Origin of the sequence: Bacillus sp. FDAARGOS_1420, assembly GCF_019344915.1 — a bacterium.
Classification (GTDB): domain Bacteria; phylum Bacillota; class Bacilli; order Bacillales; family Bacillaceae_G; genus Bacillus_A; species Bacillus_A mycoides.
This window is the reverse complement of the sequence record NZ_JAHWJB010000002.1, coordinates 2,996,513-3,457,885: the sequence shown is the minus strand read 5'-3', so window position 1 is coordinate 3,457,885 and position 461,373 is coordinate 2,996,513. Positions and strand designations below refer to the sequence as shown.

The following is a 461,373-nucleotide window of genomic DNA, read 5'->3' as shown; positions in this document are numbered from 1 at the left end:
GTTCACTGTACCAGGGCGAAAGCCTTTTTCATGAGAAGTTCCCGGAAATACTTGTTCCCAGCGAACTTGCGGATTTATATAGCAAGCTCCAACTCCTTTTGGTCCGTATATTTTATGGGCTGAAACAGAAAGACTATCAATCTCCATCGCTTTAACGTCTATTGGAAGTTTACCAAACGTTTGAACACAATCTGAATGAAATAAAACATTATATTTTTTTAAAAGTGCTCCGATCTCTGCAATGTTTTGAACGGTCCCGATTTCAGAGTTTCCGTGCTGTATACTTGCTAGAGCAGTATCTTCTGTAATAGCTGCTTCTAAATCTACTAAATGAATTATCCCACTTTTATCAACAGGAATCTCAGTAATAGTATAACCTTGCGATTGTAAGGATTGAAAATAACTTCGAATCGATGCGTGTTCCATAGGTGTCGTAATAATGTGTTTTCCATTTCTAGCATTTAGAAGGGATTGAATCGCAAGGTAGTTAGATTCTGAACCGCCGCTTGTAAAGAATACACCTTGTTCCTTACCCCCAATCATTTCTGCAAATGTTTCTCTACAAACTTGTAATAAAGATGATGCACTTCCGCCGATATCGTGTAAACTTTGTTCATTTCCGAAATATGTTTTTGCCGCTGCTATATATGTTTCTAAAGCTTCTTCGCTCATAGGTGTTGTCGCTGCATAATCTAGATATATCATCATGTAATTTCCTCTCTTCAGTAAGAGTGACATTTGTTTTCGTTTTTAGAATGGTAGTGAAAATAAGAAGTGTAAAAAAACTCTTGTCATTATTTTAAAACTATGTAAATATAGGTGTCAAGACAGTTGGAAAGTGTAAAGTGGGAGGCAACAATTATGCCAAGTGCAGATGTCTTGATTATTGGAAGCGGCGTTGCGGCGCTTCGTGTTGCGAAAGAGCTTTGTCACGAAAAGAATGTGATAATTATCACAAAAAAAACAGGACGTAATAACAATACACATTTAGCTCAAGGAGGAATTGCAGCAGCTGTTGCTACATATGACGATCCGAGTGGGCATTTTGAAGATACATTAGTGGCAGGTTGCCATTATAACAACGAAGAAGCAGTTCGTTATTTAGTTGAAGAGGGACCGAAAGAAATAAGTAAGCTTATTACGAATGGAATGAAATTTGATGGGGATGAAAAAGGGATCCACCTTGGTAAAGAAGGGGCGCATCGAAAACGGCGCATTTTACATGCCGGAGGAGATGCAACTGGTAAAAATCTATTAGAGCATTTAATACAAGAAGTAGTTCCGAACGTTACTGTCGTTGAGCATGAAATGGTACTCGATTTTATTATAGAAAATAATAAATGCATAGGAGCTTTAACGCGAAATAGTGAAGGGAAGCTGAAGCGTTACTATGCTGATAATACGGTGTTAGCATCAGGAGGAATAGGTGGTTTGTACGCCTTTACATCGAATGATGAGACAATTACAGGCGATGGACTTGCGATGATATATCGAGCTGGGGGAGAACTTGTTGATTTAGAATTTGTACAATTTCATCCGACGATGTTATACGTGGACGGGCGATGTTGTGGTCTCGTTTCTGAAGCAGTCCGTGGTGAAGGAGCTGTCCTTATAAATGGAAAAGGACAGCGTTTTATGATGGATATACATCCCGGGAAAGATCTCGCACCGCGTGATGTAGTGGCAAGGGCTATTCATGAACAACTTCTTGCAGGTGAAAAAGTGTACTTAAACATCGAAACCATTCAAAACTTTGAACAACGTTTTCCGACCGTCTCATCATTATGTAAAAAGAATGGTATTGATTTAAAAGAAAATTCTATTCCGGTCGTACCGGGCGCTCATTTTCATATGGGCGGCGTGAAGACGAATTGTGACGGAGAGACGTCCATTTCAAACTTATATGCGGTCGGTGAAGTGGCTTGTAATGGAGTTCATGGTGCGAATAGATTGGCGAGTAATTCATTATTAGAAGGTCTTGTGTTTGGAAGACGAATAGGAAAACACATTTTAGCTAAGCCAGCAGAGGAAAGAAAAAATGTGCCGGAAGAGAGAGGGAAAAGTTTTATAGCTCTTAATGATTTACCGTTGAAAGAAGAAATACAAGAATACATGATGAAGCATGTTGGGATTGTGCGAACTGAGAAAAATTTATCATATGCTCAGAGATGGTTTAGTAGGTACGGTGTGCGAAATATGATCTTACAATATGATGCACTTACAAATGAAGAGATAACGCTTATTAATATGTTAACAGTTTGTGAGCTTATAACAGTATCAGCTTTGCAAAGAGAAGACAGTGTTGGTGGTCATTATCGCATTGATTATCCAGAAAGAAATAGCGTGAAAAAAGAGATTATCCGAGTGAGAAGAAAACTACAACTTGTTTAATAAGGGGAAGAGGGATTTTATGAATACGTTAAAAGTTAAGGAAGCATTAAATCGATTTTTTCTAGAAGATATAGGAGAAAGAGATGTAACATCTCAGCTTATCTTTCCCGATAATGCACTTGCGAAAGGAACGTTTCTTGTAAAGGATACAGGGGTATTTGCAGGGTGCTTAGTAATTGAAGAAGGATTTAAATTAATTGATCAGAGAATTGAAGTTGAACTTCATAAAAAAGATGGGGATCTTGTAGAAAAAGGCGAAATAATTGCAACCGTGCAAGGCCCAATCGCATCATTATTAACGGCAGAGCGCGTTATATTAAACGTTATTCAGCGTATGAGCGGGATAGCGACGATGACACGTAAGGCGGTTTTTGCTTTAGATAGCAGTCATACACGCATTTGTGATACGAGAAAAACGATGCCAGGACTACGTATGTTTGATAAATATGCTGTAGTATGCGGGGGCGGATTTAACCACAGATTCGGTTTATATGATGGTGTCATGATTAAAGACAATCATATTGCTTTTGCTGGCTCGATTACAAAAGCTGTTACATCGGTGAAAGAAAGATTGGGACATATGGTGAAAGTAGAAGTCGAAACAGAGACAGAGGCGCAAGTAAGAGAAGCAGTAGAGGCCGGCGCAGATGTTATTATGTTCGATAATCGTACGCCAGAAGAGATTCGTGAGTTTTCAAAAATTGTACCAAGTGCCATCGTTACGGAGGCTTCAGGTGGTATTACAATTGAAGATTTATCAAAATACGGAAAAACAGGGGTAGATTATATTTCACTTGGAGCGTTAACACATTCAGTGAAAGCACTTGATATTAGTTTTAATATTGAGGCCTAATGAGAGTGGTTTAGAGGGGGAGAATCATAAATGGGTATTTTAGAGAAAGTTCAGCCAATCGAAGTAATGTTACCAGAGCGTTATCAAACGATGTCTACATTAGAGATGGAAGAGCGTGTCCGTGAAATTAAAGAAAAAATGGGGGCATTACTATTTATTCCAGGACATCATTATCAAAAAGATGAAGTTGTGCAATTTTCAGATGCAGCAGGGGACTCACTGCAACTCGCGCAAGTTGCAGCGAGTAATAAAGAGGCAAAATATATTGTGTTTTGTGGTGTGCACTTTATGGCAGAAACGGCAGATATGTTAACGACAAATGATCAAATTGTCATCTTACCAGATATGCGCGCCGGCTGTTCTATGGCAGATATGGCAGATATTGAACAAACAGAAAGAGCGTGGAAAGAGCTCACGAAATTATTTGGGGATACGATGATTCCATTAACGTATGTAAATTCAACAGCTGCGATCAAAGCGTTTTGTGGTCGTAATGGAGGGGCAACAGTAACCTCTTCTAATGCAAAACAAATGGTGTCTTGGGCGTTTACACAAAAAGAGCGTCTCGTCTTTTTACCAGACCAACATTTAGGAAGAAATACAGCGTATGATTTAGGTATTCCGTTAGAAAAAATGGCAGTGTGGAACCCGCATACAGATTCATTAGAGTACGATGGAGATATAGAAGAAATTCAAGTGATTTTATGGAAAGGCGATTGTTCTGTTCATCAAAACTTCACTGTGAAAAATATTGAAAATGTGCGAAAAAATCATCCGGATATGAATATTATTGTTCACCCTGAATGTTGTTATGAAGTAGTTGCTGCTTCTGATTATGCAGGATCAACGAAATATATTATTGATATGATTGAAGCAGCTCCGGCGGGAAGTAAGTGGGCGATTGGTACAGAGATGAATTTAGTGAACCGAATTATTCAGCAACATCCAGATAAAGAAATTATTTCGCTAAATCCGTTTATGTGTCCTTGCTTAACGATGAACCGAATTGACTTACCTCACCTGTTATGGGCACTTGAGAACATAGAAAGAGGAGAACAAATTAACGTTATTCGCGTAGAGAAACAAGTAACAGAAGAGGCAGTTCTTGCATTAAATCGTATGTTAGAGCGCGTTTAAAGCAGCGGGATTTCCGTTGCTTTTTTTCGTACATATAATCATAACAAGGATGAAATAGGCATACATTGTGTTGAGGAAATCATTGCGGTTTTTCTATGCTTATTCCACTTCGAATCATATTGAAAATAGAAGAAGTGATAAAAGTAAAAGAAGTTAATGTTGTTTAGAAAGTGTTACTTCAAAGTGTTTTTACTTATAGATAAGTTATACAGGAGGGGGAAAATTTGAAAATTCATATCGTGCAAAAAGGGGAGACCCTTTGGAAAATTGCAAAAAAGTACGGAGTGGATTTTGAAACGCTAAAAAAAACAAATACACAGCTTAGCAATCCAGACCTAATTATGCCAGGGATGAAAATTAAAGTGCCATCGCATAGCGTTCATGTGAAACAACAAACTGGATCGGGTTCAGCGCCCCCGAAACAATATGTAAAAGAGGTGCAGCAAAAAGAGTTTGCATCAATACCAACGCCACTTGGAATAGAAGATGAAGATGAGATCACGTATCAATCAACACCTATTACACAACAACCAGCTATGCAACAAACGCAAAAAGAAATGCAGATAAAACCGCAAAAGGAAATACAGGTGAAGCCGCAAAAGGAAGTGCAAGTGAAGCCGCAAAAAGAAGTGCAAGTGAAGCCACAAAAAGAAGTGCAAAAAGAAATTCCGATTCAAAAAGAGAAGCCAGTTGAAAAGCCGCCTGTCATTCAAAAACCACCTGTTGTAGAGAAAGTAGAAAAACTAAAACCTACTACGAAAGAAAACACTAAATTTTCTATCAATGTGTTACCACAGCCACCGCAACCACCAATTAAAGCGAAAAAAGAATATAAAATTTCAGATGTAATAAAAAAGGGAAGCGAGTTAATTGCTCCTCAAATTAATAAAATGAAACCTAACAATGTCATTTCTCCGCAAACGAAAAAAGACAATATAGGAAACATAGTGTCACCGCAAGTGAAGAAAGAGAATGTAGGGAATATAGTGTCGCCGCAAGTGAAGAAAGAGAATGTAGGGAATATAGTGTCGCCGCAAGTGAAAAAAGAAAATGTAGGGAATATAGTGTCGCCGCAAGTGAAGAAAGAGAATGTAGGGAATATAGTGTCGCCGCAAGTGAAGAAAGAAAATGTAGGGAATATAGTGTCGCCGCAAGTGAAAAAAGAAAATGTAGGGAATATAGTGTCGCCGCAAGTGAAAAAAGAAAATGTAGGGAATATAGTGTCGCCGCAAGTGAAGAAAGAGAATGTAGGAAGCATAGTCTCGCCACAAGTGAAGAAAGAAAATATAGGAAGCATAGTCTCACCAAACGTATCAAAAGAAAGTGTTATTATCCCGCAAGTAATACCGCCTAATATTCAAGTGCCGAATATAATGCCAATAATGGATAACAATCAAATGCCAAATATGATGCCGATAATGGATAACAACCAAATGCCAAATATGATGCCGATAATGGATAACAACCAAATGCCAAACATGATGCCGATAATGGATAACAATCAAATGCCAAACATGATGCCGATAATGGATAACAATCAAATGCCAAACATGATGCCGATAATGGATAACAATCAAATGCCAAACATGATGCCAGTAATGGATAACAATCAAATGCCGAACATGATGCCGATAATGGATAACAATCAAATGCCAAATATGATGCCGATAATGGATAACAACCAAATGCCAAATATGATGCCGATAATGGATAACAACCAAATGCCAAATATGATGCCGATAATGGATAACAACCAAATGCCGAACATGATGCCAATAATGGATAACAACCAAATGCCAAATATGATGCCGACAATGGATAACAACCAAATGCCAAACATGATGCCGATAATGGATAACAATCAAATGCCAAATATGATGCCGATAATGGATAACAACCAAATGCCAAATATGATGCCGATAATGGATAACAACCAAATGCCAAATATGATGCCGATAATGGATAACAACCAAATGCCGAACATGATGCCATATCAACAGCCAATGATGCCGCCATATCCGCAGTATCAGCAACAAAATCCATACAATCAAATGCCGTATCAACAAATGGCGCCGCAATATACTTCTATGCCAAATCCAAATATGATGCCAATGGATAATAATATGCCGCCACTCGTGCAAGGTGAAGAAGATTGTGGATGCGGAGGAGAAAGTAGGTTATATAGTCCACAACCGGGTGGACCACAATATGCTAATCCTTTATATTATCAACCAACTCAGCCAGCATATGCACCACAGCCAGGAACGATGTATTATCAGCCGGACCCACCAAACGTATTTGGAGAACCAGTTTCAGAAGAAGAGGACGAAGAGGAAGTTTAAAAAAAGGTGGGGTTATTCCCGCCTTTTTTGTATTCGTGATAGTCAGGAATATGATGAATTTACATTAAGTGTTAGAAAATTCCTAGTGAAATATTAACAGTGTAAAAACTCTCTCGGTTACTCATCATAAGGGGGAGCTTTTCGAAAGAGAAGTTCATTCTAACAGAGGGGGTTTTTGTATTGAATACGAAAGTAAAAGTTATTGCTGCTTCTTTGTTAGTTACCAGTGCATTAGCTGCATGTGGTACACCAAAAGATAATAATGCGATGGATGGACGTAACTATAATTACGAGCGTACATCTTATAATGATACACACCAGTATCGTGATAATGTAGCGCGTAACGATCGTTCTACAGATTATGTAACATATAGAAACGGTCGTAACGATACAGGATATAATAATTATTACCGTGATGTAAATTACAACGGGCAAATTGCTAATCCACACCCAACTCGTAATATTACAATGAATAATTCATATATTAACAATGATGGTAAAACTGCGGAGAAAATTACGAATCGTGTAAAACGTATGAATAACGTAGACCGAGTTTCTACAGTTGTATATGGAAACGATGTAGCGATTGCGGTAAAACCACGTAATACAGCGACGAATGAAACAGCGATGGCGAACGAAATTCGTCAAGCTGTTGTGAATGAAGTTGGAAATAGAAACGTATATGTTTCTGTAAGAAATGACATGTTTACTCGTGTCGATGCAATGAGTACGCGTTTACGTAACGGCACAGCTACAAACGATTTTAATCGTGACATAACAAATATGTTCCGAGACATTCGTTACGGTCTGACTGGTACTATGCGATAACAAATTAAAGAGGAAGGGCTAGCCCTTCCTCTTTATTCATCGTCGTCTTGTAAACGTCGTTTTTTTATAAAATAACTAATGGAGTAAGACGCTAAAAAGCATATGAAGAGAATACCACCTGTTAAAATAGCTTCAAATAGAGGTCTTTCTGGACTGAAAATGATATAAATAATAGCCATGATAATTCCTACAATAAGAGAGCGTAAAATAATTTTGTAATAAGGAGTTAACTTTATTTCCTTTTCGCTTTCTTCTACATCGATAGAAACGCTTAACTGTAAATAACTAAGTACAATACTTGTAAGAATAAATAATAACCACAATGGAGATTTCGTAATTTGATCCATTCCTTCTGTGAATCCGATATAGCCTAAAATTCCGATTATACCAATTGATTGAAAAAGAAAGGCAATACGTATGTTTTTTAACGTTTGAAGTATGAGGCGTTCATCTTTAATTTTTTTCAAGGCATTCATCCCCTGTTTATATTTATAGTATTAATTGTAACATATATATTACATTAATCAATTTATAGTTTACGTAAATTTCAATTGGTTGAAAGAGGAAGAAAAATATATTTAGAAATATATTGCGCTTCTACCTTGTTAATGTTATATTAGCAAAGCGATGAGCTAATTTACGTAAGTCGAGAGATATGCTTAAGTGCTAAACACGCGAATGTGGTCGCCTGGTCTTTCGCCGTAAACGCATCAGACGCCTGCTTTGCAGGCGTCTTTCATTTTATATAAAAGTAAATGATACATGCAGATGAGGATTAACCCTTATCTGCATTTTTTATTTTCCTTAGAAATTTAATGCTATTGTTTATATGGATAAAACCCCCATTTCCGGAAAAGCTACAAATGAAAGTATGATTTTGCCTAGAAGAGGTGAACGGAAATGAAATGGATGCTAATTGCAGTGCAAGCTTTCGTTGTGATGTTTTGCTTAGCTTATGGATCCGATGTGAGGGCAGAAATAACAGAAAAAGTACCTGAAGTTACAATTTTATTAGAGCGTATGTATGTTGATGGAGAAGTAAGCGAGGAAATACTGACAGAAAAAGTAGCGGATTTAGAAAAGTTTTTGCAGCAATATAAAGAATGGCAACTTGTTGATCGTGATGATGTGCAAATCGTATTACAAAGGAAAGTTGATGATATTTCTCCTTTACTGAAAACGAGCGGTTATTTTGGTGTTTCAGAGGAAGGGATATTGCAAATTTTTAAAGGGGTACCGAAAAGTGATAACGCGATCCATTCCTTCTTTCAAATTGATATGAAAAAGCTTGAAAGTTATGAGCGTGCGGAATTGAAACGTGGTATTCGCATAAAATCAAAAGAAGGTTTTGTAAAGACAATCGAAAAAATGAAGCAGTACGCAGTGCAAAATAAGAAAAAAAGCAGCTCAGGGTGAGCTGCTTTTTTTCTTATTTATTCTTAGCTAAAATCTCTTTTGCGATTTCATCAATTAGCATATCTTTTCCGATTGGATTGAATGCTTTCGTATTGAAGATTTCATTCGATACTTCATATACGTGATTGTTTTTTACTGCTTTATTATCTTTCCAAACCGCACTGTTTTTATAGTCTTCGTACACTTTATCAGCTTCTCCGCCGAAGTTTACAATAAACATTTGATCAGGCTGGAATGCAACAAGGCCTTCAAGTGATACTTGTGCCATCGTTTGTTTTAAATCTGTGCCTTTTGTTGCTGGAAGTTTTAAGTCGTTAAAGATGATGTCACCATATCCGAAGCTACCGTATACACGGAAGTTTTGTGGTGTTACTGCAACGAACATAAAGTTCTCATCTTTTGTTTTCTCTTTAATTTTTTTAGATAAAGAGTCTGCTTTTTTATCGTAATCTGCAATCCATTTGTCGGCTTTCTTTTCTTCGCCAAATAGTTTACCTACTTCTTTAAACTTACCGCGCCAGTCTTCTAGATTTGTTTCTAGAACAACTGTCGGTGCCACTTTTTCTAGTTGATCATAAATTTTCAATTGACGATTGTTTAAAATAATTAAGTCTGGTTTTAAAGCTGTAACAGCCTCTAGGTCAACTTTAGGTGCCCAGTACCAGCCGACTGCCTTTACCCCGTCTAGCTTGTCCGTTAAGTGATTTTGGATTTTATCTTTATATGTGTTTGCTGTGCCAACAGGTTTATGTCCAAGGATTAATAATTCCTCTGTTGATCCAGATAAATCAACAATTCTCTTTGGATTAGCTGGAATTGTTGATTCCCCTTTAGCATGTTTTACAACTTTTGTTTTCGGTTGTTCTTTTGCTTTTGCTTCTTCTTTTTGAGAAGAACAGCCAACGATAGAAAGAACAACTAGCATAATAGTAAATAAAATAAATAGCTTTTGTTTCATCCTGATGTAACCCCTTTAATTAATATTGATAATCATTATCGACTTCTGTATATTAATGTTCTTTTTGTATTTATGTCAATAGAAAAAAACGGAAATTGTAAACGGGGAACATTTGTTGGGGCAGTCTCGCTTTTCTATTGTTAAATATGTTAAAATGGAATACATGATTTGAGAGGGAGAGATCGTATTTTGTTTGAATATGTTACAGGTTACGTGGAGTATGTAGGACCGGAATATGTCGTAATTGACCATAATGGAATTGGTTATCAAATTTTCACACCAAATCCGTATGTATTTCAAAGAAGTAAGCAAGAAATCCGTGTCTATACATATCATTATGTGAGAGAAGATATTATGGCACTTTACGGGTTTAAAACACGTGAAGAGCGTTTATTATTTACAAAATTGTTAGGTGTATCGGGGATTGGACCAAAAGGTGCTCTTGCAATTTTAGCTTCTGGTCAAACCGGACAGGTCGTTCAAGCGATTGAACATGAAGATGAGAAGTTCTTAGTGAAGTTCCCAGGCGTCGGAAAGAAAACAGCGCGCCAAATGATTTTAGATTTAAAAGGAAAACTAGCAGATGTTGTACCAGATGCGTTTGTTGATTTGTTCTCAGATACTGAAAGTTTTGATACGAAGAAAGGTTCATCAGTTGAACTTGATGAAGCACTGGAAGCACTGCGTGCACTTGGCTATGCAGAACGAGAAGTCTCTCGCGTTGTACCAGAGTTATTAAAAGAATCACTAACGACGGATCAATATATTAAAAAGGCACTTAGTCTTTTACTAAATGGTAAGAGGTGAGTATAATGGACGAACGTCTCCTTTCAGGGGAATCTGGATACGAAGATGCGGATTTAGAGTATTCATTACGGCCACAGACGCTCCGTCAGTATATTGGCCAAGATAAAGCGAAACATAATTTAGAAGTGTTTATTGAAGCGGCGAAAATGCGTGAAGAAACGTTAGATCACGTACTTTTATATGGCCCACCTGGACTTGGTAAAACGACGCTTGCGAATATTATTGCCAATGAAATGGGTGTTAACATTCGAACGACGTCAGGTCCTGCAATTGAAAGACCAGGAGATTTAGCGGCTGTATTAACAGCACTTCAGCCTGGGGATGTATTATTTATTGATGAAATTCATCGTTTGCATAGATCTATTGAAGAAGTGTTATACCCAGCGATGGAAGACTTTTGCCTTGATATCGTTATTGGGAAAGGACCGTCAGCTCGCTCTGTACGTCTAGATTTACCTCCATTTACGCTAGTTGGGGCAACGACGCGTGCAGGTGCATTATCAGCACCACTTCGTGACCGTTTCGGTGTACTTTCACGATTAGAGTACTATACAGTAGATCAGCTTTCTGCGATTGTAGAACGTACAGCAGAAGTGTTTGAAGTTGAAATAGATTCGTTAGCAGCATTAGAAATTGCAAGACGTGCCCGTGGTACACCTCGTATTGCGAATCGTCTATTACGACGTGTACGTGACTTCGCACAAGTTCGCAGTGACGGAACGATTGCGATGGAAATTACACAAATGGCGTTAGAATTATTACAAGTAGATAAATTAGGACTTGATCATATCGACCATAAATTACTGCTTGGTATTATTGAAAAGTTCCGCGGTGGTCCAGTTGGATTAGAAACTGTTTCAGCAACGATTGGGGAAGAATCGCATACGATTGAAGATGTGTATGAACCGTATTTATTACAAATTGGCTTTTTACAAAGAACGCCAAGAGGCCGGATCGTAACACCGCTCGCATATGAGCATTTCGGAATGGAGATGCCAAAAGTATGACGGAGATGCCAAAGCTGCTTATTACAGCTGGTATTTTGCTCATTGTTGTTGGAGTAGCTTGGAAGTTCATAGGAAGGCTTCCAGGCGATATTTTTGTGAAAAAAGGTAACGTTACCTTTTATTTTCCTATCATTACATGTATTGTGTTAAGTATTGCATTATCTTTCATTATGTATATAATAAATCGATTCAAATAAGAAATAGGTGGATACAGTTATGGATATTAATCTGTTTGATTTTCATTTACCAGAAGAACTCATTGCACAAATTCCGCTTGAAGAGCGTGAAACATCAAGATTGATGGTGTTAGACCGTGAAACAGGAGATATTGAGCATAAACATTTTACGGACATTCTTTCTTACTTACAAGAGGGGGATTGCTTAGTTTTAAATGAAACGAAAGTGATGCCAGCTCGCTTGCACGGTGTGAAAGAAGATACAGGTGCACACATTGAAGTGCTTCTTTTGAAACAAGAGGAAGGCGATAAGTGGGAAACGCTTATAAAGCCAGCGAAGCGTGTAAAAGAAGGAACTGTCATCTCTTTTGGTGAAGGAAAGTTAAAAGCAACTTGCATTGGAACAGCAGATCAAGGTGGGCGTCAACTTGAGTTTTCATATGACGGCATCTTTTATGAAATTTTAGACGAGCTTGGAGAAATGCCACTTCCTCCATATATTAAAGAGACGCTAGAAGATCGCGATCGTTATCAAACGGTATATGCGAAGGAAATCGGTTCAGCAGCAGCACCGACGGCTGGCCTCCACTTTACAGAAGAGTTACTTGAGAAATTGAAGCAAAAAGGCGTCGAGTTAGCATTCATTACACTCCATGTAGGACTTGGAACATTTAGACCAGTTTCTGCAGATACTATTGAAGAGCATCATATGCACGCAGAGTATTACCATATGTCTGAAGAGACTGCGGCGTTATTAAACCGCGTGAAAGAGGATGGCGGCCGTATTATTACTGTAGGTACGACATCAACTCGTACGTTAGAAACGATTGCGACAGATCATAGTGGTAAGCTTTGCGCAGCTTCTGGCTGGACAGATATTTTTATGTACCCAGGATATGAATTTAAAGCAATTGATGGTTTAATTACAAACTTCCATTTGCCGAAATCAACATTAATTATGCTTGTAAGTGCATTTTCAAATAGAGATAATGTACTTCATGCTTATAATGAAGCAGTAAAAGAAAAATATCGTTTCTTTAGTTTCGGTGATGCGATGTTCGTTGCATCTCATGCTAAAATGAGAAACAAATAAAAGGAGTAAATTATGACAGCAATTCGTTATGAATTTATTAAAACTTGTAAACAAACGGGTGCGCGTTTAGGTCGAGTGCACACGCCACACGGCTCATTTGATACACCGACATTTATGCCAGTTGGTACACTTGCAACAGTTAAAACAATGTCACCAGAAGAATTAAAAGCAATGGATTCTGGCATTATTTTAAGCAATACGTATCATTTATGGCTACGTCCAGGCCACGAAATTATTCGTGAAGCAGGTGGCTTGCATAAGTTTATGAACTGGGATCGTGCAATCTTAACGGATTCAGGTGGATTCCAAGTATTTAGCTTAAGTGATTTCCGACGCATTGAAGAGGAAGGTGTTCATTTCCGCAATCACTTAAATGGCGATAAATTATTCTTATCTCCAGAAAAAGCGATGGAAATCCAAAATGCATTAGGTTCAGATATCATGATGGCATTTGATGAGTGTCCACCGTTCCCTGCTACTTTTGAATACATGAAAAAGTCTGTAGAGCGTACAAGCCGCTGGGCAGAGCGTTGCCTAAAGGCGCATGAACGTCCACAAGATCAAGGTTTATTCGGTATTGTACAGGGCGGGGAGTTTGAAGAGCTTCGTCGTCAAAGTGCGAAAGATCTTGTTTCAATGGACTTCCCTGGCTATGCTATAGGCGGTCTATCTGTTGGTGAACCGAAGGATATTATGAATCGTGTTCTTGAGTTTACAACACCACTTCTTCCTGATGATAAACCACGTTACTTAATGGGTGTAGGTTCTCCTGACTCGTTAATTGATGGTGCGATTCGCGGTGTTGATATGTTTGACTGTGTACTTCCAACTCGTATCGCTCGAAATGGTACATGTATGACAAGTGAAGGCCGCTTAGTTGTGAAGAATGCGAAATTCGCTAGAGACTTCGGGCCTCTTGATCCGAACTGTGATTGCTACACATGTAAAAACTATTCTCGTGCGTACATTCGTCACTTAATGAAATGTGATGAAACGTTCGGAATTCGTTTAACGTCTTATCACAACCTTCATTTTCTGTTAAACTTAATGGAGCAGGTGAGACAAGCTATTCGTGAAGACCGTCTTGGCGATTTCCGCGAAGAGTTCTTTGAACAGTATGGCTTTAATAAACCGAATGCTAAAAACTTCTAATACATAATTTAAAAGGAGGAACACAAGATGAATGCAGGTATGATGAATATCGTTATGATTGTTGCGATGTTTGCGATTTTCTATTTCTTATTAATTCGCCCGCAACAAAAGCGTCAAAAAGCAGTTGCACAAATGCAAAATGAAATCAAAAAAGGTGATGCTATCGTAACAATCGGTGGTTTACACGCTACAATCGAATCAGTGGATGAAACAAAAATTGTTGTTAAATCTGGTGGTGCACACTTAACTTTCGATCGCAATGCGATTCGTGAAGTTGTGAAAAACTAATGATGAAGGCCCTGCATGAAATGTGCAGGGCCTTTTTTTAACTATTTTGTTTTGACATATTTACACCGAAAATACCTCCGAGTGTACTCGCACCCATTAATGCTAATTGGTAGAGTAACTGTGAGTTCGATAAAGTTTGAGAGAAGCCTAAATAGTTAACGAGAAAGACGAGAATAGCGAATGTAAGGCCTGTTGTGAAACCTACTAGCCATCCTTTTCCTTGTGCCTTTTTACCAGCAATAAATCCAGACATAAGCATAGATAGAAGGGCTATTATAAAAATAATAATTACTAATGTCCCTTCATTAATATTCGTAAATTTTAATAAAAGAGCAATGACCATACTTGTAATAGATGCGAGGATTAATAGGGTAATAATACCGAAGCCGATTGCGCTCGATAATTTTTTCGTTCCATCCATTATGCATTCCCCCTTTTTAATACAAGCATATTTTCATTTTGTTTAAGTTAGACTAGTTTCTTTTTTGTAGGGGAGCCTATAAGTAAAAAAAAGGGATGTAGAAATGGAATGGGTATCAATAATCGGACGAACAATGCTTTTGTATATAATCATTTTAATTATTTTTCGTCTTATGGGTAAACGTGAAATTGGAGAATTAAGTGTATTAGATTTAGTTGTATTCATTATGCTCGGTGAAATGGCTGTAGTGGCAATTGAAAATACAGATAAATCACTTTGGCATCAATTAGTTCCAATGACTTTTCTTATGTGTATACAAATCATTTTGTCGGTCATTTCTTTAAAGTTTCAGCGTTTTCGGCATTTAATAGAAGGGGAGCCTGCGATTCTTGTGAATGCAGGTAAAATTGATGAAAAAAAGATGCGGAAGCAGCGATATAACATAGATGATTTATTGATGCAACTACGTGAGCAAGGAATCGGAGATGTGCGTGATGTAGAATACGCTATTTTAGAACCATCTGGAAAGTTATCTGTCTTTCAAAAACAAAAAAGTAAAAAGAGCAAAAATGATACACCAATTTTTACACTCCCACTAATTATTGATGGAGAAATTCAATACAATCATTTGCAAATGATTGAACATACAGATGGGTGGCTCGTTGAGAAACTGAATAACTTAGGTTATAAAGATGTGAAACAGATTTTATATTGTAGTTTTCAAAATGGACAGTTTTTCGTTGATTTGAAAGAAAATTAGAGGCTTACCATTTTGAATGGCAAGCCTGCTTACTTCAAAAATGAAAGTTTCCGAATGATAGGGAGACGACTTAATTCTTCTTTTCGAATGAGTTTGAAAACGAAGAGGAGAACGATATAAACGATTGTTGTTAAAGTGATTTCCCATAATGTTTGTATGCCAAGTGAATGAGAAAAAACGATATACTTATGAAGATAAAAACCGAAGGTACCAGCAATCCCGATAGCAATTCCGCCGAAAATATAGTCTTTTGCATAAATGGTAAATGCAATTTTCTTTAAAACAGTGGCGTAGTGAAGGAATGTTACGGTTACTATATTTGCTGCGATGGCGAGGGCAACCCCCATCATTTGGAACTCTGGGCGTGAAGCGAGTACAAAGATAACGATTAATTTTACGATAGCGCCAATGAATGTGTTCATCATAGCAGCGCGTGCTAAGTTTAAAGCTTGCAGCACAGATGTAAGGGGACTTTGAAAATAATGAAATAAAAAGCAAGGTGCAAGAAGCTGGATGAACGCGGCCGCGTTGTCTGATCCGTACATGAGAGTTAAAACTGGAGAAGCAAATACATATAATATAACGACCGACCATCCGCCGGTTATTAAGGAAATTCGAAGTGCTTGTTGTAATCGGTGTTCTACTAATTTGTGTTGTCTCTTTGCCATTGCCTCGCTAATTGATGGGACGAGTGCTGTAGAAAGAGCATATGTAATAAAGGCTGGCAGTGATAGAAGTGGGAACGCATATCCGTTTAATATACCGTATTGCTGAGTTGCGACAGAAGCAGCAACGCCGGCGATCGCTAAGCTTTGCATAACGACGATAGGTTCAAAGAAATAAGAAACGGAACCAATTAAACGGCTTCCTGTAGTTGGTAAAGCAATGTCCATAAGGGAATAAAATGTATTTTTACTCTCCTTTACAGTAGTGAAAAATCCAGAGCGTATAGATAAATGTTTTTCGCGTTGGAATAAAGTAAGTAAAAATAATAAAGATGCAACTTCACCTAGAACAGCTGATAGCATAGCACCGGCTGCAGCATATTCTACGCCGTAAGGTAAAAATAAACGAATGCATACAGCGATAATTGTAATGCGGACAACTTGTTCTATGACTTGAGCGTAAGCGCTCGGCTTCATGTTTTGTTTCCCTTGGAAATAACCACGTAAAACAGAAGAAACTGCAATAACGGGGACGACAGGTAAAATAGCCATTAATGGATAGTAAGTTCTTTCATCTGTTAATAATGTTTTTGCTAAAATAGGTGTGAGTAGCATAATCCCAATTGTTAAAATGATACTAATAACGGATGTAACGGCTAGCGAGACAGTTAATATTTTTTTTACTCTTTGCTTATCGTTCACTGCTTCCGCTTCTGCTACAAATTTTGCAATTGCAACAGGAAGGCCAATTTGTGTTAATGTAATTGCTAAAATGAAGGTGGGGACAGCCATCATATAAAGGCCAACGCCTTCTTCGCCTAAAATACGTGCCATTACAATGCGGTTAATAAATCCAAGGATTTTTGTAATAAAACCGGCTATCATTAAAATAAATGCACCTTTTAAAAAGCTTTGTCTCGTCATACGCTTCTCCTACCTTCTCAAAATCAATGGAATGATTTACAATAATTTATATGCACGTATGAGACAAGAATGACAAGCATTTAAGAGAGTGAAGTATGAATTGTACTCTTGAAAGAAGTTATTGCTGTCCATTAGAGCGGGATTAAAAGCGACTTTTCGTGCTGAAATAAGAAGGAGATGTTATATATGTTGGATAAAGAGGCTTTGGTAGAATCATACCGCGGACAGTTACAAGTCGTTTTAGAAAGTAAAGTAGAAGAGTTTCAGTTGTTCGGTTACGACCGAGTGACAGATAATGATATTTGGAAGTTTCTCAAGGCGAAAAAGTGGAAAAAGATAGACAGTGATGTTAGGTTATATGAATTAGTAAATGATGTATTAAGAGTAAGTACTAATGAATATATGAATTATTTAACTGTTGAAGCATATCAAGCGCCACTTTGGTCGTTTGATGAATATGAAAATAAATAACCGACTGTAATTGGTTTGTTCTTCCTTTTGCAGTATAATGATAGGTATTGATAAAGTGGAATTAATTATGTCTAAGATTATATATAAAGGAGGTAGTGAAGAGGAAAAATAAATAATGAATAGTGTAGGTATTGTGAAAAGCTTACCGACACAGCTAGTGATGAACTAGCGAAAATACATGTATTTTATAGAAAGTAAGTCTACTAACTAGGCGTATGCACACGTGCGAAAATGAATCGTAAGAGATTTATTGGAAGTGTTAGTAGCAGAAAGAGGGTACATATGGCAAAGCGTGGTACAAGAATTGCCGCCTTTTTCCTCATCGTTTTATTAATTGGTGGAGTAATTGGTGCGGCAGGAAAAGACATAGCAAAAGGAATTAGTCTAGGACTAGACCTTCGCGGTGGTTTTGAAATTCTGTATGAAGTAAAACCAGCCAAAAAAGGTGATAAAATCGATCGTGATGCACTTGTAAGTACAGTAGGTGCTCTTGAAAATCGTGTCAATGTTCTTGGTGTAAGTGAGCCGAACATTCAAATCGAAGGGGAAGATCGAATTCGTGTACAGCTTGCTGGTGTACAAGATCAGCAAAAAGCACGTGAAATGTTATCAACACAAGCGAAACTAACATTCCGTGATGTGGATGATAACCTTCTTATGGACGGGGCGGATTTAAAAGGCGGCGGAGCGAAGCAAACATTTGATGAGCAAGGCCGTGCGAGCGTAGGTCTTACACTAAAAAGCGCTGAAAAATTCCGTGAAGTAACTGAAAAGATTTCAAAAATGCCACCACCAACGAATTTAATGGTAATTTGGCTTGATTTTGAAGAAGGAAAAGATTCATACAAAGCAGAAGCTGCAAAACCGAATCCGAAGTTTTTATCAGCAGCAACAGTAAGCCAAGTATTTAACCAAGCTGAAGTATCTATCGTAGGTGGAAACTTTACAGTTGAAAGTGCGAAAGAACTTTCATCTTTATTAAATGCAGGTGCACTTCCTGTTGATTTAAAAGAAATGTATTCAACATCTGTTGGAGCGAAATTTGGTCAACAAGCATTAGAGCAAACGATTTTCGCTAGTGCGATTGGTATTGCTATTATCTTCTTATTCATGCTTGTATTCTACCGTTTACCAGGACTTGTAGCGGTTATTATGTTAGGTTTATACATTTTCGTTACATTACTTGTCTTTAACTGGATGCATGCAGTTCTTACATTACCAGGTATTGCGGCATTAGTGCTCGGGGTTGGTATCGCAGTTGATGCGAATATCATTACGTACGAGAGATTGAAGGAAGAGCTTAAAATTGGTAAGTCGATGATGTCAGCATTCCGTGCTGGTAACCATCGTTCATTATCGACAATTTTAGATGCGAACATTACAACAATTGCAGCAGCTGGTGTATTATTCGCTTACGGTAATAGCTCTGTAAAAGGATTCGCAACAAGTTTAATCGTAAGTATTTTAGTTGGTTTCATTACGAACGTATTCGGTACTCGTTTCTTACTAGGTTTACTTGTAAAGAGCCGTTACTTTGATAAGAAACTATCTTACTTTGGTGTTAAGCAAAAGGATATTATTCCAATAACAAAAGGTGCAGTACATCCACCGACGAGATTTGATCGTATTAATTTCGTAAATATCGGTCATAAATTTTTCTTATTCTCAATTGTAGTTGTAATTGCTGGGGCAATTATATTACCGATTTTCAAAATGAATCTTGGTATTGACTTTGCAAGTGGTACACGTATCGACTTGCAATCAAAACAAGCAACTACTGTTTCTAATGTTCATAAAGATTTGAAAGAATTGAACATCGATGTGAAGGAAGAAGATATTGTACCGACCGGAGATGACAATAAAGGTTTCGCTGTTCGTACGTTAGGCGTTTTATCGAAAGATGAAATTGCGAAAACAAAAACATTCTTTAACGATAAATACGGTACAGAGCCAAACGTAAGTACAGTTTCGCCGACAATCGGTAAAGAGATTGCACGAAATGCATTCATCGCGGTTCTGATAGCTTCATTGGTTATCATCTTATACGTAAGTATTCGTTTCCGCTTCACATATGCATTATCTGCGGTAATCGCATTGTTACATGATGCGTTCGTTATGATTGTTGTGTTTAGTATTTTCCAATTGGAAGTAGACTTAACGTTTATTGCGGCAGTATTAACAATCATTGGTTATTCCATCAATGATTCGATTGTTACATTCGATAGAAACCGTGAGTTATACAAACAGAAAAAACGAGTTCGCGACATAAAAGACCTAGAAGAAATCGTAAACTCAAGTATTCGTCAAACAATTGGTCGTTCAATTAATACAGTGTTAACAGTGTTATTCCCAGTAATCGCACTACTTATTTTTGGTAGTGAATCACTGCGTAACTTCTCACTTGCATTATTAATTGGATTAGTTGTAGGTACGTACTCTTCTATTTTCGTTGCTTCTCAAATTTGGTTAATGCTTGAAAACCGCCGTTTGAAAAAGGGCAAAAACAAGAAGAAGGTTGAGAAAGAAGAACCTGAACCGCAAGTATAAAAAAGATGATGTCTCATTATGAGGCATCTCTTTTTTCGTTTGTGGATACAATAAGATAGCAACTTTTGAAAGAATGAAATGGAATAAAGTGGTGATGTTATCGCTGATTTTGTTAAAATAAAGTGAAACTTTAATAAATGGGGGTTTTGTTCATCCCCACTTATTATTAGCCCTCACCAATCGGGCTTTTACGGGCAGTTGATCTCCCACCTAACTTTCTTGTATTTGCCGGATTTTGAGGTGGGGGCTTACTGCCCGCAAATAGCGGGATAAAAAGATAGGTTAAGAAAAGAAGGGATTTTAATTATGGAAAAAGATGAACGTTTTAAACAGGCCGAATTTGGTGCTATTGTCGGAATCGTTGGTAATATTATATTAGCGATTGTAAAAGCGGTAATTGGTTATATTGGAAACAGTAAGGCACTTTTAGCGGATGCAGTGCATTCTGGATCAGATGTAATTGGCTCGTTAGCTGTACTTTTTGGATTACGAGCAGCAAAGCAACCGCCTGATGAAGATCATCCGTATGGTCATGGTAAAGCGGAATCGATTTCAGCGATTATTGTTGCGGTATTATTATTTATTGTTGGAATAGAGATAGCGATTTCGTCTATAAAAGCTTTTTCACAAGATTTAGAACCACCAAAAGGAATTACGATTTTTGCAGTTATTCTTTCGATTGTAGTGAAAGAAGGGATGTTTCAGTATAAATATCGATTAGGGAAGAGGATAAATAGTGATGCAATTATTGCAAATGCATATGAGCACCGTTCGGATGTGTTTTCTTCAATTGCAGCTTTAATCGGCATTTGTGCAGCTATTATCGGTGGTAAGTTAGGTATAGATTGGCTTGTATATGCCGATCCAATTGCAGGATTATTTGTCTCAATTCTCGTTGCTAAGATGGCGTGGAGTATTGGAGCAGAAGCTATTCATGCAACGCTCGATCATGTTCTGCATGAAGAAGATGTTGTTCCGCTTAGGGAGGCAGTTTTTCAAGTGGAAGGTGTGAAGAAAATCGGCTCTTTATATGCAAGAGAACATGGCCACTATGTTATTGTTGATATTAAAGTATCTGTAGATCCATATATCACTGTAGAAGAAGGTCACCGCATCGGAAAACATGTAAAAGAAAAACTTATGAAACAAGATAACGTACAAAATGTTTTTGTACATATTAATCCGTATTCTCCAAATTAAACATAACGGATATTTAATTATATAGATATCGAATCGTAGTTTGCATTATATTGTCACCCCTTAATCTGTCTTGTATAATGGATAGGTTAAGGGGTGATTTCGTGTTACAACCGAAGACGCGTTGGAAAGAAAAAGAATATAATGAGGAACTAGTGAGTGAATTAGCAAATAAATTGCAACTATCACCTCTTGTGACTTCATTATTTCTTGGCAGAGGCTTAAATACAGAAGATAAGATTGTAGACTTTTTAAATACAGCAGATCAAGAATTTCATGATCCATTTTTACTTGAAGGAATGGATCGGACTGTAGAACGTGTGAAAAAAGCTATTGAAAATGGAGAACAAATATTAATATTTGGCGATTACGATGCGGACGGAGTAAGTAGTACGACTGTGTTATATCTTGCTCTCAAAGAATTAGGTGCAGAAGTAGAGTTTTATATTCCAAATCGTTTTACTGAAGGCTATGGGCCAAATGAAGAAGCGTTTCGTTGGGCACACAGTGCAGGGTTCTCACTAATTATTACTGTCGATACTGGTATCGCAGCGGTACATGAAGCGAAGGTAGCGAAGGAACTTGGAATAGATCTTATTATTACAGATCATCATGAGCCACCACCAGAATTACCAGAGGCACTTGCGATTATTCATCCGAAATTAGAAGGCGGTGTTTATCCGTTTCATTATTTAGCGGGTGTTGGTGTTGCATTTAAAGTTGCACATGCACTTTTGGGGCGTGTACCAGAGCATTTGTTGGAAATTGCAGTAATCGGTACGGTAGCCGATTTAGTATCGCTTCACGGTGAAAATAGATTATTAGTACAGCGTGGACTGAAGCATATGCGAATGACTCGAAATATCGGTTTAAAGGCGTTATTTAAAGTCGCTAACGTTTCGCAAAGCGAAATTACAGAAGAAAGCATCGGATTCTCACTCGCACCTCGTATTAATGCGGTTGGTCGTTTGGAAGATGCAACACCTGCTGTACACCTTTTATTATCAGAAGATCCAGAGGAAGCGAAAGAGCTAGCTGAAGAAATTGATGAGCTGAACAAACTTCGAAAAGATATTGTAAAGCAAATTACTGAAGAAGCTATCGCTGAAGTCGAAAATAATTTCCCGCCAGAAGAAAACAAAGTATTAGTCCTTGCAAAAGAAGGTTGGAATCCAGGGGTAATTGGAATTGTCGCTTCTAAGTTAGTTGAACGTTTTTATCGTCCGACGATTGTATTAAGCATTGATCCTCATAAAGAAACAGCAAAGGGATCGGCTCGTAGTATTGCAGGATTTGATTTGTTTGCAAACCTTTCAGATTGCCGTGAATTGTTACCGCATTTCGGAGGTCATCCGATGGCAGCGGGAATGACGCTTAATATGAATGATGTGGATGAATTAAGACGCAGGTTAAATGAGCAAGCAGATGTAATTTTAACAGCAGAAGATTTTATTCCGATTACAGCAGTGGATGCATTTTGTAAAGTAGAGGATGTAACGCTTGCCGCGATTGAGGATATGCAAAAGTTAGCGCCATTTGGCGTAGGAAATCCGAAACCGCGTATTGCGGTGAAAGATGCCGACTTAGAAAGTATCCGTGCAATTGGATCTGATGGTTCGCATTTAAAAATGGCTCTTCGTGATGGACAAGCAACACTGGACACGATTGGATTTGGATTTGGTACTTATGCGAAAGAAATCTCTCCAGTTGCGAAGGTTTCTGTAGTAGGAGAAGTGTCCATTAATGAATGGAATAACTTTAAAAAGCCGCAATTAATGGTGCAAGATATTGCTGTAGAGGCATGGCAATTATTTGACTGGCGTAGTATGCGTAATGTAGAAGCAAATTTAGCAGAACTTCCGAAAGAAAAAATAACAATGGTGTATTTTTCTGAAGAGGTATTGAATAAATTTTCTTTAGAAGGCTATAAAGAGCATATCGTGCATGCATCAGAGGTAGCTCATTTTGATGATCAATACATTGTGCTACTTGATTTGCCGAAAGGAACAGATGAATTAGGTGATGTATTTAAGGCTGGATTCCCAGCTCGAATTTACACGCTATTTTATCAAGAGAATAATCATTTATTTAGTACGGTCCCAACGAGGGAACATTTTAAATGGTACTATTCTTTCTTAAGCCAAAAAACACCATTTTCTTTAAGGCAATATGGGGAACAACTGTGTCGTCATAAAGGTTGGTCAAAAGATACAGTAAATTTCATGACACAGGTGTTTTTTGAGTTAGAATTTGTTACAATAAAAGACGGTGTCATTTTTATGGCAGACAAAAAACAAAAGCGTGATTTAATTGAATCGAACACATATCGTGAGAAAATGAACCACTTACAATTAGAGAAAGAATTGGTTTATAGCACATATCAGCAACTATATACATGGTTTGAAACGATTCGTGATCATAAATAAGTAGAACAGTTAGGGTAAAGGATTTGTATTTACAAACCTTTTATATCTGAGGAGGATTCAGAAATATGGATTTCAAGCAACATATCGCAATTGTACCAGATTATCCGAAAGAAGGTATTGTGTTTAAAGACATTACACCTTTAATGAACGACGGAAAAGCATATAAAGCAGCAACAGATGCAATCGTTGAGTATGCAAATAAAAGAGACATTGATGTTGTAGTAGGACCAGAAGCGCGTGGTTTTATTATTGGTTGCCCAGTTTCTTATGCGTTAGAAGTAGGTTTCGCACCAGTTCGTAAATTAGGAAAATTACCACGTGAAGTAATTACAGTTGACTACGGTAAAGAATATGGAACGGATGTTTTAACAATCCATAAAGATGCAATTAAGCCAGGCCAACGTGTATTAATTACAGATGACTTATTAGCTACAGGTGGAACAATCGAAGCGACAATTAAACTAGTTGAAGAACTTGGTGGAGTTGTAGCAGGAATTGCATTTTTAGTAGAGCTTACTTACTTAGATGGTCGTAAAATGTTAGATGGTTACGATGTATTAGTATTAGAAAAATACTAATCATTATATAGGTGAAACTACGGTGATAAAAAAGTACCCGTGAATCTCTTGGAGAGGAGCGGGTACTTTTGTATAATTGCACAAAAAAACATGGTGAAATGTCAGTAAAATCTTTTCCTTTTCACAATTCACAATCATTGGGTTATAATGATAGAATATAATTTATTCTATTCAATAAAGATAAAGTCAATTTTCAATAAAAGGTGATTCGATGGCAAATGAGCAAGTACTAACAGCTGAACAGGTACTCGAGAAAGCAAGTCAATATTTAGCGGATGGAGATATTGAGCTAGTGGCACGTGCCTATGAATATGCGCGTGATGCACATAGCGAACAATATAGAAAATCGGGTGAACCATATATTATTCACCCAATTCAAGTTGCAGGTATTTTAGTTGATTTACACATGGATCCGGCTACAGTATCGGCAGGTTTCTTACATGATGTAGTGGAAGATACAGAAATTACATTAGAAGACATTGAACGGGAATTTAATAAAGAAATCGCTATGCTTGTCGATGGTGTTACAAAGCTTGGAAAGATTAAATATAAATCCCATGAGCAGCAACAAGCAGAAAACCATCGCAAAATGTTTATTGCAATGGCTCAAGATATTCGAGTTATTTTAATTAAACTAGCTGATCGTCTTCATAACATGCGTACATTGAAACATTTGCCTCAAGAGAAGCAGCGTCGCATTGCGAATGAAACGTTAGAAATCTTTGCACCTTTAGCACATAGACTCGGAATTAGTACTATTAAATGGGAGTTAGAGGATACGTCACTTCGCTATTTAAACCCGCAGCAATATTATCGTATTGTGAATTTAATGAAGCGTAAACGTGCAGAGCGTGAAGAATATTTAGATGAAGTAATGACTGGCATTCGCGAGAAATTAAAAGAGGTTTCAATTCAACCTGAGATTTCTGGAAGACCAAAACATATTTACAGTATTTATCGTAAAATGGCATTGCAAAATAAACAATTCAATGAAATTTACGATTTACTAGCTGTACGTGTCGTTGTGAATAGTATTAAAGATTGCTATGCGGTGCTTGGAATTATTCATACGTGCTGGAAACCAATGCCAGGTCGTTTTAAAGATTATATTGCAATGCCGAAAGCAAATTTATATCAATCTCTTCATACGACTGTAATTGGACCAAAAGGTGATCCGCTAGAAGTGCAAATTCGTACGAAAGAAATGCATGAGATTGCAGAATTCGGAATCGCGGCACACTGGGCGTATAAAGAAGGAAAAACAGCAGAAACAACAGGTACATTAGAGAAGAAACTAACTTGGTTCCGTCAAATATTAGAATGGCAAAATGAAGCTTCTAATGCAGAAGAATTTATGGAGTCATTAAAAATTGATTTATTCTCTGACATGGTATTCGTCTTTACACCAAAAGGCGATGTAATGGAATTACCACTTGGCTCTGTTCCAATTGATTTTTCGTATCGTGTCCATTCGGAAATTGGAAACAAGACAATTGGTGCAAAAGTAAATGGGAAAATGGTGACGCTTGATTATAAGTTGAAAACTGGTGACATCATTGAAATTTTAACATCGAAACATTCGTATGGTCCAAGTCAAGATTGGGTAAAGCTTGCTCAAACATCTCATGCGAAAAATAAAATACGTCAATTCTTTAAGAAACAACGTAGAGATGAAAATATTGAAAAAGGCCGTGAACTTGTTGAAAAAGAAGTGCGTGGCTTAGAGTATGAGATGAAAGAAGTATTAGCGCTTGATAATTTAAAACGTGTCGCTGAGAAGTTTAACTTTGCAAATGAAGAAGATATGTTTGCAGCAGTTGGATATAACGGAATTACAGCAGCGCAAATTGTTACGCGACTAACGGACAAGTTCCGTAAACAACGTGAAGAAGAAGACATCGTTGAAGTTAAAGAAGTTCGTAAACCGATGAAAATTCGAAAATGGGATTCTGGTGTAAAGGTAAGTGGTGCAGATAATTTGTTAATTCGTTTATCAAAATGCTGTAACCCAGTTCCAGGTGATGATATCGTTGGGTATATTACGAAAGGTCGAGGCGTATCAATTCACCGTTGCGATTGCGTCAATGTGCATACAGAAGAAGCGGTGGAGCGTTTACTAGAAGTAGATTGGGAAGGTAGTCCTGAAAAAGAAATTGAGTACAATGTTGATATTGAAATTTCAGGCTATGATCGTCGTGGTTTATTGAATGAAGTATTACAAGCTGTTACAGAAACGAAGACGTATATCTCAGCTGTTTCTGGTAGAAGTGATCGTAATAAGATGGCAACGATTAACATGTCGATTTCTATTCGAAACTTACAACACTTGAAAAAAGTAGTAGAGCGCATTAAACGTGTTCCAGAAATTTATGCCGTACGACGCATGATGCATTAATAGGGAGTGTAGAAAAGATGAGAGTTGTTTTACAACGATCAAAGGAAGCGTCTGTCACAGTAGATGGCGAGATTGTAGGACAAATTCCATTCGGTTTGACATTACTAGTTGGCATTACGCATGAAGATACAGAAAAAGATGCAACTTATATCGCAGAAAAAATTGCAAACCTACGTATTTTTGAAGATGAGAGCGGAAAGATGAACCACTCTGTACTTGATATGAAGGGACAAGTTCTATCTATTTCGCAATTTACATTATACGGAGATTGCCGCAAGGGAAGACGTCCAAACTTTATGGATGCTGCGAAACCTGATTATGCAGAACATTTATATGATTTCTTTAATGAAGAAGTTCGTAAACAAGGACTGCATGTGGAGACAGGACAGTTCGGAGCAATGATGGACGTTTCTTTAATCAATGATGGTCCGGTGACCTTAATTGTGGATAGTAAATAGTGTTGCTTAAGAAGAGGGGATTATATAATCCTCTCTTTTTTATACATTGTTGTATGTTTTGTTTATTTATCCCGCTATTTGTGGGAGTAAGACTCTCATCTCAAAATTCGGCGACTGCGAGGGAGTTAGATTGGGAGTCGGACGAATAATCAGTGGAGATGGACAAAACCCACTGATTAAAGTTTCACTTTAATTGGAATCAATAGCTGTTTTCAGTTATGTATAACTCTTTCATCAATATGGAACAATAACAAGTAAAACATCCATATTGAATGTGAGGGATATACGTATGCGTATGAATGAAAAAGGGCATTCTGTTACAAATGGTGCAAATCAACTGTTTAACGTGAATTTTCATGATTTTATTTCAAAAGAGCAAAACAATACTTCAATGGAGCTTGCTTCAGAGTTCGGAATTTCACTGCAAGATGTAAAGCGCCTAAAGAAGCAAATTGAGCGCTCTTAGAGCACTTGACAATCCTACTCAACAAACGTATAGTAATTTTATATTTACATATGAATATAGCCGTTGATAGAGGAGAGTAAATGAGATACACATGGAAAGAGAAGAAATGTCCTAGGCTGAAAACATTTCTACATGATGACTGATTGAATGACACTCTGTAGGTTTCAACTTGAAAGGCTTATACGCTTAGTAGAGATGAACGCAAATTTAAGCGTTATTAAAAAAGTGGAAGCATACGTGCTTCAATTAGGGTGGCACCACGGGTATAATACTCTCGTCCCTACTGTTCAAACAGTAGAGGCGGGAGTTTTTTTATTTTTATTAAGATTAAAACAATTTGAGGAGGAACTGAATATGTCTATTCAAATCCCACGCGGAACGCAAGATATTCTTCCAGGTAGTGTTGAGTTATGGCAGTATATCGAAGGGCAAGCGCGCGACATTTGCCGTCGTTACAATTATAAAGAAATTCGTACACCAATTTTTGAGCACACAGAGCTATTTTTACGTGGTGTTGGTGATACGACAGATATCGTACAAAAAGAAATGTATTCATTCCAAGACCGTGGAGAGCGTAGTTTAACATTACGTCCAGAAGGTACTGCACCTGTTGTACGTTCTTACGTTGAGAACAAAATGTTCGGTGATGCAACACAACCAACAAAATTATACTATATCGGCCAAATGTTCCGTTATGAAAGACCACAAGCAGGTCGCTATCGTCAATTCGTACAATTCGGTATTGAAGCAATTGGTAGTAACGATCCAGCAATTGATGCAGAAGTAATTGCACTTGCCGTAGAGTTTTACCGTGGTATGGGCTTAAAAAATATTAAAGTTGTATTAAATAGCTTAGGTGATGCAGCGAGTCGTCAAGCACACCGTGATGCGTTAATTGCTCACTTTGAGCCGCGCATCGGAGAATTCTGTTCTGATTGCCAATCTCGCTTAGAAAAAAACCCTCTTCGTATTTTAGACTGTAAGAAGGACCGTAATCATGAATTAATGAGCACGGCACCATCTATTACAGAATACTTAAACGAAGATTCAGCAGTATACTACGACAAAGTACAAGAACTACTAACGATGATGGATGTTCCATTTGAGAAAGATCCGAATTTAGTACGTGGTTTAGACTACTACCAACACACTGTTTTTGAAATTATGAGTGAGGCAGAAGGTTTCGGTGCTATCACAACATTAAGTGGCGGTGGCCGTTATAACGGACTTGTACAAGAAATCGGTGGACCGGAAATGCCAGGTATCGGTTTTGCGATGAGTATTGAGCGTTTAATTATGGCGCTGAAGGCTGAAAATATTGAGTTACCAATTGAACATAGTATTGATTGTTACGTTGTAGCACTTGGTGAAAAAGCGAAAGACCGTGCTGCAAAAGTTGCGTTCGATCTTCGTAAAGCTGGATTATCAGTTGAAAAAGATTATTTAGATCGCAAAATGAAAGCACAATTTAAATCTGCAGATCGTTTAAATGCGAAATACGTAGCTGTATTAGGGGAAGATGAGCTAGATAAAGGCATCATTAACTTAAAAGATATGGCAACAGGCGGACAAGAAGAAGTAGCGTTAGATGTATTTGCTTCATATGTAGCAGAGAAATTAATATAGGGGGAACTTAAAGTGGCTGAAAGAACACATGCATGCGGGAAAGTAACAGTAGAAGCGGTTGGACAAACAGTTCAATTAAAAGGTTGGGTACAAAAACGCCGTGATTTAGGTGGATTAATCTTTATCGACTTACGTGACCGTACAGGTATCGTACAAGTTGTATTTAATCCAGAAACATCAAAAGAAGCGTTAGAAGTAGCAGAAACGATTCGTAGCGAATACGTATTACACGTAGAAGGTACAGTTGTTGAACGTGGTGAAGGCGCAATTAATGATAATATGGCAACTGGTCGTATTGAAGTACAAGCATCGAAAGTAAATGTATTAAACGCAGCGAAAACAACGCCAATCATTATTGCTGATGATACAGATGCATCAGAAGATGTGCGTTTAAAATATCGTTACTTAGACTTACGTCGTCCTGCAATGTTCAACACATTCAAAATGCGTCATGACGTAACGAAAACAATTCGTAACTTCTTAGATACAGAAGAGTTCTTAGAAGTCGAAACACCAATTTTAACGAAGAGCACGCCAGAAGGAGCTCGCGACTATTTAGTACCAAGCCGTGTGCATGATGGTGAATTTTATGCATTACCTCAATCTCCGCAGCTATTTAAACAGCTTCTTATGGTCGGTGGATTTGAACGTTACTATCAAGTAGCACGTTGTTTCCGTGACGAAGATTTACGTGCGGACCGTCAACCGGAATTCACGCAAATTGATATCGAGGCATCATTCTTAACACAAGATGAAATTTTAGAAATGATGGAGCGTATGATGACGAAAGTCATGAAGGATGCAAAAGGTGTAGAAGTTAGTGCACCATTCCCTCGTATGAAATATGCTGATGCAATGGCTCGCTTTGGTTCTGATAAGCCGGATACACGCTTTGAAATGGAACTAAAAGACCTATCTGAATTTGCAGTAGGTTGTGGATTTAAAGTATTTACAAGTGCTGTAGAAAACGGCGGACAAGTAAAAGCGATTAACGCAAAAGGTGCAGCGAGCAAATACTCTCGTAAAGACATCGATGCATTAACTGAATTCGCCAAAGTATACGGTGCAAAAGGTCTAGCTTGGCTTAAAGTTGAAGAAGACGGCTTAAAAGGACCGATTGCGAAATTCTTCGGTGAAGAAGATGCAAACGTGTTAATGAGTACATTAGAAGCGGATGCTGGTGACTTATTACTATTCGTAGCAGATAAGAAAAGCGTTGTTGCAGATAGTTTAGGTGCACTTCGTTTACGTTTAGGTAAAGAGCTTGAGTTAATTGACGAAAGTAAATTTAACTTCCTATGGGTAACTGATTGGCCACTTCTTGAGTACGATGAAGATGCAGATCGTTACTTCGCAGCTCACCACCCATTCACAATGCCATTCCGTGAAGACGTTGAGTTATTAGAAACAGCACCAGAAAAAGCACGTGCACAAGCATATGACCTTGTATTAAACGGTTATGAGCTTGGCGGTGGATCACTTCGTATTTACGAGCGTGACGTACAAGAAAAAATGTTCAAAGCACTTGGATTCTCACAAGAAGAAGCACAAGAACAATTCGGATTCTTATTAGAAGCATTCGAATACGGTACACCACCACACGGCGGAATCGCATTAGGTTTAGACCGTCTTGTTATGTTACTTGCAGGTCGTACGAACCTTCGTGATACAATTGCATTCCCGAAAACAGCAAGCGCAAGCTGCTTATTAACAGAAGCGCCAAGCCCAGTTGCAGAAGCTCAGCTTGAAGAGCTAAGCTTAAAATTGAGCTTGAAAGAAGAGAAGTAAGAATAGAGTCTAGATGGTTATACTATAGCCGTCTAGGCTTTTTTTGAGGGGAATTTTAAAAAGTCCGGTTCAGATAACTGTCGCATCTCATCGTTACGTATGCTAGTCCGGTGCTCGAGTAGTACTCCTACACTGCGCTCCTCCTAGCATACGTGCCTCAATCTGCTCGGTTCTCTGAATCCTCCTTTTTAAACGTATACGTAAGAAAAAAGTCCGGTTTAGATTATGTTTTCCTTGTTTGAATATGTATTTTTAGGAATTCTATAACTTTTTCTATACAAATAGTCGGAAAAACGCTAGAATACATGGTAGACCATTTTTGTAATAGGAGTGTAGAGCTGAATGTTACATCAATTTTCACGTAATGAATTAGCCTTTGGAAAAGAAGGCCTTGAAATATTAAAAAATAGTACAGTCGGTATTTTAGGTATTGGCGGCGTAGGATCATTTTCGGCAGAAGCGTTAGCACGTTCTGGCGTAGGACGTCTTGTATTAGTTGACAAAGATGTTGTAGATATTACAAACGTAAACCGTCAAATTCACGCGTTAGTATCTACTGTAGGACGTTCAAAAGTAGAATTAATGAAAGAGCGTATTGCAGATATTAATCCAGAGTGTGAAGTAATTGGACTAGAGATGTTTTATACAGATGAAACATATGAAGAGTTCTTTAAACACGGTTTAGATTTCGTAGTAGATGCATCTGATACGATTACGTTCAAAATTCATTTAATTAAACAATGTTTACGTCGTAAAATCAAAATTATCTCATGTATGGGTGCGGCAAATAAAATGGACCCAACTCGTTTCCGTATTGCGGACATTTCTAAAACACATACAGATCCAATTGCGAAAGTAATTCGTACGAAGCTTCGTAAAGATGGTATTAAAAAAGGTGTAAAAGTTGTCTTCTCTGACGAAAACCCAATCGTAATTCGTGAAGAAGTACGTAAAGAAATCGTACCAGACGAAAATGCAAAAATTCGTAAAGCAAAATTACCACCTTCTTCAAATGCGTTCGTACCATCTGTGGCTGGTTTAATTATGGCAAGTCACGTTGTACGTGAGCGTATTAAAAACGTAGAAGTGAAGCGTGTAGGGCAAGAATAAAAAGGAAGCATATATCGTTTAGGATATATGCTTTTTGTATGTTTTAAAGAAATATCGATGTCGAATCGTTAATATAATTACATTTACTGTGGGGCTTTTTCACTAAGGGAAAATAAACAGGGATGTCACTTAGTTGAAAAAGTGGCATCCCTGTTTTTAGTTTTCTGCAGAATATATAATATCTAAATTTCCATTTTGATCGGTTTTGAAAATCGGAGCAATTTGCTCTTCTTGTTCTTCGACCGAAACAAGTTTTCGAGCACGATCCATAATTCTAACAAGCATTGCATAATCTTCTTCGATTGCTTGTTGTTTTTTTGTGAGAACAGCTAATTTTGCTTCAAGTTCATTATTCGTTTTTTGCAGGGAAGTGAGCTGATCTTGTAATACGTCATTTTCAGTTTGTAACTTTGCGAGTGAAGGGTTATTGTGCTCCAAGTTTTGCAAAAATGAGATGACATTTTGCATTGTAAGACCTTGTTTATTTGGGACAATATCTTCTGAAAACTCGGCATCGATTACGAGCTGCCGAGTTTGTGTGAACTGCTCTTTTTCTATTTTAGCTTCCGAACGCTTTAATTCTTTACGTTGTTTTTTTGCGATTTGCACCGCATCTTCATAATATGGTCTTACTTCAGCATTCCATCTAAAGCCACAAGCTGCTGAAGTTCGGTTTAATGTATCACCAACTTCATCGAATGCTTTTATTTGTGTACTTCCGCTGCGAATATGTCGTAAAACAGTTTCTGCTAAAAGGAGATCGTCTTCTTTTGTCCATGCATCTTGACGTGTTTTCATAAGCGAACCCTCCGTAATGGTGACGTTTTCGCTTATATTACCCTTTATTCTTCGTTTTATGCGAACTTTGTAATCTTTCATAAACAGTAGAAAGTGCTTGTTCAAATTTTCCTGTCGTTTTCGGTTTATAATATTGCTTATTTTTAATTTTATCAGGTAAGTATTGTTGTTGTACCCAACCGTTTGGGTGATCGTGTGGATATAAATATCCGATGCCCCTTCCTAACGATTCGGCTCCTTTATAATGACTATCTTTTAAATGACTTGGAATATCGCCTGTTTGGCCATTACGTAAATCGTGTAGTGCGGCATCGAGTGCTTTATAGGCCGAGTTTGATTTCGGTGATAGACAAAGTTCAATAACAGCATTTGCAAGTGGTATGCGTGCCTCTGGGAAGCCGACCCGTTCAGCTGATTCAATCGCTGCAAGTGTACGTTGTCCAGCTTGTGGGCTAGCAAGTCCGATATCTTCATATGCCATAATAAGCAGACGTCTACCGATGCTTTGTAAGTCACCAGCTTCAATAAGACGTGCTAAATAATGAAGTGCGGCGTTCACATCACTTCCGCGTACTGATTTTTGAAAAGCAGATAAAACGTCATAGTGAGCATCGCCACCTTTGTCGTGAACAAAACTCTTTTTCTGTAAGCATTCTTCCGCGATTTCAAGTGTAATTTCCGCGGCTTTGTCGTCAGTTGTAAAGCTAGATAAAACAGCTAGTTCAAGTGCATTATAAGCTGAGCGCATATCTCCGCCTGACGCATTTGCAAAGTGATGTAATGCCTCATCCGTAACAGTTACATCATATTCCCCAAGCCCTTTTTCTTTATCTTCAAGCGCTCGTTTTAAGCCAATTAAAATATCATCTTCTGTTAATGCGTGTAATTCGAAGATTTGACAACGACTTCGAATAGCAGAATTAATAGCATGGAACGGATTGCTTGTCGTTGCACCAATTAAAGTAAGAAGTCCGCTTTCTAAATGGGGTAATAGAAAGTCTTGCTTCGCTTTATCTAGCCTATGAACTTCATCCAAAATTAAAACGAGGTGCCGATGCATCTTCGCTTCTTGTACGACAACTTCCATATCTTTTTTATTATGAGTAACAGCGTTTAAGAGGCGAAACAGGGTTCCAGTACTTCCTGCAATTGCGCTAGCAATTGATGTTTTTCCTGTGCCTGGAGGACCGTATAAAATCATTGATTGAAAATGATTTGCTTGGACCATTCGCCATAAAATCTTGCCTTCACCAACTAAATGCTGTTGTCCGATAATTTCTTGAATATTTGTAGGGCGCATTCGATGTGCGAGTGGTTGTTTCATTTGACCCTCTCCCTTAATGTATAATCTCATTCTATCGTATCATTTTTTTTGATGAAATTTGAAATAGGATGCTGTTTTGTGGGGAAAATGAATACGAATATTCCTATTTTTCTTTCAATTGTAATAATTTCCGAGTTTTTCAATGTGATTTTATGTTATCATTTTGATACACAAGTTGAAATTTCTTATAATACTATATTATGCTATAATTTCATAGGATTTTAAATTGTGTTCTTTTATAAAGTGAAACTTTAATTAGTGGGGGTTTTGTTCATCCCCCACCTAACTTCTTTGCTCCAGCCGAATTGTGAGGTGGGAGTTTTACTGCCCGCAAATGGCGGGATAAATAAGATATAACCAATAGAAGTGAAAATTTGAAAAGAGGTGCAAAATAGATGAAGATTTCAACGAAAGGCCGCTACGGCTTAACAATTATGATCGACCTTGCAAAAAAGTTTGGTGAAGGCCCAATTTCATTAAAATCAATTGCACAGGCACATGACCTATCTGAGCATTACTTAGAGCAATTAATTTCACCACTTCGTAACGCTCGTCTTGTAAAGAGTACGCGTGGTGCATATGGCGGATATGTATTATCTGATCAGCCAGTCAACATTACAGCTGGAGATGTAATCCGTGTACTAGAGGGTCCAATTAGTGTTGTAGAAATGATAGAAGAAGAAGAACCAGCACAACGCCAATTATGGATGCGTGTTCGTGATGCAGTGCAAGAAGTATTAGATAGTACAACTTTAGAAGATTTAGTACGTTATGAGGAAGAAAATCACGGGGGCTATATGTTTTACATTTAATTCCTTGTGAAACGATTTGGAAAGAAGGAGATTTAATGGAACGCATTTACTTAGATCATGCTGCGACATCTCCGACTCACCCAGAAGTGGTCGAAAAGATGATTCCATATATGACAGAAACATTTGGAAACCCGTCTAGTATTCACTTTTATGGGCGTCAAACGCGCCATGCGGTAGATGAGGCGAGACGTGTGTGTGCACGTAGCATTCACGCGAGTCCAAATGAAATTATATTCACGAGCGGTGGTACAGAAGCTGATAATTTAGCGCTTATAGGTGTAGCGCGTGCGAATCGTCATAAAGGTAACCACATTATTACAACGCAAATTGAACATCATGCGATTTTGCATACGTGTGAATTGTTAGAGCGTGAAGGATTTGAAGTGACGTATTTACCTGTTGATGAAACAGGGCGTGTTCAAGTTTCTGACATACAAAAGGCACTAACGGAAGAGACGATTCTTGTATCTATTATGTTCGGGAATAATGAAGTAGGGACAATACAACCAATTGTGGAAATAGGAAAGTTGTTAAAAGAGCATCAAGCTTATTTCCACACAGATGCTGTACAAGCTTACGGTTTAATAGAAATAGATGTGAAAGAGTTTGGTATTGATTTATTATCGATTTCCGCTCACAAAATTAACGGCCCAAAAGGTGTAGGGTTCCTATATGCTGGTGCAAATGTGAAATTTGAACCGTTATTAATAGGCGGAGAGCAAGAAAGAAAACGTCGTGCTGGTACTGAAAATGTACCTAGTATTGTTGGACTTCAACATGCAGTTTCGCTAGCTGAAAAAACTCGTGAGCAAAAAAATGCCCAATATGAAGAGTTTAAAGATATAATGGTATCTGTCTTCAAAAATGAGGACATTCATTTCGAGGTAAACGGAGACTTGGAATATCGCTTACCACATGTGTTTAATATAAGTTTTACAGGAATGAATATTGAACCGTTTCTTGTAAACCTAGACTTAGCTGGTATTGCAGTATCAAGTGGTTCTGCTTGTACAGCTGGTTCGATTGATCCATCACATGTATTAGTGGCGATGTTCGGAAAAGACTCCGATCAAATACGTTCATCCGTACGCTTTAGTTTCGGACTTGGAAATACGAAAGAGCAAATTGAAAAAGCGGCGTACGAAACAGTGAAAATCGTGAAGCGATTAACACAAAATTAGCATGGGAGGTGACATGATGAACAAACTACCTCAAGAAACACGCGTTGTCATCGGGATGTCCGGTGGCGTCGATTCATCTGTAGCAGCTCTTTTATTAAAAGAGCAAGGTTATGATGTAATCGGAATTTTTATGAAAAACTGGGATGATACAGATGCAAATGGTGTCTGCACAGCAACAGAAGATTACAATGATGTAATTGAAGTGTGTAACCAAATCGGCATTCCGTATTATGCAGTAAACTTTGAAAAACAATACTGGGATAAAGTATTTACGTACTTTTTAGATGAGTACCGAGCTGGTCGTACACCAAACCCAGATGTAATGTGTAACAAAGAAATTAAATTTAAAGCATTTTTAGAGCATGCAATTGCACTTGGTGCTGATTATGTAGCAACAGGTCATTATGCACGCGTTGCTTATATGGACGGCGAATATAAAATGCTTCGCGGCGTTGATGACAATAAAGATCAAACATATTTCTTAAATCAATTAAGCCAAGAGCAACTATCAAAAACAATGTTCCCATTAGGTGAATTAAAGAAACCACAAATTCGCGAAATGGCGACAGAAGCTGGTTTAGCGACAGCGGCGAAGAAAGATAGTACTGGTATTTGCTTCATCGGTGAGCGTAACTTTAAAGATTTCTTAAGTAACTATTTACCGGCGCAACCAGGTGTGATGCAAACATTATCTGGTGAAGTGAAAGGGAAACATGATGGTTTAATGTATTATACAATTGGACAACGTCATGGCCTTGGTATTGGTGGTAATGGTGATCCGTGGTTTGCTGTTGGGAAAAACTTGAAAGAAAACATTTTATATGTTGACCAAGGATTCCATAACGAACTTCTATATGGTGATGAAGTTATTGCTACGAATGTAGGCTGGGTAAGTAATAAAGCGAAGGAAAAAGAATTTACGTGTACAGCGAAATTCCGTTATCGTCAAGCAGACAATAAAGTAACGGTTCAAATCGTTGATGAAAATACAGTTCGTATTCTTTGTGATGAGCCAATTCGTGCGATTACGCCAGGCCAAGCAGTTGTTTTCTATGATGGAGATGAGTGCTTAGGCGGCGCTACAATTGATGAAGTATATCATAGTGGTAAGAAATTAGATTATTTAGGATAACACGAGAAGCCTCTGCCGATTAGCGGTTAGAGGTTTCTTTTACATAAAGCGAATTTTCGTTCGCTTGGAAAATACATTCTTTGTTATAATTTGTTGTAGAGGTGAAGGATATGTCAAACAAACTTGAAACAGGTATTAAATATATGCAAGAAGGAAACTGGGAAGAAGCAGCTAAAAATTTCACAGAAGTAATCGAAGAAAATCCGAAAGATGCGCTTGGATACATTAACTTTGCGAATTTATTAGATGTATTAGGTGATAGTGAGCGAGCAATTGTATTTTATAAACGTGCATTAGAATTAGATGGTAAATCTGCGGCTGCTTATTATGGCTTAGGAAATGTATATTACGGTCAAGAGCAATTTGCAGAGGCAAAGGCTGTATTTGAACAAGCGATGCAAGCGGGATTACAATCAGCTGATGTAACATTTATGTTAGGTATCACGCATGTGCAACTTGGCAATGACCGTCTTGCGCTGCCATTTTTACAAAGAGCAACTGAATTAGATGAAAATGATGTAGAAGCTGTTTTCCAATGCGGACTTTGCTTCGCGCGACTAGAACATATTCAAGAGGCGAAACCTTATTTTGAAAAGGTATTAGAAATGGATGAAGAGCATGCAGATGCGTATTATAATTTAGGTGTTGCGTACGTATTCGAAGAAAATAACGAGAAAGCTCTTACTTTATTTAAGAAAGCGACTGAAATTCAAGCAGACCACTTTTTAGCTGGTAATGGTATTCGTTTATTAGAGCAAGAAGCTGAATAAAGTGAAATTATAGTTTAATGCGCAGTTACCCCTCATCTAAAGACTGTGAAAGAGGTGGGGGATGTACTGCTCATTAAAGTGAAAAGAACTCGGAAAGGAGAGGAAATATGGGAAATCAACATGCAATGGATTTGTTTGAGGAAGAGAAAAAATTTATAAAAGCGCAAGTTCTTCATACCATTTTCCACAACGAAGAAAACCTCTATTCCGTTGTCAGTATGAAAGTCATTGAAACGAATGAAACATACGACGAAAAAAAAGTAATGATAAACGGTCATTTTCCCCGTATGCATGAAGATGAAGTGTTTACATTAACAGGTCATTTTAAAGACCACCCAAAGTATGGAAAACAATATTTAGTTGAAACGTTTAAAAAAGAACTGCCACAAACAAAAGCAGGTATGGTGCAATATTTAGCGAGCGATTTATTTAAAGGGATTGGAAAGCGTACAGCCGAAAAGATCGTGGACCATCTCGGTGAGCATGCGATTTCTAAAATTATGGATGATCCTGATGCGCTAAATGGTGTTGTAAACAAGCAAAAGGCGCAGGAAATATATGAGACGATTATTGAGCATCAAGGGCTCGAGAAAGTGATGAGTTTTTTAAATGGTTACGGTTTTGGAACAAAACTTTCTATTAAAATTTATCAGCAATATAAAGAGATGACATTAGAAGTGATTCGTAATAATCCGTATAAACTTATTGAAGAAGTGGACGGAATTGGATTTGGAAGAGCAGATGATATAGGACGTGCAATCGGAATAACGGGCAATCACGACGACCGTGTACGTGCAGGGTGTTTTTATACGTTAGAGAATATTTCATTACAACTCGGTCACGTGTATATGGAAAAAGGTCAGCTTGTAAGAGAAACGATGTCACTTTTAAATAATCAAGAAGGCAGAGTGACTGAGGAAGATATTGTAGGCTGTGTTGAAATGATGCAAAGCGAAGGGAAAGTCATTATAGAAGAAGAGCGAGTGTATTTAGCTTCTTTATTCTATTCTGAGAAAGGCGTTGTAAAGTCAATTCGTCGTCTTATGAATCAAGAAGAAACCCCTGCATTCCCTGAAGCAGAAGTGTTAAAAACATTAGGAGAAATTGAAGAACAGCTAAAGGTACAGTATGCGCCGCTTCAGCAAGAAGCAGTTCAAACTGCACTTCATAAGCCGATGATGTTATTAACAGGTGGACCAGGGACGGGGAAAACAACAGTTATTAAAGGAATTGTTGAAATGTATGCGTCACTTCACGGAGTATCATTAAATCCGAATGAATATAGTGATGATAATCCATTTCCAATATTATTAACGGCCCCAACTGGAAGAGCGGCGAAGCGCATGAGTGAATCGACAGGACTTCCAGCTTGCACAATTCATCGTCTGCTTGGATGGACGCCAGAAGGATCTTTTCAGCGCAATGAAACAGACCCTGTACAAGGGAAGCTCCTTATTATTGATGAGTTTTCGATGGTAGATATTTGGCTTGCAAATCAGCTATTCAAGTCACTTCCGACAAATATTCAAGTTATCGTTGTAGGTGATGAAGATCAGTTGCCATCTGTAGGACCTGGACAAGTGTTAAAAGATTTATTGAATGCAGGTGCGGTTCCAACGGTCAAGCTTACAGAAATTTATCGTCAAGCGGAAGGGTCATCTGTTATTCAACTTGCCCATGCGATAAAAGACGGAACACTTCCACCAGATTTAGCGCAAAATAAAAAAGATCGTTCATTTATCAGCTGTGCAGGTGCTCAAATTGTTGAAGTTGTAAAAAAAGTATGTGAAAACGCGAAGACGAAAGGGTTTAGCGCAAGAGATGTACAAGTGTTGGCACCTATGTACCGCGGACCGGCAGGTATTAATGTGTTAAATGAAGCTCTCCAAGAAGTGTTCAATCCGAAAAAAGAAAAAAGTAAAGAAATTGCCTACGGTGACGTTGTATACCGCAGAGGTGATAAAGTACTTCAATTAGTCAATCAGCCGGAAAGCCAAGTATTTAATGGTGATATCGGAGAAATCGTTTCGGTGTTTTATGCGAAAGAAAACGTTGAGCAACAAGATATGATTATCGTTTCATTTGATGGGATTGAAGTAACGTATACAAAGCCAGATTTAAATCAAATTACACATGCATATTGCTGCTCGATTCATAAATCACAAGGTAGTGAATTTCCGATTGTTATTATGCCGATTGTAAAAAGCTATAACCGTATGTTACGTCGTAATTTAATTTACACGGGTATTACAAGGAGTAAGAAATTCCTTATTATTTGCGGGGAGGAAGCAGCGTTTCAATCCGGTGTAAATCGCCTTGATGATGCAATGCGTCAAACGACTTTAGCTGGCCGATTGCAAGAATCACAAGGAGAAGTGCAGATGGTGACGGTTAATGGTGAAGAAATGGACGTGGAAAACATTTCACCGTATGATTTCATGTAACAAGGTGAAATTATATAGTGAACCTTTCAAACGTATAACGTTGAAAGGTTCTAGCAATGTATAAATGAATGCAGTTTGGACATAATGGCGAATAGAATCTGGGAGACTGTAAGGAGATGAAAGCCATATGTTCAGTTGTCCAAATTGCAAAGGGAAAGACATCGGAAAAATAGGTGTCAACCAATTTTATTGCTGGAATTGTTATATTGAATTATCGGTTTCAAAGGGGAAAATCCATACACATCAAGTAGAGGAAGATGGTTCATTAAGCTCTCTTGATGATTTATTTGATGATAATGAAAGAACGATCGGATAACGAAAAGGGGGATTTACTTTGAATCTACGCAATTCATTAATCGCATTAGGTGTTGGAGCTGCAGCATATCAATATGCTCGCAAACAAGATGTATTCTCAAAACGCAATGTGAAAAAAGCACGTAAGATGATTAAGTCTTATTTATAAGGCGTAAAAAACTCCCTTTATGATAAGGGAGTTTTTTTATGCGCTTGTATGCAAATATAAAAGTCCGATTTCAGAGAAGAGATAAGATAAACCGTAGCATCCAACGCCAAGCATTCCATAATGCCATAAGTGCTTCGCTCTTTCCTTTCGTGAGGAACGAATAAAGAAGCCTTTCCAAATACCAAACCCGATACAAATCCATTCAAGAAGCATAAAAAGTGCGGATAATGCAAGCATAAATAAGATCATTATGAGCCCTCCTGATTATATTTTGACATTCTGTATTTTCAGGGGTGGTTGTCCTTATTATGTTAAATATATGTACGTCTTTAAAAAACAGTATGGTCTGTATAAAAAGATTTTAAAACTTTTGCACATAACCTAACCTATTTATTTTCAAAATAAAGATGGAGGAGGTTTTTCGTGTGAAGAATCTTAAAATCATTTGGATATATCGTTTAGGATTATTGTTACTCGTTTTTCTTTGTTTGCTCGTCTTTTTAAAAATTAAGCCACTATGGGCACCGATTATTTTTGTATTTAAAGTGGCGATCACACCGTTCTTTATTGCTTGTTTTATTGCTTATTTATTACACCCTTTAATTGAAAAAATCCATAAGGAAGGAATGCCACGCACACTTGCTATTTTGCTCATTTATATTCTTTTCTTTGGTGGAATTGGCTATGGAATTTATAAAGGAACGCCAGTTGTTATTAAACAGTTACAAGAAATTAATGAACAATTTCCACAGTTTACAAAAATGTACGATTCTTGGATGGATGGAGTTACAGAACAAACAGCGAATTTCCCATCATTTATTCATGAAAAGGTGAAACAAATTTTTGGTGGTGTAGAAACGAAGATTCAAGCGCTTTTAAATAAAGTCATGAGCACAGCTCGTGGTGTACTGGATTCGTTACTCATTATTTTCTTAATTCCATTCATTGTATTTTACATATTAAAAGATTACGGTGAGTTTTATCATATATTTTGGAAATTAGTCCCGAGTAAGTGGCGTAGTACGGGTCAAATGCTTGCGAAAGAAATTGATAAGTCACTCGGAAGTTATATTCGAGGACAGTTATTTGTTTGCTTAGTATTAGGGGGAGTATCTGTTCTTTCTTTTTGGTTTATCGGTATGAAATATCCATTGCTGCTCGGCATTATTATTGGGGTAACGGATATAATCCCGTACTTTGGTCCTATTTTAGGGGCGATTCCCACGTTGATGATTGCGGCAACGGTATCAACGAGTTTACTCATTAAGGCGGGGATTACAATTGCTATTTTGCAATTTTTGGAAAGTAACATTTTATCGCCTTACATCGTTGGTAAGTCGCTTCGTATGCATCCCGTTATTATTATGCTCGCATTACTAGTTGGAGGAGAGATAGCCGGGATTGTAGGATTGCTAATATCGGTTCCAATTTTAGCTGTTATTCGTACAGTGATCGTTCATGTGAGGCCTCTTTGGAAAAGAGAAGATATTTAAAATGAAAAGTAGATGCTTATGTAGCTAACGAAAATGTGTGTAGTACAATATAATTATTATTATCTACATTGACAAACTTAAGAGAATTCTATTATATTTAGTCATATAATACATTAAATCAATGACGGAACAAGTATGTTACAGTCCATTTATAGAGAGAAGCTTCCAATGGCTGAAAGAAGCTTTAAATGAAGGGTAACAGAAAGCTAATCCTGAGAGCAGCTAATCACTGCCGTCTTGCCACGTTACGGCACCATGAGGTGATGAATTGATTGTTATAATAATCAATTCATAATTAGGGTGGTATCGCGAGTTAACTCTCGTCCCTTTTATTAGGGGCGGGAGTTTTTTATATTTAAGGAGGAAAATACAATGAAACAACTAACAGGCGCACAAATTCGTCAAATGTTTTTAGACTTTTTCCAAGAAAAAGGACATGCAGTAGAACCAAGTGCATCACTAGTTCCTCATGAGGATCCATCTCTTCTATGGATTAATAGTGGTGTAGCGACATTAAAGAAATATTTTGATGGTCGTGTAATCCCACAAAATCCACGTATTACAAATGCACAAAAATCAATTCGTACAAACGATATTGAAAACGTTGGGAAAACGGCTCGTCACCATACATTCTTTGAAATGTTAGGGAACTTCTCAATCGGTGATTACTTCAAAGAAGAAGCAATTACTTGGGCTTGGGAATTTCTAACGAGCGACAAATGGATCGGATTCGATAAAGAATTACTATCTGTTACAATTCATCCGGAAGATGAAGAAGCATTCACAATTTGGAATGAGAAAATGGGTGTTCCAAAAGAACGCATCATCCGTTTAGAAGAAAACTTCTGGGATATCGGTGAAGGACCAAGTGGACCGAATACAGAAATTTTCTATGACCGCGGTGAATCTTACGGTAATGACTTTAGTGACCCAGAATTATATCCGGGCGGAGAAAACGAGCGTTACTTAGAAGTATGGAACCTTGTATTCTCTCAATTTAACCATAATCCAGACGGTTCATATACGCCACTTCCTAAGAAAAACATCGATACAGGAATGGGTCTAGAGCGTATGACATCTATCGTTCAAGATGTACCTACGAACTTTGATACAGACCTATTCATGCCGATGATTGGTGCAACAGAATCAATTTCTGGTGAGAAATATCGCAATGGCGATTTAGAAAAAGATATGGCGTTTAAAGTAATTGCTGACCATATCCGTACAGTAACATTCGCTGTTGGTGACGGTGCTCTTCCATCTAACGAAGGCCGTGGTTATGTGTTACGTCGTTTATTACGCCGTGCTGTTCGTTATTCTAAGAAATTAAACATCAACCGTCCGTTCATGTTTGAATTAGTACCGGTTGTTGGAGAAGTAATGAAAGACTTCTATCCAGAAGTACTTGAAAAGAAAGATTTCATCGCAAAAGTTGTGAAAAATGAAGAAGAGCGTTTCCATGAAACACTTCATGATGGTGAATCAATTTTAGCTGAAGTAATTGCAAAAGCGAAAGAAGAAAAAACAACTGTTATTTCTGGCGTAGATGCGTTCCGCCTATACGACACGTACGGTTTCCCAATTGAATTAACAGAAGAATATGCAGAAGAAGCTGGTATGACAGTTGATCAAGCGGGCTTTGAAAATGAAATGGAGAAACAACGTGAGCGTGCACGTGCTGCTCGTCAAGACGTTGATTCTATGCAAGTTCAAGGCGGTGTACTTGGTGAAGTTAAAGTAGCGAGCGAATTCGTTGGTTACGGTACAGTTGCAACAGAAAGTAACGTTGTTGCACTTGTGAAAAATGGTGAGTATACAGATAGCTTACAAGCAGGTGAAGAAGGACAATTAATGCTTGATGTAACGCCATTCTACGCTGAGAGCGGTGGGCAAATTGCAGACCGTGGTTACCTTCTTGCTGACGGCGTGAAAGTTGTTGTAAAAGACGTACAAAAAGCACCAAATGGTCAAAATTTACACAAAGTTGTTGTTGAAGAGGGTACATTAACGAAAGAAGCGGCTGTAAAAGCTCTTATCGATACGAAAAACCGTAGTAGCGTTGTGAAAAACCATACAGCAACTCACTTACTGCACCAAGCATTAAAAGATATACTGGGAACGCATGTTAACCAAGCGGGTTCTCTTGTAACATCTGAACGTTTACGTTTTGACTTCTCTCACTTCGGTCAAGTACAAGCTGATGAATTAGAAAAAATTGAGCGTATCGTAAATGAAAAAATTTGGGAAAGTATTGATGTTGCGATTTCTCAAAAAGCAATCGAAGAAGCGAAAGAAATGGGCGCAATGGCATTATTCGGTGAAAAATACGGTGATGTTGTACGCGTTGTGCAAGTAGGCGATTACAGCTTAGAGCTTTGCGGTGGTTGTCACGTTGATAACACAGCTTCTATCGGTATTTTCAAAATCGTTGCTGAGTCTGGTATCGGTGCAGGAACTCGTCGTATTGAGGCGGTAACTGGTAAGTCTGCATACGAATTAATGAACGATCAAGTAGGTTTATTAAAAGAAGCAGCAGGAAAAATGAAAACAAATCCGAAAGATATTTTAACAAGAGTTGATGGTTTATTTACTGAAGTAAAACAACTTCAAAAAGAAAACGAATCTCTTGCTGCGAAATTAAGCAATATCGAAGCTGGAAACTTAACTGATTCAGTAATGACAGTTGATGGCGTGAACGTATTAGCGGCAAAAGTAAATGTTGCAGATATGAACAACTTACGTACAATGATGGATGACCTTAAAAATAAATTAGAGTCTGCAGTTGTTGTATTAGCGTCTGTAAATGACGATAAAGTAAATATTTTAGCTGGCGTAACGAAAGATTTAATTAGTCAAGGTTACCATGCGGGTAAACTTGTGAAAGAAGTAGCTTCTCGTTGTGGAGGCGGCGGTGGTGGCCGTCCTGATATGGCACAAGCAGGCGGTAAAAACCCAGCGCAAGTAGAGGAAGCTTTAGCGTTTGTACAAGAGTACGTTAAATCTGTTTCAAAATAAAGAGATAGTAGTGTACAATGGTAGGGAGAGGAGAAGTTCTTCTCCCTATACTTACTACTTACAAGTGAGGTGCTTGAAATGGACGGTTTTGATAAGACAATGAAGTTTAGCATTCAAGATGAAAAACAGAGTGTCCATGTAAATGATGTACTTTTAACTGTGTATGATGCACTTCAAGAAAAAGGTTATAATCCGATTAACCAAATCGTCGGTTATTTATTAAGTGGAGATCCAGCATACATACCTCGCCATAAAGATGCACGAAGCATCGTTCGCAAGCTTGAACGTGATGAGATAATTGAAGAACTTGTGAAGTCTTACTTGAAACATCATCGTGAGGAGTAGTTTATGCGGATATTAGGTTTAGATGTTGGTACTAAAACAGTCGGTGTTGCAATGAGCGATGAGATGGGCTGGACAGCACAAGGGCTGGAAACAATCAGGATTAACGAAGAACGAGGCCACTTTGGTTTTGACCGTATTTCTGAGCTGGTAAAACAGTACAATGTGGACAAAATAGTAGTAGGTTTACCTAAAAATATGAATGGTACAATCGGCCCTCGTGGTGAAGCGTGCCAGCAATTTGCAGAAAACCTGCGAAATCTGTTACAATTAGAAGTTGTAATGTGGGACGAGCGTTTGTCGACGATGGCAGCGGAACGTCTGCTCATTTCAGCTGATGTGAGCCGTAAGAAGCGAAAACAGGTAATCGATAAGATGGCTGCAGTCGTGATCTTACAAGGATTTTTAGATAGTAAATAAGAGGTGACCAAAATGGAAGAAAATCAAATTACAATTGTAGACGAAAAAGGAAACGAACATTTATGTGAAATTATTTTCACTTTTGATGCTGAAAAATTCGGCAAAAAATCTTACGTAGTCTTCTCTCCAATCGGTGAAGTAGACGAAGATGGAGACCAAATCTTCGATGCAATGGCATACGAGCAAAGCGAAGAAGAGGGCGGAACATTACTTTCAATTGAATCTGAAGAAGAGTGGGAAATGGTACAAGAAATGTTTAACACTCTTGCTGATGAGCAAGAAGAAGAATAGTAATGGATAAAAAGGCGAACTGTGTACACAGTTCGCCTTTTTTGTATTCATATGCAAAATGACAGATTTTTTGTCGAAACTACTTAATTGTTTATAGTATAATAAGACGGGTTGTATGAAAAAAGGCTTTAAATAAGTAGCTGTCACCGATTATTTAGAAATGATTGGTTTTGCTTTATGTTTGTAGGGCATTGTATAGAGGAAGTGTATACGGTCTACAATTGAATAAGGAGGAAGAATTTTGGTAGAGAATCAAGTGAAGAAGAAGCGTAGACGCATTTTTTTAATTTCGATTATCGCACTGCTTTTAGTTTGTGGATCAGTCTATGCGTATATTTCATCTGCATTAGGGCCAGTTGATAGTGGAAATAAAAAAGAGATTGAGGTAGAGATTCCAAAGGGGTCATCTACAAGTAAAATCGGTGAGATTTTAGAAGGAAAAGGTGCTGTGAAAAGCAGTACAGTTTTTAGTTTTTATACGAAATTTAAGTCGAAAAGCTTACAAGCAGGTACATATTTATTAAATCCTTCGATGAGTGCTAACGATGTCATTGAACAAATGTCATCTGGCAACGTACATCGTCCGGCTCTTTATAAAGTGACGATTAAAGAAGGGGCGCAAGTAACTGAAATTGCTGAAGTGATTGCGGCAGAATTAAAGTGGAATAAAGATGATGTTGTGCGTCAATTAAACGATAAAGCATTTATTCAAAAAATGCAGCAAAAGTATCCGAAGCTATTAACAGATAAAATTTTTGATAGCAACATTAAATATCCACTAGAAGGATACTTATATCCAGCAACGTATTCTTTCTATAAAAAGGATACGAAATTAGAAGAAATTGTAATCCCAATGCTTGAGAAAACAAATGCAATTATTGTTCAAAATGAGGCGAAAATGAAAGCGAAGAACTGGGATGTTCATCAACTTCTCACGTTGTCTTCACTTATTGAAGAAGAGGCTACTGGCTTTACTGATCGCCAAAAAATCTCTAGTGTTTTCTATAATCGTTTAGCGAAAGGCATGCCGCTTCAAACGGATCCGACGGTATTATACGCGCTTGGGAAGCATAAACAACGTGTATTATACGAAGACTTGAAAATAAACTCACCGTACAATACGTATGTTGTGAAAGGGTTGCCAGTTGGACCGATTGCAAACTCTGGTAAACATTCAGTGGAAGCAGCGTTAGATCCTGCGCAAACAGATTATTATTATTTCTTAGCTGCACCAAGTGGTGAAGTGTATTATGCGAAAACATTAGAAGAACATAATGCATTAAAGCAAAAATACATTACGAAAAAACAGTGAAATGGGGAGGGATAGCGAAAAGGGTCGCATATCCCTCTTTTTTGTGGTAAAATATATCGGGTTAAAAACTGGCAGAAGAATCGTTTTTAATATCAAAACGGGACGTACAAGCTAAGGGTGAAACTGGCTTGTATTTTTATTGCATTCTATGTGTGAAAAGACAAAGGTTGACGCGTCATAGAGGCACTTCTCCATGTAAATAAGGAGGACCAATTATGGAGGATGCAGTTAACGAGTACCTATTATCATTTATTGATCCAAAAGATAAATTAATTCTTGAAATGGAAGAGTATGCAACTGAAAACCATGTGCCGATTATGGATCGACTTGGAATGGAATTTATGCTGCAATTTTTACGTTTAGTTGGACCGGAAAGTATTTTAGAACTTGGAACAGCAATCGGTTATTCTAGTATTCGTATGATGCAAGCTATTCCGAACTCTCGCATTGTGACAGTAGAGCGCAATCGTGAACGATATGAAAAGGCACTTGAATATATAGAATGTTCCTCGGTAACAGACCGTATTTCTGTTATTTACGGTGATGCTTTAGAAACGGGCGAACAAGTGAAAGAACATGGAACATTTGATGTTATTTTTATTGATGCAGCGAAAGGGCAGTATCGTCGCTTTTTTGACTTATACGAACCGTTATTAAATCCTGGTGGTGTTATTATTTCAGATAACGTTATGTACCATGGTCTTGTGACGACAAAAGAGAAAATTGAAAATAGACGTACCCGTGGTTTGATTCGTCGTATTAAGACGTACAATGAATGGCTTATGAATCATGAAGGATATGATACAACGATTTTCCCAATTGGCGATGGAGTGGCTGTAAGTAAAAAGAGAGGGTGACAAAAGTATGAAGAAACCTGAATTGTTAGTAACGCCTAGAGCGGTGGCGGATATTGAACCTCTTGCGAAAGCAGGGGCAGATGCAGTAATGGTTGGTGAACAAAAGTTTGGTTTACGTTTGGCAGGAGAGTTTTCACGTGAAGATGTGAAACAAGCTGTAAACATTGCACATGAAAATGGTGTGAAAGTATACGTTGCAATGAATGCGATGTTCCACAATGATAAAATAGAAGAATTAACGGACTATGTTGCCTTTTTAAATGAGGTAAATGTAGATGCGATTGTTTTCGGAGATCCAGCGGTATTAATGGCTGTTCGTGAAGTTGCACCAAATATGCAACTTCACTGGAATACAGAAACGACAGCAACAAACTGGTTTACTTGTAACTATTGGGGGCAAAGAGGAGCGAAACGCGCTGTATTAGCTCGTGAGCTTAGCTTAGATGAAATTGCTGAATTAAAAGAAAATGCTGAAGTGGAACTTGAAGTGCAAATTCACGGTATGACTTGTATGTTCCAATCGAAGCGTTCACTAGTAGGAAACTATTTTGAGTATCAAGGGCGTAATCTCGACATTGAAAAGAAAAAGTATGAAGAGAATATGTTCTTATACGACCCAGAACGTAATAACAAATATCCAATTTATGAAGATGAAAATGGTACTCACATTATGAGTCCGAATGATATTTGTTTCATCGATGAGTTAGAGGAACTAATCGATGCTGAAGTCGATAGCTTAAAAATTGATGGTGTCCTAAAAAGTTCTGAGTACATTATTGAGGTGACGAAGAAATATCGTAAGGCGATTGATTTATGTGTAGAAGATCGTGATGCGTATTATGACGTGAAAGATGATTTATTTAAAGAGATAGAAGAAATACAACCGGTAAATCGTCCGTTAGATACAGGATTCTTCTTTAAAGAAACGGTTTACTAAACGAGGAGGGTGTAGGAAATGACTGTACAAGAAATTTCACGAGTGATCGATGGCAAACGCGTTATTGTGAAAAAACCTGAACTGTTAATCCCTGCGGGTAACTTAGAAAAATTAAAAGTAGCTATCCATTATGGGGCAGATGCTGTATATTTAGGTGGACAAGAATTTGGTCTTCGTTCTAATGCAGGTAACTTTACGCTGGAAGACATGGCAGAAGGCGTTGAATTTGCAAAGAAATATGGAGCAAAAATATACGTGACAACAAATATTTTTGCACATAATGAAAATATGGATGGGCTAGAGGAATATTTAAAAGGGATTGAAAAAGCTGGCGTAACGGGAATTATCGTTGCCGATCCGCTTATTATTGAGACATGTAAACGTGTAGCTCCTTCTGTTGAGGTGCATTTAAGTACACAACAATCACTATCCAACTGGAAAGCAGCACAGTATTGGAAAGAAGAAGGTTTACATCGTCTTGTATTAGCTCGTGAAGCAAGCTATGAAGAAATGAAAGAAATTAAAGAAAAAGTTGATGTTGAAATTGAAGCATTCGTCCATGGTGCAATGTGTATCGCGTATTCAGGGAGATGTACATTAAGTAACCATATGACAGCGCGTGACTCTAACCGTGGTGGTTGTTGTCAATCTTGCCGCTGGGATTATGATTTAGTTCAAACGGTATCACAACATAAAGATGCAAAAGAGCTTCCTCTATTCCAAGAAGAAGATGCTCACTTTGCGATGAGCCCAAAAGATTTAAATTTAATCTTATCAATTCCGAAAATGATTGAAATTGGAATTGATAGCTTAAAAGTTGAAGGACGTATGAAATCTATCCATTACGTAGCGACTGTAGCAACTGTATATCGTAAAGTAATTGATGCGTATTGTGCGGATCCGGATAACTTTGAGTTTAAACAAGAATGGTTAGATGAACTTGATAAATGTGCAAATCGTGATACAGCTCCTGCATTCTTTGAAGGGGTTCCAGGACATCAAGAGCAAATGTTTGGAAATCATAGTAAGAAAACAACGTATGATTTTGCTGGTTTAGTGTTAGATTATAATGAAGAAACGGGCATCGTAACGCTTGAGCAACGTAATCACTTCAAACCAGGACATGAAGTGGAGTTCTTTGGGCCAGAAATAGAAAACTTTACGCAGACGGTGGAGAAAATTTGGGATGAGGATGGAAACGAATTAGATGCAGCGAGACATCCGTTGCAAATCGTGAAATTCAAAGTGGATCAACCAGTGTATGTGAATAATATGATGCGCAAAAACATACTTCAATAAGAAAGAGTGGTAGTCGAATGGGGACGAATAAGCCTGTTGTAATTGGAATCGCTGGTGGTTCAGGATCAGGAAAAACAAGTGTAACGAAAGCGATTTTTGACCATTTTAAAGGTCATTCCATTTTAATCTTGGAGCAAGATTATTATTACAAAGATCAAAGCCATTTACCAATGGAAGAACGTTTAAAAACAAATTACGATCATCCGTTAGCGTTTGATAATGATTTGTTAATTGACCATTTGCAGCAGTTGCTTGCATATGAGCAAGTGGAAAAGCCTATATATGACTATACATTGCATACGCGTTCAGAAAAAATTATTCCAGTTGAGCCGAAAGATGTAATCATTTTAGAAGGAATTCTTATTTTAGAAGACCCACGTCTTTGTGAGTTAATGGATATTAAGGTGTTCGTTGATACAGATGCAGACCTTCGTATTTTACGCCGCATGCAGCGCGATATTGAAGAGCGCGGTCGTACAATGGATTCAGTTATCGACCAATACGTAAACGTTGTACGTCCAATGCATAATCAATTTATTGAGCCTTCTAAGAAATTCGCGGATATTATTATCCCTGAAGGTGGACAAAACCATGTTGCAATTGATATTATGGTTACAAAAATTGCAACAATTCTTGAACAAAAAGTAAATTTGTAATAGCATAGTAAAAGATATACGATAGGAAGGGATTTTTTCCCTTCTTATCGAATACAATGAAACATGAAACCTCACCTACCAATAGGTGAGGGCATATTTATATCAACTTTCCATACATACCTTCTTTATATAAGGAAGAATTGGAGAATAAGGGGTTGTATGTGACAACTCCACTAGTGCTACGTGTGCTAGAAACCTCCGCTATATAAGCGGAGGAGTTTTCATATGGAACTCCTCTTTTTTTCGGGGGATTGGTATATAAAAGGAGTGGAAAACATGGCAACAGAAAAAACATACCCTATGACGCAAGAGGGTAAGCAAAAACTAGAGAACGAAGTTGAACAATTAAAAACAGTAAGACGTAAAGAAGTTGTAGAACGTATTAAGATCGCACGTAGCTTCGGAGATCTTTCAGAGAACTCTGAGTATGATGCAGCGAAAGATGAGCAAGCATTCGTAGAAGGACGTATTACACAACTTGAAAACATGATTCGTAATGCGGTTATCATTGAAGACAATGGTGAAGAGTCTACAGTTGTAACATTAGGTAAAACAGTAATATTTAAAGAGTTACCAGGTGGAGACGAAGAAGCGTACATAATCGTAGGTAGCGCAGAAGCCGATCCATTTGAAGGAAGAATTTCTAACGATTCTCCAATCGCAAAAAGCTTATTAGGTAAGCAAATTGGTGAGAAGGTAGCAATCCAAACACCAGGTGGAGAAATGCAAGTAGAGATTATCTCTGTAAAATAACGTAAAAAATCACTCGTGTAAAAACGAGTGATTTTTTATTTGTATAAAAGGTGAAACACCTCGTCTAAACTACAATAGACGAGGTGTTTTTTATGAAAATGAAACGGAGAATTATAATTGTTTTAATTTGTTTTATGGGTGTGATTTTTTTATTACTTTGTCGTTTAATCCAAATACAGATTATAGATACGGAATCATTTACTGACCGAAATATCAATCTGATTGAAAAAAGTGTTACGCAACGAACACAGTCACTTACAGTAGATAATGGAAGAGGGCATTTTACAGATCGAAATGGTAAGGAAATTGGTGAAGAGGAATATCCAGTCTTAATTGTTTTTCCATTTTTACAAATAAAAAATGACATGTTAGAGAAAATTGCGCATATCATTGGTGTGTCGAGACAAGAGATAAGACTGCAAATGAAAAATAAGAATCAAGCATTTATATTACGAAAGGAGAATACCCCATTTCAATTAACGCTCGAGCAGATGAAGAAGGTAAATCAATTAGATATTTTAGGTATTGTAGCAGCAGAAGTTCGACTGAAGCAAATGGGGGAGGCAAATCATTTAATTGGTGATGTGGGAGAGAATGAACAGGAATTTCAAAAGCGTTATGGAGAAATGAAAAAAACTTCGAAACAAACGCCAATTGGTATTTCTGGATTGCAACAATCATTTGATGAATTTTTACTGACTGATGGAGAAGCGAAAGTACTATATCAAGTGGATCGACAAGGAGAACCGATTTTTGGGAAGCAGGCGAAATACACTTCACCAGGAAATCCATTTTATCCAGTTACTATTCAAACAACAATACATAAAACGTTGCAACGACGAGCAGAGAAGATTATAGATGAAAACGGGATAAAAAAAGGTGGGTTAGTATTACTAGACATAAAGAATAGTGAAGTTGTAGCAATGGTAAGTAGGCCTTCTTTACAGATGAATGATAGGAGGATATATAAATCTACACTTGAAAATCAAATGTTAACTCCTCATTTTCCGGGGTCTGTTTTTAAAACAGTAGTTGCAGCAGCAGTAATTGATGAGAATTTGGTGCGGTTTAATCGTACATTTAACTGTAATACGGATTTATACGGTGAAAATCTTCCACAAGTTATGATGGGGTCATTAAACTTTAAGGAAAGCTTTGCTAGAAGCTGTAATCGAACGTTTGCCGTATTAGGTGATGAACTAATGCAAAAGGATAGGGGAGTATTAGAAACGTATTTAGAGGCCTTAGGAGCAAGTGAGAAGGTAGGTTGGAAAGGTTCAGTATTTCATACACCAGAATTTGAGCAATTGCCAGAAGAAAAGAGTGCTATTATTTGGGAAAGCGAAGAAAATAAAGATAGTAGAAAAGCGATTGCTCAAACGATGGTCGGACAAAAAGATGTACGTGTGTCACCTCTAGCTATAGCGAATATGATGGCGACAATTGCTAGAGGTGGAGAGAAGATGGAAGTGAAAGCTGTGAAAAAAATAGTGTATAAAAATGGAACCGACTTTTTTACATTTGAAAATCATAAATTAAATGGGAAACAGCTTTCTTATGAAAAGATGAAAAAATTACAACAGTTGTTAAGAGCCGTTGTAACGATGGAGAAAGGAACGGGAACCGCATTCCGTTCGTTGCCACTAACTGTCGCTGGAAAATCTGGGACGGCACAAACAGGAAAGGGAGAGAGGGTGAATCGCTGGTTTGCAGGTTATTTTCCATATGAAAACCCAAGATATGCTTTAGTTGTAGTTGATATAGAAACAGATAGTAATGAAAATGTAGTCACACCAGTTTTTGCAGAAATGGTAGAGGCAATTCATCAATTAGAAATTGAAAAGTAATCTTGCAATTATTTATGAAATGTTTTCATTTCGTGAAAATATTATTGTAAATGTTCAACCTTTCTAGATTTAATGTTACAATAGCAAGTATGAAAAACTGCATGGAGGTTTGAAGAATGGCAGGAGGATCTAGATTCCAACAGAAACAACAAAAACGCCGTCAAAACGGTGTTTTAAATATTGCAATCGCTATTGTATTAGTAGCAGTAGCTATTGTAGCATATCAATTGTTTGTTCCTGACACAAAAGAGCAAGCGTCTTCTAATGATAAAAAGGTAGCTCAGCAAACAACAAAAGAAAATAAAGCTGAGAAAGCAAAAGGTAAAGAAGAGACGAAGAAGAACGAGCAAGAGAAAGAGAAAACAGAGGCTAAGAAGAAGGAAGAAGAAGAGAAGCTAAAGGCTGAAGAAGAAAAGAAAAAAGCTGAAGAAGAAGCGAAAGCTAATGAGAAAATACCAGCTGAAAAAACTGTATCAAAGGCAAAAGATGCTTATACAAAACCTTCTTGGAAGCCAGTTGGAACAGAACAAGGTACATCACCAGCGGGGACGTTTAACAAAGGATCAGCAAATTGGAATGAGATGATAAAAGCGATTTCTACTGCTGTCGAAGTTCCAGAAAACCAATTAGTGCTTCATTGGGTTGGTCGAGATAAGACTGGAAAGAGCCAAGCTTATGGAGATGTTCAGGATAAGCAAAGTGGAAAAAAATATTATGTGAATATTGATTGGGTAGACAATGAGGGCTGGAAACCAGTACTCGTTCAAACTCTAAACTAAAAAAAGAGAGGCTCTTAAGAGCCTCTCTTTTTTTAGTTAGCGTAATTTCTTTAATTTAAAATGAACAACCGCACTATAATAAGGTCTTTTGCTTTCAGGATCCATAATCATTTGGTGAGAAATATGATGAACCTCGAGCATAAGTGCTTTATTATTATCAATTTGTTCGTTAATTTTTTTTTCTAGAGAAACTAAGTTTGCAGCCTCGAAAAATTCTACTTTATCTTCTAACATTTCAAAGGTAAATGACACGAAGATGCCCCCTCTCCTATGATAATCACCTATAGTGTAACAAAGAAAAGAAGGAAATACTACGCACATTTCAATTGACATTTTTAGAAAGAGAGAATATCATACTGATAAAACCGATAAGAAAAAGGGGAATTTTTATGGGAACAGAATTTAATGGTTTATTTGATGAATGGGCTCATACGTACGACTCATTTGTACAAGGCGAAGATATACAATATAAAGAAGTTTTCGCCCGTTATGAGGACATTTTAGAGGATGTAGTTAACAAGTCATTTGGCAACGTATTAGAATTTGGTGTTGGTACTGGCAATTTAACAAATAAATTATTACTTGCTGGTCGCACAGTTTACGGTATAGAACCGTCACGCGAAATGCGTACTATTGCAAAAGAGAAATTACCAAAAGAATTTTCAATTACAGAGGGTGATTTTCTTTCATTTGAAGTCCCAAATTCAATCGATACTATTGTGAGCACTTACGCATTTCATCATTTAATAGATGAAGAAAAAGACGTAGCAATTGCGAAGTATAGTCAATTGCTAAACAAAGGTGGTAAAATAGTGTTTGCTGATACGATATTTGCAGATCAAGATGCATATGATAAAACTGTCGAAGTAGCAAAACAAAGAGGTTTTCATCAGTTAGCAAACGATTTGCAAACAGAATACTATACACGTATTCCGATCATGCAATCTATTTTTGAAAACAATGGCTTCCACGTAACGTTTACGAGATTAAATCATTTCGTTTGGGTAATGGAGGCAACTAAGCAATAGAAAGAGGGATTAGATTGAGAATTGCTGTAATTGGAGCAATGGAAGAAGAAGTACGTATTTTACGTGACAAACTAGAACAAGCAGAAACAGAAACTGTTGCAGGTTGTGAATTTACGAAAGGACTATTGGCAGGGCATGAAGTAATCTTGCTAAAGTCTGGTATTGGTAAAGTAAATGCAGCGATGTCAACGACAATTTTATTAGAAAAATATAAGCCTGAAAAAGTAATTAATACTGGCTCAGCTGGTGGATTCCATCATTCTTTAAATGTTGGAGATGTAGTTATTTCAACAGAAGTTCGTCACCATGACGTAGATGTAACAGCATTTAACTACGAATATGGTCAAGTGCCAGGAATGCCACCAGGATTTAAAGCTGATGAGGCATTAGTTGCATTAGCTGAGAAATGTATGCAGGCAGAAGAAAATATTCAAGTTGTAAAAGGTATGATTGCAACAGGTGATTCATTTATGAGTGATCCTAACCGCGTTGCAGCAATTCGTGATAAATTTGAAGACCTTTATGCAGTAGAAATGGAAGCAGCAGCTGTTGCGCAAGTATGCCACCAATATGAAGTTCCGTTTGTTATTATTCGCGCACTTTCTGATATTGCTGGTAAAGAATCAAATGTTTCATTTGATCAATTTTTAGATCAAGCAGCTCTTCATTCTACAAACTTTATCGTAAAAGTACTAGAAGAGTTAAAGTAATGTAACAAAAAGGCAACTGTCTCATATAAAGAAAATACATACAGTTGCCTTTTCTTTATTGGCAAATAAGGGGGAGAACACGATGAATGTATATCGTGGCGTTCATGAATTGATTGGTCATACACCAATTGTAGAAATTACGCGTTTTTCACTTCCAGAAGGAGTCCGTTTATTTGCAAAGCTTGAATTTTACAACCCAGGCGGAAGCGTTAAGGATCGTTTAGGAAGAGAATTAATTGAAGATGCACTAGAAAAAGGGCTTGTTACCCAGGGCGGAACAATTATTGAACCGACGGCTGGAAATACTGGCATTGGACTGGCACTTGCAGCGTTACAACATGATTTACGCGTCATCGTTTGTGTACCAGAGAAATTTAGTGTTGAAAAGCAAGAATTAATGAAGGCGCTAGGTGCAACGGTTGTGCATACACCGACTGAGCAAGGAATGACCGGCGCAATTGCAAAAGCGAAAGAGTTAGTAAATGAAATACCGAATTCATACTCTCCAAGTCAGTTTGCGAATGAAGCAAACCCTCGCGCTTATTTTAAAACGCTAGGACCTGAACTTTGGTCGGCACTGAATGGAGAGATTAACATATTTGTTGCAGGGGCAGGAACTGGCGGTACGTTTATGGGAACTGCATCTTATTTGAAAGAGAAAAATATTGATATTAAAACGGTTATTGTAGAACCAGAAGGCTCTATTTTAAATGGTGGTAAAGCTGGTTCACATGAAACAGAAGGTATTGGTCTTGAATTCATTCCACCATTTTTGAAAACATCTTATTTTGATGAAATTCATACGATTTCTGATCGAAATGCATTTTTACGAGTGAAAGAATTAGCGCAAAAAGAAGGACTTCTCGTTGGAAGCTCTTCAGGAGCAGCATTTCATGCGAGCTTACTTGAGGCAGAGAAAGCAACACCAGGTACAAATATTGTAACGATTTTTCCTGATAGTAGTGAGCGCTATTTAAGCAAAGACATATACAAAGGATGGGAATAAAAAATGAGAGCAAAGACAAAGTTAATTCATGGTATTCGCATAGGAGAACCTTCAACTGGATCTGTAAACGTACCGATCTATCAAACAAGTACGTACAAACAAGAAGCAGTTGGTAAGCATCAAGGATATGAATATTCACGTACAGGCAATCCAACACGTGCAGCTTTAGAAGAAATGATTGCTGTATTAGAAAACGGTCATGCTGGATTTGCATTTGGTTCAGGAATGGCTGCTATTACAGCAACAATTATGTTGTTCTCAAAAGGTGACCACGTCATTTTAACAGATGATGTTTATGGCGGGACGTACCGTGTTATTACGAAAGTATTAAACCGCTTCGGTATTGAGCATACATTTGTAGATACAACAAACCTAGAGGAAGTTGTAGAAGCGATTCGTCCAAATACGAAAGCGATTTATGTAGAAACACCAACGAACCCATTACTAAAAATTACTGATATTAAGAAAATATCTGCTCTTGCTAAAGAGAAAGATTTATTAACAATTATTGATAACACATTCATGACGCCATATTGGCAGTCGCCAATTTCTTTAGGAGCAGACATTGTGCTTCATAGTGCAACGAAATATTTAGGAGGACATAGTGACGTAGTTGCAGGCCTAGTAGTTGTAAATAGCCAGCAATTAGCAGAAGACCTTCACTTTGTACAAAACTCAACAGGAGGTATTCTTGGACCACAAGACAGCTTCTTACTACTTCGTGGTTTAAAAACATTAGGAATTCGTATGGAGGAGCATGAAATAAATTCACGCGCAATTGCTGAGTTTTTAAATAACCATCCGAAAGTAAATAAAGTATATTATCCAGGTCTTGAATCACATCAAAATCACGAATTAGCAAAAGAACAGGCGAACGGATTTGGTGCAATCATCTCATTCGATGTAGATAGTGAAGAAACATTAAATAGAGTACTTGAGAAGTTACAATACTTTACACTTGCTGAAAGCTTAGGAGCAGTAGAAAGTTTAATTTCTATCCCATCTCAAATGACACATGCATCAATCCCAGCAGATCGCCGTAAAGAATTAGGAATTACAGATACATTAATTCGAATCTCTGTTGGTATTGAAGATGGAGAAGATTTAATTGAAGATTTAGCACAAGCACTAGCATAGTAAAAATGCACTGCTAATATAGAGCAGTGCATTTTTACTATATTAATTTGTGAAACATTTCACAAATTAGACATACACAAATGAAATGATTTCATGTATATTGAATTCATGAAATGTTATTCACGAACAAACTTGTGAAATGTTTCACAAGTGATGGGATTCATGTAGGAAGGTAACTCTATTTTTTTACGCTAATCGGGACTTTTTATGACCTGTAGGGACTTATGAAGTCCAAGATAGCAGAATAGGAGGAAATTTACATGGTAGTCAAAGAGAAAGTTGTAAATGAAATGCAAGAGGTAAAAGAGATGATTGATACGTTAGTAGATAACGGTCAAAAAGCTTTACAAGCATTAGAAAGTTTTACACAAGAGCAAATTGACAACATTGTTCATGAAATGGCGCTTGCGGGTGTCGATCAACATATGCGGCTTGCGAAGTTGGCTGTTGAAGAAACGGGCCGTGGCGTATATGAAGATAAATGCATTAAAAATATTTTTGCCACTGAATATATTTGGCATAGTATAAAGAAAGATAAAACGGTAGGAATTATTCATGAAGATCCTCATGAAGAAATAATAGAAATCGCAGAGCCTGTCGGTGTAGTAGCTGGGGTAACGCCAGTAACGAACCCAACATCGACAACAATGTTTAAAGCATTAATCGCGATAAAAACGAGAAATCCAATTATTTTCGCATTTCATCCTTCTGCACAAAACTGTTCCGTTGCAGCGGCAAGAACAGTATATGATGCAGCAGTGAAAGCTGGCGCACCAAAGCATTGTATTCAATGGATTGAAAGACCTTCTGTGGAAGCAACGAAACAATTAATGAACCATGATGGTGTCGCACTCGTTCTAGCAACTGGAGGGGCTGGTATGGTGAAATCGGCTTATTCTACTGGTAAACCCGCGCTAGGTGTAGGGCCAGGTAATGTACCATGTTATATAGAGAAATCGGCACATGTAAAACGTGCTGTTAATGATTTGATTTTATCGAAAACATTTGATAACGGTATGATTTGTGCGTCAGAACAAGCCATCATTGTAGATAAGGAAATCTATAATGATGTTAAAGCAGAAATGATTGCAAATAATTGTTATTTTGTAACAGAGGAAGAGAGAAAGAAATTAGAAAAGCTTGTTATTAATGAAAATACATGTGCAGTAAATAGTGATATTGTCGGGAAATCAGCACAGTATATTGCTGAATTAGTAGGAATTACTGTACCTGAACATACAAAAATGCTTGTAGCTGAAATTAAAGGCATCGGAGCAGCGTATCCACTATCTCGTGAGAAACTGAGCCCAGTGTTAGCTTGTGTAAAAGCAAATTCATTAGAAGAAGGATTTACATATTGCGAAGAGATGTTAGAGCTTGGTGGCCTAGGGCATTCAGCGGTTATCCATTCTACAAATAAAGAAGTACAAAAACAATTTGGGTTACGTATGAAAGCCTGCCGTCTCATTGTAAATGCACCTTCATCACAAGGTGGAATTGGTGATATATATAATGGATTTATTCCATCACTTACGCTTGGTTGTGGCTCCTACGGGAAAAACTCAGTTTCCCAAAACGTAACGGCGACTCATTTATTAAATATAAAAAGGTTGGCAAATAGAAAAAAGAATATGCAGTGGTTCAAATTACCACCCAAAATTTATTTTGAAAAACATGCGACAGCATATTTAGCAAACATGCCTAACATTTCCCGCGCATTTATTGTAACGGATCCAGGGATGGTTGAGCACGGTTATGTAGATACAGTTACGCACTATTTACGTAAGCATGCAAATGATGTGAAAGTTGAAGTTTTCTTTGAAGTTGAGCCAGATCCATCAGATGAAACTGTATTTAAAGGTGCGAACATGATGAAAAGCTTTAAACCAGATGTAATTATCGCGCTTGGTGGCGGCTCAGCTATGGATGCAGCAAAAGGGATGTGGCTATTCTATGAGCACCCAGAAACGACATTCTATGGAATAAAACAGAAGTTTTTAGATATAAGAAAACGTACATGTAAGTATCCGAACTTGGGAAATAAAGCACAATTTGTTGCCATTCCAACAACATCAGGGACGGGATCAGAAGTGACGCCATTTGCGGTTATTACAGATAAGAAAAATAATATTAAATACCCGCTTGCGGATTATGAATTAACACCAGATGTAGCGATTGTTGATCCGCAATTTGTAATGACAGTACCACCTCATGTGACGGCAGATACTGGTATGGATGTATTAACACATGCAATTGAAGCGTATGTGTCTGTTCTGGCAAATGACTATACTGATGGTTTAGCATTAAAAGCAATTGATCTCGTATTTAAATATTTACCGAGAGCATATAAAGATGGAAATGATGAAGAAGCACGAGAAAAAATGCATAATGCTTCCGCAATCGCAGGGATGGCATTTGCAAATGCTTTCCTAGGTATTAATCATAGTTTAGCGCATAAAATTGGACCGGAATTCCATATTCCGCATGGACGTGCGAATGCAATTCTTATGCCGCACGTAGTTCGCTATAATGCTATTAAGCCAAGAAAACACGCATTGTTCCCAAAATATGAGCACTTTGTGGCTGATGAACGCTATGCACATATTGCGAGAATGCTCGGGCTTCCAGCAAGTTCGGCGGCAGAAGGTGTGGAATCACTCGTCCAAGCAATTATTGAGCTTGGAAAAAGCTTAAATATAAATATGAGTATTGCAGGACAAGGAGTTGCTAAAGACCAATTTGAAGGGGTTGTTGGATTATTAGCAGAAAGAGCTTTTGAAGATCAATGTACAACAGCTAATCCAAAATTACCGCTCATTTCAGAGCTGAAAGAAATCTATATGGAAGCATATAAAGGCGTATAATAGATAAAAAAGAGCCGCGAGTAAGCGGCTCTTTTTTACTTTGGAAAACATCTCCCAGATTGGTTCTATTTACTTGTCTTTAAGCTTGATAGAATGTGATAAAGTGAGGATGGGAGTGATAAGCAGATGAAAGAATTACAAGAAAAAATAGCAGATTATACCCGGTTTGCACAAGTACTTTTAGCTATAAGTACATTTTTAATGATCGGTTTATTAATTCCAAGTGGAATAAAAAGTATGGTACAGTCTTTTGTTATGATGGGGAGTATTATTGTATTTTTAGTTCTTGCTTTTTTCTTCTTTAAGCGTGTTAGAACGATGCGTGATCAATTAGAGGAGAGCGAATATGAAGAAAATTGTTAAATAGGGCGCTACGAAAAGAAGAAATCTTTTTGTAGCGTTTTTTCATTTTTGTAGAAAATGTATGCGTTTCATATTGACAATGATAATCCTTATCAATTAAAGTAGAATAGTAGTTAATGATTATTATTATCAATTAGAGGTGAAAGAATGAACAAATCTATTACGCTGTTCACAGCGATCTTATCTATTTTTTTCTTATTAATAGGCTGCAGTGCAAAAGAAAACGAAAAAGCATCCGCAACAAAAACAGACAAAGGAACAGACAAAATCGAAATTACCGATCTCTCAGACAGAAAGATAACATTCAATAAAGTTCCTGAAAGTTTTGCTACGTTGAGTATGGGAGACATGGATATTATTCATGCTTTAGGTGGAAAAATAGTAGGTCGTCCTGATACAAAATTAACTCTCCCAGAGGAATTAAAGAAAGCACAAGTAATCGGGAATGCACATCAACCGAATTTTGAGCAAATTGCTAGTTTAAAACCGGATGTACTTGTTGCTAACAATGGATTCCAAAAGAATATTCCAACGGTCGAAGGACAAGGAACAAAAGTAATCATTTCTTCAGCCAACTCTGTAAAAGATATTCAAAAGGGTATTGAAATGTATGGAACAGTAATGAAGAAAGAAGATAAAGCAAAAGAGCTTAACCAAAAAATTAATGATCAAATGAAGAAATATGAGAAAAAGAGTGACGTTAAAGCGTTGCTAGTTTATGGAGCACCAGGCACTTATTTAGCAGCATTACCAACATCTCTATCAGGGGATATTTTAGAAAAAACAGGCGGGAAAAATATCGCAGCTAGTTTTCCAGAAATGAAAGAGTATCCGCAATATGCACAGCTAAGTGTAGAACGTATTATCGAAGCAAATCCAGATGTGATTTATTTAATTACACATGGAGATCCCAATAGTGTGAAAAAAGCATTTGAAGGCGAAATGATGAAAAATGAAGCATGGAAAAATTTAGATGCAGTAAAACAAAATCGTGTAGTTATTTTACCACCAGATTTATTTGGATCAAATCCTGGGACAAAAGTTACAGAAGCGATGGACTTTATGTATAAAAGTATACAAGATGTAAGGAAATGATAAGTATGGAGAGTAGTGAAATAGTAAGAGAAAAGGAACATCCTTTTGCGAGAAAAAGGTGGATAATAACAGTTACTTTAGTCGTATTAACTGTTCTAGGTCTTTTTTATGGCCTTTTTGCAGGGAGCTTATCTTTTTCTTTACGAGACATTATAGAAGGTATACAAGATGAAGGTTCGACAGTTCATCGAATTGTATGGGATCTTCGTATACCGAGAGTGCTCGTTGGTTTTATAGTAGGAACGTGTTTAGCTGCATCAGGAGCATTATTGCAAGGGGTTATGAGAAATCCTCTTGCAGATCCTGGAATTATCGGAGTTTCATCAGGAGCAGGTCTTGTAGCAATTATAATCATGATTTTATTTCCTCAACATATGGCATTCTTACCACTAGGAGCGTTTTTAGGAGCTTTTATTACAGCAATGGTCATTTACGCACTATCATGGCAAAGGGGGGCGCCACCTTCACGAATTGTATTAGTAGGTGTTTCAATAAACGCCTTAATTGGTGCAGCGACTTCAGCGCTAATGTTATTACATAGCGACAAAGTACAATCAGTTTTACCGTGGTTAGCTGGTGGTATTGGTGGTGTTAGTTGGGCACATTTAAATATGATTATTTACTATGCGATATTCGCTATTATATTAGCTTTCTTCGGTATTAAACATATTCGAGTATTAATGCTTGGGGATGAAATGGCAAAACTATTAGGATATAACGTGGAAAGAAGTCGGTTTTATTTAATAGTAGTAAGTACAATGTTAGCTGGAATAGCAGTTAGTGTTTCTGGTCTTATTGGATTTGTCGGTCTTGTTGTACCGCATATGTTACGTTTATTAGTTGGAAATGACTATAAATATTTACTGCCATTATCATGCCTTGGCGGTGGGATATTACTTGTTTTTGCGGATGCGATAGCTCGAAGTTGGTTCGATCCAATCGAATTGCCTGTTGGTATTTTATTGTCCTTCTTAGGTGGTCCGTTCTTCTTATATTTAATCCATAGAGGAGGAAAACAACGTGATTTCCGTTAACAAAGTGTTTTACGCACATTCTGAAAGATTTCAAATGCAAAATATGAATGTACATATTAAAGCTGGGGAAATCGTTAGTTTAATCGGTCCGAATGGATCGGGGAAATCTACTTTGCTTCGTTTAATAGCACGGCTACTTAAGCAAAGCGAAGGAGACATCATTTTAGATGGGGAAAATATTCATATGATGAAGAGTGCAGATGTAGCGAAGCAATTAGCGATGTTACCACAAATGCACGATCATCAATTAGATTTAACAGTGAAAGAACTAATAGAGTTCGGAAGAGGTCCTCATAAATCATGGAGTAGTCGCTTAAATAAAGAAGATGAAGAAATTGTTGATTGGGCATTGTCTGTTACAAAGCTTGAAGGGTATGAATATCGTCTTTTACAATCCTTATCAGGAGGAGAAAGGCAACGTGCTTGGATTGCAATGACGCTTGCACAACGTACAAATGTCTTATTGCTAGATGAACCAACAACCTTTTTGGATATCGTTCACCAGTTAGAAGTAATGGAACTTGTGAAACGATTAAATGAAGAGTTTGGTATGACAATTATAATGGTTTTACATGACATTAACCAAGCAGCTCAATATAGCGATCGTTTACTCGTATTAAAACAAGGGAAGATTCAGTATGATGGTGTGCCAGAAGAAGTACTATGTCATCAAATGTTTCAGCGTGTATTTGGAATTGAAGTTGATATATTCCAAGGGAGTGACAAGCCATTTTTTACACCGAAACGAATTTGTGAAAAGGGAGAAGAGAGATGCAAACAGACGAGCGTATTACCACTGAGTTAGTAAGGGAATTTGTTATGGCAGCTCACGGAGATCTAGAAAGAGTACAGGAGCTTTTGGCCGAATCACCAAGCTTACTTCATGCTTCTTATAATTGGGGTGGCTCAGATTGGGAAAGTGCCTTAGGAGCAGCGGCCCATGTAGGCCGTAAAGATATTGCTCTTTACTTACTGGAAAAGGGAGCTCGGATGGATATTTTTGCAGCAGCTATGCTTGGTGAACTTGAAGTCGTACAAGCCATTTTAGTAGCACAACCAGAAGCATTACGTGCATCTGGCCCACATGGCATCACTCTTCTTCAACATGCACGAATGGGTGGAGAAAAAGCTCAGCGTGTATTTGAGTACTTAACAGTGCTTTCTTAATGACCGCAAAGTTCTTATGTGCGGTAAACTTTCCACTCAAAAGATTGGAAGGTTTACCGCCCGTTAGAACGGGATAAGTATCTAGTATATTTGAAAATCCTACACCCCCTCAATTGTAGTTTTCTTTATACTAGTTATGATATGGATGCAGTAGACACTCTTTTGTCTACTGCTTTTTTTTGATATAATACACTTTCATAAGATTGAATTTTCTTTCTTTTTGGTAACTTTCTTGATATGAATTATTCAACACTTACGTAGTTTGAAATATGTTGTTATGTAATGAGGTTCAAAATGATGGGAGTGAATAAAAGAGTGTTCCATACAGATCGCTTACAATTTCGCAAATATACAATGGATGATTTACCATTTTATGCTTCTTTATGGGGGGATGAGAAGGTAATGCGCTATATTGGAAATGGAACGTTAAAAACATTTATGCAATGTAAAAAAAGTTTGGAGGAGAGGGTACTTCCAAATTATAAAAATGGTCTCGGTTTATTTGTAATGATTGAAAAGGAAACAGGGATGAGAATTGGTCATGCAGGACTTGTCAAGCAGAAGGTAGATGGAAAGGAGGAAATTGAGATTGGCTATTGGCTACTTCCTAAGTATTGGGGGAAAGGGTATGCGAAAGAGGCTGCGGCGGCATTTCGAGACTATGGTTTTCAAGCATTACAAATGAATAAATTAATTTCACTTATTAATCCGAACCACCCAGCTTCAATATTTGTTGCTAGAAAAACAGGGCTTAGTTATGAGAAAACAACTTCATTTCATGAGATGGATGTTCTCGTTTATTCCATTAAGCGGGTTGGATGAAAAAAGGTGAATTGCATTTTTTGGAGAATGGTATATAAAAATAAAGGGAGGGATTACATGTATATTTATCATAATGGACTAATTATTCGTGAAGGAACGAATGGAGTGCCAGCATATGCGATTAAGACATTATTTGAAGATGCTGGCTGGAGTAATGATAATATCCCTTCTTGGCAAATTGAAAAGTTTACGATTGCATTTGAAAATTCAACATGGGCTTTCACAATTTGGGATGAAGAAGAAATGGTCGCGATGGTTAGAGTGATTTCTGATCAAATCATGGTTGCTAACATAGTAAATTTAGTTGTGAAGTGTGAGTATAGGGGGAAAGGGTTAGGTAAGAAACTTGTAGCTCTTTGTTTACAAAAGCTTCCGCATGGCGATTGGTTTGCGCATACGTCCGCTAACAATTTTGATTTTTATAGAAGTTGTGATTTTGAAGTAAGAGAGTTATCAAGAAATGGAACATGTGCGTACTATGGGTATCAAGTGGCAAAAAAGGAAGGGCATCGATAACTTATAAGGTAATAAAGAAAAAGGATTGCTATTTTAATAATATAAACTGAACTGAGACTCATTTTGTGATAAAATAAAAGAAAATTCAGTTTATTAACGGGGGATAAAAATGAATGTAAAAGTTGGAGATATATTTAAATACGAAAGAAGATTTACCGAGGAAGAAGTTTTTGAATTTGCAAATATTACAGGCGATAAAGGTAGACATCATATGGAATATGATGAGAATGGACGATTAATGGTCCATGGTTTATTGACTGCTAGCATTGGGACGAAAGTAGGCGAAGAGTTACATTACATAGCGAGGGAATTAGTAAGTGAGTTTATTAGACCAGTTTTTACAGGGGATACGATTACTTGTGAATTAACTTTAACAAATATTGAGCAAATGGAAGGATATAAAAAAGTTTCAATTGAGTCAGTTTATCGCAATCAACATGAAAAGACCGTACTAGTTGGGATGAGTTATGGAATTATAAGGGAATAAAAAAGAAGCCTGTTACGAAACAGGCTTCTTTTTTATCGTTTAGTAAACACGTTTTCGATTTTCCGCATGACTAGAGATAAGTAATAATGCAGATTCTTCACCTATATTGCGAACAATATGAGGAACGCATGCATTCCAAGAGAAAGAATCACCTTCTTCTACAATCGCAATATCTTCTCCATGTTGAACTTCTAGTTTTCCGCGTAATACAAGATGACACTCTTCACCTTCATGAGCATTTGGTGAGTTTTCTTTCGGGAATCCGGCAGAAATTTCTACTAGAGATAGGCGGAGACCACCTTGCTCCGCAACATGCTCAATTCTTTGTTCATCTTTTCCATACACACTGTATTTACGCTCTTCTTTTTTCACAATTTTCAAACGATCTTTTTGTTCTAACAATAAATATGGAAGGGGAACATTTAAAAAATTAGCGATCATTTCTAAAGTTGAGATAGATGGTGATGTTTTATTGTTTTCAACCTGACTCATAAAGCCTTTAGAAAGACCTGTTCCTTCACAAATTTGGGCAATCGTAATTCCTCTACGTTGACGAATTTCACGAATCGCAGAACCGATATTCATAAAATCATGCTCCTTTTTGTAAACAACTATTTGTATCATAGCAAAAAAAAAATATTTTTTCTCATGAAAAATGAATTGACGAATAAAAATAATTAGTGTATGTTTTGTAATGTAAATAAAAGTTTTGTATAACAAAACTATAAAGGAGAGAAAGAAATGAATCAACATATTGGTAACTTAATTATTCGTATCGTGTTAGGGGTAACGTTCTTTATGCACGGTTTAACAAAATTCCAATCAGGAATTGACAATATTGCAGGGTGGTTTACAAGCATTGGTTTACCAGGAGGACTTGCATACGGTGTAGCAACAGTTGAATTAGTTGGAGGTCTATTGTTAATTCTAGGTTTAGGCGTAAGGTATATTGGCTTATTATTTGCACTTGTTATGGTTGGAGCGATTGTGAAAGTAAAATGGTCAGCTGGTTTGTTAGGAGACGGGAAAAATCCTGGATTTGAGTTAGAACTTGCATTATTAGCGATGGGTGCTTACTTATTTGTTGCGAAAGCTAATGGTTTTGTAGATAATTTCTTAAAAGAGAAAATGTTAAAGAAGAATTAATTAAAATGGGGGTATAACAAAATGGGCTTTCCACTTCATCCCGAAACAACACTTGGGGTTGTTCATTTATATGTATCAAATTTAAAGAAATCGCTAGAGTTTTATACAGAAGTATTGCGTATGAAGGTACTGGAAGAAAAAAGTACAATCGTTACGTTTGGTAATGAGGACAATGAGCCACTTCTCATAATAGAAGAAAAGGAAGACGCTCTTCCGAAGCAAAGAGGTCGAACTGGTTTATATCACTATGCAATTTTATTACCAAACAGACAAGACTTAGCAAATATTCTTCGTCATTTTGTTGAGAGAGTACACCCATTACATGGTGGGGCTGACCATTACTTTAGTGAAGCTCTTTATTTAGCTGATCCAGATGGAAACGGGATTGAAATTTATCATGATCGCCAAAAAGAAGTTTGGCATGATGAAAATGGAGAGTTACCATTTGTTAGTAACCCGTTAGACGGCGAAGGATTATTACAGCAAGGAAGTACATGGAATGGGTTCCCGGCTGGTACTGTGATGGGACACATTCATTTACATGTAGCTGACTTAGAAGAAGCGAAACGTTTCTATGTTGATGGCCTTGGTTTTGATGTAACGATTCCAGCTCGTAATGGAGCGTTGTTCGTATCAGCAGGTGGTTATCATCACCATATCGGTTTAAATACATGGCAGGGTGAAGGTATACCACCACAAATGCCAAATTCCGTTGGTTTGAAATATTTCACAATTGTACTAGCAGATGAAAAACAAAAAGAGCAAGTGTGTGAAAGTTTAAAATATATTGGCGTAGTTGCTACGTATAAAGATGGAATATTACAGGCCAAGGATCCATTTGGACATTGTATACATTTTAAAGTGAAAGGAGAAGCCTAAAAAGGCTTCTCTTTTTTCACTTTCTTATAATAGCTTTTTCATTTTGTAAAAATAGTTCATCAAATTGCTTTGCAAGGTCAAAATCTAGTTTCGTTAAACCTTTTGCATTCCATGATGACAAAGTAATAATGACTGCTTTATACTGGATAAGGATAAATGGGTGGTGATTATGTTCTTCTGATAGTTTGGCGGCTTCAGAGACAAATTCGACTCCTTTTAAGTAGTCGGAAAACATATATTTTCTTTCAATCCATTTTTCATCTTTCACTGTCCATTTATCCAGCTTTGTTAATTCCTCTTGTACTTCTTCATTAGTTAATCGTAGCATCATTTTTCACATCCTTTACCTGCAGTAACGCAAGACCATTGTTAATAAGACGTGTTACAGATTCTTCAGTTGTGAAAGTAGAAAGTTGTTGTAATAATGCTGCTGATGCTTCGTGACCTTTGTTATGTTCTAAAAGCAATTCTAAAATTTCAAGACGAAGCAACCATTCTTTCGGATAAAATTTATTTAATACTTCTTGAATAGCTATTAATTGATCAGTATGAGTATCGTGTAAAATACTATCGTTACGTATATCTCGAACTGTTTGATACATACGTTCAAGCTTATTCAGTACAAGTGGATCAGGCGTTTCTTGTACTTCTTCATTCATCGGGAAAAATGCAACCGCATCTGCCGCTCCTGGGAATACAGAAGTGATTTGTGAGCCGACAGCCATATCAAATGCTCCCCATGAAGGATCAAATAATAAGCGATCTTTATGAGTAACTGCACAATTTATAAAGGAGATAAGAGCAATTTTTTTATCATTCTTTACAATGTCTGTTACTGTTCCTTTTACATGAATGCCACTTGCAAAAGTAAACTCTGCACTGCTTCCAATTGTAATGCCTAATGATTGTAATTGTTCTTCTGTACAATTTTCTAATGCAATATCTCCATCTAGTAATCCGATTGGTGTCCCGAATCCATCGCTGTGCACAGATGTAGAATGATTTGCTAGTTGTTTATTATGAATTGCTAATGCAGTTGGTGAGCTTGTTCGTGTGTAAATAACTTCACCAGTATCATTTTTAATTGCCTCTGTAAATGTACCCGTAATTTGTAATCCACTACTTAGCTCAGTTGTAGCATGATTTTCGGAGCGGATTGCTTTTTCTAATCCTTCTGTGCCACCTGTTTTAAATGCCATCGTTGTAGAGAACTGCTCAAGGGCCTCAGTCAATTCTTCAAATGATTCACAAACAAATAGCTGTGGTTGCATTTTTGTCACATCATAAGTTGTCCCGGTGCAAGCTTCAATTGAGAATGGGACTTTCTTTACAGCGTTTGTTAAGCAATGCTTACTTTCACCGACAGAGGAAAGGAGACCAGCACCGTAAATTTTCGGATCATTTATATTGCCGATTAAGCCGTATTCCACTGTCCACCAGAATAAACGTGAAATTTGTTCTGCTTCTGATAAACCAGAAACTAAGTTTTGTTTTTCGATTACAGCATTTTCAGCAACTGCAACTTCTTCAGGTGTAGAAGTAGGGCTTTCTTTTACGATCGTTAATGTACGAACGGCTTCAAAAGCATCATGTTCTTCTTTTGTGGAGAAAGCTTTCGCTCCAATTTGTCCAAAGCGTTTCACATATTTTGCATATGTAGAATCAAGCAAAATCGGTGCGTGGCCTGCAGCTTCATGAACGATATCAGGAGCGGGTGTATACTCGATATTTTCTACTTTACGAATATCTGTTGCGATTGGTAGTAATCCATGCCCCTGAAAATCGAAGAATGCGACGCCGGGAATAAGACCGTCAATCGTTACGGCACCCCAGCCGCTTGGTGCTAAACAGTCATTCATTTCTTCTACTTTTGGAATTGCATCTATATTAATACCAGATGATTGTAGTCCGTTAACATAGGATGGATGAGCAACATCTTTTAAGAAGCTATGGTTTTGTCTCATAATGTAACGCCAAACAGCGTGATTCACCGGTGTGTATTGATCATAATGCTGTGTGGATACGAATGGTTTTAAATGTGATGGAATTTCTGTTTTCTTTGTCATTTAGACGTCCTCCTTTTTCTCTATAAAAATGAATACCAGTTTTGTATAGCTTGTACCACCTCCTTTCAGAATTGTAAGCGCTTATAAAATTTTATCATAACATTCGAAATTCTTTAACAACTGTTTGCGTGAGAAATAGAAAAATCCCCTATCGGAAAATCCGATAGGGGCGAAAAAATCGCGGTACCACCCTATTTGTAAGTGAAAATATACTTACATCTCAACTAATGATAACGGAAAAATTCCGTCTTTTCCTTCATGCATAAAAGCACTACGAAAAAGAAGCTCCAGAATTGTAATTCGTACTTATATATGTGCTAATTCCCACCGACCATTAGCTCTCTGAAACAGGGATACAAGATACTACTGCGATTCTTTCAACGCGTATATATGAAGTTATTTAAAAGGGAAGGACGCAAAAAAGCCCCTATCGGAAAATCCGATAGGGACGATAAAAATCGCGGTACCACCCTATTTGTAAACAATTAATTGTTTACCACTTACTTTAAGATAACGGAAAGATCCGTCTTTCTCTTCATGCATAAAAAGCATTACGGGAAAGAAGCTCCAGAATTGTAATTCACGCTTGTATATGTACTGATTCGCACCAACCATCAGTTCTCTGAGACAGGGATATAAGTCGCTACTAGTATTCCTTCAAAGCCGATATATAATTCGTTCAACTAAACTATGTTTTGTATTATAAAACTATATTTAAAAGCTTGTCAACAATAATTTTATTATCTCACTTCTAAATCGACGTTTAAATTAGACTTATTTCCAGCCGCATCGGTTGCTACAATATGAATTGTATTCTTTCCTTGTTGTAATTGACTACGATCGAAATAAATTTCATAGTTTTTCTCCCAAGGATTTAGGTATGCACTTTCCCATGCTCCATTTCCGTTAATTTCATACTGTATCGTTACGGGATGTCCTGGAGCAACCCATCCGGATTCTGCCATCCAATCCAAAAGTATATCATCTACTTTACCTCTAATTACGAGGTTTTCTTGATCTACTTCAGACGATAATTTCGGTGCAGTACGATCGACAAACACAGCTCCTGTTTGCTTTGTTTCTCCACCAGAGTTAGAAGCAACAGCTTCGATTTGGTATAAGCCATCAGGTAGAGGAGATCCGTCAGTTTTCGTACCATTCCATTTGAAAGATTTATAACCAGGTGTTTCGTTTTTACCTTGATGTATCATGCCTTGATATGTTACACGGTCTTTCGTAATTAAATTAGCGTGAAATGTTACATCCTCCACTGGTGTAACTAAATAGTAATTGATCAGGTTGTCATCTAGTATTCCATCATTATTTGGACTAAAAGTAGAATTAACGATTTCAAGACCATCAATACGTTTGTATTCTTTCGGATCAATGCTAAACGTAAATGGAATACGCATTTCTTCAGTCTTCCCTTGCTCTTTCACATATAGATTTCCTGTATATACACCTTGTGGTAAGGAGCTATCTACAGTAATAGTAAAAGGCTTTTCAATGTTACTATTAGGTTTCACACTAATAGAAGAAGAGAAAGAAGTCTGGACTTTTGTTTTTGTATCTAGTAATTCAATGCGAGTTGAAAAGTTTTTCTTTTTGTTAGAAAGATTTTGTAACGTAATATTTTGTGTTAACTTCACTTTTCCGCTATTTGGTTTAATAAGACCGAAACTTACATTGTTAGGTTTCACTAATGCATCTGTTTGGGCTGCTTTTGGAATGTTAATTAAACCAGATCCTTGTGCCATGACAGGATATGTATTTTCATTGACATCCTTTAATGTTTTTGCAGTGTTGGCAAGAGCTGCTTTCAATTGTTCTGTCGTCCAATCAGGATGCATTTGACGCAGCAGGGCAACGGCTCCCGCTACTTGTGGCGCAGCCATACTTGTTCCGTCGTGAGATTCATAGCCACCTCTCGGCACTGTACTAGTAATTTTCACTCCAGGTGCAACTATATCAGGTTTTATAAGCCAACTACCTTGTGATGGTCCTCTTGAACTAAAGTTACCAATAAGTTCTGTTTGCTTTGGTTGTCCAATTTTTATATTTTTCTTTCGTTTTGTAATTAAAGTTTTTAACTCTTCGCCATTTGTATTTGATAGTTGCATAACTGGAAGAGCTACATCTTCACGTGCAAAATATTCGGGCATAATATTAATTTCTTTTTCGTTAGAAATTAGTAGCACGCCAAGAGCGCCAGCTTGTTTCGCTTGTTCTGCTTTTACTAATGTGCTCGAAGTTCCTTGTAAAACAAGGGCGAACTTACCTTTTACATCTTGTTTAGCGTAATCACTTGAATTACCGTAGCCAACATAGACAAGCTGAGCATCGTTTCCTACTTGGAAGTCTGCTTTTGATAACGGTAATCCTTGGTAAGATTTATTGGAACCAGCTACTTGGAATGTTGGAAATGGAATAGATACTGTAGATGCTCCAACAGAGATGACACTACTTGCGTTACCAGGAGCGTCAACAGACCAAGGTTTTGGTCCATCATTTCCATTTGAGACGACCGCAGTAACACCAAGTTTTGCTGCGCGTTCTAACGTCATTGTTACAGGTTGATCAGGTACATTCAAATCTTGACCAAGAGATAGATTTAAAACATCGGCACCATCTTGAATAGCGCGCTCAATACCTTGAATAATATCTTCGGTCGTACCAGTACCACCATCATTCATGACACGGTAAGCAAGTATAGAAGCATTCGGAGCAATCCCCTTTATTTTTCCGTTACCAGCAATAATTCCTGCAACATGGGTACCGTGAACGTTTCCATCCATCGGATCATTATCCTCATCGACTGTATCATAGCCACCGATATAATTTGCTTGTAAATCAGGATGGGTATAGTCGACACCTGAATCGATAATAGCGACTTTCATCCCTTTTCCATCAAGGGATTTGCCAGTCGGATCTTTTAAATTCCAAGCTTCAGGTGCACCAACTGTAGGGCCTCCAACGTTTGGTGTTTCTTGATCTGCTAGGCTTTTTGACGTTTCATGTAATTTATATGTTAAGTTCGGATAAATTGCTTTTACTTCAGGTAAAGAAGCTAGAGCGGCAATTTGATCCCCTGGGATAGAAATAGAAAATCCAGAAAATAACGTACTATACGTTTCTTTTATGGTTGCTTTCGGTGCTTTTTCTTTTATTTTCTTTGTTGTATCCTCTTGTGCTTTTTTTAGTTGTGCATGGTATGATTGCACATTGCTATTTCGTAGGTCCGGAGCATGTTGAATGTTACTTTGTGAAGCGAGTGGAGCATGTTGCAATTCTACAATAACTGAAATTTCTTTTGATGTTTTTGTTTCAACATTTTGCGCGATTTTGTTTTCTCCCCATTGTTCAATATTTGCTTTTAACTGTGGGCTAAATTGCTTCTCTTTTTGCAGTGATTCAGCATGGGCGCTTAATGCTCCAAAGCTCGAAAAGACGAGCGCCATACTTAATAGTGTTGATGTAGTTTTCTTCATTGAAACTCCCCCTAATAAAAAGTGCCAATTTTCCGAAAATAAATATTACATTTTTATCGTTAATTATAGGAACGGATGTTGGCTAAACTATACATTCGACATAATTCATACCAAACCTCTTTGAATTAAAAATTTCTTGGGAAATTTTTTGGAATTATGTCGAATGGATAATATTTGCATATAGTAAGCGGAATATGAGGAATGCTAAAGGGGGAAATGGGGGTGCTATATGAAAAGGTTTATAGTAAGTGGAATCGTGATTTTGTTCCTTTTTTTCTGTTCAAGTTCTATTACTAGCGCAGAAAACAATGGAGTAAAAGTTGCCTTTATTCGTAATCATAATCTATGGATTAAAGTCGGTGAAAAAGAAAAACAAATTACAAAAAGAGAGTACATAACAGGGCCGAAATGGTCACACAATGGAGAATGGCTTGCATATGCAAAAGGAAAGAAGCGAAATCACTTTGAACTGTATCGGCTGAAAGATGGAAAGAAAGTTACGCCATCTCAATCAGAAGCATCGAATTATCAATGGTCACCAACAGAGAATATAATTGCATTTGTATTTGCACGCACATTAAATACATTTGATGCTGAAAAAAAGAAAGCAGATTTTGAAAACGTAGCTAATGGTGTAGGTGACTATGCATGGTATCCTGATGGTAAGAAGTTTCTTGTATCATCAGAAGCGTACTTGCTTCCAACAGGATGGACAGGTGCTCAGTTATATGAAATACAAAAGGATGCAAATATGAATCCTCATAAGATGAAACATTTATATGCACTACCGAATGAGCATGATGACTTTTTAGCATTAGTTGGAAGTGGATTTAAGTGGTCGCCAGATCAAAAATGGATTTCGTTTTTGGCAGTACCAACAGCTTCTTTGTCAGCTGATGGTAATACCCTTTGCTTAATTCGAGCAGAGGGCAGTCGTTTTGAAACAGTAGATCAAATGTTATTAAACACACAATGGTTCAAATGGGCGCCATCAAAGAATATATTAGCCTATATTGAAGGAAGTGGGAGAGTGGCTTTAGAGAATAAGCATTTAAAAATAAAAGAATTGCCGGCTCTCCAGCAAAATACATTTACTCCAAAAGGCTATGTTGATTGGGATTTCACATGGAAGAACGATAATGTAATTATCGTTTCAAGGGCAAAGGAAGCAGAGCTATCGGTCCCTCTAGAAAAAAGACCACTACCATCTTTATATGAAATAAATAGTACAACAGATGAACAACATCAAATTACAAAGCCATCAAATAGCCAAGGCGATTATAACCCTATTTTTAGTAAGAAAAGCAACCAATTAATGTGGCTCCGTTCAAATCGTAAGAAAGCTGATGTATGGCTTGCTCATAGCGATGGAAAACATGAAAAGAAGTGGATTGAAAATATAGATGTGCCAGAGTGGTATTATGAGAAATGGAATTGGGAAGATGTCGTTTCGGTTAAAGACGAGTAAAAAAAAACTGCCTAAAATATAATTTTTAGGCAGGTTTTTCAATGTTATTTATGTGTTTTATTTGGCTTTTTTTTCGCAGGGTTTCCGTTCCCTTGGCGCTTTCTATTTTGTTCATCTTTTGCTTGTTTTTCATGTAATGTATCTAAAAAGTCATTTGAGTTACTCATTTTTATATCTCTCCTTTTTTCATTGCGTCCTAGTTACTATAACCATTTAGGAGGATAATCATGAGATAAAAGTTAAGCGCTTAGTTTTCTTCGGTAGTATACGTAAAATATGCCATATGTAATGAATAATATAAGTAAAACTTGTAACTCTACATTTTCTTTTAAAATAGTTGCGACAGAAGATGGTAAGTAAGGTGATGTATCGCTCGTTCCTAAACTTAACCATTTGTTTAAGAGGTTAATGATACAAAATATGAAAACACCAGACCAGCTTGCGATAATTGCTTTTTGTTTAATTTTTGTTTCACGCTCATCATCTGTAATCCAAGGATTAGCAGTTTTATCACTAGTAAAAAAGCCATTTATGTATCCCCATATGATCATTCCCATAAAGACGATAATCCATTTCATATTTGTAATCCTCCTCTTATTGTAAAAAGTATTTTACATATATAATTGTAATATTTTTCAAAAATTGGTGCCAAACACTTTTTACATTCTGCTTTTTAAAATAGCAGGAGTAAAGAAAAAAATAGGGAAGAAATATGTGAGACTATTTCCTAGTGAGAGGAAGAGGAGAATGAAACTTATTTTTGTTCGGCATGGTGAAGGTGAACATACGAAAGATTTACCATTAAGTTTACAAGCAGTGAATCCGCCATTGACGGGCGTGGGAAAGAAGCAGGCTAAATTGCTTCAGTGCGATGTACCATTACAAGAAAAGGATATATTAATCGCTAGTCCTACACTTCGAACTTTACAAACTGCGACAATATGGAGTGCGGAAGTTGCTTGTCAAAAAATTGTTCACCCATATATATCCCCGCGTATTTTTCCTTATCGGGAATCCGCCAAAACATTACCGTGCGATCAATTGTTAGATCGAAAGATAATACAAAATTTATTTCCACATTTTTCATTAGAAGAAAGTAGAAATGAATTGTTATGGAATGAGGGAGTCAATATCATCTCGGAGATGGAATTTCAGCAAATAGTAGATGAATTTCTGCACTGGTGCTATCGGTTAAAAGCAGAAAAAATTTGTATCGTTGCACACGATGGAACAATTACAGCGTATAGGCAATATTTACAGAAAGTCGCTTTAACTAGAGCTGATTTTTTGAAAGAAACGGGTATATATGAAATGGACTTATAGGAGAGAAAATTTGTAATGGAAGAGTTAGGAGAAGATGTGTACGACTTAAATGGGCCGGGAGTATACTTTAGCGTAGCAGAAATTAAGTAATATGCAAAATTGCATATTACACATATTGTAAATGGTTGGTATAAGTTTGGGGAGTTGAAACTAGTAGAATCCTTTTTACATAGTGGTGTAAAATCATATGTTGGATTGATAGATTATGTAGATGGAAATGTAGCACTTATGTTTACAATACGCCTATTTTACGGGTTTATTAACCATGACAAAACGTTAGAAGAAGTTGTTCGAGAAGCGAGATTAACCGATGAGGAGACATGTACATTTCGAGTATATAAACAATATGAAACGGATTTATTCTATATTCGAATGAATGCGTTTCACATTTAACTCACAGTTTTTTTACATTTTCTTCAATGAAAATGATTATCACCTGTGGTATGATATGTTCAAGTTTTTACAGGTAATAAAAGTTACTATATAAACGTTAGTATGTAATGTTTTTTATGTATGTCACAAATTATTCACGATTAACGTTTTAAAAGTAAGTAACTAATGTTATTATATTATCTGTAACTGATTTAATTACAACTTTAGGAGGAAGATATGATTATTCAATTTTTAAGAGAAAACAAAGCAGTTTCTTTTGTATTAGCGATAATTCGAGTGTATCTTGGTTACACATGGGTAATGGCTGGAATCGGTAAACTACAAGGAAAAGGCTTCGATGCAACTGGTTATTTACAAGGTGCAATTGAAAAATCTAAAGGAGCACAACCAGCTGTTCAATCTTGGTGGGCATCATTTTTACAAGATTTTGCAATTCCAAACGTTGATTTATTTAATACACTTGTGACGTGGGGAGAAATTTTAGTCGGAATTGGTTTAATTGTAGGCTGTTTAACAAAAACAGCGGTCTTTTTCGGTCTTGTAATGAACTTTTCCTATATGTTTAGTGGGTCAATTGGTGTAAACCCTGAAATGGTTATCTTATCCATGTTCGTTCTTGTTTCTGGTATGAATGCTGGAAAACTTGGAATTGATGGCTTAGTTATTCCAAAAGTACTAGGATCAAAAATTCAAAAACGCCAAAAGCAAGCTGCTTAATATATGAAAACGGGTATCTCAAAATGAGATACCCGTTTATTTTTCAGCACTTATAGGATTTTTCTCGAAGAAATCTTTTACATACCCTACAAATTCTTGTGGCTCTTGACGAAATGGAGCATGATAACCTTTTTCAATAATATGGAAAGTGCTGTTTTTTAAGAATTGATGATAAGTTTCTCCTTCTTTCCAAGAAACGCTACTATCATTTCTTCCCCATATAATTAAAGTTGGTTGCTTGATTTCAGTTGCATTGATTTGAAGACGCCTAGGCCATAATTTCATTTTATTATAATGCTCTTCATCATTACGCTTGAATTTAACTTTGCTCTCATCATAATCTGCAATAGAAGAAACGGCACTTAAATCAGTCGACAACTTTGGTTTTGGTGAACCTTGTTTATTAACGAACGTATGAGGGCCGCCTGTAGCATCAGTTAAAATAAGGTGGGTAACCGCTTCGGGGTATAAATATGTTAAATTAAGAGAAATTTCTCCGCCCATAGAATGTCCCAGTATTGCGAATGAGTCATACCCTAATTTTTTCATTAACTTATAATACAAATTTGCATGAGTTGGGAAAGAATAATAAAAATCCATCGGTTTAGAGGAACGTCCGAATCCTAAAGCATCAACAGAAATAATCGTATGATCTTTTGCTAAATCTGAGTAAACCTTTTGAAAACCATCGGATGATCCTCCAAATCCATGGATCATAAGTAAAGGTGGTTTTTCATCACCAATCTTTTTAAAGTAAATCGTTTGACCATCTATCTCTACCATTTTTTCCTCGGTAGCTAGTTTCGCTGTAATTGTATTTTTAACTTGTTTTACTTGTTCTACTGGCTTTTCTGCTGCACTACATCCTACTAATAGTGTAAGAGTAAGACAACCTACCATAAAATAGCTAAATCGCTTCAATTAGGTGTCCCCTTTCTAACATAACGCTGCATCTATCATAGCAAATAGTATATTACGATTTCCAGGAAGTTGATTACCGTTCTTTATCATAAGAGGTGAAAGGAGCGTTTCCTGGAAATTTTCTGTTTGAAGAAATTGATGGAAAATGAATTGTGAGTGCGGAACATCAATGCGTATCGTCCCATTCCACGAGTTGCAAATTATTTCTAATAACTGAATAGCGTCTTTTTCTTTTTTTGAAATAAGTGGAGTGATACATAGTACATCTCCTTTTTGTATGCATAAAGAAAAAGCATCTATTTGATTATCCCGCTCTATTTTAAAGGAGTAAGTTGCTCTCGATAGTAGTGATAAATAAAGCTTAGAACGATCTGCACCAGTCGCAGTTTGATCAAGAAAAATGAGAGATTGAAGATCGGCTTGCTGAATTTGTTTTATGGGAAAAGAATTTGTACTTATATGAGCCGCTTGTTTTTCGAAACGATGAATTGTTGTTATTGATTGAAATCCATAAGATTCATATAAGGATTCACCAGCTTTTGTTGCAATGAGCGTAATAGGGAGCGATGGATAAGTTACTTTTAAGCTATTGTTTAACAAAATACGGCCAATTCCTTTTCTTTGAAAATCAGGATGCACGATTAACATACCGATAGAAGAAAATCCAGGGGCAAACGAAAAGACCCCGCCCGCTGCAATAAGTTTATTCTCATGTACATAGCCAAAAATTGTGCCAATGGAAAGGTACATATGGAATTGCTCTTTCATAAAACTCTCATGCTGTAACCACCCAACTGATTCGCAAAGAGAGAGTAAATCTGGAATGGAAGATGCGTCTAGTTTTACTGTTTTCATAAAGTTCACCATATTTCTATTTAAATTAGAAAAAATAAGAATAATATTAAGAAATGTAAAATAATAGGTTCGTATTAAAAGAAATCCAACATGTTTATATTTATCTTTGTAAAGGGGAGTATGCTTGATATGAAAAGACAAACTTATACAAATTATAACTTAAATTTACATAAGTTAACAAAAAATTTGCATATAACTCATTTTCTCTTAACAGTCTTCTATTAAATTTGATAGTGGGAAATGAATAACCTAATTAGGGGGACAAGACAGTGAAAAAGTTTGTAAAAAAAGCATGGCCATTTGCAGTTGTGGCGTCGTTAGCAGTTACTTCGGTAGCAACATGGAATTTTACGCGTTCTAGTGAGGTTAATGCAGATGAGAACGGAAACAATGCAAAAATTAAAAATGTCATTGTATTAATTGGGGACGGTATGGGGCCTTCATATATGACAGCTCATCGTTATATGAAAGATAATCCAAAAACATTTGAGATGGAATCTACAGAATTTGATAAGCATCTTGTAGGAACACAAAAAACATATCCAGAAGATGAACATGAAAATATTACAGACTCTGCATCGGCAGCTACTGCGATGTCAGCAGGTATAAAAACATATAACGCAGCTATTGCAGTAGATAATGATAAAGCTGAAGTGAAAACAGTATTGGAGCAAGCGAAAGAAAAAGGGAAGTCAACGGGACTCGTTGCAACTTCTGAAATTACGCATGCAACACCAGCTGCATTCGGTGCACATGATATTAGTCGTAAAAATATGGACGCAATTGCAAATGATTACTTTGATGAGAAAATTAAAGGTAAGCATAAAATAGATGTTATGCTTGGCGGGGGCGTAAAGAACTTTGTTAGAAAAGACCGCAATCTTACAGAAGAATTTAAGAAGTCTGGTTATAGTTATGTAACAGATCGTAATCAATTATTAAATGATAAAAGCGATCAAGTTCTTGGCTTATTTGCACCAGGTGGTTTAGACAAAATGATTGACCGTACTGACAAAACACCTTCATTAGAAGAGATGACAAATGCAGCGATTGAGCGCTTGAACAAAAATAAAGACGGTTTCTTCTTAATGGTCGAAGGTAGTCAAATTGATTGGGCTGGACATGATAATGATATTGTCGGTGCAATGAGTGAAATGGAAGACTTCGAAAAAGCGTTTAAAGCAGCAATTGAGTTTGCGAAAAAAGATAAGAACACATTAGTTGTTGCAACTGCAGATCATTCTACTGGCGGATTATCTTTAGGTGCGAATGGTGAGTATAATTTTAAAGTAGATCCGATTAAAGCTGCGAAACGTACGCCAGACTTTATGGCAAGTGAGATTGTAAAAGGTGCAAATGTAGAAGAAACATTGAAAAAGTATATTGATCTACAATTAACACCAGAAGAAATTAAAGCTGTAAATGATATAGCTCCATCAAAAGATGTAACAAAGATTGATAATGCAATTGAAGATATCTTCAATAAGCGTTCGGTTACAGGTTGGACAACGGGTGGACATACAGGTGAAGATGTGAACGTATATGCATTCGGACCAGGTAAATACTTATTCTCTGGCGTTCAAGAGAATACAAATATAGCTAAACGTGTCTTTGACATCGTTGGCGGTGGCGATCCGAATAAAGGAAGACGCTAATTATAAATGAAAGTGAGGCGAAATGCCTCACTTTTCTTTTTAGGAGATGGAAAGATGAGATTTTTTTTAGGGAAATTAAGATTCCTTCTAGTATTCGTATTATTGCTAGTTGGATGTCAATCTCAAGAGAATAATATAGAACAAAAATCTGCTGGGAAAACTGAGGAAAAGGTACATATAACGAAAGAAGAAGAGAAAACCATTCAAGATGTTATTGAGGCATTTGTACGGACGACGAATGAAAAAAATCTTGCTGAGCATATGGAGTTATTTTCAAAGAAGATGCCTAGTGCTGAGGACTTAAAAACACAAAAGGAAGCGGCATTTCAAAAGGGAAATAAGAAAATAGAATTGGAACATATGAATATGAAAGCTCTTAAAGGTGGGCTTGTTATTGTTGAAACGGAGGAAAAAGAAGTAGATGGAGGGGTTACTTTCCAAAAGAAAATGCAGTATGCACTTGGAAAAGAAGACGAAGGGTGGAAGATTGAAGAGGTTCGTACGATAGAGAAGAAATAAAGTGAAACTTTAATCAGTGGGGGTTTTGTCCATCCCCCACTGATTATTAGTTGAACCAATCGGGCTTTTATGGGCAGTTGATCGCCCACCTAACTCCTTCGCATTCGCAGAATTTTGAGGTGGGAGTCTTACTGCCCGCAAATAGCGGGATAAAAAGGTTCTCATAGGAGAGAACCTTTTTATAGTGGTAATAAAATTTGATTTGAACATGCTTCAATGTCATCAATATCTTGACGGATTGTTGCCATCTTATTATCGAGGTCTTCAGCTTTCATAGCAGCGTCATGTAGTTCATCTTTCAAATAGTCAGGTATATTTCCTTCATATTTGTAGTAAAGTTTATGTTCTAAACTTGCCCAAAAGTCCATGGCAAGTGTACGTAATTGAATTTCTGCAAAGACATCTTTCGTACCAGAATTTAGTGACAATGGATATTTAATAATCATATGCAAACTTTTATAGCCATTTCCTTTTGGATTAGCAATATAATCTTTTACTTCTACAATTTCCATGTCTCCACGATTTTCAATAACTTCTTTTAAATGATAAATATCTTCTACAAAGCAACATGTAATACGGATGCCAATAATATCTTGTAATTGTGTTTGAGCATTTTCAACTGTTGGTGATAAGTTTTTACGCTCAAGCTTCCTAATGATACTTTCGGGTTGTTTAAGTCTTGTTTTTATATGTTCAAACGGGTTGTAGTCTTCTAAAAATTGAGCTTCCCGGTTCATAATTTCAAATTTAGTTTTTAACTCTTCTAAAGCAAATGTATAAGGTAATACAAAAGCTTTCCAGTAGTTAACGGTTGATTGGTTATATTCCATTTATATACACACCTTTTCTTATTTACAAGTGAAGTTGTTATTATACTAAACACCAAATCATGTAGGCGCAAGCAGCAAATGATGAGATCATAAAGCGATATTTAGTTTTCATCTTTTCAACCCCTTTCAAATGAAATTATATATGAATAAACGTCATTGTTAGTAATTTCACTATGTACAATTCTTATAGTAATAGATTCATGTGAAATTCGTATGAACTAATTGTTTCAGCTTTTTGTCTTTTTGCTAATGATTTTTGGTTTTGTTTGTTATAATTACCTTAAAATGTAATAAAGGAGAGGGTATGATGAATTCAAAAGATAAAGAAAGAACAGAGCAAGTGGCTCATATTATTGAAATTCCAGATGAATATAGGCTTGTTGTAGATGATCAAGAAGGTGTGGATGACCCATATCATCTATTATGGTGGGAACATAAAGCGGATGAGGAGAAAACGATACAAATTACGTTGAATAGACATACTGGTAATTTAATTGAATTTAGGATAGATGATGAAAATTCTTTCTCGATCGGTAAGGAAGCGATAGAGGAGAATAAAGCAAGAGAGATTGCAAATATATTCTTAAAAAAATATACAAAAGAAGGATATGAATTTTATACATATGTAACTGTTAAGGATGACTGGCGTGGTTGGAAAGAAATAAATTATATGCAGGAAGTGAATGGATATCCATTGCCGAATACAGGATGTGTTGTGCGAATTCATCCTTCAGGTAATGTTGTGCATTTTCATTACAATGGACAAAAAGCTATAGAGAAAAAACCGTTATGGCCAATTGAAATTGTTGAGGAGAACGTCGTTTTAGAAACTTTGAGAGCTAGACAAGATATGAGACTTGTATTTGTGGATTTAACACATTCTTCATGTAAATATGAAAATGGTGAGGAAGTAAAAGGCTATCATCTTGTATATGAACTAGAACCTAGTCATGCGTTTATTGATGCAAGTACAGGTAAAGATTTGTTTGACCCAGATCATTATAAATTACCTCCAACTGTAGCTGTTGAAAAACCGAAAAAAGGTAGTCAACAAGATGATATATTCGATTTATTTGACTGGGATAAAGAAAGTTTTACAAAAGTAGCTGAGACAGAAAATGAAGATGGAATAAGGATGAAATTTGTTTCGAGAGAGGAATTACAAAAACAGAAAGAAGAAAAGAATCCATATTTAATGAATGAATTCTTTAAAAAGCATTTACCGATGTTAAAATATAATAATTTAGTTGGCATTACGATTGATAAATCAACCAATGAGTTAATTGGTTTTATAAAACTGGCAGACGATAAAGAAGTAAAACAAATACTGTCTAGAGAGGAATGTTTACAAAAAGCACTTCAATTTTTAGAACGAGTTATTCCAGATATCACACAATATCTTCGTCTTTGGGAAGAACGTGAAGAAGCAGAAGATGGGATTGAAAGATTTACCTTTTCCGTATATGTGAATGGGATTCCAATAGACTATATGCAATTTATGATCAACATCAATACAGAAAATGGTGCTGTGATGCACTACTCAGGAAAATCTAGCAACTTTATAAAAGAATTACTTGCATATGAAACAGCACCAAAAGTAACAAAAGAAAAAGCGTTAGAAATATATAAAGAGGTCATTCGAGTAAAATTAGAATGGTGTATAGATCATGATGCAGAGGAAATGAAATATAAACTGCTGTATAAACAAACGAGGAATGAAAATCATAAAGAATCCGTCGATTGTAGTCGGAAAATTCGTTACATAGATGCGCATACTGGAGAGAAAATTTGGAGTGAATATTAGTAAAAGCCAATCGATACGTTTCGATTGGCTTTTACTATGTTTATAGAAAAAATTAATGATTAGCGTTGAGTGGTTTAAGAATGCCATTAAGTTAAGAGTTCCATATTTACATCGTACAGACACAAACAACCTCATGCCCACATACACATAGTAAAGACCACTATTTTGGCGGAGGTGAAAGGTTTGAGTCTATTCGCCGCAATTGGATATATGGTTCGAGAAGTGTTTGTATTTGTTTCTTATGTGAAGAACAATGCGTTCCCGCAGCCGTTATCATCAGATGATGAGAGAAAGTACTTAGAGTTAATGGAGCAAGGTGATGCTCAAGCGAGAAATCTTTTAATTGAACATAATTTACGGCTTGTAGCTCATATTGTTAAGAAATTCGAAAACACTGGTGAAGATGCAGAAGATTTAATTTCAATTGGTACCATTGGGCTTATTAAAGCGATTGAAAGCTATTCAGCAGGGAAAGGAACTAAGCTTGCAACATATGCAGCACGCTGTATCGAAAATGAAATTTTGATGCATTTACGCGTGTTGAAGAAAACGAAAAAAGACGTTTCACTTCATGATCCGATTGGGCAAGATAAAGAGGGTAATGAAATATCGCTTATTGATATATTAAAATCAGAATCTGAAGATGTAATTGATATGATTCAGCTTAGTATGGAGTTAGAAAAAATTAAAGAGTATATCGATATTTTGGACGAACGAGAGAAAGAAGTAATTGTGAAGCGTTTTGGACTTGGGCTTGATAAAGAGAAAACACAGAGGGAGATTGCGAAGGCACTCGGTATTTCAAGAAGCTACGTATCGCGAATTGAAAAGCGTGCTTTAATGAAAATGTTCCATGAATTTGTGCGGGCTGAGAAAGAGAAAAAAGCAAAAGAATAATGTGTATTGTAAGCAGCTACACTTTAAAAGTGGCTGCTTTTCTTTCGGGAAAACGGAAAGAAAACGAGCTGTTCTAAGAAGAAATACATGTTCACTGTTGAAAATGGCGGGTTCTATCTGTAATATTAGAAGGTGCTAAACAATTTAAGAATAAAAATTATACTTAGTTTTTCTTCGTGTATAACGAGACGGCTCCATTCTATATGTGGGAATAAGAACCAATTTTACATATGATATAGAGAGAAAAGAAGGGGAAACTAAAGTTATAGGCTGATTAGGAGGTTTCGTAATTTGCGACGGACATTATATCGACTTATGATCGAACTTACAAATGGTCGTTTTACTTCTTATATATTACGTAAATTTGCACAATCTCGTTTGAGCTCTATCATTATTCCATCGTATGTGAAAGTTTTTCAAATTAATCAAGATGAGATGGAAAAGGGTTTGAAGGAATATCGAACATTGCATGATTTATTTACACGTAGGCTAAAAGAAGGAAAGCGTAGTATTGATACTGATGCATCGAGTATCGTTAGTCCTGTTGATGGTGTTTTTGCTGATAAAGGTCCTATTGAGGATACAAAAACATTCGATATAAAAGGAAAGCGTTATTCAATTGTGGATATGCTAGGTAATGAAGAGCGTGCAAAGCGATATGCAGGCGGTACATATATGGTAATTTATTTGAGCCCAAGTCATTATCATCGTATTCATAGCCCGCTTTCTGGCTCTGTGACTGAAAGATTTGTACTCGGTAGAAAATCATATCCGGTAAATGCAGCGGGTATGGAGTATGGGAAAGAACCATTGTCAAAAAATTATCGCTCTGTTACAGAAGTAAATAGTGACGGCGAACATATGGCACTTGTAAAAGTAGGTGCTATGTTTGTTAATAGTATCGAGCTTCTTCATGAAAGAAGTACTGTTCAAAAAGGTGAAGAGATGGCATACTTTACATTTGGCTCAACAGTTGTTTTATTATTTGAAAAAGATATGATTGAAGCAGTGCAGGAATTGACAAGTGGGCAAGAGTTGCGTCTTGGTGAAAAAATTGCAACCCGAGTATCTCATAAGTAAAGAAAAGATTTTATAATATACTTATGAAGCTCTAATTAAGAAATGTGGACAAAGATGCTTAATGGAGAAATCCCCTAGATGGGAGTACTTGTTTATTCGAGAGCCATCGCAGGATGGCTCTTTTTACAGGTCAATCAGCAATCTATATGTACTCAAGAAGATTTGACGAGCTTGTCCTCTAACGAGCGTCTAATAATTTCTTGTTTTATAAGTAAAATGAAGTCGGGATTTAATTTTAGTTCTTTTGCTTTATAATAAGACTCAGTGAGTAAATCAGTAGATAACTGTTCCATATGTTTTGTTTTCAAGGTGAGTCACCTCCTAAATAATATAAGGATTGATTCGTTGTTGCATTTAATGTACCAAAAAAATATGACAGTCACAAACAAGAGGTTATCCACATAACTCAGTGGATAAAATGTGGATAGATTGTTAGTAAATTCCAAATTGACTGAAAAATTAATGTGGAAAGTGTGTACAAGTTTATCCACAGGTTATCTATCGAAAAATGTTGTCGAAAAATTTTATGAAAAATCCTCAAAGAGGTGAAAGAAATTGAAGTTATTTTTACCAAATGAATATGTGAAAAATATATATCATATTCAACCAGAAGATTTGAAAAAACGTGGAATTAAAGGAGTTATTACTGATTTAGATAACACTTTAATTGAATGGGATCGTCCAAACGCAACGCCACAGCTTGAAGAGTGGTTTTTGAAAATGAAAGAAAATGATATTCAAGTAACGGTCGTTTCAAATAACAACGAGCAACGCGTTAAAGACTTCGCTGATCCATTAGGTATTCCGTTTATTCATAGTGCGCGCAAACCGTTTGTTCGCGCATTTAAGCGTGCGATACACGAGATGCACCTGCAGCCAGATGAAGTTGTAGTAATTGGAGATCAGTTACTAACGGATGTGCTCGGCGGGAATCGTGTGGGACTTCATACAATTTTAGTTGTACCGGTAGCGCAAACGGACGGATTGGTGACACGATTTAATCGGAAAATTGAACGAAGAATTATGAGGAACATGAAGAAAAAAGGCTTAATTAACTGGGAGGAATAAAGTTTGACTGAAACAATTAAATGTATTGGTTGCGGTGTAGAAATTCAAACAGAAAATAAAAATGAAGTAGGATACGCTCCTGTATCATCTTTAGAAAAAGAACAAGTAATTTGCCAACGTTGTTTTCGTTTGAAACATTATAACGAAATTCAAGATGTATCTTTAACAGATGATGATTTCCTTCGTATTTTGAACGGAATTGGACAATCAGACGCACTGGTGGTTAAAATCGTAGATATTTTCGATTTTAATGGTAGCTGGTTACCGGGCTTACATCGTTTTGTAGGGAACAATAAAGTATTACTTGTAGGGAATAAGGCTGACTTAATTCCAAAGTCAGTTAAGCATGATAAAGTAAAACATTGGATGCGCTATAGTGCAAAGCAACTTGGTTTAAAACCAGAAGATGTCTTTTTAATTAGTGCAGCTAAAGGACAAGGAATCGCTGAACTTGCTGATGCAATTGAGCATTACCGCGAAGGTAAAGATGTTTATGTTGTTGGATGTACGAATGTTGGTAAATCAACATTTATTAATCGTATGATTAAAGAGTTTAGTGATGAGACTGAGAATGTAATTACAACATCACATTTCCCAGGAACAACGCTTGATTTAATTGATATCCCATTAGACGAAACGTCATCTTTATACGATACACCAGGTATTATTAATCATCATCAAATGGCGCATTATGTTGGGAAACAAAGCTTAAAGCTTATTACACCGACTACAGAAGTTAAGCCAATGGTATTCCAATTAAATGAAGAACAAACATTATTCTTTGGTGGATTAGCACGATTTGATTATGTAAGTGGGGGCCGTCGTGCATTCACTTGTCATTTCTCAAACCGTTTAACAATCCATCGTACAAAGCTTGAAAAGGCTGATGAATTGTACGAAAAACACGCTGGAGAATTATTGAATCCACCGACACCAGAAGAATTAGAAAATATGCCTAAGTTTGTGAAATATGAATTTAATATTCGTGAGCCGAAAACGGATGTTGTATTCTCTGGATTGGGCTGGGTTACTGTAAATGAATCAGGAGCGAAAATTGTTGCTCATGTACCAAAAGGAGTAAGTGTTTCATTACGTAAATCTTTAATTTAATATGGAGAGGGATTTATGAAACAATTATATGGTGTAATCGGAAATCCAATTGGACATTCATTATCACCCGTTATGCATAACGATGCATTTGAATACTTGAATATGGATGCCCATTACCATGCGTTTCTTGTAGATGAAGAAGCGCTAGGGGAAGCAGTAAAAGGTTTGAAAGCATTAGGTATTTCAGGATTTAATGTAACGACTCCGCACAAAGTTGCAATTATGGAGTACTTGGATGAGATTGCCCCGTTAGCAAGGCAAATCGGTGCGGTAAATACAGTAGTTCATCGAGATGGAAAATTGATTGGGTATAATACAGATGGAATTGGTTTTGTTCGTGCCCTGCAGTCAATTAGTGAAGATCCACTTCAAGAGAAACGTATTTTATTAATCGGTGCAGGTGGTGCTAGCCGAGCTATTTACTTCTCGCTTGCCGATGTAGGTGTGAAAGAAATTGATATTGCTAATCGTACGAGAGATAAGGCGAAAAACCTTATCTCTGGGTGCATGGCAAATGTTAATTCGCATGCTCTAACGTTAGAATGTGCAGCAGAAAATCAAGGGGAATATGATATTATCATCCAAACAACAACGATAGGTATGCATCCACATGTTGAGTATACGCCGCTGGAAATTCGTTCATTGAAACAAGGAACGATTGTTTCTGATATTATTTATAATCCATTTGAGACGAAAATTTTAGGCGATGCGAAAGAACAAGGTGCAATAATTCAAAATGGAATCGATATGTTCGTTTATCAAGGTGCACTTGCATTTGAAATGTGGACAGGGTGTGTGCCGAATATTGATAGAATGAAACAATTAGTAATGAGAGAGCTTGGAGGCTAATTATATGTTAACAGGAAAACAAAAAAGATTTTTACGTGCAAAGGCACATCATTTAACACCGATTTTTCAAGTTGGAAAAGGTGGCGTGAATGAAAATATGGTGAAACAAATTGGAGAAGCATTAGAAGTTCGTGAACTATTTAAAGTGAGCGTATTACAAAACTGTGAATTTGATCGTAGTGAAGTTGCAGAAGAGCTTGCACAAGGTGCACGAGCTGAAATCGTTCAAGTAATCGGAAGCACAATTGTTTTATACAAAGAATCAAGAGAAAATAAGCAGATTAAGCTTCCTCGATAAAAGATATACGTGAGTTACTTTGTAATGGACGCTTGATATGTAGAAAGCGAAACCAATTGAACTTTTATTAACAGTGGGCTCTCTTCGAATATGTATGGGGAGAGTTGCTGTATGTAAAAGGAAGGGGCGTTTCTTTTGAAAAAAATTGGCATTATTGGTGGCACGTTTGATCCACCTCATAATGGACATTTGTTAATTGCAAATGAAGTGTATCATGCTTTAGGGTTGGAAGAGGTATGGTTTTTGCCGAATCAAATTCCACCGCACAAGCAAGGACGTAACATTACGAGTGTGAAAAGTCGATTAAACATGCTGCAAATAGCGATTGAGGAAGAAGCATACTTTTCAATTTGTTTAGAAGAGCTAGACAGAGAAGGCCCATCTTATACGTACGATACTATGGTACAATTAACGGAGAAGTATCCGGATGTGCAGTTTCACTTTATTATTGGCGGAGACATGGTTGAGTATTTGCCGAAGTGGTATAACATTGAAAAGTTACTTAAGCTTGTGACTTTCGTTGGAGTTGCAAGACCAGGTTATACATTACATACGCCTTATGATATCGTAAAAGTGGAAATTCCGGAGTTTGCAGTTTCTTCTTCTCTGTTACGTGAGAGATATATGACGAAGAAAACGTGCAAATATTTACTCCCCGAAAAAGTACAGGTATATATCGAGAGGAATGGGTTGTATGAATCGTGAGGAAGCACTTAGTATTGTCAAACAACAAATGCATGAAAAACGTTATATACACACGGTTGGTGTAATGGAAACAGCGATTGAACTTGCTAGGTTATATGGTGTAGATGAGAAAAAGGCAGAGACGGCTGCTATATTTCACGATTATGCAAAATGTAGAGCGATTCCAGAAATGGAAGAGATTATTAAGAGAGAAGCTTTGCCAAAGGATCTACTGCACTATAACAAAGAGTTATGGCATGCACCTGTTGGGGCATACTTAGTAGAAAAAGAAGTAGGCATTACTGATCCTGAAATTCTACAAGCTATTACATATCATACAAGTGGTCATGAAAAAATGACAATGTTAGATAAAGTTATTTATGTAGCAGATTACATTGAACCAGGACGTAAGTTTCCTGGTGTGGAAGAAGCGAGGAAACTCGCATATAAAGATATAAATCAAGCTTTACTGTTTGCTTTAAAGCGAACAATTCAATTTTTAATGGAAAAAGATCAAACGATTTATCCATTAACATTCCAAACATACAATGAAGTTATCAAGGAGGAAATTAATAAATGAAAGATAAAGAGTTATTAGTATTAGCGGCAAAAGCAGCTGATGATAAGAGAGCAGAAGATATGGTTGTACTAAATATGCAAGGTATTTCACCGATTGCAGACTATTTTATTATTTGTCACGGAAATTCAGACAAGCAAGTACAAGCAATTGCACGTGAAATTAAAGCGAAGGCACATGAGTTCGAAATTAACGTACAACGTATGGAAGGCTTTGATGAAGCGCGTTGGGTTTTAGTAGACCTTGGTGATGTGGTTGCTCATGTATTCCATAAAGATGAGCGTAATCACTATAATTTAGAGCGTCTATGGGGCGATGTGCCGCGTGAAGATATTGCAGATGAGCTAGATCAATGAAATACGAACAATTTGCTTTGCTGTATGACGAACTGATGAATGATGTCCCTTATGATAAATGGGTGGAATTCACAGAGGAAAGTTTACAACAGGCATCTATGAAAGAGGCAAGAATCCTTGACGTAGCATGTGGAACTGGGAACGTAACACTTCCGCTTGTGCGAAAAGGTTATGATTTAATTGGTGTAGATCTTTCGGAAGAAATGTTAACTGTCGCGCAGCAAAAATTGGGGGGAGAAGGCTATTTTATTCCTTTTTACCAACAAGACATGAGAGAGCTCGATGTTCCTGGTGAATTTGATTGTGTGACAATCTTTTGTGACTCATTAAATTATGTATTGCAAGAAGATGGAGTGCAAGAAACATTTAGAAGAGTTTTCCACCATTTACGTCAGGATGGCTTGTTTTTATTCGATGTACACTCTTTATATAAAATACATCACGTATTTCAAAATGAAACATATACAGTGAACGGCGAAGAAATATCACTTATTTGGAACTGCTTCCCTGGAGAAGAATCAGATAGTGTGGAACATGATTTGACATTCTTTGTACAAGATTCAGAAGAAGATGTGTATCATCGTTTTGACGAATGTCACGTGCAGCGTGCGTATTCGGTTGAAGTGTTAACAAAATGGCTTGAAGAAGCTGGGTTTACAGTGCTTCGCGTCACAGGTGACTTTGAACGAATTGAAGTGACAGAACAAACAGAGCGCATCTTTTTTATGGCGAAGAAGAATGGATAAAAGAAAAGCAACCGATAAGGTTGCTTTTGTTTTATAGAAAAGATGTAGTTTTAGTTCTAGAAAAATAAAAAGATGATATGTGTAAAGTGTAAAAATGCTAGTTTTAGTGAAAATGTAGCATGAAAAAGATAAGTATTAATAAAAAGGGTTTGGGATTACGATGGCATATTTATTATGTGTGTTTATTGAATTGCTGCTCAACGCATTTTAAATCTTCATCAAATTTCTCATGTGTCCGTTCGATTAATTTATGAAACATATCCCCAACGTGCTCTTCTAAAATACGAATACCTTCTCCTGTAACACCGCCTTTAACGCATACCTTTTCTTGTAAAGTAGGTAATGTAAAAATTTCTTTTTCCAGTAATTTCCCCATTCCAATGACCATTTCACTTACTAAAGTAGTGGCTTCTTCATGTGTGATATTTGTTTTATCTACAGCAGCGTTAATGAAACATTGTAATAAATAACTAAAAAAAGCAGGGCCGCAGCTTGCTATATCAGATGAAACGCGCGTTATATCTTCTTCTATAACAAGGGGAGTAGAAATGTTTTTGAATAGACGAAGTAGTTTTTGTTGCCATTCTAGAGAGCAGTTATTTCCAAATGTAAATAGTGATGCGCCGGATAAGGCGCGGTTTGTGATGCTTGGAATGATACGAGCGACGTGGCAAGGTATAAGTGTTTCTAATTGTGATGGAGATATGGGGCTTGTGATAGAAACTAAGCAATCTTCGTCTGAAAAATGGTCAGCGTATTTTTGTAGAATAGGGTATATATCTATCGGTTTTACGCAAATGAAAATAAGCTGGGATTGTTCGATTACCTCTTGGATTGTTTTGGCTATATGAACAGAAGGGTATTTTTCTTTTATATGATATGCTTTGGCAGGCGTCCGATTAATAATAGTAAGGCACGAGGGTTTGACAGCACGGGTTTCTAAAAATGCATCGATTAGTATATTCCCCATGTTCCCTGTCCCTATAATTCCTATGTTCAATGTTTCATCCCTCCTTCGTAACAGCTTTCTCCTAAACAATATGAATGATGTTATAAATTTATGATTAGAGGTGTAAAATGATGTGGGATTTTCCGAAAAAATGGTTGGGATTAGTGATTATTATTGGCACTTTGATTTTTCTTTTTTTCTGGAAAACGAATCAGCAAACAGAGCGATCGCTCATTACAACGGAAGTTCAAGTGAAAGATGTGGAGAAAAAAAGTAAACCGAAAGTATTGGATACAAAGGAGCAGAAAAAAATAATTATAATTGATGTGAAAGGGGCGGTTTTTAAAGAGGGTGTGTATGAAATGAAGGAAGGGGACCGGGTGAAGGAGGCAGTTGAAAAAGCTGGTGGTTTGTTGCCAGATGCAGATGTGAAGAAAGTGAATTTGGCGCAAATGGTCCAAGACCAAATGCTTCTTTATGTTCCTAACAAGAATGAGCCAGTGCAAGAAGGGGCTACTTTTTCAAAAAGCGAGGGTAAAGTGCAAATAAATACAGCTTCTAAAGAGCAACTTGAAAAAATAACAGGCATTGGTTCTCGGAAAGCGGAAAGTATTTTGAAATACCGAGAAGAACATGGTCCGTTTCAGAAAATAGAAGATTTATTAGAAATTGATGGGATTGGTGCGAAGTCTTTAGAGAAAATAAAAGATCAAATTATTATTCCATAAAAGATTGACGAAGTTTTTCTTTTTTCGCTACACTACAAGTAGACAAAAAAGAAGGTGAAAAATATGGAACGAATTTCATGGGATCAATATTTTATGACGCAAAGCCATCTACTATCTTTACGTAGTACATGTACAAGGCTTGCGGTAGGAGCGACAATTGTTCGTGATAAACGAATTATTGCTGGTGGATATAACGGTTCAATTAAAGGTGGTGTGCATTGTATAGACGATGGTTGCTATGTCATTGATAATCATTGCGTTCGTACAATTCATGCTGAAATGAATGCTTTATTACAATGTGCGAAGTTTGGTGCAAAAACAGAGGAAGCGGAAATTTATGTCACACATTTTCCTTGTTTGCAGTGCTGTAAGGCGATTATTCAAAGTGGTGTTACAGCGGTTTATTATGCACAGGACTATAAAAATCATCCGTATGCCGTAGAGTTATTTGAACAAGCGAGTGTAACAGTAAAGCACGTTCCACTAGAATACGATATTACATCGCTAGAGGAACAAGAGCGTCATTTACAGCTAAAGGAATTATTCGCAGCTTTAGAAAAAGATAATTTATCAATGGAAGAATTACAGCGTGTATTCACTAAAGCGAAAATGATGCTATAAGGAGTGAGTATGAGTTGAATGGGCAATGGGGCTATGTTGCAATCTCGTTTATAATTGGGATTGCAATTACCTTTTCCGCATCGCATTTGTTGGCTGCTTGTTGTTTCGTTTGTTATGTTTTATTTTGTTTATATCGTACTTCGCGTAAAACCTTCATATTTTGTATAATAGCGTGTTTTAGTGGCGCTATGTACACCACGTATGTTCAGAGTCTAAATAAGCCGCTAGGGGAGTCCTATGAAGTTACACGAGGGGTCGTGCAAAATACACCTCTAATTAATGGGGATCGTCTCTCTTTTCAAATTGAAGATCAGAATAAAAACTTAGTGCAGTTAAATTATAAAATACAATCTGCTTCGGAAAAGAAGCAGTTGCAACAATTACATGCAGGTATATCGTGTACATTTAAAGGGGAGGTGAAAGAACCACAAACTGCCCGGAATTTTCATGTTTTTGATTATCGTAATTATTTATATCAGCAAAAAATACATTTTATATTTGATGTGACATACATTTCTGAATGTCAAAAAACATCGTTGTCACTCGTGCAATGGATTTTCCTTCTCAGGCAACAAACAATCTCGAAAGTTACAGAAATGTTCCCGGAACAATCAGGTGCATTTATGAACGCATTATTATTTGGAGATCGACAACAAATGACGTTTGAAGTAGAAGAGCAATATCAACAATTTGGTCTTATACATTTGTTAGCAATTTCAGGATCGCATATCGTATTATTAATGGTTATAATGTATTTTGTTTTGCTAAGAAGTGGTGTGACGAAAGAGACAGCAACAGTATGCCTTATAGTTTGCATTCCTCTGTATATGATCATAGCTGGGGCGTCGCCATCTGTTGTGAGGGCTTCTATAACAGGAGTTTTATTATTGGTAGCTTTCATGTGCTCTGTTCGCTTATCTAGTCTAGATGCCTTAAGTATAACAGCTATATGTATGCTTATATACGATCCGTATCTTATTTTCAACATTGGATTTCAATTCTCATTTGTAGGTAGTTTTTCTTTACTACTATCTGCGCCGATATTATTAGGGCGTAGTAATGGGATAGTTCGAAATTCTATTTACATTTCTATAATTTCACAGCTCGCTAGTACCCCCATCTTGTTATATCATTTTGGTTATTTTTCTCCTTATAGCATTTTCCTCAATCTTATATATGTTCCTTTTCTATCCATTATTGTATTGCCGTGTAGCATCATTATTCTTATATGTATGCCGGTTATTCCATTTTTCGCAAAAGGAATTGCATATGTACTTTCACTATGTTTAACCATTTCTAATGATTTTCTAAGTTACTGTGAAAGTTTCCCTTTCATCCGACTTACTTTTGGTCAAACTCCTTTATTTCTTGTGGCTATATATTGTTTTAGTATCGTTAGTATATTTGTGATTTGGGAAAGGCTAATAACGAAAAAAATTTTGTGCATAGTTGTGGGTGTGTTTCTTTTTATTAGTACTTGTCATTATGTATATCCATATTTTCGCGAAAGTGGGAGTGTTACATTTCTTGATGTTGGACAGGGAGATGCGATATTAATTCGTCTTCCGTACGATAAAGAGGTTTATCTTATTGATACAGGAGGAGCCCTTTCTGTCAAGAAGGAAGCGTGGCAACAGAAAAAGCATGAATTTTCTGTTGGGCATGATATTCTTGTTCCTTTTTTACAAAAAGAAGGTATAAAAACGATTGATAAATTAATTGTAACGCACGGAGATGCGGATCATATAGGTGCTGCGCTGGATTTGCTGTCATCTATTATTGTAAAAGAAGTTGTATTTGGGAGAAAGGAACAAGATGCTGTATTGGAAAAAGTGGTGAAGAAAAAGGCGTTAGAAAAGAGCATGAAGATAAGTGTAGTAGGAGAAGGGGAAGGTTGGAGGGTAAATGAAGCGGAATTTTTCGTATTAGCTCCAAAGGGGAAAGAAAAGGGAGAAAATGACTCTTCGATTGTACTATGGGCCAGACTAGGGGGACTAACATGGATATTTACGGGTGATCTAGAAGAAGAAGGAGAAAAGTTTATAGTATCAACATATCCTGATTTGCGAGCTAATATTTTAAAAGTTGCCCACCATGGGAGTAAAACATCGTCTACAGATCCATTTTTAAGCCTTGTACAGCCTGCTGTAGCGATTATTTCTGTGGGGGAGCGTATAGGTATGGGCACCCGCATAAGGAAGTTATAGAGCGCTTTAAGAAGATGGGTATTGATATATGGCGTACGGATAAGCAAGGTGCTATTTCCTATGTTTTTAATGGAGAAAAAGGAACCTTTCAAAGTAAAATCACATATGATGAAACACATAGAAGATGAAAAAAAGAAGACTGCCGTTAAGCAGCAGCCTTTAAGAACCGATGAATTTAATAACAGTTGCAATAATGAAAAGTGTTGCGAAAAAACCAAATGAGACGATAAATCCTACCCCTGAATCAATAGCGTCATTGCGTTTACTTTGAACGTTTTGTTCAAAATCATTCATTTAGAATCCCTCCCCAACATTCCATTTTAGTATAAAATATTGTCAGAAAAAAATCTACAATTTCCATATGAAGTGAAATAGAGTATTTGTATACTTTTTCTAGTTAGTTAAGTAGCGTGAATTTTTCATTTCCAATCATGTTAACAGTTGGCACTTATACTAAGATTATTATTGTAAATAATAAAGGGAAGGTGATTACCGCACACCAATAAGAAATCCGGGGCTTATTGTGTGGCGTTTTATATAAATAAAGGGGCGGGTTATAAAGACCGTCCCTTTGTACTTGTAAAACAAAAGCTAGGGCATTAGTATAAATATATATTGCCAAGTTAGGGAGTAGGAAAAAATATGAGTGATATACATAAGAAGATTAAAAAGAAACAGTTCGCTCCGTTGTATGTACTGTATGGAACGGAAGCCTATTTTATAAATGAAACGATAAAGCTTATTACAACGTACGCGCTTGAAGAGGAAGATCGAGAGTTTAATGTTGTGACATACGATTTGGAAGAAGCGTATTTAGAAGATGTAGTTGAGGATGCGCATACGCTTCCTTTTTTTGGCGAGCGTAAAGTTATATTAATAAAATCACCACTATTTTTAACGGCACAAAAAGAAAAATTAGAACAAAATATAAAAATTTTAGAAGAATATATTGGGGAGCCATCTCCTTTTTCTATTCTTGTTTTTGTTGCGCCTTATGAAAAATTAGACGAAAGAAAAAAAATTACAAAACTATTAAAGAAAACAGCGGATGTAATAGAAGCAAATGCGATGCAAGTGCAGGATGTTCAGAAGTGGATTGTTTCTCGTGCGGATGAGGTGCATGTGCATATTGATAATTCAGCTGTTAGTTTATTGTTAGAGCTTGTGGGAAGTAATGTAACAATGTTGGCGAAGGAAATGGACAAGTTAACGTTATACGTCGGTATGGGCGGAGAAATTACGCCAAAACTTGTCACGGAACTTGTGCCGAAATCTGTTGAGCAAAACGTGTTTGCTTTAACAGAAAAAGTGGTGAAAAAAGATATCGCTGGTGCTATGCAAATTTTAGACGGATTATTTACACAGCAGGAAGAACCGATTAAACTGCTCGCTTTATTAGTAAGTCAGTTCCGCTTGCTACATCAAGTGAAAGAGTTGCAACAGCGTGGTTACGGACAAAATCAAATCGCGTCCCATATTGGTGTACATCCGTACCGGGTAAAGTTGGCGATGAATCAAACGAAGTTTTTCTCTTTTGAAGAATTAAAAAAAGTTATTATAGAATTGGCGGAAGCTGATTATAGTATGAAGACTGGAAAGATGGATAAGAAACTTGTGCTTGAGTTTTTCTTAATGCGGTTAAATCATATGTAGTGACACAAAAAAGTTCACGTACTTAGTACGTGAACTTTTTTGTGTATATAAAAAACGATCCGAATGGATCGTTTTTTAAACGCCTTACGCGTTTACTTGTTTCGCTAAGCGAGATTTTTGACGAGATGCAGCGTTTTGGTGGATAAGACCTTTACGAGCTGCTTTGTCAAGTTTTTTAGAAGCAGTTTTGAAAGCTTCTTTAGCATTTTCAAGATCGTTATTAGTAACTAAAGTTTCTACAGTTTTAACAGCAGTACGCATGTCAGACTTGATAGAAGCGTTATGTGAACGACGCTCTTCGCTAAGTTTAGCGCGTTTGATAGCAGATTTGATGTTTGCCATACTTTTCACCTCCCTGGTGCAATCGAATGACTCGATTCTTACATAGAACAAGTGATATTCTATCAAACGGTGAAGAGAATTGCAATAGTATATCAATGAAATTTCACGTAAAGGAAAGAATGACCTAATATAACTTGGGGAAATCTAACGATATTTACTATGAATTACGGAGGAGATACGATGAAAGAACCATTAGATTTAAGTAAATATAGTGTTAGAACTGACCTTGCTGTAGAGGCGCACCAAATGCTACAAGAGCGCCAAGAAGAACAAAAAGGGATACAGGGAGTTATTGTAAAAGAGAGGGAAGAAGAGGGAGTTACAATTACAAAAGTAACTATTGATGAAATTGCATCTGAGTCGATGGGGAAAAAACCTGGAAGTTATTTAACTCTTGAGGTGCAAGGTATACGACAACAAGATACGGAACTTCAGCAAAAGGTAGAGCGTATTTTTGCAAAAGAATTTTCTTATTTCTTAGAAGAGGTTGGAGTTTCAAAAGAAGCGAGTTGTTTAATCGTAGGTCTTGGGAATTGGAATGTAACGCCGGATGCACTCGGACCGATAGTTGTAGAGAACGTACTGGTGACGAGACATTTGTTTAAATTGCAGCCTGAAAGTGTGGAAGAAGGATTTAGACCTGTTAGTGCCATTCGTCCAGGGGTAATGGGAATTACAGGGATTGAAACGAGCGATGTCATTTACGGAATTATTGAGAAGACAAAACCAGACTTTGTCATCGCAATTGATGCATTAGCTGCTCGTTCTATAGAACGAGTAAATAGTACGATACAAATTTCTGATACAGGAATTCATCCAGGATCTGGTGTTGGGAATAAGCGTAAGGAACTAAGTAAAGAAACATTAGGTATTCCTGTTATCGCAATTGGTGTGCCAACTGTGGTAGATGCTGTTTCGATTACGAGTGATACAATTGATTTTATTTTGAAACATTTTGGCCGGGAACTGAAAGAAGGAAACAAACCGTCACGCTCTTTATTGCCAGCAGGTTTTACATTTGGAGAAAAGAAAAAATTAACAGAAGAAGATATGCCAGATGAAAAGAGTCGAAATATGTTTTTAGGAGCTATTGGTACGTTAGAAGAAGAAGAAAAGAGAAAGTTAATTTATGAAGTGTTATCTCCTCTTGGTCATAATTTAATGGTAACTCCAAAAGAAGTAGATGCGTTTATTGAGGATATGGCAAATGTAATAGCCAGCGGTTTAAATGCAGCGCTGCATCATCAGATTGATCAGGATAATACAGGGGCATATACACATTGATGGAAAGAGGCAGAAATAGCTTGAGTCAATTTACGCTGTTATGTATATGCGGTACAGTCTTATGTTTGCTTATGATGATAGCTGGAGTGGGACTTGCTAATCATGGCCTAAAAAGTATGAAAGGATATCGTCAGCTGTCATATGAACAAATTGCTCATATGACAGGAACGGAAGGCGCTGGGGCTGAACCCGGAATTTCGGGAGAGACGTTTTCGGCTACTGAAAAACAAAAACAGTTAGAAAGTTTAAGAAGTTTTAATGTTGTAGAAGGTATCGGTATGGCGATAGCAAGTGTTGCTCGTGATATGACAAAGTTTGGAACGGATATAGTTGTTGGGGCAATAAAAGGAATTTTTAGTTAAGGGTAGCGGGAAGGATGGTTGTCTTATGTTTGTAAGAGAGCTGTCTTTTAATTTGAAAAAGGTTTGTCTCTTATGGTTTGTTCGCATAAGATATAGATAGAGTGATTTGTATTGTAAGCAGCACGAGTTTTCATTGAATCTTTGCTGCTCTATTGATATAATCAGTGCTAGTGTATATTGGCGAGACTATTAGGAGTTGAGAACATAGATGAATAAAGAAGAAAGAGCAAAAAGACAGTCCAAAATTCGTAACTTCTCCATCATTGCTCACATTGACCACGGGAAATCAACGTTGGCAGACCGTATTTTGGAGAAAACAAACGCGTTGGCACAGCGCGAAATGAAGGCGCAATTGCTTGACTCTATGGAGTTGGAGCGTGAGCGTGGTATTACAATTAAACTAAATGCAGTACAACTAACGTATAAAGCGAAAGACGGTGAAGAGTATATTCTTCACTTAATCGATACTCCAGGACACGTCGACTTTACGTACGAAGTATCTCGTAGTTTAGCGGCTTGTGAAGGTGCAATTCTTGTAGTGGATGCAGCGCAAGGAATTGAGGCGCAAACATTAGCGAACGTATATTTAGCGCTTGATAATAATTTAGAAATCTTACCAGTTATTAATAAAATCGACTTACCAAGTGCAGACCCAGAACGCGTACGTCAAGAGGTAGAAGATGTAATTGGTTTAGATGCATCGGAAGCTGTACTTGCTTCAGCGAAAGCTGGCATTGGTATTGAAGATATTTTAGAACAAATCGTTGAAAAGGTACCAGCTCCAACAGGTGATTCAGAAGAGCCGTTACAATGTATGATTTTCGATTCTTTATATGATCCGTACCGTGGTGTAATTGCATATATCCGTGTTGTAAATGGAACGGTAAAAGTTGGCGATAAAGTACGTATGATGGCAACTGGAAAAGAATTTGAAGTAACAGAAGTAGGTGTGTTTACACCGAAAACAACGCAACGTGACGAGTTAACAGTAGGTGATGTAGGTTTCTTGGCAGCATCTATTAAAAATGTAGGCGATACACGTGTTGGTGATACGATTACACATGCGAAACGTCCGGCTGCAGAGCCGTTAAAAGGGTATCGAAAATTAAACCCAATGGTATTCTGTGGTTTATATCCAATCGATTCTGCACGTTATAACGACTTGCGTGATGCGTTAGAAAAACTAGAATTGAATGATTCTGCTCTTGAATTTGAGCCTGAAACATCTCAAGCTTTAGGTTTTGGTTTCCGTTGTGGTTTCTTAGGGCTTCTTCACATGGAGATTATTCAAGAACGTATTGAACGTGAATTCAAGATTGACTTAATTACAACAGCGCCAAGCGTTATTTATAAAGTGTATTTAACGAACGGTGAAGATTTTATTGTTGATAATCCATCTAATATGCCAGATCCACAGACTATCGATCGTGTAGAAGAGCCGTTTGTGAAGGCTGCAATTATGGTTCCGAATGACTATGTTGGAGCTGTAATGGAAATTTGCCAAGGGAAACGTGGAACGTTTATTGATATGCAATATTTAGATGAAACACGTGTTACATTGACATATGAAATCCCGTTATCAGAAATCGTATATGATTTCTTCGATCAATTGAAATCAAATACGAAAGGATATGCATCATTTGACTACGAGTTAATTGGTTATAAACCATCTAAACTTGTGAAAATGGATATTCTTTTAAATAATGAACAAGTGGATGCTTTATCATTTATTGTACATCGTGATTCAGCGTATGACCGTGGTAAAGTAATTGTAGAGAAATTAAAGAAATTAATTCCAAGACAACAGTTTGAAGTGCCAATTCAGGCGACTATCGGAAATAAAGTTGTATCTCGTTCTACAATTAAGGCGATGCGTAAAAACGTACTTGCAAAATGTTACGGTGGTGACATTTCTCGTAAGCGTAAACTTCTTGATAAGCAAAAAGAAGGTAAAAAACGTATGAAGTCTGTTGGTTCTGTAGAAGTGCCGCAAGAAGCATTCATGGCTGTACTGAAAATGGATGATAACTAATGGAGTGAACTATAATTAGTGGAGATTTTTCTATTCTTCGCTAATTATTAGCCCGCACCAATCGTGATAAAAGTAGAAGCCGTTCGTTCGGCTTCTTTTTTATATGCTACTTTTTAGACATCTTAGCATCTCTCATTTACAATAGTGAGAGAGCTTTTTAGTGATTGATATAGAGTTAGGAGACTATTAATGTCCGAAAATATTCGAAAAGATATTCGAGAGAAAATACAAAAAGGTAATTTTAATTGCGAAAAGGAACTGACGCTTTCTATAATTAGTGGGAAGTGGAAAGTTGTGATATTGTGGCACTTAGGTGTGGAAGGTCCGCATCGTTTTAGTGAATTGCAACGTCTGTTCCCGAGCATTTCTCATAAAGTGTTGTCAAATCAATTGAAAGAGTTAATGGAGGACGGGATTGTTGATCGAACGGTATACCCGGAAATTCCTCCGCGTGTTGAGTACTATATGACGGAATTAGGTATGTCGCTTTTACCGATCGTTGAAATGATGTATGATTGGGGAAAAATGCGAATGGAACAAATCCGTAATACAGTAGAGAAGTAAAGAATCCTCCGGAGTGCGGAGGTTTTCTTTTTAGAAAGGTAGGAGTTATATTTGGTACAAGCTGCATATATTCATATTCCGTTTTGTCAGCATATTTGTCACTATTGTGATTTTAATAAAGTATTTATTGAACGCCAACCGGTTGATCGATACTTACAATATTTAGAGAAAGAAATAATAAATACGGTTCAAAAAGTACCGTTTGAAAGTATGAAAACGATTTTTGTTGGCGGAGGAACTCCGACGGCATTAAATATGGAACAGACAAAAAAACTACTCGACATCATTAACCGTCGTTTGCGTCCATTTGCGCCGAATTGTGAATTAACATTTGAAGCGAATCCAGGTGATTTACCGAAAGAGAAATTGAACGTATTGCTAGAAGGTGGAGTAAACCGAATTAGTTTTGGTGTGCAAACGTTTCGTGATGAGCTACTTGAGAAGATTGGACGCAGGCATACGAGAGAAGATGCATTCGTAGCAATTCGAGAAGCGCAGGAAGTCGGTTTTACAAATATTAATGTAGATTTAATTTATGCTCTGCCAGGACAGACGATAGAAGATGTAAAGGAAACATTAGACATTGCCTTTACGCTTGGTGTACAACATTTCTCGGCATATTCCTTAATTGTGGAACCGAAAACCGTATTTTATAACTTAATGAATAAAGGGAAATTAAGACTTCCAGGTGAAGACCATGAAGCGAAAATGTACGAAATGGTAATGGATGAAATGGAGAAACATGGTTATAACCAGTATGAGATTAGTAACTTCTCAAAAGGTAATAATGAAAGTAGACACAATCTCACATACTGGAATAATGAAGAGTATTATGGATTTGGAGCTGGAGCGCATAGCTATGTGAACGGGGAACGAATTCAAAATGTAGGCCCGCTCAAGCAATATTTCACTAAAATTGATGAGACAGGATTTCCGTATTTAGATGTTCACTCAGTGACAGAGAAAGAAAAAATGGAAGAAGAGTTGTTCTTAGGACTTCGAAAAACAAAAGGTGTTTCTAAGCTAGAATTCCAAAAGAAATTTAATGTGGAGATGGATCATGTTTTTGCAAAGCAGTTACAAAGTAATCAAGAACAAGGATTACTTGAAAACAGAGATGGACATGTTTGTTTAACGAGGAAAGGGAAACTATTAGGGAATGAAGTATTCCAGTCATTTTTGATTGATTAATTAAATGTGCCATAAGCGTGAAAAAGTTTCGTTATTTCGTGACGTTTCCGTTGACAATTGAATGTCAATTTTGGTAAGTTATTAATAGATTTAGCACTCGAAGACAAAGAGTGCTAACAGAGGTGATGATGAGATGCTTACGGAACGTCAGCTCTTAATTTTACAAACAATTGTTGATGACTTTATTGGATCAGCGCAACCAGTTGGTTCGAGGACGTTGGCTAAGAAAGATGAAATTACGTTTAGTTCAGCTACTATTCGAAATGAAATGGCTGATTTAGAAGAACTAGGATTTATTGAAAAAACGCATAGTTCTTCTGGGCGTGTTCCTTCTGAAAAAGGGTATCGTTTTTATGTAGACCATCTTTTAGCGCCGCAAAACTTACCGACCGATGAAATTGTACAAATTAAAGATTTATTTGCTGAAAGAATTTTTGAAGCAGAAAAAATTGCACAACAATCAGCTCAAATTTTATCAGAGCTTACGAATTATACGGCCATTGTTCTTGGTCCGAAATTGAGCACAAATAAACTTAAAAATGTACAAATTGTACCGCTTGATCGTCAAACAGCAGTCGCTATTATTGTAACAGATACAGGGCATGTGCAAAGTAAAACGATTACCGTTCCGGAATCTGTTGATTTATCAGATTTAGAAAAAATGGTTAATATTTTAAATGAAAAGCTATCTGGTATACCTATGGCAGAACTTCATAATAAAATCTTTAAAGAGATTGTTACAGTCTTGCGTGGGTATGTTCATAATTACGATAGCGCAATAAAAATGTTAGATGGTACATTTCAAGTTCCTTTATCGGAAAAGATATACTTTGGAGGGAAAGCAAATATGCTTTCGCAACCAGAGTTCCATGACATTCAAAAAGTAAGATCCTTGCTGACGATGATTGATAACGAAGCTGAGTTTTATGATATTTTGCGTCATAAACAAGTTGGTATTCAAGTGAAAATTGGTAGGGAAAATTCTTCAATAGCTATGGAAGATTGTAGTTTAATTTCTGCAACATATTCGATTGGAGAAGAGCAACTAGGAACAATTGCGATTTTAGGTCCGACGAGAATGCAATACTCTCGTGTAATTAGTTTGTTGCAGTTATTTACAAGACAATTTACAGACGGACTTAAAAAGTAAATGAGAGTAATACATTCGCTCAAGTGATGAGATTCTCATTGCTGTGTGTAATATATAATGCTTAGGTAATCGTGCTAAGCGTGATACCTAATACCTTTTAAGGAGGTGAAAATTGTGGAAGAGCGTAACGAACAAGTGGTAGAAGAAGTGAAAGAAGCGCAAGTTGAAGAAGCTGTCACGCCAGAAAACAGTGAAGAAGCTGTAGAAGAAAAAAGTGAGGCTGCTCTTTTACAAGAAAAAGTAGATGAGTTACAAGCGAAACTAACGGAAACGGAAGGTCGCACATTACGTCTACAAGCTGATTTTGAAAATCATAAGCGCCGTGTCCAAATGGATAAACAGGCTGCTGAAAAATATAGAGCACAAAGTTTAGTTTCAGATATTTTGCCAGCTCTTGATAATTTTGAAAGAGCGATGCAAGTGGAAACAACTGATGAGCAAACGAAATCCTTGTTACAAGGTATGGAAATGGTGCATCGTCAATTGCTAGAAGCGCTGACTAAAGAAGGTGTTGAAGCGATTGAATCTGTTGGTAAACAGTTTGATCCTAATGAGCACCAAGCTATTATGCAAGTCGAAGACAGTGAATTTGAATCAAACGCGGTTGTGGAGGAATTCCAAAAAGGTTATAAACTAAAAGACCGTGTGATTCGCCCATCAATGGTAAAAGTAAATCAATAATTTACATAAAAGTAGGAGGAATCGCCATGAGTAAAATTATCGGTATTGACTTAGGTACAACAAACTCTTGTGTAGCTGTTATGGAAGGTGGAGAACCAAAGGTTATCCCAAATCCAGAAGGAAACCGTACAACACCTTCTGTTGTAGCTTTCAAAAATGAAGAGCGTCAAGTTGGGGAAGTTGCGAAGCGTCAAGCAATTACAAACCCAAATACAATCATGTCTGTTAAACGTCATATGGGTACAGACTACAAAGTAGAAGTTGAAGGTAAAGATTTTACACCTCAAGAAATTTCTGCAATCATTTTACAAAACTTAAAAGCTTCTGCTGAAGCATACTTAGGTGAAACAGTAACGAAAGCTGTTATTACAGTACCTGCATACTTCAACGATGCAGAGCGTCAAGCAACGAAAGATGCTGGTCGTATCGCTGGTTTAGAAGTTGAGCGTATCATTAACGAACCAACAGCCGCAGCACTTGCTTACGGTTTAGAAAAACAAGATGAAGAGCAAAAAATCTTAGTATATGACTTAGGTGGCGGTACATTTGATGTATCTATCCTTGAGTTAGCAGATGGCACATTCGAAGTTATTTCAACTGCTGGTGACAACCGTCTTGGTGGAGATGACTTTGACCAAGTTATCATCGATCATTTAGTAGCTGAATTCAAAAAAGAAAATAGCATTGATTTAAGCCAAGATAAAATGGCACTTCAACGTCTGAAAGATGCAGCTGAAAAAGCGAAGAAAGATCTTTCTGGTGTAACACAAACACAAATTTCATTACCATTCATTAGTGCTGGAGCTGCTGGCCCATTACACTTAGAATTAACGTTAACAAGAGCTAAATTCGAAGAAATTTCAGCTGGTCTTGTTGAAAGAACATTAGAGCCAACTCGTCGTGCATTAAAAGACGCTGGTTTTGCTCCAAGCGAATTAGATAAAGTTATCCTTGTTGGTGGATCTACTCGTATCCCAGCTGTACAAGAAGCAATTAAACGTGAAACTGGTAAAGAGCCATACAAAGGTGTAAACCCAGATGAAGTTGTAGCATTAGGTGCTGCAGTTCAAGGTGGCGTACTTACTGGTGATGTAGAGGGCGTTCTATTATTAGACGTAACTCCACTTTCTTTAGGTATCGAAACTATGGGCGGTGTGTTCACGAAACTAATCGAGCGTAACACTACAATTCCGACAAGTAAGTCACAAGTATTCTCAACAGCTGCTGATAACCAACCAGCGGTAGACATTCACGTACTACAAGGTGAGCGTCCAATGTCAGCTGACAACAAAACGTTAGGTCGTTTCCAATTAACAGACCTTCCGCCAGCACCACGTGGAATTCCACAAATCGAAGTAACATTCGATATTGATGCGAACGGTATCGTTAACGTACGTGCAAAAGACTTAGGAACAAGCAAAGAGCAAACTATTACAATCCAATCTTCTTCAGGTCTTTCTGATGAAGAAGTAGATCGTATGGTACAAGAAGCTGAATCAAATGCTGATGCTGACCAAAAACGTAAGGAAGAAGTTGAACTTCGTAACGAAGCTGACCAACTTGTATTCCAAACAGACAAAGTTGTAAAAGATTTAGAAGGTAAAGTAGATGCAGCTGAAGTAGCGAAAGCAACGGAAGCGAAAGAAGCATTACAAGCGGCAATCGAGAAAAACGAACTTGAAGAAATCCGCGTGAAAAAAGATGCTCTTCAAGAAATCGTACAACAATTAACTGTTAAATTATACGAGCAAGCTCAAGCGGCTGCAGGGCAAGCGGAAGGTGCACAAGGAGCACAAGACGCTGGCGCAAAAAAAGACAATGTAGTAGACGCTGAGTTTGAAGAAGTAAAAGAAGACAAGTAATACAGTGAAATAAAATAAGTAAGATGACAAAAAGTCAAAGTCAAGCGTGCCTTGGCTTTGACTTTTTTCACGAATAAGAAGAAATGTGCGAGGATCTTAGTTTTTTTATTTTGCATACTGTAAGTGAGGAAACTTTGTTGCAAAGCACTTTCTTTCGGTGTTAAAATTACGTTTATGTGAAAGATTCGGGGGTTGCAAATTTATGAATAAACGAGACTATTATGAGGTCCTTGGACTTAGCCAGGGCGCTTCAAAAGATGAAATTAAAAAAGCGTATCGTCGTTTGGCTAAAAAGTACCATCCAGACGTAAGTAAAGAAGAAAATGCAATTGAAAAGTTTAAAGAAGTACAAGAAGCATACGAAGTATTGAGCGATGATCAAAAGCGTGCGCAGTATGATCAATTTGGTCACGCGGGTCCGAATCAAGGTTTCGGTGGCGGAGGAGACTTCGGCGGTGGCTTCGGTTTCGAAGATATCTTTAGTTCATTCTTTGGCGGTGGCGGCGGAAGACGTCGTGACCCGAATGCTCCACGTCAAGGTGCTGATTTACAATATCAAGTTACTTTAGAGTTTGAAGAAGCTATTTTTGGTAAAGAATTAAACGTTGAGATTCCAGTGGAGGATCCATGTGATACTTGTAAGGGTAGTGGAGCAAAACCAGGGACTTCAAAAGAAACATGTAAACATTGTTCAGGATCAGGGCAAGTAAGTGTAGAACAAAATACACCATTTGGGCGTATTGTAAACCGTCAAGCTTGTGGACATTGTTCAGGAACAGGTCAAATGATTAAAGAGAAATGTACGACATGCCATGGTTCTGGTAAAGTTCGTAAACGTAAAAAAATCAATGTTAAAATTCCAGCGGGTATCGATAATGGTCAACAAATTCGTGTATCTGGAAAAGGTGAAGCAGGCGTAAATGGCGGACCGGCAGGTGACTTATATGTTGTTGTTCATGTGAGAAATCATGAATTCTTTGAACGCGAAGGGGATCACATTATTTGCGAAATGCCAATAACATTTGCGCAAATGGCACTTGGTGCGGAAGTTGAAGTTCCTACCGTTCATGGCAAAGTGAAGCTGAAAATTCCAGCAGGAACACAAACAGGAACAGAATTCCGCTTAAAAGGAAAAGGTGCTCCGAACGTACGTGGATATGGTCAAGGAGATCAATATGTAGTCGTTCGTGTTGTTGTGCCGACGAAATTAACTTCACATCAAAAAGATTTATTGCGTGAATTTGCAGGGCAAGAAGAGCAGGATGATAGCTTATTCAGAAAGCTTAAACGTGCTTTCAAAGGGGAATAATGGAAATAAAAAATGGAGTTGGTAAATTGTGAAATGGTCAGAAATTAGTATTCATACAACAGAAGAAGCAGTAGAAGCTGTCTCTCATATTTTGCATGAAGCAGGCGCTAGCGGGGTTGCGATTGAGGACCCAGCGGAGTTGACGAAAGAGCGCAAGCAACAATACGGTGAGATTTATGCACTTAACCCAGATGAATATCCAAGTGAGGGTGTTTTGGTAAAAGCATATTTCCCACAAACGGATTCTTTACACGAAACAGTTGCAGGTGTAAAATCATCTATTGATGCACTACCATCTTTCGACATCGAAATTGGTAAAGGAACTATTACAATTAATGAAGTCGATGAGGAAGATTGGGCTACTGCTTGGAAGAAGTATTATCATCCAGTTCAAATTTCTGATACATTCACAATTGTGCCGACGTGGGAAGAGTATACACCGTCTTCTCCAAATGAAAAAATTATTGAATTAGATCCAGGTATGGCGTTTGGTACAGGGACACATCCCACAACGACGATGTGTATTCGTGCGTTAGAAAAAACGGTTCAGCCAGGTGATACTGTGATTGATGTGGGGACAGGTTCGGGGGTACTTAGTATTGCTGCGGCAAAATTAGGTGCGGCTTCTGTTCAAGCGTATGATTTAGACCCAGTTGCAGTTGAAAGTGCAGAAATGAATGTGCGCTTAAATAAAACAGATGACATTGTCAATGTTGGACAGAATAGTCTATTAGAAGGTATTGAAGGCCCAGTTGATTTAATCGTAGCAAATTTACTAGCGGAAATTATTCTTCTATTCCCTGAAGATGCAGCGAGAGTTGTGAAGCCAGGTGGATTATTTATTACATCTGGTATTATTGGAGCGAAAGAAAAAGTAATTTCTGAAGCGTTAGAAACAGCTGGATTTTCAATTGAAGAAGTACTTCGAATGGAAGATTGGGTAGCAATTATTGCACGAAATGCGTAATATAGATTTTAGTCTATAAAGAACAGGGGAGTCTCTCACTGTATAAGGTGAGGGACTTGCCGTTTGTTATATGAAAATGATAACGTTTCGTTCTTTTCGTAAGTATTGACTTACGAAAGGAACGAAACTCTACTAAGGTGATTATATGCAACGTTATTTTGTAGAAGAGAAATATGTAAATGAGACAAGTATTCGCATAATGGGTGATGATGTCCATCACATCGCAAGAGTGATGCGTATGTCAGCTGGTGACCACATTTATTGCTGTGTAAATGGTAAAACAGCAGAGTGTTCAATTGCTGAAATTACCAGTGAATTTGTGGATACCACTATTGTAGAATGGGTAGAGGCGTCAAGCGAACTTCCTGTGTTCGTGACGATTGCAAGTGGACTGCCGAAAGGAGACAAGCTAGAGTTAATTTTTCAAAAAGGAACTGAGCTTGGGGCAGCTGCATTTTTACCATTTCAAGCATCTCGATCTATTGTAAAGTGGGATGCGAAAAAAGCAGATAAAAAAGTTGAGCGTTTGAAAAAAATTGTAAAAGAAGCTGCGGAACAATCGCATAGAAGTGAAATTCCAGAAGTACACGTTCCCTCATCATTTAAACAACTGCTGTCGATGAGTAGCGAGTATGATGTTTGTCTTGTTGCGTATGAAGAAGAAGCGAAACAAGGTGAGAAATCTAATTTTGCGAAAGCTTTAGCGACGGTTAAACCAGGCCAAAAGCTGCTGATTGTATTTGGACCAGAAGGCGGCTTAGCGGAGGAAGAGATAACCGCACTTCGTGAACATAAATTTGTACCATGTAGTTTAGGACCAAGAATTTTAAGAACAGAAACGGCTCCGCTTTATGCGTTAAGTGCCGCTTCTTATCATTTTGAATTGATGGGGTGATAATCAATGGCAACTGTTGCGTTCCACACGTTAGGTTGTAAAGTAAACCACTATGAAACAGAAGCGATTTGGCAATTGTTTAAACAAGGTGGTTATGAAAGAACTGAATATGAAAAAAAATCTGATGTATACGTTATTAACACATGTACAGTAACGAATACTGGAGATAAAAAAAGCCGTCAAGTAATTAGACGTGCTGTACGTCAAAATCCAGATGCGGTAATTTGTGTAACTGGATGTTATGCACAAACATCTCCAGCGGAAATTATGGCGATTCCAGGTGTAGATATTGTTGTTGGTACGCAAGATCGTGAGAAGATGTTAGGATACATCGAAGAATTCCGTAAAGAGCGTCAACCAATTAATGCTGTCCGCAATATTATGAAAACACGTGTATATGAAGAGCTCGATGTACCATATTTCACGGACCGTACACGTGCATCTTTAAAAATACAAGAAGGTTGTAATAACTTCTGTACATTTTGCATCATTCCTTGGGCGCGTGGTTTAATGCGTTCTCGTGATGGAAAAGAAGTTATTAAACAAGCGCAGCAATTAGTAGATGCGGGCTATAAAGAAATCGTATTAACAGGTATTCATACAGGTGGGTACGGTGAAGATATAAAAGAGTATAACTTAGCTGGATTACTGCGCGATATGGAAGCGGAAGTAGGCGGATTGAAACGCCTTCGTATTTCTTCTATTGAGGCGAGTCAAATTTCTGATGAAGTAATTGAAGTGTTAGATAAATCAGAAGTAGTTGTACGTCACTTGCATATTCCATTACAGTCAGGATCTAATACTGTATTGAAACGTATGCGCCGTAAGTATACGATGGAATTCTTCCAAGAGCGTTTAGATCGTTTGAAAGAAGCGTTACCAGGTCTTGCGATTACATCAGACGTAATTGTTGGATTCCCAGGCGAAACAGAAGAGGAATTCATGGAAACGTACAATTTCATTAAAGAGAATCGTTTCTCTGAATTACACGTTTTCCCTTATTCGAAACGCACAGGTACTCCAGCAGCACGTATGGAAGATCAAGTTCCTGAAGACGTGAAGAACGATCGTGTTCACCGTCTAATTGAGCTATCAAATCAATTAGCGAAAGAGTATGCTTCTAGATTTGAAGGTGAAGTACTTGAAATCATTCCGGAAGAGACATTTAAAGATGGTGACCGTAAAGGTTTATATGTAGGTTATACAGATAACTACTTAAAAATTGTGTTTGAAGGATCTGAAGAGTTGATTGGTAAGCTAGTAAAAGTGAAAATTACAAAAGCTGGTTATCCATATAACGAAGCGCAGTTTGTTCGTGTTCTTGAAGATGATGTAAAAAAAGAATCAGCAAGCGCATAAAGTGAAACTTTAATCAGTGGGGTGGTTGTTCATCCCCGCTGATTATCAGCCTGACCCCCGCCTAAGTTCTTTGCTTTCGCTGAATTTTGAGGTGGGGGTCTTACTGTCCTGGCAAATAGCGGGATAAAAAAGCATGCAAACGAAAACGATTTGCATGCTTTCTTTTTTTTTGTGGAGAAGTTAAGTACTGAAAAGGCAGGTACGTTGAATGAGTAGTTATTTAATGCTTTCTTGTATTAAAAAAGGTGTAATGATAAAAAATATAGTTGTCTTCAGGGGAAAAGGATAATAGCTATCTACATAGCTTTTGAACAGGTAAGGGCATCTATTCTTCTTTTATTCTGCCAAATAGTTGACCTGAAGTGATAAAATGTATTATAATCGTAAAAGACATGCTGAAGAAGGGTTTCTTTTTGCATGCTGAAATTAGTATGTAAGTGTGATGTTTCGGAGGGAGGGAAAGAGAATGTCAAAAACAGTCGTTCGTAAAAACGAGTCTTTGGAGGATGCACTTCGCCGTTTTAAAAGATCGGTTTCTAAAACTGGTACACTTGCTGAAGCAAGAAAGCGCGAGTTTTATGAAAAGCCAAGTGTAAAACGTAAGAAGAAATCTGAAGCGGCAAGAAAGCGTAAGTTCTAAGAGAGGGTGTAAGTTATGAGTCTTCTCGGTCGTTTAAACGATGATATGAAACAAGCGATGAAGAATAAACAAAAAGAAAAATTAACCGTTATTCGTATGGTTAAGGCTGCTTTACAAAATGAAGGTATTAAACTGCAACATACTCTTACTGAAGAAGAGGAATTAACAGTTTTAGCTCGTGAAGTAAAACAGTATAAGGACTCCCTCCTTGAATTTAAAAAAGCTGGTCGTGAAGACCTTGTTGATAAACTGCAAAGTGAAATTCAGATTTTAAGCGCATATTTGCCGGAGCAATTAACAGAAGAAGAACTAGCGGATATAATTAAGCAAGTTATTTCTGAAGTTGGTGCTACATCTAAAGCAGATATGGGTAAAGTGATGACTGCTGTTATGCCGAAAGTAAAAGGTAAAACAGACGGATCACTTGTGAATAAGCTGGTTATCCAGCTATTAGCATAAAAAAGCGTCTCATTTCGTATGAGACGTTTTTTTATGCTTTTTTCAGTTTGGACGTGATATTACAAGCTCTTTTTTCATACATATGGGATGAGAGGGGGTCTTTTGAGATGAAAAAAATAGAACAAATGAAGAATTGGTTAACGAAGCAAATAGACCTGCCAGTGGATGTGTTAATGGATCTACCTCGGATCACGCTTGTTGGGCAAGTACATATCTATATAGAAAATCATCGAGGATTATTAGTGTTTTCAGATAAAGAGGTAAGATTGCTATTGAAACATGGTCAATTATTAATTAAAGGTCAATCCTTTGTTATTAAAACAATCCTTCCAGAAGAACTGTTGCTTGAAGGGATTATTGAACAAGTGACGTTTTTAGAAAATGAAAAGAAAGAGGAGTGAGGAGAAACTTCCGTTTGTGAAGTTTTTCTTCGTTACCTTGTATTAACAGGCGGTAACGTTCTGGACTCAATATTCGGTTCGTACAAAGAGGATAGGTGGGAATTGAGTTCCACGTAAAAAACTGGCTCGTGAAGGTTAATAATTAGTGAGGATCAAGGAATCTGCTAATTAAAATTTTAGTACGAGCTAGTTTGATAATCGAATTGAAAAGTAGTGTATCTACTTTTAGAAAGGTAGTGGAGATAGTCGATGAAAAATAAATGGTTTATAAAATGGCTTGGGTATGTAAAGGTGCGAATTGAAGGTAGAGGAGCGGAACGCTTTGTTAACGAGTGTGTGCGGAAGAAATTACTCGTTTGGGATGTAAAGAAGATAGCTGATGAAACGTTAGTTTTTTGTATGTTATTACGAGATGTGAAAAAGATAAAACCAATTTATAGAAAAAATGAATGTAAATTATATTTTATTGGACGTTACGGTTTTCCTTTTTGGAATAAGCGTGTAATTAAAAATAGTGGATTTTTAATTGGGTTTTTAATATTTTTTTTCGGAATGATCGCATTGTCAAATATGGTGTGGAAAATTGAAATTACAGGAGCAAAACCTGAAACAGAATATATATTGATGAAAGAATTGGACAAAATGGGTATAAAAAAAGGTAAATTACAATTCCAAATGCCGAGTGTAGAAGATGTTCAACGTCATTTGACAGACAATATTAATGCGATTACTTGGGCGGGATTAGAAATAAGAGGGACAACATATCATTTTAAGATTGTTGAAAAAAATGAGCCGAAAAAAGAAAGTGAACAACAGCCACAAAACTTAGTAGCAAAAAAAGAAGGGATTATTACAAAAACATTTGTGGAAGTTGGGAAGCCGGTTGTCATGAAAAATGACCATGTAGAAAAGGGGCAACTTCTCGTATCCGGGATGTATGGTAATGAGGAGAATCCGACAGTTGTTTCGGCTAAAGGGATTGTATATGGAGAAACGTGGTATAAATCTGAGGTGGATGTTCCGTTAAAGACACAATTTCAAGTGTATACTGGTAATTCATACAATGAATATTTCCTTAAATTTGGGAGTACTAAAATAAAAATATGGGGATTTCTACAGGATAAGTATAAGCGCTCTCGTACTGAAAGTGTAAAACATGATGTGAAATTATTTGGATTTACATTACCAATTGCATACGAGAAAGATATTGTACGAGAAGAGGAAGAAGCGAACCGAGAATATACCGAAAAACAAGCAATGAAAGTAGCGAAAGAGATGGCAGAAAAAGAACTGAAGAAAAAATTGGATGAACATGCTATGATTGTAAGTGATAACATTTTGAGTAAAGAGGTTGAGGCGGATCACCTAAAGGTCACATTACATTATACAGTGATTGAAAATATTGCAGAGCCACAACCAATATCTGAATCCGATATTCAAGGAGACTGAGTAATGGCAGAACAATTAGTAGAAATGAACCAACAATTGGAAAACCCCAACGAAGCAATCGCTCTTTTTGGGGTAAATGATGCTCATTTAAAAGTAATTGAACGAGAACTTAGTGTATCGATTGTGACTAGAGGAGAATCTGTTCGTGTATCTGGGGCAGATGAAACTGTGGTGCTCGTAGAAAAAATCTTACAACAGTTACTTGTTGTTATCCGTAAAGGTGTATCAATTTCGGAAAGAGATGTTGCGTATGCGATTCAGCTTGGGCAACAAGGGAAAATTGCTCAATTCGAAGAATTATATGAAGAGGAAATTTTTAAAACGGCAAAAGGTAAATCCATTCGTGTGAAAACGATGGGGCAAAGACGATATATTCATGCAATGAAAAAGAATGATATTGTATTTGGGATAGGACCTGCTGGGACAGGAAAAACATACTTAGCCGTAGTAATGGCTGTGAGAGCTTTAAAGCAAGGGTATGTAAAGAAAATTATTTTAACAAGACCTGCTGTAGAAGCTGGAGAGAGCTTAGGGTTTTTACCAGGTGATTTGAAAGAAAAAGTAGATCCGTATTTACGTCCACTATATGATGCGTTACATGATATTCTTGGACAAGAATATACACAACGTATGATGGAACGTGGTGTAATTGAAATTGCACCTCTTGCTTATATGAGAGGGCGTACTCTTGATGATTCATTTGTTATATTAGATGAGGCGCAAAATACAACTGGTGTTCAAATAAAAATGTTTTTAACACGATTAGGTTTTAGTTCTAAAATGGTTATTACGGGGGATCCCTCACAGGTAGACTTGCCAAAAGGGGTAAAGTCAGGTCTTTCTATTGCTGCTAATATTTTATCTGGTGTATCAGGTCTTTCGTTCATTACATTGGAACAAACGGACGTTGTGAGACACCCGTTAGTGCAACGTATTATTGAGGCATATGATAAAATGGAATGATCCTATTTGTCAGGATCATTTCTTTTTGTATGATAAGGTTGGCGAATGACATATTTTTTACTATCATTAAAGACGAGGGAAATAAACTATAGGTGAGAGTGGATAAAAATGTTGTCCGAAAAGTATCGTTACCTAGAAGAAATGAAAGCTATAAATAGTTTCACTTTATTTCTGGAGAGGAGAAGGTATTGAAATCATGTCAAGATCTCAAGAAATTTCTAAGTGGTTTCGTAATTTACAACATTCGAAAAAACTAAGTTGGATTTCTTACGTTTTATTAGGGGCAGTGCTGTTTTTTGCACTTATGAATAATGTAAAACCAGAGCAATTAGATGTTACAACATATTCTATTGCGAAAAAAACAATCCATTCTCCTATTAAAATTGAAGATAAAGTTACAACGGACAAAAAGAAAAAAGAAGCCGCTACAAAAGTTGAAGATCAATATACATATAAAAGTGAGTATAAACAAAATAAAGTGGATATTGTGAATGACGTCTTTGCTAAAGTAGATGAAGTGATACAAGAGATTAAAGCGGTTGGACCGGATGAGCAAAAAAAGATTACTGATGCTGAAAAAGTGGACAAGTTGAAAAAAAAATTGCCTACTGATTTAACGAAAGAATTATCTGATTCAAACTTACTAAACTTAATTAATGCGGATTCGAACCAATTAGTATTAGCGAAAGATGCAACAGTTACAGCTATTAATAGTATCATGACTGAGCATGTTAAAATGGATGAATTGAAGGATGCGAAGGAACGATATGTAAGTGAGATGAATAGTGTTAATGTTGATAATGGTTTAAAGGAATCTATTAAGGCGTTAGGGAAATATGCGATTTCTGCAAACTATTTTTATGATCCGACCTTAACAAAAGAGAAGAGAAAAGCGGAAGAAGATTTAGTTCCACCTGTTTATATTCTTCAAGGGCAAGTCCTTGTTAGAGAAGGTGAAACGATTTCAAGTGATATGTACAATCAGTTGAAATTAGTTGGCCTGTTAGAAAAAGGGAACAGTTTTCAACCCTATGTTGGGTTAGCGGTACTCATTGGTGTGCTATTGTACTTTATGCATAAGCAGTTTGAAGTGTTTTTACAGCGTAAAAGAGAAGATAGGCCGTATGTCTTAGCGTATATTACAATTTTGTCTATCACGATTGTTTTAATGAAAATCATTAGTTTGTTTCAAAAGCTTGAGTATGCAGGAATCGCGTATGTTGTTCCAGTTGCAATGGGAACAATACTTGTAAAATTAATGATTGGTGATCGATTTGTATTTTTAACGAGTATGATCTTTTCTGTATGCGGAAGTATTATGTTTAATGAAGGTGTAACGAGTACACTGAATTATAGTGTGGGGATTTATGTTTTATTAAGTTCATTATCAGTTAGTATTTTCTTGAGAGAAAAAAATCGTCGTACGATGATTTTACAAGCTGGTATACTCGTTTCTGTATTAAATGTAGTCGTATTAGCGGCTTTGCTATTATTACGTAACGGGAATTTTTCGCCTCTTGAAATTGGGGTGCAATTATTAATGGCTGCTGTTTCGGGTATTATCTCTTCTGTTCTAGCTATGGGGATTTTACCGTATTTAGAAAGTGGTCTTGGGATTGTATCGAGTATGAAATTGATGGAACTTTCAAGTCCGAATCACCCGCTTTTGCGTAAAATTTTATTAGAAGCACCAGGTACATATCACCATAGTGTAATGGTAGCTAATCTCTCAGAAGCTGCTTGTGAAGCAGTTGGAGCAAATGGAGTATTAGCGCGTGTAGGGGCGTATTATCATGATGTAGGGAAAACGGTACAACCACAGTTTTTTATTGAAAACCAGATGGGGATTGAAAACCCGCATGATAGATTAGACCCTGTAACGAGCAAAGATATTATAATTGCTCATGTAACCGATGGGGTGAGAATGTTAGAAGAACACCATATACCTCAAGAAATTATCGATATTGCTGGACAGCATCATGGTACAACGTTACTTAAATATTTTTATTATAATGCGATTAAAGAAGATAAAGAGAAATATACGGAGGAAATGTTCCGCTATCCAGGATCAAAAGCAACTTCTAAAGAATCGGCGATCGTTGGTATTGCTGATAGTGTGGAAGCGGCGGTACGTTCGATGAACCATCCAACACCAGATCAGATTAATAATTTAGTGCAAAGTATTATTAAAGATCGCCTGCAAGATGGTCAATTTAGTGAATGTGATTTGACATTTAAGGAACTACAAATCGTTGGAAAAACGTTATGTGAAACGTTAAATGGTATTTTCCATTCCCGTATTACATATCCGGAACCGCCGGAAGAAAAGGAGAAAGAATGAGTTTATTAATTGATTTTATTGATGAAACAGAAGAAGTGAAAGACGAATATATAAGTTTGATTCGAGGTTTAGTAGAGAAAGCAGCCCAAATGGAGAACATAGAAGAAGGTGCAGAATTATCGGTTACATTTGTAGATAATGAACGTATTCGTGAAATAAACCGTGATTACCGAGATAAGGATCAGCCTACGGACGTTATTTCTTTTGCTATGGAAGAAATGGGAGAAGGCGAAATGGAAATTGTCGGTGCAGAGATGCCGCGTATGTTAGGAGATCTTATTATTTCTATTCCGAGAGCAAAAGAACAAGCTGAAGAATATGGACATTCTTTTGATCGAGAACTTGGGTTTTTAGCACTACATGGCTTTTTGCATTTGCTTGGTTATGATCATATGACAGAAGAAGATGAGAAAGAAATGTTTGGAAGACAAAAAGAAATTTTAGAGGCCTTTGGATTAGGACGATGAAAACAGGAAAACTTTTAGATAGTTTTGGATATGCTATAGCTGGTATATACTTTTGTCTTCGTCATGAACGAAATATGAAAATTCATTATTTAGCCGCAGTCATCGTTATATGCTGCGGCTTTTATTTCCATATTACAACAATGGAATGGGTTGTCGTACTTATTGTGATAGGGATTGTAATGAGTTTAGAGATGGTGAATACGGCTATTGAAAAAACAGTAGACTTAGCAACCGTCGATATTCATCCGGTTGCAAAAATTGCAAAGGATGTTGCAGCAGGGGCAGTTTTATTATTTGCAATTATAGCTGCTGTAATTGGTGCTATTATCTTTTTACCGTATATGGTATAGTTGCATTCCGAAGCTTTTATTAAGCTTTGGGAGCGCCGTGAAGGCCTTTAATGAAAGAGTGTATCTATTCACATCTATGAACGGAAAGGATGCGGGAATATGAATAGCGAACAATTAATTCAAGAAGCAACCGAAGCGCGTAAACGAGCGTACGTACCATATTCTAAATTTCAAGTAGGTGCAGCTTTACTAACTCAGGATGGAAAAATATATCGTGGATGTAATGTTGAAAATGCATCATATGGTTTATGTAACTGTGCAGAAAGAACAGCGTTATTTAAGGCAATTTCTGAAGGGGATAACGAGTTTGTAGCTATTGCAGTCGTAGCGGATACAAAGCGTCCAGTACCTCCTTGTGGAGCATGTCGACAAGTTATGATAGAATTATGTAAACAGGATACGAAAGTATACCTATCAAACTTACATGGTGATGTTCAAGAGACAACAGTCGGAGAATTGTTACCAGGAGCATTTTTAGCGGAGGATTTACATGAATAGAAAAGGTTATAAATCAGGTTTTGTCTCTATTATTGGCAGACCGAATGTTGGGAAATCTACATTTTTAAATCGTATTATTGGCCAAAAAATTGCCATTATGAGCGATAAGCCACAAACAACTCGTAATAAAATTCAAGGTGTATATACAGAAAATGATTCACAAGTAGTTTTCATTGATACACCAGGAATACATAAACCTAAACATAAACTAGGCGATTTCATGGTGAAGATGGCTCAAACGACATTAAAAGAAGTTGATATTGTTTTGTTTATGGTCAATGCAACTGAAGGATATGGTCGTGGTGAGGAATTTATTATTGAGAAATTACAAGAAACGAAACAACCGGTATTTTTGGTAATTAATAAAATTGACCAACTTCATCCAGAGCAATTGCTGGAGTTGATTGATCAATATCGTAAATTATATGATTTCGCGGAGATTGTGCCAATTTCTGCATTGGACGGTAATAACGTTGAAGCGTTAATCGGAGCAATTAAAAAGTATTTACCAGAAGGACCGCAATATTACCCGGATAATCAAGTAACGGATCATCCAGAGCGATTTATTATTTCAGAGCTTATTCGTGAAAAAGTATTACATTTAACACGTGAAGAAGTACCGCATTCTGTAGCGGTTGTTATTGATGCAATTCAAAAGCGTGAGGGCGGAGCGGTTTATATAAACGCAACGATTGTTGTTGAACGTGCATCACAAAAAGGAATTATTATAGGTAAGCAAGGGAAGATGTTAAAAGAAGTCGGTAAGAGAGCTCGTTTTGACATTGAAGCACTTCTTGGTTCTAAAGTATTTTTAGAAGTATGGGTGAAAGTGCAAAAAGATTGGCGTAATAAGATGTCACAGCTTCGTGACCTTGGTTTCCGTGAAGACGAGTATTAATATGAAGTAAAGTTGTGATCAGTGGATGTTTTGTTCATCCGCTGATTATTGGTTTTTATGAACCTTGATAAATTAGGAAAAATTTTTCTCACATGAAAATGAACAAAATGGGTCAACTTAATAACAACAAAAGAAATTGGTTTATAGGCTACGCTTATTGAGAAAGGTGGATTCTTATGCTAGATTTTACCTGGAAGTTTTTCTCCAAAACAGGAAGCATTGAAACGTATTTGCTTTTGAAAGAAATGGAAAAAGACGTAAACGATGAGATGGATCAACATGAAGAGGAGTTAGCGCATCTAGACTCTCCAATTTCTTGACCCGTTTTGTTCAAACCTTGGATGGTGACGAACATGTTTCAAAAAGTTGAGGGCATTGTTATCCGTACGACTGATTACGGAGAAACAAATAAGATTGTTACAATATACTCACGGGAATTTGGTAAGGTAAGTGCAATGGCAAGAGGGGCGAAAAAGCCGAAGAGTCGGTTAGCAGCTATTTCGCAACTTATGACACATGGTCATTTTCTTATTCAAATGGGATCTGGACTTGGAACTTTGCAACAAGGCGAGATTATTTCATCTATGAAAGAAATTCGTGAGGATATATTTTTAACTGCTTATGCATCATTTATTATTGAATTAACCGATAAAGCAACAGAAGATAAGAAGCATAATCCGTATTTATTTGAAATGTTATATCAAACGTTGCATTATATGTGTGAGGGTGTTGATCCAGAAGTATTATCATTAATTTATCAAACGAAAATGCTTCCGGTATTAGGGATGCGCCCGTACTTTGATACATGTGCTATTTGTCATCAAGAAACAGATTTTGTCGCCTTCTCTGTCCGGGAAGGCGGTTTTCTGTGCTCGCGTCATGCGGAGCAAGATCCGTATCGTATTCCGGTGGGAGAGGCTGTTCATAAATTATTACGTCTCTTTTTTCACTTTGATTTACACCGGCTCGGTAATGTATCGGTGAAGGATAGTACAAAAAAACAAATGCGCACAGTATTGAATACATATTATGACGAATATTGTGGGATTTATTTGAAAACAAGGCGTTTCTTGGAACAACTTGATAAGTTTCAAATATAAAAAGGGCCGTATACGGTCCTTTTTACATACTTTCTTTTTCGAATAGCATATTTAGTATATAATATTTAAGAGATAGTATAACTTTTTTCGTTGTGCATTAAAGGTGGTGATTATCATAGAGCTGAATAAACGGCAAGAGCATATCATTCAGATTGTAAAAGATCACGGTCCTATTACAGGGGAGTCAATTGCTGGGCAATTGGGTTTAACACGTGCAACGCTAAGACCAGACTTAGCAATTTTAACGATGGCTGGTTATTTAGAAGCGCGTCCACGTGTAGGTTATTTTTATACGGGTAAAACCGGGGGACAGCTATTATCTGAAGCTGTTAAGAAAATTAAAGTGCAAGATTATCAATCTAGACCGGCTGTAATTGATAAAAATGTATCAGTATACGATGCAATCTGTACTATGTTTCTAGAGGACGTTGGTACATTATTTGTTGTAGATCAAGCTACTTTATTAGTTGGCGTTGTATCTCGTAAAGATTTATTACGAGCTAGCTTAGGAAAGCAGGATTTAACCTCTCTTCCGGTTAATATTATCATGACAAGGATGCCAAACATTGCGATGTGTCGCAGGGAGGATTCTTTATATGATATTGCGATGGAATTAATAGAAAGACAGATTGATGCGATGCCGGTTGTGAAGGATACGAAACAAGGTTTAGAAGTGATTGGGCGAATTACAAAAACAAATATTACACGTGCGTTTGTAAATTTAGTAAATAACGAATAAGTGTAATTTGTTTAAAGTGAGGTAATGTAATGGATAATAAAATCGTATATGTCGTATCTGACTCTGTAGGAGAAACGGCTGATTTGGTTGTTAGAGCGGCAATGGGACAGTTCCCATTCGCTCCTGATATTAGGCGTGTACCGTATGTAGAAGATACAGGGACATTAAAAGAAGTAATCTCGATTGCCAAGAGCAATCAAGCGCTTATTTGTTTTACGTTAGTAAAGCCTGATATGCGTCAATATTTATTGACAGAAGCGGCAAAAGAAGGAGTAGAGGCATACGATATTATCGGACCTCTTATCGATCAAATTGAAGAAATTACAGGGCAAGTACCAAGGTATGAGCCAGGTGTCGTTCGAAGATTAGATGAAGAGTACTTTAAAAAAATTGAAGCGATTGAATTTGCAGTTAAGTATGATGATGGTAGAGATGCACGTGGTATTTTAAAAGCTGATATCGTGTTGATTGGAATTTCACGTACATCAAAAACACCACTTTCACAATATTTAGCGCATAACAAACGTTTGAAAGTTGCTAATGTACCACTTGTACCGGAAGTGGATCCGCCTGAGGAATTATATCAAGTGGCAAAAGAGAAATGTTTCGGTTTGAAAATTATACCAGATAAGTTAAATCATATTCGAAAAGAACGATTGAAATCACTTGGATTAAGTGATGGAGCAACATATGCAAATATTAATCGTATTCAAGAAGAAATTGATCATTTTGAGGAAGTAATTAGTAAAATAAATTGTCAAGTGATTGATGTATCAAATAAGGCAATTGAAGAAACAGCAAATATTATTGTGAATGCAGTGCAAAACCAAAAAATGTTTTAGCACATTTACCAAAGGTGAATGTGCTTTTTTCGCTCGTGAGAAGGCGTTAGAGGAAGATGCGAAGTAGAGCATGAACTTTCGGCTTAGTAATAGAATATAGCGGAATGGTTATACTTATATTCTTCTGTTTTTTAATTATGCTAAAGGAACGATTTCGTTATCTTTAAGTGTAAGGTGAAAATTAAAGGGATATGTAGCGTAGTTGAAGAAAATATATTATAATAAAAAATTGTGATAAAAACCTATATTTTACGTTTAGACTTTAATTTTTCAGAATAAACTAGGGATAGGATTTTCGAAAAAGACATGTATTTACGTTAAATCGACAAAATCTAGACAAGAAAACGCACATTATGGAAGGATTCACAGAAGGGATGTAGAATACAGAAATATGCAAAACATCAGATAAGATATTATTTGATGCAGATGCGTATCCCGTGAAGAATGCAATTGTGCAAGTTGGAACAAAATTTTATGTCGAAATTTTGTTTGTCGTATCCTATGCTCATCGTTCAAGAAAACAGCAAGGTAATTGGGTCTATGTAGATTCTGAGCAAGATGAAGTTGACTGTTATATTTATTAACATGCAAAAGCTACAGATCTCATGATCATACAGGCTATAGTGCTTCTTGCTAGTCTTCTTGTGAAAAAGGAGTATATGTATTGTCTCCAGGAGATACATTTGTAACAGATGAGCAAATGTATACAATTTTATATAGTAGTATGTATCTGCGAATTTACGCAGACTGGGGACTTATACGAAAGGTCCAAAATCGTTTACACAATGTGATCGACAGTACTTTCTAACAAATTTAGAAAAATATTGTCGAATTATAAAGGAATCTTTTAATTTATATCGAATACAAAATACGACACGGAGATGGAGTTATGGGGAACAGAATTCCTGAAGAAGTTGTTGAACAGATTCGGACATCATCCGATATTGTAGAAGTGATTGGTGAGTATGTTCAACTTAGAAAGCAGGGGCGTAACTATTTCGGCCTTTGTCCATTTCATGGTGAGAATTCTCCTTCATTCTCTGTTTCATCTGATAAGCAAATTTTTCATTGTTTCGGATGTGGAGAAGGTGGAAATGTATTTTCTTTTCTTATGAAAATGGAAGGACTTGCTTTCACAGAGGCTGTTCAAAAGCTTGGCGAAAGAAATGGAATTGCAGTTGCAGAATATACATCAGGGCAAGGACAACAACAACAAGAAGACATATCTGATGACACTGTCATCATGCAACAGGCTCATGAACTTTTGAAAAAGTATTATCATCATTTATTAGTAAATACAGAAGAAGGAAATGAAGCACTTTCATATTTATTAAAACGTGGTATTACAAAAGAGATGATTGAGAAATTTGAAATTGGTTATGCATCACAAGCTTGGGATGCAGCAACGAAAATTTTACAAAAAAGAGGTTTGTCGCTATCTAGTATGGAACAGGCTGGCCTTCTTGTAAGAAGTGAGAAGGATGGCAGTCATTATGACCGCTTCCGCGGAAGAGTTATGTTTCCGATTTATACTTTACAAGGTAAGGTGATAGCGTTTAGTGGAAGGGCATTAGGAGATGACACTCCGAAATATTTGAATAGTCCTGAAACACCGATTTTTTACAAAAGTAAGCTGTTGTATAATTTCCACCAAGCAAGGCCGTTTATTAGAAAACGTGGGCAGGTTGTCCTTTTTGAAGGTTATGCCGATGTACTAGCCGCGGTGAAAAGTGGTGTGGAAGAAGCTGTTGCGACAATGGGAACAGCTTTAACTGAAGAACAAGCGAAACTTCTGCGACGTAACGTTGAAACTGTTGTTCTTTGCTATGATGGTGATAAAGCAGGGCGAGAAGCGACGATGAAAGCAGGGCAATTACTATTGCAAGTTGGTTGCCAAGTGAAAGTTACATCCTTGCCAGATAAGCTTGACCCTGATGAATATGTGCAACAATATGGGACAACCGCTTTTGAAAATCTTGTGAAATCAAGTATAAGTTTTGTTGGTTTCAAAATAAATTATTTGCGTTTAGGGAAAAATTTGCAAGATGAGTCTGGCAAAGAAGAATATGTAAAAAGTGTTTTAAAAGAGTTATCATTGCTACAGGATGCGATGCAGGCGGAATCATATTTAAAATCATTATCGCAAGAATTTTCGTATTCAATGGAAACACTTTTGAATCAATTGCACCAATATCGCAAAGAACAAAAGGTACAGCAAAAACAAATAAAGCAGGTTTCTAAGCCATCTCAAATTGTTCAAACGAAACCGAAATTAACAGGTTTTGAAAGGGCAGAAAGAGAAATTATTTACCATATGTTGCAAAGTGCAGAAGTGACAGTGCGTATGGAACCTCATATAGAAGATTTTTATACAGAAGAACATAAAGGGATTTTATATGAACTATACGCATATTATGAAAAGGGAAATGAACCTTCAGTCGGAACATTTTTAAGTTGGCTCTCTGATGAAAAGTTGAAAAATATTATTACTGATATTTCGACGGATGAATTTATTAATCCAGAGTACACAGAAGAAGCGTTACAAGGTCATTTGGAGGCGCTAAGACGCCATAAAGAAAAACTTGAAAAGATGGAAATTATCTTTAAAGTAAAACAAATGGAAAAAACAGATCCTGTAGAGGCTGCTAAATATTATGTGGCATATTTACAAAGTCAAAAAGCAAGAAAATAGCTTTTTCGATAAAGTTTTAGTATAATGAATGTTTGTATCTCGCGTAAGGAGGGGAACAGATGGCTGATAAACCAGCTCGTTCTAAACAAATTGAAACTGAAATGACCCTTGAGCAAGTGAAAGAACAACTCACTGAGCTCGGAAAAAAACGTGGCGTTCTTACATATGAAGAGATTGCAGAACGCATGAATGGATTTGAAATTGAATCCGATCAAATGGATGAATACTATGAATATTTAGGTGAACAAGGGATTGACTTAGTTGGTGACAATGACAACGACGAAGGTCCTAATAATCGTCAAATTACAAAAACGGAAGAAGAATTTGACCTTAATGATTTAAGTGTGCCGCCAGGTGTGAAAATCAATGACCCTGTTCGTATGTACTTAAAAGAAATTGGTCGTGTAGACTTACTATCTGCTGAAGAAGAAATTCGACTTGCGACACGTATTGAAGAAGGCGATGAAGAAGCAAAACGCCGTCTTGCGGAAGCAAACTTACGTCTTGTAGTAAGTATTGCAAAGCGCTACGTGGGCCGTGGTATGCTTTTCTTAGACTTAATCCAAGAAGGAAATATGGGTCTAATTAAGGCAGTTGAAAAGTTCGACTACCGTAAAGGTTTTAAATTTAGTACGTATGCAACTTGGTGGATTCGCCAAGCTATTACACGTGCGATTGCAGACCAAGCGCGAACAATTCGTATTCCAGTTCATATGGTTGAAACAATTAATAAGTTAATCCGTGTACAACGTCAATTATTACAAGATTTAGGACGCGAACCATCTCCTGAAGAGATTGGTGAAGAAATGGATCTTGCTCCAGAAAAAGTACGCGAAATCTTAAAGATTGCACAGGAGCCAGTTTCTCTTGAAACACCAATTGGTGAAGAAGACGACTCCCATTTAGGTGACTTTATCGAAGACCAAGAAGCAACATCGCCTGCGGACCATGCAGCGTATGAATTGCTAAAAGAACAATTAGAAGATGTGTTAGATACACTAACAGATCGTGAAGAAAATGTTCTGCGTCTTCGTTTTGGTTTAGATGATGGACGAACTCGTACGCTTGAAGAAGTTGGGAAAGTATTCGGCGTAACGAGAGAACGTATTCGTCAAATTGAAGCGAAAGCACTTCGCAAATTAAGACATCCAAGCCGTAGTAAGCGTCTTAAGGATTTCTTAGAATAGGCTACCTTTAAGTTTACTTCACTTTTGTGAAGTAAACTTTTTTGTTTTGTTAATTTTTGTTAAAATTTAGCTATCGGCAACGATTACAATTTCTTGTAATTTATTTTACAGAATTGTCTTTTGATTTGCAAATGCTCATTTTTCGATTTTTCGATTTATTTTGTTTATTATATACAAAATAATATGTAGAAAAGTAAAAAATATGATGAGAAACGTTAGTAATTATCGAAATAATATGCGATATAATAGTGAAAATCAATAAAATGAATTTACGGAATATTTCTAACAAATAGTAGTTTGCTCTTTTCTGATAGGGCGTTTTCAAGTACAATATAAATGACTGAATCATCTAACTATTTAGCGGTATAGAGGGGGGAGAAGAGATATGAAACGTAATCCGTTGATTCCGTTCGCTCTTATTGCAGCATTAGGTATTATCGTTATGTTTGTATTTTCATTTCAGGGGCTAAATAAATCTAAAGAGTTAGCTGATGCAAAAAATGGTGGGAAACCAGCACAAACAGCATCAAAGCCAGAGGATATTGTAAAGCAAAGCTGTACGAGCTGTCATGGTGATCAGTTACAAGGAGCGGTAGGCCCTAATTTACAAAAAATTGGTGGGAAACTTTCAAAAGATGAAATTAAAGAAGTTCTGTCAAAAGGAAAAGGAAATATGCCAGCTAATTTAATTCCAGCTGATCAAGCAACGAAAGTAGCTGATTGGTTATCGAAGAAAAAATAAAGTATAGAAAAACAAGCCTTTTGCTTTTTGCAAAAGGCTTGTTTTTCTATACTATCTAAAATACGATTAGTAATAGAGAATTGAAGTATTGTTATGGACTTGCAACAACTACTATAAATTCATTATCATGGAGACAGACTGAGAAGAGAAGGAGTAATGGAAATACATGAATGAAGTAAAGCTTTCGAAACGATTAGAAGAAGTTGTGAGGGAGATTCCGGTAGGCTCTACAGTAGCTGATATTGGATCGGATCATGCGTATTTACCGTGTTATACAATTATAAATAATATTGCTACAAAAGCAGTTGCAGGAGAGGTTGTAGATGGACCGTTTCGCTCTGCACAAGCAACTGTAGCTGAAAGTGGCTTACAAGATAAAGTAGACGTTCGTAAAGGGAATGGATTAGCTGTTATAGTGCCAGGAGAAGTAGATGTTATTACGATTGCTGGTATGGGTGGAGCGTTAATTCGTGACATTTTAGAAAGTGGTAAAGAAAAATTAGAAGGTGTAACACGTTTAATCTTACAGCCGAATATTGCAGCACACCATATCCGTGAATGGTTTATTGAAAATGGATGGGAGCTTATCCGTGAGAAAATTGTAATAGAAGACGGAAAGATTTACGAGATTTTAGTCGGAGAGCGAGGAGATACAGCAGTACCTTACTCTGAAAATAAACAAGCTGAATTGTTTATGGGTCCATTTTTAATAAAAGAAAAAAGTGAAGCTTTTATTGAAAAGTGGGAAGGGGAATTGAAAAACTTCCAAAATATTTTAAAACAGTTAGAACGTGCAGCAGAGTCTGAAGAGACAAAAGCGAAGCGTGCAGAAGTAGAAGCGAAAATGAAAATGATAGGAGCGGTTTTATCATGAGTAAAATTCCGAATGGTCATGAAATTATTTCTTTGTTTGAAGGTATGTATCCGAAGCATTTAGCGATGGAAGAGGATAAGATTGGCTTACAGATTGGAGCGCTTAATAAACCTGTCCAGCACGTATTAATCGCGTTAGATGTAACTGAGGAAGTTGTGGACGAGGCGATCCAATTAGGAGCGAATATCATTATAGCGCACCATCCTTTAATCTTTAATCCGTTAAAAGCGATTCATACAGATAAGGCGTACGGAAGAATTATTGAAATGTGTATTAAAAATGATATTGCGGTTTATGCCGCACATACAAATGTAGATATTGCTAAGGGCGGGGTAAATGATTTACTTGCTGATGCGTTAGGGTTACAAAATACAGAAGTATTAGCTCCTACATATGCAGAAGAAATGAAAAAAATTGTTGTATTTGTTCCAGTAACCCATGCAGAAGAAGTGCGCAAAGCTCTTGGAGATGCGGATGCAGGTCATATCGGTAATTATAGCCACTGTACGTTCGGTAGCGAAGGGGTAGGTACGTTTATCCCTCAAGAAGGTACAAATCCTTATATCGGAGAAACTGGGCAGTTAGAACGTGTGGAAGAGATACGTGTCGAAACGATTATTCCAGCTTCATTACAAAGAAAAGTTATTAAAGCGATGTTGGCAGCCCATCCATATGAAGAAGTGGCATATGATGTATATCCGCTTGATAATAAAGGTGAAACATTAGGTCTTGGTAAAATAGGGTATTTACAAGAAGAAATGACGCTTGAGCAGTTTGCTTTACATGTGAAACAATCATTACATGTAAAGGGTGCAAGAGTTGTTGGAAAGTTAGATGATAAGGTGCGTAAAGTAGCTGTACTTGGTGGTGACGGTAATAAATATATAAACCAAGCGAAATTTAAAGGAGCAGATGTATATGTAACAGGTGATATGTATTATCATGTTGCTCACGATGCGATGATGATTGGTTTAAATATAGTCGATCCAGGACATAATGTTGAAAAAGTAATGAAGCAAGGTGTACAAAAACAATTGCAAGAAAAAGTAGATGTGAAGAAATTCAATGTACACATTCACGCTTCGCAGTTACATACAGATCCATTCACATTTGTATAAGAAAAATAAAAACCGTTGCTCATGTAGGCAACGGTTTTTATTATTGTTCTTTTTTCACTTTTACACGAGGTAGTATCTTTTGAAGTGGTACTTTTCGAATTCTGTCCCATGTAGCTGGATTCATTGGGTCATATTGATCTAAGAAAGCAATAACTTCTTTTGTAATTGGCGTTGGAGTAGAAGCACCTGCTGTAACAGCTACGTTTTCTACACCTTGTAGCCATTCTAATTGGATTTCACTTACGTCTGCAACGCGGTATGCTGTCGTACCAGCGATTTCTTGTGATACTTGTGCTAAACGGTTTGAGTTGTTACTTTTCGGATCACCGACAACAATTGTTAAATCTGCAACATCAGCTTGTTTAGCGACAGCTTCTTGGCGAACTTGAGTTGCTAAACAAATTTCCTTGTGGAATTCTGCTGTTGGGAATTTTTTCTGAATGTCCTCCATTAAATGTTGAACATCCCATTGACTCATTGTTGTTTGATTCGTAACTAAAATTTTATCAGTTGGAATTTCTAGTGTTTTTAAATCATCAGCTTTTTCGATAAGATGAACGATATCAGGTGCGATACCAACTGCGCCTTCTGGTTCTGGATGATTTTTTTTGCCGATATAAATGACATGGTATCCTTCAGCTTTCTTTGCTTCGATAAGGTCATGTGTTTTTGTAACATCTGGACAAGTTGCATCAATTGTCGTTAAACCTTTTTCTTTTGCACGTTGTTTAACTTCTGGAGAAACACCGTGTGCAGTGAAAATAACAGTACCAGAATCGATTTTATCTAAAATTTCTAATCGACTTGGACCGTCTAATGTAATGATGCCATCCTCTTCGAAAGCATCTGTGACATGCTTATTGTGAACAATCATACCTAAAATATAAATGGGTCTCGGTAATGATTTATCTAATGCGGCGTTACGTGCAATAACCATTGCGTCAACAACACCATAGCAATAACCACGAGGGGAAATTTTAACAATCTTCATGTGAGTAATCCTCTCCTTCTAAACAAGGGATACTTTTGTGCATAGTCCATTACATTATAAAGGAGGAGTGGATAGAAAACAAAGGATTGTTACACATATAGTTTTGGTTTTGTTGCTGATTGTTGAACGGGTTCTTTCGGAACCTCTTTTTCTATTACCGGTTCAAGCACTATTTTTTTTCGTTTCCTTTTTGGAGGTGGAGGGGGTGGAGTTGCTACCTCAACCTGTTCTGTTGCATCTTCAGTTTGATTTTCTTCCGTACTTTTTCCAGAGGTGAGGATTTTAACAATGCTTGGTAGACTACGCATAATGGGACCGTACTGTTCGACAACAGGACCGACAGATTGCACGACTTGAGATACTTTTTCGATATTATTTATCATATTAGTTGGGTTCGAAATTAAATTTGAAAAAAAACTACCGATGCCGCTGCTAGATGCCGCTGCAGTTGTAGCTGACGCAGCACCACGTGTATCATTTGATTCATACATTTGAGGTGGTATCATCTGCTCTGGATATTGCTGCATGTATGGCTGATATTGTTGTGTATATTGTTGTTGGTATGGCTGTTGCTGTTGATATTGGGGCGGCGGTTGTTGGTGCATCATCGGTGGCCCTTCCATTTGTCGATAAGGAGGGACCATTTGCATGAAAGGTTCGGTTGGATCGTGTTTTTTAAAGAGTTTAGCAAGGAAACCTTTCTTTTTTTGAGCCATCGGTGGTAGTTGTGGAATCGGATATGGTGTGTAAGATTGTTGTCCTCGATTCGGATACATTTGTCTTATAGGGGATTTCGGAAACATGTGGGAAATCCTCCTTTCTTCAGTTAGGTATATACACATACAATATGCAATGGAAGGAAAGAAGGTTAGTTTTTGAGATAAAAACCTAAACTAAAGATGGATTTTACTTGTAGATTTCGATATAATGTAGACTTGACTGATTTGTGCGCAGTAGAAATTTTAGAAAGAAGGTGTAACTTATGACACTACAAACTTTTACACAGTATGATTTTAAACCATTTTTAATAGATGCAGTTCGTGAACTACGCTTTACAGAGCCAACAGGAATTCAAAAGAAAATTTTCCCGGTCGTGAAAAAAGGTGTGAGTATAATTGGACAATCCCAAACTGGTTCTGGGAAAACACATGCATACTTACTTCCTACATTAAACAGAATTGATGCAAGTCGTGAAGAGGTACAACTTGTTATTACAGCGCCTACTCGTGAGTTAGCACAACAAATTTACGAAGAAATTGTAAAACTAACAAAGTTCTGTGCAGAAGATCAAATGATTACAGCACGCTGTTTAATTGGTGGAACTGATAAACAACGATCAATTGAAAAGTTGAAAAAACAACCTCATATTGTAGTTGGAACGCCAGGACGTATTAAAGATTTAGTAGAAGAAAAGGCGCTATTTGTTTATAAAGCGGATACTATTATTGTCGATGAAGCGGACTTAATGCTTGATATGGGATTCATTCAAGATGTAGATAAAATTGCGGCACGTATGCCTAAAAATCTGCAAATGTTAGTTTTCTCTGCAACAATTCCTCAAAAATTAAAACCATTTTTGAAGAAATATATGGAGAATCCAGAACATATTCATATTAATCCGAAGCAAGTTGCAGCAGGAAATATTGATCATTACCTTGTGCCTTCAAGACACCGTAATAAAACTGAATTAGTGAAAAATATGCTACTTCAATTTAAACCATATTTAGCAATTGTCTTTACAAACACAAAGAAGAAGGCTGACGAAGTAGCCGATGGATTAGCAGAACGTGGATTAAAAGTAGGGCGTATACACGGTGATTTATCACCACGTGATCGTAGAAAAATGATGAAACAAGTTCGTGATTTAGAGTTCCAATACATTGTCGCAACAGATTTGGCGGCACGCGGTATTGATATTGAAGGAATTAGCCATGTTATTAACTATGAACTTCCACCAGATTTAGATTTCTTCGTTCACCGTGTTGGAAGAACTGCACGTGCGGGTCATTCAGGTATTGCAGTGACGATTTATGATCCAGCAAATGAAGAAGCGTTAGATAGTTTGGAAAAACAACGTCATATCGAGTTTAAGCATGTGGATTTACGCGGAGATGAATGGGCGGATTTAGGTGACCGTCGTCGTCGTAAGAGCCGTAAAAAACCAAGTGATGGACTAGATGTTATGGCAACAAAAGTTGTTAAAAAGCCGAAAAAAGTAAAACCAAACTATAAACGAAAACTTGCAACAGAACGTGACAAAGTGAAGAAAAAATATAGCAATAAAAAAAGATAAGGGATTTCCCTTATTTTTTTTTATCTCACTACTTGAGAGAAAGTCGAGTAATGCAGACTAATAATTAGTGAGGGGTAGAAAAAACGTTGACTAAAGTTTCGCTTTATTGGGTTAATTTAAGTATAGAGTGCAGAATGTTTGAATAGTCTGTTTAATTTATGTAGTGCCTTTTGTGTGAACAAACAATTCGCTACATATTTCTACAAATTATGCTATCATTATATCTATTGTATATTGAAGAGGTGATTGTATGTTAAAGATTGGATCTCATGTTTCTATGAGTGGTAAGAAAATGTTATTAGCAGCAAGTGAAGAGGCTGTTTCATACGGTGCAACGACGTTTATGATTTATACAGGTGCACCGCAAAATACACGAAGAAAACCAATTGAAGAATTGAACATAGAAGCAGGAAGAAAACATATGGAACTAAACGGTATTGAAGAAATTATCGTACATGCGCCATACATTATTAATCTTGGGAATACGACGAAGCCAGAAACATTCCAATTAGGTGTAGACTTCCTTCGCATGGAAATTGAAAGAACATCGGCATTAGGTGTAGCGAAACAAATCGTTCTTCACCCAGGTGCGCACGTTGGTGCAGGAGCGGATGCTGGTATTCAACAAATTATTAAAGGGCTTAATGAAGTATTAACGCCAGAGCAGACGGTTAACATTGCGTTAGAAACGATGGCAGGAAAGGGAACGGAATGCGGTCGTAGCTTTGAAGAAATTGCGAAAATTATTGATGGTGTGAAATATAATGAAAAACTATCTGTATGTTTTGATACGTGTCATACGCATGATGCAGGTTATGACCTTGTAAATGATTTTGACGGTGTGTTAAACGAATTTGATAAAATTGTTGGGATAAATCGTTTACAAGTACTTCATATTAACGATAGCAAAAATGTACGCGGAGCTGGAAAAGACCGTCATGAAAATATTGGTTTTGGTCATATTGGCTATAAGGCATTGCATCACATTGTGCATCACCCACAACTTACGCACGTACCAAAAATTCTTGAAACGCCGTATGTAGGTGAAGATAAAAAAGATAAGAAGCCACCATATAAATTAGAAATCGAAATGCTGAAAAATGGTACTTTTGATGAAGGAATTCTTGAAAAAATTAAAGCGCAATAAGGAGGGGATTTTCCCCTCCTTATTTTAATAGCTGCTGAAATAAAATATTTACTTGTTGGGCAGTGGCAGGAGTAGTTACTTTAGCGATTTGTTTTAACAAATCTAGTCGCTCGGTATTATCGTAAATGTTAATGTTTTTCCCTTTCATAAGTAAAACGATTTTATCAGCTTGTGCAGTTGTGATTGGAACTTCGTATTCTTTACTATATTTCAATAGTTCTTTTGTAGAAATATGATTTAATTTTTTGTTCACAATTTGTTTAATGAGGTTCATCGTGTTGTCCTCCTTCACACGTTCTTCTATCGAAATATATGTACGCATAGCTTGTACATATTCGTATCAAGGCGCATTTTTTCAATGGGGAAAAGAAGCTTATGTTATAATATAAGAACAAAACTATAGATAAAGAGTATAAGGAGGACTTATGGAAAAAAAGCAACATCGAAAAGAAAGTGTTATTCATCTTGTATATCGTTTAGTTATGATTGTCTTTGGGGCAGCGTGTGCGGCGGTAGCGATTGAACTGTTTTTAATGCCAAATAAAATTATTGATGGTGGAATTATTGGTATTTCTCTTATATTAGATTATCTTACTCCTAATATTTGGTGGTTAAGCTTTTCTACTTTAGTTGTTATCCTCAACATTCCTTTTATGTACTCCGGGTATAAGCAAATTGGAAAAACATTCATGTTATCTTCAGCATTTGGAATTGTAGCTTTAGCATTTATTGAATCAACGTTGCATGCTATCCCGCCATTTACAACAGAGCCGATTTTAGCAACAGTTTTCGGCGGTCTTATTTTAGGGATTGGTGTAGGACTTGTTATTCGTCATGGTGGATCGTTAGACGGGACCGAGATTATGGGAATTCTATTAACGAAGAAATTACCGTTTTCTGTTGGTGAATTCGTAATGTTTGTGAACTTATTCATTTTTGCATGGGCAGCATTTGTTTTTGGTGTTGAACAAGCGATGTATTCTGTTATGACGTACTATATCGCATTCAAAACAATTGATACGGTAATTCAAGGATTAGACGAAACGAAAGCAGTTTTAATAGTATCGGATCAATATGAGGAAGTATCAAATGCAATTTTACACCGCCTTGGTCGTGGAACAACAAAACTTGTTGCTAAAGGTGGCTATACAGATAAAGAAAAAGAAGTTATTTATGCAGTTGTAACACGTCTGGAAGTGACGAAGTTAAAATCAATTGTGCATGAAATTGATGAAAACGCATTTGTTACGATTATGAATACACAAGAGACAAATGGTGGTAAGTTTAAATCAGCAATTCACTAAAAAGTTAATTGTAATATCTTTTGAAAGCAGAGAATTCTTCTCTGCTTTTTGTTATAATAATAAGGTTTCTTGAAATAAAGAATATATTTTAGGCAGATTGGTTTACAACTATAATAAGCTGTACTATAATTCAAATAGAGATAAATCGGAATCATTCTGAATTAAAACAGGTGAGATGCTATGAATAATATATTGGAAATAGAAGGATTAACGTTTCGGTATGAAGATCGCAACGTGTTAGAAGATATTAATTTGCAAGTTCCGAAGGGAGCTTTTTTAGGTTTAGTTGGACCGAATGGTTCAGGGAAATCGACTTTACTTAAATGCTTATTGGGTGTTTTAAAACCAAAGCAAGGAAGTATTAGATTGTTTGGCATTGATAGTAAGAAATTTAAAGAGTGGAATAAAGTTGGTTATGTATCCCAAAAGGCAAGTAGCTTTAACTCAGGTTTCCCGGCAACTGTTTTCGAGGTTGTTTCAATGGGGCTCGTTTCGAAAAAAGGGCTTTTTCGCTTTTTTACGAAAGACGATAATGCGAAAGTAGAAAAAGCGATTGCTGATGTAGGTATGAGCGAGTTTCGAGGTCGCAACATTGGAGAACTTTCTGGCGGACAACAACAGCGTGTATTTATTGCTCGTGCACTTGTAAGTGATCCGGAATTGCTTATTTTGGACGAGCCTACTGTTGGGATTGATGTGAAGAATGTGGCAAGTTTTTATGAGATACTAGAGGATTTAAACAAAAGATTGGGAATTACGTTAATTCTTGTTACGCACGATATGGGTGCTGTAACAGAGAAGGTGACGCATGTTGCATGTTTGAATCAGCATTTACATTTCCATGGGAATGTAGAGAAATTCCGAGAGTTAGAAGATGCAGAAATGTCGATTTTATATGGACATCATGTTCATCGCTTAGAACATGAACATGGGCATCACGGGAGGATATAATGATACAGGATTTTTTACAATATGATTTTTTACGTAATTCCTTATACGCTGGTATTTTAATAGGGCTTGTCGCACCACTTATCGGCGTGTTCGTTGTAATTCGCCGCATGTCGCTTATTGCGGATGCATTAAGTCATGTGACGTTATCAGGAATTGCAGCAAGTTTATTACTTGAAAAGACAATCTTTACCGGTGGGTTTTTAAACCCTTTATATATGGGGATGTTTTTTTCAATCGGTGGAGCATTGCTAATTGAAAAATTACGTACTGTATATAAACATTATCAAGAGTTAGCAATCCCGATTATACTTTCAGCAGGGATGGGGATTGGAGTTATCTTCATCTCACTTGCTAATGGATTCAATACGGATTTATTTAGTTATTTATTTGGTAGTGTAAGTGCTGTAACAAGTGCGGATTTAATTATTATTGGTATAGTAGCAATTGTTGTTATTGCGACGATTGTTTTATTATACAAAGAGTTGTTTTTACTATCATTTGATGAGGAATACGCTGTATCAACCGGTTTAAGTGCAAAGTGGATTCACTTTATCTTCATTATATTAGTTGCTCTTGTAATTGCGGTATCAATGCGTGTTGTAGGTGTTCTTCTCGTATCATCTTTAATGACGTTACCAGTTGCAGCAAGTATTCGTATTGCAAAAGGATTTAAACAAACAATTTTCTTTTCCATTTTATTTGGTGAAATTGCAGTAATTGGTGGAATGTTTGCTTCGTATCAACTTGATTTAGCTCCAGGTGGTACAATTGTTATGATAGCGGTTCTTATTTTAATTGGTGCAATTTTATGGAAAAAGAAAAAAACTGCATAAAGTAGGGATAGGTATGAATCTAACAGAAGCTTTACGCCTAATGAAGGAAAAGGGATACAAACATACAGGGAAAAGGGAAGAAATGCTGAGGTTATTCGCAGCTCATAATCGTTATTTAACTGCGAAAGATGTTTTAGAGCATATGAAGGGTGATTATCCAGGACTTAGTTTTGATACGATTTATCGTAACTTAACGGTTTTTGCTGAAGTCGGTGTTTTAGAGCAAACGGAATTAAATGGTGAAAAGCATTTCCGTTTTACATGCTCCATTATGGAACATCATCATCATTTCATTTGTTTAGATTGTGGTGGTACAAAAGAGATTAATTCCTGCCCGATGGATTTTATGAATAAAGATTTTAAAGGTTATGAGGTAACGGGGCATAAGTTTGAAATATATGGTCGTTGCCCAAAATGTGCAAAATGAGAGGGCTCGTCAGTTATATAACTGACGAGTTTTTAATTTGAATGTAAAAAAAGGTTGCTCACAAAAATTGTGGCAACCTTTTTTTTATTGTTCTTGTTTTTCTTTTTCTTTTTCTCGTTCGGCAGCCATTTCAGCAGCGATTACATCAATTTCTTTTTTCAGTTCTTCTACCATTGTTTCTTCTGGTACTTTACGAACGACTTGCCCTTTACGGAATAATAAACCTTCTCCGCGTGCACCGGCAATACCGATGTCAGCTTCACGAGCTTCACCAGGACCGTTTACGGCACAGCCGAGTACTGCAACCTTAATTGGAACTTTAAGTGTGGAGATGTATTCTTCGACTTCATTAGCAATGCTAATTAGGTCGATTTCAATACGACCACAAGTTGGACAAGAAATAAGTGTTGCGGCATTAGATGCAAGACCGAATGATTTTAATAGTTCACGTGCAACTTTTACTTCTTCAACTGGATCAGCGCTTAAAGAGATACGAAGTGTATTTCCGATGCCTTTACTTAAAATTGCTCCAAGACCGGCGGCGCTTTTTACAGTCCCAGCAAACAATGTTCCTGATTCTGTAATACCTAAATGTAATGGATAATCAAAAGCGCGAGCAGCTTTTTCGTATGCTTCAATTGCTAAGTTAACATCAGAGGCTTTCATTGATACGATAATATCGTGGAAATCTAAGTCCTCTAAAATTTTAATATGGTGCAGTGCGCTCTCGACCATACCATCAGCAGTTGGATATCCATACTTTTCTAAAATATGACGTTCTAATGAGCCGGCATTTACACCGATACGGATTGGAATGCCACGCTCTTTCGCTGCATTTACAACAGCTTCTACTTTATGGCGACGTCCAATGTTACCTGGATTGATACGTACTTTATCAATGCCGCCTTCGATTGCTTTTAAAGCAAGGCGGTAATCAAAATGAATATCAGCAACAAGTGGAATGTTGATTTGTTTTTTAATATCAGCAATAGCATTTGCTGCGCGTTCGTCTGGAACAGCAACACGAACAACTTGACAGCCAGCTTCTTCTAAACGTTTAATTTCAGCAACTGTAGCCTCAACATCATGCGTTTTTGTTGTCGTCATACTTTGTATAATTAATTCATTGTTACCGCCAATTGTTAAATTACCGACTTTAACTGGACGTGTTTTTGTGCGTTGAGTTATTTCATTCACGAATTGATCGCTCTCCTTATAAAAGAAGTTTCTTATTTTAGTCCCTTACATCAATGATAGTATGTGTGAGAAAGGGCTATAGAAACCAAAGTACTCGGTTTCACTTTTACTATTGTATCAGCGCTTTTATGTAATTGACAAGGATTAAGTGATTGCTTATTGATATAAGGGGAATTTATAAGACTTTCCAACTTGGATTTTTGTAGCAGATGTATTTTTATTTAATTGCTTAAAATCATCAATTACTTTTTCAATAGAAGGAATTTTTTTCTTATTAATAGCTTCTGTAATAGAAAGAACTGTATCGCCAGTTTTTACTTCGATTGCTTTATAAGCTGTATCCGTTTCTGTTTCTTTTTCTGTTTCTTTCTCTTTATTTTGTTTTGTATCTGTATTTTCTTTTTTTATCGTTTGGGCAGCAGATGTTTTTTTGTATGAACTTAACATCGGTAAAGTACCGATTTTTATGTCGTAATAAAATATATAACCGAGGACAAGCACGAATAAGAGTACACCTAATCTCTTCATATCCTTCACTCCTTTGCTAGGAATATATGCTTGTCCAAAAAAAAAATGCCTATTTAGGCATTTTTTTTATAGTTCTTGTTTTTCTTTCGGCTTTGGAACTTCTTTAATTGTTAAGTATAGAACGATTAAAACAACTGCAATGTAAATGAATGTTGCGCCAGGTACGTTTATTTTGAATAAATCCATAATCATAAAGAAGATTGTTGGAATTGTGTAGCTGTAAGCAGTTAATGTCCAAACTTGTTTATAAGATAATTTGCGTTGACCGCTCATCGCAGAACCGATGAAGGCAAGCAATGTAACTCCTACAAAGGTAATAAATAATTGGAACAAGTACAGTAAGAACCCAATAACGAATAATAAGATTGGATAAATACTGTCAAATAACGAAATGAAATCTTGTAAATCTTTTTTCTCAAGAGATGCGCCTAATAAGTCATTATAGGAGTATGTTTGTGTTTGACCATTCCCCATGGAGACTACTTTATCTTTTAAAACAAATAAACCTGTTTTATTTTGATATTTTTCTAAGTCTGTTGAATTTGGATCAAATACGAAAAGGGCATTTCCATCTTCTTTTTCGATAGGTTGATCAATATCAGCTGTTAGCTCGCCATTTTCAATTTTAAAATCAGGTAAATCTTTTTCGATTACTTTATTTACCATGTTAACACCATCTTGAATAACGCTACCGTACAAGAAAGTTCTTGGAATAGTAGTGATTAGGCAAAGAAGCATAATATACAAAATGGTTTTACCGATTTTTTGAAAACGGAAAAGCGCCATATCTTTAGGCGAATATACGCTTTTTGCTAGCTGTGTAAAAATGGACATAGATTCACTTCCTTTATGTATGTATAAAATCATTGTAACGTACGAATCTAGAGAAGCTCAAGATATATTATATTTACATATAGTAGAGAAGACTAAATTCCTTCTTATTAATTTACTTCTTTTAGTAGAGAAAAATACAATTGACACTTTTCTTTCGTATATGGTAAATTTATCTTACATTTTTCAAACGATATATCCGATTGGAATTTAGTTGTTTTTAATGGTACATACATAATCGTGGACCCTTAGCTCAGTTGGTTAGAGCAGACGGCTCATAACCGTCCGGTCGTAGGTTCGAGTCCTACAGGGTCCATATCCATTTCATATGTTTATTATGTCAGCAGGAAGCTTCCTTGTAGAAGGAAGCTTTTTTTCGGAATATATGAGCATTTTAATTGAAAAGAAGTGGGAATTTTGCTACTTTAATGATAGCAAGACAAAGCGATTTATTTGTTTGCACCCTATGGCAATTAGGGTAGAATGAAGTTGTAGGTCACATATGTAGTGACAATACATAAACCGGGAGGAATATAACAATGGCAAAACACGAATTACCAAATTTACCTTATGCGTATGATGCTTTAGAACCTCACTTTGATAAAGAAACAATGAACATCCATCATACAAAACATCACAACACGTATATTACAAACTTAAACGCTGCTTTAGAAGGTCATGCAGAATTAGCTGACAAAAGCGTTGAAGAATTAGTTGCAAACTTAAACGAAGTACCTGAAGCAATCCGTACAGCAGTACGTAACAATGGTGGCGGACATGCTAACCATACATTCTTCTGGACAATCCTATCTCCAAACGGCGGGGGACAACCAGTAGGCGAACTTGCAACTGCGATTGAAGCGAAATTCGGTAGCTTCGATGCATTCAAAGCAGAATTCGCAAAAGCTGGCGCAACTCGCTTCGGTTCTGGTTGGGCTTGGTTAGTAGTAAACAATGGTGAGTTAGAAGTAACAAGCACTCCAAACCAAGATTCTCCTCTAACTGAAGGTAAAACTCCAGTTATCGGTTTAGATGTTTGGGAGCATGCTTACTACTTAAATTACCAAAACCGTCGTCCTGACTACATCGGTGCATTCTGGAACGTTGTAGATTGGAACGTTGCTGAAAAACTTTACCAAGAAGCAAAATAATTAAAGTTAATACAGCTAGAAAAAAGCTAGGGGGTTTTCTCCTAGCTTTTTTCTATGTTCTCCTTTTACATAATTGAGCTTGTCTTTGGAAGACTAGAACATGAAGTAAAGGAGAGTTGTGTATGAAGTGGAAACATGTAATCGGTGATGTTGAAGTGAATCGGGATTTAGTATTATTGCTCGTTATAGGAGGTTTATACACGCTCGCAATTTCTTTATCGAATACGTTTGTAAACATTTATTTATGGAAGCAAACACAAAATTATGTGAATCTGGGCTTGTATAATTTGGCCAGCGTTGTATTGCAGCCTCTAACATTTCTTGTGGGCGGGAAATTAGCGAAACGTATTGATCGCTCGATTTTATTGAGAATCGGTGTAGGCACGTTAGCTGTTTTTTTTATCGTCGTTTTAGTAGCGGGAAAAAGTGCATCTCACTATATTTTATTAATGGGAGCTCTTTTAGGAGTTGGTTATGGTTTTTATTGGCTTGCTTTTAACTTGTTAACATTTGAGATTACAGAACCAGAAACAAGAGATTTTTTTAACGGTTTTCTAGGACTTCTTACATCGTTCTCTGGAATGATTGGACCGATAGCAGCAGGATATACAATTTCACGTATGGAAAAATGGAGTGGTTATACTGTCATTTTCTTCCTCTCGTTAATGCTATTTGCGGTTGCAGTCGTTCTAAGCTTTTTTTTATCGAAGAGGGAATGTGAAGGACGCTATGAAATTGTGCAAGTATTGAAAGAGCGGCAAGTTGATGAAAACTGGGGAAGAATTACGCGCGCTCATTTCTTCCAAGGTTTGAGAGAGGGAACGTTTATTTTCGTTATTTCGGTATATGTCTATTTAGCATCTGGTAGCGAGTTAGCACTAGGGAAATATAGTTTAGTGAATTCTGCAGTATCATTTGTATGCTATTATTTAGTTGCTCGTATGTTAAAGAAAGAATGGCGAAAAAAAGCAATTTTACTTGGCGGTATTATTTTATACGCGGTTGTATTTTTAGTTATTTTTAATGTTACATATACGAAATTACTTATTTATGCAGCATGTATTGCGGTTGCATATCCGATTTTACTCGTTCCGTACGGCTCAATGACATACGATGTAATTGGTAGAGCAAAACAGGCGAGAGAATGGCGTGTAGAATATATAGTGGTCAGGGAATTATGGTTAAATGCCGGAAGAATTTGTTCCATTTTAAGTTTTTTATGTGCTGTCATATTTTTTCCGCCTGAAAAAAGTTTACCTTTCTTACTATGTATTTTAGGAGCTGGACATTTTCTTATTTATTTTGCAGTTAAAAATGTCAAATATGATGAGGGGAATGTGAACAAAACCAGTGTTGTAGCGCAAGGAAGCACGCAGAATCAAACTGAACCAGAAGGTTAACTTATCGCGTGTTTTATGCTAGAATAGAAAAAGATGTAAGACAGCAGTGAGGGCACCTGTATGAAGGTGTCCCTTTCACATTACATAGCTGTTGGTAGAGGGGGTTTGTATGAGCAAGAAGCAGAAACAACAAAAGAAAAAGACCCACGTTCCTTTTCGGTTAAACGTGTTGTTTTTTTGCGTGTTTTTAATGTTCTCCGCGGTTATTGTAAGGCTTGGATACGTACAAATTGTTCGTGGTGAGGAATATAAAAATGAAGTTGAGAAAAAAGAAAACTCAACGATAAGTAATCCTGTACCACGCGGGAAAATATTTGATCGTAATGGAGAAGCGGTCGTAGATAATGAGCCTATTCGTACAATTACATTTACAAAAATGAAGGGATCAACTGCAGCAGATCGCTTAGAGACGGCGAAAAAGTTAGCAGATTTAATTGAAGTCCCAACAGATAAGTTAACAGATCGCGATAAGAAAGATTATTGGCTTGCTTTACATAAAGAAGAAGCAGAAGCAAAAATCACAAAAAAAGATCGTGAAGAGTTTAAAGTGAATAAAATTGACGATAAAGAACTAGATGAACGTCAACGAAATCGTGTAACAGAAGAAGAGATTAATCAACTGTCAGCAAAAGATTTAGAAATATTGGCGATCAAAAGTAAGATGGAAAGCGGATATGCAATGACGCCGCAAATCGTTAAAAAAAATGCAACACCGGAAGAATACGCGATTATTAGTGAAAATTTAGCGAAATTACCAGGTGTAGATACAAATGTTGACTGGGAGCGAAAATATAAGTATGACGATATGTTCCGAAGTGTACTTGGTGGTGTAACTTCTTCTGATGAAGGGTTACCGAGAGAAAGATTAGATCACTATCTTGTTCGTGATTATAATCGTAACGATCGTGTAGGAAAAAGTTACCTTGAGCAACAGTACGAAGATAGTTTACACGGCACAAAAGCTGAAGTTAGAAATGTTACAGATAAAGACGGTAATATTTTAGAAACTATTAATGTGTCACAAGGACAACGAGGTAACGATCTGAATTTAACGATTGATATGAAATTACAAAAGCGCGTAGAAGAAATTCTTACAAAAAACTTAATGAGATTTAAAGGGAGCGAACCTCTTTTAGACCGTGCATTCGTTGTAATGATGAACCCGAAAAATGGTGAAGTTTTATCTATGGCGGGGAAACAATTAGTGAATAAAGACGGGGAAACGAAAGTAGATGATTTTGCATTAGGAACGATGACAAGTTCTTATCCGATGGGTTCAACTGTAAAAGGTGCGACAGTACTTACGGGGTATCAAACTGGTGCGATTCAACCTGGAGCTGTACAGTATGATGAACCGATTAAATTAAAAGGGACACCTACGAAGTCATCTTGGAAACAGATGGGGTATATTAATGACCTTACAGCGTTAAAACAGTCTTCAAACGTTTATATGTTTAAAACAGCGATGAATATCGCTGGGGTTCCATATGTACGAGGCGGTACGTTAGATATTCCGAAAAGTGCGTTCGATACTATGCGTTACTATTTTGGTCAGTTTGGACTTGGTGTGAAAACAGGAATTGATTTGCCAAATGAAACTGCTGGTCAAATAGGTAAAGGAAATCAACCAGGTTTCTTATTAGATTTATCAATCGGGCAGTATGATACGTATACACCGCTTCAATTAGCGCAATATATTTCGACGATTGCAAATGGTGGATATCGTATGCAACCCCAAGTTGTAAAGGAAATTCGTCAGCCATCGGCGAAGCCAGAGGAAGTTGGAAAAGTTGTTCAATCCATGGAACCGAAAGTATTAAATCGTGTTGATATGCCTGAATCACAAATTAAACGTGTTCAAGAAGGATTTAGACAAGTGTTTAACGATACAGGTGGTACAGCTACAAAATACTTTACTGGTGCAAAATATAAAGCTGCAGGGAAAACTGGTACAGCGCAAACCGTATATGGCGGAGATAAAGAGATTGGTAAAAAAGCAGATGGTCAGCGTGTGGAGACTTATAACTTAACATTAGTAGGTTATGCCCCGCTCGAAGATCCAGAAGTAGCATTCTCTGTTGTTGTTCCGTGGGTACATGATGATAAGACTGGTATTAATGGATATATTAGTCGTGAAATTATGGATGCTTACTTTGATTTGAAAAACCAAGCATTAACTGGTGAAGCTCCGCAAGATGAAAAAGCGCAAAAAAATAAAAATCAAGATGATGAATAAAAAAGTTGTAAAAAAAGCACACTATCTGAAAAGATAGTGTGCTTTTTTTTATGCCTTACGCATATGGTTTAGTAAATGTGGACAAGCATAAAATATTGAAAAAACATGTAGTTTCAAAAACGATGAACACAACAAGATTAGTGCATACGCTCTAAGTTTGTTGTGTGTGATAGGCGATAGCAGTTTTATCCCGCATTTGAGGGCGTTAAAACTCCCACCTCAAAATTCAGCTGGAGCAAAGAAGTTAGGTGGGAGCCCTGCTGCCCGTAAACGCCCGATTGGTGAGGGCTAATAATTAGTGGGGGGATGAACAAAACCCCCACTAATTAAAGTTTCGCCTTATGGATGATTAGAAAATTTCCTGCATCTAAAGTACAAAAGTGAAAATAAAGTTTGTGTATACAGTTGTTTTTGTGGGACTTTACAAAACTTTTACAAATAATTAAAACCGAATTAATAGTTTAGCAGTATTCTTATATCTGTAATCCTGTTATTTCCGGTTACTTCTAGGAGGAAGAACACGTGAAATGGATGAGCACATCGATTAAAGTTTTGACATTATCGACATGTTTCCTTTGTTTTAATATGTCTACTGCATTCGCTACAAATGAAATGGGAGAAGTGAGAGTTGATGGATCCTCAACGGTTTTCCCCATTATAGAGGCAGTAGCAGAGGAATATACAAAGGCCCATCCAAACGTGAAAATTTCTATTAGTATTTCTGGGACAGGGGGAGGATTTAATCGTTTCAGTAAAGGAGAAGTAGATATAAACAATGCTTCGAGATTGATGAAACCGGTAGAAGAAAATGCAATGCAGAAAAAATCCATTCAATTTACACCATTTGAGGTTGCTTATGACGGTCTAACGATTGTTGTGAATCGTCAAAATACGTGGGTAAACAATATGACGATAGACGAGTTACGTCTATTATGGAGTGAAAATGGAAGATTGAAACGATGGTCACAAATTCATTCATCATGGCCTCGTGAACAAGTTAAATTTTATGCGCCAGGCGTAGACTCTGGTACTTATGATTATTTCCAAAATGTTGTCTTACAAAATAATCGCCTTGTAAAAACGGTTTCTTTGTCTGAAGACGATCAAGTTATTATGCAAGGGGTAATGAATGATAAAAATGCCATTGCTTTTGTAGGATATGCTTATTATATGGCCAATCGAGATAAGGTAAAAGCAATACAGGTGGATGGTGTATTTCCAACGAAAGAGACCATTCAGTCGGGTACGTATAAGCCATTATCTAGGCCGCTATTTACGTATGTGAATCATGCATCTATCAGAAATAAAATTAATGTAGCAAATTATGTTGAGTTTATGATTAAGCATGTTGGAAGCCTTGCTGAAGAGGTCGGATATGTAAAATTACCAAAAGAAAAATATAATGAACAGCTGCGAATGTTAACAGAAATAAAAAGGTAATGTCAGGGTGGAAAGGGGTTTTCATCTTTGGCTCATAATGACAAAAGTCAAATTACATTTTCTGTACAACATTTGATTGAGAGAAATACAAATAGAAGAAAAAAAACGCAGCGAATCAATCGAATTGTTCCGTTAATACTAAAAGCCATTGCTAGCGTGTCCATTGTAACGACACTTGGAATTATTATTACGTTGGCAAATGAAACAATCATGTTTTTTCAAAAGATATCATTGTATTCTTTTTTGACAGAGAAGGAATGGTTACCTTTTTTTGAAGATCCCAAATTCGGTATATTACCACTTATATGTGGAACAATCCTTGTAACAGCAATTGCCATGTTCGTAGCAATTCCTATTGGTTTAGGGTGTGCCGTGTTTTTAAGCGAATACGCTTCGAATGGCGCTCGGAAAATATTAAAACCGTTGTTAGAGCTACTAGCAGGCATCCCGACAATTGTATATGGTTTTTTCGCGTTAACAGTTGTCACACCACTTTTACAACGGGTTATACCAGATTTGCAGTTTTTTAATGCTATTAGTCCAGGTATTGTTATAGGGTTTATGATGATACCGACGATTGCGTCTCTCTCTGAAGATGCGATGAGAGCTGTAGCGAAAGGAATTAAAGAAGCCTCATTAGCGCTAGGAGCAACTCGTTTTGAGATGGTAAAACAAGTGGTGTTTCCATCGGCTTTTACGGGCATAATGGCAGCGATTATATTAGCAGCTTCCAGGGCAATTGGTGAAACGATGATTGTTGTTATTGCAGCTGGATCAACACCTAATGTATCGATAGATCCGACTCATTCTATTCAAACATTAACAGCCTATATTGTACAAGTGAGTTTAGGTGATGCTCCGCATGGAACGATTACTTATTACAGCATGTATGCTGTAGGTGCAACGTTATTTATGTTTACTTTTATTATGAATATCATTTCGCAATATATTATGCGCCGTTTTAGGAGGTTGACATAATATGCGAATGTTAAACCATAAGAACATACAAGAAAATATGGCGTCGCGTTTTTTAAAGGATCGGATTTACAAGTGTTTGTTTTATATAGCAATTTTGTTTTCAGTAGTAATACTTTTTATATTGCTTTTTCAAATTTTTGAAAAAGGTATAAGTTATCTTTCAATAGATTTCTTTACAAACTTCGCCTCACGTAATCCGAGAGAAGCTGGGATTGTCGCTGCTTTGTCAGGAACAATACTATTTATGAGCATTGTTATACCAGTCTCTTTTATATTTGGAGTCGGAACAGCTCTTTATTTAGAGCATTATGCGAAGGAGTCCGTTTTTAAAAGGTTGATTGAATTAAATAATCAAACATTAGCAGGGGTACCTTCCGTTGTGTTTGGTTTACTAGGGTTAACTATTTTCGTATACGCTCTCCATTTGGGAGAGAGCATAATGGCAGCGGCACTGACGATGAGTTTACTCGTCTTACCAACTGTTGTTGTAGCTAGTCAAGAAGCGATTAGAACTGTGCCGAGCTCATTACTAGAGGCTTCTTACGGATTAGGTGCTACGAAATGGCAAACGATGTATCAAATTGTATTGCCAGTCGCTTTGCCAGGGATTGTAACGGGATGTACGTTAGCGGTATCGAGAGCAATTGGTGAGGCAGCACCATTATTAGTTATTGGGGCCCTTGCCTTTGCAAATTATGTTCCGTTCAGTATGTTTGATAGATTTACGGTTTTACCAATTCAAATTTTTAATTGGATGAGTAGACCACAAGAAGAATTTCAGTATGTAGCAGCAGCTGGGATGATTGTTTTGCTAGGATTGTTGCTCTTTATAAATATATTTGTCTTATGGTTACGAAATCGAAAATAAGTTGGAAGTGGATGAAAGGGGAATTCAAATGGTAGCAACAGTAGTAAATGTACAGGTGAAAAATGAAAAAAAGATTGAGACAGCACCAAAAAAAATAGTATTTGATACGAAAAATTTAAATTTATGGTACGGAGAAGACCATGCTTTAAAAGATATCAACTTAAGTATTCATGAGAATGAAGTAACAGCGATTATCGGTCCAAGTGGTTGTGGGAAATCAACATACTTAAAAACGCTAAATCGTATGGTAGAGTTAGTGCCTATCGTTCGAACTACGGGCGTTATCGAATATAGAGAACGAAACATATTTAATAAATCATATCCAGTTGAAGAATTACGTACGCATGTGGGTATGGTGTTCCAAAAGCCAAATCCATTCCCAAAATCTATTTATGAAAATGTAGCATATGGTCCGAAAATCCATGGTGTTCGTGACAAAAAAACACTTGATGAAATTGTTGAAAATAGCTTGCGCGGCGCAGCTATTTGGGATGAGTTAAAAGATCGTTTGCATGATAATGCATACGGTTTATCTGGTGGTCAGCAACAACGTCTATGCATTGCACGCTGCTTAGCGATTGAGCCAGACGTAATTTTAATGGATGAGCCAACATCGGCGCTAGATCCAATTTCAACATCAAAAGTAGAAGAATTAATTCAGGAGTTAAAGAAAGATTTTAGTATTGTTATCGTAACGCACAACATGCAACAAGCAGCACGAATTTCAGATAAAACTGCTTTCTTCTTAAGTGGAGAAGTTGTGGAATATACAGATACGAACAAATTATTTACAACACCTGCAGATAAGCGTACAGAAGACTACATTACAGGACGATTTGGTTGATATCGCTAGCAAGGCTAAGAGTAAATGCCCTCTTAACAGAGGGCATTTCTCATTTTTACCTCATTTTAAATAGGGGAGTAATATTTCTCTTTTCTCAAGGCTTAATAAACATACAAGAGGCTGGGTAGGGGATTTATATAAAATGGCACATAATATTGAGGGGGAAGAAATGATGGTAAGAGAACAGTTTCAATGTGATTTAAAAACGTTACAGCAAAAGGTGATCGAGCTTGGTGAGTTAGCAAGTGGAGCTTTATTGATTGCTATGGAAGGTCTTCACAACAGGGATGTAGAGAAAGCGTTAGAAGTCATTGATGGGGATTATCGCATGGATAATTTAGAAGAGGAAATAAATGACCTTGCGCTTATGCTTATTACAAAGCAGCAGCCTGTAGCAAGTGATTTAAGAAGAATTTTCATTTCAATTAAAACAGCGACAGATTTAGAACGTATTGCAGACCATGCTGTTAATATTGCGAAATCAACAATTCGTCTTGGTGAAAAAGAAGTGGTTGTTAGTTTACATAATCTTGAGGGAATGTTTGAGATTGCTCATAAGATGTTAAATTTAGCATTAGAAGCATATGAGCAAGAAAATTTAACTTTTGCTAAACAAATTGCTGAAATGGATGATTCAGTTGATGAAATTTATGGGAAGGCGATTCGTGAATTTATTTCATCTATCCCTGGACAACCAGAAGCGATTACACAAATTACACAACTATCCTTTGTTGCAAGATATATTGAGCGTGTAGCAGACCATGTTACAAATATTGCCGAGAATGTATTTTATGTAGTAAAAGGAAAGCATTATTTATTGAATGAGTAGGGGGAAAAGTAGGTGATGAGAAATCACCTGCTTTTTTTAGTCAAAACATGACAAAAAAAGCTCGTTGTTTCCTTTAGTCTATGATGATAAGATGTATCATAATTGATGGGAAAATAAGTACATATGTGTTAGTTACGTATTATTAATTATTTTACCAAGTTAATGGTAAGCGCTTTCTTTTGGGTGGGAGTTAAAAGGTATATTTATTTATAAAGTGAGGCTTTAATTAGTGGGGCTGTCTCTCGCTGATTGTTAGATCATACCAAACCGGACTTTTACTGCAGTTAATGTGGGGTAAATGATATACGGAGTTCTTGAACATTATATAAGTGGAGGCTGAAGTATATGAAGGGGGTTATTTTAGCTGGAGGAAAAGGGAGACGCCTTAGACCATTAACATGTAATACTCCAAAACCGATGTTACCATTGTTAGAAAAACCAGTTCTTGAATATAATATTGAATTATTACGTCAGCATGGTATTCGTGAAATTGCAATTACAGTTCAATATATGAGTACTGCCATTAAGCAATACTTTGGTGATGGTAGTAAGTGGGGAGTTAACTTGTATTATTTTGAAGATTCTCCTCCGCTTGGAACAGCAGGGAGTATTAAGCAAGCGGAAAGTTTTTTAGATGAAACATTTGTTGTTATTAGTGGGGATGCATTAACTGACTTTCAATTATCAGAAGGAATTGCATTTCATGAACAGAAGAAGAGAATGGTAACGATGTTTGTGAAAGAAGTAGAAAACCCACTCTCATTTGGCTTAGTTGTAATGAATAAAGAACAAGAAATTATACGATATATAGAAAAGCCGAGCTGGAATGAGGTAGTTTCTAATATTGTGAATACAGGTATTTATATAATGGAGCCAGAAATCTTTTCTTACATACCATCCATGGAATTTTCGGATTTCAGTCATGATGTGTTTCCTTTATTGGCAAATAAAAATGCTTTATTTGCATATTTATCAGAAGACTATTGGCTAGATATTGGTACATTTGATCAATATCGGCAAGCTCAATTCGATTTGTTGACGAAAAAATTGAAGGTGCCTATTCCATATACAGAAGTATTACCGATGGTGTGGATGGGAGAAGGTGTAACGATAGGAAAAGGGACGAAAATTCATGGCCCTTCTTTTATTGGAGAAGGAGCAATGATTGGTGCAGGGGCTGTAATTGAACCGTACTCTATTATCGGGAAAAATAGTATCGTTTCAAGTTATTCTCATCTTCAAAAAAGCATCATTTTTGCAAACGCTCATATAGGAAAAAATTGTGAGTTGTTAGAAACAACAATAGGAGATCATACAATGGTCGAAGATGATGTTACACTTTTTCAAAAAAGTATTGTAGCGGACCATTGTCATATAGGGAAAAGTACAGTAATTAAGCAAAAAGGAAAAATATGGCCATATAAGGAGATAGATAGTCATTCGATAGTAGGTTCTGCCGGTGTTAAAGAGAGTGAAAAGAGTGCAGGGTGGTTACAAAAAAGCCGGATTTTAGGAAGGGGTAATGTTGAAATTACTCCTCAATTTATTGTGAAAGTTGCAATGGCTTATGGATCTCTTTTTGCTAAAGGAGAGAGTATATTGATTGGAAGTCAGGAAAATATAGAAACAACTTCCTTTAAAAATTTATTCCTCCATGCCATTCATGGCAGCGGGATTCATACGATGGAATGTAAAGAAATGAATGAGTCGCTTTTTCAGTATGCCATTCATAATTTGCAATGTGCAGGTGGAGTTTTCGTTCAAGTGGAAAGCGAAAGAGGGATTGTTATACAATTGTATGGTAAGGAGGGCTCATTTTTAACGTATAAGCAGCAAAAAGCGATAGAACAAGTATATATGTCTGAGTCGTTTTATTACGCTTCTGAGAAAGAAATGGGACGAAATAAGCTAGTTCACGTTTCTGTAAATAATTATGTAGAAGCTGTGTTAGAGCATATTGATATTGAAACGATACAAAAACAGAAGTTTCATCTTCTTATTAATAAGAGAAATGATATGTTACAACATTTACTTATGATTTTTTTGCAAAGGCTCGGATGCACAGTTACATGGATTTATGCGGGCGAACAAAAGCATCATGTGAAAGCCTTGATGAAATCAAGTAAAGCAAATATGGCACTTATGTTTTCAGAGCAAGGAAATTATTTCGAGTTATATGATAATCATAGTAATATTTACCAGGGAACAGATTTTGAAGAGGTAGATATTCCAGATTTATTACTTGAATCGGCAGGAAATATTTACCCGATGTCTTTGAAATTAGGAGAATGTTACCTTCTATTTTATACGCAGGATGAAAAAAAGTCGTTTCAAGCGAGATGGAAGCGAGATATTTTATATCGAATTGGAAAATTATTCGAGCTAATAGCATTGCAGGGAAAAACATTTCTCAGCATAGTAGAGCAATCACCTCCGCTCTATCTACTTTGTGATGAAGTTGTATGTTCATGGAATGAAAAAGGGAAAGTAATGAGGAAATTATTGGCTGATATGGAAAGAAAGGAAGAAGGTATATTTGAAGGAGTACAGTTCAAATATACCGAAAAAGAGTGGTCTTATATCGTTTCTGACACAAAACAACCGAAATTTTTAGTGTATTCGCATGCTAGAAACCCAGTAATAGCAAGGGAAAACATGAAAAATCTTATAGAAAAAATTAGACAATATCAAAAGGTGTAGAATTTTTATTTTAAAAGTGGTATTATAGTATAGTCTGATTTAAGTTATTAGTACTGGAGGGAAATAAGAATGCGTGTGAATATTACTCTAGCATGTACAGAATGCGGAGATCGTAACTATATCTCAAAGAAAAACAAACGTAACAACGCTGAGCGTATCGAGCTTAAAAAGTATTGCAAGCGTGACAAGAAGTCTACGTTACACCGTGAAACAAAGTAAGCAGTAGGAATATTTTCCTACTGTTTCTTTTTTTATTCGGTTCCTCTGTTAAAAGTGATACACTATCATCGTAGAGCAAAGTGTCACTGTGAGGGGGAAAATGTGTGAGAGAAGAGAAACTACGTTTACGTAAACAAATAATAGAACACATGAATTCTTTATCAGAAGAACGGTATACAACTTTATCAGAGCAAATTGCAGCTTCGTTGTATGCGCAAAAAGAGTGGGTTGAAGCTAAAACAATTGGAATCACCCTCTCAATGGAAAATGAAGTGAATACATATCCTATTATCGAAAAAGCTTGGGAAGAAGGAAAGAAAGTTGTTGTTCCGAAGTGTAATAAAGGAACACGAACGATGTCTTTCCGGAAAATTAGTAATTTTGATCAATTAGAAACAGTGTATATGAATTTACGTGAACCAATTCCAGCGCTTACGGAAGAAGTGAATGCAGATGAAATTGATCTTCAAATCGTGCCAGGCGTAGCTTATACAGAGCGAGGAGAACGGATTGGATATGGCGGTGGCTATTATGATCGTTATCTCGTGCATTATAAAGGGAAAGCGTTATCATTAGCTTATAGTTTTCAAATGGTAGAACATATTCCAGTAGAGCCATTTGATAAAAATGTAGAAAAAATTATTACAGAAAAAGGAACAATGGTTAAAAATGGGCTTGTATAGACAAATAAAAATTGACGAGACTTTTTCTTCGTGATTATAATAAAATATGTGAACGTTTTCTTATTATAATTTTTTATAGTAAGTGAGCATAGAGGGTGATGAAATGGTATCTATTTATGATATTCAGCAATTGCTAAAGAAATTTGGTACGATTATTTATACGGGTGATCGAATTGCAGATTTACAATTAATGCAAGATGAATTGCGTGAATTAAATCAATCACAGCTAATCGATCCACAAGACTATCAAACAGCTTTATTTTTATTGAAGCAAGAAATTCAAAAAGAGCTAAATAAGAATTAGATAAAGGTAGGTAAGTAACATGGAAGAGAAATGGTTAGTTGGTGTTGACCTTGGTGGTACAACGATTAAATTAGCATTTATTAATGTGTACGGTGAAATTTTACATAAGTGGGAAATCCCTACGAATACAAATGAACAAGGAAAACATATTACACTTGATGTAGCGAAAGCTATTGATAAAAAGTTAGAAGAATTAGGTGAATTAAAAAGCAAGCTAATTGGTATTGGTATGGGAGCTCCTGGTCCTGTACATGTGGCATCTGGAATGATTTATGAAGCGGTTAATTTAGGATGGAAAAACTATCCGTTAAAAGACTTGCTAGAAGTAGAAACAGGATTACCTGTTGTTATTGATAATGATGCAAACTTAGCAGCGCTTGGTGAAATGTGGAAAGGTGCTGGTGAAGGAGCAAAAGATTTAATTTGTATGACACTTGGCACTGGTGTTGGTGGTGGTGTTATCGCCAATGGTGAGATTGTACATGGTATAAGCGGTGCTGCTGGTGAGATTGGACATATTACAGTTGTTACAGAGAACGCTTTTCCATGTAATTGCGGGAAGTCGGGTTGTTTAGAAACGGTAGCCTCTGCAACAGGTATTGTACGTGTTGCTATGCAACAAATACAAGAGACAGATAAAGAAAGTGTTTTACGTTCTATGTTAGCAGAAGAAGGGCTTATTACATCAAAAGATGTGTTTGAAGCGCTTGGACAAGGTGACGAACTAGCAGGTGAAGTAGTGGAAAAAGTAGCTTCTTATTTAGGATTAGCTGTAGCGAACCTTGCTAGTACGTTGAACCCAGAGAAAATCGTGATTGGTGGTGGCGTATCTAAAGCTGGAGACGCACTATTAGAACCAATTCAACGTTATTTCGAGCAATATGCTTTCTCTCGTGCTGTAAAGAGCACAAAGTTAGCAATTGCAATACTTGGTAATGATGCAGGTGTAATTGGAGGAGCGTGGCTTGTAAAAAAGAACAAATACGAGGCGAAGATGATATAAGTTGTGAATAATGAAAAGAGGAAGGGGCCCCCTTCCTCTTTTTATGCAAGATCTTGTTGGAGAATAAAAATGTAAATGGATTAAGCTGGTGGGTACCCATTATATAGAACAGTCATGATTGTAAACCATCCGAAAACAAGTACGGTTGCAATAGCGAAGCCGCCCGCGAATAAGTTTTTTTCGCGAAGTGTTCTAAGCGTAGCAAATACAGCTAACAGAGTGACTAGCGTAAAAATAATAACAAGGCCCATACAATATCCTCCTCTGTCTACTCATTCCTTAGAATGAGTTTTTAGAATATTTACTCTTTTATATTGTACATGTTTTAAAAATGATTGTCGAGATAACACGCCTTCTTTTCCTAAGAGAAAGAAATGTTGTATCATTAAAAGTAAATTAAATAACTGGAGGAGATTTTCATATGAAATGGATACAAATGCCTTTAGGCCCATTACAAACAAATGCTTATATTTTAACGAATGATCAAAATGAGTGTATTATTTTTGATCCTGGTCATGAAGGAGAGAAACTTGTTACATATTTACAGGAAGCGCAGTTAAAGCCACTTGCGGTTTTATTAACACATGCTCATTTCGATCATATTGGTGCTGTTGATGCCGTGAGAGACGCTTTTCATATTCCTGTATACGTACATAAAGAAGAAGCGGATTGGTTAGGAGATGCAACTGTGAATGGCTCGCAAATTTTTATGATGAACCGCAGTATTACAGCAAAACCAGCAGACCATATTATTGACGAAGAGGGTACATTAACGATCGGTTCTTTTAGTTTTGAAATTTTTGAGACACCAGGACATTCTCCAGGAAGTATTTCTTATTACAGTAAAGAAGCGAATGCTGTATTTTCTGGAGATGTATTGTTCCAAATGAGTATTGGAAGAACGGATTTACCTGGTGGAAGTTTTGCTGAATTAATTGGAAGTATTGAAGAGAAATTATTTGTATTACCAGATGAAACAGCGGTGCTATGTGGACACGGTCCAGAAACAAGCATTGGTTTTGAAAAAGAAAATAATCCATTTTTACAATAAGGAGTCATTATGGGGATGGAGCTCAATTTAAGAGAATGGATGGGAAAAGAAAAGGATCATTCGATTTCATATAGTACGTATATGAACCTCGTATTATATGCAGAGGAACATGGGTATTATATGAGAGAACGTGAAAAAATCGGAAGACAGGGAGATTTTTTTACGAGTAGTAATGTATCTTCTGTATTTGCGAAGACTTTTGCTAAGTTTTTTATTCGGCTTGTTGAAAAGGGAGAAGTTTCTCCAAATATTTGTGAGATTGGTGGGGGAACAGGAAAGTTTGCCTATGATGTTTTACAAGAATGGAAACAATTATCTCCGGAAACCTTTATCAATTTAAACTATTCAATTATTGAAGTGAGCCCTTTTCATAGAAGGCTACAACAGGAGAGGCTTTGCTTATTTGATAATGTGTCGTATTATACATCTTATATTGAAATGGGAGAGTCTTTCGAAGGAATTATTTTTTCGAATGAATTATTTGATGCGTTTCCTGTTGAGATAGTTGAGAAAAGAAATGGAATTTTGTATGAAGTACGTATCACGTATACAGATGAGGGAAACCTTACAGAAGTATTTAGACCGATAGAGAAAAGAGTCGGTCGTTACTTATTGAAATATAACATTCATATTGCTGAGGGACAGCGCTTTGAAGTGCCTATTGCAATGGAAGAGTATATAGAAGAAATTGCGAAATGGTTTCAGAAAGGTATATGTATTACAGTTGATTATGGATATACAAAAGAGGAATGGATGCATCCTGCACATCGTGAAGGAAGTTTAAGAGGATATTATAAGCACAAGCTAATTCGTAATCCTCTTGCATATCCAGGAGAAATGGACCTTACTACGCATGTTCATTGGGATGAGTTGAAGATGAATTTTGAGCTGCACGGAATTAATACGATATGGCATAGGAAGCAATCAGAGTTTTTGTTAGCGGCAGGAATATTAGATCAGCTTGCTAGCCATCAAGATACCAACCCTTTTTCTGAAACTCAAAAACTAAATAGAGCTATTCGCTCTATGATTTTGAACGGAGGATTAGGTAATGCTTTCGATGTTGTTATACACACAAAAGATATGAAGAATTTACTTTTGAATCAATATTTAACGATATGAAAAAAACAAGACACAGTATTTTCTGTGTCTTGTTTTTTAATACGACTTTTAATTATGTAGCATTATATATTTTCTCTCATGATATATATTTATATTAAAGATATGAGATGAAAAATATAGAATACACTCTTTTTCTCTGTCTATAGGTCCCTAACCTAATAATACACGAACGAGTTGAATAATTGTTTCGTTTTCTACTTTGTAGTAAATTTCCAATCCTTTTCTTTCACTAGAAACGATTTTAGCACTTTTTAACTTTGCTAAATGCTGTGAAATTGTAGATTGTGGCATGTTTAAGCCTGTGTACATTGTAGAAACGTTGCTTGGGCCACGTTCAATTAATCCCTTTACAATACATAAGCGAACAGGATGAGCAAGCACTTTCAATAATTCTGCATTGCTTTCATATAGTTCTATTTCTTTTTGAAAGGTTTCTAACATGTTCTTTTCCACCTCCGTGTGAGCTGTTATACCATACTATACATACCAAAAAATCAAAGAAAAGAAAACAGTTGTTGCAGAAAAAAAGTCCTAAAGTAAAGAAATTGTAAGAAAAGAGACCCTGATGTAAATAAAATAGATAAATTTGCACAGTTTTGTAAAATGACATTTTTGAGTGAAAATTTTGATGCGTTTCAAAAATTGAAAGATATAGATATATTCGTAACACAATTTTATCATGATTTTCTTATTCTTTCAAATGAATATACAAAATTTTTAAAATAATATGACAAAGGAATTATAATGTTATATATAGAATATATAACAGGTTAAAAGAAAAGAAGCTGATTATGATCAGCTTCTTTATAATGGTGATAATGAAATATTTGAATGTGGCTGATAAATCTTAGAATGATCAAGTTATTAGTCATTTATTCTAGAGTTCATCTTGTATCAATTTTAAAAATCTGTGATTCCATATATTTTCATAAAAATTAATTGTCTCTTTTGCGGACATAAATGGATTATTTAACGTAGAGGTTGTTTTCTGTATCATGAAGTTTTCGTATCCTAGTCCATGGGCAAATTTAATCGTAGCATCCATACAGTACTCTGTTTGGGCACCACAAAATTCAATATGATGTACAGATAATTGGTCTAAAATCTCTTTTAAGTTCGTTTTATAAAATGAATTTGCATGTGTTTTTCTTACAAAAAAATCTTGTTCTTGAACATCTAGATCGGTATGAATAGCCCAAAGTTCTTTTTCGGGTACTAAATCATCATCACAATGTTGAACAAAAATGATTGGTTTATTTGATTTTCTATAGGAAGAAATTCTTTTATTTACTTTTGTAAGCAAGTTTTGTAAATCAAATAAATGCTCTCCGCTATAACATACCCCATTTTGTAAATCGATAACGATTAAAACATCTGCACAAGTATCCATTATTTTTGCCCCTTTTTTACTTTTTAATATATCAATTAATTCATTATTTGGAAATAGATGGTGCTCTTTCGTTTTTTTATGAACTATACGAAAAGTAAAAAATATACTTAACGGCATAAAAAAGAAGATATGAAAACTTAATTTCATATCTTCTGTTCGTCCTATGCATTTACAGGCTCTTCTACATAAGAAAGGGCATTTTCAAAATCGGATATTAAATCGTCAACATTTTCAAGGCCAACGGATAACCGAAGTAATGAATTAGAAATACCTCTTTCATCACGAGCTTCTTGCGACAGTGCTGCATGTGACATTTTAGCTGGGTAGGAAAGAATCGATTCGACAGCTCCTAAACTAACTGCGAAGACAGGTAATTTTACTTTTGATAAAAATTGGCGGAGTGCGTCTTCTGATTGTAAAGTGAAAGATAGGACAGCTCCGGCTGATATAGCTTGAGATTGTTGAATGTCAAATCCAAGATGTGTTTGTAAGCCAGGATAATAGACATTTTGAACTTTAGTGTGCTCTTGTAAAAAATGTGCGATTTTGTTGGCACCTGCAGCTGAATGTTCGAGACGTACATGCAATGTTTTAATGCCGCGAAGCACGAGAGAACAATCTTGCGGTCCTAAAATAGCACCAAAAGCGTTTTGTAGAAAGCCGAGCTTTTGAGCGAGTTCTTCATCTTTTACGACAGCTAATCCGGCGGTGACATCGCTATGACCAGCAATAAACTTTGTAGCGCTATGAAGAACGACATCTGCGCCAAGATCAAGCGGTTTTTGAAATAGTGGTGTCAAAAATGTATTATCAACAAAAGTAAGAGCACCAATAGATTTTGCAAGATTAGAAACAGCACGAATATCTGTCACTTTTAAAAGTGGGTTAGAAGGTGTTTCTACATAAAAGAGCTTCGTATTTGGTTTAATGTTTTCTTTTACTTCTTCCACATTGGTCATATCAACAAATGTATGTGAAACACCATAACGGGAGAGAACTTCAGTAACAATTCGATAAGTACCTCCATATACATCTTCTGAAATAAGAACATGGTCACCTTGTGAAAGAAGGAGAAATGCAGTAGAAATGGCTGCAATGCCTGATGCAAAGGCAAATCCTTTTGTCCCACCTTCTAATAAAGCAATGATATCTTCAAGAGCTTCACGTGTTGGATTTCCAGATCTACTATAGTCATACTTTCCGAAAGCATCTACATCAAACTGATGGAATGTTGATGTGTTATAGATGGGAACGTTAACAGCTCCTGTGTGTGAGTCATGCTTGTATTGATTATGCAGTAAAAGCGTATCTATGGAATAACTCATATTCTTACACCTTCTTTTACAAGTTTAATTGCTTGCTTTAAGTCTCGAATTAAGTCGTTGCTATTTTCGATGCCGACTGAAAAACGGAGAAGACGATTACACACACCACGTGCTGTTCGAACATCTTCTGGAATATCGGCATGAGTTTGCGTTGCTGGATAAGTCATTAAACTTTCGACACCGCCAAGACTTTCAGCAAATGTAATTAAGGATAAAGATTGTAAGAAAGGATTAATCCAAGTTTCGTCTTGAAGGCGAAATGAAATCATACCACCTCTTCCTGGATAAAATACATCTGTCACACCATCTTCAGCATTTAAATAAGCAACAATTGCATGAGCGTTTTCTTCATGCTGTTTCATGCGAAGTGCTAAAGTCTTCATGCCTCGAATTAATAGCCATGAATCAAACGGGCTTAAGACAGCACCAGAGGCATTATGATAATGAGCAAGCTCCTCGCAAAGAGATTTCCCTTTCGCAACGACAAGTCCGCTTAGTACATCGTTATGACCGCCTAAATACTTAGTTGCGCTATGAAGGACGATGTTTGCACCTTCTGTTAATGGTTGCTGTATATAAGGTGTATAGAACGTGTTATCTACAATAAGAAGTAGTCCGTGCCTTTTCGCTACACTTGCTACACTTACGATATCAGTTACTTGCATTAATGGATTAGTCGGTGTTTCTATGAAAATAGCCTTCGTTTGAGATGTGATTGCTTGCTCAATTTGTTTAATAGATTGTGTATCTACGTATCTACATCGAATATTCCACTTGTCTTCATGTTCGGAAAATAGACGATATGTTCCCCCGTATAAGTCTTCAGATACGATAAGCTCATCTCCGGAACGGAATAGTGAAAGGACAAGGAGAACAGCCGCCATTCCTGAACTACAGGCATACCCTTGCTCACCACTTTCTAAGTCTGCGATTGCCTGTTCTAAAAGGCCGCGAGTCGGATTTCCAGTTCTTGAATAGTCAAATCCAGTAGATTTACCAATTCCTTCGTGACGATAAGCAGTTGAGAAATAAACAGGTGGATTAACCGTTCCTGTTGTAGCTTCGCTACGGTTCCCGATTTGTGCTAGTTTTGTTTCGATTGTTGACATGTGAAAATACCCCCTTTTTAAAGTGAACGACTAAGTGAAAATAAAAAAAGCCTTCTAAGAAGAAGGCTTTCGGATTGAATAGAGTCTTCTTCTCATCTGTCAAATCTTTCACAATTTGCTGGAATTAGCACCTTATTAACGAATGAATGTTAATGGTTGCTGAGGCGTCAAAGGGCCAGTCCCTCTACCTCTCTAGATAAGAATGTTCGTATGAAATTTTATTATGGTTTTAACTTTACAACAAAAGATAATTGAATTGCAACTTTATTTTAAATAATTTTTATTTTTCCACAAGTGTCATTGACTTTTATTTTAGTGCGTGCTAAATTTATAAAAAATTAACAAACATTGTTAAAAGGGGAACGTATTTCCTTTTAGCTACATAAATAAAATAATAAAGACAAACTCTTATTGAGAGCGGTGGAGGGAAAGGCCCTGTGAAACCCGGCAACCTTCAAACTAAATGTTTGAAACGGTGCTAAAACCTGCAAAACGTGTGTTTTGCATAATAAGAGGAGGAACAATTATGTCCCCCTCTTCAAAGTGAAGAGGGGGTTTTTATATTGATAGAAATGAGGGAGATTCGTGAAATTACTAGATTTATTATCAAAAGGAATTGTAATAGGTGATGGTGCGGTTGGAACGTTATTACATTCGCATGGTTTACAAAGTAGTTTTGAAGAATTGAATTTGTCTGATCCGGACTTAATTATATCGATCCATAAACAATATGTAGCTGCTGGAGCGGATGTTATTCAAACGAATACGTATGGTGCGAATGAAGCGAAACTCCGCATGTATGGTCTAGAAAATCAAGTTGTCCAAATTAATAAAGCGGCAGTGAATATTGCGAAAGCATCAGTAACAGATCGGAATGCAATTTTAGGGACAATTGGAGGTATGAAACATATTGGTGCTGTTACAACGACTGATATAGAGCGAGAATTTATGTTACTTGAGCAGGCAGGTGCTTTACTAGAAGAACAGGTTGATGGATTACTATTAGAAACTTTTTATGATGAATTTGAATTATTGCATGCCGTTAAAGTATTGCGTAAACAAACGAATATTCCGATTGTTGCTCAGTTAGCGTTACATGAGGCAGGTACGACTCAAAATGGGAATGATGTCAATGAAATATTAAAACAGCTTTTAGATTACGGTGCCAATGTTGTTGGATTGAACTGTCAACTAGGGCCACTTCATATGACGGAAGCTTTCAAAATGATATCGATTCCTCAAAATGGCTATTTATCAGCATATCCGAATGCAGGTCTCCCGAATTATGTGGAAGGGCGTTACGTATATGAGGGAAGTCCAGCGTATTTTGAAGAAATGACACCGAAATTTATTGAACAAGGTATTCGTTTATTAGGTGGTTGTTGTGGTACTACCCCGGAACATATTGAAGGAATGAAACGTGCTACTCTAAATGTTGCACCTGTAATAGCAAAGGAGACGATTCAAAGGCCTAAAGTGGTCCATACACATGAGAAGCGTTCGAGAGCTCATGTTACTCTAGCAGAAAAGGCAAAGAAACAAACGACAGTTGTAGTGGAATTAGATCCACCGAAAACGTTAGACACGCAGCGTTTTTTTGAAGGGGCAAGAGCACTGAAAAGGGCTGGAGCGGATGCTATTACTCTAGCAGATAATTCATTAGCATCTCCTCGTGTTTCGAATATGGCTATGGGTGCATTATTAACGAAGCATGATATTCCAGTATTGACGCATTTAACGTGTAGAGACCATAACGTCATTGGACTACAGTCTCACTTACTTGGATTATCAGCATTAGGTATGGAGGAAGTGCTAGCTTTAACTGGTGATCCAGCGCGTGTTGGTGATTTCCCAGGTGCAACTTCTGTATATGATTTGTCATCGATAGAGCTCATTAAAATGATTAAAGAGATGAACGACGGTCGCTCTATTTTAGGGAAATCAATTGGTCCGGCAACAAGATTTTCTGTTGGAGGTGCATTCAATCCTCATGTAAGGCATTTAAAAGCAGCGGTCAAGCGAATGGAACGAAAAATTGATGCTGGTGCTGAATATTTCTTAACGCAGCCGATATATGATGTTGCTTTAATAGAAGAAGTATATGAAGCGACAAAGCATTTGGAACAACCTATCTTTATTGGAATTATGCCGTTAGTAAGTAAGCGGAACGCAGATTTTCTTCATTTTGAAGTGCCGGGTATTACTCTCCCTGAAGAGATAAGACAAAGAATGGATGGACATGAAACGAAAGAGGCAGCTATAGAGGAAGGGATTCGTATTTCACAAGAGTTGATCGATGCGGCGATGAAATACTTTAACGGTATTTATCTTATTACACCGTTTTTAAAATATGAAATTACAGAACATCTCGTGAAATATGTGAGAGAAAAGCAAGAAGTGAAAGAAGGTATTAATTGATGAAACGAATAGAAGAGAGATTACAACATGAAATTTTAATATTAGATGGTGCAATGGGAACGATGATCCAGCAAGAAGACTTAACAGCGGAAGATTTTGGAGGAGAAGAATACGAAGGTTGTAATGAATATTTAGTAAAAACAAGACCGGATGTTATTTTAAATATTCATAAAGTCTACATTGAAGCTGGAGCAGATATTATTGAAACGAATACGTTTGGTGCAACAAATATTGTATTAAGTGATTATGCATTGTCTCATTTAGATGAAGAGTTAAACGAAAGGGCAGCGCTTTTGGCGAAGCAAGCGGTTAAAGAAAGTGGGAAAGAAGTGTATGTTGCGGGAGCGATGGGACCAACGACGAAAGCGATTAGTGTTACAGGTGGTGTGACTTTTGAAGAGTTAATTGAAGCCTATACAAGGCAAGCGAGAGGACTATTAAGAGGAGAAGTTGATGTATTACTCGTTGAAACGAGTCAAGATATGCGTAATGTGAAAGCTGCGTACATTGGAATTCAATCGGCGTTTGAAGAACTAAACAAAATAGTACCTATTATGATTTCTGGAACAATTGAACCGATGGGAACGACTTTAGCGGGTCAAACGATCGAAGCCTTTTATTTATCGGTAGAGCATATGAAGCCATTATCGGTTGGATTAAACTGTGCTACTGGTCCAGAATTTATGAGGGAACATATACGTTCCCTATCTGATTTATCGGAGTGTTATATTTCGTGTTATCCAAACGCTGGTCTTCCTGATGAAGATGGGCATTATCACGAATCTCCAGCGTCACTTGCTGAAAAAGTAAAACGTTTTGCTGAAGAAGGATGGATTAATATTATTGGTGGTTGTTGTGGCACAACACCAGAACATATACGTGTAATGAAATCGGCGCTTGCCTCGATTAATCCTCGTGAGCATCATGAAAGGGTTGGACATGGAATTAGTGGACTAGAAGCGTTGCAATATGATGATTCTATGAGGCCTTTATTTGTTGGAGAAAGGACGAATGTAATTGGATCGCGTAAGTTTAAAAGATTAGTAGCAGAAGGGAAATTTGAAGAGGCTGCTGAAGTGGCAAGAGCGCAAGTGAAGAAAAATGCTCATATTATTGATATTTGTATGGCAGACCCTGATCGTGATGAAATAGAAGATATGGAAAGATTCTTGGCAGAAGTTACGAAAGTGTTAAAAGTACCGATTATGATTGATTCAACAGATGAAAATGTTATGGCGAAAGCTCTTACTTATATTCAAGGAAAAGGTGTTATCAATTCTATTAATTTAGAGGATGGAGAAGAACGTTTTGAAAAAGTGACACCCCTTCTTCGGAAATACGGTGCTGCGATAGTTGTAGGGACAATTGATGAAGATGGTATGGCAGTTAGTGCAGAAAGAAAGATAGAGATTGCTAAAAGAAGCTATGAATTACTAACGAAAAAGTATGGTATACGCCCATCTGATATTATTTTTGATGCGCTTGTGTTTCCTGTAGGAACAGGTGATGAAGAATATATAGGTTCAGCGGCAGCGACTATAGAAGGAATTCGTCTTATTAAAGAAGCGTTACCAGAATGTTTAACGATTCTAGGTGTGAGTAATATATCTTTTGGTTTACCACCAGCTGGACGTGAAGTATTAAACTCTGTCTTTCTATATCATGCAACGAAAGCAGGATTAGATTATGCGATTGTTAATACGGAAAAATTAGAACGCTATGCGTTAATTCCAGAGGAAGAAAAACGTCTTGCGGATGCATTATTATTTGAAACGACGAAAGAGACGTTAGAAAAATTTACAAACTTTTACCGTGTTGCCAAAAAGAAAGAAGTCGCTACACAAGAAACGCTAACGCTTGATGAACGACTGGCAAATTATATTGTAGAAGGTACGAAGCAAGGACTACAAGAAGATCTAAGTCTCGCGCTTACAGAAGGACGAAAACCTCTGGATATTATTAACGGGCCGCTTATGACAGGAATGGATGAGGTGGGGCGATTATTTAATGGTAATGAGCTGATCGTTGCTGAAGTATTGCAAAGTGCTGAAAGTATGAAAGCTGCCGTAAGTTATTTAGAGCCACATATGGAATCTAGTGAGAGTGCAAAAAAAGGGAAAGTATTATTAGCGACTGTTAAAGGAGACGTACATGATATTGGGAAAAACCTTGTTGAAATTATTTTATCAAATAACGGATATGAAATTATTAATTTAGGAATTAATGTTCGTTCGGATCGAATTGTTCAAGAAGTACAAGAAAAGAAACCTGATATTATTGGCCTTTCTGGTTTGTTAGTAAAATCAGCGCAACAAATGGTAACGACTGCTGAAGATTTAAAAGCAGCGAATATTGATATTCCAATTGTTGTAGGTGGTGCAGCACTAACGAGGAAATTTACAGATAATCGTATTTCTCCATCTTATAAAGGGCTCGTATGTTATGCAAGTGATGCAATGACAGGTCTTGATATTATTAACAAATTACAAAAGGAAGAAGAACGTGAAAAGATGAAGCGAGATAAAAAGGAACGCCATCTTCACATTGTGAAAAAAGAGGAGAAAAAAATAGAAATTCCCGCAGTTATTGAGCCGTTGCCAAAAGCAACTGTTATAGTGCCAGATTCGACGAAACGAGTTGTATTACGGGATATTCCTGCCCTTCATCTTGCACCGTTTTTAAATAGACAAATGTTAATTGGACACCATCTTGGGTTAAAAGGAAACGTAAAAAAACTCCTGCAAGAAGGGGATAAAAGAGCACATGAGCTAAATGATTTAATTGATGAATTATTACAAGAAGGACAATCTTGGTTACGCCCAAAAGCGGTGTATCAATTTTTCCCGGCGCAAAGTGATGGACAAAATATAATTATATACGATCCGGAAGATCACACACGTATTATAGAGCGATTTGAATTTCCGAGACAAGGGAAAGCACCATACCGTACTTTAGGAGATTATATACGCCCGATTGGAGATGAGATGGATTATGTCGCTTTCTTATCTGTTACCGTTGGAGAAGGGGTTCGAGATATTGCAGAGGAATGGAAGGCGAAGGGAGATTATTTACGCAGTCATGCGATTCAGTCGTTAGCACTTGAATTAGCAGAAGGACTTGCTGAAAAAACACATATGCTCATTCGTGATCGTTGGGGAATTCCAGATTCACCTGAACTGACGATGGAAGAGAGATTCCGTACAAAATATAGAGGAATACGCGTATCATTTGGTTATCCAGCATGCCCAGAACTTGCTGATCAAGAAAAATTATTTCGCTTAATTCATCCAGAAGAAATAGGTATTTCATTAACAGAAGGATTTATGATGGAGCCAGAAGCGTCTGTAACGGCTATGGTATTTTCTCACCCTGAGGCAAGGTATTTTAGTGTACTATAGTGTAGAAGGGGGAGACGTATGAAAAAAATAGTCTTTACAGGTGGCGGTTCGGCCGGGCATGTAACACCTAATTTAGCAATTATTCCACATTTACAAAAGCAGAACTGGGATATCTCTTATATTGGTTCTCATCAAGGTATTGAGAAAACGATTATAGAAAAAGAAGGAATCCCATACCATAGTATTGCAAGCGGGAAGCTACGTCGTTATTTTGATTTGAAAAATATAAAAGATCCTTTTCTCGTGATGAAGGGTGTTATGGATGCGTACGTAACAATTCGTAAACTAAAACCGGATGTTATTTTTTCAAAAGGTGGTTTCGTATCCGTACCAGTCGTAATAGGAGGGTGGCTAAATAGGGTGCCAGTTTTATTACATGAATCTGATATGACACCTGGACTAGCAAATAAAATTGCGCTCCGTTTTGCCTCGAAAATATTTGTTACATTTGAAGAAGCAGCGAAACATTTACCGAAAGAAAAAGTAATATATACAGGATCGCCTGTACGTGAAGACGTACTAAGAGGAAATCTTGAAAAAGGTTTAAAGTTTCTAGGGTTTTCCCGGAAGAAATCAGTTATTACTGTTATGGGAGGAAGTTTAGGCGCAAAGAAAATTAATGAAACGGTTCGATCGGCACTTCCAGATCTTCTGAAAAATTATAAAATTGTGCATCTTTGCGGAAAAGGAAATCTTGATGAATCCTTACAAAATAAAGAAGGATATAGACAATTTGAATATGTACATGAAGAGTTGCCGGATATATTAGCAGCAACAGATTTTGTTATTTCACGTGCGGGATCCAACGCGATTTTTGAATTTTTAACAATGCAAAAGCCGATGGTGTTAATTCCGTTATCGAAATTTGCAAGCCGTGGAGATCAAATTTTAAATGCTGAATCCTTTAAAAGACAAGGGTATGCATCGGTATTATATGAAGAGGATGTAACGGTGAACTCACTTATAAAGCATATAGAAGAGCTATCTCATAATAATGAGACGTATAAAACAGCATTAAAAAAATATAATGGGAAAGAAGCGATTAAAACTATCATTCAACATATTTCAGAGGCATGATTAAACAATCATGTCTTTTTTAGTAGGATGAAAGATTCCAAGAATTGATATTTTTATGTTACAATAAAGTGAAACTTTGATCAGTGGGGGGTTCATCCCCACTGATTATTAGCCCTCACCAATCGGGCTTTTACGGGCAGTTAATCCCACACCTAACTTCTTTGTTTTCGCTGAATTTTGAGGTGGGGGTCTTACTGCCCGTTAATGCGGGGTAACAAATGGTTAATAGGGAAATTCCAATTGATTAAGCGTGAAAATACGAATGGATTAGGAGTGACTGTGTTGGAGCTAAGTCTCTATGAAAATACTGCACTTATTATATGCTTTGTGTTGTACGTTGGTAGTGTTATTGTTTATATTTCACGGAAATTTTCACAAGAACGAGAGCTTGAAAAATCAGAAATAACAGCTGAACTAGAAATGTTAGCTGATGAAAGTTATAAAAAACAAAAAATAAAAGAAGATCATGAGGCACCCCATCATTGAAACGCAAATAAGTTCTAAGGATGGGGATTTTTTTTGAAAAAATCCCATTAACGCTAAAAAAGGAGTTTCCCCATACATATTTAAGGAGTGAATATAAATGAAATTTTATATTGCTTCAGGATTTCAAAATAAACATCTTGTTCGTTTCGTATCAAGCCAGTTGAAAGAAGTGGGATGGCAGCATACATATGATTGGACGAAAAATGAAAGAGCAACCAATAGAGAACAATTGCAAAAGATTGGTGAAGAAGAACAAGAAGCGATACGAGAAGCTGATGTTTTCTTACTCATACTAGAGGGTGGGAATGGAAGTCATACAGAATTAGGGATGGCAATTGCTTTAGAAAAGAAAATTTATATATATATCACAAGGGCAATGAGTTGCAAACGACATTCTACCATTTACGAGAAGTTGATATTTTCGAAGGAGAAATTGAGGGGCTTGTCTCATATATATTGAATAAAGTGGAATGTTAGACGTGGGAATGCAGCGAGAAATATTTTTTGCAAAAAAAGAGTGAAGGTTACCATTAGGCTATTTTGGGCACAGTGATTATAAGTAAAGCATATAAAGGAGTTATACATATGAAATTAGAAAATGGATGGGAAACAAGTTTTTTAGAGGTTGTACAAAACAGTGAATTTAAGAAAGATGCAATTCTTAGTCAATTGCTTTTTGCGGATAGTGAAGAAGTAGAAGAGCTTGTTGATGATTACGGTTATGAAGAGATTATTGAACGCGAACATGATGATGAGTTAGCAGGAATTTTAGGAGAAGAACTTTTCAGTGAGCTGGAGCGAAACGTATTCTTATCTCCACAGCCAGAAGAAAAACTTATTTCATTCGTAAATGGATTAGGTTTTCATGTGTTAGATTGGATTGTGCTTCTTGAAACAGAATTTGGCATTGATAGCGCAAACTTCACATCGGATGCAGTGAAAATGTTAGAAAAGCGCTTTAGACAGTTTCCCTATATAGAAGAGAAGACAATTTTTGATATGACGTTTGAAGAAGCGATGGATGTATTAGAATCTGTTACAGGATTACAGCTGAAGGGGAAAATGAACGTATAATGAAAAAGAACGTGATAGCTTCACGTTCTTTTTTTTTACATAATAATAATTTTATCATCTAGCTTTGTTTGTCCAGTAAGAAGTGCATTTAAATACTCTACTTTTCGTATGCAAGCTTGTATATGTCTTTCAACCTCTTGTAACTCTGCTTGGTGATGCGTTTCAATTGGATGAATTTGTACGTTAAATTTTTCGAATTGACTACTATATGTTATTTCTGCATAGCCGCTCATAATATCGGTTTCGTTATGAAATAAAAATTGCTTCGTTTCTTCACAGAATGATACATCCTGAAAGCCATATACTTTTAATGCTTCAATTACTTTGTTAATCATGTTTGTATTCATTTTTTAACCCTCTTTACGAAGTTCTACTTTTATATTATAACATAAAAAATTACGTAGAAAGCGCTTCCAAGTGTATTTTATTATAAACTTTACGTTTCAATCATAAAAATGAAACAAAGAAAAAATAATTGTAAAGAAGGAAGGACTCTTTTATTGTTTCGTCATATATATAGAGAAATAGTGCAATGAAAGGAAATTTTCCGAGGTGGAGATTGTATTTCCAATTTGAGCGCAGTAAAAGAGGTGAGAATCTTGAACTTTGATATTGTAGGACAAAAAGCATATATAAAAGATGGGCCGCATCGGAACCGAATTGGAACTGTAAAGAAAAATGAAAAACAATTAGAATCCCATTTTGCTATTGTAATTGGGGAACAAAGTATTGCTGTAGAGCTAAAGGATATCGTGTTAGTAGGAGTAGATGTAGGACAATTTCATACATGGTGCGAGCAAAATGGTTATTTGTGAAAGGGACGGGCTGTGAGATAATGAAATATATTTGAGAAAAGAGAATATGTTATTGTATTCTCTTTTTCTATGTGTAAGGAGATAGAAATGAAGTATAAAGAACGAGATTTTACATTGGAGTTAAAAGAGAAAATTCAATGCATGGAGAAGGAAATAGAACGGATATCACTTGAACTTTATAAAGAGTATTCGCATTTATACATAGAAAAAAACATGGAACTATCTATGGGACTTGTTAAAGATAAAGAGCATCCTTTTGAGTTGGGGTATGGTTCATCAGTTGCTATAGCTATATTAGATGAAGAAAAAGAGATGATTGGATTTCACAATATACCAATTTGGAAATGCGAAAGAATCTTTTTAGGAATGCAAATTCAATTAAGTATTTGGGGAAGTAAGAAAGTAGGGGAACTTGTTGATGAATCTTGTTATGAGATTGAGGAGGAGTTAAAAGAGCAACTAGAAGAATACTTGGAGTGATAACTTTCAAGATAAGATGTATAGAGATGGAACATAATAAAAAAGACGCTAACAGTATAAATTGTTAGCGTCCTTTTTTATTATGAAGCAATCTCACCAGTTTTTACATCATCTTGATTGTACGTATCCTGATCTAATTCACCAAGCCATTTACTAGAAATAAGACCAGCTGTCATAGAACCACTTACGTTAAGAGCTGTACGACCCATATCGATTAATGGTTCAACTGAGATAACAAGAGCGACAATGCCGATTGGTAAGTTCATTGTAGATAGTACGATTAACGCTGCGAATGTTGCACCGCCACCAACGCCGGCAACACCGAATGAGCTAATAGCAACGACAGCGATTAAAGTTAAAATAAATTGTGGTTGTAATGGATCGATTCCTACGGTTGGAGCGACCATCATAGCAAGCATTGCTGGATAAATACCTGCGCAACCGTTTTGACCGATAGATACCCCAAAGGATGCAGCGAAGTTAGCGATTCCTTCAGAAATACCAAGCTTTTCTTTTTGAGCTTCAATATTTAATGGCATTGCACCAGCACTAGAGCGAGATGTGAATGCAAATGTTAATACAGGGAAAACTTTTTTCAAATATTGAATTGGATTTAAACCAGATAGTGCGATTAATAATAAGTGAATGATAAACATTACGATAAGAGCTACGTAAGATGCTAACACGAAGTTACCAAGTTTTAAAATAGCGTTAATATCGCTACCAGCAACTGTCTTTGCCATAAGAGCTAATACGCCGTATGGAGTAAGACGTAAAATTAATGTTACCATACGCATTACGATTGCATATACAGCATCAAGCATTTTCTTAAATAGCTCTGCTTGTTCTGGATATTTTCGTTTTACACCTATAAAAGCAATCCCGATAAAGGCTGCAAATATTACAACAGAAATTGTTGATGTTGGACGAGCACCTGTTAAATCAAGAAACGGATTAGTAGGCAACAATTCTAATAATTTATCTGGAATTGTTGTCTTTTCAATAGAAGTAAATCTTTCTTCTACTAATTTCAGACGAGCAGATTCTGCATCACCTTGTTGTAATCCTGTCGCTGATACATCAAATCCTGCGCTTGCTGCGATACCGACAGCTGCGGCAATTCCTGTAGTAAGAATTAAAATTCCGATAATAAGACCACTAATTTTACCAAGGTTTTTCGTTAATTGTAATTTTGTAAATGCTGAAATAATAGATACTAAAATAAGTGGCATAACGATCATTTGAAGCAACTTCACATAACCGTTACCAATTAAACCGAACCAGGTATTTGATTCGATAATTACTTTAGAAGTAGGCTCATAAATAAATTGTAATATAAGACCAAATATAATTCCGACTCCTAAAGCAGTAAATACACGTTTATTAAAAGATACATGCTTACGTTGCATATAATACAATACGCCAACTAAAATGAGCATGACTGTGATGTTAATTCCGACAAGCATTGTATTCATGTTAATTCCCCCTAATTCCAATGTGTTATATAGAATATAAGGTAATAAAACCTATAAGTCAACTAGGGAATTGCGGGATTAAAAAAAAGATGGCAATTTGCCATCTCTTAATGCCCAGCTCCAGGGACAAGTAAAAATGTTGTGTACCATGTAAATCCGATGAAGAAAACGGTTAAATATGCCCCGAATACGTATATATACATACGCTCTGTTAATTTTAAATAACTTAAAAGTACGAAGAATCCTGTTTGTCCTAAAAATAGTAGTGCGGTCGAATGCATATCCCCTACGTAAAACATAACCGAGAAAATTCCAGTCCAAAAGCCGAGAACGCGAAACATGCGCTCCATGCCATCTCCCTCCTTTTCTAAAAAAAGTAAAACCTCTTTTCATTATAGTTTATTTTTCTAACTATTGTAAATATTCATTCATATAAAAAAGAAGCCAATTATAATATTGACTTCTTCTTAGTTGAAAAACTAAATTTGAACTTTATAGTTACAAGATTTGCATCCATCTAGTAGACTATCGTTTCGTGTTAATTCCACGTTCGGGAATAGGATTTCAAAAATCCCCTTCATCATATCTTCGTGCATGTTACAAATTTCAGTTGGATGATGCGCAGCAACTTCTTTAAACGGACAATTGTGTACATCATAGAAAATTTTTGTGCCATCCGTACTTATTTCAAAAGCAGGAGATAAACCAGCTGTTGAGAATGCTTCTTTTGCGATTTGCATTTTTTGTTCTATCGTCAATGCTTCTGCACTTACATTTAAGCGATGCATATGCTGTTGCATTAATTCTTTGCCGAAGTGTTTTCCTGTTTCATATAGCGCTTTTTCACCGGCGCTACCTAAGCTTAGTAGTGAATTAAATGCTATCTGTGCTAATAATTGATAATCGCGAAATGGGAATTGTAACTGGATGACATCTTGAGACAAGACGTATAGTCTGCTTGGTCTGCCGCCTTTCCCAGTTTTTTTTGTTTCTGATTTGAGCATATTAACATCTTCTAATTTAGATAAATGTAAACGCGCTACGTTTGGATGAATGTTAAACTCATCTGCAATTTCTTGTACAGTTACGTAATTATGCTTTTGCGAAATATATTTATAAATGTAATAACGAGTAGGGTCAGATAACACACCTGTAATTTTTAAAGCTTGTTCCATGAGGATCTCCACCTTTATCACTTTATCCAAGATATTAACATTATAATACAGATAAACTTCTATATAGGTAATTTTAGACAATAGTTCAGAAATTGTTCATAATTTCACAAACATATTTTTCCTTTTTATCTTAGTGAAAATACAAAATCTCTAATTTTTCTTGAGCATTTTTTCATGATATATACATAGTGAGGAGGGAAACTTGATGAATAGTGTCGAGCTTTTTGCAAATATGATTATGAAAGAAGCTTGTGGGGTGCAAGTATCAGACTTACATATTGTGCCCAGGCAAAAGGATGTGGCGATTCAATTACGTATAGGGAAAGATTTAATTACGAAACGGTGTATTGGAAAGGAATTTGGAGAAAAGCTTGTTTCGCACTTTAAGTTTTTAGCATCAATGGATATAGGAGAGAGGAGAAAGCCTCAAAATGGTTCGTTGTACTTACAAATTGATGGACAAGAAGTGTATTTACGCCTTTCAACACTTCCAACAGTATATCAAGAAAGTCTCGTTATTCGCCTCCATTTACAAGCATCTGCTCAGCCGTTGTCTCACCTTTCGTTATTTCCAAGTTCAGCGGAAAAATTACTCTCTTTTTTAAAGCATTCGCATGGGTTACTCGTATTTACTGGGCCGACTGGTTCTGGAAAAACAACAACAATGTATGCGTTATTAGAAGTAGCTAGAAAATGGCAAACACGTCGCATCATTACACTGGAAGATCCAGTTGAGCAAAGAAAAGACGGTTTATTACAAATTCAAATAAATGAAAAAGCTGGTATCACATATAAAACGGGATTAAAGGCTATTTTGCGTCATGATCCAGATATTATTTTAGTTGGCGAAATTCGTGATGAAGAAACAGCAAAAGTAGCTGTAAGGGCCAGTTTGACGGGACATTTAGTAATGACAACCTTGCATACAAATGATGCGAAAGGAGCGATACTACGATTTCTGGATTATGGTATTACAAGGCAAGAAATTGAACAATCATTATTAGCAGTAGCTGCTCAGCGGCTCGTCGAATTAAAATGTCCATTTTGCAGAGGGAAGTGTGCAACTTTATGTAAATCAATGAGGAAAGTGAGACAGGCAAGCATTTATGAACTGTTATATGGATATGAATTAAAACAAGCGATTAAAGAAGCAAGTGGAGAACATGTTACGTATCACTATAAAACGTTGGAATCGTCGGTTCGAAAAGGGTATGCTTTAGGATTTTTAGAAGAAGATGTATATGTTTAAGAGAAAATGGAGTTTAAGTGATCAAGCATTATTATGTAAAAGATTAAGTGATTTATTAGAGAAAGGTTACTCACTTTTGCAGGCGTTAGAATTTTTGCAGTTGCAACTACCATTAGGGAAGAAATTACAGTTACAGCGTATGATCGAGGGATTGAAAAATGGACAAAGTTTGCACGCTTCTTTTCACCAATTAATGTTTCACTCTGAGGTGTTAAGTTATTTGTTTTATGCAGAGCGACATGGTGACATTTCTTTTGCTTTGCAACAAGGGAGCGTACTTCTTTACAAGAAAGATAAATATAGGAAAGATATGATGAAAGTAATGCGATATCCTATGTTTTTATCATTTTTTTTAATGATTATGCTTTCTGTTTTTAACCTCATTTTATTGCCTCAGTTTGAAATGATGTATAGTTCTTTACGTTCTACAGCACCACCACTTACGGAGCAAATTTTAGTTGCAATTAAATTATTGCCCTACTTCATTTATATGATTGTTCTTATCGTTATAACGGGATTTAGTTTATATATATTTTATTTCCGAAAACTTCCGCCTACTCAAAAGGTAAAGATTATGATCCGTATTCCCCTTATGAAAACATTTCTTATTTTAAATCATTCGCATTATTTTTCCACTCAATTAAGTGGTTTATTACACGGTGGATTGTCGGTACACGAAGCATTAACAATAATGATGAAGCAAAAGTATTATTTGTTCTTTCAGTATGAAGCAGCCCGAATCGAGCGGCAATTAATTGCAGGAGAACCGTTACAATCTATTATTGATAAAAGCGGTTATTACGAGAAAGAACTTTCTTATATCATTACGCATGGACAAGCAAACGGTAATTTAGCAAATGAGCTTGGTGATTACAGTGAGCTCATTATTGAAAAGGTAGAACAAAAAATTAAACGTATGTTATTTGTGATTCAACCCATTTTATTTACATGTCTTGGGGCTATAGTCATTTTGATGTACTTAGCGATGATTATGCCGATGTTTCAAATGATGAATTCTATATAGGGGGGCATTTACATGCAGAATGAGGAGGGTTTTACTCTTTTAGAAATGTTATTAGTTATGGTTGTCATAACTGTATTATTACTATTAATTATTCCAAATGTAGTTAAGCAGCGATCCTCGGTGCAGGAAAAAGGGTGTGAAGCCTACGTGAAATCTGTAGAAGCACAAATACAGGCATATCAACTCGAAAATAATAAAATACCTACAATCGAGGAATTAAAAACTAAAAAATATATTGCTGTTGATGAATGTCCGAAAGGTAAACCAATCCATATTTCCGATGATGGTACGGTATCAGCTGGGAAATCGTGAAGCAAAAAGGTTTTACTCTTTTAGAAATGCTACTTGTCTTATTTGCTATTTCTGTACTGAGTGTTGTTACGCATTTTAACGTTACTTCATTACATGAAAAACAAAAAGTTGAGCAGTTTTTGAAACAGTTTTCAAATGATATTTTGTATATGCAGCAGTTAGCGATTAAGCGTCAAAAACATTATACGCTACGCTGGTTTAAAGAGAAACATATGTATTATATTTCGGAATCGGAGACAGCCCTTTTAATTGCTAAGGGAGAATATGATAAAGATGTCCAAATTGATCTGCATACCTTTCCAAATCCAATGACATATAATCCGAGCGGGAATATTAATAGGGGTGGTACGATTTTACTTTCCTATCGAGGGTATAAATATGAGATTGTATTTCAGCTTGGAAGAGGGAGATTTACGTATCGTGAAGTGTCAAAAAGGATCAGTAATGGTTGAAATGGTTGTAGCGTTAAGTTTAATAATGATGGCGGTATCGTTATTGCTCCCGCAAACATTATTAATTATGCAAGAAAGAAAAAATATAAAAATGAGCTATAAAGCATTAATATTATTAAAAAAAGAAGCGGCCTTATTTAAGTATGAGAATGAGGAAAAGCGAGTAAAAGAGCAAGTCATAAAAGGAATTGTATATTACACATATTGGAGAGGAGATGAAGTTTGTACGATGTGGAAAGATATGAGAGGAAAAGCGATGGAGCAATGCCTTTATGCAAAGGGAAAATAAAAAAGAAGCGGGATTTATATTAATAGAAATGATTGCATGTTTGTTACTTTTATCAATGTTCTTTTTACTTTTACCGCGTCTTCATATTATGGGGATAGAAAATACACATTCAAAAGGATTAAATGACTGGGAGTGGGATGTGTTTTTAGGACAAATGCAATTAGAGTTTCGTGAAGTATTAAGTGGGAGGAAGATAGCACTAGAAAACGGTGGGAATATTTTACGCTTCCAACTTCGTAATGGTGATCAGGTGACGTATGAAAAGTTGAATAGTAATTTAATAAGAAAAGTAAATATGCGTGGAAGGGAATTTATATTACAAAGGATTGAAGCGATTTCGTATAAATTAACACCTCATTTGTTATATATATATGTGAAAGATATAAGTGGTGAAATATATGAAGGCGTGGCTGTGCGCTATAGTGAAATTGAGATAGAAACATGAGAAAACAAGATGGATTTGCAATGCCAGGAACAATTATTTTTCTTATTTTATTCATTTCTTTTTTGATGTACGAAACGAATATGTTACTTTCGGATAAAAAATTTTATTCTGAAATAGAACAAAGTTTTTTCATGGAGGAACTTGTTGATCGAGCTATTTCAGATATAAAAAGAGAGTTACAGCAAAAAGAAAAAGAGGATGTTTTTTTATTTCAGTATGAAAGAGGAGAAGTGAGTGGAAAGTACGTCTTTGAAAATGATGTTATTATCATTTCGTTGCAATGTGTTGCAAAACAGAGAGTTCTCTATACAGTGAGCTTTCACTATAGGAAAAAGGATAATAAAATATTTGATTGGGTAGAAGGATAGTGTGTAAAATACGTGGGAGAGAACCACTAATTCCTATTGTGGAGTGAGTTAATTTCTGTGAGGGAAGGGATAAAACGATGGTCAAAAGTTTAAATTTTCTCAAAAAAGAGAAAGGTAGAAAGAATATGATATATTCATGCTATCCAATCATTTTTTTCTAGGGAGATAAGGAAATGACAAACAACAATCAAATAGGTGAAAATAAGGAACAAACTATTTTTGATCATAAAGGAAATACGATTATGACAGAGGATAGGGAAATACAAATTATTTCAAAATTCGAAGAACCTCTTATTGTCGTATTAGCAAATGTATTAAGTGATGAAGAGTGCGACAAATTAATTGAATTGTCTAAAAGTAAGATGAAACGTTCTAAAGTTGGTTCATCACGTGATGTAAATGATATTCGAACGAGTAGCGGTGCATTTTTGGAAGAGAATGAACTAACTTCGAAGATTGAAAAACGAATTTCATCTATCACGAATGTTCCTGTAGCGCATGGAGAAGGATTGCACATTTTAAATTATGAAGTAGATCAAGAATATAAAGCGCACTATGATTATTTTGCGGAACATAGTAGATCAGCTGCTAATAATCGTATAAGTACTCTTGTGATGTACTTAAATGATGTAGAAGAAGGCGGAGAAACATTCTTTCCGAAATTAAATCTTTCTGTACACCCTAGAAAGGGAATGGCAGTATACTTTGAGTACTTTTATCAAGATCAATCACTAAATGAGCTTACGTTACATGGAGGAGCACCTGTAACGAAAGGTGAGAAATGGATTGCAACGCAGTGGGTGAGAAGAGGTACTTATAAGTAAAAGCGAGTATGTTACGTTTTGTTCTTCATTTTACAAGAAGAACAAAACGTTTTTTTTATTAAATAAAGTAACATCTTTCGTTATAATAACAAATAATAACGGATGATTGAGAGGAACGAAAATGAAATCTATATACATAACCGGCTATATGGGAGCTGGGAAAACAACAATTGGAAAAGCTTTAAGTAAAGAACTCCATATGGAAGTTGTAGATACAGATCAAAAAATCGAAGAGCAGAAAGAGAAAGCGATTCGGTATATTTTTGCAGAAGAAGGCGAAATGGCTTTTCGCGAATATGAAAGTGAAATGTTACGTTCACTACCGGTTCAGAATGTAATTATTACAACTGGTGGAGGGATTATTGAACGAGCGGAAAATCGAAAGTGGATGAAGGAAAATGGAACTGTCGTGTATTTATATTGTGATCCACATGTAATTGCAGAAAGGCTTCGTGAAGATACGACACGTCCACTATTTCAGAAGAAAGATATAGATGCATTTGTGATGAAATTTGAATCGCGCCGAGCTCATTATGAAGAGGCTCATATTCATATCGATACGACGAATAAATCGGTAAAACAAATTATGAATGAATTAAAGCAAAAGATTAATGAATAAAAAAGTGGACATACTAATCAAGTAGAGGTGATGATAATATGTCTACTAATGATTATGTACGCTTTGTGACACAGCAATTTGTGTCATATATGGATGCTCCAAAAGAGGATCGAAAACAACAGAAACAACAACGTCGTGCGGAGAAAGAGCCATTCTTAAATAAATGGTTTGGTGTTATGCCACTGAGCGCTGCTTTGTTTTATCGAAATGTAAAAAATAAAAGAAAAAAATCAAGCTAACTTTTTCGTAATATGTTTAGCAAAACAAAAATCCCCTAGTATAACAAGATGCTAGGGGATTTTTGTTTATTGCACAGACTCTTTTTCCTCAGTAACCGCATGTATTTTATTGTTTACCCATACAAATCCAATTCCGATACAAATAGAAATCCCCCAGCCAACAGCGGTCATAATAGCTCTCATTTCACCATATCCATCTACACCGAAAACAGAGATGAAATAGATTTTCAAGAAGCTTTTTAATATAAATTGAAGGCCGAAAAATAGTGTTAAATATTGCAGTGCTGGATATATACGACTATCATGATAAAGCTCACGGCTTTTATCACGATCATGACCTTGCAGTGCTGCGATATCAGCTGCGAAATATAACATGAGTGGTTTTTTTATAAAGATTGTACATATAACGATGCAGCCAAGTACGATATGATAATATGCATCATTCCATAGCATTCGTTCAGCCGACCCAGATATTAAGTCTACCGCTGTATTAGAAATAAGTGTAATTAAAATAAAGAACCCTGTAACGTTAAGCTGTTTTTCTTTTTTAAAGGTATACAGTGTATAAATAATCCCCGGAACAGAGGAAATTAACATTGCGTAATAAGGATCGATATAAGGTTTTGCAAATTTCCAAATGAGGAATGGGAATACGAGATAAAAGACAAGATCTAATATAGCTTTTTTATTTTGATTCATACATGGCCTCCTTAAGTCATACATATATTTTATAATATAATTTCTGAAAATTGTATAAGGTTAATAAAAAAAAGAAAAGTAGATGATTAGTAGATTAAAAAATTGCCCCTAGCGTAGTAAGTTTTTTTAGTATATAATAAAGGAAACGCTTTCATTTTTGGTTTGTTCACAAAATGGACGGAAAATCACATATTTACTATTGATATGTTGCTTTATAATGAAACCAATTAAATATACATGCATACAATATTGTGAAATAAATAACATAAATAATCTATATAAATGTAAACGTTATCAAAGAGAGAGGTGGAGACAATGAGTAAATTTTTCTTCAATCATAATCCAGCAACATTAGAGGATGGAAGACTTGTTAAGTATGCTGAAATTATTTATGGAGAAGGTGGCCGTTCTGTATTAGAAAATTTAATGGTGAAGGCATCTATCAGATTGCGTGATCGTTATCCGAATAAATCTGACGAACAGATCTCGAACCTCGTAAATCAAGGCATCCATGATATGTTTCAAAAATACGTGAATGAGTAAGAGCAGCTACTGGCTGCTCTTATTTTTTTGTATAAGGATTGTGCCTCTAGCTGAAAATAAAGATGCATTTTGAAACATGCAAAAAGGAGGCGAAAAAGATGAGTAATGGAATTGGTCGTTCAAAAGAGAATCTTCCAACTGATGCAAACCATGTAAGTGCAAAGGATCGTGCATATCAGAAACGTATGACAGAGAAAAAACAGCAAGAGCGCAATGAAGATAGAGAATAGGCTGGGAACATATTTTAAAAGAAGCTCCTTCAATCTGAAGGAGCTTTCTTTAAGATAGAAAATGATTTGCGGTAACATAAAAGAGACCACCGTTTATAATTTGTATTGTAATGCGTGGTTCGTATTGTTCTTGTAATGCTTGCTTTTCAATTTCATAGCTTTCTGGAAGTTCATCGCTATCTTCGTAAAATCGATTTAAAAGGTCTAAATCGTGATTCCAACGCACTCTCGCTTCTTTTGCCCACGTGTGGTCATCTTCAGCGATTATACTTTTTAAAGCATCCTCTATACGTTGTAAGCCACTTTGTGGCTTAATGATAGGTGAGAGGGTAAAACAAAAGTCAGGTATTTTCGGTGTGAGTTTGATCTCTGCTAAAGTGTCATGAAAGTTTGCAATCATTGTCCCGGAAATAAGATGAATACCGATGGAATGAAGTATGTCTTTTTTTCGGTCGCATTGATAAGATACTTTTATATTTACACCAAGCCAAGGATGAAGGGGGGTATGAGTTGCCCCGCTATGTTTCACTTCCTCATATAAACGTATGTATGAACCTAGTTCTTTTGTTGTTTCAAATATTTGATGCAAACGTGGTGAACCGTAATGAATAAGTTCACCGTCGTTTTCTTCGTTTTCCGGATTTGTAATAAGAGTAAGGCGCATCGGGTTCGGAACGCCTCCTGTTTTTTCAAGATAGTGCCAATAGAAAGGGCGGTTCATTAATAATTTATCCATTTCAATTGTTAACTGCACGTCTAATAGGTGAGGGGAACGTTCTAAAATTTCGCAGTTATTCGCCTCAAAAAAGTTATATAAGTAATTATGAATTTCATTTTGCTGCATAGTCTTGCACCTCTGCTTCATTGCGCTTCGCAAAATCGATAATAGATGTTAAATTTTCCATCTTGATTCGAATTTCACCTTCGCTTTTTGACTGCGCGAAAATTTCTTGAATATGCGCATCAATATTTTTCATGTTGATTCTCGTTAAAATTTCATCGAGTTCACCGATTACACGTTCAAATAAATTAATTTTTTCATATAGTAGTTTTAAAATGTGCTCTTCAACAGTGTGCTTTGTTGCTAAGTTATAAATGTGAACATCATTTTTTTGTCCAAGACGGTGAATACGTCCAATCCTTTGCTCGAGTCGCATTGGATTCCACGGTAAGTCGTAATTAATCATATGGCTACAAAATTGTAAGTTAATTCCTTCACCACCAGCTTCGGTCGCAATTAATACTTGGGCATGATTTTGGAAAAGCTCCTTCATCCAATCTTTCTTCCCGCGCTTAAATCCACCGCGAAATGGAACAGAGGAAATGCCATGTTGTTGTAAGAACCATTGTAAATACATTTGTGAAGCTCTATATTCAGTGAAGATAATGACTTTATCGTCAACTTCTTTTATAAGCTCTAGTGCTTTATTTGCTTTGGAGTTGAACGGAATATGATTAATTTTGTCCATCAGCACATCAATATGTGGGTCCTTTATGTAGTGCTCATTTTCTTTCTGTCTTTTTTCTACATGTTTTTTTAATGAATAGTAAACAGCTTCACGACTACTACATGCTTCCCGTTTTAAAGTTAAGGATGAGAAAGCAGATGTGACGGCATCTTGTCCACGCCAATTTTCAATTTCATTATACAAAGCTTGTTCTTCTTCATTGAATTCAACGAAGATTGTTCGTACATGCCTCTTCGGCCAATCAATGCCAGTGTTATTGCGTCTATTTCGAACCATTACTTTATTGATAAGAGCTTTTAAATCTTCATCGGATTCAGTGGAACGATTTTTAGAAGCGTAATATTCTTCAAAATTAGATTGATTGCCTAAATGACCTGGTTTTAATAAAGAAACGAGGTTGAAGATTTCATCGATTTTATTTTGAACAGGAGTTGCAGTTAGTAATAAACAAAACTTCTTTTTTAATCGCTGTGCAAATTCATAGTTTTTTGTTTTATTATTTTTTAGTTTATGTGCTTCATCGATAATAATAAGGTCATACTCCAGGTTTAAAACGATATCGCGATGCGGTGAACGTTTCGCAGTATCGATTGATGAAACGATGACATCAGCTTGTTCCCAAGAATAACTTTTCTTTTGAGCGACCGCAGGAATAAAAAATTTTGTGTTTAGTTCATACGCCCACTGAGATACGAGAGAAGCTGGAACGAGAATGAGTACCTTTTTTACAAGACCTCGAACCATATATTCTTTTAAAATAAGTCCAGCTTCAATCGTTTTTCCAAGTCCGACTTCGTCTGCTAGAATCGCTTTACCATTCATTTGTTCAATGACATTTTGAGCGACCTCTAATTGATGTGGAAGCGGCGTGAAATGTGATAAATGTTTCGGTGCTTGCAATCCATCAAAAGTAGGGACGAGTAACGATTTCTCTGTTTTATAAGCTAAATGATATAAATCCCAATTTGTCCAAGGGCCATCTTCATCAATTCTTTTTAAAAAATTATTTTGCCACGTTCGATCTACGGAAATATCGACATTCATTAAGACTCTCCCACCTTTTATAAACTAAAGTGATTATTAAAAAAATCTTTATTATAAGCCTTGTAATAAGGCGCTATCACAATTACTAAAAGTTAAAGAATAGACAACGATAAAGGTCTAAATCTTAAAAGTTGTATTTAATAGGATTAAGAATAAAAAATTCTAAATTATTTTTTATGCTAGAATATTGATGAAATATAGCGAATGATGTTAGGATAATGGTGTGAAATGTGTGGAATCTTTCGTATTTTATCCAAGAAAGCACTTTTTTATTTACGCTTTCATAAAAAAATATAGTGAGATTCCGTATATCCTATCTTTTCAGAATGAAAATGTTTAGATATGGGAAGCAACTTTTATTGATTTGTCAGAGCATAAGGGGGAAAGAGCATGATTACATTACAACGTACACCGTTATTTGATGTATACGCGAAGTATGGTGGGAAAACAGTCGACTTCGGTGGTTGGGAATTACCAGTTCAATTTTCAAGCATTAAAGAGGAACATGAAGCTGTACGTACAGGAGCAGGTTTGTTCGATGTATCTCATATGGGAGAAGTAGAGGTAAAAGGTGTAGATAGTTTAGCATTTTTACAACGTGTTGTTACAAATGACGTATCTACCTTAAAGGTAGGGGGCGCACAATATACAGCTATGTGCTATGAAAATGGTGGCACAGTAGATGATTTATTAATCTACAAACGTGGTGAAGAAGACTATTTATTAGTAATCAATGCGTCAAATATCGAGAAAGATTACGAATGGTTAGCTAGCCATGTAATTGGCGATGCGAAAGTAGTCAATGTTTCTAGTGAAGTTGCGCAGCTTGCAATTCAAGGACCAAAAGCAGAAGGCATTTTACAAAAAGTTGTGTCAGAAGATTTGAAAGAAATTAAGTTCTTTAAATTTAAAAATAATATTCTTGTAGATGGAATTCCTGCACTTGTATCTCGTACAGGTTACACAGGTGAAGATGGATTCGAAATTTACTGTAAGAGTGAAGATGCAGCAAAACTTTGGGAGAAACTTCTTGAAGTGGGAGCAGAAGAGGGCTTAAAACCATGTGGCTTAGGTGCTCGTGATACACTTCGCTTCGAAGCAACACTTCCGTTATACGGACAAGAGTTATCAAAAGATATTACACCGATTGAAGCGGGAATTGGCTTTGCGGTAAAACCAAATAAAGAAGCAGATTTCTTTGGAAAAGAAACGTTAAAAGAGCAAAAAGAAAACGGTGCATCTCGTAAATTAGTCGGCATCGAAGTAATCGAACGCGGTATTCCTCGTACGCATTACCCTGTATTTATAGGAGAAGAAAAAATCGGGGAAGTAACGAGTGGTACACAATCTCCAACGTTAAAGAAAAGCATTGGTTTAGCACTAATTGATGTAAAATACGCAGCAGTTGATACAGAAGTAGAAATTGAAATTCGTAATAAACGCGTCAAAGCAGTAGTTGTTCCAACACCATTTTATAAACGTTCAAAGTAACGGGGAGAGGGGTAGATTTCATGTTGCATCGTTATCTTCCAATGACAGAAGAAGACAAAAAAGAAATGTTACAAACGATCGGCGTTCAAACGATCGACGAATTATTCTCTGATATTCCAGAGAGTGTTCGTTTTAAAGGGGATTTAAAAATTAAAGAAGCAAAATCAGAGCCAGAGCTTTTAAAAGAGTTATCTCAAATGGCTAGTAAAAATGCTAATTTAAAAGAATATGCTTCTTTCTTAGGAGCAGGTGTATACGATCATTACGCTCCAGTAATTGTTGATCATGTTATTTCTCGTTCAGAGTTTTATACAGCTTACACACCATACCAACCAGAAATTTCACAAGGGGAATTACAAGCAATTTTTGAATTCCAAACAATGATTTGTGAATTGACAGGAATGGATGTAGCAAACTCTTCTATGTATGACGGAGGTACAGCTTTAGCTGAAGCGGCAATGCTAGCAGCTGGTCATACTCGCAAAAAGAAAATTCTTGTATCTAAGGCAGTTCATCCAGAATCAAGAGCGGTACTTGAAACATATGCAAAAGGTCAAAATCTTGAAGTTGTTGAAATTGATCATAAAAACGGTGTAACAGATTTAGAAGTATTACAAAGTGAAGTAGATGATACAGTTGCTTGTGTAATCGTTCAATATCCAAACTTCTTCGGACAAGTGGAAAAGTTAGCTGATATCGAAAAAATCGTTCATCAACAAAAATCATTATTTATCGTTTCTTCAAATCCATTATCATTAGGCGCATTAACACCGCCAGGAAAATTCGGTGCTGATGTTGTAATCGGTGATGCACAACCATTCGGTATCCCAACGCAGTTTGGTGGACCGCACTGTGGTTACTTTGCAACAACGAAAGCATTTATGCGTAAAATTCCAGGACGTCTTGTCGGACAAACTGTAGATTCAGATGGTAAACGTGGATTTGTATTAACGTTACAAGCACGTGAACAGCATATTCGCCGTGATAAAGCGACGTCTAACATTTGTTCAAACCAAGCGTTAAATGCATTAGCAGCTTCTGTTGCAATGACGGCACTTGGCAAACAAGGTGTAAAAGAAATGGCACGTCAAAACATTTCTAAAGCACAATATGCAAAACGTCAATTCGAAGCGAAAGGCTTCACTGTAACGTTCGCTGGACCATTCTTTAATGAATTTGTGGTAGATTGCAAACGTCCAGTTAAAGAAATAAATGATGTATTAATACAAAAGAATATTATCGGTGGTTACGACCTAGGCCGTGATTATAAAGAGCATGAAAATCATATGCTTGTAGCAGTAACAGAGCTTCGTACAAAAGAGGAAATTGACACACTTGTAAACGAAATGGGGGCTATCCAATGAAGAACCAAGACCAAGCACTTATTTTTGAAGTGACTAAAGAAGGACGCGTAGGATATAGCTTACCCAAATTAGATGTAGAAGAAGTAAAATTAGAAGATGTGTTTGAGAGTGATTATATTCGAGTAGAAGATGCAGAGCTTCCAGAAGTATCTGAACTTGATATTATGCGCCATTACACAGCGCTTTCAAACCGTAACCACGGTGTGGATTCAGGATTCTATCCACTTGGGTCTTGTACGATGAAGTATAATCCTAAAATTAATGAAAACGTAGCTCGTTTCGCAGGATTTGCAAATATTCATCCACTTCAAGATGAAAAGACAGTGCAAGGTGCAATGGAATTAATGTATGACTTACAAGAACATTTAATTGAAATTACAGGTATGGATACTGTTACGTTACAACCAGCAGCTGGTGCACACGGAGAATGGACAGGATTAATGTTGATTCGTGCATATCATGAAGCGAACGGTGACTTTAACCGTACGAAAGTAATTGTTCCTGACTCTGCTCACGGAACAAACCCGGCGTCTGCAACAGTAGCTGGTTTTGAAACAATTACGGTGAAATCAAATGAACATGGTCTTGTTGACTTAGATGATTTAAAACGTGTTGTAAACGAAGAAACAGCAGCACTTATGTTAACAAATCCAAATACATTAGGCCTATTCGAAGAAAATATTTTAGAAATGGCAGAAATCGTCCATAACGCAGGCGGTAAATTATACTATGATGGTGCAAACTTAAATGCGGTATTAAGCCAAGCGCGCCCAGGAGATATGGGATTTGACGTTGTTCATTTAAACCTTCATAAAACATTTACAGGTCCGCATGGCGGCGGTGGTCCAGGTTCTGGTCCAGTAGGTGTGAAAGCTGATTTAATTCCGTACTTACCAAAACCGATTTTGGAGAAAACAGAAAGTGGCTATCATTTCAACTATGATCGTCCAGAAGCAATTGGGCGTGTGAAACCATTCTATGGTAACTTCGGAATTAACGTTCGTGCATACACATATATTCGTTCTATGGGCCCAGATGGCTTGCGTGCAGTAACTGAGTATGCTGTATTAAATGCGAACTATATGATGAGAAGATTAGCACCATTCTATGATCTTCCGTTCGATAGACATTGCAAGCATGAATTTGTATTATCAGGTCGTCGTCAAAAGAAACTTGGTGTACGTACATTAGATATTGCAAAACGTCTGCTTGATTTCGGTTACCATCCACCAACAATTTACTTCCCATTAAATGTGGAAGAATGTATTATGATTGAGCCAACAGAAACAGAATCAAAAGAAACATTAGATGGTTTCATTGATAAGATGATTCAAATTGCTAAAGAGGTAGAAGAAAATCCAGAAGTTGTACAAGAAGCACCACATACAACAGTAATAAAACGTTTAGATGAAACATTGGCTGCTCGTAAACCAGTTTTACGTTATGAAAAGCTAGCACCTGTACAAGTGTGATTGGAAAAAAAGAACTCGCTATATGCGGGTTCTTTTTTTTGCAAAATTGGTGTGGCTAGAATGAAAAAATGTTGAAAATTTATATTTTTTGTTTCATATTGCTGTAAAGATGCGGTTTTATAGGTGATTTTGTTGAAAAAGTCGGTTTGATAAAAGTATTTATTTTTGTTAGAATTTTATTGAAATTAAGAAGATGTGATGAGGTAGAAATTACTCATTTTTATGTATATGTGAAAAAACGAGCAAGACGGGGGTGGAAGTGTGGGATATCGATGTTATAGAATGGTATACCATTTAGAAAATGGAGAAACAATTAAAGATGTAAAAGAATTTTGTTACCGAGACCAAGGGAAAGTGTTAGAAAGAGTAGCGCACCGTGTAATGGATAATAGAGAAGTGACAGCGATTGATAAACAAGGAACAATCATTTCAATAGCGTGTGAGGACATTGTAAAGGTAGAACTTGATTACATAACAGAAAGTTAACCTTGAGTCATATCGAATTATTCGATACAATATACTGTTGAATGGTGAAGAGAGAAGAGAGGAGTTTATCATGGGTAATACAAGACACTTTTATATGTTTATTTTAGCGTTTGTTCTTGTTGTGGCGTTAACGATTTATTTAATTGTTGATAGCAGCTGGTACAATACAGTTCATCCAGCATTCCTTCTTTTTATGTATGTAGGAATTGCGGTTGTTAGTTTCGGAATGAGAGACGAAATGTTAGATCGCTTTGAAAAGTGATACATATACGAAAGACCAACAGGAAAATGTTGGTCTTTTTTTCTTGCCAAAAATAGGATGTTGTGTATATACTGTGTATACAAGGTATATACAGTATATACACACACTGGAGGAAAACATGAATATTATTATTTCGAATTCTTCCCAAGACCCTATTTATGTGCAAATAAGAAAACAATTAAGCCAGCTTATTTTAAATGGTGGTTTAAAGGGTGGAGACCAATTACCGTCTATTCGTAGCTTAGCGAAGGAATTACAAATTAGTGTAATTACAACGAAGCGTGCATACGAGGAGCTTGAAAAAGAAGGATATATAGAAACTGTTGCTGGGAAGGGGACATATGTTTCACGTAAAAATAATGAACTATTAAAAGAACAGCGGCTACGTCTATTGGAAAGTAAAGTGGAAGAGATTGTGAATGAAAGTAAAGTGTTGCAGCTTTCACTGGAAGAGTTGCAACAGATGATTGCGTGTTTATACAAGGGGGAATAAGAGATGTTAGAGCTAAAAAACGTTTGTAAAACTTATCAAGATTTCTCAGTGAAAAATGTAAGTTTTACATTGCCACGTGGATATATTATGGGATTTATCGGACCGAATGGAGCTGGAAAAAGTACGACGATCAAAATGATTATGAATTTAATCAGAAAAGAGAGCGGTGATATAAAAATTTTTGGTAAGGACAATAAGAAAGCCGAAAAGGAAATAAAACAAAATATCGGTTTTGTATATGATGAAAATCATTATTACGAAGATTTAACGTGTGAGCAAATGAAACGGATTATTGCACCGTTATATAAAAAGTGGGACGAAAAGCAGTATCAATCGTATATGCAGAGATTACAAGTTCCAACGTATAAAAAGATTAAAGAGTTATCCAAAGGGATGAAAATGAAATTTGCGATTGCAATCGCACTTTCACACCATGCGGAATTCATTATTATGGATGAACCAACAGCAGGATTAGATCCAGTTGTCCGAAGTGAATTACTTGATATGCTGCAAGAGATTGTAATGGAAGATGAAGTATCTGTATTATTCTCAACGCACATTACAACAGATTTAGAGCGCATCGCGGATTATATTACGTTCATCAATGATGGAGAAATTATATTTGCTGGTGAGAAAGATGAATTAATGGAGAACTACGTAATCGTAAAGGGAAGTAATGATTTATTAGATCGAGAAGGAAAAGAACTATTTGTTGGATTACGAAAAAATAAATTTGGTTTTGAAGGTTTAGCAGAGGATAGACAAGCAATTATAGACTGGTTTGGGCAAGAAGTAATATTAGAAAAACCGACCTTGGATGATATCATCGTTTACACTGCGAAAGGGAGAGGTGCCTATGCTTCAGCTCATATATAAAGATTTATTCTTTTTTCGGGTAACTTGGTTAGTGAATCTGAGTATGCCTCTTTTATTCTTTATATTAGAGCCAGATGGTGAAATGTTATTTCCGATGAGCTGTCTATTTATAACTCTTTCCTCCGTTATGACGTTAATCTTTATGGATGAAAGGAATAAAAGTGACATTATTATAAATATTTTACCGTTAAGCAGAAAGGATATCATTATTGCTAGATATATTTCCTGTGCAATATTCATTGTAGGGGGCATGGTTTCCACTATGCTAGTTGTTTTTCTTATAAGAGGTATCGCTGTTATTGATGATATCGGTGCATATCATCCTAATTTGTATATTGAAATTCCGTGGTATGGAGTAGTAAATGGGGCTGTTTACGCTTTGGTTTTTGTTGCGGCATTTTTTCCTAGTTATTACGGAACGAAATCAAAGATAGCAAGGAGTATATTGTCAGGAGCATCGATGGCAGTAGGTGGAATTGCATGGATATTTATAGGGGATGGTCTGAACGAAACAGCACCATCATTCATTAATTGGATTATGAATCCATCACATCTTGGCGTATTTATAGCTGGAGGAATTATATTGGCTAGTGTATATATCGCTTCTATGTTTCTAACAATTAAAATTTATGGATCGCGTGATTTATAGAGAGGGGAATTTGCATGAAACAGTTGATTTTGAAGGAGTTTTTCTTACAAAGAAAAATGTTTCTCATCTATTTAATCTTGCCAATATACGGAGCATTCCAAAGCTCTATAGAACCATTTCAATTGGCGTATGTTTGTTTTGTTATATGTCTTTCAATGATTTCAATTTCTTTATCAGTTGAAGAAAAAAATAACACAGAAAAAATATTAGTGAGTTTACCTTTTACTAGAAGAGACATTGTTATTGCGAAATACATGACTACTGTATTTTTTATTGCATTTAGTCTAGTTGTTACATTTGTTTTCTTTGTACTACCTGTATTTGTATTAAGAGAAAATATAAATATTCCGTGGTATGCATTATTTATAGCTATTTTCTTTTCCGTTCTTTATGCTGTTATGATCCTCCCCATAAAATATAGTGGGGATAAGCGAACGGTTACTATCCTTGGAGTAGTTATATTTTTTCTTCTAATAGGCTTGTTAGGGTTTATGTGCAATATATTTGCTGATGAAAGGCTTCTGTTAATGTTTTTTCAATCGTCAGATGTGATGCTAGTTATAAGTATTTTAAGTATAGTGGCATGTTTAAGTTATTTCATCTCAATGCTTTTTTCAATTGCGATTTTTAAAGAGAAGGAGCTTTAATAATTGTATATTTGATTAATAAGAAAAAATGTTTAATGTTGCGAGATGCCACTAGGAGGTGTAACAAATGATCAAGCAACTAGTTTTAAAAGATATGATGTTGCAAAAAAAATTAAGCTTTGTGTATCTAATATGCTTGCTTTTCCTTCTCATTGTTGATTTTCGTAGTGATAGTTTTCTGATGACATTTAGCATGTTTATACCTGTTCTTGGAATGATGCTGTCAATGAGTTATGAGGATAAAAATAAAAGTGAAATGATAATAAATAGTTTACCGTTGCAGCGTGAAGAAATTGTCATAGCGAAATACATATTTGTAAGTATTTTAGTTGCTTTAGGTGGGATTTTCCCATTTGCTGTTAGTTTAATCCAGTTGCAAAACGAAAATACAACTGTATTTATTCTATGGGGAGCGATTCTCGGAGGAATAACAGGTGGTTTTGTTTATAGCATAATTGTGCTCCCGATTGAATTTGCAGTAGGGTACAACAGCGCAAAACAAATTGCTCCTTTTATCGGAATCGCATTTGGGTATTTAAGTGGACTGATTGTAAGTAAAGTATGGTTAAGTGTAGAAAATGCTTGGAACACTAGTATATTCATAAATATTTGTTTCATAGCAGGGCTGCTTCTTTTATATATCATGTCTATGTTATTCTCAATTAATTTGTATAGTGAGCGTGATTTGTAAGAGAGAGGAGAATAGTGTTGAAACAACTAATTTTAAAAGATTTCATCATTCAATGGAAATTTTTAATGTGGTACATACTGTATCCTGTTTTCTTTTATATGGCTTTAACAGATACGGAAAATCTGTTCATAATTATGTCAGTAATTATTACAATTGGGGCAACAGTAAAAACATTTGAAGCAGATAGTAAAGATGAGAGTGAAGTTATAGTAAATAGTTTGCCAATATTGAGAAAACGAATTGTGTATGCGAAATATATAGTAGCAATTATTATTCTTTTTATAAGCGTAACGGTCGGTTGTTTCACGATGGGAATGAAGAGTGGGGTTAACCTATTTGAATTTATCGAAACGACAATGGTTGCTAGTATTAGCTTTATTTTAGTGTATTTAAGCTTTGTTTTACCGATATCGTTTTGGCTAGGGTATAAAAAAACTATTTTTATTACGATAGTAATATTCATGGCGCCGATTGTTATTTTAGAAACTTTGTTTCAAATCAACCTGGAACAAATTCAACTATACAACAGCGTGTTATTCGTTAGTTCAATTTGCATGTTCATAGTATCTATCTTCGTTTCAGTGAAATTGTATGAGAAGAGAGAATTTTAAAAGGTGCCTCATAAAAGGCACCTTTTTCAATAACGGCAATACGAGAGCAAAAGTTTATAAACAGAAAGGCTATTAGGCACATCTTTCGGAGTATGTAATATAAAGCTGAAAACGATAACGAAAATGAGAAAGAGGAAAAATAAAAACAGGATTTGCTTATGTATAGAATTCTGCATACTATCCACTCCTTTTTTAGGTAGTATGTCCAAAGGAAAGAAGGGTATGAAAAATTTTAGGAGGGAGAATGATGAACAAAAGAAGATGGTTATATAGAATAGGGGTACTTTTATTTTCAAGTGGTCTCATATTAGCAAATTTTTACTCAGATATACCATCGCCATTTCCTAATTTGCATAAAGGGATTGGTATAAGTATTGTCATAGCTGGTCTGCTTTGTCTGATCGCATCAAACTTCTATAGAAAATCTGAATGAATATAAAGTGAAACTTTAATCAGTGGGGTTTTGTCCATCCCCACTGATTATTAGCCCACACCAATCGGGCGTTTACGGGCAGCCCGACTCCCACCTAACTCCCTCGCATTCGCCGAATTTTGAGGTGGGGGTCTTACTATAAAAAAAGGACAGTTACTTCTTTTCAGAAGAACTGTCCTTTTTAAATAACTTGTTCCATAGCTTGGCGATACTCCATATAATCACGATTGTAATGGAGGCAATAATTGACCAAGCGATAGATGCAATTTCAAGTGCCATGTTAGGAAGGAATGTAAGAATGAATAGTACTTTATGAAACAACCATTCTATTATATGAAAACTTATTTGTAATAGAATGACGATCCCGAGTGTAATCCATGCTAAGATTTGTTTTCCTTTTTCTTTCCACATGACATTCACCTCACGTTAGCCTAATAATTTTAAGCCAACAGCGCCGCATAGAATGCAGCTTAAGAAGGCAAGGCGACGCCAATCCGCTGACTCGCGGAAAATAAGAATACCGAGAAGTGCACTTCCGGCAGTTCCGATTCCAGTCCAAATTGCGTAAGCAGTTCCCATCGGTAATGTGTTCATTGCAAGAGATAAGAAGAAGAAGCTTACGCCAAAGTTAGCGATTAAAATAACTTTTGGTGCCCAGCCTTTCTTTTCAGTGGCTACTTTCATAAAGAGTACACCAACAATTTCACAAATACCAGCTAGAATTAAAAATACCCAAGCCATTTTATGCGGCCTCCTTCGCTTCTTTTTCTTCTGTTACTCGTTTTAAACCAATTACTCCGAAGAAGATTAAACCAATTAATAAAACTTTTACGATAGAGAAAGGTTCTCCGAAGATGAAAATCTCTGTAAGAACGATTCCACCAGCTCCAATTCCTGTAAAGACTGCGTATACAGTGCCGACAGGTAAATCTTTATATGCTCTAAATAATAAGACGAAACTAATTGTAATTAATAGAGCAACACCAGCCCACTCAAGTGGTGCCTCCGCTTTTTTAAGTCCAATAACCCAAAAAATTTCAATAATACCAGCTATGATTACATAAATCCATGCCATATGTCATTTCTCCTTCCTACCAGTCGTTAGGTAAAGGGCTTAAAAACGACGCATTGCAAAGGAGCAATCCGTCAGTTTGAAAGTCCGCGCCAAAATACTTTCCAAGAAGCTTCTAAACGTGTCTCAAAACGATTTAAACCTGCGTATAGTAGTTCAACCATAAGGCCGTCAAGTAAGCATAAAAAAGCCTCCAAAGCGTCTTTTACTTCAATGTTATGCAGTTCATCTTGTTCGCTTGCTCTTTTAAACACAGGGAATAAAAGTTTTCCGACATTTTCAATGTGTACATTCGCTTTATCAATAATTTGTTCGCGAAATGCATCCGGCGGAAAATAAGAAGTTCGTAACCAAAACATTGATTCTTCACTTTCACCAAATCGTTTTGCATAACCTTTTAACAGATTTACTAGCAATTCTTCAGTAGACGATTTTGAAAAATTTTCGATATCGTCAGTGAAGCTTTGTAAATCTTTTTGAAGAGCGGATTCTAAGCATGTAAAATATAGCTCTTCTTTTCCTTTAAAGTGTGCGTAAATCGATGGTTTTTTAATCCCAACTTCTTGAGCAATATTTGCTAATGAAGTTCCTTCGTAGCCGTAGCGCGCGAAATGAGAAAGTGCTACAGCTTTAATGCGGTTTGCTGTCATTTTCATCCCCTACCTACCGTTCGTTAGGTTCATTATATGAGATGGAAAATATAAAGTCAATAGGGGAAGAGCTGAAAAAGAGCGCAATAGGTAACGCTCTTTTTAGACAGTATCTCGCTCAATTAAATGGAATGAAAGCTCTTTTGCGTTCCCGACAATTTGCTCGTTCTGAATCTGTTTATGGAATAAAGAAAAAGCATGTGAGCCCATTGCGAGACCAGGATGCTCAATAGTTGAAATTTCTAACGCCTTTGAAATTTCATGATTATCAAATCCAAGGATAGCAAGGTCTTCAGGAACGCGAATGCCATGTTTTCGCGCCTCTGTTAATAAACCAGCAGCTACTTGATCGTTCGCTGTGAAAATAGCGGTTGGACAATTTTTCATGTTTAAAATACGATGAAGTATTTTTGCCCCGTCCTGCATCGTATAACATTGATGAAAAATCCAATCAGGGTGTACTGTTTTTCCTTCGTGACGAAGAGTATCGGCGAAAGCTTTTTCACGCTCGATTGAATTAACACTTGTTTTTCTTGCTAAACAAATGCCGATTTTTTCATGACCTTTACTGAGTAAATAGGAAGTACCAAGGCGGAATCCTTCGTAATGATCTACATAGACAGATGAAATGAGGGGATGGTTCATTTTTTCACATGAAATAATAGGAGCAAATTTTGCGAACGGTTCAATTTGTTCCCATGAACTCGTGCGAGAGCAAATAATCATCCCGTCAAATTGTTTCATTTTCATCATTTCAAGAACGCGAATTTCTTCAATACTATCGTAATTCGTTTGGCATAAATTAATATGATATCCAGCTGCTAACGCTTCGTTTCCGATTCCTTCAATGATCGTGCTAAAGTACGGAAGATTAATAAAAGGTAGCATAACCCCGATTGTATACGTTTTTCCCTTTATTAAATGGATAGCATTTATATTTTTTGCATAGTTCAATTCTTCAACTGCATCTAAAACACGCTTACGCTTTTCTTCTTTTACGTAAGGATGATTATTAAGAACACGAGAAACAGTTGATATAGATACACCAGCAGTTTTTGCAATTTGTTTTATATTGGCCATATGTATCACCTCTTTACTTAATTATAAGGGGAAAATAATAAGAATGAAAAAAATCTTGACCTGAAAAGCTTTTCACAATCTATGTTATAAGCATGACTTCTGTTATTCGCGTAACCTTTTTATTTGGGCGTAAGAATAGCGAGGTCTTTTTTGTATGTCTGCAAAGAATTTTTGTCAAAATGTGTGAGAATAACGTGGAAAGTTTTCGGAGGAGGCGTTTGATAACGAAGCGAATAGAAGAGAGTATAAACGCTTCGCTCGTTAAGAGAGCGGCATGAAAGGGCGGAAACAAATTGAAAAAAGGAATCATTTGTTTCGTGTTTTCTAGTGTAATACTTAGCTCATGTTCATTTCAGCAAACGATGCAAGAAGAAAAAACATTTGTAGGAACAACAGGAGGGGCTAAGGACCGTGTTACTGATCCGATTCCCCTAAAGGAACTTCCAAAATATTTTCCGGCAAAGTTTAAAGTTCCAACGTTTTTACCTTATGACATTACGAGTGATGTGAAGGGAGAGGTAAGAACGATGGGAAAGAAGAATGCTGTCTTAACGATTAAATATAAGCAACAAGAGAAAGGAAGGCACGATTATATAGAATTAACAGTGGCCAACTTTTCTTACAGTTTTCCATACCTCGTAGAAGAGAATCGATTTCAAGAACAAATGAAATTGAATAATGGAGCACCTGCTTATTTTAAAAATAAGGATGATTACGAGCGAGGGGACGAATTTGCTACGCTTATATGGAAAGAGAAGGGGATTGAATATCAGCTATTATATCGTAATGTAGATGAGAAAGCTGAAGATGTGATTAAACAAAATCTGCTGTACATTGCGAACAATATGGAATGAAAAAACTAGCTGTATCGTGCAGCTAGTTTTTTGTATATTATTTCTTTTTAATTTTTCCTGACCAAGATTTAAATCCACCTTTTAATTGGTAGAAATCTGTGTAGCCTTGTTTTTTTAAGTATTGAGCTGCACGACCTGTACGGAATCCGCTTTGGCAATATAAATAAACCGGTTGATCTTGGCGGAGTTCTTTGTGGCGAAGGCGAATTTGTGATAATGGAATGTTACGCGCACCTAAAATATGTCCCGCGTTAAATTCATCCGCTTCGCGAATATCGATAAGCTGTGCTTTACGGTAGCCAGCGCGAAATTCATCTTCTGAAAGTGTTTTAATTAATTTTTTCTGATAGAAATACATCCATACAGTGTAGCCGATGAATGCTGCAATTGCGGCTAGTATAATAATCAAGTTTGTTGACACGATTCTATCGCTCCCTTTTTTCTTATCCTACTTTCAATATTATAATGCCCATATGTATTTATGCAACAGATTCATTTGTATATAAGAAGAAATTTCGTATTCTTTCACAAATTTTGTCGAATTTGGTAGACTAGAGAATGTGAAAAATAATTGGTTATATGAGGTGCAGGATGGGAAAAGAAAAATGGTGTTATATTAACTCTGGTCAATGTTCACCAGCATTTAATATGGCGTTAGATGAATGTTTATTAAATTGGCAAAGTGCAAAGAAAATGTCACCAACAATTCGTTTTTATGAATGGGAAGTACCAACATTAACAGTCGGGTATTTCCAGCGTGTTGAAAAAGATATAAATATGGATGTAGTTAACGAAAAGAAATATGGATTCGTTCGTCGTCAAACAGGCGGCAGGGGTGTACTACATGACAAAGAATTAACGTACAGTGTTATTGTGTCTGAAGATCATCCGAATATGCCAAAAACAGTTACAGAAGCATACCGAATTATTTCGCAAGGCTTATTGGACGGTTTTAAGGCATTAGGATTAGAAGCGTATTATGCAGTTCCGAAAACAGAAGCGGATCGTGAGAATTTAAAAAATCCGCGTTCAGGAGTATGTTTTGATGCACCATCTTGGTATGAAATTGTAGTTGAGGGAAGAAAAATCGCGGGTAGTGCTCAAACACGTCAAAAAGGTGTTATATTACAACACGGTTCTATTCCGTTAGAAATAGATTTAGATGAGTTATACGACCTATTTTTATTCCCAAATGAGCGAGTAAAAGAGCGTATGAAAAACATGTTTTCTTCTAAAGCGGTAGCGATTAATGAATTAACAGACCGTACATTTACGATTGAACAGTTAATTAAAGCGTTTGAAACTGGATTTGAAAAAGGTTTAGATATAGAGCTTGTGCCGTATGAACTAACAGAAGAACAGCTTCATGAAGTTCAAACTTTAGCAAAAGAGAAGTATGAAAGTAATGAATGGAATTATAAAAAATAAGGAGATGGCGACCGCCATCTCCTTATTTTTATAGTAAATTAAGTACTTTTTCTACTTTGATTCCTTTATCTTGTAAAGAACGAAGGCGATTTACAACGTCCATAATTTCTTTGTCGAATGTAACGCTAATACCTTGGCTTTGTAGTTCTTTTTTTAATCCTTCAATAGAATCATCTATGTCGATGCCAAGCTCGTAATCTTGACAAACTTCAATTGTCTTTTTCACAAGTTTAACATAATTTTCTTGTAGTTTTGTATTTGTTTCAGTCAAAGCAGGTTGCTTCGGTTTTGTAGGAGTAACCGGTGCTGTCTCTTGCTTTGTAACTGGAGTAGGTACTGCTTTTTTCACAGGTGCTGGAGTAGATAGTTCTATAGCTGCTTCAACACTTACTGACTTCGGCGTTGGTACCGGAGTAGGTTTAGGTGCAGCAGGTGTTTCTACTCGCGTAATAGGCTTTGGAGCAGGTGTAACTGCTTTTGGAGCTTCTACAACTACTTCTTTTTTCGGAGTAGCTTCTACAACTGTTTCTTCTTGCTCAGCAGCTTCTTTATTTTCTTTGCTCCACATAACGCGTTCAACTTCTAGAGAAACATTATTTTTGTTCATCGCTGTTAATGTAACTTTACCAACCTCAGCGTTCCCAGTGAAATCAACAATTTTATAAATAACACTCTTGTTCCAATCCACGTTTCCGCTCAAAAATAATTCTTCGTTACATTTTGGCGTTAAGCCCTCGATTTTAATTTCTGCGTTTACACCGTTTTCACTATATACCATAATTAGCGAAGCATTTACATCTTCGTCTGCTAACATTAGTTCACGTACCATTTTGCCGGTGCGTACTTGCGTTTTCTTCTTAACTGACATCAAATTTCTCCTCTCAAAAATTCAATAATAATAAAAAAATCGTATAACGAAAAATAATTGCTCACGAAGATTTATGATACCGATAATAAAAGCATCACGTCAACAATTAACTTTAATTATTTTGCATTTTTCTTATTTTCTTTATGAAATTTTTCAATTTGTAAAATTAGACAGAAGAAAAACAGCCGTTTGAAAGGCTGTTAAAATTTAGATGTTTTATATAAAAATTTGTACAGAATATAAAAAGAAAGTGTAACAAGAGCACCTTGCCAAATAGACAAATTATAAAATAAGTATGGTTGTGTTTTAAAAAATACGTTTGAAAAAACTGATAAGATAAAAGGTATAAACGCTGATAATAAGAGGAGTGCTTTTTGTTTCCAGGAAACCAGTATTGTAAAAGAAAAACGTCTAAATAACGAAAAAGTTATGAAAGCACCGATTGTTAAAACGATAGCAGATAATATTGTTCCGGGAATACTAAATGGAATTCCTAAGTGATTTGTATCTGTAAATAGTTTTTGCATAAGAGTAGTAAATGTATCGTATCCAATTTGAATAGCTAACAATAAACTAACTGCAAACCCAATAACGGCGGCTTGTTGGAAAAGATTTTGATGTTCTGAAGAATTAATTAATTCATCACAGTAAGCTTTTAAATCTTCTCCGAAAATATCATGAGCATTTTTATCATCTTCTTGTGCTTCTAAAAGATGATCTAATATTTCTAATAGCAGTTCTTCCATTTGCTTTTGCGGAACGCTAGTAAAGCGTAAATAAATAAGCATATCACCATAAGCAGCTTCGTTTTCAGGTGTTAATAATTTTCTTTTATCATTGTTTAACTTAACCATTTCTTTTTCGGTCATAACCTCGTTACTCCTTTTTAAATTCTAAGTATTCTTTTTTGAAGAAAAGTTTATATAGTGCATAGCAAGAGATGGCAAGTAAAGCGCCAATCCAAGGTGAAATTTGCAAAGTAGTATAGGGCTTTTTTATAAATAAAAAGGAAATACCGATTAATAGTATCCATAGGCTATGGCGTATTAAAAAACTTCCTATATGCCTCCAAATAGTTGTTGTGTTTTTAAATAAATCAGTGTTAATAAAATCGAAAATAAAACGTATCATAAGATGTACCGACAAGATAAATGCGAGCAGATAAATGAAATCAATGTGTACAAATTTAAAACGTGCTTCATTTGAAAATAAGGGAAATACCAATGCAATTACGGAAGAAATAGCAAAGTATATTGCTAACAGGTAACTAGTTATAAATAAAGGAATCGATAATTGTTCCCATAAACTTTGCTTCGGTAGAGCAGCAATTAGCTCGTCACAGTACGCCTGTAAGTCGTCGCCAAAAATATCATAAGTACTTTTTTCTTCTTGCTGGGCTTCAATAAGGTGATCTAGAATTTCAATTAGCAGTTCTTCTGCTTGGTACTCTGGCACTTTAGCTAGGCGGATGTATATTAACATGTCACTATAGGTGGTTTCATTTTCTGCATTTAATAATTTACGCTTTTGATTATTTAATTCGATTAAATCTTTCGCCTTCATCCCTATCACTCCCCTTGTAATAAGTTGTTTACCGTCGTTGAAACCATTCCCCAACTTTTTTTAAATTCTTCAAGTTGTTCTAATCCCTTATCAGTTACGTGATAATATTTTCGCTTCGGTCCCAGAGAGGAAGCCTTTAATGTACCTTCAATAAGTTTCTCTTTTTGCATGCGTAACAATAAAGGATAGATGCTTCCTTCACTTACGAATGTAAAGCCGTGTTTATTTAATTTTGTACTTAGTTCATATCCGTACACTTCTTCTTGTGAAATGATATATAGAATGCAACCTTCTAGTACACCTTTTAACATTTGGCTGTGCATGATTTCACCACCTTTTATCCAGGTAACTTGCGTTGCAAGGTAGCTGTTATCCAAATTATAACATTCAGTAACTTGCAACGCAAGTTACTGAAGTGGAAAACTTTAATCTGTGTTAATTTTTTTGTGCTTCCCATACTAACGAGAGGAGGGAAGCACATGAAACCATTTATACCAAAACTCGTTTACTTTGAACCGAGGGCACTCGAATATCCGCTTGGAAAAGAGCTTTATGAGAAGTTTACGAAGATGGGATTAGAAACTCGTGAAACGACATCACACAATCAAATTAGAAATTTTCCAGGGGAAAATGAATTGCAAAAGTATCGTAATGCAAAAGCAACACTTGTCGTTGGGGTGAGGAAGACGTTAAAGTTCGATACATCAAAACCTTCAGCTGAATATGCAATTCCGCTTGCAACAGGGTGTATGGGACATTGTCATTATTGTTATTTGCAAACGACACTTGGGAGTAAACCTTACGTAAGGGTGTATGTGAATCTAGATGAAATCTTTGAGAAGGCAAAGCAATATATGGATGAAAGGGCCCCTGAAATAACAAGATTTGAAGCGGCGTGTACATCAGACATCGTTGGAATTGATCATTTGACACATGCATTAAAGCGGGCGATAGAGTTTATCGGAGAAAGTGAACATGGACGTTTACGTTTCGTTACGAAATATTCGCATGTTGATCATTTATTAGATGCAAAGCATAATGGGAAAACGCGTTTTCGATTTAGTATTAATTCACGTTATGTTATTAAAAACTTTGAACCAGGGACATCGCCATTTGAAGAGCGAATTGAGGCTGCTCGTAAAGTAGCGGGGGCTAATTATCCTCTTGGCTTTATTGTTGCGCCAATTTATATGCATGAAGGGTGGGAAGAAGGGTACCGTGAATTGTTTGAACGATTGTACAATGCGTTAAAAGACATGACGATACCAAATTTAACGTTCGAATTAATTCAACATCGTTTTACGAAACCAGCCAAAAAAGTCATTCAAGAACGTTATCCGAATACGAAACTTGAAATGGATGAAGAGAAGCGGAAATATAAATGGGGACGATACGGTATTGGGAAATATGTATATCAAAAGGATGATGTGGAAGTATTAGAAGAAACAATACGAGGTTATATATATGAGTATTTTCCAGATGCAGAAATTCAATATTTTACATAAGGGGAATCTAGATTCTTTTTTTGTTTTATATATTTAGGCTCGTTTCCACCTTGTCACGTTATTCTTTCTGGTGTATCATTTTATTGATTGCTTCGTACGGAATAAGCAAAATGAAATTGGATGGAGGAAACCGATGCCTACCCCTAGTATGGAAGATTATATTGAACAAATTTATTTGTTGATTGATGAAAAGGGTTATGCCCGTGTATCTGATATTGCTGAAGCGCTTAGTGTACATCCATCCTCTGTAACAAAAATGGTACAAAAATTAGACAAAGACGAATATCTAATTTATGAAAAATATAGAGGGCTTGTATTAACATCAAAAGGTAAAAAAATCGGTGAACGTCTCGTATATCGTCATGAATTGTTAGAACAGTTTATGCGCATTATCGGTGTGGATGAAAGCAAAATTTATAATGATGTAGAAGGAATTGAACATCATTTAAGTTGGGAATCAATTGACCGTATCGGTGATTTAGTACAATACTTTGAACAAGATGAAGTTCGAGTAAAAACACTTCGTGGTGTTCAAAAAGCAAATGAAGAGAAAAGTAATTAAGGGGAACGTGTGGCGTTTCCTTTTTTATTTCAATCGAAAAGGACGGGAGAATAATGAAAGCAATTATTTTTGATTTTGATGGATTAATTGTGGACACAGAAACAATATGGTTTCACTCTTTCAGAGATGCTGTTCGTGAATACGGCGGCGAGTTACCTTTAGAGGAATTTGCAAAATGTATTGGAACGACAGATGAAGTGCTTTATGCATATTTAAAAGAGCAATTAAAAGAAAAATTTAACGAGCATGCATTAAAGGGAAAAGTAACAACTTTACATAAAGAGAAAATGAAAATACCAAAAGCGCGTGGCGGGGTAAAAGAATATTTAGAAGAAGCGAAAGAACTTGGATTGAAAATCGCATTAGCCTCTAGTTCATCTAGGGAGTGGGTCGTTCGTTTTTTAGAAGAGCTACAAATTCGAGATTATTTTGAAGTGATTAAAACGCGAGAAGATGTAGAGAAGGTAAAACCAGATCCAGCTCTTTATAAAGTTACGATAGAAGAATTAGGAATTGAACCATCAGAAGCTGTTGTGTTTGAAGATTCATTAAATGGATTGAAAGCAGCGGTGGCAGCAGGATTAAAGTGTGTCGTCGTACCTAATGATGTGACAAGAAATTTGCAATTTGAAAACCATCACCTTCGTATCGAAAGTATGGAAGAGAAAAGTTTGAAAGAAGTGCTTCAACATATAAAGTGAAACTTTAATCAGTAGGGTTTTTCGCATCTTCCACTGATTATTAGCCCCGCACCAACCGGGATAAAAAAAGACCGTATTTCCTAAAAGGAAGCACGGTCTTTCTTTTTGTTTTTTTTACCTTCAATGACAGTTAAATGAGATTGTTTTCTTTTTCTTTTCAACGATGGAGAATTACCCTTTTTCCCCTTGTCATCAGAAGCATTTCGTTTCAAGAAAGAATTACTTAGGGGTGCTACATTTTGTTTCCCGTGTTTGCGGTTCGATTGTTTCGCTGCACGCTTATATGAGCTTTGCGAATTTGCAGAACCACTAGAGTTTGTAAACATTTTGTAGAGTAAGTAAAAGATACCGACGACAGCTAACATGATACCAATGTTTTTCAATACTTCCATTGGATTTGTAATAACAGATGAAACAAGGCCGAATATTGCCAATCCGATAATAAGCACAAATATAGCGAATGTAAACGAACGACCGTTCATAAGGGACACCTCCTAAAAACATATATTAAAATTAGTATATTAACGATGAGGAAAGGAGTTGAACACCATTTTTAAATAATTATTGTTTGTTTTCTAAACGTAATAATTCTTCAAACGATGCGATTGCAACTTCCGCTTGATCATCTGTTGGTTCTTTCGTTGTTAATAGTTGCAGCCATAATCCTGGATATCCAAGTACTCGTAAAACAGGGACATCTCGTAATCGATTGGTAAATTGTAATACTTCAAAAGAAATACCGAGAACAACTGGAATTAATAAAATTCGGTTTACTACCCTTGCCCAAAGCGGATCTGTAGGGACGAGGAAATAGACAAACATTCCAATAATGACTGTAAATATAATAAAGCTACTGCCACAGCGATAATGGAGGCGAGTTTGTTTTTGAACATTTTCTACAGTCAGTGGAAGATTATTCTCATAAGCATTGATTACTTTATGTTCCGCACCGTGGTACTGAAATACCCGCTTAATAAGTGGGGTTAAAGAAATGAAGTATATATAGCTCAATAATAGCATGAGCTTAATGACACTTTCGACAATGATTTGCCCTGTATGAGATGGGAAAATCGGTCTCGTTAATTCAGCTAAAAGTGCAGGAACTGCTGTGAAAATTACTTTACCGAATATGAACGATAAAACGCCAACTGCTGCAACTCCTAATACCATCGTTAATTTTGATTGTTCTTCTTTTTTATTTGCAAGTTGTTCATCTTCTTCTGGGTGGACATCAAATCGTTCTGAAGCAAAGTTTAAATGTTTCGCTCCATTCGCACTTGCATCCACAATAGCGGCAATACCTCGTAAAAATGGAATTTTCTTTAGTAGAGACAATGCTTTATTACGAACGCGTGGTAAACGATAAAATTCAATCGATTTATCTTTACGACGAACCGCTGTAACAGTATATTCTCTACCGCCAAACATAACTCCTTCTATGACTGCCTGCCCGCCATATATTTGTTTTGACTCTTCTGCCATGTTAACACCAACCTGTATTTGTTTCTCTCTTATGTAGAAAAAGAGGCAATTGTCATACTTGGTTTTGTCATCTTGAAATAAGACAATCACCGAGTTTCCTTTATTTTATCGACAAATACAGGCAGATGACAAGGGAAAATGTTACGAGAGTCGGACATTTCTTATTCTTTTTATAGACAAATTTTGCAGGATTTAAACATGCCTCAAAATAGTTTCGGGCATACTAGTGAGCGGAGGTGTCAATGTGAATCAAGAACAATCAACAATAAGAAACTTTGTACAAATTGGTTTATTTGGTGGCTTATTTTGGGGAGGTATATGGTATTTCCTTCATATATTCTCATTTACAGAAGCTGGACCTAACTATTTACTTTTACCGTTTGCATTTGGAGATTGGAAAGAAGGGGTTTGGGGAAATGTAGTAGGTATCGTTTGTATGGGACTTCTTTCAATTTTAGTGGCATTTCTCTATAAAGCCCTTTTTAAAAAGTTTGAAGGAGTATTCCCTGGCGTACTATACGGTTTGTTTTGGTGGGCATTATTATTTTTGGGGATGGGGCTAATGGCACCTGTTATTAAAAGTGCACTCCATTTACCGAAAGAAACAATTGTAACGACAGTATGTATCTTTATATTATATGGTGTTTTTATTTCGTATTCTGTAGCATTCGAATCGAATAATACAAATAGAGGAGAAGGGAGCGAGAAGACAAACTATTCAAATAAGTGATTCCTATGTTAAAATGTCGTATAGACATTCTTTAATATTAAGGAGTTTTAAGAAAATGAAAAAGTTACTCCTCGTAAACGGTCCGAACCTAAATCGCCTTGGCGTTAGGGAAGTAAATGTATACGGAAAAGGAACGTTAGCGACGCTTGAAACAGATATGAAACAAGAAGCAGAGAAAATGGGAGTGGAGTTAGAATGTTTCCAATCGAATCATGAAGGTGCTATTATCGATCGTCTTCATGAGGCTGAAGATATATATGAAGGGATCATTTTAAATCCTGGAGCATTTACGCATTATAGCTATGCGATTCGAGATGCAATTGCGAGCATTTCGATTCCTGTTATTGAAGTACATATTTCTAACATTCACCAGCGTGAATCGTTCCGTCACGAATCTGTGACGGCGGCTGTTTGTGCGGGACAAATTGTTGGATTTGGTTTTTATGGCTATAAGTTAGCGTTATTTGCATTAATGGAGAAATTGAGGGAGGCATAAAGTAATGGAAAAGATCGAGAGATTAAGAAGTGCGTTTGATGAGGCTGGTATTGACGGTATCGTATTAACGAATGAACATAGCCGTAGATATATGGCGAATTTCACGGGAACAGCTGGTGTTGTACTAATTTCAAAAGAGCGTGCTCTATTTATTACAGATTTCCGTTATGTAGAGCAAGCTAGTAAGCAAGCGGTTGGATACGAAATAGTGCAGCATCCAGGATTAATTCTTGATGAAGTTGCGAAACAAGTTAAAGAACTTGGAATTCAAAAGCTAGGCTTTGAGCAAGATACTCTTACATATAGCTCTTACGTAACGCATAATGAAGCGATCGAAGCTGAATTCATCCCAACTTCTGGGCTTGTAGAAAAGTTACGCTTGATAAAGACTGATTCAGAGATTAAGATATTAAAGGAAGCTGCACAGATTGCAGATGCTGCCTTTGAGCATATTCTATCATTCATTCGCCCGGGAGTATCTGAAATTGAAGTGTCAAATGAACTTGAATTTTTCATGAGAAAACAAGGAGCAACATCTTCTTCGTTTGATATTATCGTTGCTTCAGGTCTTCGTTCGGCATTACCGCACGGCGTGGCATCTGAAAAAGTGATAGAAAAAGGAGATTTCGTTACATTAGACTTCGGCGCTTATTACAAAGGATATTGCTCTGATATTACTCGTACGATTGCAGTCGGTGAACCATCTGATAAATTAAAAGAAATTTATAATATCGTTTTAGAAGCACAACTACGTGGTGTGAACGGTATTAAAGCTGGTTTAACGGGTCGTGAGGCTGATGCATTAACGCGTGATTACATAACGGAAAAAGGATATGGTGAATACTTCGGACACTCTACTGGTCATGGAATCGGTCTTGAAATCCATGAAGCACCAGGTTTAGCGTTCCGTTCTGATACAGTACTTGAACCAGGTATGGCTGTAACAGTAGAACCAGGTATTTATATTCCAGGTGTTGGCGGGGTACGTATTGAAGATGATATCATTGTAACAAGTGAAGGTAATGAAGTAATAACGAAATCACCAAAAGAACTTATTATTTTGTAATACACAGGAGGATTTTTTTACATGATTTCAGTAAACGATTTTCGTACAGGTTTAACAATTTCAGTGGACAATGCCCTTTGGCAAGTAATGGATTTCCAACACGTAAAGCCAGGTAAAGGTGCTGCATTCGTTCGCTCTAAACTACGTAACCTTCGCACAGGATCTGTTCAAGAGAAAACATTCCGTGCAGGTGAAAAAGTAGAAAAAGCACACATCGAAAACCGTCGTATGCAATACTTATACGCGAGCGGTGAGTCTCACGTATTTATGGATAACGAAACTTATGAGCAAATCGAACTTGGTGAAAACCAAATCGAGCGCGAATTGAAATTCTTAAAAGAAAACATGGGAGTATCTATTATGACATACCAAGATGAAGTACTTGGTGTTGAACTTCCGAACACAGTTGAATTAACAGTGTCAGAAACAGAGCCTGGTATTAAAGGTGACACAGCTTCTAACGTAACAAAACCAGCTAAATTAGAAACTGGTCTTGTTGTACAAGTACCAATCTTCATTAACGAAGGCGAAATGCTTATCATCAACACTGGTGAAGGTAAATACGTTTCTCGTGCATAGTAGAAAAGCACTCGTGATTATCACGAGTGCTTTTTTTATAGGAAGTAGGGAAGATAGTAAATTGCGGTTATAACAAAACTAACTGTGACGAGTGAAAGGGTACCCATAATATATGGAGTCAAAACAATTTGAAACGGGCGTATTTCACCAGTTTCAATACCGGTAAAAGTTTTATTCGTTGCATGATCCATATTGTTATTTCTAAAGGTACTCATAATAATTAACCAAGTAATTGCAAATATTGCTAGACTGCCAAGGAAAAAGCTCTCCAAAAATGACCAGCCGACCATTTTTGAAAAAAGATAAATAATAGCTAATTCTACTACAATTGTTAAACTAATTTTCAATCCCTTCATATTTTCCCCCCTCATTTCGTACTTCCAACCAATTTGAAAATTTTTCGCATGATACAACATGCAGTACGCAAGGTGATTTTACTTCTTTCTCCAAAGCAGCGTGTATGTCTGGAAATTGTTTTTCCACATGTAATGAAATGTAAGGTAGTTTCTCTTGTGCTTTTAAAGAGCGAATGTTATTCGTTTTAGCACCGGCAAATACGTATGTAAGTTGCAAGTCTAAAAAAGCGATTTTAAAGATCTCTTTTTTAGCAGATTCGTTATATCCTCTTCCCCAATATTGATAGCCGAGCCAACTTCCAATATGTGAGTGCTTTTGTTCGTAATTAATATGTTTAAGTGTCGTGAGGCCAATTATTTCATTTTCCTCACTTACAATCACTCTTGATAAGGAGTGCTTTTTTCGTTCCTCTTCAATTGCAAAAAGAATGAATGTTTTTGTATCTTCTACTGATTCTACTTTTAGCCCTAATGCATTTTTTACATGTGGATTGCTTGATAGCTCAAAAAGCACATTTACATATCGTAAATCGAGTGGTAATAAAGTAACTTGCTTCATCATCTATGCTCCTTTTCTATTAAATATATCATAAATTGATTAGAATATTCAGATTTTAATAAAGTCGATAGAGAAAAATTATGTTTTTACTTCTGAAATAGACAACCTCTGCATATGGTTGTACAAATATATTCTTTTTCAGAATAAGGAAGTAGTAACTGTTATGGGAGAAGGTGGGAGAATGAAACAGTGGCTAGCGGCAATGGAAACATCCGTGCTTGTTATGGGGTTACTTCGGTTGTTTTCAGGAAGCGCGGAAATATTCGCCGCTTTGCTTATGCTTTACATGAATGATGCGAAGAAAGCATTGTTTATAAATGGTATGTTGGCGTTTGTTGGACCGACCGTATTAATTTTAACAATGACAATTGGCATAGCGAGTGTAGCAAGTGAGATTTCTTTCTTGAAATTCTTTTTTCTAGCACTTGGAATTGGCTGCATTTTTATCGCGTTGTTGAAATAGTAAGTCGAGTATAGTGGGGAGAAGCTTATGAAAGAAGTATTAGAAGTTTTACCGAAAACGATGAGACAGTTAGTTGAAGGCTGTAAACAATACGATACTCTAGAGGAAATTCGTGTTCGAATTGGAAGGCCACTAGAGTGTATCGCACATGGAGAAGTGTTTTTCTATGACTATATCGCTACAGCGGAAGATGCAATCCATTTATTGAATAAATTAAGTCAATTCTCAATTTATACGATGGAAGAGGAATTGAAACGTGGATATGTGACACTACGAGGAGGACATAGAATTGGCCTAGCTGGAAAAGTCATTACAGAAAAAAGTGCAGTGAAAATGATTCGGGATGTCTCTTCTTTTAATATTCGTATTGCCCGTCAAAAAATAGGGATTGCTGAGCCGCTTCTGCCATATCTTTATGAATCACGATGGTTAAACACGATGGTAATAGGCCCACCGCAAACGGGGAAAACAACACTTTTAAGAGATGTAGCACGCTGTATGAGTCAGGGTGTAAGTGCTTCGAAAATTCCTTCATGTAAAGTGGGAATTGTTGATGAACGATCAGAAATTGCGGGCTGTGTGAAAGGAATCCCGCAATATGACTTTGGCGTGCGAGTAGATGTATTAGACGCTTGTCCAAAAGCTGAAGGAATGATGATGATGATTCGTTCTATGAGCCCAGACATATTAATCGTAGATGAAATTGGACGTAAAGAAGATAGTGAAGCGATTATGGAGGCGGTACATGCAGGTGTTCAGCTTTTTATAAGTGCACATGGATTTTCTTATGATGATGTTGTGAAACGTCCATCGTTACAGGCGGTGCTGGAACTTGGTGTATTTGATAGGTTTGTGGAATTATCAAAAGCGAGAGGGCCAGGAACGGTTATGCAAGTGAAAGATAAATATGGAAAATCAGTATTACCTCATAGAAAGGCTCAAGGCGTATGGTGAAAATATTTGGTGCGGTATTAATAGTTGCTGTTAGCACTTTTTTCGGATTTTCATACGCTAAAAGGTACAGTGAGAGACCGCGGCAACTTAGGTTATTGAAGGCAGCATTGCAATCATTAGAAGCTGAAATTATGTATGGACACACGCCGTTATCTGAGGCTGCAGAGCGTTTAGTCAAACAAATGCCGAAGCCGTTAAATTGGATATTTCAAAGCTTTTCGAAACGGCTAGAGGACGGGGAGCAAACAGTTAGAGAAGCTTGGATTGATAGTTTGAAGGAGAACTGGACGTTAACGGCGTTTAAACAAACCGAGTATGAAATCTTACAACAATTTGGTGAAACACTTGGACAACATGATCGTGAATCACAGCAAAAACATATTCGCTTATGTATTACACATTTGGAGAGAGAAGAAGGAGAAGCGAAAGCATTACAACTACAATATGAAAAAATGATAAAGAGTTTAGGGGTACTGGCAGGGCTACTTATCGTAATTTTACTGCTATAGGGGGGAGAAAGGCGATGTCCATTGATGTTGGATTAATATTTCAAATCGCCGGAATCGGCATTGTTTTAGCTTTCATTCATACTGTACTAAAAGAATTAAAGCGAGAGGATATTGCAAATTGGGTTATCCTTGTCGGTTTTGTCGTTATTTTGTTTCATGTTGCATTTTTAATTAATACTCTATTCGACAAGATTAAAAGTGTCTTTCTCTTCCAGTAAAGGAGGCGGTTCGAATCGAAATTATACAAATTGTCGGATTAGGCCTCGTTGCTACATTTTTAGCTGCTGTTTTAAATCAGCATAAGTCTAGTATTACATCGTTATTTATTGTGTTCATTGGTAGCATGATGTTTCTTCTCTTAATCGATCAAATTCATTCTATTTTACAAATGATTGAGAGAGTGGCGAGTGAAGCGAAGGTTAGCAACGTATATGTAGAAACGTTATTGAAAATTATAGGGATTGCTTATATCGCTGAGTTTGGTGCGCAAATTACAAAGGATGCTGGTCAAGGTGCAATCGCTTCGAAAATTGAATTAGCTGGGAAAATCTTAATTCTCGTCATGGCAATTCCTATTTTGACGGTTGTAATTGAAACAATTCTCGGTTTTTTACCTACGGGATAAGGGGGAGTGAATGTTGAGGAAGTTTGGAGCTAAGCTATTATTTGCTTGCTTCCTTTTCTTTTCTTTACCGATTGTTGTACAAGCTTCTCCTATAGAAACAAACGTCGTTGATCAACAATTGGATAAGCTCGGAATTGAAGATGTGAAGCAATTTTGGGACGGGCTTGTTACAAAGTATGGAGGCTATTTACCAGAGAGTCAAAAAGGAAGCTTTATGGAGTTTGTAAAGGGAGAAAAAGAGTTCTCCATAAAAGAGTGGATGATAGGTCTACTAAAATATCTATTTCATGAGCTTGTTGCAAATGGAAAGTTACTTGGAACGCTCATTATGCTCACGATTTTCAGTGCATTGTTGCAATCGTTACAATCTGCTTTTTCAAAGAGTAGCGTGAGTAAAATCGCTGATGCAGTCGTATACATGGTACTTATTATTTTCGCTTTAAATAGTTTTTATGTCGTCATGACATATGCAAGAGAGACGATACAAACAATGGTAGATTTCATACTAGCGTTATTACCAATTTTACTTGCACTCATAGCAACAGGCGGCGGTGTTGTTTCTGTATCATTTTTTCATCCAATCATCATTTTCTTAATGAATACGAGTGGGCTTCTTATGAACTATATCGTTCTACCACTTTTATTACTTGCAACTATATTAAGTATTGTAAGCACGATGAGTGATCAATATAAAGTTACGAAATTGTCCAAGCTTTTGCAAAACGTTAGTGTTGGGATTATTGGTATCTTTTTGACGGTTTTTTTAGGCGTATTATCTGTACAGGGAACAGCGTCAGCCGTTGCTGATGGTATAGCTGTGAAAACGGCTAAATTTGTAACAGGAAACTTCATTCCTGTAGTAGGAAGGATGTTTACTGAGGCTGCGGATACTGTTATTAGTGCATCTGGATTATTAAAAAACACAGTAGGAATTATCGGGCTCGTTATTTTATGCTTAATTGTCGCTTTCCCAGCGATTCAAATTTTTTGTATCGCGTTTATTTATAAATTCGCAGCAGCAGTATTGCAACCAGTAGGCGGAGGAGCAATTATTCAATGTTTAGATATCATTGGACGAAGTATCATTTACGTATTTGCTTGCTTAGCTATCGTATCATTTATGTTCTTTTTAAGTATCACAATTATTATTGCTGCCGGGAACATTACTCTCATGATGCGGTAGGAGGTGAAGAGTGTGCAATTTGTTACAGAGTGGATTAGAAATATTATCGTTTTTTTACTCTTAGCGACAATGCTTCATCTTATTCTTCCAAATTCAAATTTGCAAAAGTACGTTAAATTCGTTGTAAGTCTATTGTTAGTCGTATTAATTTTAACGCCTCTATTTAAGTTGTTACAAACAGATGTAAATGAAGTTATCGCAAATTTCAATGAAGAAAAGTACGTAGCAGATGGATCTGTAAAAAATTCGATAGATTCGAAGAAAAAAGAAATACAAGCTCTAACACGTGCATATAGTTTAGAAGAGATGGCTACCAAAATGAAAAAAGACGTAGGAAAAGAGTTTGAGAAAAAGTATGGTATGACAGTCTCTGGAATACAAATAGTCGCAGTGGAGCATGCAGGAGAAGTAAAGTCAGCGAAAGATATTCAATCTGTTGTTGTGACGTTGAAAGAAAAAGAACGTAGTAATAATGATGCAATCGAAACAGTAAAGCCAATTGAAATTAATATGAAAGAACCTCCAAAAAAAATAGAAGAAACGAATGTAGAAATGAAAGATTTCTTTTCAAGCAGGTGGCAACTAGAGGATAAACAAATCCAAGTTCAGATGGAAGGGAGGACAGGTAGCGTAAATGGACAATAAAGATAAAAATTCGAGGTTCTCATTTTTTCGAAACTTATTAAATGGGGATGGAAAAGAAAGTAATGAGAAGGGGAAAAAGGTAACACCTAAGTTTTTGCTTGTCCTACTCATACTTGGGATTGCGCTTATGTTTTCTAGTAATTTCTTAGCACCTAAAAAAGAAGAAGTGCCTGTGTTTAAAGAAAAGACAAGTCAAAGCCAAGATAAAGATGTACCAACTTTCGGTCAAAAAAACAATGATAATATGTCAAATGTAGAAAAATACGAAAAAGCGTATGAACAAGAATTGAAAGCTTCTTTAGAAGAGATAGCCGGAGTAAAAGATGTAACTATTAAAGTGAACTTAGATTCATCTGAAGAAAAAATACTCGAGAAAAATACAGTAAAACGTTCACAAACGACAGGTGAAACTGATAAAGCAGGCGGGAAAAGGGAAGTAGAAGACGAGTCTCTTGATGAAAAGACAGTCATTATACGTGAAGGTGATAAAGAAACTCCAATTGTTTTGCGAACAGAGAAACCGAAAGTACGAGGTGTTCTGGTTGTAGCAAAGGGAGTGGATAATATACAAATAAAAGCAATGGTAAAAGAAGCTGTGACGCGATTATTAGATGTACCAGCTCATCGCGTTTCAGTATCACCGAAAAATTGATAGGGAGGAAATAAAGTGTTAAAAAAACAAACGGTTTGGCTATTAACGATGTTAAGTTTAGTGGTTGTACTATCTGTTTATTACGTAACAACTCCTGATAAAATGAATACAGCAGCACCGGCAACGGGTGAAAAGATGGGACAAGAAAAGCAAGGTGTTGATAAAGCAGTTACAAAAGAAACAACGAAAGAAACTACAAATAAAGAGACAACAAAAGAAAATACAAGCAAGGAAACTACAAATAAAGAAACAGACAAAAAAGAGAATGACAAAAAAGAAACAAGTAAAAAAGAGGCTAGTGTAACAGTTCAATCAAGCGATGAGAATTTTACAGCGCTACGTATGCAAATGGAAGATCAGCGTAGTGTAGAGAAAGAAAAGTTACAAAATGTAATGAAGTCATCAAAATCTTCAGCAGAAGAAAAGAGTAAAGCGAAAGATAATCTTGATGCCATCACTACGATGGAAACGAAGCAACAATTACTTGAGACAGTGATTAAATCTCAAGGTGGATATAAAGATGCTCTTGTAAGAGCTGATGGAACGGACATTAAAGTAACAGTTAAATCGGCAAAGCATTCACAAAAAGAAGCGAATAAAATTATTCAGCTTGTAAGAAGTGAAGGTGGTCCAAAAGATGTAGGTGTGAAATTTGATCCATCAGTAAAATAAATTATAATAGGTGTTGCTGCTTCAAATTAGATAAAAGAATAATAGAAAAAAGCTATCGTTTTCGATAGCTTTTTTCTATTTCATCTTTGCAGTTGTATTTAGTATTTTCAATTGGAAACGGGGAAATACGCTGTGAGTAAAAGATTAATGGTTCGTGATGATGGTGATTAGTTTTTCCAGATTTGACGTGAATGAAGAGGACCAATGTCCAAATCACTACGGCAGGCAAGAACAGGATGAGCCATATCATATGTCCGCACCTCACTACAATAAATTTGCTACACTTTGAACATACTATTCTTTTATGAAGGAAGAATGAACGGCGCGTAAACAAAAAAATAATATTTGGTAAAAATATGTTTTTTTACCGTAGATAAAATGAAGAATTCTGAGGGAATTACGTTTTTACACTTTGCAGTTTTGAAAAAGTAAAGAATGTTTTTTAGGAAGTGGTCTTGCCAATTTTGTGTGAAACTTGGTATTATTACTAGGTAATAATTTTTTGGTGGAATAATATTTTTACAGGAGTTTCGATTTATAATAAAGAAATATAAATTGGAATGTTTAAAAAATTTAGCGTAAGATGGGAATAGTAAATATTTCTATTAGTAAATGTCATAGGAATAAATTTTCTAATAGAATACATCGTATTTTTACAGTAAATCAGTTTGATGCCAATCTGTAAAAACGGGACAAACAAGAGTATGGGAGTGGATTTTACATGTTTAAAATTCAAGAAGTTCGTGAATTAATTAAATTAATTGATAGCTCTAATATTGATGAATTTGAATACAAAAAAGACGGTACAGCAATCAAAATGAAAAAACGTGGTAATGAAGTTGTTGCTGTGCAAGCACCGGTAACGAAACAAGTAGTACAACCAGCAGCATCTGTTGAAGTAGAAACAACAGTAGCGGCAGCGCAAGTAGAAGTGCAAAAACAAGAAGAGAAGAAAGTTGTTCAAGATGAAAACCTACATAAAATCACATCACCGATGGTAGGGACATTTTATTCCTCTTCTTCGCCTGATACACCTCAATATGTAAGTGTTGGGGACAGAGTATCGAAAGATTCTATCGTATGTATTGTTGAAGCTATGAAATTATTTAACGAAATTGACGCAGATGTAGAGGGCGAAATTGTTGAAATTCTTGTTAATAACGGACAGCTTGTTGAGTATGGACAACCGCTATTTCTTGTAAAAGCGTAATAAGGGAGTCTTTGTGATGATAAAAAAAGTATTAATAGCCAATCGTGGGGAAATTGCTGTACGAATTATTCGTGCTTGTAAAGAAATGGATATTGAAACAGTTGCAATTTATTCAGAAGCAGACAAAGAGTCACTTCATGTGCAAATTGCAGATGAAGCGTATTGTGTTGGACCAACGATTTCAAAAGAAAGCTATTTAAATTTGACGAACATTATTAGTGTTGCGAAATTAACAGGTTGTGATGCAATTCATCCGGGATATGGATTTTTAGCAGAGAATGCAGATTTTGCAGAATTATGCCGTGAGTGTAACTTGATTTTTATCGGTCCAAGCCCAGAAGCCATTTCAAAGATGGGCACAAAAGACGTTGCACGTGATACAATGAAAGAAGCAGGGGTTCCAATTGTACCAGGTTCACAAGGGATTATTAAAAATACCGAAGAAGCGATCGAGCTTGCTAATCAACTTGGATATCCAGTTATCATTAAAGCGACTGCAGGTGGCGGCGGAAAAGGTATTCGTGTTGCGCGCCATGAAGAAGAGCTTGTAAAAGGAATTCAAATTACACAGCAAGAAGCCAGTACCGCTTTTGGGAACCCTGGTGTATACTTGGAGAAGTACGTTGAAGATTTCCGCCATGTTGAGATTCAAATAATGGCAGATACACATGGAAATGCCATTCATTTAGGAGAGCGTGATTGTACAATTCAGCGCCGTCTGCAAAAACTATTAGAAGAAAGTCCATCACCTGCACTTGATGAGAATATTCGCAAGCAAATGGGTGACGCAGCAGTTAAAGCGGCGGTAGCGGTTGATTATACAGGTGCTGGTACGGTTGAGTTTATTTATGAATATAAAACGAAAAGCTTTTATTTCATGGAGATGAATACGAGAATCCAAGTTGAACATCCAGTTACTGAAATGGTAACAGGGATGGATTTAATTAAAGAACAAATTCTTGTTGCTTCTGGAGAAAAGTTATCGTTACAGCAAGAAGAAGTACAATTTAATGGTTGGGCAATGGAATGTCGAATTAATGCGGAAAACCCTGCCAAAAAATTTATGCCATCTCCAGGTAAAGTAGAAATGTACTTACCACCAGGCGGATTTGGTATTCGCGTCGATTCAGCTGTATATCCGGGATATTCAATACCACCTTTCTATGATTCGATGGTTGCTAAATTAATTGTTCACGGAAAAACACGTGAAGAGGCAATTGCAAAAATGAAGCGAGCGCTCAGTGAGTTTGTCATTGAAGGCGTACATACAACAATCCCGTTCCATTTGCAATTGCTAGAGCATCCTGATTTTGTAAAAGGTGAGTTTAACACGAAATTTTTGGAAGAGCATGAACTTGTGACGCAGTGATACATTAAAGGAGGTTTTTTTCATGGCTGAACATATGTTAGATATGGGTCAAGATACAACTCTTGGAAAAGTAGAAATTGCACCAGAAGTAATCGAAGTAATTGCAGGTATTGCAGCTGCTGAAGTAGAAGGTGTAGCGGCAATGCGTGGTAATTTTGCTACAGATGTTGTTGAGAAGTTAGGTAAGAAAAATCATGGTAAAGGTGTAAAGGTTGAATTAGCAAACGAAGATATTATTGTTGACCTTTATGTTGTGATGTATTTTGGTGTAGCAATTCCGGTTGTTGCACAAAAAATTCAAGACAATATTCGCCAAGCACTCTTTACAATGACAGGACTTGAGCCAAAAGAAGTGAACGTTCACATCGTTGGCGTAACATTCGAAACACAAAAAACAGAAATCGAACCAGTGTAAGAGTGGAAAAAGGTGCCTAGTAAAATAGGCATCTTTTTTATCGTTTCATTTCTTCACAAATTAAAATCCTCTAATTATTATACTATTTCAAAAAAAAAGAAAAATAAAACGGTATGTTTCATTTTTCCAAAAAACGTACATTGTGATAAGATATGGAACTTGAAGTTAATCTTTTTATTATTTTTCAGCCTTGTACCCCGTGTGTGAAACGATAAATTGTGTTATTATCATTGTATTATAAGGTTGGAAAATCAATGAAAACTGCAAGAGTAAGTGAATTGACGGCTTATAAATTATAATAATATAACAAAACATAAGGAAAGACTTGAAGTATAAAGGAGAGTTACAATGAAACGTAGGACGGCTAGAGAAAGAGCAATGCAAGCATTATACCAAATGGATATTACAGGTGAATTAGAACCGAAAGTAGCGGTGGAAAATACGCTAGATGAAGGCGAAGAAACAAATGAGTTTCTAGAATCACTTGTTGTAGGATTTGTAGACAACAAAGAAGAGATTGACGCAGCAATTCGTCAAAATTTAAAAAAGTGGAAGCTTGAGCGTATTAGTATTGTTGATCGCAGTATTTTACGTGTAGCTGTGTGTGAGATGAGATACATGGAAGAAATTCCGCACAATGTAACAATTAACGAAGCAATTGAAATCGCAAAAACATTTGGGGATGAGGAATCTCGTCGTTTTATTAACGGCGTTTTATCTAATATAAAAGATACACTGTAATTTCTTTAAGGGGGAAACTTAAAATGGTAGCAGTAATCATCAAAGGAAATGAAGTTGCGGAGAAAAAACGAGCACAATTAAAAGAAAAAGTTGTGAAGTTAAAAGAGCAAGGGATTGTACCAGGATTAGCAGTTATTTTAGTTGGAGAAGATCCAGCATCGCGTTCTTATGTAAAAGGAAAAGAAAAAGGTTGTGAGCACGTAGGAATCTATTCAGAGCTAATTGAACTTCCTGAAACGATTACTGAGGAGCGTTTGCTTGCTGAAATCGATCGCTTAAATGGAGACGACCGCATTAATGGCATATTGGTACAATTACCTTTACCAAAACACATTGAAGAAAAAGCTATCATTGAAAGAATTTCACCGGAAAAGGATGTAGATGGATTTCACCCAATCAGCGTAGGACGTATGATGACGGGACAAGACACATTCCTTCCATGTACACCGCATGGCATTTTAGAATTAGTAAAAGAAACGAATCTTGATATTTCTGGAAAGCATGTTGTTGTAATTGGAAGAAGTAATATTGTTGGTAAACCAGTAGGGCAACTGTTTTTAAATGAAAATGCAACTGTCACATATTGTCATTCTAAGACGCAAAATATAAAAGAATTATCGAAGTTAGCTGATATTTTAATCGTAGCCGTTGGACGACCGAAAATGGTAACAGCTGACTATATTAAAGAGGGTGCGGTTGTAATTGATGTTGGTGTTAACCGTTTAGAAACAGGCAAACTTTGTGGTGATGTTGATTTTGACAATGTATTAGACGTTGCAGGTTACATTACGCCTGTGCCAAAAGGAGTCGGCCCAATGACTATTACAATGCTTCTTCACAACACTGTGGAGTCTGCAAAGCGTGCAGGTGTTGTTTGTCAATAATTTGAATCGGCTATGAGGAGAGAGAAATGGAGAAACAATATTTAACCGTTACAGCGTTAACACGCTATATTAAAACAAAAATAGAGTATGATCCGCATTTGCAGTCTGTTTGGTTAAAAGGAGAAATTTCCAACTTTAAATATCATAGTCGTGGTCATATGTATTTTACATTGAAAGATGAAAATGCAAGAATTGCAGCGGTTATGTTTGCGGGTCATAATCGTAACATTAAATTCAGACCGGAAAATGGAATGAAAGTACTTGTAAAAGGAAAGATTTCTGTTTATGAGGCGAGTGGTTCTTATCAAATTTATATTCAAGACATGCAGCCTGACGGAATTGGAAACTTGCATTTAGCTTATGAGCAATTAAAAGTTCGTTTAGAGGAAGAGGGCTTGTTTTCTCAAGTTTATAAAAAAATAATTCCTCCGTATGCTAAAACAATAGGTGTAATCACGTCGCCAACAGGAGCAGCAATTCGCGATATTATAACAACAATTAAACGTCGTTATCCGATTGGAAATGTTATTGTGTTTCCTGTACTTGTACAAGGGGAGTCAGCAGCTCCCTCGATTGTACAAGCAATTCGTACAGCGAATGAAATGGGAGATATTGATGTTTTAATTGTTGGACGTGGTGGAGGCTCTATTGAAGAATTATGGGCCTTTAATGAGGAAATAGTTGCAAGAGAAATTTTCACAAGTGAGATTCCGATTATTTCGGCTGTAGGCCATGAAACAGATTTTACAATCGCAGATTTTGTCGCGGATTTACGTGCACCAACACCGACTGCAGCAGCTGAGCTGGCGGTACCTAATACTATAGAGTTACAAGAAAAGGTATTACAAAGAACTCTGAGATTGCAAAGAGCAATGAGAGAAAGAGTACATAAAAAAGAAGAAAAGCTGCAAGTGTTACAAAAATCTTATGCGTTCCGTTATCCAAGGCAAGTGTACGAGCAAAAAGAAGAGCAGTTAGACAGGGCTCTTGAACAACTTGTTTTAGCGAAAGAGCGTTATATAGATAAAAAAGTAAATCAATTAAAGCAACTTTCATTTTATTTAGAAAAGCACCACCCATCTCAAAAAATTATACAAACGAAAACGGCAATTGAAACGTTGCAAAAGCAGTTGCAACGTGAAATGCAAACATTACTTCAAACGAAGGAGTTCGTATTTGTGAGAGCGGCTCAAAAGCTTGAGGTATTAAGCCCGCTTAAAGTAATGATGAGAGGGTATGGGCTTGTATACGATGAAGAGAAACAAGTATTAAAAAGCGTGAAAGATGTTAGCCTTGGAGATGCTGTTTCGGTTCAATTACAAGATGGAATACTAGATTGTAGCGTATCAAGCATAGAGGAGCGTGAATTGAATAATGGAAAATAAGTTAAGCTTTGAAGAAGCAATTTCGCAGCTTGAGCATCTCGTTTCTAAGCTTGAACAAGGTGATGTACCTTTAGAAGAAGCAATTTCTTATTTTAAGGAAGGCATGGAATTATCTAAGCTTTGTGATGAGAAATTGAAAGATGTACAAGAACAAATGGCAGTTATCCTTGGGGAAGATGGAGAGCTTAAACCGTTTACTGCTTTAGGAGATGAAGCATAGTGACACATATAGCTTTTGATGCTTTTTTGAAAGAGAGTAAAACTTTCGTAGAAGAAAAGCTTGTAAGCTATGCAAATGAATTACAATGTCCAAATGTGCTTCGTGAAGCGATGGCATATTCTTTGGAAGCGGGTGGGAAACGTCTCCGCCCGTTACTTTTATTTGCAACGTTACAAGCGTTTGGGAAAGAAAGAAATCTTGGAGTGGGTGCAGCTTGTGCCCTTGAAATGATTCATACATATTCGTTAATTCATGATGATTTACCTTGTATGGATGATGATGATCTAAGACGAGGAAAGCCTACAAATCATAAAGTATTTGGTGAAGCAATGGCAGTTTTAGCGGGAGATGGTTTGTTGACATATGCTTTTCAAGTTATTATGGCATATGAGCAAAAAGAAATCTCTGCTGAAAAAAAAGTAAGACTTGTACTTGAGCTTGCGAAAGCAGCAGGACCTGAAGGAATGGTTGCTGGACAAGTGGCAGATATGGAAGCTGAAGGAAAACGACTTACAATTAATGAATTAGAGTACATCCATAATCATAAGACAGGTAAACTGCTTGAGTTTGCTGTACTTGCAGGAGCGATACTTTCTGATGCTACAGAAGAGCAAGAAGAGAAGTTACTTGCATTTGCGAAATATATCGGTCTAGCTTTCCAAATTAGAGATGATATTTTGGATGTAGAAGGAACAGAAGAAGAGATTGGAAAACCGATTGGTAGTGATGCTTCCAACGAGAAGAGCACATATACGACGTTATTTACTGTAGATAGAGCAAAATCTATTTTAGAGGAGAAAATTGCAAAAGCAAAAGATTCTATTAGCTCCTTACAATTACAAGATGAATATTTACTATCTATTTGTGATTTAATCGCAAAACGTAATAACTAATATAACAGCGTTTCCATTTGTTGAGTCATTCATCATTTTATGATATAAATGTAGGAAAAGGTTTTTCTTTTCTTGTTATTGGCAAAAATATATGTAGATTACATTGCCGTTATCACTTCGTGTTAGCGGCTATTTTTTTCATCACGTAAAGAAATATGATGTATAATATGATAAGTGAAAAAATGGAAGTGTTTTCTGAAAGCAGGACAAGATAAAAAGAATAGAAAAGATAATTTCTTGTGTTGTGTAAATGTTTCTTATAATATTTGACATGTTGACAGATTATGAAATGAAAGTGAGTGATCCATGTGGATCTAACGCAAATTCAAAACCCTAGTTTTTTGAAAGATATGTCTATCAGTGAACTAGAGGGGTTGAGTGAGGATATTCGTAAGTTTTTAATTGAAGAGCTCTCTCAAACAGGTGGACATATTGCACCTAATTTAGGTGTAGTAGAACTCACAATTGCTCTGCATAAATTATTTGATAGTCCGAAAGATAAGTTTTTATGGGACGTAGGACATCAATCCTATGTACATAAAATTTTAACAGGGCGTGCGAAAGAATTCGGCACATTAAGGCAATACCAAGGCCTATGTGGTTTTCCAAAACGCTGTGAGAGTGAGCATGATGTTTGGGAAACTGGTCATAGTTCAACGTCGTTATCTGCTGCAATGGGAATGGCTCTAGCACGTGATTTAAAGAAAACGGAAGAATACGTTATACCAATCATTGGCGATGGTGCATTAACAGGCGGAATGGCTTTAGAGGCATTGAACCACATTGGGCATGAAAAAACGGACATGATTGTTATTTTGAATGACAATGAAATGTCAATTGCACCAAACGTCGGTGCACTTCATAATGTACTTGGTCGTTTACGTACCGCAGGGAAGTACCATTGGGTAAAAGATGAACTAGAGTATATATTGAAGAAAATCCCAGCAGTCGGCGGGAAAGTTGCTGCGACAGCAGAGAAAATAAAAGATAGTCTAAAATATTTACTAGTATCAGGCGTCTTTTTTGAAGAATTAGGCTTTACATATTTAGGTCCGGTCGATGGGCATGATTATGAAAAGTTATTCGAAACGTTGCAATATGCAAAGAAAACAAAAGGCCCAGTACTTGTTCATGTTATTACGAAAAAAGGAAAAGGTTATAAACCAGCTGAAAGTGACGTTATTGGAACTTGGCACGGAACAGGACCGTATAAAATTGAGTCAGGTGACTTCGTTAAACCGAAAGAAGTTGCACCAGCATGGAGTGCTGTTGTTAGTGAAACAGTGCTTAAGCTAGCGAGAACGGATGAACGTATCGTTGCAATTACGCCTGCAATGCCTGTTGGATCGAAACTTGAGAAATTCCAAAAAGAATTTCCGGATCGCATGATTGATGTAGGTATTGCAGAGCAGCATGCTACAACAATGGCAGCTGGTATGGCAACACAAGGGATGAAGCCGTTCTTAGCAATTTATTCAACATTTTTACAAAGAGCATATGACCAAGTTGTTCATGATATTTGTCGCCAAAATTTAAATGTTTTCATTGGAATAGATCGCTCTGGATTAGTAGGAGCAGACGGTGAAACGCATCAAGGTGTATTTGACATCGCGTTTTTACGTCACTTGCCGAATATGGTGCTTATGATGCCGAAAGATGAAAATGAAGGTCAACATTTAGTATATACAGCGATGCAATACGAAGATGGACCGATTGCTTTACGTTATGCACGCGGAAATGGACTTGGCGTTCAAATGGATGAAGAATTAAAGGCGATTCCAATCGGTACATGGGAAACGTTAAAAGAAGGCACACAAGCAGCAATTTTAACGTTTGGTACGACAATCCCGATGGCAATGGAAGCAGCTGAGCGTCTTGAACAAGCTGGAGTATCAGTGAAAGTAGTGAATGCTCGCTTTATTAAGCCGATGGACGAAGCATATTTACATGAGCTTTTAGGGAAAAATATACCGATTTTAACGATTGAAGAGGCTTGTTTAATCGGTGGCTTTGGAACGGGAGTAGTTGAATTTGCTTCTGAGAACGGATACCATAGTGCTTTAATTGAACGAATGGGTATTCCTGATCGCTTCATAGAGCATGGTAGTGTAACAAAACTGTTAGAAGAAATTGGTTTAACGACAGATGCTGTTGTAGACCGTATTCATACAATGATTCCATCAAAACAAAAAAGGGCGTAACAAATGAGCGTAAAAAAAGAAAGAGTAGATGTACTATTAGTAGAGCGAGGGCTTATAGAAACGCGTGAGAAGGCTAAACGTGCTGTTATGGCAGGTCTTGTATATGCGAATGAAATGAGACTCGATAAGCCAGGGGAGAAAATCTCGCAAGATACGGAGATTACGGTGAAAGGGCAAGTCATGCCGTATGTAAGCCGTGGTGGTTATAAGCTTGAAAAGGCATTAGAAACATTTCAACTTGATTTACAAGATAAGGTTATGATAGATATTGGTTCATCAACTGGTGGTTTTACAGACTGTGCGCTTCAAAATGGGGCGAAGTTATCCTACGCATTAGATGTAGGATATAATCAACTTGCGTGGAAATTGCGTCAAGATGAGCGTGTTGTTGTGATGGAACGAACGAACTTCCGTTACGTGACACCGGCAGATTTAGAGCGTGGTTTACCGCAGTTTGCAAGTATTGATGTTTCATTTATATCATTAAGGCTTATATTGCCGGTTTTAAAAACAATGCTTATGCCAAATGGTGATGTAGCTGCATTGATTAAACCTCAGTTTGAAGCTGGACGAGAACAAGTCGGGAAAAAAGGCATTGTTCGTGATAGAAAAGTACATGAAGCTGTCGTGGAAATGATTGTCGATTTTGCTCTTAAGGAAGGCTATAATATCGAAGGTTTAACATTCTCACCAATTACAGGCGGGGATGGAAATATTGAATTTTTAATTCATCTAAAGTGGCACGGTGAGCGTGAGAATGGCGAAAATCATTCTCCGGTTTCTATTGAGCAAGTTGTTACAGAAGCACATGATGTTCTAAAACAAAAAGGGAAAGGGGAATAACATATGTTGTTCCTCTTTTTGTTGTAATCGTATAATGATTGTAAAAACAATTGTGTACAAGTAATGGATTATACGGTAACATAAATAAATGAAGTATACCAATGTTTAAACTATGGTAAGAGATAGTGTGAGGTGCAAATGTATGAATAAAGGTCAGCGCCATATTAAAATCAGGGAAATTATTGCTAACAAAGAAATTGAAACACAAGATGAACTAGTTGATATTTTACGTAATGTGGGGTTTAATGTAACGCAAGCAACAGTATCGCGCGATATTAAAGAACTGCACTTAGTGAAGGTGCCATTACATGATGGCCGCTATAAATATAGCTTGCCAGCAGATCAACGATTTAATCCGTTGCAAAAATTAAAACGAAATCTAGTGGATTCATTTGTAAAATTAGACACGGCAGGACATATGCTTGTGCTAAAAACATTGCCTGGTAACGCTCATTCACTTGGGGCACTCATTGATCATTTAGAGTGGGATGAGATCGTCGGAACCATTTGTGGTGATGATACTTGCTTAATTATTTGCCGTACACCTGAAGATACAGGTGTTGTCTCTGATCGTTTCTTAAATATGCTTTAACAGAAAAATCTTGTTTACTTTCCTCTGTAAAGTGGAAAGTAAACAAGATATTTTTATTGGCGAAAAATACGGATTTTCAAATACAATACATTATTTTTTTTGAATGAAGTTAGAAAATAGGTGGATTGACCCGTAAAACGAATGTTTGGTACAATGGAGCGGGTTAGAAGAGTAATTTATACATACAAACATATAGTATAACTATTTGAATGAAGAATACTGAGAAAAGCCCTTAATAGGGGATTAGTTTATAACGAGGTGAATGGGGCATTGTTATCGGAATTATCGATCAGAAACTTTGCTATTATTGAGGCATTAAATATTTCTTTTCAAAAAGGTTTAACCGTTTTAAGTGGTGAAACAGGAGCTGGAAAATCCATTATTATTGATGCAATTAGTTTGCTTGTTGGTGGCCGTGGTTCAGCAGAATTTGTTCGATATGGAACAGAAAAGGCTGAGATAGAAGGCTTATTCTATGTAGAAGATGACAAACATCCATGTATCGCAAAGGCAGAAGAGTTAGATATAGAAATAGAAGATGGCATGATTATTTTGAAGCGTGACATCGCTGCGAACGGAAAAAGTGTCTGTCGTGTAAATGGGAAACTTGTTACACTCAGCATATTAAAAGAGATTGGAAAAACGCTAGTTGATATTCATGGACAGCATGAAACACAAGATTTAATGAATGAAGAGCGTCATATGTTTATGCTTGATCATTTTGATGGAAATCGCATTGTTAAACAATTGGGCATATATCAAAATGTATATACAGACTATGAGAAGTTAAAAAAACAGCTGAAATCTTTAAGTGAAAATGAACAACAAATGGCCCATCGTCTAGATTTAATTCAATTCCAACATGAAGAAATTCGTAAGGCGGATTTAAAAATGGATGAAGAATATGAATTGACTGAGGAACGATTAAAAATCTCCAATTTTGAAAAGATTTATAAAGCATTAGGAGATGCGTATCGTTCGTTAAGTGGAGACGGACAGGGATTGGATCACGTAAGAAATGCAATGGGACAAATGGAGAGTATTACGCACTTAGATGAAGCGTATCAAGAAAATCATGATTCTATTGCAAATAGTTATTACTTATTAGAAGAAGTTGCATACCAGCTTAGAGAAAAATTAGACATGATGGAATACGATCCGAAACGTCTAGATGAAATTGAAACACGTTTGAATGAAATCCGTATGTTAAAGAGAAAGTATGGAAATACTGTAGAAGAGATTTTAGCGTATGCTGATAAAATTGAACAAGAAATTTTTACGATTGAAAATAAAGACGTACATATTGAAACGACGAGAAAGCAGTTAACGAAATTAGAAGGTGTTATTGTAAAAGAAGCAACGTTGTTAAGTACTATGCGTCATGAGCTTGCAGATCATCTTACAAGCGCTATTCATCAAGAATTAAAAGAACTATATATGGAAAAAACGAAATTTGAAGTGAGAATTATGAAGAGGGTAGGAAATGTAGAAGAACCTCTCGTGGAAGGAACACCGGTAAAACTTACGGCTGATGGCTACGATCATGTGGAATTTTATATTTCAACGAATCCGGGTGAACCGTTAAAGCCACTTTCAAAGGTCGCTTCTGGCGGAGAGTTATCTCGTATTATTTTAGCTTTAAAAAGCATTTTTTCTAAGCATCAAGGTGTTGCATCTGTTATTTTTGATGAAGTGGATACGGGTGTGAGTGGTCGGGTTGCACAGGCTATTGCGGAAAAAATTTATCGTGTATCAGTAAACTCGCAAGTACTTTGTATTACGCACTTACCTCAAGTAGCTTCAATGGCGGACTCTCATTTATTTATTAGAAAACAAGTGGCGAATGATCGTACGATTACATCGGTTACTGTGTTAAGTACGGATGAAAAAGTAACAGAAATTGCTCGGATGATTTCTGGTGTTGAAATTACAGATTTAACGACAGAGCATGCGAAAGAGTTACTTACGCAAGCGCATCATTTCAAACAGACAGCAGAGGCTATCCAGTAATGGATAGCTTTTTTTTCTCAAATGACGATTTCTTAATTCTTCCGGTTATAAATAAAGCGCTGCAAGGAGAGATTAAAAAGTGAAGCCAAGAGGCTGAATGTGGGGTAGGAGCGAGGAGAGTGAACAAATTGAAATTAGAAAGATTTCGAAAAATAATAGGTCTTTGTCTCCTTGTTTCTCTAGTTTTTATTGGATGTTTTAAACCGCTTCGAACGTTTATTTCATCGCCGAAGCAACTTGTTGTTTTTGAAGGACAACAATCAGAAATAGCATCATTACCAGTTTTTAAGGCTGCATCTACAAATCGTAATGTGTTTACTGTAAGTTCAAATGAACAAGAACTTATGGTAAATTCTCACCAAAATGGTGAAGCTGATATGGTGTTTCAACTTGCTGGTTTTCCAGTGAAAAAAGTAAATGTGAAAGTATTAAAAGATTTTAAAGTTATTCCAGGTGGACAATCGATTGGTGTAAAATTGAACACAAAAGGTGTACTTGTTGTAGGCCATCATTTAATTCAAACTGAAAAGGGTAAAGTATCTCCTGGTGAAACAGCTGGTGTACAGATTGGAGATATGATTACTGAAATCAATGGTAAAACAATTGAAAGAATGAGTGATGTAGCACCATTTATTCATAATAGTGGAGAAACAGGTGAACCGCTTAATCTTGTTTTATTAAGAGATGGAAAATATATTCGTGCTAAGCTAACACCACAAAAAGACAATGGTGAATCCTCTTACCGAATTGGACTGTATATTCGTGATTCAGCAGCTGGTATCGGAACGATGACATTTGTACATCCAGATTCTATGAAATATGGAGCGCTTGGTCATGTAATTTCTGATAATGATACAAAAAAGCCAATTCAAGTAGAAGATGGACAAATTATGCGTTCGACAGTAACGTCTATTGAAAGAGGAAGTCACGGGAACCCGGGAGAAAAATTAGCAAGATTTTCACCGGATCGTGAAGTGATTGGTAATATTACAATAAATAGCCCGTATGGTATTTTTGGGAAATTAAACACAGATATGACAAACGGCATAATGGATAAAGCAATGCCTATCGCATTATCCCATCAAGTAAAAGAAGGGGCAGCGAAAATATTAACAGTTATTGATCAAGATAAGGTGGAAGCGTTTGATATTGAAGTTGTTAGTACGGTACCACAAAAGTTCCCAGCTACAAAAGGTATGGTTATAAAAGTGACAGATAAACGTTTACTAGCAAAAACAGGTGGTATTGTACAAGGAATGAGTGGAAGTCCGATTGTACAAAATGGGAAAGTAATTGGTGCGGTTACACATGTATTTGTAAATGATCCAACGTCAGGATACGGTGTTCATATTGAATGGATGTTACATGAGGCTGGAATTAATATTTATGATCAAGAGAAAAAAGCGAGCTAATACATATTAGCTCGCTTTTCTTTTGAAAAATTCGTTGAAATTTTGTAAAAGCTCCGCAAGAGCTGTTTTTTGTTGTAAGATATAAGCAAAGGGTTGAACGTTTCGCTGTAATTCTATGATGGAATGTGTTGCGAAAGTAAAAAAATGAACGATAAACATATTTTTTTGTGATTTTATCGGAAAGTAAGAAACTTTAAAGGGAATTTTCACACAATTGTCGAACAATTCATGTAGCCTAGAAGCTTACACATGTCGGAAGAATCGATTCGGTAAGGGAGGAAAAACTGTGGAGAAAATTAAAGTATGTCTTGTGGATGATAATAAAGAATTGGTATCGATGCTAGAGAGTTATGTTGCTGCCCAAGATGATATGGAAGTTATCGGAATTGCTTACAATGGTCAAGAATGTTTAAACTTATTGAAAGAAAAGCAGCCTGATATACTCGTTTTAGACATTATTATGCCACATTTAGATGGTCTAGCTGTGCTAGAGAAAATGCGACATATTGAAAGATTAAGACAACCTAGCGTTATTATGTTGACAGCATTCGGACAAGAAGATGTGACGAAAAAAGCGGTTGATTTAGGAGCATCATATTTCATATTAAAACCATTTGATATGGAGAATTTAACAAGTCATATTCGTCAAGTTAGTGGTAAGGAAAGTGCTACTATTAAACGTCCATTACCATCTTTCCGATCAGCAACAACGATCGATGGAAAACCGAAAAACTTAGATGCGAGTATTACAAGTATCATTCATGAAATTGGTGTACCCGCTCATATTAAAGGGTACATGTACTTACGAGAAGCAATCTCTATGGTGTACAATGATATCGAATTACTAGGATCTATTACGAAAGTATTATATCCAGATATTGCAAAGAAATATAATACAACAGCAAGCCGTGTTGAGCGCGCAATCCGTCACGCAATTGAAGTAGCTTGGAGCCGTGGGAATATTGATTCTATTTCGTCCTTATTTGGTTATACAGTATCCATGTCAAAAGCAAAACCTACGAATTCCGAGTTCATCGCAATGGTTGCGGATAAGCTAAGACTTGAACATAAGGCTAGTTGAGATTAGTATATTCAAAATAAATATTTTTATAAAAGATCAATGAGTTTAAAACACTCGTTGATCTTTTGTTTTGTTTCCCACATTCATAATTTTAGTGGGTAAGTTATCCGTGATATAATAGGTGATAATAAAAAGCCCTGCAAAACAGGACTATATTATTCTTCGTCTTTATTTTGTTTTTCTAATTCAACTAACTTTTGTATTAAAATATGCTGTGGCATATGCATAAGTTGTTCAAGTGGAACACCTAACGCTTTTGATAGGCGGACTGCAGTGTCTGGAGAAATTTGTAATGGTCTCATAGAAGTACCTCCTTTTTCGTATAGTATAGCATAAGATTGGGGGAGTGAGGATGACTCTTATATTTGCACATCGTGGTGCAGCGGGAACGTATCCGGAAAATACAATGATTTCATTTGAAGCGGCGGAGGCTTTCGGGGCAGATGGAATTGAACTCGATGTTCAATTCACGAAAGATGGAAAAGTTGTCGTTATTCATGATGAAACGGTGGATCGGACAACAAATGGAAAAGGTGCGGTTCGAAATTATTTATATGAGGATTTATGTAAGTTGGATGCGAGTTATAAATTCGGTGACAAAGTAGGTTTTTGCAAAATACCTCTTCTAGAAGAGGTGTTAGAATGGCTCGCAAAAACGAAATTGCTACTCAATATTGAACTGAAAAATAATAAAATTCCATACAGAGGTTTAGAAGAAGAGGTTATAACGCTTGTACGTAAGTTTAGTCTAGAGGATCGTGTTATATTTTCTTCGTTTAATCACTACAGTATGAAAAAATGTCATTTGATGGCTCCTGATATTCAAACAGCTATTTTGTATCGTGAAGGTTTGCATAGCCCATGGGCATATGCAAAAAAGATGGGTGCTACTGCAGTACATCCGAATTATCGTTATCTTCAAGATGCTATCGCTGAATTAACGATGGAAAGTGGTGTGGAGGTTCGTCCTTACACAATAAATGAAGAAACGCTTATGCGTAAATATTTTGATATGGATATATCAGCGATTATTACTGATCATCCTGAAACAGCAAGAACTTTATTACCGATAAAAAAATGAGACCTAATATAATGGTCTCATTTTTTTATCGGTATGTGAAAACTTTGTTCTATCTTCTGAAGCGAGCTTGCACTTTATTTCTCTTACGATCTCTGTGTAAGACGAAGCCGCCGAAAATATAAAACCCGAGTGCAAAGCAAAGAGCGCCGATTAAAAATTGTAACCATAATATAGGGATTGGGGAGAATAAAATCCCAAATACAGTATCTCTCATTAGTTTAATACCAAGCACGGCTAATGAAATTGGGATGAGTGCTAATGATAGAGCGAGGTAACGCTGCATACATAACGCTCCTTTTCAGATTATTTTGTGTATTTTAATGATGTTATATGGAATGGGGGTTTGTCAAGAGGTTGCTGAACGAGTAAGATAAGAATGTGAAAAATTTTGCAGAGATACTTCGAGAGGAAGTGTAATGTATGAAACAAAATGTGTTAATTGTTGGAGCAGGTGAAGGTGGGAGTACACTGCTGAGTCTGTTGCAAAATTCGAATATATTTCAAATTATAGGGGTTATTGATATTAATCCAATTGCGAAAGGATTACAAATCGCAAAGGAACATGGAGTTCCGATTGGTGATAGTGTAGCTCCGTTTCTTTCTATGCATATTGATGTAATGTTTGATATGACAGGTGATTATGATTTACATAAAGTGTTATTGGGAAGTAAGCATAAAGATACTCTTCTTATACCAGGGGATATTGCAAAAATTGTTACGAGACTAGCGCATGAGAAGGAAAGTTTAATTGGAAAGCTAGAAGAACAGACGCAACAAGGGAATTTAATTTTAAATTCAACGCATGACGGTATGATTGTTATAGACCAAGAGGGACAAGTTCGTCTGTTTAATAAAAGCGCAGAGCGTATTACTGGATATAAAAAAGAGGAAGCAATAGGGAAATATATTTTAGAAGTTATTCCAACGAGTAAGTTGCTTCGTATTATACGCACGAAAAAAATAGAAGTGAATCATGAACTGACGTTAGAGAATGAAAAAAAGATTATTACAACGCGTATTCCGATATTAAAAGAAGGTGGAGAGGTTCAAGGGGCATTTGCGATTTTTAAAGACATTACAGAAGTTGTAGATTTAGCGGAAGAAGTTACAGACTTAAAAGAAATTCAAACGCTACTTGAGGCGATTATTAACTCATCTGAGGAAGCAATTTCGGTTGTTGATGAGAAAGGAAGAGGACTAGTTATAAACCCTGCTTATACGAAGTTAACGGGTTTGACTGAAGAAGAAATTATTGGGAAGCCGGCTACAACTGATATTGTGGAAGGTGAAAGTATGCATATGAAAGTACTTCGGACGCGCCGAGCGGTACGAGGAATACATATGAAGATTGGGCAAAAAAAGCGAGATGTAATTGTAAACGTAGCACCGGTTATTGTCGATGGAATATTGAAAGGGAGCGTCGGGGTAATTCGCGATGTATCAGAAATTCAAAAGTTAACAAATGAATTGAATAGGGCAAGACAAATTATTCGAACGTTAGAAGCAAAATATTCATTTGATGATATTGTTGGTGATTCAGATGAAACGACGGCAGCTATTGAACAAGCAAAACTTGGAGCGAATACACCGGCAACAGTATTGCTTAGAGGGGAATCTGGTACGGGGAAAGAGTTATTTGCACACGCTATTCATAACAGTAGTAATCGAAAATACAATAAGTTTGTACGAGTAAACTGTGCTGCTATTTCTGAGACCTTATTAGAAAGTGAATTATTCGGTTATGAGGAAGGTGCGTTTTCTGGAGCGAAAAGAGGCGGGAAACGAGGGTTCTTTGAAGAAGCGAATAATGGAAGTGTTTTTTTAGATGAAATCGGAGAGTTATCTGCAAATACGCAAGCGAAGCTCCTTCGTGTGCTACAAGAAAAGGAAATTGTGAAAGTAGGGGGAACGAAAGCGATACCTATTAATGTTCGAGTGATCGCTGCGACGCATGTGAATTTAGAAAAAGCTATTTTAGAAGGGAATTTCAGAGAGGACTTATATTATCGTTTAAATAAAATCCCGATTCAAATTCCTTCCCTTCGTCAGCGTAAAGGAGATATACCAGCGATTGCAGAAAGGTTAATTCAAAAAATTAATCAAGACTATGGTCGTAATGTAGAAGGACTCACCGATTCAGCCGTTTCGTATTTACAATCATATGAATGGCCAGGGAATGTTAGGGAACTTGAAAATATTTTAGGACGAGCTATTATCTTTATGAATTATAACGAGATATATATTGATGTACATCATTTACCGCCTTTACATAAAGAAGAACAAGTAGAGACGAAACAAAATAATTTATTACCTGAATTAGAAGAGAAGGCCCTTGAACACCTAGTGACAGAATTTGAGGGGAATATTATCCGTGAATATTTAGAGAAATTTGATGGGAACAAAACGAAGACTGCAAAAGCGTTAGGAATTTCAGTTCGAAACTTATATTACAAGCTAGAAAAGTATGACTGTGCAAAAAATAGCATGCAATAAATTGCGTACCGCGCAATTTATTGCACGGTATACAAAAAGCGACAAAACGAGACAGAATATTCCGTTGTTTTCCAAAGTATTGATTTTACTGCATTTTGAATGCGTTTTCATTATTGGTAAGACCACTTTTAAAAGTTGGCACGGTATTTGCTTGATGAATAGACGAGGGACGACGGAAAGGGTTGATTACAAAATATGAAGTTAGAACACTTAATTGATCAAGCAGCAGGACAGCCTAAAAAAACTGTTGCTGTAGCAGTAGCTGAAGATCATGAAGTAATTGAAGCTGTAGCGAAAGCAATCAAGTTACAGCTAGCTCAATTTCGTCTATATGGAAATCAAGAGAAAATAATAGGGATGCTACAAGAGCATGGGTTACAAACTTCAGAACATATTGAAGTGATTGCAGCAGCGTCAAGTGCTGAGGCTGCAGAACTTTCTGTTAAATCTGTAAGCAATGGCGAAGCAGATGTGCTAATGAAGGGGAACATCCCAACAGCAAATATTTTGAAAGCTGTATTAAATAAAGAGTGGGGACTTCGTAAGGGCAGCGTGCTTTCACATGTTGCAGCGTTTGAAGTTCCAAATTACGATCGTCTTATTTTTGTTACAGACGCAGCGATGAACATTGCACCTGATGTAACACAAAAAGCTGCTATTATACAAAATACTGTAGAAGTTGCCCAGGCAATAGGAATTGATTTGCCGAAGGTAGCGCCAATTGCAGCGGTAGAGGTTGTTAATCCTGCGATGCAAGCGACAATTGATGCAGCGATGTTAACTCAAATGAATCGCCGCGGACAAATTAAAAATTGTGTCGTTGATGGACCACTTGCTTTAGATAATGCAGTATCACAAATTGCAGCAGAACATAAAGGCATAGTAAGTGATGTAGCAGGTAAGGCAGACATTTTACTCGTCCCAACGATTGAAGCTGGAAATGTGCTATATAAATCACTCGTCTATTTTGCAAATGCAAAGGTAGGAGCGATGATTGCTGGCGCTAAAGCACCGATTGTTTTAACATCACGTGCGGATTCAGCAGAAACAAAAGTATATTCATTAGCATTGGCAGTTGCGACTGCTTCAAAATAAACCAAATAGGGTAAAACAATTAGGGGGAAACGACAATGACATTAGAAATCTTCGAATACTTAGAAAAATATGATTATGAGCAAGTGGTATTTTGTCAAGATAAAGAATCTGGTTTAAAAGCAATCATTGCAATCCATGATACAACACTTGGACCAGCTCTTGGTGGAACAAGAATGTGGACATATGATTCTGAAGAAGCGGCGATTGAAGATGCATTGCGTCTTGCAAAAGGGATGACATACAAAAATGCAGCAGCTGGTTTAAACTTAGGTGGTGCAAAAACAGTAATTATCGGTGATCCACGTAAAGATAAAAGCGAAGCGATGTTCCGTGCATTAGGACGCTACATTCAAGGGCTAAACGGACGTTACATTACAGCTGAAGATGTTGGTACAACAGTAGATGATATGGATATTATCCATGAGGAAACTGATTTTGTAACAGGGATTTCACCATCATTCGGTTCTTCTGGTAACCCATCTCCAGTAACTGCATACGGTGTTTACCGTGGTATGAAAGCAGCTGCAAAAGAAGCATTTGGTACAGATAACCTAGAAGGAAGAGTAATTTCTATTCAAGGTGTTGGTAACGTAGCGTATCACCTATGCAAACATTTACACGCTGAAGGAGCAAAATTAATCGTTACAGATATTAATAAAGAAGCTGTACAACGTGCAGTAGAAGAATTCGGTGCAACAGCAGTTGAGCCAAATGAAATTTACGGTGTTGAATGTGATATTTACGCACCATGTGCATTAGGCGCAACAGTTAATGATGAAACTATTCCACAACTTAAAGCAAAAGTAATCGCAGGTTCTGCAAATAACCAATTAAAAGAAGATCGTCACGGCGACCTAATTCATGAAATGGGTATTGTATACGCACCAGACTATGTTATTAATGCAGGTGGCGTAATTAACGTAGCAGACGAATTATATGGATACAATAGAGAACGTGCATTAAAACGTGTTGAGTCTATTTATGACACAATTGCAAAAGTAATCGAAATTTCAAAACGCGATGGCATAGCAACTTATGTAGCAGCAGATCGTCTAGCTGAAGAGCGCATTGCAAGCTTGAAAAACTCTCGTAGCACATACTTACGCAACGGTCACGACATTATTAGCCGTCGCTAATCATTCATATATAACTTTTACAAAAGGTGTGGTTATCTCTTATGAGGTTTCCACTTCCTTTTAAATTTATTAGTGGAGGTAGCAACATTGTCTGTAAATCGAATTCTTGTTATTAACCCAGGTAGTACATCCACAAAGATTGGTGTTTTTGATAATGAAAGACCCGTTCTAGAAGAAACTATTCGTCATGACGTAGAACAGATTGGAAAATATAAACGAATTATCGACCAATATGAGTTTCGTAAAGAAACGATTTTAGAAGTTCTACATTCTCATGGTATTAACATTTCAAAATTAAACGCTGTTTGTGGGCGTGGTGGATTACTTCGTCCAATCGAAGGCGGCACGTACACAGTAAACGATGCGATGTTAGAAGATTTAAAAAATGGGTTTAGCGGTCATCACGCTTCAAACCTTGGAGGCATTTTAGCATATGAAATTGCTTCTGGATTAAACATTCCTGCATTCATTGTGGATCCTGTCGTTGTAGATGAAATGGAGCCAATTGCTCGTATTAGCGGTATTGCTGGTATGGAACGTAAAAGTATTTTCCATGCATTAAACCAAAAAGCGGTTGCTCGTAAAGTAGCAGATGAATTAAATCACAAATATGAGGATTTAAATTTATTAGTTACACATATGGGCGGCGGTATTACAGTTGGTGCTCATAAAAAAGGAAAAGTTATCGATGTGAATAATGGCTTAAACGGAGAAGGACCATTTAGTCCAGAGCGTGCTGGTACAGTACCAGTAGGACAATTAGTTGAAATGTGTTTTTCTGGTGAGTATTACCGAGACGAAATGGTTAAAAAACTTGTCGGACAAGGTGGACTTGTAAGTCTTATCGGTACAAACGATGCAATTAAAGTAGAACAAATGGTTGAAAAAGGTGATCCTGAAGCAACACTTATTTATAAAGCAATGGCGTATCAAGTTGCAAAAGAGATTGGCGGAGCTAGTGCTGTACTTCACGGGAAAATCGATGCAATCGTATTAACTGGTGGACTTGCGTACAGTAAAATTCTTGTCGATGAAATAAAAGAACGTGTTCACTGGATTGCAGATGTTATCGTACATCCAGGAGAAGATGAATTACAAGCGTTAGCAGAAGGAGCACTTCGTGTATTACGTGAAGAAGAAGCTCCAAAAGAATATATTGTACGAGAAAAACAAACAGTAGCTAGGGGTTGAGATAATGGCAAGAGAATATGATTTAGTCATCGTTGGCGGCGGTACTGGTGGATATGTTGCTGCTATTCGTGCATCACAACTAGGGTTAAAAACTGCACTTGTTGAAAAAGAAAATCTTGGTGGTACTTGTTTACACAAAGGATGTATTCCTAGTAAAGCTCTTTTACGTAGTGCGGAAGTATACGCAACTGCTAAAAAAGGAGAAGAGTTCGGAGTTATCGCAAGTAATGTAGAACTAAACTTTGCTAAAGTACAAGAGCGTAAAGAGAAGATTGTAACGCAGCTTCATAAAGGCGTTCAGCATTTAATGAAACAAGGTAAAATTGATGTGTTTGAAGGTATTGGCCGTATTCTTGGCCCATCTATTTTCTCTCCAATGCCAGGTACAATTTCAGTTGAACTTGCAAGTGGAGAAGAGAATGAAATGTTAATTCCAAAAAATGTACTTGTTGCAACAGGTTCTCGCCCAAATTCATTACCAGGATTAGAGTTAGACGGAGAGTATGTAATGTCTTCGGATCATGCCCTAAAAATGGAAACGCTTCCTAGCTCAATCATTATCGTTGGTGGCGGTGTAATTGGTATTGAGTGGGCATCTATGCTTGCTGACTTCGGTGTAGAAGTTACTGTATTAGAATATGCGAAAAACATATTACCACTAGAAGATAATGACGTTTCAAAAGAAATGCAACGTCTATTCAAGAAAAAAGGTATTAAAGTGGTAACTGGTGCAAAAGTATTACCAGAAACATTGGTAAAAGATAATGGAGTAACAATTCAAGCTGAACATAACGGTGAGAACAAAGCATTTAAAGCAGAAAAAATGCTTGTATCTGTAGGAAGACAAGCGAATACGCAAAATATGGGCTTAGAGAACACAGATATTGTTGTGGAAAAAGGATACATTCAAACAAATGAGTTTTATCAAACGAAGGAATCTCATATTTACGCAATTGGAGATGTAATCGGTGGCTTGCAACTTGCTCACGTTGCTTCTCATGAAGGAATTGTTGCAGTAGAACATATCGCTGGTAAAGAAGTTACACCAATTGATTATTCTATGGTATCAAAATGCGTATATAGTAGTCCAGAAGTTGCTTCTGTCGGCTTAACAGAACAAGAAGCAAAAGAAAAAGGCTATAAGTTAAAAGTAGGTAAGTTCTCATTCCGTGCAATCGGAAAGGCACTTGTATACGGAGAATCAGACGGTTTTGTAAAACTTGTAGTTGATGAAGAAACAAATGACATTCTCGGTGTTCATATGATCGGACCACATGTAACAGATATGATTTCTGAAGCTGGTCTTGCAAGAGTACTTGATGCAACACCTTGGGAAGTGGCACATACAATTCATCCGCATCCATCATTATCTGAGGCGATTGGTGAAGCTGCACTTGCTGTAGATGGAAGAGCGTTACACGCATAAAAATGTGGATTTAGGAGGTTATGAAAAATGGCAGAAGTAAAAGAAAAGCGCCATGAAGAGCTTGGCTTAAGTGATGAGCAAGTATTAGAAATGTTCCGTACGATGTTACTTGCACGTAAAATTGACGAACGTATGTGGTTATTAAACCGTGCAGGTAAAATTCCATTCGTAATTTCTTGTCAAGGACAAGAGGCTGCACAAGTTGGAGCGGCGTTCGCTCTTGATAGAGAGAAAGATTATGCATTACCATACTACCGTGATATGGGTGTTGTACTAGCGTTTGGTATGACAGCTAAAGAGCTTATGTTGTCTGCTTTCGCAAAAGCTGGAGATCCAAACTCTGGTGGTCGTCAAATGCCTGGTCACTTCGGTCAAAAGAAAAATCGTATTGTTACAGGATCATCACCAGTAACAACGCAAGTACCACATGCAGTTGGTATTGCACTAGCTGGAAAAATGGAGAAGAAAGATTTAGTAACGTTCGTTACATTCGGAGAAGGCTCTTCAAACCAAGGTGACTTCCATGAAGGAGCAAACTTTGCTGGTGTACACAAACTACCTGTTATTTTCATGTGTGAAAATAACAAATATGCAATCTCTATTCCAGTTGAAAAACAATTAGCATGTAAAAACGTATCAGATCGTGCAATTGGTTACGGCATGCCTGGATATACAATAGACGGAAACGATCCGCTTGCAGTATATAAAGCTGTAAAAGAAGCAGCAGACCGCGGTCGTCGTGGTGAAGGTCCGACTTTAATTGAAGCAGTATCATATCGTTTAACAGCACATTCTAGTGACGACGATGATCGTGTTTATCGTGATAAAGAAGAGGTAGAAGAAGCGAAGAAAAAAGATTCAATTATAACATTTGCAGCTTATTTAAAAGAAGTTGGTGTGTTAACTGAGGAATTTGAAAAACAAATGCTAGACGAAATTATGCATATCGTAAATGAAGCAACAGAATATGCAGAAAATGCTCCGTATGCAGCACCTGAAGATGCATTGAAGCACGTATACGCAGAATAGGGGGGAACGTTTCATGGCTGTAATGTCTTATATTGATGCTATTACATTAGCAATGCGCGAAGAAATGGAACGCGATGAGAAAGTATTCGTTTTAGGAGAAGATGTTGGTAAAAAAGGTGGCGTGTTTAAAGCGACACACGGTTTGTATGATCAATTTGGTGAAGATCGTGCGCTTGATGCACCGCTTGCAGAATCTGCAATTGCTGGGGTAGCAATTGGTGCGGCAATGTATGGTATGCGTCCAATCGCTGAAATGCAGTTTGCTGATTTCATCATGCCAGCAGTAAACCAAATTGTTTCTGAGGCAGCAAAAATTCGTTATCGTTCTAACAACGATTGGACTTGTCCAGTTACAATTCGTGCGCCATTCGGCGGGGGTGTTCACGGTGCATTGTATCATTCACAATCTGTAGAAGCGATGTTTGCAAACCAACCAGGTTTAAAAATTGTTATCCCTTCTACACCATATGATGCAAAAGGCTTATTAAAAGCTGCAATTCGTGATGAAGATCCAGTATTATTCTTTGAGCATAAGCGTGCATATCGCTTAATTAAAGGTGAAGTGCCAGAAGATGACTATGTATTACCAATCGGAAAAGCAGATGTAAAACGCGAAGGTGATGATATTACTGTTATCACTTACGGATTATGTGTTCACTTTGCTCTTCAAGCAGCTGAGAAGTTAGCACAAGATGGAATCTCTGCACACATTCTTGATTTAAGAACGGTATATCCGTTAGATAAAGAAGCTATTATTGAAGCGGCTTCTAAAACAGGTAAAGTTCTTCTTGTAACAGAAGACAATAAAGAAGGAAGTATTATAAGTGAAGTGGCAGCTATTATCGCTGAAAATTGCCTGTTTGATTTAGATGCACCAATTGCACGTCTTGCAGGCCCAGACGTTCCAGCAATGCCATATGCACCAACAATGGAAAAATTCTTTATGGTAAATCCAGATAAAGTTGAAAAAGCAATGCGTGAACTTGCGGAATTTTAATCGGGGGGACTATACATGGCTGTAGAAAATATTACAATGCCTCAGCTCGGGGAGAGCGTTACAGAGGGCACAATTAGTAAGTGGCTCGTTAATGTTGGCGATCACGTAAATAAGTATGATCCGCTTGCAGAAGTAATGACGGACAAAGTAAATGCCGAAGTACCATCTTCTTTCACTGGTATTGTGAAAGAGTTAATAGCTGGCGAAGGTGAAACGTTAGCCGTAGGTGAAGTTGTTTGTGTCATTCAAGTAGAAGGCGCAGATGAAGTAGCAGCAACAACTGTAGAGGAAAAAACGAAAGAAGAACCAAAGGCAGATATAACTACGCCTGAAAAAGCACCGAAAGCAAAACAACCAACTGATGGAAAACCACGTTTTTCACCAGCTGTTTTAAAACTTGCAGGTGAGCATAATGTTGATTTAGATTTAGTAGAAGGTACGGGAGCAAATGGCCGTATCACTCGTAAAGATATTTTAAAGCTAGTGGAATCTGGAAATATTCCGCAAGCAGGTGCCAAGAAAGAGGAAGTTGTTGCAGTAGCAGAGCGTCCAGAAGCACCAAAATCAGCGGCAGTAGCACCGGTAGCGCAAAAAGTAGAAGCTGCAAAACCAGTTTCTGTGCCGACGATGCCTGGAGATATCGAGATTCCGGTAACAGGTGTACGTAAAGCAATTGCAGCAAATATGTTACGCAGTAAACATGAGGCACCTCATGCTTGGATGATGATTGAAGTAGATGTGACAAACCTTGTATCATACCGTAACTCAATTAAAGGCGATTTCAAAAAGCGTGAAGGCTTTAACTTAACGTTCTTTGCTTTCTTCGTAAAAGCAGTAGCACAAGCGTTAAAAGAGTATCCTCAAATTAACTCAATGTGGGCTGGCGATAAGATCGTTCAGAAGAAAGATATTAACCTTTCTATCGCTGTTGCAACAGAGGATGAACTATTTGTACCAGTAATTAAACACGCGGACGAGAAGACGATTAAAGGTATCGCTCGTGAAATTACAGAGCTTGCAGGAAAAGTACGTACGAAATCGTTAAAAGCGGACGAAATGCAAGGCGGAACATTTACAATTAATAACACAGGATCATTCGGTTCTGTTCAATCTATGGGTATTATTAATTACCCACAAGCGGCTATTTTACAAGTTGAATCAATTGTAAAACGCCCAGTAATTATGGATAACGGTATGTTCGGTGCTCGCGACATGGTTAACTTATGTTTATCACTTGACCACCGTGTACTAGATGGCCTAATTTGTGGTAAGTTCTTAGGACGTGTAAAAGAAATTTTAGAAAATACGTCAGAAAATAATACATCTGTATATTAATAAAAAGCTCGCTTATGCGAGCTTTTTATCATCTTATTTCTTCATCTGCATCCTACTATATGTACAAAACTTTTCCCAGTAATCTTACAATGAACGATTATGTATTAGAAATTTACGAAAATACATTGCTGATATATGGTATATAGATATAAAATAAGAAAAGAATAATTTTTTTGGCAAATCTTACTGATGAAACTGTAGTATAATATATTGTATTGTATGAAAAAGAGAGTTATTCTATATAAGTGTTTTATAGATAATGTGTAATCAGTCGTCAAAACATGAAGAATGTTGACTCCTGGTTTTTTATTTTGCTGTAACAATGTTTCAGGAGGATGTCATGAAAAGAAGTACCGAGTTTCTAAAAAGTTTAGATGTAAAATTAATTTTAATTTTGTGTGCATTTTGTGTTATAAGTATAACTGCTATATATAGCAGTCAGCAAACCGGACAGTATGGAGATGCAAACTTTGCTATGAAGCAGGGAGTTAACTACATAATTGGGGTTGTATTGTTACTTCTTGTTGCTAGCATCGACTTAGATCAGTTGCAAAAATTGTCTTGGCCGCTTTATATTGCTGGGTTTGCTTCACTTATTCTTTTGAAAGTATTACCAGCATCAGGTTTCACACCTGAAAAGTTAGGGGCAAAAAGGTGGTTCGTTTTTCCAGTACTTGGACAAATTCAGCCATCCGAGTTTTTCAAAATCGCATTGCTTCTTGTAGTAGCAAGTATAGCAGTGAAGCATAATGCACAGTATATGGCAAGGACATTCCAAACGGATTTAAAATTAGTAGGTAAAATTATGCTAGTATCCCTCCCGCCTATGGCCGTTGTATATAGCCAACCGGATACAGGTATGGTGTTCTTATATGCAGCAGCTATCGCATGTATTTTATTTATGTCAGGAATTCAAAAGAAATTAATTGCGTTATGTACAGTCATTCCGGTGACCATATTGTCTACATTAATATTTATATTTGTAAAATATCCAGATTTCTTCTTTAATAAATTAGTTACTTTGTTAAAACCTCACCAACAATCACGTATTATAGGTTGGCTAAATCCATTTGAGAATGCAAATGAAGGCTATCAAACACAGCAATCGATTTTAGCTGTAGGTAGTGGAGGTATGGAAGGGAAAGGATTCGGTGAAGGGAACGTCTATATTCCAGAGAAACACACTGACTTTATTTTCGCTACAATTGCCGAAGAAGGTGGATTTATAGTAGCGGCGTTAGTTGTGTTCTTGTTCCTATTACTACTATATCGAACAATTATTATCGGTTATTCTGCTGATAATTTATTTGGTACATTATTATGTGCTGGATCAATAGGAATACTAACGGTTCAAATATTCCAAAACATCGGTATGATCGTTGGATTAATGCCTGTAAAAGGTATCGCATTACCTTTCTTATCATATGGGGGAAGTTCCTTATTTTCGAATATGATTATGATGGGGCTCATATTATCGGTACGGAAAACGTATAAAAAATATATGTTTTCAGTTAAGTAAAAAAGCTAGTTCGTGTAAAAACGAACTAGCTTTTTTACATATATGCCCTTAAACGTTGCAAACTAAGACAGAATAGCAGTTTGAGACGGGTAAGGAGTGCAAAGTGATGCATATGCATATTTTTGAAGGAGCACGGCATCTATCTAATGGTGAATGGGTTATTCGAGCTATCATAGCATACATATTTTTAATATTAGTTGCGAAAGCGATGGGACAAAGGTCCATCGCACAACTTCGTTTTTTAGATGTCGTATTAGTATTATTGCTTGGTGGGAATATTTCTAACGCATTATCTGATGAAAAAGTGGGGTTACTCGGCTCGATGATTACAACGTTCATACTCGTTGTACTTCACATTATAAGCTCAGTCTTAATGTTGAAATGGGATAGATGGAGACGCTTTTTAGAGCCAGCACCTATTATTCTTATACACAATGGTTCCATTGATTTTAGCAATTTGAAAAAAGCGAGAATTACGGTGGAATATTTATTTTCGGAAATTCGTATGCGAAATGTGAGCGATATTCAAACGATTAAATTAGCATTGTGGGAAGCGAATGGTGTTGTTTCTATATTTCAGTATCCAGAATATGAAGCAGTTTCGCGGCTTGATCTGAAAGTGGCGGGAAGAAGATCTCCAGTTTCTTTTGTATTAGTAAAGGATGGGAGGATTCAGCAAGATGTTCTAGCTTTAGTAGGAAAAACAGAAGAGTGGGCGAAAGAGTGTTTAGAGAAGAGTGCAGAAATCGAATCCATTATGTTAGCTACAGTAGATGAAGCGCATAAAATAAATGTTTTGTTAAAAAAATGAAAAATATACGCATTTTGTCGTTTCATACATATGATACAATAGTGTGGACAACGAAAAAGGAGGGATACGATGGGATATGTAGAGGAATTACGAAAAGTAGTTGGTCATCGCCCTTTAATTTTAGTTGGTGCTGTTGTACTCGTTATAAATGAAAGTGGATATGTATTATTACAGCAAAGAACAGAGCCGTACGGAAAATGGGGGTTGCCTGGCGGGCTAATGGAGCTTGGTGAATCACCAGAAGAAACAGCTTACCGTGAAGTATATGAAGAGGCAGGAATAGAAGTAAAGAACCTCCGATTAATCAATGTATTTTCTGGAGCGAACTATTTTTCAAAATTAACAAACGGTGATGAGTTTCAATCCGTAACGACAGCCTATTATACCGATGAATACGAAGGGAATTTTGTTATGAATAAAGAAGAAGCGGTTCAGCTTAAATTCTTCCCGGTAACAGAGCTACCTGATTATATTGTAGGATCGCATAAAAAAATGATTACGGAGTATATAAGGGCTATGGGAAATAAGATATAATATAATGAAAGAGATACAAAAACACAGTTCTGGTCGGTAGTCCAGACGCATGATTTCATGTCAGTAACCTTCCCCTCCGGGATGTCCAGTATTTCTAATTTTTTTAAAGGAGGGGCTGTCAATGGATTTGACAGTATATCACGATGGTCAATTTTTCGTAGGAATTATTACGCATAAAGAACAAGGAAAATTGTATGGAGCAAGGTATATTTTTGGAATGGAACCTTCAGATGAAGAAGTACTTATATTTGTGAATGGTCCAATGTTAGCATATTTCCAGCACGTTGCAAAATGCGGTGTGGAAGTGAAAGAAAAACAGCGTCCCAAAAATATAAAACGTATCATACGACAAGCGGCAAAAGAAGTAAATGTAAAACGTTTTACTAAGGCACAAGAAGCGATTAGTTTATCTTATGAATTGTATAAACAAGAAAAGAAAGTGCAGTCTAAAGAGAAGCGAGAAGCTGAAAAACAAAGAAGACGTTTAATTAAAGTACAAAAAGCAAAGCAAAAGCATCGTGGCCATTAAAAAAAGGTGTTAGAGCAAGGGCTCTAACACCTTTTCTATGCCTAAATACAAGTAAACTTACTTGTATTTCATAAACATTAACTGGTAAGATACAAATAGGTAGAATTAGAGGAGGGAAAAGATTGATTAACTTTAACTTTTTTATGAATGATGTTGTCCGTCAAGCGCGTGAAGAGATTGTCTCTGCGGGATATACAGAATTGACGACACCAGAAGCAGTCGAAGAAGCATTTAAAAGAAATGGTACAACACTTGTAATGGTAAACTCTGTATGTGGTTGTGCAGGTGGCATTGCTCGTCCTGCTGCTGCACATTTCGTACATTATGATAAACGCCCTAACCACCTTGTAACAGTATTTGCGGGTCAAGATAAAGAAGCAACAGCAAGAGCTCGTGAATATTTTGAAGGATATCCACCTTCATCTCCATCATTTGCGTTATTGAAAGATGGAAAAATTGTAACGATGGTAGAACGTCATGAAATTGAAGGTCATGAACCAATGCAAGTAATTGCAAAACTACAATCTTATTTCGAAGATAATTGCGAAGAACTATAAGGAAGAGAAAAAGGCGGTACGTCCACAATCAAGTGGGTGTACCGCCTTTTTTATTTAGTTTTTAAAATAATTAAACATGCAGGAATTTGTTGTTTTATGCATGTTTTTATGCATTGACAACAGCTTTAATGCTGTTATTTTATTTATTTTTATTTTAAATATTGCATAAAAATGAAAGTGCTGATACAATACAAACATCGAATAAATATTCTATTAAACTTTTAAATATACATTATTAGGGGGAAGAAAGATGAAGAAGTTATTATCAATATCATTTGCACTTATTTTAATTGTAAGTATGTTCAGTGCTTGTAGTAATGGGGAAGAAAAGGCGAATGGCAAAAATAAAAAAGTACTCGTTATGGGGACTTCAGCAGACTATAAACCGTATGAATACGTGGAAGCTTCAAAAAGTGATGAAATTATCGGCTTTGATGTTGATATTGCAAAATATATCGGAAAAGAACTTGGATATGAAGTAAAAGTGAAAGATATGGATTTTGGCGGATTATTAGCATCTCTTAATTCAGGAAAAGTTGATTTCGTTATGGCAGGTATGACGCCAACTGCAGAGCGTAAAAATAATGCTGATTTCACAGATATATATTTTGTTGCTAAAAATATGATCGTTTCAAAAAAGGGCTCTAATATTAAATCGTTAGAAGATTTAAAAGGGAAAAAAGTAGGGGTACAAACAGGGTCAATTCAAGAAGAAAAGGCAAAAGAATTTCAGAAACAAGTCGATTTCAAAGCTGAGGGACGTGACCGTATACCAGAAATCGTACAAGAAATTAAAGCTGGTCGTTTTGACGCTGCAATTATAGAAGACACGGTTGCAAAAAATTATTTAGAAAAAATGAAAGAACTACAAGGAATTGAAATTCAAGAAGCACCAGAAGAAGTAGGGGCAGCAATTGCTCTTCCAAAAAATAGTGATAAAACAGAAGAATTTAATAAAGTAATTAAGAAAATGCAAGAAAATGGAGAGATGGATAAATTAGTTAAGAAATGGTTTGGCAGCGGAAAATAAGCTGCCTTTCACTTTTCTGTGAGGGGAATGAAAAGGATGAATTTGGATTTTTCGGCAATTACGCCTTCAATACCATATATATTAAAGGGCTTAGAAGTTACATTAAAAATTGTAGCTGCATCAGCTTTAGCAGGATTTATTTTAGGGACGTTATTAGCACTTTGCAAAATTGCTAGAATACGAGCATTAAATATTGCAGCAGATATATATACTTCAATATTTCGTGGTACACCACTAGTATTACAATTAATGATTATTTATTTCGGTGTTCCGCAAATGATTGGATATGAGATACCAGCCTTTTTAGCAGCTGTACTTGCATTTAGTTTAAATTCAGGTGCATATATGTCAGAAGTAATTCGTGCCGGCATTCAAGCGGTTGATAAAGGACAAACAGAAGCAGCTATGGCTTTAGGGATTCCTTACGGGAAAATGATGAAAAATATTATTTTTCCTCAAGCTTTAAAAAAAATATTACCAGCACTTGTAAATGAATTTGCGACTCTTACGAAAGAATCGGCTGTAGTAACTGTAATTGGAGCCACAGATTTAATGCGCCGTGCTTATATTGTAGGCGGTGAAACGTTTAAATATCTTGAACCATTACTGTTTGTTGGACTTATTTATTATATGTTAGTCATTATTCTTACATTAGTCGGGAAAGCCATTGAAGGGAGAATGAAGAAAAGTGATTAAAGTTGAAAACCTTCATAAGTCATTTGGAAAAAATGAAGTATTAAAAGGAATTACAACAACGATTGAAAAAGGAGAAGTTGTTGCAATTATCGGACCGTCTGGATCTGGAAAGTCAACGTTTTTACGCTGTATGAATGTACTAGAAGCACCGACAAATGGTCAAATTTGGATTGGAACGGAAGAAGTAACGAATCCGAAAACAAATATTATGCATGTTCGTGAAAATGTCGGAATGGTATTTCAACATTTTCACTTATTCCCTCATATGACTGTATTAGAAAATATTACGTATGCTCCTATCAATGTAAAAGGAGTAACGAAGCAAGTGGCTGAGAAAAAGGCTCAGGAACTTTTGGATAAAGTGGGACTGCTTGATAAGAAAGATTCATATCCAAATCGTCTTTCAGGAGGACAAAAGCAACGTGTAGCAATTGCAAGAGCGTTAGCGATGGAACCGGAAGTTATGTTATTTGATGAACCGACCTCTGCGCTAGATCCAGAAATGGTGAAAGAAGTGTTAGAAGTTATGAAATCATTAGTTACGACAGGAATGACGATGGCAATCGTTACACATGAAATGGGATTTGCAAAAGAAGTAGCAGACCGTGTTCTCTTTTTAGATGGTGGAAAGCTCGTAGAAGATAGTAATCCGGAAGAGTTTTTTACAGCACCAAAAAGTGACCGTGCAAAAGAATTTTTGCAAAAGATATTGTAATATGTGAAGGGTACGTGAATAATAGGTAGAAAAGGATGACATTGCGTCATCCTTTTTTTATACTATTTTTAAATACATTTATACATATAGGAGTAATGATATGTTTAAAATTGGATATAGAACAGTGAAAACAGCGCTTGGAACGGGTGCTGCAGTTTTTATTGCTCAGTTATTAGGATTAGAATTTTATAGTTCAGCTGGTATTTTAGTCATTTTATGCGTGCAAAATACGAAACGAAAATCCGTTCAAGTATCGTTGCACCGTTTTTTAGCTTGTGTATTATCAATGGTATTTGCGTTTTGTATTTTTGAAACGATTGGTTATACACCACTAGCGATTAGCGTATTACTGCTTACCTTTATTCCAACTGCAGTTATGTGCAAAATTCAAGAAGGGATTGTCACGAGCTCGGTTATCGTTATGCATCTGTATTCATTAAAGCAAATTACATGGTCTATAGTTGGTAATGAAATTGCTATATTAACGATTGGAATTAGTGTTGCTTTATTAGTAAACATGTACATGCCAAGCAGTGAGAATAAACTGAAAGAGTATCAAGGAAAAATAGAAGAGCATTTCAGAACGATTTTGTTTGAAATGGTCGTTTATTTACGGAATCGAGATAGTAATTGGAGTGGGGCCGAATTAATTGAAACAGAAATGATGCTGAAAGAAGCGAAAGATTTATCATTTAAAAAACTTGAGAATGAATTTATGCGTGAAGATGACTATTATTATCGGTATTTTGATATGCGTATGCAACAATTTGAAATTTTGGAGCGCATGATACCATTAGCTGCATCACTATCTTGGACGTATGAACAAGCTGATATGATTGCAGACGTAATTGAAAATATAGGGAATTCTATTCGACCTGAAAGTACAGGGGTCATTTCGTTAAGACAACTTCAAGAAATGCGAGAAGTATTTAGAGAAATGCCTTTACCAGTCTCGCGAGAAGAATTTGAAATACGTGCAAAACTTGTTCAACTTGTTTATGAGATGGAGCAATATTTACTCATTAAAAGTCGTTTTAGGGGAAAGGATAATATAAAAGAACTTATTTAGAAGGTAGGAACTATATATGCCGTATCTTCTTTCTTTATTATTATGTCTTTCTCTATCACCGATCTGGCCTCTTGGTGATAACCCACGTGCTGGAGATCCTTTTATAATTGTAAATAAAGCAACGAATAAACTAGCTTACATCGATGATGGGAAGATCCAAAAGGTTTTTCCAGTAGCGACAGGAAAAACAAATGAATTAACCCCAGAAGGAACCTTTGACATTGTATTGAAGGCGAAGGATCCCTATTATATTGCGAAGGATATTCCTGGGGGCTCTCCAAAAAATCCACTTGGATCGAGGTGGATGGGATTTAATGCAAGAGGAACGGATGGAAGTAAGTATGGGATACACGGGACAAACCAGCCTAGTTCAATTGGAAAATATATTTCGCAAGGATGTATAAGAATGAAGAAACATGATGTGGAATATTTGTTTGATCGTATTCCAATTGGAACAAAAGTATCGATTGTGAAATCGAAAAAAACATTTCAGCAATTGGCGAAGGAAAAAGGGGCCATAGTATTTGGAAAAGTCAACGAAACGGTTGGCTTTTTCTTTTATTATAAGTTGTCTTGACATGTGTACATAACCATGCGTTAATGAGAATATATAAAGATAATTGAGTAAAGGGGTTGCTCATATGTATTTAAATCCAAAAATTTCTTACATGCAGTTTTGTGTTGGTTTTCTATTTGTTATTACATTCATATTGGCAACTTTTAATATATGTTCTTACGTTGTAGCGATTGTATTTATGGCATTACTCAATCTTACTTTTGTTATTGGGGCATTTCAGCAGAAACAATATACAAGTTTTGTAATAGCACTTGTAATGGCCTTTTCCTTTAGCATTGTAGCAATTGTAATATATATAAAATAAAATGTTCATTACAAGATAGACTATCTCGATTTCGAGATGGTCTATTTTGTATGTGTAAGCAGTAAAAAAAGGACGAGTGAATCGTCCTTTTTACCAAAACATACTTGCGCCAGTAAGTAATGTTGTTACAAGCATAGAAATTAACATTATATAAACCATAATTTTTTGAGCTTTTTTATGCATCGTTAAACCTCCTTGCAAATCAGTACAATTTCATTGTAACGAGAAATGAAATTGTGGACAAGGGGAGAGAAAGGACAAAATTCGGGAAGGGGATGCAAAATATTACAGGGAATTTGAGCATACGTAGAGAATATGTTAAAAGATAGATTATTAATTTTTTGTTATGCAAGCTGAAGAATGGAGATACAATGATGAAAATATACGAGACAGATCGTTTACATTTAAGAGAAATTGATGAGTCGTATGCGGAAAAAGTTCTTCAATATTACGACAAAAATCGTGAATTTTTAAAAGCGTGGGAAGAGTATAGACCGGAGGGTTTTTTCACGTTAGATTATCAAAAGAAAAAGTTACAAAAGGATAGAAAAGAGTTCGCGGAAGGCAAGATTATCAGGCTTTGGATTTTTAAAAAGGGTGATGATACAAAAATTATTGGATGTATTTCATTTAATCTAATTGTTCGCGGAATTTATCAATCTTGTGTACTCGGTTATAAATTAGATAAGGAAGAATTGAATAAAGGTTACACAACAGAAGCGCTTAGAAAAGCAATTCAAGTTACCTTTGAAGAATTTCATTTACATCGTATAGAAGCACCAATTATGCCACGAAATTTAGCATCTATACAAGTAGTGACGAAGATAGGATTTCAATATGAAGGTGTATCTCGAAAAATGCTAATGGTAAATGGCATCTGGGAAGATCATATGCGCTGGGTATTGTTAAACGAGTAATATAAGGCAGATGGGTATCTAGATGTGTTAACCATCTGTTTTTTGTCTTGTATTTCGAAACTTTTGCGAAATTCTGTTATAATTAATGTTGTTACATACATAATGGTAGTGCAGGAGGCGCAGTCTTATGATTAATCAAGAACGTTTAGTAAATGAATTTATGGAGTTAGTACAAGTAGATTCTGAAACGAAATTTGAAGCAGAAATTTGCAAAGTGTTAACAGAGAAATTTACTGCTTTAGGTGTAGAAGTATTTGAGGATGACACGATGGGTGTGACTGGTCATGGTGCAGGTAACTTAATTTGTACTTTACCAGCAACAAAAGACGGTGTTGATACAATTTATTTCACTTCTCATATGGATACAGTAGTTCCTGGTAATGGAATTAAGCCTTCTATTAAAGATGGATATATCGTATCAGATGGTACTACAATTTTAGGAGCCGATGACAAAGCTGGATTAGCATCTATGTTTGAAGCGATTCGTGTCTTAAAAGAGAAAAACATTCCTCATGGTAAAATTGAATTTATTATTACAGTTGGAGAAGAATCTGGTCTTATTGGCGCAAAAGCGTTAGACCGCGAGCGCATTACAGCAAAATATGGTTATGCATTAGATAGTGATGGAAAAGTTGGTGAAATTGTAGTTGCAGCGCCAACACAAGCGAAAGTGAATGCGATTATTCGCGGGAAAACAGCTCATGCTGGCGTAGCACCAGAAAAAGGTGTATCTGCAATTACTATCGCAGCAAAAGCAATCGCAAAGATGCCACTTGGTCGTATCGATTCTGAAACAACTGCAAATATTGGACGTTTTGAAGGTGGTACACAAACAAATATCGTTTGCGATCATGTTCAAATCTTTGCAGAAGCTCGTTCTTTAATAAATGAGAAAATGGAAGCACAAGTTGCAAAAATGAAAGAAGCATTTGAAACAACTGCAAAAGAAATGGGTGGTCATGCAGACGTTGAAGTAAACGTTATGTATCCAGGATTTAAGTTTGCTGCTGGCGATCACGTTGTAGAAGTTGCGAAACGTGCAGCTGAAAACATTGGTCGTACGCCTTCTCTTCACCAAAGTGGTGGCGGAAGTGATGCGAACGTAATCGCAGGACATGGTATCCCAACAGTTAACTTAGCAGTTGGTTATGAAGAAATTCATACAACAAATGAAAAAATTCCTGTTGAAGAATTAGCGAAAACAGCAGAATTAGTTGTAGCTATTATTGAAGAAGTAGCGAAGTAAGTAATAAAAAAAGACGCGTGAACCAATTATGGTTTACACGTCTTTTTTTTATTTTGATTCAATTGCTTTCACAAGGCGGATAAGCCAATATAAGAAGACCCACGGAAGTACATAAGTTGTTGTAAAACGTATGAAATGAGAGAAGATTCCTAAAGCGTAAATGTTAATGTTAAAAAGGGGAAGTAACAAATAATTAATCGCAAGGATTACTATAATAATAATAAATACATAATTGAGTTTATTATGTTGTTTCATAACGATTCATCTCCTTTACAATAATATCCATTTGTTACGTACAGTATAACAAAAAATAGATAGAGAAAAGCCAATAATTATTATAAAGTGTAAAGAAATTTGATATAATGAAGGAACAAATGTTCTTTTGGGGGTGAGTAGTATGCGAGAAATGTATCCGAAAAATGGTCGTGTCATTTTACATGTAGATATGAATTGCTTTTTCGCATCTGTTGAAATTGCTCATGACCCATCATTACAAGGAAAGCCATTAGCGATTGCGGGGAATGAAAAAGAGAGAAAAGGGATTATCATAACATGTAGTTATGAGGCGAGAGAATATGGAATACGTACGACGATGCCTCTATGGGAAGCGAAGCGATTATGCCCGCAATTAGTTGTGAGGCACCCTAATTTTACATTATATCGAGAAGCTTCATTTCAAATGTTTCAAATTCTTTCCCGTTTTACAGAAAAAATACAACCGTTTTCTATAGATGAAGGGTATTTAGATATTACAGATTGCTATGCGCTCGGTTCGCCTCTTGAAATAGCGAAGATGATTCAACAAGCGTTACTAACAGAGTTACAGCTTCCATGTAGCATTGGGATTGCCCCAAACCTTTTCCTAGCAAAGACTGCTTCAGATATGAAAAAACCTCTTGGAATTACAGTACTTCGAAAACGTGATATCCCAGAAATTATTTGGCCACGATCAGTTGCAGAGATGCATGGAATCGGAGAGAAAACAGCTGAAAAACTAAAAGACATTCATATACATACAATTGAACAGTTAGCAAAAGGAGACGAGCATATCATTCGCGCTAAAATTGGAAAGCACGGTGTTGATTTACAAAAACGTGCAAAAGGTATGGATGACAGGGAAGTTGATCCGAATCAAATGGGACAACATAAAAGCGTTGGAAATTCGATGACTTTCTCAAAGGATATGGACGAAGAAAAAGAATTACTTGATATGTTAGAAAGATTATCGAAATCAGTAAGCAAAAGGCTACAAAAACGAACTCTCGTTAGTTATAACATTCAAATTATGATTAAATACCATGATCGTCGCACGGTAACACGGAGTAAACAATTGAAAAATGCAATATGGGAAGAACGGGTTATTTTCCAATCAGCATCACGTTTATGGAAGCAACACTGGGATGGTGATTCTGTTCGTCTGTTAGGTGTTACAGCTACTGAATTAGAGTGGAAGACAGAATCAGTGAAACAGTTAGATTTGTTTTCATTCGAAGAAGATGCGAAAGAAGAGCCGTTACTTGCTGTTATTGATCAAATTAATGAAAAGTATGGAACACCTCTTTTACAGAGAGGTAGTCAATTATTGCGTAAGCAAGAAAAGTCGTTTCAGCAAAAATTAGAAAATAAGTTTATGTAGAAGGTTTTAGAGATTTAAACCCTTCTTTTTTAGCCCCATACTAAATTGAAACAAAAAGATTGAATGAGTATGGATTACTTTTAGTTATTCCTAGCGGTTGCTAATAACTTGAAAATAAAACAGAAGGTGTCATGAATATTAAATCTTCTGTTTTATTCATGACACCTTTATGATTTAACTTGCTTCTAAGTCTAGTGTTGTCTTCCACCCCGCGGCAGTAACACCGGATTCTAAAAGCATTCTACTTACTATTTTTTCAATTAAGACAGCTGCATTTGTATTGCAATGTAATGTAGCTTGTATACATACTTTTTGGTTAGAATCAACGTCTTCACTGTACAATTCTTTTAAACCGATACCTTCAGAACTTACCATGTGCATGAGAAGAAAACGAATATGTGCTTCATTTTCTTCTGAACAAGTAAGAGAAAGTAAGTAGTTTGTTTGCTCGGGTAAATCTTCTTTTGATTTATTATTCATAAATAGAGCGATTGGGCGTAGTAGTATATTTGCTAGTAAGACGCCGGCTGCACCTAGCATAGCTGCAACGAGGAAGCCAGCACCTGTAAGAGTACCAACAGCAGCTGCACACCATAAAGTTGCCGCTGTATTTAACCCTCTAATACTAAAACCGTCACGAATAATAACACCGCCTCCTAAAAAGCCAATACCACTAACAACTTGAGCGGCGATGCGTGATGGACTAGCATCATGATCAAGCATGACGGATAATAAAACAAATATACAGGCGCCAAGTGATACGAGAGCATTTGTCCGCAAACCAGCCATTCGATGTCTCCATTGTCTTTCCATTCCGATGCAAGCTCCTACAATAATTGCTATAAATAACCTTAATACGATGTCATACCATATCATCATGGTCACCTCCATACATATAAGTACATGTTATATTTTTTGAGAATGAGTGAGAAATACCCACTCATTCTCATTTTTACAACCAGCTATGGAATTTTTTAATATAAAGCTTTTTCAGGAATTGTGTTAAGAAAGCATAACCTAATAATATTCCTATGAGCCACGGGAAATAGCTTAGTGGTAATGCTTGTAAACCAATTGCTGCACCAAGTGGTGAGAATGGAATGTAAATTCCGATTGCCATAATACAAGCGGTTAATACAAGAACTGGTATTGATGCTGTACTTTTAATAAACGGAATTTTCTGTGTTCTGATCATATGGACAATTAATGTTTGAGTTAGTAACCCGACGACAAACCAACCAGATTGGAATAGTGATTGTTCTCCAGGTGTATTTGCACCGAATACATTCCACATGACAACGAATGTGATAATATCGAATATAGAGCTAATTGGACCGATGCAAATAATGAAGTTACGCAAGTTTGCAGTATCCCATTTTCTAGGCTTCTCTAGAAATTCCTTATCCATTTTATCCCATGGAATTGAAAGCTGTGAAATATCATAAAGTAAGTTTTGAATTAAGAGATGAATTGCAAGCATCGGTAAAAATGGAATGAAAGCACTTGCTATTAATACACTAAATACATTTCCGAAGTTAGAGCTCGCCGTCATTTTGATATATTTTAAAATATTGCCGAACGTAGTACGTCCCTCTAAAATACCTGCTTCTAATATAGTTAAACTTTTTTCGAGTAAAATAATATCAGAAGATTCTTTTGCGATATCGGTAGCGGTATCAACAGATATTCCAACGTCAGCTTCACGTAATGCCACGGCATCGTTAATGCCATCGCCCATGTAACCTACAGTATGACCATTACCTTGTAATACGTGAATAATACGAGATTTTTGCATTGGATTTAGTTTTGCGAACACTGTTGTTTCTTCTGCCAGTTTTGCTAATGCTTTATCTGGTAAAGAATCGATTTCGTAACCGAGGACAGGCTCTCCTATATTTAATCCAACGTCTTTACAAACCTTTCTTGTAACAATTTCGTTATCACCAGTTAAGATTTTCACTTGTACGCCGTGTTTTTGCAATGCTTGAATTGCAGAAGCAGCAGATGGTTTTGGTGGATCTAAAAAGCCGATATATCCAGTAAGGATCATAGCGGATTCATCTTGTACTGCATAAGCTTTATGATAAGGTTTGTTATCTTTCTTGTATGCTACAGCGATGACACGCATTCCTTCACTATTTAAAGTTTCGCTAAGATGTTTTACATTTGCTCTCATTTCTTCAGTGAGAGGGACAATTTGCCCATCAACTTCAGTGTAATTACAGATTGATAAAATTTCTTCTACGGCACCTTTACAAACCATTGTATGTTCACCTGAAATATCTTTCACGATGACAGACATACGACGACGAGCAAAATCGAATGGAATTTCATCTAGCTTTTGAAAAGCTGATGGATCAAATTTATGGTTTTCCTCTGTATGTTCAATAACAGCTTTATCTATTAAATTTTTCAATCCCGTTTGATAGAAGCTATTTAAATAGGCAAAGTGTAATACACGATCGCATTCATTTCCGTTAGGATCTAAATGACGAACTAGGACAACTTTATCTTCTGTTAAAGTTCCAGTTTTATCTGTGCAAAGAATGTTCATAGCACCTAAGTTTTGAATAGAGTTGAGCTGTTTTACAATTACTTTTTGTTTAGACATGTTAACGGCACCTTTAGCTAAATTAGCAGTTACAATCATTGGCAGCATTTCAGGTGTAAGACCAACTGCAACAGCAATAGCAAAGAAGAAAGCTTCTTGCCAATCTCCTTTTGTGAATCCATTAATGAGAAGGACAATGGGTGCCATAATAAGCATGAATGTGATTAAGAGCCAACTTACTTTGTTTACGCCTTTATCAAAGCTTGTTTCTGCACGTTTTCCGATAACCTTTTTTGCTAAAGAGCCGAAATACGTATCCGTACTAGTTGAAACAACAACAGCTTTTGCGCTACCGCTAACAATATTTGTACCCATAAAGCAAAGGTTTTCCATATCGAGCGGATTGTAATTTTTTTTCATGTTATTCGGTAATATATGTTTATTTTCCGTATGGTAGCAGTTTTCGTATTTTTCTACAGGAAGTGCTTCCCCGGTTAAAGAAGACTGATTAACAAATAAATCTTTTGCGGATAAAATACGCACATCAGCTGGCACGATATCACCAGCTGAAAGTGAAATAATATCGCCAGGTACAAGTTCTTCAATTGGAATTTCTGTTGTGTAATTTCGATTTAAATTTGTTACGTTTTTTGTTTCGTGTACAAATCCATCTATTCTAAAGACACTCGCAGTTGTTCGAACCATAGCCTTTAACTTATCCGCCGCTTTCTGAGAGCGGAATTCTTGTAAAAAGCGAATCGTTGCACTTAGCAGTACCATTACAGATACGACAATTGTTCCTTGTATATCATCTGTGAAAAAAGAGAGTGCTCCAAGAGCTAACAAAACAAAAATAAATGGATTTTTAAATGCCAGCAGAAATTGAATATACCATGGCAATGTTTTATTATGAGCAATTTCGTTCGGACCGTATAAAGAAAGTCTACGAGACGCTTCTTGTTTAGAGAGACCATCTTGTGTTGTTTCTAAGAGTTTTAACGCAGAGTTTACATCCTGTGTTGCAACTTCCACTAATAATTCGTTATTTGCTTTCATGCTATCTTGATCGTAAGCATGCTTTGTTTCTTGTCTTTGTAAATTTAACATTGGTAGTTCCTCCTCTTTCATGAAGGAGGAAACAATCTGTTACTCGACTATTTAAAATTGGGAGGAACAGCTTCTTTCCTACCTACATGGTGAAATATTAACGTAAAACATATGGGTATCTGGGCCGAATCATCACTTGCCACTGTTCCTCACCTCCGTACAATTAGTAGTTTCTGAATATGCTATGTTTGTTTCATAGTAAGGTGCATAAAGACATAAAAAAGACCTTTACTCAAAACGAGTAAAGGTCTGAATTCGTAGTCAAAAAGAGTCAACAACAAAGACTGTTAGTAAGCATAGATAAAAACAGTTTTTGTGTATGACAAAACATACGCACCTCTCCCTCGTTGAGTTTTAGCACTGTATAGCATAGGTACTGAAACCAGCTACGTTAAGAAAGGCCTTCATTCCGACCTTTCCTGTTGACCCATTGGCGTCTCTCGACATTTTTGGGCAGCAGCGTTTCTCTATACAGGAGCCTCACCTAACAGAGACCATATTCAATTACAAGTTGAATGTTAGCACTGTAAAATCGTAGTGTCAATATCTTTTTAATCTATTTTTTCGAAAAATCAAATAGATTTATGATGGCTATATAGTAGGAAATAAGCGGAGTTTTTGAAATAAGGCGGGAAAATAAATACTTTAATGAACATAAATAAAAAGCACTGTAATCAGTGCTTTTTTATTTTAGATTATGAGATTGTAGCATTTTCAAAAATAACAATTTCTGAACTGTTTGTTGTTGAAACGCGTTGTGCGTAATATGTTAAAGCTGAGGAAATATATGTTGGTAACGAATCATTTGTATGTGTTGTTGTATATTCATGGATTAATTCTTTTAAAGTCGTCCATTCTAATTGTGCTGGGTGATCAGAAACGAAAGAACTTACCCAGCGATCAAATGAAGATGAAAAATCAGTTTGTAAACGAAATGCTTCTTTCATAATAAAACGCTCCCTTAAAATGTAGTATAATCATTTTAACATAAAACACGAACAATTACTAAGTTTTTTGATTATAACGTTCGTGTTATATAGTTGTCTAGATGATTGGTTATGTAAATTCGATTTGCCATTTGAAATAACATTCCGTAAGATGAAAGATAGATTATATAAAGAGCTGGAGGAAAGAAAGTGGAATTTGTATTTTTAGGAACTGGTGCAGGTGTTCCTTCGAAAGGAAGGAATGTTTCAGCAATTGCTCTGCAATTGCTAGAAGAACGAGGACAGACTTGGTTATTTGATTGTGGCGAGGCGACGCAACATCAAATATTACATACATCAGTACGTCCACGCCGCATTGAAAAAATATTTATTACGCATTTACATGGTGATCATATTTTTGGGTTGCCTGGTTTATTAGGAAGCCGTTCGTTTCAAGGAGGGACTACACCTTTAACAGTGTATGGACCAAAAGGAATTAAACAATTTATTGAAGTGGCATTATCAGTAAGTACGACACATGTTAAATATCCGCTTGAAATCGTTGAGATTACGGAAGAAGGTATTGTGTTTGAGGATAATGAATTTTGTGTAGAAACAAAAAGGTTATCACATGGAATTGAATGTTTCGGATATCGAATTGTAGAGAAAGATATACAGGGAGCTCTTTTAGTGGATAAGTTACTGGGAATGGGTGTGAAACCTGGTCCAGTTTTTAAACGCTTAAAAGATGGTGAAGTAGTTGAATTAGAGAATGGCACAGTGTTAGATGGAAAAGATTTTATTGGCCCGCCTCAAAAAGGAAGAGTTATTACAATTTTAGGCGATACACGATATTGCGAAGCGAGTAGAGAGCTTGCGCAAGATGCTGACGTACTTGTTCATGAAGCAACTTTTGCGGCAGAAGATGAACAACAAGCGTATGATTATTTTCATTCCACATCTAAGCAAGCTGCGAGTATTGCACTTCAGGCAAATGCAAAACGCTTAATATTGACTCATATTAGTTCTCGTTATCAAGGAGATACATATAAGGAATTATTGAAAGAGGCAAGAGAGCTATTTTCTAATACAGAAATAGCTACGGATTTAAAATCATTTCCAGTAGACAGATAATAATGTTGTGAAAAAATGGTGACGATAGGTTGCCATTTTTTTTATTTCTAAAAAAAATTAAAAATAAAACTGTTATCATTTTATTTTTATATAGGATGAAACAGAAAGTTTTAATGATGTGAAGATATAGGGTAAAAATACATAATACCGATCATTTAGAAAAACTGTTATATAAGTCAGACGACATACGAGTGGTACAAGTAGCAAAAACGGATTTTTATTCAGAACTTTTAAAATTCATTAAAAGTAAGCGTTTTATTAAAAACAAGCTATAATGAGGGCAGATTATAATTTATCCCGCTATTTGCGGACAGTAAGACTCCCATCTCAGAATTCGGCGAATGCGAGGAAGTTAGGTGGGAGATAACTGCCCGTAAAAGCCCGATTGGTGTGGGCTAATAATCAGTGGGGGATGGACAAAACCCCACTGATTAAAGTTTCACTTTATTGTAGGCTACATGCGTTTTAGCCATTTGTCATAACAAGTGAAGTTGACTAAATCGTGAGAGAGCAACATGGAAATTATAATAGGAAGGATATTACTATTATTTGTACTAAGTCTTTTTTCACTTTTTAGCTTTAAAACATCAAAAGGTATGAAAGCAATGGGAGTTTCACTTGTTTATGCTATGCTTGTAAGGGGTTCTGTGTTAAACTTTGGATTGCTACCAGACTTTATTATGGACTATCTTATATTATTTTTAAATGCAGGTAATGCTAAGTTTCTTATTTATTATTATAACTGGTATTATTTCAGGATATATTGCTTCACTGTTATTCAAAAACTATCCAATTCTTACAGCGGAACAAATTCGTGGTACGACTGGAACAGCAACCGATTCGGTAGCTTAATAGAATAGTAAATAATTTTTTCATAGAGGTTTAGGGGGAGTTATGATGAAGTATCGCTCAGTGTTTGATATTATTGGTCCGGTTATGATTGGTCCATCAAGTTCACATACAGCAGGCGCGGCAAGAATGGGGCAAGTTGCTCGTCAGCTGTTTCGTCATGAACCAGAGAGAGTTAGCATTTCATTATATGGTTCATTTGCAAAAACATACCGTGGTCACGGTACGGATGTAGCGCTAATCGGTGGAATACTAGGATTTGAAACAGATGATTTACGTATTCCAAGTGCGTTAGATATTGCAAAAGAACGCGGGATTGAAGTGGAATTCATTGAAGAAGATGCAAATGCTCCGCATCCAAATACAGCGAAAATTCGTCTGTATAAAGGTGAAGAGGAAATTGAAGTTGTTGCTTGCTCAATTGGTGGCGGTAAAATTGAAGTTGTAGAATTAAACGGATTCGATCTTCAATTAACAGGCACGAGTCCAGCACTACTTATTGTAAATAACGATCGCTTTGGTGCTATCGCAGCTGTAGCTTCAATCCTTGCTAAGCATGAGATTAACATAAGTACAATGAGTGTTTCTCGTAAAGAAAAAGGAAGAAGAGCGCTTATGGTCATTGAAACAGATGAATTATTAGCAGATGAAGTAATTGCGGAAATAAATGGGCAACAAAATATTTGTCAAGTAACTATTATGGATTAATTGCAGGGGGGACACACCATGTTTCGGAACGCAGCGGAACTAGTGGCGCAAGCTAAAGAGCAAAATGTAAAAATCGCAGAAATTATGATTCAATGTGAAATGCAAACAAGAAATATCTCACGTGAAGAAGTAATTGCTGGAATGGAAAAGAACTTAGTCGTGATGGAACAAGCAGTAGAACGCGGTATTCGTGGTGTAAAATCACCGACTGGTTTAACTGGCGGGGATGCTGTGAAAGTCCAAGCGTATATGCAGAGTGGAAAAGGCTTATCTGGAGATACGATTTTGGACGCAGTGAGTAAAGCTGTTGCGACAAATGAAGTAAATGCGGCGATGGGAATTATTTGTGCAACACCAACAGCAGGGTCTGCTGGAACAGTGCCAGGTGTACTGTTTGCACTGCAAGAAAAATTACAGCCGACACGCGAAGAAATGATTGAATTTTTATTTACAGCAGGAGCTTTCGGTATGGTTGTTGCGAATAATGCTTGTATTTCTGGCGCGGCAGGAGGTTGCCAAGCTGAAGTAGGTTCAGCAAGTGGAATGGCAGCTGCAGCAGCAGTTGAGATGGCTGGTGGAACACAAGATCAAGCAGCTACAGCGATGGCGATTTCGTTAAAGAATATGCTTGGTTTAGTATGTGATCCTGTTGCAGGGCTTGTAGAAGTACCTTGTGTAAAACGTAATGCAGCAGGAGCTGCGAATGCCATGATTTCAGCTGATTTATCATTAGCTGGTGTAACTAGTACAATTCCATGTGATGAAGTTATTGAGGCGATGTTTAGAATTGGACAAACGATGCCAGTAGCACTTCGTGAAACAGCAGAAGGTGGCCTTGCAGCAACACCGACAGGTCGTCGTTTGCAAGAAGAGATTTTTGGTAAGAGTAATAACTAAAAGCATATCATATGATTAAAGTAAAAACGGAGCTCAAATAAAGTTGAGCTCCGTTTTTTATTTTTCTTTTGCTATTTCTTCTAATGTTTTTCCAAGATCGTGTGATCGTTTCGTTGCTTGTGTAATACATGAGATTAATGCTTGTTGAAAATTATGCTCCTGTAATACTTCAATACCTGCTTCAGTTGTTCCGCCAGGAGAAGTAATTTCTTTTCGCAAAATAGAAGGGTGTTTTTCGCTTGCTTTTAGCATTTCAGCAGAACCAATCATCGTCTGAAGAATAAGAGATTTTGCAACATCTTCTTTTAAACCAATTTTTTTTGCTGCCTCTTCCAGTGCTTCTACCACGTAATAAATATAAGCTGGCCCACTTCCGGATAATGCAGTGATAGCATGCATATCTTCTTCTTCTACTACAGAGACGAGACCAATCGTTTCAAATAAAGATGTTGCAGTGCGAATATGTTCCTCTGTTGTGTGTTCTGAAGGTGAGATAGCGGTAGCGGATTTTAAAATGGCTGCAGATGTATTTGGCATTGCACGAATAATCGGAACGTCTTTTTGAAGTAGGTTTCTAATTGAATGAGTAGAAACACCTGCTAATAACGAAATAATAAGCAAGTCATTATTTATGTATTCTTTAAGAGGAATAACCGCTTCTGCGACATCTTTTGGCTTCATAGCTAGAAAAAGAATATTTGCATCAGCAAGTAATTCCTTTTTATTATGTGTACCTTTGGCACCGTATTTTTTATGTAACTCCTGTAATCTTGTCTCGTTAGAACGATTACTTACAGTGACGTGTTCTCCCTTAACAACATTTGCGTTTAATAAGCCACCAATAATCGCTTCGGCAATAGAGCCTGCACCGAGAAAGGAAATGTTTTGCATAGACATGATGTGCCTCCTTTAAATTTGGTTAGAAATACTTATAAATGTACATACATTCGTTTTTTTATGGAAAAGACCTCTTTTTATCTGAAAATAATGACAAATTTATAGGGAAGTTGTAAACTGAAGAGGTATTCATTTTTGAACCGGAAAAAGACAGGGGGGGCTAAGCATGACGGCGATTCATCGAATGGAGATTCCTGTTCCATTTGCAGTTGAGACAGTGAATGTGTTTTTAGTTGAGGGAGAAACATTAACGTTAATTGATACAGGGACAAATACAGAAGAAGCAAAGAAAGCACTAGAAAGTCAATTAGGTGCATTAGGATATAAGATAGAAGATATTGAAACGGTAGTGATTACGCATCACCATGCGGATCATTGCGGACTTTTAAATACATTTTCTGAAAAAGTAAAGATTATCGGACATCCTTGGAATGAACCGTGGATTACACAGAATGCTGAATTTTTAAAGAGGTATCATGAATTTTTTAAAGAGACAGCCTTGCAGTTCGGCGTTCCAGCAGTATTTCTGAATGGTGAGGCGTTATTGACGACGAAGACACTTAAATATTCTTGTAATAGATCGTTAACACATACCGTGAGAGAGGGAGATCGTATAGATTCGTTACCTGGATTTATAGTGATTGAAACCCCGGGTCATGCTTCCACTCATATTTCATTATATAGAGAATCTGATGGAATATTAATTGGTGGGGATGCTCTCATTAGTCATATTTCTTCAAATCCAATATTAGAACCACCATATGAAGGGCAAACAGAAAGAGCGCATCCTTTATTGCAGTACAATCAAACGTTAAAACGTTTAAGTGAAATGAATATTTCACGGATTTTATCAGGGCATGGGGAAGATGTTCTGAATGTGAAACAACTTATTGAAACAAGATTACAAAAGCAAGAGACACGTGCTTTTAAAGTGCTTGAACTATTAAAGGAAAAGCCAATGACAGCATTTGAAGTGTGTGTAAAACTATTTCCGGTATTATATAAAGAGCAATTGCCACTTACTATCTCAGAAACTGTTGGACAATTAGACTTTTTAGCATATAATCAACAAGTGATGATTGATGAATCTTCACAACAATTGATTTATTATGCAAAGTAGGTGACAGCAATGACGGGACGTTTACAAGAAAAAGTAATCGTCATTACAGGTGCTTCTAGTGGAATTGGAGAGCAAGTTGCAATGCAGGTTGCAGAGCAAGGGGCGACGCCGGTATTAATGGCTCGAACAGAAGAGAAGCTACAAGCATTAGCAGACAAAATTAAAGTAGCTTATAATACGCCTTGCTATTACTATGTATTAGATGTAAGTGAAGAAACGAAAGTACAATCTGTTTTTTCAAAGGTATTACAAGAAGTAGGACGTATTGATATATTGGTAAATAATGCTGGGTTTGGTATTTTTAAAACGTTTGAAGATGCTTCAATGGATGAAGTAAAGGATATGTTTCAAGTAAATGTATTTGGATTAGTAGCTTGTACGAAAGCGGTATTACCTAATATGGTAAAAAGGAACGAAGGACAAATTATTAATATTGCTTCATTGGCTGGAAAAATTGCAACTCCGAAGTCGAGTGCTTATGCAGCGACAAAACACGCTGTATTAGGATTTACGAATAGTTTACGTATGGAGCTATCTAACACAAATGTGTATGTAACAGCAATTAACCCAGGACCGATAGATACGAACTTTTTTGAAATAGCCGATCAATCAGGTACATATGTGAAAAATATGGGACGTTACATGTTAAAACCAACATATGTAGCAGAACAAATCGTAAAGGCGATGCAAACGAAAAAACGTGAAGTAAACTTGCCGAAGTGGATGGGAATGGGGCCAAAGCTCTACGCATTATTCCCAGGTTTATTTGAACGCATTGCAGGCAAATCATTAAGTAAAAAATAGGAGATTTCCATATGGAAATCTCCTATTTTTTATTTTCCAGTCACATAATCGTAAACGATATCCTCAACAGCTTCGTATACATCAATTTCAGTATTTGAATGAATTATCATTTGAATATGTTTAATTAGCGTTGCCTGATCCTCTTTTGAAACAGGATTACATTGATATTGCCGAAAACTTTTTATAATCATTTTCTCAATTAATTTTTTATTCATGTTTTCCCCGCCTGTATGTATACATGTATTGTTTTATTGTACTTGAAGTGAAATAAAAATACTACTATGCACTATTTTTGCATAAAAATCCACTTATATATATCGCTTTTATAGTGAGGGTAATATTTTTAAGTTTTTAAAAATTATAAATATTTAATTGACTTTATAATTATGCAATATTATAATCAAACTTAATTTAAAGAATAGATATGAGGAGGAGCTTATGAAAGTCGCAATTATTGGAGCAACTGGATATGGAGGTATTGAGTTAATTCGGTTATTAGAGCAACATCCATATTTTTCGATAGCATCTCTCCATTCTTTTTCACAAGTTGGTGAATTTATAACAAATGTATACCCGCATTTTCGAAATGTTCTTGTCCATACGTTACAAGAAATTGATGCGGAGAAAATAGAGAAGGAAGCTGAAATTGTATTTTTAGCAACTCCAGCGGGAGTATCGGCAGAGTTAACACCAAAATTATTGGCAGTAGGTTTAAAAGTAATTGACCTATCTGGAGACTTTCGTATGATAGATCCCTCGTCATATGAATTGTGGTATAAAAGGCCAGCTGCACAGGAAGAACTTCTTAGGAAAGCAGTATATGGATTAAGTGAATGGAAAAGGCCTGAGATCCAAAATGCAAATTTAATTGCAAACCCAGGATGTTTTGCTACAGCTGCATTATTAGCGGTAGCGCCGTTAGTACGTAGCGGCATGATTGAAGAAGCTTCGATTATTATTGATGCGAAATCAGGAGTATCTGGAGCGGGCAAAACGCCAACAACAATGACTCACTTTCCTGAGTTATACGATAACTTACACATTTATAAAGTTAATCAGCATCAGCATGTTCCTGAGATTGAGCAAATGCTTGCAGAGTGGAATCGTGAAACGAAGCCAATCACGTTTAGTACACATTTAATACCGATATCACGAGGGATTATGATTACACTTTATGCGAAAGTGAAAGAGGAAATGAAAATAGAGCAACTTCAAAAGTTGTATGAAGAAACGTATGAATACTCAGCTTTCGTTCGAGTTCGCTCGCAAGGAGAATTTCCAAGTCCGAAAGAAGTAAGGGGCTCAAATTATTGTGATATTGGGATAGCTTACGATGAAAGAACAGAAAGAGTTACGGTCGTTTCTGTTATAGACAATATGATGAAAGGTGCGGCAGGGCAAGCAGTTCAAAATGCAAATTTATTAGCGGGACTAGAAGAGACAACGGGTTTACAGCATATGCCGCTTTATCCATAAGGGGGAAATTATGATTAAAGCATCGTCTATTACAAAATTAGCAAATGGTTCAATTGTTACACCAAAAGGCTTTTTGGCAATCGGTACTGCAAATGGTCTGAAAAAGGTGAAAAAGGATATGGGTGCAATCGTTTGTGAGGTGCCAGCATCATGTGCCGCTGTGTATACAACAAATCAAATACAAGCAGCGCCGTTGCAAGTAACGAAGGATAGCATAGCAGCAGAAGGGAAATTACAAGCAATTGTTGTAAATAGCGGCAATGCAAATGCTTGTACGGGGATGAAAGGGTTGCAAGATGCTTATGAGATGCGAACATTAGGAGCGGAACACTTTGGAGTAAAAGAAAAGTACGTCGCAGTCGCTTCAACAGGTGTAATTGGAGTACCTTTACCGATGGATATCATTCGAAAGGGAATTGAATCTCTTGTGCCAACAAAGGAAGTAAGTGAAGCTTATTCTTTTTGTGAAGCAATTTTAACGACAGATCTTATAACGAAAGAAACTTGCTATGAGATGATAATTGATGGGGAAGCAGTGATCATTGCTGGGGTCGCAAAAGGTTCAGGGATGATCAAACCGAATATGGCAACGATGCTTAGTTTTATTACAACAGACGCCAATATAGAGCATGAAGTATTGCAAACAGCATTATCACAAATTACGAATCATACGTTTAATCAAATTACGGTGGACGGAGATACTTCTACAAATGATATGGTCATCGCTATGGCAAGTGGATTATCAGAAACGAAAACGATGAATATGGAACATGAAGACTGGGAAACTTTCGTAGTTGCTTTACAAAAGGTATGTGAAGATTTAGCGAAAAAAATTGCACAAGATGGTGAAGGTGCTACGAAGTTAATAGAAGTGAACGTGTTAGGGGCTAGAACAAATGAAGAAGCAAAGAAAATTGCAAAACAAATAGTCGGTTCCAGTCTTGTGAAAACAGCGATATACGGTGAGGACCCAAATTGGGGACGAATTATTAGTAGTACTGGACAGAGTGAAGTAATTATTAACCCAAATACAATTGATATCACTCTTCAATCTATTGCCGTATTAAAAAATAGTGAGCCTCAAATGTTTTCTGAAGAGGAAATGACAAAGAAATTACAAGAACATGAAATAAAAATTGATGTGTGTTTACATTTAGGAGATGCAACGGGATCAGCTTGGGGCTGCGACTTAAGTTATGAATATGTGAAAATAAATGCTTGTTATCGTACATAAGGAGAGAGAAGATGAGTGATTATATTGTAGTTAAATGTGGCGGTAGCATGTTGAATCGATTAAATAGTGTCTTTTTTGATTGTATAAAGAAATTGCAAAATAAGTATAAGGTTGTTATTGTCCATGGCGGTGGCCCAGAAATTGATGCCAAGTTAGAAGACTCTAATATCGAGATAGAAAAGAAAGATGGATTAAGAGTAACGCCGAAAGAGGTTATGGATGTTGTTCAAATGGTGCTATGCGGAAGTACGAATAAAAAATTCGTAATGAATTTACAAAAACATGATTTACTTGCGGTGGGGCTTTCTGGATGTGACGGTAATTTACTTCAAGTTCAACCTGTTGGCGAAGCGATAGGATATGTAGGAGAAGTAAGTTATGTAGAAACAGCCCTATTGAAAGGGTTGATAGATATGAATTATATTCCTGTCATTGCCCCAATTGGGATAAATGGTAATGAGGTTTATAACATAAATGCAGATACCGCTGCAGCTGGAATAGCATATGCACTATCCGCAAAAGAACTCATTTTTATAACGGACGTAGATGGAGTATTACACGAAGGAAGATTGGTAAAGAAAACGGATGAATATGAAATTCTTACTTTTATAGAACAAGGCGTCATTACAGGTGGAATGATTCCGAAAGTACAGGCGGCACTTACATCGTTAAAAATGGGAGTGAAAAAGGCTAGTATCGTAAATGGTACAAAGGATTTTACTGAGGTTACAGGAGAGTGTGCTGGAACTACGGTAACAAAAGGAGTGAGTATCGTATGACAAGTCATCTTTTTCAAACGTATGGGAGAAGAACTATTGACTTTGTAAAGGGCAATGGGGCGAAAGTTATTGATAAAAGTGGTGAGCAATATTTAGATTTTACTTCTGGTATTGGAGTATGTAACTTAGGACATTGTCATCCTAAGGTTGTAAAGGCAGTAGAAAAGCAACTTAGAAATATATGGCATATATCTAACTTATTTACGAACTCCTTACAAGAAGAGGTCGCATCATTATTAACAGAAGATACAGCATTAGATCATGTGTTTTTTTGTAATAGCGGGGCGGAGGCAAATGAAGCGGCTTTAAAGCTAGCACGTAAGCATACTGGAAAATCTCTCGTAGTAACATGTGAGCAATCTTTCCACGGGAGAACATTTGGAACGATGAGTGCAACAGGGCAAGATAAAGTGAAAGAAGGATTCGGTCCATTACTTCCGTCTTTTTTACATATACCATTTAACGACATACGAGCATTAGAGGAAGTAATGAATGAAGAAGTTGCGGCGGTAATGGTAGAAGTTATTCAAGGAGAAGGAGGAGTAATATTAGCTGATCCATCCTTTTTGAAGGAAATTGAAAAACTATGTAATGAGTACAATGCTCTTTTTATTATAGATGAAGTACAAACTGGAATAGGCAGAACAGGAACACTATTCGCTTATGAGCAAATGGGAATAGTTCCTGATATCGTTACCATCGCAAAGGCGCTTGGGAATGGTATTCCAGTTGGAGCGATGATTGGCCGGAAAGAACTAGGTTCTTCTTTTACTGCCGGGTCACACGGTTCAACTTTCGGTGGGAATTATATTGCTATGACTGCAGCGAAAGAAGTATTGCAATTCATTAAGGAACAATCGTTTTTTAAAGAGGTACAGGAAAAGGGCGAGTACGTATTAAAGAAATTGCAAGAAGAATTACGACACGTTGAATGTGTTCAAAATATTCGTGGTAAGGGACTTATGATTGGAATCGAATGTAAGCATGAGGTTGCAAATGTCATAGAACAACTAGAAAAAGCAGGACTTCTCGTATTACAAGCAGGGCCTAATGTTATAAGACTATTACCACCACTTATTGTAACGAATGAAGAGCTAGAACAGGCAATATATATGATAAAAAGAGTGGTTTGTACAAAAAATGCATCAATAATATAAGGGGGAAATTTCATGTCAACTGTACAAGTACCGAAATTAAATACGAAAGATCTTTTAACGTTAGAAGAATTGACGCAAGAAGAAATCATTTCTTTAATTGAGTTCGCTATATATTTAAAAAAGAACAAGCAGGAGCCTTTATTACAAGGGAAAATATTAGGTCTCATTTTTGATAAACATTCAACCCGTACGCGCGTTTCTTTTGAAGCAGGAATGGTACAGCTCGGAGGACATGGAATGTTTTTAAGTGGAAAAGAGATGCAAATTGGCAGAGGAGAAACGGTGTCAGATACTGCGAAAGTACTATCTCATTATATTGATGGAATTATGATACGCACATTTTCTCATGCGGATGTAGAGGAGCTTGCAAAAGAGTCCAGTATCCCAGTTATTAACGGTTTAACTGATGATCATCATCCTTGCCAAGCGTTGGCAGATTTAATGACGATATATGAAGAAGCTCATACGTTTAAAGGAGTTAAATTAGCTTATGTAGGTGATGGGAATAATGTATGTCATTCACTATTGCTAGCGAGTGCAAAAGTCGGAATGAATATGACTGTGGCAACGCCTGTGGGGTATGAGCCGAATGAAGAAATTGTTAAAAAAGCATTAGCGATTGCTGATGAAACAGGGGCTGAAATTGAGATTTTGCATAATCCTGAATTAGCGGTAAGTGGAGCAGATTTTATTTATACTGACGTTTGGATGAGTATGGGCCAAGAAGGAGAAGCAGAAAAATATACTTTATTCCAGCCTTTCCAAGTAAATAAAGAGCTTGTTATACATGCAAAGCAAACATATCGTTTCCTGCACTGCCTGCCTGCTCATCGTGAAGAAGAAGTAACTGGAGAGATTATAGATGGGCCACAGTCTATCGTTTTTGAGCAAGCTGGTAACAGGCTGCACGCGCAAAAAGCTTTATTAGTGAGTTTATTTAAAAATATAGAAGAGCCTTCCTAAAAGGGAGGTTTTTTTATATTGAAATGTCGGATGTATATTTAGTTAATTATCTCTATATCATTTATAATAAAAAGAGAAAACTAAATTTGTTTTTCATATCATGTAAGGACATACTAGATAAAAAAATATAGTTAAAGAGATGATGAATTTGAAAACAACTAAGAAAACATATTCGTTTTTTCAGCGGATGTGGAGAATATTAAAGTTTCAATATTTTAAGTTGCTTCGATCGCCAGAAGGAGCAAAGAAAGTGTCACTAGGTTTTGCTATTGGATTTGGTTTAGAAATGTTGGTGATTTATACGGCATCGCTCGTATATTTAATATTTTATCCAATTGTCAGGTTAGCAAAGGGATCTTTTCCAGCCGCAGTCATTGGTAATATTATTGGGAAAATATCGTTTCTCCCAGTATTTTTATTTCCGTTTGCTTATGCGCTAGGAAAAATGATTTACCCATTTCATGTACAGAAAATACATCATGAACCATTTACGATATCAGATTTGTTTTCGAGCCATATTTTTACGATGTTAAAGAGCTTATTACAGAGTGAAGTATATGTATTAATTGGTATGACGATAATAGGAATTGTGTTTGGGGTAATTTCATATTTCGTTGTGCATTATTTATATGAAAAGAATCGTAAGTTACGTTTGAAGAAAAGAAAGAAACAAGTGAGAGAACCACTTGTTCAAATATAAAGAATGTCACATTCATTTTCTCCTTTGAATATGTTTAAGAAAAAGGGGGAGAGAATGAATGTATTATTACTACGTACCTCAAGTATATCCATATACAAATTATTATCCTGTAACTGGAGTGAGACAGCAATTCGGAGTATATCCGCAGCAACAAATGCAACAAATGCAACAAATGCAACAAATGCAACAGCCTGAGCAGCAACCTGTTCAAGAACGAAAACCGTATTTAATGACATGGCCGTATTCAAATGTATACTATGGTAATTATTACGAATCATAAAGCTGCTTCTATTTAGAAGCAGCTTTATGCGTTTGTTTTCAAAATTAAATTTTGAATGGTTTTAAGAGAATAAATGAGCTTTTCACGCTCTTCCTCAGATAATGTTTGAAAATTTTCTTTTAGTTTGCCTAAAATGAATTGCTGATACTGACTTACTAACATTTTCCCTTCAGTTGTTAGGGAAATTAAAATGACCCTTCGATCTTTTTCGCTATAATGACGCTCTATTAGCTCTTCTTGAATAAGTTTGTTTAATAGAGGGGTCATGTTAGGCCGTGAAATCGCTAGCCGCTTGCCAATTTCTGAAACTGCTAATGTACCATTTTCATGCAAAAGCAGTAACACTTGCGTATGTGATGGCGGCATATGTCTTTGAGAAGAAAACTCTCCAGGAAGCATAAATTTGCGATAAAAAAGAGGCACTAGCGAAAGAAGATGATCAACAATACGTTCCCACTCGCGTGATTCCATATAACGGCCCCCTTCCACTATCATTGTAACAAAAAAGACAAGGTATAAAAATAGAATTGTTTCATGGTAGCCTTAATATTTGTAGGATAACACTTGCTTTGTAAATGTATTGGCAATAATCGTATAACCGTTATCATTTGGGTGTACTTGGTCAAATAGTAAATCTTTTTTATCCTTCGATATTAATTTGCGAATTGGTAAAACGATAGATGGCTGATTCGCTTTTGAAATAGCATAAATAGAATCATTCCAACCATCTAAAAACATATCTGCATAACTGGCAATGGAGTCATCGAGTTGTAAAGGGTTATAGAGTTCAGAGAGAATGAGTAAAGCATTCGGATTTTGATCTCGAACGGTCTTTACAATAGTTTTTACATCCGTTTCAAAACGAGCTTTTTCTTTATTTAGCATTTTAATACCATCTATAACACCTACATCACGATTTAAGCGAAATAAATTATTTCCCCCAATATTAATAGTAATTATATTTGCTTCCCTAATTTTTTGTTGAACTTCTTCGGACTGAACTTTTTTAGCGAGACGATCTGTAGTAAGGCCATTTACACCAAGATTTTCTACCGTAATTGGTTTATGAATTTGTCCTTCTATTTGCTTAGAAGCTAATTCGGCAAATCCCCCTTGTGTAGATCCATATCCTTTGGCGAGTGAATCACCTAATACGAGATGATAAAAGGAGTCGTTCGTTTGCTTATCAATCCAACTCGGAGCAGATGTTTTTTCTGCTTTTCCTTCAGTTTTTTTTTGTTTTGTCTCATCGTTCTTTTCAAAATTAGAATAAGAAATGATCAGAAGGAGGAGACAAACAATTGTTAAGATGACTTTTTTCATAAATTCATCCTCCTTGTAATTGGTAATTGTATCATATTCAGCAGTATTAGCAATGTAAGGGCATATTATATGTTTATGAAAAGTTTATAATAACTTTACAGAAAATTTGTTGAAGTTTGTCAAAAAATATTGACGATACGAAAGAACTTTATATATGATAATGTCAGATAAGGTGAAATTCTACTTAGTGGGAGCTTTATCTCCCGTTAATTGTTAGTTTTCATCAATCGGGCGTTTAAGGGGACTACTCGTTAGCGCAAGATGAAATGAAAATCGTGTCTCTAATAGAGGAAAAAAGGTATGTGGTTAGAGACAGATAGGGGTTCATTTCATTATTTCTGGTAATTGTATAAGGGGGATTTTTTGTGAAAAAGTCAAAAAAAATGCTAGCTGGAGCAACTCTTGCTATTGGTGTTATAGCGCCACAAGTGTTGCCAACAACAGCTCATGCAGAGGAAAAAGCTGGGGAGAGTACAGTTAACTTACGAATTTTAGAAACATCAGATATTCACGTTAACTTAATGAATTACGATTATTATCAAACGAAAACAGATAATAAAGTAGGTCTCGTGCAAACTGCAACACTTGTTAATAAAGCACGTGAAGAAGCGAAGAACTCTGTCTTATTTGATGATGGGGATGCATTACAAGGTACGCCGCTTGGAGATTATGTAGCGAATAAAATAAATGATCAGAAGAATCCTGTTGATTCTAGTTATGTACATCCACTATATCGTGTAATGAATTTAATGAAGTATGACGTCATCTCTCTTGGGAACCATGAATTTAACTACGGTTTAGATTATTTAAACAAAGTGATTAGTAAAACAGAATTCCCAGTTATTAACTCAAACGTCTATAAAGACGATAAAGATAATAATGAAGAGAATGACCAAAATTACTTTAAACCATATCATATTTTTGAAAAAGAAGTAGAGGATGAATCTGGTCAAAAGCAAAAGGTGAAAATCGGTGTAATGGGATTTGTCCCACCCCAAGTTATGAACTGGGATAAAGCAAATTTAGAAGGAAAAGTAAAAGCGAAAGATATTGTTCAAACAGCGAAGAAAATGATACCGAAAATGAAAGAAGAAGGTGCAGACGTTATCGTTGCGTTAGCTCATTCAGGTGTTGATAAGAGTGGATACAATGTTGGCATGGAAAACGCTTCATATTATTTAACAGAGGTTCCTGGTGTAGATGCAGTATTAATGGGACATTCACATACTGAAGTGAAGGATGTATTTAATGGTGTTCCTGTTGTAATGCCTGGTGTTTTTGGAAGTAACTTAGGTATTATTGATATGCAATTGAAAAAGGTAAACGGAAAATGGGAAGTACAAAAAGAGCAATCGAAGCCGCAACTTCGTCCGATTGCTGATAGTAAAGGGAACCCATTAGTAAAATCTGATCAAAGATTAGTTAATGAAATTAAGGATGATCATCAAGCGACAATTGATTATGTGAATACAGCTGTAGGAAAAACGACAGCGCCAATTAATAGTTATTTCTCATTAGTACAAGATGATCCTTCTGTACAACTTGTGACAAATGCACAAAAATGGTATGTAGAAAAACTATTCGCTGAAAACGGACAATATAGTAAATATAAAGGAATTCCAGTATTATCTGCAGGGGCGCCATTTAAAGCAGGTGGCCGAAACGGTGCTACATACTATACGGATATTCCAGCAGGGACGTTAGCAATTAAAAACGTAGCGGATTTATATGTATATCCAAATACGTTATATGCTGTAAAAGTAAACGGGGCACAAGTGAAAGAATGGCTTGAAATGTCTGCTGGTCAATTTAATCAAATTGATTCAAAGAAAACAGAAGAACAACCATTAGTAAATATAGGTTATCCTACATATAACTTTGATATTTTAGATGGCCTAAAATACGAAATTGACGTAACGCAACCAGCGAAATACGATAAAGATGGCAAAGTTGTAAATGAAAATACGAATCGTATTGTAAATATGACGTATGAAGGTAAGCCTGTAGCTGACAATCAAGAGTTTATTGTGGCTACAAACAACTATCGTGGAAGTAGCCAAACGTTCCCTGGTGTAAGTAAAGGCGAAGTTGTATACCAATCACAAGATGAAACGCGTCAAATTATTGTGAAGTACATGCAGGAAACACCAGTTATTAATCCAACAGCAGATCAAAATTGGGCGTTTAAACCGATTATTGCAGATAAATTAAATACAACATTTGATTCTTCACCAAATGCACAAAAATATATAAAGAAAGATGGAAAAATATCATATGTTGGACCATCTGAAAATGAATTTGCTAAATATGCAATTGATATAACGAAGAAGAATGATGATAAGGAAACTGGTGGAGAGAATCCAACGACACCGCCAACAGGTGAAGGCAATAATGGAGAGAATCCAACGACACCGCCAACAGGTGAAGGCAATAACGGAGGAAATCCAACGACACCACCAACAGGTGAAGGCAATAACGGAGGAAATCCAACGACACCACCAACAGGTGAAGGTAATAATGGAGAGAATCCAACGGCACCGCCAACAGGTGAAGGCAATAACGGAGGAAATCCAACGACACCACCAACGGATGAAGGTAATACTGTTAATGAACCAAAACAAGATGGAAACAACGCGGGATCTGGACAAACTACAACAGATAATCAAAATGAAAAAGAAACAACGAAAGTAAGTGAAGGTAAAGAAGAACGTGATTTACCGAAAACAGGTACAAGTGTTGCTTCTACAATTGGAGCAGGTCTGGCGTTTGTTGGAGCGGGATTACTTATGTTATTTAGAAGAAAGAAAGCGAATAGATAGTACAGTATTGTAAAAAGGATTACCGTAATCGGTAATCCTTTTTTTCGTATATATTATGAAACTGGTACTGTTTTTTCTTTCTTCCATGAAAGACCAAATCCAGTGAAACCAACAATAATTGTTAAGACCGGGCAAGCTAAACAGAAGATTGCGAATGGAACGTAATCAAATGTCGGAACGCCAAGGACATTCGATAAGAATACGCCACTTACTCCCCATGGTACGAGCGGGTTAATAACTGTACCTGCATCTTCTAATACTCGTGATAAATTACGACGTTCTAAACCGACTTCATCGTATTTGTTAGCGAATGCTTGTCCTGTTAAAACGATGGATAAGTACTGTTCACCAAGTAAGAAGTTTACACCAATTGCAGTTGAAGCAGTAGAAATAATTAAGCGTGTGCTATTTTTTACAAAGCTAGAGATAATATTCATCAGCTGCGTGATAATGCCCATTCCTTGTAGTAATCCTCCCATACAAAGAGCTAGGAAAATAAGAGCAATCGACATCATCATACTTTGTAGACCACCGCGAGATAGTAAGCTATCAATGTCTTTAATACCAGTTTTAGAAACGTAGCCGTCTTGCATAATTTTCATTAAATCAGCTAAAGAAGTGCTAGGTTTAAAAATAAAGAGAATAATAATTCCTACCACAATCCCTGCAAGTAATGTTGGAACTGCTGGAACTTTTTTAAATGCGAATAGGAACAGTAATAAAATTGGAATAAGTGTAACGATAGAAATCGTTGTGTTTTGTTCTAACGTGCTAATAAAGTTTGTGAAGTCAACGTCTCCACTAGTACCGCTTCCTAAAATGAAAAATGCGATAAAAGCAATAATAAAAGCAGGAACTGTTGTCCAAAGCATGTTACGAATATGCTCAAATAAATCTACACCTGTTACAGCAGGAGCTAAGTTTGTTGTATCAGATAAAGGAGACATTTTATCTCCAAAGAATGCACCAGAAATAATTGCACCAGCGATCAGAGCTGGATCGTATCCGAGAGCACTACCCATTCCCATAAAGGCAAGCCCTACTGTTGCTGCAGTTGTAAATGCACTACCGATACTCGTTCCAACAATTGCACAAACAACAAAAACAGTAGGAACGAAAATTTTTGGAGATACAAGTTGGAATCCGTATACCATTAAAGTTGGAATTGTTCCAGCTGCGATCCAAACACTAATTAATACGCCTACAAGTAAGAAAATAAAAATAGATGGAATACCAGCTGAAACACTACTTATCATTCCTTTTTCCATAGTAGACCAAGAAATTTTTTTCATAAATCCAAATGCTAATAAAAGAACGATACCAAATAAAATTGGGATGTGTGGTGAAACTTCTAATTTGATAACACTAAAGCCAATACAGAAAAAAATAAAAATTGTTAAAAGAACAGATTCAATTTTTGAAACCATTGTTTTCCCCTCCTAAGTAATTTAAAATAGCTCTTTTTTATATAAAATTCGCCAATATTGTTTATTTCCTTCTAAAATTTAGAATTTTGTGACAAATTACCGGTAATTGTCAACATCTCAATATGATACGGAAATGATTGGGTAAAAAAACGCCCCTGCATATAATTATGCAGGGACGAAGAAATCGCGGTACCACCCTAGCTTGTGAAAGGAATGTATCACAAAATAAAGGGTCATATGATATGCGCTAATAAAATAAAAACGCCCCTGCAATATATGCAGGGACGAAAAATTCGCGGTACCACCCTAAATTGTGAAACAGTTTCGTTTCACCACTCTTTAGACATAACGGTCTAAACCGTCTTTCACTACTCCTCACGTTTCGTAAAAGAAGCTCCAGGGGGTAATTCATAAATCGCTCTGTACTGGTTCGCACCGACCACCAGCTCTCTGAAATCAGAAAACGAAATACTACTAAATCCTATCAACGCCGATTCATATGATGTTAGTTAAATTTTTATCATATATTCATCATACATGTCAATAAAAACATTCGATATTTTTTTAGGGAAATAAAGGAGAAATGTTTTTAATACTGTAAAAGTGTGCGTTATAATGAATTTGAAAGGGGAGGAAAGAGTGAAGAAAAAAATAATTCTTTTTACCACCTTACTAGTCGTTGGCGGAAGTGCTGGAATTTACACAGCTTTTGCAGCTGAATCAGAGCAGTCGAAACAAAAGCAAATACAGCAGTCAGAAGTGAAGAAAGTGAAAGAAATTGAAGAGAAGAAATCGATGGAAAAAGCAGCTATGAAACTAGGAGTTTCTACTGAGGGGAAAACAAAAGAAGAGGTTACAAAAGAAGTAGATACCGCTAGATTTGAGCAGCGCCATGATTTGTTAATTGAGCATGCTAAGCAACTTGGAATTGATACAGAAGGAAAAAAAGATGAAGAGATTATTTTAGAAATTGGAAAGATACAACATGGAAAGTAGAACAACTTATCGTATGATAAGTTGTTCTTTTTTAAGAATTATTTAATTTAAAAATAATTGACAGTCATTTATTTTTAATGTTAACTTTATTTATAAACAAGTTAACATTAGGGGTGACAATTGTGGCTGTTAATAGTAACACGAGTGAAAAATCGTCTTATACATATGAAGAATTATCGAAGAAGAATAAAGATTACGTATGGCACCCATTTACACAAATGAAAGATTATTTAGAAGAAGATCCTGTCATTATTGAACGTGGAGAGGGAAGAAAGCTATACGATGTAAATGGAAATGAATATTGGGACGGTGTTTCATCTATTTGGTTAAATGTTCATGGGCATCAAGTACCAGAACTAGATGAGGCAATTCGCGAGCAATTAAATAAAATTGCTCATTCTACTATGCTAGGACTTGCTAACGTTCCATCTATTTTATTAGCAGAAAAAATAATTGAAGTTGTACCAGAAGGTTTGAAGAAAGTATTCTATTCAGACTCTGGTTCTAGCGCCGTTGAAATTGCAATTAAGATGGCCTTTCAATATTGGCAGCATAAAGGAAAACCGAAAAAACAAAGATTTGTTACATTAAAAGAAGCATATCACGGTGACACGATAGGTGCTGTTTCAGTGGGGGCAATAGACTTGTTTCACCAAGTGTATAGTTCACTATTATTTGAGGCAATTAAAATGCCGTATCCATATACATATCGTTCTCCTTATGGAGATAATAAGGAACAAATTGTAAAGAAACATTTAGAAGAAATGGAAGAAATGCTACAAGAAAAACATGAAGAAGTAGCAGCTATTATTGTGGAGCCATTAATGCAAGGTGCTGGTGGGATGATTACAATGCCAAAAGGATACTTAAAAGGGCTTCGCCATTTATGTACAAAATACAATGTATTATTTATTACAGACGAGGTAGCGACTGGATTTGGGCGTACCGGGAAAATGTTTGCATGTGAACACGAGGATGTGACGCCAGACATTTTAACAGCCGGAAAAGGTTTAACAGGTGGTTATTTACCGGTGGCAATTACGGTAACGACAGATGAAATTTATAATGCCTTTTTAGGAGGCTATGAAGAACAAAAAACGTTTTTCCATGGTCATAGTTATACAGGGAATCCGTTAGGTTGTGCCGTAGCAATTGCAAATTTAGAACTATATGAAAAAACTAATTTAATAGAAGATGTTGCGCATAAAGCAGAATATGTAGCGGCACAATTAGAAGCTCTTAATGAATATAAGCACGTAGGAGATATTCGTCAGTGTGGGCTAATGGTTGGTATTGAACTTGTGAAGAATAAGGAAATGAAAGAATCGTTTGAATGGACAGAAAGAGTCGGTATTCAAGTGTGTAAGCGCTCAAGAGAGCTGGGTATGATTTTGCGACCACTCGGTAATACGATTGTATTTATGCCTCCTCTTGCATCTACGGTGGCTGAGATTGATGAGATGTTACGCATTTTATATAAAGCAATCTCGGATGTTACGGAGGGAGAGTAATGAGTGGTTTCTTTATAACAGCAACGGATACAGAAGTTGGCAAAACGGTAGTGACAGGAGCATTGGCAGGTATATTTCGAGAGCGTGGACATAATGTTGGTGTATATAAACCGTTGCAAAGTGGACATGTTGCATCAAATCCTGAGGGTGATGCAGCAAGGTTAAAAGCATTATCGGGTGTACCGACAGAAGAGGATGAAATTTGTCCTTATTCCATTGAAGAACCACTTGCTCCGAGACTTGCCATGAAAAGAGCTGGAAGGACAGTAACGTTAAAAGAAATTACTGCTCACTATAATGAACTACTAAAAGAGTTTAATAGCCTATTTGTAGAAGGAGCTGGTGGGCTTGCAGTTCCATATACAGAAGATGCTTTAGTGATTGATTTTGCAAAAGAATTACAGCTCCCTCTTATTGTAGTAGCGCGTCCGACACTAGGGACAGTTAATCATACTGTCTTAACAATTTCTTATGCAAAGGCACACGGTTTAACAGTAGCAGGTGTAATTTTGTCTGGTTGTAAAGAATGTGAAAAAGAAAGAGTGCAAGAAAACAAAGAAATGATTGAGGAGTTAAGTGGAGTACCTGTTTTAGGTTTATTACCATTCCTTGAAGGTGAGTTTACAAGGGAAGAATTATTGGAATCGGCAAAAGAACATATTATGATTTCAAAATTAGAGGAGCTCATCCAAAATGAATCAAATGTGGCGCACGCATCTTCAATCTAAAGTAGAACAATTAAAGGAGCAAGGGCAGTATCGTAATTTACATGTAACAGAGAAAGCGGAAGAGACATGGCTTATTCGAAATGAGAAAAGGATGCTAAATTTAGCATCAAATAATTATTTAGGGTTAGCTGGAGATGAAAGGTTGAAAGAAGCTGCCATTGCCTGCACAAGAAAATATGGAACTGGAGCGACAGCATCTCGTCTCGTTGTAGGAAATTATCCACTGTATGAAGAGGTTGAGAGAAGTATATGCGATTGGAAAGGCACTGAAAAAGCTTTAATTGTAAATAGTGGATATACCGCGAATGTTGGGGCGATTTCTTCGTTAGTTGGTCGCCACGATATTGTTTTTAGTGACAAATTAAATCATGCAAGTATCGTTGATGGAATCGTATTAAGCGGAGCAGAGCATAAAAGATATCGTCATAATGATTTGGATCATTTAGAAAAGATGTTGCAAATAGCGTCACCAGAAAAGAGAAAATTAATCGTAACAGATACGATTTTTAGTATGGATGGAGATATTGCATATTTGAGAGGCTTAGTTCAGCTGAAAGAGAAATACGGGGCAATCATTATAGTTGATGAAGCACATGCAAGTGGAATATATGGAATCGGTGGAGCCGGATTATCTCATGTAGAAAAAGATATTGCTCAAAAAATTGATATACATATGGGGACGTTTAGTAAGGCTTTAGGGTGTTATGGTGCGTATTTAACGGGTGATTCCATTTATATAGAGTATTTACAAAATATGATGAGAAGCTTGATTTTTACTACAGCTTTACCACCAGGAACATTAGGGGCGATCCGAAAAGCAATTGAAATTGTGAAAGAAGGTAACGAAAGAAGAGAGCGACTTATAGAGAATGGTGCATATTTCAGGACGCATTTACAAGAAGCTGGTTTTGATATTGGGAATAGCTCAACTCATATTGTACCGATTGTAGTTGGCTCAAATGAAAATACTTTACGGTTTAGTGAAAGGTTACAAGAGGTAGGTATCGCAGCCATTGCAATTCGTCCGCCGACTGTTCCAGTTGGTAGTTCTCGAGTCCGTTTTGCAGTTACGTCACAACATACAATAGCCGATTTAAAATGGGCTATTCAGCATATTATACGCATTGGTAAAGAAGAGGGGTTTTTAGTATGAAAGAGCTAAAGCTTATTTTTATTCCAGGATGGGGAATGGAAGAAGGTGTTTGGACTTTGGTTCTGCCGTATTTTAAAGGATATTCTGTTCAATGTATAGATTGGCGTAACGTGAAAGAACAAAGTGAATTTGCAGGGCGAATAATAGATGTAGCGCAGGATGAAAATGTAATTTTAGTTGGATGGTCACTAGGAGCGTTAGCGGCAGTACAAGCTTATAAAAAGATTAAGGCCCAAGGTATGGTACTAATTGGTGGTACCGCTAAATTTACCAATACAAGTGACTATACAAGTGGATGGAATTCCTTGCATGTAGAACGTATGAAAAAGAATTTAACGAGAAAAAAAGAAGATACTTTGAAGCGTTTCTATGAAAATATGTTTACAAAAAGTGAGCTGAGGGAGAATACGAGTTTTGAAGAGATTGCGCAGAAGTTTAAAGGAGACTCGATTCAGTCTTTACAATTAGGCTTAGATTATTTAATAGAAACAGATATGAGAAATGAAGTAATAGATATGAAAGCCCCGCTGTTACTCCTTCATGGAGAGCAGGATGTAATATGTCCATTGTCTGCAGCCCATAGTATGGCGAATAATACGAATGCCAACCTAAAAGTAGTAAGCGGTGCTGGGCATGCATTATGTGTAACGAATTTTGAATATTGCGCAAATGAAATTATTCAATTTGTAGAGGGGATACGACATGATCAACAAAACGTTACTGCAAAAACGGTTTAACGGGGCGGCTGTATCCTACGATCAATATGCAAATGTACAAAAAAAGATGGCGTATTCGTTACTTTCTACATTGAAGGAACGATATAGTGAAACATCATCGATACGTATTTTAGAACTTGGATGCGGGACAGGATATGTAACAGAGCAATTATCAAATTTATTTCCGAAAGCTCATATTACAGCTGTGGATTTTGCTGATGAGATGATTGCAGTCGCGAAAACTAGAAAAAGTTTGGAAAATGTGATGTTTCGATGTGAAGATATTGAACAATTAAAATTAGAAAATTCATATGATGTCATCATTTCAAATGCGACATTTCAATGGCTTAATGATTTAAAAGCGACAGTGAAAAATTTATTTAACTATTTGTCTGAAGAGGGAATGTTATTATTTTCAACGTTTGGTAATACGACTTTTCAAGAATTGCATACGTCTTTTCAGCGTGCTAAGAAAGAAAAGGGGATACACAATTGTGCTTCAATTGGACAACGCTTCATTTCGAAAGAACAGTTAGTGAATATATGTGAAATGCCATTAGGAAATGTACATGTTTCTGAAACATGTTACATAGAAAGATTTGCAGAAGTTAGGGAGTTTCTACATTCTATTCGAAAAGTAGGAGCGACCAATAGTAATGAAGAGTCTTATTGTCAAAGCCCTTCACTCTTTCGTACGATGCTTCGTATATACGAAAGAGACTTCACGGAAAATGAAGGGATAATGGCGACGTATCATGCTTTATTTACGTATATAACAAAAGAGGGGAAGAGATGAAATGAAACAAGTACAAATAAAAAGGGATTGGAAAAAACTTGCATACGACGTAGTAGAAGAGAAAATGATTGCGAAAGAAGATGCAATTGCAATATTAGAAGCTGATGATACAGAAGTTTTAGAAATTATGAATGCAGCTTACATCGTTCGCCATCATCATTTTGGTAAGAAAGTAAAGTTGAACATGATTATAAATACGAAATCTGGATTATGTCCTGAAGATTGCGGGTATTGTTCACAGTCTATTATTTCAGAAGCACCGATTGATAAGTATGCATGGTTAACACAAGAGAAAATTGTTGAAGGAGCGCACGAAGCAATTCGTCGTAAAGCAGGTACATATTGTATTGTTGCATCTGGTCGTCGTCCGACGAATAAAGAAGTAAATCACGTTATTGGAGCAGTTAAGGAAATTCGTGAAACGACAGATTTAAAAATTTGCTGTTGTTTAGGATTTTTAAATGAAGATCAAGCAGGTCAGTTAGCAGAAGCTGGTGTGCATCGTTATAATCACAATTTAAATACGCATGCCAACAATTATGATAGCATTTGTTCAACGCATACGTATGACGATCGTGTTGATACAGTCCAAAAAGCGAAGCAAGCCGGTATTTCTCCATGCTCTGGAGCAATTTTCGGAATGGGAGAAACGATTGAACAGCGCGCTGAAATTGCATTTGAATTACAACGTATAGATGCAGATTCAATTCCATGTAATTTCCTTGTTGCTGTAAAGGGTACGCCGCTTGAAGGACAAAAGGAATTAACGCCGATAGAATGTTTAAAAGTACTGGCGATGATGCGTTTTGTAAACCCAACGAAAGAAATTCGCATTTCAGGAGGACGTGAAATCAATTTACGCTCTGTGCAGCCAATCGGTTTATTTGCAGCAAACTCTATTTTTGTTGGAGATTACTTAACGACAGCTGGACAAGAACCGACTGCAGACTGGGGTATGATTGAAGATTTAGGGTTTGAGATTGAAGAATGTGCATTATAAGATAGATAAAAAGCAAACTTGTAAAAGAGTTTGCTTTTTTGTAAATAAAATGTAATAAATAGTTGTTAATGCTTGATACTATTGGTTTTTGAGCGAAAAAAAGAATTTTGGTGGACGAATTTTCCAAGCCCTAATTGTACATAGTAAAAATGTAATTTATATCGGGTTGGAGGATTTTACATGTACAAATACATATTAACTATTATGACCTGTCTGATTTTAATAAAAGCGATAAGTGCTGATCCAGTTAAGGCGGCTGAAAATCCTGAACAAAAAGAAATGCAACAAAGAATCGAACAGCATTTTCGAACGAAAGCTGAACATTTTGGGCTTGAAACAGAAGGGAAAGATTTAAAAGAAGTGAGGAAGGAAATTTCTATTATAGAAGAAGCGGAAAAGAGAGAAAATGTGTGGAGAACAGCACAAGCTCTTCGTATAAAAACAGAAGGAAAAACGATGGATGAATTAATAGAAGATGTACGAAAAAAGGTGAGAAAATAAAAAAGAGGCCGTAGCCTCTTTTTTAAGCCCATTGTTTTGATAAATGAGCTATTTCGATCGCAGCAACTGCCGATTCATATCCTTTATTACCAGCTTTTGTACCTGCACGTTCAATTGCTTGTTCAATTGTTTCTGTCGTTAATACACCGAAAATAACTGGAATGTCCATTTGTAGTGATAAAGATGCAACACCTTTTGCTACTTCATTACAAACGTAATCGTAATGTGTTGTAGCACCGCGAATTACTGTACCTAATGTAATAACAGCATCATATTTTCCGCTATTGGCCATCTTTTTAGCGATTAAAGGAATTTCAAATGCACCAGGAACCCATGCAACATCAATATCGTTTTCTTCTACACCGTGACGCTTTAATCCATCTAAAGCTCCGCCAAGTAACTTACTTGTAATAAACTCATTAAAACGTCCAACAACAACCCCAACTTTTAATCCTGTACCAACTAAATGACCTTCGAATACCATAATGTATCTCTCCCTTAATTATAAGTTTAGTAAATGTCCTAATTTGCTTACTTTCGTTTGTAAATACGTTTTGTTTTCTTCTTTTGTTGGCATTTGCAACGGTACACGCTCGGTTACTTCTAAATCGTAACCTTGTAAGCCAGCAATTTTTCGTGGATTATTCGTTAATAATCGTAAACTTTGTAAGCCTAAATCTTTTAAAATTTGAGCACCAATACCGTAATCACGAAGATCAGCTGGGAACCCAAGTTTTTCATTTGCTTCTACAGTATCTAACCCTTCTTCTTGTAACTTATAAGCGCGAAGCTTATTCAGAAGACCAATGCCTCGTCCTTCTTGTCTCATATAGAGAAGAACACCTTTTCCTTCACGCTCAATTTGAGCAAGTGCAGCATGTAGCTGTGGCCCGCAATCACAGCGGCACGAACCAAATACATCTCCTGTTAAGCATTCTGAATGAACGCGTACAAGTACAGGTTCGCCTGTTGAAATATCACCTTTTACGAGCGCGATATGTTCTTTCATATCTAATGAGTTAGAATAGCCAATTGCATGGAAATTACCGAAATCTGTAGGTAATGTAATTGCCACTTCTCTCGTCACAAGTGTTTCGTGGTGGCGGCGATAAGCAATTAAATCTTCAATTGTAATCATTTTTATATCAAATTGTTTTGCGCACTCTAGTAAATCAGGTACACGTGCCATCGTCCCATCTTCATTTATAATCTCGCAAATGACGCCGGCGGGCTCAGCTCCGCAAAGTTTTGCTAAATCAACAGCAGCTTCTGTATGACCTGCGCGGCGAAGGACGCCACCTTCTTTCGCAATTAATGGAAAGATATGTCCAGGGCGGTTAAAATCAGTTCCTTTAGATGCGGGATTTAATAATTTCTGTATTGTTGTAGCACGCTCATGAGCACTAATGCCTGTTGTTGTAGAAACGTGATCGATGCTCACTGTAAAAGCAGTATGATGTGAATCTGTATTATGAGATACCATTGGTTCTAACTGTAGACGTCCTGCGTACCCTTCCGTAATCGGTACGCAAACGAGACCACGACCGTGTGTGATCATAAAATTAATCGTTTCTGGTGTAATGTACTCTGCTAAAGCAATAAAATCGCCTTCATTTTCTCGGTTTTCATCATCACATACGATAACGACTTTTCCTTGTTTTAAATCTTCTAGAGCTTCTTCAATACGATGAAACATTGTGCTTCCTCCTTATAGAAATCCGTTTTCTTGTAAAAAGCTTTCGGTCATTGAACCAGTTCTTTTTGCGGGCTTTGAGATAAAGCGTTCAATATATTTTCCAATCATGTCACACTCAATGTTTACGATGTCCCCGGCTTTTTTTTCTCCGATTATAGACTCGCTTACTGTGTGGGGGATGAGTGAAATTGTAATTGAAGATTCGTCTATATCAAATATTGTTAAGCTAGTGCCATCAACAGCAACGGATCCTTTATGCAAACAATAGCGTAGTAATTCATCAGAAATTGCTATTTTGTAATAGATGGCATTGTAATGTTGTTTTTTAGTTAAAATCGTACCGATGCCATCGATATGTCCGGTGACGAAATGTCCACCGAATCGTCCGTTTGCAGCCATCGCCCGTTCTAAATTCACTTTGGCACTTGGCTTTAGCATACGAAGTGATGTTGCTTTCATTGTTTCAGGCATTGCGTCGACAGTGAATGAAGTAGTCGTAAAAGTAGTTACTGTTAAGCAAATGCCGTTAACCGCGATACTATCACCTAATTTGACATCGGATAAAATTTGATTCGCGCTAATAGTTAGCTTCATTGCTTCACCACTTTGAGTCATGCTTGATATCGTTCCTAACTCTTCTACGATTCCTGTAAACATTCCGTCACCTCGCTTTTTAAGGTTGCAACAATTTTTATGTCATTACCGATTTGTTTCATCTCTTGAATTGTTAAGGAAAGTGCATCTTGTAACTTCGAAAAACCAGCTCCGCCAAATAAGGTGGGTGCATCTTTTCCACCAATTAATTTCGGGCTTATATAGGTCACGATTTCATTAAAACTATTTGTTTTTAAGAAGTTTGCATGCACCGTTTGACCACCTTCAACGAACAGAGAAAGAATTTGTTTCTCACCGAGCAGGGATAGGACATCTTGTATTTCAATTTGCTGTGTTTTCATTTGGAATACAGCTATATTGTTAGATTCATAAGACGCTATTTTCTCTTTGTTTACATCCTTACCGACAATAATCCATGTCGGAGTTAAGCCATCTGTTATGACATGAGAAGATGGCGGCGTTCGTAAGTGGGTATCTAAAATAACGCGTATAGGATGTTTACCTCCGTTTGAAATTCGTGTTGTTAAGTGTGGATTATCAGTTAGAACTGTATTCACACCGACTAGAATAGCATCATGTATATGACGATATTGGTGAACGTCAGCGCGTGCTTCTTCGCCTGTAATCCACTTACTTTCACCGGTTACAGTTGCTGTTTTTCCATCTAAGCTCATTGCTGTTTTTGTTGTTACAAAGGGACGTTTCGTTTTCATATAGTGAAAAAAGTATCGATTTAATAAAGTGGCTTCCGCCTCAAGAACACCAGTAGTTACCTCGATTCCAACTTCTTCTAATCTCCTTTTTCCATTTCCGGAAACGAGTGGATTGCAATCAAGAGTAGCAATTACAACACGCTGAACTCCTTTTTCAATGAGTAATTCACAGCAAGGTGGTGTTTTTCCAAAATGGCTACACGGTTCAAGTGTTACATAAACAGTAGCACCTTTTGCTTTTTCACCAGCCATATGAAGTGCATGAACTTCGGCATGTTCTTCACCAGCACGCAAGTGAGCTCCCATTCCTATGATGTTTCCATCTTTTACAACAACAGCACCAACCATAGGATTTGGGCTTGTTTGTCCCGATGTTCCTTGTGCTAACTGCAAGGCAATCCTCATATATTCTTGATCTGTCATTCTTTTCACCTCTCCTGAAAAAATCAAAAAACCCCAAGGATTTTATATCCTTGGGGTTTGGGAGACGTGATTTCTAGAAATATAGTTCGAATACGAAAGTATAGGAAAGAAACCTAACGATGACTGATATTTTGGCATAAGGAAAAAACCTAGCAAAATATCAAATTCTTTCAACGCTAGTCGTATCTTTTTATTTCAGTATAGAAACATAAGTATACAAAATAAAACATATATAAAGATTCAAAATGAAACTTTAAAAATATGCATACTGAAATAAAAGTGTATTCGCTATATAAAATTACTAGAAAACATATCCTTCTCCCATCCAGACTATACTGTCGGCCCTAGAGTTTCACTAGATCCACCGTTTTCGCGTTGAAAACGGGTCACGGACTTAGAAGCTATCGCTTCATCACCGCCGGTTGGGAATTTCACCCGACCCCGAAGGATGTTGTTTGCTCACATTATAGCACAAAAAAGAAAAAAGCAAAGTGGAAAATATTCGAATGTGAAGAATTGTGTGAAAATATATGCCGATTTGAATGGGGACGGAAGTAATAGAAATGTTGAAAGGGGAAGGGCTGTATAGGCTTTGATCAAAAGAAAAAACATACACAAATAAATGTGCATGCTCTTTAAATATTTATTCTGCCTCTGGTGCTCTAACAACAGACTCGAATTTTCCTTTATGCGAAGCATCGCAATAAGGCATGTTTTTTGATAAACCACAACGACATAAAGAAAATGCTGGTTTTGCTGGGAATACATTCCCTTGTGAGTCAACTAATTCCACGTCCCCTGTAACGCGAAAAGAGCCATTATCATTCACTTTAATTTGTACTTTTGCCAACGTTATCCCTCCTTTCCAAACGCTTACTCTCATCATATAATTAGGGAGAGTACTTGACAATATAAAAAGAGCACTTTGTTTGAGAGAGAAGAGAGTGTTATAATAGTTTTTATAACTGACTAGAGTAAGGTGACGAAAGATGGATAAAAAATTACACACACTACAAAATATTGCAAATGAGCGCACATGGGCATCATTTTTGAATGATAATCATCCATATAGTTTACTTCATTGGTCAATCGCAGGTGTAGGACAAGAACCGAAAGATGTTTGGTTACTTCAAGATGAGGTAACTTTTCAAACGACGGAATTCCCAACGCTAGACGAGGCAGTAAAGTGGATTTCTGAAAATATGGAACAAGTTACAGACGTTTTAGCGCAGTAAAAAAACAGGCTTATGCAAGCCTGTTTTTTGTTTCTTTTACATATGTGTTTAAAAATTGATCGATGGCATCTTCGTACTCTTCTTTATTTTCATTATAAGAGCAAGCGTGTGCACCATGTTCTGCAATATAAAGCTGTTTATTATTTTCTTTCGTTTCATAAAGTGATTTCGTCATATCAGATAAAATATAGTCATCATCTTTACTATGAATAAAGAGAACCGGATTGTTAATATTTTTTATACAATCAATTGGTGAAACTTCACGAATTGTATAGCCATCACGAACTTTTAAAAAGGCATTTGCTAAAGGTAATAAAGGCCATTTTGGCAAATGAAACTCAACTTTCAAACGATGTTGTAACTGTCCATAAAAATCAGAGAAAGGACAATCAGCAATATAAAAATCAGCACCATCTTCTACAAGTCCTGCATATTGAAGAAGAGTTGCAGCACCCATAGATTCACCATGAATTCCGAGTGTAATATTCGTTCCGAAACGATCTTTTAGCCAGTCAACTACTGACTTTAAATCATGTTTTTCATAATAGCCATAACTTGTTGTTTTACCACCGGTTTTACCATGACGGCGATGATCATAAATAAATACGTTATATCCTCTATTTAAAAATAAGTTTGCATATTTAACGGAATTCATTTTATTTACAGTCACACCGTGGCAAAAAATCATAAATTTATTGGAATGACCAGCTGGCATGTAATATCCGTGAAGTTCGTATCCGAATTGAGAAGGGATGTGAACCTCTTCTTTTTGAATAGCCTTAAAATCGTCCAAATGAAAATGCTTTTTCGTTTCGCGTTCTAAAACTTCTTCCTCTGTTTTTTTCTTCAAGTACATAACTTTATTTGTAAAGAAAATCCCAATCGCAGTTAGTGCGCCTAGTATAGTAAACAATGCTGTAAAAAAACGTTTCATACTTTACCTCATCCTCCAAATACCTCTACATGTGATACACTAACATTGTATCACAATGATGTGAAAAGGGGAGAAATCGTGTATGGTTCATATACAAAAAATCACACCAGAAATGAAAGAAGCAATTCAGGATTTTATGTGTGAAAACTGGGGAAGCTCAATGATGGTCTCGCGAGGCAGAGTACATCAATTAGAAGAATTACCTGGTTTTATTGCACTTAGAAATAACAGAATAGTAGGAATTTTAACATATAAAGTGATAGAAAACATGTGAGAAATTGTATCGTTAAATAGTTTTGAGGAAGGGAAGGGGATTGGTACAAAACTGGTGGATTGTGTATTGCGAGTGGCAAAAGAGAACGAATGTAAAAAAGTGTGGCTTATTACGACGAATGATAATATGAACGCACTTCGTTTTTATCAAAAACGTAACTTCATGATGACGAACTTATATATTGATGCGGTAAAGGAAGCACGAAAAATAAAGAAAGAAATTCCATTTATTGGTTATGATAATATCGCGATTTCACATGAAATTCAGCTGGAGTATATTTTCTCCCGCATTAACGGGCAGTAAAACTCCTACCTCAAAATTCAGTTGGAGCAAAGAAGTTAGGTGGGAGATCCACTGCCCGTAAACGCCCGATTGGTGAAGGCTAATAATCAGTGGGGGATGAACAAAACCCCCACTGATTAAAGTTTCACTTTATGAGTAGAGTGGAAATTGTGTAACAATTTTCAGAAATATAAAACAATAACCTTGACGAATGTTATATTTTGGTTTAATTTAAAATTGTAATCTATTACCATATTAAGGGGTGACGATGTGGCAACTATACGTGATGTTGCAAAATTGGCCGGTGTTTCAGTCGCAACCGTTTCAAGAGTCATTAACGAAAAAGGATATGTCCATGAAGATACGGTGAAACAAGTAAAAAAAGCAATTGAAGAATTACATTATAGACCGAATGCTACAGCAAAGCCTTTATTTAAACAGCCTTCAACGGTGATTGCATTACTTGTAGATAATTTGCATAATCCATCATACATCACTTTGCTCCGTTTCGTTGAGGAAATAGCATACAAAGAAGGGTATCAAGTAATAGTTTGTAATATAGAAAATAAGAATAGATACATAGATATGTTGGCGCAAAATAACATTGCAGGCGTTATAATGACGAAATCTGTTTTTCGAAGTATAGGAGAAATCTCACTTCCTTTCGCTGTGCTTGAAGAACGACAATCTCTTATGAGCTATTATGAAAGTGGACAGAAAGCTGTTTCTTTATTAAAAGAGAAAGGCTGCCAGTTTCTTGCTTATATCGGTGAGGAAGTAGAGAGTGAAGAAATGGAAGAGCATGTGGCAGGATTTCTAGATACTGCTTGGAAAGAAGGACTTTCTTATCGAGAGGAAATTGTACAAGGGTATACGAATCAACAGTTTCTTGAATTGTTACAAAAGCATCCATACATAGATGGGGTTGTAGCTTCAAGTGATAAGGTCGCTATTGAGCTAATCAGGGCGGCGAAAACTCTTAATATTCATATACCAGGTAAGTTACAAATCATTGGATTTGACGGGAGTGTAGAGGGTGAATGGATAAGTCCATCATTAACGACGATTGGAAGTTATATCGAAGAAAATGGGGGAATAGCTTTTCAACAGTTAATAGGAAAAATAAAGAAAAAACAAGTGCGACAAGAAGAAGCGGAAACAGAATTTAGGTGCATTGAGAGAGAAACAACAAAGTAAAAGGTGCGTTTTTAAAACGCACCTTTTATAGTGTAATTGCGGCAATAAAGCCGAATATAAGTAACGGTATATTATAGTGTAGAAATGTTGGGACACATGTATCCCATATATGATGGTGCTGACCATCAGCATTTAAACCGGACGTTGGTCCAAGTGTACTATCAGATGCTGGAGAACCTGCATCACCAAGTGCACCAGCTGTACCGATAATTGCGATTGTAGCCATGGGACTAAATCCGAGCTGGACGCATAACGGTACGAAAATTGTTGTTAAGATTGGGATGGTTGAAAAGGAAGAGCCAATTCCCATCGTAACGAGAAGTCCAATAATGAGCATAAGAAATGCAGCAAGCGGTTTATTATTTCCGATTATATGTGCACTCGTTTGCACAAGAGATTCAACATGTCCAGTTTTTCGAAGAACAGCGCCAAATCCAGCGGCAGAAATCATAACAAATCCGATAAAGGACATCATACGCATTCCACTCGTTAAAATAGCATCGGCTTCTTTAAGAGGGAGGCTACCGCTAACTGATAAGACAATAATACCTGCTAAAGCACCAAAAATCATTGATTCTGTTGCTAATTGCACAGTTAATGTAGCGAGTATTGATAATAAACCCAAAGTAATGCTTCTTTTCGTATAGGGGACGATTTCATTCTGTGCAGAATGAATTTGTTCTGTTTCATATGTACGTGGTTTTCGGTATGTAATGAAAACCGCTACACATAATCCGATAATCATACCGATTGCTGGAATAGTCATCGCTTTTGGAATAAGTGCGACATCAAATGTAAGACCGCTTTGCGCAGCATTTGTTTGCAATACGTCATGATAAATTTTTCCGAACCCTGCTGGAACCCACATGTAAGGGGTAATTAACCCAAATGTAATAAGACATGTTACAAGCCTACGATCCACCCTCAGCTCATTTAATACTTTTAAAAGTGCTGGAATTAAGATTGGGATGAAGGCGATATGAACAGGGATAATATTTTGTGAGAAGCAAGCCATTGTTAAAATGATAAATAATATAAGTATTTTAGAATAGACTTGTTTTTTCGTGTCTTGTTCGTTGCCGATCCATTTTAAAGCTGATTGGATCATTGCATCAGGAAGTCCTGTTTTTGAAAGGGAAATAGCAAATCCACCGAGCATTGCGTAGCTTAATGCGATAGGAGCACTGTTCCCAAGACCGGCTGTAAAAGTACTAATTGTTTCTGAAATACCGAGTCCGCCGATAAGTCCGCCTGTTAAAGCTCCAACGATAATGGCGACAATGACTTGGACACGTAACAAACTAAGCAGTAGCATGACTGCTACTGCGATGAGTACAGCGTTCATAATAAATGTAATCTCCCTAATTTTTATTCTGTTAAGGCAAGCAAGTGTTTGTAGTGACATATACTTGCGACATATCATTATAAAATGTTTTCTATGAAATGTAAAAGCGCCTTTTGTTATTAATGTTGAAAAGATAGTTCTTGTTTAATTGATTGTAAAGATTTAGCGAATAACTCAGGCTCTTCTAAATCTGGAGAATGTGCCGAGTTTGGAAACCAAATCATCTTTTTAATAGGAGCTTGAATGATATCGCAATATTGTTGAACGAGTGCATAAGGAGTTTGATAATCATAGCGACCAGAACAAAAATAAACAGGAACAGATAAACTTGAAATAGATGAAAAGAAATCGATTGTCAGCATCTCTTCCCATAAAACTCCGGATTTTAAATTTCCTGCGAGAAATTTGAACCAATCTAATAGCGTATATTCAGGAGAAAAGAAGCCTTTTCGTATGAAAGAAAAGGAAGATCCATTTTGGATTGCTCCTCCGAATGTACCAAGCCACTTTCTTTGAATAATGAGGCGTCTCGTATCTAAAAAGGGTGGTTTCCCTAATTTTAAAAGAGAAGCTAATGCCTTTTTATGGTCATGTTTTTTGGCAGAGCTAATTAAATGTTGATATAGTAATTCTTCATTTTGCTTCATATGTACGATTTGACCGATGCCGATGTATGCTTCTATATATTCGGGACATTGATTAGCGATTTGTAGTCCGATAATACTTCCCCAAGAATGACCAGCGAGAAATAGTTTTTGCTTATTAAAGCGTTTGAGAAGATATTGAATAACCTTTTTTGCATCTGAAAAAAATTGATCGATCGTAAGATTTGTTTGGATGTCCCGCCATAAAAAGGATTTACCTGCCCCTCGCTGATCCCAATTAATAACGATAAAGTGCTTTTCTAACTCTTTTTGAAAATGGCGAATAAAGCCGATTTGTGCCATACCAGGACCGCCGTGACAGCATAATAAAATAGGCTGTTCCACGTTTTGGCCGCGTATAAGGAGAGATTGTTTCCGGTCATTAATCATAACGCTTTCTATCGTAGCGATACTGTTAGGGATTAGTTGCTTCTTTTCGTTGTAAAACCGAGGGGTATGGCTACGAAAAAGCATATGTAAACCTCCTTTTCTTAAATGGTATGAATCGCACAGGCTCTTTCTTTTGCATATACTACTAGAAAATCATTGTATCATAACATACTGGTTTGATTTCAAGTTTAGGCGATTAAGAGAGGAGGGAGAATGTGACGATTGGAGAAATTATTGATTCTTTAAATAGACGCGAATCAATCGCTATTATAGCGAAACGGCTTGAAATGAGCCCATATACATTATCAAAGAAATTAAGGGTGATTGGATATGAATATGATGGAGAGCAGAAAAAACGTATCTTTATAGGTGATGGTGAAGAGCCACGTCATTTGCAAATCCAAGAAGCTACTGCCCTTCAATATGCAAAAACAGACTATCAATTACTAATTTATGAACAATTACAAAGCATTTATGAATTGCTAAGAAAAAGAGAAGAAGTAAGTGTTCAAATTATAAGTAAGAGCACAGAGAAAAAGAAACGAACCTTTTCGATTAATATAGAAGTATTAGCAAGACTAGATGTTATATCGGAATCAAAAGGGATTCAAAAGTCTAAAATTGTAGAAGAAGCACTACAGGAATTTTTGCAACGGTATGATGTTAATCATGAAACGTATCCAGAGAAATAAAAGAAAGGATACTATGTTCCATATAAGAGCGTGTATCCTTTCTTTTATTTCATTTTTTGTTTTGTTTCGAAAAGTAATATAGGAACCAAACGGCATGATTTTGTTCATCAGCTGCTGCGCGCCGAAATGTTTCTTTCACTTGTTGATTTGTCGTTTCGTCAGCAATTTCTAAGTAAAAATCAACTGTTCGTTGCTCATCTTGCCGAATTTCAAGGATTTGAGTTCGTTCATTTATGTCTGGAGCTAAAGTAGCTAATCTAGCATAAAAATGAATGGCGCTATATTCTCCGTTAATTGCTTTCTCAATACTACGAATGTGTTTGTCGTTTTGTCGATACAATGTATCGTCATTGTTTGATGAAAATACATACAAATCTTCCCATTATAGTTTTCTATATACTACGAAGAAACAAGGGGCTATGTGCGTATCCTTTACTGCACTAGAAGAATGACAATACGTATGACTCTAAAAGAAGAAGCTCCTTGCATATAAAAGGAGCTTCTTCTTTCGAGTGTCACGCACTAGTTTGAATAGTATTTAATTGTTTTTTTGAATACGTCCATCAATAATCGGCTGAATTGGTTCTTTCACTTGTTTTACATAATCGACTAATGCTTCAAAATCGTTTGGACCAGTTTCAGCATTTTTTCCATTTTTAAAGGATACGAATCCATCACCGCCAGAAGCTAGGAAAGCATTTGCAACTACGCTATACGTTTTAGAGGGAACTAATTCTTCACCATTTGTTAAACGGATATTCGTAACCTTTTCGTTATTTGGTTTATTTGCATCCCAAGTGTATTGAATACCTGAAATTTGAAGCATTCTCGTTGCTCCTTTTTGCCATTGTTGATTTAATATATCACGAATATCTTGACCTGTTAGATCTACTTTAATTAATTGGTTTCCGAAAGGCTGAATGCCGTATAATTCGCCCCATGTAATATCTCCAGCGTCTAGATCATTACGAATTCCACCAGGATTCATAAGAGCGATTTGTGTTTGCATAGTTTGGCGCTGGGCATCCGCAACTAAATTTCCAAGTGTAGATTCACCAGCATCGTTTTGTTTACGGTCGATAGGTGCTGTAGATTTTCCGACTACTTCATTTACAAGAGGTGCGATTTTTTCTTTATATTGATCTAACTTTTGTTTTACTTGTTTATCAGGCTCTACACCTTCATGGTACGTTGTAATAACTTCAGCTTTTTTCTTCACAATATCTTTTGTTTTTCTATCAATCGTTACATCTACATCAGAGAAAGCCATCCCGTAAGAGTTCGCCTGCACGATAAGTTTATTATTTACAGTACCATTTACGTACGTATGACTATGTCCACCGAAAATAACATCAACTTCTGGATCTGTTTCATTTGCAATTCGAGTGAGGTCTCCATTTGTTACACCAGACTCATCAGTTGTTCCGCCGACATGTGCAAGGACTACGATAGATTTAACGCCGAGACGCTTTAATTGTTGTGTGGATTTATTAATAGCCTCTACTTCATCAGTGATTTCTACATTTTTAAGCATAGTAGGCATAACGACATTTGGTGTATCCGTTGTAACAACTCCAATGAACCCTACAGGAACTCCGTCAACCATTTTTACAGTGAATGGTGGTAAAAATAAGCGGCCAGTTGATTTATTATAGAAGTTTGCAGCGACATAAGGGAAGTTTGCTCCTTTGAAATTCCCTGTTTTTTCGTGATATCCACCGTAAATGAGGCGTTTCATTTCATCGATACCTTCATCAAATTCATGGTTTCCGATTGTACCAACATCAAACTTTAAGTCATTTAAAAATTCAATTGTTGGTTCGTCTTGTAATAATGCGGAAACTGGTGGGCTGGCTCCGACAATATCACCGGCATGTACGAGAAGTGTATTAGGGTTTTGTTTTTTGCGTTCTTTTAAATAAGTAGCTAAATAATCAGCGCCACCAGCTTCTTTATTGTTAACTTTTTTTACAGTATCTAGTTGACCATGTAAATCATTAATACCAAGCATTTGTACGTCTATGTATCGGTTTTGTTCGGCAGGAGTCTGAGATGGAGGAGCGGCGAATACGCTTGAAAAAGTAATAGTACTTAAAACAGCAACAGCAGGAATAATTTTTTTCCACATAATTAATTTCTCCTTTTTTTATAATCTGACATCATACGACATAATTTTAATAGATTACTAGGATTATATCCATATAAAAATTTAGTTTTTTCGAAAAATTAACATATTTACAAAAGATAAATAATAGAGTAGGGAACCTTTTTTATTGTCGATTTCGCCGTGTATCCTCTATAATGGAGAAAAAAGTAAAAGGTGAATAGTATGAAGAAAAAGAAGCAAAGACAAACACAAAGACACTCTCAAATGAATCAACCAGAGAAAGAATCACTTACACTAGGTGATCAATTGAACGATTCGTTAATGCAACAATTAAAGAATAAGAAAAAAGAGTTGCAAGCGAGAGAAGAGAAAAAAGAGGCAGCAGAACAAGAAAGAAAGCGTAAAGAACAAAAAGAACGTGAAAAGAATAAATCATTTGAAGAACTGTTAAGTGAAAGTAGCCTTACTTGGAAAGACTTTAAATAATAAAAAGATGATCAGTGAAATGCCACTGATCATTTTTTTGACGAGTTTATAAGAAAAGGGGAGTTAGAATGAGGAAAATTGTAGTCGTTCCGTATGAAAATCATTGGAGTGAGAAATTTCAAATGGAGGCCGAAAGATTAAAATCGGCGATGCCAGAAACGGTAAAAATCCATCATATTGGAAGTACGTCAGTGCCAGGACTAGCAGCTAAACCTATTATTGATATGATCATGGAAGTAGAAAGTATCGACAGAGTAGATCATTGGAATGAACGATTTAAAGAGCTTGGTTACATCGTGAAAGGGGAAAATGGTATTTCAGGTCGTCGTTTTTTTATTCATGGAACTGAGGAAAAACGCTCGTATCACTTACACGTATTTGAAAAAGGAAATCCTGAGATAGTAAGGCATTTAGCATTTCGTGATTATATGATGGCTCATTGTGAAGAAGCAGAAGCGTATGCGACTTTAAAGAAAGAACTAGCTGAAAAATATACATATGATGGCACGTTGTATACAGAAGGAAAAAATGAATTTGTACGTAATGTTGATGAAAAAGCGAAGAAATGGATAGAAAGTTACGTGAACGACTGAGTTCATGTTATTTTCTAAAGGGGTATAAAATTATTATGTAAACTGTACGTATGTTTTGACATTTTGAATAAATCTTGTTGAAATAAAGTGGTGGTTTATAAAAAATGTAACATTGAAAGGGAGAACGACTGTGCATATTCCAACAACTACACTTCATAATGGCGTGAAAATGCCGATGATTGGTCTAGGCGTTTATAAAGCGAAAGAAGGCGACGAAGTTAAACAAGCAGTAAAAACAGCGTTAGAAGTTGGATACCGTTCGATTGATACAGCAACTGTATATGAAAATGAAAGCGGTGTCGGAGAAGCGGTTCGTGAATCTGGAATCCCGCGAGAAGACTTGTTTATTACAACAAAAGTTTGGAACGACGATCAAGGGTACGAGGAGACGCTTGAGGCGTTTGAAAAAAGTTTAAAGAAATTACAAATGGAGTATGTAGATTTATATTTAATCCATTGGCCGATAAGAGGGAAGTATGTTGATACGTACCGTGCTTTAGAAAAGCTATATGAAGAAGGTAAGGTGCGCGCGATTGGTGTTTCTAATTTTCATAAACATCATTTAGAACTGTTATTACCAAATTGTAAAGTGAAGCCGATGGTCAACCAAGTTGAACTTCATCCAATGTTAGCGCAATTTGAATTGCGTGATTTCTGTCAAGGTGAGCAAATTCAGATGGAAGCGTGGAGTCCTTTAATGAGAGGCGGCGAAGTATTCCAGCATCCAATTATTCAGGATATTTCTAAAAAATATGAAAAGTCACCTGCACAAGTTATATTAAGGTGGGATATTCAAAGTGGGATTGTGACTATTCCTAAATCTGTTACGCCATCTCGTATTAAAGAGAACTTTACTATTTTTGATTTCTCATTAACTGAAGAAGAGATGGATCAAATTAATACGTTAAATCGTAATTTACATGTAGGAACGAATCCTGATAAATATGATACGTTATAAAAAAAGACTGCCGCCTAGTGTTGGGGGGCAGTCTTTTGCTTTTATCGGTATCAATATTTTAGCGATGCAAAGCATATGAATCATACTTAACAATCTTTTGAAGTTGTACATATTCTTCTTTTGTTAAAGATAACTGTTGGCTAGCTTGTATATTTTCTTGCAATTGTTGAATAGAGCTTGCACCAGGTATAACAGCTGCAACAGTTTCGTTATGTAAGCAATATTGAATAGCTGTTCCTGTTAAAGAGCTTTCCCCGATTATTTCTTTTACACTCGCGAGTGTCGAATATAACTCATCGTAAGAATAAGAGAGGTAATCTTTTTCTTTTACTCTTTCTATCTTTCTTGCATTATTGTTAGTTAAAATCCCTTTTGCAAGTGGTCCGCGAGCAATAACGCTAATTTGCTGTTCATTAAGAAGCGGGAACCATTCTTCAGGGCGACGATTTAAAAGGCTGTATTCCATTAATATGCTAACGATATTTGATCGTTTTGCATACTCACGAATGACATTTGGACGTATAGAAGAGATACCATAATGACGAATAATCCCTTCTTTTTTTAATTCTTCAAAGGCTTCAACTGTTTCATCTATAGGATCTTCAATCGTCCCGCCATGCAGTTGATATAAATCAATATAATCTGTTTGAAGTCTACGTAAACTCTCTTTTACTTCGGCCTTTATATAAGCTTTAGAAGGATCCCAAGACCAACCGTTTTTTTCTTCTGTCCATCGATTTCCAACCTTTGTTGTAAGAACAATTTGGTCGCGTTTTCCTTTCAGAGCTTTTCCAACAAATTCTTCATTTAATCCATAATCGTATAAGTCCGCTGTATCAAAAAAATTAATTCCTAAATCGATTGCCTCATCGATAATACGCATAGCTTCAGCCTCAGATGCACCGAGAGACATACAGCCAAATCCAATTTCCGTAACATATAAATCTGAGTTTCCTAATTGACGTTTTTTCATAGGTCAACCTCCTTACCTTTATTGTATGAAAGGGGAAGGAGGTTGACAAACGTTTACTTTTTATTTGCTGTAATCCACTCTTGTACAGTTTTATACTCTTTGCCATATTGTTTTAGCTTATGACGAATTTGCCATGCTTTGCCGACTAAAGTGACGCGATTTGGTAAAATGTAAACTTTCATTTCTATCACGCTCCTTTCAATGTGGTAAAATGTATGAAGAACGATTAGGAAATAGAACAGGGAGATGAAGTAGTATGAGTAATCTTGCAGAAAGAACAGTAAAAACTGAACCGATTTTTGATGGTAGAGTTATAAAAGTTCGTGTTGATGATGTAGTATTACCAAATGGAGAAATGAGTAAACGTGAAATCGTAAATCACCCTGGGGCAGTTGCTATTATTGCTATTACTGATGAGGGGAAAATTGTACTCGTTGAGCAGTATCGTAAAGCTCTCGAAAAGGCAATTGTGGAAATTCCTGCTGGGAAGTTAGAACCTGGGGAAAAGCCAGAGGTAACAGCAGTTCGTGAATTAGAAGAAGAAACAGGATATGTATGTGAAAATATGGAGCTTATTACATCTTTCTATACATCACCTGGTTTTGCAGATGAAATTTTATATGTATATAAAGCGACAGGATTAAAACAAAAAGAAAATAAAGCAGCTTTAGATGAAGATGAATTTGTGGAATTAATGGAAGTGTCATTAGAAGAAGCGATTGATCTTATGAAAGACCTTCGCATACATGATGCTAAGACGATGTTTGCAGTACAATATTTACAATTACAAAAATAAACACTCGCCTAAGGCGAGTGTTTTTAGTTGATTTTTGCATATACACGTGCATCGCGTAAGCTGCCATCGGGTGCTAGGAAATCATTTTCCATTGTACCTTCTAAAATAAATTCTAGACGTTCTGCTAAGTTACATGCGTTTATATTTGTTGCATCAGTACGAATTTCAATTCTTCTAGCACCTAGTTTATCAAATGCAAATTGAATCGCACCTTTAATGGCTTCTGTCATATAGCCATGCTTTGTATAAGCGCTATGTAGCCAAAAGTGAAGTGAAAACTTTGGAATATCCCAGTTTTCAGGCTTGAGCGTAATAGCTCCGATGAATGTACCAGATACTTTATCGTATAAGTGGAAATCAAGTGTTTCACGAAGTAAAAACTGTCCGTGAGCTTCGCGAACAATTTCTTCAGCACGTTCTTCTGTTTCAGCTGTAATTGGCATCCATGGTAATAAGTCTTCTAGCGAAGCTTGGATTGCTTCATATACCTCTGTTCCATCACCTGGAAACGGCTTACGTACTTGCAAGCGCTCAGTTTGAAATAATGTTGGAAAATCTAATAATAATGGTTTCAAGAGAAATCCCTCCTATTCTCTACTTTTTAGTTTAGCAAAGTAGAGCGGAATTTCAATGCTAATTCGTCATACTTTTTTTCTTTCTTTCATACATTTTTAGTAAGAGTGTGAACGGAGGGAAGGAAAATGTGGCGAAAAACGTGGCAAGACCGTGTAATGTCTCACATACAGGAAAATTCTTCACTATATATATTTAATGCGGTTTTATTACTGATGGGAGTAATATTTGGAGCGATTCTTGTGAATAGTTTACAAATAAACCAAAAGCAAGATTTATCATTTTATTTACAGCGTTTTTTTGGACAAGTTTCTAAAGGAGAATTTGCTGTCGCAGGCGAAATGTTCCGAGAAAGTTACTTTTCGCAATTAAAATATATCGGCTTTATTTGGATTTTGGGGATTTCAATTATTGGGTTGCCGCTCATTTTTATCTTACTATTTTTAAAAGGGGTAGTTGTTGGATTTACAGTAGGTTTTTTAGTAAGTCAGCACGGATGGAATGGACTATTATTAGCATTTGTATCTGTATTGCCACAAAATTTAATTATAATTCCTGTATTTCTCGTAATGACAACAATTGCTGCAAGCTTTTCCTTACGCATGATTAGGCATCAATTTATTCGGAAAATAACTGAGCCACTATTACCGTTATTAATTCGCTATACATGCTTTTTTCTCGTGATTGGAGCGGTATTAGCTATTGCTTCCAGTGTCGAAGTGTATGCATCACCAGTTTTAATGAAAGAAGTTGTGGAGGCTATTAACAAACAATAAATACTTTTTGAGAATAATTATCAATTTGTTTTTATTGTTTTTCTTTTGACAGGAGCCCTTCTTCTGATATAATGGTGTAAGAGTGGCGAGGAGGGAGTAGTACCGAATGGAAGAAAGAATTGAACGAATTAAGAAGCAATTACATGCAGCGAGCTATAAATTGACACCACAACGTGAAGCAACAGTTCGTGTGCTGCTAGAAAATGAAGAAGATCATTTAAGCGCAGAAGATGTATACCTCCTTGTAAAAGAAAAGTCGCCAGAGATCGGATTAGCAACCGTTTATCGAACTTTAGAGTTATTGTCAGAGTTGAAAGTTGTCGATAAAATTAACTTTGGAGACGGTGTTTCGCGTTATGACTTACGCCAAGAAGGTGCACAGCGTTTCCATCATCATTTAATCTGTACACAATGCGGTGCTGTACAAGAAATACAAGAAGATTTACTTGGTGAAGTGGAGAATAAAGTGGAACGAGACTGGAGCTTTAAGGTGAAAGATCATCGTTTAACATTCCATGGGATTTGTAAAAATTGTCAAGAAAATGAAACGGATGAAAAATAACCTTTTCCTATTTAACTAGGAAGAGGTTTTTTATTTGAATAAGGTATAAATTGGTGAAAGCTTGGCATATGTTGTAATAACTTATATTTTGGAGGAATTTACAATGCGCCGAGCTTTAAAATTAACTTTTGATGGGATGAAAGTATTTTTATTATTTACAAGTTGTACGATTTTGTTTTATTTCGCTATACTATGGATAAATGAAGAATATGAAAGTTACCATCGTTATGAAAAGCCAAAAGAAGAGACTGTAGAAAAAGTATCAGGGAATGAGGAGCCGGAAAAGGATGCTTTCGTAAATAGAATGATGTTTTTCTATGAAAATGGGGAGTAGTGTAGATTGGAAGATCAATTAAAAGATTTTATTCATTATATGATTGTTGAAAAAGGTTTAGCGAAAAATACAGTTGTATCTTATGAACGCGATTTAAAAAGCTATGTGAAGTATTTGCAAAATGTAGAACAAACGAAGACGTTTCATGAAGTGACACGCTTGCATATTGTTAACTTTTTGCAGCATTTAAAAGAAAACGGGAAATCTTCAAAAACATTGGCGCGTCATATTGCATCGATTCGTTCGTTTCATCAATTTTTACTTCGTGAACGAGCGGTGGAGCATGACCCATCGGTACATATTGAAACGCCACAAGGGGAACGAAAATTACCAAAAGTATTATCAATCGACGAAGTGGAAGCATTGCTTCAAACACCGAAAACGGCAAGTGCTTTTGGGATTCGTGATAAGGCAATGTTAGAGTTGTTGTATGCAACAGGACTTCGTGTTTCAGAATTAATTGCATTAAATTTAGAAGATGTGCACTTAACGATGGGATTTGTTCGCTGTATCGGGAAAGGGAACAAAGAAAGAATTATTCCACTAGGAAGCTTAGCGACAGAAGCGATTCAAAAGTATATTGAAAAAGGAAGAAGAGAATTGATGGGTAAAAAAGCAGTAGATGCGCTCTTTTTAAACCATCATGGTAATCGATTATCGAGACAGGGATTTTGGAAAATTTTAAAACGGCTAGCGAAAGAAGCAAATATTGCAAAAGAGCTTACACCGCATACGTTGCGTCACTCTTTTGCTACGCATCTATTAGAAAATGGGGCAGACTTACGTGCTGTACAGGAAATGCTTGGACATGCAGATATTTCAACGACGCAAATTTATACGCATGTTTCAAAAGCTAGATTAAAAGATGTATATAAACAGTTTCATCCGAGAGCATAGTTACTATGCTCTTTTTTCATAGATTAAGAAGAGTGAACCATTTCACAGAAACTTCACAAACATTTCGTACATTGTTTTCAGCAGAAGACTAGAATATTACAATGTATTTCCTCTATACTAAGGAAAGTATGAAGGAGGAAATGAAGATGAAAAAACTTATTATTACATTATTTATCGCGATGCTAGCATTGGCTGGCTGTAATACAAACAAAGAAGAACCGAAAAAAGAAAAGAAACTTGAAGCTATAAAAGTAGCGGTTCAAACGAATCCGAAAGAAATTAAACCTGGTGAAAAAACAGAAGTACAAGCACTTGTTACACAAGGAAAAGAAAGAGTAACGGATGCTGATGATGTAAAGTTTGAGATTTGGAAAGATGGCGACGAGAAACACGAGATGTTAGATGGTAAGCATAAAGGAAAAGGTGTTTATGCAGTAGAGAAAACATTTGAAACTGATGGAGTATATCATATTATTCCTCATACAAATGCACGTGATATGCACACTATGCCAGAAGAAAAAGTTACTGTAGGGAATGCGAAAGTAGAAGATGCGAAAAAAGAAGAAGGCCATGGGGATCATAAAAGTGATACGATGATACATCTTATGGCTGGTGATATTAAAGCAAATGCTGAATCAACAATGAAAGTTCATTTGAAGCAAAAAGAAGAAGCGTTAACTGGTGCTGAAGTACAACTTGAGATTTGGAAAGATGGTGTTGAAAAGCACGAATTTATTCCAGCGAAAGAAGGAAATAAAGGAGAGTATGATACGAAACATACTTTCAAAGAAAACGGTGCTTACAAAGTGAAAGTTCATGTTAAAAAAGGTGAACTACATGAACATAAAGAAGAAACAGTAGAAGTAAAATAAAAAGTAGCTCTTTAGAGCTGCTTTTTATTTTTATATTAGGAAATATGTTATAAAATGATTAGCACTTCTTTGCAGAATGGATTACAATAGAAGGGTAAAGAAAATGAGAAATTCTACGAAAATGTATTAAAAAGAAAGCGTAAACATGTTATGATATCAATATCAGATGTCTGACATCTGACTTGGAAAAACCTAGAAATGTTTTTTATTCGTTTGAAAGTAAAACGAAAAAGTTAGAGAATGATTTAAAGCAGTACTGTTTAATAATGAGGACGAAAGATAATTCCCATTGATAACAGTTTCACTTTATAGCGTTTTGAACATACTACAAGAAGTAGAACTGAACATATAGGAGGTTGCAGTTATGAATAAATATAAACGTATTTTCCTAGTCGTAATGGACTCCGTGGGAATCGGTGAAGCACCAGATGCTGAGCAGTTTGGTGATTTAGGTTCTGATACAATTGGTCATATCGCTGAACATATGAATGGATTACACATGCCAAACATGGTGAAATTAGGCCTTGGTAATATTCGTGAAATGAAAGGAATCTCTAAAGTAGAGAAACCGCTTGGATATTATACAAAAATGCAAGAGAAATCTACAGGTAAAGATACAATGACAGGTCACTGGGAAATCATGGGCCTTTACATTGATACACCATTCCAAGTGTTTCCTGAAGGATTCCCGAAAGAATTACTTGATGAATTAGAAGAAAAGACAGGTCGTAAAATTATCGGTAATAAACCAGCTTCTGGAACAGAGGTACTTGTTGAGCTTGGTCAAGAACAAATGGAAACAGGTTCTTTAATTGTTTACACTTCTGCTGATAGTGTATTACAGATCGCAGCTCATGAAGAAGTAGTACCACTTGAAGAGCTATATAAAATTTGTAAAATCGCACGTGAATTAACATTAGATGAGAAGTACATGGTAGGGCGTGTTATTGCTCGTCCGTTCGTTGGAGAGCCAGGAAACTTCACACGTACACCAAATCGTCATGACTATGCGTTAAAACCATTTGGTCGCACAGTAATGAATGAACTTAAAGATAGCGATTATGATGTAATTGCTATTGGTAAAATTGCTGACATTTATGATGGAGAAGGTGTAACTGAATCACTTCGTACGAAATCAAATATGGATGGAATGGACAAGCTTGTAGATACATTAAATATGGACTTTACAGGTATTAGCTTCGTAAACTTAGTTGACTTTGATGCCTTATTTGGTCATCGTCGTGACCCACAAGGGTACGGAGAAGCATTGCAAGAATATGACGCACGTCTTCCAGAAGTATTCGAAAAACTAAAAGAAGATGATCTATTATTAATTACAGCAGACCATGGTAATGATCCAGTACATCCTGGTACTGATCATACACGTGAATATGTACCGTTATTAGCATATAGCCCAAGCATGAAAGAAGGCGGACAAGAGTTATCACTTCGTCAAACATTTGCTGATATTGGTGCAACTGTAGCAGAAAACTTTAATGTTAAAATGCCAGAACATGGAACAAGCTTCTTAAATGAGCTAAAGAAATAGGGGGATAAACAGATGAATCGTGAACTAATTACAAAATCAGCTTCATACTTAAAAGAGAAATTTCAAGAGACACCACAAGTAGGACTAATCCTTGGATCTGGACTAGGTGTATTAGCAGATGAAATCGAGAACGCAGTAACAGTACCATACAGTGAAATCCCTGAATTCCCGGTTTCAACTGTAGAAGGACATGCAGGTCAACTTGTATTCGGTACACTTCAAGGTGTAACAGTAGTAGCAATGCAAGGACGTTTCCATTTCTACGAAGGATACGATATGCAAAAAGTAACATTCCCAGTTCGTGTTATGAAAGAACTAGGTGTAGAAACAGTTGTTGTAACGAACGCAGCTGGTGGTGTAAATACATCATTTGAACCAGGTGATCTTATGTTAATTTCAGACCATATTAACTTCATGGGTACGAACCCATTAATCGGACCAAATGATTCTGAAATGGGTGTACGTTTCCCTGATATGTCTACATCATATACGCCAGAACTTCGCGAAATGGCGAAACAGGTTGCAGCAGATTTAAATATTAAAGTACAAGAAGGTGTATATGTTGGAATGACAGGTCCTGTATATGAGACACCTGCTGAAATTCGTATGCTTCGTACACTTGGCGGAGATGCAGTTGGTATGTCAACAGTACCAGAAGTAATTGTAGCTCGTCATGCAGGTATGAAAGTACTAGGTATTTCTTGTATTTCAAATATGGCAGCTGGTATTTTAGATCAACCACTTCACCACGATGAAGTAATTGAAACGACAGAACGTGTTAAAGCTAATTTCTTAGCATTAGTAAAAGCAATTGTAAAACAAATGAAGGGGTGACTTCACAATGAGAATGGTGGACCTAATTGCAAAAAAACGTGATGGACATGCATTAACGACAGAAGAAATTAACTTTATCGTTGAAGGATACACAGATGGTAGTATTCCAGATTATCAAATGAGTTCACTTGCAATGGCAATTTTCTTCCAAGATATGAATGATCAAGAACGTGCAGATTTAACGATGGCAATGGTAAATAGCGGTGATACAATTGACTTATCAGCCATTGAAGGTGTAAAAGTAGATAAGCATTCAACGGGTGGAGTTGGTGATACAACGACACTTGTATTAGGTCCATTAGTAGCTGCTTTAGGTGTACCAGTTGCGAAAATGTCTGGACGAGGTCTAGGACATACGGGTGGTACAATTGATAAATTAGAAGCAGTACCAGGATTCCATGTGGAAATTGAAAATGATGAATTCATGCGTCTTGTAAATGAAAATAAAATCGCTGTTATTGGTCAAAGTGGAAACTTAACACCTGCTGATAAAAAGTTATATGCGCTTCGTGATGTAACTGCAACAGTAAATTCAATTCCTCTTATCGCTAGCTCAATTATGAGTAAGAAAATTGCTGCTGGTGCAGATGCAATTGTTCTTGATGTAAAAACTGGAGCAGGCGCGTTTATGAAAACGGATGAAGATGCAAAGCGTTTAGCAGAAGCAATGGTACGCATCGGTAATAACGTTGGTCGTAATACGATGGCGGTTATTTCTGATATGAGTCAGCCGCTTGGTGAAGCAATTGGTAATGCATTAGAAGTACAAGAAGCAATTGATACATTACAAGGTAAGGGACCGAAAGATTTAGAAGAGTTATGTTTAACACTTGGAAGCCAGATGGTGTACCTTGCTGGACAAGCTTCATCTTTAGAAGATGCACGTGAAAAGTTAATTGAAGTAATGAACAATGGTAAAGCGCTAGAATCATTTAAAACGTTCTTATCAGCGCAAGGCGGCGATGCATCTGTTGTTGATGATCCTTCTAAATTGCCACAAGCACAATTTAAAATTGAAGTGGAAGCGAAAGAAGACGGTTACGTATCGGAAATCGTTGCAGATGAAATCGGAACAGCAGCAATGCTTTTAGGAGCAGGGCGTGCAACGAAAGAGTCTGAAATTGATTTAGCAGTTGGTCTAATGCTTCGCAAAAAAGTAGGCGATAGCGTGAAAAAAGGTGACTCTCTTGTTACAATTTACGCAAACCGCGAAAATGCTGAAGACGTAAAAGCGAAAATTTATGAGAACATGAAAATCGCTAAAGATCACGTAGATGCACCAACTTTAGTACACGGTATTGTAACGAAGTAATAAAGTGAAACTTTAATCAGTGGGGGGCTTTATCCCCACTGATTATTAGCCTTCACCAATCGGGCATTTACGAGCAGACCGACCCAGACCTAACTTCTTTGCTTTCGCTGAATTTTGAGGTAGGGGTCTTACTGCCCGCAAATAGCGGGATAAAAAAAGCTGAGGAGATTTCTCCTTGGCTTTTTTTACTATTTTTTGTTTATAATAGTAATGGGTGAAATTATGATTAGAATTTGTGCAATAACGAAAAAAAATGAAGTTTTATATGATGTTTCGCTAGAAGAAACGAAAAAAGAGAACATCATATGGTATTGGCTTGATTTATATAAGCCAACGAAAGAGGAGTATACATATATTTTACAAGATCACTTCAAGTTCCATCCCCTTGCAATTGAAGATTGTGTAGAGTATGTACAGAGACCAAAGGTAGATTTTTATGATGGATATAACTTTTTAGTTCTTCATGCATTCGGAGAAGACGGATTAGAACCGCATGAAATCGATTTATTTATTAGTGATCGATATATAGTCTCTTTCCATTTCTCTCATAACAATGCGATTGAAAGAGTATGGAAAACGCTCGGTGAAAAGAAACGTATTAAGAAGAGTCCTTTGCATGTAGCACATACAATTATTGACCAAATTGTAGATGATTATTTCGCACCTGTTTATTACATCGAAGACCATTTAAATGCAATTGATGATAATTTAACGGGTGAGACAGCAGGAAGTGTGCTAGAAGAAGTATTTGATATTCGTGCAGATTTATCTAAGCTAAGGCGTACGATTATTCCGATGCGTGATTTATTGTATCGTATATTAAATTCAACACGTTTTTACGGTATAAGCGATCATGAAATTTATTTTAAAGATATACATGATCATTTGCTTAAACTGACAGAGATGATTGAAGCGAGCCGTGAATTAACAGCAGATATTCGAGATAGTTACTTTTCGTTGAATTCCCACCATATGAACAATATTATGAAAACATTAACTGTTTTCTCAACTATTTTCATGCCGTTAACATTTATTGCAGGGGTATACGGCATGAACTTTGCACATATGCCAGAGCTTGGCGGGAAGTATAGTTATTTTATTTGCTTAATTTTAATGGCATTAATTGGCGGCGGAATGATGGCTTGGTTTTATAAAAAAGGTTGGTTTAAGTAAAAAAACACCGAGGATTTCCTCGGTGTTTTTTTCTTAGCCAATAGCGTGTAATACGAACATGGCTAAGAATAAGCATGTAATAATATACATGGACGGTGCGACTTCTTTACGCTTTCCAAGTGCAACTTTCAAGATAGGATAAGCGATAAATCCGAACGCAATGCCATCAGCGATACTATATGTGAGCGGGATCATAACGATAATTAAAAACGCTGGAAATCCTTCTGAAAAGTCGTTCAGAGGAATTTGTTGAATGCTTGTAATCATCAGCCCGCCAATAATAATTAAGATTGGTGCAATGGCACTGTCAGGAATTATTTTGACAAACGGAAGCGCAAACAGTGATGCGAAGAATAACAACCCTGTAACGATAGACGTCAGACCTGTCTTCCCGCCTGCAGTAATACCTGCGGCACTCTCTACTGTTGAAACGGTAGGGCTTGTGCCAAATAGACCACATGTCATTGCTGAAATTGCATTTGCTTGGTAAGCACGTGGGAATTTACGATCATCTTCTAATAAACCATGTAAAAGTCCCATGTTCTCAAAAATAAGCACCATGCTTAAGGAGAATGTTGCAATCCAAAATGGCAAGGAAGAAAGTTTCCCAAATGACATAGCTCCAAACACATCGCCATAATTAGCGAATGAAAACGAACTATTTCCCATTTGACTCGTATCAACAAGACCAAACAGCCATGCAATACCAGTTCCAATTGCAATCGTCCATAAAAAGCTTCCACGTACGTTACGCGCAAATAGTACAAGTGCGACAATAAGAGTAAGTAGTGTGGCAAGAACGACAGGACTACTTAATTTTCCCATTGCAACAGCAGTATTAGGATGCGAAACGACTAAACCACCTTTTTGCAAGCCGATGAAAGCTAAAAACAACCCGATACCGACAGTGATCGCTTCCTTTAATGACTTTGGAATCGATACCGAAAGCACGCGAGCAATCGGTGTAAAAGCAGCAATTGTAAAAATAATACCGGCGATAAAAACAGCTGCCAATGCTTCTTGCCAAGTTAAACCGAGCGTATGCACAGCAGTGTACGTGAAGAATGCATTTACACCCATACCAGGGACAAGAATAGCAGGTGCATTTGCCCAAAATGCCATGAGTAGACATCCGACAAATGAACTAAAAACAGTTGCCAAAATTCCTGCCTCAAGAGGAATGCCGGCATCTGATAAGATTGACGCATTTACAATCATAATATAAACAATTGTGAAAAATGACGTGACTCCAGCTAAAACTTCTTGTTTTGGTGATGTTTGGTGTAAGTCTAATTTAAATGTTCTTTCAAGTATTCCTTTCATGTTAAACCTTCTTTTTCATATCCCTCTCCCACCCGTGATATCTCTTATGTAAGAGCTCACCGTCCTTTATTATATCAGAACATCATGTTTTTACAACAACGAAAATGATAACGGTTACTTATAAATGAGTTTATTTATAAATACGTAAAAATTGCCCGGATAGATGAAATGATTTCTAGTTCTCCTGATTGAATGGGCGGAGCTGCTTGCGTATGCAAAGTAGCATATGATGCGATCTCCCGTGGTAATTGGGCAGATTCTTCAACGAGTGAGAGGGGAACAGGATTAATATTTAAATTGTAGGTACTCGCAATTGTACGAGCTTTGTCTACTGCTTGTTGCAGAGCTTGAATGAGAGCTTGCTCATAATATTTATTTGGATGAGATATTCGAAAACGTAAGCCTTTTGCTACGTTTGCCCCATTTGTAACGGCTATATCATATACTTCCCCTGCTTTTTGCACATTTAAAACGGTAATTTCATACAAATGCTCCACACGGTAGCCTTGTAGTAATGCTTTATCATTTACATATTCGTATTGAGGAGTAATTGTATAAGAAATGGTTTCTATATCTTTATCGGCAATACCTAGCTGTTTGAGTGCATCAAGCAATTGTTTCGATTGCACTGCATTTTCTTCTTGCGCCTGTTTTACATTTTTACTATCTGTTCGAATGCCCAGTGTTAATATGACAACATTTGGTTTTGCCTTTATAATGCCTTCTCCTTGTACAGTAATAGTAGCTTCTTTACCAGTATTCGTCGTACGGATATTATGTAAATACGGATTCATTCCACTTTGCATTTATGCTCACCATCCTTTTTTATATGTATATGTGTGAACAAAAAAGAAAATCTTATGAAAAAAGTTACATAAATGAGAATGTTGAGGGAAGAAAGCATATACAATATAGGTATTTATAGATTATAATATGTGTAAATATGATAAAAAAGGGACGAGGCTAGTGAACGAAAATAGAGAAACACTGATTTTAGATTTATCTGCATCATTTCGAAAGATGATACGTTTATTACAAAATGATATTAATACACGTTTTTCAGAGCATATGCCATATAATGAATTCTCTGTATTACGTGCGTTATTTTTAAAAAGTCCACAGATGGCTTCGCAAATTGCGAGTGAAGTAAACGTAACCTCCAGTCATATTACAGCTGTAACAGATCGTCTCGTGCGAAAAGGGTTTGTTGAAAGAAAACGTTCAAATTCGGACCGTCGTATCGTATACTTAGAAATTACTGAAAACGGACGAGAAGTAACTGAAAAGCTTGAAGCTGTGCGTAAAGAATATTATAAAGAGAAATTTAAAGGTTGGAGCGACCAAGAGATAGAAATGGTTTTAGAACTATTTGGCCGCGTATTATAATAAATGAGGATAGGAAGCGAGAGCTTTCCTATCCTTTTTCTTTTGAATAAAAATATTTTGAAACTCCGATACTTTAATTAAACAGATCGGAGGAAAGATTATGAAATATATTGCTGCACTTACCATTTTACTTGGAAGTTTTTTCTGCTTTCATACATTCATGTACGCTGATACCCCTATCCAAGTGGTGCAAAAAGAAGTGAAGTACATTGAAAACGATAATACTGTCCTGTATTCGAAATTATGGGTTCGTTCTATGCAAAACGCAGTATTATTTCATCATAGCGATAATGTTCGTAATCAGGACACTTTGCGTAATGTAACAAGTTCATCGCTCGTTAAAGCGAAGCAATTACCATTTAAGAAAGCATCAATGTACATTCCAAGATTATCGCAATACGTATCAAAAGCAGGGAAAGAAAATATTCAAGTGCACTACATTGCGGTGCACTATAATGTGAAAAAAGAAAATGCGTATCAATTAAATGGTATGAACTATTTTCTGCAAGTATTTGTGAAAGAGCGCGGCGAATGGAAAATTGCTGAAAGTGTAGTCGCACCGACAGAGCAAATTGTACAAAATGGTGATGGGTTTGGGATGAAAGAAGAGAGGGGGTATGGAGATAGGAGAGAGAATGTGAAATAACCTCCTCTTAGTGAGGAGGTTATTTTATTTGAAATTCCAAGAGACCTTCAATCTCAATATTTTAGATAGAAGAAAATAGCTAATTATGCTTGTTCCGAATAAACCAACGTAAAAATTAAGCAGCGAATGGGTCCCGCCAATTATTAAACCGCCGCTAATTCCAATACAGAAAATAGCGCAGACCATAAATGTTTTTTGAAGCTTTGGATATAGTAAGAAACTACCATTCCGCTCATTGGCTGAACGAACATATAAATATATACCGAGTGGTAATAGAATAATTATATTTACAATAGGTCCAATTAATGTTTTTGCTGAAGGGATTTTTGAAAAGTTTGGTTCGTTGTGACGCACTCCATCTGAATCGGTATAAGCGCTTTGTGGATCATAACTAAAGTTAATATGAAAATTTTCTGCTGGACCAGAAATACGTATGTTTTCCATAAGACGTTGTATATTGTCATTGTCCTTATGAAATTCAGTATTTGAGTGAACAGCAATGACTCCTGAAATAAGTGATGGAAGTAACACTGGGAACATTAATAGAGCTGCAGTAAGAAATCCTTGCGATATAATATTCCCGGCAATTGTTCCTATACATAAGGCAAGTGTATAAATAGCGATTAATACAATTAACATGTATATAAAGTAACTATGAAATGGAGAAAATACTTGATATTTATTATGAAAAGTCAACTTTTTCATAATAGCAAATAGTCCCCAGTTTAAAACGATCATCGCAACGATATTACAGATTCCAAACAACCACTTTGTTATATAGAGGTGTGACCGTTTAAATGGCATAGACCATAGCAAGTCACTAGAGTTATTTTGTCTTTCCCATCCAATTAACGTACAAGCTAGAATGATAAGTACACTACCTAATAATATGACAGGGTCTATAAGTGTTAAATCAAAGCGGTAATGATATACATAGTTCCACTGTTTATTTTCTTTTAGAAAGTATTGTTGTTGAATAGAATCCATATAGTATTTATATGACAAAGTATAGAAGCTGACGAACCAAAATAGCCATACAACATATTTACTTTGTTGATACGTTCTTAACCATAGTGCTTTTTGAAACATAGGATCTCTCCTTTAAAAAACTTTATAATTTGTTAGGCGTGATAATATAAAATATGTGATGATTCCAGCGGCAAATATACCAATATAGTAACTAAACAAGAAATTTAAACTGTATATTTTATAGCCACCAAGTAAAGCGAAATATAGTGTCGTTCCCCATATCCATATTCGTAAATATTTTTGGAAAATAAATATCTTTTGACCGTTTTCATTTGGCGATCGTGCATATAAATATGTCCCAAGTAGTAAATAAAATATTGTATAGAAAATGGGGACTAACATTGATTTGGCTGAATAATACGCATGAGATGCTGGATCTCTTAAAGTAGTTGGATCTTTCTCACTCTTACGGGATTCTGGATCATACTGATAAGTGATAGAAAAGTGATCAATTGGTGCAACTATATTCGTTTTTTGATTGATTTCATAAAGCTGTTTATATAAATTGGTATTTCTAGTATCTATAGCATTTAAATGGTTTATTGTGAAAGTGTATAATAACGTAGTAAATGTAACCCCCGCTAGTAGCCACGGAATACAAAAAACAATCTGTGAAACAACACTTCCAGTAAAAGTACCGATACATAATGCAGCTGTATATACTGCAACATAAGAAACAATCGCATAAAGAAAGTATCGATGGAATGGACTAAATGATTGATATTCAAAATGGAATGTTGTTCTATAAATAACATACATAAGGATCCAATTTATAAGTAATGAACCTACAATACAAAATGAACCAAAAGCCCATTTAGATAAGAAAATATCTTTTCTATTAAAAGGCATTGCCATAAGTGTGCTATTAGATTGGTTACTACGTTCCCATCCCATTAATAAACAAGCTAAAGCAATGATAAGAACAGTTAACCAAAAACTATTACTTTGCCCTGACCAAAAGGAATAAAAATAATAATAGTGCTTTCCTTTTTCTTGTAATTCGTAATACGTAGTAAGTTGTGCTGCGGCTGCTTTATAGTATCCGACAGATAAAATATAAAATGTACTAAAGAAGAACAGTAGTACAGCATATTTCCCGCGCTTCCAATTCCACATCCACAATGCCTTATGAAACATACCCATCCTCCTCAAGTGTCGTAACGAAGACATCTTCAAGTGACATTGATAATTCTTCAATGAGTATTGGTTGCTCTTTATAAAACTTCTCCAGTGTTGTAGCCACATTTTCCTCAATTAAGATTGTATATACTTTTCCTGTTTGGTTTAATATTTTAATATTGCTTAAGTTTTCTAGTTTTTGAGGTAATGAACGTTCATAAGCAACTTGTATTTTGGCAAATCGTGATTTTGCATCATCTAGTGATGTAATAGAATCTACTGTATGTCCTTTTAAAATAATGATTGTATCGGCAATTTTTTCAACTTCATCTAAATGGTGAGTGGAGATGAAAATTGTAATTTCTTTTTCTGCTACTTCTTCAACGAGAAATTGTAGAATCTGTCTTTTAACGATAGGATCAAGTCCGTTTGTCGGTTCATCTAAAATGACATATTCTGCTTTTGCAGCGAAAGCTAAAATGATCGCAAGCAGTGCTTTCATTCCTTTTGAGTAACTACGAATACGTTTGTTTGGTAAATTAAAACGTTCTAATATTTCATAAAAATATTGTTCATCAAATGCTGTATAAACCGCTTTATAAAACTTTACGATTTCCTTCACTGTATATCCGTTTAATATGTTAGTAGAATCTGGAACGTATACAACTTTTTGTTTAATTTCAGGATGCATATGAACATCTGTATCCTCATATGTAACAGTTCCTTCATCGGGGTCTAAAATGCCGACCATCGTTCGTAATAAAGTTGTTTTCCCTGCGCCATTTCTTCCGAGTAATCCGACGATACTACCTTTTTGTAATGTGAAAGAAACATCGTCTAAAATCGTTTGGTTATCAATTGTTTTCTTCAATTTTGTCACTTTCAACATCTGTATTTCCTCCAATCTCTTTATAGTATGAATCTATCCAATCGTGAATTTTATCTTTCGTAATCCCAAGATAAGAGGCTTCTAGTAATAATTGATGAAATTGCTTTTCAACCATAGCGATTTTCCTTTCGTCTAATGTTGGGGTAATCGATTGGGCTACAAATGTTCCTTTTCCTCGTAATGTTTCAATAATCCCTTGTCGCTCTAATTCTTGATAAGCTTTACTTACTGTATTTGGATTTATAACGAGCAAAGAAGCAAGTTCGCGTACAGAAGGAAGTTTATCACTTGGAGCTAACATATTTTTTAGTACGAGCTCTTTTATATTTTGAACAATTTGTTCCCATATCGGAGTGTTGCTTCTTGGATCAAGTTGAATATGCAAGAGCAATGTCTCCTTCCTGATGAGTATTAAGTGTACTACTACGTGTAATACACTTAATACAATATAGGCAATGAATTTATTTGTCAACTGAAAATAATAGAAAAATATGGTATTAAAAATGTATAAATTGGAAAAAATAAGTTTGATATAGAATGGAGGGTTAGTCATGAAGCGAGTTTTTGGAATACTTGTTTGTTTCATGTTATTGCTTTCTGGTACTTCAGTTAGTTTCGCACAATCTGAGAAAACGAAGCAGGAAAAAACAGAAGAAACCACGCCGAAGTTAGCGGAACAAGCGTCGTCAGCGATCGTAATTGAACAAGATACAGGTAAAGTTTTGTTTGATAAAAATCCGAATGAAAAGTTACCACCTGCTAGTATGACAAAGATTATGACAATGCTATTAATTATGGAACAAGTTGAAAAAGGAAAACTAAAACTAAACGATAAAGTTAGAGCGAGTGAACACGCAGCTTCAATGGGCGGATCACAAATTTTTCTAGAACCTGGGGAAGAGATGACTGTAAATGAAATGTTAAAGGGCATTGCAATTGCATCTGGAAATGATGCATCTGTTGCAGTAGCTGAGCATATCGCTGGTTCAGAAGAAGGTTTCGTAAATATGATGAACAAAAAAGCGAAAGATCTAGGATTGAAAAATACACATTTTCAAAATCCGACAGGTCTCCCGGCTAAAGATCATTATTCTACAGCGAATGATATGGCTATTATGGCGAAAGAGTTGATGAAGTATCCACTTATTCGAAAATACACAGGTAAATATGAAGACTATTTACGTGAAAATACGGATAAGAAGTTTTGGCTTGTTAATACGAATAAGCTAGTACGTTTTTATCCTGGAGTAGATGGAGTGAAAACAGGCTTTACGACAGAAGCGAAATATTGTTTAACGGCATCGGCTGAGAAAAATGGTATGCGTGTTATTTCAGTTGTAATGGGAGCACCTACATCAAAAGAACGGAACAATCAAGTAACGAAGCTTCTTGATTATGCATTTGGACAATACATGACAAAGAAATTATATACACGTGGTGAGAAAATTAAGACTGTACAAGTAGGAAAAGGTAAGGAAGAAAAAGTAGATTTAGTTGCGTCAGACAATGTGTCTCTTCTTATGAAGAAGGGCGAAAATATGGACAAAGTTAAACAAGAAGTGATTGCTGAAAAGAAAGTGAAGGCACCGATTAAAAAAGGTGATGCACTTGGCACACTTGTTATTAAAAGAGATAAAGATGTTTTATTAAAACAAACAATTGTAGCGAAAGAAGATGTTGAGGCAGCGAGCTGGTGGGAGTTATTTAAAAGAAGTTTTGGGATGTTTTCAACATCAAAATAGCGGCGGAAATTTTGATGTTTTTCTGTTCGTATTTACTGAAATAATTGCTGAAAGGTTTCACTTTATGACGAAATAGTTCTTCTTTTGTCAGTAGGAAGGATTCTGATTTTATATCACGAAAATCTTATGTTAATGAGTAAAGTTTGAGCATAAGGAGGAAATCGTGTGAGTCTTTCCATGCATTTAGAAGTAAAACGTGACGTCTTATGTGTGAGGCTAGAGGGCGAGTTAGATCATCATACTGCTGAAGAGTTGCGAACGAAAGTCACAGATATGATTGAGACACATGGTGTTCATCATATTGTTTTGAGCCTAGAGAACTTAACATTTATGGATAGTTCTGGTTTAGGCGTTATATTAGGCCGATATAAACATGTAAAGGGATTAGGTGGAGAGATGGTTGTCTGTGCAATTTCACCGCCCGTTAAACGTTTATTTGAAATGTCAGGTCTATTCAAAATTGTTCGTTTAGAAGAAAGTGAAGCGCATGCGCTCGCGACGTTGGGGGTGGCGTAGATGAGAAATGAAATGAACCTTCAATTTTCAGCGTTAAGTCAGAATGAATCATTCGCTCGTGTTACGGTAGCTGCTTTTATTGCGCAATTAGACCCGACGATGGAAGAACTAACAGAGATTAAAACAGTTGTGTCAGAAGCGGTTACAAATGCAATTATTCATGGGTATGAAGGAAATGCAGAAGGTGTTGTTTATATTTCAGTGATTTTGGAAGAAGCGATGGTGAAACTCACGATTCGAGATGAAGGGATTGGTATCTTTAACTTAGATGAAGCAAGACAACCCCTTTTTACAACTAAACCTGAATTAGAGCGTTCCGGAATGGGATTTACTATCATGGAAAATTTTATGGATGAAGTAGAAGTTATTTCAAACGAATCTTTCGGGACAACAATCCATTTGACAAAATACTTATCAAATAGTAACGCTCTATGCAATTAAGGAGAATAGCCAATGGACATAGAGGTCAGAAATGAGAAGAAGAAACCTCAGTTAAAGGACCACGAGCTAAAAGCGTTAATTCAAAAAAGTCAAGATGGAGATCAACAAGCGAGAGATACAATCGTTCAAAGTAATATGCGTCTCGTATGGTCGGTTGTACAGCGATTTCTTAATCGAGGATACGAACCAGACGATTTATTTCAAATTGGATGTATTGGGCTCTTAAAATCGGTAGATAAATTTGATTTATCTTTCGACGTGAAATTTTCAACATATGCAGTTCCAATGATTATCGGTGAAATACAACGATTTTTACGTGACGATGGATCAGTGAAAGTAAGTAGATCTTTAAAAGAAACAGGAAACAAAGTCCGAAAGATGAGAGACGAGCTTTCGAAAGAATTTGGAAGGGCTCCAACGATTAATGAGGTAGCACAGGCTCTTGAACTAACGCCGGAAGAAGTTGTTCTGGCGCAAGAAGCGAGTCGTGCTCCTTCGTCGATACATGAAACTGTGTATGAAAACGATGGAGATCCAATTACTATTTTAGATCAAATTGCAGATCAATCGGAAACGAAATGGTTTGATAAAATTGCTTTAAAAGAAGCAATTAGAGAATTGGATGAACGAGAAAGGCTAATTGTGTATTTGCGCTATTATAAAGACCAAACCCAATCAGAAGTAGCGGAGCGCATAGGCATTTCGCAAGTACAAGTTTCAAGACTTGAAAAGAAAATATTAAAACAGATGAAGGATCGAATAGATGAATAGCTATCTATTCGATTTTTTTTGTTGTCACGAAAAGGAGAAGATTACAACTATCGCTAAAAAATTTACAGAATTTATTGATAATTTAGTTAATTTAAACTATAATCCAAATATGAACTTGTCACAAAGGGGGAAGGAAACATGGAAACGAGGCAACAATGGGGAACGAGGGCTGGATTTATTTTTGCAGCAATCGGTTCCGCTGTTGGACTAGGGAATATATGGCGTTTTCCTTATACAGCGTATGAAAACGGGGGAGGCGCATTCTTTTTACCGTACTTATTTGCATTATTAACGACTGGTATTTCATTGTTAGCTTTCGAGTTTGCTCTTGGGCATCGTCATCGTGGTTCGGCGCCACTTACATTCTTCCGTATTCATCGACGTGCTGAATTTATTGGATGGTGGCAAATGTGTGTGACATTTATTGTTTCAACATATTACGCTGTAATCATTGCTTGGTCTATTTCGTATACGTACTTTGCAATTACTGGAGCATGGGGGAAAGACACGCAATCATTTTTATTTAAAGAATATTTACATGTTGCAGATAAGCCAGGACAATTCGGGGGGCTCGTACCAGAAGTATTAATTCCGTTAGCTCTCGTTTGGATTATTGTGCTTGGTGTTGCGTTTAAAGGAGTTAAAAAAGGAATCGAAGTTGTTAACCGCATTTTTATTCCTTTACTAGTTGTTATGTTCCTTATTATCGTTGTTCGTGCAGTGACGATGGAAGGTGCGATGCAGGGGCTAGATGCATTCTTTAAACCAGATTGGAGTCGTATTTTTGATGGGAAAGTATGGCTTGCTGCTTACGGTCAAATTTTCTTTAGTTTATCTTTAGCATTCGGAATTATGATTACGTATTCTAGTTATTTACCGAAAAACTCAGATACAACAAATAATGCTTTTATTACAGGATTTGCAAATTCAGGATTTGAATTATTGGCAGGTATTGGTGTCTTTGCAGCTCTTGGATTTATGGCGAATAACATGGGGGTACCGGTTGATAAAGTAGCTAGTGCTGGTGTAGGACTTGCATTTGTAGTATTCCCGCAAATTATTAATGAGTTACCGATGTCGCCGTTATTTGGTGTATTATTCTTCTTATCTCTAACTGTTGCTGGAATTACATCACTCATTTCACTTGCAGAAGTATGCTTTGCCGCTGTATCTGAAAAATTCAGCTTGAGTCGTCAAAAGACGATTGGAATTATGGGAACGCTATTAGTATTAGTTTCTCTTGTTTTTGCAACACGTGGTGGACTTATGTTCCTAGATGTTGTTGATTACTTCGCTAACAATTTTGGATTGATTACAATTGCACTCGTTGAAGTAGTTACAATAGGACTAATCTTGCGCCGTTTACCAGTTTATCAAAATCATGCAAACTTTGTATCTGATATAAAGTTAGGAACGTTTTGGAGAGTGAGTTTACTCGTTATTACTCCACTTATGTTAGGGTATATGTTAATTGATGGTACAATCCAAAACATTAAAAAGAACTACGGAGGTTATCCAACAGAGTTTGTTGTAACGTATGGCTGGTCGATAGCGGCAGCGTTTCTTATAGTTGCACTAGTCATTAGTCTGAAGAAATGGAATGCACAAATACATTCAGACTCTGTCCAGCTTGAAAAAGAATGGAAGGACCGAGGTGTTTCATGATGAGTGGATCAGCGATTATGATGATGGTTATAGGTATGGTAGTCATTTGGGGAGGACTTGCATTAAGTATTGCAAATTTATTTAAGAAAAAGGCATAAGCTAAAAACATCTGTACCGAAATGGTACAGATGTTTTTTTTATGAAAAAATTGTATTAGAAAAAATTCCAATAACCATACTACAACTACGAGGAAGAGTGAAGGGGTGAATGAAAATTGGAACAAACGATTTATATTAAAATGCGCAATCGCTTAAAAGTGTCTCCTACGTATGAAGTAAAGCTGAGCGATGTTGCTCAACTTGCCGGAGATTCTTTTGTAGTTGAGTTGTTACAAAATGAAATAGTCTACAAAATAACAGCGCATGATAAAACACATGTTGTAATTGATGTTATGAAAGTGATTGAGATTATTAGGCAAAAAGCGGCTCACATACAAATTAATTTACTTGGTTCTGGACAAACTCTTGTTGAAATTATATACGAAAAAAAGAAAGTGCATCCGGTTTTCTTCGGACTTGTATGGTTGTTACTTTTCATTGGAGCGGCCCTTGCAATCATTTATTTCCATGAAGATGTAAGTATGCAACAAGTACACCAACGGTTATATTACATGATTACTGGAGAATTTAAGGCGCAACCACTTTTATTTCAAATTCCTTATTCATTAGGTCTTGGATTAGGTATGGTCTTATTTTTTAATCATGTATTTCAAAAGAGAATTAATGAAGAGCCGAGCCCGTTAGAAGTTGAGATGTTTCAATATCAGCAGTCGCTTGATCAATATGTAATTGTTCATGAAAACAAGGATAATATGAAACAGATTGCTGATGATTGAGTGTGCATTTGTTGTATTAATTGGCTTAGCTGGAGGGATTGCAGTAGGTAGCGGATATGTCGCGTTTTTAGCTGTACTTGGTATAATCCCTCGTTTAGCTCAATTAACGAGAAGTGGAAAGCATATTCAATACTTTGAGTGGGCGGTCATTGCAGGTACTTTAACAGGGGCTTGGTGTAGTTTGAAAAATATTACATTTCAAACGTCACAATATTGGCTTGTTATATTAGGGATATTTTGTGGCACATTCATTGGAATGCTCGCTGCGGCGTTAACGGAAGTGTTAAACGTTTTACCTATTTTAGCGAAACGAGTAAGGGTAGAGGAGAAAATTATTGTTTTACTCGTTGCTCTTGTACTTGGGAAAGTAATAGGCTCGTTGTTTCACTGGATTTATTTCGTAAAGTAGGAGGCAATATATATGGCAGGGCGAAAATTGAAGGACGATTACATAAATAAAGTGAAGGAGTACCATCCAAAATCGAACTATTTCATAAATTGTGTGAAGGCATTTCTTGTTGGTGGACTCATTTGTACAGTCGGAGAAATATTGATGAAATTTTATATACATTATTTTCACTTTAGTGAACAAGAGGCGGGAAATCCGACAGTTGCAACGCTTGTTTTATTGTCGGCGATTTTAACAGGGTGTGGTGTATATGATAAAATCGGGCAGTTTTCTGGAGCGGGATCAGCTGTACCAGTTACTGGATTTGCGAATTCTATGGCGAGTGCCGCACTAGAGCATAGGAGTGAAGGGATTGTTCTAGGAATCGCTACTAACATGTTTAAGCTTGCAGGAAGTGTCATTGTATTTGGAGTCGTCGGTGCATACATTATTGGGTTAATAAGATATACATTTCAAATTTTAATGTCTTAAAGGAGGGGTGGGTATGAGATTGACAGGAAAACAAACGTGGGTATTTCAAAATGATATCTTCGTGAATGCAACTGGTACTGCTGTCGGTCCGAAAGAAGCTGAAGGCCCTCTTGGAAAGGATTTTGATATTTCATATTCTGACTTACATTGCGGAGAGGAAAACTGGGAACTTGCTGAACGAAGGTTAATGTCAGACTCAATTCAACAAGCGATGCAAAAAGGGAATATAAAAAAATCGCAAATTGATTTCTTTTTAGCGGGAGATTTATTAAACCAAACAGTGACAGCAAATTATGTTGCTCGTGAGTATGGTATTCCTTTTTTAGGGATGTTCAGCGCTTGTGCGACGTCAATGGAAACTTTGGCGATTGGATCAGCTTTTATAGATGGTGGATTTGCGAATCGTATTTTAGCTACAGTAAGTAGTCATAATGCGACGGCTGAAAGACAATTTCGTTCCCCAACAGAATACGGAGGACAAAAGCCAGGGACAGCAAACTCAACTGTTACCGGAGCAGGGTCAATATTAATTAGCAATGAGGAGAGTGCAATTAAAATAACAGCAGCAACAATTGGTAAAGTGCAAGATTTAGGAATTGCTAATCCTTTAGATATGGGATCAGCGATGGCACCAGCTGCTGCTCATACAATTCAACAACATTTTGAAGATTTGAGAAGAAGTGCAGCTGATTATGATCTTATTGTTACTGGTGATTTATCGGCTGTTGGGACACCAATTGCGAAACAACTTTTACTTGAGGAAGGGTATGATTTGGGGAATGTATACAATGATTGTGGATTAATGATTTACAATTCAAATCAAGAAGAAGTGTTTGCAGGGGGCAGTGGTTGTGCTTGTTCAGCTGTTGTAACATACGGCCATTTATTGCGTGAAATGCAAAAAGGGAATTTACAAAGAATTTTTGTCGTTGCAACTGGAGCTCTATTAAGCCCCATGATGATGCAACAGAAGGAAACGATTCCAACGATTGCGCATGGTGTTGTGTTTGAAAGCGTTAAAGGAGAGTGAATTGTGGATTTTATATATGCATTTCTTGTAGGAGGAGCTATTTGTGTAATTGGACAAGTGTTGCTAGATTTCGCAAAGTTAACACCGGCACATTTAATGGCAACTTTTGTAGTCGCCGGAGCTATTTTAGACGGATTCGGATTGTACGATCAGCTCATAAAATTTGCAGGTGCTGGGGCAACAGTCCCTATTACAAGTTTTGGACACTCACTATTGCACGGGGCAATGCATGCAGCAGAAAAACATGGATATTTAGGAATTGGAATCGGTATGTTTAGCTTAACGTCTGCGGGGATTTCAGCAGCGATATTATTTTCATTTTTTGTTGCACTTATATGTAAACCGAAAGGATAAATCAAATGAGACGAAGGGTTGTTTTGGTCACAGATGGAGATGAATATGCAAAGCGGACAATTGAGCTGTTAACAAAGGAATTTGGGGGGAGGTGTATTTCAGCATCGCAAAGTAATCCGACCAAATTGACAGGGAAGAAAGTTGTTGAGCTTATTATGCAAACGCCATATGACCCTGTATTTGTCATGTTTGATGACAGCGGATTTATAGGAGAAGGATCTGGTGAAAAGGCGTTAAAGTATGTCGCAACACATAAACAAGTTGATGTACTCGGTATTTTAGCAGTAGCATCTAATACACATCATTGGGAATGGGCGCGTGTAGATGTAAGTGTAGATCGGAATGGGAATTTGACAGAATATGGCGTTGATAAATTTGGACTCCCAGATGGTGAAATTGGCAGGATTAGTGGGGATACGATTTATTGTTTAGATGGTCTGAATGTTCCTGTCATAGTGGGGGTCGGTGATATTGGCAAGATGTGCGGAAATGATGAATGGGAGAGAGGATCACCTATTACTAGAAAAGCGATTCAATTAATTTTGGAAAGGAGTGGCTTTTATGACGAAGCCTAAAAAAGTGAATATCCCGATTTCATCTTTTTTAAGTGATAATGAAAATTATTTAAAGCAAACAGTTGGGCTTGGTGTTACATACGATGTTGGCATTCGTAAATTTCAAATTTTAAATAAAGAAATTGGTGTGTTATTTGTAAATGGACTTTGTGATACGAATTATATTATCCCTATTTTAGAAGAAGCGGTGGATACAAATGAAATAAGGGATGTAGAAGAAGATACAGTAAAGCTTTTAGAGAATCGTTTAATTCATCAACAAGTAAGTAAAGTAAAAACGATGGATGATGTAATGCTCCAAGTATTATCAGGACTCATTGTTATATTTGTGGAAGGTGAAACTGAAGCGTTCGCAATAGATGTTCGTAGTTATCCGGGCCGGACACCCACAGAACCAGATACAGAAAAGGTAGTGCGTGGTGCAAGGGATGGATTTGTTGAAAATATCGTTGTAAATACAGCGTTAATTCGTAGAAGAATACGCGATCCACGTCTTCGAAATGAAATGATTCGAGTAGGGGATAGATCGCAAACGGATATTTGTATTACATATGTACAAGATGTTGCAAATCCGGATTTAGTTAAGATTATAAAACAAGAATTAAATAATATTGAAGTAGATGGGATTACGATGGCGGATAAAACGGTAGAAGAATTTGTAGTGAAACAAGGTTATAATCCATTCCCGCTTATCCGATACACAGAGAGACCAGATGTAGCAGCAAATCATCTGTTAGAAGGACATGTGTTAGTACTCGTTGATACATCACCAAGTGCTATGATCACTCCAACAACATATTTTCACCATTTACAGCATGCAGAAGAGTTTAGACAAAATCCAGCTGTAGGTACATTTTTACGTTGGGTACGTTTTTTAGGTGTTATATTTTCGCTATTTTTACTGCCATTTTGGCTAGTTTTTGTTTTTGATCCGACTCTTTTACCGGAAAGCCTTGCTTTCATTGGACCAAATAAGATGACGCATTTACCGATTTTATTACAAATTTTGATGGCGGAAGTCGGACTCGAATTTTTAAGAATGGCCGCCATTCATACACCGACATCATTGTCGTCGGCAGCAGGATTAATTTCTGCCATATTAATTGGTCAAATTGCAATTGATGTAGGTTTGTTTGTACCAGAAGTTATTTTATACGTAGCCGTTTCTATGATTGGGTCATTTGCAACGCCGAGTTATGAACTTGGACTTGGAAATAAGGTCGGAAAATTGTTTGTCATTATTTTAACAGGCATATTTCATGAAATGGGATTTGTCATTGGAATGACGATGTTGATTCTGTTTTTAACATCTATAAGAAGTTTGCAAACACCGTATTTATGGCCGTTTTTACCGTTTGATTGGGGCGCGTTAACGAAAATTTTACTTCGTCCAACTATGTCTAGTTTAAAGGTTCGTCCAAGTATTGTAAGACCTCAAAATGTGCGAAGACAAAAATAAGCGGGATTATGCTCCGCTTATTTTTTATTGAAAATTTATTGTTTTTTTAACAAAAATCAAACATTTTTTTTGTACAATTAGAGTAGATATTGTGTATGGAAGGGGAAGAGGACATGATTAAACTATTTGTAAGTGATTTAGATGATACACTCGTTTACAATATGAATGATATGCAAAAAGAAGATGAACGAGCGCTTTGTTGGCTAGCTGAAAACGGGACAAATATTTGTTTTGCCTCTGGTCGTTTTACTCACCGAATTGATGAGGCGGTAAAAAGGTTTTCGTTCCCGTATTACACAACTAGTTTAAATGGAGCGACAATGATACTACCGGATGGAAAAGTATTTCATGAATCGAGTTTTGAAGATGGGGTTGCCCAGGAAATATATCGATATATACATAAAAAGGGACTAGCAGATATTGTTTGTGCAAATGAGCAGCGATATACAAAAAGGAAGAATGAACATCACCATACTTTTGAAGAGTATATGGGAGTGCATATTGCTGAAATCGAAGAGTTAGAAGAGGAATTTGGGAAGACTGTACATCCTGCGAAATTATTTGTTTTTGGCGAAGAAGAAAAAATTGTAGCATTAGATCAAGAGTTGAGAGATACATTTCATAGCGAAGCGGAAGTCTTTATATCGGGTAAGCGATATGTTGACATTATGCCAAGAGGTGTGAGTAAAGGAAGCGCTCTGAAGCGATTAATGGAACATTTACAAATTGAAGCAAATGAAGTTGCATGTATTGGAGATTCTTTCAATGATATTTCTATGTTTGAAGTAACCCCACACTCCTTCACCCTCCATCATGCTCATCCGTATGTGAAGGAGAAAGCAAATCATGTTGTCCGTTCGGTTGAAGAAGCTATTATGAAATTACCGTTACTTGTATAAAAAAGAAGCTCGTCACTGGCGAGCTTCTTTTTTTACTTGAATAAAGATTTAACGAAATCAATGATACTAGAGAAGAAATCTTTTACTTTATCTAGGAAACTTTGCCCCTCTTCAGATCCTAAGAAGGCAGACACATGGTCTTTTGCTTTCTCTAATTGGCTACCAACTTGGTTCCAATCGATATTAAGATTTTTCATTTTATCAAATAACGCTACTAGGCTATCCAGCTGTTCATCTGTTAATGTAATACCGAGTTGATCAGCAATTTTTTTAATTAATGTACGTAAATCTTCAGTTGTTTTTGGCTGTTCTTTTGCAATTTCTTCTTTAATTTTTGCAACAAGTTGAACTGCTTTTTCTTCGCCGATTTTATCGCCAAGCTGGGCTGTTTGTACCATTTCTTCATTGGCTACTTTTTTTACTTCTTCAGGAATGGCTTTGTTTGATGTTGTTTCATAGGCCTTCATTAAACCTGTTAAAGCAGCAGTTCCTGAAACTTTAAATGGTGCAGTAATTTGAATCTCTGCATCTTTCACACCTGCTGTAATAAGTGCATTTGTGTACATTGCATCTGTTATCGAATTAATGTTTTTTGAGCGTACAATGAGACCTGACCCTGGTTTTGTGTATGTAATCATAGAAGAGGAAATAGCTCTCGTACCAATTTGCGCTTTTGGAACGATGCCCTCTAGAAATTTATGTTCTTCCGCATTAGATACAGTAATAATTTGTGCATCTTTTGGTGCTTTCATTTCTTTCAAAAGATCTTGTTTCTGTTGTTCAGATAAGTTTTCTCCTAGTGTAACAATTGATTCTCCCTCAATGATGTCTGCAAATGAAGCTGTTGGCATAATAAATACGGCTACAGCTAATAGCAGAGCTAGTAATTTCGTTTTCACGAAAAATCGCTCCCTTTCTCTTTCTTAAATTTTCGGGCAACACAGTTATTATAGTATATTTTTCTTATTTGTCACCTAGCTTCTTCCACATTTCAAAAAAGAAGTATGCAGATTGTCGGATTCTTTTTGTTTCTCGTCATGAATATGGTAATATAGTGCTGAGATAGTTGAAAGGAGACATATACATATGAAAACTTTAGGATACATATTAATGGAAAATGGCGAAAAAATCGATTTAGAATTTTTCCCAGAAGAGGCACCAAAAACAGTAGAAAACTTTAAAAAATTAGCAGAGCAAGGATTTTATGATGGTGTGACATTCCACCGCGTTATTCCTGGCTTCGTAAGCCAAGGTGGAGACCCAACAGGCACAGGAGCAGGTGGCCCAGGTTACTCTATCCCATGTGAAACTGATGGAAATCCTCATAGACATCTTGTTGGCTCACTTTCTATGGCACATGCTGGCCGTAACACAGGTGGTAGCCAATTCTTTGTTGTTCATGAGCCACAACCGCATTTAGATGGCGTACATACTGTATTCGGTAAAGCAACAAGCGGTATTGAAACAGTATTAAACATGCGTCAAGGCGATGTAATGAAAGAAGTTAAAGTTTGGGAAGAATAAGTTACGAGAAAAGGAGAGCGATTTTGCTCTCTTTTTTTATTTCCTATAAACAGGGATTGGTATATATTTTAAAGTATATGACACAAATAGGACGGCTACTAACGTTAAATTATATTGTTCATGAGAACACACTTTTAACAAAATACATAGAATGGAGTACGAATTATATGCTTCAATAAATGTATTTCTCTTAACATATTGCTTTTAGTAGAACTACTTTGTTCAAAAGTGGTTAATAAGTGAAATGTGATGAGAAAGGGATTTTCCTTATAGTTCCTATATAGTATTGTCTCTTTTTTGAGCGGTGTAATAGAAAGAAATAGCGTGGAAACATATATTTGACTTTCTTCTTAACGCTTTGTATGATTATCAAGTTGTTTCAGCCTCTTCTCACTCTGGTAAAAATATTGTAGAATGAATGTGATATGAAAAGAGTGATTGAGGGGATAAATAGTTTGTAACTTTTGTAAGAAGGGATAAGGGTTATGTTAATTCGTTTTAAAAAAAGTTATGAAAAAATTGCAATGGGGCTTCTTTCATTTATGCCAACTGAAAAAGATGTAAAAACATTACAATTGACAATGAAAGAATATGAAGCGAAAGAGGATTGGCAATTGTATTTGTGGAAACAAAATGAAGATTTTGTTGGGATAATGGGGATTATAAAAAAAGAAGATCAGGTATTGGAAATTCAGCATTTGAGCGTGAATCCGTCTCACCGTCATATGGGGATTGGGACGAAGATGGTTCAAGAGCTTAAGAGTAAATTTCTTGAGTTTACAATTTGCGGAAATGAGCAAACAGCAAGTTTTTGCAAAAAGTGTAAAGAGCTTGAACAAAATATACATTCATGAAAGCAGGGATAAGTGTTTATTATCTCTGCTTTCTTTTTTGTAGTTGCTCGTGTCGTTCAGAAATGACTTCTGTTCGATCACGCAATGTGTGCTTATTTATGATGTATTCATCAGGAATGACGTTCACATCTTTCCAAGAGAGGTTTTGTTTCTTACATAACTGTATGCATTGTTTTTCTAACGATACGTCTAATAAGGGTAAAAATAACGGCGTGAAAATTTCCATTTTGTGGATAGAGTGTAGTCTTTCATTTAATAAGAACATAAGTTGTTTATGATCTATTCCTAATTGATGTAAAGATGTACTGTTCTTTTCTAAAAGTGCTATTGCGCTTTTTATCATCTTCTCTGCACCATTCCAGTTGGATCGTCTGTGATGGTATAAGGAAACAGCAATTTGAATGAGACCGACTAAGTAATTGTCGCGTTCTCCTCTAGGTTTTAATTTCCAATACTCTTCTAATATTTCATGACATTCAAAATAATCATAGTCTCCGTGAAAATGAATTAAAAATTGTATGTACTCGGTAGGATACATTTTTTTCGCTCCTGTCTAACGGTTATATGTACAGTTTATCATAGAAATATTAACAATAAGCGACTAGGGAAATATCCCTAGTCGCTTTATTGCGTCCTATTAGCAGAAGCAAGCTGCTCCTACAATGATTAGTAAAATGAACAGTACAACAAGTAATGCGAACCCACCGCTAAAACCGCAATCAACGTGACCCATAGTTTTTTGACCTCCTACATTGTTCTTACTACATTGTTATCATATGAAGCGGTGGGCATTATGACATGGGCATAGGTCTATTTTTAATTAAATTTCTTAAAAAGGTTGGATAGAACATGAGTATGCTCTATACTTATGTTGTTATAGAAAAAATGTGGTGGGATGCTTTGTGCAGTATAATTTTAAAGTAGAGGCTTTTGAAGGGCCTTTAGATCTATTGTTACACTTAATACATCGTTACGAAATTGATATATATAATATTCCTGTAGCGGAAATTACAGAGCAATATCTATCTTATGTCCATACGATGAAAGAATTACAATTAGATGTTGCCAGTGAGTATTTAGTAATGGCTGCAACGTTATTGCAAATTAAAAGTAAAATGTTGTTACCGAAACAAGAAGAAGATGTACCTGATAACGGTGAAGACTTTATAGATGACCCTCGTCAAGAATTGATGGAGAGGTTAATTGAATATAAGAAATATAAGCAAGTTGCTACTGAGTTAAAAGAAAGAGAACAAGAAAGAGCACAGCTATATACACGTCCGCCAATTGATTTTACATCATTTCAACAAGAAGAGGAGACAAGCTTACCTCTTGATGTTACGTTATATGATATGTTAGCGGCATTTCAAAAGCTAATGCGTCGTAAAAAAGCAAAGACCCCCGTAACAACGCGAATTACTCGCCAAGAAATACCAATTGCACAGCGAATGACTGATATTATACAACAGTTAGAAGTAAAAGGCGGTCGTCAAAGCTTTTATGATTTGTTTGCTGATGAAGAACGTGAAATAATGGTTGTAACATTTTTAGCGGTTCTTGAGCTAATGAAAAATCAACAAATCATAATTGAGCAAGAACATAATTTTGATGAAATTTTCGTGTTAAGCTCTAATAAATCCGTATAGAGTTGGTATGTGAAAATGGGATAGAAATATTTTATCTTATGTTAGGTTTTAATGTATCGTTTGGAACGAGAGAAGAAATATTGAACCGAACGCATTTACTGTGATTCGGTTTTTTTATGTGTATTTTTATGGAAAATAGGAGGAAGGAGTTCGTAAAATGGATAGAAAAGAACAAAAAGCGATTATTGAAGGACTTTTATTTGTTGCAGGTGACGAAGGGATTTATCCGGAACAGATAGCTAAAGTTCTGGAAGTTGAAGTGGAAGAAGTAATAAACAGTATAGAGGAAATGCAAAAAGAATGTGAAGGATCGAATCGAGGGCTGCAAATTGTACAATATGCAAAAGTGTATCGTTTTGCAACAAAGAAAGAACATGCTGCATACTATCAAAAATTAATAAATACCCCAACAACGGCTTCACTGTCTCAGGCAGCTCTTGAAACGTTGGCAATCGTTGCGTACCGTCAACCGATTACAAGAACAGAAATGGAAGAGATTCGAGGAGTGAAAACAGATAAGGCATTACAAACGTTAGTTTCACACTTACTTATAAAAGAAACGGGAAGAGCGGAAGGACCAGGGCGCCCTATTTTATACGGAACGACGAAAGAATTTTTAGATACGTTTGGATTGAAAACATTAGATGATTTACCACCTCTTTCGGAAGAAAATGAACAAATGAATGAAGCAGATTTATTCTTTGGTTCTTTACAGGAATTATCAAAATAAAAGCTTAGCATTTTGCTAAGCTTTTTTTGTATATCAATTACAGAGCGTGCCATACTAAATGAAAAAAGGAGACGAGTTATGAAAGGTGTACGGAGTATTCTATTGTTGGTTTCTGTTTTATTATGTTTTTCGTTAAACAGCGCATCGGCTAAAAGATATATGATGTCTATTCATACTGCGTCTTCTATACATATGCATCGGCAACATTTTGGTAAAATGAAAGTGAGTTTTTTAAAAGTTGGACAAGGTGATGCGACACTTATTACATTGCCAAATGGTCAAACGATGTTAATAGATGGGGGCCCTTATGAAGCAGGAGAGGTTATTATTCAAAAACTAATTGAAAAAGGAATTAATCATTTAGATGTGATTGTAAGTACTCATCCTGATATGGACCATATAGGGGGGCTTATTCCAATTGTAGAACAAATGCCGGTTTCACTCGTATTAGATAGTGGAAAAACATATAGTTCATTTACTTATCATACGTATCGGAATAATATTAAAAAAAGGGGCATACCGTTCATTTCAGTGAAGGAAGGACAATATATACCGTTAGATCCACATGTTGCTATACAAGTATTAAACAATGGTAAATCGAAAGACGAGAATAACGAGTCCTCAATTGTGCTAAAGATTCGATATGGAAAAGCGGACTTTTTATTAATGGGTGATGCTGATATACGGACGGAAAATGAAATATTAAAGCAATTTGATGTACATGCAGATGTATTAAAAGTTGGGCATCATGGCTCGTATACTTCAACGAGTGAAACATTCTTAAAAAAAGTAGATCCACAATTCGCTATTCTTTCGTACGGGAGTAGAAATCCGTATGGGCATCCTCATCAAAGTGTAGTAAGACGATTAAAACAGCGTGGTATAATGATATATGGAACAAACAAGCGAACTGTGGAAATAGAAACAGATGGTGAACATATTACTATGGGGGCAAGCGGTCTTATGCCATTACTTAAGTAACTAATTATATAAGAGGTTATTATCCATTTTGGTAAAAATGGATAATATATATTAGAATGAAAAAGAAATCAATTTCCTTTTTTCGCTGAACGAAGAGGAAATTTCATTAGAATGTATAGACAACTACTTGTGTGTATATTAAGATGGAATTAGGCGAATAAGGTAATAATAATAAGTAGATATTTCATGGGAAAGGGTCGATGAAAATGAAAACGCAAGTTGTCATCAATGCCGAAATTTATACAGGTAAAGAAGTAGTGGAAAACGGATTTATTCGTTACACAGAAACAGTTAAAGAAATTGGTTTGATGGCTCAATATGTATCACAAGAAAATGAAACTGTGTTAGATGTGGCAGGAAAGATTGTGATTCCAGGTATGATTGATGTTCATATTCATGGTGGATACGATATTGATGCGATGGATGCAAATAGCGATGGATTAGTAACTCTTGGTAAAGAAATGTTAAAAGAAGGAGTTACAACTTACTTCCCAACAACAATGACACAAGCTCCAGAAGCGATTGAAGCGGCGCTAAGTGCTGCGAAGGAAGCGAAAGAAAAAGGAGCACATTTCGAATATATTCACTTAGAAGGACCATATGTTTCAAAAAAACGTGCGGGTGCACAACCACTTGAACATATTGTTCCTGCGAGTATCGAGCAATTTAAACAATGGCAGGAAGCAAGCGGTAATCTAATTAAATTAGTAACATATGCACCGGAAGAAGAAGGTGCGTTAGAGTTTGAACAGTATCTTGCTGAAACAGGTGTTGTTGGCACAATGGGGCATACAGATGCGATTGATGCACAACTGAAAAATAGAAAAATTACACATGCAACACATTTATACAACCAAATGCGTGGATTACATCATCGTGAACCAGGTGTTGTTGGTCATGTGTTATTAAATCCAGATGTAATGGTTGAAGTAATTACAGATGGTATTCACATTCACCCTGATATGGTGAAATTAGCATATAAATTAAAAGGACCGAAAAAAGTAAGTGTCATTACAGATGCAATGCGTGCAAAAGGTCTTGAAGAAGGATTATATGAGCTTGGCGGACAGCCAGTACATGTAAAAGATGGCAGTGCCCGATTAGAAGATGGAACGTTAGCTGGTAGTATTTTAAAAATGGATCAAGCTTTCCGAAATGTAATTGAATTTACAGGATGTTCAATCGAGGAGGCAGTGTTAATGACATCAGTTAACCAAGCAGAAGAATTTGGATTAAATAATAAAGGCGCGTTAGCGGTAGGTAAAGATGCAGACTTTGTTGTTATGACTGAAGAATTACATGTATATGATACGGTTCGTTTAGGAATTCATATGAAGGAAGGGAAGTAATTAGATGAATATTCTTGTTGTAAAAACTCCAGAAGAATTAGCAGAAGCAGGTTATAAGTTAATTAAAGAGGTTGTAAAATCAAAAGAAAATCCAACTTTAGGAATGGCTACAGGAAGCTCTCCATTAGGTATTTATGCAGAAATGCGAAAAAATAAACTTGATACAAGTCATGCAACCACTGTAAACTTAGATGAGTACGTAAATTTACCACACGAAGATAAAAACAGCTATCACTATTTCATGCAAGAACAGTTGTTTGATCATCTTCCATTTAAACAAACTTATGTACCGAATGGGATGGCAAGTGATTTAGAGGAAGAGTGCAAGCGTTATGAAGGCATTCTAGTAGCTAACCCAGTTGACTTACAGATTCTTGGAATCGGTGAAAACGGTCACATCGGATTTAATGAGCCAGGAACACCATTTAATTCTCCAACTAATATTGTAGAATTAACAGAATCTACACGCCAAGCAAACCTTCGCTTCTTTGAAAATGAAGAAGATGTGCCGACTCATGCGATTACAATGGGAATTGGAAGTATTATGAAAGCGAAACAAATTCTACTTGTTGCTATGGGATCTAAAAAGGCAGAAGCTATTAAAGAATTATTGCAAGGTGAATATAGTGAGGCGTGTCCTGCTACAGTTTTACAACGTCATCCGAATGTAACCGTAATCGCAGATCCAGAAGCTCTATCTTTATGCAGTGAGGCGATTGCTGATGAACATCGACAAGTATTCACCATTTCCGATCTATTATCAGATTCAAGAGTGGGTGAAACAGCTAATTGAGGAAGGCGAATGGAAGCCGGGAGATAAAATTCCATCTGAGAATGAACTTTGTGATAAGTTCGAAGTGAGTCGTATGACAATCAGACAGGCGATTAATAACTTAGTGGAACAAGGTTATTTATACCGGAAACGTGGGATTGGAACGTTCGTCCAACTTCCGAAAGTGGAGCAAAAGTTGCAAGGAATGACGGGATTCACAGAAGATATGATTTCTCGTGGTATGAAACCGAGCAGCCAGTTATTAAGTTTCCGCCTAGTTCCAGCTACTGCTAAAATAGCAGACCGGCTGAGAATACAAGAGGGAGAATCGGTTTATGAAGTGAGGCGTACACGCTTAGCTGATGACGAACCGATTGCATTTGAGACGACATATTTGTCGCCAACTCTTGTGAAAGATATTAACGAAGAAATATTGCAACAATCTTTATATGAACATTTAGAGAAAAAACTGGGCTTTAAGCTTGTTCGCGCTACTCAATCAATTGAAGCTTCAATTGCAACGGATGATGAAGCTGAACATCTGCATATTCCTAAAAAGGCGCCTGTACTTGTAATGCGTCAATGGTCATATTCAGAAGGTGAGTTACCGTTAGAGTATGTGAAATGTATTTATCGTGGGGATCGTTACAAGTTTATTACGAACATCGCACGTAACAAGTAATATATTTCAGTTTGTGAAGTACAGTGAACTTTGATGTTTTCAACATGTAAAGAAATAAAAATACGACTCATCCTTATAAGGATCGAGTCGTATTTTTATTTGCTTCTTTATTGTAAACAAGTACTTGGTTAACGGCATCTTTGACAGCATCTACTACATAGTGAGCGTGCTCTTTTACTGCGTCATCTGCTTGAGACATAGCAAAACTGTGAGGAGTTAAAGAGAACATTGGAATATCATTATAAGAATCCCCTATGCAAGCAATTTCCTCTGGTTGTATTTGAAATTCTTTTAATAAAATAGAAATAGCAGAACCTTTACTAATATTTGGTGGCATTACATCTAAACATTGTTCAGCTGAAATGAAAGTACTAACTTTTCCATGGAATTTTTCATCAATCTTTTTTTGAAGGAGTTGTAAGTTTTCCTTTGTTCCACCGATAGAAATTTTATTTGGAAAAATTGTATCATCGATTTTCTGTAATAAATTTGGTTCTTCAACAGAAGTCATTGCTACTTGTTTTTCGAGTTCATGAATAAAAGGTGTCTTTTCTTCAATATAGTAATTATGCTCATCACTTACATAACGGAAATAAGGGTCTTGATTTGTCATAGCTAGTAAATCAGGAAGAATGCTGGAATCAAAATTTGCGGATAATAGTTGCTTATTTTCATTAGTGTATACAAACACACCGTTTACACTAATACGATGGAAATTTGTATTTACAGCTTTCATTAAGTCTGCGATTTCATTATCAAGTCGTCCAGAAGCGAAGCAAAGAATAACATTTTGCTCAGCAAGACTGCGAAGTGCCGCAACATCCTGTTCATCAATCAGACCTCCATGCTGCATCATTGTACCGTCAATATCACTTACAAACATTTTAATCATGTTGCTATCTCCTTTCTATGTACAGTTGCCCTTACATTATACGCATCATATACAAACATGTCTAAAAAATGAATTTTTATTAAATGGTAGATGTTTTATATTGACGAAAAAGAAGAATGTTCTGTAACATAAAAGTAGGCTATTTAAGTACGAGGGTGGTGTTATATGAGTAATTATCTAGAAATTAAAAAAGTTTTAAATAATAATGTCATCATTGCTAGCCATCCTGAACACGAGGAAGTAGTAGTGATCGGTAAAGGAATCGGATTTGGGAAAAAGGCTGAAGATGTGTTGGAGCAAGAACAAATTGAGAAAATGTTTGTTTTAAAAAATGAACGTGATCGAGAACAATACAAACTTTTAGTACCACATGTGAGTGAAAAGCTAATTGAATTGATGAATGATATTATGTTATACATTCAAGAAAAAGCGGAGTCTCCATTAAATGAACATATTCATATCGCTTTAACAGATCATATTTCTTTTGCAATTAAAAGGCTGAAACAAGGACTTACAATAGATAATCCTTTTTTAGTTGAAACGAAAATGCTATATCCAGAGGAATATAAAATTGCTGAAGGAGTTGTGAAACTTTTAAATTCTCGTTTGCAAATTACATTGCCAGAAGGAGAAGTTGGCTTTATCGCACTCCATATTTATAGCTCGCTTACAAACTCTGATTTATCTTCTGTTAATCAAAATTCTCGTCTTATTGCACAACTTGTGTCTTTAATTGAGACAAGCCTACAAATTACATTAGACCAAGAAAGCATTCATTATTTACGCCTTATTCGCCATTTACAATATGCTATTGAGCGGGTGAAAAAAGGAGAAAAAGTAGAAGAAGCACAGAGTTTTGCTGATTTATTAAAGTTGGAATATCCAGTTTGTTATAATTTGGCGTGGAAACTAGTCAAAGTAATGCAGAAAGAATTACAACTTCCTGTATATGAAGCGGAGAGTATTTATTTAACGATGCATTTACAACGATTAGTGAAAGTAGAACATGTGTAAAAAGACATATATTTTTGTCTAAAATGAAAACGTTAAAAAAAATGATTGAATCGCTTACAATAGTTATGTATAATAACTATTGCAAAGTTATACAAAATTCGACAAACACATTAAGGTAAATAACGAAAACGTTTGCTTTAATTATAGTGAACTTATACGTAATCCTATTTTTGACACGTGTTACTGATTCGATCAGGCATGAGTGGAGAAAAGTTGGGAATGTAAGCTAAAGAAAGGGACATACTACCCTTTGTATAGCTATCGTTCTATCTTTTTTTTCCTCATGCCTTTTTGGCGTTTGTCGAAAAGTATCAATATAGATAAGAGAGGAAGGGTTTCCATGTTTAAGAAGATCTTTGGTGTTCTTCAAAAAGTCGGAAAAGCGCTTATGCTTCCAGTAGCGATTTTACCGGCAGCAGGTATTTTACTTGGATTTGGTAATGCATTTCAAAATCCACAATTAACAAATGTTATCCCTGCTTTAAAAGCAGATTGGTTCGTAATGGTTGCAAAAATTATGGAACAATCTGGCGATATTATTTTCGCTAACCTTGCGCTATTATTCGCAGTTGGGGTAGCGATCGGTTTAGCTGGTGGAGACGGAGTAGCTGGTTTAGCAGCGTTCGTCGGATACTTAATTATGAACAAAACGATGAGTGTGTTCTTAGAAGTAGATAAACTAGTGAAAGTAACAAGCACTGGAACAGACCCAGTAAAAATTGGATTTTCAGATCCAGCATATGCAAACGTATTAGGAATTCCAACGCTGCAAACAGGAGTGTTTGGTGGTATTATCGTCGGGATAGTAGCGGCATATTGTTATAATAAATACTTCAACATTGAATTACCATCATACTTAGGTTTCTTTGCAGGTAAGCGTTTCGTACCAATCGCAACTGCAACATTCTCTTTAGTGGTAGGAATTATCATGTGCTTCATTTGGCCATACATTCAGGGTGGCTTAAATACGTTCTCACATCAAATGATTGATGCAAATAGAACGATAGCAGCATTTATATTCGGTTTAATCGAACGTTCATTAATTCCATTTGGATTACATCATATTTTCTATTCACCGTTCTGGTTCGAATTCGGTCAGTATACAAATGCAGCTGGCGAATTAATCCGTGGTGACCAAAAAATCTTTATGGCACAGTTAAAAGACGGCGTAGAATTAACAGCAGGTACATTTACAACTGGTAAGTATCCGTTCATGATGTTCGGTCTTCCAGCAGCAGCTTTAGCAATGTACCATGAAGCACGTCCAGAAAATAAAAAATTAGCAGCTGGTATTTTAGGATCTGCTGCATTAACATCTTTCTTAACAGGTATTACAGAACCGCTTGAATTTTCATTCTTATTCGTAGCACCAGTATTATTCGGAATTCATGCAGTATTCGCTGGTCTATCATTTATGACAATGCAAATTTTAGGTGTTAAAATTGGTATGACATTCTCTGGTGGTTTAATTGACTTCATATTATTCGGTGTACTACCAGGTCGTACGGCATGGTGGTGGGTAATTATTGTTGGTCTTGTACTAGCAGTTATTTACTACTTCGGATTCCGTTTCGCAATCCGTAAATGGAACTTAAAAACACCTGGTCGTGAAGTAGCGAATGCTAATGAAGGCGCAGGGAAAACAGAAGCAGGAGAACTTCCACGTGAAGTATTAGTAGCACTTGGTGGTAAAGAAAATATTGCTTCGTTAGATGCTTGTATTACTCGTTTACGCGTTCAAGTTAACGAACAAAAAAATGTAAATAAAGACCGCTTAAAAGAGCTTGGAGCAGCCGGTGTACTTGAAGTTGGAAATAACATTCAAGCTATTTTCGGACCGAAATCTGACACATTAAAATCACAAATTCATGATATTATGTCAGGTCGTACACCTCATGTTGAAAAAGAAGCGCCTGTAAAAGTGGAAGAAGCTCCTCAACAGGTTGATGAAAATGAAACAATCGTTTCACCAATTGAAGGAAAAATCTTACCGATTACAGAAGTACCTGACCAAGTATTCTCAGGGAAAATGATGGGAGATGGATTTGCGATTGAGCCAACAGAAGGAACAGTAGTTTCTCCGGTTAATGGTGAGATTGTAAATGTATTCCCTACAAAACATGCGATTGGTATTCAGTCTGAAGGCGGAAAAGAAATTTTAATCCACTTCGGTATTGATACTGTAAAATTAAATGGTGAAGGCTTTGAAGCGCTTGTAGCACAAGGTGATAAAGTGAAGCAAGGACAACCATTATTAAAAGTAGATCTTGCATTTGTAAAAGAAAATGCACCATCTATTATTACACCAATCGTCTTTACGAATTTACAACAAGGACAACAAGTCGAATTGAAAAAAGATGGAAATGTTAAGAAGGGCGAAAACGCTATTATTGACATTCAGTAGGAATTTGACGCAAAATGTTTATAATTATAATAGGCGATGTGGTTGACCGAACATCGCCTATTATATACAATAGATGATGTAGTACTCACGTCTATACAACTAAAAAAATACTGTATTTGAAGGAGATAAATTATCATGGAAAAAATCTTTAAAGTAACTAGCGACTCAGGAATTCATGCTCGTCCAGCAACTCTACTTGTAAACACTGCAAGCAAATTTGGTTCTGACATTAACTTAGAGTATAACGGAAAAAACGTTAACTTAAAATCAATCATGGGTGTTATGTCTTTAGGAATTCAACAAGGCGCGGAAATTAAGGTCACTGCAAATGGTGATGATGCAGCTCAAGCACTAGCAGCTATCGAAGAAACTATGAAAAACGAAGGATTAGGAGAATAATGACTCTTAACATTCAAGGGATCGCTGCATCAAGTGGGATTGCTATTGCAAAGGCTTTCAGACTTGAGAATCCTGAATTTAACATTGAAAAGAAATCAATTACAGACGAAGCTGCTGAAATTGCACGCTTAGACGCTGCGCTTGAGAAAGCAAAATCTGAACTAGAAGCTATTAAGGACCATGCTTTTGCTGAGCTAGGTGCTGATAAAGCTGCTATCTTTGAAGCACATTTATTAGTATTAAATGATCCAGAATTAGTGAATCCAGTAAAAGATAAAGTAAATGGCGAAAAAGTAAATGCTGAATTTGCAATGGATGAAGTTGCATCAATGTTTATTTCTATGTTTGAAAACATGGATAACGAATATATGAAAGAACGTGCTGCGGATATTCGCGACGTAACAAAACGTGTTCTTGCACATTTACTAGGAATTAACTTCTCAAACCCTGGTACAATTTCTGAAGAAGTAATCATCATTGCTGAAGATTTAACACCATCTGATACAGCTCAGTTAAACCGTAAGTATGCAAAAGGTTTCACAACTGATATCGGTGGACGTACATCTCACTCTGCAATTATGGCTCGTTCTATGGAAATTCCAGCTGTTGTTGGTACGAAAGTTGTTATGGAGAAAATCCAAAACGGCGATATCGTAATCATTGACGGTTTAGATGGAGAAGTAATTGTAAACCCATCTGAAGAAACTCTTCGTTCTTTTGAAGAAAAGAAAGCGGAATTTGAAGAGCAAAAAGTCGTATGGGCAAAATTAAAAGACCAAGCAACTGTAACAAGTGATGGACATCACGTTGAGCTTGTTGCTAATATCGGAACACCAAATGATGTACAAGGTATTATCGATAATGGCGGAGAAGGCGTTGGTTTATACCGTACAGAATTCTTATACATGGGCCGTGACAATCTTCCAACAGAAGAAGAGCAGTTCGAAGCGTATAAAGCAGTTCTTGAAGGTGTAAAAGAAGATCAACCAGTCGTTGTTCGTACACTTGACATCGGTGGAGATAAAGAGCTTCCATACTTACATTTACCAAAAGAAATGAACCCATTCTTAGGATACCGTGCAATTCGCTTATGTCTTGATGAGCAAGATGTGTTCCGTACACAACTTCGTGCATTACTTCGTGCTAGCGTATACGGTAACTTGAAAATTATGTTCCCAATGATTGCAACTCTTGATGAGTTCCGTCAAGCGAAAGCAATCTTATTAGAAGAGAAAGAAAGACTTGTTCAAGCGGGTACAACTGTTTCTGATTCTATTGAAGTTGGTATGATGGTTGAAATTCCAGCTTCAGCGGTATTAGCAGATCAGTTCGCAAAAGAAGTTGATTTCTTCTCTATCGGAACAAATGACTTAATCCAATACACAATGGCTGCAGACCGTATGAACGAACGTGTAGCTTACTTATACCAACCATATAACCCATCTATTTTACGTCTTGTAAAAATGGTTATCGATGCTGCTCATAAAGAAGGCAAATGGGCTGGTATGTGTGGTGAGATGGCGGGAGATTCACTTGCTATCCCATTATTATTAGGCTTAGGTTTAGATGAGTTCAGTATGAGTGCAACATCTATTCTTCCTGCAAGAACACAACTAAGCAAGTTGTCAAAAGCAGAAATGGAAACATTAGCAGAAAAAGCATTAACAATGTCAACTGCTGAAGAAGTTGTTGAATTAGTTAAAAGCATATAATAGTAAAAAAACCTGAGTCGATTCGAAATCGATCTCAGGTTTTTTCTATAAGAAAAGTAAATCTTATTTTGTTACTATAGAGGATAAAGAACAGAATTAGATAGCGACTGCGATAATATCAGTCGGGCATACACGTAAAATGCCAGTAAAAGTATTTTGATTTTGATTGTTCTTATCGTCTTTATTATTATTATTATCTTTGTCGTTATTATTACGAGCTAAAGCAGAGAAAAGAGCAACACCGTTACAGAATCCTTCAAAAATTACATTGCGGAATGATTGATGGCCTCTAATGCTTAAAAGAGAAATTTCTGTTCCAACTGAAATAGTAGCAAGTACGTTACATACAGCAGGTCGGTGTGGTCTAACTTCTTCTCTCTCTTTCTCGCGATGGTCGCGATGGTCACACTCTCTTTCACGATGATGACATTCTCTAAAGTTATCACAGCATCCAAATGATCCAAACATAATCCTCATCACCCCCTTCACACTTATAATCTATGTAAGTTCGGCAGTCGGTGACTGGACAGATAATGGAAATTTTTCTAGGGGATTTTCTCATTTTAAATGACTAGATGGGTATTTAGTATGGAATGATGTTTAAAATAGGGGAAATGTCACAAAAAAATGTAAAGACCACCGAAATGAATGAAATAGGTAGCCTTTACACTTTTTTACTTTTATATAAAACGATGATATATACAGGAAGAGCTAAGAGTAGTGGTGCAATGGATCGTGCAGTATGTTTTTCTGCTTCTAATTGTAACGCTTCTTCTTTAGGGAATTGTAACACTGATATGTTTGCAGCATCGCCAATAAAATATAGCAGTAGTACAGTTACTATGTAACTTAAAAGTGCGATAAAGCTTCCGTATGAACTCAATGAAAATCCCTCTCTTGTTATCTATTTGTTATCATTGTATCACAATTGTAACAAAAATACACGGTTATATTCCGATACTTTAACAAATTTCGACACAAAACGTCATATTTGTTTATGGGGATAGCATGAAAATTACGATTTTTCTATGTATAGGTGTCGCATAATACATTGTAATATTACGGATGTGTGACAGAATATAAAAAAACGAAGGTAATGAAATTACCTTCGTTTTTTTATTATTTTGCCCATTCACTCACTTGTTCTACGCTCATGCGCGGTGCAGGGTGACCTTTTAAAGTTGATTCACCAATTGTAATAAGCATAATTGGTACGTAACGAGATGAAACATTGAATTCTTCCATTAATGCTTGTGGGTTGAAGCCACCAATAGCGCAAGTATCCCAGCCAGTTGCTTTAGCAGCAAGCATAAGTTGCATTGCTGCTAAAGCAGCATTTGAAAAGGCAGCATCTCGTGGGTATTGCTCCCGAGTATATGCAGATTCAATGTTTTTAGCTAAGCGCTCTTTTGCTTCTTCATTCATAAATCCTTGTTCTACAATTGGACCGTAAACAGGTTCAACATTTTTGTAAGCTTCTAAATCACCTAAAATAGCGACTACGGCAGAAGCATCAAGAATTTGTTGTTGGTTATAGGCAATTGGGTGTAATCGTTTTTGTACATCTTCGCCTTGGAAAACAAGGAATTTCCAGTGTTGCAAGTTCCAAGCAGAAGGTGCTTGCGCAGCTGCTTTTAAAATTTCATGTAACTCTGTAGATGAAATTTCTTTTTCAGGGTTGAATGCACGTGTAGATGTGCGTTCATATAAAACGTTAAAAAAGTCATTGTTTGTCATTATATATCCTCCAAATTACATATCAACTTAATATAAAATAAATGTAATATACTCTACTTACATTTTGTAAGTTATTGAATTTAAGAATATAATACCTTTATTTTAATTGTCAAGTTTTAAATAGTAAGGCAGGGCATTCATACAAACGATACAATTCATATAATCATACACTAAAAAAGGAATTTCCAGAGCAGATAAGCGAAGATAACATTCTCAATTAGCTTGTTAATATGAGTTCCTCATAATTCTTTATAAAATGATTGTGAGGAATTCAGTAGAACAAGATATATGAAGTGAGTGAAGACTAGTGATGAACATACTACATTTTTTATTAGAGAATACTGTTTTCCAAAATGTATTACAAGATCTTCAGTTGAATGTCCTTTATATAGAAGATGGATGTACACATCAGCAAACGATAGAAAACGTCCATCCAAAATGTATGTTTATAGCAAATAGTTTTGAAGAAGGAGAAATATTGTTTCATAGAACTAGACCACATATTGTAATTATGTATGTAACAGATTTTGCTCAAATAAAATATATAAAGAATATATATGATTCACGGAGTACATTCATTATCATTTGGGATCAACAGATAAACAATGAGTTTGCAGATTTACTACTGTTAGGAATACGTAATATTGTTATAGCACCAGTAACTCCACAAGTGGTACTAGAGGAAGTGAATAAGAGTTTATATCAACTTACTTTAGTGCGGCAAGTAGGTTTACAACAAGAATTGCTTCAAACGATGTTTGATTTTCAAAATGATTTATTATTTATAGTAGAAGATGATGAGATTGTTGATTGTAATACGAATTTTTTACAATTCTTCGGACATGATAATTTATTTACGTATCGTGAACAACATTTAGTGTTTGCAGAACATCTTATTAGAGAGAACGGATATTATTCGACGACTCACGATATAACATGGCTGGATGATACTTTATCAAATGGAAGAAGAATTAAAATGTACAATTATGAAGGAGAAGCATTTACTTTTCTATTACGTGCGACACCATTACCAGAAGACTTATCACGATTTATAGTAAAATGCACAGAGATTACAGAATTAGATGAAATCTATCAAGAGCAAGAAAGATTGGCTATGATAGATTCATTGACAGAAATATATAATCGCTTGAAATTCCAACAAATATTGGAGACAGAGTGGGAGAATGTATTACGTAATGATGAAAAAGTTGCACTTATTTTGTTTGATATAGATAATTTTAAATCAGTAAATGACACATATGGTCATGATTTTGGCGATTTAGCATTAGTACAACTTGCAGATCTTATGAAATCTAAAGTTGAAGATCAACATGTATTTGCAAGATGGGGAGGAGAGGAATTTATAATATTAGTGACAAATACGGTAGAAAAAGAAGCGTTTCAAGTTGCGGAATCATTGCGATTTTTCATTGAAACAAAGCATTTCTCTGGAATTTCGAAATTAACAGCGAGTTTTGGAGTTGCGTTATATGAGCAAGGGATTACAAGAGAAGAGTTAATGCAAAGAGCGGATATTGCGTTATATGAAGCGAAAAAAAATGGAAAAAATCAAGTATGTATATATAGAAAAGAAAAAATGTGATTTTTCGCAACAAATTGTTGCGATTTTTTTTTATTACTTGATAATAGAATATGGGGGACCATTTTAACCGAGAAGCTCCCAGTTCAAGTAAGCTCGCAAGAGAGACTAAGTGGTGGGTAGTTCATATGAAGTAATTACGGAGGAACAATATGATAAAAAAAATAATGGTTATGGCTTCACTGTCTGCTGTAGTTTGCGGCGGAGTATACTATTTTCTCTATAGTCCCGATTCAAAGGAACAAGCAGTATTAACAACAAAGGTAACTCCTGCTATTGAGTCAGAGGTACAGGATAATATAGAAGAAGTACAAAAAATTGATTATGCTAGTATATCTCAAAAGTTAGATCAGTATTTAGTAGGAAAGCAATTTAATGGGACAGTTTTGGTGACAGATAAAGAGCATGTTATATTGAATAAAGGATATGGATATGCTGATGTTCAAAATAAAATAGAAAATACGCCTCAAACAAAATATCGTATCGGTTCTATTACGAAAACAGTTGTTGCTACATCCATTCTACAGTTACAAGAACAAGGGAAGTTAAATATCCAAGATAATGTAAATAAATACATTCCTTCATTTCCAGCAGATAAACACATCACGTTATATCACTTATTAACGCATACATCTGGTTTACCGGAAAATGGGAAAGGGAAGGTTAATGTAGCTTCACGTATAAATTTAGTAACTTGGATTGGAAGTCAAAAATTAGAGTTTCCACCAGGAACAGGTTGGAAGTATACGGATTATAATTATATGGTGCTCGCTTATATTATAGAAAATATAACGAAAAAGCCTTTAGGAGACTATGTAAAAGAAAATATATTTACAAAGGCCGAGATGCATGAATCAGGTATGGGAAATATGGTGCCTGGAGATAAAAACTTCACGAAGGGTTATGTGAAGAAAGACCAAGATCTTGTACCAGCACAAAAATTAGGAATGGACTGGTTATATGGATCGGGTGAGATGTATACGACAGTAGGGGATATGAAAAAATTAGATGAAGCGATTATAAATGGGAAGCTTCTTTCTGAACAAAGTATACAAGCGATGTTTACACCTTCACAAGAAAGAAAATATGCATTTAGCTTTTACATATATCCAGATTATTTCCATAACCATGGTGTACTATCTGGTTGGAACACTTTCAATAATTTTAATAAAGAAAAAGGAACTTTTGTTATTTTATTTTCAAATGTGAAAAATAGTATGGATGATGATTTTAATAAAGAGTTCCGAAAGATGGTAAATGATTTATTAGAACAAAGGGGATGAGAAGATGGAGAATAAAAATTTATCAATAGGTTTCATCGGTATTGGTGTAATGGGAAAAAGTATGGTACATCATTTAATGCAAGGCGGTCATAAAGTATATGTATATAATAGAACGAAAGAAAAAGCGGATTCTTTAGTGCAAGAGGGTGCGACTTGGTGTGATACACCGAAAGCGTTAGTAAAGCAAGTTGATGTTGTTATGACGATGGTTGGTTATCCTCATGATGTAGAAGAAGTGTACTTTGGGGTAGGTGGAATTTTAGAACATGCAAATGAAGGTACGATAGCAATTGACTTTACAACATCTACACCAACATTGGCAAAACGTATTAATGAAGTTGCGAAAAGCAAGAATATATATACATTAGATGCACCAGTATCTGGCGGGGACATTGGGGCTAAAGAGGCAAGACTAGCAATTATGGTCGGTGGAGAGAACAGAATATATGATATTTGCTTACCTCTATTTGAAAAACTAGGAACAAATATTCAGTTGCAAGGCCCTGCTGGGAGTGGACAACATACAAAAATGTGCAATCAAATAGCAATTGCTTCTAACATGATAGGAGTATGTGAAGCGGTAGCATATGCGAAAAAGGCTGGACTTAATGCAGATAAAGTATTAGAGAGTATTTCGACAGGAGCAGCAGGTAGCTGGTCATTAAGTAATTTAGCTCCTCGAATGTTAAAAGGAGATTTTGAACCTGGCTTTTATGTAAAGCATTTTATGAAAGATATGAAGATTGCTTTAGATGAAGCTGAAAAATTACAATTACCAGTACCGGGTTTAACCCTAGCGAAGGAATTGTATGAAGAGCTAATCGCAGATGGAAAAGAGAATAGCGGAACACAAGTATTATACAAAAAGTATATAAGGGGGTAAATGGAATGGATCTCCAAAAGTTTGACGAGATGATTGATGCTGTGCAGCGAGCAACTTGTGTACAGATTAATGATAAGCAAAAAGAAGCTTTTAAACAAAAATACGATTTTGGACCAGATTTTGAATATGGAAGAGATGAGAAAGGGCATTATGTTATCCGAAGCTCGAAAAAGATGTTAGAGGAAATGGAGTTTTATTTGGCATTGAAATATGATCGAGATGGAATTGTCCTTTATATGCATGCTGAGATTGAAGGGACATGTCATGTATCCGTTAGCTACAGTGAAGATGCACTTCATTTGCAAGAATTGTTTCAATTTCTAGAAGAAAATAAATAAAAAGTCCTCATTTGAGGACTTTTTATTTATTTAGGCAGGCATAATATTTAAGCTAGATAATTTATAGGCTGGAAGCTCGGCGGCATCGTTCGATTGGGAATGGAATAACTTGTGCAATGTGATTAGGACCAAACTGTTTCGCACGAGCATGGCGTACTATATAAAATGCGCACAGGATAGAAATAGGAATAGCACCGTACAAACCGAAAAATAAAGCGCTTACACAAGATGCGACAAAACCTAAAACACCAACTTCTAATTCTTCCATAATAGCCCCTAAAATAACAGGAATAGCTCCGCATGAAACCCCTAGTATAAGTGCGATAAGTAAACTCATGATTATCCCCCTCTGCTTGCAATATTCTTTTCCTTCTTATTAGTTGTAGTATATCATACACAAAACAGAATTTTCAGAAAAAATTCAAAAAAAGTTCAATAAATGTTCAAAAAATATTCCGAAATGTACTTGATAAAGTGGGATTGTGATTCGATATATTTGATTTGAACAAACGAAAGGGACAAATCATTTTAGTAAATAAAAAATCAGGCTTACTTCAATGTTATGAAATAAGCCTGTTCCATAGGAGGATGTATATATGTAGAGTGAATAAAAGGTTGGAAAAGGGGTTCCAAGTTCTTTTATTCAACTAGCTACCTTAATAAATTGGAACCCAACCTTCTGTTGTAACAAAAATACGAATAGCTACAACTTGGCGATCATCTTGTAAGGTGAAATAGTGTCTTGCATTTTCAGGCACAGATATAAGATCACCAGGCTCAAGTTCAACGTCAAAGAATCGACCATCTTTTCCTTCAATAGCGAAGATGCCATGACCGCTGACAATAAAGCGAACTTCATCGTCAGTATGATGGTGTTCTTTTTGGAAATTAATTAATAATTCATCAAGGTTAGGTGTGCCATTTGAAAGTGAAATTACATCATGAGCTTTATAACCTCGGCGCGCTGAAACATCAGCGATTTCTTTTGAAAACACAGCTAATATTTCAGCCTTGTTTTCATCTGCTAACGAATAATTTTCATTTAAATGAGTAGGAAGCTTAGAGATGTTCCATTTCTCATATAAAACGCCTTCCTCTTGTAGGAATTTAGATACTTCCACTTCATTTTCGATACGAGTATTTACTTCATGAATACGAATTTGCGCCATTAGAAACGCCTCCTTGAATTGATAATAGTTTTATATGAAATTGGAATAAAAACTCATAAGCTTCTAATCTTTTCTTTGCATCAAAGCTATCTCGGCCCCATACGGTAATACCATGGTTACGGATTAATACTGCTCCCGAATCTCCTTGTATATGCTTTCGGAAGTTTTCTCCAAGCGTTGGGATATGGGCATCATTTTCTATAATAGGAATGTTAATCGTTGCACCTTCTTCCCAAATATCGAGAGCTTTAATAATTTCTTGATTTTGAAGGGTGACTGCATCACTATATAAATTTGTGATGACATTATTATCAGTTGTATGAACATGAAGTACACACCCGGCATTCGTAATGTTATAAATATGTGTATGCAATATTGTTTCTGCTGAAGGGCGTAATTCAGTCTCTAATACGGGAACCCCTAGATGATCTACTAATAGAAAATCATCTGGAGTAGTTTTTGTTTTATCTTTACCACTTGCTGTAATAAGAAAAGTAAGTGGATCATGACTGACTTTTATAGAAATATTTCCACTCGTTGCTGGAAACCAATTCCGAGTTGTTAATTCTTTTTTTATTTCACTTAAGTCATACCATTGACGAAAAAGTTGTTTCATGATTTCACCTCCAACAAATGTTGTAATTCGACTTGAATATCGTGAAATGTGTTAAAGGATGTATAAGCAATATGATTTTCTTCACATTTTGTAATAAGGAAGTCACGGGCGAATACTTTATCTGCTTGTTTTGCTGCTTGTAAGTCAGTAATGGAATCTCCTATCACAATATGAAAATCATCTTTAGAGCTTAGTTTACGAATTAATGATGATTTACAGAGACCGCAACTATGCTGACATTGCTCGTCACAAGGGTGCGGCCATTTAACTTCAACAAATTCTCCTGAAAAGTCAGTTGCATTACAGTAAATTTGCTCTTTTGGAATGATTCCTTGTAAGAGTGGATAGACGAAGAAATCCATTCCACCTGATATAACGTAAAAGGAAATGTTATTTTCATTAATAAATTGTATGAATTCATGAAAACCTGTACGGATTTCAGCAGTTTCTTGTAAAAACTGAATAATATCATCGTGTAGATTAATAGGTATTAATCGAAATAATTGAGAAACACCTTCTTGAATAGAAAGTTCTTGCGATAAAATTTTTTGCTTTATTTCCTCTGCTTCTGGTGGTGCGAACTTTTCCATAATGGACATGATATTATCGTTATTTGTAATCGTACCATCGAAATCACAAAATACTTGAATACTCATAATTTCACCTCATGAGAAGGATTTCCCCATATTTGTAGTGCGCTATGTAAATTCACTTCATCTACCTCATGGAGTGGTTTGTTTTGTAAAGTAGCATCAATTGCAGTACGGAAAGCTTTACCGCCGCCCTGCGCGCCATTCGGATGTCCGTGTATCCCGCCGCCAGCATTAATAACAACATCTTTGCCAAAATCTCGTAGAATAAAGGGAACGAAACCAGGGTGAATACCAGCAGATGGAACAACAAAACTTTTCTTGAAAAATGCATCGTCTTCAGTTAAATGTTTTGAAATGTTGAGAGCTTCTTCTTTTTCTAACGCAACACTTCCGTATGGAGATGGGAATAATGAAAAGTCAGCCCCAGCATAGCGAAGTAGCTTTCCAAGTAATAATGGAGACGAGATTCCATATAACTTCGATGCGGAATAAGCACCACTTACAGCAGGGTGTGCCATAATGGGAACTGGGATTTCATCATCTTCTGCAAGTGATTGTAGTACATCTAGTCCGTAAGCAAATACGTTAAATAATAGAATATCAGCCCCAGCTTGCACTGCGCGTTTCGCATTTTCTTTTAAATCAAAAGTTCGTCCTGTTAAATTTACGGCATATAACGTTTTATGTCCGTATGTTTCATATACTGATTGTAAAACTTCTTTTCCAGATACAATGCGTTTCGTAAGTGGTGTTAATGTATTCTCAAATAATATTTCATCATCTTTTACTATATCTACACCACCACTTGCTTGATCGCGTAATTGCGTTTTCAAATACCCAATATTTCGTCCAATCATGCCTTTAAAAATACTCATTAAAAGGGGACGATCATGCACTTGTAAAAGATTTCGAATACCATCTATCCCGAATTTTGGACCAGGGAAATACTGTTTTAAGTCGTCTGAAAATGTTAAGTCAATTAATTTCACTTCGCCATCAAGTGATAGCTTTCCGAATGTAGTTGTTAAAATCGCTGGTAAATCTGGACTGAAGTTTAATAACGGATATTCGATTTTAATAATCCCGCGCTTTACTTTTTTACGTAAATACAAATTGGTATGTTCTTGTTCAGCTAATTCCTCAACGTGGATGACGTTACCTTTATGCTGTTTTAGTTGCTCTTGCAATAAGTGTGGCAAATGAGTCCAAGAGCCAATTGTTAAACCGAGTGCAATTTGCTCGGCCCTTTTTTCTAAGTTATGTGAATCATCATGGATTAAATACGTCGCTATAATTCCGCTCATTGTTATACCCTCCTAGTTAAATAAAAAAACCTCTCAGCTAAGGAGAGGTTTTTTTACAACCAGCTCCTTATCTGTCAGCGTAATGCTGCGAGAATTAGCACCGTGTCTACAATTATGTAGATCGGTTGCCGGGCTTCGTCGGGCTCGTCCCTCCACCTGCTCTTGATAAGAAGTATTTAGAAATGTTTAAATTTTTAAGATAACTGAATTTTGTCAGATATTTTTCATGTTGTCAATGACTTTTTGAAAATTTTTAATTTATCAATTCGATTAATTGCTTCACGTAATCGTTCTTCTGTATGTAAGAGGCCAACACGGACATAGCCTTCACCGTGCTCACCAAATCCAACGCCAGGAGCAACTGCAACGTGTGCTTTTTCTAGTAAAATATTAGAAAATTGCTCAGATGTATAGCCTTCAGGTACAGGGAGCCAAGCAAAGAATGATCCTTTTGGAATATCAACATTCCAACCGATTGCATGACAAGCTTCTATAAGAGCATTTCTGCGAGATTCATAACTATTAACAAGTTCTACTACACAAGACTGCGAGCCTAATAGTGCTTCGCGTGCTGCGTCTTGAACTGCACCGAAAATACTAACATACATATGATCTTGCAATAGGTTAATTGTTTCGATGACACTTTCATTCCCTACTGCAAAAGCAATACGCCATCCAGCCATATTGAAAGTTTTCGATAAAGTGTAAATTTCAATTCCTGTATCTTTGGCACCGTCTGCTTGCAAGAAACTAACAGGCTTTTGACCATCAAATCCGATAGCACCGTAAGCAAAATCATGAACAACTAATATATTATGTTTATTAGCAAAATGAATTGTTGCATCAAAGAAATCTTTTGATGCTGTAGCACCGGTAGGATTATTAGGATAGTTTAAAAACATTAACTTTGCTTTCTTGGCAATAGAGTCATCAATTTTTGTATAATCTGGTAAAAAATTATTTTCTGCAATAAGCGGCATTGTTTCAAAGTGCGCTTTTGCTAAAGCAACTCCGGATAAATAATCTGGATAACCTGGATCTGGAACGAGAATGGTATCGCCAGGGTTTGTAAAACAAAGTGGTAATTCTACTAATCCAGCTTTTCCGCCAAACAAAATAGCAACTTCAGTTTTTGGATTTAATTCTACGCCGTATTCACGTTTATAGAATGTTGCCACGGCTTCTTTTAAGCTTTCATGTCCGCGAAATGGCGGATATTTATGATGAATGGTCTTTTCGGCAGCATCTTGTAAAGCTTTTACGATATGCTGCGGTGTTGGTTGATCTGGATTACCTTGTCCTAGATTAATAACATCGTGACCAGCTGCAACGACTTTGTTAACTTTTGCAACAAGTGAAGCGAAAAATTGTGTTGGCAATGATGTTACTATCTCAGAAGGTTGAAATAATTTCATACTTTCCACCTCTTTTGAAAGTTGTTACAATTCTAGTGACAAATGATATAATCTTTCCAGTATTTTGTAAAGAAAAAAATTAAGAATGGGGATGACAAAATGAAAGTCGCATGTATTCAAATGGATATTGCTTTTGGAAATGTAGAAAAAAATATTGAGAGCGCTAAAAATAAAATAAGCGAAGCGATGAAGGAGAAACCAGACGTTGTCGTCTTACCAGAACTATGGACAACGGGATATGATTTAACAAGGCTTTCTGAGATTGCAGATAGGGATGGATTGAAAACGCAAGAAATGTTGAAAGAATGGTCGAAACAATATGGTGTACATATTGTTGGTGGTTCCGTAGCAAAGCAAACAGAGCAAGGTGTTACAAATACGATGTATGTTGTAAGCCGCGAAGGGCAGCAAGTAAATGAATATAGTAAAGTGCATTTATTTCAGCTTATGGATGAACATAAATATTTAGTTGCTGGTAATGAGACAGGTGAATTTACGCTAGATGATGTAAAGTGCGCTGGAACAATTTGTTATGATATTCGTTTTCCGGAGTGGATGCGTGTTCATACAGTTAAAGGTGCAAAAGTTTTATTCGTTGTAGCAGAATGGCCATTAGTTCGTTTGGCACATTGGCGCTTGCTATTACAAGCAAGAGCAGTTGAAAATCAGTGTTACGTTGTAGCATGTAATAGGGCTGGAAAGGATCCGAATAATGAGTTTGCAGGTCATTCTTTAATTGTCGATCCGTGGGGTGAGGTTGTGGTAGAGGCAAATGAAGAGGAATCTATTTTATTTGGAGAGCTTACATTCGAGAAGATTAAAGAGGTACGTAAAGGAATCCCAGTTTTTGCAGATCGCCGTCCAGAATTATATAAATAAAATGTTGACAAGTGATTTTTATTCTTGGTATAGTCTTCATCATAAAGTTAAAAATTCAAAAAAATATGCAACTCTTATCAAGAGCAGGTGGAGGGATTTGGCCCGATGAAGCCCAGCAACCGACCGTAATACCATTGTGAAATGGGGCGTTTATGACGCCAAAAGGCACGGTGCTAATTCCAGCAGGAAGTAAACTTTCTGGCAGATAAGAGGGGAGAAGATAAACTTCAAACCTCTTTCTTTGTGGAAAGGGGTTTTTCTATTTTAGAAAAACCTCTGAATGAAAAGGAGGAGAAGACGATGGGATATTATTCATTAACTGAAACAACAGCTATACAATATGCGAAAGAACACGGTTATTTTGAAAAGAAAGCAAATGTAGTTTGTCATGAAATTGGAGATGGAAATTTAAATTACGTGTTCAAATTAGATGATGGAGAGAAGTCTATTATAATAAAACAAGCACTGCCATATGCGAAAGTAGTTGGTGAGAGCTGGCCACTGTCTATAAAAAGAGCGACGATTGAAAGTAAAGCATTACAAATTTTTGCGAAGTATGTGCCAGATTATGTTCCGGTAGTGTACAGTCATGATGAAGAGTTAGCAGTTACAGTAATAGAAGACTTATCAAGACTAACAATTACAAGAAAAGGATTAATAGATGGAGAAGGATATCCACTTTTATCCCAGCATATCGGTCGTTTTCTAGCACATGTTTTGTTTTATACTTCAGATTTCGGTTTACAGTCAGAAGAGAAAAGGGTACTAGAAGGTACATTTGTAAATCCAGACCTTAGTAAAATTACAGAAGATTTAGTTTTTACGGATCCGTTTGGACATTATGATACGAATGATTATGAGTCAGATTTACAGTCAGTGATTGATGAACTTTGGAGTGACAAAACTTTAAAGCTAAAAGTAGCACAATATAAATATAAGTTTTTAACGAGAAAAGAAGCGCTTATTCATGGTGATTTACATACTGGTAGTATTTTTTCATCACCTTCTGAAACGAAAGTGATTGATCCAGAATTTGCAACGTACGGTCCATTTGGATTTGATATCGGTCAATTTATTGCAAATCTATTATTAAATGCTTTATCTAGAGAAGAAGAAAAGAGAAGTGTACTATTTTTCCATATAGAAAAGACATGGAGTTATTTTGTAGAAAACTTTACGAAGTTATGGATTGGAGAAGGTGTAGAAGCATATACGAAAGAAAAACAATGGTTACCAATTATTTTGCAAAATATCTTTACTGATGCCGTCGGGTTTGCCGGATGTGAACTGATTCGTAGAACAATTGGCTTAGCTCATGCAGCGGATTTAGATGGGATAGCAAATAAAGAAAAAAGAATTCAAGCTAAAAAACAAGCGTTATCCTTAGGTAGAGAACTAATAAAATATGAAGCTAAGTGTGCTGATATTCAACTGTTTCGAACATTATTTCAACAGACAGTTGGAGGCGTAAAAGCATGAGTACAATTATTACTATTCCGAGATCTGTAAGTTGGAAAGGCGATACAATTGCAGTATTAAATCAAACAAAGTTGCCGCATGTCACTGAATACAAAACATTAACGAATGTTGAAGATGTATGGAAAAGTATCATTATGTTAGAAGTACGAGGAGCGCCTGCAATTGGAATTGTAGCTGCGTTTGGTTTGGCGCTTGCGGCAAAGAAATACGATGCTATAAATATCTATGAGTTTCAAAAGAAGTTTAATAGAGATTGTAACTATTTAGGAACATCACGCCCGACAGCAGTCAATTTATTTTGGGCAATCGATCGTATGAGAGAATCTATTCAAGAGATTACTACAATAAAAGAAGCTCAAAAAATATTAGAAGAAGAAGCGCTTCATATTCAGCAAGAGGATGAAATGGTGTGCCGAAGTATTGGAGAACATGCTTTAACATGTTTTAGAGACGGTGATAAAATTTTAACAATTTGTAACGCTGGAAGTATTGCAACTGCTAGATATGGAACAGCATTAGCCCCATTTTATATTGGGAAAGAGAAGGGTGTGCGTTTACATGCGTATGCGTGTGAAACGAGGCCGGTTTTACAAGGTGGTCGTTTAACGACATGGGAATTGAAACAAGCAGACATTGATGTAACGCTTATTACGGATAATACTGCAGCACATGCAATTCGAACGAAAGAAATTAATGCGATTATCGTAGGGGCAGATCGAATCGTTGAAAACGGTGATACTGCTAATAAAATAGGAACATTAAATTTAGCTATATTAGCAAAGTATTTCGGTATCCCATTTTACGTTGCAGCACCGTTATCTACATTTGATACTACGAAACAAACAGGTGCTGAAATTGTCATTGAAGAAAGAGATGAAACAGAAGTTACGAAAATTTTTGGGAAACAAGTGGCGCCACTTGGAACGCCTGTATTTAACCCTGCATTTGATGTAACACCGCATGAATTAATTACGGGGATTATTACTGAGAAAGGTATTTTACGTGGAGATTATAAGCAAGAAATTACATCATTATTTGAAAAAATAAGCTAACTGCTCAGTCGCTATATAAAAAAACGGTGGAAAAGCATGTTTTTAAATGGTCGAGAGGGACTGGCTATGTATAGGAGCGGTAAGTGCCTGTTCCTACCACGCGCAACGTTTTAAAACAAAGAAAGGTAGCAAGGTGTAGGACCACTTATATCTTCATGGTAGCAATCTATATGCTGAAAAATGAAATGTATGGCTGAGTAGTTAAAAAACAAGCTAATAAAAAATAGCTTGTTTTTTATGCCTTAAGTCTTCCTTTCCTCTTATTTATGTAATGAAGGGAGGAGAGAAAGATGGAAGAGTGGATTAGGATGATAGGTAATGTGGGCTTTCCAATTGTTGTAACATTATATTTACTCCATCGGATTGAAAGTAAATTAGACGGAGTGATTGTTGCAATTGAGAAACTCCCTAAACAATTACTAAAGTAGAAAGATCCTCGCGATAAAAAGTAAAATAAAGTTTGCTCGCGAAGAGCAAACTTTATTTTTTTATTGAGCAGTATATCCACCATCGATAACGACAGCTTGACCAGTTATGCCTTTTGCTTTTTCACTTGCTAAAAATATAGCATAATCAGCAATTTCTTGTACTTGTAGCAAACGTTTCTGTGGTACAAGAGGATAAATGACATCTTCTAAAACATTTTCAAGTGGTACATTTCTTGTAGTGGCTAAATCTTGTAATTGATTACGTACAAGGGGAGTATCGACATAACCAGGACAAAGCGCATTAACAGTAATTCCGTGAGTAGCGCCTTCTAAAGCAGCAACTTTTGTTAATCCAATTACGCCATGTTTCGCGCTATTATAGGCAGCTTTTCCAGCGAATCCAACAAGTCCGTTAATCGAAGCAACATTAATAATACGACCATATTTTTGCTTTTTCATAACCGGAAAAGCATGTTTGATGGCGATAAATGGAGCGATTTGCATAATTTTAATAAGAAGCTCGAATTTATCAGTTGGAAAATCTTCAATCGGTGAAACATGTTGCATTCCTGCGTTGTTAATTAATACATCTAATGAGCCGAAGTGAGTAACTGTTTGAGAAATTGCTGCTGTAATTTCTTCTTCAGATGTAACGTCACATTTTAAACCAATGGCTTGATAGCCTTCTTTTTGCAATTGTTCAGCAGCTTCTTTCGCACGTTCTTCAAGACGATCACTAATCACAACTTTAGCACCCTCTTTGGCAAAAGCACTTCCCATTTCATAACCAATACCGCTCGCAGCACCTGTTAAAAAGACAACTCGATTTGTAACCATGATGAAAAACACTCCTTCATAATAAAAGTTCTCTTATTGCTCTATTTAGAGAGGTGATAATAAAATTCCTGCAAACATTTGGAAAAATATCGCTAGCTATCTTGTTTTGCAAAGTAGCGTTTGCTATACTATTTTGTAAAGCAAGATACTTACGCTTATCTATCTTGTAAAACAAGATAGTAGGAGGATTTCAATTATGTCGACAAGTCAAATGCTGAAAGGGATTTTAGAAGGATGCTTACTTGCTATTATTTCTGAAGGCGAAATATACGGTTATGAAATGAGTGAAAGATTAGCGAAGTATGGTTTCACAATGGCGAGTGAGGGAAGTATTTATCCGTTATTAATACGAATGCAAAAGGAAGGATTAATAACAAGTGTAATGAAGGAATCTCCATCTGGCCCAAAGCGAAAATATTATACATTAACAGAAAAAGGCGAGGAAGCACTTAATGAATTTATGGATCGCTGGGAAGCGATGCAAAGTAGTGTAGAGCGTTTACTTGAAGGGAAGGGGAGAAAAAAATAATGTTATCAAATGAAGCGCGAAATTTTTTATTAGATATGAGATTATTTTTAACTGCAAAGAGTGTGAAAGAAAGCGATATTGAAAGCTTTTTAGAAGATGCAGAGTTGCATTTAATAGAAGGTGAGGGTGAAGGAAAAAGTGTAGAAGATATTTTCGGAAGCTCACCGAAAGAATATGCAAATGAACTTGTAAAAGTAATGGAAAGGGATAGACAGGAAACGTGGAAGCAAATTGGTTTTACGGTAATGAATATCGTATCGTTTTGGTTTATTGCTTCTATCTTAATAGTGAATAATGGAATTCTACAGATTTCACTTATTCAGTGCATTGGCTATAGCTTTACATTGATTGTAGCTGTAATGGGTCCTAATTTGCTGCTTCGTAAAATGACATTTGTAACAAGTTTTACAAAAACGTGGTTTTCCATGTGGTTTTTAGTCATGATTGCGCCAATGTTTTTATTAGGAGCAGTTACGATATTAGAGGTGATATATCCTACAACGATGTTTACGTTGACTCTAGTCCAAAGTTATATATTAGCTGGAGGGATCTTTATCCTCACGGTAGCTATAAATATATATTTTGAAGGATGGTTTAAAAATTTATATTTAATTATTCCGCTTTCTATTATGTTAGTTTTTAAAACGTTCACATCGGAAGATCTCGTGCCAATGTTATTTCAAATTATTTGTTTATACGGAAGTTTGTTTGTTTTAATCTTCCTTGAAATTATGATGAAGGCGAATAGAAGAGAAACGGTTAAATAAGGGAGGGATTCTAATGCAAGTTTCTAAAGAAGGGGAAAAGTTTTTAATCGACACGAAAGTGTATTTAATTACGAAGGGAATTAAAGAAGAAGATGTAGATGCTTTTCTAGAGGATGCAGAGCTACATTTAATAGAAGGTGAGAAAAAAGGAAAGACGGTAAGTGATATATTTGGTGATTCGCCAAAAGAATATGCAGAAGAATTAGCGAAAGAGATGGAGAAGGATAAAGGCGGGAGTATAAAGAGTATTCTTGCGATGATAATTGGTATTGGCGGGTATTGGATATTAACTCATATTTTATTTAATAATCCAAATCAGCAATTTACACTAACGAATATACAGTTAATTGGCTATCCTATCGTCTTAATCATTACGATTATTGGAACCATTGTTGCGTTTAGAATGTCTTCTTTTAAAAATAAATTTGTAGAGTTCGGGATTATTTACATAATAGTAATGGTTCCCATTTTATTATTAGTATTATTGATGTTTGTTGATAAATGGTACGGTACACCTATTTTGCAATTGTCGACAATGCAAACATATATATTAGCAGCAAGTATCTTTTTATTACTTTTCGTTGGAGAAGTGTATGTCCTTGGTTGGATGGGTGTTTTGGTGCTAATTGTTCCTTTAGCGATTATGTTTATATTTAAAGGATTAGAAGAAAAAAATGTATTTTGGGGAATTGCAAAGATATTACTTATGTATGGAAGTATATATGGGTTAATGAGATGGTCTTTAAAAATTGAAGAGAGAAAAAGTGTAAACTAGTAGTTTGGAAGGAGGGAATGCGATGCTTTCTCATGAGTCACGAACTTTTTTGGAAAACACAGGAGCCTATTTAAGAGTAAAAGGAATAAGTGAGAAGGATATTAAATTCTTTTTAGAAGATGCAGAACTACATTTAATAGAAGGTGAGAAGAAGGGAAAGACGGTAAGTGATATATTTGGTCATGCTCCAAAAGAATATGCTAATCAACTTGCGGAAGAGATGGATATAGATAGAAAAGGTAATTATAAATTATTACTTTACTTTATTGTAAATTTATTGGCTTTCACGATGATGAAGAGCGTATTCTTTAGTGCAGCCGACCGTCGTTTGTCTTATTCTTTAATTGAGTTAATTGGCTATCCGATCATGATTTTTGTAGGAATTATTGTATTAATATGGGGGATGAGAACGGCATCATTTAAGCGTAAAAGAACTGAATTTTTAATTATGTATATAAGTGGTGCGATATGGTTTTTATTAATTTTTAGTATTGCATTATTAAATAAGTTTTATGGTACAACATTTATTAAGTTTACTAGTACAGAAAGCTTCATTCTTGTTGGTATAGTAGTTCTTTTAGCGGCTGTTACAAATATTAAATTTGGTGGTTGGTTTACTTTGTCGTATTTACTAGTTCCAATTGTATTAGAATATGTATTTGTAATGATAGATGTATCGAGTATTATTGGAATGTATGTACAACAAATAATCCTTTTCATTGTTATTTATATGCTTTTAAAAATTCATATAAAATTAGAAAAAAAAGAAGTATACGAATAAACAAGAGGGGCAGTTATTTATATGTATATGAGGGATTTGATTTCTAGGATCAACTATACTGTTTTCATGAAAAAAATACATGATGACTATTTTAATATTTTATTAGGGGATAAGTCTGAATGTATCTTTTTAAATTAATAGAAAAGTGGCTGCTCTGGATATACAAAAAATTATTTCCAAAGAAATACTATATTTTGATTTTTAGAGGGATTCGTTTTAGGTGTATAGTGTATCCTTTGCAGCCGGTATATCGTTTGTTAATTGGAATAAATTGTTGTAAACAGTAACAAGATCGTTACTGTTTTTTTCTTTGTAATAAAGAACTTTGTAAGGAGAGTTCCTTTTGTTCGTTTGTTAATAAGGAATGAATATGGACGTTTTCAGGACGAGGTACGATAGGATACATAAGATTTGTTGGAGAAGGGTGGTGCTCCGATCCAGTTGGAGAATGAGGATCTGCATGAGTAAGTTTTCCATGAATTCGTCTTGTAAATAAAATATGACCAATTTCGTGAGCGAGGGTGTATATATTTTTCATTGGAGCAGCTGAGTTTGTTAAAACGATGTAACCAGTAAGTTGCTGTTGTTTCGCTAGAGAGTAAGCGCAAGCGATTACTGCGGTTTCTTTGAAATAATCACTACCAATATAACAAATATAAAGGTCGCATTCAGGAGCTTCGTTAACACAAGTTTGAAAAAAGGATGATAATTTTTCCTGACTTTGAATGGAGTTTTTATAACTAATTTCCCGATTAGAAAAACGGAAAAGCTCGTTTAGTACAATTACTTCTTTAATTTGAAATGTAATGGGATGCCAAATTGATTCTGCAACTGCTAAATCTTTTGCAATACGGTCGTCAGAAATATCGGCGCCTGGAGTAATGCAAACACATATATTAACGTATGAATCCATAAGGAACACCTCAAATGAACAAATTCTTCCTATAATATATGTGGGAAAAGATTCTATGTATGGATAAACGCCTTGTTTATCGCACGAATATATATAATACAAGTCGAAAAAATTTCATAGTTCTATAACGTAGTATGGTCTGCTTTTTGATATAGTAAAGAAAAGGGGGAGAATATATGTATACATTAAAAATCGTTTCAGACAGAGAAGCTCTTTATCAATTTGCGAGCTATGTAAGAGTTGTGCAAGGGGTTGAAGATGTATATGTAGAGGTGGGAGAACCTTTATATGAACATCCATTAATGAAGTTTTATGTACATATTACAATTGAAGAAACATATGATCAGCATAAAGCATTGCAAGAAATAGCTAGGTTAGTAGAATTAGGGCGTTTTACATATGTCCATTATCATAATGAGGAAATTGAAGAAGCTTTTGAAGTTGTAAAATACGAAAGCTTTAAGAAATAAAGTGAAACTTTAATCAGTGGGGGTTTTGTTCATCGCCCACTGATTATCAGCCCTCACCAATCGGGCTTTTATGGGCAGCCCGATCCCCACCTAACTTCTTTACTTTCGCTGAATTTTGAGGTAGGGGTCTTACCGCCCGCAAATAACAGGATAACGGTAAAAAAAGGAAGTGGAAGCTTCCTTTTTTATTGAAAATTACAGCAACAAAAGAAAGAGAATTTTGTTATGATAAGGAAGGGTGAGGAAAGGGGAGTTTACATATTGGGGTATATTGAAGAGTTACGCAAAGTAGTTGGTACGAGACCACTTATTTTAGTAGGATCAGCAATTATTATATTAAATGATAATCAAGAAGTATTGCTTCAATATCGTTCAGATACATATGATTGGGGCGTACCTGGTGGGGCAATGGAACTGGGAGAAACGACAGAAGAAACTGCTCGTAGAGAATTATTCGAGGAGACGGGACTAAACGCGAAAATTATGCAATTTCTTGGCGTTCTTTCAGGAAAGGAAGTTTATTTCCGTTATCCAAATGGAGATGAAATTTTTAATGTGATTCATCTGTATCAGGCACATCATGTAAGCGGAGAATTAAAGCTCGATCATGAAGGGTTACAACTTCAATATTTTCCAGTAGATAAGTTACCAAAATTGAATGAAACGACAGAGAAGATATTACAAAAATTCTTATACGCATTGACAGAATAGAAGGTTAATTCCTTCTATTTTTATTATATTAAATATTTTGATTTTTTGGTATGTTTATAGTATGATAATTTTAGACATACAACTTATGGGATTTCACCTAAAAACTTACTAGGGTACATAAGAGAGGGGCAAGTACAAAATGCATAATGTTGTCATTACAGCTGCAGTTCGTTCACCTATTGGAACTTTCGGAGGAGCACTAAAAAATATAACACCAGTAGAATTAGCTGTTCCTGTACTTCAGGAAGCTGTAAAAAGAGGCGGAGTAGAGCCACATGAAGTTGATGAAGTAATTTTAGGTCATTGTATTCAAAGAACTGATGAAGCAAATACAGCAAGAACAGCTGCATTAGCGGCAGGATTTCCTGACACAGTTACTGGTTATACAATTCAACGTCAATGTTCTTCAGGTATGCAAGCAATTATGTCTGCTGCAATGCAAATCCAATTAGGTGTAAGTGATATTGTTGTTGCAGGTGGAGTAGAAGCAATGAGCTCGAGCCCTTATGCATTAAAACAACACCGCTGGGGACAACGTCTACAGCACGGAGAAATTCGTGATACGGTGTGGGAAGTTTTAGAAGATCCGATTCACCATATTATGATGGGTGAAACAGCGGAAAATTTAGTTGAACAATATGAAATTACAAGAGAGGAACAAGATGAAGTTGCGCTTCGTAGTCATACATTAGCGCTGCAAGCGATGGAGTCTGGATACTTTGACGACCAAATTGTTCCTATTACAATAAAAGAACGTAGAAAAGAAGTTGTATTTGCAAAGGATGAACATCCACGTGCAGATATTACAGCTGAAAAATTAGCAGGATTAAAACCAGCTTTCCGTAAAGATGGATCAGTAACTGCAGGGAATTCATCTGGTCTTAATGACGGAAGTGCCGTTTTAGTATTAATGAGTGAAGAAAAGGCGAAAGAAAAAGGCTTACAACCGTTAGCCCGAATTGTTGGATATTCAGTAGCAGGTGTAGATCCGAAAATTATGGGTATTGGACCAGCACCAGCAATTCGCAAAGGGTTAGAAAAAGTAGATTGGTCATTAGAAGATGCAGATTTACTTGAAATTAATGAAGCTTTCGCTGCACAATACCTAGCTGTAGAGAAAGAGTTAGGGTTAGACCGTGAGAAAGTGAATGTAAACGGTAGTGGTGTAGGACTTGGACATCCAATCGGTTGTACAGGAGCTCGTATTACGGTAAGTTTAATTCACGAATTAAAACGACGTGGATTAGAAAAAGGTATTGCCTCTCTATGCGTTGGAGGCGGTATTGGAGTAGCTTTATTTATAGAAGCATTATAAAAAAGAGGCAGCGATTGCTGCCTCTTTTTTATGACTCAAATAAGTGATGAAATAATCGATCGCGATTTTCAAAGAAAAGTTTCGTCGTTTGGTAATGCTCTGTTTCTTCTAATGTCGATTCGTGAATCCCTTCTTGAGTTAAAGAGTATATAGTAGATTCAGGATAAGCCATTAAAATAGGAGAGTGCGTCGCGATAACAAATTGTGAACCTTGTTCCGCTAGTTCGTGCATTCGAATAAGCATAGAAAGTTGCCTCATTGGTGATAAAGCTGCCTCAGGCTCATCTAAAATGTATAAACCTTGTCCTGAAAAACGATTCATAAATAATGAGAAGAAGGATTCGCCGTGTGATTGTTCGTGAAGTGAAACGCCGCCATAAGATTTTATAGCATCTATTTCATCGATATAAGAAGCAACGTTATAAAATGATTCAGCGCGAAGAAAGAAGCCGTCGTTTGGTGTATTGAAACTTTTTGAAATTCGAAGATATTCATGTAAAGATGAATGGGAATCGTTTGTGCTAAAACGGAAATTCTTCGTTCCACCTTCTGCATTAAAACCTAAAGCAATTGCAATTGCTTCGAGTAATGTTGATTTACCTGTCCCATTCTCTCCAATAATGAATGTTACATTTGGGTGGAAAGCTAGTGATTGCAAAGTTCGAATAGCGGGTAGACAGTAAGGATATGCGGAAAAGCTAGGGATATTTTCTTTTTTTAATGTGACATTTTTTAAAAAGGGTACGTCAATCAATATATAAACCTCAATTCATAACGGATTTTGATTCTAAAAAAGCAGCGAATACAAGTGTAATACAACTTGCTAGTAATATTGTATATTGAAGTGCGCCAAAACCAAGCCCTTCCCAGCTGAAAGTCATTCTCTTCCATATGAAAATGAAAAGAACGCTCATAAAGCCAAAGAGAGCAGGCATATATTTTATAATTTTCAAGTGCTTCCATAGAAAGAAGCCGATGTATGTACTTAAAAACAAGGTAGACAGAACAAGAAAAAATACAAGTGTTAACGACACGTGAACTCCTCCTATTTTCTGAATATTTTATGTGGATTATAACATTTAAACTATCATATTCCAATGTGAAAATAAATATTGCATAGAGATTGTTCATATCGTTATGATAATATGTATTCTATTGGAAATATGAAAAGGAGTTAAAATATGCCGTTTACATTTGCACATCCAGCAGCTGTTCTCCCTTTTGCTAAGAAACATTCTAGTTATATTTCGGTGACGGCTCTTATATTGGGTAGTATGGCACCTGATTTTGAATATTTTTTATATTTTAGGCCATACGGTATTATTGGCCATACATGGGCTGGTTTCTTCTATTTGAATTTACCACTCGTTTTTTTATTAGCATATGCATATCATCGTATTTTAAAAGGACCGTTTATAACACATTTACCTAAGCCTTTTGCTAATTACTATAAATATGTAGTAGATGCGAAGTGGGGGCTATATACTTGGAAGGACTTTTTTGTATTTTGCTATTCTGCTTTATTCGGTATGGTGACGCATGTCGTTTGGGATGCTTTTACTCATAAGACAGGCTATTTTGTTATGAAAATACCGCTGTTACAGCAAGAAGTATATAGTATTCCGATTTATAAATTTTTACAGCATGGGAGTACGTGTTTTGGTCTACTATTACTAATATATGTACTATGGAAATATAGGAGGGAAACTGATCAAGATACTAGTTTAACTTCGGAAAAAAAGAAATATTGGGCTTCATCTATCGTTGTGGCGATTATTATATTTATCGTTCACGCGTTATTAGACCCCTATTTTCATATTTTCCAAATAGGAGGTATAATAGTATCTGGACTGACAAGTTCGTTTTGTGGACTTCTTATTGTTTCTATAGTTTACAAATCAAGGGACTAATTTATATTAATGAATGATAGTGTTAGGAGAAATTAAATGATGAAAGCATGGAAAAGTATTTTTGTTTTATGCAGTTTTCTTCTTATGTTAAGTGGTTGCTTCCAGCAAGAAGAAAAGAAGGCAGAACCTAAAAAGAAAGAATCTATTCCAGAAACAAAAGAGTATGGTGGGCGTGAGCTTAAAAAAGTAGGACAAAAAGTGAAAGAAAAAGGGTGGGGGACATTTGAATTAGAACAGATTCATTCTGTGAATCAGACATTTGAAGTAGCCCCAATGAAAATTCACGTACAAGACGTTAAAGTTATCTCATTATCACAAATGAGCAAAGAGGCAAAAAATACATTGAAAGTGTATACTGCATTAACTCCTGAAGAAGTAAAGCGTAGATTGGGAGATAAAGTGAGTCAAGAAGATGCTGAATTATATGCATCGTTAAGTGGAACAGAGATTAGCGATACGATTCGGTATGTTGAAATTACATATAAGGTAGAGAATAGTGGAGATAAGAACATGCAATTTTTCTCTATGAATGATGTTGCTATAAATGACAAACAACATTTTAATGTAGCGACTCAAAACTTTTTATATGATGAAGATACGCTCGTTGGTACAAAGAGTGTTTCAAGGGAAGATTATAGGCCTGGTGAGACACGAGAAGGAATTATCGGTTTAATACTTGATGATGGAAAAGAAAAAGTAAAGGATATTAAGTTTACGACAGATGATTTAGCAGCAGGAGACACAAATGAAGCTGTTAAAGAACCGCAAACTTTTAATATTTCACTCTCTAAATAAAGTGTCTTTATAATAATTTAAGCAAAAACAGTCAGCATAAAAAGTTATGCTGACTGTTTTTTTAGCTCTTTCACATATGAATCTACACTTTGAAAAGGCACTGTAATTTTAAAAGCATCTTTTTGCTCGTTAAATTGTTTTTCATTATAAGGACCAAATCGTTTATTATGCTTTACATCGATGATCCAATAATGTTCACTTTTTTTATTTGTAATTGCTGCGTCAGGATTATTTGGATCTGATTTTTCCTCAATTTGCTTTGTGATAATGTATTTATCGTCCCAAGCAATTTCTGTAATTTTTGCAGGGATGTATTGTGTAGCATATACAGCATCCTGCGATGGGAAAAGTTCAAATGCATCTCCAGAAGTATGTATGAGTTCATATTCATCGTTAATTGTATAGGTCAAATGGTTTGTATTGCCTGTACAACCTGTTAATAAGAGTGCGGCAAATAGGATTATCCATCTTTTCAATATGGGAACCTCCTTTACAGTGCTGTTGTAACACATTGTACAAGAAAAGTAAGCGAAACGCCAGTTTACAATGTTTTTTAGAAGTGGTACGATGAGACGGGTAAAGAAGGATATGAAGGAGTCGACACAAAATGAAGTTAAAGATGCATCGTCCAGCGCTTGTAATGAATCGCATAGGTGCTTCCCTTATTGACATGTTTTTAATCTCGGTTACGTACGGTGCAGTAGTAGCTATTATTACCGGAAACTATAGTGCTATTTTCAATCGTTTTAATATAAGTTTAGGTGACTATAGATATGACCTTACACTTGTTTTCGTATTAATGGCTATAAATTTTATTGTGTTACCTTTTCTTTGGAACGGTTCTACACTTGGTAAAAAGGTAACAAGAACAAAAATAATCTCGTTAACAAGTGAAAAACTAACGTTACAAACATTAATAATACGATTTTTGGTATTATTATTACCAAGCATATTATTACTTGGAGTTCCATTAATATGCAATGTATATATGATGTTATTCCGCAAAGATAATTGTGGCTTCCATGATTTAATTGCAAAGACGAAAGTGATGAGTCTTGTATAATTAATATTTAGATTATACGTGCTACTAATGAAATAAGACTTTTTATCGTTTGTATATAAAAAGTCTTATTTTTAATTTCGTGAAAAATTTCATCATTATCTTTTTTTTGGAAAATTAGATAAATGGAATTGATATAGGGCGGATATTTCCTATATAATCCCCTCCATATTATTGATGGATGTTTAAAGAAGCTGTAGCTAATTCAAACATCCTATTTTCGTTTTAAATAGATTGAAAATTAAGAGAATGGTATAATGGATATAAATAATATCGTTATATAACAAAGGGGGATTTAGAATGACTGGAGGTAGCTTAATATTTTGGGGGATTCTTATTTTTATTGGTTTAACCTTCGATCAATATAATAGTAAGAAAAAAAAAGAAACAGAAAAGTAATCGCTTACAAGTTGTAGAGTAAACTTTTCCTGCTTGCGGACTAATATAATAAAAGAGTATACTGAATGACGGTAAGACTTATAGAAGGGGTAATGAAAATGAAGCTTGCAGGGAAAGTTGCTATCGTAACTGGCGGTGGCATCGGTATTGGACGTAATACAGCTCTTTTGTTGGCTAAACAAGGCGCAAAAGTAATTGTGACGGACATTGATCAAGAAAGTGGACAAGCAACAGTGGAGGAAATTACGAATCTAGGCGGAGAAGCACTTTTTGTATCCTATGATATGGGAAAGCAAGGAGATTGGCAACGCGTTATCAGTATTACTTTGAATGCATTTAGTCGCATTGATATGCTTTTTCAAAATGCTGGTTTATATAAAATAGATTCTATTTTTTCTCGCCAACAAGAGAACGATTCCAATGTACTTTGTATTAATGACGTTTGGATAGAGATAAAACAATTAACGTCATCTTTTATGAAACAGCAAGAAGAAGTGGTGCTGAGTGACTTACCGATTTTCGGTATTATTGGCACGAAAGGACAATCATTTCATACAGTAGAAGCCCTCGTATAATAATGAAAACCGCCCTCAAAATATGTGGACGGTTTTTTTGTGTGTATTTTCATCCATTCTAATTTCTTATCGTATAAGTAGCAACTATACAGAATACAAGTGATTTCGTACCCACTATTTTTTTGTTTTAATTTGGCACGGGGTAGGAAGAGGATCTGACCGTTTCTATGCATGGCTAGGTTCTCTTTTCTACCTAAAAAAGAAAGTGTTGTATTTGCATGTATACTTAGCGAATACGTTGTTCAGTTTGACTATCAAAGAAATGCGCTTTATTCATATCAAATGCTAGTTTAATTTGATCTCCAGGTGAAAATGCATGTCTTGCATCAACACGTGCTGCAAAATCTTGATCTCCAAGTTTCATATATAAAATGGATTCAGCCCCTAACAACTCTGCAACTTCAATTTTCGTTGTGAAAGTAGTAGATTGTGAAGCTTCTAAAAATAATAGTTCATCATGAATATCTTCTGGACGAATACCTAAAACAATTTCTTTATTTACATAGCCTTGTTCGCGTAATAACTTCATTTTTCCTTCAGATACTTTAAACTTTAGTGAACTGTCTATAACGAAATCGGTTTCAGTTAATTTTCCACGGAAGAAATTCATTGCGGGTGAACCGATAAAACCACCAACGAAAATATTTTCAGGTGTTTCATATACTTCTTTTGGAGTTCCAATTTGTTGGATTTTGCCGTCTTTCATAACAACAAGGCGTGAAGCCATTGTCATTGCCTCAGTTTGATCATGTGTTACATAAATTGTCGTTGTGCCAAGGCGGTGGTGTAATTTGGAAATTTCTGATCGCATTGCAACACGTAGTTTAGCGTCTAAGTTTGATAATGGTTCATCCATTAAGAAGACTTTTGCGTCTCGAACAATTGCTCTACCTAATGCAACACGTTGACGTTGTCCACCTGATAAAGCTTTCGGTTTTCTATCTAAATATTGTTCAAGCCCTAAAATTTGAGCTGCATGTTTCACTCGACGGTCGATTTCATCTTTTGGTATTTTTCGAAGTTTTAATCCAAATGCCATATTATCATACACACTCATATGTGGATAAAGAGCGTAGTTTTGGAAGACCATTGCGATATCTCGATCTTTTGGAGGAACATCGTTCATTAGCTTACCATCAATTGAAAATTCTCCTTTTGAAATATCTTCAAGCCCAGCTACCATTCGTAGTGTTGTAGATTTTCCGCAGCCAGAAGGACCAACGAATACGATAAATTCTTTATCTTGAATGTGTAAATTAAAATCTGTTACGGCTGTTACGTTATTATCATATATTTTATAAATATTTTCTAATTTAAGTTCTGCCATGATATTTCCCCCTAGAAAGTTTATGCAAACGTTTTCTTTGAATTTATTATAAACGAATAGATTCAAAAAAGAAATAAAAACACTATAAAAAAATAAAACGTTTTCATTATTCCTATGAATATATAATAAGTTCCACATGTTTTATTAGAAAAAGAAAATAAATATTGTAAGCGCTATTTTAAATTTGGATAGAATCTGTTATCATTCAGTAATGAAAACGTTTGCGCCTTAAAAAAAGAAAAAAGAATCAATAGTATAGATGAAATGGGGTAGCATAATGGAAAAACAATGGTGGAAAGAAAGTGTAGTATATCAAATTTATCCTCGTAGTTTTATGGATAGTAACGGTGATGGTATAGGTGATCTTCGTGGTATTCTTGCGAAGCTAGATTACTTAAAAGAATTAGGTATTGATGTAATTTGGTTATCACCAGTCTATGAATCTCCAAACGATGATAATGGTTACGATATAAGTGATTATTGTAAAATTATGAATGAGTTCGGAACAATGGAAGATTGGGATGAACTATTACATGAAATGCATAAACGTAATATGAAACTTATGATGGACTTAGTTGTTAATCATACTTCAGATGAACATAATTGGTTTATTGAATCATGTAAATCGAAAGATAATAAATATAGAGACTATTATATATGGCGTCCTGGAAATGAAGGGAAAGAGCCGAATAACTGGGGAGCAGCATTTAGTGGCTCTGCATGGCAATATGATGAAATGACAGATGAATATTATTTGCATCTGTTTTCTAAAAAACAGCCAGATTTAAACTGGGATAATGAAAAGGTAAGACAAGATGTTTATGACATGATGAAGTTTTGGTTAGAAAAAGGAATTGATGGGTTCCGTATGGATGTTATTAATTTTATTTCTAAAGAAGATGGCCTACCATCTGTTGAAACGGATGAAGAAGGATATGTTTCAGGGCATAAACATTTTATGAACGGTCCGAATATTCATAAGTATTTGCATGAAATGAATGAAGACGTATTGTCTCAGTATGACATTATGACGGTTGGGGAAATGCCTGGTGTAACGACAGAAGAGGCTAAATTGTATACAGGGGAAGCTAGAAAAGAACTGCAAATGGTATTCCAATTTGAACATATGGATTTAGATTCCGGAGAAGGCGGGAAATGGGATGTAAAACCATGCTCACTTCTTACTTTGAAACAAAATTTAACAAAGTGGCAAAAAGCATTAGAACAAACAGGATGGAATAGCCTTTATTGGAATAACCATGACCAGCCTCGCGTTGTATCTCGTTTTGGTAATGATGGAGCTTATCATACTGAATCAGCGAAAATGTTAGCGACAGTACTTCATATGATGAAAGGGACACCATATATTTATCAAGGAGAAGAAATCGGAATGACCAATGTTCGGTTTGAATCAATTGATGAATACCGAGATATTGAAACACTAAATATGTATAAAGAAAAAGTTATAGAGCGCGGCGAAGATATAGATAAAGTGATGCAGTCTATATATATAAAGGGCCGAGATAATGCTAGAACTCCGATGCAGTGGGATGATAGAGAACATGCTGGATTCACAACGGGTGAGCCTTGGATTGCGGTAAATCCTAACTACAAAGAGATTAATGTGAAACAGGCGATCCAAGACGAAGAATCAATTTTTTATTACTATAAAAAATTGATTGAGTTACGTAAAAACAATGAAATAGTTGTGTATGGAACATATGATTTAATACTAGAAAATAACCCTTCTATTTTTGCTTATGTAAGAACATATGGAGAAGAAAAGCTTCTGGTGATTGCAAACTTTACTGTAGAGGAATGTGTATTTGAATTGCCTGAGGACATTATTTATAGTGAAGCAGAGTTATTAATACACAATTATGATGTGGAAAATGTATTGATAGAAAACATTACATTACGACCGTATGAAGCAATGGTATTTAAATTGAAATAAGAAAAGCCTTATGCCACCCTGGCATAAGGCTTTTACTATTACCATTTTAAAATAGAGAATCCATACGGTGGAAGTGTAACTTGTAATACACTTGCTTCCGCTGAAAATTCTTCGTTTGTATAAATGTTAATTATTTTCTTCCTGGTAATATGAAGAGGGAGTGAAGTTGTAACTTCACTGTTAGTAGGATTTAAAACGAAAAAGATAGTTTCATCTTCATATGTTTTTGTATAAGAAATGTAATTATGTTCATCATTTGCCTCAATGAATTGAAAAATACCGTTTCCTCCAAATGCTTTATGTTGTTTCCGTAATGAAATTAATGTTTGTATATGTGTAAATAAAAGAGTATCCTGTTCTTTTTCATCCCATATCATGCATTTGCGACAGCCAGGGTCCATTCCACCATCCATACCGATTTCATCGCCGTAATAAATACAAGGAGAACCGATGAAAGAAAGGTGAAATACATAGAGTAACTTTAACTTATTTTTATCCCCATTACATGTTGCTAAAATTCTAGGTGTGTCATGACTGTCTAATAAATGAAATGCTGCTTCATTTACATTCATAGAGTAGGAATGTAGAGAATCTGTAATTTGTTTCATAAATTCACTTGAATTAATGGACTCGTTAGCAAAGTAAGAAAGTAGAGCGTTTGTAACCGGATAGCTCATTACAGCATCAAATTGATCACCTTGTAGCCATGGGAGTGCATCGTGCCAAATTTCGCCTAAAATATATACTTCAGGATTCAATGCTTTTATTTCACTTCGGAATTCTCTCCAAAAACTGTGATCGACTTCATTTGCTACATCAAGGCGCCAACCATCTATATGGAATTCCCTTACCCAATAACGACCTACTTCAAGTAAATATTCTTTTACATCTGGATGTGCCGTATTTAATTTAGGCATATATGGTGTAAATGCGAAAGTATCATAGTTAGGAAGTGGCTCGGTTATAATTGGAAATTCATGAATATGGAACCAATCTTTATAGGCGGAATTTTCACCTTGTTCCAGCACGTCTTGAAATTTATCAAAGAAGTACCCGCTATGATTAAAAACAGCGTCGAGCATTACTTTTATACCATGTTTATGACACGCCTGAACGAGTTCTTTGAAAGTTTCTTTCGTCCCAAATTGTGGATCGATTTCCATGTAATCAATTGTGTCATATTTATGATTCGAATGAGCTTTGAAAATAGGAGTGAAATATATTCCGGAAATTCCAAGCTTCACAAGGTAATCAAGGTTTTGAATAATACCAGCAAAATCTCCGCCGAAAAAATTAGTTGGAGTTGGTTCGGTACTTCCCCAAGGGAGGGTGTTTGCCGGATTTAATGTGTTATCCCCGTTAGCGAATCGTTCCGGGAAAATTTGATACCATACTGTGTCTTTAATCCAGGATGGTGCTCTGAAAACGTCTTTTGCATGAATGAATGGAAAGCAGAAAAAGTTACCGACATCGTCATTTGGAATGTTAGAAAAAAATCCTCTTTCTGTATAAATAAGAGTGTCTACATCGTTTTTTAATTCGAATCCATATCGTAAGCGTTTAAATTTCGGCTCGATTGAAACCGACCAATAATCAAATAAATCAGTAGATCCGGTTTTTTTCATCGGTGTACTCGCAGTAATCCATTTCCCATCTTGCCATTCATACGGATCACCGTAGATGAGGGCGGCGCTGTGAACATCATCTCTTCTTGTGTGTATTCGGATGTGAATTATTTTTTCGTTGTAAGCGTATGCATAATTATCTTTTGGCCTATGATAGATCGCTTCTTTAAGCATATAGAAAATCCCCCTTTAATATCTATATATATATTGTTACCTAAAATGAAATAATAAAGATTATGTTGCAAACGATTTCCTTTAACATAACTTTAATATTGCTTATAAGAGTAGTATTCATTTTATGTAAAGTCAATGAATAAAGAGTATGAGGAGATTATTTTGAAAATTAATATTTGCAAAATGAATAAAAGAATGTATAATGATAGACAAATAGCGCAAACGTTTTCATAGATTGAGATATTGTTTGCGCTTCTATTAAACCATTCAATGCAAACGTTTTCAACTTCTGGAGTACATAGACAATTTAGGGAGGTTTTTTGGGATGAAGAAAGCATTATCACTATTAACGATTTCAGCATTGTCAATCGGTATGTTATCTGCATGTGGACCGAAAGATTCAGGGAAAAAAGAAGCAAGTAAAGAGAAGAAAGATTATGATCTTCTCGTTTGGGAAGATGATAAAAAAGGTGTTGGTTTAGAACCAGCAGTGAAAAGCTTTGAGGAAAAATATAAAGTAAAAGTTAAAGTTGTTGAAATGCAAATGACAGATCAAGTGAAAAAGTTACGTCTTGATGGACCAGCGGGGACGGGACCAGATGTTGTAACATTGCCACACGATCAAATCGGAAATGCAGTAACAGAAGGCTTACTTTCTGAAGTAAAAGCAGATGAGGCTGTGAAGAGTAAATTTACTGACTTATCAATAAAGGCACAAACATACAACGGGAAATTATATGGTTTACCAAAAGCAATTGAAACACCAATTTTTATTTACAATAAAAAATTAATGCAAAAAGCTCCAGAAACGATGGACGAGCTATTTAACTTCTCAAAAGACTTTACGAAGGATGGCAAGTACGGATTTTTAACATTAGGAGATAACTTCTACTTTGCTAACGCGTTTATGGCAGGTATGGGCGGATATGTATTTGGTGAGAAAGACGGAAAGCCAAATGCAAGTGATGTTGGATTAAATAATAGCGGAGCAGTACAAGGGGCTGAATATCTTCAAAAATGGTACAAAGAAAAGTTATTCCCGAAAGGTATTATCGGTGAGTCTGGTGGCCCTGCTGCTGATGGATTATTCAATGAAGGAAAAGCAGCATCTATTATGAACGGACCGTGGGCGTTCCAAGCGATGGAAAAGAACGGAATTGATTATGGTGTTGCTCCAATGCCAAAATTACCAAATGGTCAACCGATGAAAACATTTGTTGGGGTAAAAGGATGGCATGTAACAAGCTTCTCTAAACAAAATGATTTAGCTACAAAATTCACTGAGTGGGTAACAAATGAAGAAAACGCAAAAATTAGATTTGAGAAGACAAAAGAGATTCCTCCAGTAAAATCAGTAATGGAAGATCCAATTATTAAAGATAATGAAGCTGCAAAAGCAGTTGCAACTCAATCAGAAAATGGAATTCCAATGCCGAATATTCCAGAAATGCAAGAAGTATGGAAACCAGCTGGAGACGCGCTTCAGTTAGTTGTTACAGATAAAGAGGCACCAAAATCCGCTCTTGATAGTGCAGTGAAACAAATTAAAGGAAATATTGAGGCAAATCATAGTAAGAAAAAATAAGGTGAAATTCGTGCCTCTACTATAAGAGGCACGAATTCTCTCCCAGAAAAAAGGGGGAAGGAACATGCAAACATCTATGGAACCAGCAAACGGCTTAAAAGGTTCAAAACATAGGAAAATGGCAACCATGTTATCAATCATTCCAGGCATAGGCCAAATGTATAATAAACAATTTGTAAAAGGCCTTATTTTTCTAGTATTAACAGGTTCATTTATTGTAGCATTTGCTGATTTATTAAATATGGGATTATGGGGAATTGTAACACTCGGTACAGAAGTTCCACGTGACCATTCTGTCTTTCTATTAGTAGAAGGAATTTTGGCACTTATCGTCATAGTGTTTGGACTAGGAATATATGGATTTAACTTATATGATGCATACCAAAATGGGAAGAAACGTGATATAGGAACACCATTAAACTCAGTAAAAGAGCAATACCGTAACTTATTAGATCAAGGTTTTCCATATTTAATGGTTTCACCAGGATTTCTATTACTTATCTTTGTAGTTGTATTTCCAATCATTTTTGTAATTTTAATTGGATTTACGAATTATGACTTATATCACTCTCCTCCAGCTAAATTAGTAGATTGGGTGGGCTTTAAAAACTTTATTGATATTTTCACATTACCAATGTGGAGAGAGACATTTTTAAGTGTATTTTCTTGGACTGTCATTTGGACATTTGTTGCAACAACATTACAAGTTGCACTTGGTATTTTCTTAGCAATTATCGTAAATCAGCCTGGTATTAAAGGTAAGGCAATTATTCGAACAATCTTCATTTTACCGTGGGCTGTTCCAGCATTCGTATCTATTCTTGTCTTCTCGGGTATGTTTAATGAAACATTTGGAGCAATTAATAATCAAGTATTAGCTTTATTCGGGATTGAAAAGATTGCTTGGATGACAGATCCGTTTTGGGCGAAGATTGCTTTAATTATGATCCAAACGTGGCTCGGTTTCCCATTCGTCTTTGCAATGACAACAGGTATATTGCAATCGATTCCAGGAGAATTATATGAAGCTGCTACAGTAGATGGAGCAACTGCTTGGCAACAGTTCCGCAAAATTACATTGCCACTTGTTTTATACGCAACAGCACCAATTTTAATTACACAATATACGTTTAACTTTAATAACTTTAGTATCATTTATCTATTTAACGGCGGAGGTCCTGCTGTAGCGGGGCAAGATGCAGGTGGAACGGATATTTTAATTTCATGGATTTATAAGTTAACGATGACTTCAGCGCAGTACGGAAAAGCAGCAGCTCTTACAATGATTTTATCGTTAATCGTTATTACAGTTGCGTTATGGCAATTTAAGAGAACAAAATCATTCCAAGAAGAGGATATGATGTAAATGAATATTAAACGACAAAAGATGTTACGTCTTTCATTAAGTTATTTGGTTATCTTCATAATGTGTGCGATTATTTTCTATCCATTACTATGGATTATTGGTTCATCGTTTAATCCAGGAGATAGTTTGTCTGGTTCTAGCATTATTCCAAAAAATGCTACGTTAGATCATTATCGTAAGCTACTTGATCTTGATTCAAGTAATTACTTACTTTGGTATAAAAATACGTTAAAAGTTAGTGTTATGACGATGATTTTTTCGGTGTTAGCAATTAGCTTTACTGCTTATGCATTTTCGAGATATCGTTTTGTCGGAAGAAAAAATGGTTTATTAACATTTTTAATTCTACAAATGATTCCGAACTTTGCAGCGTTAATCGCACTATATGTATTAGCGCAGTTAACAGGATTAATTGATACACATCTTGCATTAATTTTAATTTATGTAGGTGGAGCAATTCCAATGAATACTTGGCTTATGAAAGGGTATTTTGATACGATTCCGAAAGAGTTGGATGAGTCAGCCCGCATGGATGGAGCAGGACACTTCCGTATTTTTTGGCAAATCATTATGCCGCTTGCAAAGCCAATCGTAGCGGTTGTAGCATTATTCACTTTCATCGGTCCATTTACAGATTTCATTTTAGCAAGTATTATTTTACGCACGCCGGAAAATTACACTTTAGCAGTTGGATTATATGAAATGGTAGCGAAAAAATTTGGTAATGAATTTACGACGTTTGCAGCGGGTTCAGTATTAATTGCAATCCCGATTTCGATTTTATTCTTATCACTACAAAAATACTTTATTTCTGGTTTAACAGCTGGAGGTACGAAAGGATGAGAAATGGGACATTATGTCCCATTTTTCTTTTCATCTCTCTATAAAAAAATTATAGAGAGATGAAAAGAGATTTGACATCGCATATGAAAAGAAGTGAAATAAATAGTATATTATAGTATAGGAAAAAAGAGCTATATCCCTTACAATACATGGAGAGGGAGAATATGATAAGTTTTGCAAGATAGAATAAATAAATGACAGTTTATGACTTCTCCTATGACTTGCAACGGGTGCAAGATAAAATATATGAAAATGGCAGAGAAGTGAAAGGAGGGGATTTTTATGACAGTTACAATTAAAGATGTGGCGAAGAAGGCGAACGTAGCACCATCAACTGTTTCTCGTGTAATTGCTGATAATCCAAGTATAAGTGAAAAGACAAAGCGCCGTGTTCGAAAAGTAATGAGTGAATTAGGGTATCATCCAAATTTAAATGCAAGAAACCTTGCGAACCAAACGACGAAGACACTTGGTCTTGTTATGCCGAGTTCTGCAAGTAAAGCTTTTCAAAATCCGTTTTTCCCAGAAGTTATAAGAGGAATTAGTTCATTTGCACATGTGGAAGGGTATGCGCTTTATATGTCGACTGGTGAAACGGAAGATGAAATTTTTAATGGTGTTGTAAAAATGGTACAAGGGCGTCAAATCGGTGGTATTATTCTTTTATATTCAAGAGAGAACGATCGGATTATTCAATACTTGCATGACCAAAACTTCCCGTTTGTTTTAATTGGAAAACCATATGATCGAAAAGATGAAATTACATATGTAGATAATGACAATTATACAGCTGCAAGAGAAGTAGCGGAATATTTGATTTCATTAGGCCATAAACAAATCGCATTCATCGGCGGTGGATCAGATTTACTTGTAACGAGAGATCGTTTGGCGGGGATGAGTGATGCTTTGAAACTAGCAGATATTCTATTGCCGAAAGAGTATATTTTACACTTTGATTTTTCAAGAGAGAGTGGTCAACAGGCTGTTGAGGAATTAATGGGACTAAAGCAACCACCGACGGCAATTATGGCAACGGATGATTTAATTGGACTTGGCGTGTTAAGTGCGCTTTCTAAAAAAGGATTTGTTGTACCGAAAGATGTTTCGATTGTAAGCTTTAACAATGCTTTATTATCAGAAATTGCTAGTCCACCACTTTCGACAGTTGATGTGAATATTTATCAATTAGGGTATGAAGCGGCAAAAGCTTTAGTTGATAAGGTGGAGCATTCTGAATCTACTTCAAAATGCATTATTATTCCGCATAAATTATTGAAGCGTCAAACTTGTGATCATTATGCAACAAAAAGCTAAGAGTTTAACTCTTAGCTTTTTTCTTTAGAAAGGCTTCTAAACGGTCACAGCCTTCTTTTAAAGTTTCGATACTGTAAGCATAGGAAAGGCGAAGGTAGCCTTCACCGTATTCGGAAAATGCGGTTCCAGGAACAACGGCTAGCCCAGCTTCTTTTACAAGATCAAGTGCAAAATCAAATGATGAAGATGTTAAATGTCCAACATATGGGAATAAATAAAATGCACCTGTTGGCTTCTCAACCGTTAAACCCATTTGAATGAGTCTATTATACACGTAATCACGGCGTTTTTTGTATTGATAGCGCATCATCTTCGGGGCATCTTTAGCAGCTGTTAAAGCTTCGATTGCAGCATACTGAGCGATTGAAGTAGCACATGTAACATTGTATTGATGAACTTTTAATATGTGTTTTGCTAAATATTCTGGAGCAAATAAAAGTCCGATACGCCAGCCGGTCATAGAATGTGATTTTGATAAGCCGTTAATGACAATCGTCTTATCACGCATTTCTGGGAAATGAGCGATAGATGTGTGTTTTTCTTCATATACAAGTTCACTATAAATTTCATCAGAAAGAACGAAAATATTTTTATCTTTTAAGATAGATACAATATCTTCTAATTCTTCTTTTGATAAGGTAACACCAGTTGGATTAGAAGGATACGGTAAAACGACGCATCTTGTTCGTTCTGTAATTGCATGTTGCAATGCTTCAGCTGTTAAACGAAATCCAGTTTCGCGAACATCTATAAAAATAGGAGTTGCACCACATAGTCGAATAATCGGCTCGTAACCAGGGTAAATAGGAGCAGGTAAAATTACTTCCGTTCCTGGTTCTAAAATAGTTCGGAATGCAACATCGATCGCTTCACTAGCACCGATTGTAACAATGGTTTCGTTTTCAGGTGAATAATGTAAATTGTAGTTGTCCTTTACAAAGTTACAAGCTGCCTTGCGTAATTCTAGTAAACCAGCGTTATGTGTATAGCTTGTATAATTTTCTGTAATGGCCCGTTTAGCTGCTTCTTTTACTAGAGAAGGTGTAGGGAAATCGGGTTGCCCAATTGTTAAAGAGATAAGATTATCATAGTTTTGAATCATATTAGAGAACTGACGGATTCCAGAAATTTGGATGTCCTTCACTCTAGGATTAATGAATTGTTCCATTGTATCTCCCTTTCTTCCGTTTGAAAATTAAGTCCATTTTATCATATTTTCAACTATTACGCTTTGTTTATAAAATTTCCCCCGCTATTTGTGAAAGATAAGAATCGTATCTTAAAATTCAGTGGAAGTAAGAAATTATGTGAGGGTTCAAAGGTCTATAAGAGTATAAGCTGTGTGAGTTAATTAAAGTTTCACTTAAGCATAAACACAAAAAAAGCCGCTGCAAGCGACTTTTTAATAACCGTATTCCCAATCTATTTCATCTTCGTTCCAAAGTACGGAAGATACTTTGCCAAGATGGACAACGGATTCATTTACAGCACATGTACAGTCTTCGTCCCCTGCTTTATGTTGCAATTCTTCGTATACTGATTTTTCAACGTTTTCTAGCACAACCAAATTTTCTTCTTTTAAAACAAGCGTAGTACCCGCCATATTTATCTTCCTCCTACTAAAGTAATGATCACTTATTTGTAAACATAGATAGTATGGATTATATGCTGTATTTTGCGATAGTTGTCCGTCTAGTGAAGTGTTTTTTATTTTCTTTGTAATCCGTATTCATTGTATACTGCACGAAGGAAATTTGGTACAGGGTTTACAATCATTTCGGAAATTTGTAACATTTATTATTAGTTGTTAACAAATAATTAACAAAGATGTTAAGAAAAATCAAAATTTTGAAACAAATAGACTTATAAAATGATATAATCATATCAAAATACATATAGGGGATGAGAGGCTATGGAGCTGATTCGTGATTTAATGATCCAAATTGCCATCATTATTTTACCACTATTTTTATATGAAGCGATTCGTTTAAATCGTTATCAAGGAATGCTTCCGAAGCCTAATCGCTACTTTATTATGTTTTTATCTAGCGTTACACTCGTTCTCTCCATGACATACTCTATTTGTTTTGGTACCGTTTGCGGATACAATTTTCATCCAGTCCCAATTGTTAGTGGTTTTTTATATGGTGGGATTGTTGGGCTCATCCCTGCCATTATTTATGTTGCATATGAATGGATTTTTAAGGGGCTTAGTTGGTTGCCTATGGTAGAAGTTATATTTCTTTCGATAATTCCATTATTTTTGTCAAAGAAATGGTCTCTTTTTTCAAGAGATAAGAAGCTAATATTAGCTTTTATGATTGCATCATTTTATGTTCTTGTTTCATTAGTAGTCGGGATGTTGAATGTCCTTTTAGAAACAGGTTTTACACCGTACATATCTAATCTATATAGTGGGTATATATTTGCATCACTTATTATGGTTATGACAATGGTATTTCAAGTGTATTTGACTGAGTATTTAAACGAAAATGCATTATTGCGTACAGAAATGCAAAAATCAGAAAAACTTAATATTGTAAGTGAGTTAGCTGCAAGTGTCGCACATGAAGTTCGAAACCCTCTCACTGTTGTACGAGGGTTTATTCAATTGTTAGAGAGTACGGAAGACGTAAAAAACAAAGATTATATGCGTCTCGTATTAGCTGAGCTGGATCGTGCTGAACAGATTATTTCAGATTATTTAAATTTAGCAAGGCCTCAAATTGAAAAAAAAGAACATATTTGTTTATCAGCACAATTAATTGAAATGACAACTCTTATGTCATCATTTGCAGCGATGCAGGGCGTTTATTTGCAAGTTGAGATTTCTGAGAGCCTTTATACTATCGGTGATAAGACGAAATTGAAGCAAGCTATTATGAATGTTGTTAAAAATGGTATTGAAGCAATTCAAGGAAACAAAGGGTATTTAAAAGTAACAGCTATTCAAAAAGATGAATTGATAATAATAAGAGTTAAAGATAGTGGTGTTGGAATGACAAAAGAACAGTTAGTAAGGCTTGGACAACCGTATTATTCTTTAAAAGAAAAAGGAACAGGATTAGGCCTTATGGTAACATTTAGTATTTTACAAGCGCATAATGGTACATTGGAATATAAAAGTGAAAGCGGGAAAGGAACTGAAGCTATTATTATATTGCCAGCTGTACGATATAAGGAATAAAAGTTACCGATAGAAGGTAACTTTTTATTTTATCGTGCATTAGAAAAAGATACAAAATTTCATTCATTTATTTTTTCTTGTTTTGTTCGAACGAATAAACTTTTAAATGATTGAAAGAAGCTTTGCTCTTTTGAGGCGGCGACTAATCTTTTTGTTTCTTGAATTTCACGAATAACTTGCATAAGTTGTGTATCACGGTTGCTGTCTTTATTGTAAATTTGATTGACAAGTTTATTCATTTTTTCTTCTTGTTTGGATTCTCGCTTATACATATGATTCATTAATAAGTCCATCTTTTCTTTTTGGAGTGCATCTGTTTGAGCGGCGTGAACAACTAGATCTTGTAACATTTTTTCTTGTGAGCCTTCTTTTACATAAACTTGTTGCATTAGTTCATCTAATTTCTCGTCTTTTAAACGATTTTGTGTAATGAGAGTAGAGTTTTGATGAATAATTGCTTCATTTAATTGAGCAAGCATTTCAAGTTTTAGCATGAACTCCTCAAAGTTACGCCCATCTTCTTTTGGTTGCACTTCTTGTTTATCTTGAATAACAGGTACAGGTGGGGCTTCTTTTTCTTTTAAAATAATAGGTATTGTTTCTGAAATGTCCTCTTGTAATGTAGCAGCTCTTTCATGTATAGATTTCAATAGTTTTAAATCATCCAATTTATAAATACGAGCATCAGCTGTTTTTGAAATGATATAACCGTGTTCCTCTAAGAGTTGGCTATATTTTCGGACTATATGTTTTGGGATACCTGTTTTATTTGTAACATCTTTCGTTTTATAAATAGCTTCCATGATAGTTCCTCCCCAAAAAGTATCGTATATATCATTTCAACCTTTTATGAGGACTTCCTTTGAAAAAGAATGTCGGAAGGTTATTAGTTTTCTACAGCATTAGTGAAAAGATGAAGAAAAATGAATGTTTTTGGCGGAATGGAGAGGAAGAGCTAAAATAATGTCTGAAAACATACATAGAAGAAGTTTGTTATAATAACTGAGGAAAAGAAATTGGTAGGAACACGGAGGTACACATGAAGCGATTTAAAGGTATTATCATTTCAATTATTGCAATTCTTTCTCTTTTGGTAGCGGTATATGAAGTACTTGTGCCAGAGGAGACAAGTACTAAAAAAACAACTACGTATGATCAAATTCTAGAGTTCCCGAAAGAACGATATCCAGAGACCGGGAAACATATAACGGATGCTATAAAAGAAGGACATTCGGAAATGTGCACAATTGATCGTAATGGTGCAGCGGATAGAAGGAAATTATCATTAGCGCCATATCCGACGAAGAAAGGTTATGATCGTGATGAATGGCCGATGGCGATGTGTAAGGAAGGCGGAAAAGGAGCTCATATTGAATATATAAGTCCAGCAGATAACCGCGGTGCAGGTTCTTGGGTAGGGAATAAGCTAGACAAATATCCAGATGGTACGCGTGTGAAATTTGAAGTGAAATAGTAATTGGCATACATTTCATAGTGGAGGAGAGGGATAGTTATGGAATTAACAATTTCATATTCGCAATTAATGATAATGAACTATGATGGTCAGCAGCCTTATGTAGATTGGACTCCTGAAGATTTTGAAAGAGGCTATGCTGAGGTGGATGGAGCTATTATTTTTGAAGCAATCTCTGACTATACTTGTGAAGTGGAAGTTACTTGTGGAAATCATATTGAGAAAGAAGAAGTGGTTAGAACGATATCAGTTCCTTTCACAGTGAAGAATGAAGAAGTATATATAACAAGTATTCTTTCTAATAAATATCATATTCCTATTCCGAACGGGGAATATATGATAGTCTTACAGGCAACTCCTCTTGAAGAGCCATCAGACGATGAATTGTATAAAGTACAATACGACTTCTATTTTGAGAGTGTAGAATAAAAAAACGTGTTATCCTTTTTGAAGGATAACACGTTTTTTATTATGCGTTTGTTTTTAGGAGAGAACGAGCGTCTTTTGCTGCCTGAACCATGTGCTCTAAAGCAGGTATAACTTCCTCAGTTCTTCGTGTTTTTAAACCACAGTCTGGATTAATCCAGAAATATTTAGGGTCACATACTTGTAAAGATTGTTCTACGATTGTGAACATTTCATCTTTACTTGGGACACGTGGGCTATGAATATCATATACCCCTAGACCAATTCCTTTTTCATATGTTGTATGCTTTAATGTATTAATAAATTCTCCATGACTTCTTGAGGTTTCGATAGAAATAACATCTGCGTCTAACGCTCGAATTGCATCTACAATATCTTCGAAGTTACTATAACACATATGAGTATGAATTTGTGTTTCATTTTCTACAGAAGATGTTGCTAAAAGGAATGATTGAACTGCCCATGTAATGTATGCATCCCAATCTTTTTCTTTTAACGGCATACCTTCACGAAGTGCAGGTTCATCGACTTGGATTACTCTAATTCCGGAAGATTCAAGTAATTCAATTTCATGACGAAGTGCTAATGCAATTTGATATGAAACTTCTTTTCTTGAAATATCATTTCGAACGAATGACCAATTTAAAATAGTGACAGGTCCAGTTAGCATACCTTTTACTACTTTCTCTGTTAAGCTTTGTGCATATACAGTTTCTTTAATAGTCATTCCACTTATAAAGGCAACATCACCATAAATAACAGGTGGTTTTACGCAACGAGAACCGTATGATTGTACCCATCCATTTTTAGTAAAGGAGAAACCAGCAAGTCTTTCTCCAAAATATTCCACCATGTCAGTTCTTTCGAATTCACCATGTACTAGTACATCAAGACCAATATCTTCTTGGTAACGAATCCACTTTGCAGTTTCTTTTTCAATGAATTGATTATATTGTTCATTTGTAATATCGCCGTTACGCCACTGTTTACGTGTTTGACGAACTTCAGATGTTTGCGGGAAGCTACCAATAGTTGTTGTTGGTAACAAAGGTAATTGTAAAGCTACTTGCTGTAGTTCATATCGTTTTTCAAATGGAAGAGGACGTGAGAAATCATCTTCTTTAAGTGATGTACGTGCCACTTTTACATCTTCACGATTACGTGCAGCTGATGAGCGGATTGCATGATGTGCATTACGATATGTTGTTAAATCGCTACTGATGCTTTCTACACCTTTAGTAAGAGCAGAATGGATAAGGACTAGTTCTTCTAATTTTTGATTAGCAAATGCAAGTGCATCAAATAATTCACTTGTTAAGTGCGTTTCTTCCGTTTTATCAATTGGAGTATGCAATAAGCTACAAGAAGGTTGAACAATTAAACCTTTTGCTGTGATTTGATTTTGTAATGTTGTAAATAAAGAAAGTACATCATCAAGATCAGCTCTCCAAATGTTACGGCCATCTATACAACCGATAGCTAAAATTTTATCAGCTGGGAATCCGTATTTTGAAATAGCATTTACATTACCTTCTTTGCCATGAACAAAGTCTAATCCAATACCGGAAACAGGGAATGTAATAATTTCTTCATAGTTCTCTTCTACACTATCAAAATATGTTTGTAGAAGAAGATTAGCATTTGGAACCTCTTTATGAATAGCTTCGTAAAGTTCTTTCGCTTGATTAATTTCATCTTTTGTTAAAGATGCGAAGATTGGTTCGTCAACTTGAATAATTTGTGCTCCAGCTGCGTGTAATTCAGAGAATAGTTGTACATAAGGTGCAACTAGCTCTTTTAAAATAGTGGCAAATTGCTCTTCGTTATAACCTTTTGCTAGTTTTAGGAATGTATAAGGGCCTAAAATAACTGGTTTTCCATCAATGCCTAACTCTTTTTTCGCTTCTTCATATAAACGAAGAGGACGATTGTCTTTTAAAGAGATTTGTAATCCTTCTTCATATTCAGGAACAATGTAATGATAGTTTGTGTTAAACCATTTTGTCATTTCAGAAGCAACGTGATCTTTAGAGCCGCGTGCCATTGCAAAATATACATCAAGGTAAGAGGTAAACTCTGAAAAACGTGACGGGATGAATCCTAACATGTAGGCCGTATCCAGAACGTGGTCATAATATGTAAAATCGCCAACTGGAATTAATTCAATTCCCTTTTCTTGCTGTACTTTGACGTGTTGAAGGCGAATTTCTTTCATTGTCGTTAAAAATTGTTCTTCATCAATTTTATTGGACCAAAAAGCTTCCAATGTTTTTTTCCACTCTCGTTGTAGTCCGATACGTGGATAACCTAAGTTACTTGTTTGAATTGCCATTTTAAATTCCTCCCTAATTGAAAGTAAGCATTTCCGTTTACTCGGAAATACCTATAACAAAAAGCATAAAGGCATAGAAAAATAAGCCTTCCTTTTTGTTCTTAACACCTCATCATCATCCGTGAGTCTATCAGTGTTGTTAAAATAGGCAGGTATCCTGACTTATGCTTCATATAATTTCTTTCACCTTCCCGTTTTCACAGTGGCACAAAAAAGAAATCTCAGCATTTACAGTGGCGGGACCGTGTTGGAGTTTCACCAAACTTCCCTTTTAAACACGAAGTGAAATATTCGTGTACCTATTTTCCTTTTGAAAGGAATTTAACAAGCGATATGATATTGAAACAAATTCTAACACAATTTTCGGAATTTTGTCCACTGTTTTAAAATAAGAAAATTCTAAAGTTTTTATTTCTTTTTATTCGGAAGATTAAGTTTTTTTGATGTTTATTTATTATTAAAATGAGGGTATTTTGAGTTGCGAGGAATAATTATAGTGTTAAGTTTTTTTAGAAGAGGAGGCACCTCTTCTAGAAAAACTTAATCATTATCTACACCTATTTCTGAAAGACGACTTACAGCAGCATCTTGTAAGAGTGTGTTTAGCCAACGTAACTCAACGTTAATATGCTCAATTACGCTTTGTAGAATATATAGTTGAGCACGAGGGACTAGTTGTTTGTTATGATCGTATATCGTTTGCATTGTATGTAAATATAGCATTGTATCATCTCTCTTTTTTTCCAAAATAGGAACTAGTTCTTGTTCGTCGCTAAAGTGAGCGAAAGAGAGCGCAGAATAAATAGGTTTATATATTTGATTTTTCGCTTCAAATTGTTTTAATAATAAAGTGTGGAAAAGGGCTTTTCCTTCTCCTGTTATATGGAAGATTTTTTTATCTGGTCTATTCGTATCTCGAACAATATGGGTAACACTAATCGCACCTTGTTTTTCTAATTGCTCGAAGGCATAGTATAGCGATCCTTTGGCATATTTAATATAACAATCCATTTGTCGTTCTTTCATTATATGTTGAACTTCATATGGATGCTTATCTCCTTCGAGTAACAAGCCGAGAATGACTAACTTCATGCTCATGCTGTCTCAACTCCTGTATATAGAAACTTTATATATATTATAAACGGTATATCCTCTTTCATAAAGGGATATACCGTTTCATTTTTCTATATTAGCTTACTTGTTTTTGTTTTTGCTTCGTTTTCGGACCTGTTAAAAGACGTTCATTTCCCATAAATAAAATACAAATTATACTTAGTACAGCTGGGATAAGTGCCCAGAAAAATGTATTGGCAATAGATGTTGCAAGAGCATCCTTAATACCACTCAGTACTTCAGGAGGTAGTTTGTCAGCGGCATTTGGTGATAATAAAAAGCTTGTGTCTCCACCTTTAGGAGCCATTTTTGCTAGTTCAGGTGGGAAGACTGCTTTTAATTTATCAGTGAAAACATGATTTTGAATTGTACCGAAAATCGTTACACCAAGGGTCATTCCAAGTGAACGGAAGAATGAGTTCGTTGATGTAGCAGAACCGCGATCTCTCATTTCTAGTTTGTGGATAGATGCCATACTTAAAACTGAGAAGGAGAATCCAACTCCAAGTCCAGCAAGCACCATAAACGTTGTTACAAGTGTACGAGGTGTTTCCATTGTTAAAGTACTTAGTAAATAAATACCAAGAACGAAGAACACTCCGGATGCTATCATGATGTTACGATAACTTGTTCGTGAAGCTAATTGTCCGCCAGCTTGACTTCCGATTACAGATCCTACCATCATAGGTGTCAAAATCAATCCAGCATTTGAGGCTGAACCACCGAGAACACCTTGAACGAAGATTGGAATATAAACTGTACAGATGATAAAAGCGGCGCCATAGAAAAAGGCAACACCTTGGCTAGCTGCAAATAAAGGTTTTTTAAATAAATGGAAAGAAATAATAGGCTCTGTTGCGTTTCTTTCTACGAAGAAGAAGATAATAAGCGTAGTAACAACAGTTGAAAATAAACCAATAATCACATTAGAGTCCCATGCATATTCTTTACCGCCAAGTTCCAGGGCAAACATTAAGCAAACGATACTAACGACAAGTGTAATAGCACCAGCCCAGTCAATTTTTTGTTTTCGGTATTCTAGAGACTCGTTGTAGTATTTAGTAATGAAGAAGAAGGAAATAAGTCCTAATGGAATATTAATATAGAAGACCCAGTGCCAGCTTATATAATCTGTAATGTAAGCACCTAATAAAGGCCCGAAAACACTGGATGTTCCGAAAACAGCACCAAATAGACCTGTCATTTTCCCTCGTTTTTCAGGTGGGAATATATCATACATAATTGTAAATGCGATAGGCATCAGAGCGCCACCGCCAATTCCTTGAATGGCTCTATAAATACTTAGTTGTTCAATACTTGTTGCTGTCCCGCAAAGTGCAGAACCGAATAAGAAAAGAATTAGTCCACCAATAAAAAAGCGTTTCCGTCCGTACATATCAGATAGCTTACCGAAAATAGGCATACCGGCCATTGTTGCTACCATATATGCAGATGTGACCCAAACGAATTTGTCGAACCCTCCTAAGTCTCCAACGATTGTTGCCATCGCAGTTGCGACTATTGTGTTATCCATTGCTGCCATGAGAATACCAAGTAGTAAACCAGCAACAACAAATTTTGTTTTACTTGCTTCGTTTTTTGATAGTTGTGCTTCCAAAAGTAGCCCTCCTTTAATAAAAATTACACTAACTTAAGTTTTTAGATGCAGTGCATGAAAAATCTTTGTGTGTAGTTTGTTTCATTTCCTCTTTATTTATAAAAATTGAGCCTACATGATATAAAGAATGGAAATCATAGATTATATTATAGTCAAATTTGACTAAAAGGCAAATGTTTTCTATCGCCAAATTATTTTATCCCGCTTTAACTGCCCGTTAAAGCCCGATTGGTGAAAGCTAATAATCAGTGGGGGATGGACACCCCACTGATTAAAGTTTCACTTTATTATATTGACCAAAAGAGAGAGGTAAGACTTTATTTTGTTATGTAGTCAAGGAAGGAAATTGTAAAAAAATATTTAATAAAGTATAACCTGTGTCAACCTATTAAAAATGGTTTTTTCTTTATATTGTCGAATAGGATAAAAGGAAAAGAAAAATTTAATATGGTTTGTAACAAGCTAAATATTTTTTCTAAGTGTAGTTTATTGCATCGAGAGGCAGAATACAGTTGTATAGATGATATATCTGGAATGAGGTGAATATATTATGAAAATATGGAAACGAATTTCGGATCAAGGAAGGTATTCTATACCGCTACAGCCGGTTTTGTGGATTGATGGTTCTAAAAAGGACACGGAAGCATCCGATGTAGCAGTCACATTGCAAATCCGTAGTATGTATAAAGAAAAATTTTCGTATGAGATGATCTATGATGTTAATGACATACTAATTATTCGACTTGAAGTTGAAAATAAAGGCGTTGAAATGATTTCGCGAGTAGTTGTAAGTCATATGATTCGTGATTATTTCGCGTATATCCCAAACTCTTTAAAAGCAGATAAGGGAATAAGTGAGTTTTTATTTCAGCTTGTAAGGTGGCGAATCGATAATTTATCACCGAATGAAAAGGTAGAATTAATTTGTCAAATAAAAGCAAATAAAGATAAAGCTCCTCCCAATTCATTATTTCAGGCTACATATACATTTCAATATAAAGGTGTATCATATGGACCGCTACAAACAAATGAAGTGGTTGTGAGAAAATGATAAGAAGGAACCTGTGCGAAAGGTTCCTTCTTTAATGAAGATTGTGCTTCTTGAGTAATTTCTTTTGTTCCACTCCCTTTTTTCCAATATAGTTATTTTTGTATCCAAAATATAGAATGAATAGAAATGAAATAACATTTACTATAGCGTCAATTTGATCGTTTGTAATGAAGTTTATTCCGAAAGAGTTAAATAGTAATTTTAATGATAACAAAAAGCCAGCTAGTAAGCGCATAATATCTAATAGATTTTCTTTTTGAGGCATATAGGTCACTCCTTCCTAAAAACGATATATAGTATATATATGAAATAAAATAGAAAAGGTATACAAGCTTAAGTAGAAATGTACATTAAATATGTACATTTTTTATTTTATAGAAAAACATTATTGTTATAGAAACATATATTGGTATAAAAGGGGGAGAGTATGAAACATAAAGGGAAAATTAGTGGATTATTACTTGGGAACACAGTTGCGGTTACAGAATGGATTGCACTTCAGGATGTAATTGCTAAGCTAGATTCGCGATCATTTTTAACCGTCTTTATTATTTATATATTGCAAATGATACTAAGCTATTATTTTGGACATTGGTACGATAAAAGAACGAATACGCGTGTAAATATTGAAATAGGAGGAATGACAAATAACGATTTTGTCGTTGATTTTTTTGGAAAAGTAGCTGCTTTATCAGAAAGAGATTCTCGTAATATTACAGTGTATATTCTTTCCGTAAAAGAATGGGATGTATTAAAAGACACAGTGCAAGAAAAAAAGTTAGATGAGCTAGTCCAAAGAGTAGAACGTACAATTGTAAAGACAGTTCGAAAAGGTGATGTAGTTACGAGGTGGGATGAAAATAAATATGTTATCGTAGCTGTTGATAATGGCTATGAAAAGTCAACAATAACAAGTCGATTGATCAAAAATATTCAAAATGAAATAGCGAATGATTTATTAAGTGTCACACTATTATTTGGGGCTGCAAGTTATCCTATAGAAGGGAAAACTTTTGAAGATTTGTTTAGAAAGGCACAAAATCAATTGTATAATTATAGAAACTTGCAAAGTCATGAATGAAACTTTGATTTGAAGAAGTATGATATAAAGAATTTTTTGTAACATTTTTTTGTCTTTTGTTACAAGAAAACTTTTTTTTGTAACAAAAGTCTTTAAAAATATATGAAATCAGCATATAATTGTGTGTGGATGTGTCAATGCATTTTGCACAATGTTTTCAGTTTAAAAGTGTAGAGGAAAACATGCTCTACACTTTTCCTTTTTAAGAAATTAAAAGAATCTTTGTAAGAGTTGCGAGGTCCCCTTTGCAATATGTAAAATGGACAAAGAGGTTATTTGATAGAAAGTGAGAAAGGGAATGATAGACGTGAGAGGTCAACGATCATCTTTTATCAGGTGAAACATTATAGTGTTTCTTGCAGTAGGTAAGATTAAGGTAAATACCTTTATGTTTTAAGACATTACATAATTTCAAGTGCGAAAATTGTACAAGCAGTATAAATAATTATTGATGATCTTCGTAAAAAAGATGCGAGCGTGAAATAGATAAAGAAGTTACATGTTTTTCATGGGATTTTTGGCACGATGGTCGTTTATTAATAGGAGGAAAAGATGTTGAAATATAATAAATTAGCAATTGTAACTGCATTATCAATGACTTTACTAGCTGGTTGTTTCGGCCCAAAACCAGAAGAGGAGCTATATGTTGCATTTGAAAATGCTGCCAAGCAAGAAAAAACAATGTTTGAAGATGCGAAAAAATTAGAGTCATTAGAGAAAGAGGGGCAAGTATTATATAATCAAATTGTCCAAGAAGGAAAAGATAATAATCAGGCTGTTAAGGATAAGCTTGATCAAGCGGTGAAAAATACAGCTGAGCGAGAAAAAGTTATTATTAAAGAAAAAGAGGCGTTAAATAAAGCGCAAGAAGAAGTGAAGTCAGCCGATAAGCATGTGAAGAAAATTGAAGATAATAAATTAAAAGCCCAGGCGGATAAAGTAAAGAGTACTTATGAGAAACGACATGATTCATTCCAAAAGATGTACGATAGCTATAATAAATCTTTAAAGCAAGAAAAAGAATTATATACAATGCTACAAGATAAAGGTACAAAATTAAAAGATATTAGCGAGAAAGTAAAGTTAGTAAACCAAGCATATAAAGATATTGAGACAGAAAAAGATAAGTTTAATGAATATACGAAATCATATAATACAGAAAAAGTTGCATTCTATAAACAAGCGAATATTAAAATTAAGGAAGATAAAAAATAAAACAGTTTGGCCTAATATGGGCCAAACTGTTTTATTTTTTTGTATAGGTACGGCTATACCATGGAACTGCTTCGCTTAATTTTTTTTCTTGTTTTAATGCTTCAGGACCAATATAATCTTGAAGTGTTTTTTTTGCTATTGTTAAAGATAAGGTTGTTTTCGGATTTCGATAGGAGGATTCAAGGTGACCAAGATGCGGTAGGGTGCGAAAATCATCTTTCGTAGGAGGGATATGGAAAAAATAATCACCTAAACGTATAAGAACATCGGATTGTTGTTGACTAAAACGTGGATTTCTAGAAAAATGTAATCCTTCTTTGATAGCCTTTTTTTCAGTAATTAAGCGTTCTAAAGCAGTCTTTTTTAACCAATATAAGTACTTAGGGTTAGTTGCAGCTTTAGCATGACGATTCACAACGAAAATAGATTGAGCTAGTCTATTAATAGAATGTTGATTATGTAATTGAGATTGGGGTTGTGAAGGTTTCATATTGAATCTCCTTTCAATTTTTCCTTATTATAGCATAAATAAAATGGGTTTTTATTATATGCAAAAAGTAATTGTATATATTTTCAATATTAAAGCAATATTGTTATAAAAAACAACTATTTTGTATAATAGTGATAGAATATGTTTCAGAAATTTGATAATGAAAGAGTGAGAAGTTTGAAAGAAATATTAAAACTACAATATGCCATTATAGACATTGGTTCTAATACAATGCGCTTAGTTATTTATGAAAAACAAAGCGGGGGTTTTTATAAAGAGATTGAAAATACGAAAGTGGTCGCTAGGTTAAGAAATTATTTAGTAAATGGTGTATTAAGTGAAGAAGGAATAGAAGTATTATTACAAACATTATTTCAATTTCAAGAAAGTACACGATTCCATAAGCTGCATCATGTACTTTGTGTTGCAACGGCAACAATTAGACAGGCTGAGAATCAAGAGGAAATTAAAAAACTTGTTGAAGGGCAAACAGATTTTACTCTTAGAGCTTTATCAGAATATGAAGAAGCACGTTACGGTTATTTAGCAGTTATGAATTCCACTTCATTTTCAGAAGGAATTACAGTTGATATTGGTGGGGGGAGTACAGAAGTTACATACTTTCGAAATAGAGAAATTTTAGAATACTATAGCTTTCCTTTTGGAGCACTTTCTTTAAAGCAACAATTTATTCAAGATGATATTCCTACTACAGAGGAGTTAGATGAGATTAGAAGGTATTTATGGTATCAATTCCGAACGCTACCATGGTTAATTGATAAAAAATTGCCTCTTATCGCAATTGGGGGTAGTGCGAGGAACATGGCGAAAATCCACCAAAATTTAATTTGTTATCCTATAGCTGGATTACACTTATACAAAATGAAAGAAGACGATATTAAAAATGTAAAAGATGAATTAAAACAATTATCATTCATAGACCTTCAAAAATTAGAAGGGTTAGCAAAAGATCGAGCAGACACAATTATCCCAGCGGTCGAAGTATTTCATATGCTTGTTAACGTTATAGAGGCATCGGCTTTTGTATTGAGTAAAAAAGGATTAAGAGAAGGTGTTTTCTATGAAGAATTAACGAAAGATTTGGGGATCTCATATTATCCGAACGTAGTAGAAGAGAGTTTGCATTTATTGTCATATGAATACGAATTAGACATGGGATTTGTCATTCAACTTATTAAACAAGGGACATTAATCTGCAAACAACTTGAAGGAGCTGGACTCATTTCTATGTCAGCGAAAGACTGGAGAATATTCCATCAAGCAGCGAAAGTATTTAATATTGGAAAATATATAGATGAAGAAGCGAGCCGCTTACATACATTTTACTTACTAGCGAACAAAACAATTGATGGTATGATGCATAAAGATCGAGTTAGATTAGCGCTTATAGCTTCTTATAAATCAAAAATGTTATTTAAACAACATTTGGCACTGTTTGAAGGATGGTTTGATAAAAGTGAACAAAAGAAAATTCGATTATTAGGGGCTGTATTACAATTTTCGGCTGCTTTAAATATACGACAAAGATCGCTTGTTGAAACAATATATATAACGGAAAGTAAAGAAGGTTTAACATTCAGGATTTTATGTGAAGAATCGGCATTGGCGGAAAAAGTTCAAGCGGAAAAACAAAAAAAACAACTTGAAAGAGTATTAAAAACGAATATTAACTTAGTATTCGAATTGAAATGTTAGGTTGTACGGATGTCTTTACAAAAAAATAACACTTTGGAATATTGTAATTTGATAAAATAAAAGTAATTAAATTATATTAAAAAAGTTTCAAAGGGAAGTGTGAAGCGAATGGAATTACTAAAGGGGAATTTAGTAAATTTAAATGATACAGCGTATTATAATAATCGTGAATTAAGCTGGCTAGCATTTAATGAACGTGTACTACAAGAAGCGCAAGATGAAAATAATCCACTATTAGAAAGACTAAAGTTTATTAGTATTTTTAGTTCGAATTTAGATGAATTTTTTATGGTGCGCGTAGCAGGTTTGAAAGATCAAGTAAGTGCGGGATTTAATCAGCCAGAAAATAAAGCAGGTTTAACACCAAAGAAACAGTTAAATAAGATTGCGATAAAATCGCATGAGTTGATGACTGTGCAGTATGAAACGTTTAAAAATTATGTATTGCCAGCGCTTGAACTAGAGGGGATTGAGCGTTTAACATTCCATGATTTGACGAAAGAGCAAAGGGAATTTATCGAGGAGTATTTTGATGAACAAATATTTCCGGTTTTAACCCCTGTATCTATTGATGCGTATCGTCCATTTCCAATGTTATTAAATAAAAGTTTGAATTTAGCTACTATTTTATATGATGAGCAACAGGCGGAGGAAGAAAATCGTACGAAGTTAGGAATTGTACAAGTGCCTTCATTACTGGAGCGTTTCATATTTTTACCGAGTGAAGGGCAAAAACATAAATTTATTTTATTAGAAGATGTAATTAGTGGTTTTACTCATAAACTATTCACAGGATATAACGTATCACCTGTTACTCGTTTCCGTATTACACGTAATGCGGATTTAACGATCCATGAAGAAGGTGCACGCGATTTATTAAAAGTAATTGAAAAAGAATTGAAAAAGCGTAAGTGGGGAGCTGCCGTTCGTTTAGAAGTTGGTAAAGAACACATTGATGAAAGAGTGTTAGCGTTATTGTATGATGTGTTAGAAGTAAAAGATGAAGATGTGTACATGATGGATGGACCGTTAGATTTAACATGTTTATTCTCCTTATATAAAAAATTAGCGCCTTTATATGAACATCTAGTATATCCGGCTCTTATTCCTCAACCTCCTCAAGATTTAGGTGATGAGGAAGATGTATTTGAAAAAGCGATAGAACATGATATTTTATTACACCATCCCTTTGAGTCGTTTCAGCCAGTCGTTGATTTTGTCCGTGATGCGGCAGATGACTCGAATGTACTTGCGATCAAACAAACATTATATCGTGTAAGTGGAGATTCTCCAATAATTCAGGCGCTGAAGGTAGCAGCTGAAAAAGGAAAACAAGTGACGGTATTGGTTGAGTTAAAGGCAAGGTTTGATGAAGAGAATAATGTTCATTGGGCTAAAGAATTGGAACAGGCCGGATGTCACGTTATTTACGGAGTAAGTCACTTGAAAACGCATAGTAAAATTACGTTAGTTGTAAGAAGAAGAAACGGAAAAATTGAAAGGTTTGTACATCTTGGAACCGGAAATTATAATGATGCAACAGCGAAGTTGTATACCGATTTTGGATATATTACATCGCGAAAAGACTTTGGTGTAGATGCAACAAATTTCTTTAATTATTTGAGTGGTTATACAAAAAAACCGCATTTTCATCATTTATCTGTTGCTCCGTTTGATATAAGAGAGCAGTTTATGGAGTTAATAGATGAGGAAATCCGTTATCATAGACAATATGGAAATGGATATATTATCGCTAAAATGAATTCGTTAACAGATAAACCGTTAATAAAAAAAATGTATGAAGCATCACAAGCTGGGGTAAGGGTAGAGCTCATCGTTAGAGGGACATGTTGTTTAAGACCTGGGATTCCGAATGTAAGTGAAAATATTCGTGTAGTTAGTGTTGTTGGAAGATATTTAGAACATAGTCGTATTTATTATTTCCATCATAATGGAGATGAAAAAATATATTTATCTTCAGCTGATTTGATGACGCGAAATATGGAAAAACGAGTAGAAATATCTTTCCCAATTTTAGATATTGAAATGAAAGCGAGAATAAAGGCAATTTTACAGCTGGTTTTAGCTGATAATGTGAAAACACGTGAACAAAATAAAGATGGTGACTATTATTATATAATTAATAGTAGTATAGAAGAAATTGATAGCCAAGTGAATTTATTTAAGATGGCGTATCAAAATACAGACGCTGAATAGTGTGAAAAAAGTAAAAACCTCTTATTGAATTTAAGAGGTTTTTACTTTTTTTCTCTACTCATATATTCTCAAAATGGAAGGATGAGTAGAGAGAATAGTTTTTATTATAGGCGTGTGATGAGTCGGTTCGTTGAGAGAAAAACGTTAGAAGAATGGTTGGTTTAAATTAATAATAGTATGGTTGTTGACAAGGCCCTCCGTAACAAGGAAAAGGTGCTGGTGGTGGGAAAGGCGGTGGATAAGGCGGATAAAACGGTCTAGGCCCGAAAGCTAATGCTCCGCCTAGCAATCCTCCAGCAATTCCAGCTAGAAATGGAACACCGAAAAATGGAAAGAAGCGTGAGTCGCCTGCTGGGCCAAAAGGTGCTGAACGAACTGGGATCGGTTGATAATATGGATACATGAACAAACCTCCTTTACTGGACTCATTTTTATCATATGGTGGACCAAGCGTGGATGAGCGCGTACAAGGAAGGATATGTAAGGAAATAGGCGAATTGTTACGAATGTTGTAGGATGAAGAGTGTAATTTCAGGTTTTGACATAAAGCGGAATGGGACACGTGTTCTTCCAATACCTCGATTGACATAGAGAGTCAAACCTTGAATGTTATAGAAACCTTCAATGTATTCTTTTGCAAGCGACGGGGTAATAATAGCACCTAAAAAAGGAATTTGTACTTGTCCGCCATGGCTATGACCAGAAAGTTGAAGATTGATTGGATATGTAGCGATTTGTGGCGCGATATCTGGTTCGTGAACGAGAACAATTGTATAAATATTTTGTTTTGCATGTTGTAAAGTTTCCGCTATTTTTGGTTTACCCAGTAGCATATCATCGAGTCCGAAAATAGAAATTTCACTATTATCCAGTAAACGAATTCGCTTTTCGCTATTTTGCAAAAGTTCAAATCCAGATTCGCGCATGATGTGATCATAGTATTCAGTTCCATATCCGCCATGGTCGTGGTTACCATAAATAGAAAATTTACCGAAGGGTGCCTGTATATTCTTTAAAATGGATGCAACAAAAGAAGCCTCGGTATATGTTTGGTAATCATCAATGAGATCACCAGTAAAAAGGACAATATCTGGATTTTCAGCATTAATCTTGGAAACGATTTGAGATAAATGTTGGAGAGAGAAATAGTATCCTAGATGTAAATCGCTAAATTGAAGGATCTTCATACCATGAAAACCTTTTGGTATGAGCGGTGATTTAAGTGTGTGTTGCGTAAAAGAAAGCAAATAGGGCTCTATATATTTAGCATAATAATAGCCGATACTTGCGGTTATAAATGAATATAGACAAGTGCGTATTCCAGATTTCAAAAAATTTCTTCTTGTAATTTTCTTCATATACAGGTTACTCAAATCTCCCTTCAGTTTTTTTAAAATATATTTTAAATACTAAAAAAGTAGTATAGATTACGAAAAAAATGAACGAAAAGAACCCCCTTTACGTTAAAATATCAGAAAAATTGAAAAATATAAAGATTTCTATCAAATAAAGTGATAAAATGAATGTGTATTCATTTTTTTGGAGGGGATGTATGTGAAAGAGAAGGTAGTTATTATAACAGGTGGATCAAGTGGAATGGGAAAAGGGATGGCGATTCGTTTTGCGAAAGAAGGGGCACGTGTTGTTATTACAGGGCGTACAAAAGAAAAGCTAGAAGAAGCAAAGTTAGAAATTGAACAGTTTCCAGGGCAAGTATTATCTGTACAAATGGATGTACGAAATACTGATGATATTCAAAAAATGATTGAACATATTGATGAGAAGTTTGGAAGAATTGATATTTTAATAAATAATGCAGCTGGAAACTTTATTTGTCCAGCAGAGGACTTATCTGTGAATGGCTGGAATTCGGTAATTAATATTGTATTAAATGGTACATTTTATTTTAGTCAGGCTATTGGGAAATATTGGATTGAGAAAGGTATAAAAGGAAATATTATTAACATGGTGGCAACATATGCATGGGATGCAGGCCCAGGGGTTATCCATTCGGCAGCAGCTAAAGCTGGTGTATTAGCGATGACAAAAACTCTTGCTGTTGAGTGGGGACGTAAATATGGAATACGAGTTAACGCTATCGCACCAGGACCAATTGAACGTACAGGTGGTGCCGATAAATTATGGATTTCAGAAGAAATGGCTAAGCGTACATTGCAAAGTGTTCCACTTGGTAGAATGGGTACACCAGAAGAAATTGCGGGTCTAGCTTATTATTTATGTTCAGATGAAGCTGCATACATAAATGGAACTTGTATGACAATGGATGGTGGCCAGCATTTGCATCAATATCCATTTTAAAAGGGATGAAAAAACGAATGATTTATTCATTTCTTTGTGGTAAAATATGACGAAATTGTGACACTTAAAAGAAATGTGTTTACAAGAGGGGATATATACGTTATATTTAAGACCTCTTTTTTCTTCATAGTAGAATTGCTAATTCCCCTTAGCATTTTACCCCTCTAATCCCTTCAGGAAAACTGAAGGGATTTTTTATTATTTTTCCGTAAATATCGTGTTATAATTTTTGAAAAGTAAAGGGAGGGAAGCACGTTGATAGATGCATTAGATGTAATGAGTAACTTGGATAAAGTCCTTCCTTATTATCAAGCTATTTTTAGTGCTGATGAGCATACAGTAATTGGATATGAAGTTGTAGGACGTATTCAAACAGAAGAGGGCATACAAAGTTTAGCATCTTTCTTCCATGATGATTCTATTCCGAGTGAGTTCCAACTTGAAGCGGATAACATCATCGTAGAAAAAGCGTTAAATAGGTATTTAAAAACGGATCAAAAATTATTATTATTTATACATCGGAATGCTAATGTATTAATGAATGATGAAGATGAAAGTTTACTTCAACTTTTGCTGATGTATGAAGAACAAGGTTTGAACTTACAACGCATTGTTCTGGAAATAACAGAACATGAATGTAAAGAAGATATAGAACAATTTAATCATTTACTCATGTATTATCGTACATATGGTATTCAAATTTCGATTAATAAAGTCGGAACGGGTACAAGTAATTTAGAGCGTATTAGCGTGTTAGCACCGGATATTTTAAAAGTAGATTTAACAAATTTAAGGCAAACTGCACTTTTACAATCTTATCAAGATATTTTATATTCCTTATCTTTACTTGCTAGAAGAATTGGTGCGACATTGTTATATGAAGAAATTGATGCTTTTTATCAACTACAATATGCTTGGAAAAACGGTGGTAGATATTATCAAGGTAATTATTTGAAAGAATGTTTACCTGATTTTATTGAAACGAATGTTTTAAAAGAGCGACTTGGTAATGAATGTCATCAATTTATTCTGCATGAGAAGAAGAAGTTGCAAAAAATTTATAATTTAACAGAGATGTTACGTGATCGAATTGGTGATGTTCTGTCAAAACAAAAAAAGAATGAAGATATAAATGATTGGTTATTACAATTTAGCCAAAGCATATCACAATATAGTTTTCGGATATTTATTTGTAATGAAGATGGTTTTCAACAATCGGGTAATGTTATGAAAAAAGATGGTGGATGGATCATTATGCCAGAGTATTATATGAAGAACTGGAGCTGGCGCCCGTATTTTCTAGAAAATATAATGAAAATGCGTTTTGAGAATAAGGCAAGACTTTCAGATTTATATGCTGATATCGAAACTGGTGAAATGGTACGAACATTTTCATTCCCGATTGATGATGAAAACTTTTTATTTATAGATTTATCGTACGAATATTTATATGAAGAAGATGTTTTATTTTAATGCACGAAGAGATTCGTGTATTTTTTTGTTTGTTTTTATCATAAATTGGTAATAGTGAAAATGATGATGAAAATGCTGTCTATCGTTGTAAAGATTTTACGAACGAAATCATCCCTTTCTTTGCATAATCATTGTTACAATGAATACTACAAAGACAAGCTCTTTTAAAAGGAAGGTGAAAAAATGAAGAAATATGGAATATGGTTTGTTCTATTTATATGTGTTGCCTTTCTAGTTGGCTATAGTGTCACAACTGTTTTAGGAAAAGAAGAAGTGAAGGTGGATCGGAAAGAAGTGTTTACAACGATACAAAAAGGTTATGAGACGCAATTTTCAATCCGCGGGAAGCAAATACCTATGAATAAGATGATAGAGACGTTATCACCATATTTTACAAATAATTTCCTTCAAGTTTTTACAGATGAAAACAGTAGAAATGAAAAACAAAGTGGTGAATATTTACTTCCAGCAAAAGAAGCTCCGTTTTCTTTTAATTCAGAAACAAAAATGTCTTATGATGAAGAACATAAAAATTTATATGTCTATGAGCGGACAAAGAGTGGACAATATCAAATTGTGACATTGCAAAAGGATAATGGAAAATGGAAATTAGCAGGGTATCATGAAAGTCAGGAACTGTTGACTGAAATAAAAAGGTTACAACAATTATGAGAATAGGAATAGGTGTCGCCTATTCCTATTCTATACCGAGTAGCTGTTGTAATTTTTCAATTTGAAAACCTGCCACAACTTCTTCGTCAATTACAACTGTTGGAGTTGAATAGGATTCATAGTCATATAAAAGACGATTGCGTGCAGCAGCGTCTTTTTTTATGTCAAATTCTTCATATACAACGTTATTATGTTTTAAAAATTCTTTTACAATGGTACAAGGTGGACAATCAGGTTGTGTATAAACCTCAATTTTTTTCATTGTAATTCCTCCCTTTTTCTGTTGTTTATTATATTCTGCCAGTATAAAAAGCGCAATAAAGAAGTAAAAAGATGCTCTTTCATCTTTTTACTTCTTATTTCGACAAATTTTAGTTGAGTTTCTTGCCAAGAACCTTTATCCTAGATTGTGGAACGTTTTTTCTGTTATGACGGATAGAATGAGTATAGCTGTAAAACCTATTGGTAGGAAGATCAGAGAAAGGAGAGATTTCATGTCTCTACTCCAAGGAATTTTAACTCGACTTGTTAGTCTACAAGAACAAGCTGAAAGCGGTGAAGTAGCACAACGCTATTTTGAAGTGAACGGTGAGCGCAAATGTAGCGTGAAATTTTTCGATAAAAGTGAAATGTATGAGTTAGAAGTGTATCAACAAGGTGAAAAACCTCAAGTGTATCAATTCGATAACATCGATATGGTTGCAATTGAGATTTACGATATCATTTCTTGATACATATAAAAAAGGTACTGCCAAATGGCGGTACCTTTTTTAGTTATATTAATTAATGGGCTATATAGGTAGTAGAAGTTGTAATTTAAGTCGCGATTAAATAAAAGAGTTTTTACAAATGTATATGTATAGGAATTTTTTATTTTTCCTACAATGATAGTAAATATTAATAGGAGGTGCAAAGGATGGAACGCTTACCGATTGTTATTTGTCCTAATTGTCACAGTCATGCTGAAATTAATCACGTATTAACCGCCCAGTCTAATCAAAATGTAATTTATACATGTAGGTTTTGTAATTATGTAATTCGAAATATTGAAACGAATAAAGGGTAGTAAGTTATAATTTTTGTTTTTGTCCCATACAATGAGAATACGAAAAGTCTGTCTAATTGAAAGGACGTGACTATGTGGACGGTGAGTATACATTTTATAATGTTTCAGAGAGACATTTGAATTTTGATATGGTATTTAACCGTATTTGTAGTTTCATTGAAAAGGATCCGCGAAATTTATATCGATTATCTATTGGGACAGACTCACAAGCGCATCAAAAGGATACGAGGTTTATTACAGCGATACATATTCATCGTGTTGGAAAAGGAGCATGGGGATGTTTGCATCATAAATCAGTGAAAAATAAGCCAGCAACGTTGCGAGAGAAAATATATTTAGAAACACAGTTTAGTCAAGAAATCGCCTATCTATTTACTCCCAATCATATACAATCGATATGGGATTTATTGCACCCATACGCTCAAGATGGAGCAGGATTCATAATGGAAATTCATTTAGATATCGGGAATGATGGTTTAACAAAAGAATTTATTTTAGATATGACGATGAAAATTCAAGCAATGGGATTAACAGCAAAAATTAAACCAGATGCTTATGCGGCATTTAGTTACGCAAACAGATATACAAAATAATGTGAAATGATGTCTATATTCGCAGTCGTTAAGTATTTCTAACAAAAACTGAATATTACATCTGTTAAATAGACTGAAAAATTTATATAATGAGAGTGATGATGCGAGTGCAAGGAGAGGAGCATATGGAAAAGGAATTTGTTTTAACAAGAGAAGAAGAAAATTTATTGTTGGATATTCTGTTTCAGCAAAATTACGCGAGCGAAATTTTAGCGGTGGAGCTTACAGACATTGAGAATGGTTTAAAACAGACAGATGTGACGCAATATAAAAAAATCACAAGATTGTTTTACCGATTAAAAAATAAAGGGTATTAAGCACTACCGGAATGGTAGTCTTTTTTTTATGTTATATGCTAAAATAGTTATGTATTTTTATTTTTATTAGAAGAATGTCAGGACAAAATAATAATATGAAAACGCTATCATAAAATGTGAATAGGATCGGAGAATATTAGCAGGAAAAAGGGAAAATGGGGGATGTAACATGATTAGTATTCCGAAAGACGAGTTTCAACAAATTCTTGTGAAGGATTTAATGATTTCATCAGATAAAGTAGCACATGTGCAAATAGGGAATGGTCTAGAACATGCTTTACTCGTTCTTGTGAAATCTGGATATTCGGCGATTCCTGTTTTAGACCCTATGTATAAACTACATGGGTTAATTAGTACTGCTATGATTTTAGATGGTATTTTAGGATTAGAGCGCATTGAGTTTGAAAGACTTGAGAATATGAAAGTGGAACAAGTGATGAAGGAAGAGATTCCAGTTCTTATGTTAGAAGATTCTTTTGCAAAAGCTTTAGAAATGACAATTGATCATCCTTTTATTTGCGCTGTCAATGAAGAAGGTTACTTCGAGGGTATTTTAACACGGCGGGCTATTTTAAAATTGTTGAATAAAAAAGTGAGACAGCATAATCGATAACGTAGGGAAAGTGACTTCACAGAAAAGGCGAAGTCACTTTTTTTCGTGCATATCAGTTGTGTATGTATTATATTTAAAAAGACATAAAGCATAAGAAAAGTTTGAACTAACAAACCGTTCTAATGTATAAAAGTATGCAATTAAATTAAGGATGAAATGCTTATTAAAATTAGGTGTATGGAAGCTAAGGAAAGAGGGAGAAAGTTGCAAATTGATGATTTTCAAATGATGGTTGTGTTAGCTCAGGAATCAAATATGAGAAAAGCGGCGGAACGTTTATTTGTTTCCCAACCTGCGCTTAGTCAACGATTACAATCTATGGAGAAACAATGGGGAATGAAATTTTTTATTCGTTCACAAAAAGGCTTAACAATTACACCTGAAGGGGAAAAAGTTGCAAATTATGCAAAAGAAATGTTACAACGGGAAGAGGGTATTAAAAGTGAACTGGCTCTTTTTAGAACCGAAACATACGGTACGTTAAAAATAGCTGTTGCATCAGTCATTGGGCAATATTGGCTTCCACCTGTTTTGAAAAAATTTGTGCATAAGTATCCTTCTGTGAAGATATCTCTGTTTACTGGCTGGAGTAGTGAAGTGCAAAAGCAATTTTATGAAGGAGACGTTCATGTTGCTATACTGAGAGGATCACAAGAATACAAAGGGCAGAAACAACAATTATTTGAAGATGAATTATATTTAGTCGATAAAGAAATAAAAGATATTTCGATGTTAAAAGAGACAAATAGACCATTTATTCAATTTAAAAGTGATTCGACCTACTATGGACAAATACAAAATTGGTGGTATGGATTATTTTCAAATCCACCTAAGCGAACGATTGTAGTTGACCAAATTGAAACGTGCAAACAGCTTGTTTTAAATGGAATAGGTTATGCTCTTTTACCTTCGACTGTTTTAAAAGAAGTGCAGGAAAATATGTATAAAACACCTGTTCAATTAACGAGAGAAACATGGTTATTGACGAGTGACTCGGCAAGGCAGTTGAAGCAAGTACAAGCATTTTTAGAAATTATAGAAGAAATTCAAATGGAAAAATAAGATTATTGTCTTGCTACTGGCTCTATCGTTTGGTAGAGTAACATTATAAATGGATTTAGGAGGCAACAAGAATGAAAATGATGGACGCTAACGAAATTATTTCGTTTATTCAAAACAGTGAAAAGAAAACTCCTGTAAAGGTATACATAAAAGGGGATTTAAAAGAGGTAACATTCCCTGAAACAGTACAAGCATTTGTAAATAAAAAATCTGGTGTATTATTCGGAGAATGGTCTGAAATTAAGACAATTCTTGATGAAAATAACAAGCACATTGTTGACTATGTAGTTGAGAATGACCGTCGTAATTCTGCAATTCCAATGCTTGATTTAAAAGGTATTAAAGCTCGTATTGAGCCAGGCGCGATTATTCGTGACCATGTAGAAATTGGTGACAACGCTGTTATCATGATGAATGCAACAATTAACATCGGTGCTGTAATTGGTGAAGGTACTATGATCGACATGAATGCAGTGCTTGGTGGACGTGCAACAGTTGGTAAGAACTGTCACGTAGGTGCAGGTGCTGTACTTGCCGGTGTTATTGAGCCACCTTCTGCAAAACCAGTTATCGTTGAAGATGATGTTGTAATTGGTGCAAATGTAGTTGTTCTAGAAGGCGTTACAGTAGGTAAAGGTGCAGTTGTAGCAGCAGGAGCTGTTGTAACAGAAGATGTACCTCCATATACAGTTGTTGCGGGGACTCCGGCACGTGTAATTAAAGAAATTGATGAGAAGACAAAAGCAAAAACTGAAATTAAACAAGAGCTTCGTCAATTAAACCCAGAGAAATAAAAAATAAAAAGCGTAAGAGCATGAATGTGCTCTTACGCTTTTTATAGATAGAGGTGCAAAAATGACAGTAAGCAAATTTGTCCAAGTTCGTAGAGATTTACATAAAATTCCGGAGATCGGATTTAAAGAGTGGAAAACACAACAGTATATTTTAGATTATATAGGAACGCTTCCTAATGAATATTTGGAAGTGAAAACATGGAAAACAGGTGTAATTGTTAAAGTAAATGGAAAAAATCCAGAAAAAATAATAGGTTATCGTGCAGATATAGACGGCCTACCAATTACAGAGGAAACTGGATATGAATTCTCTTCTGTCCATGAAGGAATGATGCATGCATGTGGACATGATTTGCATGCAACAATCGGTTTAGGACTTCTAACAGCGGCTGTAAGCGAAAGAATAGATGATGATCTTGTGTTTATATTCCAACCAGCTGAAGAAGGTCCAGGTGGTGCACTTCCTATGTTAGAAAGCGATGAGTTAAAAGAATGGAAGCCGAATATGATTCTTGGACTTCATATTGCGCCTGAATACTCTGTGGGAACAATTGCGACAAAAGAAGGTTTATTATTTGCGAATACATCAGAGCTATACGTTGATTTAAAAGGAAAAGGTGGACATGCTGCATATCCGCATACAGCAAATGATATGATTGTTGCAGCGAGTCATCTCGTTACACAACTTCAATCAGTTATTAGTCGTAATGTGAACCCTCTTGACAGTGCGGTAATTACAATTGGGAAAATTACAGGTGGTACAGTTCAAAACATTATCGCAGAAAAGTCTCGTTTAGAAGGAACAATTCGAACGCTATCAGTGGAATCAATGAAACGTGTTAAAAGCCGAATTGAGGCAATTGTTGCGGGAATAGAAGCTTCTTTTCAATGTGAAGCTGTTATTGACTACGGAGCGATGTATCATCAAGTGTATAACCATGAGGAGCTAACGAGAGAGTTTATGCAATTTACACGTGAACAAACGACTATGGACGTAATTACGTGTACGGAGGCAATGACAGGTGAAGACTTTGGTTATATGCTTCGAGAGATACCTGGATTTATGTTTTGGCTTGGAGTAAATTCAGAATATGGTTTACATCATGCGAAATTAAAACCAGACGAAGAGGTTATTGAGAAAGCAATTGTATTTTTAAATCAATATGTGAAGTGGAAGGGAAATAGAAAGTGAACTTACTCGCTAATTGTGCAATAGTTTAGAGTGGGGACTTCTTAGTTCAGAGACGAAAACATCTTTCGTATTCGTTAGTGTTAGACATCTTCATACAAATGAGTAAAGTTAAATTTGACGTCTTAATAATGAGCAGGGGGTTTTTAGCCACTGCTCATTATTAATTATTGCTAATAGGGAAGATAATTATTTAACTACCCTATATATGTTTACTTTTAGTATGAAAAGTGTGTAAAATCAATGTGATACATAGAAAAAAGGGTGGGGAATTACGTGCAAATTAGCAGTGCGATTTTATGTTTCGTCTTATATGCATATGTTATTATTGCGGCGGTTTATTTTGGGATAAGTTTTTACGCCTATCGTTTAGCAAATAATAGTGAATATGAAGAAACATACAAATGGGTGAAAAGATATTTGTCACCTGTACTAGAAATTATGAATGGATTTGTTCTTTTTTTATTTATTGGATTAATTGCTTTCTCAACGAGTTTAGTAGGGAATAAGACTACGTTATTTGTACTAGGTATCATTATTTTTATGCTATTAGGAATTCGGATTGGTAATACGGTGTTTTGGAACGAAAGAAAAATAGATGGTTGGACAGGGATGTTTATTCCATGTATGTTAGCTGCAATTGTGACGAATATAGAACATGAATATTATCAATTACATTTTTGGCTTATCATTGTTTTAACAATCCTCTCTGTTTTGTATATAAGTACTGTCGTGCTAACATACATCGCGAATGAAAAAGGAGATGCAAAAGGTGCGCACTTCTTTAGAGGGCGTGCATTATTATGGAGTGTGCCGACGATGGCAGTTATAGGAATTATTGCGATATTAGTAAATGGATATCAATTTACTAATTGGCAATTGTTTTTAGAAACTTGGTGGATCTTCATTGTTTCGCTTGTAGCTTTTTTAGGCGCAACACATTATTTATTCCATCAACATCATTACATATTGGCACTGTTATTCGCATTTACACAACTTTTATTTGCTTTTTTCGGACAAGAAACGCTATTGTTCGTTTTTGAAACATTTAGTTCATTTGGAAATATATTTGTATTTGGTATGTTAATTTTCGGTATCGCGTTTTATTTACAACAGTATTTTTATATGCAAAAACAAAAATAAGAAGTATATACAGGTTTTTGTAGTGAATTTAAAGTATGTTACAATAAAAATACATAGTATTTGATGTTATTGGAGGAATTCCTGTGGGCGAAAAAGAGAAAGAATTTGCTGTTATTGGGCTTGGCCGTTTTGGTGGAAGTATTTGCCGTGAATTAGCTCAATTAGGTATGGAAGTAATGGCAATTGACTCAGATGAGGATAAAATTAATGAGTTTGCAAATATAGCTTCGCATGCTGTAATTGCAGATTCAACAGATGAGATGGTATTAAAAAGTCTTGGTATTCGTAATTTTGATCATGTAGTCGTTGCTATTGGAGATAATTTGAATTCAAGTATTTTAACAACGTTAATTTTGAAAGAATTAGGTGTGAAAAATATTACTGTAAAAGCTCAAAATGACTATCATGAAAAAGTGTTAAGTAAAATAGGGGCAGATCATATTGTGCATCCAGAACGAGATATGGGAAAAAGGATTGCTAATAATATCGCATCAAGTAATGTGTTAGATTACCTAGAGCTTTCAGATGAGCATAGTATTGTAGAGATTATCGCAAATAAAAAAATTGATGGGCACTCTTTAATTGAATTAGATATTCGTGCGAAGTTTGGTTTGAACATTGTAGCAATTAAACGTGGAAAAGAAGTTATCGTATCTCCTCGAGCTACAGAAAACGTTCAGGCGGGAGATATATTAATTGTAATTGGTCATGACGATGAAGTAGATCGTTTTAAGCATTTTTTAAGATAAGAGAAAAGGACAATGCCGAGGAGGCATTGTCCTTTTTCTTATATTTCCATAATGATTGGTAAAATCATTGGACGACGTTTCGTTTTTTCGTATAGGAATGGTGCTAATGTGTCTGTAATCTCATTTTTAATTTCAGACCATTGTGTTGTTTTTCGCTCCATTACTTTTTCTAAATGTGTTGTAATTAATGTTTGAGCATCGTTGATTAAATCGCTGCTTTCACGCATATAAACGAAACCACGCGAGATGATATCAGGTCCTGCTGCAACTTTAAATTCTTTCATATCAATGCTTACAACTACAATAACAAGTCCTTCTTCAGAAAGAATGCGACGATCACGTAATACGATATTACCGATATCTCCAATACCATTTCCATCGATATAGACAGAGCCAGATGGGATTTTCCCAGCTACACTTGCTTCATCAGAACGTAAAGCAAGAACATCTCCATTATCCATAATGAAACAATTTTCTTCTGGAATACCACAATCATTCGCTAATTTCATATGCATACGTTGCATACGATATTCACCATGAATTGGCATGAAATATTTCGGCTTAATAAGACGTAGCATTAACTTTTGTTCTTCTTGTCCACCGTGTCCACTCGTATGAATATTTGAGAGTTTACCATGGATTACATCAGCACCAGCGCGGTACAACATGTTAATTGTACGACTTACACTAATTGTATTGCCTGGGATTGGTGAAGAAGAGAAAACAACTGTATCGCCAGGGATAATTTGAATTTGACGATGTGTACCATTGGCAATACGTGAAAGTGCTGCCATCGGCTCCCCTTGACTACCTGTACATAACATAACAACTTTATTAGCTGGTAGGCGGTTTAGCTGAGCTGTGTCTATGAATGTATCCTTTGGACACCGGATATAACCAAGGTTTTGTCCGATTTCAATAGCCGCTTCCATACTTCGACCGAATACAGCTACTTTACGATTGTTTTCAACAGCAGCCTCAACAACTTGTTGTAAGCGATGGATATTCGATGCAAAGGTTGCGAATATAATACGACCGTCTACTTTGCGGAATATATCTTGAATACTATCACCAACGCGGCGCTCAGACATCGTAAAGTTTGGCACTTCACTGTTTGTACTATCAGATAAGAGACAAAGTACACCGTCTTTTCCGATTTCGGCCATTTTTGTTAAATCTGCTGGCTCACCTACTGGTGTGAAATCAAATTTGAAATCACCTGTATGAACGACTTGTCCTTGAGGTGTTTTCACAACAACTCCGTATGAATCCGGAATACTGTGAGTTGTACGGAAGAAGGAAACAGATGTCTTTTTAAATTTAATAACATCATCTTCTTGAATTTCATAAAGTTTTGCTTTACGAAGTAATCCGTGCTCTTCTAATTTGTTTTTTATTAGGGCAATTGCTAATTTTCCGCCGTAAATTGGAATGTTTACTTGACGTAATAGATAGGGAATTCCACCGATATGATCTTCGTGACCATGTGTAATGAATAACCCTTTAATTTTATCTTCGTTTCGCACAAAATAAGTGTAATCTGGTATTACATAATCGATCCCTAGGAGTTCGTCTTCTGGAAATTTAATTCCAGCATCAATTATAATAATTTCATCTTGAAATTGAACAGCATATGTATTTTTACCGATTTCACCAAGACCACCGAGGGCAAAAACGGCAGCTTGATCATTTTTTAGGAATTTCATATGACTATACGATCTCCGCTAATATTAAATCAGCGTTTTGTTTTTCATATTCAAGATGAGCACCAGTAACAGACTGAACGAACTCGATATTATATGCGAACTTATTTAATTTTTTACGAACATCCTTTTGAGACGTAGCCTCTAAATATAAAACTTTTGTATTTTCACGTACTGGGACCTCAGTTAATTTTTCTTGATAAAATACTTTAAAAATCATTGGGAAAACCTCTCCTTGTCTATGTTTTGCATTATCTGTTACTTATTATAAAGCAAACAGTCATGATTTTCATGTTTTTTCGAATGAGAATGAAGAAAAAGCCCGAAATGGGCACAATTTAAGCGATTGTCTTCTTACGGACTAAATCGTTTAAATAACGCTTGAGCTTTTTCTTCAGCTTCTTCAGCATGATTACTCCTTCCTTTCCTTATTTTAAACATGCATATTACTAATGATAACTCCGTCTCTCATACAAGAAAGAAGATTAGAAGTGAATAGTGAATCTTGTTCTTTTTAGTATAGTGTAAGTTATCTTGTAGTAACGATTAGTAGCCGTTAGTTATAGATATAGTATGAGGAAGAATAGAAAAGAAAATTCATCCGAACAAGTATCCACATTTTTTCACTAATAGTATATGCACATTTCATAAATAAGGTCAGAAAGTGAACGCTTTCTTCACAGATGTTTAATATGTTATACTTTTTTTTGAAATTTGAAAAGTGATAATCAAAATAGGAATATAGAGTGCCAGAAAGGATTTTGACAAATGAATGATAAAATTGTCTTTTTTGATATTGATGGAACATTATTAGATCATGATAAGAAAATTCCGCAATCTACAAGAGATGCAGTAAGAGATTTACAAGAAAAAGGTGTGCATGTAGCGATTGCGACAGGGCGTGCGCCATTTATGTTTGAAGATATTCGTGAGGAACTCAATATACATAATTATGTTAGTTTTAACGGGCAGTATGTTGTATTTGAGGATGAGGTATTATTTAATAATCCATTACATCCGGATGCTCTACATAAGTTTACTCAGTTTGCAAAACAAGAAGGATATCCACTTGTATATCTTGACCATCAAGAAATGAGAGCGTCAGTGGAATATCATGATTATGTAAAAGAAGGTTTTGGAAGCTTACAATTCGAGCATCCGGCATATGAACCTGATTTTTATGAGAAACGCGATATTTATCAAACGCTTCTTTTTTGTGAAGTAAACGAAGAAGAAAAGTTTATTCATCATTATCCAGATTTTCATTTTATACGCTGGCATGCATATTCAATGGATATTATTCCTAATGGTGGTTCTAAGGCAAAAGGGATTGAGAAGTTTATTGAGAAAATAGGATTTAATCGTGAACAAGTATATGCATTTGGGGACGGATTAAATGATTTAGAAATGATTGAAGCAGTAGGAACGGGCATTGTGATGGGGAATGGTCATGAGGATTTGAAAAAACTTGCTAATTATGTGACAAAAGATGTTAATGAAGACGGTATTTATCACGGATTAAAGTGGGCTGGCTTGTTATAAGTAAGTGTGGAACCCATTTCATATAATAAAAAGGCGGAAGGTTAACTTCCGCCTTTTTACTATTATCGCTCGAGAGGTTTTGAATCATCGGGAGCCACAAATGGATTGTCTTTATTAATATGGTCATAGAACATAACACCGTTTAAATGGTCGATTTCATGTTGGAATACAATTGCTGGTAAACCTTTTAATCGCAGTTTTACGTCTTCACCGTTAATCGTTGTTGCCTTTACTGTAATTCTTGTGTAACGAGGGACATAACCAGGTACTTCACGGTCTACAGATAGACAGCCTTCACCATTTTGTAAATATGTACGTTCAACAGAATGACTAATGATTTTTGGGTTAAATAATGCGTAGCTATATAACGTATCGTTCGTATCAGTTACATGAACCGCAATCATTTTCTTTGAAATACCGATTTGCGGAGCCGCTAATCCGATTCCGGGGCGTAAATTATATTTTTCAGCCATTTCAGGGTCCTGGCTATTTATTACAAATTCAATCATTTCTTTAAGAGTATTTGTATCTTCCTCGCTAGCAGGTAAGGAGACCTCTTCTGCGACGTCGCGCAAAATAGGATTTCCTTCACGAATTACCTCATTCATTGTAAGCATATGTAATCTCTCCTTTCTCCTTTAGTCTACCAAAGGAGATAAAAAAAGTCATCGGCAAGTAAGGAAGAGCTACTTGGAAACAAATCTTCTACAGATAAGTTATGTAATAAAAAGAAAAGACGGCAAAGCCGTCTGTTTCTTTCCATAGTTGTTTCATTTTACATTAATTAGCGAATGCAAGCAGCGCCAACGATAATTAAAAGGATAAACAACACAACGATTAAGGCGAAGCCGCTTCCAGATCCGCCACAAGAACCGCCATAACCGTAGGAAGGATATGAACAAGTTGTTGGATAGCAATATGAGTATCCGTACATGAGATGACCTCCTTTATCATTTCCCGCTAATACTGCGGTTACTATAATGTATGGAGGAATGATCAGAAATGTATAGGTATTTACCTATAAAAGGAAGAAGTGTTTGTATAATTTTCTTGAGAAGAGAGAAAAACTAAGGAGAATTAAATCGTTTACATATTATTTTAAGAGAAAAAATAAGTTAAAAAGGGAATAATATAACAGCAGGTTATTGCTTACTAATACAGATGTGAAAAATAAAAACACGTTTGTGTAGAGGAAACCGGCATATTATTTATAAAAAAACGTATTCAAAGTAATTGACATCGTAATTAGAATAGTTGTAAACTAAAAAACGTGATCAAGATTGTATTAATATGTTTTTGAAAAAACATTAGTACAGATTGTTAGGTACACAAAATTATTCTCAACCGACAAACAAATTTGTTGGTTTACATTGTTGCGCTTTCAGTCTAGCTAATAGATAGTGAAAGCGTTTCAGAATATGGTTCAAGAGAGGAAGAGGTGAACGGAATGGGTACTAAAACAAAAAAGACCCTATTTAATGTTGATGAGCAAATGAAAGCTATCGCAGCTCAATTTGAAACATTACAAATTTTAAATGAAAAAGGCGAAGTTGTGAATGAAGCAGCTATGCCTGAATTATCTGATGATCAATTAAAAGAATTAATGCGCCGTATGGTGTATACTCGCGTACTAGATCAACGTTCTATTTCTTTAAACCGTCAAGGACGTTTAGGTTTCTACGCACCAACTGCTGGACAAGAGGCTTCTCAATTAGCAAGTCATTTCGCACTTGAAGCAGAAGATTTCATCTTACCAGGATATCGTGACGTTCCACAATTAGTGTGGCACGGTCTACCATTATACCAAGCATTCTTATTCTCTCGTGGACATTTCATGGGTAACCAAATGCCTGAGAATGTAAATGCACTTGCTCCACAAATCATTATCGGTGCGCAAATCATCCAAACTGCTGGTGTTGCGTTAGGTATGAAATTACGTGGTAAAAAATCTGTTGCAATTACTTACACTGGTGACGGTGGTGCTTCACAAGGTGACTTCTACGAAGGTATGAACTTTGCGGGTGCATTCAAAGCTCCAGCAATCTTCGTTGTACAAAACAACCGTTATGCAATCTCTACTCCAGTAGAAAAGCAATCTGCAGCTAAAACTGTAGCACAAAAAGCAGTAGCAGCAGGTATTTACGGAATTCAAGTAGACGGTATGGATCCATTAGCTGTATACGCAGCAACTGCTTTCGCTCGTGAGCGCGCAGTAAATGGCGAAGGTCCTACTTTAATCGAGACTTTAACATTCCGTTATGGTCCACATACAATGGCTGGTGATGACCCAACTCGTTACCGTACAAAAGATATCGAAAACGAATGGGAACAAAAAGATCCAATCGTACGCTTCCGTGCATTCTTAGAAAACAAAGGCCTATGGTCTCAAGAAGTTGAAGAGAAAGTTATCGAAGAAGCAAAAGAAGATATCAAACAAGCAATTGCTAAGGCTGACCAAGCTCCAAAACAAAAAGTTACTGATTTAATGGAAATCATGTACGAAAAAATGCCTTACAACTTAGCTGAACAATATGAAATTTACAAAGAAAAGGAGTCGAAGTAAGCCATGGCTCAAATGACAATGATTCAAGCAATCACTGATGCTTTACGCGTTGAAATGAAAAATGATCCTAACGTACTTGTGTTTGGTGAAGACGTTGGTGTAAACGGCGGAGTATTCCGTGCTACTGAAGGTTTACAAGCTGAATTCGGTGAAGATCGTGTAATGGATACTCCACTTGCAGAGTCTGGTATTGGTGGACTTGCAGTTGGACTTGCACTTGAAGGCTTCCGTCCAGTTCCAGAAATCCAATTCTTCGGTTTCATTTATGAAGTAATGGATTCAGTTTCTGGTCAATTAGCTCGTATGCGTTACCGTTCTGGTGGACGTTGGACTGCTCCAGTAACAATTCGTTCTCCATTCGGTGGTGGTGTTCATACTCCTGAACTACATGCTGATAGCTTAGAAGGATTAGTGGCACAACAACCTGGTCTAAAAGTTGTTATTCCATCTACTCCATACGATGCAAAAGGTCTTTTAATCTCTGCGATTCGTGACAACGATCCAGTTATCTACTTAGAGCATATGAAATTGTACCGTTCATTCCGTCAAGATGTACCAGAAGGTGATTACACAATTGATTTAGGCAAAGCTGACATCAAACGTGAAGGTACAGATGTATCTGTTATCGCTTATGGTGCTATGGTTCATGCTGCATTAAAAGCTGCTGAAGAACTTGAAAAAGAAGGTATCTCTTTAGAGGTTGTTGACTTACGTACAGTTCAACCATTAGATATCGAAACAATCATCGCTTCTGTTGAAAAAACAGGCCGCGTAGTTGTAGTTCAAGAAGCTCAAAAACAAGCTGGTATTGCAGCTAACGTTGTAGCGGAAATTAACGACCGTGCAATCTTAAACTTAGAAGCTCCAGTTGTACGTGTTGCAGCTGCTGATACAGTATTCCCATTCTCTCAAGCTGAGAGCGTATGGTTACCAAACCATAAAGATATTGTTGAAGCTGTTAACAAAGTAATGAACTTCTAATTTTTAGTTTTTCATGTGCAAAAGAAATCAGCACATGCTGGTTTCTTTTGTACATATTCCATAATAATGAAATGAATCAGGGGGCTGAATTCCGTGGCATTTGAATTTAAACTACCAGATATCGGTGAAGGTATCCACGAAGGTGAAATCGTAAAATGGTTTATTAAACCAGGCGATGAAGTAAATGAAGACGATGTACTTCTTGAAGTACAAAATGATAAAGCAGTAGTAGAAATCCCTTCTCCTGTTAAAGGTAAAGTACTTGAAGTACTTGTAGAAGAAGGAACAGTTGCAATTGTAGGAGATACATTAATTAAATTTGATGCTCCTGGATACGAAAACCTTAAATTTAAAGGTGACGATCATGATGAAGCTCCAAAAGCTGAAGAAGCAGCAGTAGAAGCTCCAGCAGCGGAAACTACTCCAGCAGCAACTGCAGAAGTAGTAAATGAGCGTGTAATCGCTATGCCATCTGTTCGTAAATATGCTCGTGAAAAAGGTGTAGATATTCATAAAGTAGCTGGTTCTGGTAAGAACGGCCGTGTTGTGAAAACTGACATCGAGGCATTTGCAAATGGTGGACAAACTGTAGCAGCAACTGAGGCTCCAGCAGCAGTAGAAGCTACTCCAGCAGCAGCGAAAGAAGAAGCACCAAAAGCACAACCAATCCCAGCTGGTGAATATCCAGAAACTCGTGAGAAAATGAGTGGTATCCGTAAAGCGATTGCAAAAGCAATGGTTAACTCTAAGCATACAGCTCCTCACGTAACATTAATGGATGAAGTAGATGTAACAGAACTTGTTGCTCACCGTAAGAAGTTCAAAGCTGTTGCAGCTGACAAAGGTATTAAATTAACTTACCTTCCATACGTTGTAAAAGCTTTAACATCTGCATTACGTGAATTCCCAATGTTGAATACTGCTTTAGACGATGCTTCTCAAGAAATCGTTCATAAACATTACTTCAACATCGGTATCGCAGCTGATACAGACAAAGGTCTATTAGTACCAGTTGTTAAAGATACAGATCGTAAATCTATCTTTACTATCTCTAACGAGATCAATGAACTTGCTGGTAAAGCACGTGATGGTCGTTTAGCTCCAACTGAAATGAAAGGTGCTTCTTGCACAATTACAAACATTGGTTCTGCAGGTGGACAATGGTTCACTCCAGTTATCAATCACCCAGAAGTAGCAATCCTTGGTATCGGCCGTATCGCTGAGAAACCAGTTGTGAAAAACGGTGAAATCGTTGCAGCTCCAGTATTAGCATTATCTCTAAGCTTTGACCATCGTTTAATTGACGGCGCAACTGCTCAAAAAGCATTAAACCAAATTAAACGTCTATTGAATGACCCACAATTATTAGTAATGGAGGCGTAATAACAATGGTAGTAGGAGATTTCCCAATTGAATTAGATACAGTCGTTGTTGGTGCAGGTCCTGGTGGATACGTTGCGGCAATTCGTGCAGCACAATTAGGTCAAAAGGTAGCGATTATTGAAAAATCTAACCTTGGTGGCGTATGCTTAAACGTTGGATGTATTCCTTCAAAAGCGTTAATCAATGCAGGTCATCGTTATGAGAATGCAATGCATTCTGATGATATGGGTATCACTGCAGAGAACGTAAAAGTTGACTTTACAAAAGTTCAAGAATGGAAAAACGGCGTAGTTAAGAAATTAACTGGCGGTGTTGAAGGCCTTCTTAAAGGTAACAAAGTTGAAATCATTCGCGGTGAAGCTTACTTCGTAGATGCTAACACATTACGCGTAATGACTGAAGATGCAGCACAAACTTATACGTTTAAAAATGCTGTTCTTGCAACTGGTTCTACACCAATCGAAATTCCAGGATTCAAATACTCTAAACGTGTTATCAACTCTACAGGCGCTTTAAGCTTACCTGAAATTCCTAAAAAACTTGTTGTAATCGGCGGCGGTTACATCGGTATGGAATTAGGTACTGCATATGCTAACTTCGGTACAGAAGTTACTGTAGTAGAAGCTGGCGACGAAATCTTAGCTGGTTTCGAAAAAGCTATGAGCTCTGTTGTTAAACGTGCTCTACAGAAAAAAGGTAACGTAAATATCCATACAAAAGCTATGGCTAAAGGCGTTGAAGAAACAGAAACTGGCGTAAAAGTTAGCTTTGAAGTTAACGGTGAAATCCAAACTGTAGAAGCAGATTACGTATTAGTAACTGTAGGTCGTCGTCCAAACACTCAAGAAATCGGTCTTGAGCAAGTTGGAATTAAAATGACTGACCGTGGCATTATCGAAATTGATGAGCAATGCCGTACAAATATTTCAAACATCTATGCAATCGGTGATATCGTTCCTGGACCACCATTAGCTCACAAAGCTTCTTACGAAGGTAAAGTAGCTGTTGAAGTAATTAGTGGCCATGCATCAGCAATCGATTACATCGGAATTCCTGCAGTATGCTTCACTGATCCAGAATTAGCATCTGTTGGTTACACTAAGAAACAAGCTGAAGAAGCAGGAATGACAGTAGCTGTATCTAAGTTCCCATTCGCTGCAAACGGTCGTGCGTTATCATTAAACAGCACTGACGGTTTCTTACAACTTGTAACGCGTAAAGAAGATGGTCTTCTTGTAGGTGCACAAGTTGCAGGTGCAGGTGCTTCTGATATTATCTCTGAGATTGGTTTAGCTATCGAAGCTGGAATGACAGCTGAAGATATCGCTCAAACAATCCATGCTCACCCAACATTAGGTGAGATCACAATGGAAGCAGCTGAAGTTGCTCTTGGAATGCCAATTCACATTGTAAAATAATTTAAGTAATGTAAATACCCCATCTCTTATTTAAAGAGATGGGGTATTTTTATTTTCATGAAATGACTTGCAAGGTCTTTATATGTACTTGTCGAATGAATATATAATACTTTAAATGAACCGTTAGCATATATGCCGTTATATAATATGTAATTGGTTCAAACTTAATCCCATATATTAATAAAATAGAGCATGTCAAAGGAGAAGGTTCCATGAGAATATTACATGTTATATTTTATCATTTTCTATTATGGAGTGGTTTTTCCATTGTATTAACATTATCGAATGGTGATAAGTTTCATTATAAAGTAATTCTCTTTTTCGTATTTCTTTATTTGGCATATGTGATTGCATGTTTTGTATTACACGTAAGAAAGCAGGCGTTATTCCTTACGTGTTCAAATTGCATACTTTTTTTAATCATATTCTCTATTTTTTAAATTAACGTTTATAGAAATACATTGTTCTTCCATTAAATAGTTGTAACTCTCCTTCTAATTTCTTCGCTAGAAAACGGCTAAATTCATTTGCTTTTCCTTTATCACCAAATGTTGCTGTAGTAGGCAAAGAAACCTGAATAAAAGATTGTTCCTTTTCTATTCCAATCCCAACATAAATAGAATCATATCGATCGTGACTCGATTGGAGTTTTAATGTTGTTGCTGATGTATCTAATATTTCATAAGGAAAAGCTGTATTTGTATAAGCATAATTAATTTGATCACCAGTCTTGGAAGTAACGGTTTTATAGTTATGAAAAAGGTGTTTAACATCTTCTATTGAAACAGATTGTTGATTGGATTTAGGTACAAGTGTGATAAAGGCGTGTTGCATACAAATTCCCCCTTAGCTTAGTAGAATAATATCATTCTACATCCTACTGAATTTTTTGACAATTAAAAGGAGTATTACTTTTTTTGTTTAATATATTAATGAGTAGGAAGTGTTATTTAGAAAGGTGGAAACTCATGTTTGAAAAATTGTATGATGAGCATGAAAGTGTGAAGGTACGATTTTTAGGATTTATGACGCATGATACACGTTATGATTTTGGGGTTATTTATACAAATATGTTTTTTGGAAAGCCACTTATTGTTTGTATGCAAACAGGGAGATCTACTTTGCTTGGGAGAGATGATGTAGAAAATGTTCCATATATACAGGAAACTTTTAAGTTAGGATCGGAAGAGGAGGCGGAGGAGTTAGCTCAGTTTTTTAAATTTCTTGTTCCGTCTACTTCTTTGCATGCGGAGTATGAAGAATAATTAACAAGAAACAGTCGTACGTATGAGATATGGCTGTTTTTTTGTGTTAATATCGCATACTAATTTAATTTTAAAATATTTAATGTGTTATACTAAAAACCTATTGACGTAAAAAGTATAACATATTAAAATAAAGACAGAAAGTTAAGCGGTTACAAAAGTTTTTGGGATTATAAACTTAGGGGGAAATGAAAAATGGGAACAATCGTATGTCAAGATTGTGAAGGTACAATTGCACACTTCGAGGATGAGAAAGTAACGGTACTTTACGGGAAATGTGGATCTTGCGGATGTGATCACACAGAACATACAAAAGCCCAATAATTGATAGGAAATTGACAGCTAAAAGTTTTTAGGACCATAAACTTAGGGGGAAATGAAAAATGGGAACAATCGTATGTCAAGTTTGCGAAGGAACAATCGGACATTTTGAGGATGAGAAAACGACAGTACTTTATGGGAAATGTGGTTCCAATTGTGACTGTGCTAGTAGAGACAATGCGAAAGCTTAATCATATATAAGTAGATTATTCTTAAAAATCAGGGGGAAATGAAGATGGGAACAATCGTATGCCAAGTTTGTGAAGGAACAATCGCACATTTTGAAGATGAAAAATCAACAGTACTTTATGGGAAATGTGGATCTCATTGCGAATGTGACCATAAAGAACATACAAAAGCTTAATAATTAAGAAAAAACGCCTACACATGTAGGCGTTTTTTTAATAGATTGTAGTTGTATGTCCGACTGTTGCAACGATTGCATCATCTCTAATAGGAATAAATCCTATTGATGTTTGTGGCGTGTTAGGAGGGGCGTATTGACTCATCATACGGCTATCAATACGAGTAATAAAATCGGTTAAATAAGCTGAAATAAAAGCATAAGGAATCCTTCGTTCATTTAATGAATAAATAATTTCCTCTTTCGTTTTTACGCCTACGCCATGTCCGTAAAAAAAGAAGTTTCCTAGATAGATTGTATTTTCTCCTTGCCACTCAATCGTAGCTGGATTAACTTGTGGGTTTTTAAAGTAAACGAGGTCACCTGGAACGATATCGCCACTCGTTTTTGTTATGAGCTTTAAGTCGCGATCGTAGTCCCATGTATAAAGTAAGAGGTTTGCGAATAGACGGTTGAAAGTTTTTTCCTCATATAATGATAGTAATGCTTTGTAAAAAATGATAATCATTGCGGTGGCACATTCAGTTCCATATAGTTTTCCGTTTTTAAAAATATCTTGGATGGCACTGGAAGGGGCTATGTTTGGGAGTAGTTGAAATCCGCCAAGTGATGTTCTTTCCCAAAACTGAGGGTTGCAAAAAGATTGTTGAAACGTACGAAACTGAAATCCACTTTGAAAAAGTTCTAGCGCGGAAGTAATAATATTAACTCGTAAATTAAGATCAAAGCTGAGTTCATCGGCTGTTCGGAAGGAATAAACTTCTTGATTTCCCGCCATTATGGATAAAATCTGTTGTTTTTCAGCTGCAAATGGCTCATATTCATTTGTGATATAAGGGTGTACAATAGAACGGCCTATCACAATCATAATGGTATCCCCACCTATACGTTACAGATTTCGCGATACGGGAAAGCCTATATTGGACTTTAGACATAGGGTGAAAGTATCGCTTTTTCATAGAAAAACATTTATCCCGCTATTTGCGGGCAGTAAGAATTCCACCTCAAAATTCGGCTGGAGCCCTGCTACCCGTAAACGCCCGATTGGTGAAGGCTAATAATCAGTGGGGATGAACAAAACCCCACTGATTAAAGTTTCACTTTATATTCTGGTAGACTTTAACTACAGACAAGTACAAGTCTTTAAAACGCCAATGTGTTCTTTGAAAAAAGATAGCATAGGGAGTTCGATAGCCGAATTCAAGCTATCGGTAAAATGATATGTGTCGTCAAGAACAAGACGCTAAAACACCTGAACACGAATCTGTACGGTATGGTATAAGTACCGTAGCTCACGAACCTATACGATCTGTTGTGAGAGTGGTGATGGCACACCGCAATCTTGCACGTCAGCGATACCAGAAATGGACTTCGCCTTAGGTAGCAAGAATCCCACTGATGTTAGTCAGCTTGCCCCATTAGGGTGGGAATGTCAAATTCTTTAGTATCGTATGAAAAAAAGAGAAAAAAGGTGAAAGAAAAGCCTATCAACTGATAGGCTTGTACTCTTTAATAACACGTAATGTTTGTAATGTCATATCTTCAGGACCTTGTACAGGTAACCCAGCTTCTAAATTTTTAAGAATATACTCTAAGTTATCTTGTGTAATAATTTCCCCCGGAGTAAAGATTGGAATCCCTGGCGGATAAACCATAACAAAATCAGCTATAATACGACCTGCTGCGTTTTCAAATGGAATGACTTCTGTTTCTGAATAAAAAGCATCTCTAGGAGAAAGTGCTAGCACAGGTATTTCAGGTATTTCTACTTGTACTTGAACACCTTTGTCTGCTCTATTTCTATATGTTGCTGCTAAATCTTGTAATGCTGTAATAAGTGTATCTGTTTCACTTTCTGTATCTCCAAATGTGATAAGACAAAGTATGTTATATAAATCAGAGAGTTCTACTTCAATGTTGTAATGTTCTCTAAGCCATACTTCAGCCTGATGGCCTGTAATACCTAAATCTTTTACAGATACAATTATCTTTGTAGGATCATAGTTAAAAGTAGCATCTGTTCCTAGCATTTCTTTTCCAGGACAATAAAGATGCTCAATAACATTTATAGCATCACGAACATGCTCAGCTAATTGTATTGTTTGTCCTATGAGAGCTGTTCCTTCTGTAGCAAGACGTTTTCTAGCAACATCAAGGGATGCTAACAAAATGTAAGAAGTTGATGTAGTCGTAAGCATGCTAATAATGGATTGGACATGCTTTACGTTCACAAGACCTTCTTTTACATTAAGAATAGAGCTTTGGGTTAAAGACCCACCTAATTTGTGAACACTTGTTGCTGCCATATCTGCACCTGCTTGCATAGCTGATATTGGTAGTTCATCATGAAAATGGATATGAACACCGTGAGCCTCATCAACAAGTACAGGAATATCGTAAGAATGAGCTAATTCTACAATCTGCTCTAAATCTGCAGCAAACCCAAAATATGTTGGATTTATAACAAGTAAGCCTTTCGCATCTGAATGCTCTTCAAGAGCCTTTTTGACAGATTGAATTGTGATCCCATGTGAAATACCGAGCTTCGGATCAATCTCAGGATGCATGAAAATTGGTTTTGCACCTGAGAAAATAATAGCGGACATTACTGATTTATGCACATTCCGTGGCACGAGGATTTTATCCCCAGGACCGCACACGCTCATCACCATTGTCATAATTGCACCACTTGTACCTTGAATAGAAAAGAACGTATGATCTGCACCGAAAGCAGCGGCTGCTAAATCCTGTGCTTCTTTAATCATACCTTTTGGATGATGTAAATCATCGAGCGGCGCAATATTAATTAAATCAATTGCTAATGCATTATGCCCAATAAATTCGCGAAATGTAGGATCCATGCCCTGTCCTTTTTTATGACCAGGAATATGGAATTGAACTGGATTTCGCTTACTGTGCTCAACTAAAGCGGTAAACAATGGTGTTTCGTATTGGGACAATCTATACACCCCTTCTTCTTCGTAATATTTATTAGAGTTTGTTTTATATGATTTCATCTCATTCTAAAAGGAAATTAAGATGACAAACTTTTAGAACTTGACTTGTTTTTCTGCCATTCGCAAAAGCCTTTTTGGGGATGGTAGTCTCACTTTATTCTCTATAAAACAAAAGCATTATATCACCAATAATTATAGATGTATAGAAAAATCGCATTTTCAAGGTGAGTATGTTTAATAGTTATATTTTAAATACTGCAAAGAGGAAGACAATTCCATTGAAATGGATAAATGGTGTATAATGCAGAGTGGTTATAGTGAAGAATAAAAGGCTGTCTTAAAGGTAGCATAATGGAAAAAGAAAGAATACTGAATGAGGTGCAAAAATGGAATATCAATATCCACTTGATTACAATTGGTCAAATGAAGAAATGGTAGCAGTTGTAAAGTTTTATGAAGCGATTGAAAAGGTATACGAAAAAGGAGTTTTGAGAGAAGATTTGATGGAATTATATCGTCGTTTTAAAGAGATTGTGCCATCGAAGGCAGCGGAGAAAAAAATTGATAAAGAATTTCAAGAAGTAAGTGGATATTCTATATATCGTACGATTCAAAAAGCAAAGGAAGTAGCAGAAAAAAAGATTGTTAAAATGTAAAAATATTTTGAAAAATAAAATATGAAGTGCTATAATGTGATAACAACTAAAAACGGACAATATAAATTGTCCGTTTTCTACTATCGATTACAAAGTGCATATAAAGGAAGGAGTGGTTGCATCGTAGATTCAATCTTAGCAAGGAATTGTTCGTTGGTCATTGCTGAAAACTCCTCTGGTGATATATGAATACCGACTAATAACTCTGCTTTTTTCACAGTAGCTAAACGTTCAATCATCTTTTGTAAGTCTTCCGTTTCAAGCGTTTTATGTAGTTTTACACCTGGTTTAGTATGGTCAATGGACCAAACGAAGTCATTTGGAATATTTGTTTTTAAATCATTTAAATGTTCTAAGAAGGCGTGAGCCGTCTCCACTTTTTGTGGACACTCATAGATTAAACCAAAGTATATGAAGGCGTGAGTACCCCATAAACCAATTTGAAAGTGTGGTAACATTTTATATCCACGTTTATTTGTTGAAAAAGCAACCCAAGTATCGTTTGGTGGATTGACTTTGCGGCGTGCATGTTTTGCTACATGGTAGAAAAAGTTTTCATCAGTTTGTTGTGATAAATATTCTGCAAATTGTTCCCCTAAAGCTTCTAGCTTAGGATGAATATTCGTTTTAATTGCGCTCATTCGTTCTTCAAGACCATCAACAGTAAAGACTTCAAAATCAGTTGATGTGAATGTTTGTAGTGTCATGATTGTTCCTCCAACTCCTATTTTGTTTTAATTTTAGCATAGCTTGTACTATTCATAAAAAAAACAGCACAAAAAAATTTAAATAAAAAAATATAATTGTGTTGCATAGATGATTTATCCAACATAGTATAGTATAAAACAAAAAATCAGAAAATTGAATCAATTCTAGTCCGAGGGCAGACGAATATTGGGAGGAGGCAAAAAAATGAGACAGGTGATTAATGCGTTAAAGAGAACAGATGCTGAAAAGAGAATTCCGGTGCTACGTTTGGAGCTAGATTATGAATTAGCAACTTTATATGATGCGATGATGGATAACGACAAACAGAAAAAAGAAGAGTGCGTACAAAAATTAGAAGTGTTAAGACTTGAAATGATCCGTTTAGAAGCGTAATAATAGTATATGTATAAATAATTAGTTGGTGCGAACCTTATAAAGGGTTCGTTTTTTCTGTGAACAGTATAGATCGGAGTGTTTAAACATGCAAGAAGTATGGAAAGACATCGATACACACGCGAAACAGTGGATTCGAGAAGCTGGAGAACATTTAATGGCGTCACTGAAAAAAACACTTATTATAGAAACAAAGTCAAATGCAGCTGATCTAGTAACAAATATGGATCGAGAAACGGAGCAGTTTTTAATTGGGAAAATTAAAGAAACATTCCCACATCATAATATTTTAGGAGAAGAAGGCTACGGAGATGAGATTACCTCTTCTAATGGGGTTGTTTGGTTAATTGATCCAATTGACGGCACGATGAACTTTGTTCATCAAAAAAGAAATTTCGCAATCTCAATCGGGATTTATGAGAACGGTATCGGAAAGATTGGTCTTATTTATGATCCAGTTCATGACGAACTATATCATGCGGTAAAGGGAGAAGGGGCTTTTTGCAATGATTTAGCTATTCCCATGTTGGAAAAAGGAACGGTAGAGCATGGAGTTATAGCTTTGAATGCGATATGGCTTACTGATAATCCATTGCTTAATATGGAAAAAATGATGATGCTCGTTAAGAAGGCGAGAGGTACGAGGTCATATGGTTGTGCAGCGTTAGAAATGGTATATGTTGCAACCGGAAGATTAGATGCATATGTGACACCGCGCTTATCACCATGGGACTTTGGCGGGGGACAGATTATTGTAGAAGAAGTTGGCGGTAAAGTGACAACGTTCTTGGGAACGCCTCTTTCTATTGTAGAGAAAAGCAGTGTGTTAGTTGCAAAACCAGGAGTATACGAAGAATTATTACCATTTGTATCGCAATAATGAAAAAAAGTAAGAGGCATAAAGAAGCTTCTTACTTTTTAATGTTATTGCGATTTACGCATTTTTCTTTTTGTTACAAAACCGTATCCAACTGTAACAAATGTGCCGATAATGCAAATAATAATGCCGATGGGACTATTTTCAGCAACCATAATTCCGATACCAATTAAGAAGATAACACCGATAATTGCTGTTAATAAAAAGCGATATTGAATGTGTTCCATTTCTTCACCCTCCAATCTTATTTTACTTTCACAAAAGTAAGAATACAACTATATTTTCATTCTTGATTTTATTTTGATTGCCATTGTATCCCCTTCGCTCTTATAATAGAGAAGGATTAAAAAGACATTAGGAGTTGGACATGTTGAAAAAACGACAAGATTTACGAAATATAGCAATTATTGCCCACGTTGACCATGGTAAAACAACACTTGTTGACCAGTTATTACGTCAAGCGGGGACGTTCCGTGCGAATGAACATATTGAAGAACGCGCAATGGACTCAAATGATCTAGAAAGAGAACGTGGTATTACAATTTTAGCGAAGAATACTGCGATTCACTATGAAGATAAAAGAATTAACATTTTAGATACACCTGGTCACGCTGACTTCGGTGGAGAAGTAGAACGTATCATGAAAATGGTTGATGGTGTTCTACTTGTTGTTGATGCATATGAAGGTTGTATGCCACAAACACGATTTGTTTTAAAGAAAGCTCTTGAGCAAAACTTAACTCCAATCGTTGTTGTAAACAAAATTGACCGTGACTTCGCTCGCCCTGATGAAGTAGTTGATGAAGTAGTCGACTTATTCATCGAACTTGGTGCAAACGAAGATCAATTAGAGTTCCCAGTTGTATTTGCATCAGCAATGAACGGAACAGCAAGCTTAGATTCAAATCCAGCAAATCAAGAAGAGAATATGAAATCATTGTTTGACACAATTATTGAACATATTCCAGCACCAATTGATAACAGCGAAGAGCCACTTCAATTCCAAGTAGCACTTCTTGATTACAATGACTATGTTGGTCGTATCGGGGTTGGACGCATATTCCGTGGTACAATGAAAGTAGGACAACAAGTTGCATTAATGAAAGTTGACGGAAGTGTAAAACAATTCCGTGTAACTAAATTATTTGGTTATATTGGATTAAAACGTCAAGAAATTGAAGAAGCAAAAGCTGGAGATTTAGTAGCTGTTTCAGGTATGGAAGACATTAACGTAGGTGAAACGGTATGTCCGGTTGAGCATGAAGAGGCTTTACCATTATTACGTATTGATGAGCCAACACTACAAATGACATTCCTTGTAAATAATAGCCCGTTTGCAGGTCGTGAAGGTAAATTCATTACTTCTCGTAAAATTGAAGAGCGTCTTCGTTCACAATTAGAGACAGATGTAAGTTTACGTGTAGATAATACAGATTCTCCTGATGCATGGATCGTATCTGGACGCGGAGAGTTACATTTATCTATCTTAATTGAAAATATGCGTCGTGAAGGTTATGAACTACAAGTATCTAAGCCAGAAGTAATTATTAAAGATGTTGATGGCGTAAGAAGCGAGCCTGTAGAGCGCGTACAAATCGATGTGCCTGAAGAATACACTGGTTCTATTATGGAATCAATGGGCGCACGTAAAGGTGAAATGTTAGATATGGTGAATAATGGAAATGGTCAAGTTCGCCTTACTTTCATGGTTCCGGCACGTGGTTTAATTGGTTACACAACAGAATTCCTAACATTAACTCGTGGTTACGGTATTTTAAACCATACATTTGATTGCTACCAACCAGTACATGCTGGACAAGTGGGTGGACGTCGCCAAGGTGTTCTAGTTTCACTTGACACAGGAAAAGCATCACAATATGGTATTATGCAAGTTGAAGATCGCGGTGTAATCTTCGTTGAACCAGGTACAGAAGTATATGCTGGTATGATCGTTGGAGAACATACACGTGAGAATGATTTAACAGTTAACGTTGTAAAAATGAAACAACAAACTAACATTCGTTCTGCGACGAAAGATCAAACTTCATCAATGAAAAAACCACGCTTAATGACTTTAGAAGAGTCATTAGAGTACTTAAACGATGATGAGTTCTGTGAAGTAACTCCAGAATCAATTCGTCTACGTAAAAAGATTCTTGATAAGAGTGAGCGCGAAAGAGCTGCTAAGAAAAAGAAATCTGTTGAAGCATAAAATAATAGAACAGCTACCTTTTATAAAGGTAGCTGTTTTTTTTGTTTTTTGTTTATTTTTTTAGAATATTTACTCTTTTTTGTGGACAGTATTTTTTTTGCGAGTTACTCTTGTATTAAGTACATAAAGAGAATTTGTTTCATGAGAAGGGGTGAAAGATAGTGTTAGAAAGAATGTCATTTTTCGCGAAACTTTGTAAAGTTGATGAAAATCCAGAGTTAGGGATGTGGTTGCTTTATGGAACAATAATTTTATTAAGTGCACTTGTATATAATTTAGGATTTGCAAGGAAGCTATCGGTACTAAAAAATATAGTGATATATATTTCTTTAGCAATTGGATGCACCGTATTAACTTTTTTTGCAGTTTTTTTACCCGTTGGAGAGGGGCTCGTTGTAGCGGCAATTGTACTTGGAATTTATAGACTGCGTTTACGTCAAGCTAAACAACAAAAAACAGGGTGAAAAAAGGAGGGGCTTTCATGCGCTCAGTACAAGATGCATTATATAATTGGTTAACAATTAAAACGGTTGCGGAAGCACGTCCAGATGATAGAGCTGCACAAGAAACGTATGTATTATTTCAAAATATGATATATGAAGAGCATAAATTACGAAATGTAGAAGTTGAAAAGAACGAGGAAATGTATTTGATTACATATGAAATTGATGGAGAAATAAGGTGTGCAAGATTTCCGGTAGAAGCCATTGATTGTTTTTTGGATCAGATGAATCGTGAACCAGAAAAATACAAATAAGTCCTTATCTATATGATTAAGGACTTATTTCCGGTTTACCAATCGTCTTCTACTTTTTTATCACGATATAATCGGAAATTACCACTCGCATGGCGTTCCGTAGTACGCTCTGCAATTCGTTCCGTACATTCCATGCACATATATGTATGAATAGGGCGATTACGCAGTTTTTTTGCCATAGGATTTTCGTCATCTAACATATCTTTTTTATCACAAATCATACATTTGACTCTCATTTCGTCACCTCAATACGAATTCTATCAGTATAAGTATATCATGGAAGTATAATGTTTTTGAATAATAGCGGGAAAAAATAATATTTTCGCAATTCGAAAAATAGGTTATGATAAGGATATATAAATAATATTTGGAGGTGGAAATATGGCGAATGTAGTTGAGCCTACATTGACAGGTGATTTAGTACAATCTTTGCGTAAAGAGTGTATCGTTATGATAGCAACAACAGATTTCGAAAAACAAATTCCTAACGTAAGTGCTATTTCTTGGGTATATGCAGTGAGTGAAACTAGTATTCGATTTGCGGTAGATCAACGCTCACGTATTGTGGGGAATATACGGCATAGTGCAGGGGTTGTATTGACTATAATGGCGAATGAATCCGTATTTTCCATAAGTGGTGAAAGTGAAATTTTAACAGATAGAATGGAAGGGATTCCTCTAAAATTAACGGTAGTAGAAGTGAATGTACAAGAAGTTCGTGATGTTATGTTTTATGGTGCGAAACTTGCTACTGAACCAACATATGAAAAAACATATGATCTTCGAGCTGCTAAAAAGCTTGATAACCAAGTATTAGTAGGAATGAAAGAATTATAAAGAAGATGAATAGGAACATCGTTCATAAACTTTTACAAGTGAGTATTGTGATTTAATGTGAAAAATTATAATAAAAAGTAATATATTGAATAGAAATGAATAAAAAATAAAGAAAAGGTTTAATTTCTATGAATTTCGATTCTACCTCGTTTTTACGGTACATATAATTATAACAATGGTTCGTCCATATTTTATGGATGAAACCCTTGTTCTACAAATTTAAAAGTGGAGTCAGGGGGTAACAGGTTGGATAAAATTTATGTGTTAGATACGAATGTACTTTTGCAGGATCCTTTATCTATTTTTTCATTTGCAACAAATGAAGTAGTGATTCCAGCAGTTGTATTAGAAGAGGTTGATTCGAAAAAACGTTATATGGATGAAGTAGGACGAAATGCTCGCTATGTATCTAAGTTAATCGACAAATTTCGCGAAATAGGAAAGCTGCATGAAAGTATTCCGTTAGAAAACGGCGGTACATTTCGTATTGAATTAAATCATCGCTCATTTGTTCAACTGCAAGATATTTTTGTAGAAAAAACAAATGATAATCGAATTTTAGCGGTAGCGAAAAACCTCTCTTTAGAAGAACAAGAAAAAGAGGACGGGAAATCAGTTATTTTAGTAAGTAAAGATGTACTCGTAAGGGTAAAAGCTGATGCAATCGGATTGCAGGCCGAAGATTATTTAAGTGACCGAGTAATCGAAGTGGAAAATATATATTCAGGATTTTTAGAAGGGTATATATCAAAAGAACAGTTAGATTATTTTTATGAAAAAGGTGAACTACCTTTATCTGAAATCGCAAATCATCCTTTTTATCCAAATCAGTTTGTTGTAATGAAAGATGCACTAGGGGGTTCTAGTTCTGCACTTGGGATTGTGGATCATTTAGGTAAGAAGGTAAAAAAACTTATTTTTCACAATGAACAAGTGTGGGGGATACGCCCACGAAACGTGCAGCAAATTATGGGATTAGAATTGCTACTTCGGGAAGATATTCCACTTGTAACGTTAACAGGAAAAGCAGGTACAGGAAAAACGTTACTTGCATTAGCTTCGGGACTAATGCAAACGGAAGATTTAGGTTTATATAAAAAACTACTTGTAGCGAGACCAATTGTACCGGTAGGAAAAGATATAGGTTATTTACCAGGAGAGAAAGAGGAAAAATTAAGACCGTGGATGCAGCCGATTTTTGATAATCTAGAGTATTTATTCAACACGAAAAAGCCTGGGGAGCTAGATGCTATTTTAGCTGGGATGGGTTCGATTGAAGTAGAAGCGCTTACCTATATACGCGGGAGAAGTATTCCAGACCAGTTCATTATAATTGACGAGGCACAAAATTTAACGAAGCATGAAGTGAAGACGATATTAACAAGGGTAGGCGAAAAAAGTAAGATTGTATTAATGGGGGATCCTCAGCAAATTGATCATCCGTATTTAGATGAATATAATAACGGTTTAACATATGTCGTAGAGAAGTTTAAAGAACAACGTATTAGTGGTCATGTAAAGTTTGTTAAAGGAGAGCGTTCTAATTTAGCACAACTAGCAGCGGATTTATTATAAAAAGGAGTGAGCTTAAGCTCACTCCTTTTTTGCCTTTTAATTATACAATTTAAATGATTGTAAATTTACGGATGTTACGAATCGGATTTTGTCTATTAGATCCATCATGGAAATATAGATGAACAGGCCCGTCTTCTCGTAATGGTTTACCTTCTTTTGAAAAACCGAGAATAGCTTTATGGGCTGTTTCTAACGGAAGTGTAATTGTATTGTCTGTGGTTTCTATTTCGACATGAGTAGCATCTTCTAAAATTTCAGCATTTTTTAGAAATGGATGAAGTGGTATGCCAAATGTCCCGTTAATAAGCTGTTCTTTTTTATATTTCTTTACACTTTGTTGTATTGGCGGGAAGGCAGCACCATCACGGATTTCGCGATCCCAATGCTCTGAAGTATGTTTTAAGTATGTTTCTAATTCGGATGAGTCTTCTCTAGTTTCATCAAAGTAAGTTGTCAAATCTATTTTTCGATCATCGAAAATCCATACAGTTGGATCGATAGTGATTGGAAAACGAACTTTTCCATTAATAAATAAAATTTCGCTCATTGTTGTTCCCCCATTTGTGTTATACTCCCACTTTTCAGTATAATAGTATTAGGCACTGTTGTCACAAAAAATGTTTCTATTGCAATTTATTAAAACTATCGCTAATATTAATAGATATGAGAGAGTAGGACGGAAACGGAGGGAATCAATTTGGCGTCTGAGACAGTATCAAATCATCAGGAAAAGGCACTAGCCCTTCTACAAGCGGATGCAGAGAAGATTTTAAGACTTATTAAGGTACAAATGGACAATCTTACAATGCCGCAATGTCCATTATATGAAGAAGTTTTAGACACACAAATGTTTGGACTATCCCGCGAGGTCGATTTTGCGGTTCGCCTTGGTCTTATTGGAGAAGAACAAGGGAAAGCAATGTTAGGAGAGCTCGAACGTGAGTTGTCTGCACTTCATGAAGCATTTACAAACAAACAACAATAACGGGTTCAAATAAGGGGGCTCAAACTGAAATAGTTTGGGCTTTTTATTTGTATAATAAAGAAGGAAGAACCTATATACATATGGAATACAACAATAATTAAATTGAAACAGAAAGAGGAAATGAAATGAAAAAAGTATGGAAATCGATGGATTATTCCTTATTACTTCCTCTTGTTATCTTATGTGTGCTGGGAGTTATAATGGTATATAGTTCTAGTTCCATTGTTGCGATTTCGAGGTTTGATAAACCAGCAAATTTCTTTTTTAAAAGACAATTAATGACTTTGGCTGCTGGGACAATCATATTAATAATTATCGCTACTATCCCATATAAAGTGTGGAGGAAACGAATTTTTTTATTGGGGAGTTATGGTATTAGCATTGCATTATTAGCGGCAGCTGCATTTTTCACTAAGACAGTAAACGGCGCAAATGGATGGATATTTGGAATACAGCCTGCAGAATTTGTGAAGATAACTGTTATCCTCGTATTGGCTCATTTTTTTGCGAAAAGGCAAGAAACGAATACGCCTGTTTTGAAAGGATCGGGACCGGTACTTTTTGGTGTTGGTTTAATCATGGTTTTAATTTTAAAGCAAAATGATTTAGGTACCGATTTGTTAATTGCAGGAACAGTAGGAATTATGTTTCTTTGTTCGGGAGTGCGGATTAATTTATGGATTAAACGAATTGTTTTAACTTCTATAGTATGGGTTCCGGCACTATATATTCTCGGTAATTATGCATTAAATCCATATCAAAAGGCACGGTTTTCAGTTTTTCTTGATCCATTTAACGATCCTCAAAATGATGGGTTCCAATTAATAAATTCTTTTATTGGAATTGCTTCAGGAGGGCTAAATGGTCGAGGGTTAGGGAACAGTGTGCAAAAATATGGATACTTACCAGAACCGCAAACAGATTTTATTATGGCAATTATATCTGAGGAGCTTGGTTTTATAGGTGTAGCTGTCATTTTAATCTGTTTGTTACTTATTATTGTTCGAGCATTTAGGATTGCACAAAAGTGCAAAGATCCGTTTGGAAGTTTAATAGCAATTGGAATTGCAAGTTTGTTTGGAGTTCAAACTTTTATAAATGTTGGTGGTATGTCTGGGTTAATACCGCTTACAGGGGTACCATTACCGTTTGTAAGTTATGGTGGTAGTTCTTTATTGGCTAATTTACTTGCAATGGGTATACTGTTAAATATTGCTAGTTATGTAAAACGACAAGAGAAACAACAAAACGAATTGACTAATGAAATAGAACAAGGTGGACCGCATCTTGTTGTTGTAAAATAAAAAACGCATTGAGCTCTAGAGTTCAATGTGTTTTTTATTTTTTTAGGTTTTAAATGTGATACAATATTAATTCTCTTGAAACAAAAAAGTATATTACATTTAAGTGAATGTGATATACAATATTGTTGTTAGAAAAGGAAGAGGTATGCTATACTATTTTTGTGAAACAAATTGAACAGAAAACTTATCATTTGTTGAAAAATAAGGTATGATGGATAAAAATAAAGTGAAGCTTTCTAAGTATAATATAATGTAGAAAGTGAAGAACTTCACGCTCTGTAGAGTGTGTATGTATTTTATCTCTAGAGTGGTAGGAAAATAGAGGGGGAAAATCATGACAAAGCTGCAACGTATTCAAAAAGTATTGGTAGCTAACCGTGGAGAGATAGCAATTCGTGTGTTCCGAGCATGTTCAGAACTTGGACTAAACACAGTTGCGATTTATTCTAAAGAGGATAGCGGTTCTTATCATCGCTATAAAGCCGATGAGTCCTATTTAGTTGGGGAAGGGAAAAAGCCAATTGATGCTTATCTAGATATTGAAGGCATTATTGAGATTGCGAAAAGTAATCATGTAGATGCAATCCACCCTGGATATGGTTTCTTGTCAGAAAATATTCAATTTGCAAAACGTTGTGAAGAAGAAGAGATTATCTTTATCGGTCCAAAAAGTAAGCATTTAGACATGTTTGGAGATAAAGTTAAAGCAAGAACACAAGCGCAGCTAGCACAAATTCCAATTATTCCTGGTAGTGATGGTCCAGTAAATTCAATAGAAGAAGTTGAAGAGTTTGCTGAAAAGTATGATTACCCGATTATTATTAAAGCATCCCTTGGTGGCGGCGGTCGCGGTATGCGTATTGTACGTACTAGTGAAGAATTAAGAGAATCGTATAATCGCGCGAAATCAGAAGCAAAAGCAGCCTTTGGTAATGATGAAGTGTACGTTGAAAAATTCGTTGAAAAACCTAAACATATAGAAGTACAAATTTTAGCAGATGAAGAAGGTAATGTTGTTCATTTGTATGAGCGTGATTGCTCTGTACAACGACGCCATCAAAAAGTAGTTGAAATTGCACCGAGCGTGTCGCTTTCAGATGATTTGCGTCAGCGTATTTGTGATGCTGCAGTAAAGTTAACGAAAAATGTAAATTATTTAAATGCTGGAACGGTAGAATTCCTTGTAAAAGGTGATGAGTTTTACTTCATTGAAGTAAACCCACGTGTTCAAGTTGAACATACGATTACAGAGATGATTACAGGAGTGGATATCGTTCAATCGCAAATTTTAATAGCTGATGGACATGCATTACATAGCAAAATGGTAGGTGTTCCTAAGCAAGAGGAAGTGGTTGTGCATGGATTTGCAATCCAATCTCGTGTAACGACTGAAGACCCACTAAATAATTTCATGCCGGATACAGGGAAAATTATGGCGTACCGATCAGGCGGTGGTTTTGGTGTTCGTCTTGATACAGGTAATAGTTTCCAAGGTGCAGTTATTACACCGTACTACGATTCTTTACTTGTAAAAGTTACTACTTGGGCACTTACTTTTGAACAAGCCGCTGCAAAAATGGAACGTAACTTAAAAGAATTCCGTATTCGTGGTATTAAAACAAATATTCCATTCTTAGAGAATGTAGTAAAACATAGAAACTTCTTATCGGGAGAGTATGATACTTCATTTATTGACGCGTCACCTGAACTATTCTTGTTCCCGAAACGTAAAGACCGCGGAACAAAAATGTTAAATTATATTGGTACAGTAACAGTAAATGGCTTCCCAGGAGTAGGGAAAAAAGAGAAACCAATTTTCCCAGATGCTCGTATACCAAATGTGATACACTCAGAGCCAATGCAAAATGGAACGAAACAAATTTTGGATGAGCGTGGAGCGGATGGATTAGTAAAGTGGGTACAAGATCAAAAGCGTGTACTTTTAACTGATACAACATTCCGTGATGCACATCAGTCATTACTTGCAACTCGTGTTCGTACAAAAGATTTACATCACATTGCAGAGCCGACAGCGAGAATGTTACCAAACTTATTCTCAGCGGAAATGTGGGGCGGTGCAACGTTTGATGTTGCATATCGTTTCTTGAAAGAAGATCCATGGGAACGATTACTAGATCTTCGTGAAAAAATGCCAAACGTTTTATTCCAAATGTTACTTCGCTCTTCAAACGCAGTAGGTTACAAAAACTATCCAGATAATTTAATTCAAAAATTTGTGGAATGTTCTGCTCAAGCTGGAATTGATGTGTTCCGTATTTTTGATAGCTTAAACTGGGTAGAAGGCATGAGAGTTGCAATTGATGCTGTACGAGATACTGGTAAAATTGCAGAAGCGACAATGTGTTACACAGGAGATATTCATGACCCGTTACGTAGTAAATACGATTTAAATTATTATAAAAACTTAGCAAAAGAGTTGGAAGCATCAGGAGCTCACATTTTAGGAATTAAAGATATGGCGGGCTTACTAAAGCCAAACGCAGCATATGATTTAGTTTCAGCATTAAAAGAGACGGTGTCGATTCCAATTCACCTGCACACACACGATACGAGCGGAAATGGTATTTTAACGTATACAAAGGCAATTGAAGCAGGTGTTGATATTGTCGATGTAGCGGTGAGTTCAATGGCTGGTCAAACGTCACAACCAAGTGCGAATACACTATACTATGCGTTGGGTGGAAACGAAAGACAGCCAGATGTTAATATAGACTCATTAGAAAAACTATCTCATTATTGGGAAGATGTACGTAAATACTATGCTCCATTTGAAAGTGGTATGAATGCTCCTCACACAGAGGTATATATGCATGAAATGCCGGGTGGACAGTATAGTAATCTTCAACAACAAGCAAAAGCAGTTGGCTTAGGAGATCGCTTTGATGAAGTTAAAGTGATGTATCGCCGTGTTAATGATATGTTTGGCGATATTGTAAAAGTAACACCATCATCTAAAGTTGTCGGTGATATGGCATTATTTATGGTTCAAAATCACCTAACAGAACAAGATATTTTAGAACGTGGACATGCTATGGACTTCCCAGGATCTGTTGTTGAAATGTTCTCTGGAGATTTAGGACAACCATATGGTGGTTTCCCGAAAGAATTACAAAAAATTATTTTAAAAGGGAAAGAGCCATTAACAGTAAGACCGGGTGAATTATTAGAACCAGTAGATTTCGATGCTTTAAAAGAAGAGTTATTCCACAAACTTGGACGCGAAGTAACAATTTTTGATGTAGTCGCATATGCATTGTATCCAAAAGTATTTATGGACTACGAAAAAGTTGCCGGGATTTATGGAAATGTATCTGTGCTTGATACACCGACATTCTTCTATGGTATGAGACTTGGTGAAGAAATTGATGTGGAAATCGAGCAAGGTAAAACATTGATGGTTAAACTAGTTTCCATTGGGGAGCCACAGCCAGATGGAAATCGTGTGCTTTACCTGGAGTTTAATGGACAACCGCGTGAAATCGTAGTGAAAGATGAAAGCGTGAAATCAACTGTTGCACAGCGTGTGAAGGGGAATCGTGAAAATCCAAATCATATTAGCGCAACGATGCCGGGAACTGTTATTAAAGTAGTTGTAAAAGAAGGCGATGAAGTGAAAAAAGGTGATTCCATGGCAATTACAGAAGCTATGAAAATGGAAACGACGGTTCAAGCGCCATTTAGTGGTAAAGTGAAAAAAGTATATGTAAATGATGGGGATGCAATTCAAACGGGAGATTTACTCATTGAATTAGATCATTAAAATAAAGAAAAAGAGCTGTGCGAAAGCAGCTCTTTTTTGTGTGTAAATAATACCTTGCCGAATTGGCAAGGTATTAAAGTTTTACTTTATTTTGTTTGCTTAGAAGTTGATTCAGTTTCTTTTGCATTGACTGTACTTCTTGTACCTATCATAACTAAATAGCATAGTACAGCAAACAGGCAAGAAATGAAGAGCGAATGTAATAATGCCATTGCTAAACTAGCATTTGTAAATACGACTAAAATCCCTACTATAGCTTGAAGTGTAACAAGGATAAATGAAATAATCCATCCCCAGTATACTACACGCTGCTGCTTGTAATGGCGAATAGCGATAATCATCGCATATAGTATCCAAGCGAAAATTAACATCGCTGCAACTCTATGCCCCATTTGAACCCACTCATGTAGTTGAGTTGGCATAGGTCTATTTTTGCTACATAAAGGGAAGTCTGGACAGGCTAAGGTAGCTCGTTCGTGACGTACTAAAGCTCCTGTGTAGACAACGATATAACTGTAAATTGTTACACCATAAATATGAAATTTCATTTTTTTGTCCATAATAAGTGAACGTGCATCAAATTTCTGATCAATTTCAAAAATAAGACACGTTAACAAGATGACAGAAGCAAATGAAATTAAGGAAATACCGAAATGAATAGCTAATACAGCAGGCATTTGACCCCAAACAACCGCCGCCGCCCCCATTAATGCTTGTGCAACTAAAAATACGAAGGATAAAATTGCTAACGTCTTTGTTTCGCGCACATGTTTATAATATTTCCAGGACAAGATACAAAGAAGAGTAACAAGGATTCCTGCTGATCCAGATGTTAAGCGGTGACTTAGCTCAATAATAGTCTCCATTGATAAATTAGATGGAACAAATTCACCGTTACAAAGAGGCCATGATTTGCCGCATCCTTGGCCTGAACCCGTTTTTGTAACTAAAGCGCCTCCTAGTAAAACTACTAATAAATCGAGACTTGTAATGACTGCTAACCATTTAATAAAGCGTTGCAATCTCTTTCACCATCTTTCTGCTATGAAGTTATTGCGAAATATTTTCATTCCATTATGTATAGAATAAAACGTGCTACAGTCCTATGATATATAAAAAATAATAAAATAGCAAAGAAATGGAGGGCGAGGACAACGTACGTATTATAAAGAAAAAAATGGGATTTAAAATACATATTTTAGGAGGAATTCGGGCTATTTTGAAAAGAAATGGGGAGAATACATGCTAAATATGACAAAATAGTTTATTATAGAAGATAACATCATGTTATGATAAGGATAAATTAGAATAAAGTTTTTTAACGTTCGACACAAAAAGTTCATGTTTTCTTCACAAAATGTTCGGGAAATGTGATTTAATATATTGGAGTATGGGCGTAGATTAGTAGTAGAATGGGTTAACAATATTTCTACTGTAATAATATTGCTATATAGAAGCGGAATATTTCACATGAAATATATGCTTAGAAAGATGATAGGTTTAAGAGGGGGTTAAAGTGATGAACCATGCAACAAGTGAGCTGCATGATGAGTCAGCTGTTTCAATTGTACCGGAAACAACTCGGTTACAAGATTTATCAGCGCTCGTTAAAATGGGGATTGTAAACTCAAATACACTTACTGTATTTACAGGATTTTGGTTGGCTTTACATTTTAATGGATTGAGTGTTATGGACAATCTAGATAAGTTATTTTTCACAATCGTTGGTTCGGCATTAATTATGGCAGGGGTATGTTGTTTAAATAACTACATTGACCGAGATATCGATCCATTAATGGAAAGAACAAAAAACCGTCCAACGGTAACAGGTAAATATAAACCTGGCTTTGCACTTGCATTTGGACTTGTAATTTTACTTCTTGGCTTTGTATTTTTATTACTTACTACACCGATGGCAGTGTTAATCTCATTTATTGGTGCCTTCACATATGTTGTTTTATATACGTTATGGACGAAGAGAAAATATACGTTAAATACTGTTGTAGGTAGTATATCAGGAGCAGTTCCACCTTTAATTGGATGGGCGGCAATTGATCCGTCTTTAAATCATCCAATTGCTTGGATGTTATTTTTAATTATGTTTATTTGGCAAATCCCACATTTCCTCGCATTAGCGATGAAGCGTGTTGATGAATATCGAAATGCAGGAATCCCAATGCTTCCTGTTGTACAGGGATTTGATATTACGAAACGTCAGATTATGATTTGGACAGTATGTTTATTACCACTACCATTTTATATGAGTGGACTTGGAATAACATTCATGGTAATTGCAACATTGCTTAACATCGGATGGATCGCATTAGGGCTTTATGGCTTCCGTCAGCAAGATGACATCAAGTGGTCCGTAAAAATGTTTGTTTATTCCCTGAATTACTTAACAATCTTATTTGTGTCAATGATTGTAGTTACATTCTTCTAAGACAACGACATGATTGGATTTCTTTACGTTGAGATTTACTTTACTTAACTATAAAGTACAATCTAATTCACAAAGAAAGTGGGGGTTGTTTGTATGAAGAAACAGTGGCGACTGCTTTCGTTCGTTTCACTGCTGGCTTTACTGTTAGGGGGATGCGGTAAAGCTTTTCAGTCTACTTTAATTCCGCAAGGGGAAGTAGCAAAAATGCAATATGATTTGCTCTTACTAGCGAGTGCAATCATGGTAGGAGTAGTACTTGTAGTTACTATTATTTTCTTATATGTAATTGTGCGTTTCCGACAAAAAAAGGGTGAGGAAGATTATATTCCAGAGCAAGTTGAAGGAAATCACAAACTAGAAATTATATGGACAGTCATTCCGATTATTCTTTTGTTAATCTTGGCTGTTCCGACTGTTACATATACATTCAAGCTTGCTGATGTAAGTGCGATGGAGAAAAAGAATATTGATAAAGATACTATCGTTGTTGATGTAACAGCGAATCTTTATTGGTGGGAATTTTCTTATAAATCAGAAAAAATAGTAACTTCTCAAGATTTAGTTATCCCCACAGGTAAGAAAGTGTATTTGAATTTGAAGGGTGCCGATATTAAACATTCGTTTTGGGTTCCATCTTTAGCTGGGAAAATGGATACAAATACAGATAATGTAAACAAAATGTGGTTAAAGGCAGATAAATCGGGCACTTATAATGGTTTTTGTACAGAATTTTGTGGCCCATCACATTCTTTAATGCAGTTCAAAGTGAAAGCTCTGGATGAAAGCGAGTACAAAAAGTGGCTTGCTGACATGAAGAAGATTGATGGAAAAAAAGAAGTAGCTTCTACAAAGGCGCAAGAGGGTCAAGAAATATTTAATAAAAGCTGTATTGGTTGTCATGCAGTTGGATCAAATGATAGTAGACCACCTTCTGCTCGTATCGCACCGAACTTAGCAAACTTTGCAGATCGCGATATGGTTGCTGGTATTGCCGAAAATAATGAAGAGAACTTAAAAAAATGGCTCAAAGATCCTGAAAATATGAAACCAGGTAATAAAATGACTGGTAAATATGGCAACTTAACGGATGATCAAATTAATGCATTAAATGCATATTTACAAACGTTAAAGATTGAAAAATAAAGAGGGATCATTTGCGAAGGGGAGGTTGAAAACGTGAGTTCTGTAGCAAAAAAACAGGGGATGGGTGCTGTCATATGGGATTATTTAACGACAGTAGACCATAAAAAGATTGCCATTCTCTATTTAATTGCAGGTGGATTGTTTTTTGTAATAGGTGGAATAGAAGCACTATTTATTCGCCTGCAGTTAGCGATTCCTAACAATGCTTTTCTTGTTGGGGATGCTTATAATCAAGTATTAACGATGCACGGTACAACAATGATTTTCCTCGCAGCTATGCCACTCGTGTTTGCATTTATGAACGCCGCTGTACCACTTCAAATTGGAGCACGTGATGTGGCGTTCCCGTTTTTGAATTCGCTCGGATTTTGGTTATTTTTCTTTGGTGGATTATTTTTAAATTTAAGTTGGTTTTTAGGAGGAGCGCCTGATGCAGGGTGGACATCATATGCATCTTTAGCTTTAGCCTCTAAAGGACATGGTGTTGATTTTTATGTACTCGGCTTGCAAATATCAGGTATTGGTACATTAATTGGAGGTATTAACTTCCTTGTTACAATTATTAATATGCGTGCGCCAGGGATGACGTACATGCGCATGCCGATGTTTACATGGACAACATTTGTAACATCTTCACTTATTTTATTTGCATTTCCACCATTAACTGTAGGATTAGGACTTTTAATGTTAGATCGTTTATTTGGCACAAGTTTCTTTAATCCGGCACTAGGTGGGAACACGATTATATGGGAGCATTTATTCTGGATCTTCGGTCATCCGGAAGTATACATTCTTATACTCCCAGCTTTCGGAATATTCTCAGAAATCTTCGCCACATTTTCGAAAAAACGATTATTCGGTTATTCTTCTATGGTGTTCGCGACAGTATTAATAGGGTTTTTAGGATTTATGGTATGGGCGCATCATATGTTTACTGTTGGTCTTGGGCCTGTTGCAAATGCTATCTTCTCGGTTGCAACAATGGCGATTGCAGTTCCAACGGGTATTAAAATATTTAACTGGCTCTTTACAATGTGGGGTGGAAGTATTAGGTTTACAACACCAATGATGTGGGCGGTAGCTTTTATTCCATCCTTCGTTATGGGTGGAGTTACAGGTGTTATGCTTGCTTCTGCACCAGCTGATTATCAGTTTCATGATAATTATTTCGTAGTAGCACACTTTCATTATGTAATTGTTGGTGGTGTTGTATTTGGTTTACTTGCAGGTGCGCATTATTATTGGCCACTTATGTTTAATAAAGTATTAAATGAAACGTTAGGAAAGATAACATTTTGGTTATTCTTTATCGGTTTCCATTTAACGTTCTTTATTCAGCATTTCCTAGGTCTAATCGGTATGCCGCGTCGTTACTACACATATCTAGAGGGGCAAGGATTGGAAATGGGGAATATGATTAGTTCTATTGGAGCAGTGTTTATGGCTCTTGGAACGATTGTTCTTTTATTCAATGTAATAAAAACAACGGTATCAAAAGAGAAGGCTGGTCGTGATCCGTGGGATGGACGTACATTAGAGTGGACAATGCCAGCACCTACACCGGAATATAATTTCAAACAGTTACCATTTGTTCGTGGATTAGATCCGTTTTGGATTGAAAAGCGTGAGGGTAATAAAGAGATGACAGCAGCGGAACCGGTCGGTGATATCCATATGCCAAATTCTTCATTTTCACCGTTTATTATTTCTCTAGGTCTATTTATAGCTGCTTTTGGTGCGATGTATATGCAGGGTGGCAAAGATAAATTTTGGTTATTAGTAGCGATTATCGGTTTAATCATTACGTTTGGTACAATGTTCCTTCGTTCAGTAATTGATGATCATGGATATCATATTCATAAGGAAGATTTAGATGATAAGGGGGGCAAGGCGTAATGCATGTAGATGAGAAATTAACGAATGAAACATTTCCAGCAGAGCCTGAAAAAGCAACCCTTGAGGGGAAAAATAAGTTTGTTGGTTTTTGGTTATTTCTTGGAGGCGAAACAGTGTTGTTCGCTTCATTATTTGGCACATATTTAGCGTTAAAGAACTCTACAAATGGTGGACCAACATCTCAAGAGATGTTTCAAATGCCACTCGTTTTCATTATGACGATGCTTTTGTTAACAAGTAGTTTAACGAGTGTATACGCAATGTATCATATGAAAAATTTTAACTTTAAGAAAATGCAACTTTGGTTACTTATAACAGTGTTGCTTGGCTTAGGATTTTTGGGGTTTGAAATATATGAGTTTTATCATTATACGCATGAATTTAAGCATACTATGAGAAGTAGTGCGTTTGGTTCTGCATTTTATGCTCTTGTTGGTACACACGGGCTCCACGTGTTGTTTGGATTATGTTGGATTTTAACATTAATCTTTAGAAACGCGAAGAGAGGCTTGAATTTATACAACGCACCAAAGTTTTATGTTGCATCAATTTATTGGCACTTTATTGACGTAGTTTGGGTGTTTATTTTCACTGTAGTATATTTGATGGGAATGGTGGGATAAACAATGGCGGTTAAGCAAACGAATAATCCTAAGGTGGATCTTGTTTATCGGAAGAGAAAAAGTGCAGAGGAAATGAAGCACCAAGTTGTTACATTTTCACTAATGATTTTTTTAACATTAGTTGCATTTGCAGCGGTGGCATATCCGAAAACATTTAGCCCGATTTTTTCGGTTCCATTTATATTATTGTTAGCAGTCATTCAAGTTATATTTCAGTTATATTATTTCATGCATATGAGTCATAAAGGGCATGAAGCGGCGAGTTTCTTCTTATACTCTGGATTGTTAATTGGTTTATTAACAATATTAGCCTTTATGACAATTGTGTGGATTTAAACAGTGATAGTAGGGGGCTCTGATTTATCATAGCCCTCTTTGTATATGAAATATAAGGATTTTGAAAAGGTAGGTGTGGAAATGGAAAACTTATGGGTATTTGGTTTTCAAGCTTTATGGAGTCCGATTTTTTTATTATTTATGATCTCGATTCTTATTAGTTATTTTTTAGTTATTGGACCATATAGAACGCGATTTGAAAATGCGACGAAGGTAAGTAAGAAGCAAATTTTTTATTTTACGACCGGGATTGTTCTTTTGTATTTTGTAAAGGGAGGACCTATTGATTTAATTGGTCATATTATATTTAGTGCACATATGCTTGAGATGGCAGTAATGTATATTGCGGTGCCTCCGTTATTACTGCTTGGTATACCCGTATGGTTATATCAATATATTACTTCTTTTAAGTTCGTTCAAATTGTGCTAAAGGTTTTTGGAAAGCCACTTATTGCGTTGTTGGTATTTAACGGTCTGTTTTCCTTTTATCATTTGCCAGTTGTTTTTGATACAGTAAAACAAAGTCAAATAGCGCATCCTATTTGCCTTGCTATATTGTTTTTTGCAGCAATGATGATGTGGTGGCCGATGTTAAATCCGCTACCAGAATATCAAACTTTAAGTGATATTAAGAAGCTTGGTTATATGTTTGCTAATGGTATTTTATTAACGCCAGCTTGTGCGTTAATAATTTTTGCGACTGCACCATTATTTGCAACATATACAGATCCGGCCGCTTGGATGAAGGCAATGGAGCTCTGTGTACCGGCGGGGACTTTATCAGATTTAAATATAACTGGACCAGAATTTTTACATTGGATGCCGGTAGTAGAAGACCAACAAACAGGCGGTATCATTATGAAAATTGTCCAGGAAATAGTGTACGGTACGATTATCGGTTATGTGTTCTTTAAATGGGCACGTAGAGAGCGTGAAAAGGATAAAGAGCAGTTGCAACAATTGCCGCCGTATTTACAGACTAAGTAAAAAAGTGTGTGGGATTCCATACACTTTTTTCTTCTTTGGTTTTAGCTAATTATAAAAGATTGAATTTTCAAACTTTTCATGTTAAGTTAGTGTAGGCATGTACTAAAGTGGATATAAAACTTACTACTAGCTTTAATACGTAATAATTCCATATGTAGTGCAAGTTTTTTAGAGAATTACAAATTTATCCCGCATTAAGGGGCAGTAAGACTCCCACCTCGAAATTTGGCGACTGCGAGGGAGTTAGGCGGGAGATCAACTCCCCGTAAAAGCCCGATTGGTGTAGGCTAATAATCAGTGGGGGATGGACAAAACCCCCACTGATTAAAGTTTCACTTTATATTGTTATCTTTAATAAACATGAACTATTTTAAGGGGGAATTTAAATGGGTAGTAGTGGAAGCATGGTAAAGCCGATTAGTGGTTTTTTAACAGCGTTAATTCAATATCCAGTACCGGTAGTAGAGTCGCGTGCAGACATTGATAAACAAATTAAACAGATCATAAAAACAATTCATTCAACGAAATCAGGTTATCCTGGATTAGAATTGATAGTATTTCCCGAATATAGTACACAGGGGCTCAATACAAAAAAATGGACTACAGAAGAGTTTTTATGTACAGTTCCTGGACCAGAAACAGACTTATTTGCTGAGGCATGTAAAGAATCTGAAGTATATGGTGTTTTTTCTATAATGGAAAGAAATCCTGATGGTGGAGAACCGTATAATACAGCAATTATTATTGATCCACAGGGTGAAATGATTTTGAAGTATCGTAAGTTAAATCCTTGGGTGCCAGTCGAGCCTTGGAAAGCTGGAGATTTAGGCTTACCTGTTTGTGATGGACCTGGAGGAAGTAAATTAGCTGTTTGTATTTGTCATGATGGTATGTTCCCTGAAGTAGCCCGTGAAGCGGCCTATAAAGGTGCAAATGTCTTGATTCGTATTTCCGGATATAGCACACAAGTTAGTGAACAATGGATGTTAACTAATCGTTCAAATGCATGGCAAAATTTAATGTATACATTGTCAGTGAACTTAGCGGGTTATGATGGTGTATTTTATTACTTTGGTGAAGGACAAGTATGTAATTTTGATGGGACTACTTTAGTGCAGGGACACCGAAACCCTTGGGAGATTGTTACTGCCGAAGTATATCCGGAGCTAGCAGATCAGGCTAGATTAGGATGGGGTCTCGAAAATAATATATATAATTTAGGTTCAAGGGGATATGTAGCGACTCCTGGTGGGGTGAAAGAAAACCCGTATACGTTTGTAAAAGATTTAGCTGAAGGTAAATATAAGGTTCCTTGGGAAGATGAGATTAAAGTAAAAGATGGATCCATTTATGGGTATCCAGTCAAAAAGACGATTCATTCTTAGGTAAGAGAAATAGAACAAGCGCATCGATATGATGCGCTTGTTCTATTTACTCAATAATTTGAAATTCTTTCAACTCTTTTTCAATATTTTGTAGGAGTTGTTCGCTTTTTTGAAGTACATTCGTTGGGAAAATCTCATCATCGCCATATTCAACGCCATGAGGATAATAATGTTTTCCTAATAAGGGTGGCAATAGTTTTACTTGAGCGTGTCTGCCGCCGATGTCACCTTCAACAGCAAATCCTTGTACACGTAAATAATAAATATCCTTTAATATTTCAAATTTATAATCATATGTAACGCGTTCGTAATCCCATTGTCCGGCAAGTACAAAATGATTGTTTTCCATAATCTCAGTTAAAAGAGTTAGATCAACGACTGCATCAGTAAAGTTTGTATTTGTAAATTGCATAGAATACCTCCTTATTTTAATGTTAGTTCATTATTTTTATAATAGTACGAATAATAAGAAAGTGCAATTCGTATTGCGAGAAAAGGGATAATCCAGACTTTTTTCGTGAAAATATGATATAGTGAAAAGAGTACGGTACACACAAAAAAAGGAAATAAAAGGATTTGTGTATATCTCGATTTTATGCTTTGTTCAGGAGGTATATCGTTTGAAGAAATTATTGCGTATCGTAATGATTACATTTTTAATTTTAGCTGTTGATTTATACGGGAAGTTACTCGTGTCACAATATATATTAACCCCATCTCACTCTAAGCAAGAAAATAAAATTGTGAAAAAGAAGAAGCAAGTAAATGAAGAATCCACAGACACTGTTTTAAATATGCTTGGCGGGGACTCTGAGAATTTATTAGCGAAGTGGGGCGAACCATCTCGAATAGAGCCGTCTGCTTATGGATATGAATGGTGGGTGTATAATCAAGATTTAGCTCAGTATGTTCAATTTGGAGTTGCTGAACGTAAAGTTGTAACGGCGTATGTTGCTGGTGAGCAAGTTAAGGTGGCTCCCTATTATATAAATGAAAAGTATGAAGAGGTATATAAAAAGAATCCACTTTCACATGAGATTTCATTAAAAAGAGGAAAGAATAGTTATCAATTTGAGTTATCTGATACGGAAGTAATGGAACAACCGCTAGTACCTGTAGAAGATGGATGGGCACAATTATACTTTGATCACTTTACACATGAGCTTGTTGGTCTTCGTTATATGGATGATGAAACGTTATTACGACAAAGACCATATCAACTTGTTTATTCAGGTGAATTAATAGCGGAACAGCCGCTGACGCCAGAAAAAATGAAGCAAGTAGAAAATGGAAATATGCAACAAATTCTCGATTTAACAAATATTATTCGGAGTCGTCATCAATTACCGTTGTTAACATTGGATCAACAAACTGCAGATGTTGCATTTGGCCATAGTAAAGATATGAAGGATAATAATTATTTTTCGCACGATTCACCTACTTTTGGTACGTTAGGAGATCGCTTGCAACGTGGGCAAGTGGCTTTTCAACTTGCTGGTGAGAATATAGCGGCGCAACATAGTGATGGAATTGCGGCGGTACAGGGTTGGTTAAATAGTGAGGGGCATAGAAAGAATTTATTAAACGAACAATTTACTGGATTAGGTGTTGGGGTATATGATAAATTTTATACTCAAAACTTTATCCGAAAATAAAATGAAACTTTAATCAGTCGGGGCATCCTTCATTGATTATTAGTCTTCACCAATCGGGCTTTAATTGTCCACAAATAGGAAGATAAAAAGGTGCATGAATCGTCTAAAAATAGGCGAACCATGTGCCTTTTTTTTCTTACAATATAGTAGATATACATGAAGAGGTGAGGATTATGCCAACAACAAAAGGGCCGTTACATCCATCGGTTCAACAGTTTAAAGAGTTTGTAAACCATCACCCTAAAATGGTTCATGAGGTTAGAGGTGGTCAAAAAACTTGGCAGCAATTTTATGAAGAATGGTACTTACTTGGTGAAGAAGATCAAATATGGACAGCATATAGACCTGATGGAGCACCTGCTTTTTCTTCGGTAAAAGAAAATAAAGAAGAAAAAGAAAATCGAACAGAAGAGGAAAAAACTGCTGATGTGATGGGGCAAATGCTTTCTTTCTTTAAAAAGCTAGACGTAGAACAAATGCAACATCATTTAGCAAATGTAACGAGTGCGATTGGTAGCGTGCAACAAGTTATTCAACAATTTCAAGGAAACCGTGCGCAGCAAGAACAAAGTACTTCTGAAAATAATCCTTTTTTCTTTCAAAAGGATTAGGGGGAAAGAGAATGAGAGCAGAGCTTATGGAGTTTATAAAAGCTGATGAGGATTTAGCTCGCTATATTCGGGAACAGCCATACTGGTACCGGAAATTGACGCGTAACCCAGAAGAAAAAGAAGCTTTTGAGTTAGCTGCCATGCAGCATTTCAAAAAAACGATACCAGATAAAGTGGAAAAATTTCAAAATCAATTGGCCGTTGCTTCAATTATGATTGATATGTTCCAGTATATGAAGCAGCAAAATACGACGTAATTGGAAGGGAAAACTATGTCCGTTATGCAAAACTTTTGTTACAATAGAATCGGATTATTTAAAAAAGGAGTTGCAGCATGACGGAAATTTGTTTAGTACGACATGGACAAACTGATTGGAACTTTCAAGAGATTATTCAAGGGCGCGAAGATATTCCACTCAATGAAGTTGGGAAGAAGCAAGCGAGTCAAAGTGCAGCTGCCTTGCAAGCGGAATCGTGGGATATAATTATAAGTAGCCCGTTAATTAGAGCGCAAGAAACAGCTAAGGAAATTGCTGGGGCTATTGGATTACCATCTATTTTATTAGATGAGCGATTTATGGAACGTAATTTTGGGGAAGCTTCCGGGAAACCAGTTGCGGCCGTTAGAGAGTTAATTACAGAAGGTAATGTAGAAGGAATGGAACAGGATGAAGAAATTCTAGAGCGCTGTTTTACGGCTTTACAACAGGTTGCAGCAGCACATGGAGATAAACGTATTATCATTGTTGCGCATTCACATGCAATAAAAGCTATTTTACACGCAATTGCACCAAATGAAATTACATTTAAAACGCCGTTAAAAAACGCATGTATTAGCTACGTGAAAGAGAATAGCGGGAAATGGGATGTTCTTAAATATAATATTGCGGAGCATATTAGTATATAAGAGTGCAAGGAGATTGTATGAAAAGTAATTAGAATCATATCTTTCTTTTAGGTGAGACACTTCAATTAGTAGTTCTGTTCCAAATGTGTTATGATGAATACTCGGAGGTGTCTCTCATGATTGTAGCGACGCTGGAAAGCGTATTGATTTTAGATAAGGCAGAGCAGCTTGCAAAAGCGATCATCTGTTCAGATATAGCAGAAGATTACCGTAAGTATTATAAGGATTTACAAGAAGATATAGAAGTCCAGACGCTAATTCAGCAATTTACAGCGATGAAAGAGCGATACGAAGAAGTGCAACGTTTTGGTAAATATCATCCTGATTATACTTTCGTTTCGACGAAAATGAGGGAATTAAAGCGTTCTGTAGATATGCATGATAAGGTTGCAACTTTTAAAAGAGCAGAAACAGCTTTACAGAAGTTATTAGATGAAGTTAGTGTAGCAATTGGTTCTGAGGTATCTTCTTCCGTTAAAGTTCCAACAGGAAATCCGTTTTTTGATGCGGGTGGCTGTGGCGGTGGTTGTGGTACCGGAGGCGGTTGTGGTTGTAAAAAAACGGGGTAATTTACCCCGTTTTTTAGAATATAGAAGAAAACGTATACAGAGTTTGTTCTTTAATGTCATAAATTTATGATTGGTTTTCATAAAATATAAGAATATAAGTTTTTAAAAGGAGAAGATGGAGAAGATTATGTTCGGGCAACGACAAAGTATGATTGTTTATTTACATTCATTGAAACATGCCAAGATTTTAAGGAAATATGGTAACATTCATTACATATCAAAACGTTTGAAATATGCCGTTGTATATTGTGATATGGAACAAATTGAGCATATGATGCAAAAATTGAATAAACTTCCTTTTGTAAAAAAAGTAGAACAGTCGTATCGCCCATTTTTAAAAACGGAATTCGAAAATTCGCGTCCTGATCGGGCAAAAGAATACGATTATAGCTAAGTAAAAAAAATCCCCTGCTAAATTTAGCAGGGGATTTTTTTTACTTGAAATAACGTGTTATTTCATTGGAGGAATGAAATTGTTCATTCGTAAAATACCGATTAGATGATTAAAAAATAGTTCTTTTTCAGGGAAAGTTGTTGATGGTTTTACAGTAAAGGGAGTAACTTTTTTCCCTATTTGTTCCGCCATTTCTTCAAATAAAACGACACGTTTACTTTTTTTATTTTCAAGTACAGGAATGCCTTCACGACATATGTATAATGGTTGGAAATCACCAGTAGTTGTCGGTTTTAGTATTACAACAAGTGAACACACTTTTTTTTCGTTTTTTACAGTTTCGAATTGTAACATATGTGTTACACGTTCTTGGTTTGTTTTGGCAATTTCAAGTAATTCATATAAGTCAGAGTAGCCTTCTCCGAGTTCTATAAAGCGTTGAATCATATTTTTTCCTCCTCTTTCTTTTACTGTACCACCTCACTTTTTAAATGAAAAGTAGACAAATAAAAAAACCCTGCAAAGCAGGGCCCTTCTAATACTAGTATGTACTACTAGTAAGAAGGCAAAGGGAGAGGAGAAACCGGAGGAAGAACTTATGGGGAAACGTAAGTCTTCTCCGCGGTTGGCAACAACATCGAAAATGATGTTGTTATATTTATTTATGTCCAATCTAAAATGAAGATATACATAATGAAATTAAAATTTATGTTAGGCTTTTTATTTTTCTTTTTTTTATTTTATGATAGGATAAAAAAGGTAAAGTGGAACTGATGTACATAGAGGGTTGTTGCTTGCAAATAGTGAAATGGATATGAAAGAAATAGCGAGCGATTATTTTAACTGAGGTTTTCAATTAGTTAAATAACAGATTAATGAAAAAATGTATGAAATAGTATGAATCGGTAGCGGTTACCGAATTGAAATGAATTTGCTGTAATCGCTCTATAGATTGAAATAAAGGTAGTGACAACAGATGAGAGTAGTTTCAGGAAAATGTAAAGGGCACCCACTTAAAGCGGTACCTGGTAATACAACGCGTCCAACGACAGATAAAGTGAAAGAATCTATTTTTAATATGATAGGTCCTTATTATGATGGTGGTATCGCTCTTGATTTATTTGGTGGTAGCGGTGGTCTTGGAATTGAGGCCATAAGTAGAGGGATTGATAAAGCGATTTTTGTTGACCGAGATAGTAAAGCGATAAAAGTCATTCATCAAAATTTAGAAAGCTGTAGACTACAAGAACAAGCTGAAGTGTACCGAAATGATGCAGAGCGTGCGGTAAAGGCGCTTATAAAGCGTGAAATATCATTCGATCTTATACTAATAGACCCTCCATATAAAGCTCAAAAAATTGTGTCTTTAGTTAGTGTAATGGATCAACATGGATTGTTAAATAAAGATGGCATCATTATGGCAGAGCATGGGGATGACGTGGTTTTACCTGATTCTATAGGAGAACTTGTAAAAGTACGGGCAGAAAACTACGGGATTACAGCAATTTCGATTTATAAGTATGAAGGTGAGGGGACAGAATGACAAGTATAGCTATTTCTTCAGGGAGTTTTGATCCAATTACCCTTGGACATTTGGATATTATTAAAAGGGGAGCAAAAGTATTTGATGAAGTATATGTAGTTGTTTTAAACAATTCATCAAAAAAACCATTCTTTTCGGTAGAAGAACGCCTAGAGTTAATTCGAGAGGCGACAAAGGATATTCCGAATGTAAAAGTTGATTCACATAGTGGATTATTGGTGGAATATGCAAAAATGCGTAATGCAAATGCAATATTACGTGGTTTACGAGCAGTTTCTGATTTTGAATATGAGATGCAAATTACTTCAATGAATCGAAAACTAGACGAAAGTATCGAAACTTTCTTCATTATGACAAATAATCAATATTCATTTTTAAGTTCAAGTATTGTGAAAGAAGTTGCGAGATATGGTGGAAGTGTAGTAGACCTTGTTCCTCCGATTGTAGAGCGTGCTTTAAAAGAAAAGTTTAAAACCCCGTTAAAGTGAACGGGGTTTTTCTTTATGAATGCGTAAAAACAATAAGATAACATATAAATATAAACAAAATAAGGTGAAGATTGGTCCGTAGTGTATAAATGATGTCCAAATATCAGTTAGTGTGTAAGAATGATTCAATAAAAATACGGGAAGATCTTCTTGCGTAGGCGAGAAAGAATGAACTTTTTCATAAAATGGCCCCCAAAATATAAAAGTGAGAATAGGAGCGAGAATACTTTGGATAATTCGAGCTAAAAAATAAGGTTTAAAGCGGATATCTGTCTCCGCTAATATGCTTGCTACTTGTGCCTGAATAGAAAGGCCGCTAAATGCTAGAATGAAGCTTGTTACCATCGCTTGTTGAAGAAGTGTTGATTCATTAATTTGACTAATCATTTGGCTTCCAAGCGTCATTTCAAAAATACCGGATAATATCGGAATATTAAATTGGGATGTAAGTTGGAAGAATGATAAAATATGTTGCATAATAAAAGAAAGCGCTTCTGTAATTTCGAAAACAGTAATCATTTTATTTAAAACAGAGAATAAAATAATAAACCCACCAATCATGAGCAATGTTTGAATAGAAGAAACGATAGCGTCACCGAGTAGTTTTCCAATCGGTCTTTTTTCTTGCATACGTGTTTGGTGGAGGATGGAAAAAGGGTTTTGAAAGGCACGCTTTTGATTCGTATGTTTGTCTTTTATGTAAGTATCGTTATTACCATAAAAGCGCATAAGTAATCCGACGATAAAGTTACTTATATAATGTGCTGCTGCTAATACGAGCCCTAATTTCGGATTATTGAAAAAACCAATAGAAACCGCTCCGAAAATAAAAAGTGGATTAGAAGAATTTGTGAAAGATACGAGTCGTTCCGCTTCGATTTGTGTTAGTTGATTGCTCTTGCGTAGTCTAGCGCTTAATTTGGCGCCAGCGGGGAATCCTGAAGCCATTCCCATTGCCCAAACAAATCCGCCTACCCCTGGAACACGAAACAGTGGACGCATTAGTGGTTCTAATATAACACCGATAAATTTTACAATACCAATACTGATTAGAAGTTCCGCAATGATGAAAAACGGTAGTAGTGAAGGGAATACAACTTCCCACCATATATTTAACCCGCGAATTGAAGCTTGCAAAGCATCTTGGGGGTGAAGTACAAGAGAAAAGGTTAAAAATAACATTGATATGGTAAGAAAAGCAGTTTTCCATTTTTCGTACATGTAAGAAAATCCCCCTTTGTCCCAAAAACGTTCATTTCAGTATACGTGGATATGTGGTGAATTTAGACCATAAGTATGAAAAAGGAATGAAAAAAATTAAAGGGTGAGAAAAATGAAGGAACCAAAAATCGGTTTAGCGCTTGGATCCGGAGGTGCAAAAGGTTTTGCTCACATAGGGGTAATAAAAGTGTTAAGGGAAGCTGGCATCCCTATTCACATGATAGCAGGTAGTAGTATAGGAGCATTAATTGGTACATTTTATGCAGCGAGTTGTGACGTTGAAAGACTGTATAGATTGGCCGCTGTTTTTAAAAGGAAATATTATTTGGATTTTACAGTTCCTAAAATGGGATTTATTGCTGGAAAACGTATCAAAGATATGATTAAAATGTTTACATATAATAAAAATTTAGAAGAGTTAGATATCCCGGCGGCTGTTGTGGCTACTGACATTTTGAAGGGGGAAAAAGTTGTTTTTACAAGCGGTCCGATTGCGGAGGCGGTTCGAGCTAGTATATCTGTGCCGGGGGTGTTTGTTCCAGAGAAAATAGATGGGCGCTTATTAGTGGATGGAGGGGTAATTGACCGTATTCCCGTATCGGTTGTAAAAGATTTAGGGGCTGATATTGTTATTGCTGTTGATGTATCTCCAATTAAGGTGAATGGAGAGGTTACATCGATTTATGATGTGATTATGCAAAGTATTGAAATTATGCAACATGAACTCGTGATGAATCGGCAAATAGCATCAGATTTAATGATGCGGCCAGCAGTAGAACAATTTAGTTCGCGTGCTTTTACACATATTGAAGATATCATTCGGGTCGGAGAAGTGGAAGCAGAAAAACACATTTCAAACATTTATTTACTAATTGAGCAGTGGAAGGAGAAACATAATGTTTAAGCGTTTTCGGTTTATATATGCAATTTTAATAGGGGTTATATTGGCGATGCTACTTGTTTATGTGCGTTTGCCGTATTATGTGACAAAACCAGGTATGGCGGCGAAATTAGCGCCATACGTTCAAGTAGATGGTGGAACGAAAGAGTCTGGTGATTTCATGCTTGTCACTGTCTCAATGGGACCTGCCAATGTGGTGAACTTAATAGCCGCGCAATTTAATAAATATACACACGTTTCAAAGGCGGAAGAAATATTGCAAAAAGGCGAGAGTGATGAAGAATATCAATTTCGCCAAAATTATGCAATGAAAGATTCGCAAAATGCAGCGATCTATAATGCTTATAAACGTGCAAATCGCTCTGTTTCTTTTGAAAATAAAGGTGTACTAGTTGCTGGTGTAGCAAAGGGTATGCCGTCAGAAGGAAAACTTAAGCTTGGAGATGTTATTATTGCTGTCGATGGAAAAACATTCGACAAGACGGAACAATTTATTGAGTATATGACAGGGAAAAAAGAAGGGGACATAGTAAATATTGAATACAAGCGGGGCGGAAAACAGTTTAAAGAAAATTTAAATGTAAAGACGATCCCTAATGGGAATGGACGCGTCGGTATAGGGGTCTCTATCGTTACGGAAAGAGAGTTAGTGGTAGATCCGAAAGTGAAAATTGATTCCCATGAAATAGGAGGCCCGTCAGCAGGGTTAATGTTTACACTAGAAATTTATAATCAGCTCGTTGAAGAAGATTTAACAAACGGACATGAAATAGCTGGAACAGGTACAATCAATGATAAAGGAGAAATTGGTCCAATTGGTGGTATTCAGCAAAAAGTAGTAGCTGCTAGTGATGCGGGAGCTGAAGTGTTTTTTGCGCCAAATGAAAAAGGTGTAGAGAAATCGAATTATAAAGATGCTCTTGAAGCTGCGAAAGATATTAAAACAAAGATGAAAATTGTACCGGTGGACACACTGGATGATGCATTAACGTATTTAGAAAAAATGGGTAAAACAAAGTAAACCTCTCTGAAGAAGAGAGGTTTTTCTTATAGGAATTTTTTCATTATTTCATCATAACGAATTGGGTGATGCGTTGCGTCTTGTTTTAGCAGTTGTGTCCGCAAAGGTTCTTGCATTATGCAGAAATATACAGCATTTGATTTTCGTTCTATGTCTAAAGTTGGATGTTCGAATGTTTTTGTATGAGTAAGGATTGGGAGTTCAATTTTTTTCTTATTTCTAGAAAGATAAGTTTGTCCTTTTTGTGACATTCCGAGAAGACGGATATACGGCGCATGTTGCTCTATATTTGCTTTGTGTATTTCTTCCTTCGTTGTATTTGTTAAAATATGTGTACAAGCTCTTTGCAATCTAGTCCATGTATAACGTTTTGTTTTTAATGCTTCCATGAATGAATAGAAAGATGAACTGTTTTGTATTTTTGATAAAATACGATGCTCTAAACCTTCTTCCATTTCATATATATGCTGTAAGTCCTCTGAAGACATCGTCATAAGTTTGTATTTAAAAAATGAAAAGTATTTTTCCCAGTTATGTAACGTCCCGTAGTTTTGCTTGTAGTTTTCTAAAAGAGAAGCAGTCATTTTCGGGATAAAAGGCTCAATAGTTGTAGAGGAACTGTTTTCATTAAATAGCTGTTTGCGAATACTTGTTGCACTTGCAATATGTTGATCGTGAAATGTTTCATCATGATAATGAGAGGCGAATCTTTTTATAGTTTGTGCTTGCATCGAACTGTTTTGTAAGAGAATTGCTTTAATGTACTGTAAGCCTAAAATGTTATTTGGTTGTGACATATCTACGTTTTTTTCGGATGGTAAGATGTGTAGAAAGGCTTCAGATGTAGCTTTTGCATAACTATTACCTGCATTCATAAATTGCTTCACAAGACGATTAAAAGTCTCTTCTTCATTTTTTTGTATAGCGATGGTATTGTAGAAATTTTCAGCTTGTCCATCTTCACTACCGAAACAAATTTCAGAAACACCAAGGGCGTTTAAAATCGAAATTGCGCCATTTGCGAAAGTTTCGGCCTTTTGTGTTGCGAATGCATATGGAAGCTCTACAACAAGGTCTACGCCGTTTGTTAAGGCCATTTTAGTACGATACCATTTGGAGATGAGTGCGGGCTCACCACGCTGCAAAAAAGGACCACTCATAACGGCGATAATAATATCAGACTGTGTTAACTTTTTTGTTTGTTGCACATGATAAGCATGACCGTTATGAAAAGGGTTATATTCAACAACAATACCACTGGATTTTATGGTAATCTCTCCTTTCGATGTAGCATCTTTTTGGAAAACGTGATAGTCTATATATTATTTCCTATGATGACTTCATTATAGTGTAAAGAAAAAACATTGACAAATATAAAATGGCTAGCTATAATTTTGTTTGTTGCCTTGAGGTGATATGATATGAAATGGTCCATCCATCAATTGAATAAATTGAGAAATAAAGGATTGACATTAAATGAAATGGTAGATGTAAGTGAGCTAAAAGAGGTCGAGAAAGATATTCGTGAAATTAATCCTGCTCATGTAACAGGAAGAGTTGATTTTGGCTCCGGTAAGTTTACGTTTCATCTACATATAACTGGAAGCATGGTTTTACCATGTTCTCGCTCTTTAGTAGATGTGACATTACCATTTGACATTAAAACAACTGAGGTGTTCCAAACTTCGGAAGAAGAATTTGAAACAGAAGCTGAAATTCATTGTTTAGAAGGAGAAGTACTTGACTTACTGCCCGTAATCAAGGAAAATATACTTTTGGAGATTCCAATGCAAATTTTCAGTGATGATGTTTCTGGTGGAGCACCGATGCAAGGTCAAGACTGGCAAGTGATTTCGGAAGAAAACAAAGAAAAGACTGTTGATCCACGATTAGCAGGACTTGCAAAGTTTTTTGACAAATAATCGGAAGACTGGTTTAGGCCTTCATATGAAAATAACTATTTCTTTTAAGGAGGTGGGAAGAATGGCTGTACCTTTTAGAAGAACTTCTAAAACAGTAAAAAGAAAGCGTCGTACGCATTTCAAATTATCAGTACCTGGTATGGTAGAGTGCCCAAGCTGTGGTGAAGCGAAATTAGCTCACCGTGTATGTAAAGCATGCGGTACTTACAAAGGTAAAGAAGTAATCAGCAAGTAATTGCGGGAAAATAAACGTAGAAGATATCTTCTACGTTTATTTTTTTTTGTCTTATTCTTTATTTGTTGTATTCTATCTTTTCTAGTAACTGCATATGCTTAATAAAAAATGCATAGGGAGGACTAGAGAGATGGCGACAACAAGACAAGATGCTTGGACTGATGATGAAGATTTGCTTCTGGCAGAAGTAGTACTCCGGCATATTCAAGAAGGTGGAACGCAACTTTCTGCCTTTAAAGAAGTGGGGAGACATTTGTCTCGCACGCCAGCAGCATGTGGATTTAGGTGGAATTCTTATGTTAGAAAGCAATACAAAGAACGTATTGAAGAAGCAAAGCAACTTCGTAAAGTAGAAAATTATGAAGTGAAAGAGACAAAGGTATTAGAGCCTACATCAATTACATTGAATGATGTTATTGAATTCTTGCGAAATTATAAAGATGAAAGCTCTTTAATGGTGTTGCAACAACAAATTGAATCGTTACAAACAGAGAAAGAACGTCTTCTGGAGCGATTATCAGTATATGAGGAAGAATATAGAACATTACTTGATTATATCGATCAAAAAAGAAGTGTAATGGTAGCGGAAAGAAATGGCGCTCGCTCGAATGGAGAATTAGAAAAATTAAAGAAATAAAAACAGCTGCGTAACAGCTGTTTTTTTTGTTTCTTATGCAGATTCTTCGTTTGTAATCGCATTCGAATTTGTTTCTGGATGCCAAATATAAAAATCACCATCAGTTACTGATACTGGCTGGAAACTTAATTTATCCCAAAAACCAGATGACTGGATACGTGCTATCGTTTTAATTGGGAATTGTAGTTGTTTCGCATAATTAACAAGCATTTGTCCGAATCCTTGTTTTTGAAAAGTCGGCAATACTTCAAGTTTATAAAGTTCTAGGTAAGTACCTGTAATTTCAAATGGTTCCCCGCCGTTCCTTTTCATATATAGACTCATACGTGCGATTAGTGATCCTCCATAATAAATACCGTAAAATGGAGACTCACTATCATTTTCAATAATGTTTGCTTGTAATTCTTCCAACATGGATAGTTCTTGAGCTCCGCACCCTTTGAATTTTTTAAATTCATCTAATGTTTTATAATTGATGAGCAAGCGTTCAACTTTTGGGAATCCCATTACATCACGTCCTTTTCTTATCTTGTTGAATGCAGAAAAGTTAAAATATTTATAATAATATTATAACTCATTTTTAAATTTTTATGAAGAAGATAGAATATTTCTTTCATTATTTTTTTGAGGATTTGCTAAACTAAGAATAGAACTATGTATATAGGTAGTATATACGTAGTGAAAGAAGAGGTTGCATTTGTTAAAAGATAATTGAATCCTCAACTATGTAATTGTAATTTAATAAGATATAAAGGGGGAAAGGCAAGGGAACTTATATCACTTGTTAATATGAGTTCTTTGTGTGAAGATGAAAATTGGAATTGTTGGACCGGGAGCTATTGGTCTCCTATATACATTTTATTTACAAAAAAGTAATCAAGATGTTACGTTGTTTACAAGAAACGATAAGCAAGCAGAAGAATTAAACTTAACGGGTGTAACTTGTATTAGGAATGGAGAACGTGAAACGGTATTTCCATCTATTTTACCGATAGAAAGTATGCTGGATAAACAGTTAGATTATATATTTATTGCTGTAAAGCAATATCATGTAACTGATATATTACCTTTTGTGCAGGGAGAATCGTCATTAATCTTTTTGCAAAATGGAATGTCACATCTTCACGTTATGCGAAAAATAGGAAATGAACGTATAGCAGTCGGGATTGTGGAGCATGGTGCAAAAAAAGAGGATGGACATACAGTTCGTCATACTGGAATAGGTGTTACAAAGTTTGGTGTAGTGCGTGGTCAATCTAGTTGTTTTAAAAAGGTATTTAATTGTTTTCCTTTTGATTATTTTCCGATTCAGATAGAAGATGATTGGAAGGGAATTATGCGTAATAAATTAGTAGTCAATGTATGTATTAATCCGTTGACGGCATTATTACGGGTTGAGAACGGGGAGTTAATTTCAAACCCGCTTTTTTATCAAATGATGGAGCAAGTATTTCAGGAAGTTGCATTTCTTGTTAAAGAAGAAGATAAGGAAATGCTATGGAAAATGGTATGCCAAGTATGTGAAAAAACATCCCATAATACTTCATCTATGTTAGCGGACGTAAGGGCGAATAGACAAACGGAAGTTAATGCAATTGTTGGATATGTATTAGAAGAAGCTGAGGAACAACAACAATCTGTTCCGACACTTCGATTTTTGTTCAATGCAATAAAAGGAATGGAATTATAAGTGTTTTTCTTTGCTTTTACGTGAAACATTGAATACAATGTGGGTTGGTGAGAGAACAGGATACGAAAGGAAGAATTATATGGAGATAAAAGAAATCTCTGTTCCACTACAAGGTGTTGTAGCGGACTATATGAACGGTAAAAAAGAGATACAGTCATGTTTTGATTATCTGTTAACAGAGGATGCTTTTAAACAGCGTTTACATGATTTACGTGAGAGAGAGTTTTTCCGTCAAGATTTAGTAACGCATTTATTAGAATATAATACACAATTGCAAGCGGGAGAATTTACAATTCAAAATATAAAAGCGCTTGAAGATGAAAATACATATGTAGTTATAGCTGGACAACAAGCAGGGTTATTAACTGGTCCGCTGTATACAGTTCATAAGATCATTTCAATTTTACAGCTTGCAAAAGAAAAAGAAGAGAGCTTAGGGGTTCGGGTTGTTCCTGTCTTTTGGATTGCTGGTGAAGACCATGATATGGATGAAATTAATCATACATTTGTAACGAAAAATAAAAAAATAAAAAAGACCATTTTTCATGATCGTTATCCGAAAAAGGCGAGTGCTTCTGAGTCTGAGTTTTCTATTGAAGACTGTAGAAAATGGGTCGAAGAGATTTTTAAAACATATCCGGAAACGAATTTTACAAAGGATGTATTACAATTTGTTGATGATGCTTTAGGTAAATCGCATACATATGTAGATTTCTTTGCGCACCTTATTACGAAAATGTTCGCAAATTCTGGTTTAATTCTTGTAGATTCACATCATCCTGCATTAAGAAAATTAGAAGTGCCGTTTTTACAACAAATTATA

General features: G+C 36.1%; 506 protein-coding genes, 1 tRNA gene, 6 pseudogenes, 7 riboswitches and 5 other annotated features (2 of these 525 only partly in view). Of the genes and pseudogenes, 378 read left to right on the top strand and 135 right to left on the bottom strand.

All coding sequences use genetic code 11. The features are described 5' to 3' along the window. Positions 1 to 708, bottom strand: the 5' portion of a protein-coding gene (locus I6L50_RS27970) for an IscS subfamily cysteine desulfurase (RefSeq protein ID WP_002034158.1). Its footprint begins 435 nt before the window's first position; 708 of the gene's 1,143 nt are visible here — the first part of the coding sequence; it begins with the start codon at positions 706 to 708; its stop codon lies off the left edge, out of view. 153 nt (positions 709 to 861) lie between these two features. Between I6L50_RS27970 and nadB the strand changes: the two genes are divergently transcribed. From nadB to I6L50_RS27945, 5 genes and pseudogenes are all read left to right on the top strand, one after another. Further along, positions 862 to 2,391, top strand: coding sequence for an L-aspartate oxidase (gene nadB, locus I6L50_RS27965; RefSeq protein ID WP_219303586.1), 1,530 nt, complete (start codon positions 862 to 864; stop codon positions 2,389 to 2,391). 19 nt (positions 2,392 to 2,410) lie between these two features. Beyond that, positions 2,411 to 3,244: a carboxylating nicotinate-nucleotide diphosphorylase gene (nadC, locus tag I6L50_RS27960; protein ID WP_002184918.1), complete on the top strand. Its 834-nt coding sequence runs from the start codon at positions 2,411 to 2,413 to the stop codon at positions 3,242 to 3,244. Between the two features lie 30 nt (positions 3,245 to 3,274). Then, complete coding sequence (gene nadA, locus I6L50_RS27955; RefSeq protein WP_219303585.1) at positions 3,275 to 4,381, top strand: quinolinate synthase NadA; 1,107 nt, start codon at positions 3,275 to 3,277, stop codon at positions 4,379 to 4,381. A 224-nt stretch (positions 4,382 to 4,605) separates the two neighbouring features. Next, a pseudogene (gene safA / locus I6L50_RS35870) lies at positions 4,606 to 4,762 on the top strand (SafA/ExsA family spore coat assembly protein); the annotation flags it as partial. A 2,141-nt stretch (positions 4,763 to 6,903) separates the two neighbouring features. Next, positions 6,904 to 7,551, top strand: a complete 648-nt coding sequence (locus I6L50_RS27945; protein ID WP_002034140.1) for a YhcN/YlaJ family sporulation lipoprotein — start codon at positions 6,904 to 6,906, stop codon at positions 7,549 to 7,551. A 32-nt stretch (positions 7,552 to 7,583) separates the two neighbouring features. On the opposite strand, the gene I6L50_RS27940 is transcribed toward I6L50_RS27945, so the two are convergent. Continuing rightward, positions 7,584 to 8,018: a branched-chain amino acid ABC transporter substrate-binding protein gene (locus I6L50_RS27940; RefSeq protein ID WP_219303583.1), complete on the bottom strand. Its 435-nt coding sequence runs from the start codon at positions 8,016 to 8,018 to the stop codon at positions 7,584 to 7,586. Between the two features lie 433 nt (positions 8,019 to 8,451). Here I6L50_RS27940 and I6L50_RS27935 point away from each other — a divergent pair, with 433 nt between their 5' ends. Beyond that, positions 8,452 to 8,967 carry a BofC C-terminal domain-containing protein gene (locus I6L50_RS27935; RefSeq protein ID WP_113935639.1) on the top strand — a complete coding sequence of 172 codons (516 nt, stop codon included), beginning with the start codon at positions 8,452 to 8,454 and terminating at the stop codon, positions 8,965 to 8,967. A gap of 13 nt (positions 8,968 to 8,980) precedes the next feature. On the opposite strand, the gene I6L50_RS27930 is transcribed toward I6L50_RS27935, so the two are convergent. Beyond that, a complete protein-coding gene (locus tag I6L50_RS27930) occupies positions 8,981 to 9,925 on the bottom strand; it encodes an iron-hydroxamate ABC transporter substrate-binding protein (RefSeq protein ID WP_219303582.1) in 945 nt (314 codons plus the stop codon). A 189-nt stretch (positions 9,926 to 10,114) separates the two neighbouring features. On the opposite strand from I6L50_RS27930, the gene ruvA reads away from it, so the two are divergent. The 6 genes from ruvA to yajC are packed head-to-tail and all read left to right on the top strand — an operon-like array spanning position 10,115 to position 14,448. Further along, the gene (ruvA, locus tag I6L50_RS27925) at positions 10,115 to 10,732 is read left to right on the top strand and encodes a Holliday junction DNA helicase RuvA (protein WP_002088786.1); all 618 of its coding nucleotides are present in this window, start codon (positions 10,115 to 10,117) and stop codon (positions 10,730 to 10,732) included. Between the two features lie 5 nt (positions 10,733 to 10,737). Continuing rightward, positions 10,738 to 11,739 carry a Holliday junction branch migration DNA helicase RuvB gene (gene ruvB, locus I6L50_RS27920; protein WP_000344470.1) on the top strand — a complete coding sequence of 334 codons (1,002 nt, stop codon included), beginning with the start codon at positions 10,738 to 10,740 and terminating at the stop codon, positions 11,737 to 11,739. Next, complete coding sequence (locus tag I6L50_RS27915) at positions 11,736 to 11,936, top strand: DUF2905 domain-containing protein (RefSeq protein ID WP_219303581.1); 201 nt, start codon at positions 11,736 to 11,738, stop codon at positions 11,934 to 11,936. Before ruvB ends, I6L50_RS27915 begins: the two co-directional genes overlap by 4 nt. Positions 11,937 to 11,955: 19 nt before the next feature. Beyond that, positions 11,956 to 13,008, top strand: coding sequence for a tRNA preQ1(34) S-adenosylmethionine ribosyltransferase-isomerase QueA (gene queA / locus I6L50_RS27910; protein ID WP_219303580.1), 1,053 nt, complete (start codon positions 11,956 to 11,958; stop codon positions 13,006 to 13,008). Between the two features lie 12 nt (positions 13,009 to 13,020). Further along, positions 13,021 to 14,160, top strand: coding sequence for a tRNA guanosine(34) transglycosylase Tgt (tgt, locus tag I6L50_RS27905; RefSeq protein ID WP_002015319.1), 1,140 nt, complete (start codon positions 13,021 to 13,023; stop codon positions 14,158 to 14,160). 27 nt (positions 14,161 to 14,187) lie between these two features. Next, the gene (gene yajC, locus I6L50_RS27900) at positions 14,188 to 14,448 is read left to right on the top strand and encodes a preprotein translocase subunit YajC (protein ID WP_002015317.1); all 261 of its coding nucleotides are present in this window, start codon (positions 14,188 to 14,190) and stop codon (positions 14,446 to 14,448) included. Between the two features lie 37 nt (positions 14,449 to 14,485). Here yajC and I6L50_RS27895 read toward each other — a convergent pair whose 3' ends face one another. After that, entirely contained in the window at positions 14,486 to 14,869 is a 384-nt protein-coding gene (locus I6L50_RS27895; protein WP_219303579.1) for a TIGR04086 family membrane protein, read from the bottom strand. Between the two features lie 103 nt (positions 14,870 to 14,972). On the opposite strand from I6L50_RS27895, the gene I6L50_RS27890 reads away from it, so the two are divergent. Then, complete coding sequence (locus tag I6L50_RS27890) at positions 14,973 to 15,629, top strand: DUF421 domain-containing protein (RefSeq protein WP_002015314.1); 657 nt, start codon at positions 14,973 to 14,975, stop codon at positions 15,627 to 15,629. A 29-nt stretch (positions 15,630 to 15,658) separates the two neighbouring features. Here I6L50_RS27890 and spoVB read toward each other — a convergent pair whose 3' ends face one another. Beyond that, complete coding sequence (spoVB, locus tag I6L50_RS27885) at positions 15,659 to 17,218, bottom strand: stage V sporulation protein B (protein WP_002034136.1); 1,560 nt, start codon at positions 17,216 to 17,218, stop codon at positions 15,659 to 15,661. Between the two features lie 186 nt (positions 17,219 to 17,404). On the opposite strand from spoVB, the gene I6L50_RS27880 reads away from it, so the two are divergent. The 11 genes from I6L50_RS27880 to I6L50_RS27830 all read left to right on the top strand — a co-directional run bounded on the left by I6L50_RS27880 (position 17,405) and on the right by I6L50_RS27830 (position 32,280). Continuing rightward, the gene (locus I6L50_RS27880; protein WP_002015311.1) at positions 17,405 to 17,689 is read left to right on the top strand and encodes a post-transcriptional regulator; all 285 of its coding nucleotides are present in this window, start codon (positions 17,405 to 17,407) and stop codon (positions 17,687 to 17,689) included. Positions 17,690 to 17,971: 282 nt separating this feature from the next. Then, complete coding sequence (gene secDF, locus I6L50_RS27875; protein ID WP_219303578.1) at positions 17,972 to 20,236, top strand: protein translocase subunit SecDF; 2,265 nt, start codon at positions 17,972 to 17,974, stop codon at positions 20,234 to 20,236. A gap of 306 nt (positions 20,237 to 20,542) precedes the next feature. Further along, positions 20,543 to 21,436, top strand: coding sequence for a cation diffusion facilitator family transporter (locus tag I6L50_RS27870; protein ID WP_002015308.1), 894 nt, complete (start codon positions 20,543 to 20,545; stop codon positions 21,434 to 21,436). Between the two features lie 101 nt (positions 21,437 to 21,537). Beyond that, entirely contained in the window at positions 21,538 to 23,859 is a 2,322-nt protein-coding gene (gene recJ / locus I6L50_RS27865; RefSeq protein WP_219303577.1) for a single-stranded-DNA-specific exonuclease RecJ, read from the top strand. 65 nt (positions 23,860 to 23,924) lie between these two features. Continuing rightward, positions 23,925 to 24,437 carry an adenine phosphoribosyltransferase gene (locus I6L50_RS27860; protein ID WP_002015305.1) on the top strand — a complete coding sequence of 171 codons (513 nt, stop codon included), beginning with the start codon at positions 23,925 to 23,927 and terminating at the stop codon, positions 24,435 to 24,437. Positions 24,438 to 24,648: 211 nt separating this feature from the next. After that, on the top strand, positions 24,649 to 26,832 hold the full coding sequence (relA, locus tag I6L50_RS27855) for a GTP diphosphokinase (RefSeq protein WP_002138443.1): 2,184 nt from the start codon (positions 24,649 to 24,651) through the stop codon (positions 26,830 to 26,832). 17 nt (positions 26,833 to 26,849) lie between these two features. Further along, the gene (locus I6L50_RS27850) at positions 26,850 to 27,290 is read left to right on the top strand and encodes a D-tyrosyl-tRNA(Tyr) deacylase (protein ID WP_016092357.1); all 441 of its coding nucleotides are present in this window, start codon (positions 26,850 to 26,852) and stop codon (positions 27,288 to 27,290) included. A gap of 289 nt (positions 27,291 to 27,579) precedes the next feature. Next, positions 27,580 to 27,756, top strand: a complete 177-nt coding sequence (locus I6L50_RS27845) for a hypothetical protein (protein ID WP_001242605.1) — start codon at positions 27,580 to 27,582, stop codon at positions 27,754 to 27,756. Between the two features lie 54 nt (positions 27,757 to 27,810). Continuing rightward, positions 27,811 to 28,041, top strand: a binding site (T-box leader). Between the two features lie 69 nt (positions 28,042 to 28,110). Next, a complete protein-coding gene (gene hisS / locus I6L50_RS27840) occupies positions 28,111 to 29,382 on the top strand; it encodes a histidine--tRNA ligase (protein ID WP_012261743.1) in 1,272 nt (423 codons plus the stop codon). Between the two features lie 12 nt (positions 29,383 to 29,394). Next, on the top strand, positions 29,395 to 31,170 hold the full coding sequence (gene aspS / locus I6L50_RS27835) for an aspartate--tRNA ligase (protein WP_002067242.1): 1,776 nt from the start codon (positions 29,395 to 29,397) through the stop codon (positions 31,168 to 31,170). Between the two features lie 342 nt (positions 31,171 to 31,512). Then, positions 31,513 to 32,280, top strand: a complete 768-nt coding sequence (locus I6L50_RS27830; RefSeq protein ID WP_000903181.1) for a tRNA threonylcarbamoyladenosine dehydratase — start codon at positions 31,513 to 31,515, stop codon at positions 32,278 to 32,280. Positions 32,281 to 32,436: 156 nt separating this feature from the next. Here the strand turns inward: I6L50_RS27830 and I6L50_RS27825 are convergent, their stop codons facing one another. After that, positions 32,437 to 33,078 carry an RsfA family transcriptional regulator gene (locus I6L50_RS27825; protein WP_219303576.1) on the bottom strand — a complete coding sequence of 214 codons (642 nt, stop codon included), beginning with the start codon at positions 33,076 to 33,078 and terminating at the stop codon, positions 32,437 to 32,439. Between the two features lie 37 nt (positions 33,079 to 33,115). Then, on the bottom strand, positions 33,116 to 34,402 hold the full coding sequence (locus I6L50_RS27820) for a replication-associated recombination protein A (protein WP_002067244.1): 1,287 nt from the start codon (positions 34,400 to 34,402) through the stop codon (positions 33,116 to 33,118). Between the two features lie 395 nt (positions 34,403 to 34,797). Here I6L50_RS27820 and cymR point away from each other — a divergent pair, with 395 nt between their 5' ends. From cymR to I6L50_RS27785, 7 genes are all read left to right on the top strand, one after another. Beyond that, on the top strand, positions 34,798 to 35,214 hold the full coding sequence (cymR, locus tag I6L50_RS27815; RefSeq protein ID WP_000704117.1) for a cysteine metabolism transcriptional regulator CymR: 417 nt from the start codon (positions 34,798 to 34,800) through the stop codon (positions 35,212 to 35,214). A 35-nt stretch (positions 35,215 to 35,249) separates the two neighbouring features. Continuing rightward, positions 35,250 to 36,395: a cysteine desulfurase family protein gene (locus I6L50_RS27810; protein WP_061689583.1), complete on the top strand. Its 1,146-nt coding sequence runs from the start codon at positions 35,250 to 35,252 to the stop codon at positions 36,393 to 36,395. 16 nt (positions 36,396 to 36,411) lie between these two features. Beyond that, a complete protein-coding gene (gene mnmA / locus I6L50_RS27805; RefSeq protein ID WP_002088752.1) occupies positions 36,412 to 37,527 on the top strand; it encodes a tRNA 2-thiouridine(34) synthase MnmA in 1,116 nt (371 codons plus the stop codon). 110 nt (positions 37,528 to 37,637) lie between these two features. Then, entirely contained in the window at positions 37,638 to 38,297 is a 660-nt protein-coding gene (locus tag I6L50_RS27800) for a tetratricopeptide repeat protein (RefSeq protein ID WP_219303575.1), read from the top strand. Positions 38,298 to 38,404: 107 nt separating this feature from the next. Then, a complete protein-coding gene (gene recD2, locus I6L50_RS27795) occupies positions 38,405 to 40,741 on the top strand; it encodes an SF1B family DNA helicase RecD2 (protein WP_113935632.1) in 2,337 nt (778 codons plus the stop codon). Between the two features lie 127 nt (positions 40,742 to 40,868). Further along, on the top strand, positions 40,869 to 41,057 hold the full coding sequence (locus I6L50_RS27790) for a hypothetical protein (RefSeq protein WP_002015288.1): 189 nt from the start codon (positions 40,869 to 40,871) through the stop codon (positions 41,055 to 41,057). Positions 41,058 to 41,075: 18 nt separating this feature from the next. Next, the gene (locus I6L50_RS27785) at positions 41,076 to 41,204 is read left to right on the top strand and encodes a YrzQ family protein (RefSeq protein WP_002015286.1); all 129 of its coding nucleotides are present in this window, start codon (positions 41,076 to 41,078) and stop codon (positions 41,202 to 41,204) included. Positions 41,205 to 41,240: 36 nt separating this feature from the next. Here I6L50_RS27785 and I6L50_RS27780 read toward each other — a convergent pair whose 3' ends face one another. Further along, positions 41,241 to 41,453, bottom strand: coding sequence for a hypothetical protein (locus I6L50_RS27780; RefSeq protein ID WP_002015285.1), 213 nt, complete (start codon positions 41,451 to 41,453; stop codon positions 41,241 to 41,243). A gap of 158 nt (positions 41,454 to 41,611) precedes the next feature. On the opposite strand from I6L50_RS27780, the gene I6L50_RS27775 reads away from it, so the two are divergent. The 13 genes from I6L50_RS27775 (at position 41,612) to I6L50_RS27715 (ending at position 55,205) form a co-directional block, all read left to right on the top strand. Further along, a complete protein-coding gene (locus I6L50_RS27775; RefSeq protein ID WP_219303574.1) occupies positions 41,612 to 42,697 on the top strand; it encodes an AI-2E family transporter in 1,086 nt (361 codons plus the stop codon). A gap of 112 nt (positions 42,698 to 42,809) precedes the next feature. Beyond that, positions 42,810 to 43,028, top strand: a binding site (T-box leader). A 41-nt stretch (positions 43,029 to 43,069) separates the two neighbouring features. Next, entirely contained in the window at positions 43,070 to 45,712 is a 2,643-nt protein-coding gene (gene alaS / locus I6L50_RS27770; RefSeq protein WP_002015283.1) for an alanine--tRNA ligase, read from the top strand. A 78-nt stretch (positions 45,713 to 45,790) separates the two neighbouring features. After that, complete coding sequence (locus I6L50_RS27765; protein WP_000348591.1) at positions 45,791 to 46,057, top strand: IreB family regulatory phosphoprotein; 267 nt, start codon at positions 45,791 to 45,793, stop codon at positions 46,055 to 46,057. Between the two features lie 3 nt (positions 46,058 to 46,060). Further along, positions 46,061 to 46,474 carry a Holliday junction resolvase RuvX gene (gene ruvX, locus I6L50_RS27760; RefSeq protein WP_001221204.1) on the top strand — a complete coding sequence of 138 codons (414 nt, stop codon included), beginning with the start codon at positions 46,061 to 46,063 and terminating at the stop codon, positions 46,472 to 46,474. A 12-nt stretch (positions 46,475 to 46,486) separates the two neighbouring features. Then, on the top strand, positions 46,487 to 46,765 hold the full coding sequence (locus I6L50_RS27755; RefSeq protein ID WP_002034112.1) for a DUF1292 domain-containing protein: 279 nt from the start codon (positions 46,487 to 46,489) through the stop codon (positions 46,763 to 46,765). Positions 46,766 to 47,006: 241 nt separating this feature from the next. Next, positions 47,007 to 48,077, top strand: a complete 1,071-nt coding sequence (gene mltG, locus I6L50_RS27750) for an endolytic transglycosylase MltG (protein WP_201064347.1) — start codon at positions 47,007 to 47,009, stop codon at positions 48,075 to 48,077. A gap of 215 nt (positions 48,078 to 48,292) precedes the next feature. Further along, on the top strand, positions 48,293 to 48,934 hold the full coding sequence (locus I6L50_RS27745) for an O-methyltransferase (protein WP_012261742.1): 642 nt from the start codon (positions 48,293 to 48,295) through the stop codon (positions 48,932 to 48,934). Between the two features lie 7 nt (positions 48,935 to 48,941). Then, positions 48,942 to 49,871: a peptidase U32 family protein gene (locus I6L50_RS27740; protein ID WP_219303573.1), complete on the top strand. Its 930-nt coding sequence runs from the start codon at positions 48,942 to 48,944 to the stop codon at positions 49,869 to 49,871. An 18-nt stretch (positions 49,872 to 49,889) separates the two neighbouring features. Continuing rightward, the gene (locus I6L50_RS27735; protein ID WP_002015275.1) at positions 49,890 to 51,170 is read left to right on the top strand and encodes a peptidase U32 family protein; all 1,281 of its coding nucleotides are present in this window, start codon (positions 49,890 to 49,892) and stop codon (positions 51,168 to 51,170) included. Between the two features lie 17 nt (positions 51,171 to 51,187). Then, a complete protein-coding gene (gene udk / locus I6L50_RS27730) occupies positions 51,188 to 51,826 on the top strand; it encodes a uridine kinase (RefSeq protein ID WP_002015274.1) in 639 nt (212 codons plus the stop codon). Between the two features lie 276 nt (positions 51,827 to 52,102). Beyond that, positions 52,103 to 52,579 (top strand): transcription elongation factor GreA, encoded by a 477-nt coding sequence (gene greA / locus I6L50_RS27725; RefSeq protein WP_078213491.1) that lies wholly within the window; start codon positions 52,103 to 52,105, stop codon positions 52,577 to 52,579. 92 nt (positions 52,580 to 52,671) lie between these two features. Beyond that, the gene (locus I6L50_RS27720) at positions 52,672 to 54,426 is read left to right on the top strand and encodes a peptidoglycan D,D-transpeptidase FtsI family protein (protein WP_219303572.1); all 1,755 of its coding nucleotides are present in this window, start codon (positions 52,672 to 52,674) and stop codon (positions 54,424 to 54,426) included. A 116-nt stretch (positions 54,427 to 54,542) separates the two neighbouring features. Further along, a complete protein-coding gene (locus I6L50_RS27715) occupies positions 54,543 to 55,205 on the top strand; it encodes a YrrS family protein (protein ID WP_193662515.1) in 663 nt (220 codons plus the stop codon). A 36-nt stretch (positions 55,206 to 55,241) separates the two neighbouring features. Here the strand turns inward: I6L50_RS27715 and I6L50_RS27710 are convergent, their stop codons facing one another. Then, entirely contained in the window at positions 55,242 to 55,457 is a 216-nt protein-coding gene (locus I6L50_RS27710) for a YrzA family protein (protein WP_002015268.1), read from the bottom strand. Between the two features lie 137 nt (positions 55,458 to 55,594). On the opposite strand from I6L50_RS27710, the gene I6L50_RS27705 reads away from it, so the two are divergent. From I6L50_RS27705 to I6L50_RS27645, 13 genes are all read left to right on the top strand, one after another. Further along, positions 55,595 to 56,233: a class I SAM-dependent DNA methyltransferase gene (locus tag I6L50_RS27705; RefSeq protein ID WP_219303571.1), complete on the top strand. Its 639-nt coding sequence runs from the start codon at positions 55,595 to 55,597 to the stop codon at positions 56,231 to 56,233. Positions 56,234 to 56,247: 14 nt separating this feature from the next. After that, the gene (mtnN, locus tag I6L50_RS27700; RefSeq protein WP_002015266.1) at positions 56,248 to 56,943 is read left to right on the top strand and encodes a 5'-methylthioadenosine/S-adenosylhomocysteine nucleosidase; all 696 of its coding nucleotides are present in this window, start codon (positions 56,248 to 56,250) and stop codon (positions 56,941 to 56,943) included. Between the two features lie 82 nt (positions 56,944 to 57,025). Next, positions 57,026 to 57,949, top strand: a complete 924-nt coding sequence (locus I6L50_RS27695) for an O-acetylserine dependent cystathionine beta-synthase (RefSeq protein ID WP_002015265.1) — start codon at positions 57,026 to 57,028, stop codon at positions 57,947 to 57,949. 3 nt (positions 57,950 to 57,952) lie between these two features. Then, positions 57,953 to 59,086 (top strand): bifunctional cystathionine gamma-lyase/homocysteine desulfhydrase, encoded by a 1,134-nt coding sequence (locus tag I6L50_RS27690; protein WP_219303570.1) that lies wholly within the window; start codon positions 57,953 to 57,955, stop codon positions 59,084 to 59,086. Positions 59,087 to 59,346: 260 nt separating this feature from the next. Beyond that, positions 59,347 to 61,950 carry a bifunctional acetaldehyde-CoA/alcohol dehydrogenase gene (adhE, locus tag I6L50_RS27685; RefSeq protein WP_219303569.1) on the top strand — a complete coding sequence of 868 codons (2,604 nt, stop codon included), beginning with the start codon at positions 59,347 to 59,349 and terminating at the stop codon, positions 61,948 to 61,950. 126 nt (positions 61,951 to 62,076) lie between these two features. Further along, on the top strand, positions 62,077 to 62,313 hold the full coding sequence (locus I6L50_RS27680) for a YrhC family protein (RefSeq protein WP_002034123.1): 237 nt from the start codon (positions 62,077 to 62,079) through the stop codon (positions 62,311 to 62,313). A gap of 147 nt (positions 62,314 to 62,460) precedes the next feature. Continuing rightward, positions 62,461 to 63,408: an ABC transporter substrate-binding protein gene (locus I6L50_RS27675; protein ID WP_002015260.1), complete on the top strand. Its 948-nt coding sequence runs from the start codon at positions 62,461 to 62,463 to the stop codon at positions 63,406 to 63,408. Positions 63,409 to 63,413: 5 nt separating this feature from the next. Beyond that, complete coding sequence (locus I6L50_RS27670) at positions 63,414 to 64,442, top strand: FecCD family ABC transporter permease (protein WP_113935624.1); 1,029 nt, start codon at positions 63,414 to 63,416, stop codon at positions 64,440 to 64,442. Beyond that, complete coding sequence (locus I6L50_RS27665) at positions 64,429 to 65,247, top strand: ABC transporter ATP-binding protein (protein WP_219303568.1); 819 nt, start codon at positions 64,429 to 64,431, stop codon at positions 65,245 to 65,247. The genes I6L50_RS27670 and I6L50_RS27665 overlap by 14 nt, the downstream gene beginning before the upstream one ends. After that, entirely contained in the window at positions 65,214 to 65,609 is a 396-nt protein-coding gene (locus tag I6L50_RS27660; protein WP_113935622.1) for an ankyrin repeat domain-containing protein, read from the top strand. Before I6L50_RS27665 ends, I6L50_RS27660 begins: the two co-directional genes overlap by 34 nt. A 294-nt stretch (positions 65,610 to 65,903) precedes the next feature. Further along, on the top strand, positions 65,904 to 66,431 hold the full coding sequence (locus I6L50_RS27655; RefSeq protein ID WP_219303567.1) for a GNAT family N-acetyltransferase: 528 nt from the start codon (positions 65,904 to 65,906) through the stop codon (positions 66,429 to 66,431). Positions 66,432 to 66,488: 57 nt separating this feature from the next. Further along, positions 66,489 to 66,947, top strand: coding sequence for a GNAT family N-acetyltransferase (locus I6L50_RS27650; RefSeq protein WP_002015252.1), 459 nt, complete (start codon positions 66,489 to 66,491; stop codon positions 66,945 to 66,947). A 109-nt stretch (positions 66,948 to 67,056) separates the two neighbouring features. Continuing rightward, the gene (locus I6L50_RS27645) at positions 67,057 to 67,434 is read left to right on the top strand and encodes a hotdog family protein (RefSeq protein ID WP_219303566.1); all 378 of its coding nucleotides are present in this window, start codon (positions 67,057 to 67,059) and stop codon (positions 67,432 to 67,434) included. A 39-nt stretch (positions 67,435 to 67,473) separates the two neighbouring features. Here the strand turns inward: I6L50_RS27645 and I6L50_RS27640 are convergent, their stop codons facing one another. Continuing rightward, on the bottom strand, positions 67,474 to 68,019 hold the full coding sequence (locus tag I6L50_RS27640; protein ID WP_002015249.1) for a helix-turn-helix domain-containing protein: 546 nt from the start codon (positions 68,017 to 68,019) through the stop codon (positions 67,474 to 67,476). Positions 68,020 to 68,175: 156 nt separating this feature from the next. Between I6L50_RS27640 and I6L50_RS27635 the strand changes: the two genes are divergently transcribed. Next, positions 68,176 to 68,580 carry a DoxX family protein gene (locus I6L50_RS27635; RefSeq protein ID WP_002015248.1) on the top strand — a complete coding sequence of 135 codons (405 nt, stop codon included), beginning with the start codon at positions 68,176 to 68,178 and terminating at the stop codon, positions 68,578 to 68,580. Between the two features lie 21 nt (positions 68,581 to 68,601). Further along, positions 68,602 to 69,459, top strand: coding sequence for a VOC family protein (locus I6L50_RS27630; protein ID WP_002015247.1), 858 nt, complete (start codon positions 68,602 to 68,604; stop codon positions 69,457 to 69,459). 16 nt (positions 69,460 to 69,475) lie between these two features. On the opposite strand, the gene I6L50_RS27625 is transcribed toward I6L50_RS27630, so the two are convergent. The 3 genes from I6L50_RS27625 to I6L50_RS27615 all read right to left on the bottom strand — a co-directional run bounded on the left by I6L50_RS27625 (position 69,476) and on the right by I6L50_RS27615 (position 75,013). After that, positions 69,476 to 69,790 carry a 4a-hydroxytetrahydrobiopterin dehydratase gene (locus I6L50_RS27625; RefSeq protein ID WP_002167644.1) on the bottom strand — a complete coding sequence of 105 codons (315 nt, stop codon included), beginning with the start codon at positions 69,788 to 69,790 and terminating at the stop codon, positions 69,476 to 69,478. Further along, complete coding sequence (locus I6L50_RS27620; RefSeq protein WP_113935616.1) at positions 69,771 to 71,525, bottom strand: aromatic amino acid hydroxylase; 1,755 nt, start codon at positions 71,523 to 71,525, stop codon at positions 69,771 to 69,773. Before I6L50_RS27620 ends, I6L50_RS27625 begins: the two co-directional genes overlap by 20 nt. A gap of 162 nt (positions 71,526 to 71,687) precedes the next feature. After that, positions 71,688 to 71,915, bottom strand: a binding site (T-box leader). Between the two features lie 51 nt (positions 71,916 to 71,966). Next, positions 71,967 to 72,195, bottom strand: a binding site (T-box leader). A gap of 70 nt (positions 72,196 to 72,265) precedes the next feature. Further along, complete coding sequence (locus I6L50_RS27615) at positions 72,266 to 75,013, bottom strand: S8 family peptidase (protein WP_219303565.1); 2,748 nt, start codon at positions 75,011 to 75,013, stop codon at positions 72,266 to 72,268. Positions 75,014 to 75,242: 229 nt separating this feature from the next. On the opposite strand from I6L50_RS27615, the gene I6L50_RS27610 reads away from it, so the two are divergent. Further along, positions 75,243 to 76,481: a TolB family protein gene (locus I6L50_RS27610; RefSeq protein ID WP_098635926.1), complete on the top strand. Its 1,239-nt coding sequence runs from the start codon at positions 75,243 to 75,245 to the stop codon at positions 76,479 to 76,481. A 44-nt stretch (positions 76,482 to 76,525) separates the two neighbouring features. Here the strand turns inward: I6L50_RS27610 and I6L50_RS27605 are convergent, their stop codons facing one another. Both I6L50_RS27605 and I6L50_RS27600 read right to left on the bottom strand, forming a co-directional pair. Continuing rightward, positions 76,526 to 76,648 (bottom strand): DUF4023 domain-containing protein, encoded by a 123-nt coding sequence (locus tag I6L50_RS27605; RefSeq protein ID WP_000071861.1) that lies wholly within the window; start codon positions 76,646 to 76,648, stop codon positions 76,526 to 76,528. Positions 76,649 to 76,720: 72 nt separating this feature from the next. Continuing rightward, positions 76,721 to 77,059, bottom strand: coding sequence for a phosphoglycerate mutase (locus I6L50_RS27600; protein WP_219303564.1), 339 nt, complete (start codon positions 77,057 to 77,059; stop codon positions 76,721 to 76,723). Positions 77,060 to 77,228: 169 nt separating this feature from the next. On the opposite strand from I6L50_RS27600, the gene I6L50_RS27595 reads away from it, so the two are divergent. From I6L50_RS27595 to I6L50_RS27585, 3 genes and pseudogenes are all read left to right on the top strand, one after another. Beyond that, positions 77,229 to 77,804, top strand: coding sequence for a histidine phosphatase family protein (locus I6L50_RS27595; RefSeq protein ID WP_219303563.1), 576 nt, complete (start codon positions 77,229 to 77,231; stop codon positions 77,802 to 77,804). Then, positions 77,805 to 78,197, top strand: a pseudogene (locus I6L50_RS27590) (hypothetical protein); the annotation flags it as partial. A gap of 216 nt (positions 78,198 to 78,413) precedes the next feature. Then, positions 78,414 to 78,914: a DoxX family protein gene (locus tag I6L50_RS27585; protein ID WP_002015237.1), complete on the top strand. Its 501-nt coding sequence runs from the start codon at positions 78,414 to 78,416 to the stop codon at positions 78,912 to 78,914. A gap of 36 nt (positions 78,915 to 78,950) precedes the next feature. Here the strand turns inward: I6L50_RS27585 and I6L50_RS27580 are convergent, their stop codons facing one another. Then, complete coding sequence (locus I6L50_RS27580) at positions 78,951 to 79,835, bottom strand: alpha/beta fold hydrolase (protein WP_002143186.1); 885 nt, start codon at positions 79,833 to 79,835, stop codon at positions 78,951 to 78,953. Positions 79,836 to 79,850: 15 nt separating this feature from the next. Next, on the bottom strand, positions 79,851 to 80,690 hold the full coding sequence (locus tag I6L50_RS27575; RefSeq protein WP_219303562.1) for a GNAT family N-acetyltransferase: 840 nt from the start codon (positions 80,688 to 80,690) through the stop codon (positions 79,851 to 79,853). A gap of 269 nt (positions 80,691 to 80,959) precedes the next feature. Here I6L50_RS27575 and I6L50_RS27570 point away from each other — a divergent pair, with 269 nt between their 5' ends. Then, complete coding sequence (locus I6L50_RS27570; RefSeq protein ID WP_002190719.1) at positions 80,960 to 82,345, top strand: alkaline phosphatase; 1,386 nt, start codon at positions 80,960 to 80,962, stop codon at positions 82,343 to 82,345. A gap of 54 nt (positions 82,346 to 82,399) precedes the next feature. Beyond that, a complete protein-coding gene (locus I6L50_RS27565) occupies positions 82,400 to 82,864 on the top strand; it encodes a hypothetical protein (RefSeq protein WP_219303561.1) in 465 nt (154 codons plus the stop codon). Positions 82,865 to 83,043: 179 nt separating this feature from the next. Here I6L50_RS27565 and I6L50_RS27560 read toward each other — a convergent pair whose 3' ends face one another. Further along, positions 83,044 to 83,694 (bottom strand): GTP pyrophosphokinase, encoded by a 651-nt coding sequence (locus I6L50_RS27560; protein ID WP_002015229.1) that lies wholly within the window; start codon positions 83,692 to 83,694, stop codon positions 83,044 to 83,046. 304 nt (positions 83,695 to 83,998) lie between these two features. On the opposite strand from I6L50_RS27560, the gene I6L50_RS27555 reads away from it, so the two are divergent. The 3 genes from I6L50_RS27555 (at position 83,999) to I6L50_RS27545 (ending at position 87,475) form a co-directional block, all read left to right on the top strand. Continuing rightward, complete coding sequence (locus I6L50_RS27555) at positions 83,999 to 85,498, top strand: YcdB/YcdC domain-containing protein (RefSeq protein WP_219303560.1); 1,500 nt, start codon at positions 83,999 to 84,001, stop codon at positions 85,496 to 85,498. A 183-nt stretch (positions 85,499 to 85,681) separates the two neighbouring features. Next, the gene (gene sigK / locus I6L50_RS27550; protein ID WP_000051382.1) at positions 85,682 to 86,395 is read left to right on the top strand and encodes an RNA polymerase sporulation sigma factor SigK; all 714 of its coding nucleotides are present in this window, start codon (positions 85,682 to 85,684) and stop codon (positions 86,393 to 86,395) included. 291 nt (positions 86,396 to 86,686) lie between these two features. Next, the gene (locus I6L50_RS27545; protein WP_113935604.1) at positions 86,687 to 87,475 is read left to right on the top strand and encodes a phosphatidylserine decarboxylase; all 789 of its coding nucleotides are present in this window, start codon (positions 86,687 to 86,689) and stop codon (positions 87,473 to 87,475) included. 152 nt (positions 87,476 to 87,627) lie between these two features. Here I6L50_RS27545 and sda read toward each other — a convergent pair whose 3' ends face one another. After that, complete coding sequence (gene sda / locus I6L50_RS27540) at positions 87,628 to 87,783, bottom strand: sporulation histidine kinase inhibitor Sda (protein WP_002015226.1); 156 nt, start codon at positions 87,781 to 87,783, stop codon at positions 87,628 to 87,630. Between the two features lie 247 nt (positions 87,784 to 88,030). On the opposite strand from sda, the gene I6L50_RS27535 reads away from it, so the two are divergent. From I6L50_RS27535 to I6L50_RS27500, 8 genes are all read left to right on the top strand, one after another. Next, a complete protein-coding gene (locus tag I6L50_RS27535) occupies positions 88,031 to 88,543 on the top strand; it encodes a YqeG family HAD IIIA-type phosphatase (protein WP_002015225.1) in 513 nt (170 codons plus the stop codon). Between the two features lie 3 nt (positions 88,544 to 88,546). Continuing rightward, positions 88,547 to 89,653, top strand: coding sequence for a ribosome biogenesis GTPase YqeH (gene yqeH, locus I6L50_RS27530; protein ID WP_002015224.1), 1,107 nt, complete (start codon positions 88,547 to 88,549; stop codon positions 89,651 to 89,653). A gap of 15 nt (positions 89,654 to 89,668) precedes the next feature. Further along, on the top strand, positions 89,669 to 90,502 hold the full coding sequence (aroE, locus tag I6L50_RS27525; RefSeq protein WP_219303559.1) for a shikimate dehydrogenase: 834 nt from the start codon (positions 89,669 to 89,671) through the stop codon (positions 90,500 to 90,502). Between the two features lie 4 nt (positions 90,503 to 90,506). Further along, the gene (yhbY, locus tag I6L50_RS27520; RefSeq protein ID WP_002015220.1) at positions 90,507 to 90,800 is read left to right on the top strand and encodes a ribosome assembly RNA-binding protein YhbY; all 294 of its coding nucleotides are present in this window, start codon (positions 90,507 to 90,509) and stop codon (positions 90,798 to 90,800) included. A gap of 135 nt (positions 90,801 to 90,935) precedes the next feature. Continuing rightward, the gene (locus I6L50_RS27515) at positions 90,936 to 91,505 is read left to right on the top strand and encodes a nicotinate-nucleotide adenylyltransferase (protein WP_219303558.1); all 570 of its coding nucleotides are present in this window, start codon (positions 90,936 to 90,938) and stop codon (positions 91,503 to 91,505) included. Beyond that, on the top strand, positions 91,495 to 92,064 hold the full coding sequence (yqeK, locus tag I6L50_RS27510; RefSeq protein WP_002143180.1) for a bis(5'-nucleosyl)-tetraphosphatase (symmetrical) YqeK: 570 nt from the start codon (positions 91,495 to 91,497) through the stop codon (positions 92,062 to 92,064). The genes I6L50_RS27515 and yqeK overlap by 11 nt, the downstream gene beginning before the upstream one ends. Next, positions 92,061 to 92,417 carry a ribosome silencing factor gene (gene rsfS / locus I6L50_RS27505; RefSeq protein WP_000653209.1) on the top strand — a complete coding sequence of 119 codons (357 nt, stop codon included), beginning with the start codon at positions 92,061 to 92,063 and terminating at the stop codon, positions 92,415 to 92,417. The genes yqeK and rsfS overlap by 4 nt, the downstream gene beginning before the upstream one ends. Continuing rightward, complete coding sequence (locus I6L50_RS27500; RefSeq protein WP_002088700.1) at positions 92,414 to 93,163, top strand: class I SAM-dependent DNA methyltransferase; 750 nt, start codon at positions 92,414 to 92,416, stop codon at positions 93,161 to 93,163. The genes rsfS and I6L50_RS27500 overlap by 4 nt, the downstream gene beginning before the upstream one ends. A gap of 172 nt (positions 93,164 to 93,335) precedes the next feature. Here the strand turns inward: I6L50_RS27500 and comER are convergent, their stop codons facing one another. Next, entirely contained in the window at positions 93,336 to 94,163 is an 828-nt protein-coding gene (gene comER, locus I6L50_RS27495) for a late competence protein ComER (RefSeq protein ID WP_002015213.1), read from the bottom strand. Positions 94,164 to 94,240: 77 nt separating this feature from the next. Here comER and I6L50_RS27490 point away from each other — a divergent pair, with 77 nt between their 5' ends. From I6L50_RS27490 to I6L50_RS27480, 3 genes and pseudogenes are all read left to right on the top strand, one after another. Then, the gene (locus I6L50_RS27490) at positions 94,241 to 94,840 is read left to right on the top strand and encodes a helix-hairpin-helix domain-containing protein (protein WP_219303557.1); all 600 of its coding nucleotides are present in this window, start codon (positions 94,241 to 94,243) and stop codon (positions 94,838 to 94,840) included. 63 nt (positions 94,841 to 94,903) lie between these two features. Further along, positions 94,904 to 95,461: a ComE operon protein 2 gene (locus tag I6L50_RS27485; RefSeq protein ID WP_002088698.1), complete on the top strand. Its 558-nt coding sequence runs from the start codon at positions 94,904 to 94,906 to the stop codon at positions 95,459 to 95,461. A gap of 14 nt (positions 95,462 to 95,475) precedes the next feature. Next, positions 95,476 to 97,796, top strand: a pseudogene (locus I6L50_RS27480) (DNA internalization-related competence protein ComEC/Rec2). 31 nt (positions 97,797 to 97,827) lie between these two features. On the opposite strand, the gene I6L50_RS27475 reads toward I6L50_RS27480, so the two are convergent. After that, positions 97,828 to 97,962, bottom strand: coding sequence for a YqzM family protein (locus I6L50_RS27475; RefSeq protein ID WP_000997609.1), 135 nt, complete (start codon positions 97,960 to 97,962; stop codon positions 97,828 to 97,830). A gap of 348 nt (positions 97,963 to 98,310) precedes the next feature. On the opposite strand from I6L50_RS27475, the gene holA reads away from it, so the two are divergent. After that, positions 98,311 to 99,321 carry a DNA polymerase III subunit delta gene (gene holA / locus I6L50_RS27470; protein ID WP_113935600.1) on the top strand — a complete coding sequence of 337 codons (1,011 nt, stop codon included), beginning with the start codon at positions 98,311 to 98,313 and terminating at the stop codon, positions 99,319 to 99,321. Positions 99,322 to 99,405: 84 nt separating this feature from the next. On the opposite strand, the gene rpsT is transcribed toward holA, so the two are convergent. Then, positions 99,406 to 99,663 (bottom strand): 30S ribosomal protein S20, encoded by a 258-nt coding sequence (gene rpsT, locus I6L50_RS27465; protein WP_113935599.1) that lies wholly within the window; start codon positions 99,661 to 99,663, stop codon positions 99,406 to 99,408. 180 nt (positions 99,664 to 99,843) lie between these two features. Between rpsT and gpr the strand changes: the two genes are divergently transcribed. The 32 genes from gpr to I6L50_RS27305 all read left to right on the top strand — a co-directional run bounded on the left by gpr (position 99,844) and on the right by I6L50_RS27305 (position 131,079). Next, positions 99,844 to 100,947 carry a GPR endopeptidase gene (gene gpr, locus I6L50_RS27460; RefSeq protein WP_002088693.1) on the top strand — a complete coding sequence of 368 codons (1,104 nt, stop codon included), beginning with the start codon at positions 99,844 to 99,846 and terminating at the stop codon, positions 100,945 to 100,947. Continuing rightward, positions 100,947 to 101,309: a DUF3679 domain-containing protein gene (locus I6L50_RS27455; RefSeq protein WP_049946676.1), complete on the top strand. Its 363-nt coding sequence runs from the start codon at positions 100,947 to 100,949 to the stop codon at positions 101,307 to 101,309. The genes gpr and I6L50_RS27455 overlap by 1 nt, the downstream gene beginning before the upstream one ends. Positions 101,310 to 101,517: 208 nt before the next feature. Beyond that, complete coding sequence (gene lepA / locus I6L50_RS27450) at positions 101,518 to 103,341, top strand: elongation factor 4 (protein WP_002034072.1); 1,824 nt, start codon at positions 101,518 to 101,520, stop codon at positions 103,339 to 103,341. A 189-nt stretch (positions 103,342 to 103,530) separates the two neighbouring features. Then, on the top strand, positions 103,531 to 103,905 hold the full coding sequence (locus I6L50_RS27445; protein WP_002015203.1) for a winged helix-turn-helix transcriptional regulator: 375 nt from the start codon (positions 103,531 to 103,533) through the stop codon (positions 103,903 to 103,905). 51 nt (positions 103,906 to 103,956) lie between these two features. Next, positions 103,957 to 105,096, top strand: a complete 1,140-nt coding sequence (hemW, locus tag I6L50_RS27440; RefSeq protein WP_219303556.1) for a radical SAM family heme chaperone HemW — start codon at positions 103,957 to 103,959, stop codon at positions 105,094 to 105,096. Positions 105,097 to 105,229: 133 nt separating this feature from the next. Continuing rightward, complete coding sequence (gene hrcA, locus I6L50_RS27435) at positions 105,230 to 106,246, top strand: heat-inducible transcriptional repressor HrcA (protein WP_002067157.1); 1,017 nt, start codon at positions 105,230 to 105,232, stop codon at positions 106,244 to 106,246. Between the two features lie 114 nt (positions 106,247 to 106,360). After that, the gene (gene grpE / locus I6L50_RS27430) at positions 106,361 to 106,927 is read left to right on the top strand and encodes a nucleotide exchange factor GrpE (RefSeq protein WP_002138384.1); all 567 of its coding nucleotides are present in this window, start codon (positions 106,361 to 106,363) and stop codon (positions 106,925 to 106,927) included. Positions 106,928 to 106,953: 26 nt separating this feature from the next. Further along, positions 106,954 to 108,789: a chaperone protein DnaK gene (gene dnaK / locus I6L50_RS27425; protein WP_002015198.1), complete on the top strand. Its 1,836-nt coding sequence runs from the start codon at positions 106,954 to 106,956 to the stop codon at positions 108,787 to 108,789. A gap of 202 nt (positions 108,790 to 108,991) precedes the next feature. Next, positions 108,992 to 110,098 carry a chaperone protein DnaJ gene (dnaJ, locus tag I6L50_RS27420; RefSeq protein ID WP_002015197.1) on the top strand — a complete coding sequence of 369 codons (1,107 nt, stop codon included), beginning with the start codon at positions 108,992 to 108,994 and terminating at the stop codon, positions 110,096 to 110,098. Between the two features lie 28 nt (positions 110,099 to 110,126). Continuing rightward, positions 110,127 to 111,065: a 50S ribosomal protein L11 methyltransferase gene (gene prmA / locus I6L50_RS27415; protein ID WP_002138379.1), complete on the top strand. Its 939-nt coding sequence runs from the start codon at positions 110,127 to 110,129 to the stop codon at positions 111,063 to 111,065. A gap of 145 nt (positions 111,066 to 111,210) precedes the next feature. Then, on the top strand, positions 111,211 to 111,960 hold the full coding sequence (locus tag I6L50_RS27410; protein WP_113935596.1) for a 16S rRNA (uracil(1498)-N(3))-methyltransferase: 750 nt from the start codon (positions 111,211 to 111,213) through the stop codon (positions 111,958 to 111,960). A gap of 6 nt (positions 111,961 to 111,966) precedes the next feature. Continuing rightward, a complete protein-coding gene (gene mtaB, locus I6L50_RS27405) occupies positions 111,967 to 113,319 on the top strand; it encodes a tRNA (N(6)-L-threonylcarbamoyladenosine(37)-C(2))-methylthiotransferase MtaB (protein WP_002138376.1) in 1,353 nt (450 codons plus the stop codon). A 466-nt stretch (positions 113,320 to 113,785) separates the two neighbouring features. Continuing rightward, positions 113,786 to 113,959, top strand: coding sequence for a 30S ribosomal protein S21 (rpsU, locus tag I6L50_RS27400; protein WP_000048061.1), 174 nt, complete (start codon positions 113,786 to 113,788; stop codon positions 113,957 to 113,959). A 15-nt stretch (positions 113,960 to 113,974) separates the two neighbouring features. Further along, positions 113,975 to 114,418, top strand: coding sequence for a GatB/YqeY domain-containing protein (locus I6L50_RS27395; RefSeq protein ID WP_000054578.1), 444 nt, complete (start codon positions 113,975 to 113,977; stop codon positions 114,416 to 114,418). Between the two features lie 107 nt (positions 114,419 to 114,525). Next, positions 114,526 to 114,819, top strand: a complete 294-nt coding sequence (gene yqfC, locus I6L50_RS27390) for a sporulation protein YqfC (protein WP_002067170.1) — start codon at positions 114,526 to 114,528, stop codon at positions 114,817 to 114,819. 249 nt (positions 114,820 to 115,068) lie between these two features. After that, positions 115,069 to 116,268 carry a sporulation protein YqfD gene (gene yqfD, locus I6L50_RS27385; RefSeq protein ID WP_002015190.1) on the top strand — a complete coding sequence of 400 codons (1,200 nt, stop codon included), beginning with the start codon at positions 115,069 to 115,071 and terminating at the stop codon, positions 116,266 to 116,268. A gap of 3 nt (positions 116,269 to 116,271) precedes the next feature. Next, positions 116,272 to 117,231, top strand: a complete 960-nt coding sequence (locus I6L50_RS27380; protein ID WP_002015189.1) for a PhoH family protein — start codon at positions 116,272 to 116,274, stop codon at positions 117,229 to 117,231. Between the two features lie 196 nt (positions 117,232 to 117,427). Then, positions 117,428 to 119,572, top strand: a complete 2,145-nt coding sequence (locus tag I6L50_RS27375) for an HD family phosphohydrolase (RefSeq protein ID WP_002015188.1) — start codon at positions 117,428 to 117,430, stop codon at positions 119,570 to 119,572. After that, positions 119,569 to 120,039 (top strand): rRNA maturation RNase YbeY, encoded by a 471-nt coding sequence (gene ybeY, locus I6L50_RS27370; RefSeq protein WP_002088675.1) that lies wholly within the window; start codon positions 119,569 to 119,571, stop codon positions 120,037 to 120,039. Before I6L50_RS27375 ends, ybeY begins: the two co-directional genes overlap by 4 nt. Further along, the gene (locus I6L50_RS27365) at positions 120,036 to 120,389 is read left to right on the top strand and encodes a diacylglycerol kinase family protein (RefSeq protein WP_219303555.1); all 354 of its coding nucleotides are present in this window, start codon (positions 120,036 to 120,038) and stop codon (positions 120,387 to 120,389) included. The genes ybeY and I6L50_RS27365 overlap by 4 nt, the downstream gene beginning before the upstream one ends. Positions 120,390 to 120,488: 99 nt before the next feature. Then, on the top strand, positions 120,489 to 120,887 hold the full coding sequence (locus I6L50_RS27360) for a cytidine deaminase (RefSeq protein ID WP_113935594.1): 399 nt from the start codon (positions 120,489 to 120,491) through the stop codon (positions 120,885 to 120,887). After that, positions 120,880 to 121,785, top strand: coding sequence for a GTPase Era (era, locus tag I6L50_RS27355; protein WP_219303554.1), 906 nt, complete (start codon positions 120,880 to 120,882; stop codon positions 121,783 to 121,785). The genes I6L50_RS27360 and era overlap by 8 nt, the downstream gene beginning before the upstream one ends. 176 nt (positions 121,786 to 121,961) lie before the next feature. Further along, positions 121,962 to 122,105, top strand: a complete 144-nt coding sequence (locus I6L50_RS27350) for a YqzL family protein (protein ID WP_000883924.1) — start codon at positions 121,962 to 121,964, stop codon at positions 122,103 to 122,105. Between the two features lie 33 nt (positions 122,106 to 122,138). Then, positions 122,139 to 122,885, top strand: a complete 747-nt coding sequence (gene recO, locus I6L50_RS27345) for a DNA repair protein RecO (protein ID WP_002129136.1) — start codon at positions 122,139 to 122,141, stop codon at positions 122,883 to 122,885. Between the two features lie 106 nt (positions 122,886 to 122,991). Continuing rightward, complete coding sequence (gene ccpN, locus I6L50_RS27340; protein WP_002015181.1) at positions 122,992 to 123,624, top strand: transcriptional regulator CcpN; 633 nt, start codon at positions 122,992 to 122,994, stop codon at positions 123,622 to 123,624. 29 nt (positions 123,625 to 123,653) lie between these two features. After that, positions 123,654 to 124,466, top strand: a complete 813-nt coding sequence (locus I6L50_RS27335) for a pyruvate, water dikinase regulatory protein (protein ID WP_002015180.1) — start codon at positions 123,654 to 123,656, stop codon at positions 124,464 to 124,466. A 664-nt stretch (positions 124,467 to 125,130) separates the two neighbouring features. Beyond that, the gene (locus I6L50_RS27330) at positions 125,131 to 125,274 is read left to right on the top strand and encodes a hypothetical protein (protein ID WP_162836445.1); all 144 of its coding nucleotides are present in this window, start codon (positions 125,131 to 125,133) and stop codon (positions 125,272 to 125,274) included. 81 nt (positions 125,275 to 125,355) lie between these two features. Next, the gene (gene dnaG / locus I6L50_RS27325; RefSeq protein WP_002015179.1) at positions 125,356 to 127,158 is read left to right on the top strand and encodes a DNA primase; all 1,803 of its coding nucleotides are present in this window, start codon (positions 125,356 to 125,358) and stop codon (positions 127,156 to 127,158) included. Between the two features lie 59 nt (positions 127,159 to 127,217). Further along, the gene (gene rpoD / locus I6L50_RS27320; RefSeq protein WP_000764062.1) at positions 127,218 to 128,345 is read left to right on the top strand and encodes an RNA polymerase sigma factor RpoD; all 1,128 of its coding nucleotides are present in this window, start codon (positions 127,218 to 127,220) and stop codon (positions 128,343 to 128,345) included. A gap of 385 nt (positions 128,346 to 128,730) precedes the next feature. Continuing rightward, entirely contained in the window at positions 128,731 to 129,087 is a 357-nt protein-coding gene (gene cccA, locus I6L50_RS27315) for a cytochrome c550 (protein ID WP_002015178.1), read from the top strand. 166 nt (positions 129,088 to 129,253) lie between these two features. Next, positions 129,254 to 129,961, top strand: coding sequence for a tRNA (adenine(22)-N(1))-methyltransferase (locus I6L50_RS27310; RefSeq protein WP_219303553.1), 708 nt, complete (start codon positions 129,254 to 129,256; stop codon positions 129,959 to 129,961). Continuing rightward, the gene (locus I6L50_RS27305; RefSeq protein ID WP_219303552.1) at positions 129,958 to 131,079 is read left to right on the top strand and encodes a Nif3-like dinuclear metal center hexameric protein; all 1,122 of its coding nucleotides are present in this window, start codon (positions 129,958 to 129,960) and stop codon (positions 131,077 to 131,079) included. The genes I6L50_RS27310 and I6L50_RS27305 overlap by 4 nt, the downstream gene beginning before the upstream one ends. A gap of 40 nt (positions 131,080 to 131,119) precedes the next feature. Here the strand turns inward: I6L50_RS27305 and I6L50_RS27300 are convergent, their stop codons facing one another. Together I6L50_RS27300 and vrrA are read right to left on the bottom strand one after the other, a co-directional pair. Continuing rightward, on the bottom strand, positions 131,120 to 132,070 hold the full coding sequence (locus I6L50_RS27300) for a 4-hydroxy-3-methylbut-2-enyl diphosphate reductase (protein ID WP_002015175.1): 951 nt from the start codon (positions 132,068 to 132,070) through the stop codon (positions 131,120 to 131,122). An 89-nt stretch (positions 132,071 to 132,159) separates the two neighbouring features. Continuing rightward, positions 132,160 to 132,873: a VrrA/YqfQ family protein gene (gene vrrA, locus I6L50_RS27295; protein WP_002138368.1), complete on the bottom strand. Its 714-nt coding sequence runs from the start codon at positions 132,871 to 132,873 to the stop codon at positions 132,160 to 132,162. A 179-nt stretch (positions 132,874 to 133,052) separates the two neighbouring features. Here vrrA and I6L50_RS27290 point away from each other — a divergent pair, with 179 nt between their 5' ends. Then, positions 133,053 to 134,363: a DEAD/DEAH box helicase gene (locus tag I6L50_RS27290; RefSeq protein ID WP_002015172.1), complete on the top strand. Its 1,311-nt coding sequence runs from the start codon at positions 133,053 to 133,055 to the stop codon at positions 134,361 to 134,363. Between the two features lie 250 nt (positions 134,364 to 134,613). Continuing rightward, positions 134,614 to 135,510, top strand: a complete 897-nt coding sequence (locus I6L50_RS27285) for a deoxyribonuclease IV (protein ID WP_002088660.1) — start codon at positions 134,614 to 134,616, stop codon at positions 135,508 to 135,510. Between the two features lie 19 nt (positions 135,511 to 135,529). Here I6L50_RS27285 and I6L50_RS27280 read toward each other — a convergent pair whose 3' ends face one another. Then, complete coding sequence (locus I6L50_RS27280; RefSeq protein WP_002088657.1) at positions 135,530 to 135,784, bottom strand: DUF2624 domain-containing protein; 255 nt, start codon at positions 135,782 to 135,784, stop codon at positions 135,530 to 135,532. A 151-nt stretch (positions 135,785 to 135,935) separates the two neighbouring features. On the opposite strand from I6L50_RS27280, the gene I6L50_RS27275 reads away from it, so the two are divergent. The 4 genes from I6L50_RS27275 to I6L50_RS27260 all read left to right on the top strand — a co-directional run bounded on the left by I6L50_RS27275 (position 135,936) and on the right by I6L50_RS27260 (position 139,025). Continuing rightward, positions 135,936 to 136,814, top strand: coding sequence for a YitT family protein (locus I6L50_RS27275; protein WP_002015168.1), 879 nt, complete (start codon positions 135,936 to 135,938; stop codon positions 136,812 to 136,814). A 180-nt stretch (positions 136,815 to 136,994) separates the two neighbouring features. Further along, positions 136,995 to 137,765 (top strand): metal ABC transporter ATP-binding protein, encoded by a 771-nt coding sequence (locus I6L50_RS27270; protein ID WP_002015167.1) that lies wholly within the window; start codon positions 136,995 to 136,997, stop codon positions 137,763 to 137,765. Further along, a complete protein-coding gene (locus I6L50_RS27265; protein ID WP_002015165.1) occupies positions 137,765 to 138,598 on the top strand; it encodes a metal ABC transporter permease in 834 nt (277 codons plus the stop codon). The genes I6L50_RS27270 and I6L50_RS27265 overlap by 1 nt, the downstream gene beginning before the upstream one ends. A gap of 13 nt (positions 138,599 to 138,611) precedes the next feature. After that, on the top strand, positions 138,612 to 139,025 hold the full coding sequence (locus tag I6L50_RS27260; protein WP_002015164.1) for a Fur family transcriptional regulator: 414 nt from the start codon (positions 138,612 to 138,614) through the stop codon (positions 139,023 to 139,025). 84 nt (positions 139,026 to 139,109) lie between these two features. On the opposite strand, the gene ispG is transcribed toward I6L50_RS27260, so the two are convergent. The 3 genes from ispG to yqgB form a co-directional block, all read right to left on the bottom strand. Continuing rightward, on the bottom strand, positions 139,110 to 140,222 hold the full coding sequence (ispG, locus tag I6L50_RS27255) for a flavodoxin-dependent (E)-4-hydroxy-3-methylbut-2-enyl-diphosphate synthase (RefSeq protein ID WP_219303551.1): 1,113 nt from the start codon (positions 140,220 to 140,222) through the stop codon (positions 139,110 to 139,112). A gap of 156 nt (positions 140,223 to 140,378) precedes the next feature. Continuing rightward, complete coding sequence (locus I6L50_RS27250; RefSeq protein WP_219303550.1) at positions 140,379 to 140,750, bottom strand: hypothetical protein; 372 nt, start codon at positions 140,748 to 140,750, stop codon at positions 140,379 to 140,381. Between the two features lie 66 nt (positions 140,751 to 140,816). After that, positions 140,817 to 141,584 (bottom strand): protein YqgB, encoded by a 768-nt coding sequence (gene yqgB / locus I6L50_RS27245; protein ID WP_002034056.1) that lies wholly within the window; start codon positions 141,582 to 141,584, stop codon positions 140,817 to 140,819. A gap of 239 nt (positions 141,585 to 141,823) precedes the next feature. Here yqgB and I6L50_RS27240 point away from each other — a divergent pair. The 14 genes from I6L50_RS27240 to glcK all read left to right on the top strand — a co-directional run bounded on the left by I6L50_RS27240 (position 141,824) and on the right by glcK (position 156,236). Further along, positions 141,824 to 141,897, top strand: a tRNA-Ile gene (locus tag I6L50_RS27240). 223 nt (positions 141,898 to 142,120) lie between these two features. After that, on the top strand, positions 142,121 to 142,732 hold the full coding sequence (gene sodA, locus I6L50_RS27235; RefSeq protein ID WP_001052029.1) for a superoxide dismutase [Mn]: 612 nt from the start codon (positions 142,121 to 142,123) through the stop codon (positions 142,730 to 142,732). 122 nt (positions 142,733 to 142,854) lie between these two features. Continuing rightward, complete coding sequence (locus I6L50_RS27230; protein ID WP_219303549.1) at positions 142,855 to 144,132, top strand: MFS transporter; 1,278 nt, start codon at positions 142,855 to 142,857, stop codon at positions 144,130 to 144,132. A 109-nt stretch (positions 144,133 to 144,241) separates the two neighbouring features. Then, on the top strand, positions 144,242 to 146,368 hold the full coding sequence (locus tag I6L50_RS27225) for a peptidoglycan D,D-transpeptidase FtsI family protein (protein WP_113935591.1): 2,127 nt from the start codon (positions 144,242 to 144,244) through the stop codon (positions 146,366 to 146,368). A 522-nt stretch (positions 146,369 to 146,890) separates the two neighbouring features. Further along, the gene (locus tag I6L50_RS27220; RefSeq protein WP_219303548.1) at positions 146,891 to 147,808 is read left to right on the top strand and encodes a PstS family phosphate ABC transporter substrate-binding protein; all 918 of its coding nucleotides are present in this window, start codon (positions 146,891 to 146,893) and stop codon (positions 147,806 to 147,808) included. Positions 147,809 to 147,835: 27 nt separating this feature from the next. Beyond that, positions 147,836 to 148,786: a phosphate ABC transporter permease subunit PstC gene (gene pstC / locus I6L50_RS27215; RefSeq protein ID WP_002088646.1), complete on the top strand. Its 951-nt coding sequence runs from the start codon at positions 147,836 to 147,838 to the stop codon at positions 148,784 to 148,786. Position 148,787: 1 nt separating this feature from the next. Further along, entirely contained in the window at positions 148,788 to 149,654 is an 867-nt protein-coding gene (gene pstA, locus I6L50_RS27210) for a phosphate ABC transporter permease PstA (protein WP_219303547.1), read from the top strand. A 28-nt stretch (positions 149,655 to 149,682) separates the two neighbouring features. Then, on the top strand, positions 149,683 to 150,498 hold the full coding sequence (gene pstB / locus I6L50_RS27205) for a phosphate ABC transporter ATP-binding protein (protein WP_219303546.1): 816 nt from the start codon (positions 149,683 to 149,685) through the stop codon (positions 150,496 to 150,498). 172 nt (positions 150,499 to 150,670) lie between these two features. Beyond that, entirely contained in the window at positions 150,671 to 151,327 is a 657-nt protein-coding gene (phoU, locus tag I6L50_RS27200) for a phosphate signaling complex protein PhoU (RefSeq protein WP_033715045.1), read from the top strand. Between the two features lie 345 nt (positions 151,328 to 151,672). Then, positions 151,673 to 154,027: a sugar phosphate nucleotidyltransferase gene (locus I6L50_RS27195; RefSeq protein WP_113935588.1), complete on the top strand. Its 2,355-nt coding sequence runs from the start codon at positions 151,673 to 151,675 to the stop codon at positions 154,025 to 154,027. A 69-nt stretch (positions 154,028 to 154,096) separates the two neighbouring features. Then, positions 154,097 to 154,246 carry a 50S ribosomal protein L33 gene (gene rpmG, locus I6L50_RS27190; protein ID WP_001265616.1) on the top strand — a complete coding sequence of 50 codons (150 nt, stop codon included), beginning with the start codon at positions 154,097 to 154,099 and terminating at the stop codon, positions 154,244 to 154,246. Between the two features lie 104 nt (positions 154,247 to 154,350). Continuing rightward, positions 154,351 to 154,929 (top strand): 5-formyltetrahydrofolate cyclo-ligase, encoded by a 579-nt coding sequence (locus I6L50_RS27185; RefSeq protein WP_002034038.1) that lies wholly within the window; start codon positions 154,351 to 154,353, stop codon positions 154,927 to 154,929. Between the two features lie 103 nt (positions 154,930 to 155,032). After that, positions 155,033 to 155,233 carry a YqgQ family protein gene (locus I6L50_RS27180; protein ID WP_000253699.1) on the top strand — a complete coding sequence of 67 codons (201 nt, stop codon included), beginning with the start codon at positions 155,033 to 155,035 and terminating at the stop codon, positions 155,231 to 155,233. 19 nt (positions 155,234 to 155,252) lie between these two features. After that, positions 155,253 to 156,236, top strand: coding sequence for a glucokinase (gene glcK / locus I6L50_RS27175; RefSeq protein ID WP_113935587.1), 984 nt, complete (start codon positions 155,253 to 155,255; stop codon positions 156,234 to 156,236). An 80-nt stretch (positions 156,237 to 156,316) separates the two neighbouring features. Here glcK and I6L50_RS27170 read toward each other — a convergent pair whose 3' ends face one another. Beyond that, positions 156,317 to 156,487: a DUF2759 domain-containing protein gene (locus tag I6L50_RS27170; RefSeq protein ID WP_002034036.1), complete on the bottom strand. Its 171-nt coding sequence runs from the start codon at positions 156,485 to 156,487 to the stop codon at positions 156,317 to 156,319. Positions 156,488 to 156,657: 170 nt separating this feature from the next. Here I6L50_RS27170 and I6L50_RS27165 point away from each other — a divergent pair, with 170 nt between their 5' ends. Together I6L50_RS27165 and I6L50_RS27160 are read left to right on the top strand one after the other, a co-directional pair. Beyond that, positions 156,658 to 157,287 carry an MBL fold metallo-hydrolase gene (locus tag I6L50_RS27165; protein WP_002015137.1) on the top strand — a complete coding sequence of 210 codons (630 nt, stop codon included), beginning with the start codon at positions 156,658 to 156,660 and terminating at the stop codon, positions 157,285 to 157,287. Between the two features lie 9 nt (positions 157,288 to 157,296). Beyond that, positions 157,297 to 158,409, top strand: a complete 1,113-nt coding sequence (locus I6L50_RS27160) for a class I SAM-dependent methyltransferase (protein WP_219303545.1) — start codon at positions 157,297 to 157,299, stop codon at positions 158,407 to 158,409. A 150-nt stretch (positions 158,410 to 158,559) separates the two neighbouring features. Here the strand turns inward: I6L50_RS27160 and I6L50_RS27155 are convergent, their stop codons facing one another. From I6L50_RS27155 to I6L50_RS27140, 4 genes are all read right to left on the bottom strand, one after another. Continuing rightward, on the bottom strand, positions 158,560 to 158,850 hold the full coding sequence (locus I6L50_RS27155; protein WP_000894375.1) for an ArsR/SmtB family transcription factor: 291 nt from the start codon (positions 158,848 to 158,850) through the stop codon (positions 158,560 to 158,562). Between the two features lie 436 nt (positions 158,851 to 159,286). Further along, positions 159,287 to 159,799 (bottom strand): cysteine hydrolase family protein, encoded by a 513-nt coding sequence (locus tag I6L50_RS27150; RefSeq protein ID WP_219303752.1) that lies wholly within the window; start codon positions 159,797 to 159,799, stop codon positions 159,287 to 159,289. A 161-nt stretch (positions 159,800 to 159,960) separates the two neighbouring features. Continuing rightward, complete coding sequence (metC, locus tag I6L50_RS27145; RefSeq protein WP_219303544.1) at positions 159,961 to 161,124, bottom strand: cystathionine beta-lyase; 1,164 nt, start codon at positions 161,122 to 161,124, stop codon at positions 159,961 to 159,963. Next, the gene (locus I6L50_RS27140; protein WP_219303543.1) at positions 161,121 to 162,233 is read right to left on the bottom strand and encodes a methionine biosynthesis PLP-dependent protein; all 1,113 of its coding nucleotides are present in this window, start codon (positions 162,231 to 162,233) and stop codon (positions 161,121 to 161,123) included. The genes metC and I6L50_RS27140 overlap by 4 nt, the downstream gene beginning before the upstream one ends. Before the next feature lie 89 nt (positions 162,234 to 162,322). Then, a riboswitch (SAM riboswitch) is annotated at positions 162,323 to 162,436 on the bottom strand. A 202-nt stretch (positions 162,437 to 162,638) separates the two neighbouring features. Then, positions 162,639 to 162,748, top strand: a riboswitch (SAM riboswitch). 70 nt (positions 162,749 to 162,818) lie between these two features. On the opposite strand from I6L50_RS27140, the gene I6L50_RS27135 reads away from it, so the two are divergent. From I6L50_RS27135 to I6L50_RS27110, 6 genes and pseudogenes are all read left to right on the top strand, one after another. Continuing rightward, complete coding sequence (locus tag I6L50_RS27135; protein ID WP_016100611.1) at positions 162,819 to 164,651, top strand: bifunctional homocysteine S-methyltransferase/methylenetetrahydrofolate reductase; 1,833 nt, start codon at positions 162,819 to 162,821, stop codon at positions 164,649 to 164,651. Then, positions 164,651 to 168,049 carry a methionine synthase gene (gene metH, locus I6L50_RS27130; RefSeq protein WP_219303542.1) on the top strand — a complete coding sequence of 1,133 codons (3,399 nt, stop codon included), beginning with the start codon at positions 164,651 to 164,653 and terminating at the stop codon, positions 168,047 to 168,049. The genes I6L50_RS27135 and metH overlap by 1 nt, the downstream gene beginning before the upstream one ends. Positions 168,050 to 168,067: 18 nt before the next feature. Next, complete coding sequence (locus I6L50_RS27125) at positions 168,068 to 169,126, top strand: undecaprenyldiphospho-muramoylpentapeptide beta-N-acetylglucosaminyltransferase (RefSeq protein WP_219303541.1); 1,059 nt, start codon at positions 168,068 to 168,070, stop codon at positions 169,124 to 169,126. 243 nt (positions 169,127 to 169,369) lie between these two features. Next, entirely contained in the window at positions 169,370 to 169,612 is a 243-nt protein-coding gene (locus I6L50_RS27120) for a DUF3966 domain-containing protein (protein WP_085960924.1), read from the top strand. 97 nt (positions 169,613 to 169,709) lie between these two features. Beyond that, a pseudogene (locus I6L50_RS27115) lies at positions 169,710 to 170,089 on the top strand (nucleoside 2-deoxyribosyltransferase). A gap of 108 nt (positions 170,090 to 170,197) precedes the next feature. Next, positions 170,198 to 170,686 (top strand): hypothetical protein, encoded by a 489-nt coding sequence (locus I6L50_RS27110; RefSeq protein WP_002015119.1) that lies wholly within the window; start codon positions 170,198 to 170,200, stop codon positions 170,684 to 170,686. Positions 170,687 to 170,721: 35 nt separating this feature from the next. Here the strand turns inward: I6L50_RS27110 and I6L50_RS27105 are convergent, their stop codons facing one another. Next, a complete protein-coding gene (locus I6L50_RS27105) occupies positions 170,722 to 171,033 on the bottom strand; it encodes a hypothetical protein (RefSeq protein WP_002129099.1) in 312 nt (103 codons plus the stop codon). Between the two features lie 252 nt (positions 171,034 to 171,285). Between I6L50_RS27105 and I6L50_RS27100 the strand changes: the two genes are divergently transcribed. After that, a complete protein-coding gene (locus I6L50_RS27100) occupies positions 171,286 to 171,501 on the top strand; it encodes a DUF3912 family protein (protein ID WP_219303540.1) in 216 nt (71 codons plus the stop codon). A gap of 87 nt (positions 171,502 to 171,588) precedes the next feature. Next, positions 171,589 to 171,981, top strand: coding sequence for a hypothetical protein (locus tag I6L50_RS27095; protein ID WP_219303539.1), 393 nt, complete (start codon positions 171,589 to 171,591; stop codon positions 171,979 to 171,981). A gap of 80 nt (positions 171,982 to 172,061) precedes the next feature. On the opposite strand, the gene I6L50_RS27090 is transcribed toward I6L50_RS27095, so the two are convergent. The 3 genes from I6L50_RS27090 to I6L50_RS27080 form a co-directional block, all read right to left on the bottom strand. Continuing rightward, complete coding sequence (locus tag I6L50_RS27090) at positions 172,062 to 173,456, bottom strand: L-cystine transporter (RefSeq protein WP_219303538.1); 1,395 nt, start codon at positions 173,454 to 173,456, stop codon at positions 172,062 to 172,064. A gap of 107 nt (positions 173,457 to 173,563) precedes the next feature. After that, positions 173,564 to 173,806 carry a DUF2626 domain-containing protein gene (locus I6L50_RS27085; protein WP_002015110.1) on the bottom strand — a complete coding sequence of 81 codons (243 nt, stop codon included), beginning with the start codon at positions 173,804 to 173,806 and terminating at the stop codon, positions 173,564 to 173,566. A gap of 129 nt (positions 173,807 to 173,935) precedes the next feature. Then, positions 173,936 to 174,631 carry a helix-turn-helix transcriptional regulator gene (locus I6L50_RS27080; protein WP_219303537.1) on the bottom strand — a complete coding sequence of 232 codons (696 nt, stop codon included), beginning with the start codon at positions 174,629 to 174,631 and terminating at the stop codon, positions 173,936 to 173,938. A 205-nt stretch (positions 174,632 to 174,836) separates the two neighbouring features. On the opposite strand from I6L50_RS27080, the gene comGA reads away from it, so the two are divergent. From comGA to I6L50_RS27030, 10 genes are all read left to right on the top strand, one after another. Then, positions 174,837 to 175,880, top strand: coding sequence for a competence type IV pilus ATPase ComGA (gene comGA, locus I6L50_RS27075; RefSeq protein ID WP_219303536.1), 1,044 nt, complete (start codon positions 174,837 to 174,839; stop codon positions 175,878 to 175,880). Then, positions 175,867 to 176,904, top strand: a complete 1,038-nt coding sequence (comGB, locus tag I6L50_RS27070; protein WP_307897057.1) for a competence type IV pilus assembly protein ComGB — start codon at positions 175,867 to 175,869, stop codon at positions 176,902 to 176,904. Before comGA ends, comGB begins: the two co-directional genes overlap by 14 nt. A gap of 12 nt (positions 176,905 to 176,916) precedes the next feature. Next, a complete protein-coding gene (comGC, locus tag I6L50_RS27065; protein WP_002145747.1) occupies positions 176,917 to 177,216 on the top strand; it encodes a competence type IV pilus major pilin ComGC in 300 nt (99 codons plus the stop codon). After that, positions 177,213 to 177,668: a competence type IV pilus minor pilin ComGD gene (comGD, locus tag I6L50_RS27060; protein WP_002165074.1), complete on the top strand. Its 456-nt coding sequence runs from the start codon at positions 177,213 to 177,215 to the stop codon at positions 177,666 to 177,668. Before comGC ends, comGD begins: the two co-directional genes overlap by 4 nt. After that, on the top strand, positions 177,661 to 177,957 hold the full coding sequence (locus I6L50_RS27055; RefSeq protein WP_219303751.1) for a type II secretion system protein: 297 nt from the start codon (positions 177,661 to 177,663) through the stop codon (positions 177,955 to 177,957). The genes comGD and I6L50_RS27055 overlap by 8 nt, the downstream gene beginning before the upstream one ends. Further along, a complete protein-coding gene (gene comGF, locus I6L50_RS27050; RefSeq protein ID WP_219303534.1) occupies positions 177,941 to 178,402 on the top strand; it encodes a competence type IV pilus minor pilin ComGF in 462 nt (153 codons plus the stop codon). The genes I6L50_RS27055 and comGF overlap by 17 nt, the downstream gene beginning before the upstream one ends. After that, complete coding sequence (comGG, locus tag I6L50_RS27045) at positions 178,399 to 178,770, top strand: competence type IV pilus minor pilin ComGG (protein WP_219303533.1); 372 nt, start codon at positions 178,399 to 178,401, stop codon at positions 178,768 to 178,770. Before comGF ends, comGG begins: the two co-directional genes overlap by 4 nt. A 173-nt stretch (positions 178,771 to 178,943) precedes the next feature. After that, positions 178,944 to 179,594, top strand: coding sequence for a 2OG-Fe(II) oxygenase (locus I6L50_RS27040; protein WP_219303532.1), 651 nt, complete (start codon positions 178,944 to 178,946; stop codon positions 179,592 to 179,594). 121 nt (positions 179,595 to 179,715) lie between these two features. Further along, positions 179,716 to 180,213 carry a shikimate kinase gene (locus tag I6L50_RS27035; RefSeq protein ID WP_113935577.1) on the top strand — a complete coding sequence of 166 codons (498 nt, stop codon included), beginning with the start codon at positions 179,716 to 179,718 and terminating at the stop codon, positions 180,211 to 180,213. A 38-nt stretch (positions 180,214 to 180,251) separates the two neighbouring features. After that, positions 180,252 to 180,452 (top strand): YqzE family protein, encoded by a 201-nt coding sequence (locus tag I6L50_RS27030; protein WP_002015009.1) that lies wholly within the window; start codon positions 180,252 to 180,254, stop codon positions 180,450 to 180,452. 66 nt (positions 180,453 to 180,518) lie between these two features. Here the strand turns inward: I6L50_RS27030 and I6L50_RS27025 are convergent, their stop codons facing one another. Beyond that, positions 180,519 to 181,151, bottom strand: a complete 633-nt coding sequence (locus I6L50_RS27025) for a VC0807 family protein (protein WP_219303531.1) — start codon at positions 181,149 to 181,151, stop codon at positions 180,519 to 180,521. Positions 181,152 to 181,277: 126 nt separating this feature from the next. Then, positions 181,278 to 181,394 carry a GTP pyrophosphokinase gene (locus I6L50_RS27020; RefSeq protein WP_080019198.1) on the bottom strand — a complete coding sequence of 39 codons (117 nt, stop codon included), beginning with the start codon at positions 181,392 to 181,394 and terminating at the stop codon, positions 181,278 to 181,280. 72 nt (positions 181,395 to 181,466) lie between these two features. On the opposite strand from I6L50_RS27020, the gene I6L50_RS27015 reads away from it, so the two are divergent. Both I6L50_RS27015 and I6L50_RS35035 read left to right on the top strand, forming a co-directional pair. Then, positions 181,467 to 181,694, top strand: a complete 228-nt coding sequence (locus tag I6L50_RS27015; protein WP_000032698.1) for a hypothetical protein — start codon at positions 181,467 to 181,469, stop codon at positions 181,692 to 181,694. A 98-nt stretch (positions 181,695 to 181,792) separates the two neighbouring features. Then, the gene (locus tag I6L50_RS35035; protein ID WP_002088613.1) at positions 181,793 to 181,924 is read left to right on the top strand and encodes a hypothetical protein; all 132 of its coding nucleotides are present in this window, start codon (positions 181,793 to 181,795) and stop codon (positions 181,922 to 181,924) included. Between the two features lie 49 nt (positions 181,925 to 181,973). Here I6L50_RS35035 and I6L50_RS27010 read toward each other — a convergent pair whose 3' ends face one another. Beyond that, the gene (locus tag I6L50_RS27010) at positions 181,974 to 182,768 is read right to left on the bottom strand and encodes a YqhG family protein (protein ID WP_002088611.1); all 795 of its coding nucleotides are present in this window, start codon (positions 182,766 to 182,768) and stop codon (positions 181,974 to 181,976) included. After that, a complete protein-coding gene (locus I6L50_RS27005) occupies positions 182,755 to 184,437 on the bottom strand; it encodes a DEAD/DEAH box helicase (protein WP_002015016.1) in 1,683 nt (560 codons plus the stop codon). Before I6L50_RS27005 ends, I6L50_RS27010 begins: the two co-directional genes overlap by 14 nt. Before the next feature lie 390 nt (positions 184,438 to 184,827). Here I6L50_RS27005 and gcvT point away from each other — a divergent pair, with 390 nt between their 5' ends. The 12 genes from gcvT to I6L50_RS26945 all read left to right on the top strand — a co-directional run bounded on the left by gcvT (position 184,828) and on the right by I6L50_RS26945 (position 193,912). Continuing rightward, positions 184,828 to 185,928, top strand: coding sequence for a glycine cleavage system aminomethyltransferase GcvT (gene gcvT / locus I6L50_RS27000; RefSeq protein WP_002034013.1), 1,101 nt, complete (start codon positions 184,828 to 184,830; stop codon positions 185,926 to 185,928). Positions 185,929 to 185,948: 20 nt separating this feature from the next. Continuing rightward, positions 185,949 to 187,292: an aminomethyl-transferring glycine dehydrogenase subunit 1 gene (gene gcvPA, locus I6L50_RS26995; protein ID WP_113935573.1), complete on the top strand. Its 1,344-nt coding sequence runs from the start codon at positions 185,949 to 185,951 to the stop codon at positions 187,290 to 187,292. Next, positions 187,289 to 188,764, top strand: coding sequence for an aminomethyl-transferring glycine dehydrogenase subunit 2 (gene gcvPB / locus I6L50_RS26990; protein WP_219303530.1), 1,476 nt, complete (start codon positions 187,289 to 187,291; stop codon positions 188,762 to 188,764). The genes gcvPA and gcvPB overlap by 4 nt, the downstream gene beginning before the upstream one ends. Positions 188,765 to 189,046: 282 nt before the next feature. Beyond that, complete coding sequence (locus I6L50_RS26985; protein ID WP_000262495.1) at positions 189,047 to 189,250, top strand: DUF3929 family protein; 204 nt, start codon at positions 189,047 to 189,049, stop codon at positions 189,248 to 189,250. 70 nt (positions 189,251 to 189,320) lie between these two features. After that, positions 189,321 to 189,512 (top strand): hypothetical protein, encoded by a 192-nt coding sequence (locus I6L50_RS26980; protein ID WP_002088608.1) that lies wholly within the window; start codon positions 189,321 to 189,323, stop codon positions 189,510 to 189,512. Between the two features lie 118 nt (positions 189,513 to 189,630). Next, on the top strand, positions 189,631 to 190,005 hold the full coding sequence (locus I6L50_RS26975; protein WP_002190660.1) for a GntR family transcriptional regulator: 375 nt from the start codon (positions 189,631 to 189,633) through the stop codon (positions 190,003 to 190,005). 3 nt (positions 190,006 to 190,008) lie between these two features. After that, positions 190,009 to 190,881 (top strand): ABC transporter ATP-binding protein, encoded by an 873-nt coding sequence (locus I6L50_RS26970; RefSeq protein WP_113734232.1) that lies wholly within the window; start codon positions 190,009 to 190,011, stop codon positions 190,879 to 190,881. Continuing rightward, on the top strand, positions 190,862 to 191,530 hold the full coding sequence (locus tag I6L50_RS26965) for an ABC-2 transporter permease (RefSeq protein ID WP_219303529.1): 669 nt from the start codon (positions 190,862 to 190,864) through the stop codon (positions 191,528 to 191,530). Before I6L50_RS26970 ends, I6L50_RS26965 begins: the two co-directional genes overlap by 20 nt. A 14-nt stretch (positions 191,531 to 191,544) precedes the next feature. After that, positions 191,545 to 192,177, top strand: a complete 633-nt coding sequence (locus I6L50_RS26960) for an ABC-2 transporter permease (RefSeq protein ID WP_107886353.1) — start codon at positions 191,545 to 191,547, stop codon at positions 192,175 to 192,177. 67 nt (positions 192,178 to 192,244) lie between these two features. Continuing rightward, a complete protein-coding gene (locus I6L50_RS26955) occupies positions 192,245 to 192,868 on the top strand; it encodes an ABC-2 transporter permease (RefSeq protein ID WP_219303528.1) in 624 nt (207 codons plus the stop codon). A gap of 14 nt (positions 192,869 to 192,882) precedes the next feature. Further along, the gene (locus I6L50_RS26950; protein ID WP_219303527.1) at positions 192,883 to 193,479 is read left to right on the top strand and encodes an ABC-2 transporter permease; all 597 of its coding nucleotides are present in this window, start codon (positions 192,883 to 192,885) and stop codon (positions 193,477 to 193,479) included. A 247-nt stretch (positions 193,480 to 193,726) separates the two neighbouring features. Further along, positions 193,727 to 193,912: a hypothetical protein gene (locus tag I6L50_RS26945; protein ID WP_219303526.1), complete on the top strand. Its 186-nt coding sequence runs from the start codon at positions 193,727 to 193,729 to the stop codon at positions 193,910 to 193,912. A gap of 153 nt (positions 193,913 to 194,065) precedes the next feature. Here the strand turns inward: I6L50_RS26945 and I6L50_RS26940 are convergent, their stop codons facing one another. From I6L50_RS26940 to I6L50_RS26920, 5 genes are all read right to left on the bottom strand, one after another. Next, positions 194,066 to 194,323, bottom strand: coding sequence for a DUF3975 family protein (locus tag I6L50_RS26940; protein WP_088034289.1), 258 nt, complete (start codon positions 194,321 to 194,323; stop codon positions 194,066 to 194,068). A 15-nt stretch (positions 194,324 to 194,338) separates the two neighbouring features. After that, positions 194,339 to 194,653, bottom strand: a complete 315-nt coding sequence (locus I6L50_RS26935; protein ID WP_002015033.1) for a DMT family transporter — start codon at positions 194,651 to 194,653, stop codon at positions 194,339 to 194,341. A gap of 1 nt (position 194,654) precedes the next feature. Beyond that, positions 194,655 to 194,987 (bottom strand): DMT family transporter, encoded by a 333-nt coding sequence (locus tag I6L50_RS26930; RefSeq protein WP_000312339.1) that lies wholly within the window; start codon positions 194,985 to 194,987, stop codon positions 194,655 to 194,657. 71 nt (positions 194,988 to 195,058) lie between these two features. After that, positions 195,059 to 195,640: a TetR/AcrR family transcriptional regulator gene (locus I6L50_RS26925; protein ID WP_002034003.1), complete on the bottom strand. Its 582-nt coding sequence runs from the start codon at positions 195,638 to 195,640 to the stop codon at positions 195,059 to 195,061. Positions 195,641 to 195,736: 96 nt separating this feature from the next. Then, positions 195,737 to 196,714, bottom strand: coding sequence for a LacI family DNA-binding transcriptional regulator (locus I6L50_RS26920; RefSeq protein WP_219303525.1), 978 nt, complete (start codon positions 196,712 to 196,714; stop codon positions 195,737 to 195,739). A 317-nt stretch (positions 196,715 to 197,031) separates the two neighbouring features. Between I6L50_RS26920 and I6L50_RS26915 the strand changes: the two genes are divergently transcribed. After that, positions 197,032 to 197,568, top strand: a complete 537-nt coding sequence (locus I6L50_RS26915; RefSeq protein WP_002129065.1) for a hypothetical protein — start codon at positions 197,032 to 197,034, stop codon at positions 197,566 to 197,568. 37 nt (positions 197,569 to 197,605) lie between these two features. Here I6L50_RS26915 and I6L50_RS26910 read toward each other — a convergent pair whose 3' ends face one another. Further along, a complete protein-coding gene (locus I6L50_RS26910) occupies positions 197,606 to 197,989 on the bottom strand; it encodes a rhodanese-like domain-containing protein (RefSeq protein WP_002015038.1) in 384 nt (127 codons plus the stop codon). A gap of 170 nt (positions 197,990 to 198,159) precedes the next feature. On the opposite strand from I6L50_RS26910, the gene I6L50_RS26905 reads away from it, so the two are divergent. Next, the gene (locus I6L50_RS26905; RefSeq protein ID WP_002015039.1) at positions 198,160 to 198,996 is read left to right on the top strand and encodes a lipoate--protein ligase family protein; all 837 of its coding nucleotides are present in this window, start codon (positions 198,160 to 198,162) and stop codon (positions 198,994 to 198,996) included. A gap of 28 nt (positions 198,997 to 199,024) precedes the next feature. Here I6L50_RS26905 and I6L50_RS26900 read toward each other — a convergent pair whose 3' ends face one another. The 4 genes from I6L50_RS26900 to I6L50_RS26885 form a co-directional block, all read right to left on the bottom strand. Then, entirely contained in the window at positions 199,025 to 199,864 is an 840-nt protein-coding gene (locus I6L50_RS26900; RefSeq protein WP_002138306.1) for a hypothetical protein, read from the bottom strand. A 200-nt stretch (positions 199,865 to 200,064) separates the two neighbouring features. Beyond that, the gene (locus tag I6L50_RS26895; protein WP_219303524.1) at positions 200,065 to 200,733 is read right to left on the bottom strand and encodes a DUF1048 domain-containing protein; all 669 of its coding nucleotides are present in this window, start codon (positions 200,731 to 200,733) and stop codon (positions 200,065 to 200,067) included. A gap of 7 nt (positions 200,734 to 200,740) precedes the next feature. After that, positions 200,741 to 201,427, bottom strand: coding sequence for a DUF1129 domain-containing protein (locus I6L50_RS26890; RefSeq protein WP_113935562.1), 687 nt, complete (start codon positions 201,425 to 201,427; stop codon positions 200,741 to 200,743). A 5-nt stretch (positions 201,428 to 201,432) separates the two neighbouring features. Continuing rightward, positions 201,433 to 201,750 carry a PadR family transcriptional regulator gene (locus tag I6L50_RS26885; RefSeq protein ID WP_000556081.1) on the bottom strand — a complete coding sequence of 106 codons (318 nt, stop codon included), beginning with the start codon at positions 201,748 to 201,750 and terminating at the stop codon, positions 201,433 to 201,435. 156 nt (positions 201,751 to 201,906) lie between these two features. Between I6L50_RS26885 and splB the strand changes: the two genes are divergently transcribed. The 3 genes from splB (at position 201,907) to I6L50_RS26870 (ending at position 204,195) form a co-directional block, all read left to right on the top strand. Continuing rightward, the gene (gene splB, locus I6L50_RS26880) at positions 201,907 to 202,932 is read left to right on the top strand and encodes a spore photoproduct lyase (protein WP_374108415.1); all 1,026 of its coding nucleotides are present in this window, start codon (positions 201,907 to 201,909) and stop codon (positions 202,930 to 202,932) included. A 133-nt stretch (positions 202,933 to 203,065) separates the two neighbouring features. Next, positions 203,066 to 203,494: a transcriptional regulator MntR gene (gene mntR, locus I6L50_RS26875; protein WP_002143106.1), complete on the top strand. Its 429-nt coding sequence runs from the start codon at positions 203,066 to 203,068 to the stop codon at positions 203,492 to 203,494. 53 nt (positions 203,495 to 203,547) lie between these two features. After that, on the top strand, positions 203,548 to 204,195 hold the full coding sequence (locus I6L50_RS26870) for an HAD family hydrolase (RefSeq protein ID WP_113935561.1): 648 nt from the start codon (positions 203,548 to 203,550) through the stop codon (positions 204,193 to 204,195). An 80-nt stretch (positions 204,196 to 204,275) separates the two neighbouring features. On the opposite strand, the gene I6L50_RS26865 is transcribed toward I6L50_RS26870, so the two are convergent. Together I6L50_RS26865 and I6L50_RS26860 are read right to left on the bottom strand one after the other, a co-directional pair. After that, the gene (locus I6L50_RS26865; protein ID WP_002015046.1) at positions 204,276 to 204,677 is read right to left on the bottom strand and encodes an SA1362 family protein; all 402 of its coding nucleotides are present in this window, start codon (positions 204,675 to 204,677) and stop codon (positions 204,276 to 204,278) included. Between the two features lie 79 nt (positions 204,678 to 204,756). Continuing rightward, the gene (locus I6L50_RS26860; RefSeq protein WP_002015047.1) at positions 204,757 to 205,677 is read right to left on the bottom strand and encodes a DUF1385 domain-containing protein; all 921 of its coding nucleotides are present in this window, start codon (positions 205,675 to 205,677) and stop codon (positions 204,757 to 204,759) included. Between the two features lie 244 nt (positions 205,678 to 205,921). On the opposite strand from I6L50_RS26860, the gene I6L50_RS26855 reads away from it, so the two are divergent. The 4 genes from I6L50_RS26855 to efp are packed head-to-tail and all read left to right on the top strand — an operon-like array spanning position 205,922 to position 208,548. Next, positions 205,922 to 206,407, top strand: a complete 486-nt coding sequence (locus I6L50_RS26855; RefSeq protein WP_113935559.1) for a YqhR family membrane protein — start codon at positions 205,922 to 205,924, stop codon at positions 206,405 to 206,407. A gap of 55 nt (positions 206,408 to 206,462) precedes the next feature. Beyond that, positions 206,463 to 206,903 carry a type II 3-dehydroquinate dehydratase gene (gene aroQ, locus I6L50_RS26850; protein ID WP_070144825.1) on the top strand — a complete coding sequence of 147 codons (441 nt, stop codon included), beginning with the start codon at positions 206,463 to 206,465 and terminating at the stop codon, positions 206,901 to 206,903. Positions 206,904 to 206,907: 4 nt separating this feature from the next. Then, the gene (gene pepQ, locus I6L50_RS26845) at positions 206,908 to 207,969 is read left to right on the top strand and encodes a Xaa-Pro dipeptidase (RefSeq protein WP_002033991.1); all 1,062 of its coding nucleotides are present in this window, start codon (positions 206,908 to 206,910) and stop codon (positions 207,967 to 207,969) included. Positions 207,970 to 207,990: 21 nt separating this feature from the next. Beyond that, the gene (gene efp / locus I6L50_RS26840) at positions 207,991 to 208,548 is read left to right on the top strand and encodes an elongation factor P (RefSeq protein ID WP_002033989.1); all 558 of its coding nucleotides are present in this window, start codon (positions 207,991 to 207,993) and stop codon (positions 208,546 to 208,548) included. A gap of 35 nt (positions 208,549 to 208,583) precedes the next feature. Here efp and I6L50_RS26835 read toward each other — a convergent pair whose 3' ends face one another. Continuing rightward, a complete protein-coding gene (locus tag I6L50_RS26835) occupies positions 208,584 to 208,904 on the bottom strand; it encodes a hypothetical protein (protein WP_002138295.1) in 321 nt (106 codons plus the stop codon). Next, positions 208,885 to 209,466 carry a GNAT family N-acetyltransferase gene (locus I6L50_RS26830; protein ID WP_219303522.1) on the bottom strand — a complete coding sequence of 194 codons (582 nt, stop codon included), beginning with the start codon at positions 209,464 to 209,466 and terminating at the stop codon, positions 208,885 to 208,887. The genes I6L50_RS26835 and I6L50_RS26830 overlap by 20 nt, the downstream gene beginning before the upstream one ends. Before the next feature lie 178 nt (positions 209,467 to 209,644). On the opposite strand from I6L50_RS26830, the gene I6L50_RS26825 reads away from it, so the two are divergent. The 9 genes from I6L50_RS26825 to I6L50_RS26785 are packed head-to-tail and all read left to right on the top strand — an operon-like array spanning position 209,645 to position 215,166. Next, positions 209,645 to 209,926 carry a YqhV family protein gene (locus I6L50_RS26825; protein ID WP_219303521.1) on the top strand — a complete coding sequence of 94 codons (282 nt, stop codon included), beginning with the start codon at positions 209,645 to 209,647 and terminating at the stop codon, positions 209,924 to 209,926. A gap of 27 nt (positions 209,927 to 209,953) precedes the next feature. After that, complete coding sequence (gene spoIIIAA / locus I6L50_RS26820) at positions 209,954 to 210,880, top strand: stage III sporulation protein AA (RefSeq protein ID WP_219303520.1); 927 nt, start codon at positions 209,954 to 209,956, stop codon at positions 210,878 to 210,880. After that, positions 210,874 to 211,389, top strand: coding sequence for a stage III sporulation protein SpoIIIAB (gene spoIIIAB / locus I6L50_RS26815; protein ID WP_002088574.1), 516 nt, complete (start codon positions 210,874 to 210,876; stop codon positions 211,387 to 211,389). Before spoIIIAA ends, spoIIIAB begins: the two co-directional genes overlap by 7 nt. 14 nt (positions 211,390 to 211,403) lie before the next feature. Next, positions 211,404 to 211,607 carry a stage III sporulation protein AC gene (gene spoIIIAC / locus I6L50_RS26810; RefSeq protein WP_000020914.1) on the top strand — a complete coding sequence of 68 codons (204 nt, stop codon included), beginning with the start codon at positions 211,404 to 211,406 and terminating at the stop codon, positions 211,605 to 211,607. A 23-nt stretch (positions 211,608 to 211,630) separates the two neighbouring features. Further along, positions 211,631 to 212,014, top strand: coding sequence for a stage III sporulation protein AD (gene spoIIIAD, locus I6L50_RS26805; RefSeq protein ID WP_078172833.1), 384 nt, complete (start codon positions 211,631 to 211,633; stop codon positions 212,012 to 212,014). A 10-nt stretch (positions 212,015 to 212,024) separates the two neighbouring features. Then, positions 212,025 to 213,197: a stage III sporulation protein AE gene (spoIIIAE, locus tag I6L50_RS26800; RefSeq protein WP_002033983.1), complete on the top strand. Its 1,173-nt coding sequence runs from the start codon at positions 212,025 to 212,027 to the stop codon at positions 213,195 to 213,197. Between the two features lie 12 nt (positions 213,198 to 213,209). After that, the gene (gene spoIIIAF / locus I6L50_RS26795) at positions 213,210 to 213,842 is read left to right on the top strand and encodes a stage III sporulation protein AF (RefSeq protein ID WP_113935555.1); all 633 of its coding nucleotides are present in this window, start codon (positions 213,210 to 213,212) and stop codon (positions 213,840 to 213,842) included. Then, a complete protein-coding gene (spoIIIAG, locus tag I6L50_RS26790; protein ID WP_113935554.1) occupies positions 213,832 to 214,494 on the top strand; it encodes a stage III sporulation protein AG in 663 nt (220 codons plus the stop codon). Before spoIIIAF ends, spoIIIAG begins: the two co-directional genes overlap by 11 nt. A gap of 15 nt (positions 214,495 to 214,509) precedes the next feature. After that, positions 214,510 to 215,166: a SpoIIIAH-like family protein gene (locus I6L50_RS26785; RefSeq protein ID WP_002067104.1), complete on the top strand. Its 657-nt coding sequence runs from the start codon at positions 214,510 to 214,512 to the stop codon at positions 215,164 to 215,166. Between the two features lie 52 nt (positions 215,167 to 215,218). Here the strand turns inward: I6L50_RS26785 and I6L50_RS26780 are convergent, their stop codons facing one another. Then, positions 215,219 to 215,416, bottom strand: coding sequence for a hypothetical protein (locus I6L50_RS26780; RefSeq protein ID WP_012261697.1), 198 nt, complete (start codon positions 215,414 to 215,416; stop codon positions 215,219 to 215,221). 471 nt (positions 215,417 to 215,887) lie between these two features. Here I6L50_RS26780 and accB point away from each other — a divergent pair, with 471 nt between their 5' ends. From accB to spo0A, 14 genes are all read left to right on the top strand, one after another. Next, complete coding sequence (gene accB / locus I6L50_RS26775; protein ID WP_002067078.1) at positions 215,888 to 216,376, top strand: acetyl-CoA carboxylase biotin carboxyl carrier protein; 489 nt, start codon at positions 215,888 to 215,890, stop codon at positions 216,374 to 216,376. A 16-nt stretch (positions 216,377 to 216,392) separates the two neighbouring features. Continuing rightward, entirely contained in the window at positions 216,393 to 217,745 is a 1,353-nt protein-coding gene (accC, locus tag I6L50_RS26770; protein WP_002067079.1) for an acetyl-CoA carboxylase biotin carboxylase subunit, read from the top strand. A gap of 22 nt (positions 217,746 to 217,767) precedes the next feature. Next, positions 217,768 to 218,160, top strand: a complete 393-nt coding sequence (locus tag I6L50_RS26765) for an Asp23/Gls24 family envelope stress response protein (protein WP_000807630.1) — start codon at positions 217,768 to 217,770, stop codon at positions 218,158 to 218,160. A gap of 348 nt (positions 218,161 to 218,508) precedes the next feature. Beyond that, positions 218,509 to 218,901 carry a N utilization substance protein NusB gene (nusB, locus tag I6L50_RS26760; protein WP_113935553.1) on the top strand — a complete coding sequence of 131 codons (393 nt, stop codon included), beginning with the start codon at positions 218,509 to 218,511 and terminating at the stop codon, positions 218,899 to 218,901. 23 nt (positions 218,902 to 218,924) lie between these two features. Then, entirely contained in the window at positions 218,925 to 219,785 is an 861-nt protein-coding gene (gene folD, locus I6L50_RS26755) for a bifunctional methylenetetrahydrofolate dehydrogenase/methenyltetrahydrofolate cyclohydrolase FolD (protein WP_113935552.1), read from the top strand. Positions 219,786 to 219,811: 26 nt separating this feature from the next. After that, positions 219,812 to 221,170, top strand: a complete 1,359-nt coding sequence (gene xseA / locus I6L50_RS26750) for an exodeoxyribonuclease VII large subunit (protein WP_002192510.1) — start codon at positions 219,812 to 219,814, stop codon at positions 221,168 to 221,170. Further along, positions 221,160 to 221,390, top strand: a complete 231-nt coding sequence (gene xseB, locus I6L50_RS26745) for an exodeoxyribonuclease VII small subunit (RefSeq protein WP_000428422.1) — start codon at positions 221,160 to 221,162, stop codon at positions 221,388 to 221,390. The genes xseA and xseB overlap by 11 nt, the downstream gene beginning before the upstream one ends. Further along, on the top strand, positions 221,390 to 222,283 hold the full coding sequence (gene ispA / locus I6L50_RS26740; protein ID WP_002015072.1) for a (2E,6E)-farnesyl diphosphate synthase: 894 nt from the start codon (positions 221,390 to 221,392) through the stop codon (positions 222,281 to 222,283). The genes xseB and ispA overlap by 1 nt, the downstream gene beginning before the upstream one ends. A gap of 308 nt (positions 222,284 to 222,591) precedes the next feature. Continuing rightward, on the top strand, positions 222,592 to 224,484 hold the full coding sequence (gene dxs / locus I6L50_RS26735; protein WP_002067083.1) for a 1-deoxy-D-xylulose-5-phosphate synthase: 1,893 nt from the start codon (positions 222,592 to 222,594) through the stop codon (positions 224,482 to 224,484). Between the two features lie 3 nt (positions 224,485 to 224,487). Next, the gene (locus I6L50_RS26730; RefSeq protein ID WP_002015074.1) at positions 224,488 to 225,327 is read left to right on the top strand and encodes a TlyA family RNA methyltransferase; all 840 of its coding nucleotides are present in this window, start codon (positions 224,488 to 224,490) and stop codon (positions 225,325 to 225,327) included. A 142-nt stretch (positions 225,328 to 225,469) separates the two neighbouring features. Beyond that, entirely contained in the window at positions 225,470 to 225,919 is a 450-nt protein-coding gene (argR, locus tag I6L50_RS26725; RefSeq protein ID WP_002015076.1) for an arginine repressor ArgR, read from the top strand. A 270-nt stretch (positions 225,920 to 226,189) separates the two neighbouring features. Then, the gene (gene recN, locus I6L50_RS26720) at positions 226,190 to 227,929 is read left to right on the top strand and encodes a DNA repair protein RecN (protein ID WP_002088564.1); all 1,740 of its coding nucleotides are present in this window, start codon (positions 226,190 to 226,192) and stop codon (positions 227,927 to 227,929) included. Between the two features lie 119 nt (positions 227,930 to 228,048). Beyond that, entirely contained in the window at positions 228,049 to 229,341 is a 1,293-nt protein-coding gene (gene spoIVB, locus I6L50_RS26715; RefSeq protein ID WP_219303519.1) for a SpoIVB peptidase, read from the top strand. A gap of 286 nt (positions 229,342 to 229,627) precedes the next feature. Beyond that, on the top strand, positions 229,628 to 230,422 hold the full coding sequence (spo0A, locus tag I6L50_RS26710) for a sporulation transcription factor Spo0A (protein WP_002015081.1): 795 nt from the start codon (positions 229,628 to 229,630) through the stop codon (positions 230,420 to 230,422). 155 nt (positions 230,423 to 230,577) lie between these two features. On the opposite strand, the gene I6L50_RS26705 is transcribed toward spo0A, so the two are convergent. Continuing rightward, entirely contained in the window at positions 230,578 to 230,724 is a 147-nt protein-coding gene (locus tag I6L50_RS26705) for a YycC family protein (RefSeq protein WP_001247671.1), read from the bottom strand. Positions 230,725 to 230,774: 50 nt separating this feature from the next. Between I6L50_RS26705 and I6L50_RS26700 the strand changes: the two genes are divergently transcribed. Further along, positions 230,775 to 231,503 carry a glycerophosphodiester phosphodiesterase gene (locus I6L50_RS26700; RefSeq protein WP_219303518.1) on the top strand — a complete coding sequence of 243 codons (729 nt, stop codon included), beginning with the start codon at positions 230,775 to 230,777 and terminating at the stop codon, positions 231,501 to 231,503. A 49-nt stretch (positions 231,504 to 231,552) separates the two neighbouring features. On the opposite strand, the gene I6L50_RS26695 is transcribed toward I6L50_RS26700, so the two are convergent. Beyond that, complete coding sequence (locus I6L50_RS26695; protein WP_002111735.1) at positions 231,553 to 231,786, bottom strand: DUF2627 domain-containing protein; 234 nt, start codon at positions 231,784 to 231,786, stop codon at positions 231,553 to 231,555. 137 nt (positions 231,787 to 231,923) lie between these two features. Here I6L50_RS26695 and I6L50_RS26690 point away from each other — a divergent pair, with 137 nt between their 5' ends. The 19 genes from I6L50_RS26690 to I6L50_RS26600 all read left to right on the top strand — a co-directional run bounded on the left by I6L50_RS26690 (position 231,924) and on the right by I6L50_RS26600 (position 250,546). Further along, positions 231,924 to 233,996 (top strand): sigma-54 interaction domain-containing protein, encoded by a 2,073-nt coding sequence (locus I6L50_RS26690; RefSeq protein WP_219303517.1) that lies wholly within the window; start codon positions 231,924 to 231,926, stop codon positions 233,994 to 233,996. 195 nt (positions 233,997 to 234,191) lie between these two features. Beyond that, entirely contained in the window at positions 234,192 to 235,091 is a 900-nt protein-coding gene (yqiS, locus tag I6L50_RS26685; protein WP_002033959.1) for a phosphate butyryltransferase, read from the top strand. 35 nt (positions 235,092 to 235,126) lie between these two features. Beyond that, positions 235,127 to 236,227, top strand: coding sequence for a leucine dehydrogenase (locus I6L50_RS26680; protein ID WP_002015088.1), 1,101 nt, complete (start codon positions 235,127 to 235,129; stop codon positions 236,225 to 236,227). A gap of 87 nt (positions 236,228 to 236,314) precedes the next feature. After that, on the top strand, positions 236,315 to 237,418 hold the full coding sequence (buk, locus tag I6L50_RS26675; protein ID WP_002088555.1) for a butyrate kinase: 1,104 nt from the start codon (positions 236,315 to 236,317) through the stop codon (positions 237,416 to 237,418). A 4-nt stretch (positions 237,419 to 237,422) separates the two neighbouring features. Then, entirely contained in the window at positions 237,423 to 238,844 is a 1,422-nt protein-coding gene (lpdA, locus tag I6L50_RS26670) for a dihydrolipoyl dehydrogenase (protein ID WP_002033960.1), read from the top strand. A gap of 27 nt (positions 238,845 to 238,871) precedes the next feature. Further along, on the top strand, positions 238,872 to 239,873 hold the full coding sequence (gene bfmBAA, locus I6L50_RS26665; RefSeq protein WP_002033961.1) for a 3-methyl-2-oxobutanoate dehydrogenase subunit alpha: 1,002 nt from the start codon (positions 238,872 to 238,874) through the stop codon (positions 239,871 to 239,873). Positions 239,874 to 239,886: 13 nt separating this feature from the next. Next, positions 239,887 to 240,870 carry a 3-methyl-2-oxobutanoate dehydrogenase subunit beta gene (gene bfmBAB / locus I6L50_RS26660; RefSeq protein WP_000290070.1) on the top strand — a complete coding sequence of 328 codons (984 nt, stop codon included), beginning with the start codon at positions 239,887 to 239,889 and terminating at the stop codon, positions 240,868 to 240,870. Between the two features lie 15 nt (positions 240,871 to 240,885). Next, a complete protein-coding gene (locus I6L50_RS26655) occupies positions 240,886 to 242,205 on the top strand; it encodes a dihydrolipoamide acetyltransferase family protein (RefSeq protein ID WP_219303516.1) in 1,320 nt (439 codons plus the stop codon). 340 nt (positions 242,206 to 242,545) lie between these two features. Next, complete coding sequence (locus I6L50_RS26650; protein ID WP_113937097.1) at positions 242,546 to 243,724, top strand: FtsW/RodA/SpoVE family cell cycle protein; 1,179 nt, start codon at positions 242,546 to 242,548, stop codon at positions 243,722 to 243,724. 106 nt (positions 243,725 to 243,830) lie between these two features. Continuing rightward, positions 243,831 to 244,535, top strand: coding sequence for a DUF421 domain-containing protein (locus I6L50_RS26645; RefSeq protein ID WP_113937098.1), 705 nt, complete (start codon positions 243,831 to 243,833; stop codon positions 244,533 to 244,535). 69 nt (positions 244,536 to 244,604) lie between these two features. Then, entirely contained in the window at positions 244,605 to 245,069 is a 465-nt protein-coding gene (locus tag I6L50_RS26640; protein WP_219303515.1) for an NUDIX hydrolase, read from the top strand. A 121-nt stretch (positions 245,070 to 245,190) separates the two neighbouring features. After that, positions 245,191 to 245,598, top strand: coding sequence for a YjdF family protein (locus tag I6L50_RS26635; RefSeq protein WP_219303514.1), 408 nt, complete (start codon positions 245,191 to 245,193; stop codon positions 245,596 to 245,598). Between the two features lie 143 nt (positions 245,599 to 245,741). Further along, positions 245,742 to 246,155, top strand: a complete 414-nt coding sequence (locus tag I6L50_RS26630) for a BrxA/BrxB family bacilliredoxin (protein WP_219303750.1) — start codon at positions 245,742 to 245,744, stop codon at positions 246,153 to 246,155. 250 nt (positions 246,156 to 246,405) lie between these two features. After that, positions 246,406 to 247,185 (top strand): transporter substrate-binding domain-containing protein, encoded by a 780-nt coding sequence (locus I6L50_RS26625; RefSeq protein WP_215588484.1) that lies wholly within the window; start codon positions 246,406 to 246,408, stop codon positions 247,183 to 247,185. 36 nt (positions 247,186 to 247,221) lie between these two features. Next, entirely contained in the window at positions 247,222 to 247,881 is a 660-nt protein-coding gene (locus tag I6L50_RS26620) for an amino acid ABC transporter permease (RefSeq protein WP_219303513.1), read from the top strand. Next, positions 247,874 to 248,596 carry an amino acid ABC transporter ATP-binding protein gene (locus tag I6L50_RS26615; RefSeq protein ID WP_002165089.1) on the top strand — a complete coding sequence of 241 codons (723 nt, stop codon included), beginning with the start codon at positions 247,874 to 247,876 and terminating at the stop codon, positions 248,594 to 248,596. Before I6L50_RS26620 ends, I6L50_RS26615 begins: the two co-directional genes overlap by 8 nt. Before the next feature lie 100 nt (positions 248,597 to 248,696). Beyond that, positions 248,697 to 249,665 (top strand): aromatic acid exporter family protein, encoded by a 969-nt coding sequence (locus tag I6L50_RS26610; protein ID WP_219303512.1) that lies wholly within the window; start codon positions 248,697 to 248,699, stop codon positions 249,663 to 249,665. A 16-nt stretch (positions 249,666 to 249,681) separates the two neighbouring features. Then, positions 249,682 to 250,242 (top strand): L,D-transpeptidase, encoded by a 561-nt coding sequence (locus I6L50_RS26605; RefSeq protein ID WP_002015103.1) that lies wholly within the window; start codon positions 249,682 to 249,684, stop codon positions 250,240 to 250,242. Positions 250,243 to 250,306: 64 nt separating this feature from the next. Further along, positions 250,307 to 250,546 carry a DUF3894 domain-containing protein gene (locus I6L50_RS26600; protein ID WP_002088543.1) on the top strand — a complete coding sequence of 80 codons (240 nt, stop codon included), beginning with the start codon at positions 250,307 to 250,309 and terminating at the stop codon, positions 250,544 to 250,546. A gap of 90 nt (positions 250,547 to 250,636) precedes the next feature. Here the strand turns inward: I6L50_RS26600 and prli42 are convergent, their stop codons facing one another. Further along, positions 250,637 to 250,729 carry a stressosome-associated protein Prli42 gene (gene prli42, locus I6L50_RS26595; RefSeq protein WP_000549036.1) on the bottom strand — a complete coding sequence of 31 codons (93 nt, stop codon included), beginning with the start codon at positions 250,727 to 250,729 and terminating at the stop codon, positions 250,637 to 250,639. Between the two features lie 188 nt (positions 250,730 to 250,917). Here prli42 and I6L50_RS26590 point away from each other — a divergent pair, with 188 nt between their 5' ends. After that, a complete protein-coding gene (locus I6L50_RS26590) occupies positions 250,918 to 251,463 on the top strand; it encodes a GNAT family N-acetyltransferase (RefSeq protein ID WP_002015105.1) in 546 nt (181 codons plus the stop codon). Between the two features lie 127 nt (positions 251,464 to 251,590). Next, positions 251,591 to 252,709 (top strand): tripeptidase T, encoded by a 1,119-nt coding sequence (locus I6L50_RS26585; RefSeq protein WP_002015107.1) that lies wholly within the window; start codon positions 251,591 to 251,593, stop codon positions 252,707 to 252,709. A gap of 48 nt (positions 252,710 to 252,757) precedes the next feature. Here the strand turns inward: I6L50_RS26585 and I6L50_RS26580 are convergent, their stop codons facing one another. Beyond that, entirely contained in the window at positions 252,758 to 252,964 is a 207-nt protein-coding gene (locus I6L50_RS26580) for a hypothetical protein (protein WP_000809197.1), read from the bottom strand. A 142-nt stretch (positions 252,965 to 253,106) separates the two neighbouring features. On the opposite strand from I6L50_RS26580, the gene I6L50_RS26575 reads away from it, so the two are divergent. Beyond that, on the top strand, positions 253,107 to 254,345 hold the full coding sequence (locus tag I6L50_RS26575; RefSeq protein WP_219303511.1) for a DNA polymerase IV: 1,239 nt from the start codon (positions 253,107 to 253,109) through the stop codon (positions 254,343 to 254,345). 174 nt (positions 254,346 to 254,519) lie between these two features. On the opposite strand, the gene I6L50_RS26570 is transcribed toward I6L50_RS26575, so the two are convergent. From I6L50_RS26570 to I6L50_RS26560, 3 genes are all read right to left on the bottom strand, one after another. Next, on the bottom strand, positions 254,520 to 255,221 hold the full coding sequence (locus I6L50_RS26570; RefSeq protein ID WP_016096135.1) for an MgtC/SapB family protein: 702 nt from the start codon (positions 255,219 to 255,221) through the stop codon (positions 254,520 to 254,522). 76 nt (positions 255,222 to 255,297) lie between these two features. Beyond that, positions 255,298 to 258,003, bottom strand: coding sequence for a magnesium-translocating P-type ATPase (gene mgtA / locus I6L50_RS26565; RefSeq protein WP_219303510.1), 2,706 nt, complete (start codon positions 258,001 to 258,003; stop codon positions 255,298 to 255,300). A gap of 331 nt (positions 258,004 to 258,334) precedes the next feature. After that, positions 258,335 to 258,502, bottom strand: a riboswitch (M-box (ykoK) riboswitch). Positions 258,503 to 258,698: 196 nt separating this feature from the next. Continuing rightward, positions 258,699 to 258,950 carry a DUF3932 family protein gene (locus tag I6L50_RS26560; RefSeq protein ID WP_000656495.1) on the bottom strand — a complete coding sequence of 84 codons (252 nt, stop codon included), beginning with the start codon at positions 258,948 to 258,950 and terminating at the stop codon, positions 258,699 to 258,701. Positions 258,951 to 259,139: 189 nt separating this feature from the next. On the opposite strand from I6L50_RS26560, the gene rnz reads away from it, so the two are divergent. From rnz to sdaAA, 4 genes are all read left to right on the top strand, one after another. Then, complete coding sequence (gene rnz / locus I6L50_RS26555) at positions 259,140 to 260,063, top strand: ribonuclease Z (protein WP_113937105.1); 924 nt, start codon at positions 259,140 to 259,142, stop codon at positions 260,061 to 260,063. Between the two features lie 515 nt (positions 260,064 to 260,578). Further along, positions 260,579 to 260,923: a hypothetical protein gene (locus tag I6L50_RS26550; RefSeq protein ID WP_113937106.1), complete on the top strand. Its 345-nt coding sequence runs from the start codon at positions 260,579 to 260,581 to the stop codon at positions 260,921 to 260,923. Positions 260,924 to 260,960: 37 nt separating this feature from the next. Beyond that, a complete protein-coding gene (sdaAB, locus tag I6L50_RS26545; RefSeq protein ID WP_002088527.1) occupies positions 260,961 to 261,620 on the top strand; it encodes an L-serine ammonia-lyase, iron-sulfur-dependent subunit beta in 660 nt (219 codons plus the stop codon). A gap of 18 nt (positions 261,621 to 261,638) precedes the next feature. Further along, complete coding sequence (sdaAA, locus tag I6L50_RS26540; protein ID WP_002033842.1) at positions 261,639 to 262,517, top strand: L-serine ammonia-lyase, iron-sulfur-dependent, subunit alpha; 879 nt, start codon at positions 261,639 to 261,641, stop codon at positions 262,515 to 262,517. A gap of 57 nt (positions 262,518 to 262,574) precedes the next feature. Here sdaAA and proI read toward each other — a convergent pair whose 3' ends face one another. Continuing rightward, a complete protein-coding gene (gene proI, locus I6L50_RS26535; RefSeq protein ID WP_219303509.1) occupies positions 262,575 to 263,414 on the bottom strand; it encodes a pyrroline-5-carboxylate reductase ProI in 840 nt (279 codons plus the stop codon). Positions 263,415 to 263,580: 166 nt separating this feature from the next. Here proI and I6L50_RS26530 point away from each other — a divergent pair, with 166 nt between their 5' ends. Together I6L50_RS26530 and I6L50_RS26525 are read left to right on the top strand one after the other, a co-directional pair. Then, entirely contained in the window at positions 263,581 to 264,534 is a 954-nt protein-coding gene (locus tag I6L50_RS26530) for an MBL fold metallo-hydrolase (protein ID WP_113937107.1), read from the top strand. Between the two features lie 9 nt (positions 264,535 to 264,543). Further along, complete coding sequence (locus I6L50_RS26525; RefSeq protein WP_219303508.1) at positions 264,544 to 265,338, top strand: SDR family oxidoreductase; 795 nt, start codon at positions 264,544 to 264,546, stop codon at positions 265,336 to 265,338. Positions 265,339 to 265,367: 29 nt separating this feature from the next. Here the strand turns inward: I6L50_RS26525 and I6L50_RS26520 are convergent, their stop codons facing one another. Next, the gene (locus I6L50_RS26520) at positions 265,368 to 265,553 is read right to left on the bottom strand and encodes a YqzH family protein (protein WP_219303507.1); all 186 of its coding nucleotides are present in this window, start codon (positions 265,551 to 265,553) and stop codon (positions 265,368 to 265,370) included. Positions 265,554 to 265,776: 223 nt separating this feature from the next. On the opposite strand from I6L50_RS26520, the gene argC reads away from it, so the two are divergent. The 7 genes from argC (at position 265,777) to I6L50_RS26485 (ending at position 271,927) form a co-directional block, all read left to right on the top strand. Next, a complete protein-coding gene (gene argC, locus I6L50_RS26515; protein WP_002066994.1) occupies positions 265,777 to 266,814 on the top strand; it encodes an N-acetyl-gamma-glutamyl-phosphate reductase in 1,038 nt (345 codons plus the stop codon). Between the two features lie 10 nt (positions 266,815 to 266,824). After that, complete coding sequence (gene argJ, locus I6L50_RS26510) at positions 266,825 to 268,048, top strand: bifunctional glutamate N-acetyltransferase/amino-acid acetyltransferase ArgJ (RefSeq protein ID WP_219303506.1); 1,224 nt, start codon at positions 266,825 to 266,827, stop codon at positions 268,046 to 268,048. Between the two features lie 11 nt (positions 268,049 to 268,059). Further along, on the top strand, positions 268,060 to 268,827 hold the full coding sequence (gene argB / locus I6L50_RS26505; protein ID WP_219303505.1) for an acetylglutamate kinase: 768 nt from the start codon (positions 268,060 to 268,062) through the stop codon (positions 268,825 to 268,827). Beyond that, entirely contained in the window at positions 268,824 to 269,984 is a 1,161-nt protein-coding gene (locus I6L50_RS26500) for an acetylornithine transaminase (protein WP_219303504.1), read from the top strand. The genes argB and I6L50_RS26500 overlap by 4 nt, the downstream gene beginning before the upstream one ends. A gap of 12 nt (positions 269,985 to 269,996) precedes the next feature. Then, positions 269,997 to 270,947, top strand: a complete 951-nt coding sequence (argF, locus tag I6L50_RS26495) for an ornithine carbamoyltransferase (RefSeq protein ID WP_219303503.1) — start codon at positions 269,997 to 269,999, stop codon at positions 270,945 to 270,947. A gap of 148 nt (positions 270,948 to 271,095) precedes the next feature. Beyond that, positions 271,096 to 271,647: a DUF2062 domain-containing protein gene (locus I6L50_RS26490; protein WP_002088510.1), complete on the top strand. Its 552-nt coding sequence runs from the start codon at positions 271,096 to 271,098 to the stop codon at positions 271,645 to 271,647. Positions 271,648 to 271,705: 58 nt separating this feature from the next. Next, positions 271,706 to 271,927: a hypothetical protein gene (locus I6L50_RS26485; RefSeq protein WP_063218932.1), complete on the top strand. Its 222-nt coding sequence runs from the start codon at positions 271,706 to 271,708 to the stop codon at positions 271,925 to 271,927. Between the two features lie 24 nt (positions 271,928 to 271,951). Here the strand turns inward: I6L50_RS26485 and I6L50_RS26480 are convergent, their stop codons facing one another. After that, positions 271,952 to 272,398, bottom strand: coding sequence for a MarR family winged helix-turn-helix transcriptional regulator (locus I6L50_RS26480; protein WP_002088507.1), 447 nt, complete (start codon positions 272,396 to 272,398; stop codon positions 271,952 to 271,954). Positions 272,399 to 272,470: 72 nt separating this feature from the next. After that, entirely contained in the window at positions 272,471 to 273,250 is a 780-nt protein-coding gene (locus I6L50_RS26475; protein ID WP_219303502.1) for a GDSL-type esterase/lipase family protein, read from the bottom strand. A gap of 365 nt (positions 273,251 to 273,615) precedes the next feature. Between I6L50_RS26475 and cpdB the strand changes: the two genes are divergently transcribed. Next, entirely contained in the window at positions 273,616 to 276,069 is a 2,454-nt protein-coding gene (cpdB, locus tag I6L50_RS26470) for a bifunctional 2',3'-cyclic-nucleotide 2'-phosphodiesterase/3'-nucleotidase (protein WP_219303501.1), read from the top strand. A gap of 53 nt (positions 276,070 to 276,122) precedes the next feature. On the opposite strand, the gene nhaC is transcribed toward cpdB, so the two are convergent. Further along, entirely contained in the window at positions 276,123 to 277,496 is a 1,374-nt protein-coding gene (gene nhaC / locus I6L50_RS26465; protein ID WP_219303500.1) for a Na+/H+ antiporter NhaC, read from the bottom strand. A 277-nt stretch (positions 277,497 to 277,773) separates the two neighbouring features. Further along, positions 277,774 to 277,993: a binding site (T-box leader), on the bottom strand. Positions 277,994 to 278,135: 142 nt separating this feature from the next. Here nhaC and I6L50_RS26460 point away from each other — a divergent pair. The 8 genes from I6L50_RS26460 (at position 278,136) to I6L50_RS26425 (ending at position 284,897) form a co-directional block, all read left to right on the top strand. Further along, on the top strand, positions 278,136 to 278,492 hold the full coding sequence (locus tag I6L50_RS26460) for a hypothetical protein (protein ID WP_219303499.1): 357 nt from the start codon (positions 278,136 to 278,138) through the stop codon (positions 278,490 to 278,492). 77 nt (positions 278,493 to 278,569) lie between these two features. Continuing rightward, positions 278,570 to 280,003, top strand: coding sequence for an adenosylmethionine--8-amino-7-oxononanoate transaminase (bioA, locus tag I6L50_RS26455; RefSeq protein WP_219303498.1), 1,434 nt, complete (start codon positions 278,570 to 278,572; stop codon positions 280,001 to 280,003). Then, positions 280,003 to 280,731, top strand: a complete 729-nt coding sequence (gene bioD, locus I6L50_RS26450) for a dethiobiotin synthase (RefSeq protein WP_113937117.1) — start codon at positions 280,003 to 280,005, stop codon at positions 280,729 to 280,731. Before bioA ends, bioD begins: the two co-directional genes overlap by 1 nt. After that, complete coding sequence (bioF, locus tag I6L50_RS26445) at positions 280,697 to 281,884, top strand: 8-amino-7-oxononanoate synthase (protein ID WP_219303497.1); 1,188 nt, start codon at positions 280,697 to 280,699, stop codon at positions 281,882 to 281,884. Before bioD ends, bioF begins: the two co-directional genes overlap by 35 nt. Beyond that, on the top strand, positions 281,881 to 282,621 hold the full coding sequence (locus I6L50_RS26440) for an alpha/beta fold hydrolase (RefSeq protein ID WP_219303496.1): 741 nt from the start codon (positions 281,881 to 281,883) through the stop codon (positions 282,619 to 282,621). The genes bioF and I6L50_RS26440 overlap by 4 nt, the downstream gene beginning before the upstream one ends. Next, positions 282,587 to 283,396 (top strand): malonyl-ACP O-methyltransferase BioC, encoded by an 810-nt coding sequence (bioC, locus tag I6L50_RS26435; RefSeq protein ID WP_219303495.1) that lies wholly within the window; start codon positions 282,587 to 282,589, stop codon positions 283,394 to 283,396. The genes I6L50_RS26440 and bioC overlap by 35 nt, the downstream gene beginning before the upstream one ends. A gap of 1 nt (position 283,397) precedes the next feature. Further along, positions 283,398 to 284,396 carry a biotin synthase gene (gene bioB, locus I6L50_RS26430; protein WP_219303494.1) on the top strand — a complete coding sequence of 333 codons (999 nt, stop codon included), beginning with the start codon at positions 283,398 to 283,400 and terminating at the stop codon, positions 284,394 to 284,396. Between the two features lie 180 nt (positions 284,397 to 284,576). Next, positions 284,577 to 284,897, top strand: coding sequence for a hypothetical protein (locus tag I6L50_RS26425; protein WP_002088493.1), 321 nt, complete (start codon positions 284,577 to 284,579; stop codon positions 284,895 to 284,897). A 22-nt stretch (positions 284,898 to 284,919) separates the two neighbouring features. Here I6L50_RS26425 and ribH read toward each other — a convergent pair whose 3' ends face one another. From ribH to I6L50_RS26400, 5 genes are all read right to left on the bottom strand, one after another. Further along, positions 284,920 to 285,381 carry a 6,7-dimethyl-8-ribityllumazine synthase gene (gene ribH / locus I6L50_RS26420; protein WP_219303493.1) on the bottom strand — a complete coding sequence of 154 codons (462 nt, stop codon included), beginning with the start codon at positions 285,379 to 285,381 and terminating at the stop codon, positions 284,920 to 284,922. Positions 285,382 to 285,399: 18 nt separating this feature from the next. Further along, entirely contained in the window at positions 285,400 to 286,593 is a 1,194-nt protein-coding gene (gene ribBA, locus I6L50_RS26415; RefSeq protein ID WP_219303492.1) for a bifunctional 3,4-dihydroxy-2-butanone 4-phosphate synthase/GTP cyclohydrolase II, read from the bottom strand. 12 nt (positions 286,594 to 286,605) lie between these two features. Further along, the gene (gene ribE, locus I6L50_RS26410; RefSeq protein ID WP_219303491.1) at positions 286,606 to 287,250 is read right to left on the bottom strand and encodes a riboflavin synthase; all 645 of its coding nucleotides are present in this window, start codon (positions 287,248 to 287,250) and stop codon (positions 286,606 to 286,608) included. Next, a complete protein-coding gene (gene ribD / locus I6L50_RS26405) occupies positions 287,232 to 288,344 on the bottom strand; it encodes a bifunctional diaminohydroxyphosphoribosylaminopyrimidine deaminase/5-amino-6-(5-phosphoribosylamino)uracil reductase RibD (RefSeq protein WP_219303490.1) in 1,113 nt (370 codons plus the stop codon). Before ribD ends, ribE begins: the two co-directional genes overlap by 19 nt. Positions 288,345 to 288,653: 309 nt before the next feature. Beyond that, positions 288,654 to 288,797, bottom strand: a riboswitch (FMN riboswitch). Between the two features lie 190 nt (positions 288,798 to 288,987). Further along, positions 288,988 to 289,194 carry a CDGSH iron-sulfur domain-containing protein gene (locus tag I6L50_RS26400; RefSeq protein WP_001151582.1) on the bottom strand — a complete coding sequence of 69 codons (207 nt, stop codon included), beginning with the start codon at positions 289,192 to 289,194 and terminating at the stop codon, positions 288,988 to 288,990. 139 nt (positions 289,195 to 289,333) lie between these two features. Between I6L50_RS26400 and I6L50_RS26395 the strand changes: the two genes are divergently transcribed. Next, positions 289,334 to 289,579 carry a DUF2552 family protein gene (locus I6L50_RS26395; protein WP_002014992.1) on the top strand — a complete coding sequence of 82 codons (246 nt, stop codon included), beginning with the start codon at positions 289,334 to 289,336 and terminating at the stop codon, positions 289,577 to 289,579. A 10-nt stretch (positions 289,580 to 289,589) separates the two neighbouring features. Here the strand turns inward: I6L50_RS26395 and I6L50_RS26390 are convergent, their stop codons facing one another. After that, on the bottom strand, positions 289,590 to 290,513 hold the full coding sequence (locus tag I6L50_RS26390; protein ID WP_219303489.1) for an alpha/beta hydrolase: 924 nt from the start codon (positions 290,511 to 290,513) through the stop codon (positions 289,590 to 289,592). An 82-nt stretch (positions 290,514 to 290,595) separates the two neighbouring features. Between I6L50_RS26390 and I6L50_RS26385 the strand changes: the two are divergent. Continuing rightward, positions 290,596 to 291,090: pseudogene (locus tag I6L50_RS26385) on the top strand (GNAT family N-acetyltransferase). Positions 291,091 to 291,339: 249 nt separating this feature from the next. Next, the gene (locus I6L50_RS26380; RefSeq protein ID WP_219303488.1) at positions 291,340 to 292,266 is read left to right on the top strand and encodes a LacI family DNA-binding transcriptional regulator; all 927 of its coding nucleotides are present in this window, start codon (positions 291,340 to 291,342) and stop codon (positions 292,264 to 292,266) included. 25 nt (positions 292,267 to 292,291) lie between these two features. Here the strand turns inward: I6L50_RS26380 and I6L50_RS26375 are convergent, their stop codons facing one another. Then, positions 292,292 to 293,611 (bottom strand): Na+/H+ antiporter family protein, encoded by a 1,320-nt coding sequence (locus tag I6L50_RS26375; RefSeq protein ID WP_002014950.1) that lies wholly within the window; start codon positions 293,609 to 293,611, stop codon positions 292,292 to 292,294. 119 nt (positions 293,612 to 293,730) lie between these two features. Beyond that, positions 293,731 to 294,729, bottom strand: coding sequence for an alpha/beta fold hydrolase (locus I6L50_RS26370; RefSeq protein WP_219303487.1), 999 nt, complete (start codon positions 294,727 to 294,729; stop codon positions 293,731 to 293,733). 131 nt (positions 294,730 to 294,860) lie between these two features. On the opposite strand from I6L50_RS26370, the gene I6L50_RS26365 reads away from it, so the two are divergent. Then, positions 294,861 to 295,337 carry a ribbon-helix-helix domain-containing protein gene (locus I6L50_RS26365; RefSeq protein WP_002014948.1) on the top strand — a complete coding sequence of 159 codons (477 nt, stop codon included), beginning with the start codon at positions 294,861 to 294,863 and terminating at the stop codon, positions 295,335 to 295,337. Positions 295,338 to 295,386: 49 nt separating this feature from the next. On the opposite strand, the gene I6L50_RS26360 is transcribed toward I6L50_RS26365, so the two are convergent. Next, the gene (locus I6L50_RS26360; RefSeq protein WP_219303486.1) at positions 295,387 to 295,710 is read right to left on the bottom strand and encodes a ferritin-like domain-containing protein; all 324 of its coding nucleotides are present in this window, start codon (positions 295,708 to 295,710) and stop codon (positions 295,387 to 295,389) included. A gap of 165 nt (positions 295,711 to 295,875) precedes the next feature. Continuing rightward, positions 295,876 to 297,465 carry a bifunctional metallophosphatase/5'-nucleotidase gene (locus I6L50_RS26355; protein ID WP_113937127.1) on the bottom strand — a complete coding sequence of 530 codons (1,590 nt, stop codon included), beginning with the start codon at positions 297,463 to 297,465 and terminating at the stop codon, positions 295,876 to 295,878. A gap of 201 nt (positions 297,466 to 297,666) precedes the next feature. On the opposite strand from I6L50_RS26355, the gene I6L50_RS26350 reads away from it, so the two are divergent. The 3 genes from I6L50_RS26350 (at position 297,667) to I6L50_RS26340 (ending at position 299,481) form a co-directional block, all read left to right on the top strand. Further along, the gene (locus tag I6L50_RS26350; protein ID WP_219303485.1) at positions 297,667 to 297,930 is read left to right on the top strand and encodes a YqkE family protein; all 264 of its coding nucleotides are present in this window, start codon (positions 297,667 to 297,669) and stop codon (positions 297,928 to 297,930) included. A gap of 68 nt (positions 297,931 to 297,998) precedes the next feature. Next, positions 297,999 to 298,523 carry a GrpB family protein gene (locus tag I6L50_RS26345; protein ID WP_219303484.1) on the top strand — a complete coding sequence of 175 codons (525 nt, stop codon included), beginning with the start codon at positions 297,999 to 298,001 and terminating at the stop codon, positions 298,521 to 298,523. Positions 298,524 to 298,653: 130 nt separating this feature from the next. Next, positions 298,654 to 299,481, top strand: coding sequence for an aldo/keto reductase (locus tag I6L50_RS26340; protein ID WP_002165107.1), 828 nt, complete (start codon positions 298,654 to 298,656; stop codon positions 299,479 to 299,481). Between the two features lie 58 nt (positions 299,482 to 299,539). On the opposite strand, the gene I6L50_RS26335 is transcribed toward I6L50_RS26340, so the two are convergent. Then, complete coding sequence (locus I6L50_RS26335) at positions 299,540 to 300,454, bottom strand: aldo/keto reductase (RefSeq protein WP_002088476.1); 915 nt, start codon at positions 300,452 to 300,454, stop codon at positions 299,540 to 299,542. Positions 300,455 to 300,507: 53 nt separating this feature from the next. After that, positions 300,508 to 300,636 (bottom strand): Z-ring formation inhibitor MciZ, encoded by a 129-nt coding sequence (gene mciZ, locus I6L50_RS26330; RefSeq protein WP_219303483.1) that lies wholly within the window; start codon positions 300,634 to 300,636, stop codon positions 300,508 to 300,510. 74 nt (positions 300,637 to 300,710) lie between these two features. Between mciZ and I6L50_RS26325 the strand changes: the two genes are divergently transcribed. Further along, a complete protein-coding gene (locus I6L50_RS26325; protein WP_002014941.1) occupies positions 300,711 to 301,250 on the top strand; it encodes an NUDIX domain-containing protein in 540 nt (179 codons plus the stop codon). A 23-nt stretch (positions 301,251 to 301,273) separates the two neighbouring features. Here the strand turns inward: I6L50_RS26325 and I6L50_RS26320 are convergent, their stop codons facing one another. After that, positions 301,274 to 301,825, bottom strand: a complete 552-nt coding sequence (locus tag I6L50_RS26320) for a GNAT family N-acetyltransferase (protein WP_002033881.1) — start codon at positions 301,823 to 301,825, stop codon at positions 301,274 to 301,276. A 126-nt stretch (positions 301,826 to 301,951) separates the two neighbouring features. Here I6L50_RS26320 and spoIIM point away from each other — a divergent pair, with 126 nt between their 5' ends. From spoIIM to corA, 9 genes are all read left to right on the top strand, one after another. Then, positions 301,952 to 302,599, top strand: a complete 648-nt coding sequence (gene spoIIM, locus I6L50_RS26315) for a stage II sporulation protein M (RefSeq protein ID WP_002014939.1) — start codon at positions 301,952 to 301,954, stop codon at positions 302,597 to 302,599. 106 nt (positions 302,600 to 302,705) lie between these two features. Further along, complete coding sequence (gene fur / locus I6L50_RS26310; RefSeq protein ID WP_000392654.1) at positions 302,706 to 303,161, top strand: ferric iron uptake transcriptional regulator; 456 nt, start codon at positions 302,706 to 302,708, stop codon at positions 303,159 to 303,161. Between the two features lie 103 nt (positions 303,162 to 303,264). Next, positions 303,265 to 303,495, top strand: a complete 231-nt coding sequence (locus I6L50_RS26305) for a YqzK family protein (protein ID WP_002088473.1) — start codon at positions 303,265 to 303,267, stop codon at positions 303,493 to 303,495. Positions 303,496 to 303,501: 6 nt separating this feature from the next. After that, on the top strand, positions 303,502 to 304,392 hold the full coding sequence (xerD, locus tag I6L50_RS26300) for a site-specific tyrosine recombinase XerD (protein WP_002014937.1): 891 nt from the start codon (positions 303,502 to 303,504) through the stop codon (positions 304,390 to 304,392). A gap of 146 nt (positions 304,393 to 304,538) precedes the next feature. Beyond that, on the top strand, positions 304,539 to 305,264 hold the full coding sequence (locus I6L50_RS26295; protein WP_219303482.1) for a FixH family protein: 726 nt from the start codon (positions 304,539 to 304,541) through the stop codon (positions 305,262 to 305,264). 364 nt (positions 305,265 to 305,628) lie between these two features. Continuing rightward, positions 305,629 to 306,813 (top strand): phosphopentomutase, encoded by a 1,185-nt coding sequence (gene deoB, locus I6L50_RS26290; RefSeq protein WP_219303481.1) that lies wholly within the window; start codon positions 305,629 to 305,631, stop codon positions 306,811 to 306,813. A gap of 12 nt (positions 306,814 to 306,825) precedes the next feature. Further along, positions 306,826 to 307,647, top strand: a complete 822-nt coding sequence (locus I6L50_RS26285; protein ID WP_001078443.1) for a purine-nucleoside phosphorylase — start codon at positions 306,826 to 306,828, stop codon at positions 307,645 to 307,647. A gap of 7 nt (positions 307,648 to 307,654) precedes the next feature. Continuing rightward, entirely contained in the window at positions 307,655 to 308,959 is a 1,305-nt protein-coding gene (locus I6L50_RS26280) for a pyrimidine-nucleoside phosphorylase (RefSeq protein WP_219303480.1), read from the top strand. 210 nt (positions 308,960 to 309,169) lie between these two features. Continuing rightward, a complete protein-coding gene (corA, locus tag I6L50_RS26275; RefSeq protein WP_002067031.1) occupies positions 309,170 to 310,132 on the top strand; it encodes a magnesium/cobalt transporter CorA in 963 nt (320 codons plus the stop codon). Positions 310,133 to 310,165: 33 nt separating this feature from the next. On the opposite strand, the gene I6L50_RS26270 is transcribed toward corA, so the two are convergent. Then, positions 310,166 to 311,455, bottom strand: a complete 1,290-nt coding sequence (locus I6L50_RS26270; protein WP_002143039.1) for an NCS2 family permease — start codon at positions 311,453 to 311,455, stop codon at positions 310,166 to 310,168. A 134-nt stretch (positions 311,456 to 311,589) separates the two neighbouring features. Next, a complete protein-coding gene (locus tag I6L50_RS26265) occupies positions 311,590 to 312,261 on the bottom strand; it encodes an SIMPL domain-containing protein (protein WP_219303479.1) in 672 nt (223 codons plus the stop codon). 160 nt (positions 312,262 to 312,421) lie between these two features. On the opposite strand from I6L50_RS26265, the gene I6L50_RS26260 reads away from it, so the two are divergent. Then, positions 312,422 to 312,841 (top strand): MarR family winged helix-turn-helix transcriptional regulator, encoded by a 420-nt coding sequence (locus I6L50_RS26260; protein ID WP_002088468.1) that lies wholly within the window; start codon positions 312,422 to 312,424, stop codon positions 312,839 to 312,841. Positions 312,842 to 312,941: 100 nt separating this feature from the next. Then, entirely contained in the window at positions 312,942 to 313,487 is a 546-nt protein-coding gene (locus I6L50_RS26255) for a hypothetical protein (RefSeq protein ID WP_113937134.1), read from the top strand. 24 nt (positions 313,488 to 313,511) lie between these two features. Here I6L50_RS26255 and I6L50_RS26250 read toward each other — a convergent pair whose 3' ends face one another. Genes I6L50_RS26250 through I6L50_RS26235 form a run of 4 tightly spaced genes read right to left on the bottom strand, consistent with a single transcriptional unit; the run spans position 313,512 to position 316,909 of the window. Continuing rightward, positions 313,512 to 314,576 carry an ABC transporter permease subunit gene (locus I6L50_RS26250; RefSeq protein ID WP_219303478.1) on the bottom strand — a complete coding sequence of 355 codons (1,065 nt, stop codon included), beginning with the start codon at positions 314,574 to 314,576 and terminating at the stop codon, positions 313,512 to 313,514. 12 nt (positions 314,577 to 314,588) lie between these two features. Further along, positions 314,589 to 315,653, bottom strand: a complete 1,065-nt coding sequence (locus I6L50_RS26245; RefSeq protein WP_219303477.1) for an ABC transporter permease — start codon at positions 315,651 to 315,653, stop codon at positions 314,589 to 314,591. Continuing rightward, positions 315,643 to 316,524: an ABC transporter ATP-binding protein gene (locus I6L50_RS26240; protein ID WP_219303476.1), complete on the bottom strand. Its 882-nt coding sequence runs from the start codon at positions 316,522 to 316,524 to the stop codon at positions 315,643 to 315,645. Before I6L50_RS26240 ends, I6L50_RS26245 begins: the two co-directional genes overlap by 11 nt. Beyond that, entirely contained in the window at positions 316,490 to 316,909 is a 420-nt protein-coding gene (locus tag I6L50_RS26235) for a GntR family transcriptional regulator (RefSeq protein WP_219303475.1), read from the bottom strand. Before I6L50_RS26235 ends, I6L50_RS26240 begins: the two co-directional genes overlap by 35 nt. A 166-nt stretch (positions 316,910 to 317,075) precedes the next feature. On the opposite strand from I6L50_RS26235, the gene dacF reads away from it, so the two are divergent. From dacF to I6L50_RS26165, 14 genes are all read left to right on the top strand, one after another. Further along, on the top strand, positions 317,076 to 318,266 hold the full coding sequence (dacF, locus tag I6L50_RS26230; protein ID WP_002088461.1) for a serine-type D-Ala-D-Ala carboxypeptidase DacF: 1,191 nt from the start codon (positions 317,076 to 317,078) through the stop codon (positions 318,264 to 318,266). Positions 318,267 to 318,431: 165 nt separating this feature from the next. Continuing rightward, positions 318,432 to 318,782: an anti-sigma F factor antagonist gene (gene spoIIAA / locus I6L50_RS26225; RefSeq protein ID WP_002088460.1), complete on the top strand. Its 351-nt coding sequence runs from the start codon at positions 318,432 to 318,434 to the stop codon at positions 318,780 to 318,782. After that, entirely contained in the window at positions 318,783 to 319,223 is a 441-nt protein-coding gene (gene spoIIAB / locus I6L50_RS26220; protein WP_001243400.1) for an anti-sigma F factor, read from the top strand. 12 nt (positions 319,224 to 319,235) lie between these two features. Then, complete coding sequence (gene sigF, locus I6L50_RS26215) at positions 319,236 to 319,994, top strand: RNA polymerase sporulation sigma factor SigF (protein ID WP_002014922.1); 759 nt, start codon at positions 319,236 to 319,238, stop codon at positions 319,992 to 319,994. 138 nt (positions 319,995 to 320,132) lie between these two features. Next, entirely contained in the window at positions 320,133 to 321,659 is a 1,527-nt protein-coding gene (locus I6L50_RS26210; protein WP_002014921.1) for a sodium-dependent transporter, read from the top strand. Continuing rightward, positions 321,659 to 321,757: a methionine/alanine import family NSS transporter small subunit gene (locus tag I6L50_RS26205; RefSeq protein ID WP_000016829.1), complete on the top strand. Its 99-nt coding sequence runs from the start codon at positions 321,659 to 321,661 to the stop codon at positions 321,755 to 321,757. Before I6L50_RS26210 ends, I6L50_RS26205 begins: the two co-directional genes overlap by 1 nt. A 116-nt stretch (positions 321,758 to 321,873) precedes the next feature. Continuing rightward, the gene (locus I6L50_RS26200; protein ID WP_219303474.1) at positions 321,874 to 322,494 is read left to right on the top strand and encodes a stage V sporulation protein AA; all 621 of its coding nucleotides are present in this window, start codon (positions 321,874 to 321,876) and stop codon (positions 322,492 to 322,494) included. Continuing rightward, the gene (gene spoVAB, locus I6L50_RS26195) at positions 322,487 to 322,903 is read left to right on the top strand and encodes a stage V sporulation protein SpoVAB (RefSeq protein WP_016092269.1); all 417 of its coding nucleotides are present in this window, start codon (positions 322,487 to 322,489) and stop codon (positions 322,901 to 322,903) included. Before I6L50_RS26200 ends, spoVAB begins: the two co-directional genes overlap by 8 nt. Positions 322,904 to 322,915: 12 nt before the next feature. After that, positions 322,916 to 323,374 (top strand): stage V sporulation protein AC, encoded by a 459-nt coding sequence (gene spoVAC / locus I6L50_RS26190; RefSeq protein ID WP_113937139.1) that lies wholly within the window; start codon positions 322,916 to 322,918, stop codon positions 323,372 to 323,374. A 13-nt stretch (positions 323,375 to 323,387) separates the two neighbouring features. Next, entirely contained in the window at positions 323,388 to 324,404 is a 1,017-nt protein-coding gene (spoVAD, locus tag I6L50_RS26185) for a stage V sporulation protein AD (protein WP_002088448.1), read from the top strand. 3 nt (positions 324,405 to 324,407) lie between these two features. Beyond that, on the top strand, positions 324,408 to 324,758 hold the full coding sequence (gene spoVAE, locus I6L50_RS26180; RefSeq protein WP_113937140.1) for a stage V sporulation protein AE: 351 nt from the start codon (positions 324,408 to 324,410) through the stop codon (positions 324,756 to 324,758). 5 nt (positions 324,759 to 324,763) lie between these two features. After that, positions 324,764 to 325,333: a stage V sporulation protein SpoVABEA gene (spoVAEA, locus tag I6L50_RS26175; protein ID WP_002088445.1), complete on the top strand. Its 570-nt coding sequence runs from the start codon at positions 324,764 to 324,766 to the stop codon at positions 325,331 to 325,333. After that, positions 325,320 to 326,792: a spore germination protein SpoVAF gene (gene spoVAF / locus I6L50_RS26170; protein ID WP_113937141.1), complete on the top strand. Its 1,473-nt coding sequence runs from the start codon at positions 325,320 to 325,322 to the stop codon at positions 326,790 to 326,792. Before spoVAEA ends, spoVAF begins: the two co-directional genes overlap by 14 nt. A 95-nt stretch (positions 326,793 to 326,887) precedes the next feature. After that, complete coding sequence (locus tag I6L50_RS26165; protein ID WP_002067045.1) at positions 326,888 to 327,691, top strand: Cof-type HAD-IIB family hydrolase; 804 nt, start codon at positions 326,888 to 326,890, stop codon at positions 327,689 to 327,691. A 32-nt stretch (positions 327,692 to 327,723) separates the two neighbouring features. On the opposite strand, the gene I6L50_RS26160 is transcribed toward I6L50_RS26165, so the two are convergent. Then, positions 327,724 to 328,590, bottom strand: a complete 867-nt coding sequence (locus I6L50_RS26160; protein WP_002014912.1) for a DUF1002 domain-containing protein — start codon at positions 328,588 to 328,590, stop codon at positions 327,724 to 327,726. A 187-nt stretch (positions 328,591 to 328,777) separates the two neighbouring features. On the opposite strand from I6L50_RS26160, the gene I6L50_RS26155 reads away from it, so the two are divergent. Together I6L50_RS26155 and ribT are read left to right on the top strand one after the other, a co-directional pair. Continuing rightward, the gene (locus I6L50_RS26155; RefSeq protein ID WP_000853785.1) at positions 328,778 to 329,215 is read left to right on the top strand and encodes a peptidylprolyl isomerase; all 438 of its coding nucleotides are present in this window, start codon (positions 328,778 to 328,780) and stop codon (positions 329,213 to 329,215) included. A gap of 485 nt (positions 329,216 to 329,700) precedes the next feature. Continuing rightward, complete coding sequence (gene ribT, locus I6L50_RS26150; RefSeq protein WP_000908403.1) at positions 329,701 to 330,069, top strand: GNAT family N-acetyltransferase RibT; 369 nt, start codon at positions 329,701 to 329,703, stop codon at positions 330,067 to 330,069. Between the two features lie 19 nt (positions 330,070 to 330,088). On the opposite strand, the gene I6L50_RS26145 is transcribed toward ribT, so the two are convergent. Both I6L50_RS26145 and I6L50_RS26140 read right to left on the bottom strand, forming a co-directional pair. Continuing rightward, the gene (locus I6L50_RS26145; protein ID WP_219303473.1) at positions 330,089 to 330,607 is read right to left on the bottom strand and encodes a DUF309 domain-containing protein; all 519 of its coding nucleotides are present in this window, start codon (positions 330,605 to 330,607) and stop codon (positions 330,089 to 330,091) included. Between the two features lie 99 nt (positions 330,608 to 330,706). Continuing rightward, on the bottom strand, positions 330,707 to 330,802 hold the full coding sequence (locus I6L50_RS26140; RefSeq protein WP_000510194.1) for a YjcZ family sporulation protein: 96 nt from the start codon (positions 330,800 to 330,802) through the stop codon (positions 330,707 to 330,709). Positions 330,803 to 330,971: 169 nt separating this feature from the next. Between I6L50_RS26140 and I6L50_RS26135 the strand changes: the two genes are divergently transcribed. From I6L50_RS26135 to phnF, 6 genes are all read left to right on the top strand, one after another. Next, entirely contained in the window at positions 330,972 to 331,715 is a 744-nt protein-coding gene (locus tag I6L50_RS26135; protein ID WP_113937143.1) for a segregation/condensation protein A, read from the top strand. A 157-nt stretch (positions 331,716 to 331,872) separates the two neighbouring features. Continuing rightward, positions 331,873 to 332,445, top strand: a complete 573-nt coding sequence (gene scpB, locus I6L50_RS26130) for an SMC-Scp complex subunit ScpB (RefSeq protein WP_002088435.1) — start codon at positions 331,873 to 331,875, stop codon at positions 332,443 to 332,445. A gap of 78 nt (positions 332,446 to 332,523) precedes the next feature. Beyond that, positions 332,524 to 333,426, top strand: a complete 903-nt coding sequence (locus I6L50_RS26125) for a ComEC/Rec2 family competence protein (RefSeq protein WP_113937144.1) — start codon at positions 332,524 to 332,526, stop codon at positions 333,424 to 333,426. A 206-nt stretch (positions 333,427 to 333,632) separates the two neighbouring features. Next, a complete protein-coding gene (nagA, locus tag I6L50_RS26120) occupies positions 333,633 to 334,775 on the top strand; it encodes an N-acetylglucosamine-6-phosphate deacetylase (RefSeq protein WP_219303749.1) in 1,143 nt (380 codons plus the stop codon). Positions 334,776 to 334,779: 4 nt separating this feature from the next. Then, complete coding sequence (nagB, locus tag I6L50_RS26115) at positions 334,780 to 335,568, top strand: glucosamine-6-phosphate deaminase (RefSeq protein WP_002033913.1); 789 nt, start codon at positions 334,780 to 334,782, stop codon at positions 335,566 to 335,568. Continuing rightward, entirely contained in the window at positions 335,498 to 336,229 is a 732-nt protein-coding gene (phnF, locus tag I6L50_RS26110) for a phosphonate metabolism transcriptional regulator PhnF (protein ID WP_219303472.1), read from the top strand. Before nagB ends, phnF begins: the two co-directional genes overlap by 71 nt. 73 nt (positions 336,230 to 336,302) lie before the next feature. Here the strand turns inward: phnF and I6L50_RS26105 are convergent, their stop codons facing one another. Further along, complete coding sequence (locus I6L50_RS26105) at positions 336,303 to 337,121, bottom strand: HAD family hydrolase (RefSeq protein WP_219303471.1); 819 nt, start codon at positions 337,119 to 337,121, stop codon at positions 336,303 to 336,305. A 165-nt stretch (positions 337,122 to 337,286) separates the two neighbouring features. On the opposite strand from I6L50_RS26105, the gene glcT reads away from it, so the two are divergent. The 4 genes from glcT (at position 337,287) to ptsP (ending at position 342,650) form a co-directional block, all read left to right on the top strand. Further along, positions 337,287 to 338,135, top strand: a complete 849-nt coding sequence (glcT, locus tag I6L50_RS26100; RefSeq protein WP_002088428.1) for a glucose PTS transporter transcription antiterminator GlcT — start codon at positions 337,287 to 337,289, stop codon at positions 338,133 to 338,135. A 340-nt stretch (positions 338,136 to 338,475) separates the two neighbouring features. Further along, positions 338,476 to 340,539 (top strand): PTS glucose transporter subunit IIABC, encoded by a 2,064-nt coding sequence (ptsG, locus tag I6L50_RS26095; protein WP_002014901.1) that lies wholly within the window; start codon positions 338,476 to 338,478, stop codon positions 340,537 to 340,539. A 135-nt stretch (positions 340,540 to 340,674) separates the two neighbouring features. Beyond that, entirely contained in the window at positions 340,675 to 340,938 is a 264-nt protein-coding gene (gene ptsH / locus I6L50_RS26090; RefSeq protein ID WP_002033915.1) for a phosphocarrier protein HPr, read from the top strand. Beyond that, positions 340,938 to 342,650 carry a phosphoenolpyruvate--protein phosphotransferase gene (gene ptsP, locus I6L50_RS26085; RefSeq protein ID WP_219303470.1) on the top strand — a complete coding sequence of 571 codons (1,713 nt, stop codon included), beginning with the start codon at positions 340,938 to 340,940 and terminating at the stop codon, positions 342,648 to 342,650. Before ptsH ends, ptsP begins: the two co-directional genes overlap by 1 nt. Before the next feature lie 96 nt (positions 342,651 to 342,746). On the opposite strand, the gene I6L50_RS26080 is transcribed toward ptsP, so the two are convergent. The 3 genes from I6L50_RS26080 to I6L50_RS26070 all read right to left on the bottom strand — a co-directional run bounded on the left by I6L50_RS26080 (position 342,747) and on the right by I6L50_RS26070 (position 344,387). Next, positions 342,747 to 343,118 carry a DUF3915 domain-containing protein gene (locus I6L50_RS26080; protein WP_002088426.1) on the bottom strand — a complete coding sequence of 124 codons (372 nt, stop codon included), beginning with the start codon at positions 343,116 to 343,118 and terminating at the stop codon, positions 342,747 to 342,749. A 196-nt stretch (positions 343,119 to 343,314) separates the two neighbouring features. Beyond that, a complete protein-coding gene (locus tag I6L50_RS26075; protein WP_002088422.1) occupies positions 343,315 to 343,533 on the bottom strand; it encodes a hypothetical protein in 219 nt (72 codons plus the stop codon). A gap of 236 nt (positions 343,534 to 343,769) precedes the next feature. Next, positions 343,770 to 344,387 carry a nitroreductase family protein gene (locus tag I6L50_RS26070; protein WP_002192616.1) on the bottom strand — a complete coding sequence of 206 codons (618 nt, stop codon included), beginning with the start codon at positions 344,385 to 344,387 and terminating at the stop codon, positions 343,770 to 343,772. Between the two features lie 310 nt (positions 344,388 to 344,697). On the opposite strand from I6L50_RS26070, the gene I6L50_RS26065 reads away from it, so the two are divergent. The 4 genes from I6L50_RS26065 to I6L50_RS26050 all read left to right on the top strand — a co-directional run bounded on the left by I6L50_RS26065 (position 344,698) and on the right by I6L50_RS26050 (position 348,491). After that, positions 344,698 to 345,990 (top strand): GGDEF domain-containing protein, encoded by a 1,293-nt coding sequence (locus I6L50_RS26065; protein ID WP_113937149.1) that lies wholly within the window; start codon positions 344,698 to 344,700, stop codon positions 345,988 to 345,990. A gap of 149 nt (positions 345,991 to 346,139) precedes the next feature. After that, the gene (locus I6L50_RS26060) at positions 346,140 to 347,270 is read left to right on the top strand and encodes a serine hydrolase domain-containing protein (RefSeq protein ID WP_219303469.1); all 1,131 of its coding nucleotides are present in this window, start codon (positions 346,140 to 346,142) and stop codon (positions 347,268 to 347,270) included. A 4-nt stretch (positions 347,271 to 347,274) separates the two neighbouring features. After that, positions 347,275 to 348,153 (top strand): NAD(P)-dependent oxidoreductase, encoded by an 879-nt coding sequence (locus tag I6L50_RS26055; protein ID WP_219303468.1) that lies wholly within the window; start codon positions 347,275 to 347,277, stop codon positions 348,151 to 348,153. A gap of 5 nt (positions 348,154 to 348,158) precedes the next feature. After that, positions 348,159 to 348,491: a DUF3909 family protein gene (locus tag I6L50_RS26050; RefSeq protein WP_002014892.1), complete on the top strand. Its 333-nt coding sequence runs from the start codon at positions 348,159 to 348,161 to the stop codon at positions 348,489 to 348,491. Positions 348,492 to 348,552: 61 nt separating this feature from the next. Here I6L50_RS26050 and I6L50_RS26045 read toward each other — a convergent pair whose 3' ends face one another. From I6L50_RS26045 to I6L50_RS26020, 6 genes are all read right to left on the bottom strand, one after another. After that, positions 348,553 to 348,828 carry a hypothetical protein gene (locus I6L50_RS26045; RefSeq protein WP_002165122.1) on the bottom strand — a complete coding sequence of 92 codons (276 nt, stop codon included), beginning with the start codon at positions 348,826 to 348,828 and terminating at the stop codon, positions 348,553 to 348,555. Between the two features lie 319 nt (positions 348,829 to 349,147). Beyond that, positions 349,148 to 349,660, bottom strand: coding sequence for a 1,2-dihydroxy-3-keto-5-methylthiopentene dioxygenase (locus I6L50_RS26040; protein ID WP_002165123.1), 513 nt, complete (start codon positions 349,658 to 349,660; stop codon positions 349,148 to 349,150). Next, positions 349,638 to 350,276, bottom strand: a complete 639-nt coding sequence (locus tag I6L50_RS26035; protein ID WP_113937152.1) for a methylthioribulose 1-phosphate dehydratase — start codon at positions 350,274 to 350,276, stop codon at positions 349,638 to 349,640. The genes I6L50_RS26040 and I6L50_RS26035 overlap by 23 nt, the downstream gene beginning before the upstream one ends. Beyond that, positions 350,273 to 350,932 carry a 2-hydroxy-3-keto-5-methylthiopentenyl-1-phosphate phosphatase gene (locus tag I6L50_RS26030; protein WP_044442768.1) on the bottom strand — a complete coding sequence of 220 codons (660 nt, stop codon included), beginning with the start codon at positions 350,930 to 350,932 and terminating at the stop codon, positions 350,273 to 350,275. The genes I6L50_RS26035 and I6L50_RS26030 overlap by 4 nt, the downstream gene beginning before the upstream one ends. Beyond that, a complete protein-coding gene (gene mtnW / locus I6L50_RS26025) occupies positions 350,929 to 352,173 on the bottom strand; it encodes a 2,3-diketo-5-methylthiopentyl-1-phosphate enolase (RefSeq protein ID WP_044442769.1) in 1,245 nt (414 codons plus the stop codon). The genes I6L50_RS26030 and mtnW overlap by 4 nt, the downstream gene beginning before the upstream one ends. A 64-nt stretch (positions 352,174 to 352,237) precedes the next feature. Further along, a riboswitch (SAM riboswitch) is annotated at positions 352,238 to 352,345 on the bottom strand. 52 nt (positions 352,346 to 352,397) lie between these two features. Further along, positions 352,398 to 353,588 carry a pyridoxal phosphate-dependent aminotransferase gene (locus I6L50_RS26020; protein ID WP_219303467.1) on the bottom strand — a complete coding sequence of 397 codons (1,191 nt, stop codon included), beginning with the start codon at positions 353,586 to 353,588 and terminating at the stop codon, positions 352,398 to 352,400. A 99-nt stretch (positions 353,589 to 353,687) separates the two neighbouring features. Between I6L50_RS26020 and I6L50_RS26015 the strand changes: the two genes are divergently transcribed. From I6L50_RS26015 to I6L50_RS26000, 4 genes are all read left to right on the top strand, one after another. Further along, on the top strand, positions 353,688 to 354,467 hold the full coding sequence (locus tag I6L50_RS26015) for a carbon-nitrogen family hydrolase (protein WP_219303466.1): 780 nt from the start codon (positions 353,688 to 353,690) through the stop codon (positions 354,465 to 354,467). A 71-nt stretch (positions 354,468 to 354,538) separates the two neighbouring features. Continuing rightward, positions 354,539 to 354,679: riboswitch (SAM riboswitch) on the top strand. Positions 354,680 to 354,767: 88 nt separating this feature from the next. Beyond that, a complete protein-coding gene (mtnK, locus tag I6L50_RS26010; RefSeq protein WP_219303465.1) occupies positions 354,768 to 355,946 on the top strand; it encodes an S-methyl-5-thioribose kinase in 1,179 nt (392 codons plus the stop codon). Beyond that, on the top strand, positions 355,943 to 356,998 hold the full coding sequence (gene mtnA, locus I6L50_RS26005; RefSeq protein ID WP_219303464.1) for an S-methyl-5-thioribose-1-phosphate isomerase: 1,056 nt from the start codon (positions 355,943 to 355,945) through the stop codon (positions 356,996 to 356,998). Before mtnK ends, mtnA begins: the two co-directional genes overlap by 4 nt. 290 nt (positions 356,999 to 357,288) lie before the next feature. Further along, positions 357,289 to 357,426: a YvrJ family protein gene (locus tag I6L50_RS26000; protein ID WP_000393342.1), complete on the top strand. Its 138-nt coding sequence runs from the start codon at positions 357,289 to 357,291 to the stop codon at positions 357,424 to 357,426. Between the two features lie 60 nt (positions 357,427 to 357,486). Here the strand turns inward: I6L50_RS26000 and I6L50_RS25995 are convergent, their stop codons facing one another. After that, complete coding sequence (locus I6L50_RS25995) at positions 357,487 to 358,263, bottom strand: 3-hydroxybutyrate dehydrogenase (RefSeq protein WP_219303463.1); 777 nt, start codon at positions 358,261 to 358,263, stop codon at positions 357,487 to 357,489. Between the two features lie 196 nt (positions 358,264 to 358,459). On the opposite strand from I6L50_RS25995, the gene I6L50_RS25990 reads away from it, so the two are divergent. The 5 genes and pseudogenes from I6L50_RS25990 to I6L50_RS35030 all read left to right on the top strand — a co-directional run bounded on the left by I6L50_RS25990 (position 358,460) and on the right by I6L50_RS35030 (position 361,395). Beyond that, positions 358,460 to 358,792, top strand: a complete 333-nt coding sequence (locus I6L50_RS25990) for a PadR family transcriptional regulator (protein WP_002033935.1) — start codon at positions 358,460 to 358,462, stop codon at positions 358,790 to 358,792. After that, positions 358,792 to 359,559 carry a DUF1129 domain-containing protein gene (locus tag I6L50_RS25985; RefSeq protein WP_219303462.1) on the top strand — a complete coding sequence of 256 codons (768 nt, stop codon included), beginning with the start codon at positions 358,792 to 358,794 and terminating at the stop codon, positions 359,557 to 359,559. Before I6L50_RS25990 ends, I6L50_RS25985 begins: the two co-directional genes overlap by 1 nt. Positions 359,560 to 359,572: 13 nt before the next feature. Further along, a complete protein-coding gene (locus I6L50_RS25980) occupies positions 359,573 to 360,334 on the top strand; it encodes a DUF1129 domain-containing protein (protein WP_219303461.1) in 762 nt (253 codons plus the stop codon). A gap of 22 nt (positions 360,335 to 360,356) precedes the next feature. Continuing rightward, a complete protein-coding gene (locus I6L50_RS25975; protein ID WP_219303460.1) occupies positions 360,357 to 361,115 on the top strand; it encodes a DUF1129 domain-containing protein in 759 nt (252 codons plus the stop codon). Positions 361,116 to 361,136: 21 nt separating this feature from the next. Further along, positions 361,137 to 361,395 (top strand): annotated as a pseudogene (locus I6L50_RS35030) (DNA-binding protein). A gap of 15 nt (positions 361,396 to 361,410) precedes the next feature. Here I6L50_RS35030 and I6L50_RS25970 read toward each other — a convergent pair. Then, positions 361,411 to 362,028, bottom strand: a complete 618-nt coding sequence (locus tag I6L50_RS25970) for an ImmA/IrrE family metallo-endopeptidase (RefSeq protein ID WP_113937160.1) — start codon at positions 362,026 to 362,028, stop codon at positions 361,411 to 361,413. 176 nt (positions 362,029 to 362,204) lie between these two features. Here I6L50_RS25970 and I6L50_RS25965 point away from each other — a divergent pair, with 176 nt between their 5' ends. The 3 genes from I6L50_RS25965 (at position 362,205) to I6L50_RS25955 (ending at position 364,524) form a co-directional block, all read left to right on the top strand. After that, positions 362,205 to 362,498: a DUF3928 family protein gene (locus I6L50_RS25965; protein ID WP_002088390.1), complete on the top strand. Its 294-nt coding sequence runs from the start codon at positions 362,205 to 362,207 to the stop codon at positions 362,496 to 362,498. Between the two features lie 261 nt (positions 362,499 to 362,759). Next, a complete protein-coding gene (locus tag I6L50_RS25960; RefSeq protein WP_033708394.1) occupies positions 362,760 to 363,209 on the top strand; it encodes an NUDIX hydrolase in 450 nt (149 codons plus the stop codon). A 139-nt stretch (positions 363,210 to 363,348) separates the two neighbouring features. Continuing rightward, entirely contained in the window at positions 363,349 to 364,524 is a 1,176-nt protein-coding gene (locus tag I6L50_RS25955) for an acetyl-CoA C-acetyltransferase (protein WP_002128911.1), read from the top strand. Between the two features lie 28 nt (positions 364,525 to 364,552). On the opposite strand, the gene I6L50_RS25950 is transcribed toward I6L50_RS25955, so the two are convergent. Then, the gene (locus tag I6L50_RS25950; protein ID WP_002165131.1) at positions 364,553 to 365,278 is read right to left on the bottom strand and encodes an AAA family ATPase; all 726 of its coding nucleotides are present in this window, start codon (positions 365,276 to 365,278) and stop codon (positions 364,553 to 364,555) included. A 10-nt stretch (positions 365,279 to 365,288) separates the two neighbouring features. Then, positions 365,289 to 365,558, bottom strand: a complete 270-nt coding sequence (locus tag I6L50_RS25945) for a hypothetical protein (RefSeq protein WP_113937203.1) — start codon at positions 365,556 to 365,558, stop codon at positions 365,289 to 365,291. Positions 365,559 to 365,705: 147 nt separating this feature from the next. Here I6L50_RS25945 and I6L50_RS25940 point away from each other — a divergent pair, with 147 nt between their 5' ends. Beyond that, positions 365,706 to 366,434: a DUF4184 family protein gene (locus I6L50_RS25940; RefSeq protein WP_113937161.1), complete on the top strand. Its 729-nt coding sequence runs from the start codon at positions 365,706 to 365,708 to the stop codon at positions 366,432 to 366,434. 36 nt (positions 366,435 to 366,470) lie between these two features. Then, on the top strand, positions 366,471 to 367,229 hold the full coding sequence (locus I6L50_RS25935) for a hypothetical protein (protein ID WP_002066932.1): 759 nt from the start codon (positions 366,471 to 366,473) through the stop codon (positions 367,227 to 367,229). 44 nt (positions 367,230 to 367,273) lie between these two features. Here I6L50_RS25935 and I6L50_RS25930 read toward each other — a convergent pair whose 3' ends face one another. Continuing rightward, complete coding sequence (locus tag I6L50_RS25930; protein WP_002033805.1) at positions 367,274 to 367,705, bottom strand: DUF3997 domain-containing protein; 432 nt, start codon at positions 367,703 to 367,705, stop codon at positions 367,274 to 367,276. 131 nt (positions 367,706 to 367,836) lie between these two features. Between I6L50_RS25930 and I6L50_RS25925 the strand changes: the two genes are divergently transcribed. The 3 genes from I6L50_RS25925 to I6L50_RS25915 all read left to right on the top strand — a co-directional run bounded on the left by I6L50_RS25925 (position 367,837) and on the right by I6L50_RS25915 (position 369,263). After that, positions 367,837 to 368,292, top strand: coding sequence for an RDD family protein (locus I6L50_RS25925; protein ID WP_002014800.1), 456 nt, complete (start codon positions 367,837 to 367,839; stop codon positions 368,290 to 368,292). A 297-nt stretch (positions 368,293 to 368,589) separates the two neighbouring features. Then, a complete protein-coding gene (locus tag I6L50_RS25920; protein WP_002142992.1) occupies positions 368,590 to 368,688 on the top strand; it encodes a hypothetical protein in 99 nt (32 codons plus the stop codon). A gap of 65 nt (positions 368,689 to 368,753) precedes the next feature. Further along, positions 368,754 to 369,263, top strand: coding sequence for an SDR family NAD(P)-dependent oxidoreductase (locus I6L50_RS25915; RefSeq protein ID WP_000218424.1), 510 nt, complete (start codon positions 368,754 to 368,756; stop codon positions 369,261 to 369,263). A gap of 226 nt (positions 369,264 to 369,489) precedes the next feature. Here I6L50_RS25915 and I6L50_RS25910 read toward each other — a convergent pair whose 3' ends face one another. After that, a complete protein-coding gene (locus tag I6L50_RS25910; protein ID WP_113937162.1) occupies positions 369,490 to 370,590 on the bottom strand; it encodes an ABC transporter ATP-binding protein in 1,101 nt (366 codons plus the stop codon). 277 nt (positions 370,591 to 370,867) lie between these two features. Here I6L50_RS25910 and malL point away from each other — a divergent pair, with 277 nt between their 5' ends. Next, positions 370,868 to 372,544: an oligo-1,6-glucosidase gene (gene malL / locus I6L50_RS25905; RefSeq protein WP_219303459.1), complete on the top strand. Its 1,677-nt coding sequence runs from the start codon at positions 370,868 to 370,870 to the stop codon at positions 372,542 to 372,544. A 38-nt stretch (positions 372,545 to 372,582) separates the two neighbouring features. On the opposite strand, the gene I6L50_RS25900 is transcribed toward malL, so the two are convergent. Next, positions 372,583 to 374,343, bottom strand: coding sequence for an alpha-glycosidase (locus I6L50_RS25900; RefSeq protein WP_219303458.1), 1,761 nt, complete (start codon positions 374,341 to 374,343; stop codon positions 372,583 to 372,585). A gap of 325 nt (positions 374,344 to 374,668) precedes the next feature. Between I6L50_RS25900 and I6L50_RS25895 the strand changes: the two genes are divergently transcribed. The 4 genes from I6L50_RS25895 (at position 374,669) to malR (ending at position 379,451) form a co-directional block, all read left to right on the top strand. Further along, complete coding sequence (locus tag I6L50_RS25895) at positions 374,669 to 375,928, top strand: extracellular solute-binding protein (protein WP_219303457.1); 1,260 nt, start codon at positions 374,669 to 374,671, stop codon at positions 375,926 to 375,928. A 64-nt stretch (positions 375,929 to 375,992) separates the two neighbouring features. Continuing rightward, a complete protein-coding gene (malC, locus tag I6L50_RS25890; RefSeq protein ID WP_113937166.1) occupies positions 375,993 to 377,294 on the top strand; it encodes a maltosaccharide ABC transporter permease MalC in 1,302 nt (433 codons plus the stop codon). Continuing rightward, complete coding sequence (malD, locus tag I6L50_RS25885; protein ID WP_002088365.1) at positions 377,295 to 378,137, top strand: maltosaccharide ABC transporter permease MalD; 843 nt, start codon at positions 377,295 to 377,297, stop codon at positions 378,135 to 378,137. A 282-nt stretch (positions 378,138 to 378,419) separates the two neighbouring features. After that, positions 378,420 to 379,451 (top strand): maltose operon transcriptional repressor MalR, encoded by a 1,032-nt coding sequence (malR, locus tag I6L50_RS25880; RefSeq protein WP_002014809.1) that lies wholly within the window; start codon positions 378,420 to 378,422, stop codon positions 379,449 to 379,451. A 4-nt stretch (positions 379,452 to 379,455) separates the two neighbouring features. Here malR and I6L50_RS25875 read toward each other — a convergent pair whose 3' ends face one another. Together I6L50_RS25875 and I6L50_RS25870 are read right to left on the bottom strand one after the other, a co-directional pair. Further along, the gene (locus I6L50_RS25875; protein WP_219303456.1) at positions 379,456 to 380,619 is read right to left on the bottom strand and encodes an aminotransferase A; all 1,164 of its coding nucleotides are present in this window, start codon (positions 380,617 to 380,619) and stop codon (positions 379,456 to 379,458) included. Between the two features lie 234 nt (positions 380,620 to 380,853). Beyond that, positions 380,854 to 381,054 carry a hypothetical protein gene (locus I6L50_RS25870; RefSeq protein WP_000929276.1) on the bottom strand — a complete coding sequence of 67 codons (201 nt, stop codon included), beginning with the start codon at positions 381,052 to 381,054 and terminating at the stop codon, positions 380,854 to 380,856. Positions 381,055 to 381,363: 309 nt separating this feature from the next. Between I6L50_RS25870 and I6L50_RS25865 the strand changes: the two genes are divergently transcribed. Next, on the top strand, positions 381,364 to 382,638 hold the full coding sequence (locus tag I6L50_RS25865; RefSeq protein WP_002014814.1) for a sensor histidine kinase: 1,275 nt from the start codon (positions 381,364 to 381,366) through the stop codon (positions 382,636 to 382,638). Positions 382,639 to 382,697: 59 nt separating this feature from the next. On the opposite strand, the gene I6L50_RS25860 is transcribed toward I6L50_RS25865, so the two are convergent. Then, on the bottom strand, positions 382,698 to 383,441 hold the full coding sequence (locus I6L50_RS25860) for a DUF3967 domain-containing protein (protein ID WP_002014816.1): 744 nt from the start codon (positions 383,439 to 383,441) through the stop codon (positions 382,698 to 382,700). Between the two features lie 236 nt (positions 383,442 to 383,677). Here I6L50_RS25860 and nucA point away from each other — a divergent pair, with 236 nt between their 5' ends. Continuing rightward, positions 383,678 to 384,112, top strand: coding sequence for a DNA-entry nuclease (gene nucA, locus I6L50_RS25855; RefSeq protein ID WP_219303455.1), 435 nt, complete (start codon positions 383,678 to 383,680; stop codon positions 384,110 to 384,112). Positions 384,113 to 384,151: 39 nt separating this feature from the next. Beyond that, positions 384,152 to 384,541, top strand: coding sequence for a competence protein ComJ (comJ, locus tag I6L50_RS25850; RefSeq protein ID WP_002088359.1), 390 nt, complete (start codon positions 384,152 to 384,154; stop codon positions 384,539 to 384,541). Positions 384,542 to 384,581: 40 nt separating this feature from the next. On the opposite strand, the gene metE is transcribed toward comJ, so the two are convergent. From metE to I6L50_RS25835, 3 genes are all read right to left on the bottom strand, one after another. After that, positions 384,582 to 386,870, bottom strand: coding sequence for a 5-methyltetrahydropteroyltriglutamate--homocysteine S-methyltransferase (gene metE / locus I6L50_RS25845; protein ID WP_219303454.1), 2,289 nt, complete (start codon positions 386,868 to 386,870; stop codon positions 384,582 to 384,584). A 130-nt stretch (positions 386,871 to 387,000) separates the two neighbouring features. Continuing rightward, a riboswitch (cobalamin riboswitch) is annotated at positions 387,001 to 387,188 on the bottom strand. A 222-nt stretch (positions 387,189 to 387,410) separates the two neighbouring features. After that, positions 387,411 to 387,968, bottom strand: a complete 558-nt coding sequence (locus I6L50_RS25840; RefSeq protein WP_219303453.1) for a PadR family transcriptional regulator — start codon at positions 387,966 to 387,968, stop codon at positions 387,411 to 387,413. A 91-nt stretch (positions 387,969 to 388,059) separates the two neighbouring features. Continuing rightward, positions 388,060 to 389,601, bottom strand: a complete 1,542-nt coding sequence (locus I6L50_RS25835) for an MDR family MFS transporter (protein WP_219303452.1) — start codon at positions 389,599 to 389,601, stop codon at positions 388,060 to 388,062. A gap of 550 nt (positions 389,602 to 390,151) precedes the next feature. Between I6L50_RS25835 and I6L50_RS25830 the strand changes: the two genes are divergently transcribed. Then, the gene (locus tag I6L50_RS25830; protein WP_002033821.1) at positions 390,152 to 390,652 is read left to right on the top strand and encodes a hypothetical protein; all 501 of its coding nucleotides are present in this window, start codon (positions 390,152 to 390,154) and stop codon (positions 390,650 to 390,652) included. 31 nt (positions 390,653 to 390,683) lie between these two features. Here I6L50_RS25830 and I6L50_RS25825 read toward each other — a convergent pair whose 3' ends face one another. Beyond that, entirely contained in the window at positions 390,684 to 390,917 is a 234-nt protein-coding gene (locus tag I6L50_RS25825) for a phage holin (protein WP_002014824.1), read from the bottom strand. Positions 390,918 to 391,079: 162 nt separating this feature from the next. Between I6L50_RS25825 and I6L50_RS25820 the strand changes: the two genes are divergently transcribed. Together I6L50_RS25820 and I6L50_RS25815 are read left to right on the top strand one after the other, a co-directional pair. Further along, a complete protein-coding gene (locus tag I6L50_RS25820) occupies positions 391,080 to 391,733 on the top strand; it encodes a diguanylate cyclase domain-containing protein (protein WP_219303451.1) in 654 nt (217 codons plus the stop codon). Positions 391,734 to 392,285: 552 nt separating this feature from the next. Next, positions 392,286 to 392,948 (top strand): YkyA family protein, encoded by a 663-nt coding sequence (locus tag I6L50_RS25815; protein WP_219303450.1) that lies wholly within the window; start codon positions 392,286 to 392,288, stop codon positions 392,946 to 392,948. 31 nt (positions 392,949 to 392,979) lie between these two features. Here the strand turns inward: I6L50_RS25815 and I6L50_RS25810 are convergent, their stop codons facing one another. Beyond that, on the bottom strand, positions 392,980 to 393,438 hold the full coding sequence (locus tag I6L50_RS25810; RefSeq protein WP_002066920.1) for a YkyB family protein: 459 nt from the start codon (positions 393,436 to 393,438) through the stop codon (positions 392,980 to 392,982). A 141-nt stretch (positions 393,439 to 393,579) separates the two neighbouring features. Between I6L50_RS25810 and I6L50_RS25805 the strand changes: the two genes are divergently transcribed. Then, on the top strand, positions 393,580 to 395,154 hold the full coding sequence (locus tag I6L50_RS25805; protein WP_219303449.1) for a Ppx/GppA family phosphatase: 1,575 nt from the start codon (positions 393,580 to 393,582) through the stop codon (positions 395,152 to 395,154). 108 nt (positions 395,155 to 395,262) lie between these two features. After that, complete coding sequence (locus I6L50_RS25800) at positions 395,263 to 397,371, top strand: polyphosphate kinase (protein ID WP_002014829.1); 2,109 nt, start codon at positions 395,263 to 395,265, stop codon at positions 397,369 to 397,371. A 166-nt stretch (positions 397,372 to 397,537) separates the two neighbouring features. On the opposite strand, the gene I6L50_RS25795 is transcribed toward I6L50_RS25800, so the two are convergent. Then, positions 397,538 to 397,774, bottom strand: coding sequence for a hypothetical protein (locus I6L50_RS25795; protein WP_002014830.1), 237 nt, complete (start codon positions 397,772 to 397,774; stop codon positions 397,538 to 397,540). Positions 397,775 to 397,871: 97 nt separating this feature from the next. Then, on the bottom strand, positions 397,872 to 398,729 hold the full coding sequence (locus tag I6L50_RS25790) for a metallophosphoesterase (RefSeq protein ID WP_219303448.1): 858 nt from the start codon (positions 398,727 to 398,729) through the stop codon (positions 397,872 to 397,874). A gap of 196 nt (positions 398,730 to 398,925) precedes the next feature. Between I6L50_RS25790 and fadH the strand changes: the two genes are divergently transcribed. From fadH to I6L50_RS25775, 3 genes are all read left to right on the top strand, one after another. After that, on the top strand, positions 398,926 to 399,690 hold the full coding sequence (gene fadH, locus I6L50_RS25785) for a 2,4-dienoyl-CoA reductase (protein ID WP_219303447.1): 765 nt from the start codon (positions 398,926 to 398,928) through the stop codon (positions 399,688 to 399,690). Between the two features lie 255 nt (positions 399,691 to 399,945). Beyond that, positions 399,946 to 401,163 carry an EAL domain-containing protein gene (locus I6L50_RS25780; RefSeq protein WP_219303446.1) on the top strand — a complete coding sequence of 406 codons (1,218 nt, stop codon included), beginning with the start codon at positions 399,946 to 399,948 and terminating at the stop codon, positions 401,161 to 401,163. Between the two features lie 183 nt (positions 401,164 to 401,346). After that, a complete protein-coding gene (locus I6L50_RS25775) occupies positions 401,347 to 401,835 on the top strand; it encodes a DUF3993 domain-containing protein (RefSeq protein WP_002014834.1) in 489 nt (162 codons plus the stop codon). Positions 401,836 to 401,860: 25 nt separating this feature from the next. Here I6L50_RS25775 and I6L50_RS25770 read toward each other — a convergent pair whose 3' ends face one another. Further along, on the bottom strand, positions 401,861 to 402,097 hold the full coding sequence (locus I6L50_RS25770) for a glutaredoxin domain-containing protein (protein WP_002014835.1): 237 nt from the start codon (positions 402,095 to 402,097) through the stop codon (positions 401,861 to 401,863). A gap of 232 nt (positions 402,098 to 402,329) precedes the next feature. Here I6L50_RS25770 and I6L50_RS25765 point away from each other — a divergent pair, with 232 nt between their 5' ends. The 10 genes from I6L50_RS25765 to I6L50_RS25720 all read left to right on the top strand — a co-directional run bounded on the left by I6L50_RS25765 (position 402,330) and on the right by I6L50_RS25720 (position 409,361). Then, positions 402,330 to 402,566, top strand: coding sequence for a YkuJ family protein (locus I6L50_RS25765; protein WP_000055151.1), 237 nt, complete (start codon positions 402,330 to 402,332; stop codon positions 402,564 to 402,566). A gap of 185 nt (positions 402,567 to 402,751) precedes the next feature. Next, positions 402,752 to 402,901: a hypothetical protein gene (locus tag I6L50_RS25760; RefSeq protein WP_002033828.1), complete on the top strand. Its 150-nt coding sequence runs from the start codon at positions 402,752 to 402,754 to the stop codon at positions 402,899 to 402,901. 74 nt (positions 402,902 to 402,975) lie between these two features. Beyond that, positions 402,976 to 403,494 (top strand): ribonuclease H-like YkuK family protein, encoded by a 519-nt coding sequence (locus I6L50_RS25755; RefSeq protein WP_113937177.1) that lies wholly within the window; start codon positions 402,976 to 402,978, stop codon positions 403,492 to 403,494. Positions 403,495 to 403,619: 125 nt separating this feature from the next. Then, on the top strand, positions 403,620 to 403,811 hold the full coding sequence (abbA, locus tag I6L50_RS25750; protein ID WP_002145987.1) for an antirepressor AbbA: 192 nt from the start codon (positions 403,620 to 403,622) through the stop codon (positions 403,809 to 403,811). Positions 403,812 to 403,980: 169 nt separating this feature from the next. Beyond that, positions 403,981 to 404,424: a cyclic-di-AMP-binding protein CbpB gene (gene cbpB / locus I6L50_RS25745; protein WP_002066926.1), complete on the top strand. Its 444-nt coding sequence runs from the start codon at positions 403,981 to 403,983 to the stop codon at positions 404,422 to 404,424. 177 nt (positions 404,425 to 404,601) lie between these two features. Beyond that, positions 404,602 to 405,486 carry a transcriptional regulator CcpC gene (locus tag I6L50_RS25740; protein ID WP_002014840.1) on the top strand — a complete coding sequence of 295 codons (885 nt, stop codon included), beginning with the start codon at positions 404,602 to 404,604 and terminating at the stop codon, positions 405,484 to 405,486. A gap of 71 nt (positions 405,487 to 405,557) precedes the next feature. Continuing rightward, positions 405,558 to 406,280, top strand: coding sequence for a 2,3,4,5-tetrahydropyridine-2,6-dicarboxylate N-acetyltransferase (gene dapD, locus I6L50_RS25735; RefSeq protein WP_002014841.1), 723 nt, complete (start codon positions 405,558 to 405,560; stop codon positions 406,278 to 406,280). A 61-nt stretch (positions 406,281 to 406,341) separates the two neighbouring features. Further along, a complete protein-coding gene (locus I6L50_RS25730) occupies positions 406,342 to 407,472 on the top strand; it encodes an N-acetyldiaminopimelate deacetylase (RefSeq protein WP_002033831.1) in 1,131 nt (376 codons plus the stop codon). Between the two features lie 273 nt (positions 407,473 to 407,745). Further along, the gene (locus tag I6L50_RS25725) at positions 407,746 to 408,612 is read left to right on the top strand and encodes a hypothetical protein (RefSeq protein ID WP_002014843.1); all 867 of its coding nucleotides are present in this window, start codon (positions 407,746 to 407,748) and stop codon (positions 408,610 to 408,612) included. An 83-nt stretch (positions 408,613 to 408,695) separates the two neighbouring features. Next, positions 408,696 to 409,361 carry a potassium channel family protein gene (locus I6L50_RS25720; protein ID WP_000504033.1) on the top strand — a complete coding sequence of 222 codons (666 nt, stop codon included), beginning with the start codon at positions 408,696 to 408,698 and terminating at the stop codon, positions 409,359 to 409,361. A gap of 38 nt (positions 409,362 to 409,399) precedes the next feature. Here I6L50_RS25720 and rnjA read toward each other — a convergent pair whose 3' ends face one another. Next, positions 409,400 to 411,067 (bottom strand): ribonuclease J1, encoded by a 1,668-nt coding sequence (gene rnjA / locus I6L50_RS25715; protein ID WP_002033834.1) that lies wholly within the window; start codon positions 411,065 to 411,067, stop codon positions 409,400 to 409,402. A 4-nt stretch (positions 411,068 to 411,071) separates the two neighbouring features. Beyond that, the gene (locus tag I6L50_RS25710; protein ID WP_000576436.1) at positions 411,072 to 411,284 is read right to left on the bottom strand and encodes a DNA-dependent RNA polymerase subunit epsilon; all 213 of its coding nucleotides are present in this window, start codon (positions 411,282 to 411,284) and stop codon (positions 411,072 to 411,074) included. Positions 411,285 to 411,832: 548 nt separating this feature from the next. On the opposite strand from I6L50_RS25710, the gene I6L50_RS25705 reads away from it, so the two are divergent. Beyond that, positions 411,833 to 412,606 (top strand): Cof-type HAD-IIB family hydrolase, encoded by a 774-nt coding sequence (locus I6L50_RS25705; RefSeq protein ID WP_002014845.1) that lies wholly within the window; start codon positions 411,833 to 411,835, stop codon positions 412,604 to 412,606. 62 nt (positions 412,607 to 412,668) lie between these two features. Here I6L50_RS25705 and def read toward each other — a convergent pair whose 3' ends face one another. Together def and I6L50_RS25695 are read right to left on the bottom strand one after the other, a co-directional pair. Next, positions 412,669 to 413,223, bottom strand: a complete 555-nt coding sequence (gene def / locus I6L50_RS25700; protein ID WP_002014846.1) for a peptide deformylase — start codon at positions 413,221 to 413,223, stop codon at positions 412,669 to 412,671. A gap of 167 nt (positions 413,224 to 413,390) precedes the next feature. Then, positions 413,391 to 413,540: a YjcZ family sporulation protein gene (locus I6L50_RS25695; RefSeq protein WP_002014847.1), complete on the bottom strand. Its 150-nt coding sequence runs from the start codon at positions 413,538 to 413,540 to the stop codon at positions 413,391 to 413,393. Between the two features lie 513 nt (positions 413,541 to 414,053). Between I6L50_RS25695 and pdhA the strand changes: the two genes are divergently transcribed. The 5 genes from pdhA to I6L50_RS25670 all read left to right on the top strand — a co-directional run bounded on the left by pdhA (position 414,054) and on the right by I6L50_RS25670 (position 419,391). Then, entirely contained in the window at positions 414,054 to 415,169 is a 1,116-nt protein-coding gene (gene pdhA, locus I6L50_RS25690; protein ID WP_000536893.1) for a pyruvate dehydrogenase E1 component subunit alpha, read from the top strand. A gap of 3 nt (positions 415,170 to 415,172) precedes the next feature. Next, a complete protein-coding gene (pdhB, locus tag I6L50_RS25685) occupies positions 415,173 to 416,150 on the top strand; it encodes a pyruvate dehydrogenase complex E1 component subunit beta (protein ID WP_000068162.1) in 978 nt (325 codons plus the stop codon). Between the two features lie 93 nt (positions 416,151 to 416,243). After that, positions 416,244 to 417,533, top strand: a complete 1,290-nt coding sequence (pdhC, locus tag I6L50_RS25680) for a pyruvate dehydrogenase complex dihydrolipoyllysine-residue acetyltransferase (protein WP_113937181.1) — start codon at positions 416,244 to 416,246, stop codon at positions 417,531 to 417,533. A gap of 5 nt (positions 417,534 to 417,538) precedes the next feature. Continuing rightward, on the top strand, positions 417,539 to 418,951 hold the full coding sequence (gene lpdA, locus I6L50_RS25675) for a dihydrolipoyl dehydrogenase (protein ID WP_002014851.1): 1,413 nt from the start codon (positions 417,539 to 417,541) through the stop codon (positions 418,949 to 418,951). A gap of 212 nt (positions 418,952 to 419,163) precedes the next feature. Continuing rightward, positions 419,164 to 419,391, top strand: a complete 228-nt coding sequence (locus I6L50_RS25670; RefSeq protein WP_002088334.1) for a hypothetical protein — start codon at positions 419,164 to 419,166, stop codon at positions 419,389 to 419,391. 1 nt (position 419,392) lies between these two features. Here the strand turns inward: I6L50_RS25670 and I6L50_RS25665 are convergent, their stop codons facing one another. Then, the gene (locus I6L50_RS25665; RefSeq protein WP_002014853.1) at positions 419,393 to 419,785 is read right to left on the bottom strand and encodes a DUF1885 family protein; all 393 of its coding nucleotides are present in this window, start codon (positions 419,783 to 419,785) and stop codon (positions 419,393 to 419,395) included. 134 nt (positions 419,786 to 419,919) lie between these two features. On the opposite strand from I6L50_RS25665, the gene I6L50_RS25660 reads away from it, so the two are divergent. The 4 genes from I6L50_RS25660 to I6L50_RS25645 all read left to right on the top strand — a co-directional run bounded on the left by I6L50_RS25660 (position 419,920) and on the right by I6L50_RS25645 (position 420,901). Beyond that, complete coding sequence (locus I6L50_RS25660) at positions 419,920 to 420,216, top strand: DUF3055 domain-containing protein (RefSeq protein WP_000462037.1); 297 nt, start codon at positions 419,920 to 419,922, stop codon at positions 420,214 to 420,216. Between the two features lie 195 nt (positions 420,217 to 420,411). After that, complete coding sequence (locus tag I6L50_RS25655; protein ID WP_000536778.1) at positions 420,412 to 420,540, top strand: GapA-binding peptide SR1P; 129 nt, start codon at positions 420,412 to 420,414, stop codon at positions 420,538 to 420,540. A 59-nt stretch (positions 420,541 to 420,599) separates the two neighbouring features. Next, on the top strand, positions 420,600 to 420,728 hold the full coding sequence (locus I6L50_RS25650) for a GapA-binding peptide SR1P (RefSeq protein ID WP_002033839.1): 129 nt from the start codon (positions 420,600 to 420,602) through the stop codon (positions 420,726 to 420,728). Positions 420,729 to 420,772: 44 nt separating this feature from the next. Next, positions 420,773 to 420,901: a GapA-binding peptide SR1P gene (locus tag I6L50_RS25645; RefSeq protein ID WP_000536785.1), complete on the top strand. Its 129-nt coding sequence runs from the start codon at positions 420,773 to 420,775 to the stop codon at positions 420,899 to 420,901. A gap of 37 nt (positions 420,902 to 420,938) precedes the next feature. Here the strand turns inward: I6L50_RS25645 and I6L50_RS25640 are convergent, their stop codons facing one another. Both I6L50_RS25640 and speA read right to left on the bottom strand, forming a co-directional pair. Continuing rightward, on the bottom strand, positions 420,939 to 421,769 hold the full coding sequence (locus tag I6L50_RS25640) for a protein-glutamine gamma-glutamyltransferase (RefSeq protein ID WP_219303445.1): 831 nt from the start codon (positions 421,767 to 421,769) through the stop codon (positions 420,939 to 420,941). A gap of 619 nt (positions 421,770 to 422,388) precedes the next feature. Continuing rightward, the gene (speA, locus tag I6L50_RS25635) at positions 422,389 to 423,861 is read right to left on the bottom strand and encodes an arginine decarboxylase (protein ID WP_219303444.1); all 1,473 of its coding nucleotides are present in this window, start codon (positions 423,859 to 423,861) and stop codon (positions 422,389 to 422,391) included. Positions 423,862 to 424,244: 383 nt separating this feature from the next. Between speA and I6L50_RS25630 the strand changes: the two genes are divergently transcribed. Next, positions 424,245 to 424,514 (top strand): UPF0223 family protein, encoded by a 270-nt coding sequence (locus tag I6L50_RS25630; protein ID WP_002066915.1) that lies wholly within the window; start codon positions 424,245 to 424,247, stop codon positions 424,512 to 424,514. 80 nt (positions 424,515 to 424,594) lie between these two features. Here the strand turns inward: I6L50_RS25630 and I6L50_RS25625 are convergent, their stop codons facing one another. Further along, positions 424,595 to 425,221, bottom strand: coding sequence for a YktB family protein (locus I6L50_RS25625; protein WP_002014864.1), 627 nt, complete (start codon positions 425,219 to 425,221; stop codon positions 424,595 to 424,597). A gap of 205 nt (positions 425,222 to 425,426) precedes the next feature. Here I6L50_RS25625 and I6L50_RS25620 point away from each other — a divergent pair, with 205 nt between their 5' ends. Together I6L50_RS25620 and I6L50_RS25615 are read left to right on the top strand one after the other, a co-directional pair. Further along, positions 425,427 to 425,615 (top strand): hypothetical protein, encoded by a 189-nt coding sequence (locus tag I6L50_RS25620; protein ID WP_002121995.1) that lies wholly within the window; start codon positions 425,427 to 425,429, stop codon positions 425,613 to 425,615. Between the two features lie 88 nt (positions 425,616 to 425,703). Next, complete coding sequence (locus tag I6L50_RS25615) at positions 425,704 to 426,495, top strand: inositol monophosphatase family protein (protein ID WP_002138115.1); 792 nt, start codon at positions 425,704 to 425,706, stop codon at positions 426,493 to 426,495. A gap of 44 nt (positions 426,496 to 426,539) precedes the next feature. Here I6L50_RS25615 and I6L50_RS25610 read toward each other — a convergent pair whose 3' ends face one another. Continuing rightward, complete coding sequence (locus I6L50_RS25610) at positions 426,540 to 426,719, bottom strand: DUF5325 family protein (RefSeq protein ID WP_000400129.1); 180 nt, start codon at positions 426,717 to 426,719, stop codon at positions 426,540 to 426,542. A gap of 140 nt (positions 426,720 to 426,859) precedes the next feature. On the opposite strand from I6L50_RS25610, the gene typA reads away from it, so the two are divergent. The 3 genes from typA to I6L50_RS25595 all read left to right on the top strand — a co-directional run bounded on the left by typA (position 426,860) and on the right by I6L50_RS25595 (position 429,461). Continuing rightward, complete coding sequence (gene typA, locus I6L50_RS25605) at positions 426,860 to 428,704, top strand: translational GTPase TypA (RefSeq protein WP_002066916.1); 1,845 nt, start codon at positions 426,860 to 426,862, stop codon at positions 428,702 to 428,704. A gap of 161 nt (positions 428,705 to 428,865) precedes the next feature. Beyond that, the gene (locus tag I6L50_RS25600) at positions 428,866 to 429,168 is read left to right on the top strand and encodes a YlaH-like family protein (protein ID WP_002014795.1); all 303 of its coding nucleotides are present in this window, start codon (positions 428,866 to 428,868) and stop codon (positions 429,166 to 429,168) included. 17 nt (positions 429,169 to 429,185) lie between these two features. Then, positions 429,186 to 429,461 (top strand): hypothetical protein, encoded by a 276-nt coding sequence (locus I6L50_RS25595; protein WP_002014793.1) that lies wholly within the window; start codon positions 429,186 to 429,188, stop codon positions 429,459 to 429,461. A 35-nt stretch (positions 429,462 to 429,496) separates the two neighbouring features. Here the strand turns inward: I6L50_RS25595 and I6L50_RS25590 are convergent, their stop codons facing one another. Continuing rightward, positions 429,497 to 429,697: a YlaI family protein gene (locus I6L50_RS25590; RefSeq protein WP_002088318.1), complete on the bottom strand. Its 201-nt coding sequence runs from the start codon at positions 429,695 to 429,697 to the stop codon at positions 429,497 to 429,499. Between the two features lie 145 nt (positions 429,698 to 429,842). On the opposite strand from I6L50_RS25590, the gene I6L50_RS25585 reads away from it, so the two are divergent. Both I6L50_RS25585 and I6L50_RS25580 read left to right on the top strand, forming a co-directional pair. Further along, positions 429,843 to 430,298 (top strand): PNPOx family protein, encoded by a 456-nt coding sequence (locus I6L50_RS25585; protein WP_002014791.1) that lies wholly within the window; start codon positions 429,843 to 429,845, stop codon positions 430,296 to 430,298. 246 nt (positions 430,299 to 430,544) lie between these two features. Beyond that, positions 430,545 to 431,873 carry a PhoH family protein gene (locus tag I6L50_RS25580; protein WP_002088317.1) on the top strand — a complete coding sequence of 443 codons (1,329 nt, stop codon included), beginning with the start codon at positions 430,545 to 430,547 and terminating at the stop codon, positions 431,871 to 431,873. Between the two features lie 49 nt (positions 431,874 to 431,922). On the opposite strand, the gene I6L50_RS25575 is transcribed toward I6L50_RS25580, so the two are convergent. After that, complete coding sequence (locus tag I6L50_RS25575; protein WP_002088315.1) at positions 431,923 to 432,420, bottom strand: molybdopterin-binding protein; 498 nt, start codon at positions 432,418 to 432,420, stop codon at positions 431,923 to 431,925. Between the two features lie 150 nt (positions 432,421 to 432,570). Here I6L50_RS25575 and I6L50_RS25570 point away from each other — a divergent pair, with 150 nt between their 5' ends. The 3 genes from I6L50_RS25570 to pyc all read left to right on the top strand — a co-directional run bounded on the left by I6L50_RS25570 (position 432,571) and on the right by pyc (position 437,943). Further along, positions 432,571 to 432,858 (top strand): Fpa/YlaN family protein, encoded by a 288-nt coding sequence (locus tag I6L50_RS25570; protein WP_002088314.1) that lies wholly within the window; start codon positions 432,571 to 432,573, stop codon positions 432,856 to 432,858. A gap of 125 nt (positions 432,859 to 432,983) precedes the next feature. After that, positions 432,984 to 434,162 (top strand): FtsW/RodA/SpoVE family cell cycle protein, encoded by a 1,179-nt coding sequence (locus I6L50_RS25565; RefSeq protein ID WP_113937187.1) that lies wholly within the window; start codon positions 432,984 to 432,986, stop codon positions 434,160 to 434,162. 334 nt (positions 434,163 to 434,496) lie between these two features. Further along, complete coding sequence (gene pyc / locus I6L50_RS25560) at positions 434,497 to 437,943, top strand: pyruvate carboxylase (RefSeq protein WP_219303443.1); 3,447 nt, start codon at positions 434,497 to 434,499, stop codon at positions 437,941 to 437,943. 86 nt (positions 437,944 to 438,029) lie between these two features. Here pyc and ctaA read toward each other — a convergent pair whose 3' ends face one another. Further along, positions 438,030 to 438,965 (bottom strand): heme A synthase, encoded by a 936-nt coding sequence (ctaA, locus tag I6L50_RS25555; protein WP_002014781.1) that lies wholly within the window; start codon positions 438,963 to 438,965, stop codon positions 438,030 to 438,032. Between the two features lie 497 nt (positions 438,966 to 439,462). Here ctaA and cyoE point away from each other — a divergent pair, with 497 nt between their 5' ends. From cyoE to I6L50_RS25520, 7 genes are all read left to right on the top strand, one after another. After that, positions 439,463 to 440,386, top strand: a complete 924-nt coding sequence (cyoE, locus tag I6L50_RS25550) for a heme o synthase (RefSeq protein WP_002142959.1) — start codon at positions 439,463 to 439,465, stop codon at positions 440,384 to 440,386. A gap of 93 nt (positions 440,387 to 440,479) precedes the next feature. Continuing rightward, positions 440,480 to 441,529, top strand: coding sequence for a cytochrome c oxidase subunit II (coxB, locus tag I6L50_RS25545; RefSeq protein WP_002088304.1), 1,050 nt, complete (start codon positions 440,480 to 440,482; stop codon positions 441,527 to 441,529). A gap of 60 nt (positions 441,530 to 441,589) precedes the next feature. Continuing rightward, complete coding sequence (ctaD, locus tag I6L50_RS25540; protein ID WP_181777920.1) at positions 441,590 to 443,425, top strand: cytochrome c oxidase subunit I; 1,836 nt, start codon at positions 441,590 to 441,592, stop codon at positions 443,423 to 443,425. After that, the gene (ctaE, locus tag I6L50_RS25535; RefSeq protein WP_002121963.1) at positions 443,425 to 444,048 is read left to right on the top strand and encodes a cytochrome c oxidase subunit III; all 624 of its coding nucleotides are present in this window, start codon (positions 443,425 to 443,427) and stop codon (positions 444,046 to 444,048) included. The genes ctaD and ctaE overlap by 1 nt, the downstream gene beginning before the upstream one ends. A 3-nt stretch (positions 444,049 to 444,051) precedes the next feature. After that, positions 444,052 to 444,384 carry a cytochrome c oxidase subunit IVB gene (gene ctaF, locus I6L50_RS25530; RefSeq protein WP_002014776.1) on the top strand — a complete coding sequence of 111 codons (333 nt, stop codon included), beginning with the start codon at positions 444,052 to 444,054 and terminating at the stop codon, positions 444,382 to 444,384. 81 nt (positions 444,385 to 444,465) lie between these two features. After that, the gene (gene ctaG, locus I6L50_RS25525) at positions 444,466 to 445,371 is read left to right on the top strand and encodes a cytochrome c oxidase assembly factor CtaG (protein WP_002146015.1); all 906 of its coding nucleotides are present in this window, start codon (positions 444,466 to 444,468) and stop codon (positions 445,369 to 445,371) included. Positions 445,372 to 445,757: 386 nt separating this feature from the next. Beyond that, positions 445,758 to 446,756 (top strand): formamidase, encoded by a 999-nt coding sequence (locus tag I6L50_RS25520; RefSeq protein WP_000535796.1) that lies wholly within the window; start codon positions 445,758 to 445,760, stop codon positions 446,754 to 446,756. A gap of 46 nt (positions 446,757 to 446,802) precedes the next feature. On the opposite strand, the gene I6L50_RS25515 is transcribed toward I6L50_RS25520, so the two are convergent. After that, positions 446,803 to 447,168 carry a YugN family protein gene (locus tag I6L50_RS25515; RefSeq protein WP_002014773.1) on the bottom strand — a complete coding sequence of 122 codons (366 nt, stop codon included), beginning with the start codon at positions 447,166 to 447,168 and terminating at the stop codon, positions 446,803 to 446,805. Between the two features lie 208 nt (positions 447,169 to 447,376). On the opposite strand from I6L50_RS25515, the gene I6L50_RS25510 reads away from it, so the two are divergent. The 6 genes from I6L50_RS25510 (at position 447,377) to I6L50_RS25485 (ending at position 450,892) form a co-directional block, all read left to right on the top strand. Further along, complete coding sequence (locus I6L50_RS25510) at positions 447,377 to 448,411, top strand: CAP domain-containing protein (protein WP_002142956.1); 1,035 nt, start codon at positions 447,377 to 447,379, stop codon at positions 448,409 to 448,411. 173 nt (positions 448,412 to 448,584) lie between these two features. Continuing rightward, positions 448,585 to 449,022: a YlbD family protein gene (gene ylbD, locus I6L50_RS25505; protein WP_002014771.1), complete on the top strand. Its 438-nt coding sequence runs from the start codon at positions 448,585 to 448,587 to the stop codon at positions 449,020 to 449,022. A gap of 11 nt (positions 449,023 to 449,033) precedes the next feature. Continuing rightward, positions 449,034 to 449,279: a YlbE-like family protein gene (locus tag I6L50_RS25500; RefSeq protein ID WP_002014770.1), complete on the top strand. Its 246-nt coding sequence runs from the start codon at positions 449,034 to 449,036 to the stop codon at positions 449,277 to 449,279. Between the two features lie 77 nt (positions 449,280 to 449,356). Next, entirely contained in the window at positions 449,357 to 449,929 is a 573-nt protein-coding gene (locus tag I6L50_RS25495) for a histidine phosphatase family protein (protein ID WP_219303442.1), read from the top strand. A 116-nt stretch (positions 449,930 to 450,045) separates the two neighbouring features. Next, complete coding sequence (locus I6L50_RS25490) at positions 450,046 to 450,498, top strand: YlbF/YmcA family competence regulator (RefSeq protein ID WP_002014765.1); 453 nt, start codon at positions 450,046 to 450,048, stop codon at positions 450,496 to 450,498. A 127-nt stretch (positions 450,499 to 450,625) separates the two neighbouring features. Then, positions 450,626 to 450,892 (top strand): YlbG family protein, encoded by a 267-nt coding sequence (locus I6L50_RS25485; RefSeq protein ID WP_002088292.1) that lies wholly within the window; start codon positions 450,626 to 450,628, stop codon positions 450,890 to 450,892. Between the two features lie 57 nt (positions 450,893 to 450,949). Here I6L50_RS25485 and I6L50_RS25480 read toward each other — a convergent pair whose 3' ends face one another. Continuing rightward, positions 450,950 to 451,339, bottom strand: a complete 390-nt coding sequence (locus I6L50_RS25480; protein WP_002014762.1) for a DUF7147 family protein — start codon at positions 451,337 to 451,339, stop codon at positions 450,950 to 450,952. Between the two features lie 529 nt (positions 451,340 to 451,868). Here I6L50_RS25480 and rsmD point away from each other — a divergent pair. Then, complete coding sequence (gene rsmD, locus I6L50_RS25475) at positions 451,869 to 452,435, top strand: 16S rRNA (guanine(966)-N(2))-methyltransferase RsmD (protein WP_001266992.1); 567 nt, start codon at positions 451,869 to 451,871, stop codon at positions 452,433 to 452,435. Then, positions 452,432 to 452,923 (top strand): pantetheine-phosphate adenylyltransferase, encoded by a 492-nt coding sequence (gene coaD / locus I6L50_RS25470; protein ID WP_002142952.1) that lies wholly within the window; start codon positions 452,432 to 452,434, stop codon positions 452,921 to 452,923. The genes rsmD and coaD overlap by 4 nt, the downstream gene beginning before the upstream one ends. On the opposite strand, the gene ylbJ is transcribed toward coaD, so the two are convergent. Beyond that, positions 452,915 to 454,144: a sporulation integral membrane protein YlbJ gene (gene ylbJ, locus I6L50_RS25465; RefSeq protein ID WP_002138097.1), complete on the bottom strand. Its 1,230-nt coding sequence runs from the start codon at positions 454,142 to 454,144 to the stop codon at positions 452,915 to 452,917. The two genes, coaD and ylbJ, sit on opposite strands and share 9 nt — an antisense overlap. 112 nt (positions 454,145 to 454,256) lie before the next feature. Here ylbJ and I6L50_RS25460 point away from each other — a divergent pair, with 112 nt between their 5' ends. Both I6L50_RS25460 and I6L50_RS25455 read left to right on the top strand, forming a co-directional pair. Next, the gene (locus I6L50_RS25460) at positions 454,257 to 455,048 is read left to right on the top strand and encodes a patatin-like phospholipase family protein (protein ID WP_219303441.1); all 792 of its coding nucleotides are present in this window, start codon (positions 454,257 to 454,259) and stop codon (positions 455,046 to 455,048) included. Continuing rightward, positions 455,041 to 456,066, top strand: a complete 1,026-nt coding sequence (locus tag I6L50_RS25455; RefSeq protein ID WP_219303440.1) for a SepM family pheromone-processing serine protease — start codon at positions 455,041 to 455,043, stop codon at positions 456,064 to 456,066. Before I6L50_RS25460 ends, I6L50_RS25455 begins: the two co-directional genes overlap by 8 nt. Before the next feature lie 26 nt (positions 456,067 to 456,092). Here I6L50_RS25455 and I6L50_RS25450 read toward each other — a convergent pair whose 3' ends face one another. Continuing rightward, on the bottom strand, positions 456,093 to 457,334 hold the full coding sequence (locus I6L50_RS25450; protein ID WP_219303748.1) for a nucleotidyltransferase: 1,242 nt from the start codon (positions 457,332 to 457,334) through the stop codon (positions 456,093 to 456,095). A gap of 153 nt (positions 457,335 to 457,487) precedes the next feature. Between I6L50_RS25450 and I6L50_RS25445 the strand changes: the two genes are divergently transcribed. From I6L50_RS25445 to I6L50_RS25435, 3 genes are all read left to right on the top strand, one after another. After that, entirely contained in the window at positions 457,488 to 457,988 is a 501-nt protein-coding gene (locus I6L50_RS25445; RefSeq protein WP_002014753.1) for a YceD family protein, read from the top strand. A gap of 61 nt (positions 457,989 to 458,049) precedes the next feature. Then, positions 458,050 to 458,223, top strand: coding sequence for a 50S ribosomal protein L32 (rpmF, locus tag I6L50_RS25440; protein WP_001984764.1), 174 nt, complete (start codon positions 458,050 to 458,052; stop codon positions 458,221 to 458,223). A gap of 130 nt (positions 458,224 to 458,353) precedes the next feature. After that, positions 458,354 to 458,860, top strand: coding sequence for an RsfA family transcriptional regulator (locus I6L50_RS25435; RefSeq protein WP_002066865.1), 507 nt, complete (start codon positions 458,354 to 458,356; stop codon positions 458,858 to 458,860). A 33-nt stretch (positions 458,861 to 458,893) separates the two neighbouring features. Here the strand turns inward: I6L50_RS25435 and I6L50_RS25430 are convergent, their stop codons facing one another. Next, positions 458,894 to 459,367 carry an N-acetyltransferase gene (locus I6L50_RS25430; RefSeq protein WP_002014751.1) on the bottom strand — a complete coding sequence of 158 codons (474 nt, stop codon included), beginning with the start codon at positions 459,365 to 459,367 and terminating at the stop codon, positions 458,894 to 458,896. Between the two features lie 295 nt (positions 459,368 to 459,662). On the opposite strand from I6L50_RS25430, the gene panE reads away from it, so the two are divergent. Together panE and bshC are read left to right on the top strand one after the other, a co-directional pair. Beyond that, the gene (gene panE, locus I6L50_RS25425) at positions 459,663 to 460,550 is read left to right on the top strand and encodes a 2-dehydropantoate 2-reductase (protein ID WP_002066866.1); all 888 of its coding nucleotides are present in this window, start codon (positions 459,663 to 459,665) and stop codon (positions 460,548 to 460,550) included. A 79-nt stretch (positions 460,551 to 460,629) separates the two neighbouring features. Further along, a protein-coding gene (gene bshC, locus I6L50_RS25420) for a bacillithiol biosynthesis cysteine-adding enzyme BshC (RefSeq protein WP_219303439.1) crosses the window boundary here: on the top strand, positions 460,630 to 461,373 show its beginning. The gene runs 873 nt beyond the window's last position; the window shows 744 of its 1,617 coding nt (coding positions 1–744); it begins with the start codon at positions 460,630 to 460,632; its stop codon lies beyond the right edge, outside the window.

Bases quoted from the DNA above. Each gene is read 5' to 3' on its own strand.
- nadB (WP_219303586.1), top strand. From the start codon at position 862: ATGCCAAGTGCAGATGTCTTGATTATTGGAAGCGGCGTTGCGGCGCTT.
- nadC (WP_002184918.1), top strand. From the start codon at position 2,411: ATGAATACGTTAAAAGTTAAGGAAGCATTAAATCGATTTTTTCTAGAA.
- nadA (WP_219303585.1), top strand. From the start codon at position 3,275: ATGGGTATTTTAGAGAAAGTTCAGCCAATCGAAGTAATGTTACCAGAG.
- I6L50_RS27935 (WP_113935639.1), top strand. From the start codon at position 8,452: ATGAAATGGATGCTAATTGCAGTGCAAGCTTTCGTTGTGATGTTTTGC.
- I6L50_RS27930 (WP_219303582.1), bottom strand. From the start codon at position 9,925: ATGAAACAAAAGCTATTTATTTTATTTACTATTATGCTAGTTGTTCTT.
- ruvB (WP_000344470.1), top strand. From the start codon at position 10,738: ATGGACGAACGTCTCCTTTCAGGGGAATCTGGATACGAAGATGCGGAT.
- I6L50_RS27915 (WP_219303581.1), top strand. From the start codon at position 11,736: ATGACGGAGATGCCAAAGCTGCTTATTACAGCTGGTATTTTGCTCATT.
- queA (WP_219303580.1), top strand. From the start codon at position 11,956: ATGGATATTAATCTGTTTGATTTTCATTTACCAGAAGAACTCATTGCA.
- tgt (WP_002015319.1), top strand. From the start codon at position 13,021: ATGACAGCAATTCGTTATGAATTTATTAAAACTTGTAAACAAACGGGT.
- yajC (WP_002015317.1), top strand. From the start codon at position 14,188: ATGAATGCAGGTATGATGAATATCGTTATGATTGTTGCGATGTTTGCG.
- I6L50_RS27895 (WP_219303579.1), bottom strand. From the start codon at position 14,869: ATGGATGGAACGAAAAAATTATCGAGCGCAATCGGCTTCGGTATTATT.
- I6L50_RS27890 (WP_002015314.1), top strand. From the start codon at position 14,973: ATGGAATGGGTATCAATAATCGGACGAACAATGCTTTTGTATATAATC.
- spoVB (WP_002034136.1), bottom strand. From the start codon at position 17,218: ATGACGAGACAAAGCTTTTTAAAAGGTGCATTTATTTTAATGATAGCC.
- I6L50_RS27880 (WP_002015311.1), top strand. From the start codon at position 17,405: ATGTTGGATAAAGAGGCTTTGGTAGAATCATACCGCGGACAGTTACAA.
- secDF (WP_219303578.1), top strand. From the start codon at position 17,972: ATGGCAAAGCGTGGTACAAGAATTGCCGCCTTTTTCCTCATCGTTTTA.
- I6L50_RS27870 (WP_002015308.1), top strand. From the start codon at position 20,543: ATGGAAAAAGATGAACGTTTTAAACAGGCCGAATTTGGTGCTATTGTC.
- I6L50_RS27860 (WP_002015305.1), top strand. From the start codon at position 23,925: ATGGATTTCAAGCAACATATCGCAATTGTACCAGATTATCCGAAAGAA.
- relA (WP_002138443.1), top strand. From the start codon at position 24,649: ATGGCAAATGAGCAAGTACTAACAGCTGAACAGGTACTCGAGAAAGCA.
- I6L50_RS27850 (WP_016092357.1), top strand. From the start codon at position 26,850: ATGAGAGTTGTTTTACAACGATCAAAGGAAGCGTCTGTCACAGTAGAT.
- I6L50_RS27845 (WP_001242605.1), top strand. From the start codon at position 27,580: ATGCGTATGAATGAAAAAGGGCATTCTGTTACAAATGGTGCAAATCAA.
- hisS (WP_012261743.1), top strand. From the start codon at position 28,111: ATGTCTATTCAAATCCCACGCGGAACGCAAGATATTCTTCCAGGTAGT.
- I6L50_RS27830 (WP_000903181.1), top strand. From the start codon at position 31,513: ATGTTACATCAATTTTCACGTAATGAATTAGCCTTTGGAAAAGAAGGC.
- I6L50_RS27825 (WP_219303576.1), bottom strand. From the start codon at position 33,078: ATGAAAACACGTCAAGATGCATGGACAAAAGAAGACGATCTCCTTTTA.
- I6L50_RS27820 (WP_002067244.1), bottom strand. From the start codon at position 34,402: ATGAAACAACCACTCGCACATCGAATGCGCCCTACAAATATTCAAGAA.
- cymR (WP_000704117.1), top strand. From the start codon at position 34,798: ATGAAGATTTCAACGAAAGGCCGCTACGGCTTAACAATTATGATCGAC.
- I6L50_RS27810 (WP_061689583.1), top strand. From the start codon at position 35,250: ATGGAACGCATTTACTTAGATCATGCTGCGACATCTCCGACTCACCCA.
- mnmA (WP_002088752.1), top strand. From the start codon at position 36,412: ATGAACAAACTACCTCAAGAAACACGCGTTGTCATCGGGATGTCCGGT.
- I6L50_RS27800 (WP_219303575.1), top strand. From the start codon at position 37,638: ATGTCAAACAAACTTGAAACAGGTATTAAATATATGCAAGAAGGAAAC.
- recD2 (WP_113935632.1), top strand. From the start codon at position 38,405: ATGGGAAATCAACATGCAATGGATTTGTTTGAGGAAGAGAAAAAATTT.
- I6L50_RS27790 (WP_002015288.1), top strand. From the start codon at position 40,869: ATGTTCAGTTGTCCAAATTGCAAAGGGAAAGACATCGGAAAAATAGGT.
- I6L50_RS27780 (WP_002015285.1), bottom strand. From the start codon at position 41,453: ATGATCTTATTTATGCTTGCATTATCCGCACTTTTTATGCTTCTTGAA.
- I6L50_RS27775 (WP_219303574.1), top strand. From the start codon at position 41,612: ATGGAGGAGGTTTTTCGTGTGAAGAATCTTAAAATCATTTGGATATAT.
- alaS (WP_002015283.1), top strand. From the start codon at position 43,070: ATGAAACAACTAACAGGCGCACAAATTCGTCAAATGTTTTTAGACTTT.
- I6L50_RS27765 (WP_000348591.1), top strand. From the start codon at position 45,791: ATGGACGGTTTTGATAAGACAATGAAGTTTAGCATTCAAGATGAAAAA.
- ruvX (WP_001221204.1), top strand. From the start codon at position 46,061: ATGCGGATATTAGGTTTAGATGTTGGTACTAAAACAGTCGGTGTTGCA.
- I6L50_RS27755 (WP_002034112.1), top strand. From the start codon at position 46,487: ATGGAAGAAAATCAAATTACAATTGTAGACGAAAAAGGAAACGAACAT.
- I6L50_RS27745 (WP_012261742.1), top strand. From the start codon at position 48,293: ATGGAGGATGCAGTTAACGAGTACCTATTATCATTTATTGATCCAAAA.
- I6L50_RS27740 (WP_219303573.1), top strand. From the start codon at position 48,942: ATGAAGAAACCTGAATTGTTAGTAACGCCTAGAGCGGTGGCGGATATT.
- I6L50_RS27735 (WP_002015275.1), top strand. From the start codon at position 49,890: ATGACTGTACAAGAAATTTCACGAGTGATCGATGGCAAACGCGTTATT.
- udk (WP_002015274.1), top strand. From the start codon at position 51,188: ATGGGGACGAATAAGCCTGTTGTAATTGGAATCGCTGGTGGTTCAGGA.
- greA (WP_078213491.1), top strand. From the start codon at position 52,103: ATGGCAACAGAAAAAACATACCCTATGACGCAAGAGGGTAAGCAAAAA.
- I6L50_RS27720 (WP_219303572.1), top strand. From the start codon at position 52,672: ATGAAAATGAAACGGAGAATTATAATTGTTTTAATTTGTTTTATGGGT.
- I6L50_RS27715 (WP_193662515.1), top strand. From the start codon at position 54,543: ATGGCAGGAGGATCTAGATTCCAACAGAAACAACAAAAACGCCGTCAA.
- I6L50_RS27705 (WP_219303571.1), top strand. From the start codon at position 55,595: ATGGGAACAGAATTTAATGGTTTATTTGATGAATGGGCTCATACGTAC.
- I6L50_RS27695 (WP_002015265.1), top strand. From the start codon at position 57,026: ATGAATGTATATCGTGGCGTTCATGAATTGATTGGTCATACACCAATT.
- I6L50_RS27690 (WP_219303570.1), top strand. From the start codon at position 57,953: ATGAGAGCAAAGACAAAGTTAATTCATGGTATTCGCATAGGAGAACCT.
- adhE (WP_219303569.1), top strand. From the start codon at position 59,347: ATGGTAGTCAAAGAGAAAGTTGTAAATGAAATGCAAGAGGTAAAAGAG.
- I6L50_RS27680 (WP_002034123.1), top strand. From the start codon at position 62,077: ATGAAAGAATTACAAGAAAAAATAGCAGATTATACCCGGTTTGCACAA.
- I6L50_RS27675 (WP_002015260.1), top strand. From the start codon at position 62,461: ATGAACAAATCTATTACGCTGTTCACAGCGATCTTATCTATTTTTTTC.
- I6L50_RS27670 (WP_113935624.1), top strand. From the start codon at position 63,414: ATGGAGAGTAGTGAAATAGTAAGAGAAAAGGAACATCCTTTTGCGAGA.
- I6L50_RS27660 (WP_113935622.1), top strand. From the start codon at position 65,214: ATGCAAACAGACGAGCGTATTACCACTGAGTTAGTAAGGGAATTTGTT.
- I6L50_RS27655 (WP_219303567.1), top strand. From the start codon at position 65,904: ATGATGGGAGTGAATAAAAGAGTGTTCCATACAGATCGCTTACAATTT.
- I6L50_RS27650 (WP_002015252.1), top strand. From the start codon at position 66,489: ATGTATATTTATCATAATGGACTAATTATTCGTGAAGGAACGAATGGA.
- I6L50_RS27645 (WP_219303566.1), top strand. From the start codon at position 67,057: ATGAATGTAAAAGTTGGAGATATATTTAAATACGAAAGAAGATTTACC.
- I6L50_RS27640 (WP_002015249.1), bottom strand. From the start codon at position 68,019: ATGAATATCGGTTCTGCGATTCGTGAAATTCGTCAACGTAGAGGAATT.
- I6L50_RS27635 (WP_002015248.1), top strand. From the start codon at position 68,176: ATGAATCAACATATTGGTAACTTAATTATTCGTATCGTGTTAGGGGTA.
- I6L50_RS27630 (WP_002015247.1), top strand. From the start codon at position 68,602: ATGGGCTTTCCACTTCATCCCGAAACAACACTTGGGGTTGTTCATTTA.
- I6L50_RS27625 (WP_002167644.1), bottom strand. From the start codon at position 69,790: ATGATGCTACGATTAACTAATGAAGAAGTACAAGAGGAATTAACAAAG.
- I6L50_RS27620 (WP_113935616.1), bottom strand. From the start codon at position 71,525: ATGACAAAGAAAACAGAAATTCCATCACATTTAAAACCATTCGTATCC.
- I6L50_RS27615 (WP_219303565.1), bottom strand. From the start codon at position 75,013: ATGAAGAAAACTACATCAACACTATTAAGTATGGCGCTCGTCTTTTCG.
- I6L50_RS27610 (WP_098635926.1), top strand. From the start codon at position 75,243: ATGAAAAGGTTTATAGTAAGTGGAATCGTGATTTTGTTCCTTTTTTTC.
- I6L50_RS27605 (WP_000071861.1), bottom strand. From the start codon at position 76,648: ATGAGTAACTCAAATGACTTTTTAGATACATTACATGAAAAACAAGCA.
- I6L50_RS27600 (WP_219303564.1), bottom strand. From the start codon at position 77,059: ATGAAATGGATTATCGTCTTTATGGGAATGATCATATGGGGATACATA.
- I6L50_RS27595 (WP_219303563.1), top strand. From the start codon at position 77,229: ATGAAACTTATTTTTGTTCGGCATGGTGAAGGTGAACATACGAAAGAT.
- I6L50_RS27585 (WP_002015237.1), top strand. From the start codon at position 78,414: ATGATTATTCAATTTTTAAGAGAAAACAAAGCAGTTTCTTTTGTATTA.
- I6L50_RS27575 (WP_219303562.1), bottom strand. From the start codon at position 80,690: ATGAAAACAGTAAAACTAGACGCATCTTCCATTCCAGATTTACTCTCT.
- I6L50_RS27565 (WP_219303561.1), top strand. From the start codon at position 82,400: ATGAGATTTTTTTTAGGGAAATTAAGATTCCTTCTAGTATTCGTATTA.
- I6L50_RS27560 (WP_002015229.1), bottom strand. From the start codon at position 83,694: ATGGAATATAACCAATCAACCGTTAACTACTGGAAAGCTTTTGTATTA.
- I6L50_RS27555 (WP_219303560.1), top strand. From the start codon at position 83,999: ATGATGAATTCAAAAGATAAAGAAAGAACAGAGCAAGTGGCTCATATT.
- aroE (WP_219303559.1), top strand. From the start codon at position 89,669: ATGAAACAATTATATGGTGTAATCGGAAATCCAATTGGACATTCATTA.
- yhbY (WP_002015220.1), top strand. From the start codon at position 90,507: ATGTTAACAGGAAAACAAAAAAGATTTTTACGTGCAAAGGCACATCAT.
- yqeK (WP_002143180.1), top strand. From the start codon at position 91,495: ATGAATCGTGAGGAAGCACTTAGTATTGTCAAACAACAAATGCATGAA.
- rsfS (WP_000653209.1), top strand. From the start codon at position 92,061: ATGAAAGATAAAGAGTTATTAGTATTAGCGGCAAAAGCAGCTGATGAT.
- I6L50_RS27500 (WP_002088700.1), top strand. From the start codon at position 92,414: ATGAAATACGAACAATTTGCTTTGCTGTATGACGAACTGATGAATGAT.
- I6L50_RS27490 (WP_219303557.1), top strand. From the start codon at position 94,241: ATGATGTGGGATTTTCCGAAAAAATGGTTGGGATTAGTGATTATTATT.
- I6L50_RS27485 (WP_002088698.1), top strand. From the start codon at position 94,904: ATGGAACGAATTTCATGGGATCAATATTTTATGACGCAAAGCCATCTA.
- I6L50_RS27475 (WP_000997609.1), bottom strand. From the start codon at position 97,962: ATGAATGATTTTGAACAAAACGTTCAAAGTAAACGCAATGACGCTATT.
- holA (WP_113935600.1), top strand. From the start codon at position 98,311: ATGAGTGATATACATAAGAAGATTAAAAAGAAACAGTTCGCTCCGTTG.
- rpsT (WP_113935599.1), bottom strand. From the start codon at position 99,663: ATGGCAAACATCAAATCTGCTATCAAACGCGCTAAACTTAGCGAAGAG.
- gpr (WP_002088693.1), top strand. From the start codon at position 99,844: ATGAAAGAACCATTAGATTTAAGTAAATATAGTGTTAGAACTGACCTT.
- I6L50_RS27455 (WP_049946676.1), top strand. From the start codon at position 100,947: ATGGAAAGAGGCAGAAATAGCTTGAGTCAATTTACGCTGTTATGTATA.
- lepA (WP_002034072.1), top strand. From the start codon at position 101,518: ATGAATAAAGAAGAAAGAGCAAAAAGACAGTCCAAAATTCGTAACTTC.
- I6L50_RS27445 (WP_002015203.1), top strand. From the start codon at position 103,531: ATGTCCGAAAATATTCGAAAAGATATTCGAGAGAAAATACAAAAAGGT.
- hrcA (WP_002067157.1), top strand. From the start codon at position 105,230: ATGCTTACGGAACGTCAGCTCTTAATTTTACAAACAATTGTTGATGAC.
- dnaK (WP_002015198.1), top strand. From the start codon at position 106,954: ATGAGTAAAATTATCGGTATTGACTTAGGTACAACAAACTCTTGTGTA.
- dnaJ (WP_002015197.1), top strand. From the start codon at position 108,992: ATGAATAAACGAGACTATTATGAGGTCCTTGGACTTAGCCAGGGCGCT.
- I6L50_RS27410 (WP_113935596.1), top strand. From the start codon at position 111,211: ATGCAACGTTATTTTGTAGAAGAGAAATATGTAAATGAGACAAGTATT.
- mtaB (WP_002138376.1), top strand. From the start codon at position 111,967: ATGGCAACTGTTGCGTTCCACACGTTAGGTTGTAAAGTAAACCACTAT.
- rpsU (WP_000048061.1), top strand. From the start codon at position 113,786: ATGTCAAAAACAGTCGTTCGTAAAAACGAGTCTTTGGAGGATGCACTT.
- I6L50_RS27395 (WP_000054578.1), top strand. From the start codon at position 113,975: ATGAGTCTTCTCGGTCGTTTAAACGATGATATGAAACAAGCGATGAAG.
- yqfC (WP_002067170.1), top strand. From the start codon at position 114,526: ATGAAAAAAATAGAACAAATGAAGAATTGGTTAACGAAGCAAATAGAC.
- yqfD (WP_002015190.1), top strand. From the start codon at position 115,069: ATGAAAAATAAATGGTTTATAAAATGGCTTGGGTATGTAAAGGTGCGA.
- I6L50_RS27380 (WP_002015189.1), top strand. From the start codon at position 116,272: ATGGCAGAACAATTAGTAGAAATGAACCAACAATTGGAAAACCCCAAC.
- I6L50_RS27375 (WP_002015188.1), top strand. From the start codon at position 117,428: ATGTCAAGATCTCAAGAAATTTCTAAGTGGTTTCGTAATTTACAACAT.
- ybeY (WP_002088675.1), top strand. From the start codon at position 119,569: ATGAGTTTATTAATTGATTTTATTGATGAAACAGAAGAAGTGAAAGAC.
- I6L50_RS27365 (WP_219303555.1), top strand. From the start codon at position 120,036: ATGAAAACAGGAAAACTTTTAGATAGTTTTGGATATGCTATAGCTGGT.
- I6L50_RS27360 (WP_113935594.1), top strand. From the start codon at position 120,489: ATGAATAGCGAACAATTAATTCAAGAAGCAACCGAAGCGCGTAAACGA.
- era (WP_219303554.1), top strand. From the start codon at position 120,880: ATGAATAGAAAAGGTTATAAATCAGGTTTTGTCTCTATTATTGGCAGA.
- I6L50_RS27350 (WP_000883924.1), top strand. From the start codon at position 121,962: ATGCTAGATTTTACCTGGAAGTTTTTCTCCAAAACAGGAAGCATTGAA.
- recO (WP_002129136.1), top strand. From the start codon at position 122,139: ATGTTTCAAAAAGTTGAGGGCATTGTTATCCGTACGACTGATTACGGA.
- I6L50_RS27335 (WP_002015180.1), top strand. From the start codon at position 123,654: ATGGATAATAAAATCGTATATGTCGTATCTGACTCTGTAGGAGAAACG.
- dnaG (WP_002015179.1), top strand. From the start codon at position 125,356: ATGGGGAACAGAATTCCTGAAGAAGTTGTTGAACAGATTCGGACATCA.
- rpoD (WP_000764062.1), top strand. From the start codon at position 127,218: ATGGCTGATAAACCAGCTCGTTCTAAACAAATTGAAACTGAAATGACC.
- cccA (WP_002015178.1), top strand. From the start codon at position 128,731: ATGAAACGTAATCCGTTGATTCCGTTCGCTCTTATTGCAGCATTAGGT.
- I6L50_RS27310 (WP_219303553.1), top strand. From the start codon at position 129,254: ATGAATGAAGTAAAGCTTTCGAAACGATTAGAAGAAGTTGTGAGGGAG.
- I6L50_RS27305 (WP_219303552.1), top strand. From the start codon at position 129,958: ATGAGTAAAATTCCGAATGGTCATGAAATTATTTCTTTGTTTGAAGGT.
- I6L50_RS27300 (WP_002015175.1), bottom strand. From the start codon at position 132,070: ATGAAGATTGTTAAAATTTCCCCTCGTGGTTATTGCTATGGTGTTGTT.
- vrrA (WP_002138368.1), bottom strand. From the start codon at position 132,873: ATGTTTCCGAAATCCCCTATAAGACAAATGTATCCGAATCGAGGACAA.
- I6L50_RS27290 (WP_002015172.1), top strand. From the start codon at position 133,053: ATGACACTACAAACTTTTACACAGTATGATTTTAAACCATTTTTAATA.
- I6L50_RS27285 (WP_002088660.1), top strand. From the start codon at position 134,614: ATGTTAAAGATTGGATCTCATGTTTCTATGAGTGGTAAGAAAATGTTA.
- I6L50_RS27280 (WP_002088657.1), bottom strand. From the start codon at position 135,784: ATGAACCTCATTAAACAAATTGTGAACAAAAAATTAAATCATATTTCT.
- I6L50_RS27275 (WP_002015168.1), top strand. From the start codon at position 135,936: ATGGAAAAAAAGCAACATCGAAAAGAAAGTGTTATTCATCTTGTATAT.
- I6L50_RS27270 (WP_002015167.1), top strand. From the start codon at position 136,995: ATGAATAATATATTGGAAATAGAAGGATTAACGTTTCGGTATGAAGAT.
- I6L50_RS27265 (WP_002015165.1), top strand. From the start codon at position 137,765: ATGATACAGGATTTTTTACAATATGATTTTTTACGTAATTCCTTATAC.
- I6L50_RS27260 (WP_002015164.1), top strand. From the start codon at position 138,612: ATGAATCTAACAGAAGCTTTACGCCTAATGAAGGAAAAGGGATACAAA.
- I6L50_RS27250 (WP_219303550.1), bottom strand. From the start codon at position 140,750: ATGAAGAGATTAGGTGTACTCTTATTCGTGCTTGTCCTCGGTTATATA.
- yqgB (WP_002034056.1), bottom strand. From the start codon at position 141,584: ATGTCCATTTTTACACAGCTAGCAAAAAGCGTATATTCGCCTAAAGAT.
- sodA (WP_001052029.1), top strand. From the start codon at position 142,121: ATGGCAAAACACGAATTACCAAATTTACCTTATGCGTATGATGCTTTA.
- I6L50_RS27230 (WP_219303549.1), top strand. From the start codon at position 142,855: ATGAAGTGGAAACATGTAATCGGTGATGTTGAAGTGAATCGGGATTTA.
- I6L50_RS27225 (WP_113935591.1), top strand. From the start codon at position 144,242: ATGAGCAAGAAGCAGAAACAACAAAAGAAAAAGACCCACGTTCCTTTT.
- pstA (WP_219303547.1), top strand. From the start codon at position 148,788: ATGCGAATGTTAAACCATAAGAACATACAAGAAAATATGGCGTCGCGT.
- pstB (WP_219303546.1), top strand. From the start codon at position 149,683: ATGGTAGCAACAGTAGTAAATGTACAGGTGAAAAATGAAAAAAAGATT.
- phoU (WP_033715045.1), top strand. From the start codon at position 150,671: ATGGTAAGAGAACAGTTTCAATGTGATTTAAAAACGTTACAGCAAAAG.
- I6L50_RS27195 (WP_113935588.1), top strand. From the start codon at position 151,673: ATGAAGGGGGTTATTTTAGCTGGAGGAAAAGGGAGACGCCTTAGACCA.
- rpmG (WP_001265616.1), top strand. From the start codon at position 154,097: ATGCGTGTGAATATTACTCTAGCATGTACAGAATGCGGAGATCGTAAC.
- I6L50_RS27180 (WP_000253699.1), top strand. From the start codon at position 155,033: ATGGTATCTATTTATGATATTCAGCAATTGCTAAAGAAATTTGGTACG.
- glcK (WP_113935587.1), top strand. From the start codon at position 155,253: ATGGAAGAGAAATGGTTAGTTGGTGTTGACCTTGGTGGTACAACGATT.
- I6L50_RS27170 (WP_002034036.1), bottom strand. From the start codon at position 156,487: ATGGGCCTTGTTATTATTTTTACGCTAGTCACTCTGTTAGCTGTATTT.
- I6L50_RS27165 (WP_002015137.1), top strand. From the start codon at position 156,658: ATGAAATGGATACAAATGCCTTTAGGCCCATTACAAACAAATGCTTAT.
- I6L50_RS27160 (WP_219303545.1), top strand. From the start codon at position 157,297: ATGGGGATGGAGCTCAATTTAAGAGAATGGATGGGAAAAGAAAAGGAT.
- I6L50_RS27155 (WP_000894375.1), bottom strand. From the start codon at position 158,850: ATGTTAGAAACCTTTCAAAAAGAAATAGAACTATATGAAAGCAATGCA.
- I6L50_RS27150 (WP_219303752.1), bottom strand. From the start codon at position 159,799: ATGGATACTTGTGCAGATGTTTTAATCGTTATCGATTTACAAAATGGG.
- metC (WP_219303544.1), bottom strand. From the start codon at position 161,124: ATGAGTTATTCCATAGATACGCTTTTACTGCATAATCAATACAAGCAT.
- I6L50_RS27140 (WP_219303543.1), bottom strand. From the start codon at position 162,233: ATGTCAACAATCGAAACAAAACTAGCACAAATCGGGAACCGTAGCGAA.
- metH (WP_219303542.1), top strand. From the start codon at position 164,651: ATGAAACGAATAGAAGAGAGATTACAACATGAAATTTTAATATTAGAT.
- I6L50_RS27125 (WP_219303541.1), top strand. From the start codon at position 168,068: ATGAAAAAAATAGTCTTTACAGGTGGCGGTTCGGCCGGGCATGTAACA.
- I6L50_RS27110 (WP_002015119.1), top strand. From the start codon at position 170,198: ATGAAATTAGAAAATGGATGGGAAACAAGTTTTTTAGAGGTTGTACAA.
- I6L50_RS27105 (WP_002129099.1), bottom strand. From the start codon at position 171,033: ATGAATACAAACATGATTAACAAAGTAATTGAAGCATTAAAAGTATAT.
- I6L50_RS27095 (WP_219303539.1), top strand. From the start codon at position 171,589: ATGAAGTATAAAGAACGAGATTTTACATTGGAGTTAAAAGAGAAAATT.
- I6L50_RS27090 (WP_219303538.1), bottom strand. From the start codon at position 173,456: ATGAATACAATGCTTGTCGGAATTAACATCACAGTCATGCTCATTTTA.
- I6L50_RS27085 (WP_002015110.1), bottom strand. From the start codon at position 173,806: ATGGAGCGCATGTTTCGCGTTCTCGGCTTTTGGACTGGAATTTTCTCG.
- I6L50_RS27080 (WP_219303537.1), bottom strand. From the start codon at position 174,631: ATGGAACAAGCTTTAAAAATTACAGGTGTGTTATCTGACCCTACTCGT.
- comGA (WP_219303536.1), top strand. From the start codon at position 174,837: ATGAATAGTGTCGAGCTTTTTGCAAATATGATTATGAAAGAAGCTTGT.
- comGB (WP_307897057.1), top strand. From the start codon at position 175,867: ATGTATATGTTTAAGAGAAAATGGAGTTTAAGTGATCAAGCATTATTA.
- comGC (WP_002145747.1), top strand. From the start codon at position 176,917: ATGCAGAATGAGGAGGGTTTTACTCTTTTAGAAATGTTATTAGTTATG.
- I6L50_RS27055 (WP_219303751.1), top strand. From the start codon at position 177,661: ATGGTTGAAATGGTTGTAGCGTTAAGTTTAATAATGATGGCGGTATCG.
- comGF (WP_219303534.1), top strand. From the start codon at position 177,941: ATGCAAAGGGAAAATAAAAAAGAAGCGGGATTTATATTAATAGAAATG.
- comGG (WP_219303533.1), top strand. From the start codon at position 178,399: ATGAGAAAACAAGATGGATTTGCAATGCCAGGAACAATTATTTTTCTT.
- I6L50_RS27040 (WP_219303532.1), top strand. From the start codon at position 178,944: ATGACAAACAACAATCAAATAGGTGAAAATAAGGAACAAACTATTTTT.
- I6L50_RS27035 (WP_113935577.1), top strand. From the start codon at position 179,716: ATGAAATCTATATACATAACCGGCTATATGGGAGCTGGGAAAACAACA.
- I6L50_RS27030 (WP_002015009.1), top strand. From the start codon at position 180,252: ATGTCTACTAATGATTATGTACGCTTTGTGACACAGCAATTTGTGTCA.
- I6L50_RS27025 (WP_219303531.1), bottom strand. From the start codon at position 181,151: ATGAATCAAAATAAAAAAGCTATATTAGATCTTGTCTTTTATCTCGTA.
- I6L50_RS27020 (WP_080019198.1), bottom strand. From the start codon at position 181,394: ATGCATGTATATTTAATTGGTTTCATTATAAAGCAACATATCAATAGT.
- I6L50_RS27015 (WP_000032698.1), top strand. From the start codon at position 181,467: ATGAGTAAATTTTTCTTCAATCATAATCCAGCAACATTAGAGGATGGA.
- I6L50_RS35035 (WP_002088613.1), top strand. From the start codon at position 181,793: ATGAGTAATGGAATTGGTCGTTCAAAAGAGAATCTTCCAACTGATGCA.
- I6L50_RS27010 (WP_002088611.1), bottom strand. From the start codon at position 182,768: ATGCAGCAAAATGAAATTCATAATTACTTATATAACTTTTTTGAGGCG.
- I6L50_RS27005 (WP_002015016.1), bottom strand. From the start codon at position 184,437: ATGAATGTCGATATTTCCGTAGATCGAACGTGGCAAAATAATTTTTTA.
- gcvT (WP_002034013.1), top strand. From the start codon at position 184,828: ATGATTACATTACAACGTACACCGTTATTTGATGTATACGCGAAGTAT.
- gcvPA (WP_113935573.1), top strand. From the start codon at position 185,949: ATGTTGCATCGTTATCTTCCAATGACAGAAGAAGACAAAAAAGAAATG.
- gcvPB (WP_219303530.1), top strand. From the start codon at position 187,289: ATGAAGAACCAAGACCAAGCACTTATTTTTGAAGTGACTAAAGAAGGA.
- I6L50_RS26985 (WP_000262495.1), top strand. From the start codon at position 189,047: ATGGTATACCATTTAGAAAATGGAGAAACAATTAAAGATGTAAAAGAA.
- I6L50_RS26980 (WP_002088608.1), top strand. From the start codon at position 189,321: ATGGGTAATACAAGACACTTTTATATGTTTATTTTAGCGTTTGTTCTT.
- I6L50_RS26975 (WP_002190660.1), top strand. From the start codon at position 189,631: ATGAATATTATTATTTCGAATTCTTCCCAAGACCCTATTTATGTGCAA.
- I6L50_RS26970 (WP_113734232.1), top strand. From the start codon at position 190,009: ATGTTAGAGCTAAAAAACGTTTGTAAAACTTATCAAGATTTCTCAGTG.
- I6L50_RS26965 (WP_219303529.1), top strand. From the start codon at position 190,862: ATGCTTCAGCTCATATATAAAGATTTATTCTTTTTTCGGGTAACTTGG.
- I6L50_RS26960 (WP_107886353.1), top strand. From the start codon at position 191,545: ATGAAACAGTTGATTTTGAAGGAGTTTTTCTTACAAAGAAAAATGTTT.
- I6L50_RS26955 (WP_219303528.1), top strand. From the start codon at position 192,245: ATGATCAAGCAACTAGTTTTAAAAGATATGATGTTGCAAAAAAAATTA.
- I6L50_RS26945 (WP_219303526.1), top strand. From the start codon at position 193,727: ATGAACAAAAGAAGATGGTTATATAGAATAGGGGTACTTTTATTTTCA.
- I6L50_RS26940 (WP_088034289.1), bottom strand. From the start codon at position 194,323: ATGTGGAAAGAAAAAGGAAAACAAATCTTAGCATGGATTACACTCGGG.
- I6L50_RS26935 (WP_002015033.1), bottom strand. From the start codon at position 194,653: ATGGCTTGGGTATTTTTAATTCTAGCTGGTATTTGTGAAATTGTTGGT.
- I6L50_RS26930 (WP_000312339.1), bottom strand. From the start codon at position 194,987: ATGGCATGGATTTATGTAATCATAGCTGGTATTATTGAAATTTTTTGG.
- I6L50_RS26925 (WP_002034003.1), bottom strand. From the start codon at position 195,640: ATGAAAATGACAGCAAACCGCATTAAAGCTGTAGCACTTTCTCATTTC.
- I6L50_RS26920 (WP_219303525.1), bottom strand. From the start codon at position 196,714: ATGGCCAATATAAAACAAATTGCAAAAACTGCTGGTGTATCTATATCA.
- I6L50_RS26905 (WP_002015039.1), top strand. From the start codon at position 198,160: ATGGGAAAAGAAAAATGGTGTTATATTAACTCTGGTCAATGTTCACCA.
- I6L50_RS26900 (WP_002138306.1), bottom strand. From the start codon at position 199,864: ATGTCAGTTAAGAAGAAAACGCAAGTACGCACCGGCAAAATGGTACGT.
- I6L50_RS26895 (WP_219303524.1), bottom strand. From the start codon at position 200,733: ATGACCGAAAAAGAAATGGTTAAGTTAAACAATGATAAAAGAAAATTA.
- I6L50_RS26890 (WP_113935562.1), bottom strand. From the start codon at position 201,427: ATGAAGGCGAAAGATTTAATCGAATTAAATAATCAAAAGCGTAAATTA.
- I6L50_RS26885 (WP_000556081.1), bottom strand. From the start codon at position 201,750: ATGCACAGCCAAATGTTAAAAGGTGTACTAGAAGGTTGCATTCTATAT.
- splB (WP_374108415.1), top strand. From the start codon at position 201,907: ATGAAACCATTTATACCAAAACTCGTTTACTTTGAACCGAGGGCACTC.
- mntR (WP_002143106.1), top strand. From the start codon at position 203,066: ATGCCTACCCCTAGTATGGAAGATTATATTGAACAAATTTATTTGTTG.
- I6L50_RS26870 (WP_113935561.1), top strand. From the start codon at position 203,548: ATGAAAGCAATTATTTTTGATTTTGATGGATTAATTGTGGACACAGAA.
- I6L50_RS26865 (WP_002015046.1), bottom strand. From the start codon at position 204,677: ATGAACGGTCGTTCGTTTACATTCGCTATATTTGTGCTTATTATCGGA.
- I6L50_RS26860 (WP_002015047.1), bottom strand. From the start codon at position 205,677: ATGGCAGAAGAGTCAAAACAAATATATGGCGGGCAGGCAGTCATAGAA.
- aroQ (WP_070144825.1), top strand. From the start codon at position 206,463: ATGAAAAAGTTACTCCTCGTAAACGGTCCGAACCTAAATCGCCTTGGC.
- pepQ (WP_002033991.1), top strand. From the start codon at position 206,908: ATGGAAAAGATCGAGAGATTAAGAAGTGCGTTTGATGAGGCTGGTATT.
- efp (WP_002033989.1), top strand. From the start codon at position 207,991: ATGATTTCAGTAAACGATTTTCGTACAGGTTTAACAATTTCAGTGGAC.
- I6L50_RS26835 (WP_002138295.1), bottom strand. From the start codon at position 208,904: ATGAAGGGATTGAAAATTAGTTTAACAATTGTAGTAGAATTAGCTATT.
- I6L50_RS26830 (WP_219303522.1), bottom strand. From the start codon at position 209,466: ATGATGAAGCAAGTTACTTTATTACCACTCGATTTACGATATGTAAAT.
- I6L50_RS26825 (WP_219303521.1), top strand. From the start codon at position 209,645: ATGAAACAGTGGCTAGCGGCAATGGAAACATCCGTGCTTGTTATGGGG.
- spoIIIAA (WP_219303520.1), top strand. From the start codon at position 209,954: ATGAAAGAAGTATTAGAAGTTTTACCGAAAACGATGAGACAGTTAGTT.
- spoIIIAB (WP_002088574.1), top strand. From the start codon at position 210,874: ATGGTGAAAATATTTGGTGCGGTATTAATAGTTGCTGTTAGCACTTTT.
- spoIIIAC (WP_000020914.1), top strand. From the start codon at position 211,404: ATGTCCATTGATGTTGGATTAATATTTCAAATCGCCGGAATCGGCATT.
- spoIIIAE (WP_002033983.1), top strand. From the start codon at position 212,025: ATGTTGAGGAAGTTTGGAGCTAAGCTATTATTTGCTTGCTTCCTTTTC.
- spoIIIAG (WP_113935554.1), top strand. From the start codon at position 213,832: ATGGACAATAAAGATAAAAATTCGAGGTTCTCATTTTTTCGAAACTTA.
- I6L50_RS26780 (WP_012261697.1), bottom strand. From the start codon at position 215,416: ATGATATGGCTCATCCTGTTCTTGCCTGCCGTAGTGATTTGGACATTG.
- accB (WP_002067078.1), top strand. From the start codon at position 215,888: ATGTTTAAAATTCAAGAAGTTCGTGAATTAATTAAATTAATTGATAGC.
- accC (WP_002067079.1), top strand. From the start codon at position 216,393: ATGATAAAAAAAGTATTAATAGCCAATCGTGGGGAAATTGCTGTACGA.
- I6L50_RS26765 (WP_000807630.1), top strand. From the start codon at position 217,768: ATGGCTGAACATATGTTAGATATGGGTCAAGATACAACTCTTGGAAAA.
- nusB (WP_113935553.1), top strand. From the start codon at position 218,509: ATGAAACGTAGGACGGCTAGAGAAAGAGCAATGCAAGCATTATACCAA.
- folD (WP_113935552.1), top strand. From the start codon at position 218,925: ATGGTAGCAGTAATCATCAAAGGAAATGAAGTTGCGGAGAAAAAACGA.
- xseA (WP_002192510.1), top strand. From the start codon at position 219,812: ATGGAGAAACAATATTTAACCGTTACAGCGTTAACACGCTATATTAAA.
- xseB (WP_000428422.1), top strand. From the start codon at position 221,160: ATGGAAAATAAGTTAAGCTTTGAAGAAGCAATTTCGCAGCTTGAGCAT.
- I6L50_RS26730 (WP_002015074.1), top strand. From the start codon at position 224,488: ATGAGCGTAAAAAAAGAAAGAGTAGATGTACTATTAGTAGAGCGAGGG.
- argR (WP_002015076.1), top strand. From the start codon at position 225,470: ATGAATAAAGGTCAGCGCCATATTAAAATCAGGGAAATTATTGCTAAC.
- I6L50_RS26705 (WP_001247671.1), bottom strand. From the start codon at position 230,724: ATGAGACCATTACAAATTTCTCCAGACACTGCAGTCCGCCTATCAAAA.
- I6L50_RS26700 (WP_219303518.1), top strand. From the start codon at position 230,775: ATGACTCTTATATTTGCACATCGTGGTGCAGCGGGAACGTATCCGGAA.
- I6L50_RS26695 (WP_002111735.1), bottom strand. From the start codon at position 231,786: ATGCAGCGTTACCTCGCTCTATCATTAGCACTCATCCCAATTTCATTA.
- I6L50_RS26690 (WP_219303517.1), top strand. From the start codon at position 231,924: ATGAAACAAAATGTGTTAATTGTTGGAGCAGGTGAAGGTGGGAGTACA.
- yqiS (WP_002033959.1), top strand. From the start codon at position 234,192: ATGAAGTTAGAACACTTAATTGATCAAGCAGCAGGACAGCCTAAAAAA.
- I6L50_RS26680 (WP_002015088.1), top strand. From the start codon at position 235,127: ATGACATTAGAAATCTTCGAATACTTAGAAAAATATGATTATGAGCAA.
- lpdA (WP_002033960.1), top strand. From the start codon at position 237,423: ATGGCAAGAGAATATGATTTAGTCATCGTTGGCGGCGGTACTGGTGGA.
- bfmBAA (WP_002033961.1), top strand. From the start codon at position 238,872: ATGGCAGAAGTAAAAGAAAAGCGCCATGAAGAGCTTGGCTTAAGTGAT.
- bfmBAB (WP_000290070.1), top strand. From the start codon at position 239,887: ATGGCTGTAATGTCTTATATTGATGCTATTACATTAGCAATGCGCGAA.
- I6L50_RS26655 (WP_219303516.1), top strand. From the start codon at position 240,886: ATGGCTGTAGAAAATATTACAATGCCTCAGCTCGGGGAGAGCGTTACA.
- I6L50_RS26650 (WP_113937097.1), top strand. From the start codon at position 242,546: ATGAAAAGAAGTACCGAGTTTCTAAAAAGTTTAGATGTAAAATTAATT.
- I6L50_RS26645 (WP_113937098.1), top strand. From the start codon at position 243,831: ATGCATATGCATATTTTTGAAGGAGCACGGCATCTATCTAATGGTGAA.
- I6L50_RS26640 (WP_219303515.1), top strand. From the start codon at position 244,605: ATGGGATATGTAGAGGAATTACGAAAAGTAGTTGGTCATCGCCCTTTA.
- I6L50_RS26635 (WP_219303514.1), top strand. From the start codon at position 245,191: ATGGATTTGACAGTATATCACGATGGTCAATTTTTCGTAGGAATTATT.
- I6L50_RS26630 (WP_219303750.1), top strand. From the start codon at position 245,742: ATGAATGATGTTGTCCGTCAAGCGCGTGAAGAGATTGTCTCTGCGGGA.
- I6L50_RS26625 (WP_215588484.1), top strand. From the start codon at position 246,406: ATGAAGAAGTTATTATCAATATCATTTGCACTTATTTTAATTGTAAGT.
- I6L50_RS26620 (WP_219303513.1), top strand. From the start codon at position 247,222: ATGAATTTGGATTTTTCGGCAATTACGCCTTCAATACCATATATATTA.
- I6L50_RS26610 (WP_219303512.1), top strand. From the start codon at position 248,697: ATGTTTAAAATTGGATATAGAACAGTGAAAACAGCGCTTGGAACGGGT.
- I6L50_RS26605 (WP_002015103.1), top strand. From the start codon at position 249,682: ATGCCGTATCTTCTTTCTTTATTATTATGTCTTTCTCTATCACCGATC.
- I6L50_RS26600 (WP_002088543.1), top strand. From the start codon at position 250,307: ATGTATTTAAATCCAAAAATTTCTTACATGCAGTTTTGTGTTGGTTTT.
- prli42 (WP_000549036.1), bottom strand. From the start codon at position 250,729: ATGCATAAAAAAGCTCAAAAAATTATGGTTTATATAATGTTAATTTCT.
- I6L50_RS26590 (WP_002015105.1), top strand. From the start codon at position 250,918: ATGATGAAAATATACGAGACAGATCGTTTACATTTAAGAGAAATTGAT.
- I6L50_RS26585 (WP_002015107.1), top strand. From the start codon at position 251,591: ATGATTAATCAAGAACGTTTAGTAAATGAATTTATGGAGTTAGTACAA.
- I6L50_RS26580 (WP_000809197.1), bottom strand. From the start codon at position 252,964: ATGAAACAACATAATAAACTCAATTATGTATTTATTATTATTATAGTA.
- I6L50_RS26575 (WP_219303511.1), top strand. From the start codon at position 253,107: ATGCGAGAAATGTATCCGAAAAATGGTCGTGTCATTTTACATGTAGAT.
- I6L50_RS26570 (WP_016096135.1), bottom strand. From the start codon at position 255,221: ATGATATGGTATGACATCGTATTAAGGTTATTTATAGCAATTATTGTA.
- mgtA (WP_219303510.1), bottom strand. From the start codon at position 258,003: ATGTTAAATTTACAAAGACAAGAAACAAAGCATGCTTACGATCAAGAT.
- I6L50_RS26560 (WP_000656495.1), bottom strand. From the start codon at position 258,950: ATGAAAGAAGCATTTCGTTTACAAACTGATTTTTCATCTTCATTTGAT.
- I6L50_RS26550 (WP_113937106.1), top strand. From the start codon at position 260,579: ATGGAAATTATAATAGGAAGGATATTACTATTATTTGTACTAAGTCTT.
- sdaAB (WP_002088527.1), top strand. From the start codon at position 260,961: ATGAAGTATCGCTCAGTGTTTGATATTATTGGTCCGGTTATGATTGGT.
- sdaAA (WP_002033842.1), top strand. From the start codon at position 261,639: ATGTTTCGGAACGCAGCGGAACTAGTGGCGCAAGCTAAAGAGCAAAAT.
- proI (WP_219303509.1), bottom strand. From the start codon at position 263,414: ATGTCTATGCAAAACATTTCCTTTCTCGGTGCAGGCTCTATTGCCGAA.
- I6L50_RS26530 (WP_113937107.1), top strand. From the start codon at position 263,581: ATGACGGCGATTCATCGAATGGAGATTCCTGTTCCATTTGCAGTTGAG.
- I6L50_RS26525 (WP_219303508.1), top strand. From the start codon at position 264,544: ATGACGGGACGTTTACAAGAAAAAGTAATCGTCATTACAGGTGCTTCT.
- I6L50_RS26520 (WP_219303507.1), bottom strand. From the start codon at position 265,553: ATGAATAAAAAATTAATTGAGAAAATGATTATAAAAAGTTTTCGGCAA.
- argC (WP_002066994.1), top strand. From the start codon at position 265,777: ATGAAAGTCGCAATTATTGGAGCAACTGGATATGGAGGTATTGAGTTA.
- argJ (WP_219303506.1), top strand. From the start codon at position 266,825: ATGATTAAAGCATCGTCTATTACAAAATTAGCAAATGGTTCAATTGTT.
- argB (WP_219303505.1), top strand. From the start codon at position 268,060: ATGAGTGATTATATTGTAGTTAAATGTGGCGGTAGCATGTTGAATCGA.
- I6L50_RS26500 (WP_219303504.1), top strand. From the start codon at position 268,824: ATGACAAGTCATCTTTTTCAAACGTATGGGAGAAGAACTATTGACTTT.
- argF (WP_219303503.1), top strand. From the start codon at position 269,997: ATGTCAACTGTACAAGTACCGAAATTAAATACGAAAGATCTTTTAACG.
- I6L50_RS26485 (WP_063218932.1), top strand. From the start codon at position 271,706: ATGTATTATTACTACGTACCTCAAGTATATCCATATACAAATTATTAT.
- I6L50_RS26480 (WP_002088507.1), bottom strand. From the start codon at position 272,398: ATGGAATCACGCGAGTGGGAACGTATTGTTGATCATCTTCTTTCGCTA.
- I6L50_RS26475 (WP_219303502.1), bottom strand. From the start codon at position 273,250: ATGAAAAAAGTCATCTTAACAATTGTTTGTCTCCTCCTTCTGATCATT.
- nhaC (WP_219303500.1), bottom strand. From the start codon at position 277,496: ATGGTTTCAAAAATTGAATCTGTTCTTTTAACAATTTTTATTTTTTTC.
- bioA (WP_219303498.1), top strand. From the start codon at position 278,570: ATGTTAACTTTATTTATAAACAAGTTAACATTAGGGGTGACAATTGTG.
- bioD (WP_113937117.1), top strand. From the start codon at position 280,003: ATGAGTGGTTTCTTTATAACAGCAACGGATACAGAAGTTGGCAAAACG.
- bioF (WP_219303497.1), top strand. From the start codon at position 280,697: ATGAATCAAATGTGGCGCACGCATCTTCAATCTAAAGTAGAACAATTA.
- I6L50_RS26440 (WP_219303496.1), top strand. From the start codon at position 281,881: ATGAAAGAGCTAAAGCTTATTTTTATTCCAGGATGGGGAATGGAAGAA.
- bioC (WP_219303495.1), top strand. From the start codon at position 282,587: ATGATCAACAAAACGTTACTGCAAAAACGGTTTAACGGGGCGGCTGTA.
- bioB (WP_219303494.1), top strand. From the start codon at position 283,398: ATGAAACAAGTACAAATAAAAAGGGATTGGAAAAAACTTGCATACGAC.
- I6L50_RS26425 (WP_002088493.1), top strand. From the start codon at position 284,577: ATGTACAAATACATATTAACTATTATGACCTGTCTGATTTTAATAAAA.
- ribH (WP_219303493.1), bottom strand. From the start codon at position 285,381: ATGGTATTCGAAGGTCATTTAGTTGGTACAGGATTAAAAGTTGGGGTT.
- ribBA (WP_219303492.1), bottom strand. From the start codon at position 286,593: ATGTTTCATCGTATTGAAGAAGCTCTAGAAGATTTAAAACAAGGAAAA.
- ribE (WP_219303491.1), bottom strand. From the start codon at position 287,250: ATGTTTACAGGAATCGTAGAAGAGTTAGGAACGATATCAAGCATGACT.
- ribD (WP_219303490.1), bottom strand. From the start codon at position 288,344: ATGACAGATCAAGAATATATGAGGATTGCCTTGCAGTTAGCACAAGGA.
- I6L50_RS26395 (WP_002014992.1), top strand. From the start codon at position 289,334: ATGGATAAAAAATTACACACACTACAAAATATTGCAAATGAGCGCACA.
- I6L50_RS26390 (WP_219303489.1), bottom strand. From the start codon at position 290,513: ATGAAACGTTTTTTTACAGCATTGTTTACTATACTAGGCGCACTAACT.
- I6L50_RS26375 (WP_002014950.1), bottom strand. From the start codon at position 293,611: ATGAACGCTGTACTCATCGCAGTAGCAGTCATGCTACTGCTTAGTTTG.
- I6L50_RS26370 (WP_219303487.1), bottom strand. From the start codon at position 294,729: ATGCTTTTTCGTAGCCATACCCCTCGGTTTTACAACGAAAAGAAGCAA.
- I6L50_RS26355 (WP_113937127.1), bottom strand. From the start codon at position 297,465: ATGTGGAAAAAAATTATTCCTGCTGTTGCTGTTTTAAGTACTATTACT.
- I6L50_RS26350 (WP_219303485.1), top strand. From the start codon at position 297,667: ATGAAGAAAAAGAAGCAAAGACAAACACAAAGACACTCTCAAATGAAT.
- I6L50_RS26345 (WP_219303484.1), top strand. From the start codon at position 297,999: ATGAGGAAAATTGTAGTCGTTCCGTATGAAAATCATTGGAGTGAGAAA.
- I6L50_RS26335 (WP_002088476.1), bottom strand. From the start codon at position 300,454: ATGAAAAAACGTCAATTAGGAAACTCAGATTTATATGTTACGGAAATT.
- mciZ (WP_219303483.1), bottom strand. From the start codon at position 300,636: ATGAAAGTTTACATTTTACCAAATCGCGTCACTTTAGTCGGCAAAGCA.
- I6L50_RS26325 (WP_002014941.1), top strand. From the start codon at position 300,711: ATGAGTAATCTTGCAGAAAGAACAGTAAAAACTGAACCGATTTTTGAT.
- spoIIM (WP_002014939.1), top strand. From the start codon at position 301,952: ATGTGGCGAAAAACGTGGCAAGACCGTGTAATGTCTCACATACAGGAA.
- fur (WP_000392654.1), top strand. From the start codon at position 302,706: ATGGAAGAAAGAATTGAACGAATTAAGAAGCAATTACATGCAGCGAGC.
- I6L50_RS26305 (WP_002088473.1), top strand. From the start codon at position 303,265: ATGCGCCGAGCTTTAAAATTAACTTTTGATGGGATGAAAGTATTTTTA.
- I6L50_RS26295 (WP_219303482.1), top strand. From the start codon at position 304,539: ATGAAAAAACTTATTATTACATTATTTATCGCGATGCTAGCATTGGCT.
- deoB (WP_219303481.1), top strand. From the start codon at position 305,629: ATGAATAAATATAAACGTATTTTCCTAGTCGTAATGGACTCCGTGGGA.
- I6L50_RS26285 (WP_001078443.1), top strand. From the start codon at position 306,826: ATGAATCGTGAACTAATTACAAAATCAGCTTCATACTTAAAAGAGAAA.
- I6L50_RS26280 (WP_219303480.1), top strand. From the start codon at position 307,655: ATGAGAATGGTGGACCTAATTGCAAAAAAACGTGATGGACATGCATTA.
- corA (WP_002067031.1), top strand. From the start codon at position 309,170: ATGGGTGAAATTATGATTAGAATTTGTGCAATAACGAAAAAAAATGAA.
- I6L50_RS26270 (WP_002143039.1), bottom strand. From the start codon at position 311,455: ATGAAAGGAATACTTGAAAGAACATTTAAATTAGACTTACACCAAACA.
- I6L50_RS26265 (WP_219303479.1), bottom strand. From the start codon at position 312,261: ATGCAAAGTGGAATGAATCCGTATTTACATAATATCCGTACGACGAAT.
- I6L50_RS26255 (WP_113937134.1), top strand. From the start codon at position 312,942: ATGAAATATATTGCTGCACTTACCATTTTACTTGGAAGTTTTTTCTGC.
- I6L50_RS26250 (WP_219303478.1), bottom strand. From the start codon at position 314,576: ATGTTTCAAAAAGCACTATGGTTAAGAACGTATCAACAAAGTAAATAT.
- I6L50_RS26245 (WP_219303477.1), bottom strand. From the start codon at position 315,653: ATGTTTCATAAGGCATTGTGGATGTGGAATTGGAAGCGCGGGAAATAT.
- I6L50_RS26240 (WP_219303476.1), bottom strand. From the start codon at position 316,524: ATGTTGAAAGTGACAAAATTGAAGAAAACAATTGATAACCAAACGATT.
- dacF (WP_002088461.1), top strand. From the start codon at position 317,076: ATGAAGCGAGTTTTTGGAATACTTGTTTGTTTCATGTTATTGCTTTCT.
- spoIIAB (WP_001243400.1), top strand. From the start codon at position 318,783: ATGAGAAATGAAATGAACCTTCAATTTTCAGCGTTAAGTCAGAATGAA.
- sigF (WP_002014922.1), top strand. From the start codon at position 319,236: ATGGACATAGAGGTCAGAAATGAGAAGAAGAAACCTCAGTTAAAGGAC.
- I6L50_RS26210 (WP_002014921.1), top strand. From the start codon at position 320,133: ATGGAAACGAGGCAACAATGGGGAACGAGGGCTGGATTTATTTTTGCA.
- I6L50_RS26205 (WP_000016829.1), top strand. From the start codon at position 321,659: ATGAGTGGATCAGCGATTATGATGATGGTTATAGGTATGGTAGTCATT.
- spoVAB (WP_016092269.1), top strand. From the start codon at position 322,487: ATGATTGAGTGTGCATTTGTTGTATTAATTGGCTTAGCTGGAGGGATT.
- spoVAC (WP_113937139.1), top strand. From the start codon at position 322,916: ATGGCAGGGCGAAAATTGAAGGACGATTACATAAATAAAGTGAAGGAG.
- spoVAD (WP_002088448.1), top strand. From the start codon at position 323,388: ATGAGATTGACAGGAAAACAAACGTGGGTATTTCAAAATGATATCTTC.
- spoVAEA (WP_002088445.1), top strand. From the start codon at position 324,764: ATGAGACGAAGGGTTGTTTTGGTCACAGATGGAGATGAATATGCAAAG.
- spoVAF (WP_113937141.1), top strand. From the start codon at position 325,320: ATGACGAAGCCTAAAAAAGTGAATATCCCGATTTCATCTTTTTTAAGT.
- I6L50_RS26165 (WP_002067045.1), top strand. From the start codon at position 326,888: ATGGAAGGGGAAGAGGACATGATTAAACTATTTGTAAGTGATTTAGAT.
- I6L50_RS26155 (WP_000853785.1), top strand. From the start codon at position 328,778: ATGAAAACTTTAGGATACATATTAATGGAAAATGGCGAAAAAATCGAT.
- ribT (WP_000908403.1), top strand. From the start codon at position 329,701: ATGTTAATTCGTTTTAAAAAAAGTTATGAAAAAATTGCAATGGGGCTT.
- I6L50_RS26145 (WP_219303473.1), bottom strand. From the start codon at position 330,607: ATGTATCCTACCGAGTACATACAATTTTTAATTCATTTTCACGGAGAC.
- I6L50_RS26140 (WP_000510194.1), bottom strand. From the start codon at position 330,802: ATGGGTCACGTTGATTGCGGTTTTAGCGGTGGGTTCGCATTACTTGTT.
- scpB (WP_002088435.1), top strand. From the start codon at position 331,873: ATGGATAGAAAAGAACAAAAAGCGATTATTGAAGGACTTTTATTTGTT.
- I6L50_RS26125 (WP_113937144.1), top strand. From the start codon at position 332,524: ATGAAAGGTGTACGGAGTATTCTATTGTTGGTTTCTGTTTTATTATGT.
- nagA (WP_219303749.1), top strand. From the start codon at position 333,633: ATGAAAACGCAAGTTGTCATCAATGCCGAAATTTATACAGGTAAAGAA.
- nagB (WP_002033913.1), top strand. From the start codon at position 334,780: ATGAATATTCTTGTTGTAAAAACTCCAGAAGAATTAGCAGAAGCAGGT.
- phnF (WP_219303472.1), top strand. From the start codon at position 335,498: ATGAACATCGACAAGTATTCACCATTTCCGATCTATTATCAGATTCAA.
- I6L50_RS26105 (WP_219303471.1), bottom strand. From the start codon at position 337,121: ATGATTAAAATGTTTGTAAGTGATATTGACGGTACAATGATGCAGCAT.
- glcT (WP_002088428.1), top strand. From the start codon at position 337,287: ATGAGTAATTATCTAGAAATTAAAAAAGTTTTAAATAATAATGTCATC.
- ptsG (WP_002014901.1), top strand. From the start codon at position 338,476: ATGTTTAAGAAGATCTTTGGTGTTCTTCAAAAAGTCGGAAAAGCGCTT.
- ptsH (WP_002033915.1), top strand. From the start codon at position 340,675: ATGGAAAAAATCTTTAAAGTAACTAGCGACTCAGGAATTCATGCTCGT.
- ptsP (WP_219303470.1), top strand. From the start codon at position 340,938: ATGACTCTTAACATTCAAGGGATCGCTGCATCAAGTGGGATTGCTATT.
- I6L50_RS26080 (WP_002088426.1), bottom strand. From the start codon at position 343,118: ATGTTTGGATCATTTGGATGCTGTGATAACTTTAGAGAATGTCATCAT.
- I6L50_RS26070 (WP_002192616.1), bottom strand. From the start codon at position 344,387: ATGACAAACAATGACTTTTTTAACGTTTTATATGAACGCACATCTACA.
- I6L50_RS26065 (WP_113937149.1), top strand. From the start codon at position 344,698: ATGAACATACTACATTTTTTATTAGAGAATACTGTTTTCCAAAATGTA.
- I6L50_RS26060 (WP_219303469.1), top strand. From the start codon at position 346,140: ATGATAAAAAAAATAATGGTTATGGCTTCACTGTCTGCTGTAGTTTGC.
- I6L50_RS26055 (WP_219303468.1), top strand. From the start codon at position 347,275: ATGGAGAATAAAAATTTATCAATAGGTTTCATCGGTATTGGTGTAATG.
- I6L50_RS26050 (WP_002014892.1), top strand. From the start codon at position 348,159: ATGGATCTCCAAAAGTTTGACGAGATGATTGATGCTGTGCAGCGAGCA.
- I6L50_RS26045 (WP_002165122.1), bottom strand. From the start codon at position 348,828: ATGAGTTTACTTATCGCACTTATACTAGGGGTTTCATGCGGAGCTATT.
- I6L50_RS26040 (WP_002165123.1), bottom strand. From the start codon at position 349,660: ATGGCGCAAATTCGTATTCATGAAGTAAATACTCGTATCGAAAATGAA.
- I6L50_RS26035 (WP_113937152.1), bottom strand. From the start codon at position 350,276: ATGAAACAACTTTTTCGTCAATGGTATGACTTAAGTGAAATAAAAAAA.
- I6L50_RS26030 (WP_044442768.1), bottom strand. From the start codon at position 350,932: ATGAGTATTCAAGTATTTTGTGATTTCGATGGTACGATTACAAATAAC.
- mtnW (WP_044442769.1), bottom strand. From the start codon at position 352,173: ATGAGCGGAATTATAGCGACGTATTTAATCCATGATGATTCACATAAC.
- I6L50_RS26020 (WP_219303467.1), bottom strand. From the start codon at position 353,588: ATGAAATTATTTCAACCTTCTGAGATAGTAACATCATTGCCAACACAA.
- I6L50_RS26015 (WP_219303466.1), top strand. From the start codon at position 353,688: ATGAAAGTCGCATGTATTCAAATGGATATTGCTTTTGGAAATGTAGAA.
- mtnK (WP_219303465.1), top strand. From the start codon at position 354,768: ATGGGATATTATTCATTAACTGAAACAACAGCTATACAATATGCGAAA.
- mtnA (WP_219303464.1), top strand. From the start codon at position 355,943: ATGAGTACAATTATTACTATTCCGAGATCTGTAAGTTGGAAAGGCGAT.
- I6L50_RS26000 (WP_000393342.1), top strand. From the start codon at position 357,289: ATGGAAGAGTGGATTAGGATGATAGGTAATGTGGGCTTTCCAATTGTT.
- I6L50_RS25995 (WP_219303463.1), bottom strand. From the start codon at position 358,263: ATGGTTACAAATCGAGTTGTCTTTTTAACAGGTGCTGCGAGCGGTATT.
- I6L50_RS25990 (WP_002033935.1), top strand. From the start codon at position 358,460: ATGTCGACAAGTCAAATGCTGAAAGGGATTTTAGAAGGATGCTTACTT.
- I6L50_RS25985 (WP_219303462.1), top strand. From the start codon at position 358,792: ATGTTATCAAATGAAGCGCGAAATTTTTTATTAGATATGAGATTATTT.
- I6L50_RS25980 (WP_219303461.1), top strand. From the start codon at position 359,573: ATGCAAGTTTCTAAAGAAGGGGAAAAGTTTTTAATCGACACGAAAGTG.
- I6L50_RS25975 (WP_219303460.1), top strand. From the start codon at position 360,357: ATGCTTTCTCATGAGTCACGAACTTTTTTGGAAAACACAGGAGCCTAT.
- I6L50_RS25970 (WP_113937160.1), bottom strand. From the start codon at position 362,028: ATGGATTCATACGTTAATATATGTGTTTGCATTACTCCAGGCGCCGAT.
- I6L50_RS25965 (WP_002088390.1), top strand. From the start codon at position 362,205: ATGTATACATTAAAAATCGTTTCAGACAGAGAAGCTCTTTATCAATTT.
- I6L50_RS25955 (WP_002128911.1), top strand. From the start codon at position 363,349: ATGCATAATGTTGTCATTACAGCTGCAGTTCGTTCACCTATTGGAACT.
- I6L50_RS25940 (WP_113937161.1), top strand. From the start codon at position 365,706: ATGCCGTTTACATTTGCACATCCAGCAGCTGTTCTCCCTTTTGCTAAG.
- I6L50_RS25935 (WP_002066932.1), top strand. From the start codon at position 366,471: ATGATGAAAGCATGGAAAAGTATTTTTGTTTTATGCAGTTTTCTTCTT.
- I6L50_RS25925 (WP_002014800.1), top strand. From the start codon at position 367,837: ATGAAGTTAAAGATGCATCGTCCAGCGCTTGTAATGAATCGCATAGGT.
- I6L50_RS25920 (WP_002142992.1), top strand. From the start codon at position 368,590: ATGACTGGAGGTAGCTTAATATTTTGGGGGATTCTTATTTTTATTGGT.
- I6L50_RS25915 (WP_000218424.1), top strand. From the start codon at position 368,754: ATGACGGTAAGACTTATAGAAGGGGTAATGAAAATGAAGCTTGCAGGG.
- I6L50_RS25910 (WP_113937162.1), bottom strand. From the start codon at position 370,590: ATGGCAGAACTTAAATTAGAAAATATTTATAAAATATATGATAATAAC.
- malL (WP_219303459.1), top strand. From the start codon at position 370,868: ATGGAAAAACAATGGTGGAAAGAAAGTGTAGTATATCAAATTTATCCT.
- I6L50_RS25900 (WP_219303458.1), bottom strand. From the start codon at position 374,343: ATGCTTAAAGAAGCGATCTATCATAGGCCAAAAGATAATTATGCATAC.
- I6L50_RS25895 (WP_219303457.1), top strand. From the start codon at position 374,669: ATGAAGAAAGCATTATCACTATTAACGATTTCAGCATTGTCAATCGGT.
- malC (WP_113937166.1), top strand. From the start codon at position 375,993: ATGCAAACATCTATGGAACCAGCAAACGGCTTAAAAGGTTCAAAACAT.
- malD (WP_002088365.1), top strand. From the start codon at position 377,295: ATGAATATTAAACGACAAAAGATGTTACGTCTTTCATTAAGTTATTTG.
- malR (WP_002014809.1), top strand. From the start codon at position 378,420: ATGACAGTTACAATTAAAGATGTGGCGAAGAAGGCGAACGTAGCACCA.
- I6L50_RS25875 (WP_219303456.1), bottom strand. From the start codon at position 380,619: ATGGAACAATTCATTAATCCTAGAGTGAAGGACATCCAAATTTCTGGA.
- I6L50_RS25870 (WP_000929276.1), bottom strand. From the start codon at position 381,054: ATGGCGGGTACTACGCTTGTTTTAAAAGAAGAAAATTTGGTTGTGCTA.
- I6L50_RS25865 (WP_002014814.1), top strand. From the start codon at position 381,364: ATGGAGCTGATTCGTGATTTAATGATCCAAATTGCCATCATTATTTTA.
- I6L50_RS25860 (WP_002014816.1), bottom strand. From the start codon at position 383,441: ATGGAAGCTATTTATAAAACGAAAGATGTTACAAATAAAACAGGTATC.
- nucA (WP_219303455.1), top strand. From the start codon at position 383,678: ATGAAGCGATTTAAAGGTATTATCATTTCAATTATTGCAATTCTTTCT.
- comJ (WP_002088359.1), top strand. From the start codon at position 384,152: ATGGAATTAACAATTTCATATTCGCAATTAATGATAATGAACTATGAT.
- metE (WP_219303454.1), bottom strand. From the start codon at position 386,870: ATGGCAATTCAAACAAGTAACTTAGGTTATCCACGTATCGGACTACAA.
- I6L50_RS25840 (WP_219303453.1), bottom strand. From the start codon at position 387,968: ATGAGCATGAAGTTAGTCATTCTCGGCTTGTTACTCGAAGGAGATAAG.
- I6L50_RS25830 (WP_002033821.1), top strand. From the start codon at position 390,152: ATGAAAATATGGAAACGAATTTCGGATCAAGGAAGGTATTCTATACCG.
- I6L50_RS25825 (WP_002014824.1), bottom strand. From the start codon at position 390,917: ATGCCTCAAAAAGAAAATCTATTAGATATTATGCGCTTACTAGCTGGC.
- I6L50_RS25820 (WP_219303451.1), top strand. From the start codon at position 391,080: ATGAAACATAAAGGGAAAATTAGTGGATTATTACTTGGGAACACAGTT.
- I6L50_RS25815 (WP_219303450.1), top strand. From the start codon at position 392,286: ATGTTGAAATATAATAAATTAGCAATTGTAACTGCATTATCAATGACT.
- I6L50_RS25810 (WP_002066920.1), bottom strand. From the start codon at position 393,438: ATGAAACCTTCACAACCCCAATCTCAATTACATAATCAACATTCTATT.
- I6L50_RS25805 (WP_219303449.1), top strand. From the start codon at position 393,580: ATGTTTCAGAAATTTGATAATGAAAGAGTGAGAAGTTTGAAAGAAATA.
- I6L50_RS25800 (WP_002014829.1), top strand. From the start codon at position 395,263: ATGGAATTACTAAAGGGGAATTTAGTAAATTTAAATGATACAGCGTAT.
- I6L50_RS25795 (WP_002014830.1), bottom strand. From the start codon at position 397,774: ATGTATCCATATTATCAACCGATCCCAGTTCGTTCAGCACCTTTTGGC.
- I6L50_RS25790 (WP_219303448.1), bottom strand. From the start codon at position 398,729: ATGAAGAAAATTACAAGAAGAAATTTTTTGAAATCTGGAATACGCACT.
- I6L50_RS25775 (WP_002014834.1), top strand. From the start codon at position 401,347: ATGAAGAAATATGGAATATGGTTTGTTCTATTTATATGTGTTGCCTTT.
- I6L50_RS25770 (WP_002014835.1), bottom strand. From the start codon at position 402,097: ATGAAAAAAATTGAGGTTTATACACAACCTGATTGTCCACCTTGTACC.
- I6L50_RS25765 (WP_000055151.1), top strand. From the start codon at position 402,330: ATGTCTCTACTCCAAGGAATTTTAACTCGACTTGTTAGTCTACAAGAA.
- I6L50_RS25760 (WP_002033828.1), top strand. From the start codon at position 402,752: ATGGAACGCTTACCGATTGTTATTTGTCCTAATTGTCACAGTCATGCT.
- abbA (WP_002145987.1), top strand. From the start codon at position 403,620: ATGGAAAAGGAATTTGTTTTAACAAGAGAAGAAGAAAATTTATTGTTG.
- cbpB (WP_002066926.1), top strand. From the start codon at position 403,981: ATGATTAGTATTCCGAAAGACGAGTTTCAACAAATTCTTGTGAAGGAT.
- I6L50_RS25740 (WP_002014840.1), top strand. From the start codon at position 404,602: ATGGAAGCTAAGGAAAGAGGGAGAAAGTTGCAAATTGATGATTTTCAA.
- dapD (WP_002014841.1), top strand. From the start codon at position 405,558: ATGAAAATGATGGACGCTAACGAAATTATTTCGTTTATTCAAAACAGT.
- I6L50_RS25730 (WP_002033831.1), top strand. From the start codon at position 406,342: ATGACAGTAAGCAAATTTGTCCAAGTTCGTAGAGATTTACATAAAATT.
- rnjA (WP_002033834.1), bottom strand. From the start codon at position 411,067: ATGAAATTCCTAAAAAATGATCAAGCTGCCGTTTTTGCCCTCGGTGGT.
- I6L50_RS25710 (WP_000576436.1), bottom strand. From the start codon at position 411,284: ATGATTTTTAAAGTATTTTATCAAGAAAAATTAACTGAGGTCCCAGTA.
- I6L50_RS25705 (WP_002014845.1), top strand. From the start codon at position 411,833: ATGAATGATAAAATTGTCTTTTTTGATATTGATGGAACATTATTAGAT.
- def (WP_002014846.1), bottom strand. From the start codon at position 413,223: ATGCTTACAATGAATGAGGTAATTCGTGAAGGAAATCCTATTTTGCGC.
- I6L50_RS25695 (WP_002014847.1), bottom strand. From the start codon at position 413,540: ATGTACGGATACTCATATTGCTATCCAACAACTTGTTCATATCCTTCC.
- pdhA (WP_000536893.1), top strand. From the start codon at position 414,054: ATGGGTACTAAAACAAAAAAGACCCTATTTAATGTTGATGAGCAAATG.
- pdhB (WP_000068162.1), top strand. From the start codon at position 415,173: ATGGCTCAAATGACAATGATTCAAGCAATCACTGATGCTTTACGCGTT.
- lpdA (WP_002014851.1), top strand. From the start codon at position 417,539: ATGGTAGTAGGAGATTTCCCAATTGAATTAGATACAGTCGTTGTTGGT.
- I6L50_RS25670 (WP_002088334.1), top strand. From the start codon at position 419,164: ATGAGAATATTACATGTTATATTTTATCATTTTCTATTATGGAGTGGT.
- I6L50_RS25665 (WP_002014853.1), bottom strand. From the start codon at position 419,785: ATGCAACACGCCTTTATCACACTTGTACCTAAATCCAATCAACAATCT.
- I6L50_RS25660 (WP_000462037.1), top strand. From the start codon at position 419,920: ATGTTTGAAAAATTGTATGATGAGCATGAAAGTGTGAAGGTACGATTT.
- I6L50_RS25655 (WP_000536778.1), top strand. From the start codon at position 420,412: ATGGGAACAATCGTATGTCAAGATTGTGAAGGTACAATTGCACACTTC.
- I6L50_RS25650 (WP_002033839.1), top strand. From the start codon at position 420,600: ATGGGAACAATCGTATGTCAAGTTTGCGAAGGAACAATCGGACATTTT.
- I6L50_RS25645 (WP_000536785.1), top strand. From the start codon at position 420,773: ATGGGAACAATCGTATGCCAAGTTTGTGAAGGAACAATCGCACATTTT.
- I6L50_RS25640 (WP_219303445.1), bottom strand. From the start codon at position 421,769: ATGATTGTGATAGGCCGTTCTATTGTACACCCTTATATCACAAATGAA.
- I6L50_RS25630 (WP_002066915.1), top strand. From the start codon at position 424,245: ATGGAATATCAATATCCACTTGATTACAATTGGTCAAATGAAGAAATG.
- I6L50_RS25625 (WP_002014864.1), bottom strand. From the start codon at position 425,221: ATGACACTACAAACATTCACATCAACTGATTTTGAAGTCTTTACTGTT.
- I6L50_RS25620 (WP_002121995.1), top strand. From the start codon at position 425,427: ATGAGACAGGTGATTAATGCGTTAAAGAGAACAGATGCTGAAAAGAGA.
- I6L50_RS25615 (WP_002138115.1), top strand. From the start codon at position 425,704: ATGCAAGAAGTATGGAAAGACATCGATACACACGCGAAACAGTGGATT.
- I6L50_RS25610 (WP_000400129.1), bottom strand. From the start codon at position 426,719: ATGGAACACATTCAATATCGCTTTTTATTAACAGCAATTATCGGTGTT.
- typA (WP_002066916.1), top strand. From the start codon at position 426,860: ATGTTGAAAAAACGACAAGATTTACGAAATATAGCAATTATTGCCCAC.
- I6L50_RS25595 (WP_002014793.1), top strand. From the start codon at position 429,186: ATGCGCTCAGTACAAGATGCATTATATAATTGGTTAACAATTAAAACG.
- I6L50_RS25590 (WP_002088318.1), bottom strand. From the start codon at position 429,697: ATGAGAGTCAAATGTATGATTTGTGATAAAAAAGATATGTTAGATGAC.
- I6L50_RS25585 (WP_002014791.1), top strand. From the start codon at position 429,843: ATGGCGAATGTAGTTGAGCCTACATTGACAGGTGATTTAGTACAATCT.
- I6L50_RS25575 (WP_002088315.1), bottom strand. From the start codon at position 432,420: ATGAGCGAAATTTTATTTATTAATGGAAAAGTTCGTTTTCCAATCACT.
- I6L50_RS25565 (WP_113937187.1), top strand. From the start codon at position 432,984: ATGAAAAAAGTATGGAAATCGATGGATTATTCCTTATTACTTCCTCTT.
- pyc (WP_219303443.1), top strand. From the start codon at position 434,497: ATGACAAAGCTGCAACGTATTCAAAAAGTATTGGTAGCTAACCGTGGA.
- cyoE (WP_002142959.1), top strand. From the start codon at position 439,463: ATGAACCATGCAACAAGTGAGCTGCATGATGAGTCAGCTGTTTCAATT.
- coxB (WP_002088304.1), top strand. From the start codon at position 440,480: ATGAAGAAACAGTGGCGACTGCTTTCGTTCGTTTCACTGCTGGCTTTA.
- ctaD (WP_181777920.1), top strand. From the start codon at position 441,590: ATGGGTGCTGTCATATGGGATTATTTAACGACAGTAGACCATAAAAAG.
- ctaE (WP_002121963.1), top strand. From the start codon at position 443,425: ATGCATGTAGATGAGAAATTAACGAATGAAACATTTCCAGCAGAGCCT.
- ctaF (WP_002014776.1), top strand. From the start codon at position 444,052: ATGGCGGTTAAGCAAACGAATAATCCTAAGGTGGATCTTGTTTATCGG.
- ctaG (WP_002146015.1), top strand. From the start codon at position 444,466: ATGGAAAACTTATGGGTATTTGGTTTTCAAGCTTTATGGAGTCCGATT.
- I6L50_RS25520 (WP_000535796.1), top strand. From the start codon at position 445,758: ATGGGTAGTAGTGGAAGCATGGTAAAGCCGATTAGTGGTTTTTTAACA.
- I6L50_RS25515 (WP_002014773.1), bottom strand. From the start codon at position 447,168: ATGCAATTTACAAATACAAACTTTACTGATGCAGTCGTTGATCTAACT.
- ylbD (WP_002014771.1), top strand. From the start codon at position 448,585: ATGCCAACAACAAAAGGGCCGTTACATCCATCGGTTCAACAGTTTAAA.
- I6L50_RS25500 (WP_002014770.1), top strand. From the start codon at position 449,034: ATGAGAGCAGAGCTTATGGAGTTTATAAAAGCTGATGAGGATTTAGCT.
- I6L50_RS25495 (WP_219303442.1), top strand. From the start codon at position 449,357: ATGACGGAAATTTGTTTAGTACGACATGGACAAACTGATTGGAACTTT.
- I6L50_RS25490 (WP_002014765.1), top strand. From the start codon at position 450,046: ATGATTGTAGCGACGCTGGAAAGCGTATTGATTTTAGATAAGGCAGAG.
- I6L50_RS25485 (WP_002088292.1), top strand. From the start codon at position 450,626: ATGTTCGGGCAACGACAAAGTATGATTGTTTATTTACATTCATTGAAA.
- I6L50_RS25480 (WP_002014762.1), bottom strand. From the start codon at position 451,339: ATGATTCAACGCTTTATAGAACTCGGAGAAGGCTACTCTGACTTATAT.
- rsmD (WP_001266992.1), top strand. From the start codon at position 451,869: ATGAGAGTAGTTTCAGGAAAATGTAAAGGGCACCCACTTAAAGCGGTA.
- coaD (WP_002142952.1), top strand. From the start codon at position 452,432: ATGACAAGTATAGCTATTTCTTCAGGGAGTTTTGATCCAATTACCCTT.
- ylbJ (WP_002138097.1), bottom strand. From the start codon at position 454,144: ATGTACGAAAAATGGAAAACTGCTTTTCTTACCATATCAATGTTATTT.
- I6L50_RS25460 (WP_219303441.1), top strand. From the start codon at position 454,257: ATGAAGGAACCAAAAATCGGTTTAGCGCTTGGATCCGGAGGTGCAAAA.
- I6L50_RS25455 (WP_219303440.1), top strand. From the start codon at position 455,041: ATGTTTAAGCGTTTTCGGTTTATATATGCAATTTTAATAGGGGTTATA.
- I6L50_RS25445 (WP_002014753.1), top strand. From the start codon at position 457,488: ATGAAATGGTCCATCCATCAATTGAATAAATTGAGAAATAAAGGATTG.
- rpmF (WP_001984764.1), top strand. From the start codon at position 458,050: ATGGCTGTACCTTTTAGAAGAACTTCTAAAACAGTAAAAAGAAAGCGT.
- I6L50_RS25435 (WP_002066865.1), top strand. From the start codon at position 458,354: ATGGCGACAACAAGACAAGATGCTTGGACTGATGATGAAGATTTGCTT.
- I6L50_RS25430 (WP_002014751.1), bottom strand. From the start codon at position 459,367: ATGGGATTCCCAAAAGTTGAACGCTTGCTCATCAATTATAAAACATTA.